Origin of the sequence: Macrococcus epidermidis, from assembly GCF_024205965.1 — a bacterium.
Lineage (GTDB): Bacteria > Bacillota > Bacilli > Staphylococcales > Staphylococcaceae > Macrococcoides > Macrococcoides epidermidis.
The window spans coordinates 1,901,108-2,362,480 of sequence record NZ_CP073819.1; the positions used below are offsets into that span (position 1 = coordinate 1,901,108).

A 461,373-nucleotide genomic window follows, 5' to 3' on the forward strand; every position below is an offset into this window, starting at 1 on the left:
AAAAAGGTTTCCCAGACTATGAAGACAAATCATTAACTGAAAATACACGTGCAGCATACCCAATTGAAAATATCGATAACATCGTATTACCTTCAATTGCTGGTCATGCTAAAACAATCATCTTCTTAACAGCAGATGCATTCGGCGTATTACCTCCAATCTCTAAATTAACGAAAGAACAAGCAATGTACCACTTCTTAAGTGGATTTACATCTAAATTAGCAGGTACTGAGCGCGGGGTAACGAGCCCACAACCAGTATTCTCAACATGTTTCGGTTCTCCGTTCTTACCATTACATGCAACAGTATATGCGAATATGTTAGGTGAATTAATCGACAAGCATGGTTCAGACGTATACTTAGTAAACACTGGATGGACTGGTGGAGAATATGGTGTAGGTAGCCGTATGAGCTTAACACATACACGTTCTATGATCCGTCGTGCAATCAGTGGCGAAATTAAAAACTCTGAATTTACTCAAGATCCTATCTTCGGATTATATGTACCAAATTCAGTCGCAGGTGTTCCTAAAGAAATCTTAATGCCTCGTAACGCTTGGGTATCTCAAGATGCTTACGATGAAAAAGCAAAAGATTTAGCATTACGCTTCCAGGAAAACTTCAAGAAATTCGGTGAAAAGTCAGCAGAAATTGAAGAAAAAGGCGGCTTTATATTTAGAGGATAATAATAGAGGCTGGAGCTGAAGTGTTCTGCCACAAGCAAAAACCGAACAAAACTAATAAATCGCGCTTTGATTTATAGTTTTTGTTCGGTTTTTGTCGTAGGGGCAACTTCTGTTCTGCCGTTTAAGCTGTTAAAGATAAAAGGACTAAAATTTAAGTCACATCTTCATTTTATTCTACAGCTAACATCCATCTATAAATTTCTTCTAGTATCTTGCGTTCATTATCAGGTCGAAGGACGTGTGCTTCATCTTCTAAGTAAATCGCTTCATGCTTTACACCTAAGTTTTTAAGTCTTTCTTCAAGCATCTTGCCATGCGCGATATTAACCTGCTTATCTTCTGTTCCGTGAATAATCATAATTGGGGGACTGTCTGCTTTGATCAGATTAATACCTTCGCGTTTATCATAGGCAGCTTTATCTGAAATCGGACCGACGATGCGCTTTAACATGCTGCGCAAGTCTAGTCGCTCATCATACATGTAATAAATACTCGATACACCACCCCATGTAATAAAGGATGTCACATTACTATCCTGATACGTAACGAGTCCTTTAATACCCCCACGTGAAAAACCTATAAAATGTAATGGTACATCTGGATACTTTTTTCTTAATATACGCACAAGCGCATATACATCCTCACGGTCACTTCCACCAAACTCATCCTGACCATTATGATGCGTTCCACGGTAATAAGGTGCTGCAACAAGTGTATTCGGATAGGCAAAACGCATCAGTCCAGCTGGTCTAAGCGTCCCTACCTGCCCTTTTCCACCGCGAAGATATATAATGATGCGTTCTACAAGTTTCGGCTCATATAATAAGCCTTTAACTTCAAATTCGTCAGAGTGATAGGTTATCTCCTGAAAACTTATATCTTTATAAGTTGCAGGAATTACTTTACTCGTGATGAACATCAAAACGCTCCTTTAGTGTATCTAATAGGTATAGAATACAGTCATCTTTTAACAGGAAACTTTTATCTTCTGTCTGAATATCATCCAGCGCCTTTGCAATTACCGGACCATCTGTTTCCAGATAATCTTCACGCTTGTCGATTTGCGCTACTTCTACATAGAAGACATCTTTACTGAATGGTGACTGATCATATACGGTATAGGTACCTATAAACTCATAATTACGCACTACACCACCAGTTTCTTCATATAATTCACGATGCATCGCCTCAATAGGTGTTTCATCATACTCAACCTTACCACCCGGGAATTCAATACCTCGAATTTTATTATGCGTAAGTAGCATATTACCCTTAAAGTTTGTTATTATTAGTACATGTTTACTTGTTGGAATATCAGCCTTATCTTTAATTTCGAGGATTACTTTATTTCCAACATGATCTGTAAATATCATTAATCTGCTCCATTCATCACAAAATTATCTATCTAGAGGTCTCTATGAAAAAACTAACTATACTTTTTATTATTTTAACATTAATTATTACCGGTTGTGCAGCACCACAGGAAAAAAAGAAACCATTGACGAAAGACCAGATTATCGCTCGAATGCAGAAGAATATTAAAGCAACAGACAGCATTTCTCTTGATGCCACTAATAAGACAACGATTTCATATGATAAGTTCACAACAAAGTTTACACAGGATACAGCATCTCAATTTGATACGATCAATAAAAGTGCGCTACTTATTAAAGCTGATTCAAATAACACGAAATATCCTGTAAAGTCTGTTATATTCAATATGGATGAGGGGAATATAGAAGCCTTTCCTGAACCTCAATATTTAAATTATCGCGCACGCAATGCTGATATCCAGTACTTTTCAAGTGTCCAATCAAATATGGTCAATTTAACAGATATTGTTCAAAATGTCGTCAAAAAAGAAGTTGATAATATAAAAACGACGGATAGCACGATTCAATATCAAGGTAACTCTCAAAATTTAAAACATCTGTTTGATTACGGCGTCGATTTCTCAAGCATGAATCAAGTATCTACATTTAATGATCTCACTGATATTAAAATTCAGAGTGGTTCATTTGATGTTGAATTATCACCCGTGAAGAAGCTGCCAAAAACGCTGTACTTTGATATCAAGGTCAATGCTAAAATTAAAAACAAACCTGTCACAATATTGATGAAACAGGAAACGCACTATAAGAACTTTAATAAAACCAATGTATCTATGTATAAAGCAGAAGAAATTGATTAGGAGATTATTATGAAACAACTATTATTAGCTGGTATTAAATTTTACAGAAATTATATCTCACCAATGACACCACCCACATGCCGCTTCACACCGACATGTTCCCAATATGGATTAGAAGCAATTGAAACACACGGTGCATTAAAAGGAAGCTATTTAACGATCGTAAGAATCCTTAAATGTCATCCGTTTCATCCCGGTGGTTATGACCCGGTCCCAGACAAAGAACATCATCATCATTAAAAAAGGAAATTCCGAAATGGAATTTCCTTTTTATCTATACAGCTTTATTAATCGTAAGCAGCTAATAATGTGAGATGAGATTTCTTTACTTTTGGTACAGAAATATTGAGTCGATTGTCGTTAATTATTTCATCATATTCAGTAAAGTCATGCGCAAAATAAGTACCTTTCGGCGTAATGTCCGGTACAGTCTGAAACGTTTCACCGAGCAGCGCAGTGAAATATTTACTGAGACCAAATTCATACATGCCGCCGGATACGAGCTTCATTTCTGGTAAGTCTTCTTTTATCTTAAGTGCACTAGTCACGCCACCTAATCTACTATATTTAATAACTGCAGTATTAACGCCTATATTATAAAATTGTTGTATCGTATGCGCATCAGTCGCACTTTCATCAATAGCAAGATTAACCTTCGGATTCAAGCGATGCATTGAACGATAATCTTCAATAGAACTGAACGGCTCTTCAAAATAAAGAATGTCATACTCAGAAAGTTTACGGATTAAGTTAAAATGATTTGCATCCATTAACCCGTTTGCATCGATGACGATCTCTACATCACTCGTCTTACGAATGGATTGTACTTGCGCTAAAATATTGTGATGCATCTTTAATTTTACACGTGTAGCGTTCGGTTGAATAACACGTGCATCATGATGTAACGTTTGACCGATCAACACAGTCACTGGCTTTAGCGTATTAAAATATTGATACGCAATGATATCAAAACAACTGGATGCATTCGGTTTTTCAGAATCAAGTAAAGCATTGAATGCTTCTATTGAAGATATCGGTCTATTTTTTATTATTTGAAACTGATTGACGAGTGATTGATAAACCGTTTCAATCGTTTCAAAATGATACCACGGTGTCTCAAAACTATTTGCTTCCGCATAATATTCCACACCATCAATTACGATACCTGCTACAAGTACCTTCCGCTCATTTAAAGTAATAAGATTTGTCTTGATCGGCGCTTTAAAAGGTGCAGCATATGAATAAATATTAAGCTTTGAGATATTCATGCATAAACCATTCCTTACATTGATGACGTGATATTTTTCCGTTCGATGTTCGTTTTAAATTATTTACTCGAATAAATTGTTTAGGATGCTTATATTTTGCGATATTGTTATTTAATGCATTCTGAATAGTTGCATCCATATTATCATCCGCTTCATATAAACAAACCGGCACACTGCCCCACTCGCTGTCTTTAATACCAATAACACAAGCTGCTTGTACAGACGTATGACTTAATATGACTTGCTCAATTTCTGAAGGATATATATTTTCTCCACCTGAAATAATTAAATCTTTGCGACGGTCTAATATATAAAGATGATCCTCTTCGATATACCCGATATCTCCTGTTAAGAAATATCCATCTATGAATGCTTCTCGATTTGCACTTTCCGGATAAAGATAACCGTGCATGACATTATCCCCACGTACGCCAATTTCGCCGACCTGATTCACTGCATTAAATAATTGGATATTTTGATTGACCTGACCGACACTCTTTGGATACCTTTGAATATCTTTTGGTGATGCTGTAATCATCTGAGAACATGTTTCAGTCATGCCAAATGATGTATAGACGGGTAGGTTTGCACTTCGTGCCTGAATAAGTAAACGATCATCTAGTTTAGCACCACCAATCAGTATGCCTTGAAGGGCATATTGCTGGTTAAGTCCTTGTCTTAAGAGACGTTCTAACGTTTGGGGTACAAGCGAGATATGTGTGATCTCTTTTTCTTTAATATCGTCGATAATCTGCTTAGCATCAAACTTTTCATGCAATACGACAGTGCAGCCATCAATCACTGCACGTAATAATATGCTTAATCCGCTTATATGAAACAATGGAAGAACATCCAGCCAAATTGAATCATGGTCACACGTAAATATCTGTTTACAATTTCCGGCACTTGCTAAATGATTAATAAAGCGTTGAGGTACTGCTTTCTGAACACCAGTCGTCCCTGAAGTAAACATAATAGATAATATATCTTCTGGATGATTCGGTTTGGCAGTTAATGTTGAATGCTGATTTATTGCCTTTCTAACAAACTCTGATTTATGTATAGCAGAGATGTGCGTGTAATTATTATTTGAAAATAAAAGCTCTGTATCCACAGACGCCATTTGCTTTCTCATTTCATGTTCAGTCAGATGCTTATTGATCATCACTATTTCAATATTCGCAATTATCGCAGCATGAATAAAATAACAATCCATTAATGTATTTTCCGCTACAAGCGCAACACGATGATGTTGAAGTTGATCGAGTTCGTATGCTACTTTTTGAGCTTGTTCGTAGAGTAATTGATAAGAAATATGTTGATCTTGATAAAAAATTGCTGTTTTATCTGGATATCGATTTGCTGTTGTCTTAAGCCACTGCATAATGCCACGTCCTCTTAGTTAATATAATTATCATATCAAAAAGAAGAAGTTGATACATCGGAATGCGCTTTGGTGCTAGATGTTGATATATATTGTTTATCAACATCTACGTCATGATATATTCCCGACCTTCTTCACTAGATGTTGATATATTCCGTTTATCAACATCTACGACATGATATATTCCCGACCTTCATTGCTAGATGTTGATATATTTCGTTTATCAACATCTACGACATGATAAATTCCCGACCTTCTTCACTAGATGTTGATATATTCCTTTTATCAACATCTAGCGATGAGGTTCTATACTCTACTGATGATTCAAAAATTCCCTTCACTGTTTTCTTGACTGTATATTTGCGTCCTTTATTCTTTCCATACGTTTCAAATTCAGATTTCAGTACATTTCTAATCGTTGTTTTACCTATACCGGTATATCTACTAATATCAGCCGTAGTTACAGCATCATTTTTCAGGATTTTTATCGTTCTAAATGCATCAAGTACCAATTTATTTTTTGGAGTTTTATATCCACAATCACAACGTACAATTCTTTGACGTCCAGACACTATCGGCAAAAACTTTCGACATTCCGGACACTTCATACCTGGTTTTAAAGCATTGAAGGGATAATAATGTATGCGTTCATACTTACTATTAGGATGATGATGCTTTTTTAATAATTCTCCAATATATAGCTCTTCATTTGTCGGTTCACCCTCACCTAACATTTTCACAATTCTTGAGACGTCCGTTGAATATAATAGCTTATCAGTATGTTCTAGTCCACTCAATTCAAATGTAGGATTAATAAATAACACATAACTTTTCACCTGATAATCGATATTATTTTTATAACAGAAATACTTTAACTTCTTCTCTGCTTTATCGAGTTGTACTAATGGATTGGCATTCACATAATTATTCTCACTCACAAAGTTATTATTACTAAATGTATACGGTCCGGCAAAATTTTTTACATCAATATGTATAATAAATCTGTCTTTAATCAACAAAAAGTCAAATTGCACTTCGCCATTACTCCTGATTCTCACATTCCATAACTTCACGCCGCCACGTGTACCTTTCAATGCATCATAGCATATTCTCTCTCCCATATACCCACGTTCAAATGTATATAACTGTGATTCATCAAAACTGTCCAATTCTATACGATTCTTAACTTCCCACAAATATTGTTCATAATCACTAAAATCATATAATTTCAGAAACATATCATCACCTCACATATAATATACAAATGAACACAAAAATTAACAAATTAATTTTACGTAAATTTTGTTAACAAAAAAAGCACCCCAAAAAAAGGGTGCTTCACTCTCTTGCTTATGGGAATTTAGGGAATTGATCGAAGTTCGGCTGACGTTTTTCTTTAAATGCGTCACGACCTTCTTTCGCTTCATCACTTGTGTAGTAAAGTAATGTAGCGTCACCAGCGAATTGTTGTAAACCAGCTAGTCCATCAGTATCAGCGTTCATCGCAGCTTTTAAGAAACGTAATGCTGTTGGAGAATGTTGTAACATCTCTTTACACCATTGTACAGTTTCATCTTCAATTTGGTCTAAAGGTACTACTGTATTAACTAAGCCCATATCTAATGCTTCCTGCGCATCATATTGACGGCATAAGTACCAGATTTCACGTGCTTTTTTATGTCCAACGATTCTTGCTAAATAACCTGAACCATATCCAGCATCAAATGAACCTACTTTTGGTCCAGTTTGACCGAAACGTGCATTGTCAGCAGCGATTGTTAAGTCACATACGATGTGTAATACGTGTCCACCACCGATTGCATAGCCACGAACCATCGCGACAACTGGTTTAGGAATAACACGGATTAAACGTTGTAAATCTAATACATTTAAACGTGGAATATTATCATCACCTACGTAACCACCATGGCCACGTACTTTTTGGTCGCCACCTGAACAGAATGCTAAGTCACCTTCTCCTGTTAAGATGATTGCACCTACTCTTTGATCGTCACGTGCACGAGAGAATGCATCGATCATTTCCATTACTGTATTCGGTGTAAACGCGTTACGAACTTCCGGACGGTTGATCGTAATTTTCGCGATACCTTCAAAAAATTCATATTTTATTTCTTTATACTCTTTTAATGTTTCCCAAACTCTAGTCATGATTTTCCTCCTTGATAAACGATACTATTATTGTATCAAATATTTTTAAATTCTCCACATGAATTGTATGACCCGCTTCAATTATCATATGTCGGGCATCGGGCAGTGCTTCTACCATACGTTTAGCGATTGATTCAAACTTCTTATCTAAACTTCCAGTAAGCAATAAGACCGGTTTATTAAAGCTAGGTAAAAGCGGCCAGAGATTCGGTTGTCTGCCTGTTCCATATTCTCTTAAAGCTTTAGCAATACCCATTGGTTCGTGATGCATTCTTATCTCACGCTGTCTTGTTTGCTGTGCATCAGTTAACGGATGATACGTTTTAAATAAAGATAGCTTTTCCCAGTGTTTAATAAATGCCGGATAATCTGTTTCTATCCAATTACTGCGTTCTTCATCCTGCTGAATACGCTCTTTTCTTAATTGCTCATCTTCAATTCCAGGCGTCGCACTTTCGATTATAAGCTTATCGATTAATTCCGGATAATACAATGCAGTATATAGCGCTATACGCCCCCCCATTGAATAACCATACAGAATGATTTCGGTATATTGATTTCGATAACGCGTTAATGTTTGTGTTAGCGATGCTGCGATTGCATCAAATGACCACGTTTCATCCGTATTAAAAGCCGCTCCATGTCCTGGACATTCTACTAATAACACATCTGTGTGGGACAACAGTCTTTCTTTTGCTGGAAGAAAGGTTTGACTGCTACCCAGGAAACCATGAATCATGACAATAAGACTTTCTTTATCACGATTAAAATATTTATATTTCAGCATTGAGTTTCGCCTTTAAAGTAGTAATTAATGCACTGTGTGCTTTCAAATTCTCTTCTCGGTCAGAAGTGATTTCTATAATATGACCGCTTGCTTTCGGTAATGTGATTTCATCAAATACATTAAATTTCTTATATTTAAAGTCATACAACTTTGCAGTATGTTCAAAATCGAGATTCAGCGGTGTGCCAAATAAACGTTCAAAATGCTTCTTATCTTCATACTGTGGTAAATAACTGAATATACCGCCACCATTATTATTCATCACTACAATATTAATCATATGAGCATGGTGATATTCTGATAACATCTTCTGCATAACAAGACCGTTCATATCATGGAAAAATGAGATATCACCAATTATCAACGTCACCTTTTTATGTCGAGACATTCCAAGCGCCGTACTCACTACACCGTCAATACCATTTGCCCCACGATTACAATACGGTTTACCTTCAAAGTTTGTAAAGAATGTATCGCAATCTCTTATCGGCATACTGTTACCCAGAAAGATGACTTCATTCTTCTTGATTTGTTTAAAGATCTGATACATCGCACTACCTTCGTCGAATATCGTTTGTGTGTGCTGCATAATGTGATTGATGACTAAATCATTTAATGTATGCCAGAATTTAATCCATGATTGATTGTTGACTGGTTTCTCTTCTGCGACTTGTCTAAAGAAGTCGTTTGCAGTAATTTCGATAAATAAATCCGGCACTTTCGGAAATGTATTAGGCTGAATTCTTGGTTGAATTAAAATTTGTGGTGCCGTCTGTGCTTTAATCCATTGATTGATCGCTTTCGATACAACTGCGTTACCGACACGAATAATATATCCCGGCTGAATATCTTTAATGACTTTAAAGATACTGTCTCCTGTTGTCACAACATTCGGATGTTTTAAATCACGAATCTGACTGAGCGGATCTGCAATAATCGGTATATTATGTATTGTAGAAAAGACAAGCATCTGTGTTAAATCTTCCAGCTGACAATCACCAACGATTATAATGCCTTTTTCCTGACGAATGATTGGTTTGACTGTATTGACATCAAATGTCTTCTGATAACTAACCTGAACCTTTGGGTTGATCATCATCATTTCTGCTAGCTCAAAGTCCGGCATCAATGGTTCTCTGAAAGGTATATTGAAATGTACCGGGCCTTTCATCGGTCCACTGAAATAACGACTAGACTGCATCATTACAGCATCGATAAATTGAATCGATTCATCTGTATCATCTGCGATCGGAAAGTCACGTTCATATTGAACAAAATTGCTAAACATCCCTACTTGATTAATCGCCTGTGGTGCACCGACATTGCGCAGTTCATGGGGTCTGTCACTCGTAATCACAACGAGTGGCATATGACTGATAAAACACTCAGACACTGCCGGTGTGTAGTTACTTGCCGCAGTACCAGATGTACAGAGTACAGCAACCGGCTTGTTCGTTGCTTTCATTAGTCCAAGTGCATAGAAAGCTGCACTGCGTTCATCTGGATGAATATACGTCTTCATCTTTGGATGAAGTTCACATGCTATCGCAACTGGTGTTGAGCGTGATCCAGGTGAAATCACTATCTCATGTACACCATAATCATATAATGATTTAACGAAATGAAACACTTGTTTAGTTAACGCGTCATTCATCTTCATTTACTCCTAACATTTCTAACATCGGTTTAAATTTAATTTCTGTTTCATAAACTTCACTCTCTACAACACTTGACTTAACAATGCCACATCCTGCAAAGAGCATCGCAGTGTTATCCTGGATCACCATCGAACGGATGGCAACGATAAACTCACCTTCATCATTTAAATCAACATAACCTAATGGTGCCCCGTATAATCCACGCCCTTCATTTGCTTCCGCTAAGAAATGCATCGCCGCACGTTTCGGAAAACCACCTAGCGCAGGTGTTGGATGTAGACTTTCAGTTACTTCTAATAATCCACCACGATTCAACTTCGCATTGATCGGTGTATATAAATGATAGAAAAATTGATTTTCTAATATATCCGGTGATTGTTTTAAAGTAATCTCATTTGTAAACGGTGCTAAATCTTCCTTTATACTTTCTACAACGATTTTATGTTCATATAGATTCTTTTCATCATCCAGTAACTTTTGTTTCGCATTATCAATACTTTTGCCCATCGTTCCGGCAATGGCATTTGTATGAAGGATGCCATCCTGCACCGCAACAAGCTGTTCAGGTGTCTTTGTAATAAATGTTTGTGCACCAGACTCAATTAAAGCAAAATAACTCACTTCATGATTTTTCATCGCCTGCTCGATGAGTGGCAATATATCGATATCGCGTGCCATTGTAATCTTTCTTTTTCTTGAAAGCACAACTTTTTCCAGTTTATCTTGCTGCATCATCGATATTGCTTTATGTGCATTAGATTTAAATAAGTCCAGATCAATATCTTCAGCAGATATTATTTTGTTATCTTGTACTTTTTCTGCTGCATGATGTCTTAATGCATCAATTATCTGTATTTTATCTGAAGACTGATCAACAAATATTATTGAAGCGTGTCCATTGCTTTCTACAATCTGTATTTTCGGAATGATGAAATGACTCTTTTCATATGCAGAAAAATTTTTACTTTCATTATTATCAAACTGGAAGCCACCAAAAAGTTTTAATTCATACTGCGAACCATTACCAATATATGCTGCATCCTGAACAATCGCCTTAAACTGTCGTTCGATATGTACAGGATGAATCGTATCTGCTGTAAGTACTGAATGATGACCGATACCGATTAACTTAAAAGATTTATCTTTATTGATAAAGACATAACGCTCTCCTGCAAATGCATGAAAATAATCCATGATCCATGCAACATTTAGCTGGAAGTCTAAATCAAATTGTTCTATTTTATTAATTTTATTCGTTGTTAAATGCGTCTCAAACTGTTGATTAATCGGCACATGCTACACTTCTTTCACTTCAAAATAATATACTTATTATTTTAACATTATTCAATGATTATTGGACAAATTATGCTAGATTTGTTGACGATGACTATTATTAAATATAAAATTTATACATTAAGAATAAAAGAGGTATGAATATGTCTGAACATTTACAACAACACACTGGTATTGCAAAGTATTATCACTTAATGCGACCACACACTTTAACAGCAAGTTTCGTACCTGTACTTGTCGGAACAGCATGCGCAAAATATTTCACTGATATCCGTATCGATCTATTAATTATCATGCTTATTGCGTGCTTACTAATACAAGCGGCAACAAATATGTTTAATGAATATTTCGATTATAAGCGCGGACTGGATGATCATACATCGGTCGGAATCGGTGGTGCAATCGTAAGAAATGGTATGAGTCCTAAGTCAGTATATAATTTAGCGATTGCTTTTTATATTATTGCAGCCATATTAGGTCTTTATATTTGTTCTCAATCGTCATGGTTAATCTTACTTGTTGGAATTGTATGTATGGCAGTAGGTTATTTCTATACAGGTGGCCCCGTTCCAATTTCATGGACACCATTCGGTGAAATCTTTGCAGGATTCTTTATGGGATTTGTAATCATTATGATTACATTCTACATTCAGGTGGGACATCTAGAATGGTACCCTGCAATTATGTCAATTCCAGTTTCAATCAATATCGGCATGATTAATATGGCTAATAATATTCGTGACCGTGTAAAAGATAAAGCGAGTGGCAGAAAGACATATGTTATCTTAGTCGGGAAAACAATCGCAATTATTACAATGGCATTATTATACTTAATCAGTTTCCTGGTAGTACTGTATACAGTATTCTATAAACCATATGGTTCACCATTTTTATTACTTGTATTGTTAAGCTTTAACTTACCAATCAAAGCAGTAAATCGCTTCTTTAAAGGCAATACACCGATTGAACTCATGCCTGCAATGAAAGTTACGGGACAATTCAACACCGTATTCGGATTCTTATTTGCACTAGGCTTATATCTCGCAGCATTAACTGCAATTTAAAAAATCGTGAGGCTATTATCTAGTCTCACGATTTTTTTATTATTATTTTTATTATTTTTGATTGAAGAATTCTTTTAATCTTGCTACAACTGCTTGTGCATCTTCTTCTGTGACATCACGTACACCAGATTTTGTTAAATCAATTACGTAACTTTGTGCATCATAATGCACATCGATAGAAGTTCCATTCACATCATAGCTGCGTGGTTGAATCTCCTGCACTTTATCTTCTTCGTGATTTTCACGGTAATCTGAACCAAATTGACCTAATTTAAGTTCAGCATATGATACGAGTTTATCGATATTTGCCATTGTTAATGTCCCCCTTTATATTGTCTCAGACATTTTAATTCTAATAAATTCCACAATTTCAGGCAAGTCTTTACTTTTAATCATTCGTAAAGTTACTGATTTTTCACTTAATTTCTTTCGTTTATATTTGAAGAATAACTCTCCATATTCCCCTTCAGTATCAGGCTCAAAATCAATGTTAACTATATCCGCATATTTAATTACTTCATAGTAAATACGCTTTGATTTCATTTTACTATGGACCATAGAAATACGATCATCTAATAAAATAAACAAACCATGTTGGTTCAAATTAATATGACTATAAGTTGCAAAATGAATCAGTTCCTTGTTTTTAATATCTTTGCAAATCACTTTTAATAATTTAATAAAGAAACGGCGCTCAGATTTTTTAATTCTTTTAAAGATTTTCGAAAAGCGTTTATATCTTACTGGATAGTTAATTTCTGCTAACACTTTACGTGTCGATGCTTTATCTTTCATTTCATCACCTTATGATTTCTATTTTGTATTATAATTCACAATTAACTTTAGAAGTATAATATTTGAATAACTTTATTATACATGCTTTCTACATTAAAAAATAGATAGTAAAGCAACTTTTATTTGTAGGTATATACGTAAAATAAACGTAGGTATTAAACGAAATAAAACTACTGATGATTTCATTAAAGAATCAACAGTAGTTTTATTATTTAACGGATCGTGAGAGATTCGAACTCTCGAAACGCTTGTGACGTTTACACACTTTCCAGGCGTGCTCCTTCGGCCAACTCGGACAACGATCCATAATAATTAAAAAAAAATCAGAAGCGATATTTCACTTCTGATTATATGACCCCTACGGGATTCGAACCCGTGTTACCGCCGTGAAAGGGCGGTGTCTTAACCGCTTGACCAAGGGGCCAAAATGGCTCCACAGGTAGGACTCGAACCTACGACCGATCGGTTAACAGCCGATAGCTCTACCACTGAGCTACTGTGGAATAATAATGGAGCGGGTGATCGGAATCGAACCGACAACATCAGCTTGGAAGGCTGAGGTTTTACCACTAAACTACACCCGCGTTACAAATGGGGCGACTGATGGGAATCGAACCCACGAGTGTCGGAACCACAATCCGATGCGTTAACCACTTCGCCACAATCGCCAAATTTATTTTAAAAAGATGGCTCAGGACGGAATCGAACCGCCGACACATGGATTTTCAATCCATTGCTCTACCGACTGAGCTACTGAGCCAAAATGGCGGTCCCGACGGGAATCGAACCCGCGATCTCCTGCGTGACAGGCAGGCATGTTAACCGCTACACCACGGGACCACTAATAATTGCGGGAGGCGGATTTGAACCACCGACCTTCGGGTTATGAGCCCGACGAGCTACCAGACTGCTCCATCCCGCGATAATAATATGTTGTCTCTCGTAAAAAGAGTACTTTTAAAATATATCATTTTAAGTTTGTGAACGCAACATTAAAAAAGTGTAAATTTTATCTTTAGAGGCATATTTCATACGAATGTTGTATAAAAGTATGTTCTTGTAGGTAATCTAGTGATATATTTGGTTTATTCTAACCATCAAAAAACCAGACATGTTGTTACATGTCTGGTAAAAAACCAAGATCTATTCTATTACTTTTCAATTTGATGTACTAAATGCGTTAAAATATCACAATATGGTGTTTCTATCCCTGCTTCATCACCAAATCGACTAACAGCACCTGTTAAGTAATCAACTTCTGTCTTACGTCCATTATGAATATCTTGAGTCATAGATGGATAATGCAGACCAACGACATCAGGTGAGTACATTTTATGGAATTTCTCCATTGTTGCATCTAAATCAAGCTTTGCACCTTTAGTAGCCCCTACTGCAATGATTTCCTTAACTAATGGGATTAACATTGCATCTGCTTGTTCATATGCACCAAAATCCCCGATACGTTTATCCGTTACCGAACAGTATGTGTTGAAGCAGCAGTTCACTAAAGCTTTATTCCAGATTGATGTCACAATATCATTACTGATCACACCGTTAAGTTTCGCTTCATCTAAAATTACTTTCAATTGTTCAATGAAAGCATCCACATGCCCATCAGGATATCCATATTCAATATTACCAGTGCCTTCTAAAATTAATTCACCAGGTCCTTTTAAACCTGCTGACCACATTGTTACAGCCAGTATAACTTGCTCAACCGACAATTTCTTCAGCAGCATATCACCATGACCTAAACCATTCATCAGAGACATCACTTTCGTTTCTTTTGTAATAACACCCTGTTTGATTAAATTATCGATTGTTTCTTCAGCAGTCAACGCTTTTGTTAATAAAATTACCAAATCTGCCGGTTCATTATAGTCATCCATAAATACTGCCTTCACTTTATGGTTTGTTGTTTCACCATAAGAATGAACAGTAACACCATTATCATTCATCGCATCAACATGGTCCTGCCATTTATCAAGCATCACCACATCTTGTCCACTTTCAGTTAAATAAAGACCTACACGTCCACCCATTGCACCTGCGCCTGCCATAACTATTTTCATACTTTCTTCCTCCTCATTTGATTATCTAATATTATTTTATCTCAGGAATAAGTAAGTTTGTTAAATCGTTCACATACTTTGTTATGTATTAATTTGTAGTCATATAGATAAAATTAATACATCTATGAAGGAGCATAATATTAAAAATATAATGAGTTTATAATAATTCAAAAGTTCAGATTATTCAATAATTTGTTTTAAATATTAAAAAAAACACTTAGCATACACTAAGTGTTTTGTAACGGAGATGGAGAGATTCGAACTCTCGCGCCGGTTACCCGACCTACACCCTTAGCAGGGGCGCCTCTTCAGCCAACTTGAGTACATCTCCATGGCTCCACAGGTAGGACTCGAACCTACGACCGATCGGTTAACAGCCGATAGCTCTACCACTGAGCTACTGTGGAATAATTTCAATCAACAAATACTATTATATCAATTGAAATGAATTGGTCAATACTTTTGGTAAATATTTTTATGGAACATTTACACCTTTTTCTCTAATAATGCATACATTGCTAACATTTCGAATAGATTTGCCCTACATTTGTCAAAATGCACTGTTTCCTGTGTATACATTTCTTGTTTTAACGCTTTTGCTCTTACACAATATTCCAGTTTAATCCCATGCAAATACTGCGTATTAAAAGTATACGTTGTCACCGGAAAAGATACTTGTGACTGATCATCAAATTCTACAACAGTATCATAATGTTCACCTGCGTGAAATCGATTTACATAGTGAACATTGATCCAGGCCATATCGTTACTTCGATCACTGTGCGTCGGAAAGAAATATGTTTGTGTACCAGGCTGTACGATGATTGGTGGTTTTGTATAAATTTCTGCAATCATCTTCGTAGATATTTTTCTCGCTTTATATGAAGCATGATAAAAGAATAATGAGTCTTCAATGATATGTAATGGCTTCTTTTTAAATATAAATGTTTCTCTTCCATATTCACCAATTTCAGAAAGTACACTTCTACCATCTCTATACGCCTTAATATACATCGTCTTTTCATTAACAATATATTTCTCCATATCAACTTTCTCCTTTGTCAATATATTGATAATATTATACACAATTCCAATTAACATTTGTTAACTTTCTCAAATTTTTTACATAGTTTACATTAGAAAAAGATATGTTTACAAAGTTAAAAATATGGTTATATATTATTAATCAAAACGAACTAATGTTAATTAATATAATTTTCTGAATACTATTGCAATTTAGAATATTATATAATATACTCGTTTTAATACATTTGAGGAGGTAATACTTATGAACTATAATCAGCAAACACAATTAAATGGTCTTGAAACTTTCGTATCTAATCTCAATAATTTATATATCGAGCTTATCATTGACGAAGCTGTTAAAAGTCATCAAAAGAAATTATTAAAAGAAAAGATTGATTTGTCTTTATTAAATCATAACCAGGAAGCATTTCTAGAGTATACGAGTGAATTGAAAGCTCTGGAGGAAATTTAAATTGAATACGATAAAATAAAGCGCCAATACCTCAAAAATTAATTTTAAGGATTGGCGCTAAAAATTTGTCTTTTTTTATTTTGCAACTAAACTTAAAAATTCTTCTTTCGTTACTCTACCGAAGTAATGTCCAAAGTCTACTGTATCTAACACTGCCTTCACTGCCTTTTGATTATGTGGTAATCCTTTAAGTTTCTGTTCGATCTCAGTAACTTCACCTACACCGAAGAAATCACCGAATATTTTAATATCATCAATCATACCTTTAATGACATTAATCTTAAGTTCCAACATACCTCCAGGGAATTTCTGCTTAACTTCATAATTATATTTCGGATTTTTCCCATAATTCCAGTCATAGTTACGATATTTCTGATCACTGATTTCTTTGATCTTCTTCCAGTCTTCTTCCTGAAGTTGATATTCTTCAATCTCACCATCGAATATTGAATGCAGTAATGTCTGTTTAAAATCTTCCATTGACATTGGTGCTTCAAGAAATTCCTGAATGTTTGCTACACGTGAACGAATAGATTTTATGCCCTTTGTTATGAGTTTCTTTTCACTTACGGTTAAGCTCTTCACGACTTCTTCAATATCACTGTTTAACATCAGTGTGCCGTGCGAGAACATGCGATCTCCCGATTGAAACATCGCATTACCTGAGATTTTACGTTCGCCAACCTGAAGATCATTACGTCCTGTCATCTCAGCTTTGACACCTAATTTATTAAGTGCCTCTACGATTGGCATCGTAAATCTCTTAAAGTTATGGAAACTGTCTTCATCAGCTTTTGTTACGAAGCTAAAATTTAAATTGCCTAAATCATGATAAACTGCTCCACCACCAGAAATACGACGAACAACATGAATATTTTGTTCATCAACATATGATTGATTAATTTCAGCAAATGTATTTTGATTCTTTCCGATAATGATTGATGGTTCATTAACATAGAATAAGAAATAGGAATCATCTTTCGGTAAATGTTTCAATACGTATTCTTCCATTGCTAAATTCAATGAAGGATCCGTTATATTATTATTGTGAATAAATTTCATAACATCCTCCTAAAGTGTGTCTGTATTTCATTATAATGCTGCTGATTTATTATAGACAATGTTTTGTTTATTCATGTGCTATTTGTAATGCAGCGCGTTGTCCTTGTGCGACGCAGTCTGGCAGTCCTACCGCTTCAAAAGATGCACCGGTAATCACTAAACCAGGATACTGTGTCTTAATATAATGCTGAATCGCGCGAATGCGATCAATATGACCTACTTCATATTGTGGCATACTGTTAAATAATTTTGTCACAATGGTAAATTCAGGTTCACCTTTAATTTCCATCATTTTATCTAAATCATTTCGCGCAAGTTTCACAATCGCTGCATCGTCATTATCTTTAACCACATTGCTGCCAGGACGACCAACATATGCTCGTAACAGTGTCTTACCTGGTGGTGTTGTATGAGACCATTTCTTGTCTGTCCACGTACACGCAGTGATGACGGTATCAGAGTTTTTAGCAATGACAAAACCTGTACCATTTTCATTATTATTCACCTGACTGTCATCAAAAGCCATCACAACGGTAGCCACACTTGTCGTCTCCATATAGTCGAAATAGTTTAATGGTCCATCATTGAGCCAGTTGCGAAATACTGTATGAGGAACCGTAATAATGACTTTATCGTAGTACACTTTCTCCCCATTTACAGTAATATGATAGCCGTTATCTAATTTCTCGATGCCATCAACTTTATGATTATATTTTATAGAGATACCTTTTTGCTCTAAGTCTTTTACAAGCGCCTCTATAAAACTCATTAAGCCATTTTTAAATTGTCTAAACTGTCCCTGAACTGGTCCTTTACTTTTAGGCGCTTTCTTCTTATTAGCATGCATTCCTTTTATAAGACCACCGTGCTTTTCTTCAGTCGCTTTAAAGTCCGGGAATGTAGATTTTAAACTTAACTTATCAATATCAGCACCATATATACCTGATAACAATGGTTCTATCAAGTTTTCTAAAGTTTCATTGCCTAAACGTCGTCTGAAAAAAGCACCGACTGAAACATCCGGTTCCATCGGTTTTGGTTGAATCAAGTAATCCATTCCTGCACGCAATTTTCCGATTGGTGAGATCAGACGTGTTGATAAAAATGGTTTCATCTCAGTCGGAATACCTAATATTGAACCACCAGGTATTGGATAAAGTTTATTTTTGGCATAAATATATGATTTTCCGGTATTATTTACTACAATTTCATCTTTTAAACCGATTGCTTCAGCAAGTTCTGTCATAATCTTTTTACGTCCAAGATATGATTCTGGACCTAATTCTATCGTATACCCGTCTTTTTGGTAAGTTTTTATCTTACCACCTGGTACGTCACTCGCCTCTAATATATCAATTTCAATCGATGAATCTTCTTTTTGCAGATAGTACGCTGCTGATAATCCGGTAATACCTGCGCCGATCACTGCACATTTCTTTGCCATGTTAAACACTCATTTCTATTGATTTAATACACTTTGAATTTCATCCACCATCGCACCAATAAAACGTTCATCCGTATTCGGCATCGCAGGGCGATAATATTTCACATTTAAATCGTCACACACGACTTTACATTCATAATCATTATCATATAATACTTCTAAATGTTCACAGACAAATCCTACTGGTGTATAGATAAAATGTTCATACTGTTCTTCTTCGTGTAATTTACGTGTTAAATCCTGTACATCAGGTCCTAACCAAGGATCTGGTGTATTACCTTCTGACTGCCATCCAGTTTCAACATTTAAAATTTTAGAATTGTCCATGATCATTGTTGCAGTATCTTCTAATTGATCTGGATAAGGATCGCCTGCTGCTTTAATTTTCTCCGGCAGACTATGCGCGCTGACAATCAACACTGTCTTTTCCCAATCAGTCTGTGGAATTGTATCTAGTGTGCTGTTCACTTGATCTGTCCAGAATGCAATAAATTTATCCTGATTATAGAATGATTCAACATGTTTAAGTTGAATACCATATTTACTTGCTTCTTCTGCTGCACGTTTATTGTAACTTCCTACTGAGAAGTTAGAATAATGTGGTGCTAAGACAATTGTTACCGCTTCAGTAATACCATCATTATGCATCGCTTCTACTGCATCTTCTATAAAAGGTGCGATATGCTTTAGACCGATATATAATTGATAGTCCTCACCTGTAGCTTCATTTAATGCTTTCACTAAAGCTTCTGCCTGGCGTTCTGTTGTCCCTGCTAGCGGTGAGATACCACCGATTGCTTTATAGCGATCTTTTAAATCCTGTAAACTTTCTTCAGATGGTTTTCTACCATGTCTAATATGTGTATAGTATGGTTCAATATCCTCTTCTTTATATGGCGTACCGTAAGCCATAACGAGTAATCCCTTTTTAGTCATTCATTCTTCCCCCAAATTTTAAGCTTTATATTTCGCTGAATAATCATGTACAAAAGCACTTACACGACGTAAAGTGTCCGGTTGAACTTCCGGAAATACACCATGACCTAAATTAAAGATATAACTGTCTGACTGTAATCCCTGATCTAGAATACGTTTAAGATGAGATTCAATCACTTCCCATGGCGCAAGTAAGATTGCAGGGTCCAGGTTGCCCATTAAGGTCTTTGTAATCCCTTTTGCACGTGCTTCTTCGATTTGCAGTCGCCAGTCTAATCCTAATACATCAACAGGTAAAGCATTCCACTCTTCGATCAAGTGACTTGCACCCACACCAAATGTAATGACTGGTACTTGTTTTTCTTTTATACCAGCGAAAATTCTTGTCATATGTGGTGCTATAAACTGATGATAGTCTGCTTTATTTAATGCCCCAACCCATGAATCAAATACTTGAATCATCTTACAACCAGCATCGATTTGTGCGTGCGTATATGTAATACACATATCAGCTAGTTTCTCCATCAGCATATGCCATGCTTCAGGTTGCTCATACATCATCGCTTTTGTTTTGTTGTAGTTTTTAGATGGCCCACCTTCAATCATATAACTCGCTAAAGTAAACGGAGCACCAGTAAAGCCGATCAATGGTACATTTAACTGTTCCTGCGTTAATAACTTGATCGTATCTAAAATGTAAGGTACATCTTGTTCAGGATGAATCTCACCTAAACGAGATACATCCTGTATCGTACGGATTGGATTATCGATTACCGGTCCAATACCAGATTTAATCTCAACGTCAACACCAATTGCTCCAAGCGGAGACATAATATCTTTATAAAGAATTGCTGCATCCGTATTGTATTGATCAACCGGTAACTTTGTGACATATGCACAAAGTTCTGGATCATGTGTAATCTCAAATAAACTGTGCGTTTCTTTAATTTTACGGTATTCAGGTTGACTACGTCCTGCCTGTCTCATAAACCAGACCGGTGTATGTTCTGCTTTTTCCCCTCTTGCTGCTTTTAAAATCGTATCGTTAAATGAATTCAAACAAACTTCCCCCAATTTTTTCGTATATAGTCTGATTTTATCATAACAATTATTATAAAGTATCATAAAAAACTAATGTCATTAAACTGACATAAATCTTGTATTTTGGGTATACATAAATAAAGAGAGGATGATAACGATGTATACTTATATAACTTATGGTTCCAGCTTTTTCCTGGATAAAATAAAAAAGAAATATTCAAAACGACAAATATTATCTTTCTATAATGAAGATAACGCCTATTTATATGAAGAAACAGATGATAAATCAGTGTTTAGTGCACCTCAGTCATTCACGAACGTTATCAACGATGGTAAACTACTTGAGAAACCGACTTTATTACTCTATTTTATTGTGAAAGAAGCGCGTCAGGAAGTCTTTGATACGAAATTATTACCATTAGAAAAACTAAACGATTACGAAGGATATCAGGCTTTCCGTCTATTACGTCCTAAACGTGGCGAAACATATGTTGCGACTTTCCAGTTTGATAGAAAGAGTCAGATAGATGACTTTAGAAAGAGCAGCTTCTTCAGAGAAAACTTCAGTAAAGAAGCGTTGTCAATGTATCAATCAGAAGATATTATGGCAAATATCTATTATTCAAAATATTTATATGTTGAAAAACCTGAAGAGTTAACAGAAGCAGAAGATTAAAAAAGGATTGAGACACATGTCTCAATCCTTTAATAACTTCATACGTTTTTCAATTTTTTCTGTTACATTATGCATCGTCCAGAGCATTAGCAGAAAAAAGACAGCGGCATAATAAAAATGCGCCGGATATAATATCAAATAGATAACCGCAATAATAATTGTTGTAAGCCATACGAGTTTACGCATAAACTGTTTGAAACCAGTTAACACTAAACTTTCCGGCACCGGCCAAACTTGTGGCCACAACTGAAATGCCTGTTGTTTATAAAATTGCGATGTCTGTAAAACGATTGCATACACTAAAAATGCGCCGATAATCATTGCAATGATTTCCTGATTCACAATCCACATCACTACAGCTGCGATTAAGATTAATCGAATGATAATCCATAATGCATCACTACTACGTAGAAAATTTCTGATAAATAAAAACTCAAACATATGTTGCTGATTGTACTTTGATTTATGCTTAGGTAATAAGACATCAAGTACACGACGTCGTTTAACGGTATCTTTCATTCCTTTTACATCTGTAAACATATTAATGGTCTTATTTTGTTGATGTGTCAATCGTTCTTCGTAATCAATCATTGCATGCCAGTTTACTGTACGATACTGTGCGTTCTTATTAAGCAGATAAACAAGACCAATCCCAAAAATGATAATCGGAATGATAGTAATCGGCAAACCTTCAAGCGAAGTATAAATACCCGACAACGCCATCAAAAAGATCAGCAGACTGATTAAATGTTGCTCAATATCTAACTTCATCATTAAAAAACGAATCCAGATTCCTACGATAATCATTACGATCCCTAAAATAACAGCACAAATATATCCTATCATCGAGGAATCTGCTGCATTAAAATAAAGCGGCATAAATAAAGCTGCTACAATGACAAAAATAACACTTCGAATCAAAGCACTTCTTATCATCGCTGATTTAAAATAAGCATTCATATGCTGTTCAAAATTCAGTAAAAAAATCTGATCTGCCGGTCTGACAAATGTTCTGATATTTGTAATGGTCAATACAGCAAGTGCTACTGCAATAATAAGATGATAATTGATGTGCGGTGATAAGTGTTTCACCATTTGTGAATACTGTAACATCAATGCACCAAAAGCAATTGATAAGAACACGACAAAATGACCGTTAAAGATAAACTTACTATAATAAGCTACCTCTTTTTGGTTCTTCACGCGCCTTTGATTAAAAAGTTGAACTGCCTTATTCATGCGCATCACCTGTTGCATAAATATAAATTTCATCCAGTGTGGCATTTGGCATATTAAACTGCATCCTTAAATCATTAATCGTACCTTTACCGATTAGTTTACCATGGTGCATCAGTAAAAATGAGTCACAATAACGTTCTGCCGTCGTTAAAATATGTGTACTCATCAATACAGTACGGCCCGCTTCTCTCGCTTTCACCATAAGGTCAAGCATCGATTGTATCCCTAAAGGATCTAGTCCTAAAAAGGGTTCATCAATTATATGAAGTGATGGTTCCGGGATAAATGCACAAATAATCATTACTTTCTGTTTCATCCCTTTCGAGAAATGAGCAGGAAATTGTTTCAATTTATCTTCTAAACGAAAGATCTTTAATATCGGCATCGCGCGTTGCATCGCTACCTCTGCATCAATATTATAAGCCATCGCAGTCATATCGATATGTTCTTCTAATGTTAATTCATCATATAATACAGGTGATTCCGGAATATACGATAGTTCTGAGCGATATTTAAATGGGTCGCTAGAGAGTTTATAGCCATTGATTTCAATATCACCTTCTAACGGACGTAGCAACCCTAACATATTCTTAATCGTCGTACTTTTACCGGCACCATTTAATCCGATAAGTCCGATAATCTGACCTTGCGCTAATTCAAAATTAATATTATGAACAACAGGCTGATTACCATATCCCCCTGTTAAATTACTCACTTTAACTGTCACATGCATTCTCCGTTCGTCTTAATTTAAATTTATTGTATCAAATAATAATTATTTCTCATAACGAATTGTGATTGAATGAATAATTTCAATAATTACATTATAATAAACAAAATAGCAAATTATATAAGGAGGCGTTTTCAATGTGTGAAACAGTTTTCGGAAAAATATTAAAAGGTGACATTCCTTCATATAAAGTTTATGAAGATGCGTATACATATGCTTTTTTGGATATTTCACAAGTATCAAAAGGTCATACACTTGTTATCCCTAAAAATGCAGCTGAAGATATCTTATCTGTAGACCCTGAAGATTTAGCAAAAGTCATTCAATCTGTACAAAAAGTTGCGAAAGCAGTTGATGCTGCTTTTAGTCCAGCAGGAATCAACATTATTCAAAATAACCGTGCTTTCGCTGATCAATCTGTCTTTCATATCCATTTCCATATCATTCCACGTTATGAAGATGATATCGATGGGTTCGGTTACAAGTGGGAAACACATGCAGATGCATTCGATGAAAGTGCAATGCATGAATTAAAAGATGCAATCAGCAATGCGATAAAATAAGCATGTTATTTTAAATTATGGGTATAGACTAGTACAAGCAAATTGAGGAGGATCAATTTATGAAATTTTCACGTATATTATTAGGATTTGGTGTAGGAATCGCAGCAGGTGCAGCAACATCAATATTAAATGCACCGAAGTCTGGTAAAGAATTACAACAAAACTTTAAATCAACAGCATATGATACTAAAGCTCAGGTGAATCAGCTAAAGATTGAAGCAAATGAAGTAAAAGATACTGTCTTCAAAACAAAAGATGCCTCACAAGAAGTGATGAAAACGATGACAGATGAGATTAAAGACATGATTGCACATTATAAATCTGATATTCAGCCAAATGTTGAGAATTTAAAAGGCAATATCGAAAATTTAAACAATCGTAAAGATGAAATTATGGATACTTTATCTAAGAAATAAAAATATAAACTGAAATTATAATATCTTCTGTTTATATTTTTAAAAATTCAGAAAAATACCTTGTTTCACAAATGTATTATGGTAAAATATTATTATTCTATAGTAAAGTATGATGTAATCATCATACTTTTTTTAATTTAACTATAGCAATAATATAATTTTAATATACAAGTGAAAGGATGGCAGCGTTATGAAGCGTGAAAAAGATGTAATTGAAAAAATGCTTTTTACACATAAAGTATCTCAGTTGAGTAAAGCTTTATGGAAAACCGTGGAAAAAGACTGGCAAAATTGGATTAAACCATATGATTTAAATATTAATGAACATCATATATTGATTATTATTAGAAATCTTGAGAAAGCAACAATCTCACAAGTAAGCCAGTATGGTGTGATGCATGTTTCAACTGTGTTTAACTTTGCGAAAAACCTTGAAAAACGCGGCTATTTAACGATGCCTAAAAGTGAATTTGATAAACGTAACACGTATCTTGAATTGACTGAAAAAGGTAAAGAACTGCTGTATGAAACATATCATGGCTATAAAGAAACCGATGATCGTATTTATGATGCAGCAAATAAATATAATGATATAATGCATGACCTTCCTTCTTTCACTGAATTAAAATATATCGTAGCGCAAATCTACGGCGACGACTTTATTAAGCACCTTGATAAAAGTCATAATGACCTATTAAAAGTTTTACTTGACGAGAACGAAACTGATAATGCATAATTGCTAGGTAAATTGACCGATAGGAGAATTGCCATGTACTTATGTAATAAAAACTTTAACTTTCGAGCAACATATGGCTTACAGCGCATATTGCTTATTTCAGCACTTATTTCAATCTTAGTATTTATCGTAAGTTTTGAATTATTCTCAAGTGTATTTGGTAAATATTTCTCTGATCAGTACTTTTTTCTTTTTATAGCAGCATGCTTATTGCTATACCCCATTCATAAATTTTGTCATATGATACCTTTTATGAATGATATGAAATCAATGATCTTACAAAAAACGAATAAATCTAAATTTTTTCCGTTATTTAATATAAGAATCAATCATCCGATTCACAAAATTAAATTTGGTATTTCACTGATGCTACCGTTTTTCATAATAACTTTCATCACGTTATTTTGCGTAGTTGTATTGCCACAATTTGCTCACTATTTTCTATTTATATTTTCTATTAATGTCGGGATGTCATTTATTGATTTTATATACTTAAAATATATTATCAACACACCGAAAGGCTCTTATATCGAAGAACGTAAATATGGTTTTGAGATACTGACTAAACATGAACTTTCAACGAATAATCATGAGTGCAATATTAGATAAATTGTAATCTAATATTGCTTTGTGATATATTAGAACAGAAATTTGTAAGTAAAAAGGAGAATATGTATGACGAAACTTAAAAAAGTAATGCTACCTGCAGCATTATCTATATCCGTTTTAGGATTATCTGCATGTGGCAATAATGGTGAAACTTTAATATCTTCTAAAGCTGGCGATGTTACTACATCAAACGTGATTAAAGAGATGGGCAAAACTGAAGTCGCTAACACAGCGTTCCAAATTTTAATCGGAGATATTTTAAAAGATAAATATGGTAAAAAAGTAGACGCAGATAAGATTAAAAAATCTGTAGACGAAGAAATCAAAAAATACGGTGGCGAGAAACAGTTCCTTCAAATTCTGCAACAGCAACAACCTGGAATGACTGTTGAACAATATAAAGATACACGTGTGAATGATGAATACCGTAAAAAATTATTAGAAGATACAGTAAAAGTAACGGATGCAGATGTTAAAGAAAATGCGAAGAAAGCATCTCACATCTTAATTCAAGTGAAATCTGATTCGAATAAAGATGGTTTAAGTGATAAAGCTGCGAAAGCAAAAGCTGAAAAGATCTTAGCACAAGTTAAGAAAAACAAAGCTGACTTCGCTAAGATCGCTAAAAAAGAATCTGGTGATACAGGTTCTAAAGCAAACGGCGGCTCATTAGGCTATGTTGTTAAAGGACAAACAGTTGAACCATTTGAAAAAGCATTATTTAAATTAAAAGAAGGCGAACTTTCTGGCTTAGTAAAAACTGACTTTGGTTACCACATTATCTTAGCGGACAAACAAGATGATTTCGATAGCCAAAAAAATAGTCTAAAAGAAAAAGTACGTCAAACTAAAATTCAAAAAGATCCTAAATTAATGGTTGATGCATACAAAAAGCTCCTTAAAGACTACGATGTCGATTACAAAGATAAAGACATTAAGAAAATCGTTGATGAGCAAATTTTAACAGCACAAGCACCAGAAGTAAGTCAGTAATCTAAACAGAGGCTGGGACAGAAGTGTTCTGCCACAAGCAAAAACCGGACTAAACTAATAAATCGCACTTTGATTTATAGTTTTTGTCCGGTTTTTGTCGTAGGGGCAACTTCTGTGCCGCCGTTTAAGCTGTTAAACAGAAGAGGGTTAAGACTTATGTCTCACCCTCTTTTAAGTTATTTCGTCAATCATTAGTCCAGATTGATGGGTTTATAAAATTGTCTGTTCTCAAGTGCGAAAATGCGTTCTGAGAAGTTACCCTTCTCTACTTTTTTCATATGCTTATCAAACATCTGCATACGTGCATCAATATTATCAATAAAGTTTAATATCTCCGCTTCTTTTACCATCGGCAATTTCGGTGAACCATATTCATATTTACCATGATGACTTAAGATTAAGTGACGAAGCAGCATAATTTCTTCTCCATCAATATTATGTTCACGCGCAATACTCGCTACTTCATCACTCATTATTGAAATGTGGCCTAATAGATTTCCTTCTACCGTATAACTTGTTGCGACTGGGCCGGACAATTCTTTAACTTTACCCAAATCGTGCAGGATAATACCTGAATATAATAAACTCTTATTGAGTGATGGATAAATATCACATAATGCTTTCGCCTGCTTTAACATCGTCAGCACGTGATATAACAATCCTGAAACGAAGTTATGATGATTGCTACTCGCAGCTGGGAATGTCATAAATTCATTTTGATATTTCTTTAATAATAAACGCGTCACACGTTGTAACTTCGCATTCTCAATTTCAAGCAGATAGTCCATCAGGTCATTCATCATATCATCTTCACTAAGTGGTGCTGATTCTAAAAAGTGCTCAAGCTTCACACCATCTTCAGGTGTCGCTACTTTAAACTGATTGACCTTCATCTGAATTCTGCCACGATAATCTATAACATCACCTTTAATTCTCACTAAAGTTTCAGGTGTGAGTGCTTTTATATCGTCTTCAGTGACAGTCCATACTTTCGCTTCTAAATCTCCACTTTTATCTTTAAGATATAACGTTAAATAAGGTTTCCCTTGTCCTGTTACGCCCTGAATTGCTTTATGAATTAAAAAGTAGTTATCAACAGCAGCACCAGGTTTTAATGTTTCAATGGTTCTCATTTTTTAACCTCCTTATTTATTCTCTCTAGTGTAATGGTATTTTTGTTTGTAACCACAGTTGATCTATTACAAGTGTAATAAATAATTTGGTTAGATTTTAACTTCATCATATATTCTAATATACGCTCACGTCTTGTTCTATCAAAATGCACAAATGCATCATCAATAATAATTGGGAACGGATAATATTTATTAAGCGACTGGATTAAACTTAGTCGCAATGCAATATAAAGTATTTCTTTCGTTGATTGCGATAATTCCGTCGGATGATAAACTTGACCATCGCTCGCTTTGACAACAAGGTGTTGATCTTTATACAGGACTTGTATATATCTATCTTCAGTCAAATACTTAAATATCTCAGTTGCATCACTGATAACATATGGTAGTCTTTTTTCTTTAACAGCTTCAATATGTGCGTCAATCAATGTTTCAATATAATTGACTGCCGTAAAATCATATATCAATGTATTTAATTGATTTTTCTTAATCTGTAATTCATATTTTAGACGGGACAAACTATCATCACTCGCGATTGTTTCCATTTGCTCGTGTATTACTGTTAATTTTTCTTTCACTTGCGCTAAGTCTCGCCTTAACTGTTCAATATGTGCTTCAATAGCATTTTGTTGCGCTACTAAGTCAATCGTTGTAACATAACTTAACGCCGTATTATCGTCATATGAGAAGCCCTGTTCAGTAAGTGAACGACTTAATTGATCAAACTGAGTTAAATCACGATGATAATTGTTAAATATTTTTTCCTGAGCATAATATTCTGATTCATTGCTTACCTTAGCTTCATCGAAAAGTGTCTGTAATTCATTATTGAACTGTAATAATTGTTCCTGCATAATTGCAATCTCTTTATTTAACAGTGCGATCTGATCATTATTCTTATTAAACTGAAACTTATTCTTCTCATCTTTCGTCTGCATCGTCTTTAAATCATGGAATAAGCTGTCGATATTTAAATCAACCGGTACTGTTTGTTTGAATCGATTAAAAGCTTCGTTAAATTGTAATATATGTTGCTCGGTAGCTTTATGTTTACCATTCAACGTTTCTAATTCTATTGCCAATGCATTTATCTTATTAATTTGTTTGATGGCGAGTGTAAGTCGAGTCACCAGATAATCTTCTGGTAAATTTAGTTTTGTTCTTATATTTTGTAATGTTGAAGTCGATTGTTCAATACGCTTATTAATATCTTGTAAACTGTGATTTAACTGATGATATCGATTTTTTTCGCGAGCTATTTCACGCTTACCTTCACTCATACGCTGTCTGATTAAGCGTTGTTCTTCCAGATCAAAGGATAAATCGAAGTTATCCTGCAAATCTTTTACTTTTAGATTAAGATCAGATACTTCCTGCGCTAAAGATTGATTGAAATGTAAATCTGGTTTTTTGTTCATCATCAACATGACGATTGTAATTACAGTTAACACACAAAATACACCCAGCACGATATATTGCGGTATTAAAAATGAATAGATTGCTCCACCGATAAACAATAACATCATTAACAAAAGACTACCTTGCTGAAGTTTATATTGTTTTAACTGTTTTGCTTCAAACGCAGCTGCTTCTTCTTTCATCGTATCGTAAAGCTTTGTTTTATCTATTAAATCAGTCTTGCTCTTTTCAAGTTGTAAAGATTTTTCGAAACGCTCATCATGTACCTTTACATGTTCCAGATCATGTAGTGCCTGTTCTTTTTTAGCAATCGTATCTTTAACAAAATTAATCTCTCGATCGATCTGTGACTTTTCAAGTGAATCTTTTTCGAGTTGATTGATTGTTAAACTTGCTTGTTCATTTACTGATGGACCTGCATCTACGAGATGATACTCCTCCCAGCCAATATCTTTCATCAAAGTTGCCTGTTCGTTTGTCAGCTGATCGATCATCTTTGAATGGTGAGAAAGATCTGACTGATAGTTCCGATATGACTGTTCTTGTTTCAACAAGTCATTCGATTGTTCTATTACTGGATTCTCCAGCAATTGTATCGTGCTGTTTTCTACTGTGAGCTGATTGAGTCTTTCCTGACGTAGTTGTAGGTCGCGATTAACTTGATGCTGCTGTTTCTTAAGCGCTTCAAATCGGTCAATCCCCTGCTCGGGGAAAGTTGGCGGTGTGATATTCAATTTGTGTTCGAGTGCTTTCCATTCTTTCGCTTGATCGTGAAACGCGATTTCACGTTGTTTACGTTGTAATACTTGATTAAGTTCTTTAAGATGTGTCTTATATTCATCAGACTCGCGACTTAATTTATCTTGTTCAGACAGTAATGTATCATACGTTTCAAACAGAAGATCTTTTTGACGAATTTGAGATTCTAGAACTTGTAATGCTTCCGTTGCTTTATTTATTTCACCCGAAACGTCATCATTTAATAATCGTGATTTTTCCTGTTTAATATGTTCTGTCATCTGCGTAAACTCAGTACTGCCAAAAGCTCCAGCTTGCAAAAGATACGCCTGTAATTTATCTTCAGTCAGTTTGCGATGCACTTCCTGTAATCCTAATACATCAAATGAAAAAATATTTTTATACGTTTCTTTTGAAATGTGGTTTAATAACTGATTTAACCATTGCACATCTTTTTGTTTACCATCAAGCAATATTGTCGCTTCTTCTTTTTGATGTACGTAGTTGCGTTCAATCGTTACTATCTCGCCTGTTTGTAATTCAAGCGTCATCTTACCTCCGTATTGCGGTGAAAATCTCGGCTCAAGTCTCGGTTCATATTCCCCATCTTTAGGGAATCCAAATAATAAAGCATGGATAAACGCCTGCATCGTTGATTTTCCGGTTTCGTTCTCACCATAAATCTGAACAAAGTCTGAATGAATATCAAATTTTCGATGTTCTAATCTGCCGTATCCATATATTTCAAGTGATCTTATCTTCATGATTCATCCCTCATCATTAACTTTAATCTTGATTCGCCGTGATTAAGTAACGTTTGATGCACATCAAAACTTATATCATCTGAGTATCGTTCAACACTTGATTGCTGTATCGGTACACGTGCCTGATTAAATAACGCTTCGTTCTCTAAATGCTCTGTATTGAATTCACTGGCTAGCGTATGTACTTCAAATGTCTGCTCAAGCTCGATGTCATCGATCCAGACAAATTGTGATTCATTTGATTCATACATTTGTACTTGCTTGAGAATACTTTGTATTAAATGGCTGTCAATTAATGTTTCAAATGGATTAACGAGCTTTAACTGATACATACTTTTCCCTGAACTTCTTATACTATGCTTAAAATCAGTAATATCCTGATAGATGGCATGTTTGCCGGTTTCATTTAATGTTAACGTTACATGTTCAAAACGGATATGTTCTGTCGGGATAAATTTAACGTCAAGTGTTGTATGATCACCTTCAACGTAAAGATACCCTTTTCGACCAGTATCAGAGAAACATGTGCCTTGCATCTTGCCAGGATAATGGATTTCAGGCAGATCATTAAGACGTTTCTTATATGGTAAATGTCCTAATGCCCAGTAATGATATAATTTTTCGTTTAAATCCTCTATTCTAAACTCTGTAGCATTGAAGCCTTTAATCTTATGATGAATTCCATGCAGCATTCCGATATGAATGGATTGATCCACTTCATTCACTGGATAACTGTCTAATTTATTTTCATAAGTTGTATGTTCTTTATAGCTAAATCCATGAATAAACACTCTTTGTCCGTTATGCGTAATCAGCTCGTATGACTGTACATCTTCAGAGAATACAACGACATTTTCCGGATACTTTGTATAAGACTTTTGAGATAACCTATCTTCAGTACCAGCAATGTAATACACAAAAATATGTGCTTGATTTAATCGTTCAAATTGCTGTTCAATAAATTTATCGGCTCTAATATTTCTATTTTTACTCGAATATAAGTTCCCACTAATAAGTATAAAATCAATTTTCAACTCTATTGCATCATCAACTAAATTTTTAAAACTTTCAAAGCTTGCTCGATATACATCCTGCATAATATGTTCCGGCAAGTTACTTTTTAAATCAAATGGCTCGTCTAGTAATAAGTCTGAACAGTGGATAAATTTTACCATAAGCAGTACCTCACTTTTCTTGTTACATCATATTTTACATTAAATCATATAAAATTGTTAGACAAGTCGAAAAAAAGCATCTAAAGTGATATCACTTTAGATGCTTGTGTAACATTGCGTTAATTTTTCAATCTTTTTGTCTGTATAACTTTCATAACTATTGTTATATGATTTCGGGTCTTTTGGATTTAAAAAGTTTTCAATCTTACCGGTAACAGGATCGATAAGCTTGCTTGATGCACCACAACCCAGTCCAATAATACTTTGGACTTCTTCCATGATCAAAATATTATATAACGAAGCTTCGTCCTGTTTAGAATAACCAATGTTCTCAAGATTTCCAAGTATGTTTTTCTGACGATATAAATAATACGGAATATAATCATTTTCTATAGCAAATTGCCTTGTCATGTTCATCATATGAATGATTTCATCTCTTGGCGCCACTGGATACTTTGCTTTATTACGTGTCATCTCACTCGCTGTTTTAAAGCTTAACGTATGTACCGTTAATGACTCTGGATTTAATTTTTTCGTCTCCTGTAAAGAGTTTTCCACTTCAACGCGTGTTTCATTTGGTAATCCGATAATTAAGTCCATATTAATATTATTCATATGGTGTGCGCGTGATAGTTGAAACTTATCAATCGTTTCCTGAACACTATGATGGCGTCCAATCGCTTTTAAAGTAGCGTCTGTAAAGCTTTGTGGATTAATACTGATGCGGTCGATATCATAATGATTAAGTACATTCAGCGTTTCCGTATCAATCGTATCGGGACGTCCTGCTTCCACTGTAACTTCACGTACATGCGTCATGTCAAATGATGTGTATACTGTTTCAAGCAGCAACGATAGATCGTTCGGTTCAATCGACGTCGGTGTACCACCACCAAAGTAGATAGAAGTCACTTTAATATCATTATCTTTTAACCATGCTGCAGTATGCTTTATTTCGTGAATTAATCCTACTAAAAATTCTGGTACCTGATCTTTAAATACACGTATTGCATATGCTGGGAATGTACAGTATGCACATTTAGTCGGACAAAAAGGAATTCCGATATAAATACTTACTTCACGTTCAAGCTGATAAAGATCAGGCATAGCAGTTAATTGTGTGTGTACGATATCTCTCATCAAGTCAATTTTCTCAATGGAAATTAAATAATCACGTACCAATATTTTCGTAATTTCTTCATGCGTTAGTCCTTGTCTATAATATTTATGGTATAGTTTCGTCGGTCTTATGCCAGTCAGTGTTCCCCAGCTTTGAACAATGCCTGTATAATCAGTTAATATCGTAATTAAAGTCTCACCAAGCGCCTGTTTCATATCGCGCTTTGTAACACCATTTCTTTTTGCAGATTGCGTATATGTTTTACCATTTATGGTCATTGTTGTCGTAACAGTTGTTTCATCTTTTTGCTCGATATTAAGATTGATCTGATTATCTCCAACACCTTCAAATAAGTAGCTTTCTTCAAAATACAGATTGATGATATTTTTAATATAGAGTTGAATTGAATCGAACTGTTCATGTTTTAAATAAAACTTCATTGTATCCCTCACAAAAAAATAAACAAAAAGCATATCACTTTTTGTTTATTTGATAATTTATTTAATTATTGTACTTGAAAGCTTAAATTTTAGCAATTAAGCTTCAGGCGTATCTTCAGTTTGTACGCCATATAATTCTTCTAAAGGTTTCATGATAACACGATTAATTTCCTGAATCATGAAGCTCATTTTTTGTTCTGCTTCCATTAATTTAGAAATGTTTTCATCTTTTTCGATTAATTCAGCAGTTGACTGTGCTGCATTTAAATCGTCTTCTGTAATTTCCTGACCAGACATTTGTTTTTCCTGTAAATTTAACTGAATCTTTCTGAAATCATCAAAGATTTTCTTTGATTCAGGGTTATTGTTTACTGCAGAGTAATGTTCTTTAATCGCATTGTATTCGTCGCTTTGACGTAATGCGCTTTCTAAACGGTTTGCTTCATCATAAATATTAACTGACATAATCATTCTCCTTTGAATTTACACATAATTTAATTGTTCGTAATAAATATACCATAAACGGCGCTCATTATACAAAGAGAGCGATTACACCTTGTACTAAACCGATAATGCCTCCGAGCAGGAAGCCTAAAAATGTAATCATCTTTAATTCCTTGTTTGATATTTCAATAACGAGTCGCTCTAAAAACGATAATTCGAAGTTATCAATCTGCTGTTTGACGATTTCCGCGATATGTACTTTCTCTAAAATTTCAGCAATATTATCTGATGTTTTAGAGATTGCATAATGCACAAATCTGTCGCTGCCTTCATCTTCCATATATTCAAAAGCTTTTGGTGCAAGTGTGACGAGTGGTGTAGAAGTATAGCGTTTTAAATCCACTTGAGCGATGATTTGCTCGATTAAATTTTCTTTAATCGTGTCTATTTCCTGGTTACTGATAAAGTTAGACGGTTGTTTAGTTAACAACAGATGATATTCACGATTTACTTCAGTAGCGATGATATTGTTTAACTTTTCTTCTCTACTTAATGCATTAAATTCTTTAATAACACGATCTGCAATCATCTCTTTCGTCATAAACATTTGAATCATGCTGACAACGCGACCTTTTTCCAAAAAGAAACGATCAATCATTTGCATCATATCATCATACCCTTTTGCTGAATTAACATAGTCACGTAATTTTTGCATGATCATTGGCGGCAAACTTTCAACTTGTGTATCAATCTTCCCACGTAAATCAGCGGGTAATAAATTTGCTATTGGTTCATTTTTGTGCGTTAAAATTGCGTGATCGATGACTTGCGAAAGTTGAAGACGTAGTTTCTCATTGCCGAGCGCACTTACATCTATATTAAAGCGTCGTGCAAAATCGTCGACTGAATATTGTCCTGTCTTTAACGTCTGAATCTGACGTACGATAAAGTCTTTAATAAACCTTTCTGTTTGCGGGGTCATCAACTTTTCTTTAAAGATTTCTGGCGTGAGTAAATGTTCTGTTACCATTTCTCCCATCTTAACTGACAATTCGTTACGACGTTTTGGAATGAGTCCTGGTGTAAACGGTAATTGCTTACCAAATAAAAATTTTGGTTCAAATGGTCTAAATAACATCTTTATTGCGATATAATTTGTAAATCCACCGATAAGTGCACCGATGAGTCCCATAAATAATACGATTAATACTGCGTTCAATATGCCACCTCTTTATTTTTTAATACTTATTAGTTTAATACCTCTATATAAAAAAAACAAACGCTGGATAAGCGTTTGTTTAGTATATTATAAGCTTACTAAATTTTCATTTTTCTTCTTATTAAAGAACATTTCCGCTTCACGCGCTTTATTTGATCCATATAATGGTTGCGTTGAACCATCTAATACACGGTAAAGGTTAGAAATTTTGTTTTGTTGTAAGACGATGTCACGATCTGATTCAATCGTAGTCCACCATAATTCATTTTTGTTATCCTGATCCGGATATGAACATGCTCCACGTGAAATCACTTGAATCACTTCAAGTGGATCTCCACCTAAAGTATTTTGTAATACTTCTGAATCTCTGAATAATGCACATAATGAAACGCATGTTGTCCAGTTCGGTAATACACGTTCTTTCTCAATTTGAACTAACGTTTTCTTTGATAAGCCGATTGTCTGAGCCATAGTATCTTGTGTATATCCCGCTTCGATACGCACCATTTTGAATTTTGTTTGAAGTAAATCTGTGAATTGCTGTTTATCCATTTTCTATACGACCTTTCTCTCTAAATATAAATTTATGTCAGTAAATGCTCTTAAAATATAAGTTGAAAAAATACACATTCATCTAAAGTGACTTTACCATCTTAATATAATTTACAAAAAATTAAAAGAGGAAACCCTTAAAAGTTTCCTCTTTTTTTAAAATTATTTTTTTAATGTCACAATTATGCAACTTTCATACCTTTTTTTGCTAAATAACGCTTTTCCTGTTCAGAAATTACAACTGCACAAGCAGCATCTCCAGAAATGTTAACAGCTGTGCGCGTCATATCGAGCAGTCTGTCTATTCCTAAAATAATTCCGATTGCGGCAGGATTTAAACCGACTGATGTCAGAACCATTGCAAGCATTACAAGACCAGCACCTGGCACCCCTGCAGTACCGATAGATGCTACGACTGCTACGACAACAACTGTCACCATCTGCCCAAGCGTTAAATCTACACCTGAAATTTGAGCGATAAAGATTGTTGCAACACCTTGCATAATCGCTGTACCATCCATATTAATCGTCGCACCTAAAGGTTGTACAAAAGATGATATTTCTTTACGTACTTCTAAATTATCTTGTGCACATTCTAAAGAAATCGGTAATGTCGCATTTGAACTTGATGAACTGAATCCAACCGTCATTGCCGGTGCGAAACCTTTAAAGAACCAGATAGGATTTCTGCGTGCTAAGAAACTGACTGCACCACCATATACTAGAATCATATGTAAAAATAGACCTAATAACACAACGAAGAAATACATTGCCAGCTGTTTAATAGCACCAAACCCTGCATTCGTAAATGCTGTTGCAACTAAACCGAATGTTCCTAGTGGTGCGAAATACTGCATAATTGCTGTTACGATAAACATCAGTATTTCATTTGTCTGCTCAAACAGTAATTTTACTGCTGAAACTTTTTCGCGTAATGCAATCATTCCGATACCAATAAATATCGCAAACGTAATCACTTGCAGCATGTTTGTTTCACTCATCGCAAGTACAGGGTTTTTCGGAATTAAATTGATCAATGTCTGATCAAAAGTCTGGGTGGCAGGTGTGCCTTCTTCTTCTGCTGCAGCAGCTTTTTTCTTCTGTTCTTCAGCATACGTTTTTACTTCTTCACTATTTAACAGCTCACTTTTACCGTCACCTGGTTTAAATACTAAAGCAAGTGACATTGCAAGGGTGATAGCTAATGCAGTCGTTACTAAAAAGAATGAAATCGTCTTTAAACCGATAGAACCTAAATGTTTAGGATCACCTACACCAAGCACACCTAAAACAATAGACACAAATACTACTGGTACAACAAGCATAAAGATTAGATTTAAGAATATTTGACCGATTACATTAAAGACATATTGATTGATCCACTTAACCCAGCTTGCATCCTGATATATATTAAAGAATGAACCTATAGCAATACCAGCAATTAATGCAATAATAATCCTGACTGTCATGTTCCCTTTTATTTTCATAATATCCTCCTCAACAACCGAATTTTCTGACTATTACAAATAATTATAAATTATTTCTATTTCAATGTAAATTGTAATTTTTATAATTATGAATTTTTATGAATAAAAAACTTATTTGTATTTACTATTACAAGCATAATAATTTTTATATGATTCACTGCAATTCACTAGATATTTCTTCCCATTTGTTTGATAATAATAAGACATGATTTGAGAGGATGAAAAAAGTGCAGGTAAAAGATCAACTCGCAAAAGCTCAACAAGGTGCAAAAGTCAGTATCATAATGTATGTATTGCTTACTACGATAAAATTGTTATTCGGTTATATGAATGGCTCACAAGCGCTTGTTGCCGATGGATTAAATAACGCGACTGACGTTGTATCATCAGTTGCTCTGCTTATCGGACTTGCAATTAGTATGAAGCCAGCAGATGATAATCACAACTATGGTCACTATCGCTCTGAATATATCGGTTCACTCATTGCTGCATTCATTATGTTTGCAGTCAGCGTTCAGGTAATCCTTCAGGGCATTCGACACTATATCAATCAGGACTTTTCAACGCCATCCATTGAAACAGCAGTAGTAGCGATATTATCAGCGTTAGCGATGCTACTCGTCTATTTCTACAATCGGAATTTAGCGAAGAAAGTAGATTCCAGTGCATTAAAAGCAGCCGCTGCTGATAACCTGTCCGATGCGCTTGTATCACTTGGAACATTTGTAGGTATTGTCGGCGTATTTATGGGACTGCCCTTCTTAGATACAGTCGCAGCAATCGTAGTTGGCTTGCTAATCATGAAAACAGCAATTGAAATTTTCTTTGAAACAGCTATTACATTAACAGACGGCTTCGATGCAGAAACACTTGATGAGATGAAGAAAATCGTCTTAAATGTTGAGGATGTATTATCCGTTGTAGATATTAAAGGAAGAAATCACGGTGTCATGACATTTATCGATGTTACCGTAACAGTAGATGCAAATCTTACAGTGGCGGAAAGCCATGATATTACTGAAAATATAGAACACGATATTAAAGAAGCATATGGTGCAATTGAAACAATCGTTCACTTAGAACCACATGAATAGGAAATGAATACAATATGTATAAAAGACGAGCATTCCTATTTAGGTTGTCTCGTCTTTTCCAAACAAAAGCTCTCTTAAGTTAGTGCGCTTTTCAAATTTTTTCTCTAAATTGTAAAAGATTATGAATATTAAAATAAAAATTATAAAATAAACCCATAGATAGTGTTTAACAAAATACAATATAATCATAAGTGTAACCATAAAAATAAAAAACATTGTTCTTGAAAAATAAATAAATCGTCCATCTTTCTTCAAATCATATGGATAGTTTAAATGTGGATCTGATTGTAACCGATTCATATTGCGATTAAATTCTTTATGAAAATCCATGAAATGATAAATACTTACGATTATAATAACTGCTAATAATACGCCTCTATAAAATCTATCTTCAATAGTCACAAAAAGTATAATCCAAGTATATTTAAAAATATTATTAAAGTTCTTTTTAAACCAGGATAATATATTATTTACCACGGTTAAACACCTCTCTTACCTCACTATGTCGTTCGAAGTATTCATCAAATATAACAAGAACCAGAACAATGCCGCCGAAGACCATAATATAATTCCACAGATTACCCCATTCAATCATCATCACGACATAAATTAAGTAGTATGTAGCGAGTTTAAATAACACAGGTATTAACCAGACGATGAAATAATCAGTTTCTTTATTGATGAAATAATTAATGTGCGTAATTTTTGTATGACGATACTCATTTATAATATAGACGGTAAGTTTAACAACGAAATAGAGCATAACGAAAGCAAGTACAATGAGAAGAATACGTTCTGCCCACATTTTTGGTAACCAGTCCTTCATAGCCATATAACTAATCATAAAAATCAATGTTAACCATTCATCCTTCGCCCACCATTTATCTATCATCAGATAACCTCCTATTTTAAGTATTATTGTATACTTTTACCATTATCAATTCAATTACTATATGCTTAATTCTTTATTAAACCGGCTTATACATTTATACTTAATCTAAACAGAATTCACTATGAGGAGTGTTATTATTATGATGGCTGTAAATCATAAAGAAAATTTATTTTATATCGGTGATGTATCAAGTCCTAAAGCGCAAATGACTTATGTACCGACTGGAGAAGATAAAATTATTATCGATCATACCGAAGTTAACGATGAATTACGTGGTCAAGGTGCAGGTAAGATGATGGTAGAAGCTGCGGTTAAATACGCACGTCAAAACAACAAAAAGATTATCCCATTATGTCCATTCGCTAAAAGTGTATTTGATAAAACACCTGAATTTCAAGACGTATTATAAAAAAATCCAGCACTATGAAGATTATCATAGTGCTGGATTTTTGATGATGTTAAACATGTCCGATATATCACTTTTATCGGACAAGACGTCTTCGATTTACGCTATTTTGCTCTCAACATGTCCGATATATCACTTTTATCGGACAAGACGTCTTCGATTTACGCTATTCTGCTCCCAACATGTCCGATATATCAGTTTTATCGGACAAGACGTCCTTGATTTACGCTATTTTGCTCTTAACATGTCCGATATATCACTTTTATCGGACAAGACGCACTTGATTTCAGCTGTTTCTCTCATTACGTGTCCAATATTGCCTCGTTATTGGACACATTAACTTCGGTGTTCTCCAAAATCCTACTTCAAGCATACCTATTTATACAAATTATACTTCGCACCATACATCGAAGCCTGCGTGCGATCTTTCACTTCAAGCTTTGCAAAGATATGACTAACATGCGTCTTGACTGTCTTCTCTGATACAAATAACTGCTCTGCTATCTCTTTATTGGTTAAGCCTTTTGACATTTCAGCTAATACTTCCAGTTCTCGCTTTGATAATGGATTCTTTATATGCGGCAAATTCAGCCCGGATTCTTTATATGCTTCTACACTCGGATGAAACGCCTGGGCGCCAGATAGTACCTGTTTGATCGTGTGAATCAACACATCAGGTTCACTGTCCTTCATTTCATAGCCATCTGCTCCTGCATCTATCACACCCATTACATGTTCTTCATCAACAAAACTTGATAATACAAGCACTTTCACTTCGGGATAGCTGCTTTTAATGGCTTTAGTTGTTTCTATGCCGTCCATGTTAGGCATTACTAAATCCATAATAATTAAATCCGGCTTACCATGTTCTTTAAGATATGACACAACTTCACTGCCATCACTGAAATCAGCAACAACATCAAAGTCTGCTTCTGTTGATAGTAAAAATTGTAATCCTTGTCTCACAATATGATGATCATCTACGATTATTATTTTCATGTTGTTGTCCTTTCGGATAAAAAAGTTCTATTATTGTTCCGACATTTTCTTCGCTTTTCATAATAACTTCTGCGCCTATCTCATTGCTGCGTTGCAGTATATTCTTTAGACCATGCGTCGGTAAAGTTTTTGCTGAAGTTACTTTAAATCCTTTACCTTTGTCTTCTATCTTCATTATAAACTGTTCACTTTTCTGCGATAAATGAATGGATACTGCATCTGTTTGAGCATGTTTCTTAACATTATTCATTGCTTCCTGAATAATTCTGAAGATTGTATGTTCTACTTTACTTTCCAGATTGAGTAGACCAGTTACTTTGATCGTTACATTTAATCCTAACACTTCTGCGTAGTTCTTTACAGCTTCAACCAAACCTTGTTCTAATCCTACCGGTTTCAACTGCCAGATTAATGCGCGCATTTCGTTGACTGCATCCTGACTGGTAGATTCTATCATCTGAAACGCCTGAATAGATTGCTCGTCCTTACTCATCGTCCCTGCTGCATGCGCAGTGAGCTTTAATGAAAATAGCATCTGATTAACTGAGTCATGCAAATCACGAGCGAGTCTATTTCGTTCTTCCTGTAATGCGGTCTCTCGTGCTTTCTCAGTAAGATAGATACGTTTGATTGCACTACCGATTTGGAAGGCCACAGACTCTAATAAGGCGAGATCTTCTTCTGAATAAATTTTAGTGTTCGGTGTCGCTACATTTAATAATCCAAATCTTTCATCGCCTGATTGAAGTGGCACTGTTGCATGATGTGTAATACCACCGGTCTTATCACTATATTGTTTATTCGCTTTTACAATTCGTGAACATGTAATAATATTACTCGCTTTCGTTAACTTCTTCTGATGATACCGCGATACACACCAGCACGGTCCTTCTGTCATATAACGACAATCATCCATAAGCAAAGCATCCGGCAATCCATATTCAGATGCCAACGTATGGGTCCCGTCTTCATCGATAAAGAATATCCATCCAGTAGAAAAATTGGTCCCCTTAACCAATCGGTCAAGGGCACCATTCATCATAGAATATACTTCTGTCTCTTCATTTAAAAATTCAGCAATTTCTTTTAAAAGTAACGTACTATTCTTCATAAGCACACCATTCTTTTATATTAGTCACGTCTGTATTCAACGCGGTATAAATCATGTCTTCTATCACGTAACTGACGGACAGTACCGTCTTCTCGACCACGACGTAATACTTCTAAGTCAACATCACCGATCATAACCATCTCATCATTTTCACCCGTTTCACCGACGATACCGTCACGTGCAAATCCAAAGTCACTTGGTGTATAGATACCAGAAGCAGAATACTGGATATCCATATTTTCTGTTTGCGGTAAGTTACCACATGTCCCACTCGTAACAGTATAGATTTGATTTTCTATCGCACGTGCCATTGAGCAATATTTCACGCGCAGATAACTTTGTCTGTCTTCAGTTGAGAATGGTGTGAATATTATTTTAGCACCCTTCTCAGTTGCAATACGTGCCATCTCTGGGAACTCACTATCGTAACAGATTTGAATGGCAATCTTGCCACAATCTGTATCAAACACTTCCACCTTTTTACCAGGTGAAATACCCCACCATCTGCGTTCATTTGGCGTAACATGAATTTTATATTGCTTTTCAATTGATCCGTCGCGTCTAAATAAGTATGAAATATTATAAATATCATCATTTTCTTCAACGAAGTGACTGCCACCAATAATATTAATATTATATCGCATCGCAAAGTCATTGAACATTTCAATATATTGTTCCGTATATTTTGTCAACTGACGGATAGATTCTGCTGGATTTCTCTTCTCATCAAAACTCATCAGCTGTGTTGTTAATAATTCAGGGAAGACAACAAAGTCACTACCTGCATCATATGCTACATCAACGAAATATTCGATTTGGTTCGCAAACTCCTCAAAAGAATCAATTTTACGCATCATGTAGTTAACTGTACAAATTCGTACGGGATAACTTGTTCTGAAATGTAGGTTAGATTTAGCAACGAAATCAGGGTTGTTCCACTCCATTAATGTTGCATACTTACTACTTTTCACATCGTCTTTTAAATAGTTCGGATTAATACGCATCAAAGTAAATCCGTTCATAAACTGGAATGTAAGTACCGGATCCTTAATCTTACGTTTCATCACGTCATTGACATATTCACGCGGTGTCAACTCATCCTGATATTGATGATAATTCGGAATACGTCCTCCGATAATGATTGATTTTAAGTTAAGTTCATAAGCGATTTCACGACGTGCTTCATATAAACGTTGTCCAACACGCATACCACGATAATCTGGATGAACCATCACTTCAATACCATATAAGTTATGTCCATTATCATTATGGTTAGTAATATATCCTGAATCCGTAATATCATTCCAGGTATGTTTATCATCATATTCATCAAAGTTAATGATCAAACTTGAACATGATCCAATAATTTTCTCTTCATATTCAATAACCATCTGTCCACGGGGAAACAAGTTAAGATGTGATTCTAAATGTGCTCTTTCCCACGGTTCCATACCAGGAAAACAAATTTTTTGTAGTGCTATAATTTCATCGATATCATCAAATGTCATTTGTCTTGCTTCAATCGATTTATTAAATTTCTCTAAATTAATTTCTTCAGTCATGTAAATTCTCCTTTAATTCATCTATAATAGTATATAAGCGAATGATGATTTATATAAATTTTAATATGATATTAAATATTACCCTATTATTATACGACTTAAATACGATTTAGGAGAAAAATTATGATTATAAATATTACAAAAGAATGGGATGCTTTAACGATTGAAGAAATGTTAAAAGCATTACACATTCCTAAAAAGCCGATGCATGAATTCAGAATGTCAAAGGATATCACGATCAATGGTGAGACTGCTACATTAAGAAACAAACTTTCTGAAGGTGATCAGTTATACTTACCGATTACAGAAGAAAAAAGTGCATACAAATCAAGTTACCGTCTTTGTGAAGTAAAATATGAAGATGAACATTTAGCAATCCTGGTAAAACCTAAAGGTGTGAAAACACATCCTAATGATATGGCTGAATCTAATACACTACTCAACCATGCCATCTACACGTTAGACTCAGCATATGTAGAACCGGTACACCGTCTTGATCAGGAAACAGTAGGATTGCTACTTGTCGCAAAAAATCCTTTCATCAAAAAGATACTCGACCGTATGCTTGAAGAACGAGAAATCACACGCACATATCGTGCCAAAGTTAAAAGTCATCTTCCACTTAAGAAACAAACAATCGATCTACCAATCGGTAAAGATAAGTTTCATCCCAATAAACGTCGTGTTTCACAAACAGGTGATCGCGCAGTAACGCATATTGTTGATTCAAAAGCTTTAGGCGATGGTATCGCAGAAGTTGAATTGACATTAGAAACTGGACGTACACATCAAATCCGAGTGCATCTTGCAGCAATCGGTTATCCTGTTCTTGGCGATCCGCTGTACAGTGATTCTAACTTACGACAGCTTGCGCTTGAAAGTTACAAGCTGGAATTTATCCATCCACTTACTCAGAAAAAGATTACTGCAATACTTGATTAAGCAGTTCAATTGCATAATATATTAAAGATTTATATGATAATAATCGTATAAATCTTTATTAATTTTTAGGAGGCGCATCATGGAAAATGCAATACAGCATAAGTTATTAACACGTAAAGCGGTCAAAGTTTATGACCCTGAATATAAAATGTCAGAAGCAGCATTGCTTGAAATATTAGAAGCTGCTAATCAGGCCCCTTCAGCATGGAATCTGCAACATTGGGAATTTCTTGTTGTTCATAGCGATGAAGCAAAAGCAAAGTTATTACCACTAGCATACAATCAGGCACAAGTGAAAGATTCAAGTGCAACGATTATAATATTAGGTGATAAAGAAGCGAATAAAAATATCGATACAGTATTCGACCCTGCCATCGAAGCAGGTACGATGACTCAGGATATTAAAGATATGATTGCCGGTCAAGTAAACGGTGTCTATCAAAATGAAGCATATGCATATGAAGCGGCAATTATGAACTCTGCATTTCCGGCAATGCAAGTGATGAATTTTGCTACACTTAACGATTTAGGTACATGTGCAATTGGCGGATTTAATCGTACCGGTATACAAGAAGCCTTTAATATCGATGAAAGATATGTACCTGCACTGATCATTACGATCGGTAAAACGTTGAAAGAACCTAGAACAAGTGAGCGTCGTGATATTAAAACGGTTACTACATTTGTATAAAACAATTAATTTCAAATCAAAAATAAAAAGCGAGCCATTTCGTATGCAATATACGAAATGGCTCGCTTTTTTACTTCTTATTTCTTCAGACGATCTCTGACAAATCCTAATAATTTGGCACGTTTACTCATTACTGGTTGAGGCTCAGTAACTTTAGGCTTCATCAATGTACGTTTATAATTTTCTGCCTGATTCACAAGTTCTTCCTGTGAATTTACAGCATTCTGATCATTACGTACATAATGGTATACACCGCTTGCATCCTGCTCACGTGCTTTTTGGTTATCATTAAGCTGAAGCTCTAAAATTTCTTTTAGTTCGTTCACAATCTTTGGATCTAAGATTGGGAATAAAATCTCTACACGTTTAATCATGTTACGTGTCATCATATCTGCAGAAGATAGATACATCTTTTCTTCACCGTTATGATAGAAGTAATAAATTCTAGAATGCTCAAGGAATCTACCAACAATACTGATTACACGAATGTTTTCACTAATGCCTGGGATACCAGGACGTAAACAACAAATTCCACGAATGATTAACTTAACTTTCACGCCAGCCTGACTTGCCTCATATAATTTCTTAATAACCGTCTTATCAGTTAATGAATTCATCTTGGCGATAATTAAGCCATTACCAAATTCTTTATGACAATCAATTTCCTGATTGATATGTTCAACAAATTCATCGCGAATTTCAAATGGTGCCACATGTAATTTCTTATATGTTGGTTTTTCTGAATAACCACTTAAATAGTTAAAGAAATTCATCGCGTCCTGACCAATTTCTTTATTCGTTGTGATAATACCCATATCAGTGTAGATTTTAGCAGTCTTATCGTTGTAGTTACCTGTACCTAAATGGACATAAGGTACTACTTCGTCACTTTCTTTTTTCACGACTAAAGTAATTTTAGAGTGCGTTTTTAAGTGTGTCATACCATAAATTACATGACATCCCGCTTCTTCAAGCATACGCGCCCAGTGCACATTATTCTCTTCATCGAATCGCGCTTTCAACTCTACAAGTACTGTTACTTGTTTACCAGCTTCAGCTGCATTCTTCAATGCATCAATGATAGGTGAGTCACTTGATACACGATATAACGTCTGTTTAATCGCTAATGTATTAGGATCTTCAGAAGCCTGTTTAATAAAATCTACAATCGGTTGGAATGACTCATATGGATGGTGGAAGAAAATATCATGTTTCTGCGCTTCTTCATAAACGTTACCACCATTTAAATATTTCGGTGGTGCCGCTTCAAATGGTTTAAACGCAAGCTGTGGATATTGCTTCTCTATCATCCCTGCTAACTGGAATAACATCGTTAAATCAAGTGGTCCATCTAACTTATAGATATCACGTGCTTCAATCTCTAATTCATTCATTAAGAAAGAACCGTTAATTGACGTGTCATGACGTGTATCGATTTCTAAACGAACAGCAGCACCACTCTTACGTTTCTTTAAGAATTTTTCAATTTCAATTAATAAATCTTCCGCACCATCTTCATGAATCGTTAAATCTGCGTTTCTTGTAATTCTGAAGGTAAACGTACGCACGACTTTATAACCAAAGAATAACTTATCGATGAAATGATTAATCACATCTTCTAATAATACGAAGATTGTACGTTCACCATTTTTAAGCTGAATAATACGGTTTAATAACGCTGGAATCTGAACAATCGCAGATTTCTTTTCACCAGCATCAGTTTCTACATCTACGAATATATTTAATGACTTGTTTGATAATTTAGGAAAAGGTCTGTAAGCGTCGATACCAAGTGGAGTCAACGTCGGTAAAATTTCAAAGTTAAACTTTTGTTCAATGATTTGATAGTTCTCAGGAGACAATTCATCAATTGCTTTAAAGAAAACCTGATATCCTTCTAACTCCTGAATCAAAGCTTTGTATTGTTCATATTGTAATTTAACGTTTTCACGATTTGCTGCATCAATTGCTATTAATTGTTCCGTTGGTGTTAACTGTGTTTTATTTTCGGGTTCATTAAAGTTCATTGCGACTTGATCTTTAAGTCCACCTACACGCACCATAAAAAATTCATCAGCATTTGAACTTGCAATTGCTAAAAATTTAAGACGTTCTAGTAATGGATTTTTCTTATCAAAAGCTTCCTCAATTACACGACGGTTAAAACCTACCCAACTTACTTCTCTGTTGTTATAAAATGCCTTGTTGTTTAAATCTAATTTTTCCATTATCGTCACATCCACTTTTATTGTATATTAATTTACAGTCTATATTAGTTATACCTAACTATTGTAAAGATTCTGTAAAAATGAGATTAAGTTTTGACTTTATTATTTTCTCGATATGTTTCTTCTGTCTTTCTGCTTGATATTCTTCAGCGATAGCATCGCCAGAGTACTCAATCACTAAATCAAAGTGTTCTTCTTTTTTCTCAAAATACAAAGCTTTAACGATATTTGTATTACTAATATTTAATGCGTAAGCGAATTTCAGTATACTGCCAAGCATTTGAATTGTTTCTCGCTCTTCGCTATTAAACCATTTCGTTTCATCTTCATAAAACTTTAGTAACGATTTATTTTTAAAGCTGGCAAGCAAGGCAAGCTTCACTCTATTTTTATGACTAATACCATTTAAGCTAGAGTTAGAAAGAATATAGTACGTATGTTGACTTGAGGCGTCTGAATCGATGTAACTTCCTAAATAATACAGATAAGCTGCATTTCTTAAGAATGCTTTGTCACGCTTATTACCTTTAATCAGTTCAAACTTATCTAATTCATAATAGAGCGTCTCGGCAATCATTACACGTTGGTTCGCTTCTTCCTGGTTAATGTTATAGTCCGTTGCTAAGTTCTTTAACGAGTCTTTAAAGACATTGTCTTTATCGAACGGTAATACATATTCCTCTTCAAGAATGCTCATAATAACACCTTCACGTAATCCTTTACGTGAGAAGATAAATTTAGTGGCTTCTACTTCATCAAATAATGTATTAAATAATACACATGAAGGAATAATAATATCCTGTCGGTCTCTGCTTAATCCATCCAGATCTTCTAATTCATCTTCAGATGCTGCAGTAAGGTTATCAAATACCAAATCAAGATCCGATTCTTTCATCGCATAGCCATGTACCCCTGCAATCGGATATTCTGTTAATGATTGATGGATTCTCGCAATATTACGTGCTGATCCCCCAATCGCTATTATTGGAACACGACGTTTCTCAAGCCAGCGCAGACTTCTCAGCTGTTCCTGAATATACTTTGCCGCCGCTTCTATCGCATCTTTATCGTTATGTGCCTTACCTTCAAAAAACATATTTTGAAGCGTTACGACACCGAAAGGAAAACTATGTGAAAATTTTAATTCTTTGTCCTCAAAGAAAGTAACTTCTGTACTTCCTCCACCGATATCTACTGTAACACCATCTGAGTAATCTAATGTATTGATGACCGCATAGAATCCAAAGAATGCTTCTTCTTTTTCAGAAATAATTCGCATCTCTATGCCTGTGTTTTCGTTTACTTTATCGATGACTTCTTCGATGTTTGTTGCTTGTCGTACGGCAGCAGTTGCTACTGGATATAACGCATGAACATCAAACTTTTGTGCAACTTTCTGAAAACTATTTAACGTGTCACATAATACTTCGATACCACGTTCTGACATAACTTTTTCGTTGTTTAAAAACTGATATAATCGTGCAGGTGTTTTTATATTTTGTAATTCCTGTAATCCTGTTTCTTTTGAGTATTCAAAAATAACTAAACGGATTGTATTTGATCCGATATCTACTAAACCTAATCTTTTCATAACTGACCTGCCCTTTCAGATTAAAACATTTTATTTTGGATGGATCATTTCTTCAGGTTTAATCCATTCATCAAATTGCTCTTCTGTTAAGAATCCTGAGTTTATTGCTGATGCTTTTAAAGTTAAACCTTCTTTATGTGCAGTTTTTGCGATATGCGCTGCTTTTTCATAACCGATATGAGGGTTTAAAGCTGTTACTAACATTAATGATTGATTTAAATAGTTGTGAATATTTTCTTCAATCGGCTCGATACCAACCGCACAGTTATCATTAAATGAATTCATACCGTCTGCTAAAAGATAGATTGATTGTAATGTGTTATACATAATAACCGGTTTAAATACATTCAGTTCAAAGTTACCTTGACTTGCTGCAATACCAACCGCAGCGTCATTCCCCATTACCTGAACAGCGACCATCGTCAGCATTTCAGATTGTGTAGGGTTTACTTTTCCTGGCATGATTGAAGAACCCGGTTCATTTTCAGGAATTGATAATTCTGCAAGACCTGCACGTGGACCAGATGATAACCAGCGTACATCGTTAGCAATCTTCATTAAATCTGCTGCAAGTGCTTTTAATGCACCATGAACAAAGGTTACTTCATCATGTGCAGTTAACGCATGGAATTTATTTGGCGATGATACGAAATCATAACCTGTTTGAACGCCAATCTGTTTAGCAACGCGATCACCAAACTCAGGATGTGCGTTAATGCCAGTACCAACTGCAGTACCCCCGATTGCTAAATTCAATAATTCTTTTTTAGATAGGTTTAATAATGCTTCACATTTATCAAGCATATAACGCCAGCCAGAAATCTCTTGTCCTAAAGTTAATGGCGTTGCATCCTGTAAATGTGTACGACCAATCTTAATGATATCAGCAAACTTTTCTTCTTTTTCTTTTAACGTATTGCGAAGTGTATTTAATGCCGGCATTAATTTCGCTTCGATTTCATGGAAAAGTGCCACGTGCATTGCTGTTGGATAAGTATCGTTTGATGATTGAGATTTATTCACATCATCATTTGGATGAACTGATTCTGTGCTACCTGATTCTTTCAAGTACATATTTGCAACATATGCTACCACTTCATTCACGTTCATGTTACTTTGCGTACCTGAACCAGTTTGCCATACAACTAACGGAAAATGTTCATCTAATTGGCCAGATAATACATCATCACATGCTTTTACGATGGCTTCTGACTTCTCAGCTGATAATTTACCTAAATCTTTGTTGACAATTGCTGCCGCTTTTTTAAGATGAGCAAATCCGTAAACAACTTCGATTGGCATCTTTTCTTTTCCTACTGGAAAGTTTTGTTTACTACGTTCTGTTTGTGCACCCCAATATTTATCTGATGGTACTTCGATTTCTCCAAATGTATCATGTTCAATTCTAAATGACATTAACTATCTCCCCTTATCTATTGATACTTATATTTTACATTAAATAACGCTTACATTCATTAATTAATCATAAAAATACAGTACATAAATCATTATGTACTGTTCAATAGTTATTGAGGATCATCCTCTTGTTCCTGACCTTCTTCTCGTGCTTCAGCGTTTTGTTCAGAAATTTGTTCCATCTCTTTACCTAACTCTACAACGTCGTCGAAATCAGTAACCATTTCATTTTTATTATCATGTGATGTTGACATATAAATCATTCCTTTACGCAAATTTTTGGAAGTAGTATTCACGTATATCTTGAGGCAATCCAGCTGCTGCAGCATCATCTAAGATTACATTGACCATACGGTGTGTTTTTAAATTCGCTGCTTCAAAGTTGCCGCCCGCTTCAGCATTGTATAGCTTTTCAACGATTGAAGCTTTGTCTGCGCCTGTTAATACGATAATAATTTCACGTGCTGAACGTAATCCTTTATCGTTATCCTGATTAATCTCTTTATAACCGACAGAGCCATCTTGAGTAATCGTAGCAAATAACGTTGTTAATTTCCCTTTGTTCTCTTTAGTCTTCGCTTCGTCTTTAATCAATTCCATAATATCTTTACCTGTTGCTTCATGGTATTGTTTATCAACGATACCAACAGTACCATAGTCGCCACGTATTTTATCATAATCAAAGATATGAATTTGACTCGTCTCAACAGGATTACGTGCCGTATCAGCCTTTAATTCTGCAATGACGTGACCAGCTTCATCACCTAACGCAGTCGCGATAATTGATGTCGGATTGTTACTCATCTGCTTTCTAAATAAATCAGCAACGTAGTTCGATACTGTCAATTTATCTTCAAAAATTTTAAAATTCATTCCCATGTTCATTCCTCCTCGTATCTTTACTCATTCTTTATTATATATGCTATACCCTATTTTGACAGCCCATAACACTATAAATATGAATATTATGAATAATTAAGGCAAACAACTATTTGTGGTTTTAAAAGTGTATTGAATAGGTTATAATAGTTTTATTAATGAAATCTAGGGGGATTACCAATGAATACATTATTAATCGGTATGGTATGTATCGCTTTCCTAACAGCTATCTTAACTGCTGGTCGTGAATCTAGCTACGGTGTTAAGGAAGAAGATTTAAACAAATGATCACAAAATAAGCCGAAGACAAATTGTCTTCGGCTTATTTTTATTGTTTCAGAAATCCTTGTTGCTTTACGACACCATCTACATCAAGACGTGCTTTACCACCAAGCATCTGTATTACCTGTTCACTCCATTTATCATCACGTTTACCTGCTGTACGCGCTTTATAATAGGCACTCGTGCGCACATCATAATCTTTATAATCATCATAGCTAAAAGGCTGATATGTATTCTCATGATAAACAACGTCCAGTGGTAATCTTTCTTTCTGACTTCCCACGTCATCTGGTACACCGACAACCATGCCAAACAATGGATATGTGTATGCCGGTAAATTAAGCAAATCTATCACACGCTGCATATTATTGCGTAATGATCCGATATAACAAATACCAAGTCCCATACTTTCAGCTGCGACTGCCATATTCTGACTAGCTAAAGCAGCGTCTACCGTACCGACTAATAGCGATTCTGTCGTCCCGAAATAATCATCTACATTTGATTTTAAGTGGTTACCTAATCCATGATGACGATGATAATCAACTACAAATATAAAGAGATGACCATTATGTTCCACGTAAGATTGACCACTGATCGCTCTAAGTTGATGCTTAATTTGCTGGTCAGTAATACCGATAATTGAATATGCCTGGACATAACTTGATGTCGATGCACTTTGTGCTGCACGCACTAAAGTCTTAATCGTCTCCTGATTGAGCGCTTCATCTTTAAATTTACGAATTGAGCGATGGTTCTGTAATAACTGGATTATATCGTTCATCACCTGACCTCCTTAATTTAAGCCTGGATAGTTTTGTTGACGTAAAGCTTCATAGATTAATATTGCTGCTGTATTTGATAAATTAAGCGAACGAACATTGTCGTTCATTGGAATGCGCAGTGCTGTGTCCATATATTTTTCTTTAACCCAGTCCGGTAAACCAGTTGTTTCACGACCAAAGATAAAGAAATGTTTCTCGTCAGGGTTACTATAATCGAATGTCGTATGAGGTTTCGTACCAAACTTCGTCAGTAAATAATAGTGACCTTCATTCTTTTCAAAGAATTCTTCGATACTATCGTAATAAGTGATATTTACAAATTTCCAGTAATCCAAGCCGGCACGACGTAACATTTTATCGTCAGTAGAGAATCCTAGCGGACGAATTAAATGAAGATGCGTATCTGTTGCTGCACAACTTCTAGCGATATTTCCTGTGTTAGCAGGTATTTCCGGTTGATATAATACTACGTTAATTGATGACATTTATTTTTCCACACTTTCTATACTTTTTAATATTTCTAGTTTAACATCATTATCTGTTTCTTTTTCATATCTTGCCTTTAAATAATCAATTTCATCATGACTCATTTGACCAATCGCCCAATAAGCTGTTCCCTTAATTTCTGGTCGAGGATCACTTTCTGCGACTTCCTTTAAATCTGGTACTGCATCGATTTCTTTGAAATGAGCGAGTGCTAAAATAGCATTACGTTGAATCGGTTTCTTGCCGCGCCAGGCACCAGCTAGATGACCAAATTCTGCTTTGAAAGTTTTATTCGTCATCTTGAGTAGAGGAACGAGGAGGGGCTTTAACTTTTCAGGTTCCAGTTCAATATCCTCATGGGTTGTATTGATACCTCGATTCTTCGGACACACTTGCTGACACGTGTCGCACCCATATAGACGATTACCAATCTTACTGCGATATTCGTCCGGCATAAATCCTTTTGTCTGTGTGAGGAAACTGATGCATTTATTCGAATCAAGCTGCCCATTACCTAGGAGAGCACCTGTCGGACAACGATCAATGCAAATTGTACAATCTAAACATGATTCTATTACTGGGTGATCAGGTTCAAATGGAATCGATACAAGTATTTCGCCAAGATAAGTCCATGTGCCTAAATCTTTATTTAAGATAAAACCATTTTTAGCTGCATAGCCGAGACCCGCACGTTCAGCAACTGCCCTGTCACTGAGCACACCTGTATCTACCATATTCATCGTTTGTGCTTCAGGGACTCTCTCTTTAATAAATGCGACAAGCAGTTCGAGTCGTTTATTTAATAGCGTGTGATAATCAATTCCCCATGATGCACGTGCGAAAATACCTCGTCTTGCGCCACGAATACTCTTCGGTGCATTAGGTAGCTTATTCGGATAACCGACGGCAATCGCAATAATAGACTGCGCTTCAGGGAGAGAAAGCTTAGGGTTGATACGTTCTTCAATCGTGCCTTTCTCAAAACCAGAATCATAGTTATTTGCATAATATGCTTCCAGTTTTGGACGCAGTGACTCAAAAGGTTCTGCTGTAGTGAAACCGATGGCATCTATGCCAATCGTCTTACTATATTCAATAATTTCCTGCTTTAACTTTTGATACACCCATCTCTCCCCCTTTTCACTTTATAAGACTATTATTTTACCATAAAATTGATTCTTTTAAGAGATAATAATTACATCATCCAAAACAAAGAAGCTACAATCAAATTTGATTGTAGCAGTTTTCTCACTTTGCTTAATAATATTTACGAAGCATTATAAAACTTTCGATAAAAATGCTTTCGCACGTTCATTTTGAGGGTTATTAAATAATTGTTCTGGTGGTGCATCTTCCTGAACGACGCCATTATCCATAAATACAACTCTGTCAGCAACTTCTCTGGCAAAACCCATCTCATGGGTTACTACGACCATCGTCATTCCTTCTTCAGCCAGCTTCTTCATAACAGCTAATACATCGCCTACTACTTCAGGATCAAGCGCTGAAGTTGGCTCGTCGAATAAGATAACATCCGGATCCATAGCAAGCGCTCTGGCAATCGCTACACGCTGTTTTTGACCACCAGATAATTGCGAAGGATAATTATCTGCTCTATCAGATAATCCGACTTTTTCTAATAAATCTAATGCTTTTGTTTCCAATTCACTTTTCTTACCCTTACCTAGTAATGATGGCGCAAGCATTAAGTTCTCTTTAGCTGTCTTATGCGGAAAGAGATTAAAACTTTGGAATACCATCCCCATCTTCTGACGGAGTTTATTTATATCAGTTCCTTTAGCAGTGAGAGCGTTACCCTCAAATATAATTTCACCGCTCGTCGGTGTTTCCAGTAGATTTAAACAACGTAACAATGTTGATTTACCACTACCAGATGGACCGATAATTGCAACAACCTCTCCTTCTGAAATTTCAAGATCAATGCCTTTTAACACTTCAACCTTACCAAAATATTTATGCAAATTATTTACTTTAATCACTAACCCTCATTCTCCTTTCAAATACATTCATCACTCGACTTAGTGCGAATGTAAGGATGAAGTATACAACTGCGGCAATCAATAATGGTGTAAATGGATCGAATGATGCACCTTGAACAACTTGTGCATTAAACATCAATTCAGAAACACCGATAACAGAAACAATTGATGATTCTTTAATTACAGTGACGAATTCATTACCTAAAGCAGGTAAGATATTTTTAATTGCTTGAGGCATCACAACTTTATTCATCGTCTGTGCATGGCTTAAACCTAAAGAACGTGCTGCTTCAGTTTGACCTTTATCTACCGCATTAATACCGGCACGAATAATTTCGGCAATATATGCAGCGCAGTTAATGACAAGCGCAATTGCACCACAAATAAATGCTGATAAGTCGATACCTAGTACTGCTGTTGTTCCAAAATAAACTAAAAATACTTGAACAAGTAATGGTGTACCACGAATAAACTCAATGTAAATCCATGATAAAGTTTTTAAAATTATATTCTTGCTTAATTTCATAAAGGCGAGAATACCACCGAAGATTGAGCCTAAAACTACACCGATTAATGAAATTAAGATTGTAGCACCAATACCCTGAATAAAGAATGAACCATATTTACTGAAAAATGACCCTTCATCAAACATCGCTTCATTCGCTTTATCTTTATAACCTTTCATTAATCCTTTATCTTCTACTTCTTTAATCGTTTTATTAAGTGCATCAAGTAACTTTGGAGAATCTTTCGGCAGAGCAATTGCCGTTCCTTTATTCTCATCAGCAAACTGCATATCAGAGAAAGCTAAGTTTGTATTTTGTGATAAATATGCTTCACCAACTGGACCTTCTAATACAACGCCATCAATCTTACCTGTATTTAAAGACATAGTAATTTCAGGCACACGTGTCAGTGACGTGACGTTCGCATCAGGAATTTCAGTCTTGGCAAGCTCTTCTTGTGTTGTTTGTTTTTGAACGCCAATGTTTTTTCCTTTGAAATCTTCAATTGATTTTAACTTTTTTGCATCTTTCTTCTGTATAATCATACGCTGCTGAACATGCATATAATAGTCAGAGAAGTCCACTTCTTTTTTACGTTCAGGTGTTGGTGACATACCGGAAATAATTACGTCAATCTTCCCAGTCTTTAGAGCACCAAGTAAACTATCGAACTGCATATTTACTATCTTTAATTCAACACCAAGATCTTTCGCTAATTTTTTTGAAAGTTCGATATCAATACCTGCATATTCTCGCTTTCCGTTAACCGTTTTCTCAAATTCATATGGTGCATAATCGGCAGATAATCCGACACGCAGCACACCGTTTTTCTTAATCGTATCGTATTGATCGGTTTTTGCATGAGCCGTAAATGGTGTAATCGTTGCAATCATAACAATCAATATAAGATAACTTAATAACTTTTTAAAAGACAATGACTTCCCCTCCTTTGGATAAAATTTATTATACACTTATATGTATAAGTATACAAGTCAGAATTATTATTTTTTTCTGTTTATTCCGCTTATCCTTTTGCTTATTAAAGGGAGTTAGCGTATAATCATTAACAAAAATAGTTGAAAGAGAAGTGTATAAAATGCCGCAATTAAATGAATTCATCAATGAAGTAACAATACCTGGAACGCGAGAGTTTGCAAATAAAGCAGCAGGTCTAGAAGATTGTATCGATTTAACATTAGGACAGTCAGATTTCGCTCCTCCTGCATCAGTCAAACATGCGATGATTGAGGCGATTGAAAATGATAAACTACGTTATACACATAATAGAGGTTTAATAGAGCTGAGAAATGAGATTGCAAAGTCAATTCAGAAAAAATTTAATGTCAATTATGATCCTGAAACAGAGATTGTAGTTACAAACGGAGGATCAGAAGCGATTGATGATGTATTTAGAACAATCATCAATCCTGGAGATGAAGTTATCTTACCATCACCATGTTATTTAGGATATGAACCTATCATAAAGCTGCTCGGTGCTAAAGTCGTACTCGTTGATACTTCTAAGACACACCTCGTACCTACACCAGAAGCGATTAAAGCAGCAATAACACCTAAAACAAAAGCAGTACTATTCAACTATCCGACGAATCCAACAGGTAAGACATTAACGTACGAACAAATTCAAGGATTAGCAAATATGTTAAAAGACGAAGATATCTTTATCGTAACAGATGAAATATACAGTGAAAATGTATATGACGCACCACATCATTCATTTTTAGAGTTTCCTAAACTGAGAAATAATTTATTTGTTATCAATGGTCTATCTAAATCTCACGCAGTGACAGGTGCCCGTATTGGTTACGTTGTGTCTAATGCAGAACTCATTACTCACGTCACATCAGTACATCTATATAATTCAATCTGTGTAGCAACACCGAGTCAATATGGTGCGATAGAAGCATTCAAAGATACAGAAACAGTAAAAATTATGAATAAAGCATACATCGAACGCAGAGATTTTTTATATGAAAAATTAACCGAATTAGGATTACCAGTTGAAAAACCACAAGGTGCCTTTTATATCTTCCCGGATATATCAGCTTACAATAGCGATTCGTATCAATTTGCTTTAGACCTATTGGATCAAGAAAGATTGGCAGTTGTACCAGGAAGTGCATTCTCAGAATACGGTGAGGGACATATCAGATTATCATTTGCATCAAGTATGGAAGAAATTAAAGAGGCTATGGTAAGATTAGAACGATTTTTAAAAAATTATAATAAATAGCGTTAAAAAGTGGCCCGATTCTTTTATGGAATCGGGCCAAATATAGTGATATGGCACGGTTCTGCTCTGGAATCGGGCCAAACATGGTGATGTGGCACGGTTCTGCTCTGGAATCGAGCCAAACATGGTGATTTGGCACGGTTCTGCTCTGAAATCGGGCCAAACATGGTGATATGGCACGGTTCTGCTCTGGAATCGGGCCAAACATGGTGATTTGGCACGGTTCTGCTCTGGAATCGGGCCAAACATGGTGATTTGGCACGGTTCTGCTCTGAAATCGGGCCAAATAAGGTGATATGGCACGGTTCTGCTCTGGAATCGGGCCAAATAAGGTGATATGGCCCGATTCTCTTAAGGAACCGGGCCATCTTACTTTATATTAATGTTCAGCTTTATAAAGATATATTTCATCATTATAACGCGGTAATACTTTTTTCAGTAATTGATGAGACATAAATGCAATCGGTAACGGAATGATGACATAAGCTAGCAATAAACTCATTACATTCTGCATTACAGTGCCGTCCATAAATTTAAAGGCATTGATCGGACCGACTAGTCCTGTGTATCCAAATCCAGCCGACATCGGCGTACCTTGAACGTTAAAGAAGTAAGCACACAATCCACCAATGATACCATTGATAAGTAGCGGCACCATAATAATAGGATGTTTGAAATATACCGGCATCATCATTTTCGCTGCACCAATAATTAATGTGATGATTGTGCCTTTATCATTCACACGCAGTGCTCCGAATAAGAATGTGTAACAACATGCAACGATACCTAGGTTTGCTGCGCCGCTCCCTAGCCCCGATAAACTAATAACAGTTGCAATTGCAACAAGAGAAATTGGTGTTGCCATCAAAAGACTATAACTAATCGCAATCAAAATACACATTAAGAGTGGGTTTAAAGTCGTAAAATGCTGAATGACCTGACCAATCGCACCCGTAAATTGTTTTACGTATGGTAGTGTAAGAGAACCGATAAATCCAGGTAAAATTCCTGCAAACAAAGGTAAAAAGACGATATTCAAACTGCCCATCTTATTTCCTAGTAAAATTAAAACAAAAGCACTAAGCGCGACGGTTAACATCATGTTTATAATGTCACCGATTCCTGCAAACATAAAACCTTTACCATTAAATTGAACGGCACCTGAACCAAGTACAGAAGCACCAGAAAGTATCGCTGTCTGTAAACCGTTAAATTTAAATTGCTGACTGATCGTAATACCAGCTAACGCACTTAAACAAAACTGAAAGATGACCAATAATTGTCCAAGACTTGTAAACACAGGATGATATCCTGCTAAATATTTAAAAAGCTCCCCAAGCATTGCATTCGGCACTAAAGCAACGACGATACCAGCTGCCATTCCATTTAATATATTTGAGAAAAACTGTTTACCGTTAATATTCATTTAAACACCTACCCTAAAAAATTATATAGTATTATTTCTATCATACTTTAGCGCTTAAAAGCAATGAATTAATAAAATTTTTTAAAATTTCCTACTACTTTGTATTTTGTTCCAGCTTATTTAACACTTCCGGTAATACTTTTGCGATATCAATATCACTACGTTCTGCAATATTAATTAACCACCAAATTGATTCTGCAATTTTATAACCAAGCTCTCCTTCACTATTAGGTTTTGGCCAACGTTTTTCTTTATCCATTACTAACCGACCGACAAGTGCTGCATCTGTTAAAAATGCTAAAGCATCTTCTTCTAAAGACCATTCAGATTGATGGTGTGATACTTCTAATGCATGATACTGTTTTCTAATCTTGATTGATTGTTCAATAATTGCTTCAAATGAATTATTCATATTATTACCTCGATTGTTTTTATACATCATAGCAGATTATCTCTTAATAAAAATAATTATTTTGCATATACAAGTTATTTTTTTTGTTGAGTTCTAATAATCCATATTCTTTGACTTAAATTGACCAAACAAATAAAATATAATTAATAAGCTTATAGGAGGCACATTATGACAAACGAAAATAAAGATCTTATGTTAGAAAAAATGATAGAATCACGTACAATCTTAATCTCAGGTGGTATTGATGATAAATCAGCGAAAGAAGTTGTTAATCAATTATTATTATTAGATTCAATCAATCATGAGCCGATTAAATTAATCATCTCTTCTCCAGGTGGACATGTAGATTCAGGTTATTTAATACATGATATGATTAATTTCATCGAATCAGAAGTTAAAATTATTGGTGCAGGATGGGTAGTTAGTGCAGGCGTATTAATTTACTTATCAGGTAAGAAAGAAAATCGCTACGCATTACCTAATACACGCTTCATGATTCACCAACCAAGTGGTGGTACACAAGGACAAGCGTCCAATATGGAAATTACTGCAAAAGAAATTATCCGTACACGTCAAAAATTAAACGAATTAATCGCACGTGAAACTGGCAAATCTGTAGAAGAAGTTGAACAACATACAGGTCGTGATTACTGGTTAAGCACACAAGAAGCTTTAGAGTACGGTATCGTCAATAAAATTATCGAAAACCAAAAAGAAATCTAGATCATAAATCCCAATGCGCATTTTGATGCATTGGGATTTTTTTCGGCAGTTTTAGCGGTATCTTTTCTCTTTACCACTCGATTCCGCTATTGCTTCAAATAATCATTAATATAACCATTCACTGCTTCACGTGACTGGAAAATTACCTGCTTTTTATCGGGATATTTCTCTAATAGCTCAATTACTTTTGGTCTGCTCACAATATTATATTGTTTAATGAATGCAATAAATTCTGAATCCGTTTCACTAGTCTCTATCCAAGGCATATCTGGCCTCTCTTTTCCTTTTCTTTGCTCGATACTCTCCAGACAAACTTCAACCGGTAAGTCTAAGAAATAAATCGTGTCACATGCAGCGATGCGCATCTCAATTGTTGATCCATAATTCCCGTCAATAATCCACGTCTCACCTTTTAACGCTTCCCTTTGTCGATTCAAAAATACTTCTCTTTCTACTACAGTTCGATCTGACTTCCAGTTCAAAAGATCAAGATGAATAACTGGTATATCTAAACATTTACTGAGATTACGAGAAAAAGTACTTTTTCCGCTTCCAGGACAACCGATTACTATTATCTTTTTCATAGGTAACCCCCAAAATCTTCATTATCTAAAATAATTCATTTAGCAACGCCACATACTGTGCTGTATCTTCCGGATGATGTCTAGTACTCGTTGAAAGCCGTAAAGCCATAATAATTCTTGCATATATTAAAAATTCTTTATACTCAATCCAGCTAAACTTTAAATAATAGTCATAATATGCACGCAGTGTTTCTTCATTGATGTCATAAGGACTTGAACAATATAAAAACAATAGTTCATATAATATCAAATTCTGCATCGGAGTTGGATCGATTACAGATAGCACTTCTTTTTGCATAATAAAATTATGATAACCGAAATCGCCATGAACATATCTCGGTGCTTCTTCTGGTAATGCTACAGTGTCCAAGGCATCAAACAATGCTTCACTATCATAATAATCATCGATGACCAGTCGTTCTAATGCCAGTTCATCTTTTAAGAATATTTTAAAATCAGGTTTTAAATCATTGATATAACCGACTCTGCTATCACAATATTCATATTGATTCATAAAATTTATCTTATCTAGTATCTTTAATTTACTGTAATGCCCATTCAGCATCGAACCTTTCATATGTTCCATTAATATATATGTTGTATCATCTGTCGTAATACACTCAGGAAAAACCTCTATTTGCTGATATCTTTTCAGAAACTGACTTTCAGACTGAATTGATAATGGTGGATTGAGTTTAAGAATATATTTCTTATCAAAATCATCGATAAAGAATACTTTGCTCGTTGTTCCCGTTGTAATTTCAGTTAGCACACATCGTCCACTGACATAATGCATATCCTGTAATGCAAATAACACTCCTCTTACCGAAGCCAAGCTATCACGTCCTATCTATAATTTGCATCTTTATATTATATTCGATATTAGGACTAAAAACTATCGAGGTTAAAAGATGAACTTAAAGCAACGCGCTAAACAATTAAAAATAGATGTTCCAGCTATATTTATCGCTTTACATAAAAAAGAAACACCAATACTTGCTAAAGTATTGGCGCTTATCACCATCATTTATGCACTGTCACCTATAGACCTAATACCTGATTTTATTCCAGTACTAGGATTTTTAGATGACATTATCTTGTTACCACTATTCATCAGTTCTACCATTAAACTGATTCCTGATGACATCTTTACTCAATGCCAGCATGAAGCTCAAAGTTTGACGCGTAAAGATTTAAAACGCTGGTATTTTGCATTGCCAATTCTACTCATATGGCTATTTACTTTCTATGCACTCTTTCAATTATTCCATTCATTATTTAACCAATAAATTTGATATGTTTCACTCTTAATTCACAAACCAATATTACGCCATTTTACCATACTGATTAGTAGTTTTCTAACTTTCATCCATCTTGAAAATATAATTTTGTCTTTTCTAAGCAAACAATGTACATATGATATTGACATTATGATATTGACATCTTTATAATCTATATATTGCTTGAAAGGAGTGACGTGATGAATAATAAATTAAAAGGGATTATGTTTGTCACATTAGGGTCAATATTCTGGGGTGTCGGAGGCACCGTATCCCAGCAAATCTTTCAAGGCTATAGCGTACCACTTGATTGGTTTATAACCATTAGATTAATCTTAAGCGGTATCTTTTTGCTTTGCCTGGCCATGATAAGGAAGCAAAATATACTGAATGTATTTCGCGATAAGCATACATTTTTCCAGCTTGTGATTTATTCAATATTTGGAATGCTTGCGGTTCAATATACATTTCTAGCATCAATAGAAGCGGGTAATGCAGCAGTAGCGACGCTCTTACAATATTTAGCGCCGATTGTCATTCTGACTTTCCTGCTTATTACACGTAAGACAGAGTTTAGAGCGATAGATCTGATCATTATACTCGTCTCATCATTCGGAACATTTCTATTGCTCACGAGCGGTAATATTAACAATGTTGTCGTACCGCCAGCAGCAATTATCTGGGGATTATTATCAGCAATCGCAGCAGCGTTCTATACTATGTACGCCGGAAGACTCTTTGTCCGTAATACCCCACTCGTTATTATTGGATGGGCGATGCTTATAGCTGGATTGTTTATCAGTCTATTCAATAGACACTGGCAGATCAATCCACTGTCATATGGTGCAATGTTTAACATTTATCTCATATTCGTTATCATCGTTGGAACCGCGCTAGCCTTCTTCCTATATCTACTCAGCGTAAAATATATCGATCCACAACTTACTGCGCTACTCGGATGTATTGAACCATTAACAGCTGTTATTCTCAGTATTGTCTGGCTGAAACAGCCTTTTGATATCATCCAATGTGCAGGAATGATGATTATACTCGGTGTCGTGCTATTCATATCTATATTAAATACAAAAGAAAAAAACCAAGCTTCTCATTAATGAGATGTTTGGTTTAAAAATTTGTTAGATCGCATTGAAAACTTCTGATTCATAACATTTAATACAAGTACAATGCAACTCACGCCACAGACTAGAAACGTTATACCATAGTAACCTTGATCAAAGATGATTCCAAATATAATATAAGAAATAGGCATCAGTAACTGTGCTGTTAAATTGATTACAGAGAATACCCTTCCCTGAACACGCGCTTCAATATGCTCCTGAAAGAATACAAACAATGGTGTATTAACAAACTGTGCTGTAATACCTAATAGGAGACCGCAAATAAAGAAAGTGATATAAACCGGCCATAAGCTATTCATTAATAGCAATGGCAAACTTATCACAATTAAAAATACACCTTCTAATAATAATCCCTTTTTAAGCATAGGAAACGGATTATCAAACTTTTTCTTATTGCCAATAATTATGCCACCTATCAATACACCCACACTAAAAGATGCTTCTAATATCCCCATCATTTCTGAGCTTGCTTCAAAATGACCGATGATAATTTTGCTCATTCCAATATTTATACCTGATACAAAGAAGTTTAAGGACATAAATAATATAAGGAGTGTTCTTAAAATTTCATGATGCCAGATATATTGTAACCCATACTTAAAACTTTTAAAGACACCTTCTTCTTCAATTATTGCATCATTTGAATCAACAGCATCATCCTTTTGAAATAATTTGAAATTAATCATAAGAATGACCAAACTTGCACAAATATATGCAATAACGAAAATGAATAAAAATAATTCTTTAGACACAAATCCATATAATAATCCACCTAACACTGGACCTAAAAGCATCGACAAACTACTTGCTGTGGAATTATATCCCATTGTCTTTTGTAAATGTTCACCATGAACAATATGCGGAATTGCTGCCATAAAACTTGGATTGCTCGCACTTGAAATAAATGCAGCAAAAAAAGTTACGATGTATAGGGCAATGATATTAAAACCTAGAAAATGAATATAGAGCAATAAAAGAAATACTAAAATAGCTTCTATAAATATACTCCAGAATATAACCTTTTTACGATCAAAGTTATCTGCTAAGTATCCAGATAACGGTGTTACCACGATTCTACCCAGAACACTCATCGCTAAATTAATTGAAAACAGTTTGGCAGAACCTGTAGCAGAAAGGATATAAAAACTGATACCGAAACTATAGATGGATACACCTAACATCGAAATCATCGTACTTAATATTAATAGATACATTTGACGTTTTGATTGTTTCATTTCTAAATCCATAATATCTACCTCCATAAGTTTAATTTAATTAAACTTATTATATAAAATAAAAATTTGAAAAGCAAATAAAAGTTTAATATAATTAAACTAGTTAATGGAGGTTATTATGAATACATTAGGTTCTAAAATTAGAAGTCTTCGCAAAAGTAAAAAAATGACGCTCGTAGATCTCGCTGGGGATTATATGACAAAGGGTATGCTCAGTCTTATAGAAAATGATAAAAACAATCCATCAATGGAAAGTTTAGAATACATCGCTAAAAAGTTAGACACTACAGTAAGTGTCCTGTTGGAAGATGGGGATGAGGAAATTACAAATCAAATTTATAATGAGGTTAAAGAAATTATTAATGTACCAAGTCTTTTTCATAATGAAGTAATAAAACAAACGGTTTCTCCTTATATAGATCAAATTAAGCAAAACAGAAAAGGAGCTTTTATATTTCAGTGGTATGCATTTACTAAAGGAATAGAAAAAGATGATAAAACAGCCATGCATTATCTAACAATGGCTAAAGAAATATATATAAAAAATGATGACAAAAATGCTCTCCTTGATGTTGAAAATGATTTAATTTCTGTATATTTTATACTTGGTAAATACGATAGTGCTTTTACTAAAGGAGTAGAATTATATGAAAAATATAAAGAAGATAACGATATTACTGATCCAAATTTAATTCCAAGATTACTGTTATCAATAGCAGCTTATGGCTATTCTTCATATGATACGAGTAATTTAATTAAATATTTAGAGTTAGCTGAAGAAGTATCTATACAAAATAAGACATTTAAACTTCTTTCACCAATTTACAAATCACAATGCTTTAAGTATTTACTGGATGAAGATATGGATAAATATCAATCTACATATAAAAAGTTTGATATCTTAAAACAATTTAATCCTGAAGATTTCCAAACAAAATTTGATATGTACACAGCCGATTTAATCTATCACTTCTATCGAAGGGAATATAAAGAATTAAAGAATCTATTAGAAGTACAGCAACAAATATTAGTACATGATAAATATCAGACTGAAGTAGATGATAATTTTAATAATATCTGGCAACTATATGAGGCAATTGCATTATATAATTTAGGTGATTTTGATAATGCTATTAAAAAATTAAATGACTATCCAAATGACATACCATATTTAGCTCCAGCTGATATAAGTATACACGCTCAAAAATATACTTATCTCGCTATTAATGCTGAACGTAAAAATGAAAATGATAATGCAAAAGAATATATCATGAAAGCAATGGATATCATTAAAAATATCCCTCCAAACCATTTTACAAAAATTACAGAAGACACATACAAAAGAATTATGAACCAAAACAAGCCCACAGATTATCTTTCATAATCTGCGGGCTTTCATTAATTAAGTAATCTTTGTGCTATTAATTTTTGCAATTTCACAATATCAGTGTCCTTATTAAATAATTTAACGATTGGCATTTGAATACCTGCCACAAATAGTTTTAATTCTGCATCGATATCAAATCGACCTGCATTTTCAACACTGAATGCTCTAATATTCTTATAAGGTATTGTAATAAACTCAATCTTCTTACCTGAGAACCCTTGTTTATCAACTATTAAGATACGTTTATTCGTGAACACAAACAAATCACGAATTAGAATAAAACTCGCCTCAACTACTTCATCTTCAAGCAAATAATCCTGAAATTCATTTTGAACTTCCTCTGTATTTTTTTCACTAGAGTTGCCCATCAATTCATCAAATAATCCCATTCTAATGCCTCCTTATTTTGTATAATATTAATATAACAAAATAAATTTGGAATTAATAGGAATAAGAGTATGTATTTAAAATATTACATTTTCCTTAATGCGCTCAATTGGTTCTGATTTTTATCAAAGTTACTGTCATCTAACCACGACTCTAATCTCAATTTATTGGCTGGCCATTCTTTATCAATTATTGAAAACCAATTTGTATCACGGTTACGTCCTTTATAAACAGTTGCTTGTCTAAATGTGCCTTCAAACGTAAAGCCTAATCGTGTTGCTGATTTATTCGATGCCTCATTTAAGCTATCACATTTCCATTCGTAGCGTCGATACTTTAATTCTTCAAATACATACTTCATAACTAAATACTGCGCTTCTGTTGCCTGTCTGCTGCGTTTTAATAATGGAGAATAAACAATCCATCCCATTTCAATGACCCTATTTAGATTGTCTATACGCATGAGAGAGAATGTTCCTACTGCTTTTTGTGTATGATTGTCGATAATCGTTAAATAGTAAGGATCAACAGAAGCTATTAACTGTATTAAATAATCTTTAAATTCTAATTTACTCTCAAATCTTTGAATCGGCATATATGTAAGATTTTCTGGTTCTGATGATGCACCATATATTTCATATAGATCATCACAGTGCTTAATATTAATTTTTTCTATAGTAACAGTCTTTCCCGTAATTGATTGTATGTTAGGTAGTATTCCAGGTGAATAATCTTTAATCAAATCTCCTACTGGCTGATTATATTCGTTATATCTCATAATTATCCTACTTTCTTATGTATGTCTGTTGCTATTATATTAAACAATTCCGGATACTCCAAGTATCCGGAATTGTTAATAGTTAAAAATTAATCAAAGATATATTTACTTTTCATCACATTACAAATAACTAATAATTTATAAACAGTTTAGTATATAAAATTATAAAATATATCTTTTTTTCAAAAGATACAAACATGCTATCACATTTTAGTTATACTTCCTATATAATGAAGTTACAAATAAAAATTTTAATTTGATATATAAAATTAAAAACTTCATCAAAAATTGAAGATGTATCCTCACGTTTATAACGTTATATCAATAATAGATATCTGGCAAAATGCCTTTATCATAAACTAATTATAAGGAGTGTTTTTGTATGGCGAAGAAAGTTCAACAAGAAGAAATACTTTACAATGAGAAAGGTGAACGTGTTATTTATCGCGAACCGAAAAAGAAACGCAATCCCTTATTATTAGGTTGCTTAGGTTTATTGTTATTATTTATTCTATTAGGAGCATGTGGTGCGATGTTTGGTTTGAACGATACCGAAAAAAAAGAAGAAGTGTCAACAGAAGAAACTACATCTGAACAAAATACAAACAAAGTAACAACAGAAGAAGTTACAACTCAACAACCTGCAAAAGAAGAACAGAAAAACGATGCTACACGTGAACAAAAAGCTGCCTTAGGCAAAGCTAAAACTTACAGCGAGATGATGCATATGTCAAAACAAGGTATCATCAATCAGTTAACTTCTGAAATTGAAGGTTTCTCTCAAAAAGACGCACAATATGCAGTAGATAACTTAAAAGCAAATTATAAAGAGAATGCTTTAAAGAAAGCAGAAGATTACGCTAAAACTCAAAACATGAGCAATGATGCTATCTATAATCAATTAACATCATCTATTGAAGGTTTCACTGCTGAAGAAGCTCAATATGCTATAGATAATTTACCAAAATAAAAATTAAAATGAGCCTGTCATAAATGCAGGCTTATTTTTTTACGATTTAAAAAGATATTACTTAAATAATAAGTCAATTTTATTATTCATCAAATTATTTAAGTAAATGATATCTGAATGTTATTAATAAAACACAATAACATATATAATCTATTTATAAACTATCAATAAAATAAATAGAAAATAAAATTAGAATATAATTAATAGTGTTAGAATTAATTATGAGAAAACGTAATTATTTTATTCGGAGGGGATATACATGTCAAATGATTATTCTAAGATTAATGGCCTGTTTGATGGAACTGCTGCATTTTATAAGTATAGATTCCCTTATCCAGAAGAAGTATATAAATTAATAGAGAAGAAATTAGAATACAAGGATAATATCAGTGCGCTCGATCTAGGATGTGGCGATGGTAAAATCGGAATTAAGTTAAGTAATTTTTGTCATAAAGTATTCTTAGCAGATCCAGATTTAGATATGCTAGAATTAGCAAGAAAAAATTCAAAGGACATTGATAATATAACTGTAGTTAGAGGTTCTTCTCAAGACTTAGAAGCAAATATTAAAGATTTAGATATAATTACTATGGGAATGTCATTTCATTGGATGAATCGAGAAGAAGTATTAGATAAGTTTGATGAATTACTAAATAGAGATGGTTGTCTTTGTATCATAAATAGCAAAATAATATCAGAAGATGAATATGAACAAATATTAAAAGCTACTTTAAAAAAATATCTCGGTGAAAAAAGAAGAGCTGGCAATGGTTTTTATTCACATCCTAAGAAAGATCATAAAGAAGTACTATCAGAATCAGCTTTTAATCATTATGAGGTGTATAAATTTACAAATAAATATAATAGAACTTTCGAAGAATGCTTAGGTTACTTATATTCAACTTCATATGGTTCAAAAAAATTATTTGGAAGCTCTGTAATTCAGTTTGAGAATGAATTGGAAAATTTGTTATTCAATATCAGAGATGATTTAACTTTTTCATTTACAGTAGAAACAGAAATAATAATAGCTACAAGATAAATACTCTATTATAGATAATAAAATATTGATTATAAAGTACCAATAAAATATTAAAGAATTAATACTTAAAAGTAAAAAAAGCTCCTAAACACAACGTTTAGAAGCTTTATTTGATACCACCGGTCGGGGTCGAACCGACACTCCGTGAGGAACCGGATTTTGAGTCCGGCGCGTCTGCCAATTCCGCCACGGTGGCTTAGTAAAATTTATTATTTAATAAGTATAATACTTAAAAAAGTTATGGTCAAGAATTTCATCCTATTTTCAATCTATGTTCACAAATAGCAAATGACCTGTTATAATGAACGTGTAATAAAGTCTCGTCAACTTTATTATCACCAAATTTCATTTTCGTTTAATTACTTTTAACTACAGAATCTTTTCTGTAGTTCTTTTTTTATCTCTATGTATTCACATAAATTCTACGAAAAAAATAAGCATGCATCATGCAGCTTAACAAAAATGGAGCGGAAGGTAGGACTTACACCTACATCTCGAACCAGGAAGGTCCGTATTCTAAGAGTTGAAATACTCCCGCATATATAAAATTAATGGAGGCGCCAACCGGATTTGAACCGGTGATAAAGGTTTTGCAGACCTCTGCCTTACCACTTGGCTATGGCGCCTAAAGCTGGGCTAGCTGGATTCGAACCAACGAGTGACGGAGTCAAAGTCCGTTGCCTTACCGCTTGGCTATAGCCCAATATTAAAAAATTAAGGGCGACTGATGGGAATCGAACCCACGAGTGTCGGAACCACAATCCGATGCGTTAACCACTTCGCCACAATCGCCATGGCAGGGGCAGTAGGAATCGAACCCACATCAAAGGTTTTGGAGACCTCTATTCTACCGTTAAACTATGCCCCTAAAAATAAACAAATAAAAAATGGTGGAGGGGGGCAGATTCGAACTGCCGAACCCGAAGGAGCGGATTTACAGTCCGCCGCGTTTAGCCACTTCGCTACCCCTCCAAGATGGTGCCGGAAAAAGGACTTGAACCCTCAACCTACTGATTACAAGTCAGTTGCTCTACCAGTTGAGCTATTCCGGCATAATAATAAAAAAGATGGCTCAGGACGGAATCGAACCGCCGACACATGGATTTTCAATCCATTGCTCTACCGACTGAGCTACTGAGCCATACAAATGGCGGTCCCGACGGGAATCGAACCCGCGATCTCCTGCGTGACAGGCAGGCATGTTAACCGCTACACCACGGGACCACTAATAATTGCGGGAGGCGGATTTGAACCACCGACCTTCGGGTTATGAGCCCGACGAGCTACCAGACTGCTCCATCCCGCGATAATAATAAATAATTGAAAATCTTTTTTATTTTATTTTGCTGAAGTAAAAAATAATGGCGGAGGAAGAGGGATTCGAACCCCCGCGAGCCGTTAAGCCCCTGTCGGTTTTCAAGACCGATCCCTTCAGCCGGACTTGGGTATTCCTCCATTATATAAAAATAATTAAGTGGACCTTGCAGGACTCGAACCTGCGACCCAACGGTTATGAGCCGTTTGCTCTAACCAACTGAGCTAAAGGTCCTAAATCCTAAAAGTACACATTAAGTTTTAAAAAAGATAGTGGCGGCAGAGGGGATCGAACCCCCGACCTCACGGGTATGAACCGTACGCTCTAGCCAGCTGAGCTACGCCGCCGAAATAATATTAAGTTAATATGGTGGAGACTAGCGGGATCGAACCGCTGACCTCCTGCGTGCAAAGCAGGCGCTCTCCCAGCTGAGCTAAGCCCCCATATTAAAGCTTTTAAAGCAAATCGGGAAGACAGGATTCGAACCTGCGACCCCTTGGTCCCAAACCAAGTGCTCTACCAAGCTGAGCTACTTCCCGTAGCTAGTAATTAAAATAATGGCGCGCCCGAGAGGAGTCGAACCCCTAACCTTTTGATCCGTAGTCAAACGCTCTATCCAATTGAGCTACGGGCGCTAATGGTGCCGAGGACCGGAATCGAACCGGTACGGTAATCACTTACCGCAGGATTTTAAGTCCTGTGCGTCTGCCAGTTCCGCCACCCCGGCTTTTAAGTAATAAAAGCCATAATTATTACGATAGAATTAATGGAGCGAAAGACGGGATTCGAACCCGCGACCCCAACCTTGGCAAGGTTGTATTCTACCACTGAACTACTTTCGCAAATATGGTGCGGGTGAAGGGAGTCGAACCCCCACGCCAAAGGCGCTAGATCCTAAGTCTAGTGCGTCTGCCAGTTCCGCCACACCCGCATGCAAGTATTAAGTATATAAATAATGGTGAGCCATAGAGGATTCGAACCTCTGACCCTTTGATTAAAAGTCAAATGCTCTACCAACTGAGCTAATGGCTCAAAGAAATGGTGCCGGAAAAAGGACTTGAACCCTCAACCTACTGATTACAAGTCAGTTGCTCTACCAGTTGAGCTATTCCGGCATAATAATAAATAAATAATGGTGGAGGATGACGGGCTCGAACCGCCGACCCTCTGCTTGTAAGGCAGATGCTCTCCCAGCTGAGCTAATCCTCCTGGGTATATATTGCCCGGCAACGTCCTACTCTCGCGGATCGTAAGACCAACTACCATCGGCGCTAGAGAGCTTAACTTCTGTGTTCGGTATGGGAACAGGTGTGACCTCTCTGCCATCGTCACCAGACAAAGTATATTAAAGGTATTGTACCTTCAAAACTAGATAAACTTAAGAAGAAATATGATGTACCAAACATCACCGTGCAAAAAATCTATAAAATTGATTAAGTCTTCGATCGATTAGTATTCGTCAGCTCCATACATTACTGTACTTCCACCTCGAACCTATTAACCTCATCATCTTTGAGGGATCTTATAACCGAAGTTGGGAAATCTCATCTTGAGGGGGGCTTCATGCTTAGATGCTTTCAGCACTTATCCCGTCCATACATAGCTACCCAGCTATGCCGCTGGCGCGACAACTGGTACACCAGAGGTATGTCCATCCCGGTCCTCTCGTACTAAGGACAGCTCCTCTCAAATTTCCTACGCCCACGACGGATAGGGACCGAACTGTCTCACGACGTTCTGAACCCAGCTCGCGTACCGCTTTAATGGGCGAACAGCCCAACCCTTGGGACCGACTACAGCCCCAGGATGCGATGAGCCGACATCGAGGTGCCAAACCTCCCCGTCGATGTGAACTCTTGGGGGAGATAAGCCTGTTATCCCCGGGGTAGCTTTTATCCGTTGAGCGATGGCCCTTCCATGCGGAACCACCGGATCACTAAGTCCGTCTTTCGACCCTGCTCGACTTGTAGGTCTCGCAGTCAAGCTCCCTTGTGCCTTTACACTCTGCGAATGATTTCCAACCATTCTGAGGGAACCTTTGAGCGCCTCCGTTACTCTTTAGGAGGCGACCGCCCCAGTCAAACTGCCCGCCTGACACTGTCTCCCACCACGATAAGTGGTGCGGGTTAGAAAGTCAACACAGCCAGGGTAGTATCCCACCAACGCCTCCACGTAAGCTGACGCTCACGCTTCAAAGGCTCCTACCTATCCTGTACAAGCTGTGCCGAATTTCAATATCAGGCTGCAGTAAAGCTCCACGGGGTCTTTCCGTCCTGTCGCGGGTAACCTGCATCTTCACAGGTACTATGATTTCACCGAGTCTCTCGTTGAGACAGTGCCCAAATCGTTACGCCTTTCGTGCGGGTCGGAACTTACCCGACAAGGAATTTCGCTACCTTAGGACCGTTATAGTTACGGCCGCCGTTTACTGGGGCTTCAATTCGTAGCTTCGCGAGATGCTAACCACTCCTTTTAACCTTCCAGCACCGGGCAGGCGTCAGCCCCTATACGTCACCTTACGGTTTTGCAGAGACCTGTGTTTTTGATAAACAGTCGCTTGGGCCTATTCACTGCGGCTCTTCAAGGCTTGCACCCTAAAAAGCACCCCTTCTCCCGAAGTTACGGGGTCATTTTGCCGAGTTCCTTAACGAGAGTTCGCTCGCTCACCTTAGAATTCTCATCTTGACTACCTGTGTCGGTTTGCGGTACGGGCACCTAATTTCTAACTAGAGGCTTTTCTTGGCAGTGTGAAATCAACGACTTCGCTACTATAATTTCGCTCCCCATCACACCTTGACCTTAAGAGTACCGGATTTGCCTAATACTCAGTCTCAGTGCTTGGACGTACATAACCAACAGTACGCTTCGCCTATCCTACTGCGTCCCCCCATCGTTCAAACAATCTTAGGTGGTACAGGAATATCTACCTGTTATCCATCGCCTACGCCATTCGGCCTCGGCTTAGGTCCCGACTAACCCAGAGCGGACGAGCCTTCCTCTGGAAACCTTAGTCAATCGGTGGACGGGATTCTCACCCGTCTTTCGCTACTCACACCGGCATTCTCACTTCTAAGCGCTCCACATGTCCTTGCGATCATGCTTCGACGCTGCTTAGAACGCTCTCCTACCATTGTCCATTGGACAATCCACAGCTTCGGTAATATGTTTAGCCCCGGTACATTTTCGGCGCAGCGTCACTCGACTAGTGAGCTATTACGCACTCTTTAAATGATGGCTGCTTCTAAGCCAACATCCTAGTTGTCTGGGCAACGCCACATCCTTTTCCACTTAACATATATTTTGGGACCTTAGCTGGTGGTCTGGGCTGTTTCCCTCTCGACTACGGACCTTATCACCCGCAGTCTGACTCCCGTGTTAAATTATTTGGCATTCGGAGTTTGTCTGAATTCGGTAACCCGAGGGGGGCCCCTAGTCCAAACAGTGCTCTACCTCCAATAATCATCACACGAGGCTAGCCCTAAAGCTATTTCGGAGAGAACCAGCTATCTCCAGGTTCGATTGGAATTTCTCCGCTACCCACACCTCATCCGCTCACTTTTCAACGTAAGTCGGTTCGGTCCTCCATTCAGTGTTACCTGAACTTCAACCTGGACATGGGTAGATCACCTGGTTTCGGGTCTACGACCTGATACTCATTCGCCCTATTCAGACTCGCTTTCGCTACGGCTCCACATATACTGCTTAACCTTGCATCAAATCGTAACTCGCCGGTTCATTCTACAAAAGGCACGCCATCACCCATTAACGGGCTCTGACTACTTGTAAGCACACGGTTTCAGGTTCTATTTCACTCCCCTTCCGGGGTGCTTTTCACCTTTCCCTCACGGTACTGGTTCACTATCGGTCACTAGAGAGTATTTAGCCTTGGGAGATGGTCCTCCCGGATTCCGACGGAATTCCACGTGTTCCGCCGTACTCAGGATCCACTCAGGAGAGAACAACTTTTCGACTACAGGGCCTTTACCTTCTATGGCTGACTTTTCCAAAGTCATTCGTCTAAACTGTTCCTTTGTAACTCCGTATTGAGTGTCCTACAACCCCAGAGAGCAAGCTCTCTGGTTTGGGCTCTTCCCGTTTCGCTCGCCGCTACTAAGGGAATCGAGTTTTCTTTCTCTTCCTCCGGGTACTTAGATGTTTCAGTTCTCCGGGTGTGCCTTCTCATATACTATGTATTCATATATGGATAACATGACATAACTCATGCTGGGTTTCCCCATTCGGAAATCTCTGGATCAAAGCTTACTTACAGCTCCCCAAAGCATATCGTCGTTAGTAACGTCCTTCTTCGGCTTCTAGTGCCAAGGCATCCACCGTGCGCCCTTAATAACTTAATCTGTTATTAATAATTGTGATGTCTGCATAAATGCAGACGCGCGATTTTTTTAAGAATTCAAAAATGAACTCACTCGGTTTTGCTTGGTAAAATCTTTTATTTCTTCTTACTTTATCTAGTTTTCAAAGTACAATGTTTAAGAATTAATGGTGGAGACTAGCGGGATCGAACCGCTGACCTCCTGCGTGCAAAGCAGGCGCTCTCCCAGCTGAGCTAAGCCCCCATAAAGGTATTAATTTAAATGAATATTTATAATGGTGGGCCTAAATGGACTCGAACCATCGACCTCACGCTTATCAGGCGTGCGCTCTAACCAGCTGAGCTATAGGCCCATTAAATGTATAAACATTCAAAACTGAATACAATATGTCAATGTTAATCCCTATCAAACTTAAAAGTCTGATTTCCGTAATTATCCTTAGAAAGGAGGTGATCCAGCCGCACCTTCCGATACGGCTACCTTGTTACGACTTCACCCCAATCATCTGTCCCACCTTCGACGGCTAGCTCCTAAAAGGTTACTCCACCGGCTTCGGGTGTTACAAACTCTCGTGGTGTGACGGGCGGTGTGTACAAGACCCGGGAACGTATTCACCGTAGCATGCTGATCTACGATTACTAGCGATTCCAGCTTCATGTAGTCGAGTTGCAGACTACAATCCGAACTGAGAATGGTTTTATGGGATTTGCTTGACCTCGCGGTTTTGCTGCCCTTTGTACCATCCATTGTAGCACGTGTGTAGCCCAAATCATAAGGGGCATGATGATTTGACGTCATCCCCACCTTCCTCCGGTTTGTCACCGGCAGTCTCTCTAGAGTGCCCAACTTAATGATGGCAACTAAAGATAAGGGTTGCGCTCGTTGCGGGACTTAACCCAACATCTCACGACACGAGCTGACGACAACCATGCACCACCTGTCACTTTGTCCCCCGAAGGGGAAAGCTCTATCTCTAGAGTTGTCAAAGGATGTCAAGATTTGGTAAGGTTCTTCGCGTTGCTTCGAATTAAACCACATGCTCCACCGCTTGTGCGGGTCCCCGTCAATTCCTTTGAGTTTCAGTCTTGCGACCGTACTCCCCAGGCGGAGTGCTTAATGCGTTAGCTGCAGCACTGAGGGGCGGAAACCCCCCAACACTTAGCACTCATCGTTTACGGCGTGGACTACCAGGGTATCTAATCCTGTTTGATCCCCACGCTTTCGCACCTCAGCGTCAGTTACAGACCAGAGAGCCGCCTTCGCCACTGGTGTTCCTCCATATCTCTGCGCATTTCACCGCTACACATGGAATTCCACTCTCCTCTTCTGTACTCAAGTCTCCCAGTTTCCAATGACCCTCCCCGGTTGAGCCGGGGGCTTTCACATCAGACTTAAGAGACCGCCTACGCGCGCTTTACGCCCAATAATTCCGGATAACGCTTGCCACCTACGTATTACCGCGGCTGCTGGCACGTAGTTAGCCGTGGCTTTCTGGTAAGGTACCGTCAAGGTACGTTCAGTTACTAACGTACTTGTTCTTCCCTTACAACAGAGTTTTACGATCCGAAAACCTTCTTCACTCACGCGGCGTTGCTCCGTCAGACTTTCGTCCATTGCGGAAGATTCCCTACTGCTGCCTCCCGTAGGAGTCTGGGCCGTGTCTCAGTCCCAGTGTGGCCGATCACCCTCTCAGGTCGGCTATGTATCGTTGCCTTGGTGAGCCGTTACCTCACCAACTAGCTAATACACCGCAGGTCCATCTATAAGTGACAGCAGAACCGTCTTTCACTATTGCTTCATGCGAAGCTAAATATTATCCGGTATTAGCTCCGGTTTCCCGAAGTTATCCCAGTCTTATAGGTAGGTTACCCACGTGTTACTCACCCGTCCGCCGCTAAAATCGAGAGGTGCAAGCACCTCTGTCAATTCGCTCGACTTGCATGTATTAGGCACGCCGCCAGCGTTCATCCTGAGCCAGGATCAAACTCTCCATAATAGTTTGTTTGATAATGCTCTTTGATTGCTTATGGCAATCACTCTTGGGAGTGAACGAAGTTCACTCAAATTATTGGAATTAACGTTGACATATTGTCATTCAGTTTTCAATGTTCATTTTTCGCGTTACAAGAATTAATGTTACCATAACTCTCAACTCTTTGCAACACTTATTTTTAAGAAGTTTTACACTTGATTGTTTGTTTCGTTTCAAGCAGTAATCTTTCTTGCTTTATTATATTACATCGTTATGAACATAGTTTCAAGTGCAAGTTTTACACTTTTTCACTTTGTTATTTTCGATGTCTTAAAGCTGTGCATCGCTTGTTTTCAGCGACTTTTATATCTTATCAAGATGGATTACTTTCGTCAATACCTTTTATTAATTTTTTTTATCTTTATTTAGTCTTTTAAAGTAAACTATAGTAATTTCTTTGAAGATACTATCTTATCTTAGTACTTATTCCATCAGTTTCTTTCGTTCTTTTATAAAGAAGATATAGTTAAATGAGATAATCATGTATTAATATGATATAATGCTTTTCAGTATTATATAGGAGATGATGGTTTGAAATTATTCAATAAAAAACCTACAAGCAAGATTAATCGCATCCGTTCATGGGCACTCGGCTTAATCTTCCTGGCAATGATCGTTATGTATATCGGTTCTGCAATCTTTTACTTTTACCATAGTCAACTGATCTTTTCTCTGTTCTTATTATTAGGAACGATTCTTTTCTTAATTAGTTTCGTTGTTTATTTCTGGATTGGAATGCTTTCAACAAAGACCATTCAGGTGCGATGTCCAAACTGTGAGCACTATACTAAAATGTTAGGTCGTGCTGATATTTGTGCAAACTGCAACCAGCCACTTACGTTAGATCCTACATTAGAAGGAAAAGAATTTAACGAAGATTATAACAACGCAAGAAAGAGTAAAGTATTAGAAGAAAAAGAAAAACAAGAAACTAATAACGATAGTAACTTGTAGAACATTTAATATCAAAAAAGGAAATCGCTATTTGCGATTTCCTTTTTTGTTCATACATTCTGGACATACACCATAAATCTCCATACGATGATGTGTCACTGCAAAGCTTGTAATATGTTGAGCGATATTCTCTACTTCATCAAGTCTAGGATAGTGGAAATCAGTAATCTTACCACATTCACTACATATAACATGATAGTGGTTATCTGTTCCAAAATCAAAACGACTTGCTGCATCTCCATATGTGAGCTCTTTAACTAAACCGCTGTCTTTAAAAACTTTTAAATTGTTATAGACAGTTGCTACACTCATGTTCGAAAACTGTGGCGATAACGCTTTATATATTTCATCGGCAGTAGGATGACTATTAGATTCGATTAAAAATCTGAGTACTGCCTGTCTTTGCGGTGTTATTCTCACGCCAGTTTTTCGTAAACTTTGAATCGCATCGTCAAGCATATGTTCCATATTCAATTCAGCTGACATCATAACACCCCTTTCCTACTTTATATTAATTCTATTTTACATTCTTTTTTTCAAAAATGTCAAATAGACAATTTCGGGATGTAATGATAGTCCTATGCATCTCGCTTATTTATTGCTTTTATCGATGACCTTAATATCCCTTTGAAACATCGACTTTATTTACAAAATCCGCTTTGTTTTCTATACCAACAGACAAATTCTTCTTAAAGATTTCTGTTGCTCGTCGATTATAATGAACACTGTTCCCAGTGATATGCGGTGTCATAATAACATTGTCTAATGCATAAAGAGGATTTGTCGGTTCAAGTGGTTCATTGTAATACACATCTAAACATGCTTTTCTTATTACTTTATCCTGCAAAGCTTTTATAAGCACTTCTTCTTTTGTTATCGTCCCTCTTCCGACATTTATAAATAAAGCATCCTCACCCATCGCCTGAAAATCTTCTATTGCTAGTAAATCTATTGTTTTCTCTGTCTCAGGCAATACATTGACGATAATATCTGACTGAGCAAACGCTTTTTCTCTGTCATTTATTGCATATACTTCATTAAATCCTGCGATACCTCTACCATCTGTATTAAGACCAATCACTTTCATACCGAAAGCTTTTGCGATATGTGCTGCATATTGCGGTATTTCACCCGTTCCGATAAAGGTAATCGTCTGTTCAAATAACTCTTTATGACGAATCTTTGTTTTATATCCTTTTTCTTGCTGTAGTTCATAGTAAGGAATTACATTTTTATAATCAGTCATAATATAGCTGAATATATACTCAGAAATTTGGATTTTATGCACCCCACGCGCGTTAGTTAATGTGATTCCTTTGTCATTGATAAGGGGTAGTGGCAATTTATTAACACCTGCTGCATACCATGCAATCCATTTTAAGTTTTTCGCTTTATTAATGATTGTTTCATTCAACTTAGAATCATAAGTAATGATGACTTCCATCGTTTGAATATCCTCATCTGTTAAACGATCAAATCCTTCACGCTGGATAAATTGGTGTTCTGGATATTGTTCTCTTAATTCGTCTATCAATTCTTTTAGATCAATCGTAGAAATCACTTTCATTGCTTTCTCTCCTTATCGTAAAACTGACTGAATATCATCCATTTGTTGTTTCACCTTAACACCATCAAAATATGCAATAACTTTGTTATCTTCATCCAGAATAATCGTAGTTCTTACAATACCCATTGCTTCTTTGCCAAATGATTTTTTCAAACGATAAATACCAAGTGCCTCTGAATACTGATAGTTATCATCAACAAGTAAATCAAATTTCAAATTGTGCTTTTTAATAAAATTTGTATGTTTCGTTTTACTGTCCCCACTCACTCCGTAAATTTTTGCACCCAGTTCATTCAAATCTTCCAGATGATCATTAAAATCACAAGCCTGTGTTGTACATGTCGGTGTATTATCTCTCGGATAAAAATATAATACCGTCTTTTGTCCAAGTAACGATTCATTCGTTACAACTTCTCCATTTTGATTTTCCATTGCAAATGCAGGTAAATTATCTCCAATTTTCAACATTTTAATCCTCCTAATCAAATTTTTATTAACTCTATGATAGACTAGTAGACGAAAATACTAAACAAAAAGAGGTTGATAAAATGAATTTTACAAATTCTGAAAAAATACAGCAACGCGCAAATGAAGCAATCTTAGGTGGCGTCAACTCACCATCGCGTTCTTATAAAGCAGTTGGCGGCGGTGCGCCAGTAGTGATGGCACGTGGTGAAGGTGCATACTTCTACGATGTTGATGGTAATAAATATATTGATTATTTAGCAGCATATGGACCTATCATTACAGGACATGCACATCCCCATATTACTGAAGCGATTAAGCGTGCAGCTGAAAATGGTGTATTATATGGTACGCCGACTGAACACGAAGTTGTGTTTGCTGAAATGCTGAAAGAAGCGATTCCTTCTTTAGAAAAGGTCCGTTTCGTAAACTCTGGAACCGAAGCTGTAATGACAACAATCCGAGTAGCACGAGCTTTTACGAAGCGTGATAAGATTATTAAATTCGCCGGTTGTTATCATGGACATTCTGATTTGGTACTTGTTGCTGCAGGTAGTGGTCCATCACAACTCGGTACGCCTGATTCTGCAGGTGTACCAAAAAGTGTGGCACAAGAAGTGATCACTGTTCCATTTAATGATATTGAACAATTTAAAGAAGCCTTCCACCATTTCGGTGATCAGATTGCCGGAGTATTAGTTGAACCGATTGTCGGTAACTTTGGTATCGTTGAACCGAAAGAAGGATTTCTTCAAGCAGTAAATGATATCGCCCATGAACATGGTGCTTTAGTAATCTATGATGAAGTAATTACCGCTTTCCGCTTCATGTATGGTGGTGCTCAGGATCTTCTAGGCGTAAAACCCGACTTAACAGCTTTTGGTAAAGTCATCGGTGGCGGATTACCTATCGGTGCATATGGTGGTCGCCAAGACATTATGGAACATGTGGCACCACTCGGTCCAACATATCAGGCAGGTACGATGGCAGGTAATCCATTAAGTATGCAGGCAGGTATTGCGTTACTTGAAGTCATTAAACAAGATGGTGTCTATGAAGAGCTAGATCGTCTCGGTAAAATATTAGAGGACGGTATGTCAGTGCTTATCGAAAAATATAATATTCGTGCAACAATCAACCGTTTAATGGGAGCAATGACCATTTATTTTACAGATGAAAAAGTTATCAACTATGAACAAGCAGAAAACACTGACGGTGAAGCATTTGCGAAGTTCTTTAAATTGATGCTGAACCAAGGTATTAATTTAGCACCTTCGAAGTATGAAGCATGGTTTATCACAACTGAACATACAGAACAAGATATTCAGGACACATTAAAGGCTGTAGAAAATGCTTTTATGTCAATGACGGTTGAAAAATAATTGAAATTCATGTATAAGTGTACTATCAATCAAATAATGAGGTAGAACTAACAAATGAAATTAGGCGCACGTATTTTTAAAACCGGCATCGCTATCATCATTTCTTTATTTATCGCCCATGCAATTAATGCACCTGGTGCAATCGTAGCTGGTATCTCAGCATTATTTGCTATGCAGCCAAACGTCTATCGATCTTTTAAGACTATCATCGAACAGTTTCAAGGAAATCTAATCGGCGCAGTATTAGCTGTTATTATGGCACATTTATTCGGATTTCATATCGTTATTATCGGTATCACATCAATTATTCTAATTTCTGTATTACAAAAACTAAACTTATCTCATGTAACGGGTCTTGCCGTCGTAACACAGCTCATCATAATGGATCATCAGGATGGTGATTTCTTTTTATCTGCTATTTATCGATTCACTTTTGTTATGATTGGCGTAGTAAGTGCATTTGTCGTGAATACATTGTTCCTGCCACCTAAGTTTGAAACGAAGATGTATTATAACTGTTTGAATATCAGTAGCGATATTTTTAAATGGATTCGACTTGAAATTAACGGGTCGACAGAATTTCATGCAGTAAAACATGACATCGATGATATTCGAAGCAGAATCGAAAAAGTGGAAGAGCAATATAACTTATATAAAGAAGAACGTGCATATTCAAAAAAAGGAAGTATTCGTAACATCAGGAAAAAAATTATTTTTAAAGAAATTATTTTAGCGACACGACGTGCACATGATGTTTTACGAAAATTGCATCGCTATGAAAATGATATTATCCATTTACCAGAGGAATTAAAAGTCCAGATTAAATTTGAACTTGATGAATTAATGACGATACACGAGGAAATTTTAATGCGCGTAACTCAAAAAGTTCCAGCCACTAAAATTGATGATAACTACATGATTAACGAAGCATTTAAAGAAAATATTCTTGATGCATTCCTAAAAGAAATAGAACAACAGCAATCACCTGAATATAGTAAAGAACATGTTTTAATTGTTATCGGTACTATTTTCGATTATCGAGACCGATTAGAACATCTCGACCGCATTACACATAGTTTCTATAAATACCATAAAGAAGATAAAAAGATCACGATAGCAAACGAAAATATCGATTATTAAAAAGCAGTCTTTCGACTGCTTTTTTAATTTATGCTTTCCAGCCATTTTTCTCTTCAGGTTTAACGCTGTCTTTTGAAACGTAAGGATTGCCCTTTACAGTAAATCGATATAAATATTCTACTGCTTCTTCTTTATTATCGATACCGATGCGTTTGCTTTCTATTATTTGCGCTGGCACCTTACCTTCAGATAACTGAATAGGTCCTTCATTTAACCGTGTCCCATTATGTAAATCGCGCTTAACACCTAAACTTTGTGTTAATTTTCCTGGACCATCAGTAATATTTACTGCTCTGCCTCGACGCTCAATCATTGTATCAATCCCTTCATCAGGTTCAATCGCTCTTATCAATACCCCTTCTGGTCTTGTAGCATCACGTGTTATAAAATTCATGCAGTGATGTCCATGCATCGTATAGACATATACACCACCGTATTCTCGATACATCATTTCATTTTTCTTCGTACGACGTAACTGGTAAGCATGTGCTGCTTTATCCGCTTCTCCTAAATAGGCTTCTACTTCAGTTATATAGCCGCTTGTAAGCTTGCCGTCTATTTTTGTAGTAATTTTTTTACCGAGTAAATTTTTTGCAGCTAAAAGCGTGTCATCTTTAAGAAATGTTAAATCCATTAATATCACCTCATTCTTCATTTACCCTTACAATATCTTGATATGCAAATTTAATTTAGACTCAATTAAGAAATCATTCTAAAAAAATAAAGTAAATAGCAATAAACCCAAATTGAGTTTATCGCTTTATAATTAAACAGCTTCTTTTAAAGCTTTATACATTCTATTTTCGTACTGTTCACCAGTAATAATCTCACCATTTTCAGTACGATATAATAAGTGTTTCGCTGTAATTTGTGTCGGACTTTCTACACCTAAACCTTTCTCTTTATCCGGATCAGTTGTTGCTACTCCTACAGGACAGTCATTCGTATGACATTGTTGGGCCATAATACATCCGACACTCATCATCATCGCACGTGCAACTTGAACTAAGTCTGCGCCAAGACCAAGTGCAATAACAACAATCAGTATCAAAAGAATTGTATCCACAATCTATTGAATCGTTTGTAACAAGTCCACAAAAAATACCCCCCATGTATGATAGATCTATCATACAATAGAGGGCTCAAACACTCCACACTATTCTGCTTCTAAATGCTGAATTGAATATAAATTATAATAGTGTGAGCGGTTGTTCATTAATTCCTGGTGCGTACCAATTTCAACTATCTCACCGTTCTGAATCACAACAATTTTATCTGCATGTGTAATCGTAGATAGTCTATGTGCAACAATCACGGTTGTTCTATCTTTCGATAATGTTTCCAGCGCTTCCTGTATAACCGCTTCACTTTCAAGATCAAGTGCACTTGTCGCTTCATCCAGGATTAATATCGGTGGATTCTTTAGGAATACACGCGAAATAGCAACACGTTGTTTTTGACCACCAGATAATTTAACACCACGTTCACCAACTTCTGTGTCGTAACCATCCGGTAAACTCATGATAAAGTCATGCGCATTCGCAAGTTTTGCTGCATAGATCATTTCTTCTTCTGTCGCATTTGGTTTACCGAGTAATATATTTTCTCTGATTGATTCAGAGAACAGTATATTATCCTGCATAACCATTCCAATCTGTGTTCTTAAGCTTTCTATTGAATAATCTTTTAATGGAGTATGATCAATTTCAATTTCACCGCTAGTCACATCATAGAATCTTGGTATTAAACTGATCATCGTCGACTTTCCGCCACCACTCATACCAACAAACGCTACAGTTTCACCGCTATTGATATCCAGATTGACATGATGCAACACTTCTTCATCATTTTCATTATATTTAAATCCTACATTTTTAAATGTAATGTCACCGTGCTGAACTTTGATATCACGTGCATGCGGTTCATCTTTTATATCATATGGTTCATCAAATAGCTGGAACATACGGTCCATTGAAGCTAAACTTTGTGTCAGCGTCGTTGATGAAGATACTAATCGACGTAGCGGTCCGTATAAACGGTCGAGATAGGCGATAAACGCTGCTAAACTACCTACTGTTAAGTTTCCTTCAATCACGAGATAAGCACCAAACCCTACAACAAGCAGTGGACCGATATCCGTAATCGTATTAATGACCGCGAAACTTTTCGCATTCCATTTCGTATGGTCAGTTGCTTTCTTCAGGAAATTTTTATTGCGTTTATTAAAGCGTTCATTCTCTTCCTCTTCAATTGCAAATGTCTTGATCACAGTCATCCCCTGCACACGTTCATGCAAGAAACCTTGTACTTCTGCTAGAGATTGACTTCGTGCACGCGTTAATTTGCGGAGATTACCAAAGAAGTAATAGATACTAAACATGTAGAATGGGAATACAATCAATGAAATTAATGTTAATTTCACATCCATCGTAAACATGATTGCAAGTGCGATGATGATTGTAACCAGATCCAGCCAGACATTCATCAATCCCGTAACGATGAAGTCTTTCGTTGACTCTACATCATTAATTACACGTGAAATAACTTCTCCAACTTTATTGTTAGCATAAAATCTGACACTTAGTGCCTGTAAATGTTTATATAGTTTCTTTCTAATATCATACAATATTTTGTTACTTGTCCACTGTGCTAAATATTGTCTATAATATTCTACCGGTGGACGGATGACAACGAAGATAAATCCAAAGATTAATATTGCATTTATCAATGCTGACTTTTTCTCTTCAATTGTCAGGGCACCATTACTGATGACATCATCAATCACATATTTAATCAGTAATGGAATCAGTAAAGGTATACCAAACTTCAGAATTCCGATGGCAATGGTTAAAATAATCAACATCCAGTATGGTTTAACAAACTGCATATACCGTTTTATCATATAAAAACTCCCTTAACAAAATTAAATCAACCTAAAGATAGGTTGATTTAATCTTTCATTCTTTTCTGGAAATGAAAACGCTCTTGCCAGACCTTTATGAAATCCGGCGCAAATGGTCCCTTTTTCCTCTCAATCCATTGCTGCAAAATATCAACGTTTCGCCTTAGGATTTCATCAATCTCTTTTGGATAGTTCATCTGTTTCATATGCTGTTCATATTCATCTTCATCCAATAAGTGATACTTACCATTAGGATAGACTTTAATATCTAAATCATAATCAATGTATTTAATGGCTTCTGTATCGTAAATAAATGGTGATGATAAGTTACAGTAATAATACACACCATCTTCTCTAAACATACAAATGACATTAAACCAATACTCTGAATGAAAATACACGATAGCTGGTTCTCTTGTAACCCATGTTCTACCGTCACTTTCAGTTACAAGTGTGCGATTATTACCCCCAATGATAACATGATTTGTCCCTTTTAAAATCGTTGTTTCAGACCAGACTCTGTGGATTTTCCCATTATGTTTATAACTTTGTATCTGCACATTCTGGCCTTCATTTGGTATGGATTCTTTGACCATATTCCACACCACCTATAATTTATAATATTTGCATTTTAAATTATAACACAATAAAGGACTCAATAAACGAAATTAAACTTGATGATTGTTATCAATATAATAATTAAAGATTTTAGTCATCGATACCGGAAAATTATATGAATTTTTATCTTCAACTGAAATGAGTTGATAGTTTTCAGGTATGATATCTTTTGTATGTGCAATATATACTTCCAGCTGCCATTCCAGATGTGTAAATTGATGCTTCGTCTTAACGATTGGTGTGTCTTCAATAAACAATGACATATCCATTTTTTCTTCAATATCACTGACATGTGTATCTATTTCAAACATCGGAAACTGCCACATCGAAGCAAGTAATCCTGTTTCAGGTCGCTGTTCAATAATGATTTGTCCATCCTTTTGGATGATCAGAACTTTATATTGCTGAACAGTTTTCTTAACTTTTTTCAACTTAACTGGTAAATTCAATACACTTCCTTCTTCAAAAGCCTCGCAGTGACTTTGAACGGGACAAAGCATACATAAAGGGGCTTTCGGAGTGCACACCGTTGCTCCCAGTTCCATCAATGCTTCATTGAAGTCACCTGCTGCTTCCGGCATCACTTCCATTACTTTCGATTCAAAATGACGTCGTGCTTTTGAATTAGATATATCAAAATGATCATTATCGAGTCTTGCGAATACACGATATACATTGCCATCCACTGCCGGTAGTGGATGATTAAATGCAATACTCATCACTGCGCCCTGTGTATATGGACCAACACCTTTTAATGAGAGGAATGTAGTCGGGTCATTTGGTACTTCACTATTGTAATGTTCTTTTACATCACGAATTGCCTGATGGAAATTTCTAATGCGTGAATAATAGCCCAAACCTTCCCAATATTTCGCGACATCTTCAATCGGTGTTTCAGCGAGTATATCAATATTCGGGAATCGCTCGATAAATCTTGTGTAATAGGCACGAACAGTATTAACTTGTGTTTGTTGCAGCATGACTTCAGACAACCATATTTTATATGGGTCTTTCGTCTCACGCCACGGCATCTGTCTTTTATTCTGTTTAAACCAGTTTAATAAATCTTTACTAAACGTTGTTTTATGTTTCATAACAACCAACTTTCTAAATTTATTGTTAATTCGATTATTTTCGTTCATGCTTCTATGAAATTTCGCTTATAATAGTATATGAAAGGGATGATTCATATGGATACAGCTACTCATGTCGTTATGGGCGTTGCACTTGCAGGATTATCAACGATTGATCCGGCAGTTACAACAATGTACCCTGCAATCGTAACAACAGTAATGGTCGGAAGTCAGATTCCTGACATTGATACAGTGTTAAAATTTAAAAATAATGCCGTCTATATCAATAACCATAGAGGTATTACACATTCAATTCCATTTACATTGATGTGGCCAATCCTCATCACAATATTAGTGAGTTTTATCTTTAAAGAAAATCAATATTTCCATATATGGTTATGGGCACAAATTGCTGTCTTTCTGCACGTATTTGTCGATATTTTTAATTCTTATGGCACACAGGCACTTAGACCGCTGACGAAGAAATGGATTCAAATTGGCATTATCAATACGTTTGATCCTATCATTTTCTTATTGCATATTGGTGCAATCACTTTGTGGTACTTTGGTGGCAATCCCGTTTATATCTTTACAAGCTTAATTATTATACTAGTAATCTACTATATCATTAGACGTATACTTCAACAATCGATTAAACGTGCAGCCATCAAATTGATACCGAAAGACGAAAGCATTATCAAAACTTTCGTTGCACCTACAATACGTTTCTTTGAATGGCGTGTCGCCATTCAGACAAACACACATGATTATATTGGTCGTAGCTATAAGCGTTCGGTTAACTTTAATGATCGCTTTAAACGCGTACCTTTTCCTGAAGCAAAATATATGCAGGATGCAAAGAATGACCCTAATTTTAAAGCTTTCATTAATTTCAGCTCAATTTACCGCTGGACAGTTACAAAAACAGAAACTGGCTATGAACTGCGTTTTATTGATTTACGTTATTTAAAGAAAGGACACTATTCATTTGTAGCCATATTAGGACTAGATAAAGATTACAAGGTAACTCATAGTTATACCGGATGGGTGTTCTCTGAAGATAAATTACAACAAAAATTATTACGTGGCCACGTAAAAATAATAGAGTAAAAGATACAGGACTGCATCTTTTACTCTATTTTTTACTTTTTATTTTTTATTTTGCTGAAGTTAAAATTTTTTATGTTCAGTTTATTGTCTTTATGCTTAAAGTTAACCTCATTAACGGACATCACAGATTTATTGACATTGATTTCATCCTTTAGAATTTTGTAAAGATAGCTAAACCACATGTAGATTAATATTAGTTCGAAAAGGAAGATCATCTGGCTCGGTAAATTAAGAAAAGGTGTTGTTCCTAATACAACAGACTCTTCAATACCATTCACTACAAAGTAAAATGGATTAAGCTTTAATATGTTTACAACAAATTCAGGTAAATCTGATGGAATCCATAAAATAGGCACACTAATAAAAATAACTGCTAAAATGCCTATGATAATCCAGCGCATATTACGAATTAAATGTGATGTTAAAGCAAGTAACGTACATATTGGCATCAATAATAAAAATGTTAATAATGAAAAGTACAATATACACAGAAAGCTTGTATCCATCTCTACTTTGTTTGTCGCTGAAATAAGCAACAACATCAATAAAGATAATATAAACAACAAGAAAAAATTAATAATCTGAACCGTCGTTAATACGTATGTCGGTGTATTTGTAATATTTAACATAAACCCTCTTGTCTGTAACATCTTCATAGAAAAATATACGGAACATGCAATCCAGAAGAATACTAAATAACCAGAAAGCGACCATACTTTGGATAATTTTTCAATCGGCAGACTTTCGGTAATATTAAGCAACAAGAAAGTCGCAGCAATTAATAGTAAGTTAATCAATAACCAGATAGAATAAAGCTTTTGGTTATAGTAAATCTCAATTAAAGCATTTTTAATTGTATGTGGAATATATTTGATTGTGTTTAATAATTCATTCATGATTCACACCTACATTTGAATATATAGCCATTCATTCTTCGAAAAGTCTGCAATGCCATATCCCTCTCCAATTTTTACGATCCATTCATCTGTTTGAATGCCAAATTTCTTTTTTAAACCCGCTGCATTTTCTATCGGAAAACTTATGCCGTTCATATGATTCGTATCGTTAAAATGCAGATTAATTTTATTCTTTGTTAATTTAACTTTATATCTATCTTTTGTTTCCGGATACAACTCTTTATTGATTGTTGCATGACTTTTGCCTAAGTACCCATTAAAGAATTCTCTAAAGTTAACATAATTGCCATACATATAATCTTCAAGCTCACTATACGTATGCTCATCATACAATGCAGCTGGATTGATATAAGTAATATCTTTTTTATTCACATCCATTGCGTTGCCTGCAAAATCTACTCTATAAACCTTTTCGTTCAAGCCGGAGATCGTTAGTACTGTATTGCCTGGTAACTTAACATCTTTAGATTTATTTGTAAGCTTCGTTTCCTTATTTGTTACACCGAATGCATATTTATCGATATATTCTTTCTTCGGTTTTTCGACGATACTATTTTCATCAGTAGCAGTAATTTTACTTGGTACACCGATATTATTCAGTAATAATACGAACATTAGGGCAATACCAAACAATATTAGTGCACTCGTTGTAAGCAGCTTTTGTAGGCTTTCATCTACAATAAACCCACCATAACGTTTGATACGACTTAATTTATCTCCTTCATCATGATCAAGAGATCTGCCCATCTTATAATTCAAATCAAACAGTTCTCTTTCACTCTCATTACGACAACTATTATATTCTTTAATATATGTATGATATAGTGGAATAATTTCAGCTGGCGTACCAGACTTCCTCACCTGTCCATGACTCATCCAGGTAATATAATTTGCTTTGGAATTAATAAAGTCAATATCTGACTCAATTAATACGATTGATTTGCCTTCCTTAACAAGTAAATCAATCACCATGCCAAATTTCTCTTTAAAAACATCATCAAGATGTTGATATAAATCATCAAATATAATAACTTCCGGCTTTAAAAAATATGCTAATGCTATCATTAACTTAGAGCGGTCAGATGTCGTTAAATCATTCGTTGATTTTTTCTCCTGATCTTTTAAACCACTAAATTCCAGTACATGTTTACGTTTTTCATTAAATGAATTTAATGGAAGATTATACGATAAGAAGATAGATTCAATCAGTTGCTTAACTGATGATTCCCCATCAAGAATATGGTTATGACTCGCTAAAAAAGTCGGATGATCGTTTTTTACACGTCCTTCATTTGGTTCAACAACTTTCGATATTAATTTACCAATGACGGATTTCCCAGAGTTGGGTAGTCCGATTAAACCTAAAATTTCTCCTTTGTATAGATGAATCGTAACATCTTTTACTTCAACATGATGATTTTTAGATTCCGGCATAATAATATCTCTAAACTTTGAGAATCCGCTGACATGACGGAAGTATTTTGTTACATTTACCAGTCTTACTAAAATATTATTTGACATTTTTATTCTCCTTAAGCATCAAGCTGTAACAGTGCCAAAGGTATCCCTTCTTCATCTAATTGGGAACCTAATCTGAATCCCCACGCAAATACGCCTTTAATGCGCTCAACTTTAAAGTATTCTTTTTGATTTCCAATCAGTTGATATACTTTACCGATTTCAACCTTTTTTGTATCAACCATATAGCTCTCTGCAATCAAAGCTTTACGCATCCAGACTTCATATTCATTTACAATCCCCATCGTTTCAGCTTTTCTTGCTTTTTCACGATAAGTACCGACAATCTCACGTAGTTCATGTTCATTCATTTCGATTAATTTTTTCTCATTCACTCGAGTCCACTATCCTTTAAACGTTCTATTATTATATCGTATTCAAAACCTTTTCTCATCATGCTTTGAATGACTTTTTGCTTCAGTTCAAAATCTTCATGTTTACGCGCTAAACGATTAACTTCTTTTTCAAGATTTTTTTGTAGTGCGTCTTCGTTTGTTTCTATTTTAACATTTTTTAAAGCATCATTTGCAATATCCAAATTATAACCTTTTTGAATCAGAGTTTGCATTATTTTTTGCTGAATCATACGTGCAGATTGCTTTTTTTCGTACTTTCTTGTTATTTTAGCGGCAATTTTATCTATTCTTTCTTTGGTAACTTCAGTTTCGAATTGATATGAATAGTTATCGATTAAATTTTGCTCTACACCAAGTTCCTTTAATTTCTGAGCAAAGATAACCGGACCTTTATCAGTCGTATTTAGCATTGTATTCATAAAGCTAATACAATAATCTTCGTGATTGATATAACCATTTACCTTACAATACTCGATTGCTTTATCAATTGCCTGTGGATTTACCTCTAACTTCATCAAGTAATCTCGTACTTCTTTTTCTGTGCGCTTCTTATATGATAAATATTGAATGGCTTTATTGATCGCTACACGATATCCATCATATTCACCGATTTTAATCAGCATTTCGTCTGTAAGTATTAAATCTTTCTTCAGATTAAAATGAACGTAAGTAGCAGCATCAATACCTGCGAAAAATTCACCATTGATATATAAGTTAAAGCGTTCTTTATTATTTTTCTGTACTTCTATTTTGGTGATTTTTTTCTCCATCATAAAACCTCCATAAAAATAACGCTAAATGAATATTTAGCGTTAACCTTATACATATTATAACCCACTTACAGCTTCATTATATTGCGTTTGATCAATAAATTTCTGATCCAGCATCTTTTGTAGCGTTTCTTTTGTACGTGTCTTTAAAGCAGTGTCTGATTGATAAGCTTCTGGATGGTATACAGATGGTGCGTTAATACTGCTTGCCAGCAAGGCACTTTGGAGTACTGTTATTTGAGGGTAATATTGATTTTCTTTATGTGTACTGACATTAAAATCTGCGTTCGCAGCACTTTCAATATTATAATGATTATTTCCAAAATAGATGGAATTCAAATAATAACTCATAATCTGATCTTTTGTGAAGTTATTCTCTATACGTTTAGCGACTACAACTTCCTTAATCTTTCGTGAAATAGACTTTTCATTATTAAAGAAGTACGTCTTCGCAAGTTGCTGGGTGATAGAACTCCCACCTTGTGAAGCTTCTCCGTTTTTGATAGAGACGATAATGGCACGTGCAGTTCCAAACCAATCGACACCATCATGTGAATTGAAGCGTTTATCTTCAACAGCGATGAATGCATTTTTCACATAAGGCTGCATATCTTGTGTGGCAACATAAGTTTCCTGTTGCTCAATTGTACGAAGTTCACCGATATCGACTTGAAAGCCTTTATATACATTAAAACCGACATATAACATAATCAATAGTAATGGGATTAGTAAAATAGAAAAACAACCGCATCCACGTTTTTTTCTTCTCAACTGTAAGCACCTCTTTTCTTAATTTCATCTTACCACCACGGTTAAATGTTTGGAATTAAAAGAAGCAGGATGTGTATAAAATCAGTCCTGGGATGTATGAGGTGATGTTAGTGTTTATGCTAGCGATATTTTACGTTTGTCGCTAGCATCTCTTTGTTTTCGATTCTTTTCCCGTACTTGCTAGCGATATTTTACGTTTGTCGCTAGCATCTTTATGATTTCGATTCTTTTTCGTTAGTTGCTAGCGATATTTTACGTTTGTCGCTAGTATCTTTTTGTTTTCGATTCTTTTTCGTTAGTTGCTAGCGATATTTTACGTTTGTCGCTAGCATCTTTTTGTTTTTGGTTCTTTTTCGTTAATTGCTAGCGATATTTTACGTTTGTCGCTAGCATCTCTTTGTTTTCGATTATTTTTTGTTGCTTGCTAGCGATATTTTACGTTTGTCGCTAGCATCTCTTTGTTTTCGATTCTTTTTCGGTACTTGCTAGCGATATTTTACGTTTGTCGCTAGTATCTTTTTGTTTTCGGTTCTTTTTTGTTACTTGCTAGCGATATTTTACGTTTGTCGCTAGCATCTTTTTGTTTTCGATTCTTTTTCGGTACTTGCTAGCGATATTTTACGTTTGTCGCTAGCATCTTTTTGTTTTCGATTCTTTTTCGGTACTTGCTAGCGATATTTTACGTTTGTCGCTAGCATCTTTATAATTACAATCCTATTCGCCACTTGCTAGCGATATTCTAGGTTTGTCGCTAACTCAAAAAAACAGCTGACATTTGTCAGCTGGTTAATTAAACTAATTTATTTTAATAATGCTAATGATTCACGGTTAAAGTCTTCTAAGTCATCAGGTGTACGTGATGTTACGATATTGCTATCTACAACAACTGATTCGTCTACTACTGTTGCACCAGCATTTTCTAAATCTTTACGTACAGATAAATAACTTGTTAACTTTTTACCTTTTAATAAATCTGTATCGATTAATAATTGCGGTCCATGACAGATAGCAAATACAGGTTTTTCCTCTTGCACGAAATGTTTCGTAAATTCACCGAAACGACCTTGTTCATCTCCACGTAACATATCAGGTGAGAAGCCACCAGGGATAAGTAACGCATCGAAGTCTTCAGGTTTTACATCGCTGATTGCTTTGTTGATTTGAACTTTTGTATCTTCAGATTTACCTTTTACTGTGCTACCTGCTTCTTTACCGATAACAGTAATTTCATGTCCTTCTTTTTCAAAGGCCTCAACCGGGCTCGTAAATTCTACATCTTCAAATAAATTGTCTAATACTACTGCGATTTTCTTAGTCATAATATAAATTCCTCCTAAAATCGTTATAGTATTATTTACCCATCTTAAAAATGATAAAACATCCATAGCAAATTACTATGGATGTAACTGTTATTTCCCTAATTTTCTTTTTCGTACAAGTCTCACAACCGCTTCCACTTGCGCTGTTTGTGGGAACATATCCACCGGCTGAATGTACTCAACCTGGAACGCTTTCGTTAAATGCGCTAAGTCTTTTGCCAATGTCGAAGGGTTACAGCTTGTATAGACGAATGTCTTCGGTTTGATTTCATTGATTAATTTAATGGTTTCTTCAGATAATCCTGTTCTTGGCGGATCCACTGTTATTACATCTGGATAGAAGCCTTCTTCAATCCATTCATTTAATTTCTCTGATGCATCACCAATTTCAAACTTACAGTTATCTTTATTGTTTGCTGTAGCATTATAGATAGCATTAACGATTCCATCTTCATTCGTATCCATTCCACGCACTTCTTTCGCATTATCTGCTAACCATATACCAATCGTACCTGTTCCACAGAATGCATCAACAACATTTTCTTTGCCTGTCAATCCTGCCGCACGTTCTACTTCTTTGTAAAGTACAACGGTTTGTTTCGGATTTAACTGGAAGAAGCTTTCTGCTGATAAGTCATACACGTGATCTTGTAACGTTTCACGAATCGTCTCATCACCAGCAATAACGATTGTCTCATTTCCCATTACAATCGATGTCTTCTCTTTATTGATGTTTATTGCAACACCTTTAACACCAGGTAAACGCATCACACGTTCTGCTAACAAGTCCTGCTTCTTTAAATCACGCGTATTGGTTACGAAGACTACTTGTAAGTCCCCAGTCGCAAGTGCTACACGGGTAATAATATGTCGAACTCCAACATCACGCGACGGATTTTTACAAACTTCTATATTCAGCTCACTCATAATCTTCTTGATTTCATTAGTCGTCTTCATCGTACGATCATCTTGTACGATACATTCATGTAAATCAATCAAAGTATTAGAATGCTCTTTATATAGTCCTGCACGAATTTTTCGTCCTGATTTCTCCACTGGGAATTGATTTTTATTTCGATAACCAAATGGATTAGCCATGCCTAAAGTGTCTCTAATTGAATCAAGCTTAACGTGAGGTGCGTATTTAGTAATAGCATCTTCAACGATTTGTTTCTTATATTTCAATTGTCCATTATATGACAGATGCTGTAATTGACATCCACCACATAAATCAAATACATTACACGGTGGTTTCACGCGCTCTCTTGATTTTTCACGAATCTTTACCATCTTCGCTTCTAAATATTTATGATTTATATCTGTAACTTGTGCCACGATTACTTCGCCCGGTAATGCCCCTTTAACAAATGTAATCTTCCTTTTAAAATAACCTATTCCCTCGCCGTTTATACCGAGTCTTTTAATTGTTAAAGGAAACTGCTGACCGATCTTTACTTGTATATCTGCCATAACTTATCTCCTTATTGTTGAATAGATTTTACTTTCTGTTCTAACTGATCAAGTAACGCTAACCATTCATCGATATCATGAATATCTGTTGTCTCAGGGTCTACTGAATCAATCGTCTCCATAAAATCATTTAATTTTACTTTAATTTCTTCTAAAGAATCTTTAGTCATAATGTGCTCCTTTTTTATTCTATGAATGTATTCATTATGTAACAGATTCCTTAAACTTTCAATGTATTTATTATTGACAAACATTCTCACACGTTCATAATAGAAAAAGACGATTACTGGAAAGAAGGCTAAAAATGATACATTTGAAAGACAAAATTTCAATTCACAATGATCCTTGGGAAGCATATAACGACGTTGAAAAATATGGTGAAACGAAACTTTCAAACATTGAATTTACAACGACCACTTTATGCAATATGCGTTGTGCACATTGCGCTGTCGGTTATACATTGCAATTAAAAGATCCGGATACGATTGATATGAAGACCATTTTCAAACGTCTGGATGAAGTTGAACATCTCTCTACTTTAAGTGTTACAGGCGGAGAGCCGATGTTCTCAAAGAAATCAATCAAAGAGACTGTTATTCCAATATTAAAATATGCTCAGGACCGTGGTATCTATACACAGATGAATTCGAATTTAACGATTAATTACGATCGATATGAACCAATTATTGACTTGGTTGATGTCATGCATATTTCTCATAACTGGGGTACAATCGATGAATTTGCAGAAGTTGGTTTCCACGTAATGGATAAGAAACCCCCACTTGCTGCACGTTATAAGCTCTATGAACAGATGATTGAGAATTCGCGCAAATTATCTGAAGCAGGCATGTTCGTCTCAGCTGAGACGATGCTGAATAAAAGCACGCTACCTTATCTTGAAAAGATTCATCATGAAATCGTAAATGATATGAAATGTGCACGTCATGAAGTACATCCGATGTACCCATCTGACTTTGCAAGTGACTTAAATGTATTAACAACTGAAGAAACGAAAGCTGCAATCAGAAAGCTTCTTTCATTTAGAGATCAGGAAACCTGGATGTTATTTGGAACGTTACCTATTCTTCCTTGTTCATTTGATAAAGATGATTTATTATTCCTGGAAGAAGTAAATAAAGCTAAAAATGTTACGGTTCGTAACGATCCGGATGGTCGATCTAGATTAAATGTCAACGTATTTACAGGTGACGTAATTGTAACCGACTTTGGCGATGAGACGGGCACAATTGAAAATATTATTACGACGCCACTTCAAGAAATCTATGATAAGTGGAAGGTAAGTGCACTCAATCAATCCCTAAACTGCCACTGTCCAAAAGTGAAATGTTTAGGACCGAATCTACTCGTTAAAAATATGTATTATCCGAATGTTGATTTTAAAGCAAATGAAATTAGGATGAATCAATAATGATATCCCATCAAGACCCACTCTGGGTCTTTTTTTATTAATAATTAGTTTTTTTGAAATATTCTTATTATTCGATGCTAATTTTCATGTATAATGATATATAAAGTATATTTTAGGGGTGTTATTCATATGACAATCGGGGAAAAGATAAGAGAAATTCGAAAGAAGCAGAATAAAACTTTAAAATACATATCGGATGAAACTGGCGTTTCTATCGCTTTTCTTTCACAGTTGGAAACGAATAAATGTAGCGCAACGATGGCATCACTTAGAAAGATTGCAGATGCATTAGAGATTCATCCAAGTTATTTCTTCCATACAACAACTGTTGAAAAGACAGAAGTTGATGCTTCAGAACTTACTAAGTCATTTACATATCAAAACTTATCAAACGGCGTACCTGGCGCATTTACACCGATTCGCGTTGTATTACAGCCTGGTGCAAGTCAGGATGATTCAAGTCAACATGCTGGTGTTGAATTTATTTACTGTATCAAAGGAACTTTGACACTTACGGTTGGTACGAAACGTTTAGAATTACAGCCTGGCGCATCTTATATGTTTGATGCGCACGAACCTCATTACTGGTACAACTTTACTGATGAAGCTGTTGAATTTCTTGTAGTGAATGAGATACACAAACAATAAAACGAATTCGGAAATCAATCCGGATTCGTTTTTTTATACTTCAATATTTTTCTCAAAGAAATTTAATAGTTCTTTACTTTTATCTCTTCTGCTTTTACGAAATTCTGCACGTTCTTTCCCTGTTTCATTCAGCCAAACTTGATCTTCTGTCTCTGCAATGACTTCAGGTACAATAACCGGTTTATTATCTTCATCCAGTGCTACAAAAGTCAGGAAACTAATCGCAGCTAACTGTTTTGTCTGCTGAATTACATTTTCTGAAATGACTTGCACACATACTTCCAGAGATGATGTACCTGTATAGGTTACGACCGCTTCGAGTGTCACTACTTCACCAGGACGTATCGGCTTTAAAAAGTCAACTGAATCTGTACTTGCCGTTACTACTGAACGCGCACAATGCCGTGTTGCCGCAATGCTTGCCACATCATCAATTAAAGCCATGAGTTTTCCGCCGAATAATGTATTATGATGGTTCGTATCAGTCGGAAAGATTTGTTTCGTCTTAACTGTCTTTGATGCATTCATCGTCTTTTTTAATCGTTCTGTCATCGTCATACCTCTATTCTATTACTTTATGTAATGATTAAAGTTTAATTTAGTATATGCATGATTTGATTCTGTTATGCGCTAGCAGTATTCTTTCTTTGTCGCTAGCACAAAAAATAAAAAGAGATAGAAATCTATCTCTTTAAAAGTTATTAATGTAAATCGTCTGCAAAAACTTTCTTTTCTAAAGCTTCTTCAGGTGTATCAATAATATCTGATTCTCTAGAATCAAATGCATTGATTAACGTCATCATAATAAATCCACCGAAAGTAAAGATCACAAATAAGAATGCGATAACTACTAACCACATCATAGGAACTGACATGACCATCCTCCTCTTATATCAATAATAATATAATCATATCACTTTATTTTAAAAATTAAAACGCCCAATTTCCATTTACAAAGATTGCTTCTTCTTGTCCGTCTGCTGTAATACCTGAAATATTCATTTCAGCAGAACCAATCATAAAGTCTTCATGTGTAATGGAATTGTTTAAACCGTGTGCTGCCAGCTCTTCATCGTTCATTTCCTTACCACCTTCGATACAGAAAGGATAGGCAGAACCTAATGCTAAGTGACAAGATGCATTTTCATCAAATAAAGTATTATAGTAAAGAATCTTTGAATTTGAAATTGGTGAATCATGTGGAACTAATGCGACTTCACCTAATCTTTTTGCATTTTCATCTGAGTTTAATAATCCTTCTAAAATGTCTTTACCAACTTTCGCATCAAAGTCAACTACGACACCGTCTTTAAATGTTAAAGTAAATTCATCGATAATATTGCCACCGTAGCTTAACGGTAATGTGCTGGATACTGTACCATTAACTTCATCTTTATGAGGTACCGTAAATACTTCTTCAGTCGGCATATTGGCCATGAATGACGTTCCATCTTTATTGATACTAGAAGCACCACTCCAAATATGTCCTTTCGGAAGTCCAACTTTTAAGTCAGTTCCTGGTGCTGTATAATGCAATGCCACATAAGCTTTTTGGTTTAAGTAGTCTGCTTTCGCATGCAGATTATCATTATGTTCAACCCACGCCTGAACAGGATCTGCTTCATTCATACGTACAGATTCTAATATAGCATCTAATAATTTATCGAACGCTTCAGCTTCCTCTAATTCAGGGAATACTAATTGCGCCCATGCTGGTGATGGATATGCTGCAACTGTCCAAGAGAACTGGTCTGACTGCATCATCTTCATATATTCTTTAAATCCAGCGCCATAAGCTTTCATATTAGCTGCTACTTTCGCAGGATCTGCATCTTTTAAATTTTCAGGACTTGAAGAAATTAATGCTAATTGTGCTGCATAGTCTCTCGCGTAATCCATACGCTCATCGATTAAATATTGTGGTACTTTTTCAAATGCAGACTGATCACGATACTGGAAGTTTAATTGTGCCAGACGGTCATCACCATAAGATACTTTAACATCACTTGATCCTGCTTTATAAGCTTCTTCTACGATTAAATGAACAAAATCTTTTGCGTCAACTGTTGCACGAATAAATACACGTTGGTCCTTTTGAACGTTCATTCCGACTTTGACAAGTAATTCAGCGTATTTTTGTAATTTTTCTTCTTTGTTGTAGTTCATGTGTTATCCCCTTTTCTGTATAAATATTATTTTCTTAGTTGCCCTAATGCATCTGTTAACGCACTCATCTCACTTGGAGAAAAGCTGTCTCTTTTTGTTACCATCTCATGTATCTCTCTTAATTCATCAATTTTGTTATCGTCAATAGATTCAGGCTTTATTACACCGACATTTACTAATTTTAACTTTTGAATGATTTCATTTACCATTTGTTCTTTATTCATCATTAGCACCTTCTCTTTCAAATTTCATACAAATTCTATTTTATCAAACTATTCAAAAAATGAATAATATAAAATTTTTGTATTTTTGATATTTCTTTGTTTATCAATCTCTGCAAATGGCTATATAATAATTAATAGGTGTGAAACACACCATTTCTTACAATATAGGAGGAGAACAATTATGAATAACAAATTAATCCCTGCAACAATTGCTGGTGCTATTATCGGTGCCGCAGTATCAATGATTGATAAAAAGACACGTAGTTCGGTTAAAAATCAAGTACAATCAACAAAACAAAACGGTATCACACCAGCTCCATCTACAAAAGCGAAAGCTAAAAATTTAAAAGATGAGTTATTATACTGGAAAGAAACAATCGATGAAATCCGTCGTAATAACCCAGAATTAGAACGTGCTATTTTAGATGCAAAAGATACATTTATTCAAAAGCGTAACCAAAAGAAAATCTCTGGACCAAACGGATAATTGCTTAAATCAATTTAATAATGAGGTGGAAATATGTCGAAAGCTAAAAAAAGCACCTCTAAATTTCTGACTCAGGCCGCTAAAGGTCCTGAGTCTAATAATTTGGAGGCTGAAGACAAAAACAAATTGTCGAACAAAGATGAGTATTATGTAAACAGTCAACGTTTTAAATCAAAACAAGCAAAAAAAGAAAATGAGACATTGTATGTTTCTAAAATTAACAAACCTGCAAAGTATAAGCATGACGGTAATTTCTTAAACAAATTATTATTTAGAATTGGTAAAGATGACGCTGCTGGTTTATCAGCACAACTTGCTTATTATTTCCTACTGTCTTTATTCCCAATGTTAATCTTCTTATTAACATTAATACCGTTATTTAATGTATCTCCTGATACTATCACTAATATGATTGCAAAGAACGCACCAGGAGAAACTTCAAAGATGATTACAGAAGTTGTTACTGATGTCATGAAAAATGCAAACGGCGGCTTACTATCATTCGGTTTAATCGCTGCACTTTGGTCAGCATCTAATGGAATGACTGCGTTAATGAATGCTTTCAATGTATCATATGAAGTTGAAGATGCCCGTAATCCAATCGTTGCTAAATTATTAAGTGTATTATTTACTCTAGTTATGGTTGTTGTATTTGGTATTGCGCTTGCATTACCAGTATTCGGTGAACAAATCGGTAACTATTTATTCGGTCAGTTCGGTTTAGAATCGCAATTTAAATGGGTTTTCTCTTTAATTAAAGTAGTACTTCCATTAATCATTACATTTATCGTGTTTGTAACACTTTATGCAATTGCACCAAATGTAAAATTAAAGTTTAAATCTGTAATTCCAGGTGCATTATTTGCGACAATTGCATGGATTGGCGCAAGTTTCTTATTCGGTTATTATGTAAGTAACTTTGGTAACTACTCTAAAACATACGGTAGTATCGGAGGGGTTATCGTCTTAATGTTATGGTTATATTTAACTGGATTTATCATTATTATCGGAGCTCAAATTAATGCTATAATACATGAGAAGAAATTATCATCTCAGCAATAATAGTGAAAGAGGGATTACATTGACTTTATTATCTAGTATGCTTGAATACAACAAAAATTTTGTAGAGAACAAAGATTATGAGCAGTATGTGACTTCTAAAGTCCCTGCTATGAAAGCTGTATTGTTAACGTGTATGGATACAAGATTACAGGAGTTATCTACTAAAGCACTTGGCTTAAAAAATGGTGATGTTAAGACTGTTAAAAATGCCGGTGCTACAATTACTCATCCTTATGGATCTACAATGCGTAGCTTACTTGTCGGTATCTATGCATTAGGTGCTGAAGAAATCATTATTATGGGTCATAAAGATTGTGGTATGGGCGCCCTTGACGTTGAAAAAGTAAAATCAACGATGAAAGATCGCGGTATCAAACAAGAAGTGATGGATACTATCATTCATTCTGGTATTGATGTCGATCACTTCCTTGGTGGATTTAACGATGTTTATGAAAACGTCCAAGAAAACGTTAAACTCGTATACAACCACCCACTATTCGATCGCTCAGTACCTGTGCACGGCCTCGTAATCGAACCGCATACAGGTGAAGTAGAATTACTTGTTAATGGATATGATCATGTAGAAAAATAACCTTTTAAAAAAGAGTGAAATGCTAATTACAGCATTTCACTCTTCTTTTATTCAATTAAATCATGCTGAAATGCATAGATGACTGCCTGTGTTCTATCCTGTACTTCTAATTTACTCAAAATATTACTCACATGCGTCTTAACTGTTTTAATTGTAATATGGCTTGCATCAGCAATTTCCTGATTAGAATAACCTTTTGCAATGAGTAAAAGAATCTCTTTTTCTCGTTCAGTAAGCATTTCATGCAGTTCAGCTTTTTGATTCAGACGATATCTCATCTTCGCCATTACTTCTTTTTCAAATACAGATTCACCAGCATAAGTTTTATATATCGCATCACGAATTTCTTCAGCGCTGCTTGTTTTAAGAATATAACTGTCTACACCAGCATCTAAAGCGCGATAAACTTCCTTGTCTTCGATAAAACTTGTCAACATAATCACTTTTACTTCAGGCATCCTGGCTTTAATTTGCATGGTTGCTTCAATGCCATCCATTTCATCCATTACCATGTCCATCAATACAATATCGGGAGACAGCGTTAAGGTCTTTTCAATCCCTTCTTTGCCGTTACTCGCTTCTCCAACAATTTCGATATGCTCCTGCATTGATAAATAACTTGAAATACCGATTCTAACCATTTCATGGTCATCTACAAATAAAATGCGCATGTTATTCCTCCTTGATTGGGACTTTTACTTCTATGCGAGTGCCTGACTGTGGTGCTGAAATAACATGACAAGTACCACCAATCTCTAAGGCTCTTTCTTTCATCGTATGTAAACCGTATCTTGTATCATCTATTTGATTAATATCAAAGCCTAGACCATCATCTGTCACTCTCAATATAACACGGTTACCCGTTTTAAATAATTCAATCGTAATATGCTCTGCTTTAGCATGTCGTAACGTATTGGATATTGATTCCTGAGCAATTCGAAAAAGATGATCTTCTACACCTTTTTCAAGTTTAATCTCTTCAATATCCGCGTTGATATTTAATGGTATCTTTTGTTTCAATTCTTTAATAAGCTGTATTAATCCTTGTTCTAACGTTTTGTTTTTTAAACCGACGGGTCTTAAATGTAATAGCAACGCTCTCATTTCTAATTGTGACTCATGGAGCATTTTCTCTAATAGATTAAGTTGTTTGCTTACCTGTTCAGCATGATTTGCTGATTTTAAAGCAGATAGCATCATGCTTGCCGCAAAAAGCTGCTGACTTACCGAGTCATGTAATTCTCTTGCAAGTCGCTGACGCTCCTCTTCTACAATTTGCTTCACCGTCTCTTCGTTTAATGTATGAACATCATTGATTACAAGCTGATTTTGACGTTTAACGTCTTCGATGATTGTACTTACATGTTCTAAAGTTTTCATGATTTCAATAACTTCTAAATCTTGATTTAAATTATCCAGTGTAATCTTCTCTCCGTCACCAAGCCGCGATATCATTTCCTGAATATCTGAGTACTGCTCATTTTGGCGATATGCAAGTATCGAACCCATAATAATACAGGCGAGTATTACGATCACATTTAAAAAAAGTATAGCCGGAACGCCAACGATCTGTGTGTAAAACATACCTTGAAAATAGATGATATTTACAAAAATACGGTCAAGCACGAAAAATATTACGGCAAGACTATAAGTAAGTATCAATAAAGAACCAATCATTCTCGTATAGTTATTCATCGGTACTGCACCTCTAAATCTCCGACGATTGATGATACAAAAAGTTTGATCACTACTTTATTAGGATATGCATCTGATTCGTAAGTCAAACGTTCATTTCGTGCCTTCTTAGTATACGCATCCTGAATATTAAGTTGGCCATACATCGTTGTATAATCCACTTTTACCTGGTAGTGATAAGGTACAGTAATAGTCGTTTTACCAATCATATTGCGCACAACTACAATATTAATCTCTTTTAGATTTGCTGCCTGACTTAAATCAATATTTAAATCACCAATCGCATGTTGCAGATTGATATCTTCAAATTTATACACTCTGTCTGGTGTTGACTGAAAGCTAAACAAAGATTGTTTATTGATGATCATCTTATTATTTTCTGTCTGGATGACTTTCATCGGTTGACGTTTATAGATAATATATCTGATTGCAACGATAATAATGAAACTAAACAAGACGATTAAAGTATATGGATTAGATAGTAAACCAAACATCAACATGATTAATCCAATCCACAAAATGATAAGCCCGCGCAGATTTTCTTTCATGTTCTGGCTTAAGTAAATCAGTGCAATTGCTACAACAATAACAAGCAGCATCCCAATTTTAACAAAGAATATGTAATACAGGTTCGATAACAGTATCAATGTAAAAAAGATGATTAATAACTCTGAACTAACAATTTGTTTCACATATACACTTCCTCTTTATTTTACATTGGATAATAATAATATTTCATATTGTATATTTCTTTTTTCTTCTTCTAAGTTTAACAGTAATGATTCAATTTCATCAATATCATTATCAATCGTATTAAGTTTATTGATCAAAGGTTGACGATTGTTCTTTAAATGTTCTGTCGGTTTAATTTCATATGTTTCAAGTACAGATTGTAATTGTTCCTTTTCAGATGTTAACTGCATCATTTCATTTTGTTTTATATTTTTTAATCCATTGATATCAGCTAGACGTTTATAAGCTGAAGCTGTCCTAAAATACATAAAGTTCTGAACGCAGGCTTTGACAGTATTGTTTAAGTAATGTTTTATCTTTTGCATATTCATACCCCATTCGTTCCGTAGTATCACCATTATAAAAAAAATTCCACAAACATATAAGCGTCTGTGGAATGATTATTGACTACAACTAAAGTAGTATGATTAATCTTCTAATTTTGTAAGTAGCAATGGACCATCTTTTGTAACGACTAGTGTATGCTCGATTTGTGCGACAAAACTTCTATCTTTCGTCTCAAATGCCCACTCATCTTTACCGTCAGAAACAATTGTTGCTTTAGATGAGATGAAAGGTTCAACAGCTAATACCATACCTTCTTTTAACAAAGTTTTATCCATTGGATCATAGTAATTCATAATATGCTTTGGTTCTTCATGTAAACTTTTACCGATACCATGTCCAGTTAGGTTTTTAATAACTGTTAAGCCATTTTTACGTGCTGTCGCGTTTACTGCACGTCCGATATTACTGAGTTTCGCACCAGGTTTAATCTTCGTCATCGCTTCATTAAATGCCATTTCAGCACAATCCACTACTTTTTGTTTCATAGGGTCATTTACTTCACCTACAACAAATGAAATACCTGTATCTGCATAATAGCCATCTTTACATGCAGATACATCGACATTTACTAAATCTCCATCATTGATAACACGTGGCCCCGGAATACCATGTGCTACCTCTTCATTTACACTAATACATGTGTATCCTGGGAAGTCATATTCAGTGATTGGCGCTGATTGAGCACCGTGCACCTCAAATAATTCTTTGGCAATATTATCAAGCTGTTTAGTTGTCATACCAGGTTTCGCCTGTTTCTTAAGTTCATCACGTATAAGTGCTACAATACGTCCAATTTCTTTAAGTCCTTGTAAATCTTTTTCTGATGTTACGATCATGTTTATCTCTTCTTTCAATTAAATTTATGCATATGATATGCGTAAATATCGATTAATTTCATACGAAGGTATTGATTAATTTGATTAATAACCATATCATATATTCGTCACTGTTTATTATAACAAAGATTATGCAGTATACTACTTTTAAAAATTGGAATGATGAAATGAAAATAAAATGGACGAAAAAATTAATCGGTGCCCGCACGATTAAAACCGGGCTTGCAACCTTTTTAACTGCAGTAATATGTCAATTTTTTAATTTACCACCGATATTTGCTGTAATTACTTCAATCGTATCGATAGAACCGACAGCACGCGCTTCTTTGAAGAAAGCTTTTATCAGATTTCCTGCTTCTATACTCGGGGCATTTATCGCTGTAATGAGTACATACTTTTTAGGAGATAGTGCGTTAAGTTATAGTATTGCGGCAACACTGACTTTGTTTGTTTGCTATAAACTTAAGTTATATGATGGCATGCTTGTTGCCAGTCTTACTGCAGTAGCTATGGTGCCTAATATTCATCAGGATTTTGCATTTAACTTCTTTTCAAGACTAGCAACGACAACTATCGGTTTAACAACAGCTACTGTCGTCAATTTCTTTGTATTACCACCAAAGTATCATACGCAGATCGCGAGTCTTATGGATATATTGGAATCAAAGTTAATGGCGATGCTTGTAAGGCGTTCGACTGAAATCAATGCTAACCTTGCTGATTTAAGCGGCACTTTGCCGATGATGGAGCAAACAAATAAATTAATCGCAAAGATTGATACTTTACTGGCATATGAAAAAGAGGAATTGCATTTTCATAAAAATTTAGAAATTGAGTACGAATTGACTAAGTTACGTCATCGACTTGATGTTAACCGTCTCATTCAGCTGCATATTAATCATATGATACTCATTCCAAATGGGACGACCTTTGAAATGACAATAGAAGAAAAGAAAGCACTCAATGAACTTATGAAAGCATTTGAATCATTCGGTAAAGATCGCACTTACCATCCAGACAAATCATCGCTGAGTTTACTTAAAAATAGCGTGAAGCATTTAACTGAATTTGATGATAATCAAATGAAAAGTCATTACATTTATGAACTGCTGATGATCAATAGATTACTTGCTGATCATCCAAATAAAAAGAAACAAGTCTAATTACGACTTGTTTCTTTTTATTTGATTATCTATTTAATTCTTTCAAACAATACGTTATTTTCCAGATGTACATGTTGGAAAGTATCACGTTCAAGCATTGCTAAACGTTGGTATACAACTCTAAATGTACCACAAGCATCCATCGGTGGTGTAAAGTCGGACGTCATTTCACGCATGCGTTTTAAAATATTACCTGCACCGTCATGTTCTGTTTCAAGTTCAGCAATATGAGGTGCAAGTTTAGTCTTTAAATCTTCTGTCGGATTGTTTGTATATTCGATGACAAGTGGAAATACATTCTCATCTTCATCTTTAGTGTGATCTAATAATTCATCACGTAGCTTCAGTGTGAGTTCTTTTAGTTCTATTAGATGTGGATGACGTTCACCATGCACTTTTGCTACTTTCGTTACATAAGGCATTAAGTTCTTAAATTCTTCTGCAAGTGGTTTATGATATTTATTTTGAATGTAATTGATAAGCGCTGCATTATCTAAATACTGTACATCAATCGTTCCATCACTACCATTATCTAAAGCGTTAATTTCTTCTAACAATGCATCAAGTGGCTTACTTTTTTCGTTGATAGCCTCTGATAACGGAATATTACCTCCACAGCAGAAATCGATACGGTTACTTCTAAAAATATCTGCTGATTTAGGCGATTGTTTTACGATATCTGAAACGAGCATTTCTTTAGTGATCATGTTTTTTTCCTCCGATTAATTTTAAATTTTTTTATTGATTCATTTTATATAAGCATTTTTACTTCTTTTAATTAACTGCTTTCAGCTTTCTTTGATGTTGTATCCAGGCTTTAGGTTGATATACACAGAAAGGCTCCGATTCCATTAAATCTCCTGTTACGGCGTATGCACGACTTCTTGAACCCCCACATACATATCTGAATTCACACATGCCACATTTACCTTTGAATAGATCAGGGTTACGTAAGTTTTGTAATATTGGTGCGTTTACGTATATATCACTGAGTGGTTTTTGTCGAATGTTTCCACATGAAACAGGAAGCAGGCCACTCGGATAAACGTGTCCTAAATGTGATACAAATACAAAGCCATTACCATCATTGACACCTTTAGGGGCACGACCTAATCCATCAATTGTATTGATATCCATCGTTGTTAAACTGTCTTCATATTTAATTGCATCAAACGTCCCAGATTTTTTCATTTCACGAATCTGTTCCTGAAGCACGACGCGTCGATAATGTTGTGCAGAAGTTGTCTTAATGCCAAATGAAGCTGTCTTACGTAATTTATTTAAGAAACGAAATACTTCTTCATGTTGTGCTGGGGTGACCATATCACTTTCTTTTCCTCGACCCGTAGGAACTAAGAAAAAAACTGACCAAAGTACACAACCTAAATCTTCAACCATCTGAGCCATCTCTTCTAAATAATCAATATTATAGCGACTAATCACCGTATTAATTTGTAATGGCATCTTTAATTCTTTTAAATATTGAATTGCGTTCATCGTTAAATCAAAGCTACCTTCTGTACCTCGGAAATGATCGTGGATTTGTTTATTCGGTCCATCTATACTGAATGCCCAACGAGATAAACCGACATCTTTTGCACGCTGCATATTTTCTTTTGTGACATTTGGAGTGGCACTCGGTGTCATAGAAACGCGAACACCTTTTTCAACTGCATAAGCTGACAATTCGAAAATATCTTCTCTCATCAAAGGATCGCCACCGGTAAATACAAGCATCGGTCCGTTCATCTGTGCAATATCATCAATCAATGCTTTACCCTCATCCGTCGTTAGCTCATATGGATTGCGATTAATTTGTGCTTCAGCTCTGCAATGTAGGCAATGTAGCTCACAAGCACGTGTTACTTCCCAGATGACGATAAATGGTTTCTCGTTATAATCTATCAAACAAATCCCTCCCCGAACTTATAAGTCGATTATACACCTAAAAGATATATTTTAAATACATCTTTAAAAGAGTTTGATAATTTGTCACAAGATTGTTGGGCGGTTCTCTCTATGAATCGGCCCAAATCAATATAAACGGGGCGATTCCCCAACAGAATCGCCCCATAACAATTTCATATTTATTTCTTGTCTTCCACTAATCGCTTTACAATAACTTGTTTCGCCGCTTCTTCCACACTATTATCGAGGCGCATTTCAGGAAATGCCATACCGATACGTTCACAAGCTTGTTTCAGAAGATAATCAGTAATCTCATGGTTTTTCGGTAAGATCGGTCCGTGTAAATACGTTCCTAATAAATTCTTGTAATGAATGCCTTCTTTTTTATCTGTGTCGTTATTACCATAACCACTGACAACATGACCTAACGTATTGTAATCATGATATGTTCTCCCACCATGATTTTCAAATCCAACGATTTGACCGAATGTTTCAGATTCAATCACGATATTTCCTGTTAAACGGTCTTTCTTAGATTCAGTATAGAAATCTAAAATATGCAGCCCTTTTAATTCCTGGCCATCTGGCGTAATATATTTTTCACCTAAAAATTGATAACCACCACAGATGGTTAGTGCTGGCATACCGTCTTCAATTGCTGCTTTAAAATCATCTTTAACACGGAACAAATCATCAGTTGCAATCTTTTGTTCACGGTCACTCCCTCCACCGATAAACAATATATCTGCATCGCTGATGTTAATGCCTTGTGTCGTATTAATATCTGTAACATTCACTTTCAGTCCGCGCCATTTGGCACGTTGTTTCAAAGCAATAATATTTCCGATATCACCATATAAATTTAACTTATCCGGCATAAAGTGAAATACTTCGATAGCTCTATTCATTTCCTTTACCTCCTTCAAAGAATTGATTTAATGCCTGATGCATCGGTTCTAAAGATGTATAGTTTGGAATACATACTGTGTACTCAGGTCGTTTTAGTATTGTATGTGTCGCTTCCTTTATATTTTGATTCACATAAATTTCAGCACCAATTTCAGCATACTTCAATCGCAATGCAATCTCTTCAGCTCTATTTCCTGTACACATAATATAAGGTATATTTTGACGTGCTAACTTTTCAAAATCAGCATCCCAAATCCACGAAATGTCTCGTCCATCTGCACCATTATCATTTAATGCGATTAGATAGGATTTCTCACCTTCAATTTTTTCACCGACGGATAAGCTTGCATTCAATCCAGCTGGGTTCTTCGCTAAATTGATAATGGCTTGTTTGTTTCCTTTTTCGAAGTTTTGCATACGCCCATTATCGCTTGTGTAGGTTAAAAATCCTTTTTCAATCGATTTGTCATTTAATCCGAGTTCACGTAAAACTGCGTATGCTGCAATGATATTGAAGACATTAAAGTCGCCTGCAATCTTCATATTAAATGTATGTCCGTTAATCGTTGGATTTAAGAATGGTGTCTCAGTTAATGCTTCTACTTCATATTTCGGTGTATTTCTATTAAAGCCACACGTACAAGAATAATGTCCAATCTGATTATAATGAATCCAATCATAATGGAGCATTTTACCGCAATTTGGACAGTATTTACTTTCAATCATTGAACTTTCTTCAAAGTTATGAATATGATTTTTCATACCATAATATGTCACTTTATTACTCGCAATCTTTAAACGTGAAACAAACGGATCATCTGCATTTAAGATGAGTTCTATCCCTCGTCCTTTTATGTTTTCAGCGATTCTATCGACTAATATATCTATTTCACCAAAACGATCCATCTGATCACGGAAGAAATTCGTAAACACCATCTTTGTCGGAGTCATTTCTTTTAGTACACGTGGAATAGAGCCTTCATCGATCTCAATAATCGCTAATTTTGTATCTTTTGAAGATTGTACGATGAAACTTGATGTAATACCAGCAGCCATATTGGCACCTTCTGTATTATGAATAATGCTAATATTATTTTGTTTCAATGTATGTCCGATTAAATTACTTGTCGTCGTCTTCCCGTTTGTTCCTGAAATAAAGACCACTTCATCAACTTCGGCACTTAGTTTCTTTAATATTTGCGGATCAATTTTACGCGCAACCTGACCTGGCAAATCTGTTCCGCGTTTACCTGCCATAATGCTTAAACGTCGTGCAGCTTTCGCTAAATTTTTTGCAGCAAATTTTTTCATAGTAACCTCCTAATTTCAACAATTTATTATATCACTTCATAAATAATTAGTATAAATATTTGTTGCGAATAAAAAAATGTATGGATGATAATCTATTAATTACCAATGATATTATCTAATCTTTTTACATTATATTATAATGAATTTATCTTAAAATTGGAGGGAATATCTATGTTATCAACAGAATTGACTGCCGCATTAAATAAACAGATGAACGAGGAATTCGCAGCAGCACATGCATACATGGCAATGGCTGCATATTGTGCTAAAGAAAGTTATGACGGGTTTGCTAACTTTTATGAACAGCAAGCTGCTGAGGAAAGATTCCATGGTACAAAAATCTATAATTATTTAAATGACCGCGATCAACATGCCAAGTTCTCAGAAATCCCTGCACCAAAGACAGAATTTTCAAGTGTTTTAGATACCTTTGAAGCAGGACTTGCACAAGAACAACAAGTGACGGCAAACTTTTACAATTTAGCGGAACTTGCTAAGAATGATAAGGAATTCTCAACGATCTCGTTCTTAAACTGGTTCTTAGACGAACAGGTTGAGGAAGAGGCGATGTTTAAAAAGCACATTGATTACATCAGACGCATTAAAGACGATGCAAATGCATTATATTTATATGAGAAAGAACTCGGTAAACGTAACTTTAGTGAAGAAGAATAATCAGTCGTTCTCTACACCTCTTATGAGGTGTTTTTATTTTGTCAAAATTAGGGTAATCCCCTACTTGTATTATATAAAATGGCATGATAAGCTAGTCGTAAATGATAATCAATATCAATCAATTAAAGAAGGTGTCATAATGATTCATGTCGCAAATGCTACACTCGGCACAACATATAAAATAAAATCGATGCTATTTGACAATGCGATGGTGATGCATCGATTACATGCATTAGGTTTCACGGAAGGTAGTGAAATTAAAGTGCGACAAAAAAGTTTATTTAAAGGTCCCTGCACTTTAGATATCAATGGTCAACATGTTTGTATCCGCAATTGTGATGCTTGTAAAATCATGCTGGAGCAAGTTCATGAATAGTAGAGCATTCTGTATACTAGGTAATCCAAATGTAGGGAAAACTTCACTGTTTAATGCACTGACAGGCAGTTATGAGTATGTCGGTAACTGGAGCGGAGTCACTGTTGAGAAAAAGATGGGTACTTTAAAGAATAAAACAGGTAATCTTATTGATTTACCTGGCATCTATGATTTGTTACCTCTTTCTAAAGATGAAACAGTGGTAACAAATTTTTTATTGAAAGAACATTTTGAAGGTATGATTAATATAATCGATGCCGCACAACTGAAACGTAATCTACTGCTAACTGTCCAGCTTATGGAATACGGTGCACCGATGATGATTGGATTAAATATGGTCGATGTTGCAACAAAACGTGGTATCCATATTAACATTGATTTATTAATGAGAAAGTTGAAGACACCGATTATTCCAGTTGTCGCACGAACAGGCAGAGGTTCAACAGATGTGTTACATGCACTGGATGATACATTATCTGCTAACCGTCCGCTTAAAATAACGTATGATGCACCGATTGAATCTGCAATAACAACAGTTATTCAAATATTACCTGATAATTTATCAATTGAGCGAAAACGTTATCGTTTCCTTGCTATTCAATTTTTATTGGGTAATCCGGTTGTTGAATCTTATCTGGATCAGGATACGCTTAAACAACTGATACCGATTAGAAACCAATTGGAAAATGAACTCACTACAAGTGTTAAATCACGTATCCATCACGCACGTATACAGTTCATTGAGCAAGTACTAACTGATGTTATCACATATCCTGATGAAGATAAGCAATTTCTTACTGAACGTTTAGATCGTATTGTGACGCATCGCATATTTGGTATACCGATATTTTTATTTTTAATGTGGCTCATCTTCCAGACGACGTTTACATGGATTGGTACCCCACTTTCAGATCAACTTGACAGTTTCTTTGCCGGTCCATTAACGGATACTGTAAAAAATGTAATGCAATCACTTGGTATTATGCCTTTCCTACAAGATTTAGTGACGGATGGTATTATTGCTGGGGTTGGTGGTGTATTAGTATTTGTACCGCAAATCCTTGTCTTATTCTTCTTTATTTCTTTGCTTGAAGACTCAGGATATATGGCGCGTATCGCTGTCATTATGGACCGAGTGATGGAGATGTTTGGACTAAACGGTAAATCATTTATTCCTATGATTATTGGTTTCGGCTGTAATGTTCCTGGGATTATGGCCGCTAGAAGCATTGAAGAAGAAAAAGAAAGACTTACAACCATACTTATTGCACCGTTTATGTCATGTTCCGCAAGATTACCGGTATACGCATTATTTGCTGGTGTATTCTTTAAAGAACATCAGGCTCTTGTGGTACTCAGTCTTTATTTAATCGGTATCATCGTAGCGTTAATGGTAAGCTTTATTTTATCGAAGACAGTGCTCAAAAACGATACTTCCATCTTTATTGTAGAGCTGCCGCCTTATCGTCTCCCTTCACTTAAAACACTGTGGAGAAGTACATGGGAAAAAGGAAAAGGATTTGTTAAGAAAGCAGGTACATTTATCTTTGGTGGGTCTGTGCTTATCTGGCTACTTAATTATGCAGGACCAGGAGGATTAAATGTAGATGTTGATGACAGTTTCCTAGCGATGATTGGAGGATTTATTGCACCACTGCTAATTCCACTTGGATTCAGTTCATGGCAGGCAGGCGCAACACTTATTCCGGGATTTCTAGCAAAAGAAGTTATCGTAAGTGCGATGGCCATTATCTATGCAGTAAAAGACGATGCCCTCGTCTCTATGATCCACGCACAGTTTACACCGCTTACTGCGTATGCATTTATGCTTTTTATATTACTTTATATACCATGTCTATCAACAGTTGCTGCAATACGTAAAGAAACGTCATCATGGAAATGGACTTTTATAGCGATGCTATATCCTATCGCGACTGCGTATTTATTAACGATGGCTGTATATCAAATCGGCAGATTATTTCTTTAGGAGGAAAGCTTATGTCAATACTTATCAACGTATTACTGTTCGTTCTAATATTTGGATATGCAACTTATACGCTTTATAAGTTCTTTAAGAAATCTAAAGCCGGTAAGTGCAACAGTTGTGATCTAAACGACAGCTGTGGCTGTGATAATCTGCATCAAATTAATTTTGATAATGTAAAGAAGTAACTAGATTGCCTATTAGGCAGTCTAGTTACTTTTTTTGCGTAATACATGTTAAAATACATCATAATTATTAATCGAGGTAAACGATATGAATTCATTTATAGCATTAGATTTTGAAACAGCTAATGGGAATCCCGCTTCAATTTGTAGCGTCGGTATGGTAAAAGTCATCGATAATATGATGACTGAAACTTTTTATACATTAGTAAATCCTGAAACTTATTTTAGCGCATCTAACATTCAGGTCCATGGTATACATGAAGATGACGTTCAGGACGCACCAACCTTTGAACATGTTTATCCATATATGCTCGATTTTATCGGTGATCTTCCGGTCGTAGCACATTTCGCGCAATTTGACATGAAAGTATTACATGCTTCTATAAAAAAATATCATTTCGATATGCCGACACTGCCATATTTCTGTTCGGTCATTATGGCGAGAGATACGATAAAGAATCATAGCTATAGTTTAAAGAATATGATGGCCTATTATAAACTGGATTTCCACGGGCATCATCATGCCTTAAATGATGCTAAGGCATGTGCAATGATTACAGTAAGATTGCTGAAACATTATACAGACCTTGAAGAATACTTTTCAACGAAACGCCGAAAAAAATATATCAAAAGCATTTCGACTACTACGAAAAACCAAAGCATGTCACGCTATCACCGCGAATTAAGCAGTATAAAATCTACTACAGCAGTAATTGACAAAAGTCATCCTTTTTATAATAAACAAATTGCAATTACAGGAACACTTCATAAAACAAGAAAACATATTGTGCAGTATATCGTTGATAACGGTGGTAATTATACAGATGATATCGAGCAGGCAGACATATTAATCAGAGGAAGACAAAAGACCGATAAACCTTCTAAAAAAGAAGGTGTTGTCCGAAATAAGATTGCTTTAGGACACGATATTACTATTATGAGCGACGATAAATTACAGCAGATGATTGCTTTTTATCAATCAATATAAAAACACGACTACTTCTTATGAGTAGTCGTGTTATTTTTGATAGTCTTTTTAATGGTGTGACGGTTCACTGGTCGTTCTAATTTATGATCAATCCAGAATAAAAATCCTGCAACTAAAATAATACCGATAAGCGGCAACACCTTAAAACCGTGTTCTACTGTTTCCATAATATACATCATAATGAGAAGTGCAGTTATACCAATGATTGCAAATTTAAATTTCATAATACTTCCTCATTTCTAAAGAAAATCATATATTGTTAGATTTTCATACACTTTATTTTTTAAATTACCCACAGAGACGCCTACTAAACGTATATTGTTAAACTCCTCTTTTAGGTCAGTATATAATAACACAGCTGTATTATAAATGGTATCCGCTTGATCTGTAAAGTCTATTATTTTTGTTTGCTTTGTATGTGATTCAAAGTCACTAGTTTTTATTTTGACGGTGATCGTATCACTTACTTTGTTTAAGTCCTGAAGTTTTAATGCTACTTTTTCTGAGTGCGTGCGCATTGTCTGTAAAATAAACGCTTCATCCTGAATATCATGAGAAAATGTTGATTCCTTACCAATTGATTTTCTTACTCGGTCCATATTTATTATGTCAGAGCCAATACCTCGTGCTTTTTGGTACAAACTACTGCCTTTCTTACCGAATAATTCAATTAACTCAAGTTCAGATTTATCACGTAAATCTTTGCCGTTCATTATCTTAAGTCTTTGCATCTTCTCCTCTGTCACTTTCCCTACACCAGGAAATTCACCGATTGGAAGGTCAGATAATATCTGTTCAACATTCCCGTAATGGATAACTGTTAAACCATTTGGCTTATTCATACCTGAGGCAATCTTCGCTAAAAATTTATTATAAGAAACACCAGCTGAACACGTTAGATTTGTAGCAGTCATAATATCTCTTTTAATAAAAGCTGCAATTTGACTTGCACCAAGATCTTTACGTACAAGATGTGTTATATCTAAATACGCTTCATCTAGTGATACTGGTTGTACAATATCAGTGTAGCCTTTAAATATCGACATTATTTGACTCGACACTTCTTTATATACATCAAATCTAGGACTTACATAATAGCCGTCTGGACACAACTGATGTGCACGTGCAGTAGGCATGGCACTATGCACACCAAATTTACGCGCTTCGTAACTCGCCGTTGCCACAACACCACGATTGCGACTCTTTCCACCAACGATAACAGGTTTACCTTTAAGCTCAGGATTATCCCGCTGCTCAACTTGTGCATAGAATGCATCCATATCGATGTGAATGATTCTTCTCTCCATATTATCACTTCTTTAATTTTCTAGTACTTTCATTATATATGAAAAGTGCGTGAGAAGATAATTCGGGATACTTCCGTGTGGAAGCGGTTGTATTTCTTTAATACTACCGCTTGCGCTCTGTTACTTTTGCATCTTGTAATGCTTATTCTATTCAAATGTTCATCCACAAGTTAATCTTATCTTTAAGTTCGATTGGGATAACTTATCAATGATTTCTTTTTGAGGAAGATTAATTTCACCAAGCTTAGTATAACGCCATGAATTGGGACCATAGAATAGAACAATCTTATCTCCATTGTATATAACAATATCTCCAGTTTTGGTTGTCATTTGCTTGTCCTGAACTATATAACTTCTTCCTAATTCACCAACTTGTTCAAATCCACCATATTTAGACATCAGTATGACTAAATCATTCTGTTGTACTTCTTCATTAATTGCTTTTGTTGTGAGATTCTTTTCCCAATTTACAACAACTTCTTCGTCACCTATAAATAACTTCATTTGATGAGCACCTACTAATTTATTTTCTATTTTATAAGATTTTTGACAAATATTTCGAGATTCATTATTTATATTTTCTTGTTCACTTTGAGTACTTCTATCACTGCATGATGATAATACAAAAATTAGACCATAAAAAAATACAATTATATTTTTAATACACATTTACTTATTTAAATATGTTTCAAAAAACTTTTCAATTTTATCAAATGGAATAACATCTAAATTATCGTACAGATCAACATGACTAGCATTATCTATTGTTAATAATTGCTTGTTATGTTTAAACTTATTCCCATCAATCATATTGTGATAAGCGTCCTTACCGAAATAATAACTGTGTGCCATATCTCCGTGAATGATTAACACTGCACTGCGAATTTCATTACTGTATTTAAGAATAGGTTGATTAATAAATGACATTGTTCCAATAACATTCCAACCATCATTTGAATTTAATGATCTTTCATGATAACCTCTATTAGTTTTATAATAAGCATGGTAGTCTTTCACAAAATCAGGTGCATCTTCAGGCAGTGGGTCAACTACTCCGCCTGCTCGACGATATTGTTTATCGTAAAAATTCTTTGTTCTTTCTTGATTAAGGCTCACTTTCTTTTGATATCTTGCTTCTTCACTATCCTCAGAATCAAAATATCCATTTGCATTGACTCTTGTCATATCATACATAGTTGAAACTAAGGTTGCTTTCACTCTTGTATCAAGACTAGCCGCATTAAGTGCCATACCACCCCAACCACATACACCAATAATTCCTATTCTTTCAGCATCCACATTTTGGTGTACAGATAAGAAATCAACTGCAGCTTGAAAATCTTCTGTATTGATATCTGGTGATGCCATATTTCTTGGCTCTCCACCACTTTCACCGGTAAATGAGGGATCAAATGCTAATGTTAAGAATCCTCTTTCTGCCATGGTTTGCGCATAAAGACCGCTTGACTGTTCTTTTACAGCACCAAATGGACCTGAAACAGCAATCGCTGGTAACTTTCCTTCAAATTGATTCGGTATAAACAAATCTGCAGCAAGTTCAATACCATAACGATTAGTAAAAGTTACTTTTTGATGGGTTACCTTATCACTATTAGTAAAAACTTTATCCCACTCGTTCGTTAGTGTTAATTTTGTATTTTGCATATTAATCCTCCTAGTATTTATTTTCTAATTTTTTTGATACAATCATTCTAAAACCTAAACCTGACTTTAGGTCAATTGTTTTGGAGGAATTAATTATGTATACAATAGGACAAGTATCAAAAATGTATAATTTACCGATATCAACGTTACGTTATTATGATAAAGAAGGACTTTTTCCTACGTTAGAACGATCCAATGGCATTAGAAAATTTAGTGCCGTTGAAATTGAAGGATTAAATGTCATTGAGTGTTTAAAGCACTCAGGCTTAGAAATTAAAGATATAAAACAATTTATGGATTGGTGTAGTGAAGGACATTCTACCTACCCTCAAAGAAAGCAACTTTTTGAGGAGAATAAAATTCGTTTAGAAAATGAAATAAAGAAACTCGAAAAGCACCTTGCAATGTTGAAATTCAAAAGTTGGTATTATGAACAAGCTATTCAAGATGGAAATGAAGATAGATTAAAAACAATGATCCCAAATAATCTACCTGAGGACATAAAAGAAATTTATGACTTAGCTCATTAAAAGTCAGTATTCAATTATCATACAAATTTCATATAAAAATTTTCCAATAAAAAAAGCCCATTTGAAGAGCTTTAATCAATAAGTATTTCAGAATTATTTATTAATATCCAAAAATAATTATTTCTATATACCATTTTTATACCATGACTTATCACTAAAGCCGTAATATTTCTCGTCAATTAACAATTTGTTATCAATCAATCTAAAAATAAATTTATGCTTCTTTTTAAGAGCATATTCATAATAAATTACAATAGTAGCCATATCTTTTTTTCGCATTGTAAAGTAGATATCCAGATTATCATCTTGAATATAAAAATATTCGCTTGGTTTGCCGTAACTGCCCCCATAACTGATCGACTTAAGTTTTTCGCTAACATTATCTTTAATTATTTCATGATGCTTTTCATTTAATTCTTTGAATAGTGCTTTCGATTTCGGATGATATTCTTCTTTAAAGTTTCCATAACCATCTTGGTATTCACTTAATTCTATTTTACTTCGCTCATAAATCTCTTTTTCAAGGTTATCAAGACTCAACAAAATTTTTACAAGTTTAGGTACTAGTATCTCTGACATCGATTCATATTTTTTGAAGGTACTTTTTAATATTATATTCATATTTTCTCTCCTTAATAGATTATCAAGTGTATTTTTATAGAATAGAAGAACCGTTTGTTAAGATTTTATATTTAGTTTTTATCTAAAGTTCAATAAAATAAAAAGCCTTGATAACAAGGCTTTAATAAAATGCTTACTTCGTAAGTCTAACAACACACTCCACATGCGGCGTTTGCGGGAATAAGTCGACTGGTTTTACTGTTTCTAACTTGTATCCTGCATCTGCAAATTTACGGCAGTCACGCGCACATGTTGACGGGTTACAGCTGACATAGACGATCTTTTTAGGGTTTTGTGCAATTAATGTCTGAATAAAGTCATCGTCTAATCCTTTTCGTGGTGGGTCGACTACTGCTACATCAAACTTAACGCCTTCCTCGCTCCACTTCGGCAGGATTTCATCTGCTGCACCTGTCTCAAAATGTACATTATCAATGCCATTCATCTTAGCGTTCTGTTTCGCCATCTTAATTGATTCATGCACAATTTCCATCGCATAGACTTGTTTCGCCTGCTGTGCTAATGCTAAAGAAATCGTTCCAATGCCACAATATGCATCCAGTACTGTTTCAGTACCATTTAAATCTGCTGCTTCTAAAGCTAATTGATACAACGCTTCAGCTTGTGGTGTATTGACCTGGAAGAATGAGTTTGGTGATACTCTGAATTCTAGTCCTAACATCTTATCAGTGTAATACGGCGTACCGTGTAGTACTGTATTATTACGTCCTAAAATCACATTACCTTCCTGGTTATTAAAGTTTAATACAACACTTTCAACATTTTCGATTTCGTTCACAATATCATGTGTAATTGATTCGATGTTTTGCAGGCGTTTTTTATTCGTCACTAATATGATCATTAATTGTCCTGTATAATGGCCACGTTTCACTACGATATGACGGATTTCACCGTTATGGTTACGCTCGTTATAAGGTACAATATCATATTTACGTAAGATATCTCTTACTTTCACAATCGCTGCATCGATTGCTTTATGCTGAATATAGAAATTCTCAACAGGCACAAGTTGATGACTGTTCTTTCTAAAGAATCCTGTCTCAAGCAAGCCATTAACAGTTCTTACTGGAATTTGCGCTTTATTACGGTATTCGTAAGGCACTTCCATTCCAACAGTTTCAGCTACTTTTACACCTTTAAACTTGCCCAATCTTTCAAATGCACTTTCTACTAAATGTTGTTTGAACTTTAATTGTGCTGGATATGATAAATGTTGTAATGTCATCGTTCCGATTTGACGGCCAACGATATCTTTCTCTGCGACACGGTCTGGGCTTTCATTTTGAACTGACACAAGACGTGCAAATCCAAATGTCTTACCGACTTTCATCACTTTAATTGTCACGTCTTCTCCTGGTAATGCGCCTTCAACGAAAAATGGATAATCGTCAATCTTAACAACACCAGATCCTTCATGCGTTAAGTCTACTACTGTCCCTTGTAATTCGTCATTTTTGTTAAAGTTAATTTGTTTCATATTTTCTCCTAATGTTTTATTTCAAAATATTGATAAGACACAATGATTTCGAATGTCGTACTAAGGTATCGTCCTATCCTCATGTTAATGCTGTATTAAGTTCGTAAATTAAATAGTCATCGTCGTATGTTTCTGTTGGCGTAATCCCTGGTTGCAAATATGCTGCTCCTTTTGGACTTGATTTAAATTTATATGTTCCATCCTGTAAAAACGTAAATGGTCTTGTTGGTTGAAAATCAACCCCAAATCTTTTGATATAATCAATAATAATCTGTCTAATTTCAATATCTTCTAATTGTATCTTAGTCACTGATGCATCATTTAATATTGGACAAAAATTTGTACGATAATCAGTCGTTAGTACTGTAAATTGCTGATCATCCGTTACAGGTTGATTTAAATAGGTTAAATCTTTAATACGATACGTGTCATTTATTTTCTCACCTACACTACTGTACCGTGCTTCACGTGATAAGTCTATACAATAGTTTAATTCATAGAATATATCCATGTTGTAACTTGGAAATCCAGGTGCTGTTGATTTATTATCTTTAAGCATATATTCACTATCAGTTGTATTGAAGCATGATACGCTCCATTCAACCCACTCTCGTAATACACGACCAGAAACATTTACTGCTGACATCTTATTTGGAAAGCGATAAATATTAATTGCATCTTTAAGTGTTAATTCACCACTGTCAATTTCAATATAATCATTTACGCCATCTCTTCCGGCTTTTATCGGTGCACTTGTTGATATAATATTTGTGCTCGCTAGTTTGAGCTGATGATTATTAATCATTTGTTCAACGGCATATTTACCCGCTTTAGCTATGACTTCTACAACCGTGCTTGTACCAACTTGCGCAAAATAACTATCGTGATGATGCTTAGTCATGCCAATGGGTTGTTTTACGTAATCTAACACACCCTGATGCGCAGTTTGATTCACATCTATAAAATGTGTATTAATCTCCACATCACTTGATTTTAATTCGATGACGCTACTTTTACCGTTCACAATCTTAAAGCCTTGTTCTGTTTTCTCGAGCGTCAGATCTATGCGTCCTAGATGGCTGGCAAAACATACAGGCTGGACACCATAAGCATGAAATACACGTCCACTCTCATTATCGACTTCCGGAATATTTACATAATCAGGTCCAGGGAATTGCTGATGTGTATGACCAAACACAAATGTATCAACTGATTCAATCTGTGCCAGACGATATACCTGATTTTCAATGCCTTTCATATTTTCTAATTGCTCCTGATCTAATCCAGTATGCATCAATGCAATGACAATATCACAACCAAATGCTTTTAACTGATTGCTATATTGATACAATGCATCATACATGTCTTCAACAATTACTCGATCCGTTAAATGGTCTTCGTCCCATTTCATAATTTGTTCAGGTACGACGCCTGTTATACCGATTTTTACCGTCGTACCATCTTTATATGACTTTTCAACGATATGGAAAGGCGCAACAACGAAGTCACCATTGATATATTTCACATTACAATTGACTAATGGAAACAATGCCTGCTGATTGGCTTTATCTAGATACTCTAGTCCATAATTAAATTCATGGTTACCTAAAGTACCGGCATCATAGCCAATCTCATTCATCATATTAATTGCCGGATGAATGTCGGGACGCATTTCTGCGGCGTAATCTGCCATAATATTGCCTTGCAGTATATCACCATTATCTACAACAACCGTTGCAACATCAGCCTTTTCATTAGCTGCTTTTATCGCTTCAATCTTACTGCCGGCAAGTATTAATCCATTAATTTTCAAATCACTTTCTAAAAAATAATCATATAAACTAATATGACTATGCGTATCTGTCGTTGCTAAAATCGATAATCTATACATATGTGCGCCACCTTTCACATTTATTTTATTAAAATTTCAGTTGAATGTCATTTTTTCTATCATAGATTAATCTTGTAATTTACGGGTATTGAATCAAAAAAGGGAGTGACTTCATGTATAACGATTTAACAGGAAAAGTGGCTATTATTACTGGCGGAGCATCAGGTATTGGAAGAGCAACAGCAATTCGCTTTGCAAAAGAAGGCATCAACGTAGTTATCAACTATCATTCTCGTGAGGATGAAGCAAATGCACTTGTCGATATTGTAAAAGAGATTGGTGTTGATGCACTTGCAATAAAAGCAGATACTACAAACAAAAACGAAATGGAAAGTTTAGTGAAACAGACAATAGACCATTTCGGTGCATTTCACATTATGGTAAATAATGCAGGTATTCAGTCTGATATACCGAGCCATACGATGCCAATTGATGAGTTTGATAAAGTAATTGATGTTAACCTTCGTGGTACATTTATCGGTTGTCAACTGGCATTAGAGCATTTTATGGATCGCAAATTTAAAGGCAGTATCATTAATATTTCAAGTGTTCATGAAATCATACCATGGCCACATTACGCTCACTATAGCGCTAGTAAGGGTGGGGTAAAATTAATGACGCAAAGTTTAGCGTTAGAATATGCGCGCGTTCAAATTCGTATTAATAATATCGCTCCTGGCAGTATCAATACACCGATCAATGCCGAGAATTTTAAAACACCTGAAGCGAAACGTGATGCTGATTTATTTGTTCCTATGGGCTATGTTGCCGAACCAGAAGAAATTGCTAGTGTAGCTGCATTTTTAGCCAGCAAAGAAAGTAAATATATTACAGGTCAAACGATTGTGGCAGATGGTGGACTCAGCCTTTATCCTTCACATCGTAATTTCGAATATGATGCATTATTAGAATCCTTTACAGATGAAATTTAAATAAAGACTGCTTTCTCGAATTGAGAGAGCAGTCTTTATTTTATTCTTCTTTTTCAAGGTCTTGTTTATATTGAATGATAATCTCATTTTCTTTATCCGGATGAATCTTATCTAACTGACTATATACATTGATATGTCGCTCTAAATTCACAAAATGCGCCGGTAGTATCCCACCAAACTCACCATCAACATTGAGCTGTACTTTTTCAAAAGATGATACTTTAATATCTTTCGCTTTTATATAATGTACTTTTGGATGTTTAATGTGATCACCACGTGAAGCAAGTGAGAAGACATGTCCAAATTCAGCAAAATTTACTTTTTCTAAAAATAATAATGTAAAGTAGCCATCATTTATCGATGCATTCGGTACTAACTTTTCAAAGCCACCTACTGAGTTTGTCAAACCGATTAAAAATAACATGACTTCTCCACTGAAGACTTTACCATCATATTCAATACGAATATCCGTCGCTTTTATTTCCGGCAGCATCTCTAACCCTTTAATATAATAAGCTAAAGGTCCAAGGACAGTCTTAAGTTTGCTCGGCGCTTCATAACTTACTTCAGTAATCTTACCACCACCTGCAATGTTGATAAAATAACGATTGTTCATCTTACCTACATCAACCGGTACAGTGTTTCCTTCTATTATCACATCTACAGCTTGTAAAATATCTTTCGGAATGAGTAATGCTCTACCGAAATCATTTACTGTACCCATCGGTATTACACCGATATTCGGGCGGTATTCCTGTTCAGCAATACCGTTTATTACTTCATTAATCGTCCCGTCACCACCCGACGCAATAATAAGATCAAAGCGATCCTCTACAGCTTGTCGTGCTGCTTGTATCGCATCACCTTCTGCTTTTGTTGCGTAGGCACTCGTCTCATATCCTGCATCTTCAAGTTTAATTAACACATCTGCTAATGACTTCTTAAATAATTCTCGTCCAGATGTTGGATTGTAAATAATTCTCGCTCTTTTTCTCAAAAAGCACACCACCTATTTCTTCTCTTTTAAAAATCCACGTTCTCTCAAATACATTCTAAATAAAATAAATGTCACAATCACGATACATACTTGTACACCTTTAATATATATTTCGTTATTCTGGACAGTAGGTGTCATCAATACAATCATCAATGAAATATTAATTGCGATGAGTATAATATAAATCCATCCACTTTTCATTATCTTCTTCTCCCGCCGAATATATTTCGTACAATTTCACGACCGATTTGTCTGCCAACACTAGTAAGTACACTTGTCGCAACTTTTTGTAATTCTGATTTTGGTTTTCTTTTTTCAGCTTTAACCGTTTTAGCTTGTAATTTAGCTTCTGCTGCCTTTTCTTTTTCTGCTTCTATTTGTGTAAACTTTTCCTGTAACATTTCATACGCACTTTCTCGGTCGATAGCTGTGCCATATTTTGCTTGATAAGGATTTTCTGCAAGGACAGTTTGTTTAACGATACTATCGATAACACCTATCTTACTTTCAGGTGGTCGAATAAAGGCACGTTCTACAATGCTAGGTTGACCCTCTTCATTTAAACATGATATTAATGCTTCACCTGTCTTTAATTCACCGATAACAGCTGCAACATCCAGGTCTGGATTTTGTCTGAACGTTTCAGAAGCACTTTTCACTGCTTTTTGATCTCTAGGCGTAAATGAACGTAACGCATGTTGTACACGGTTACCAAGTTGTCCTAAAACTTCATCAGGTAAATCTATCGGATTTTGGGTAATGAAATACACGCCAACACCTTTTGAACGGACAAGGCGAACAACCTGTTCTACTTGCGTTATAAATGACGTTGGTGCATCTTTAAATAATAAATGTGCTTCATCAAAGAAAAATACAAGTTTCGGTTTATCCAGATCACCCACTTCAGGTAATTCCTCAAACAATTCTGTTAATAACCATAAAAGAAAAGTTGAATAGAGTACGGGTTTTGTAAATAAGTTATTTGCCATTAGCACATTGATAATACCTTCACCGTTAGCATTTACTTCCATAAAATCAGTTAAATTTAACGCTGGTTCACCGAAGAAGTTCTCAGCACCTTGTGATTCAAATGATAACAGTTTGCGTTGAATCGCTCCTACTGATTGTTTAGTAATATTTCCATATTTGCTGCTATAAACAGATGCATTATCCGCCATTTCTTTCAGTAAAGATTGCAAGTCTTTTAAGTCTAATAGCAATAATCCATTATCATCACTAATTTTAAAGGCTATATCTAAAATACCATATTGCGTATCGTTTAATTCTAATAAACGCGCTAAAAGCATCGGTCCCATTTCAGAGATCGTAGCTCTAACTGGTGCGCCATCAACGCCAAATATATCCCACAAACGGACAGGATAACTTCTCGGCTGGTAATCTGTAATATTTAAGTCTTTTAATCGTTGTTCAATTTTTTCATTTATCGTCATCGGTTCAGCAATACTTGCCAAGTCCCCTTTAATATCAGCCAAAAATACCGGTACACCTGACTTTGAAAATTGTTCTGCTAAAACTTTTAATGTTACAGTTTTCCCTGTACCCGTTGCACCGGCTATCAATCCGTGACGATTTGCCATTTGTAATTGTAAAGTTATATCATTCGTATTTTTCGCAATATTTACTGACGTCATCCATATCCCTACCCTTTTTGTTTTGCATCGTTACTTTTTATTTTACAATAATCTATATATTATGCAATTTTGACATAAAAAAAGGCTAAGCATAATGCTTAACCTCTTTTCGCTTCATACCAGCGAAGTGCTTTTGCTTCTAATTTCAAAATATAGTCATTCTTCGTTACATTATAAGTGTTGAAGTCATTTCTATGTTGCACTGCTTGTTGCATCTTAAATTTGGCATATGCCAGACGTTCAAGTTTATGTTCACGTAAATAGTCTCTTAATGCGAGTCTTCTTGTAATTGCATTAAAGTTTGTTCTTTCAATCATCGTTACATAGAACGTCAGTTGATTTTTCTTTGCTACAAAGAGCTTGCACTGTTCATCAGTCATCTCTTTTACTTCAACTTCTTTATAACCGATAGCCTCCATCTTATCTTTATATAAACTCACTTGTGATAAAGTTTTTACGATTGGTAATATATCTATCGTCTGATTACCAGGTAAATCTTTCACTGAAGTGCTTCCAAAATGATGAAGTTCAACGATTTCATTTCTGAAAATTTCTATCAGTTCTTTTGCCTCATGGATAAAAATCTGATGATAATCTTTTTCATTCCATGGCGTATAATCAATCATAAATATCCTCCGATTCGGGAAATGATACTATCGACACTTATATAGAGATATTTTACCATATTAATTGTAGTATTACTATCTCATTTTAATCATTTTCCAATTTGTAATGTTCACAACTTAATTTGCAGATGTGAAATATATTTACTTATATTATCCTAAAAAAGTAGTATTAAACTTAAAATTTTATTTTATTTATGTCTTAACTGTATATGTTTAGGGTATATATCTTAAAGAAAAATTTATCAAATAGTACTTGTATGTATAAATTTTCTCAGTTTTTTGTTACTATATTAGTATTGAATAAAGATGGAGGAACAATTCGCAATGAAGAATTTATTATTTTGGATTTATATCGTTGCAGCAGTTATTCTAATTGCAGTAGGTTATACATTCTGGGAAACACGTGTAACTGACTCTGATGCTAGAGAAAAAGCAATCTCTGAGCAAAGCGGTAAAGATTACTATGCTGAACAAGATAACACGACGAAAAAAGAAGTAAAAAAAGATACAAGCAAGAAACCGAACACAAATCTATTCAAAAACAAAACTTTCCAGTCTATCTATAACAATGCAGTTAAAGATAAGAAAGTTATGAATATCACGCTGGTGTCTACACCGTATCAAACTTCTGACGAGAACACGACCGTCAAAGATGAATTAGCATATGCTTCTGATGATCATATTAAAGTGAATGAGGTAGAAGTATCTGGTTCTTCTTCAACAGTAAGTATCGATAAAATTAATAAAACGAAACCTGACTTAGTCATATTAGATGCATTAACTTTAAACGATTTCTCTGAAGATGTATCTTCAAACGATCACATCGCAACGGTTGAAAGTATCTATTCTGCAGCAGGTAACGATAATACGCCTGTCGTAATCATTGGTACAAGACCTGAATATAATGATTCTAATTTTGCTAAATATCAAAAAGCAGAAGCAGATTATTTCGGTAGTCAAAATAACGAATTTTTCTATGTGAATCAATCTAGTAAATGGCCGAATAATAAGGCAATTGAAGATTATTATAACGTAGATGATGGGTTATTGACAGATCGTGGTGTAGCAAGATGGGTAACATCAATTTCAGATTATTTATTTAATGATAAAGTTGAATAGTTAAAAAGCTTGTCTCCAATAATTTTGGAGACAAGCTTTTTTTGTATTTAAAATAATCCCAGAAATTTCTTTTTCTTTTTCTTTACAGGTTTCTCAATTTTATCTTCTTTCTCTACTTCAATTGGACTGACATAACGAATCGTTTCACCCTTCAACACTTTTTGGGCATTTTCTTTATACTTATTAACGGCTTCGTCGCCATATCTCTCGGCAATTGCTTCATACGCTTCATTCATATAATAGTTTCTAGATGTTACATTATGCGCATCACTCGCTACGATATGGATTAAACGATGATCCATCATCATTTCAGCACACTGCTTACTAAATTCACCTAATTGACCACATACCACACCTGCTGTAACTTGAGCTAGCGCACCAAGTTCTATAAGTTCAGCTAATTTATTTGGATTCTTCTGCAACTCAGCATTACGTTCAGGATGCGCAATAATTGGAATATATCCTTCTAAAGCCATCTTCGTAAATAATTGCTCTGTAAATATTGGTACTTCATGCGAAGGAAACTCAATTAACACATAAGGACTATCTTCAGATAAAGTTAAAGCCTGGCCATTTTTTAAATCTTCAACAACATCTCCATAAATTCTTACTTCCTGACTAGCATGTACTTTTACTGGTATACCTTCAGAAGCAATGATTGTATTCACTTCTTCTGTCAAAGCTTTAATTTTCGGACCAAAATTTTCATACACACCAATTTTATGATGGGGTGTCGCAATAATATCCGTTATTCCTTCTGCATGTGCTGCTTTTGCCATCTCAAGCATATCTTCCTTTGTTTGTGCACCATCATCGATGCCAAATAATATATGGTTATGAATATCAATCATTCTATTTCTCTCCTCGTCCTAAGTTCATTAAAATAATAGTATCAATTTGATAATAATTGTCAATTATTTTTTAACTGTTAATTATTACGCTTAACTATCATTGTATTATAAAAGCTCTAAAAATAGGCACAAATTGTCCTATTTTCAGAGCTGAAAATAAATATATTAACGTTTTTCTAATTCTTCTTTAAGAATTTTATTAACCATTTGCGGATTAGCTTGTCCTTTAGAAATCTTCATGATTTGACCAACTAAGAATCCTGTCGCTTTGCCTTTACCATTCTTAAAGTCTTCGATTGATTGTGGATTGTTATCTAAAGCTTCAGTAACGAATGCTTTTAATTGCTCAGGATCAGAAATTTGAACTAATCCTTGTTCTTCCATAATCACTTTCGGTGCTTTACCACTTTCAACCGTTTCGGCGAATACTTTCTTCGCAATTTTAGAAGAAATTGTACCGTCTGCAAGTAATTTAACCATTTCAGCTAAATTTTCTGGTGTTAATTTCGTATCATGTAAATCCTTTTGATTTTTGTTTAAATATTCATTTACGCCACCCATTAACCAGTTTGAAGAAAGTTTAGCATCTGCATCTAAAGCAATCATAGCTTCGAAGAAATCTGACATTTCTTTCGTTAATGTTAATACGTGTGCGTCATATGCAGGTAATCCGTATTCCGAAACATATTTCGCTTTACGTACATCGGGAAGTTCAGGAATAGAAGCACGCACGCGCTCTTTCCATGCTTCATCAATGAATAAAGGTACTAAATCCGGTTCAGGGAAGTAACGATAATCATCTGAACCTTCTTTAACACGCATCAGAATTGTTTTACCAGTAGATTCGTCAAAACGACGTGTTTCCTGAAGAATTTCTCCTCCATTTAGTAAAACTTCTTCCTGACGTTTCACTTCATGCTCTAACCCTTTTTTAACATAAGAGAATGAGTTTAAGTTTTTTAGCTCTGCTTTCGTACCAAACTTCTCTTGACCAACTGGACGAAGTGAAATGTTGGCATCACATCTTAGTGATCCTTCTTCCATACGTACGTCAGATACACCAGTGTATTGGATGATTGCTTTTAACTTCTCTAAGTAAGCATATGCCTCTTCTGGTGTACGAATATCTGGTTCAGATACGATTTCTACTAAAGGCGTTCCCTGACGGTTTAAATCGACTAATGAATAACCGTCTTTATGGCTGAGTTTACCAGCATCTTCTTCCATATGAAGACGTGTAATACCGATACGTTTCGTTTCACCGTTGACTTCGATATCAATATATCCATTCTCACCAATCGGCTCATCAAATTGTGAGATTTGATAAGCTTTTGGATTATCTGGATAGAAGTAGTTTTTACGGTCGAATTTCGTAGATGTTCTAATATCCATGTTTAATGCCATAGCAGCTCTCATCGCCCAGTCTACAGCAGTTTTATTCACAACAGGTAATACACCTGGATATCCTAAGTCAATCACGTTAACATTTGTGTTCGGTTCTGCTCCGAAATGTGCAGGAGAAGCCGAAAACATTTTTGATTCTGTTTTAAGTTCTACATGGACCTCAAGTCCGATTACTGTTTCAAAATGCATAGTATATTCTCCTTATAATGATTGATAACGTTCAGACATATTAAATACTTGCTCGTAGTTATATGCAACGTTGTATAATGTTTTCTCATCGAACGGCTTACCGATTAACTGTAAACCAATTGGACGTCCATTTGCTTCTCCACAAGGTACTGAAATTGATGGTAATCCTGCTAAGTTAATTGGAATTGTTAAAATATCATTCGCATACATTGTTAAAGGATCATTGATTTGAGCACCGATATCGAATGCAACAGTAGGTGCAGTAGGTCCAACAATAACATCGTATGCTTCAAATACGCGTTCGAAGTCTTGTTTAATTAACGTGCGGACTTTTTGCGCTTTTTTATAATAAGCATCGTAGTAACCAGAACTTAAAGCATACGTACCCAGCATAATACGACGTTTCACTTCATCGCCAAAACCTTCCTGACGCGTCTTTTTGTATAACTCTTCTAAGTTTTTAGCACCTTCTGCCTGATAACCATAGCGGATACCATCGAAACGCGCTAAGTTCGCTGACGCTTCACTTGAAGAAAGAATATAATACGTAGCTACACCATATTTAGAATTTGGTAACGAAACTTCTGAAATTTCAGCACCCATTTTTTCTAGTTCTTTAATCGCGTTCTGCACTGAAGTACGTACCTCTTCAGACACACCTTCACCTAAATATTCTTTAGGTACTGCAACGCGTAATCCTTTAATGTCCTTTTCAATATTAGAAGAAAAGTCAACATCTTCTACCGGCGCACTTGTAGAGTCCATATTGTCGTGTCCAGAGATAATTTCTAATACTTTTGCATTATCCTTAACATTTCTTGTAATCGGTCCGATTTGATCTAGAGAAGATGCAAATGCAACTAAACCATAACGCGATACGCGACCATATGTTGGCTTCATACCGACAACACCACAGTATGATGCTGGCTGACGAATTGATCCACCAGTATCACTTCCTAAAGAAAATGGTACTAGACTAGCTGCAACAGCAGCGGCAGATCCACCTGAAGAACCACCAGGTACTGCAGAATGATCAAACGGATTGACAGTTTTCTTATAGAATGAGTTTTCAGTTGATCCTCCCATTGCAAATTCATCCATATTTAATTTTCCGACAACAATACCGTTTTCCGCATTTAACTTATTCATAACCGTCGCATTATATACAGGATTAAAACCTGTTAAAATTTTTGATGCACAAGTCGTTTCTAAATCTTTTGTCACGATGTTATCTTTAATCCCCATCGGAATACCGAATAGTTTGCCCGTAGGTTCCTGATTGTCCATCGCCTTCGCTTTATCCATAGCAACAGCTTCATCTAATGCTAAGAAAGAATTGATTGTTGCATCAGTTTGTTTAATATTTTTAAATGTTTCTTCAATTAATTCAGAAGGTTTTACTTTTTTCTCTTGAATCAATTTCGTTAAATTTTCTATAGATTCATATCTTAATGACATTTGTTATTCTCCTCCGTCTAAAATCGATGGTACTTTAAATTGACCCGCTTCAGTACTACGCGCATTTTTTAAGATTTCTTCTTGTGTTAAACTCTTTTCTGCAACATCTTCACGCAATACATTTTGAAGATCTAACACATGGAATGTTGGTTCAACATTGTCTGTATCAACCTCTTCTAATTGATCTGCAAAGTTAAGAATTGCTTCTAATTGAGAGCTGAACTTCGCTGCTTCTTCTTCAGTAATTTCAAGACGTGCTAAATGTGCAACGTGCTTTACCTGCTCGTTTGTTACTTTTGACATGAATATATTCCTCCTGAACTTTATATCATCCTTAAATTTTATCAAATTTTTTAAGAAAAATCTAAAATTATTAAAAATTATCTATGAAAACGCTTTAAAAGGACTTATAATAAAGTGTACAAAATATTCTGATTTAATGTATTAAAGGGATAAAAGGTATAAAGGGGGATAATTAATGTTTTTATTAGGTAATACGTTTCAAAACGTAAAAATCGAAGCAACATGGATGACATATGTCATGATTGCTGTGTACTTCCTGATATTGCTTGGCATCGGATATTACGCCTATAAGCAATCAACAAGCACACTAGATGAGTATATGCTTGGCGGTCGTAATCTTGGTGCTTTAGTTACAGCATTATCAGCAGGTGCTGCTGATATGAGTGGATGGATGTTAATGGGATTACCTGGAGAAGTTTATTCTGTTGGTTTATCTGCAACTTGGATTGCAATTGGTTTAACTGTGGGAGCGTGGTTAAATTATATTTTAGTTGCTCCACGTTTGCGTGTTTATACTGAACTTGCAGATAATGCAATTACGCTACCTGATTTCTTTGAAAAACGTGTGAGTGATCATACTCGTATCTTAAAGATTATTTCAGGTTTAGTAATCGTCGTATTCTTTACATTATATACTCAAGCTGGGATGGTATCAGGCGGGGTATTATTTGAAAGTGCATTTGGATTAAATTATCATGTCGGGTTAATTTTAACGGCAGGTATCGTGATTCTGTATACATTGTTCGGTGGATATTTAGCAGTATCTTTAACTGACTTCTTCCAAGGGGTTATCATGTTAATTGCGTTAGTACTAGTTCCAATTGTTGCATTACTGAGATTAAATGGTTTAGACACATTTAATACAATTACAGAATTAGAACCAACTAACCTTGATTGGTTTAAAGGTACTACAACTATTGGTATTATTTCAGCTGTAGCATGGGGTTTAGGATATTTTGGACAACCACATATTATTGTTCGTTTTATGTCGATTAAATCACATAGAAAATTGCCTGCAGCCCGTCGTATCGGTATTTCCTGGATGGCCGTTTCGTTAATTGGTGCCTGTATGACTGGATTAATCGGTATAGCATTTGTTAATAAGTCAGGTGTTAAGTTAGAAAACCCAGAAACTATTTTTGTAATGATGAGTCAAGTACTTTTTCACCCTTTAATTGCTGGTTTCTTCTTAGCAGCTATTTTAGCAGCGATTATGAGTACAATTTCTTCTCAGTTACTTGTAACAAGTTCAGCTTTAACTCAAGATTTTTATATGTTACTTAAGAAAACTGATATCAATGATGTAACAAGAGAAAAAGAATTTGTATTAGTAGGTAGATTATCCGTTTTATTCGTAGCCATTGTTGCAGGTGCTATCGCCTGGAATCCTAATGAAACAATTTTAGCATATGTTGGTAAAGCTTGGGCAGGTTTTGGAGCTGCATTTGGGCCTTTAGTCTTATTATCACTTTTCTGGAAAGGTCTATCGAAAAATGGAGCAATGACCGGTATGGTTCTCGGAGCTTTAACGGTAATTTTTTGGATTATAATGCAATCTGTTCTAGGAGATGACAAAGGTATATTTGTACTATATGAAATCATTCCTGGATTTATCATCAGCTTCGTTTCTACTGTATTAGTATCTCTGATGACACCAAAGCCAGAACAACGTATTATTGATGAATTTGATGAAATGAAACGTATTGTAAGAAGTTAACCATAATATATTTTTATGAAAGTGACCTCAGATTTATTTTGAGGTCCTTTTTTATTTTGAAAGATGGTGAGGTGCGAAAGTGGCTTCAGACCTATTTTGAAGTCGCTTTTATGTGTATAAGTCACACAAATTACATAGATATATAATTTTTTCGAGAAAATTTAGTTATTTAAAAATTTACTTTTGAAATAAAATATTCTCTTTCATATTTTCAGTATATAAAAACTATATAATGATTTAATATTTTGTCACAATAATAAAAACAGAAAATAAATTTCTTATTTTTCGTCAATGTAAGCGGTTAACTCCCAAACTGAATTTGCTTTAAATACTCACTTCTCTATAATGAAAGACGTACATATTCAAAGATATGTCTTTTTTTATGTCGAAATTTAGTTTCTAAAAATTATAAGGAGGAGATGTCATTGTTTTTAGGTAATACCTTTCAAAATGTGCAAATTGAAGTAAACTGGATGACATATGTCATGATTTTAGCCTACTTCGCAGTATTACTTGCCATTGGTTATTACGCGTATAAACAAGCAACAGGAAATTTAGATGAGTATATGTTAGGTGGTAGAAATTTAGGTCCTTGGGTCACTGCATTATCAGCAGGTGCTTCAGATATGAGTGGCTGGATGATTATGGGCTTACCGGGAGAAATGTATTCAGTTGGGTTAGCTGGATTGTGGATTGCTATTGGACTATCTGTCGGTGCGTATTTAAATTATATAATTGTAGCACCTAGACTACGTGTATTTACTGAGTTAACAGATAATGCAATAACAATTCCTGATTTCTTCGAAAAACGCGTCAATGACCATACACGTGTCTTAAAGATCATTTCAGGACTAATTATCGTCGTATTCTTTACATTATATACACATGCAGGCTTAGTTTCTGGTGGCGTATTGTTCGAAAGTGCTTTTAAATTAGATTATCACTGGGGGTTAATTATTACTGGTGCAATCGTTGTACTTTACACACTTTTCGGCGGTTACTTAGCCGTTTCATTAACAGACTTTTTCCAGGGTGTCATTATGTTACTTTCAATGGTTGTAGTACCGATTGTAGCCTTTATGGAACTTGGAGGTATGGACACATTTGGAACGATTGCAGATGTAAAACCTTCAAATTTAGATTTATTTAAAGGAACAACTTTGATAGGTATTATTTCTGCTTTAGCTTGGGGATTAGGTTACTTTGGTCAACCTCATATTATCGTAAGATTTATGTCTATCAAGTCGCACAAATTATTACCTGCAGCTAGACGTATCGGTATTTCATGGATGGTTGTTTCATTATTAGGTGCTTGTCTTTCAGGATTAATCGGTATTGCATTTATTGCAAAGACTGGCAAAAAATTAGATAATCCAGAAACTATCTTTATCGTAATGAGTCAAATTTTCTTACATCCATTTGTAGCAGGATTTATCTTAGCTGCAATATTAGCCGCGATTATGAGTACTGTGTCTTCTCAACTACTTGTAACAAGTTCAGCTTTAACGCAAGATTTCTACATGTTATTACGCAAAACTGATGACGGTAAAAATCGTGACAAAGAATTTGTTATGGTAGGAAGACTTGCTGTATTCCTTGTTGCTATTGTCGCTACGTTCTTAGCATGGAATCCAAATGATACGATTCTTAATCTTATCGGAAACGCCTGGGCAGGATTTGGCGCAGCGTTCGGGCCACTCGTTATCTTCTCGTTATACTGGAAGAAACTCACAAAACAAGGCGCGATTGCCGGTATGGTGTCAGGGGCGCTTACTGTTATTATCTGGATCATGTTAAAAGACAAAGGTGGCATTTTTGAACTTTATGAAATTATCCCTGGATATATTGTAAGTATACTCGCAACTGTCATAGTTAGTTTAATCACTTATAAAGATAAATATGATGTTACTTCATTGTTTAATGAAATGAAACGAAGATTACATGCATAATAAAAAAGCCATTCAATACAATTTCGTATTGAATGGCTTTTTCATAATTTACTGACGATATACATGAATCGTTGGTTCTTTATCACCTTTATTTTTCACGATTAACGCAAGTGGTTTATCGTTATCTACGATAGAGATTTCTAAATTATCGACTTGACTGAAATTCTTCATTGCTAAGTCTGCAATATATTGTGTAACCCCTACTACTTCTGCTTTACCAAAGTAGTCTAATGGCACATTAATATTCAGCTCTTTAATCGAATCGTTTACAAAATAACCTGTTCCTATGGATTGCGTAAAGTTTGGAAAGTACGTTTGTAGCTGATCGTTAAATTGTTTATAATCATTATTTAATTTCTCATTTAATTTATCTGCATCAGCTGAAGGTAGCAATACATACTTCTCATTTACAGACTTCCATTTTCCAATCTTCTTACTGCTTTCCTCACTTACAGCGTAAGAGACAAAATTCCCTGGAGTAATACTTTCTGATGATGATTGTATAAAGATTGCAAACGTAATCGGAATATCTTTTAATTCCTGTTTCACACGTAAGCGAGATAGTATCTCATCTGCCATTGCTTTCCCTTTTTTCTCAACTTCTTTTTTATCTAAATTTTCACTATACACTTCACCATATGCTTCTTTTTGATAGTAGTAAACACTATTCATCGCAAGGCCGATTGTCATACCGGAAATTCTCTTACGTTTTGCGTCTGATTCCGTAAAGAAGTCCTGTTCAATAATATGCGATAAATAAGCTGGCGATTCTTTTGCAATCTTCGTTGGATCTGTTTCACCTTTATGCGATGGATTCAAACCGAAGTTGGCATATGCATTTTTTTCGATACGTTCATCTTTGTCCATCTTGTCTATTTCAGCTTTTGTATATTGTGGTTCCAGATAACTTTCTACAGCACTTTTTGTCAGTAATTGGCCATCGCGATACAAATACTCATCAGGAGAAAAAACGTTCTTACTGATACGTAATAAACCTGTTTCAAATGCTTCTCCATTATAGCTGCTAGACATATTTGTACTTGTTAATCCACGTGCCTGACTTTCTTTAAACGGTAATAACGTTCTAAAATAGTCATTTGAAATTTGAATATCAGTAGCAATTTGCTTTTCTTCTTTTTCTTTATTCTGCTCATTAGTCGTCGTTTCAGAATTCGAACAACTTGCTAATATAAGTGTCGATAATACTAAATAGCCTAAACGTTTCATCTTTTTCTCCTAACTATTATTACTTAAGTGCTTCTATCATCATTGTTTCATTCCAGACTTCAATACCTAAAGTTTGTGCTTTTTCAAGCTTGCTTCCAGCGTCTTCTCCTGCTATGACTAAATCTGTTTTCTTCGTTACAGAACTTGTCACTTTAGCACCCAGATTAGTAAGTGCTTTTGTTGCATCACCACGTGACATTATATTTAATTTACCTGTCAGTACAATGGTTTTATTACCGAATACCGGATGAATTTCGATATCTTCTTTTTTCTGTCCATTATACGTCATATTAACGCCACTCGCAGCGAGTTTATCAATTAAATTAATAATATCTTCATTTTGCAGATAAGTAACGAGTGACTGCGCCATTTTATGTCCAATATCATCTATTTCAGTTAATGCTTCTATTGTAGCAGATTTTAAGCGATCCATTGTATGATATTCCTGTGCTAATATTTGACTTGCTTTAGCACCTAGATGACGAATGCCTAAACCGAATAATAATCTTTCGAGTGAATTGGATTTCGATGCTTCTATTGCGCTGAGTAGTTTATCTACTTTCTTCTCACCCATGCGTTCAAGCGGTAGAAGTTGTTCACGTGTTAAATTATAAATATCTGCAACATCATGAATGATACCTTCCTGATATAAGCTTTGTACAATGCGTTCACCAAGTCCATCGATATTCATCGCGGTTCTTGAAACGAAGTGTATGACTCCTTCTACAAGTTTCGCATCACATTTCGGATTAATACAACGTAATGCCACTTCTCCTTCAATACGTACAAGTTCATGACCACATGACGGACATACTTCAGGCATATGATAAGTTGTTGCATCCTCAGGTCTACGATCAAGTACGACACGGACAACTTCAGGAATAATTTCACCAGCTTTACGAATAACGACAGAATCTCCGATACGAATATCTTTTTCGTGAATCAGATCTTCATTATGAAGTGATGCACGTCCAACAGTCGTACCTGCAACATTAACAGGTTCTAAAATCGCAGTTGGTGTTACCACACCCGTCCTTCCGATAGATAGTTCAATATCGTTTAATGTCGTTACAACTTCTTCTGCAGGAAACTTATAAGCAATTGCCCATTTCGGTGATTTAGCTGTAAATCCTAATTCATCCTGTTTCGCTAAATTATTAACTTTAATAACGATACCATCAATATCGTATGCTAAATTTTCACGTTTTTCTGTCCAGAGCTTAATATATTCAAAAACTTCCTGCATATCCTTACATAATCTACGTTCAGGGTTTGTCTTAAATCCAATTGCATCAAGTCGATCTAATGCTTCACTTTGACTTGATGCATTAATCTCACGTAAATCATTCACACTGTACAAGAAGATATCAAGCTTTCGTTTAGCGGCAAGCCTTGAATCAAGCTGACGTAATGAACCTGCAGCAGCATTTCGTGGATTTGCTGCCAATTGTTCACCATTTGCAGCGCGTTGTTCATTTAATGCGATAAATGATTTTTTCGGCATATAAGCTTCTCCACGTACTTCAAACGTTAACGGTTCTTTAATCGTTAATGGTATCGCATAGATGGTTCTTAAATTTTCAGTGATATTCTCACCAGTCGTTCCATCACCACGTGTTAATCCCTGAACAAAGACGCCATCCACATATTTTAGTGAAACAGCTAGTCCATCTATTTTTAGCTCTACCATATATTCTACGTTACCTACTTCGTTTCTAACACGTGTATCAAATGCGATTAAATCTTCTTCGCTAAAAGCATTACCTAGACTTAGCATCGGTGTATCATGATTTACTTTATCAAACTTGGATAAAGGTTCAGCTCCGACACGAACCGTTGGTGAATCCTGAGTTTTCAGTTCAGGATGCTTCTCTTCTATAGCAATTAATTCGTGTAATAGCTTATCATATTCTGCATCCGGTACTGTTGGATTATCCAATACGTGATATTCATAATTATATCGATGTAAAAGTTGATGTAATTCCTGAACTCTTTTTTCCATTGGTTACTCCTTTTTTTCAATCGGTGCAAACTGACTTAATAGACGTTTCATACCAACTGATTTAAATATAATATCAAGTTCTGTTGAACCATTCTTTTCACTAACGTTGCTTACTAAACCTTCTCCCCAGGCTTTATGCATAACTTTATCGCCAACTTTATAGTCACTCGGTGCTGCACTCTGCTGGTTTGCTGTACTCGTCATTCGTCTTGCAGGTCCTCGTTTCACACCTTTAGGGTATGTTGGTCTAGTCGGTGTATCTAAAATGTCGTCAGGAATTTCAGTAATAAATCTTGACTTTCTATTCGCCTGAGTTCTACCGAATAAACTGCGCATATCTGCATGTGTTAAATAGAGATGTTCTTCAGCACGTGTAATTGCAACGTACATCAATCTACGTTCTTCTTCCATCTCACTGTCACTATTCAAGCTTCTTGAATGTGGAAAGATCGTTTCTTCAAGTCCTGCAATAAATACCACTTTAAACTCCAGACCTTTTGCTGAGTGCATCGTCATCAATGTAATACCTGCTTCTAAATCTGCATTATCAACATCTGCCACAAGTTGTAAGTCCGTCAGGAAATTAATCAATGACTGTTCTTCGTCGGGTGTTTCTTTTTCATAATCTTTCGGTACACTCATAAACTCCTGAATATTTTCAATACGTGACTGAGATTCTAATGTGTTCTCTGCTTCTAACATACGCATATAACCTGTTTGTTCAAGCACTTCTTCTGCAAGTTCAGAAACAGACAAGAATTCCTGCTGTTTCATAATGTTATCTAACATATTATAGAACTGGACAAGCTTTTCAGTCGTCTTTTTCGGTAAACCGATAAAGTCAACTTCAGCTAAGGCATCAAAATAACTCAAACCATTATTCTCAGCATAGGCTATAATTTTATCTAACGCAGATGGTCCAATGCCTCGTTTAGGCGTATTAATAATACGTGTAAAACTAATATCTTCATTACTATTGGCGATTAATCTCAAATAACTTAAAATATCTTTAATCTCTTTTCTATCGTAGAATTTTGTTCCGCCAACCATCGTATAGTTAACATTTGATTTCATCAAAGTTTCTTCCAGTACACGAGATTGTGCATTCGTACGATATAGAATCGCCATATCTTTTAAAGCATAACCTTCACGCTTTTTCTTCAATATTTCAGATACAATATATTCTGCTTCAGAACGTTCTGACTGTGCTTTATAATAATTAATTTTAGAACCGTGATCATTATCTGTCCATAATGCTTTAGGCTTACGTTCTGTGTTATTTTTTATCACTTCATTGGCAGCAAATAATATATTTTTCGTTGAACGATAGTTTCGCTCTAAAAATATTGTCTTCGCATCTTTATAATCTTTTTCAAAACTTAAAATATTATAAATATCTGCACCACGCCACCCATAGATAGATTGATCTGAATCCCCTACGACACATAAATTTTTAAACTTGTCAGCGAGCATCTTAACAAGCATATATTGCGCCCTATTTGTATCCTGATATTCATCGACGTGAATATACTGAAATTTATTCTGGTAATAATCTAATACATCCGGTACTCGTTCAAATAACTTTAATGTCATCATAATTAAATCATCAAAGTCGAGCGCATGGTTTTTAAGTAATTTCTCCTGATATTGTTTATACACTTTTGCAACCATCACACTCATAAAATCATTTGCATCCGCTTGTGCATCATCAGGTGTTTTTAGTTCATTTTTTAAATTAGAAATCTCACCGACAAACATTCTTGGATCATATTTTTTCGGATCAATATTCTCTTTTTTCAGTATATCTTTTACGACCGAACGCTGATCAGTCGGATCAAGTATTGTAAAATTCCGTTCGATACCTATTCTATCGATATCACGTCTTAAAATTCTCACACACATCGAGTGAAACGTTGAAATCCATATTACGTCTGATGCGTCGCCGATAATATTCTTCACACGCTCTTTCATCTCTTTGGCTGCTTTATTTGTGAATGTTATTGCTAATATTTTATAAGGTGATACATCTTTTTCATCGATTAAATAAGCAATGCGGTGTGTTAGAACACGTGTTTTACCGGAACCTGCTCCTGCCATGATAAGGAGTGGTCCTTCTGTCGTCTTCACTGCATTCTGTTGCTCTTCATTCATGTTCTTTAATAAATCATTCACAATATTAACCCCTAACCTTTACAGTTTGTAATGCACTTTTGATATCTGTATAAATTACATTTCCTACTACGATCGTATCTGCTACTTCGAACATCTCACGCGCTTTCTGTAATGAATCAATACCGCCTCCATAGATAAGTCGCGTTTGATTCAGTCTTTCTTTGGCTGCCTTAACCATACTTACATCTCCATATGTGCCACTATATTCGATATACATCGCTTTCAACCCATACAACTGCTCAATCATATCTGCATAAGCGGCAATATCGTCGTGATTTAAATCTGTATGACTACGCGTTAACTTCGCTACTTTACTTTCCGGATTTAACACTACATATCCTTCCATAGTAAATAAATCATAATCCATCATATGCCCCATCTGTTTAATCGCTTCGTGTAACATACCATTATGAAAATGAACGTTATCACTATTTAACACTGAAGGAATTAAATAATGATCAAACCCTGGAATCGCACTTTCGATATTTGAAATTTCTAATACACATGGTACAGGATAGCGGCGAACGCGACTCATTAAATCTAATACGTTTTCCATCGTCACATTATCTGAGCCACCGATAAAAATTGCATCTGTACCTGATTCACAAATACGTTCTAAATCAATATCGCTGATTTCTTTTGCAGGATCTAACTTGAATACATGTTGCCAGTCTTGAATCTCGTACATAAGGTGTCTCCTTTTATAATAATAATGAATATTATATCATTTTTTTGTGCATTTTTAATGCGAAACGAAACATATGTTTGCATAAAAATAACACCTACTGTGAGGTGTTAATTTCTATTGTTGGTTGCTCTGTTAATGGTTGATCTAATATGGGTTGTTCTGAAGTAAGTTGTTCTGATATTGGTTGTTCTATGGTTAATATTTCTGATGTTGATGCTTCAGTTGTTGGTTGTTCCGTTGTTGCTACTTTTCGAGAGATTTTTTTCGCAACCGGCTTTTTGTATACACCTAAATATTCTTCTAATGTTTGACCAGAGCGGTATAACTTTGCTGCATGAACTTTCCCAACATAGCGAATATGCCACGGTTCATAGCGGTAGCCGGTAATATGCGTTTTATCTTTGCCATAACGGATAATAAAGCCATATTTATGTGCATTTTCTTTTAACCAGTTTCCTTCGGGTGTTTGTCCAAACTGAATACTCATGTTGGCTACTGATTCACGTGAACCGATATCATATGCAAGACCTGTCTGATGCTCTGATTGCCCAGGTTTTGCACTATATGATTCTGCAATTTGCTGACCATCTAAAGCAACAAATTTATCATACAATGCTTTCTGGGCAGCATAACTGCGATATCCACTGCGTACAACAAGATGCATATTATCTTTTTGGGCATCCACAATCATCTTATTTAATATCTTTCTGACATTTTTATTTTCTCCAGGATTATACGTTGATGGTAAACTAATTTTTTTATTTACAATAAGAATTCCGTTAATATATGTCACACCATTTTTAACTTCTTTCTTGTATTTTGTTACCTGTTTTTTCTGCAATGCTTCTTTTTTCTGTTGTACTGCTTTATTTTTCTTTTGTGTGTCTTTTGTATCAGCTGCTTTTTCTTCGCTTTTTTCAGGCTTAATTATAGACTCCGGAAGGCTACAGCTTGTAAGTAATAACACTGATGCTAATAATATTTTCTTCATTTGTTTCTCCTTAATATCGAACTACTTCAAACCAAGGTATTCTTCTAGAGTCAATCCACTTGATTTGACTTTCTGAGCTATTTCTTTACCTAAATATCTCAAATGCCAAGGTTCATATTGATAGCCGGTAATATCTGTTTTGCCTTTAGGATATCTTATGATAAATCCATAATCCTGAGCATTTTCTTTTATCCATTTACCTTCAGCCGTGTTTTCAAAAGAAACTTTAAAATCATCTGTTCCGGCAGTATTGCCTAAATCAAATGCTAATCCTGTCTGATGTTCAGAATGCCCTGGACGCGCACTATACGTATCCGCTTTACTTTGACCGTCTCGTGCTACGTAATTGTTATATAATTCAGTTTGCGTCGCATAACTTCTAAATCCACTGCGTAATACCAGGTTTAGACCTTGTGCATTACCTTGCTGTATTAACTGATCAATCGCTTGTCTTGCTTCTTGTATTTCGCCTGGTGCATACGACTCAGGTAAGGCAATATCTTTATTCACGATTAATATATTATCAATATAAGTTATACCATCTTTGACTTCTTTTTGATGTTTTTTATGGTTTGATGGCGTTGTAGTAGCATCAGAAACAGTAGTCTCTTTTTCTGAAGACATTTCTGTCTGCTGTGTTGAGTTCTTATGTGTTTGTTGATTGGTTTCACCTTGATTACAGGCAGCTAATAGGATAGCTGACAATACTAGCAAAGATTTTTTCATGACTTCTCCTCATTTCATTTACTATTATATGCCAAAAAAAGTACTGAATCAAATATGACCCAGTACTTGGAAATTAAGATTTTGTTTCGATATTCATTCTGTCTAAAACCATCGTATAGGCATCGTTTCCCCATTGTAAAGAGCGTTTCACTCTTGAGATAGTAGCTGTTGATGCACCTGATTCTTTTTCAATTGCAGCGTATGTATATCCTTGTTTAATCATCTTAGCAACAAGTAGACGTTGTGATAAAGATTGAATTTCATTCACTGTGCAAAGATCATCAAAGAATTGATAACATTCTTCACGAGATTCCAGCGTTAGAATTGCATCGAACAATTCATCTAGTTGTTTCCCCTTAATTTTCTCGATTTGCAATATCAACACCCCTTAAACTTTAGTACTTATATTTTAATGCATTACATTGTTAAAGTACAGCAATACAGTATATCACTCTATATCATTTAACAAAAAAACGTATAATATAATTTTATTCAAATTTTAAAAAAATGTAAATTACTTTTTAATTTAATATTGTTAAAAAAGTTTAAAAGTACTAAAAAAAAAGAATCTCCGAAGAGATTCTTTTTTAAACGTTATTCTAAACCAGCACGTTTGAATAATGTATCGATTTGATTTAAATGATGATTTTCGTTGAAGCATTCATCTAATTCTTCTTTTGATAATAAGTCAGTGATCTTGCTATCCTGTTCAACTAACTCACGGAATGGTGTCTTCGTTGCCCATGATTCCATCGCTTTCGGTTGCACTGTATCATACGCTTCCTCACGTACCATACCTTTATCGATTAACGTTAACATTACACGTTGTGAATAGATTAAGCCGAAAGTTTTTTCCATGTTCGCTTTCATGTTTTCTTCGTAAACTGTTAAGTTATCGATGATGTTTGTGAAACGATTTAACATGTAATCTAACGCGATTGTAACGTCTGGTAACATAATACGTTCAGCAGATGAATGTGAAATATCACGTTCGTGCCATAATGGTACGTTTTCATAAGCTGTTGTTAAGTAGCCACGAATGACACGCGCGATACCAGTAACGTTCTCTGAACCGATCGGGTTACGTTTATGCGGCATTGCCGAAGATCCTTTCTGACCTTTAGCAAACGCTTCTTCAACTTCACGTGTTTCAGTTTTTTGTAATCCACGTACTTCAACAGCAAACTTTTCGATTGATGTAGCAATTAAACTTAATGTTGCAATGTAGTATGCATGACGGTCACGTTGTAATGTCTGTGTAGAGATTTCAGCGCATCCTAATCCTAATTTCTCACATACGTAGCTTTCAATTTCAGGTGGAATGTTCGCAAAAGTTCCAACAGCACCACTCATCTTACCAACTTCAATTTCTTTACGTACTTCTTTGAAACGCTTTAAGTTACGTTGCATTTCCATATACCATAAAGCCATCTTTAAACCGAAAGTAGTAGGCTCAGCATGCACACCGTGTGTTCTACCCATCATTAAAGTCGTTTTATGCTTTAAAGCTTTTTGTTTTAATACTTCGATGAATTTCTCAAGGTCTTCCTCGATAATGTCATTTGCTTGCTTGATCATATAGCTTAATGCAGTATCGACAACATCTGTACTCGTTAAACCATAATGTACCCATTTCTTTTCTTCGCCTAATGTTTCAGATACCTGGCGTGTAAATGCAACGACATCATGACGCGTTTCTAGTTCTATTTCTTTCGCACGTTCTACATCTACACGTGCATTCTGACGGATTAATTTAACATCTTCTTTCGGGATATATCCAAGCTCTGCCCAAGCTTCACTTGCTAAAATTTCTACCTCCAACCATGCTTCAAATCTGTTTTGCTCCGTCCAGATATTAGACATTACTTCTCTTGAATAACGTTCAATCATGAATAAATTCCTCCGTTTTTTAAAGTCAATAGTAGTATAACAAAAAAATTAAAATCCGTACATTGTTATTTTGATTACTAAAAAAGTTCGTAAAAATTAGCAACTAGTCATTTATTATATTTAGTTTATCATGTACCATTCATATTTGCTTACAAAAACAGACTGAAACATATGTTTCAGTCTGCCATTTCATTTATTCGGTTATCTTCTTGCCGGTAAAGATGATCTGTTCTTTATATACTTCGATTTCACCTTTTTCGTTTTCCTTGAAAATTGGTTTTTGGAATCTTTTTACCGGCGTATACCCAGCTTCTCTCATACGTTCTAAACATTCGGCAATCGTCTCATTATCTCTCACTTCAAATTTCATCTGCATCATACGCCTTTAAACGAGTACTTTTAACACCCTTCACCCAGAAACCACCGTGGATATTCTTAGGTTCATATGCGATAATAAACGCTTTTGGATCAAGATTCTTTACTGTATCCATTAATTTTAATTCATATTTACGTGGTGTTAAGATTTGCATGACTAAACGTTCTCCGTCACGACCTTGTGCAGCATAATGCGTTACACCATAACCTAAGTCACGTAACGTACGAGGGATTTCTTTATCATATTCTGCTGTCGTAACATTGACAACAATATAACCTAAAGCTATCATCTCCTCTATTTTCATTCCGACAATAATCCCTACACCAAATCCTAGTGCATAAGCAATAATATTCTCGATTTTATCTAGACTGTTCATGACAAGTCCTAGTCCTACTACATAAATAATAACTTCCACTACTGATACGGCAGCTGCTAAATAACGATAACCTTTTAACGTTAATATCATACGCATTGTTAGGCAAGTGACATAAAAAATATTAATGATAAATATCAGTGCCACTACTGCCCATTGATTACTTAATATATCCATTTCAATCCTCCTGGCTTTAATACATTAACACTATACCATTATTATCGAATGATTTCATGGACAGAAAAACGCGTAATCGGTAACATACGTTTATGTTGCGTTCTTAAATAATGCTGTTCTATTGTCTTAGCAGCTTTAGCATCGATCGATTTGCCTTCTAAATAATCATCAATTTGCTTATATGTTACACCCAGTGCAACTTCATCTGGTAATTGTGGTTTATCCTCTTCAAGATCTGCAGTCGGTACCTTATTGTAAAGATGCTCCGGGCAATCAAGAAGTTGAAGAATTGATTTACCTTGACGTTTATTTAAGCCTGCAAGCGGAAAGATGTCTGCTCCACCATCACCAAACTTCGTGTAAAAACCAGTAATACTTTCTGCTGCATGATCCGTACCGATAACAATACCACTATGAAATGCTGCGATAGAATATTGTGCTTTCATACGCTCACGTGCTTTTTCATTGCCTTTTTGAAAATCCGTTAAAGTAACACCTTGAGTATTTAATGTCGCAATACTCGCATCAACTGCATCTTTAATATTTATTGTATAAATTTTATCCGGATTGATATAGTCAAGTGCATCCTGACAATCTTGTTCATCTTTTTGCACACCATAAGGTAATCTAACAGCAACAAACTTCACATCTAATCCTTCACTTTGCAGTTCAGTTGCTGCAATTTGTGATAGTTTACCCCCTAAAGTAGAATCTTGTCCGCCTGAAATGCCTAGTACTAGAGATTTGATAAATGGATTTTGTTTAACGTAGTTTTTTATGAAGACTACGATAGTTCTATAAGTCTCTTCGGGATTAATCTCTGGCTGAACATAAAGTGATTTTATAATATCTTGTTGTAATGACATTTACTTCACTTCTTTCACTTTTTTAGATACTTCATAAATTTCCTGATTTTTCTTTTCCCAACATAGCGTACTTAAATCTACAGGATATTCTTCAGGATTTAAATAGCGCGTTGTTTCTTCCCATAATAATGCCAGATTCTCTTTTAAATATTCACGTGACTGTTCTAAATTAGGTACATCGTACACTAACTTTCCATCAACAAAGATGTCCTTATGAAGATCTTTTGCTGTGAAATCATTGATCCATTTTTGTTTATACGTATGAATCGGATGAAACATCTTTAACGGCTTTTCTTTAGATGGCTCTTCGAAATCTAAAGTGATATAATCACCTTCTGATTTTTTCGTCTGATTATTTATAATACGATATACATTCTTTTTACCCGGTGTCGTTACTTTTTCAGCATTATTTGATATTTTAATACGATCTTCTAATTGCCCTGCTTTATTTTCAATGGCAACAAGTTTATAAACTGCACCTAATGCGGGTTGATCAAACGCTGTAATTAATTTAGTACCGATACCCCAGGCAGTTATCTTTGCACCCTGTAACTTCAAATTAGTAATTGTTTCTTCATCTAAGTCATTTGAGGCAAATATTTTTGCATCCGGGAATCCCGCTTCATCTAACATACGACGTGCTTCTTTTGATAAGTATGCTAAATCTCCGGAATCTAAACGGATGCCGACAAAATTAATCTTATCACCTAATTCTTGTGCTACACGAATCGCGTTCGGTACACCAGACTTTAACGTATGGAAAGTATCTACAAGGAAGACACAGTTTTTATGACGTTCTGCATATTTTTTAAACGCAATATATTCATCATCATACGCTTGTACCATCGCATGCGCATGCGTCCCTGACACTGGAATGCCGAATAACTTACCTGCACGAACGTTACTTGTCGAATCAAATCCAGCAATATATGCTGCACGTGTCCCCCAAATTGCAGCATCCATTTCCTGCGCACGTCGTGTTCCGAATTCCATTACAATTTCATCACCAACAACTTGTTTTATACGACTTGCTTTCGTTGCAATAAGTACCTGGAAGTTCACAATATTTAATATTGCAGTCTCCAGTAACTGCGCTTGTATTAATGGTGCCTCTATACGTAATAACGGTTCGTTATTAAAGCAGATTTCTCCTTCCTGCATCGAACGGATATTACCTGTAAATCTTAAATCTTTTAAATATGCGAGATAATCATCCTGATATCCTAAAGACTTTAAATATTCCATATCCGTTTCAGAAAATTTAAATCCTTTAACGTAATGAATGACACGTTCCAGACCCGCGAACACAGCATAACCACCATCAAATGGCATACTTCTGAAATAAACATCAAAGACTGCTATTTGCTCGTGGATACCATCATTCCAGTAAGTTTCACCCATATTAATCTGGTATAAATCTGTATGTAACATTAGACTATCGTCAGCATAGTTGTACATTGCTTCATCTCCCCAACAATTTTATAATTATCTATTAATGATTTATTTTACGTTTTGAACTGATATATATTAAATTCATATTAACATACCGCTTACATTTAGGCATTACCAACGCATTCTGATACAATCAAAAATAAGGAGGTCGTTATGTTTAAGAAAAATTTCATTATACTCACCATCATTGTATCAATTTCCGGTTTAACACAAGGTATGTTATTACCTCTTATCGCCATCATCTTTGAACGTGATGATGTCCCTAGTTTTATCAACGGATTACATGCATCATCTTTATATATCGGTGTTTTTTTAGCATCATTATTTTTAGAAGGTCTGCTAAGGAAAGTAGGTTACAAGAATCTTGTCGTCATTGGCGCAATCATTATTGCAATATCGATGTCACTTTTCCCAGTGTATAAAGCAATGACATTCTGGTTTATATTACGACTGCTTGTTGGTGTCGGCGATAATATGCTCCACTTTGCTACACAATCATGGCTTACTGAAACAACACCGAAGCATAAACTCGGCCGAATCATCTCTTTTTATGGCTTAAGCTTCTCACTTGGCTTTATGGCAGGACCATTACTTGCTAAATTATACGAAGTACATACAAGCCTTCCGTTTCTATTAAGTGCAGTATTCACAATTACAGCGAGTGCCCTTGTATTTATGCTAAAAAATGAATTTCCTGAAGACAATCATTCAAAAATATCGTTTAAATCAACAACTATCAACTTTGGTAAAGTAATGAAGACGAGCTGGGTTGCATTCTTATTTCCGATGATGTACGGCATATTGGAAGCATGTCTCAACAGCAACTTTCCTGTTTATGCGATGAAGCAGGATATTCCTGTCAATCTGATTATTATTATCTTACCTGCGTTCAGTTTAGGTGCGATTATCTTCCAGGTACCTCTTGGTATGATTTCAGATAATATGAATCGTAATATCTTACTTACTATCGTGACTTTCATCGGTGCAATGCTATTTATGATGTGCCAAATCTTCAGTCACTCAGGCTATGTGTTAGTCGGACTCTTTTTTATTACCGGTATCTTTGTCGGCTCAATGTATTCTTTAGGTGTAACATTTATGACGGAGATTACTCCAAAATATTTGTTACCTGCAGGCAATTTAATGTGCGGTCTCATATTCAGTATCGGCAGTATATTAGGTCCGATATTAGGAGGACTAGTGATTCAAATATCTCATAACACACAATTTTTTAGCTATATCGCTTTTATATTACTCGCAATAAGCTGTGCTACATTTTACGATTATAAAAAGCGACAACAACCACAAACAGATTAATCAAAAAGCCCAAATCGGGCTTTTTTTATTGTAGAATAGAAATAATAAGAATAAATAAAAGTGAGGTGATACAATTGTTATTCGAAAAAGCTAAATCATTTATAAAACAGATGGGCAATGAATTAAACATTGAAGAAGATACGATTAATAAAAGATTACTGTCAATTCAACAAGAAATTGAGCATACCGGCTCTTATATACATACAACAGAAGAATTGACATACGGTGCACGTCTTGCCTGGCGCAATAGTAATCGCTGTATCGGTCGTCTTATATGGGATAAGTTAAATGTCGTTGATATGCGCCATGTAACAGAGGAAAAAGACTATCTCACTGCACTTGAAACACATATCGAGCGTGCAACAAATAACGGGAAAATTATTCCGACTATCACAATCTTTAATCAGCAAGCTAACATTAATTTCGAACTGCTAAACGATCAGCTTATTCGATATGCTGATGATCCAATTGTTAGTGATACGAAAAAATTAATTGAACATACCGGTTACAAATCATTCGGAAAATTTTTACCGTTACTCTATCGTTATGATAATCAATACAAAACATATGATATTCATCCTGACCTTATAAAAGAAGTACGTATTGAACATCCTGACTTTCCAAAGTTTAATGACTTAAATCTTCATTGGTATGCTGTACCGATTATATCTGGCATGGATTTATCTATCGGCGGTATTACTTATCCACTTTGTCCTTTTAATGGCTGGTATATGGAAAGTGAGATTGCAAGTCGTAATTTTCTAGATGATTATCGTTATAACTTACTGGAGCCTATCGCCCGCAGTATGGATTTAGATACAAGCAGAACGACGAGTTACTGGCGCGATAAAGTCGTCGTTGAATTAAACTATGCAGTTTATCATTCATTTAAACAGCAAGGCTATTCCATCGTTGATCATTACAACGCCAGCAGACAATTTTTAAAATTTGAAGAGAATGAAGCGGCAAATAATAGAAAAGTAACTGGAGACTGGACGTGGCTTATTCCTCCGATATCTCCTTCCCTTGTTCATAACTGGCACAAAGGTTACGACAATAGTTATCACGAACCGAATTTTTATTATAAAAAGAAAAAAGCAGCGTGTCCGTTTCATTAGGACACGTTGCTTTTATAACTCACCAACAGATTCATCTTTAGCAATCGTTTCTGCATAAAAATCATCTACTTCTATCTTTTTAATCTTTTTTAAGTTTTTATTTTGCATACACACGACATTTTTCGCTGCACCTATCTTTATGGTACATGTATTGTCTTCACTGAATTGATTATCGATGATATAGATATCTTTATTCTTCTTACCATCATAACTCTGAAATAATATTGCGTATTTATCATTGATAGAGTGAAAATGATTGTTACGTATAATAGTCATTTCACCTGCTTGAGCACCATGGTCTCTCCCGTATAGATCAAGTGAATATTTCCCCTGCTTCGTTGCTAAATAACGTATACCACCATTACAGTCATTAAAGGTATTATCATATACATGCAATACTTTTGATTTTAGGAAAGTAAGTGCATAATCTCCCATCTTGTCAAACGTATTATTTTTTACAGTGATATTCTCATAATAAATTTCATATGTGCTGGCATGACTGCCTATCGCTCTGTTCCACGGTTTCATCATCGGTTCATTAGAATTACCGAAATAACAGTTTTCAATGATGACATTCTTCGTCACTGTGCCATCATATTCACCGAACTTAGGGAAAGAGTCTTTCAGTTGTAGATCTAGTTGAATCGCTTCACTAAAAGCACGTTCTCCACTATCATCACGAAACCCGAGAAACTTACATCCCGATACTTTAAAACCATCGATACCACATGCATCTATCGCATGGCCCTGAACAACATTTTTAAAGGTTACATCTTTAATTTCAATTTCACGCGCATGACCAAGCGACATAATACTATTATTGAAATTTAGGACATGACCATATTGATCAAACGTCCCACCTTCAATCTTAATATAACCATTACCATCGTACCCTTTATATCCTTCACTTTTCCTACCATTTTTAAGCATTGCAAAAGGACTCATTCGGCGCAAAACAGCATCAGGATGCAAATGTAAATAAGTGTGTGCATAAATCACTAATTCTTTACCGATGTAATATGTCCCTTCTGGAACATAAACTTCTACAGGCTCTTTTTTTGCCTGATTCAGTGCACGCTGTAAGCCAATCGTATCAAAAAGAACATGGCGACCCTTCGCACCAAAATCTTTAATATTAATCTTTTTCATTTATAACACCTTCAAATCATTTATAATGTAATTAAGATTATACCCTGTTTTAATCAACAGTATACTCTAAATTTAAAACTTACGTTTAAAGGAGCGCTGACGATGAGTGAAGCTTTATTAATTATTGATTATTCTAATGACTTTGTAGCACTTGATGGTAAACTGACGTGCGGAGAACCTGCAATTGCGCTGGAAGAGACAATGGTTAAAAAATGGAATGACTATAAAGATAACAATAAGCCGATTTTTGTATTGATGGATCTACATTTTGAAAATGATACTTATCATCCTGAAACGAAATTATTCCCACCGCACAACATTAAAGATACGGATGGTAGACATCTTTATGGTAAGTTGCATGAACTCTATTTGCGTGATAAAGATAATAACCACGTATTCTGGATTGATAAAATGCGATATAGTGCGTTTAGTGGTACGCCTTTATTACAACTTTTACGCGAAAGAAATATAAAAGAGATCGAACTTGCTGGGGTATGCACTGATATTTGCGTACTTCATACAGCAGTAGAAGGGTATAATTTAGGCTTTGAAATGTCAGTCGATGAACGCGCGGTTGCTTCATTCAATCCGGAAGGTCATCGTTATGCACTACAACACTTCAAGAACGTATTAGGCATGACTGTAGAAGAGATCAAATAATCATGATAAAATAGATAAGAATTATACTAAAAGGAGACTATTATGAAAATTTTAACTTTCGGACATAAAAACCCAGATACAGACACAGTAACATCAGCTTTAGTAATGGAAGATTTACAAAAAGCTTTAGGAAAAGACATCGAAGCGGTTCGTTTAGGTGACTTAAATGGTGAAACAGAATATGCTTTAAAACACTTCAATGTAAATGCTCCCCGCGTGATCGAACGCTTACATGGTGAAGATGTTATCTTAGTTGACCATAACGAGTTTCAACAGTCAGCTGACGGCATTGAAGATGCGAATATCTTAATGGTAGTAGATCATCACCGTATTGCTAACTTTGAAACAGCAGGACCTTTATACTACCGTGCAGAACCAGTTGGTTGTACAGCAACAATCTTAAACAAGATGTATAAAGAACATGGTGTTGAAATTAAACCTGAAATTGCAGGCTTAATGGTATCTGCTATTATTTCAGATTCATTATTATTTAAATCTCCAACTTGTACAGATGAAGACGTTAAAGCTGCTGAAGAATTAGCTGCTATTGCTAACGTTGATATTCAATCTTACGGATTAGATATGTTAAAAGCTGGCGCAAATACTGCCGATAAGACAGCTGAAGAATTATTAAATATCGATGCAAAATCATTCTCAATGGGTGAGCACGAAGTTCGCGTTGCTCAAGTAAATACTGTTGATATCGATGAAGTATTAAGCCGTCAGGAAGAATTAGAAAATGCAATCAATGCTGAAACAGCACAAGAAGGATATGCATTATTTGTCCTTGTTGTTACTGACATCTTAAACTCTAACTCTAAAGTGTTAGCATTAGGACAACAACAAGCAGCAGTTGAAAAAGCATTCAATGTCGTATTAGATAAAAATACAGCTGTACTTGAAGGTGTCGTATCTCGTAAGAAACAAGTTGTTCCACAGCTTACAGATGTATTATCATAAATAGAAGAGGTGTTTGTCATGGAAATTATTCAAGGAAATAATAAATTCTATATCGGTGATGAAGCACAACCAGAAGCAGAAATCACTTTCCAGCCTTCAGGACAAGACACAATCGCAATCGACCACACATATACAGATCCAAAGTTACGTGGTCAGGGTATCGCTAAAGCTTTAGTATTAAAAGTTACAGATTATGCCAAGGCAAATAATTTAAAGATTATTCCTTTATGTTCATATGCACGTATCGTAATGGAACGTGATACCGAGTTAAAAGAACTGATTAAATAACAAAAAGAGACGCGGGGTGCGTCTCTTTTTGTTATATTTGAAAGAATGAAAAAATGGTATGGCTTTATTATAATTTAAATTTTCTGAATAATCAATAACTTATTTTATTAAAATGCCAATTTGTTTTTTTACTTCATCAATTACTTTCATTGTTTGATGTGAAGTCTCTAAATTGAGCGCCTTAAAATCTTTATTTTTAATCGCTTCTATGAAATGGGCTATTTCATATGACATAGGTGGTGCATCACTCACTATTTCATCAATAACTTCTCCATGACGATTCAACTTCTGAACTTTATTTGGTGCAGAGATTTTATCAATTAATATAATACCTTCTTCGCCAATAATCTCTGATGGTAAATGGCTATCAATAATTTTTGAATAGCTGAGTACAGATGTCATATAATGATGATTACAAATAATCGTACCTTGCCCATCAGCGCCAGTTGACAACAGTTTGCCAGTCGCCTGAATTGTTTTAGGCATTCCAAATAAATTAACTAAAGGACTAATAGTATAGACACCTAAGTCCATTAATGCTCCGTTTCCCAGTTCAGGTTTAAAAGCATTTTCTACTATACCATCTTTATATTTATCATAGCGAGAGGAATATTGATTATAGTGGAAGTTGGCACGACGAATGATTCCGATTTCTTTAATCCATTCATGAAGTTTGATAAAAGATGGTGAGTAGATACTTTTCATCGCTTCCATGAAGAACACATCATTATTTTCCATCGCCTGATACATTAAATTAAAGTTTTTTTCACTTGTGGCGATCGGTTTTTCGCATAAAACATGTTTCCCACGATTCATTGCTTGTATTGCCTGTTGATGATGTAATATATTTGGTGTAGCTATATAAATGATATCCACTGCTTCATCATTCAACAATTTATCCATATTATCTGTAAAGTTAGGAATATGATGTTTTTCTGCAAAACTTTGCGCACGTTCAATCGTTCTGGAATAGACGCTATGTAGTTCAAATTCTGGAACAGTAATACCTGCTTCGATAAATCGATCAGTAATCCAGTTTGTTCCGATAAGACCAAATTTCATTTATTTCACCCCGTAATTTTTATCGTTTGTTTATTAAATAGTATACACCTTAACAATGCTAAATGGAGGAATTTTCATGAATATTCACGAAGATATCAAAAAGATGAAAGACTATTTTGCAACGCACGAAACAAAGCAGATTAAACTAAGAAGAAAAAAATTAAAAGCGTTAAAAAAAGCAATAAAAGCCCATGAAACAGATATTATCGATGCTTTAAACAGCGATCTTGGGAAGGGAAAAGTTGAAGCGTACGCTACTGAAATTGGCATCGTGTTAAAAGAACTTTCTACATATATCAAGGAAATCAAAAACTGGAGCAAGGTGAAATCAATCAATACGCCGATGATGCAATTTCCTGGTAAAAGTTATTTAATGTATGAACCATACGGTACTGTGCTTATCATCGGACCATTCAACTATCCATTCCAACTTGTTATGTCCCCATTAATTGGTGCTATCGCAGCTGGAAACTGTGTAGTTGTCAAACCTTCAGAACATACACCTCAAACAAGCATTGTTATCGAACAAATTTTGAAGGAAGTCTTTGAACCTGAATACGTAAAAGTGATTCAAGGAGAAAAAGAAGTAACGTCAGCTTTACTGGACGTTCGATTTGATTATATCTTCTTTACAGGTAGTACAAAAGTAGGACAAATCGTCTATGAAAAAGCTAGTAAACACCTTACACCAGTTACGCTGGAACTCGGTGGAAAGAGCCCTACAATCATAGATGATACAGCTAATATTAAAGTGGCGGCTGAACGCATTGCGTTCGGTAAATTCATGAATGCCGGACAAACTTGTATCGCACCTGATTACGTATTGATTGACAATAAAGTGAAAGACAAATTTCTTAAAGCGATGCAATCTACATTGAATGAATTTTACGGGAAAAATGCTTTAGAAAGTGAAGACTATGGTCACATTATCAATGACCAGCACTTTAATCGCTTAACAGCAATGATTGATGAAGCACATGACCGTATTCTTATTGGAGGCGCTTCAAAAGCAGATGTACTACATATTGCACCGACACTTATTGATGCTCGATTAAACGACTTATCAATGCAGGAAGAAATATTCGGACCTATCTTACCGATCATCGGTTACAATTACAAAGAAGAAATTTTTGAAACAATTCAGCAATATGAAAAACCATTGGCATTATATATATTTAGCGATGATCATGATTTTATTAGAGACGTATTCACACGTGTATCATTTGGCGGCGGATGTGTAAATGATACAATCATGCATGTCGCTAATCCTTATTTACCTTTTGGCGGTGTGGGACATTCAGGTATGGGACACTACCACGGAAAATATACATTTGAATTATTCAGTCATCAAAAAGCATATATGACTAAAAGTACGAAGTTGGAATCCGGTATTATGTTTCCACCTTACAAAGGAAAATTCAGATACGTCAAACAAATATTTAAATGATATATAAATGAAAAAGGAAGATCTCAAATTTGAGATCTTCCTTTTTAGGTTAATTATTAAATTTCTTCGTCTCTTCTTTTACGAGAAGCTGCAATTAATGCGCCACCAGCTAATAGTGCTGCTGCTGCACCAGTTGCAATTGCTGCATTGTTCGCTTCACCTGTATCCGGTAAATTGCTATCTGGTGTTACAGTAGCTTTCTCTGAATCTTTAACGTCAGGTAATTGACCACCATCTGTTGGAGGTGTTACCGGAGTTTTGTCATCTCCGCCACCGTTATCGCCAGGTTTAGTGCCAGGGTCTTTGTCTCCGCCACCGTTATCGCCAGGTTTAGTGCCAGGGTCTTTGTCTCCGCCACCGTTGTCGCCAGGTTTAGTGCCAGGGTCTTTGTCTCCGCCACCGTTGTCGCCAGGAGGTGTAATACCTGTATCACAATTTGGTCCAGCTTCGCCAGTACCATAGTAACCTTGGTCTACATTAGCGTTAGATTTATCTTTTAAGTTTACGATAACATCGATTGGACCATCTGAATCAACTTCATCATGTAAGTCTGCTTCGATATTAGCGATAACTGGTGACCAGTCTAATGGGTTGTGGAAGTTTACGATGTAAGTTCCTTCAGCTAAGCCGTGGAACGCATATTCTCCCCAAGCATTAGTATAAGTTTCACCAATTGTATTACCAGAGTAGTCACGTAATGTTACACGTAATCCTACAACTGGGTTTTCTCCAGCGTCTTGCATGTTGTTACGGTTAGCATCCCACCATACTTTGTTGCCGATAGATAAGTTACCAGCTGTACCTTCACCGATAGAAACAACAGAACATACTTCTGGAGGTAATGGTAATTTTGTTGGTGGTGTTACTTCTCCACCACCGCCTGGAGGTGTTACTGGTGGCGTTACTTCTCCACCGCCGCCTGGAGGTACAATAACTGGTGAACCAGTTTTTAATACATAACCTTGGTCTACATCAAAGTTACTCGCACCATTAATGACAACACGTACATCTGTTGGTCCATCTGAATCGATTACATCATGTAAATCAGCTTCTAAGTTAGCAATAACTGGTGACCAATCTAATGGATTGTGGAAATTAACGATATAAGTGCCGTTTGGTAAGTTATCAAATTGATAATGACCATTTGCATCAGTATAAGTTGTACCGATTAAGTTACCTGCTTCGTCACGAATTGTAACTTTTAAATCTTTAACAGGTGCTTCATTTGGATCTTGTAAGTTATCTAAGTTGCCTTCTTTATCTTGATCATCCCACCATACTTTATCTCCGATAGAGTATTTACCTTCAGGTCTAACTGGGTCTGGGGTTGGTTCTGGAGTCGGTTCTGGTTTACCAGGATCTGGCGTTGGAACTGGAGTAACTACTCCACCTCCACCATTATTTACATAACCTTGGTCTACATCCAGATTGTCTTTACCATTGATATCAGCTAAAACTGCCACAGGACCGTCTGAATCAATAACTTCGTCTCCTAAGTTAGCAATAACTGGTGACCAGCCAAGTGGTGTATCAAAATCAACACGGTAAGTACCGTTTGGTAAGTTATCGAATCTGTACTGACCGTTAGCATCCGTGTAAGTTTCACCTACAAAGTTACCAGCATAGTCATGTAAAGTTACTTTAATACCTTCGATACCTTTTTCGTCAGCATCCTGAACATTATTTGGCGCTTTAGTATCTTCTTCTAATTTATCTTCCCAAACTTTGTCACCTAAAGAATATTTACCAGTATCAGGTTTTTCTGTTGTTGGAGGTGCTTCTGTTGTTGGTGCTTCTGTTGTTGGTGCTTCTGTTGTTGGCGCTTCTGTTGTTGGCGCTTCTGTTGTTGGCGCTTCTGTTGTTGGTGCTTCTGTTGTTGGCGCTTCTGTTGTTGGCGCTTCTGTTGTTGGCGCTTCTGTTGTTGGTGCTTCTGTTGTTGGTGCTTCTGTTGTTGGTGGTTCAGGGTTACCCGGTAAATCATTTACTGAATGTCCTGCACCTTTTTTATATCCTTGGTCTACATGTAATGAATCATTGTTGTTGATTACAACACGTACATCTGTTGGACCATCTGAGTCTCTATCATCACTTGCATCAAAATCAACGTTAGCGATAACAGGTGACCAAGTTAATGGGTTTTTAAACGTTACATTATAAGTACCATTTTTTAAACCAGTAAACTCATAGTAACCAGTTGCATCTAAAGATTTTTCCGCAACGATATTACCAGCTTCATCACGTAATTCAACTTTGAAAGCCGCTAACTCTTCTGGAGTAGCTAACACTAAACTTTCATTTTCATCACGTAAGTTGTTGTTCGCTTCACCGTTAGCGCCTAAAAGATCGTCAAAGATACGACCTGCAATTTTATGGTTGCCAGTGTCCTCAACTGGTGCTTCTGTTGTTGGTGCTTCTGTTGTCGGTGCTTCTGTTGTTGGTGCTTCTGTTGTCGGTGCTTCTGTTGTCGGTGCTTCTGTTGTCGGTGCTTCAGTCGTTGCTGCCTCAGTCGTTGTTGTATCATCTGTTGCTGCAAGCGCTTGGTTTCCTGTAAATACTAAAGATCCAATTAAAATTGAAGCTGTACCCACAGATGAAAATTTTCTGATCGAAAATTTATTTAATCTGTTAGGAAGGAAATCTAATTTACTTTTGTTTGATTTTTTCATACAAAATCCTCCTTTAAAATAAAAACATGCAATAATGCTACAATGAACACATTATACACTTTAATTCTATAGACTTTATTTTCTTAAGTAAACCCTTATTAAATCGCTTAAGATTAAAATTAATATAATTTTCAGTATTCTTGAAAAAGTATTATTTTTACAAATCTAAGTTAATCATTTTGAAAATATTTACATTAAATTTTATGTTAATAACATTTTAACCATTTTCATATTTTAATAAATCAATTAAATCGAAATTTAGCAGTTAAACTAATCATTATGAAATATTTTTGAATAAAATTTAATTTTAATAATATATTCTTATAATATTTTTTCAGATTAATTCACTTTATTATTTAATATGTTAAAAATAATCATTTCTGTGTAGAATTATTTACCTTAAATGTGTCTAAACTGTGACAAATTATATAAAGCGAATTTTTTATATTAAGTGCTAATATATATCTGCTCTGCGTGTTTTTAATAAAGGTATTTTAGTTCTTATATTTCTAATTTCTTCTATATTAACAGTTGCTTGAATTGTCCCTTCCCCTAATATTATTTTTGTAGTGGCTTCTCCTAATGGATTTATCACCATCGATTTACCACCAAATACCGTATCATCACACTTTCCGATACTGTTGCTTGCAATGACATAAACCTGGTTTTCAATTGCTCTAGCATAGAGTAATTTTTCAAATTGACTGATACGTTCTATCGGCCACTCTGCTACAACAAATAGTACTTCAATTCCTTCTAAAGCTAATTTCCTCGATATTTCAGGGAATCGCAGATCATAACAAATAATAACGCCCATCTTTACATTATCTATTTCAAAAATTGAAATATTATTCCCTTGTGTTAAATAATTTGGTTCATCCAGCATCGGTACTAGATGTAATTTATCGTACTGATGTATATGTTCACCATTTTTATTAATAACAATTGCCCGATTGTAAATCTTATCTTCGACTCTGACTGCAATTGATCCTCCAACAATATTTATCTGATATTGTTTTGCAAGTTCACTTAATTTTTCGATTTCTCGCTGTCCTTCTTCAGATGTTATATTTACTAATTCCTCTAATGTATATGACGTGTTCCACATCTCTGGTAATACAGCAATATCAACGTCATCGAGTGTCGATAACCAATTTGCAACTTTCTCAATATTTTTCTCGGGTTCACCAGGAATAATCTCCATTTGATAAATCGCAATTTTCATATTCTCACTCCATTTTTACAATTATTTTACATGTGTTTAATACTATTTTGTTATTATTATTTTATCATTGAAATGTTAAAAGGAGATTTTTAATGATTATTAAAGAAAGAAAATTTGATATGGAATTATCCTATTTACTGCAGCTAAGTATTCGGGCTAAACTTTCTTATGATGATAATGAAGAGATTGATACGCGGATAAAAGGAATAAACGGTGAACGAAGTTTTGATGCTATTGTGAAGCAAAATCTCAAATACGGACTAATACTAAACAATTTAAGATTTTTAGTTAATAAACAATACTTTCAAATTGATGCGCTCATTATTATGAACGGACAAATATTTATATTTGAAATCAAAAATATGTACTGTGATGTCTGCTATAAAGACAATCTATTCTATTTTCTAAATGGTACACCTATTGATAAATTAAACGAACAAAGAATTAGAACACCTAAATTATTTAAAATACTTCTTACACAAAACCACATTGGCCTGCCCTTCAACTACTACACTACATTTGTTAATCCCGTTTATAAAGTTTATGGTTACCAAGTTCATGACAATATATTAGAGTATCATGATATTTACAGAATAATTACAGAGAATAGTAAGATTACTATCGATAAATATGATGAACATATTGCTAAAAAATTAATAGATTTGCAATACACTGATGAAAAATTCAATTTTAGAAAGCGTATTAATATTGAAGATTTAGGCATGGGCGTTGTATGTCAATGTCATGTTGCAAAGTACGAAAAAGTTTCGAATCGAAAATTTAAGTGTCCAGCATGCAAAAAAGAAGTTAACTGTAATGACTATTTACAAAAAGCAATCGAAGACATCCATTTAATTTATCCGATGGAGCGATTAAACGTGAATCTGGTCAAAAAATGGACAGAAAATCATATTAGTAGCGAAAAGATACGTACATATTTGAATACACATCATAAAATATTTAAGAATGGGCCATTAACATTTTATCGTTAATAACTTTAATTGATGCTGAAATTGGGGTTTTATCCATTTCGTCTTTGACTCCTCTCTCAAAATTGGAGATTCACTAATTTCAGCATCAGTTTCACCCTCGAAATTGGGGGTTCACCAATTTCAGCATCTACCCCGCTCTCGAAATTGGGGGTTCACCAATTTCAGCATCAACCCCGCTCTCGAAATTGGGGGTTCACCAATTTCAGCATCAACCCCGCCCTCGAAATTGGGGGTTCACCAATTTCAGCATCTACCCCGCTCTCGAAATTGGGGGTTCACCAATTTCGAATCCTAATCCATACAAAAAAATTCCTACCTCAATTCGAGGTAGGAATTATCTCTATAAAAATTGAACACATACGCCTTCTGGTGCACGTTTATCATTTTCTAACATTGTTAATCTTCCTGTTTCCTTATCTCTTTCAAATAGCGTCAATACACCATCAGCTTCATGTGCACAAACAAGAAAAGTATCGCTTGGATCGATATTAAAGTCACGTGGCCAGTCTCCACCCGTTCCTACAATTTCAACTAATTCAATCTTTTCTCCATCACCTAATACTTTGAATACAGCAATAGATTGATGTCCACGGTTGGAAGCATATAAATATTTACCGTCATGGCTTAATCGAATTGCTGCTCCTTGTGAGTTTTCTGTAAAGTCATTAGGAATAGAAGATAATTTATCCAGCATTTCAAATTTACCTTCTGCATATTTCAAAACAACAACTTCATTGCTTAACTCTGTAAACAAGTATGCATATTTGCCATTATCATTAAATATTAAATGTCTTGGTCCCATTCCCGGCTCAACTTTTAAAGTCTCAACACGTTTAAATCCATGATCTCCAAAAGTAAATGTAATCACTTCATCAGTTCCTAAATCAACAGCAACTGCATATTTTCCATCTGGTGTTTCCTGGATATAATGCGTATGTGCGTGATCCTGACGCTCTTTATTTGGTCCCGTTCCTTCTTGCTGTGCAATATCAATTAATTCTAATACTTCACCAGTTGTTTCATCTAATTTATATAACCTCACAACACCTGGTCCGTAAACCGCTTCTAATAAATATCTTCCATCTTCAGAAATCCATATATGACACGCTGAATCTGTAGATGATAAATTGTCATTAATTACTGTTAATGTCCCATCTTCATTAATTTGATAGCTTTGTATACCTGCATTGCTGTCTGCTTTTTTAATACCATACAATTTATCGCCATGTTGTTGAATATATGTTGAGCCATTCACTTCGTATCCTGTTTCTACCGTCTTAATCGTCTTTTCTTCTGTATCCAATGTAAAGCTATAAATCCCTTTACCGTCTTGCTTTGTATATGATCCAATAAATCCTTTTACTTCACTCATTGTAGCGCCTCCTCTTAATTTCATTTTAACAAAATCACATTCAGATTGCGAAAAGTTGAAAATAATTTAGCAAAAATAAAAATTTTTGTTGCTTATAGTTTAGTAATACATTACAATTTGTTTGGTATTAATAAATGACAGTTTTACATTACTAATAGTTAAGTAAGACTAATATTTAAATCTTTACCAATTTTAAGGAGTGGCCAATGACACAAACATATTACTCCAAGGCTTTTCATAGTATCGATAAAGCAAAGCATGCATTGACTCCTTTATTTACGGCCTTAAAAGAGTACGAAGAACAACACGTTACAAGTTTTGATGTGCCAGGACATAAACGCGGCCTGGACCCTGACTATAAATTGAACTATTATGGCATGCGCACTTTACGTCATGACGTAAATTCGATGCCAACATTAGATAACTTTGATCATCCAACAAGTGTCATTCAGAAATCACAAGCTTTGATGGCTGATTTGTTTCTAGCAGAGGAAGCACACTTTTTATTAAATGGTACGACGTCTGGTATACAGGCAATGATTCTGTCTACACTCAAGCCAAAAGATAAACTATTGCTTCCAAGAAATGTTCACAAATCTGTTTTAAATGCGATGGCACTCGCTGATGTTACACCCGTTTATATGGTACCTGAATTCGACACAGAATACGGGATTGCACATAATATCAGTGTAGAAACTGTACGCGAAACGATTGCAGCACATCCAGATGCGAAAGCATTGTTTATCATGAACCCCACATATTTCGGGGCAGTAAGTGATTTAAAGGAAATTGTTTCAATCGCGCACAATGCCGGCATTCCTGTTCTTGTGGACGAAGCACATGGTGCACATTATCGCTTTTCAGATGAACTTCCACTTTCCAGTATGGAAGCTGGTGCCGATATGGCAGCAACGAGCCTACACAAAACAGGTGGCTCTTTTACTCAAACGAGCGTTCTTTTGTTTAACAGCAGACTCATTGATAAGCATAAAGTAAAGAGTATTATCAATATGCTGACATCAACCTCTGCTTCATTCCTGCTGATGTCATCACTTGATATTGCACGTCATCATTTAGCACTGCACGGCGAAGAGAAAATCAACAATGTATTATCACTCGTTCAGTCATTTCGACAAAGCATCAACAAAATTCCTGGATTCTACATGTTAGAACCAGAAAAGTTTAACAGGAAATATCACCAGCAGCTAGACGAAACTAAACTGACAATCTATATTGATCATCGTCTTGATTTATCTGGTTTTGAAGTGTATCACTTGTTGCGTAGTGACTACGATATACAGATGGAACTTGCAGAACCTAATATCGTCATGGGAATTGTGTCGTTTATGGATAATGAAAGTGAATTGAATCAACTCTTTGATGCACTCTCAGATATTAGCGCTAAACATTTTAACCCAGACAAACCTTTCGTTCCACCGATTCTGAAGCAGATGTCGATTCCGATGCAGAAGATGGGCTTAAGAGATGTCTTTTACTCTGAGACGAAAGTCGTGCAGATTGAAGATGCTTTAAACGAAGTATGTGCAGAAAGTTTAATGATCTACCCACCGGGTATTCCGATACTGATGGCAGGTGAAATGATCACCCAGGAAGTCATCGACTACTGGAAATTTATTAACGACCAGCCAATTATTAAGATTGGCGCAGAAAACAAAAATGAAGTATTTATAATTGATAATAAGGGAGATATTTAATAATGAAATTAACTACACTTGGAAGACACGTTTTAATCGAATACTATAACTGTGACAAAGATATTTTAAAGGACCATGATAAAGTTGAAGAAATCATGAATGAAGCTGCCCGCGTAAGTGGTGCAACAATCGTGGAAAGTTGTTTCCATACATTCAATCCATACGGTGTAAGTGGTGCTGTTATCATCTCAGAATCACATTTAACAATCCATACATGGCCTGAATATGGCTACGCTTCAGTTGACGTATTTACTTGTGGGGACACTGTAGACCCATGGCGTGCAGAAGATTACTTACAAAAAGCTTTAAAAGCTGAACTTTCTGATTCATATGAAATCGGTCGTGGTATGGCTGACAAAATCCACAAATATTCTAAAGGTGAAATCGTCGTAGAATCATTCAAGCCTGTTGAAGTAGAAGTTAAATAAGGAGGAATTGTACATGTTAGATTTATGGTATACAGAAAATCACACGGATAACGTGAAATTCTCTATTAAAACAACAGAACATATCTTAACTGAAAAAACACCATTCCAGCAAATTGATTTCTTCAAATCTGAAGAATTCGGTACTTTCTTCACTTTAGATGGTTTAATGATGGTTAACGAAAAAGATGAATTCGTGTATCACGATATGATTACACACGTTGCAATGGCAACAAATCCTAACATTAAGAAAGTACTCGTTATCGGTGGCGGCGATGGCGGTACTGTACGTGAGTTAACACGTTACGCATCTATCGAACAAATTGATATGGTAGAAATTGATGAGCGCGTTGTACGTTTATCTCAGGAGTACCTTCCAATTACTGCAGGGAAACTAGAAGATCCACGTGTCACTTTATTATTCGAAGACGGTTTAGCATACGTGAAGAACAAAGAAGATGGTTACTATGACCTTATCTTAGTCGACTCTACGGATCCTATCGGTCCTGGTGAAGGTTTGTTCTCACATGACTTCTATAACAACTGTTTCCGAGTGTTAACAGATGACGGTATTTTAATTAACCAGCATGAATCACCTTATTATCCAAGCTACGCACATGAAATGAAGCGTGCACATTCTAAAATTAAAGGATTATTCCCGATTACACGTGTGTACCAGTTCCATATGCCAACTTACCCATCTGGTCACTGGTTATTCGGATTTGCATCTAAAAAGTTCGACCCATTAAAAGATGCTGACTTAGATGCCTGGAACGCGCTTGGCTTAAAAACTAAATACTATAACACTGATATTCATACTGGTGCATTCGCTCTTCCAACATTCGTTAAGGAGATGCTCGATGATGCAACCGAATAAACATGTGTATATGAGTTGCGAAGCTTCATTTGAAGAAGCAACAACAGTAATATATGGTGCACCATTTGACGGTACGGTTTCAAACCGTCCTGGTACCCGCTTTGCAGCTGATGCAATCCGTTCTGAATCATATGGTCTTGAAACATATAGTCCATACTTAAACAAAGATCTAGAAGATGTCCATATTATGGATTCAGGAGACGTCGATATTACAATCGGTAACAAAGTGAAAGTATTAGAAGAACTTGAAGATACGGCACGCACGATTTTAAATGCAGGTAAACTGCCATTTATGATTGGCGGCGAACATTTAGTAACGCTTGGCCCTATGCGTGCTGTTCTTGAAAAGTATCCGGATGCGATTCTTGTGCAACTTGATGCTCATACGGACTTACGTGATGACTATATGGGAGAGCCATTATCCCATGCGACAGTCGTACGTCGTATACATGACCTTGTCGGTGATCATAGAATTTATCAGTACGGTATTCGTTCAGGTACGAAAGAAGAGTTCGACTGGAGCGAAACACATACCGTACTTGAGAAATTCTCAATCGATACATTAAAGGATTTACCAGGCATTATCGGTAATGCGCCAGTATATGTTACAATCGATCTGGATTGTTTAGACCCATCAATCTTCCCTGGTACAGGAACACCTGAACCTGGTGGATTAACGTACAAAGAACTTGAACCTGCATTTAAAGTATTCGAACAACTGAACGTTGTTGCAGCTGATATCGTAGAATTGTCACCACCATACGACCACAGTGGCGTCTCTAATGCTGTTGCAGCGAAAGTTGCACGTGAACTATTGCTTTCAATTACGAAATAAGTTAGAACTTTTGTTCTAGCTTATTTTTTATGTATATTTTCAGATTATTATGAAATATAATAAGAGAAATATATAAGAATAAAAACAACTAGAGGTATCCCGTAATGAAATTTAAAGACTTTCCATCTAATGTTAAACTGCGAATTATTTGTGGTTTCTTTGATCACGCTGCGTCAATGAGTGTTATGCCTTTCATGGTTTTATATATTGCTGATGAACTCGGTAAAGTCACTTCGGGTATCCTCATGTCACTGAATGTTATTTTCGGATTGCTTTGTAATCTTGTCGGCGGCTACTTTGCAGACCGCTTCAGTCGGAAAGGACAGCTTATCTGGGGACAAACTATATTTGCGATTCTTTTTACAGTGATGGCGATTTTCATTCACCCGGATATTAATCTTGCATGGTTTGTGGCCATTATCTTTATGTGTCTCGCTATTCCAAGTGCCATGATCTTCCCGGCACTTGAAGCATTGATTATTGACTCAACCGATGAAGTTAGCAGAAAATCAGTTTATGTGACGACATACTGGTCGAATAACCTCGCTACTGCTGTAGGAACAGCAATTGGTGGACTATTTTATAAAGAACATCGTTTCCTACTCTTTATCATTATCATTGCAATCATGTTAATTAATACGTTTATCTTCTACAAGTTTCTAAAAGATCCAACGACCGAGAAAGAGAAAGTCATCGTTGATATGCACTGGATGCGCGATCTATTCGGTAAATATAAAGTTGCTTTGAAGGATACGCGCTTCGTGCTCTTCACTGCTGCTGCCGTATTTATCTTTTCTGCTGAATTTGCTTTAACCAATTATATCGGAGTACGTTTACATGAAGTGTTTCAACCTATTGATTTGTTCGGCGTACACATTGATGGTGTACGCATGATGAGTTTAATGCTCATTGAAAATACAGTACTTGTTGTAACGATTACGTTTCTGATCAATAAACTCGTCGAACCATTTAATCAGCGTACAATGCTTGTCATTGGTGGACTAATGTACACATTCGGATATGCATTAACACATACAATTACAGTGTGGTGGATGCTCATGCTATGTATATTATTTGCAACTATCGGAGAATTGATTCAAAGTCCGATTTATTCTGTATATATGGCGAAACTGATGCCAGATGATGCACGCGCAAGCTATATCGCATTTAGTTCGCTTGGTTATAGTGGTGCAGGACTTGTAGCAAGTTCCGGTTTAATCGTGGGTGTTGTGTTAAACAGTGTGATGATGAGTGTCTATGTCGCACTGCTTGGTATTGTAGGTGTGACGCTGATTGTCACTGCACTTAATCTCCCTGGTAAACATCAATTTAAAACGAACAAATAAGCAGTGGAAAATTCCACTGCTTATTTTTATTGTAAAATAGAACATATGTTCGTATAATAAAAGAAAAGAAGAAGGATGTGAGACAATGATCCACCCTATCTATGGCGAAACTGATTACAGAAAAGTTGAACCGGAGCAACTGAACCGCAACATTCCTAAAGGGCGCGGTATGATTAAATGGGCGCCATTTGCTACGATGCCACAACAATTTGCCGATGTACGACGACAAATAGAAAATCAAAATAAAGTTGAACGGCCAGAGCTTTCTGAAGACCATGTGCAGGAAATCAATGAAACATTGCACATTGCACTTGCTAAACATCAGGATGTGACAATCGAATACTATATGGATGGTTATATTCAGTCTGTCGATATGACGATAGAGAAAATAGATCAATGGGCAGCCATTATTATCGGTTCTGTGACAAGTAATCATCAGACTTTCTTTATTTCATTTATGGATATCATCAATATTTACACCCATTAGAAAAAACGCAGGACAATGTCCTGCGTCTATATTTTCGTTTCACTTTCTTCAATAATCCCTAGCTTTATCCCTTTAATTACAGCACCTAACCTTGATTCCACACCAAGCTTTCTAATCAGCTTCGTAATGTGATATTCAACCGTACGCTTACTGATAAATAAAGCTTCACTGATTTCCTGATTTTTCATATCTTTAGCAATCATTCGCAAAATTTCTTTCTCTTGATCACTCAGCAAAGGTTTCGCTAAAACCATATCATGCTTTAAATTTTGATTAAAATAATAAACTGCACGGATACCATCTACAAGTTTATCCGTAGATTCATCCTTTAAAATGAATCCAACCGCACCATTTTCATAAGCTTTAATCTTATACTCTTCTAAGTTGTACCCACTGAGCATAATAAACTTTACGTTCGGATATTTTTTAGAATACGTCTTTACGATGTTTAAGCCATTCACATCTTTTATTTTAATATCACACAGCACAATATTAGGCTGTAGCGTTTTAATATAATGCGTAAGCAGATTCGGATCTGTAAATACTTTTAACACTGACAAATCGTCTTCCGCCTCAATAATTTTGGCAACCCCGTGACCGAATAATTCATGGTCATCAAGTATAATAATTTTTATCATGAAACCACCTCTATTCTAACGGCAATGTAACACTTACAATAAGACCTTGTCTGTATGCATTTTCGTCAAACACCGAAAATTCTACAGCACCATCAAACAAGTTGACCTGGTTTATCAAGTACTTTAATCCATTGTTAGATCCTCTTACTAAAATATCTGATACGTTATGATACGGGATACCTTTAACATCATCCGAAACTTTAAATGATAAAGATGAGATTGATTCAACCACTTCAACTTTAATATGTTTAGCATCGGCATGTTTTATCGCATTGTTGATCAATTCTTTAATCATACGATAACTGCTGATTTTTATGAGTTTATCAATTATAACGTTGCTTTCCTGATAATCCAGCTGGATATCAATGATTGATTCATACAGATGACGACGAATTAAACTATTTAAACTCTCATTTAATCCAAAGTCGTCTAAATCTGCAGGAAACAGATCCTCACATGCTTCACGAATCGCATAGATTGATTCATCCAGAATCTCTTCAATATGCGCACGACTTCCATCTTTGTCTAAAGTCTTCGTCTCATTCAATGCGAGAATAATATTCTGTAAAATATCATCATGTAAGAAAATCGATAAACGTTCGCGTTCTTCTTCAAGTGCAGCATGTGATAAATAAATACGATTCTTATAATCTTCATCCATTAACTTCGTAGAATAGTTTTTCATAAAGAACTCAAACTGCTCTAATAAATGAACAAATTCGTGATATTTAAACTTTTCAACCTCGGAAGAATGAATAGCGATAAATGCATTATTCATTGCAGTACGATGAACATAAACGGTAATATCCTGCAGTTGATTAATCGCAATCGTTGAACGCTCATAAATCATATGCGTCTTAGAGATGATATCATCATAATTAAATGTTCCAGCTGGGAACTTATACTGTTCAGATTGGTCCTGCGTTTCAATAAATAAATAATAATTAGATAACTGAATATTGTTCTGAATTAAAGTATCATAAATATTCTCGTTGATATTGTTTGTAATATTTGCAGCACGATATTTTACAGCATAACGGTTACGGAAGTAATATAATGCAACACATCCAACCAACAATAAGCTATGGATGATAATTGCAGTGATGAGCATTGGATGCTCAAGGAAAAATACATAGAATACAATCATTGAACATAGCATTAAGACATTCCATATCTGAAACAATCCAAAGACAATAGATAAAAATGATTCTGAAACGATTATCTTGAATTTACAGAATGAATAAAGTAAATACAATGGGAAAATAATGAGTGTCGGTAATAAATAGTAGTAAGGAATACTGCTATTAAAAAAATGCAAAAATAAATTAAGTGTAAACATCGGTAAAATACTAAGTAATAGCGAAGCAAGAATAAAATACAATTCACGACGAATCATACCGTGCGAGTTACGAATGATTGAGAAAATCACATAAAATACACTCAACAATAAAATGATGCACACTGTGATGAGCATAATAAACGAAAATAACACAAAGTCACTTCTCTGAAGCGTAACATTCAGTATCATTGCAATAATGAAAAGGATAAAAATTAAATAATTATTGAGTTTTAAAAATGTATTTAATTTATTTGACCTTGAGAATACTGGATAGATACTAAATAACTTCGATAACATAGCTAATACAGAAAACAGTAAAAATATTTCCATGGTTGTTCCCAATCCTTTAAACAAAGGATCATAAAATGAAAAAGATATAGTGTTAGCTAGTAATATGCAAAGTATAAAAAAATGTTTTAGTACATATGAATCAAATTTATTAAATATTTGAAGTACGACAATACTTATGAAAAAGTTAAAACAAGCTGAACAACTTATTAAAATTGTCATATCATCAGTATTCTGCACAGTTAATATAGAATATTTGATAGCATAGAAAAACTTTAAATGAAATATATATGATATAACAATTAAAGATATATAGATTGTTAATGACATACGTTTTAATCTAAAAATTGAATTCATCTTTTAATTTCCTTATTCCTTCAGTTTTATCGGGAAAAGCATCTGAAAGTATACTGTATGCTTTTTCAATGTAATAATTATACAACAATCTGCAGTAGTCTAGTGAACCCGATTGTAAAATATTTTCTCGTGAATAATACTGAAGGTTTTTATCCCCGGAAAAAAAGATATATTTAATCAATGGTAGATACATTTTTCTCTGATTAAAATCATTCTTGTGTTCAGATAAGATACTATCAATATCATTCTTAATTTGGGCAGCTATTCCCACATTTTGCATAAAATATTGTAACGGTTCATTGTCTTTATCAATGATTAAGCCAATCAAACGCATTAAGTTTCCTGACTTTTGCGTAACTAAATTGATATATTCATCTTCAGAAATATTTGGATTTTCATTAAAATCAAAAGTTACATCAAAAAATTCAGCATACCCTGCATCAACAATAAGTGCCATTACCTCATCTTGAATTTCCTGATTAAACAAACGAATAGCTTGAAGCATAGTAATATGAGACAAAAGAATTTGTTGCTCTCTAGATATCCACTCTAACAAGTAATCTCCATCAACAACATCATCGACTAAATCAAAAGCCCAAAAAACAAGCTGAATAGCAACCGAATTTCTTTGCATATCAGCTTGTGTTCCCTTATTAAATAATTTGTTGATTGTTTCGTAATAACTTCCCCAGCTATCTCGCTGGATTTTATTAGTTACATAAACTAATAGTTGCTCTTCGGAATCTTTAGAAAGATTTAACTTCTTTATTAATTCCGAAATGTATTGATCAATCACTTTAGAAATCGCCAGTCCAATATTTAGAAGATTGGAACTTAAGAGGTTTTTGGGCAGCAGAGTCAATTACTGTTACTACGTCTTCGCTAAATCCTAAATTTTTGTTTTGGTTTAACAATTCTTCTAGAGATAAGTTCATTTCTTTCATCTTTAAAACAACTTGTTCTAACTCTTCTCTCATAATAATTTCCTCCATTCACTAAATGATATATTGCAAATATAATATTACACGAAATATTCAAAAAATTCGATAGAATTTTAAAAAAAATATAAAATAATTACAATATTATTTCATTGTAACCAATTTACGTTTTTCACTTTATAACCATTTAATGGGCATTAACAAAGAAAAATCAACGTTTATATGACAATATATTAAACAATATAAATTACGTTTTAACTTACTAAATCAATTGTGAATTATTGGATACTCTATAGCACTTGCAATTGAATTATGTCATAATATATTCAACAAGCAAAAAGGAGTTCCATATGAAAAAAATACTTTTATCATTTGCTATTATGGCTTCCCTCACAACAGTTTCAACAGCACATGCTGAAGCAACCCCGACAGTACTTTATTTTCATGATGAAGACGATGAACCTATTAAAGACTTTCCTTTCAGCATCAATATAAACGAAGAAGAACAATCTCTTACTGCTTTAGATGATGGTTATTCAGTGATTGCTGAAGATATCAAAGTGATTGAAATAGCCGGACAAGAATATGAAATTAATCCTGGTGAACTGAATAATATCGAAGTTGTTAATCCCGAGGAAGTTATACCTTCTTCAGAAGAGATACCGGTGACTGAAACGCCTCTTCCAGAAGATAATCTAACGATTAAAGTTCATGCAGTAGATCGTTCATTTTCAAATTTAGAAGATGGTACCACTGTATATTTAAAATATGATGGAGAGCTTGTTGATCAAGCTGACGTATCAAACGGAAGCGTAACTTTTAATACAACTGAGCCAAACAAGATCTATGAAGTAAGTTACAACAAAACTACGGAAACAGATAATGTAAAGATTGAACCTGGTGAAGAGAAATTTTTAATCTTTGAAGCACAAACAAAGCCGATTAAACGAGATCATTCTGTTGAAACGACAACTAAAAATTCACAACTAAAAGATGCGATCCGCAAATCTCCTGATGATATACCACCGTTACTTGCAAGAAGTAAGAAGGAAGATAGCTCTAATGAGGTAACACATAGAGCGTCATCACGTACACGTAATTCAACTAATAATAGTAACGTAAAATCACAGCTTCCAGTAAAACAACCGACAGTAAATCCTATGAAACGTAATAATGAGGCTTCTGTCACGTCTGGTACAACAAGTAACGAAAATGGTTCATATAGCACGGAAAGTAATAATAATGTTTCATCAAATAATTATTCCAGCACGACAACTAATCAAGAAAACACGCGCCCATCATTTACATCAGATCATACATCACAACAAAACACATCAAGTGATGACTATGCATCTGATAGCAGCTATGCTTCGGACAGCAATTATAAAGACTATCGTAATAGCAGCAGTACTAACGATTCTAGTAATCAATCTGATAGCGCTTCTGATAATCGTTCTGAAAAAAGTTCATATAATAATACTTCCACCAACAATGCAGCAACGAACCATAAACCAACAAATAATGAAGATCAATATTTACCACATACTGGTGAGGCAATGAGCTTATTATTACCGTTAGCTGGTCTTATGACCGTTACAGCAGGTGTTGCATTATTGTACTTCACACGTAAAAAGCGTGATGATGATACTATTTAAATTAAAACGCACATGTTTATGGCATGTGCGTTTTAATTTATGTAATTTGAATTCGTCCATCACGAACTGAAAAATAAGTACCGAGTTTTGAAGTGCCTTGCATACCTTCAAAGATAAAGACACCCCCACTATTAATCATCTGCTGAGATTCTAAAGAAGAAAATACAAATGTTCTATCTGCTTTTACATCTGTGAAACGATGCAATCTTCTCATAAATTGTTCAAAACCTTTAGTTTCTCCGATTGCTACGAAACCATCTGGTATGTGTCTAGCGATACGTTTAACATATTTATTAAATGAAGATGAGTGTGGGTTCCAGCTTACAATTGCAAGCACAGTTCCGCCTGTACCATCTAAACCTCCAAATTGTTCCCACAATAATTTAAACTGATATGCTTTTATCAAATCAAGATTATTCCTACTACACCCTATTACGATATCATGAATAACTGGTCTTTGTTTTCTCATCAATTGAATCAGCTGTGACATTTCCTGCTCTGAATGAATATCTTCTAAACCATGTAATTCTTCTTGTGAAATAGATTGTAATGGACTCAATTGAACACCCCAGATAAATTTATTTTATGCAAAATAAAAAGACTCTAAATTACAGAGTCTTAAACATTTTCTGATTCAATTTTAGCAACGATTTCTTTCGTACGACGTTCGATATCTTCAAAATCTTTCTTAAAGCTGATAACAAATAAAGCTGCACCAGCAGTAACAATAACAGATAATACTAAAAATGTAATAAAGATTGCTTTGAATAGAGATTTAACAAATTCCATCGGTGTTTCACTCCTCTACTGATTCTTTAAGTTTATTTTACCACATGAATAAAATGGAATGAAATAATTAACATTATCTATTCAAGATTATGATATAGTGTAAATAAGAAAAAGAAGATAGGATGAGACAAATGCCACACGTACATTTATTAGCTGCATGGCAGAACAACAATATTGAAAAAATCAAAGAAATCGTCGATAAAAATGTTCAAACGAATATCATCTATGATGACGGTGTTGAATATGAAAAAGGATATGATGAATTCATCGCAGGTATACAGTGTTATCTCGATGAAACCGAAAGATCAAATTTGGAATGGCAATTTGATGTAATGCATAAAACTGAGCGTGGTGCAGCTAATGTAGTTATTATTAAAATATCTCGTGGTGATGAACATTATAATGTTTCAGACAAAGCAGCATTATGTATATTTACATTTGATACAGTTGGAGAAAAAGAGCGTAAATTGATCCGAGCATATGTTGAAAAAGGTGTAGCTAATAATTAGCTGCATCTTTTTTTATTTTTAAAATTAACATCTAATAAATTGTTTATTTTGTTAAATCTCTTAAAAATAAAGGATTTTGTTCAATATAAAATTTAAATATTGCTATGAAATAACCATATGATGAGTATAATATTTTCATGTTAACTTTTTTGAGTAAAAATAATTGCGGTGTATACGAGTGTATTAAAATTGATAATCCTTATAATAAAACTTGTAATTAAATTTTAGACAAATAAGGAGTGTTATCAATGAATAAAAAGTACATTTTACCTGCTATCGTATTATCATCGACTTTACTAGCAAGTTTAACTCAAGGCGAAACAGCTTTTGCTAAAACAGAAACAAGCAAATCACTTCACCACCTTCAGAAAGTACAATCTAAAATCGATGCAAAAAACTTCTTAAAATCTTTACCAGGTGACAAAGCTGCAAAGAAATTTTATAAACAATATGAAATTACAAAAGTAGAAAAAGACGACAAAGGATTCACACACTATACATTAAAGCCTCATAATAACGGTAAAAAAGCTCTAAATAAAGAAATTAAAATTCATGTTAACGATAAAAATCAAGTCGTTCATGTAAATGGTGAACTTGACCAAAAAGATGTGGACCCAACAAACACACAAAAATTATCTCAAGATCAAGCGGTTGATTTAGCATTCAAAGCTGTCGGTGCTGATAAAGATAAAGTGAAAAATCTTGATAACCGTAAAGTCGTTAAAAAAGCTGAAGTGGCAATCAATGCAGATAAAAATAAATATGTATACAATGTTCAATTAATCTACGTTTCTCCTGAAGCAGCAAACTGGCACGTACAAATTGATGCTGAAACAGGCGAAGTTATCAAAAAACAAAATATGTTATTCGATGCTGCAACAACAGGTTATGGATACGGTGTTGATAACAGATTTAAAAATTTAAATATCTTCCAGGAAGGTAGTTACTTCTATCTAGCTGATACTACACATACTGGAAATATTGAAACTTATGATGCATATAATACACAAACAAATTTTGACATTGTAAGAGATACAGATAAATACTTCACTTCTTCTCGTCAAAAAGCAGCAGTTGATGCACATTATTATGGCGATGTAGTATACGATTACTTTAAAAATACTCACAATCGTGACTCTTATGATGATAATGGGGCTCCAATCTATTCTGTAGTACACTATGGTTCAAATTACAACAATGCTTTCTGGAATGGCGAAGCTATGGTTTATGGTGATGGAGATGGTGTTACTTTCACTTCATTATCAGGTGCTAACGATATTATCGCACATGAATTAACACATGCTGTAACTGAGCACACAGCAGGACTTGTTTATGAAAATGAACCAGGTGCAATCAACGAATCAATGTCTGACGTATTTGGTTATTTTGTAGACCCAGACTTCTTAATGGGTGAAGATGTTTATACACCAGGTAGAGCTGGAGATGCATTACGTAGCTTCTCTCAACCAGAACTTTATGATCAACCATCACACATGGATGACTTCCAATACTTACCTAACACTAAGAGCGGTGACTGGGGTGGCGTACACATCAACTCAGGAATCCCTAACAAAGCATTCTACAACACTGTAACAAAAATGGATAAATCAAAAGCAGAACAAATTTATTATCGTGCATTATCTTACTACTTAACATCAACATCTAACTTTAAAGATACTAAAGAAGCATTAATCCAATCAGCTTTAGACTTATACGGTCAAACAGAAGCAAATACTATTAAAGCAGCTTGGGATGCAGTTGGTGTTTACTAGTAGTTGATTTTAGAAATTATTATGGCCCGATTCTTACTTGGAATCGGGCCATTTCACTTGTTTTGGCACGGTTCCCTCTTGCAATCGGGCCATTTCACTTGTTTTGGCACGGTTCTCTCTTGCAATCGGGCCATTTCACTTGTTTTGGCACGGTTCCCTCTTGCAATCGGGCCATTTTGCTTGTTTTGGCACGGTTCTCTCTTGCAATCGGGCCATTTCACTTGTTTTGGCACGGTTCCCTCTTGCAATCGGGCCATTTCACTTGTTTTGGCACGGTTCCCTCTTGCAATCGGGCCATTTTGCTTGTTTTGGCACGGTTCCCTCTTGGAATCGGGCCATATTGCTTGTTTTGGCCCGATTCTCTCTTGGAATCGGGCCATTTCATTTGTTTGGCACGGTTCCCTCTTGCAATCGGGCCATTTTGCTTGTTTTGGCACAGTTCTCGATTAGAACCGCCTATCAATATTCATGCTCAACTTAAATTTTTAATCACATGATATATTTACTAAGAATTACTCTAGCTATTGATTGTATAAGGATACAAACCGCCATCGGTATGATAATATACATTTCTTTAGAAAGATGAAAAAAATTAAACGAAGCTCCAATGTATAATACAGCCCATATAATATATAAACACATTGTCATCCATCTAAAACTTTCAAGTAATACACGTTGATCCCTTTCATCATCCACTTCAGCACCAGGTTCTATTGCATTAATTAAATAACTTAATCCTACTGCCATAATCATAATTCCTCCATCCATAGTAAACCCTGAAGCGATATAAGCTATAAGAATCATCGAAGTAATTACCGTACCAAAAATAATCAACTCTCCTCTACTAAGTTTTCTTCTACTAAACATACACATCCTCCTAATATTTTCGCCATAGCATGAAATTACTCACTGAAAAAGATAAAAACATTATAGCCAAAATTATCACAATTGCACTTTCTGCTTTTAAAGTGATTAATCCAAACGTATATAGTGTAAAAAATAGCATCCCTGTAAATAGTGTCACCATATAAGATGTTTTAAATGCTCTATTGCTTAATGCGACAACGCGTTCATCTAACAATTTATCTCGATTTTGTATTCCAATTAAAATCATATGAATGCCAAGTACTAACTGCATCGCATATAGTTCCGGTTTCTCGAACACCACTAACATAAAAAATAATGATATCAGTAACAATCCACCGCCAAGAAAATATAACATCGGTCTATTGCCTTCTAAATGATTAAACATACGCATCCTCCTCACTCATAGTCACTTTCTTCTAATATAAAAATTGCTTCAACACTTACATTAAAAACTTCAGCTATCATCATTCCAAGTGGTAATGATGGATTATACTTCCCTTTTTCAATTGAAATAATTGTTTGTCTTGATACCTTCAGTTGTTTTGCTAACGTTTCCTGTGAGTATCCATGTAACTTTCTAAATTCAGCTAATTTATTCCTCATACACTCACCTCTTCAATATCATGATAACGTAAAGTTTCCTTTACGTAAAGGAAACTTTACATTATCCATTCTATTTATTCTTTGTTATACTTTCTCTATAGTGTTTACGGAGGTGTATCAATGCAACAAGTTAAAAGTGTAATCACAGAGTTTCGTGGGAGTCATTTCGATTTCGGGATAGAACAGGGAAAGTGGCTTCAAACAACATTAATGATGGAGAATCGCGAGCGTGAATGGCGTATTCGTCGCCCACGTTTCGATATAGATATTCAGGAAACAAAAGCTGCATTTAAACGTTTCGCCCCTGGTATCTGGGAGGAACTGCTCGGTTTACAAGCTGAACTCAAGATGGATATGACTCAAATCATACAGAACTTCGGTCATTACCGCGTATATGCTAAACCTAGCGGATGTAGTGTATTCACCACCGAAGATTTTTTAGTTAGAAACTATGATTATCATCCTGCTACTTATGATGGCCGTTTCACTTTCTTCCAACCCACGGATTCAGGTTATGCGACTATGGCACCCGTTTCTCGCATCACAGGTCGAATGGACGGGATGAATGAACACGGTCTTACGATGGGATATAATTTCATGCATCGCAAAGTACCCGGAGATGGTTTCGTATGTTATATGATTGGTCGTATGATCCTTGAATGTTGTCAGTCGGTTGATGATGCTGTGCAATTCTTAAAGGAAATTCCACACCGCTCTAGTTTCAGCTACATTCTGCTTGATAAAACAGGTATTACGCAAATCGTCGAAGCCACACCGCGCGACATCATTGTACGTGAACATCATTACTGCACAAATCACTTCGAAGTGTTAACACATGAGAATCGACGTGTACTAACAGATTCTGAGATGCGTATGCGTAATTTAAAAGCGCAGACAAATCGAACTACGGATGCCGCTAATGCATTTAAAATAATGAATGACCCTGAAGCTGGCATATTCAGCGAACTATATTCCAGCTGGAGCGGAACGATTCATACAAGTTGTTACTTTCCTAAAGATTTAAGCATCCAATTTGCGCTCGGTGGCAACAACACACCAACAACATTAAACTTCCAGGATTGGTTAGATGGTAAACCACTACCAGTACAATCGTTTACGGGAAAAATCAACAGCGATATTACTTTTGCCAGTGAATAAAATAAACCCTGAATCGACGTAGATTCAGGGTTTATTTAAATGATTCAATTATTTTATACGGATTATTCTCATACAGATCAAATTTTTGTGCTTTTTTCTCTAATGCATTAAGTATGCGGTCTTCCGAAACTTTACGTGTCACAAGCTTCGAAATATTCTCTGAATTGATAGCATAAAATCCTACATCAGTCGTCTCTTCATCGTTATTTTGCAGCGTGCCACCAATCACTTCACCTAGAAATGTAAAGTTGACTACCCCGCTCGTTTTATTATGCGAACTGTACAATAAACCTTTAATCGCAACATCTAATCCAGTTTCTTCTTTTACTTCTCGCACAGCGCCACTAATCATATCTTCGTCTTTATCTAAGCGACCGCCAGGTAATTCTAACGTATCACTACGATGTAAACTTCTAACCAGCAATACTTCATCTTCTTCATTTTGTACGAGAACATTTGTAGAAACGATATGTAAGTCCATCTTATAATCACCAGTCGGCGTTATGATCATATCTTTCTTTGAAATAATCCACTTATCATTTGCGAGCTTATCCGGTAACGAATTTTGATAATGTTTCGTCTTCTTTCGGAGTTCAAAGAAATCTCGATAATGCTTTTCGTCTAAATATCCCCAAACCTCTGTAATAATTGTCTTGTCCTCATTCACCCATCGACCGACCAATGTTACACCTAACTCTAAATAATTGTTTAGTACATGTTTATGGAAATAGCGGTTTGTAGATTCGTAGCCATCAGGAATAATTTTAATCTCTGTTTTCACTTCAAACATCTCATACACACCCTTTACCTTCACTTACTTTCATTATACGTTATTTAAAATGATATTTCATTTAACTAAAATGTAAATTTAATTAATATTTAATTAATGATACGATTCAGCAAAGTTATTCAAACAGATGTTTATCATTCTTAGGTTAGAAGTTTTATAATAAATAAAAAAACTAAAGGAGCATCATTATGAAAACTTTATTAAACACCCCTTATTCATTTAAAGGCCTGGAACTAAAAAACAAAATCGTTATGCCACCGATGTGTCAATATTCTGTAGAAAAAGAGGATGGAACACCTACTGAATGGCATTACGTACATTATGCATCACGTGCTGTTGGTCAAACAGGGCTTATTATTGTAGAAATGACAAATGTTGAACCAGAAGGTCGTATTACGAAAAACTGTCTCGGTTTATGGGATGATGCACAAATCCCAGCTTATAAACATATCGTAGAAGGTATTCATAATAATGGCGCAAAAGCTGCTATTCAAATTGCTCATGCCGGCCGAAAAGCACGCGATGTTGAAACACCGGTTTCATCATCTACAACGCCAGTTGAAGAACCTACAGATTTCGGTCCAATACGCCATCCTCGTGAACTTTCAAACGAAGAAGTTAAAGCGATGGTCGTTAAATATAAAGAAAGTGTACGTCGCGCAGTTGAAGCTGGGTTTGATGCAATTGAACTTCACGGAGCACACGGTTATTTAATTCATCAATTCCATTCCCCAGGTATCAATAAACGTGACGATGAATACGGCAAGGACCTTTCATTGTTTGGCGTTGAAGTAATTAAAGCTGCAAAATCAGTAATGCCGAAAGATATGCCTTTAATCTTTAGAATTTCTGCACGAGAATATATGGTTGGTGGCTATGATATAGAACATGCTTTAGCCATATCAGAAAAATATTTAAATGCTGGTGTCGACATGTTTCATATTTCTACAGGAGGTGAAGCACCTGCTGGCATTGATAAACCAGGTAACTATCCTGGCTATCAAGTACCATTTGCAAAACGCTTCAAAGAAAAGTTTGATGTACCCGTAATTGCTGTAGGTATTTTAGACGCACCCGAAACAGCTGAAATGACACTTCGTAACGATGATGCAGATTTAATTGCAGTCGGTCGCGGAATGCTTAACGATCCATACTGGGCAATCCATGCTGTGAAAGCATTACGCGATGATATTGATGTGCCTATGCAATATGAACGAGGCATCCATTAATGTATCAACATATACTTTTTGATTTAGATGGCACGTTAACTGACCCTTATATGGGCATTACGAATAGCATTATCTATTCTCTGCAAAAATTAAATATTGAAGCCCCGGATAATGCAGCCCTTATTCCGTTTATCGGTCCACCACTGCATGAAAGTTATGAAACTTTCTATCAATTATCAGGCGACATTAATGCCGAAGCAATCAAACTGTACAGAGAATACTTCAGCGATAAAGGAATGTTCGAAAATGAAGTATATCCAGGCATTCCATTACTATTACAAGCATTAAAATCGATGGATAAAAAGTTGTATATCGCAACAAGTAAACCAACGTATTTTGCTGTACCGATTTTAGAACATTTTAATCTTGCACATTACTTCGAGTCTATTACCGGTAGTGAGTTAGATGGCACACGGACTAATAAAGCAGAAGTCATCCAGCATGTCATTGATACACACGGACTCAATAGAGATGAATGCATCATGATCGGTGATCGCAAACATGATATCATCGGTGGACAAAAAAATAATATCGATACAATCGGTGTACTCTATGGTTACGGAGATGCAGATGAGATTAGACAGGCACAACCAACCTATACTATTGCAACCGTCGATTATTTATTAGATGCTATTACAAATGACACTCAATATTTTGACTATATTTGACCTTAATGTTATGATAAATATATCAAATCAATAGGAGTGATGAACATGGATAATAAATATAGTATCTTTTCTCGCGGACAAAATGTATTTGATGTTGCAAACGACATGTTAACGAAATCAGTCAGTCAATTTGCAGATAATGCTTATAATCATAGTTTTAAGTTAGATATTAAAGAAACAAATAATGATTATACTGTTCATGTAGATCTACCAGGTATTAAACAGGAAGATATTCAATTAGACTATCAAAATGACGCATTAAGTATTACAGCGAAACGCCTTGAAGAATCGGTTGTTGAGAACAATGAACACAACTACATTAAACGTGAACGTTCATTCGGTTCAATGCATCGTTCTTTATACTTACCAGATGTTCAGGTGGAAGCAATTAAAGCTACCTATAAAAAAGATGGTACGCTGGATATCGTATTACCAAAGCTACATGTTACGGAAGCACCGAAACAATCTATTAAAATAGACAGTGAAATATAAATTTATAAAATGAGTAGCAGGAAAGTAATCTTTTCCGACTACTCATTTTTTATATTCCGTTTTATATTCTAAATTTTCTGATATAATTGAGATAATTTTATCGAAAGTGGTGATATTATGCTTCAACTTAAGAAACCAAAACGCCTTAATAAAGGAGACACGATTGCGCTTGTTTCATCATCTTCAGGTTTAGCAGGCGAGCCAACGATGAAACATCGTACAACGCTTGGCATTAAACGTATTGAAGAGATGGGCTACAAAGTAAAAGTTATGCCTAACGCGTTAAAAGGTCTCGCATTTAACTATGATCATCCGAAAGCACGTGCTGAAGAGTTAATGGCAGCATTTATTGATCCGGAAGTTAAGGCGATTATCTCTACGCTTGGTGGCGATGATAGCGTACGTTTGCTACCTTATCTGGATATTGAGATTATTAGTCAACATCCTAAAATCTTTATGGGTTACTCCGATTCAACGTTTACACATTTTATTTGTTTAAAAGCTGGATTTTCAAGTTTTTATGGTTTGTCACTACTTACGGATTTTGCAGAGAATAATGCTTTTCCAGAATATTCACGAAATCATTTTAATAAGACGCTAACCCAGAATGAAATCATCGGTGACATTCCGACATCAGAATTTGTATACAAACACGGATTACGCTGGGATAAAGAAAATGAATTAATAGACCGTGAACAAATTGATAATACTGGATATGACGTAGTAAATGGAAAAGGACAGGCAAGCGGACCGTTAATTGGCGGTTGTCTGGAGTTAATGATCTCTTTACGTGGCACTGATGTCTATCCGGATGAAACAGATTTTGATGGTGCGATATTATTTTTAGAAACCTCTGAAGTATTGATGCCACAATGGTTGATGGAAGATTTTATGCGTAGTTTAGGTGCGTTAGGTACTTTAGACCGTATTAACGGTATTATATTTGGACGTCCTCAAAACGGTCATTTATATGATGAATATAAAGAAGTCGTTCAGAAGATCATGAAAGAATGGGGACATGAGGATAAACCGGTGTTGTTTAATGCATCATTTGGACATAACGAACCAAAATGTATTGTACCGTATGGACGAAATGCGGTAATTGATGCCGATAATAAAATATTTACTATTACTGAGAGTGCAGTAGAATAAAAATGAGTGGGCGGAAAACAATGTTATTCGCCCACTCATTTATTATATTGAAATTAAAATGTGCTTGAGTGGGCGAATTACAGCTTAATTCGACCACTCACCCACTAAAAATTAAATCACCCAGTTACCATCTCTAAATACCGGTTCAACTGTCCCATCTTCTTTAATACCATCAATTGATAGATCACTGCCACCCATCATAAAGTCAACATGAATCATTGATTGATTTAACCCCTTATCCATCAATTCTTCTTTGGATAAAGATTTACCATCTTTAATCGCATTAGGGAACGAACGACCTAATGCAACGTGACAAGATGCATTCTCATCATATAACGTATTGTAATAAAGGATGCCAGAGTTAGAAATCGGAGAATCGTCTGGTACTAATGCAATTTCACCTAAACGACGTGCACCTTCATCATTGTTTAGCATATTCTTCAGAACGTCATAACCGACTCCTGCTTCAAAGTCAGTAACCACACCGTCTTTAAACGTTAATTTAAAGTCATCTATAATTGCGCCTTGATAAGCAAGCGGGCGTGTATTACCAATAACACCATTAACGCGACGATAGTCTGGTGAAGTAAATACTTCTTCAGTTGGCATATTAACCTGAATCTCTACGCCGTCAGAATTTATCGCACTCGCTCCTAACCACACATGTCCTTTCGTCAAACCAATTTCAACGTCTGTTGTAGATGATTTATAATGTAATTTATCATATGCTTTTTCATTCAACTGCTGTGCTTTTTTATTTAAGGTTTCATTATGTAATTTCCATGCAGCTACAGGATCATCCTGATCGACACGCACTGCTTTTATCATCGCTTCAAGTAACTTTAACTTTGCATCTTCTCCTTTGAATTCAGGGAATACAAGTTCACCCCATTTATCATTTGGAAATCCTACAATACACCATGAGAAGTCATAACGACCAACTGCTCTTGAGAAATCTTTATTCGCTTCACCTAATGCTTTTGCCTGTGCAGCAATCTTTTTTGGGTCTGCATCTTTCAATAACTCAGGCGTTTGTGAATAGACACGTAAATGTGCTACTTTATTCTGTACAAAATCATTCGTTTCATCAATTCTATATTGCGGAATATGTTCAAACACTTCAATTGGCGCATATTCAAATTTCAATTGAGATGATGGACCATCAGTTAGTTTCTGAATAACTTCTCTTGCACCTTTTTCGTAAGCCGCTTTTGTCACCTCACGCACAAAATCAATAGCATCAATATCAGCGGTTACTACAACCGTTTGATCTGGTTGTACATTTAAACCTACGCTTACGACAGTCTCGGCATATTTTTTTACAATTTCTTTATAGTTCAAATAATTTCCTCCTCAATCTCATTGTTGATACTATTATATCGGAAACCGAAGTAAATGAAAACAAAAAAGATGAGGCATCAATATCGCCTCTTACTCTGCAAATATTTCTATTCTTTTTACCAAATCATTTCTTAATACAAATTTCATGCCGATATGATGTTCTTTATCCTTATAATGAAATTGTGTCTGCTGTTTCGGTAATAACGACTTTTTATAAGTATCTCCGTATGCATCGATAACATCTTGTTTCGTGCTATCGATAGTAATATCACGACTCGTTTTAACAGCAGGGTTCTTAAATAAAGAAACTGCTGTGATATGATTGTTTTTGTTATCTTTTCTTATGATTAATCCTCTATGTTTAATAGATCGATAAAATGTTCTACCTTCTAACTGAATACGCGAGTCTTTCACGAAATCTTTATGTTTTTCTTCATAATTTTCACCGATTTTAATATCTCCTAAGCGTTCTTCACTTAAATCATTGTCAGGTGTAGTACAATAGTTATATAACCATAATGCGATAATCACACTTAGTATGAGCACGATAATCATTGTTACGAATTTTTTCATACTTCACACACTTTCCTATTTTATCTCTACCAATATACCATAAAATTACAAATGATGAAAATAAAAAAAGATGGGTAGTTAAACTACCCATAGAGAAGACTTACATGTATGAAAAATTATTAGCTAAGGTAAGTGTATCACTTCACATCATGGTAAACATCCGTATATACCGTAATATTTTTGAATATTTGTTCATATAAATGGTGAAAATAATATCTTTTGTTTGATTATTCTGATATTGTTATAATACATTTATATTATTAAAGCTTACAGGAGGCACTTATGACGACTTTAATCGAATATTTTAATCAAGGCTTATCTTTAGAGCAATATATTAACCAAATGGAAGTAAATAAAGCAGAAATGCATAAAATCTATGAAACTTTTGAATTACCTGTAGATGACGCACGTTTACAAACTGTAAAAGACAAACATTTAAAAGCTATCGTCATTACTGAAGATTGGTGTGGTGACGCGATGATGAACTTACCTGTGCTGATGAAAATTGCGGAAGCGACAGATATGCCGTTAAGCATTAGTTTACGTGATTCAAACTTAGATTTAATGGATCAGTATTTAACGAATGGTGGACGTTCTATTCCAAAATTTATCTTCCTGGATGAATCGGGTAATGAATATACAAACTGGGGTCCACGCGCTGAGAAAGTTCAAAATTTTGTTATGGATTTACGTAAAGATTTACCTGCTAAAGATGATAAAGATTTTGAATCTAAACAAAAAGAAGTACACCATCAAATTCATGAAAAATATAAAAATACACCTGAATTCTGGAATGAAGTTTACGCATCAATTATGGAACAGCTGACAAAATAGTCAGCTGTTTTTTATTCAAATAAATTACTTAATCCTTCATCATCACCAAATTGTTTAATCGCACTATACAGCTGAGCTCTATGATGCGTTAAATGCGTCAAAATAACGAGCAACCAGTCTAAATAAGTTTGACGTGTCTGCCAATAGGTCATTTTCATATTAAGCATTTCATCTTCTTCCAGTTGATTATAAAAATCAAGCAGAATATTCATGCTGAGTTCGAGTCTCGCTTCAAATACTTCAATTGATGTTACTTCTTTTTGCCAGTAATGATAATAATCATCCATTTCAGACTTCCCTGCACCTTTGATGATCATTACATCAGCTTCAGGTATTAATGCAATATGTGTTAGCAATTCAAAGCAAGTTTTACCACCCGGATAGATTTCCTGTTCTAACATAAATATATCTACTTTGTTTGCAAGCATTTTGATACTTTCTACCTGACATTCAATTTACTTAAATATTGGTTCTATAATACTAATCATTGATATCACCTACTAAATAAAGATGACGTGTCGCTCTACTGGCGATTGTATATAACAGCAACTGGTCATGCTCCAGATCATATTGATTAAATCCGACAATAAATACATGCGAGAATTCAAATCCTTTAGCCATGTAATTCGGCATGATAACTTTTCCTTTAGTGAATGTATATTGATCGTGTGTTAATAAAGTACATCCCTTTAAAGTCTGGGCTATCTTATTAGCATGTTGAACGTCACGTGCGATAATGGCGACACTTTCAGATTGCAATGCTTCTACAGTATTAACAAACGCTTCGTAATCCAGTTCTATTACATCGTCTCCCTGAACACCTAAAGACTCTGTATCATCATTACCTATCAAACCTTTCGTAAATTCAGTAATTTGAACTGTTGAACGATAAGATTTTGTTAAATGAATGACATTGATGTCATCTGGTAATTCAAATGTCACTGCAGGATGTACAATTTGATTACTATCTCCGAGCATCGTCTTTCGTGCATTGGGATATATCGCACTAATTGCTGCTAATTGGACGACTGAATAATCCTGCACCTCATCAATAATGATGTGCTGCATCATACTTTCTCTGTGCAATCCCTTTATCTTAATTGATAAATAAAGCAAAGGCGCTATATCTTCATAATACATTTGTTTGTTTCTAAATTGATTGAGTGTTGCTTCGTATGCGTTCTGATCTATCGACTTTAATATATTGAGATAAATACGTTCAATATTGATAAACTGTATATCTTTAATATATTGTTTCAGCACTTTATATTGTTTTGTCTTTTCACGTTTAGCACGTATCTCAAGTTCTTCGTCTGTACCAATATATCGTGTTACTTTCTTTAATGCTTTCGTTCTGTCTTTTATCGCTTGTTGTAAGTGTTCCTCGTAGATCGGCTGTAATTCTACCTGAATTTTTTTAAGGCGTGCATCAATCGGAGATTCACCAAATTTATCATAAAATAAATAAGATAGATGCTCTTTCGTTACAAAAGGCGTGCCTTCAATCGTTAATATATTAAATTTAATATTTTTCACTGCAATCGATGCAATCTTTTGATCCATCTTTTGTAACAGTAACTTACTATTTTTAATTTTAAATAACGCTCGTGCGTAATCATCTGCATAACGCATGCGCTCGATATTTTGAAATAACGATTCGACATGAAAGTGACGACGATTCATTTTATCTTTTAACCTGAAAAAGCTCGTCGCATTAATCGGTGCTTCTCCTAACTCCGGTAATACATCAAATATATAATCACCGAACATCTCATTTGGTGTAATAAACAGCATATGTTCTGCTGTCATTTTATTTCTATGTAAATATAGAAGGTAAGCAATACGCTGCATTGCAATCGAAGTTTTACCAGATCCCGGGGGTCCTAATACTAAAATATCGTGGTTGGAAGTCATACGAATAATTGCATTCTGATCCTGCTGAATCGTTGTAACGATAGACTTCATCTTGTCTTTTGCACTATCAACGAGTAGATGTTGCAAAGCGTCATCACCAATATATATTTCTGAATCGAAGACATCTAACAGGCGCTCATGTTCAATTACAATCTGAATGCGTGACAATACATCTACGACTTGTGTACCGACAGTCGGTACATTATAGCTTACTTCCCCAAGTTGGTTCTCATAATAAGTACTGGCAATTGGTGTTCTCCAGTCATAGATAATGAGATCTCCTGTTGAAGGGTCTTTCAGACTATTTAATCCAATATAAAACTTTTCTGTTTCATGCGCATCATCTTTTAATGTAACAGCACCAAAATAAGGACGGTCTTTCATCTTATTAATCTGCTCGGTAATCTTGTTTCGGTTAACCTGAATTTCTTCCTGTAATTTTAAAGAAGGTAGTACTTGTGAATATTCTATCTGTGCATCATCAGAAATTTCTGTACCAAGCTCTTCAAACGCAAAGCGGCGTTCTTCGATGAGTTCACTCGTAGATTGTGTGAGCTCTCCGGTTAATTTATTCTGTATAATATCAATCAAAGCATGCACTGCTGTTAAATGTTTCGTTTCAATTTGTTTTAAGTTCAATCTATAACCTCCTCATGCATGATACGATTCAAGTGTGATCGTCTCAACCTTCTATGTTTAAGTAGCGCAGCAAATTCTCGCGGTGTCAAATAGGATAATCGTATATGAAAATAATTGATATATTCAACGATCGCAAAGCAAAGTAAAAAAGTACTTAACATTAAATATCGCTCACTTGTCATCAATGCATAGATAAATAGCATACTACAAATCATGATGAGTACAATAGATACACGCTTAAATAATATGAACAAATGCTGCTGTTTAATCGTCATATGCATCTTACCACGCTTCTTTACTACGTCATGCATCAGTTTCCAGAAGTACGCACCAATAGCAAGAATAAAACATAACGTTATGAGCGGAACAGCAATATGGAGGCTACGTGCCATTTCCTGATATTCATGATTGAAACAACAGTACATCCAGATAAGAAAGAACATTACACTTGAAAAGCCTTCACCCGTGTATAAACTTTTTAATTCTTTAATCAATGAATTTTGCATTGTTTCTCCTTTTTATGTCATAAATATATGCTTTCAGGGTATAAGTAACTATCAAACTGTGAGGTGAACCGAATGAATAACAATAATAATCAAATTTATACAGAAGTAAAATCTTCAAGAGATGAATTACTCAGCCAAATCCAAAAATTAAGCGCGTCACAATTTAACTATAATTTCGGATCAAAGTTTAAAAGTATCAAATATAATTTACTTCAAATCGCTTATGCATATCATGAAGGCTTAGATCAACACAAAGACCAGATTGGTGATTATGAGCTATTTAAAGAAAAAGGTCATACATTAAATTTCTTTGATGTAGCAAATTATTTCGATAACATTGATTATGCAATCGAACAAAATCCAGTACATCCTAACGATGTGATGCCACTTATCTTCAATGAATATGAGTTACGTGGTAAAATTCGTTTCTTAATGACTTTCTTTGAAGTGCTTGATAACAATCTTGATCAGGAAATTCAAAATTTAAAAGTAACTAGACTTAAATAAAAAAGCTCATGATGAGCTTTTTTATTTTGTATTAATTGATATGACGATGACTTAAGAAGAAAGTTTGTTTTTCTAAAAATGATAATGGTACTAATTTTAACGCTTTGTTTCTTGCTTTAATAAGTGTTTTATTTTCAAGTTGTGCTGATTTACCGATTTGACGTGATCTTAAAATCACCTTTTTCGTGTGATTTACACTTAATTTATCATATGCTTTTAATGCTTCATCAATCGGATACTTTTTGAGTTGGTTCGCTAGACACACTGCATCTTCCATAGCGAGTGATGCGCCTTGTCCCATGTTAGGTGTTGTTGCATGTGCTGCATCCCCTAACAATACGACGCGGCCTTTATAAAATGTCTTCAATGGATTGATATCATAAATATCATGTTGAATAGGGTCTCCGACAGTCTTTTCAAGCGTTTCTAACACAGCATCAGGAAATGCTTTAAAGTATTGCAACAGTTTCTTCTTATTATAATTTCTAAATTCTGTATCTCTTTCTTCGGCATTCATACAGCAGAACCAGTACACCTGATTATCTTTCAGTGGTACGATACCAAACCTACCTGTTTCTCCCCAGTACTCAAGCGCAACTTTATGATCAACAGCTACATCTTTACTCGTTCCTCTAAAACACGTGTAACCTTGATAGATTGCTTCACTATCTTTAAACATCTGTCGTCTAATGTTAGAATGTACGCCATCAGCTGCGACAATTAAATCATACTGATATTTGGCACCATCTTGTAATATTAAAGTTGGATGATTAAAGTCTTTAATACGTACAACATCTTTTATTAAATGGATATCGGCGTCATTATGCTCCAATAAAATAGCATGGAGTTGCTCACGCTGAATCGTTATATTTTCTTCTTCTGATAATGATAATATCAGTGTATTTAATAACTCATCTTTATCTGTTCTAAACTGGCATTCAATTAACGGGTTTCCCGCTGCACGGATATCTTTGTCTATTCCATACTGTTTCAAAGCACGTATAGCATTACCGCCAACACCTAAACCGACACCGAGCTGTTTCAATACATGGCGCTTTTCTAATATGTCTACCTCATGCCCGGCAGACTTTAGAGCAATCGCAGCTGTTAAACCGCCAATACCTGCTCCGATAATACCTATGCGCATGTAACTCACCTCATCTTATAATTTCTTTTTTACAACTGCACGAATTGGACTGGCATCAGCTTCTATCTTTAGTGGCAACCCAATAAAATCATAATACCCTACTCTCACTTTATTTAATTCTAAATTTTCTATAATCAATATTTGATTTTCTAAACATGCTTTGTGTGCATCGAGGGTTTCATTATCTACTGTATCTATACTAGGCATATCCGTGCCAATCACTTCAACACCAAGGTGTCCCAGATAATGTATGGCAGCACTTTCAAAGGTCATGAAGTCTCCCAAAAATACACTTTGATCTTTACTGTATACTGATTTAAACAATACGATTGGCTTATCAATCACAAGGTCCTCTAATAATTTCTGAGTAACAATTTCCTCATCGATTAACTCGATCACCTGCGCTTCACCGATTAAGCGATTAATATCAATCTCATCAATCGTTACGCTTTCATGGTCATAGTGAAAAGGTGCATCTAAATGTGTACCAGTATGTAAGCTCATTTTAATACTGCCTACATTAGCACCAGTTTGACCTTCTAACTGACTATCCATCTGATACACATAAGGCTGATCCCCTGGCCATGTTGCAATACCTTGCTTTAATGTCTGAGAAATATCAATCCACATAAAAACCCCTCACCTTCAACTGTCTGCTTTACTTACATTATAACGTAGGCGCGGCCTTTTTACAGTTTTAAGGTGAGGGATGCTTTATTTAATATCACTAAATAGTTTATTAGAAATAAATTGCTGGAAGATTAACACAATTGCGCCAACCGACCAGTAAAGCGGTAACGCTGCTGGCGAGTGGAAACTGATAAATATAATCATCAATGGACTCATTATCGCCATCGGCCACATCTGTTTGCGGCTTTCTTCAGGCATGTATTGTATAGAAATCCATGACTGGAGAAAATATAGTCCACCTGCAATGAGCATCATCAACAGATCAGGCGTACCAAGGTTAAACCAGAGAAAGCTTTGTGCTGCAATTGATTTACTGTGTATGATCGCAAAGTATAAACCGGTCAATATCGGCATCTGAACGATAATTGGTAAGCAACCCATGTTCATTGGGTTAATATTATGTTCACCGTATATTTTCATAAGTTCCTGCGATAATACGCTCTTTTCTTCCGGGTCTTTTGCTAGTTTCATCTTATCTTGTATCTCTTTTATTTTTGGACCGGCAACTTTCATATTTGCCTGCATCTTCTTTTGTTGTTTAACTGTGCTGAGCATCATCGGCATCATCATAAAGCGTACACATAACGTTACTAGTACGATCCCCATACCGTAACTGCCCGCAAAGAAACCAGCAAAGAAAGTAATTAAATCCGTAAATGGTTGGACGATGCCGTTATGAAACAAACCGTCATCTTGTGCCCCGCAACCACTTAATATCAATGTTAATACGATAAGTACACTAAAAAATCTTTTCAAATATTTCTCCTCCTATATATTAATGTTTGATTAATATATAGGAACGGCCTCTACTTCATCGCTCATCTTAGATAAACACTTAATACGCCATCTCAGTACAGGTGAGAAAATAATAATTGTTTGTTCCAAAACATTCCCAGCACATTCAGTTAAAGACCATTTCTGACCCACTTGTAACTGAAGCTTTAAATGTAATAATACGAATAAGAAGGCGGCAATGTATGGTACCAGATACAACAAACGAAATGTAATATATTTGAGCAATAATGCTTCACTCAATAAACTGAGTAACAGTTCCAACATAGCCACCTCCTTCTATTAGTAAACTTATTATAATGATAAGTGACGTTGTAAGCAAATGATAATCAGCTATTCTTTATGTCTTAGTAATCTTAAGCTGTTTAAAGTCACAAGTAATGTAGCACCCATATCAGCAAATATCGCAATCCATAACGTTAACCAGCCTGGGATAACGAGTAATATCGCGATTAATTTAAGTCCTAACGCAAATCCGATATTCTGTTTGATAATATTTAATGTACGCTTGCTGAGGCGAATCACTTTCGGTAAATCACTTAAATCATCTTTCATAAATGTAATATCAGCTGTCTCTATCGCAGTATCAGTTGCTGCACCACCCATTGAAAATCCTACGTCTGCCTGAGCGAGTGCCGGTGCATCATTGACACCATCACCAACCATTGCAATGTGACTTCCCTTTTGTTGATAGTCTTTAATTAATTTCAACTTATCTTCAGGTAACAACTCTGAATGCACACGTGTGATGGATAACGTATTTCCAATTGCATCGGCTACTGCTTTATTATCACCAGTGAGCATCAGTGTCTCTATTCGTTCTTTGTTCAACATGCGCACGACATCTATTGATTCATCGCGAAGTGTATCCTGAATAAAGAAGACAGCGATTATACGATCTTCTGTACCGAACAATACTTTTGTTGCGCCGCTTCTATTTGTTTCAGCAAGTTTCTGTGCATCAGAATCATTTACATTAAAGAATTTCTGTTGTCCGATACGATATTTTTTATCTTTATAAATACCTTGTACCCCTTTAGCGGTAACGACTTCATAATCTGTTAAGTCGACTGTTTCACAATCCGTTAGACTGTTCACGATTGCTTTGCTTAATGGATGTCCGGCATCTTTTTCAAGGGTGTAGATAACATTTTTTTCGTCTTGCGTTAGTGTTGTGAAATCAACACGTTCTACAACAACAGGCTCTCCTTTAGTTAATGTACCTGTCTTATCAAAAGCTATCGTATCGATATGACCTGCGTTCTCTAAATGAATACCACCTTTTATTAAAATACCACGACGTGCAGCACTACCGATTGCGGTAACGATCGCAACCGGTGTTGAGACAACAAGCGCACATGGACAACCTACAACGAGTACCGATAAACCTTGGTAAAGATAATGTTTGAAGTCGCCACCAAATAATGGTGGGATTACGATTACAAGCAACGCAATTAACATAATGAGTGGTGTATAGTATTTCGCAAACTTATCTACAAATTTCTGTGTCGGTGCTTTCTCACTTTGCGCTTCTTCCACAAGATGAATCATCTTCGCAAGCTTAGTTTCATGGCTGCGTTTAGTAACTCGCACTTCTAACTGTCCAGATTCATTCAGTGTCCCTGAATAAACTTCATCAGCTTTACTTTTGGATACAGGGATACTTTCTCCTGTAATACTTGCCTGATTGACATTGCTCTGACCATTTATTACAACACCATCAATCGGTACTTTCTTACCAGGCAGTATGCGCACGACGTCACCAATGCTTAAATCTTCTACAGCAACTTCTGCATATTCATTACCAATTCGCTTTAATGCCACTTCAGGTGTGAGATCAATCAGACTCTGAATGCTGTCACGCGATTTCTCCATCGCGTATCCTTCAAGCGCTTCACTTATTGCAAATAACAGGACGACCATGGCACCTTCCTGTACTTCACCTATTAACATTGCACCAATAATTGCAACGGTCATTAAGACGTTCATATCAAAGTTTAATTTAAACAGTTGTTTTAAACCTTCAATAAATAATGAATAACCACCGATTGCAATCGCTGCGATAAAGATCACTTTCGTATACAGACTATCTTCACCAACATTATAACTTGTGATTAAACCCGCAAGAAACAGAATCAAAGCGATGGCAAACGGTAAATGCGCTTTATTCTTGTAAAACGGAACTTTCTTTGTGCGCTTTACATTTGCTGGACGTACTTTAATATGATCAAATTTCCCCGCTGCTTCTAACTGTTCGACAGTGACGTCACCTGTAACATTCAATTTCGCCGCCCCGAAATTTAAATCCACTGTATCTACGCCTGGAATCGCTTCAATATTTTTCACAAATTTAGCCGCACAATTTGTACAGCTTAAACCTTCCAGACGATATGTTTCTTCTTTACTCATCAGATTCACCCCCATGCGCTAAAGCTGTACGAATCAGTGTCTTAATATGATCATCCTTCAAACGATAGAATGCATTTTTTCCTTCTTTTCTAAAATCAAGCACTTTCGCCTGATTTAAATATCTGAGATGGTGACTCGTCGTAGCGACACTCGCATCGAGTATATTGGCCAGGTCACATACACACAATTCATCTTCGAGTAATAAACTAAAGCAAATCTTCAAGCGTTTCTCATCTGCTAAGGCTTTATAAATAACAAGCACTGGATTTAAATCAACTAAATCCTGTTGTGATTTCACACGCTTTACCTTCTCAACATCAAACAAATATAAATCACAAGTATCTTGAGCCATACATAACCCCTCTTCCAAACTTTATTTCATTCATTCAAACATTCATTTGAATATAGTATAACGCACAATATTCATTCAAACAATCATTTGAATGAAATGTTTATAAAATTTTACTAAGGGAATATCAATTAATGAATAAATAATAATTAAAAGGAGCTTTTAATTTAAATGGATGCAGAAAGCAATTATTTAAACATTGAAATTCAATTAGACAACGGTGAAACAGTAAACCATCAGGAGTTCTTTACTACCGATGAGAAGATTGCATTTAATAACTTCATTAAGAAACTTGATTTAAATGAGACAGGCTTTTTACCGATTAACGATGAATCGACAACATGTTCAATCAATATCGATAAAATCGTAAAAATTACACCAAAAGACGTTAAAAATATGGGCTAACCATTATAAATACTAAAAGAGAGCGGATAAAATATCCGCTCTCTTTCCTTTTAATAATCACTCTTTAATATTTTCTCAATATACGTTCTAACCAATTTACCATTCTTATTAATGACGACTGCAGCAAGCGCATCATGATTCCCCGCTCCTGCATCAATATTTAACGTATTGTATTGTTTTAAATATATCGGTTTCCCAATTTCAGTTGGTGTATGTCCAATAACCTGAAGCTTCTTCATCTTTTTTAGCTTACCGCGAAAACGTAACACACTCCACATACTCTCTGTATGAAACTTTCTAAACCCTAAAAAGTTAACGCCCGCATGAGACACGTAAAGCACACCATTCTCGTAAAACAACGGTAAATCCCGCATCCAACGTGCATCACCTATATATTTATCACGTAAGTCATAATCTTCTATCGTATTCCTATAGTTCTCTTTCATGTCTGACTTTAAAGTACCTTTAAAAATATACTGCGCCATTTGATACTCATGGTTGCCCTGAATACAAATCGTATTCGGATAATCCTGCTGAAGCTTGCGTACACAGCGTACAACCTCTTTCGAATGTTTACCTTTATTGATATAATCTCCAACAAAGATAAGTTGCTCTTCTTTTGGATTCCAGTGCTTTAGTATCTTCTTCAATGTATTATAACAACCATGTATATCTCCAACTAAAAAATAATTCATTATTAACATCCTTAACGTTTGAATTTATCTCAGTTGATTATATAAGAGTTTCAAAGAATACTAAAGTTAAGATTGTGTTAAAAAATATCAATATAAACTAATCAACATCAACCGTTAAATCACCCATATCTGTTTCAAGGTCAATGGTGTGTTCTCCTTTACCAACCTTACCGCCTTTAGGAATAACATCATTTAATTCAACGTCACCCATATTACTGTCAGTAGTGACATTCACATTGTCCGGTTTTCCTTTATAATAGATTGAAGCATCTCCAACATTGACGTCACCTTTAATATTGGCATCTTTATCAACATTTCTTAACGTTAGTTCACCAACATCGACACTAAACTGAATATCATCAGCAATCATTTCTTCAATGTTTACTTCTCCGACATTCATATCAATTTTTGCAATTTTTGCATCTAATTTATCAATATTAATTTCCCCAACATTTGAATCGATTATAAATTCATTGTATTGTTTTTGAGGTAACTGAAGTATTACTTTCATATTGTTCTGTTCCTGATTGAATCCGAAGTTAAAGTCGACATCAATACCACTTGATTCGCCACCAGAAATAGATAGCGTGTCATCTTTTACTGTATACTTTATTTGATTTTCATTTTTAGCATGCTTGATATCAATATGCGTTTTATTATCATCAGACTGTTTCACATCTAACATCAATGTATTAACATCTATATCAACCTTCTGATATTCATCAGTAAGTACTTCATTATGATTATACTGTCCGTAACTACTGCCAAAACCAAATATCATACTACACACTGCCATCCCTATCATTCCGATAACCATCAAACTTATTGCGACAATTAAAAGTTGCTTCATGACGATTTACCTCCCTGAATGATATTTTTATTAAATTGAATATATTGAACGATGAAACGGTTCACAAACTGCATCACTTTAAATAAAATCATGCCAAATAATAAGCCTAATCCTACACAGAATACCGTCATAAATATTTCAAAACCATTCACTGCGCTCACACCATTAAAGATAATGTCTAGTATTAAAAAGAACGGTGATATGATTAGCATCAGTGCTCCAAATGCAAACGACACCATAATACTAACGTAAATAACGAACGGAATGAGCAATATAAATAAATTTAAAAAGCTTAAACCTACAATCGAGAAGATCATCTGTGCTACATTTGACGTGCTCGGATCTGTCTTTGCTTTCGTTACATGATACATCGCTTGCAGTTCTTTACCAACCTTGACCGGATCGCCTAGTTCATTAATGATTTCTGCATCACTTTTACCATCCATCGCACCATCTTCAAAATGTGATTCATATTCGAACATCAAAGACTCAAATTCACCTTGTGGTAAACCATTCAATTCTTTACTTAACGTATTTAAATATTGTTGTCTATTCATATGATTCTCCCCCTCTCTTAATGAGTGCATCTACCGCGTCAACCATACCGTACCATTCTGTTTTTAAATGCTGTAAATGAACCTTTCCTTCATCGGTAATCGTGTAATATTTTCTTGCCGGACCACCTGACGTCTTACCCATATAAGTATCCAGATAACCTTCTGATACTAAACGACGCAACATCGGATATAGCGTGCCATCAGCGATGGAAAGATGTTGTGAAATACTTTGTGATAAATCATAACCGTATTGATCCTTTACCAATATCTCCTGTAAAACGACGAGCTCAAGTACGCCTTTCTTTAATTGAACATTCATAGTCCGCCTCCTCTCACTACTAGATAATACGATATAGTGATATAAAAAAATAAGTCGTGTTGTTTACCTGGTCAGATAATATTAACTATCTCTTTTACAACTATATCGTAACATCCACTAGTGAATAATTCAATATAGTTGGATTGAATTAATATATTTATTTAAATCACTCAAAATTAAAAGATAACTGTCTTTTCAAAATACTAAAATTTGAATTGTATTTTCTGTAACTAACATGTACGCTATTGTTACTTAATCATTCAAAAATAGAGGATGTCACATGGATAAAAAAAATAAAAAAAGTGGGCGAAATCCTTATCTTGTTATCATTAGTGCTTTTTTAGCATTTCTAACTGTTGGAACAATACTACTATACATGCCATTCTCTCAGAAACAACCTACATCATTTGTAGATTGTCTGTTTATTGCAACGAGCGCATTCAGTGTTACAGGACTCGCAACAATTGATATTACACAAACCTTTAACACTTTCGGCCATATTATCATTATGATTCTCGTACAGTCCGGTGGTCTCGGGATTATTACGTTAGCGATGATCGTGTTTATCATGCTTGGACGTAAAGTGGGACTTAAAAGTCGCTCACTCGCAACAGAGGCATTGAATCAGCAGAACTTAGGCGGCATACTCAGACTCATATTGAAGCTATTAATGATCAGTTTAATTTTTGAAAGTATCGGAGCAATACTGCTTGCCCTTGAATGGGTGCCTTTACTAGGATGGAAGCGCGGACTATTTAACAGTTTCTTCACCGCAGTCAGTGCATTTAATAACGCAGGATTCGCACTTCATAGTGACAATCTTGTCCAATTTAAAACGAATCCGGTCATCAACTTTATCATTACAACATTAATCATCATTGGTGGATTAGGATTTACAGTCATCCTTGATATATATCAGAAAAAGAAATTTATGCATTTAAGACTTCATACAAAAATTATGATATTCGGGACGGTGATCGTGAATACAATTGCGACACTGACAATTTACTTACTTGAGATGATAGAAAGTAAACGATATATACATTGACATTAGACAATCCTCTGTAATTACCAATGCTCATACAGGCATAATTTCAAAGTTATTTCACTCCTTTTAAATAATCAAGTACGACTGTACCAACTGCTTGTGCTGAAATGAGTAATGATTTTTCTGAAATGTTGAATTTCGGATGATGATGTGGATATATTTCTCCTTCTTCAGGTGCTGCACCTGTATATATAAATGCACTTGGTCGTTCTTTAGCATAATATGCGAAGTCTTCAGATGGTGGCTGAGGTTCGCACATCTCCACTTCGAAATCGAGTGATGCATCCTTTAAAGTTTGTGCAACATAGTTTGTAAATTCAGGATCATTGTATAATGCCGGATAATCGTCGTTGTATTCCAGTTCACAAGTAACACCGTACATTTCTTCTAATCCTTTACTTAATCGTTTAATCTCACGTTCAATTGTTGCTTTCGTATCATCTGTTAAACCACGTACGTCACCTTCGATTTCAATTGAATCTTTAATGACATTGAACTGACCTTTACCATCAAATGAACCGATTGTTACAACGCCCGTTTCAAATGGGTTTAATCGTCTTGATACGACTGTCTGTAATGCTGTTACAAAGTAACTTCCTGCTACGATTGCATCATTTGCCATATGTGGTGATGAGCCGTGACCACCTTTACCGATAACTTTCAGTTTAAAAAATGCACGTCCTGTCTGAACATAACCTGGTCTATAGAACACTTTACCTACCGGCATCGTACTCATAACGTGTACACCAAGTACGTTATCAACCCCGTCTAATACGCCCGCTTCAATCATACCTTTCGCACCACCTGGTGGTACTTCCTCTGCTGGCTGATGGATAACAACGACTTTACCTGTAAACGTCTCTTTCATCTCTGCTAATGTTTCAGCTAACACAAGCATATATGCTGTATGTGCGTCGTGACCACATGCATGCATCACACCTTTATTCACCGATGCAAATGGTAAGCCTGTATCTTCTGTAATTGGTAATGCATCAAAATCTGCACGAATTGCTAATGTCTTTCCTGGTTTACCAGAATCAATCGTCACTTTAATGCCGCGTTCACCGATATTCGTTTCTACTTTTACGTCTTTCCCTTTATAGAAATCCGCAATATATTGTGCTGTTTTCTCTTCCCGGAAAGAAAGTTCTGGATGTTGATGTAAGTAACGTCTAATCTCAATCATTTTATCTTCTTTTGCTTTTAAAGTTTCAATTAATTGTTTATTCATGTTCTTCATCTCCTTATGTATATTATTTATTCCCTTTTATTATATATAAAACAAAAAAGAACAAATTATGAAACCATAGTTTGTTCTTCTTCACGCATACAATTATTCATCTTTCACATATTCAAACAAATCTCCAGGTTGACAGTCCAGCGCCTTACAAATAGCTTCAAGTGTTGAGAACCGTACTGCTTTTACTTTACCCGTCTTTAAGTTTGATAAATTTGCAACACTAACGTCAACCATTTCGGAAAGCTCATTTAACTTAACTTTCCGATCAGCCATTACTCTATCTAACCTAACTATTATCATAACTTCACATCCTAAACAGTTGCATCATATTCATTCTGTAAATACGCGCCATATCGGAAAGCTCTACCGATGAACCAGATTGTTATAGCAATTAAAGTTATATTCCAATCTAATGATATTAAATTATAACTCACTTTTCTTATAACATCAGCTTCCGATAAATAATGAGATAAATTTAATGATTTGTCAATAAACATACTTAACATCGAAACCATCAACTTGTACGTATGTCCTGCAAATAAAAATAAAATAGCAATTGTTTCAATAAACTTTCCGTTGTTATTACTAAAGACTTCATTCTTACTGAACTTATGAATTAATTTTCTTGCACACCACATTATTAATAAGAATAAAACTGCATTCAATATTCCGATGATTAAAACACTGATAAGCAGCCCTTTATTAACCGCCAAATGCTCACTAATAAAACTTTTCGTAAATTCATAATTTAAACCGCCTATACTCATCATTACTTTCGAATGATCGGCCTGGAGAAACTTATTCAAAGTCCCTTCAGAAACAGAAGTAATAAAAATTGTTAATCCGACTAAAGCAAGCGTTCCAATCCCTGACAATACAACACCAATAAGGTATATAATATCCATTACCTTAAGCAAACCTTTAAAACGACTCACACTATTCTCATTCATCTGTGACACCTCTTCCTTGTATTATGTTCAATTACATATTAACATCTATTTTTATTAATTACAATAATTATTTATCGACAAACGATAAATAATTGTCTTTAAGGAATAAAAGTATTACCTCTTATCTTATTAAACAAATAAGCGAAGTACTGATTACTTCATCAGTACTTCGCTTATTATTACTAAGTTATTTTTAAATAATTCATTTATTGATTACTCACACTTGGATTAATATACAGAACAAATTAGTTTTCTCGACATTGTAAATTATTTATTCAACGTTCTATACTTACTATATTCCACTTCATTATATACAAATTTATCATTAAACAAACTTTTATTAACCGCATCAGTAACATCTATTTTTTCTACATTTAATGCTTTATCAATAATATATAAATTATATTGTTCAAAATGTTCTTCAAGATAGTAAGCTTTCATATTCTTTAATTGACTAAATGCTGATTTCAGTGTAAATGCCTTAACAATTACCGGCGGGCATGGGGATGGGTATCAATACTCAGGTAGTACAGTAGATTTAATTCAGGCAGACTACCCAGGTATGCCTCATGGTTTATGTGACGGTGTTGAAGCAGTGAGAAAGAAAACGAGAGAAATGTTACGCGCAGGTGCCGATGTCATTAAAGTACATGCTACAGGGGGAGTATCATCCCCAACCGATCATCCTAATTTTACACAATTCTCATTAGACGAATTAAAAGTCATCGTAGAAGAAGCGAAGTTCAGAAACAATCTTAAAGTAATGGCTCATGCACAAGGACTAGAAGGTGTGAAACAATGTGTTGCAGCAGGTATCCATTCTATTGAACACGGAATATATTTAGATGAAGCTGTCGTTCTGCAAATGATTGAACAAGGCACTTATTTAGTTCCAACACTATTAGCACCCGTTTCAGTGTTAGAGTTCGCTGAAGAATTAGGAATGAGCATGGTTAAATATGGCATGTCAGAAATTGATGCAATTCGAGCATCGACAATTACAGCAGCAGAATGTCTTTGTCTAGATAATGTCGGACAAATTAAATCAGGCTATTTGGCAGATGTTATACTCGTTAAGGAAGATCCGCTTAAAGATATTAGTGTTCTTAAAGATACAGATAATATTAAAATTGTTATCAAAGATGGTGATATTGTAAAATCAATTTAAAATAAGACGCATGATAAAAAATACTTATCATAAATTATTAAAATATAAATAGATTAACAATATACATTTTTTGAAACCCCTTACATAAACATTCAGTATTTTGATACAATATAATTGTATACAAAATTCAAAAATTTATAGGGGGGGTTTTTATGAAAAATTTTATTAACAAAAAAGGCTATTTAACGCATTTCTCCGATTCTATACAACCATCTAAAGAAGTAGTGTCATACAATAAAGTTCAGCTTACCGGGCTTTTTCTTGGACCATTACTCTTTATATTATTCCAGTTTTTCATTCACCCAGCTGGCATTGAAGGACCGGCACGATTTGTATTAGCTGCAACGCTATGGATTGCTACATGGTGGATTACAGAACCTATACCGATAGCAGTAACTTCATTATTACCACTCGTGTTATTTCCTATAGGTCAAATAATGGATGCAGGAAAAGTAGCAGCCAATTACGGCAATGATATTATCTTCCTATTTATGGGTGGATTTATTTTAGCGATAGCTATGGAGCAATGGAATTTACATACACGTATTGCACTCAATATCATCAATAAAGTCGGTACAACAACATCTAAAATTATACTAGGATTTATGATGGCTACAGGTGTAATGAGTATGTTTGTGTCAAACACCGCTGCCGTTATGATTATGATACCAATTGGACTTGCACTAATTGCCGAAGCGGAAGTGTTAAGTGCGAATCAGGTTAATGAAAATTTGAGAAAATTTGAAAAAACATTAGTCCTGGCTATAGGTTACGCCGGAACAATTGGTGGTATGGGGACATTGATTGGAACACCACCGCTCATTCTATTAGCGGGTCAGATGAAAGAATTATTTGGATTTGAAATTGGATTTGGCCAATGGATGCTTGTTGGTGTACCGAGTGTAATTATTTTACTCTTAATTACATGGTTGTACTTACATAATTTTGCCTTTAAATCAGATATGACAGAGTTACCTGGAGGTAAAGAAGTAATAGAACGTGAATTAAATAAATTAGGTAAGACGACAAGAGAAGAAAAGATAATACTTGTTATATTTATACTAGCTGCAACACTTTGGATTGTTCGTGGATTCTTCTTTGCAAATATTCCTGCACTTAAACTGATTCAGGATGGCACAATCGCCATGTTCATTTCAATTCTACTGTTTATGATACCGACGAAACGTAAATCTGGTCGTTTACTTGATTGGTCCGTCGCAAAAGAAATCCCTTGGGGTGTACTCTTACTATTCGGTGGTGGCTTAGCATTAGCAAATGCCATTACGACAAGTAAACTAGATGCATGGTTAAGTGATCAGCTAATATTATTAAAAGGCATGCCAGTGTTATTGATTATTGCAGTAACTGCATTATTCGTATTATTCTTAACAGAAATTACATCAAATACTGCCACTGCAACGATGATTCTACCTATTCTAGCTGCACTTGCATTAGCAATTAATGTTCATCCATTAGCACTGATGATACCAGCAGCAATGGGTGCGAACTGTGCATTCATGTTACCAGTAGGTACGCCACCAAATGCAATTGTCTTTGGTACTGGCAAAATTAGTATTAGAGAAATGGCCACAACAGGGTTCTGGCTCAACATAATCGCATGTGTGATTATCGTAATCGCTGTATATCTGATTGTACCTTATGTATTTGGTATAGATATATCACCTTTCCCAGCAGCATTGAAATAATACTACTATCCAGTTGCTTAGCAGCTGGATGTTTTATTTATAAAATTAATACAAAGCATATTTCAAATATTAATAGTTATCATTCAAATTTCAATTGTATTTTCTGTAAATATCATGTACGCTATTCTTACTTAAATCATTCATTAAAAGAGGATGTCACATGGATAAAAAAAATAAAAAAAGTGGGCGAAATCCTTATCTCGTTATCATTAGTGCTTTTTTAGCATTTCTAACTGTTGGAACAATACTACTATACATGCCATTCTCACAGAAACAACCGACATCATTTGTAGATTGCTTGTTTATTGCGACAAGCGCATTTACAGTAACTGGATTAGCAACAATTGATATTACAGCAAACTTTAATGTTATCGGCTATACCATTATCATGATACTTGTACAAGCTGGTGGTCTAGGGATTATTACTTTAGCCATTATCGTCTTTATGATGCTTGGGAGAAAGGTTGGCTTTAAAAGAAGAAGTTTAGCTACAGAAGCGTTGAATCAGCAAAATACCGGAGGAATCTTACGACTTGTACTCATACTTTTCTTCATCAGTTTAATATTTGAAAGTATAGGTGCTTTGTTGCTGTGCCTGGAATGGATTCCTCAATTAGGATTCAAAAGAGGACTGTTCCATAGTATCTTTACTGCAGTAAGCGCCTTTAATAACGCCGGATTTGCGTTGCATAGTGACAATCTCGTACAATACCGTACAAATCCAGTCATTAATTTCATTATTACAAGTTTAATCATACTCGGCGGAATAGGATTTACAGTTATCCTTGACTTATATAAGACGAAAAACTTTAAGAAACTAAGAGTCCATACGAAAATAATGCTTTTAGGGACATTTATCATCAACTTCTGTGCAACACTAATCATCTTTGTATTAGAATACGGAAATAAAGAAACGCTTGCAGGACATTCGACATTTGACCAGCTACAGATGGCTTATTTCCAGGCAATTACGACAAGAACAGCAGGATTTAATACTATAGACATCGGCACTATGACTACGCCAACCATTCTTATTATGATGCTGCTGATGTTTATCGGGGGAGGTTCTACTTCCACTGCAGGTGGAATAAAGCTGACAACAACTGTTGTAATCCTATTTGGTACGTATAGTTTCATTAAACAAAGAGAACATTTAACACTCTTTAAACGTACCATTGACCCGAGATTTCTATTTAAAAGCCTGGCAGTCGCAGTACTCAGTTCCGGCTTCTGCTTTACCATCGTCTTCTGTCTCGTATTAGCAGAACCAGATTTACCGTTCTTACCGCTGATGTTTGAAGTCATATCAGCATTCGGTACAGTTGGTCTGACGATGGGCATTACTGGTAAATTATCGGTCATCGGTAAACTACTCATTATATTAATGATGATGATCGGGAAAGTCGGCGTTCTAACAATCGTCCTGACATTCTCTAGACCAAATAAACAACTTTATAGCTATCCAAAAGAAGATATCTTAACAGGATAAAAAAATTCGTAGCCATTAAAAGGCTACGAATTTTTTTAATATATAGTTTGTTTCGGATCTTCTCCGTATTTATTTGGACCATGATTACCACGGATGAAGTTGCAGATAAATAAGAATAACCAAGGCAGTGATAAAAGAAGTGTCAACATCAGCATCGGTGCCAACCCACCCTTATCAGTGAAATCAATCGGTAAAATAGGATAAACGTGTGTGAAAATGAAGCTAAGAACTACATCAACCGTCATAATCACAATCGCGATTTTACCGTTAATATTAATATCCTGCAAGCGACGACTAGCCTAAGCCATTGCAGGAATCGTATTAATATATGGGAATAATGTCGTTACGAAAAATCGGTAATGTTCACTCAAATGTGCTTTATTGCTTGAAATTACATCGATAATCATAATTAACAATCCAATCACCAATTCAATGATGATCGTCGCTAATAAATTTAACCAGTATTCTCTACGTCGTGCACGTCCAGAAAATTGAAAACCCTTCGTCTAATAAGCAATGACCGCATCTTTCATCGACATATTATTTTGCATGACTTTCACCTCTTACCTTTACAGCGATATGCATATCTCCATCTTTTAACTGGTTCGCTATTTTCTCAAACTTATCACTCGATTGCTGGAATCTCAACGTATAATTTACATTATCCACTTGCTCTTCTGCTTTAATATCCACAATACTATCCGTTTCATAAGTAAAACGTTCATACTTACCAGCAGTATATTTGTTGTCTTTCAAACTTACAGGGATAATTGTATATTCTTTAAAGATATCAATCTGATTTCTATAAACATAAAAGTTCATTTGTTTAGTTTGCATCACACCGATCAGTTTTCCGAAATCATCTTTTTTCACGGCATTCACCGCTTCTTTTTCAGTTGCATATGATTTCATCGCGTTTTGCATACCTATTTTACGCTTATCATTATCAAACCAAATACCATCTCTACCAACTGTGATGACACCTTCCTTCGGTGTTAAAGCTATGCTTAGACCATGTTTGCCATCGTCATCCATCATCTGTTTATCATCATCAGAAACGTCGCCAAACTTCCCAACTTTAAAATCAAATGTCCCTGCCTTACTATTTACTTTCCAGGACTTCTGTTCGAATTTTTTATTGACTTCTATTAATTCTAGTTTGTTATCAGGATATGTTAATTCTGTTTCATTGGCATTTTTAATTTCAATCAATCCTGTATATAGATAGTCAGACTTTCTATAGAAACTTTCAAACATCTGCAGAATATAATAATGATTATTCGGCAATTTATAAATGCGAGAAGATCTGGATGCGACATCCATACCTGCTTCCGTTAAATTGTTTTCCATATCACTAATAGTATCACCATAACTCCCTAAAACACCCATATCACCGTACAGTTTTGTCTCATCAAACTTATTACCTAACACATAATCTTTCGTATCCAGTACAGCACCTAAGGCAAGTATCGCGATTAATATACCCAACAATATCTTTTTCATCATCCATCTCCTATAGGTATTTGTTATTTTTACCATTAATTCATATTAGTACTAAATGTCATAAAAAGTCAATAAATGTTAGTAATCATCTTTTATTCTATTTGAAAAACTGCTACAAAAACTACCATTATAAATCAAAAAAATGAGCGCAAAATACACTCATTTCTTATTATTTCTCTAAAAATGACTTTAATTTTTGTTTATCTTTACTTAAATCTTTAGCATCCATATTAAACTTTTTATTTATTTCATCAATGGTGTAATCATAATCTTTACCATCCGCATTAATTTGCATACGCTCCAGGTTACCCACTAATCCCATCGTTACTGCTGCTAGTTTCTCAAGTTGCTCAGGATCCATATCTTTAACGTTCTCATAGTTCACTTTCAAACCATACGGCTTTTTATCAGATTCAATCTCTATCTTGTAATCACCAATATCTTTAGCACCAGCTTCACTTAATATGTTAATCACCTTGCTATTATTCCCGACATATTCCGTTTTGTGCTTCCAAAGACTATCTACATTATCAACTTTCTGCTGACCACAAGCGGATAATAAGAGAATTGTAATTGCAATTAATAATTTATTCACGGGAGGACCTCCTATTTTGATTGCTTTTGTTTAATCTCCTTAATTTCCTGTTTATCAGCTGATGCTTTAATAAATGAACCTACAATCGTTCCTAAAATAGTAAATGACATTCCATTTAATCCGGGAGAATGAATATCGTTCGCATTATAATATAGATGTAGTAATAAGCAACCTAATGTGATAAAACCAATCATCATATATTCATATTTTCTTTGAGACACTCTTTTTTCAAGACCAGCTAGTCGGTTCGTATTTAATAGCTGTCTCAATCTTGTTTCTCTCGGGATAGCTAATAGTGTCCCAACCATTATTAAACAAATAAAAGCAACTAAAAACGGCTCTTTATACAGGTCAGAATTGGAAAAGCCCCAAATTAATATTCCGATTAGAATAACATAAAACAGATAATTCACCCAAAGTTTACTTGTCATATGGTTTCTCCTTTGTTTTTAATATTTTTTTCAATGAAGTAACTGTCAGTATTCCTGTAACTAAAACCATAGCACCCTCAAAAAATAACAAGAACCATGATGCATCATATATAATCATTGCTGTAAATAAAGCAACAGCGTATATAAATAAGAATAATTTAAATAAAAACATTCCAATTTCTTTGTTACGTGGCAGTCTATCATTTAAATCCGGCCATAAAGCAAGTGCCAACATCGGTACAGACAAACTATAAAAACCACTTAATGTATCAGCAGGATTGCCGCTACTTAAGTCTGAATAGATATTAACAATCGTTGAAATGATAAATATCGAAATAAATAAAAATAGTAATACAACTCGAATATTCATAATGTCCTCCACTATTTTAGTTGATCGCGATCGGTTACATTGTTCTTAGGATTTGCAAGCAAAGGGGTGAGGATGATAAAGAAGATACCAATACATAATAAAGAATTGTTTTCTTAAATCCCACTTTATCCACAATGCACCTCAAATACCATATTAATACTATTGTATTACAATTAATGTAAGATGGAAAGTTACACTTAGATTTGGCAAAGATAATGTAAAAAGCCCATACATAGCTCGAACAAGTACGACTTTACATCCCCTTCACTCGCATGTGTAAGTGTTTGAAGCAAAACATTCTGATCAATTTTTATTTTGTTTTTTCTTATTTGTTTTTTGAACTGTACCTTCTAACTCTTCAAATACCATCATACTCGCAGCGATATGCTTACAATAATTATCGTTAAGGGCATAAGGACAATCACATATCATCGTCATATCATCTGTATCGATATTTTCTATCTCAACTGCATAGTCTTTTGTACCATATACTATTGTATTAATACTTGTCTTATCAATGTATGTTACTTCTACTAAGTCATCATAAAAGTATTCTCTTCCTCGTTCTAACACTATCGACGTAAAATATTCTCTCCAGTTCATCGTATCACCTCGTCATTATTCTCCCATCAACCATTGTAGTGCATTCAATTTCTGTATCCCATTATAGTTTGCTGTTTGATTAAATTGATCTAGCGTTAATAAATACTTCGGATACTGATCATCAATGGATTCTAATGACCTTAATTCTCGTTTCAAAGTGCTTTCATCTAAAGTTGATAATGCAACTTGATAATATTCAATTCTATTATCCGGTGCAATTGCTACAAAGTCGACTTCATACTGATTATTTTCACCTACATAAACTTCAAAACCTCTACGCTTAAGTTCTAGATAAATTATATTTTCTAGTATATGTCCATAATCCTGAAGATGATCTCTCAATACTAACTGTCTTAACCCTGTATCAACGGTATAATATTTTGACTGGCTTTCCAGTAAGGATTTTCCTTTAATGTTATATCGCTTTACTTCATACATGATTAAACTATCGAGAATGCCTTTTACATAACGATCAATCGTTTGATGCGCTATTTTATATCCTTTTGAAACTAACGTATTCTTAATTTTATTTACTGTAACTAAACTGCCTATTGAAGAGAATAGTGCTGCAATAATTCGTTCTAGTACACCAACATCCTGAATATTCATTCGCTTTACAATATCGTTTAAAACGACCGTTGAATACAATCCTTGTAAATATTCAAAACGTTCTAATGAGTTATCAATTCTAATCGCATATGGAAAACTTGTTTGTATATACGCTTCATACAAATCAGGCAACGAATGATTGCTATCTTTCTGCTCATGCCAGGTCACAAATTCCTTTTCTCATTACTAATTCACTCATAAGTTTCACTTAAACTTTAAACTTTTAGTTATTTTTGATAGAATTTCACTTGGAATTAAAACTTTTTAATATATTTTAATTACAGATAAATTTATATTTTCTCCATCTTTTCCGGATAGTCCGAGTATCCGGAAATGTTGAGCCCTTATTTTAACTCAAAATAAAAAAGTAGCGTTCTATACACTACTTTAACTTAACCACAATTGGTCATTATGATATGTACTTAAATATCCAACTTTATCACATATTTTATTCCCAGAAAGATCTTTTATAATTAACTTATCATAATACTGATAGGCATTGGTATATCCATTATTTACATCGTCATAGCCTTCTTCAATCCATTGATTGATGTACACTTTACCCTCATCAATTGTTACTACACTTTCACTCGGCTCTAACGAAAGTCTTATTTGTTCAGGATAATAACAACGAAAGTCATTTTCCTGGCTCACAATCTTTAAATCATCATCCATAATCATAATGTTACCCAGGTCAACTTCATCCATATTTAATGATTTATATATACGTACACTTCCTCCCGGAAAGCATTCAACAGCATTGATTTTCCTTGTTTCAAAGTCACATTGTATAAAATAATATAATGTATTGATGTATACAGGATAACCGTATACTACATTCTTTTTTAATTCAAAAGGTAAGTAAACACGACCTGTTTCATAATCATAGAATGAAATCGTATTCCCTTTATAAAATCCATTAACCTTTATAACATCCTCCACTTCATAAAACTCAATTGCATCACTATGATTATATCCGAAACGACTTTGACCATGTACATTAATCACTTGACTGCCATCAACTATTTCAAATCTGTTAATTAGAACCATCTGTTGTCACCCTTTATTTAGATTATTTTAATCATGATTTAGCTCAACCACCACGAACCATCGTTATGTTGCTGTAACATGCCTATCTCTTCACTCAATAGTTTTCCAGCAAAATCTTTAATCAATAATTTGTTATACCAATTATAATGCATTTGACCATCTTCTAAGATTTCTTCTTCCTCAATCCATTGATTGATATACACCTTATTCTCATCAATCATAACAACTGTATCATCAACATCGATGTCAATTTCAAACTGTTCAGGATAATAGCTGATAAACATATCTCCATGATGGACTATATTAACCGAGTCCCCTATTAACATTAATTTATTTAACTGAATATCTGTCATGCTTAGGTTTGTAATAACTTTCTTAACTTTTTCAGGATAGAAACTTATCAAACGAACAACTTTTTCGTTAAAATCTGCCTGTAAAAAGTAAAATAAACCATCATGAAAAATCACGTCACCATAAGTTACATTTTGATTCAGCTGAAAAGGTTCATACACCTCACCCGTTTCTAAATTATAGAATCGAATTGTCATCCCTTTGTAGTAACCTTCTCGATCTATGATTTCTTTTATATCAGAGAAATCTCCATCACCACTGTGGCCAAAACCAAATTGTTGTTGCCCCTTTATGGTCGTCACATAATGCCCACCAACTATACTGAATTTATATATTTTCATATATACTCCTTTTTTCTACTATTGGTAATTATTCTATAGTAATCCAACAATAATTTCCATTTTATATAATTTTCATTGCATATAAAAAGCCATTCCGGATAATTTTCGAAATGGCTTATAATTTTAATATTCTTCCTCTAAATACTCTTCATCGCCTACGTCTTCTGAATAATCATATTCTTCATAATAATAATCTTCTTCAGAAACCTCTGATTCATCATAAGTTTCTTCCGTTTCCTCATCATAGTAACTATCTTCGTAACTATCATCAATGTCTTCTTCATAATATTCTTCTGGCTCTTCTTCTAACAATTCATCCTCTACATACGAATCGTCATAATAGTCATCACTATTTTCATAGTCATATGAATCCTCATAATCAGTGAAGTCATTTTCTGTGTAATGATTAATATTTTCTTCTGACAAATCATAATACTGATTGATATCAATATTATTTTGCGATTCATAATATTCTAGATACGAAAGTAGTCCCATCAACTGAAGATACGCGATATATTCTTCAAGTGCTTCACTTGATATTTCACTTTTCTCTTTTATCTTTTGACTAATTTCATTGTATTTCTCAGGATCAATATTTTCTGTTTTATTATTTTCTGTTTGAGGGGATTTATCTTTAAAGAAGATATACTTTTCTGCATCTTTTATATCTTTCAAACGTTTGCCTTGATACATTTTCAAGAAATCTTTATACAAAGGATTTGTCCATTTCTTTCCTTCAAAGTCAACATAACTTACAACAAATGGTTTAAAGCTATGCACTCCAATTGTACTATCAATACGGTAGCCTTTATCTTCACCAAAAGTGCCATACCCTTTAATGTTTGCTGCATCTGCTGTTACGCCTCTGAAATAACTCTTTCCAAAATCGATATCACCTTTAATTTTTATCGGTAATCCATTTTTATCCCACGCAATAAAACCATATTGCACGTCTTTTATATCTTTGTCTGTATTATTTTTAATCGTCGCCTGTAAATTATCAGGATACAACGATTTAAATTCATCGTGCAGGACAACATACTTTGCATCGACAGCATATAGATCTTGTTTCTTTATAGCTCTTTCAAGACGCGCTGCAGTATATTTTTCCTTTTTTTGTACTTGTTCATCATCTGATTTTGCCGCTACTGATGCTTTTTCACTGCTAAGTAAATCTTTCTCTCCTTTTACATAAGGTAATGAGAGTAAGAAGAATATTCCAAGTAAAATAACAGTGATAAATGTTGCAAATAACCCCTTAACTTTCATGAGATGCCTCCTCCTAGATGTTTTTAATTTAAATACATGTCTATCACATATTATATAATCGTTTTTCTTAAATTAAAATATTAATTTATAAAAATCTTTTCCGGATAGTCCAAGTATCCGGAAAAGTCTACTCTAAATATCTAAACATCATCACAAAATAATCCAGTACACGCTCGTGTGCTGGATTTTTTAATTTGTTTGTATGAATGTTCATGGAGTCGTGACAATTTGGTTGGTTTTGTCATGACCTGGAATCAGCTTGTGACACTATCTACATTAACTTTCTGGTTGCATATTCGTTCATCCTAACGGTTAAACTCTTCATTCTTCTTATAGTAAACAACTGTTGAATAGATGAGTACTGCAGCAATTGAGAACATTGCTAAATACTGATTTTCACCTGTAAGTGTTTGATATATCCCGAGCAACATGAGTATCCCTTTTTCTTACTCATAACTCATCTTCCTCAAATATAAATACATTCTCTACTGGTTCATTGAATATTCTTGCGATGCGTACTGCAGTTAAGATGGATGGCATAAAGTCTTCGCGTTCTATTAGAGAAATCGTTTGTCTTGAGACATGCGCAAGTTTGGCAAGCTGGGTTTGGTTGTATCCATCTCTTGCACGTAGCTCTTTTAACCTATTTTTCAATATGCGCAGCTCCTTTCAATTATTTACAGTTTTATTGTAATTTATTATAGTCATTTTGACAAGTATATTAGTCAAAATGACTATAATAAATCCCACATGACATTGTCATGCGGGATTATTTTTATCGTAATTTTTGTATTCATAAAGTGTATATAATGAAATTGCACCAAGTACGATAGGTACAAAGCTGACGTAGCTTAAGAAGATATTACTGTGATTTAATAAATGTTCTGACGCTCCATCACTATGCATATAATCTATATATTCATTTGCAAAACCTAATATGTATTGCAGAATTACCATCGTTGAAATTACGATTATATTAATAATAAACATAATAATTGTAGTAAGAAGATAATATTGTTTTGTCATAGCGATTTCCCCTTTTGTTTTTTCTCCATTTCTCTAAACTGTTCTTCCAGCAATCCATCTTTTTCAGCAACAAGTTTCAAAGTCATCGGAAAGAATACAATCACTAATGCAAGTGCAACGATCATAAGGATTATAAGTAATGGAACTGGTATATTGATCATCGGTGCAAGTAATATAATAATGAGTTCCAAAAACATCATTAATCCATAAGATTTCGCCAGGCTTTTATTGGATATAAATTGTTTTTGCCCACATTGCGGACACGTTACTTCATTATTCATCGATGGCTTCCAACCGGCTTTCATACGTTCCTTGAAACTGAATTTATAATTACAGTGTACACACTTCATCATGCGGCCTCCTTAATTATATTTATAGATTTTTTATCATAATATAATCAATTTGTTTTTCATCCCCCATATAAAATGCATGTTGATCAACCTTTTCAAACCCCATCTTCTTATAAAATTCAATCGCGTTAATATTCTTCTCCCATACACCTAGCCAAATGCGTTTGCAGGACAATGATGCAGCTTTCGTAAGCGCATGCTGATATAACTGTTTTCCTAACCCGTGCTTCTGGTATTGTTTTAGAATATAAATTCGTTCTATTTCCATATCGTCATCGTTGTACGCCTCTGTCTGAGAGCCTTTAATATTTAACTTTAAATAACCCGCAAGTTGCTGGCCAAAATATATAAAATAAAAGAACGATTCAGGATTTAAAAGTTCTCGTTCTATTTTTCCATCTGTAAATGCTGTTTTTAAATAATTGTCGATGTTCTCTTTTTTATTTTGTGCTCTGAACGTTTCATTGAAAGTCTGATAAGCGATTTCCTGTAAAGCTGACTTGTCATTTATTGTGCACGCTCTAATCATATCCCCACCCCTTTTTGAAAAATATACCATATATTCAGTGAAAATAGTTAACCATAGTATAATAAATAATAGTACTTAAAGTGTTTAAAGAGGGGGAACGTGTGAGGGTTCAAAGGATAGAAGTGGAGAATAAGCCGTATCCATTATATCTATTCTAAAGCATGAAATAGTTTTACTTCAATTTTATGATTAGTTGTTTATTAACATTCTAATCTTAAAATCAATTACCTGTATTCAACTTGAAAATTTATGGTAAAATATTTATTACTAAAGGTAAAAAATATTTTACTTTTAGTAATAAATACTTTACCATCATAGTATAAGAGGTGATTGAAGGTGCCATTAAATAACAATAGAAAAATTCAAAATAGAATTGTTGTATTAAGAGCTGAAAGAGGCTTATCACAACGAGAAGTCGCTGATAAATTAGATGTCAGTAGGCAGACCATTATATCCCTAGAAAAAAATAGATACAATCCATCCTTGAAGTTAGCATTCGATATTGCACTTCTATTTGGTGTAGATTTACATGATGTTTTTCAGTATGAAATAGAGGAGGAGAAATAAATATGGATATTTTCCTAGCCATCTTACGTGTTGTATATGTATTAATATTCTTTGTTGCAGTGTTTATTTCTTTAAAATTCGAAATGGGAGAAGAGAATAAAGATGAACGTGGACAAAGTATTTCAAATAAATCTTATGGTCTTGTTTTTCCGTTAATACCTCTTGGATGGTTTTTAATTGAATTATATGATCAGTTCATTAGTCATCTGGACTATGAAACATATAAATTAGCCATTTGGTTTTTAATTACAGGTTTAATGATTCTTCATGCTAGTATCCTAACGGTATTAAAAAGAAGATATTAACACAGATAAATGTGGAAAAGGTGGATCGCCAGCATTCATCCTAAATGATGCAATGTATGCAGAAGATTATAATGGCAATAAAATAGAAATAGTTCTTCTCACAAATGATTTGAACATTTGGCAACAGATTCTACTCAGTCATTATTTAAATTCCTTCGAGTCAAAATTACTTGGTGATGAAGCCTATCGTCAAAAAGTTCAAAAAGAACTTTCCTAATCGTAATTTTTACTGATGTGGTTTAACGTAAAGTTGCTTTCCCACATTGAATTTGATGATTTCAAGGGAATTTACGTTGGTTTAGGATATAAAATGAAAAGGAGTGATTTTAGTAATGAATACAAGTAAAAGTATTGTATTTATCATGATAATGACAGTTATTGGATTGTTGATATTTGATAATATAGGGGTTTCGGTGGCTTTTGGAATAGGAACGGGCAGTATATTTGGTATAGTGTTTTCTGGCAAAGAATCAAAGAAAGAAGGTTGTGGCAAAAACCGATAAATATTTTCACTAACGGGTGCTTTAGTTAAATAGCAATGAATAAAAATCAGCCTGTATCTTATGTTACTATTAAGTAATTTAAGATACAGGTTTTACTATTTTTGAAATAATTACCTTTCACTTCAAATACATGTATTCAAAGTGAAAGTATTGATTTAAATGATTCTTTTGTAATTTACTCTTGATAAGATCCTGAGGTTTGATTATATGATAGTATAGCTTACATAAAAACCTTCTATCTTCCTGTTAATATTTTATGAATACACATCGTTATTAATCCTATTTTACCTTTATCACTATTTAGATCATGAAAAATTTCATAAGTGTTCATCGTAACCTCTTGAAATTTTTCAGTATGCTGCAATGGTACTTTTGTCTCACTTATTTTAAAGACATCTTCTAAGTAAAGGTCATTGGTCAATACTTCTGACTTAATTACATGTTTTTCATCATTAGTATTTATTCCATAAACGAAACTCATCGCTGCATTAAATAACTTCTGTTTAATTACTGCAATTTCCTTATTCTGAACGATTATCTTTACTTTAGGATGTAGGAATCCTTTCACATAAGCTCGCAATATTTCATTTTGTTCTGCATCTATTAATACGTACTCACCTGGCACTAGTCCTTTATTACTAATAAAAGTTGTTATTATAAATGATTTAATAGTATTCAATGATTTAAATCTACCTAAAAACTTGCCGTCTTCACTATAGATTAATAATTGTTGATTGAAAGACACTTCATTTGTTATTATAAATTTTTTGTATTTTACAATATCATCCGTAACGATTGCTTTATGTTCAATCGTGGAATGCTTGTATTTTTTTATGTAGATGATAGCAATAATCAAATATATAATGCTTGATAATCCTATAAATAAGGCATTTAACTTATGATTATAAACATACTCTAATACCGCCCATAATATAAACAGGAAAAATATTATGAACATAATTGTGATAATTTTTTTGAATTGTTGGTGTACCAAATACTCACCTACTTTACTATATCTTAACTTTTATTTCGCTTACATTAATGATACCATGACATTATTGGAATAAAATAGTAAAAAGGAGACGTACCATGAAAAAACTATGTTTAATGATGTTGTGCACTTTAATGCTTGCAGCTTGTGGGAATGCGAAAGAGAATGAAGCGCCTGACACAAATGATAAAGATGTTAAGAAATATGATCTCGTATATGCTGAAGTATTGAACAATGGTAATGAAAGCAAGATGTCTATGGAAGTAGGATATAAGGATAATAAGAAGTTAAAGTCTGAACGATTTGATACAGAAAATGTTACCGAGCATATTCTTAAAGATGAAAGTGCTAAACCATATATATTAATTAAGAAAAATGATGTTCATATTTTCAGGCAGCCATATATCATCTTTGATAATGAAGGTGAATTTGATGCTAAAGTCGAGAAGAAATCTGTTGTGGAGTAGATCAATATGAAAACTTTAAAAATATGCGGAATATTATTATTGCTACTTATGATACCAGAAACAACTGATGCTGGCGGTACACAAAGTTCGTCAAGTTCGAGCTCATCGAGTACCAGTTCGAGTAGTTCAGCACGATCATCTACTACATCGAATGCTGCAGTAACCGCATCACGTATCAATACTATGAGTCGAATGAATAATACGTCACGTATGAATTCTTCACAAAACTTACAGCGTGCAAAAACAAATTCGGTAACACTTACACCACCTGTACGCAACAAAATGACACAACCATTGAAGTACCAGGCGGCACATAATCAGTTTGTGAACAATCAAATATTTTACGGTGCTATGTACGGACATTCTTCAAACGTGCAAAGACAGCAAGCTTTAATCAGACAACAACTCGGTAACCGTAAAGCGTATACGATAAGCGTTAAGCGAAATGGAAGAGAACGATTATATGTCGTATCGAAAGAAATATACGACCGCATCGAAAGTGGCGATACCGTTCATATTAAAAATGGCGTGGTGACTTTGAAAGAGTAAGGTAGGTATGGGAGTTTCTAGTGTAGGAGGGGTATTGTGTGTTGTGGGTGTAGGTGGTGGACTTTTGGATTGTTCGACACTCACACATGGTCGGTACACATATCTCGGCTGCTAGATGCCGAACTTCTATATAATTCGTCACTTACACATGGGGTCACATGAACCTTTCTCTTCAAACACTTCCGCTTCCTCGCCATATACACCACACCCCACTCACATAAAAAAATACCGATCATCAAAATTGATGATCGGTATAGTTTAAATTACATCATTCCTGGCATGCCGCCCATTCCCATGTCTGGTGCTGGGTTTTCTTCCGGCATTTCTGCTACTACTGCCTCAGTCGTTAAGAACATTGCTGCTACTGATGCTGCATTTTGTAATGCTGAACGTGTTACTTTAGTAGGGTCAACGATACCTACGTCAATCATGTTTACCCACTCATCCGTTGCCGCATTATATCCTACGCCTGTTTCTGCATGTTTAATTTTTTCTACAATTACAGATCCTTCAAGTCCTGCATTCTCAGCAATTTGACGAATTGGTGCTTCTAATGCTTTTAATACAATTTTAACACCTGTTGCAACATCACCTGTTGCTTCAATTGCTGCGACTTTATTATAGATTGATACAAGTGCTGTACCACCACCTGCAACGATACCTTCTTCAACTGCTGCACGTGTTGAGTTTAATGCATCTTCAATACGTAATTTACGTTCTTTTAATTCTGTTTCAGTTGCAGCACCAACTTTAATCACTGCAACGCCACCTGCTAATTTCGCTAAGCGTTCTTGTAATTTCTCTTTATCAAATTCAGATGTTGTTTCTTCGATTTGTGCTTTTAATTGTCCTACACGTGCGTCGATGTTTGATGCATCGCCGCGTCCTTCAACGATTGTTGTATCGTCTTTAGTAACGTGAACTTTCGCTGCATTACCTAACATATCAACTGTTGCATCTTTTAAGTCTAATCCTAAGTCGTCAGTAATTACTTGACCACCTGTAAGGATTGCTAAATCTTCTAACATTGCTTTACGACGGTCACCAAATCCTGGTGCTTTCACAGCAACTGCAGTGAATGTACCACGTAATCTGTTTAATACGATGTTTGTTAATGCATCGCCATCAACGTCTTCAGCTACGATTAAGATTGGACGTGATGTTTGAACGATTTGTTCTAATAACGGTAAGATATCCTGGAATGAAGAAATCTTCTTATCTGTAATTAAGATGTATGGATTTTCTAAATCAGCGATCATCTTATCAGAATCTGTCACCATATAAGGAGAAGCATATCCACGATCGAATTGCATACCTTCTACTACTTCTAATTCTGTTTTGAATCCTTTAGATTCTTCGATTGTGATAACGCCGTCATTACCAACTTTCTCCATCGCTTCAGAGATGAATTGACCGATTTCTTCGTCAGCTGCTGAAATTGCTCCAACTTGTGCAATTTCTTCTTTGCTTGATACTTCTTTTGAAATTGCTGCTAATTCTTCTAACGCAACTGCTACCGCTTTATCAATACCTTGGCGGATTCCTACAGGGTTTGCACCACTTGTAACGTTCTTTAATCCTTCTTGAATCATTGCTTGTGCAAGTACTGTTGCTGTAGTAGTACCGTCACCAGCGATTTCGTTTGTTTTGTTTGCAACTTCAGCGACTAATTTTGCACCCATGTTTTCGTATGGGTCTTCTAATTCAATTTCTTTTGCGATTGTTACACCATCATTTGTAATTAAAGGTGCTACAAACTTTTTATCTAAAACTACGTTACGACCTTTTGGCCCTAAAGTAACTTTAACTGCGTCAGCTAATTTATCTACACCTGCAAGCATTGAGCGTCTTGCATCTTCAGAAAACTTAATTTCTTTAACCATTATCAAATTCCTCCATTGATTTTATATTATAGAATGTATTTATTATAATTTGATTATTCTTCGATAATCGCGATGATATCTTCTTCTTTTAATACGATGTACTTCTCGTCCCCAGCTTTCACTTCAGTACCACCGAATGGTTCATAAACTACACGGTCACCTACAGCTACCTGGATTTCAATTTTTTCACCATTCTCAAGGATACGGCCTGTGCCAACTGCAATGACTGTACCTTCGTTTGACTTTTCTTTTGCAGAATCAGTTAAGACGATTCCACTTGCAGTAGTTTGTTCTCTTTCAGTTTTTTCGATTACAACACGATTTCCGTATGGTTTTATCACGATATTTTCCTCCTTGAAAAAATAAATTCATGTTTTTAGCACTCTATACGCTTAAGTGCTAACATAATTTTATAATAATCAAAGAAGGTCAAGAATGCAAATATTTTAATTTGATTTTTTATATTATTTTTTATCAATTCGATTGAGTTTTTATTACTACCAATTTGTTGTACAATGTATGAAGTATTCAAATTTGAAGGAGAATTAAAATTTACATGAAACGTATATGGATCAACGTGCTTACTGTCTTAATTTACATCGGCTCACAGTTTTTCGTCTTAATTCCTAATATTTATTTTATGAAACAAGGTTTAAGCGAGTCAGATGCATTCTTAAAATCTATACCTTATTATGTAGCTTCTTTTATTGTTGCTTCTATTTTAGTTATATTTATCAACACACGTATTAAAAATAAAACACAGTTAGAACGTCTTCCAAAGTCTGATACATTGGCTACAATCGGCTGGATTGTCGGTGGATTCTTTATCTCACTGTTTGCTCAGATGATCTTCGGTATGATTAATACCTATATTTTACATCAGCCACTGGAAAGTCAGAATACTAAAAACATTATGGATATCGCTAAAGCTGCACCAGTATTTATTATATTGATTGCTATTGTTGGTCCAATTCTAGAGGAATTCGTCTTTAGAAAAGTCATTTTCGGTGAACTATATGAAGTGATTAAAGGTCCTCGCTGGCTTGCTTTTACCATTGCTTTATTAATTAGCGGATTTATCTTCTCAGCAGCCCACAATGACTTCGACCATACATTAATCTATATGGGGATGTCGTTAGTGTTCAGTAGTTTATATGTTTTAACGAATCGTATCATTGTACCGATTGCCGCGCATATGTCGATGAATGCTTTTGTTGTAATCATGCAGGTCGTGTTTGCAGACAAAGTACAGGAAGCACAGGAACAATTAAAGCAAACGACACAATTGATTACTCCAATTATAAAATCATATTTTAATCTATAAAGAAACACCGAGTGGTCGGATTACGTAATAATTCGACCACTCGGTGTTGTTTTTTATTTCAAAAAGTATGTGAGTGGTCGAAATATCTATTATTTCGACCACTCACTAAAACTATTATTACCACAATTTCTTAACGCCCCATAGACGCTCTTCACAAGCTGTTATAATTGTCTTCAGCGCTTTAATACGTGCTGCACGTTTATTATTCGCAGGGATAATTACCCATGGTGCATCGTCCGTTGATGTTTTATCAATCATATCCTTACTCGCTTCAAGATATAGATCCCACTTCTCACGATTGCGCCAGTCTTCATCGGTAATCTTCCACTGCTTCTCAGGTGTGACCTGACGTTCTTCAAAACGCTTTAACTGTTCATCTTTATCTAATACTAAGAAGAATTTAATAACGATTGATCCTTCAATTGTTAAAGCACGTTCAAATTTATTAATTTCATCATACGCACGTTGCCATTCATCAGTAGATGCAAATCCTTCAACACGCTCTACTAATACACGGCCATACCAGCTTCTATCAAATATTTCGATATGACCAGTTCGTGGTACGTCTGTTGCAAAGCGCCATAAATAATGATAACTCAGCTCCGTTTCAGTCGGTGCACTAATCGCGTTCACTTCATAACCTGTCGGATCAAGACTTTCACGTACGCGTTTAATATTACCGCCTTTACCTGCTGCATCCATACCTTCATATACAAGCATCATCGGTATTTTCTCTTGATATAATGCATATTGTAATTCACGAATTCTGTTCTGTAATTTCGGTAATAGTTCTTTATATTCCGCTTTTGACATATCATCTGAAGTATCGTCAAACATATCTGTTGAGAAGTCTTCAGTGAATGCTCCGTCTACTTTACGATGTTCTGTCTTTTTATTTTTCTCTTTTAAAGCTTTCTCTAAACGTTTAATAATCGTTTCGTACATTTCATTCGCTGCTTTACCACGTTCTGTATAATCGATATGTGTCCAAGGTGAAATCTCCTCAGTCGCCTTCATTAAATCGATCATACCTTCCTGATAATCTTTCGTCGGAATGCCTGTTTCATATTCCTGTGCTTTCCATCGAGTTAAAGGATTTTTCTTTGTTTGCTGAATATGTTCAAGTCTCTTCTGCTCATTGACTGATAAATAGAATTTAATAATTTCATAGCCATCTTCTTTAAGCATCGATTCAAAGCCTACTATTTCCTGCGTTAATAAATCATAGTCTTTAATAATGTCTTTTTTCAGTTCATGAATTTCATAATCTAACTTCTGTGCATACCAGCTTCTGAAGAATAATGTTACGCCACCTTTATTCGGGATATTCTTCCAGTAAGGATATAAGAACGGATAACGCAATAACTCACTGTCTGGGCGTTGCGTCGCATAGAAGTTTGTATACTTTGCATCAAGTGTTAATAATAATTCGTTAGATAATCTTGATTTCCCTGATGCCGGAATACCTTCAAAGACTACCATTACCGGGATTCCCGCTTCATGTGTCTGTCTTACAAGTTCTGCTGTTTTAAGTGCTAAAGCTTCATCTACCTTTGTCATATTCATCCCCCTAATCTCATACATTAATTATACCATCTGAACAATAATAAATATATTCCTTATTCTGTATGTTTAGAGTATTATAAGAATAGTAAGAAAAATTAGATAATACATAGATAAGGAGCATTTTAATGACTACTTTCAATGACTACAAATATGTGAGACCCGATTTAGCAGATGCAAAGGAACAATTTTTGCAGTTATACACTGACTTTGATCAGGCACAATCTGTAGAAGAACAGATTCAAGTGATTGATAAGATTAACGCTTTACGTAACAAGATTGATTCAATGTTTAATCTGGCTTATGTCCGTGCATCAATTAATACTAAAGATGAATTCTACGAAAAAGAACGTGATTTCTTCGATGATAACAACGGTGAAATCGTCTATTTCGAATCACTTTATTACAATGCTTTAAACAGAAGTCAGTTCAAAGAGGAATTGAAGTCTGTTTATGGAGAGCAACTTTTTGATTTAGCTGAACTTTATGTGAAACAGTTCGACGAATCTATTAAAGATCTATTAAATAAAGAAAATAAGATTGCTTCTGAATACTCTAAACTTGTGGCTTCAGCTGAAATTGAATATAAAGGTGAAACGTATACTTTTGCTCAAATGGGTAAATTCCTTGAGTCTAGCGACCGTGAAGAACGTAAGTCTGCGACACTTGCTGTGCAAAATTATCGTGCTGGGTTAATGAACCAATATGATGATATTTATGACCGCTTAGTTAAAGTGCGTCACGAAATCGCAGTGAAACTAGGTTTTGACAACTTCATCGAGCTTGGTTACGTGCGTATGCGTCGTGTAGATTATACACCTGATATGGTACAAAACTATCGCGAGCAAATTAAAACGCATGTTGTGCCACTTGCACAAAAATTATATCAGGCACAAGCTGAACGTATCGGCGTTGAGCGTTTAAAAGTTTATGATGAACCGATTTTATTTACAGATGGTAATGAGTCTCCAAAAGATGATGCTCAGACGATTTTAGAAAATGGTCGTAAGATGTATCGTGAATTAAGTTCTGAAACAGATGAGTTCTATCAGTTTATGATGGAGCGTGAACTCTTTGATGTGGAAGCGAAAAAAGGTAAACAGGCAGGTGGTTATTGTACATTTATCGATGATTACAAATCACCGTTCATTTTCTCTAACTTTAACGGCACAGACCATGATATCACGGTATTAACACATGAAGCTGGACATGCCTTCCAGGTATATCGCTCTCGCGAACTCAGTGTGCCTGATTATTTATGGCCAACACATGAATCATGTGAAATTCATTCAATGAGCATGGAGTTCTTCACTTACAAATGGATGGATTTATTCTTTAATAATGCGGATAAATTTAAATATAAACATATCGGAGATGCGATTCAGTTCCTTCCTTACGGTGTTGCAGTGGACGAGTTCCAGCATATCGTCTATGGCAATCCAGAAATGACACCGAAAGAACGACGAGAAGCATGGCAATCTCTAGAAACAAAATACTTACCACATAAAGATTATGATGGTATTGCGCCGCTTATCGATGGTGCATTATGGCATAGACAAGGACATATATTCGAATCTCCATTCTATTATATCGATTACACTTTAGCTCAAGTATGTGCCTTCCAATTCTTTAAACGCTCTAGTGAAGATTTTGAAAATGCGTGGAAAAACTATCTGCATATTTGTGATATTGGCGGATCTCTGCCATTCAATAAAATTGTAGAAGCTGCGCACTTAAAATCACCATTTAAAGATGGTACATTGAAAGATGTGATGATTTTCCTTGAGAACTATCTAGATCAGATTGATACTTCTAAATTTTAATACGTAAAAATACGCTTAGGCTATAAGCTTAAGCGTATTTTTTGTAATTATTTCTTTCTCACTAAAACTGAACCTGCTAATAGAAGTGCTGCGATATATCCAAATAAAGAAGTTACTTCACCTGTTTCAGGTAGGGCTTTTATCTGGTCTTTTTCTTTTTTCGACTGTTTCTCTTTGTCTGAATCTTTTTGTTTATCTTTAGTCGATTTTGTCTTTTTTGAAGTATTAGCTTTAGTTGAAGCCTTCTTCTCTTTCTTATCTGTTGCATGTACATCTTCTGTCTGTGGTGCATCATCTATATCTTTAGACTTTTCAATCTTTGTCGTCACAAGTTCCCCAACATGTTTGTCTAGTGCTGTATAGTATGCTTCTCCTTTAGCGGGCGTGAATTTACCGGGTTTATCTGTGTGCTCATGTTTGTCTTCATCTATATTCCCATCGTCAGGTGGCTTTGGTGCTGGTGGTACTGGTTTATCGTCCCCGCCTCCTGTACTTGGTATCCCTGGATTTGATGGTGTACCCGGTGTTGAAGGGTTAGTTCCAATATTATTATGATCTGTTGGAACATTCGGTCTTTCAGTTGTCACAGGCTCTGTTGGTTTTGTAACAGGGGCTGGAGCTGGTACTTGTACAGGTTGCTCAGTAGTCGGCCTTTCAGTCGTAACTGGTGGCTTTACACTTGGTTTGACAGCCTGATTATTCGTAGCAGGATTTGTTGAAGTGCTCGTCGTCTTAGCTGGTTCTTTTGCCGGCTTTTCAGTTACTTTATCATTCGTTTGAGATGTAACAATCGTCTTTTCAGTAGACTTTTTCTCCGTTGTCGGTGTTTCAGTCGTTCTTGCTTCTGTCGTAGGACGCTCTATAGTTGGTGTATCATTCGTAGATTGATTCATTTCAGTTGATACGATTTCAACAGTACTTGCTGGTTTATGTGTGATTTCATTAGCTTCTGCTGAGTTAATGTCTAATGCATTTAGACTTAACGTTAGAGCAGCTGTCGTTATAGCAAACGAATGTAGCTTTAGTTTACGCATTATACATTCCTCCAAATTTCCAATTACGTTCATTATAAAGCACATATTTATTATTTTCTATTAAGTGAGCGTATTGTTACATATATTTAACATAGTATATATAACTGCAATAAATTTATAAAAGTTGATATAATAACATTAAATCATTTTATTTTATAACGTTATATGATATATTAATTATATCATATATATAAAATATACTTAGGAGTCTTTAAATTATGGAAGCAAAATATTTTTCGAACGACACGCATATCGGTGCAATTCATTTAAATGTAAATTTTATGGAGAACAGTTTAGTTTTCTACAACGAAATTTTAGGACTGAATGTTTTAGAGTCAACAGATCAATATGCAGTACTCGGCACTAGAAACCGTCCTTTAATTTATCTGTACCAGACCAATAAAGAAAGAGTAAAATCAGCTGGATTATTTCATTTTGCGCTGTTGGTACCATCTCGTGAAGCATTAGGTAATATCTTTTTCCATCTCATCAAAACGGGTTATCCGCTTTCTGGAGCTAGTAATCATGATGTATCTGAAGCGATCTATCTACAAGATCCAGAAGGTAATGGGATTGAAATTTATCGTGATGTGCCATCTTCAAAATGGGAATTTGAAGAAAACGGCAATATCGTGATGGGTACAACTGAAATGGATTTTAGCGGTGTACTTGCTGCGAATAATAACCAGCCTTTTAAAGGTTTACATCCTGATACAATTATGGGACATATGCATCTATCTGTCATCGATCTCGATAAAAGTATTGCTTTCTATAAGGATTTCTTCGGCATGGATGTTATGACTAAATACGGAACGAGTGCTGCATTTCTATCAGCAGCTGGATATCACCATCATCTCGGCTTAAATACGTGGGATAAAGCGACTGAACAACCTGAACAAGATGCACCGGGTATACGTCGTTTCGATATTCAGATGCCAAATGATGAAGATGTTGCCCATTTCAAAAAGTTATTGAACGAAAAAGGATTAACAATGCATAAAGACGGGAATTCTGAAGTTATAAAAGATCCAAATGGTATAGGTATCAGATTAATGATACGTAGTAATTAATTTTAAATAAAAGGAGAAATGACAATGAGTTTATTTAAAAAAGATTTAGCAAAAAGTTTTGAAGAGGCAATTGAAAACAGACGTTCAATTTATCACATCGAACCAAAATCACCAATTTCTGACGAAGAAATCGAAAAAATTATTTCTGACACAGTAAAACATGTACCATCAGCATTCAACTCACAAAGTACACGTGTCGTTCTTTTATTAAATGATCAACATAAAAAATTATGGGATATTACTAAAGACAGCTTAAAAGAATTAATGGGTCCAGACCGTGATTTCAGTGAAACTGAACAAAAAATCAATAGCTTTAAAGCTGGTTACGGGACTGTATTATATTACATCGATACAAAAGTAACTGAAGGATTACAAGAAAAATTCGATGCTTATGCTCCGAAATTCCCTGTATGGGCACAACAATCAAATGCAATGCACCAATTTGCAATCTGGACAGCATTTGCCAATAAAGGATTAGGTGCATCATTACAACATTATGATGGCGTAATCGATGAAAAAGTAGCAAGTGAATTCGATATTCCTGCAACTTGGGAACTTGTTGCGCAAATGCCGTTCGGTTCAGTTGGTTCAGAAGCTGGTCCAAAAGACTTCCAACCTGTAGAAAACCGCTTTATCGTTAAAAAATAACCTTATAAAAAAGATCATTGAAAAAATATTTCAATGATCTTTTTTGAATTACTTAACATTATTGGGCATCCTGAATATCTTCACGTGCATTGTTAACGTTTGTTAAACTTTTAATAACTACTTCACTTTGTATTGAACCAATTCTTAAATATACTGCATCAATAATAGCCAGTTGTACAAGACGAACCGTCATCGTCCCAACTTTAAAATCACTTTCTTCTTTCGCCATAGCAAGCGCGATATCTGCCATGCGTAAAGCAGGTGAAGGTACTTTTTGAGTAAGTAGGATAATCGTAATCTTTTGTTTCTTTGCATATTTAATTACTTCGATAATTTCTTTACTTCTACCTGATGAAGTTATCGCAAACAATACGTCGCCTGGTTCGAAGTTTGCAAGCATTGATACTGCGGTAAATGAATCATTTGCAAGATGTGCAAGTTTATCAATTTGCGCAAGCTTAAGTCGAAAGTCTTCTCCAACGACTTGAGCTATCCCTACTCCAAATATCATCATACGCTTTGCTTTAATAATTGCTTGTGCTGCATCATCAATTATTTTTGGCGATAATATTTTTTCTGTATTGTATAAAGCTTGAATTGAATTATTGAATACTTTTTCTTTTAACACTTCAACTGAATCTGTAAATTCTATCTTAGAAGGTTTTTTCTCAGTGTCAATCGTATGTAATTCTCTTGCAAGTTCTACTTTTACAACTTTGATTCCAGAGAGTCCTAGGCGCTTGCTGAACCGTACGATGGCAGCTTCACTGGTCCCTGCCATTTTCGCTATCTCTTTAATTGGTAAATTCACAACTTTTACAGGTTGATCTATCATCAAATCTGCAATGCGTTTTTCAACCGGTGTGAATGTGTCGTACATTTGTGTAATTTGGCCTAAAACGGAATACATAGCTAATAACCTCCAAACTTTTCATTAAAAATAAGACAATATTACAAAACATTAATTAGAAATTAATACTTATATATATTATATACTATATGTTGGGAATAATTTAAATAAATATTTAAATTTTTGATAAAAAATAATGCTTTTTATTAAAAAAAACTACAATTTTAGGAAAATCGTAGTTTTAAATCATTTATATTTGGTAAACTTTCGATGGCACCTTTACCTGTCGTTGTGTATGCCCCTACTTGATTGGCAAATGCTAAAATATCGTAAGCATTTTCTTTTAGATAGCTAATTTGTTGTGTTTTATTTAACAATTGATAGATTACAGCACCAATAAAAGCATCTCCTGCGCCTGTCGTATCTTCTACCGTGACAACTTCTCCTGGTGCGTGAACGTTGTAATCTTTAAAATATACGGTTGCGCCTTTTGGACCTTCTGTATAGATGACCGCTTCTGTATGACCTTTAAACAGGTTTTGAACTGCCTCGTCTACATTACTAATACCTGTAATAAATTCTAGTTCTTCATCTGAAATTTTTAATATATGCGCTTTTGGCATGAAAGTCTGGACCGTTTCTTTTAGCAATGCTTTGTCCGGCCACAGTGGAAATCTTAAGTTCGGATCAAAGATGACTAAGCCACCTGCTTCATGGAACTTGTCTATCAATGTGATATGTGTATCTTTCATCGGTGACGGAATCAAGTCAACGGATGAGAAATGCATAATGTCTTCCGGTTGAATCTGTTCCGGCAAATTTTCTGCTGTTCTTAACATATCTGCTGAAGGATTTCGGTAGAATGAAAAATCACGTTCACCTTCGAGCGTTAAGCTTACAAATGCAAGAGCTGTATTTGCTTCATTTGAGCGTGTAATATAAGTTGTATTAACACCTGTATCTTCCAATGTATCGATGATTAAATCTCCGAATGCATCAACACCCAGTTGTGAAATTAAATAAGACTTTCCTCCTAATTTAGCGACACTTGCTGCAACGTTTGCAGGAGCTCCTCCTACTTTCGTTTCAAAAGATTTAACCTCTTTTAACTTCACACCTTTTGTCTGAGGAATAAAGTCAATCAATGCTTCACCGATTGCGAATAATGCGCTCATTCGTTTGCCTCCTTAAGGTCATATTTTGTAAATTTAAAGTACACCTGACCTGATTCAGTCGATGTGCGAATACCTTTAGCATCTTGTGATGTAAAGATACGTGTCGTCATTACCTTCTCTCCGTCATTGATAAAGATTTCTATAGACGAAGTATCTACGAATATCTGTAATTGATTTAAATCTTCATCTAATACAACTGAACGGCTATATCCATCAACGCCTTCTGGTAACTGTCCGCTATCAAATCGATCCAGCGTGATGCGTTTTTCTGCTTTATTATAAGTAATCATCGTACTTTCCTTCTTAGAGACGCGTAACTCTATATAAAATTCAGTCGAATCATTGTCAAGCACATCGACGATCAATTCATAATGCGTCCCTTCATAAGGATGAAGTTTTACATTCTTTTTCGTAGCATAACCTTCTGCCGTTTCTACGTTACCACGTAATGATTTAAGTGATTCCACCGGACGTTGACGTAACTTGTTATCTTCTATCGTTAATACGCGCGGAATTGTTAAACAGTGCGCCCATCCTTCTTTATCGGTTGGATAGCCTGTATCAGGTAATCCCATCCATCCAATTAATACTCTGTTTCCATCTTTATCGAGTGTTGTTTGAGGTGCATAAAAATCAAATCCATGATCCAGTTCTATAAATTCACCGTGTGTCATCTCGAATGTCTCTTTATCGAGTTTACCGAGCACATAACCAGACTGATAAATGTTCCAGAACTGATCTTCATATTTATCAATGCCTTGTGGACAGAATAATAATACATCCGTATTATTCAATTCAAAATAATCCGGACACTCCCACATATATCCGAAGTCTGTGTAGTCAGTTTTTAACTCAGAGATAAACGTCCAGTGCTTTAAATCAATAGATTGATATACAACAACAGTACCTGTCTCATCTGTTCTTTGAGCACCAATCACGGCATAATAGTAACCATTTTCAAACCAAACTTTCGGGTCGCGGAAATGATCTGTATAACCAGGTTGTGGACCACTGATAATCGGTGTTTCATCTTTTGTAATTGTACCGTCTTTATGCATCGTTGCAATCATCTGATAAGGAATGCGTTCCCATGCATCTGTACGATGATTGCCTGTATAGATTAGTTTCAGCGTATCATCTACAACTAGTCCCGAGCCTGAATAAGCACCATGACTATCAAACTGAGTATCCGGACGGAGTGCAATTCCTACATTTTTAAAAGTTGCAAGATTATCACTTACGGTATGATACCAGTATTTCAAACCATGTACCGGTCCTAACGGGAACCATTGATAGAATAAATGATACTGACCGTTAAAATAAGCAAATCCATTTGGATCGTTCAGTAATCCCGTGGGTGGCTGAATATGAAATAACTGTCTGTGAGGAGATTGTTTCGTCTGTTCTATTAATTTTAAATATTGGTCTTCTGGTAATGCTTCTAATCTTTGATATCGTTCTTCTCGTGTCCATTCAATCATATATATACTCCTTTTTGGTACCGGTTCCATTCTATTTAGTGTCATTTTATGCTTGTACTGCTTTTTTGTCAACGCTTTCTTTTTCTTCTAATTCAAACGACATTTCCTGAAGTAACGGCACCTCTTTTTCGTCAATTAAATCGAGCATTGATTTAGCTGCTAACTCACCTGTCTCAAAATACGGAAATTTAATCGTCGTGATCATCGGTGTCACAATAGATGTCGTTTCATAACCCCCAAATCCAGTGATCGATAGTTGCTCAGGTACTTTTACTTTTTGTTGTTGGGCTGCTTTCAATACGCCAAGTGCGATATTATCTGTCGCACAAATAAGTGCATCATATTTTTCTACTAACTGCTTTGCAGCTTCTGTTGCGTCTTGAAGTTTAAAGGTCGTTTCATATAATGGGACGGTTTGCCCAAACCCTTTGATTACACCTTGTTTTCTTTTTTGGCCAACTGCAATATCCGTTTCAGGCACACCAAGATAAGCGATATTTTGATATTCGAGATTTTTAAAATATTTACCGATCTTTATGCCTGCTGCATAATCATTCTGAATAATTGAGTGAATATGTGCATCTTGCTGACCGATAAGCAGAAAAGGTTTATCTAAAGATTCGATGTGTTCAATATGTTCCTCTGTTAAAGTCGTAGCTAGCAGAATGATGCCATCAACTTTACTCGTATGAAAAGTCTTAATCGCATTTAACTCTAAATCAATAGACAAATCTGTATTAGCAATTAAAGTTTGATAGTTTTGACGGCGTAGTGTCGTTTCAATACCGAGTAGCGTTTCATTAGAAGCAAATGAATTTAGACGGGGTACGATAACACCTATCATATTCGTGCGCTTCGCTTTTAAACTTTGTGCAAACTGGTTAGGCTTGAAACCCGTTTCCTGCACAATTTTATCAATTCTCTGTCTCGTCTTCTCACTTACTGAACCACCGTTTAAATATCTTGAGACGGTGCTTTTTGAAACGCCAGCGAGATTCGCAATATCTAATATATTATTCATGTTGCCACCCCTTACATATTGACTTTATTTTAGCATGTTTTAGAAATTCGTGATATAAAGAGAGTGTATTGATCATTGAATATCTAACAGGAGACTTTATGATTATCAAAACAAGACAACCTTCCTCTTCTTTGCTTCAGTTACACCACCTCAAAGGACGCAGTAATCTCGATTTATCCGATTATGAATTAGAATTAAAAGGCTATTACGGCGAGCAACTGCTTGATCGTATTGTTAGTCGTGTAAATTTTGGGAATGCATTAGTCATTCAGGATTTAAGATTGTTAGATGGTAAGATTGAACGACAGTTCGATACAATCGTTATCGTGAATCAAAGTGCATATATATTAGATGCGAAATACTATACGAGGGATTCTCGTTATCAAGATGGCAAATTCTATCACGGTTATAAAGAGATTGAAAATCCTGATTTACAGATCAGCAGATCTGAAACTTTTTTAAGGAATTATATATGGAAGCATTTCGGCGTGAACTTTACAGTTGTGGGGTTTTTTGTATTTGTAAATAATGATGTGACGTTTAAAAATGACGGTAGACATCCACGCTTGTTACACGCAAACGAATTGCAGTCATCATTTCATGAATTAAAGATGCACCCTGTAATGGAAGTGGATTATGATATTGCAGAATTGCTTGTGAAAGCACATCGATCAGAATCAATCCATAGTGTTGAACTTGATATTACAGAAGCTGTGTTTTTTAAAGGTCTGAAATGTCCGAAATGTGCTGTTGTGCAAGACGTAGAATTTTCTAATCTGATAAAGATGCCATGCTGTCATGAAATTTATAGTTTTAATGATGTGATGCACTATGCACTGAAAGAATATTGTGCAATTCATAAAGTGGGCAGTGTGAAAGTTGGTAAATTTACGAAGTTTATTACGGGAAGTGATGGGAGAAACTACAAAATCGAGCGTTTTATCAGGAAAAATTTAAAACGTACAGATAAAGAGGGTACATATCAAATTTGAGTTGGATATTAATGGGTATAGATGCACACTTCTGATTCCAAGTGGGCACTTGTTTGAAGTTTTTTCCTGTTCGTGCACACTTCTGATTCCATGTGGGCACTTGTTTGAAGTTTTTTCCTGTTCGTGCACACTTCTGATTTGATGTGGGCATTTGTTTGAAGTTTTTTCCTGTTCGTGCACACTTCTGATTCCATGTGGGCATTTGTTTGAAGTTTTTTCCACTAAACATCAAAAAACTAACCACTCTCCAGAGTGGTTAGTCCATTAGTTCTTCTTCAATTAAACGTTGTTCACCTTTTAAAAATTGACGATATCCAATCTTACTGATTTGTATGCTCACTTCGTATAATAACAACATTGGAAATGAGAACATCAAATATGAAATTAAATCCGGCGGTGAAATTAATGCAGTAATCACAAATAAAGCAAAATACGCGTATTTTCGATTTTTCTTTAAGAACATCGGTGTTACAATACCAAGTCTTGTTAAAAACAACAACAGTATCGGTAACTGGAACAAGAATCCGAATGGAATCGTAAATCTCAGCATTTCATTGAAATACTCCCTAACACCGATCATCTGATTAACACCCATCTCACTCGCAAGTCCAATCGTGAACTGAATCAAATAAGGAAATACATAAAAATAACTAAAACTAAGTCCTGCTAGAAATAAAATTAAACTGATTGGAATGTATGATAATGTTGCACGGCGTTCTTTTGGATGTAATCCCGGAGAGATAAATGCCCATAACTGATATAAAATGACTGGAGATATAATGATCAATGCAATAATCATAATCACTGTAATATAAATCGTTAACGGATCACTAACTTTAAAATAATGCAACTCAATACCTTTAGGAACATCATCTTTTGTTAAGAATTTAGTAACAGGTTTACCAAAGTAAAATCCTACTGCCGTCCCAGCTACTAAACAATAGAGCACGACCATAATGCGTTTACGCAATTCATCCAAATGCTCAACAACGGTTAAATCATCTTTATTCATCAAAGGAATGGACCTCCTCATAAAAAAACGGCAAACACTGTCGCCGTTTTGAATTTCTAAATTATTTTACGTCTTTATTATCTTTGTCATGATCTTTCATAATACCATCTGTTGCATCTTTAAATTCTTTTAAAGATGTACCCATCGCACGACCGAATTCTGGTAATTTCTTAGGTCCGAAAATAATTAACGCGATAATCCCTAAGAAAATAGCAATTGCAGGTGATATCATACCAACTGTATTTACAAATAACATCTATTTTACCCCCTAATGATTTTTCATAAAGAATATTAGCGACTGTAATTCAACACCTAAATCGATGTGATGCACGTGCACCCCATTTGGTACTGTTAAACGTTCTGGTGTAAAGTTTAATATACCTTTTATTTGTGCTTTTGTCACTCTATTTGCCACGTCTTGTGCAACCGCACCTGGTACTGTTAATATTACAACTTGAATGCCTGTCTCTTCAACAATTTTTTCGAAATCCTTCATATCTTCGACAGTAATCTTCCCAATCGTCTTTCCGATAGAAGTTGAGCTTGTATCAAAGGCTGCTGTAATCTTCATGCGATCATTGATCGAGAAATTATAATTAACAAGTGCAGTTCCCAGATTCCCTACTCCGATAATTGCAACTTTTGTAATCATGTCCTGCTGCAAAGTTGTCTTAAAAAAGTTTAATAAAAAGTTAACGTTGTAGCCATATCCTTTTTTTCCTAGCTCACCAAAATAAGAAAAATCTCTTCGTATTGTTGCCGAATCAATTTGTAAGCCTTCACTTAGCTCCTTACTACTGACTCTTTCCACATTTGAATTATATAACGTATTCACAAAACGATAATATAAAGGAAGTCTCTTTAGTGTGGCTTTAGGAATCTTTATTTCGTCCTTTGACATCCTACTCACCTGTTTCAAGTAAATTTGTGATAGATTTCACATCACTTTTGATTATAACACTTAACATATTAATTGACTATGTGAAATTTCACAAAACTGATTAAAACATTCCCACCTCATCGTCCTTCATGTACAATGAAAGTGAGGTGAAATAACTTGATATTATTACAAGCAAGCAATTTAACTAAATCCTACTCAGGTGAAAATATATTTTCGAATGTGAAATTCGAAGTTAAATCTAACGACCGTATCGCTATTGTCGGAAGAAATGGTGCTGGTAAAACCACTTTAATGAAGATTCTAGCTGGTACTGAAGATTACGATACTGGTAATCTTTCAATGGCTAAAAATATCAGACTAGGCTATCTTACTCAGCAAATGACTTTGAATGCAGAAGGAACCGTCTACGAAGCGATGAAAAAGCCGTTCCTTCATCTGGAAAAAATGCAGCAGGAATTAGACAAAATCGCTTTGTATTTAAGCGAAGAAAGTCATAATGCACACACGGATGCATATCAGGAAAAATTAACGAGTTATGAGAAATTACAGCAACAATTTGAAGCTCAGGATGGCTATCTTTATGAAACAAAAATAAAGACAGTGCTCACAGGTCTCAACTTCAAACCTGAAGACTTTGACCAGAAAATCGATACATTTTCAGGTGGACAAAAGACACGTCTTGCTCTTGCTGAAATGCTACTTCATAATCCTGACTTACTACTTCTCGATGAGCCTACTAACCATCTCGACATGGATACAACTGCCTGGCTCGAAAATTATTTAACGACGTATGATGGTGCCATCGTAATTATTTCACACGACCGTTACTTTTTAGATAAAGTTGTTAATACAGTATACGATGTTGCATTAGGACAAGTTCAGAAATATATAGGTAACTATTCAAAATTCATTGAACAACGTAATCAATTTTACGAAAAGATGCAGGCACAGTATGAGCGACAACAGGCCGAGATTAAACGTTTGGAAACCTTTGTCCAAAAAAATATTACACGTGCGTCAACGAGTGGTATGGCGAAATCACGTCGTAAAGTACTTGAGAAGATGACAAAGATTGATATTCCGAAACAAGACGATCATTCTATGAATTTAAGATTTAATATTCAGAAAGAAACAGGAAATGACGTATTACGTATCGATGACCTTGCTATCGGCTATGATACGCCACTTGCTGAACATTTAAACTTAGATATAAAAAAACAGGATGCTGTCGCATTTATTGGGCCAAACGGTATCGGTAAAACAACGCTTATTAAAACCATCGCCAAACAGTTAACTGCACTACACGGTGACATTAAGTATGGTGCTAATCTTTCAATCGGATATTACGATCAAAAGCAAGCAGAATTTTCTTCAAATAATACTGTACTAGAAGAATTATGGCAGTACTATCCAACGATGCCTGAAAAAGATATTCGTACTGTACTGGGACGCTTTCTATTCGTTCAGGATGATGTTAAAAAGATTATCAATGACTTATCAGGTGGAGAAAAAGCGAGATTACAACTTGCTAAACTTAGTCTTGAAGAAAACAATGTGTTAATTCTTGATGAGCCGACTAACCACCTCGATATCGATGCAAAAGAAGTGCTGGAGGATGCACTTATCCATTATCCGGGAACCTTGTTATTTGTCAGCCATGATCGTTATTTCATCAATAAAATAGCGACAAAGATATTCCAGATGACAGATAAGGGTGGAAAGCTATTCCTCGGCGACTATTCATATTTTATCGAAAAAGAAGAAGAACGATTAGCGCATGAAAGCTTAATCGAACAGGAGTCAAAGCAAATTACTAAAGAAACGACTAACGATGACTTTAAAGCGAACCAAAAAGAAAGACGTAAACTAGAACGTCAATTAGAAAGTACAGAAAAAGATATTCAGCACCTGGAAAGTCAAATTAGTAGTATAGAGGAACGACTTACGCAACCAGAAGTATTTAACGACCATGAAAAATCTCATGCTTTAAATGAAGAACTTATTACATTAAATCAAACACTCGAACAAAAAGTCGAACAGTGGACAGAATTAGAATTGGCATTAGAAAAATAACCGGCATAGCCGGTTATTTTTGTACACAAAGTTATACACAATAAAAATCCTTTTATTACACTAATCCACAGAGTTATCCTAGTTATCCACAGAAAAAGAGTATCATATTATGATTAATTTTGTGTAATACTCCCTATTGACATTAAGTTATACACATTTTGTGCACAACTTGTGTACAAGTACATGTGTTCGCGTGGATAAAATACAGACAAATTGATAAAAATAAATGCTTAATTTTATATGTAAGTGGTATATATATTGTAGAAATTTTATTCAATCAGCATCATATTTTAAGGGGTATATATATGTATCGTTTTCCACGTAGCTGTTTAGGAAGTATTATTCTATCGGTTATTCTTTCAATCATTTTAACTGTACTATTAAATGGTTGCGTCGCTATAATGCATTAAAAAGAGGACAAAGTTTTCACTTTGTCCTTTATTTTAATTCAATATTTGATCTTCCATTTAAATTCATTCCAGCAAACTCAGATTTAATATACTGATAATATGCTGCTGCACCAATCATCGCTGCGTTATCTGTACATAATTCAAAGCGAGGTATCATCAATTTAATATTCTTTTCTGCACATAGCTGCGTCATACGTTCACGTAATCCTTTATTTGCCGCTACACCACCACAAATCAGTAATTGTTTAATATTATATTCAGCTAATGCATTAAATGTTTTCTCTGATAACACATCAATGACACTCGCCTGAAAGCTTGCTGCCACATCTTCTGCTTTATAGCTTTCACCTTTTTGATTCTTATTATGCAATGTATTAATTACGGCACTTTTTAAACCGCTGAAACTAAAATCATAGCCTTCTAATATTGGGCGTGGTAATTTTAAAGTATCTTCACCTATAGCGGCTAATCTATCAACATGAGGTCCTCCCGGATAAGGTAGATTAATAGTTCTTGCTACTTTGTCGTACGCTTCACCGACAGCATCATCACGTGTCTGTCCAATCATTTCAAAGTCCATATGGTCTTTCATAACAACCAGTTCTGTATGACCTCCTGACACTACTAAAGCTAATAACGGAAAAGTTAATCGCGCTTCAATATGATTTGCATAAACATGCCCTGCGATATGATGTACAGGTATTAACGGTTTGTTATGCGCTAGCGCTAATGCTTTTGCTGCGTTGATGCCTACAAGCAATGCACCGATTAGACCTGGTCCTTCTGTCACTGCAACGGCATCAATGTCATTCCAACTAAGATTCGCTTCATCAATTGCTTCTTCAATAACGATTGTAATATTTTCTACATGATGTCTGCTTGCTACTTCTGGTACAACGCCACCAAATCGTTTATGAGATTCTATTTGACTGTTAACGACGTTGCTCAGCACCTCATATCCATTTCTTACAATACTCACTGCAGTTTCATCACAACTTGTTTCTATTGCTAATATTGTTACATCGCTCATTTTAATTTCACCCACATAACTTTCGCATCCTGATTCGGACCATAATAGTCACGTCTAACTCCACCATATGTAAAACCGAATGATTCATACAAACGACGAGCCGTTAAGTTCTCTTCTCTCACTTCCAGACTCATCATTTCACAAGTAAGACGTGCATAATTCATAACATACTCTAATAATAACTTACCATATCCTTTGCTACGCATTGCTTCATCTATTGCAACCGTAGTAATTTGTGCCTGATCAATAACTATCCACATACCGAGATATCCTATTACTTTATTATCCTGCAACATCGTAAAATAATGCGCAAACTCATTTTTTTCGAGTTCATGATAAAAAGCATCTAAATTCCATGAACCTGATGGAAACGCTTTTTGTTCTATCTCATATATTGCCGGAACATCTTCAAGCAACATCTTTCTAATTGTTAAGCCTGATTGTTCTGCCAATTACGCTCAGCCTCTGATATTCTTAAATACGTAGGTTCAAACGTATGTGCATTGACTAAATACGATTCATTAATGAGTCTTCTCATTTCAGCACTGCGAGGAATACAATAGTAAGATGGACCTTTTAACTGTTCTGCCAGTTTCTCAGCATCCATTCCAATAAATAGATACGGTAAATGTTGTTCTTTTAATTTTTGATTTAATTCATCAATTGATATATACGTATCATCTTCAACAAGTTCTAATTTAACACCCTTGTATCGATATATGCCCGCATATACGTGGTTACGTCGAGCATCAATAACAGGTATCAATAAAAATTCATGCATTCTCACAGTTGCAGCAATGGCAGCTAAACTAGATACAGCATATAAGGGAATATTTAAAGTATAAGCAAGTGTCTTTGCAGCTGTAACACCTATACGTAACCCTGTATATGAACCTGGTCCTTTTGCCACTACAATGCCTTCAATATCTTTCATTTCAAGTTTTGTATATTCTAAAAGAGATTCAATCTGAGACATCATTGTAATTGAATGGTTGATTCTCATGCCACTATTAAATTCTGCTAACACTTCATTACCTTCAGTAATAGCAACAGATAACGGTTGATTACTCGTATCGATATGTAGTAGTCTCATACTCAATTTGCTCCTTTAAATTTGTTGAACGATTACCATGTGACGAAAGTTTAAATAAACGTCTCGTATCATCAATACGCTCTATTTCAATTTGCAGATAATCATCAGGCAGAAAGTCAGCAATCATTTGTGGCCACTCTACTAAAGTAACACCATCACCATAAAAATAATCATCAAATCCTAAATCATCTTCCGCACCTACTAAACGGTAACAATCCATATGATGAAACGGGATGCGCGCTTCATAAGATTTAATGATATTAAACGTTGGAGAACTGATAACAGATGCTACACCTAACGCCTGTCCAAAATATTGACTAAATGTTGTTTTACCCACTCCAAGATCACCTTTTAACAAAATAACTGTTTGTGGCTTTGAAAATTGGGCAATTGTTGTAGCAAGTTTTTGCGTTTCTTCTATTGAATTAATTAGTAATTCCATTTTCTTCACCTATTTTTCAAATATATATTATTGTATCATGAAATGTTTGTATTAATGTAATTGATTGATGGATAATAATACTTCTTTTGTTTGATGAGTTGGCTGCATTGTTGTGTTGCAGCCAACTCACTTTAAATACTATGATTAGAAATCGTGCGAGTGGGCGAAATAGTTATTATTTCGCCCACTCATATAAACATATGATTAAATATATAAACAAAAAAGAGACCCCGAAGGATCTCTTATGAATTGCCCGGCAACGTCCTACTCTCGCGGATCGTAAGACCAACTACCATCGGCGCTAGAGAGCTTAACTTCTGTGTTCGGTATGGGAACAGGTGTGACCTCTCTGCCATCGTCACCAGACAAATGAAAGATAATATATTATACTTTCAAAACTAGATAAGTAAGAAGAAAATTTAGATATTACCCGGCAATACCGAATAAAAAATCTATAAAATTGATTAAGTCTTCGATCGATTAGTATTCGTCAGCTCCATACATTACTGTACTTCCACCTCGAACCTATTAACCTCATCATCTTTGAGGGATCTTATAACCGAAGTTGGGAAATCTCATCTTGAGGGGGGCTTCATGCTTAGATGCTTTCAGCACTTATCCCGTCCATACATAGCTACCCAGCTATGCCGCTGGCGCGACAACTGGTACACCAGAGGTATGTCCATCCCGGTCCTCTCGTACTAAGGACAGCTCCTCTCAAATTTCCTACGCCCACGACGGATAGGGACCGAACTGTCTCACGACGTTCTGAACCCAGCTCGCGTACCGCTTTAATGGGCGAACAGCCCAACCCTTGGGACCGACTACAGCCCCAGGATGCGATGAGCCGACATCGAGGTGCCAAACCTCCCCGTCGATGTGAACTCTTGGGGGAGATAAGCCTGTTATCCCCGGGGTAGCTTTTATCCGTTGAGCGATGGCCCTTCCATGCGGAACCACCGGATCACTAAGTCCGTCTTTCGACCCTGCTCGACTTGTAGGTCTCGCAGTCAAGCTCCCTTGTGCCTTTACACTCTGCGAATGATTTCCAACCATTCTGAGGGAACCTTTGAGCGCCTCCGTTACTCTTTAGGAGGCGACCGCCCCAGTCAAACTGCCCGCCTGACACTGTCTCCCACCACGATAAGTGGTGCGGGTTAGAAAGTCAACACAGCCAGGGTAGTATCCCACCAACGCCTCCACGTAAGCTGACGCTCACGCTTCAAAGGCTCCTACCTATCCTGTACAAGCTGTGCCGAATTTCAATATCAGGCTGCAGTAAAGCTCCACGGGGTCTTTCCGTCCTGTCGCGGGTAACCTGCATCTTCACAGGTACTATGATTTCACCGAGTCTCTCGTTGAGACAGTGCCCAAATCGTTACGCCTTTCGTGCGGGTCGGAACTTACCCGACAAGGAATTTCGCTACCTTAGGACCGTTATAGTTACGGCCGCCGTTTACTGGGGCTTCAATTCGTAGCTTCGCGAGATGCTAACCACTCCTTTTAACCTTCCAGCACCGGGCAGGCGTCAGCCCCTATACGTCACCTTACGGTTTTGCAGAGACCTGTGTTTTTGATAAACAGTCGCTTGGGCCTATTCACTGCGGCTCTTCAAGGCTTGCACCCTAAAAAGCACCCCTTCTCCCGAAGTTACGGGGTCATTTTGCCGAGTTCCTTAACGAGAGTTCGCTCGCTCACCTTAGAATTCTCATCTTGACTACCTGTGTCGGTTTGCGGTACGGGCACCTAATTTCTAACTAGAGGCTTTTCTTGGCAGTGTGAAATCAACGACTTCGCTACTATAATTTCGCTCCCCATCACACCTTGACCTTAAGAGTACCGGATTTGCCTAATACTCAGTCTCAGTGCTTGGACGTACATAACCAACAGTACGCTTCGCCTATCCTACTGCGTCCCCCCATCGTTCAAACAATCTTAGGTGGTACAGGAATATCTACCTGTTATCCATCGCCTACGCCATTCGGCCTCGGCTTAGGTCCCGACTAACCCAGAGCGGACGAGCCTTCCTCTGGAAACCTTAGTCAATCGGTGGACGGGATTCTCACCCGTCTTTCGCTACTCACACCGGCATTCTCACTTCTAAGCGCTCCACATGTCCTTGCGATCATGCTTCGACGCTGCTTAGAACGCTCTCCTACCATTGTCCATTGGACAATCCACAGCTTCGGTAATATGTTTAGCCCCGGTACATTTTCGGCGCAGCGTCACTCGACTAGTGAGCTATTACGCACTCTTTAAATGATGGCTGCTTCTAAGCCAACATCCTAGTTGTCTGGGCAACGCCACATCCTTTTCCACTTAACATATATTTTGGGACCTTAGCTGGTGGTCTGGGCTGTTTCCCTCTCGACTACGGACCTTATCACCCGCAGTCTGACTCCCGTGTTAAATTATTTGGCATTCGGAGTTTGTCTGAATTCGGTAACCCGAGGGGGGCCCCTAGTCCAAACAGTGCTCTACCTCCAATAATCATCACACGAGGCTAGCCCTAAAGCTATTTCGGAGAGAACCAGCTATCTCCAGGTTCGATTGGAATTTCTCCGCTACCCACACCTCATCCGCTCACTTTTCAACGTAAGTCGGTTCGGTCCTCCATTCAGTGTTACCTGAACTTCAACCTGGACATGGGTAGATCACCTGGTTTCGGGTCTACGACCTGATACTCATTCGCCCTATTCAGACTCGCTTTCGCTACGGCTCCACATATACTGCTTAACCTTGCATCAAATCGTAACTCGCCGGTTCATTCTACAAAAGGCACGCCATCACCCATTAACGGGCTCTGACTACTTGTAAGCACACGGTTTCAGGTTCTATTTCACTCCCCTTCCGGGGTGCTTTTCACCTTTCCCTCACGGTACTGGTTCACTATCGGTCACTAGAGAGTATTTAGCCTTGGGAGATGGTCCTCCCGGATTCCGACGGAATTCCACGTGTTCCGCCGTACTCAGGATCCACTCAGGAGAGAACAACTTTTCGACTACAGGGCCTTTACCTTCTATGGCTGACTTTTCCAAAGTCATTCGTCTAAACTGTTCCTTTGTAACTCCGTATTGAGTGTCCTACAACCCCAGAGAGCAAGCTCTCTGGTTTGGGCTCTTCCCGTTTCGCTCGCCGCTACTAAGGGAATCGAGTTTTCTTTCTCTTCCTCCGGGTACTTAGATGTTTCAGTTCTCCGGGTGTGCCTTCTCATATACTATGTATTCATATATGGATAACATGACATAACTCATGCTGGGTTTCCCCATTCGGAAATCTCTGGATCAAAGCTTACTTACAGCTCCCCAAAGCATATCGTCGTTAGTAACGTCCTTCTTCGGCTTCTAGTGCCAAGGCATCCACCGTGCGCCCTTAATAACTTAATCTGTTATTAATAATTGTGATGTCTGCATAAATGCAGACGCGCGATTTTTTTAAGAATTCAAAAATGAACTCACTCGGTTTTGCTTGGTAAAATCTTTTATTTCTTCTTACTTTATCTAGTTTTCAAAGTACAATTTGAATGACTTACTGGACCGAAGGTCCGATAAACATTCAAAACTGAATACAATATGTCAATGTTAATCCCTATCAGACCTAAAGGTCTGATTTCCGTAATTATCCTTAGAAAGGAGGTGATCCAGCCGCACCTTCCGATACGGCTACCTTGTTACGACTTCACCCCAATCATCTGTCCCACCTTCGACGGCTAGCTCCTAAAAGGTTACTCCACCGGCTTCGGGTGTTACAAACTCTCGTGGTGTGACGGGCGGTGTGTACAAGACCCGGGAACGTATTCACCGTAGCATGCTGATCTACGATTACTAGCGATTCCAGCTTCATGTAGTCGAGTTGCAGACTACAATCCGAACTGAGAATGGTTTTATGGGATTTGCTTGACCTCGCGGTTTTGCTGCCCTTTGTACCATCCATTGTAGCACGTGTGTAGCCCAAATCATAAGGGGCATGATGATTTGACGTCATCCCCACCTTCCTCCGGTTTGTCACCGGCAGTCTCTCTAGAGTGCCCAACTTAATGATGGCAACTAAAGATAAGGGTTGCGCTCGTTGCGGGACTTAACCCAACATCTCACGACACGAGCTGACGACAACCATGCACCACCTGTCACTTTGTCCCCCGAAGGGGAAAGCTCTATCTCTAGAGTTGTCAAAGGATGTCAAGATTTGGTAAGGTTCTTCGCGTTGCTTCGAATTAAACCACATGCTCCACCGCTTGTGCGGGTCCCCGTCAATTCCTTTGAGTTTCAGTCTTGCGACCGTACTCCCCAGGCGGAGTGCTTAATGCGTTAGCTGCAGCACTGAGGGGCGGAAACCCCCCAACACTTAGCACTCATCGTTTACGGCGTGGACTACCAGGGTATCTAATCCTGTTTGATCCCCACGCTTTCGCACCTCAGCGTCAGTTACAGACCAGAGAGCCGCCTTCGCCACTGGTGTTCCTCCATATCTCTGCGCATTTCACCGCTACACATGGAATTCCACTCTCCTCTTCTGTACTCAAGTCTCCCAGTTTCCAATGACCCTCCCCGGTTGAGCCGGGGGCTTTCACATCAGACTTAAGAGACCGCCTACGCGCGCTTTACGCCCAATAATTCCGGATAACGCTTGCCACCTACGTATTACCGCGGCTGCTGGCACGTAGTTAGCCGTGGCTTTCTGGTAAGGTACCGTCAAGGTACGTTCAGTTACTAACGTACTTGTTCTTCCCTTACAACAGAGTTTTACGATCCGAAAACCTTCTTCACTCACGCGGCGTTGCTCCGTCAGACTTTCGTCCATTGCGGAAGATTCCCTACTGCTGCCTCCCGTAGGAGTCTGGGCCGTGTCTCAGTCCCAGTGTGGCCGATCACCCTCTCAGGTCGGCTATGTATCGTTGCCTTGGTGAGCCGTTACCTCACCAACTAGCTAATACACCGCAGGTCCATCTATAAGTGACAGCAGAACCGTCTTTCACTATTGCTTCATGCGAAGCTAAATATTATCCGGTATTAGCTCCGGTTTCCCGAAGTTATCCCAGTCTTATAGGTAGGTTACCCACGTGTTACTCACCCGTCCGCCGCTAAAATCGAGAGGTGCAAGCACCTCTGTCAATTCGCTCGACTTGCATGTATTAGGCACGCCGCCAGCGTTCATCCTGAGCCAGGATCAAACTCTCCATAATAGTTTGTTTGATAATGCTCTTTGATTGCTTATGGCAATCACTCTTGGGAGTGAACGAAGTTCACTCAAATTATTGGAATTAACGTTGACATATTGTCATTCAGTTTTCAATGTTCATGTTTTAAAAATTTATGGAGCGGGTGATCGGAATCGAACCGACAACATCAGCTTGGAAGGCTGAGGTTTTACCACTAAACTACACCCGCATTATTATTATGTGTTAAAAGTAAAGTGCGACCGAGAGGATTTGAACCTCCACTGGAATACTCCAACTAGGCCCTCAACCTAGCGCGTCTGCCGTTCCGCCACGATCGCGCGTTGGCATGTTCTCACTCGTTATCTCTTTTAACGACAAGATTAAGTATATAATGTTTTGATTAATAAGTCAACAACTTTTTAAAAGTTTTTTTAATTTCTTAAATCTTTTATTAAGATTGTTAATTTATTAAAAGTGACCCCTACGGGATTCGAACCCGTGTTACCGCCGTGAAAGGGCGGTGTCTTAACCGCTTGACCAAGGGGCCGTGTTTTCAACAACGAAATTAATCTTATAATGATTCAGAAATAAAGTCAACAGTTTTTATAAAAAAACTTCTCGAATTGTAAACTTTCCTATCAATCCTTTAAAAAAGCATTATAAATGACACTAAAATACACAAATGAAAACAGCGCACCCATGGGTACGCTGCGCTTTACCATACTTTTGTTATTGAGATTTCTCCCAAACACTTCGAACATTTATACTTCCCTGTATTCACTTTACGTTTTCTTAAGTAAGTCTGTCCGCATTTTTTACATGCATATGTGTATTTATAACCTTTGACAGAAGGAATCATCTCACAAAATCTAGGCGCTCCAACTTTTTCAGATAGATTTTTAAAGTCTTTATCGCGATGTTTATATCCTTTCCCTGCTATATGTAAGTGATAATGCACGAGCTCATGTTTAATAATATCAACAACCGCATTCTCACCGAAAGTAATATATTGCTTCGGATTAATCTCTATATTATGACTGTTCAATAAATATCTGCCACCAGTAGTGCGTAAGCGATTGTTAAATGTCGCAAGATGCTCAAAAGGTTTATCAAAATATTCAATGGAGATACGTTCAACTAGCTGCTGTAAATCACTATTTTGCATTTGGATCCTTCATTGTTAATGCAACTTTACCTTTATCTTCAAAGATATCTTCAATCCACACATCGACAATATCTCCGACTGACACTACATCTGTAGGATGCTTAACAAATTTATTTGATAATTTTGAAATGTGCACTAAACCATCCTGTTTCACGCCAATATCTACAAATGCACCAAAGTCTACTACGTTACGTACAGTACCTGATAATTTCATCCCTTTACGTAAATCTTCTATTGATAGAACATCCGACTTAAGTAACGGTGTTTCAAAATCTTCACGTGGATCTCTTCCAGGTGCAATAAGTGCTGCAATGATATCTTCTAAAGTCGGTACACCGATAGAAAGTTTATCTGATGTTTGTTCCAGATTCAGTTGATTCAGTTTTTCTTTTAATGCATCGGTACCTAAATCATCAATTGTCATACCAATCGATTCGATTAACGCATATGTCGCATCATAACTTTCAGGGTGTATACCTGTATTATCTAACGGTTCACTACCATCAGGTATTCGCATAAATCCGATACTTTGTTCAAACGTCTTTTTACCGAGCCTCGGAATCTTAGCAATTTCTTTATTATGTTTAATAGGTCCATTCTCTTCACGATGTTTAATGATATTCTCAGCGACTGTAGAAGATAATCCTGAAACATACTGTAATAACGGAGCTGATGCTGTATTTACATTGACTCCAACTTTATTCACTGCAGTTTCTACAACAAATGATAAAGCTTCATTTAACGCTTTTTGGTTAACGTCATGCTGGTATTGGCCTACACCGATAGATTTTGGATCAATTTTCACAAGTTCTGATAACGGATCCTGTACACGGCGACCGATTGAAACCGCACTTCTCTCTTCTACCTGAAAATCAGGAAACTCTTTACGTGCTAGATCACTGGCAGAATAAACTGATGCTCCCGCTTCATTCACGATAATATATTTTACATCTAAATTATTTTCTTTAATAAGTGCTGCAACAAATTGTTCTGATTCACGACTTGCAGTACCGTTACCTATCGCGATTAATTCAACATTGTTCTTTGAAATTAACTCAAGCAGCTTCTTCTTTGATTCTGCTACTTTACTTACTGGCGGATGTGGATAGATAACTGCTTTTTCAACAAATGTACCAAACGCATTGATTACTGCTAATTTACATCCCGTTCTGTAAGCTGGATCTAGACCAAGAATGACTTTACCTTTAAGTGGTGCTTGTAATAAAAGATTCTCCAAGTTAACAGAGAAAATATCAATTGCCTGTGTTTCAGCTTTTTCAGTTAGTTCATTACGAATTTCACGTTCAATAGATGGTAATATTAAACGCTTTAATGCTTCTTCAATTGCCAGCTCAATATATTGATTTGAATCGACTTCTTTTTTTACCATCTGTTTGCGGATATATGTTTTTATACGTGTATCGTCGACATTTACACCTACTTTTAGTACACCTTCTTTTTCACCACGGTTAATCGCGAGTGTACGATGCGGTACAATCTTATTCACTTTTTCTGAGTAGTCATAATACATTTCAAATACTGCTTTTTCATCTTCGGCTTTTTTCTTCTTAGTAGTTACAATCAGACCATTTGTCTCTACAAACTTTAATATGTATTCTCGATACTTCGGCTCATCTGAAATAATTTCAGCAATAATATCAATCGCACCATTGATTGCAGCTTCAACATCTTCAACCTCTTCATTTATAAAGTTTCGTGCCTCACTTACAATATCTTTCCCTTCAAAAGAAAGGATCATCTGTGCCAAAGGCTCAAGACCTTTACGCTTCGCTTCTGTAGCACGTGTCTTCTTCTTTTGTTTAAACGGACGATATAAGTCTTCTACACGTTGAAGCTTCACCTGCTCCATGATTTCCTGACGTAATTCATCTGTAAGCAAACCTTGTGCTTCAATTGTTCGGATAACATCATCTTTTCTTTTCTGTAGTGTTTCCATATAGCGATATTCAGTTTCAATATCTTTAATTTCAACTTCATCTAATCCACCTGTTACTTCTTTACGGTAACGTGCGATAAATGGCACTGTATTCTTTTCTTCTAAAAGGTTCAATACAGATTCAATCTGTTCTTTTTTAAATGGTAATTTTTCAATAATTAAATCAATAATATGTTTTTGCATAGCTGCCTCCTTAAGATACGTATATTTTACCACAATAGAAAAACTGCTGAAAACAGTCGCTTGTTTTCAGCAGTTATAATTTAACTTTTTTGAACAGCATCGCGTAACTTTTTAATCGCTGTACGTTGTAACCTTGAAACATGCATTTGACTTAATCCGATTTTCTCGCCTGTTTCTTTTTGGCTTAAACCTTCTATAAATGTGCATTGAATAATTTCTTTTTCACGATCAGACAAAATCGGCAATACTTTTTCTAAAATCATACGCTTTTCAGTTAATTCATAACCTTCTTCAGTATCACCCATTACATCAAGTAATGTCACCGTTGAGCCATCTTTATCAGCTTCGATAGAATGATCGACACTCAGTGCATTATAACTTTGACCCATCTCCATCGCTTCCAGTACTTCTTCTTCAGATGCTTCAATATAATCAGCAATTTCTTTAATTTTAGGAGAACGGCCGAGTTCATTTGTTAACTCATCTGTCGCTTTCTTTATCTTTGGCCCGATTTCTTTGATACGTCTCGGTACGTGCACACTCCACGTTTTATCTCTTAAATATCGTTTGATTTCTCCAATGACTGTCGGCACTAAAAACGCTTCAAATTTACGGTCAAAACTTACATCAAATCGGTTAATGGCACCAAGTAAGCCGACCATACCAACCTGTACTAAGTCTTCATGATGACTTTGACCTTTTGAATAGCGATATGCTAATGATTCAACTAACTTCTTATAATGCATAACAAGTTCGTTTTGAGCCATTTCATCTTTAGTATCTTGATAAAGCTTTATCCAAGCATTTATCTCTTCTGGAGTAACATCATTATAATTAGAACTGGTCATGAAGTTACACCTACTCCCCCGCAATATACTTTGTCATACTAATTGTAACACCGCTATCTTTCTTAACGTTTACTTCATCCATTAATGATTCGATTAAGAATAACCCTAATCCACCTTCACGAATAAAATCGATATTTTCATTTTCCTGATAAGGTCCTAATTCTGATTTAGCACGTTCATAATCAAAGCTTGTACCAGAATCAGAAACGATTACTTCTACTTTGTCTTCAAAAATGACATATCCAACTAATACATCACCTTTAACATCACCTTTGTAGGCATGTTTCACTGCATTGGTAACTGCTTCACTGACAGCAATCTTAGTGTCTTCGATATCATCGTATGAAGCACCAGCTCTATTTAAGATACCTGATAATGTTAATCGTACTAAGCCCACGTACTCAGCGGCTGCAGGAAATCTCATTTCGACATAATCATATGTTTTTTCCATATTATTCTCCCTCCACCGGCTGGTTAACATGCATAAGATCTTTTAATCCTGTAATATCAAATAATCGCTCTATACGACTATTTACACCTAATACATATAACTCTTTATTGTTTTTATTGAGTTCTTTTAATGTACCGACAAATAAGCCTAAGCCAGTACTATCCATATATGTAACTTCATCAATATGTAAATGAATATCATGTGTTCCTGCACTTCTGATAGGGACTAATACTTCTTGTAATTGTGGCACAGTTGCAACATCTAACTCTCCTGCGACATAAATCTGATAAAAACCTTCTTGTTCAATCGTATCGATAGTTAAGTTCATGAATATTCTCCTTAAAATCATAAAATTTATAAATACTTAAAATATTATAGTATAAATATGAATACCCCCAACTTGAGGATATAAACATATTATTTTGTTCTTTTTATAATTAATATCGTTAAATCATCTCTTTTTTTAGGATCACCTATCGCAATCAGTTGTTCATAGACGACTTGAACGATATCTTGCGGATGTAAATCTTTGTATTGATAAATGAAACCTAAGAGTTCTTTAGTCGTGATAAAATCACCATTCAGATGACGTATTTCAGATACACCATCCGTATAGACAATGACCATATCACCAATCTCCAGCTCCAGCTCTTCCTGATCATATCGCGTTGATGGATGTACACCAAGTACTAAACCACGTGCATCCAGTTCTTCAAAAGAATCACTTTTTTTACGATAAACGTACCCCGGCTCATGTCCAGCAGATGCATAATAGAATTTATTGTTAATTTCTTCATATAAACCGTAGAACATTGTAACGAACATGTTTTGGTTTACATTCTTTTCGACTACGCGATTTAATCGCTTTAATCCATCACTTGGCAACTGACTGTGTCCATATGAGTCCATACCGAACTTGATCATACTCATCGCAAGTGCTGCCGGAATTCCTTTCCCGATGACATCAGCAACAGCAAAGCTCATCGTACCATCTTTATGATCGATTAAGTTAAAATAATCCCCATTTACGCGATGTGCAGGCACACTAATAGCACCAATCTGAACATTATTAAGATGTGGAATTTGCGTTTTTAACATCGTCGTTTGTAAGCTCGCCGCTAAATCCATTTCTTTATCATGCGCTTCCATCACTCTAACGAGCGCTTTATAATCTCGATATGAAAATCCAAACCCGATAATCATCTCTGTTAGTACGTCCATCGCATAATGCTGTTCAATCGCGTTATAACCGGATTCAACGACGATATCTTTATGAAGTATCACGATTTCTTCAGGCGAGATATCAAGTTCGATCGCTTCAAAGCTCAATGTCTGAACATCTTCTAATGCTGTTTCTTCTTTATGCTCGATATATTGTTTAAGAATTTGAGTATATCGTTCAACAATCTTGTCAATTTGACGCATCCAACTTTCCTCCCTATAAACCTTAAAAGAGACTTTAAGATAACTTATGTTAGCCTAAAGTCTCCGAGTCATCAATAGATAAATTAAGACTAATTGCTAGTGCTGCATCAACTTCCTCCATCTTCTCTTTTGGCAGGTAAGTCAATTTTTCAATAAGTCGATTTTTATCAATTGTTCTTATTTGTTCTAATAATATCACAGAATCTTTATCTAGATGATGATTGGTCTTACCAATCTCTACGTGGGTTGGGATTTTTGATTTATTGATTTTTGCAGTAATTGCTGCAACTATAACCGTCGGACTATATTTATTTCCTATATCATTTTGAATGATTACTACAGGTCGTTTACCGCCTTGCTCTGAACCTTTAACAGGTGACAAATCAGCTAAATAAACATCGCCGCGTTTCATTTATTCACCATCAGTTTGTACTGACATATGATCCACATTATCATACACTTCACATTCAAGGAGATAATGTTCTGAAGCAATTAACAGGTTAATTTCAGCCATTGATTGATAACCTTCAATCAACTGTTGTTCTTGTAGTTTACTCATCTTTTCTCCTCCAGTTACACGATTAACATAATTTTATCAAAAAATTTGTGGCCGTACCATTTTTATTTTAATAATTCATTATATTTTTCGACCGAACCGTCAGTATTATAAAATTTCGGTAATCTTCTACTTAAACTTGTCAATACTTCATAACTAATCGTCCCGAGTTGCGCTGCCACCTGTTCAATAGATTGCTTGCTATCCGTATGATGATCGATAATAATCGCTTGTGTGCCAACAGGTGTTCCTTTAGGTACACGTGCGATAAACTGATCCATACATATACGCCCGATAATTTCAGCATCAGTTCCTGCAAGATTAATTTTATAACCTTGCAACTTTCGATTTAAGCCATCCGCATAACCTAATGGGAATGTCGCAACCGTTTCTTCATGTTCAGCAGTATACGTCGCACCATAACTAACAGTATCACCAGGCTGTATATCTTTAACGAAATTCACTGTTGAAACAAGCTGCATCGCCGGCTTTAATTTAAGTTTAGAAATACTCTGAATATACTCAGAAGGATAGTACCCATATAAGCTAATACCTAAGCGTAAAGCTGTACATGCTGAAGCATCAAAACGTAAAGCGGCTGCACTATTTTGACAATGAATATATGATGGCAGTTCGTTTGAATGAACGATATCTATAAATTTATTGTATGCAACTGACGCACTGTCATTATCTTCGTCCGCACAACTAAAATGCGTATATACACCTTCAAAGATTGTTTTATCGTGCGCTTGAACAAGATCAACAACTTGTTGATATTCCTCCTTATCACGCATGCCAATGCGACCCATTCCAGTATCCACCTTTAAATGAACCCAGAATGGTTTGTCGTCTTCGTCCAGTAACCGAAGTGCCTCTTCTAACCAGGATAATCCTGGCACAGTTAACGCTAATCTATGTTGACTTGCTTTATGTATATCTTTTGGTTCAATAATACCTAACACTAAAATTTTAGCTTTAATACCGTGCATTCTTAATTCGATTGCTTCATCAAGCGTTGCAACCGCAAAAAATTCAGCACCTTGATTATAAAGGTGTGTCGCAATTTGTACTGACCCTAGCCCATATCCATTTGCTTTAACTACTGCGATAACTGTCTTATTAGGATGTAATCTACCTACAGCTTTAAAGTTTTCATTGATCGCATCAAGATCAACATTGACGAAACTCGGTCTATATATCCTGTCACTCATCTCTCTCACCCCATCATTTAATACTCAAATTTTATCATACTTTTTGGAATAATCCATTATTCCTCTATCACTACATAAGCTGTTGCTACAGTTTCCGAATGTGCGATGCTCACATGTGCATCACTACCTACAATATAAGGCTTTCCATTATCATCATTTAAACAACAGATTTGATTAAATCTAAGTTGCCCAATGCCTGTGCCTAATGCTTTACTATAGGCTTCCTTAACACAGAACCTGCCCGCAAAAAATGCAACCTTACGTTTTTCACTTTCAAAACGATCATACAGTTCGATTTCTTTCGGATGCAAAATACGGTCAATCATCTTTTTATTTTCAAGTGATTTACGAATGCGCTCTAATTCAATAATATCTGTTCCAATACCTTTAATCATGACTGCTCCTTACATCGATGTTATTCATTTTTTGATGGATATATGCTTTTAATGTTTCGGCTTCATGTTCATGGACATAAGGTATTTCCATATCATTTTCAGCTGTAATAACCTTTAATGACTTAATATTAAAACGCTTCATGATAGGGCCTTGTTCCATTTCAACATTTTGAATCGTTACATAAGGCACAATTATTTTTTCTTTATTCCAGATACCGTTTAACGTTGTGATTTCTTCTTCACCTAATTGAAACAGTGATGTTTCATAAGTCAGTTTAGGAAATACAAAGAAATCCAGAACAAAGATTATCAATCCGATTAATGCTATTCCGATAAATACATATGGATGAACTGGAATAAAATCTTTAAACTGAATAAACCATAATACTGCTAAGACGATTAAAAAGACACTCGCTGTTAAACACGCACCAATCTTCATTAGTTTTAAGCTATCTCTATGCATCTTATTCATATTGACGTCGCTCCTTTAACAAGAACCAATCATAGATGTTTGCAGCATCAACTTGTTCGATATAATCTAAACGACATTGTATGCTGTTACTTCCTGATGAAATGCCTAAACCGACACTTCTCAAATCTGCACGATTCATAAATGGTGTGGATGATACGTCTAACCCGATAATGTTCTCTTCTTTAATAAAAGAAGTTTGCATTACAAATACACCACCATTACGCACATTAATCTGATCATCTAAAATAATATAGCCTGAATTTTTATATTTGATGATTGCTGTGATAAGGGTTAACACCATCAGCAGAATAACAATCAACCATGTATATTCAAACCAGTAATACTGAACGATACCACCAACAATTAATAATATTACCCAGGAAACCTGGAAGTATCTGCGGATACTGCGCTTTGGAATAACTTTGTTTACTTCATCAAATTGATACTTCGGAACGAGTCTTTGAATCAATTGATACGCCTCATCACGATTAATAAATGGTAATACTTCTTCATCACCTAAAATGCTGTCTTCTGAACCTTTCATTTCACTCGTTGTAGTAACGACAAATGATGTTTTATTCAATAACTTTCTAAGATAACTTTGTTTTTCTGTGACTTTCTGAATATTTTTTACTGCGATGTATTTATTTTTTCGTTCGAATAAACCATATTTAATGTTGATTAACTCACCGTCAAACTTCACAGTATACTGATGATATTTCAGCGCAGTAATAAATACCCCGATAATATAGCTAAATAACAGTGCCACTAGAATGATAATACCTACCATCATATAACTTTCTCCAACGATACTTTCCAATTTATCCAAATATCTATCCAAATTAAAAATATCATTCACCTGAGAATAAATCGCACTCACAACCGCAATGACCGTAAACATCGATGCACTTGTTGAACTCATCAAAATTAAATCCATAAAAGATAATTGATAAATCGTTTCATAAGACTTTTCGTCGTATTTAATTATATCCTCTTCTTCATGATTTCCTATTAGACTATCTTGTACAACGGCACCCTGTTGCAATTGAAATTTTCGCTGATTAATATAATCACTTAAAGCTTGAGCATCATTCTTTCCGATACTATTCAATTCAATCCCGTCACCCGCTGTTTTAATATGCATGATGACACCACCAAGCAATTGATTCGCAATCCCTGCAGAAGTATCCATCGTCTGAATTTTACCGATATATATTTCTTTTATTGTACGACTGATAATACCCTTTTGAAGCATTAATTTATCATCTTCAATCCAGTATTTTGTTATCTTTGCTTCAATCATGCTAAATATTGCACTCAATAAAGTAAATAATAAGATCAAGATAGCAAAGCCATTATCAAGTAGTGCCTCTTTAGAGAAACCATCTTTGATGATTAAGAACAACCCAAAACCTATCGGAAAGATATTACTTTTTAAAGATTTAAGCAGATTAGATAGATACGTAGAATAATGAAGTGATTTTTTAGTTGCGTCCATGATGAATCTCCTTAATTCTTGCAATAATACGTTCCGCTAACGCTTCAGCTTCTTTTGTTTCCATATAAGGTAGAACAACCATATCTCCACGTGTATAGACAGTAACAACTGCAAGATTAAATTTTTTCATGATAAATCCTTGTTCAATCTTTACTGACTGCATCAAGTCTAGTGGTACAATCTTTCTACTCATGAAAAAAGCACCACTATTCATTTCAAGTGTAGCCTGATTGAGCTGATAACGTGTGTATTTATAACTTAAAAAAATACCGAGTGAAAGAATATAGATGGGTATCAGCATCAATAAGAATATCAAGTATGTATAACGCCATTCATACAACCAATTGATACCAAAATATAATCCCGTACAGATGGCTAAAGTGAGTAATGTATAGATGCTCCATTTAATACGTCTGTATTTAGGAGTATTTGCAGGTTGTGCATGTGGTAACGGTTCAAAATACAATTCAATCGCCTCCATTTATGTAAATTATAACAAAGAACATAAGATTTTCATAAGGTGAGTATTATATGTGAAGTTTGTCTCTGTTTTTTTGTGCGGAAGTGGCGTGAGATTCATTTTGAAGACACTTACTCACGCTTGTTTCTGGTTTCGTTTGCGGAAGTGGCGGCAAATTCGATTTGAAGACACTTACTCACGCTTGTTTCTGGTTTCGTTTGCGGAAGTGGCGGCAAATTCATTTTGAAGACACTTACTCACGCTCACTTCTGGTTTTCTACACGAAAGTGGCGGCAGATTCATTTTGAAGACACTTACTCTCACTCACTTCTGGTTTTCTACACGGAAGTGGCGGCAAATTCATTTTGAAGACACTTACTCACGCTCACTTCTGGTTTTCTACACGGAAGTGGCGGCAGATTCATTTTGAAGACACTTACTCTCACTCACTTCTGGTTTTCTACACGGAAGTGGCGGCAGATTCATTTTGAAGACACTTACTCACTCATCCCCCCCAAAAAAAACAAAAAACACCTCAAACTAATCTCTTCGATTAATTCAAGGTGTCTAAAATAACTATTTATTTTTTATGGTCTGCAAATGTTCTTGCTTTAAAAGGTTTTTTTCCGCCTTTTGAAGCACCTGCTTTACCAGAACGATCAAATGATTTACGACGGTTATCTTTACCACCATCTTTAGAACGACTGCGAGATCCGCCTGGACGTCCGCTGTTTCCACCGCGGCCACGGCCATAAGATTTACCGCTTCCGCCTTTACGGCCAAGTGGTTTTTCGAATGTTAATTGTACATCCACATCGTTATTAGATTTAATTAATTCTTGTAATAATGATGCTACTAATTTCACATCACCATGTTCGTTAATTAATTCCTGAGCGATTGACTCGATACGTGCTTCAGTATCTTTTTCAACCCATCCTTTAACTTTCGTCTTAACATCTAATTCACGGGCTTTCATTACTTCACCAGGTGTTGGTGGACGTAAAGCCGTCATTGTACGGTTTTTAGACTTTTCAATTTGACGGATGTAATCCATTTCAACTGGGTTAACGAATGAAATCGCCATACCATGTTTACCGGCACGGCCAGTACGACCGATACGGTGTGTATAACTTTCAACATCTTGAGGAATATCAAAGTTATAAACGTGTGATACGCCAGAAATATCTAATCCACGTGCAGCAACGTCTGTTGCAACAAGGATGTCAATTTGGTCATTTTTAAATTTCTTAAGTACTTCTAAACGTTTCGCTTGAGTGATGTCACCATGTAAACCTTCTGCACGGTATCCTTTAGAGATTAACGCACTTGTTAACTCATCTACACGACGTTTCGTACGTCCGAATACGATTGCAAGTTCAGGTTGATGAACATCTAAGAAATTCGTGAATGTATCAAACTTCTCTAATTCTTTAACGATTGTGTAATGCTCGTCGATATCAGGGTTTGAATCAACGTTTGTCATTGTCTTAACAATGATAGGATCTTTCATGAACTTTTGAACTAACTCTTGAATGGCTCTCGGCATTGTTGCAGAGAATAACATTGTTTGACGTTGTTCTTTCGGTAATTTATCCATGATAAAACGCATATCATCGATGAATCCCATATTCATCATTTCATCCGCTTCATCTAAGATTAACGTATTGATGTCTTCAGTTTTTAACGTACGACGGTTTAAATGATCGATTACACGACCAGGTGTCCCAACTACGATTTGGGGTTTCTTTTTTAATTCTCTAATTTGACGGTCAATCGGCATTCCACCGAATACTGTCGCTACTTGAATTCCTTGTCCACGACTAAATGCTTTTAATTGTTCAGCAACCTGGACAGCTAATTCACGTGTAGGAGCAAGAATTAAACTTTTGATCCCCTCTTGGCCTCTAACTTTTTCAATTAAAGGAATTCCAAAAGCACCAGTTTTACCAGTACCAGTTTGCGCTTGGCCTAATACGTCACGGCCTGCCATCGTATGAGGGATACTATCCGTTTGAATCGGTGTAGGTTCTGTAAATCCCATTTTCTCCAGCGCATTTATGGTAGGTTCGCTGATACCTAGGTCTCTAAATTTTTGCAATATTATTTCTCCTTTTATCTTTCATAAATTACGCCTCTATAGTGTGCGCATTCGACTTGTCCTCATGGCACAGAGTAATTTTCCACTCTCTTACCTATTCAACTTCTCTATCTTAGCACCTATCGTATATTTTTACAATCAATACAATTGTAAATACAAGTTTAAAAATATCAAAAAAATGACTGTAAGCTATACAGTCATTCATTTTATATGAACCGGAAATATTTTTTATTTATTTTATTTATTACGTTATTTATCCCACAATCATTTAAATAAGATGATTAATAATCGTTTCAAGCGCCATGCCGCGGCTTGCTTTAAATAGTATAACCGTTTCTGGATTTAAATATGGTATAAGTGCTTCTTCAAGTGCTTCTTTCGTTTCAAAATGCATAGCATTCGTGAAATCTTGTGCTTTATCATGGATGTATTTCGCCTCAGTGCCGACAGTAAATAAATGATCAATTGATTTATTTTCGAAATAACCACCTACTGCTTCATGATACATTTTTGAATCAGGACCGAGTTCTAACACATCACTAAACACGATAATCTTCGTCGGAACATCCATGATTGATAACGTATCAATAGAAGCACGCATGCTCGTCGGACTTGCATTATACGCGTCATTGATTAAACGGGATTTATTCTGGCCAATAATTTGTTCCATGCGCATATTTGTTAAATGCAGATGTCCTAAATTATTATTTATTACTGCGTCACTTAATCCAAGTAATCGACCAATTGCGATTGCAATCGTAGCGTTACGTGCATTATGTGCCCCAAGTGTCGGAATACTAAATTGCGCTGCTCCCACTTTAAAAGCAATACTTCTTTCAGATGCTTGTAAGTCATGAATGTAAAAATCATTATCCTGATTAAAGCCGATACTTTTAAAGTCACCATTAGTCTTATCTACTAACTCATTTAATAATGGTTCATCGCCATCATAAAATAATGGCCCCTTTAATCCTTCAGTAATTTCAAACTTAGCTTGTGCAATACCAGCGCGTGACCCTAAGTCACGCATATGACTTTCACCGATATTAGTAATTGCAGCAATATCAGGTTGTACGAGATTTGATAAAAATGCAATCTCACCAAAGCCTGACATACCCATCTCTAATATAGAAATTTCTGTGTCTTCATCTAATTGACATAACGTAATCGGTAGACCGATTTCATTATTGTAGTTCCCCTGCGTCTTCTTAACTTTAAAATTCGGTGCTAAAACAACTTCTACCATATCTTTTGTAGAGGTCTTACCGTTACTGCCTGTAATCGCAATAACTTTCGGATTTACTTCTTCTAAATAAGCTTTACCGATTGCCTGTAATGCGCTTAAAGTATCATCGACCACAACTAGCGGCAAACCTTCAGGCATATTTGGCGCATCGCTTTGCCATAAAGCAGCTGCAGCACCACTTTCAATTGCTTGCGCCACATATTGATGGCCATCAACATGTTCACCTTTAAAAGGGATAAACAATACATCCTCATTAATATGTCTTGAATCAATCGATACACCATCAATCATCACATCATGATTCCCTTTTAACGTGCCATTCGTTTGTTCTGCAATCCATTGTAAATTTCTTCTTATCATCTTAATCAGTCCATTTTGTATTTAATTTTTTTCTTTTCTGCATGACGTTCTTTTGCTAAATTAATCAGTTCAGTAATAAGTTCACTATAACTCATACCCATGTTCTGCCAAAGTAATGGATACATACTAAATTGTGTGAAACCAGGCATCGCATTTGTTTCATTGATGTAAATCGTATTGTCTTCAGTTAAGAAGAAGTCTGCACGAACTAAACCTGAACAATCTGTTGCTTTAAAAGCTTCAACAGCCATATTACGCATTGTTTCCTGAATTTCTGAAGGAATATCAGCTGGAATTTCTAACTGAACTTTCCCGTCTTTATACTTTGATTTATAATCATAAAAATCTACATCTTTGACAACTTCTCCAGGTAATGTCGTTTTAGGATTATCATTCCCTAATACCGCAACTTCAATTTCACGCGCAACGACACCTTGTTCTACTACAAGTTTACGATCAAACTGTAGCGCTTCTTCAATGCCTTGAATTAACTCTTCACGATTCGTACATTTTGAAATGCCGACAGATGATCCTAAGTTCGCAGGTTTAACAAATACCGGATACTCTAATTTATTATTAACAAGCTCTAAAATATTATGCTTATAAGTCTCATATTCACTACGTAAAAAACTTACATATGGTAATTGTGGTAACCCGCGATTTGCAAATAGTTGCTTCATCACTAATTTATCCATAGAACTTGCAGCAGCTAATACTCCATTACCCACATACGGTAAATCTAATACTTCGAATAATCCTTGTATTGTGCCGTCTTCACCATTAGGTCCGTGAAGTAATGGGAAAATGGCATCATAAGATTTACCTTCAGTAGATGCTGTTAATAGATGCATAATAGAGTCATCATTTGATGATGATAATCTTAAAGTTTCGCTATCTTCAATACGTTCAGTGATTTGTGGACCTTTAATCCATTCACCTTCGTTTGTTATATAAATTGTATCTATCGCATATGTTGCTTTGTCCATAGCGTTGATTACTGATTGTGCCGTTAAGATAGAAACCTCATGCTCAGCACTTTTACCGCCATAGACGATACATATATTTTGTTTAGACATGTTAATTCCTCCAGAATATTAATATAATAATACTATCACGATATATGATGATATGCATGTTTTTTATCGAAAGGCGTAAATCATTCATAAAAGAAACATTTATTCCTATAATGTTTCAGCTTATTTATGTATAATAATGACTATAATTTATTTAGAGTAGGAGTTTGGCCATGGCTCAATCAAGTAATACAACACGCACCAAAATTAAGCGCCCATGGATTGAAAAAATCGATTGGTGGCTCATTATTCTTATATTATGTTTTTTTACTGTTAGTTTAACTGTAATCACATCTGCAATGGATGGTCAGCAATATGGTACGAACTTTGCTGAACGTCAAGTATTCTATTATATTCTCGGATTTATTCTCGCATTCAGTATTATGCTTATTAAACCGAAACTGATTAATAAATGGGTTTTCGTACTTTATTTTTTAGGTAATCTGGCCCTGCTCGGCTTACTGATACTACCTGAATCTTCTTTGACACCAACGATTAACGGTGCAAAAAGCTGGTATGTATTCTTTGGACGACTCAGCTTACAACCTTCTGAATTTATGAAGATTATCTTAATCCTGACATTAAGTAAGGTTGTATACGATCACAATCGTTTCACATATTACAAATCTTTTCAGACAGATATCATTTTACTGATGAAGATTGGCTTAACTGCGATTATTCCAATGATATTAATCTTGTTACAAAATGACTTAGGTACAACACTTGTGTTACTGGCGATTATTTTAGGAATTACTGTGGTCTCAGGAGTAACCTGGCGTATCCTTGCACCATTTTTAATTGGGCTTACAGCAATTGGTGCCACGCTTATACTTGCAATCATCTATAAACCTGAACTTATCGATAAAGTACTCGGCATTAAGACGTATCAGCTTGGCCGAATCAACTCATGGCTAAATCCGGCACAGTATAGTGACGGTGAAGGATTCCACTTGATGGAGTCATTAAAAGCTATCGGATCTGGTGGATTATTCGGTAAAGGATTTAAAGGCGGAGAAGTTTACATTCCTGAGAATCATACCGATTTCATCTTTTCAGTTATCGGTGAAGAATTTGGGTTTATTGGTACTGTAATCGTACTCGTATTATTCCTGGCATTATTTACACATTTAATTCGTATGGCACAAGTATCCACAAATCAATTCGCATCTATATTTTTAGTTGGATTAATCAGTATGATTATCTTCCATGTATTTCAAAATATCGGCATGACGATTCAGGTTGTGCCAATTACGGGTATCCCATTACCATTCATTAGCTATGGTGGTAGTGCGCTTTGGGCATTGATGTGTGGGATAGGTGTTGCATTATCTATCTTTTATCACTCTGATGCCGAACAAATTAAAAAGTATAAGCAAGTGAGATAATCAATATCCACATAATAAAACTCTTTATCAACCAATATTGGATGGATAAAGAGTTTTTAATTTAAACAACAAAAAAAGACACTCTAAATTCGAATGTCATCTCATATGTATATTATTTTAATTTTGCGGGTGCTACATGTGGTAACGTACGCATAACTTCAAGTCGTGATTTTGTTTTTGAGATATTAACACCAAGTGAAGAAAGCAGAGTGACAACATTTTTCATTTTTTCCTGAGATTGTTTCATTTCGATCACTCCTAATCAATTTGTTAATACTAGTGTACCCGAAAATAACCAATATAGCTATAGGTCCATAGACTTATTTATGTAAAGATTTTGTGAACAATGATAGTGATTTGTAAAAAACAGATTCAGTATGAAAATTGTATAAACACAAAAGTATTTAATTGTTTTTTCATGTATAATAAAGCTAATTCTAAAGGAGGAATGCTTTTTGTCAGTATTCTCAAACATCGATTATTCTCAAGTTTTTTCAATACTTTTCTTTGTTGCATTTGTCTTTAACATATTTTTAGCTTTCGCAATTATCTTTTTAGAACGTAGACAGGCGGGATCCACATGGGCATGGCTACTTGTACTATTCTTCCTGCCGATTATCGGTTTCATAATTTATTTACTATTCGGCCGTCAAATCAAACAGTCAAGTATCTTTAAGTTAGATGAAGAAGATAAAATTGGTCTTCAGCAAATTGTGCATGAACAGATGCATGCAATTGATGAAGATGATCTAATGGTGCGCTCTAAAGAAATTATGAAGCATAAAGATATTATTCGTATGAACTTAAATAATTATTCATCATTTCTGACGACAGATAATGCAGTTGAAATTCTTACAGATGGTCGCAAAAAGTTTGATGCGCTTATCCAGGATATACGTAATGCTGAAGATCATATTCATATTCAATATTATATATTTAAGCGAGACGGTATCGGTAAAGAAATATTAGATGTATTGATGCAGAAGCTTGAAGAAGGTGTCGAAGTTAAGATGCTGTACGATGATATCGGATCTCGTACATTAACTTTATCCCGTTTTAAAACATTTAAGAAGCTTGGCGGGCAGGTAGAAGCATTCTTCCCTTCTCACTTTCCTCTTATTAATTTCAGGATGAACAATCGAAATCATCGTAAGATCGTTGTAATAGATGGAAAAATCGGATATATCGGTGGCTTTAATGTCGGCGATGAGTATTTAGGACTAGATAAACGATTTGGGTATTGGCGAGATACCCATTTACGTGTCGAAGGTGACTCAGTCAATGCATTACAACTACGTTTTATGATGGACTGGAATTCCCAGTCAACGCGTAATTTTATGCATTATGATAAAAAATATTTCCCGGATGTTGATAGTAAAGGCGAAATCGGAATTCAAATTGCTTCGAGTGGGCCAGATTCCAGTGAACAACATATCAAATTCGGTTATCTGAAGATGATTACATCAGCTAAAGAATCTATATTTATTCAGTCACCTTACTTTATACCTGACACTTCTTTGCTTGATGCATTGAAAATCGCTGCGCTTACCGGAGTAGAAGTCAACATCATGATTCCTAACAAACCCGATCACCCTTTCGTATATTGGGCCACATATTCAAACGTCGGTGAACTGATTCAGGCCGGTTGCAATATATTTATCTACGAAAATGGATTTATCCATACGAAGATGATGGTGATTGACGATGAAGTCGCAAGTGTCGGTACAGCAAATATGGACTTTAGAAGTTTTGAACTAAATTTTGAAGTTAACGCATTTATATACGATCATGATATTGCCTATAAATTACGTAAGACGTTTGAAGATGACGTTAAAGTTTCCAGTCAGCTCACACAGGAAATTTATGATCAACGCGTATTACTCATCAGAGTTAAGGAAGCCATTGCAAGATTAATATCACCGATATTATAAAAGAGAGTGAGAAATCAATTCCCACTCCCTTTTTATTTAATGTATCAATAAGAAATCAGCTGCTAAATTTAAGAAAAATACACTATGAACAATCAAATATGTAAATCCTAGTTTCTTTTGTTGTTTCGTGAGTTCGAAATGATATGTATTTTGCATGATTTACATCCCCTTTGTCATATAAATATGTTTTGAATTTTCTGATAATTCGTAATCTTATTATACCAACTTTTTATATAAAGTAAACATTTAAAAGGAGTTTTTTCACATGAATAACAAAGAAGTGTTACTCATCACCGAATCATTTGTGAAAAATGTGCATAAAGATGAATCGAGCGGTCATGATTATGCGCATATCGAACGTGTCCGAAAAATGGCTGTTGAAATCGCTGAAAAAGAAGATGCTGATCTTTTTATCGTTGAGATGGCAGCGTTATTACATGATACTGTCGACGAGAAATTATTTGATACTATTGCAGCATGGGAACGATTGAATAAATTTTACGAGGAAATTCAACTTCCTATAGAACATCGACAAGCTATTAATCATATTCTTAAATATATGAGCTTTAATGGCGGAAAGAATGAAGGGAAGTTGAAATCGCTTGAAGGCAAAGTTGTTCAGGATGCTGACCGACTTGATGCGTTAGGTGCGATAGGAATTGCCAGAACATTTATGTTTGCCGGAAAGTTTGGTGAAGCGATGTATGATCCAAACATACCTGTTCGCGATGATTTAAGTGACTATCGAACACCGAGTACTGCTATCAATCATTTTTATGAGAAATTATTTAAGCTGATTGACTTGATGAATACAGAAACTGCAAAGACAATGGCAGAAGAACGTAATGCATATATGAAAACATTTATTGAACAATTTAAAAAAGAGTGGTGTTAGTGCGTTTGAAAGTGATTTGGGAAGGGATGAAAGAAGTGACTTCAAATTTCGTTTGACGACACTTATTACAGGGTTTTGCATTTATGGTGGACGGAAGTGACTTCAAATTTCGTTTGACGACACATACTACAGGGTTTTGCATTTATGGTGGACGGAAGTGACTTCAAATTTCGTTTGACGACACATACTACAGGGTTTTGCATTTATGGTGGACGGAAGTGACTTCAAATTTCGTTTGACGACACTTACTCGCTGGATTTAGCTCTGCGGTACACGGAAGTGACTTCAAATTTCGTTTGACGACACTTACTCGCTGGATTTAGCTCTGCGGTACACGGAAGTGGCTTCAAATCTATTTTGACGACACTTCCGAACCCCTTTCCTCTCACCAATTAAAAAAAGTGACCTCAAATCAATTTTGAGGTCACTTTCTATCTAATTATTTCTTTTTCTTCTTTTTAGATGATACAACTTGCACATTTTTAGTTTTATTTTCTGCTTGATTTTGTTCATGTGCTGCTACTAAAGGTGCAATTTCTTCATGTACTTTCTTCTTATAGAACTTATTCCCTAACCATGTTTGAACAACTAAGAATGCTCCGCCGACAGCCCAATATAATGGTAACGCTGCTGGAGAGATTGCTGACATCCACACGATCATAATCGGTGAGATGAACATCATCATACGCATTTGTGCTTTTTGTTCTTCGGGAATATTCTGCATTGATACATAAGCCTGAATTGCATAGACGATACCTGCAATAACAGTCATTGCAATATCAGTCTTTGTTAAATCGAACCATAAGAAATCTGGATATTTTGTAATACCACCTGATGTCGGATATTTCAATACATAGAATAATCCAGTTACGATTGGTAATTGAATCAGTAAAGGTAAACATCCCATGTTCAGTGGATTGATACCGTTATCTTTGTATAATGCCATCATTTCCTGGTTTGCAGCCATCTTCTCTTCTTGTGTTCGTGCGCGTTTCACACGTTCCTGAATTTCAGTCATCTGCGGCTTGATTAACGCCATCTTTTCTTTCATTACATACTGGTTCTTATATGTACGCATCATAAATGGGAAAAGTGCAAAACGTACGATTAAAGTAATCGCGATGATTGCTAAACCATAGTTATGTCCCATATTTGCACCTAACCAATGGATCAATTGGTCTAACGGATGTACAAATGTATCATAGAAAAATCCAGTACGATTCTCTTCTTTTGAATAATCACAACCCGCTAAAAATAATGCAATTGCAATGATTAACGGCCAAATTGCCTTTTTCTTCATTCTTTCACCTCATAATATTATTCACATAGAGGTTATTTTATCACAAAAAGTGATAATCATAAACAAAAACCATATATTTTTATTTATCTGTATAATATTTCAGGTAATCAGTAACAACCTGTTTAATATCGTCACTTTTCGTAATAGAAGAAATTGTTGAAATGCCATCAGCACCGGCAGCAAGAATCATCTCGCTATTGGCACTTGTAATACCACCGATTGCAACGATCGGAATGTCTTCATCATATAGTCTCATTTTACGAATGAGTTCTATGCCTCCAGGTTTCTTTGCATCACTTTTACTACTTGTTTCATATACTGGTCCTACACCGATATAATCAACATGCGTCAAATCAGATTGATCATATTCTGCAAAATTACCGACAGAGAGCCCGATAATCTTATCATTGAAATCATCAATGATGTTTTCGATTTTCTCATCATCCTGACCAAGATGAATACCGTCTGCATCAATTTTCTTCGCTAGTTCAATGTCATCGTTAACAATAAACGGTACACCTTTTGCTTTACACATCGCAAAAAGTTTTCGCGCTAATATTTCTTTAGCTTCTCCAGTCAGAGCATTCGGACCTTTTTCTCTAAATTGATATAGCGTTATACCGGCTTCAAGTGCTTCCTGTAATACTCGCTCAAGATTACCGTCAGATGTATCCTGAGTACCTGCAATAAAATAAACGCGCAATAATTTTCTATCAAACATTCGCTACACTTCTTTCACAAGTCTATTCTCTGCCACATCACTTTCCTGTATTAAATATAACTGATCGATTAAATTTACAGCAAAATGTCCCGGCAAAGTGCCGTTAGACGCACGTTCAGCAAACTCTGAGGCAACAGTATATGTCGTCAATGCTTCTGTTAATGTTTCTAACGTTGGTTTAGTTTCATTATATATGAAACTTGCAACAACTGCCCCTAATAAACATCCACCACCAGTGACTTTTGTTAAAAGTGCAGTACCATTCTCAATTAAGTTAATTTTTCCATTCACACAAATTGCATCGATTTCACCTGTTACGACAATCGCACAATTAAATTTATTATATGCAGCACGTGCCACATCTTCAGTTGACAGACTTGTATCTGCATCTGTCCCTTTCATATTCGCCTCCCCTGTCAAAGCTTGTAATTCAGAAGCATTCCCACGAATTACTGTAATATCATATGTTTCTAACAATTTTAAACAGAAATCTTTACGAAATTTAGATGCGCCACATGCAACTGGGTCCAATACGATAGGTACATCATGGTGATTGGCATATTTTGCAGCAGCCAGCATATTTTCAATATCATCTTCTTCAATTGAACCAATATTGATGAGCAATGCACCAGCATGTGTCAGAAATTCATCCATCTCTAACTTTTCTGTCGCCATCGCAGGGCTGGCACCTAATGCCAGTAGGCCGTTCGCTGTAAAATTTTTAACTACATCATTTGTAATACAAATAATGAGTGGATTATCTTTTCTTATCTGTTCTAATATCATTATTCCATCTCCTGAAATTTAAAGTGATTAACTGGGCCTTGACCATGACCTAATTCTGGTGTGAATCGGATTGCTGCATCCATATAACGTTTTGCAAGTTGTACAGCTTCTACAATAGATTTTCCTTTCGCAAGTTCAGATGTAATTACTGCTGAATATGTGCATCCAGTGCCATGTGTGTGTTTTGTATCATAACGTTCACCTTTCAAAACAACAAAATCATCTCGAGTAAATAAATAATCTGTAGCATCTCCTTTAAGATGACCTCCTTTAATCAGCACACTGTCAGAACCAATTTCATTGATAAATATTTTACCGGCACGTTTAATATCATCGAGTGTTTCAACTTTCATCTGTACGATTTCCTCAAGCTCCGGAATATTTGGTGTCACAACCGTTGCTACATCTAAAAGTTTCGTACGCACCGCACTACGTCCATTTTCGTCAAGCAATGCATCACCACTTTTAGCTACCATGACAGGATCGATTACATAAGGGATATCATGTTTTACAATATAAGGACGCACGACATCCATGACTTCACTCGTTGCAAGCATTCCTGTCTTCACTGCATCCGGTACGATATCACTATACACACTCTCTAGTTGTGCTGCAATAACATCTACATCCTGATTAAATACTTGCTGAACGCCTAACGTATTTTGTGCAACAATGCTTGTTACGACACTCATACCATAGACGCCTCTTGATTGAAATACTTTTAAATCTACTGTTGTTCCAGCACCACCCGTTGGATCTGTTCCTGCAATTGATAAAGCTGTCTTCATATTATTCAACCACACTTTCCCAAGTTTCTTGTGTATAAGCCATATTAAAGAAACGTTTCTCATGTATACAGCTTTCTTTAAAGTTCTTTGTTAATACCGCGCGTTCCGCTTCACTTGCGTGTTCAGCAAATTCATCTACCCAGCCATCCAGATGTTCCATTAACGGCTTCATCTCTGTAGCATAGAAATCTACCCAGTCTTTAAATGGATTGCCGTTGAAATCATGACGTTCTTTCATCTTTAAAGCAACTTGCTGATAAACATATGGACACGGTGCCATCGCGCAAATTGTAAATGCTGCATCACTATAACGATATGCATTAAAATACATGTGTTTAATATAATGATCACTTGTTGGGTACCATTCTCCGTCTTTAATGATTGTTTTATAATCAACCTGTGCATAGTCTGCTAAAGTATAATGTGCAGTTACTTCTCCGTTCATTACAAAATCGATTTGTTCTAATAAAAATTTAATACCTTCTTTATCATCTAATTTCGGAATTAATAAGCTATAAATTTTCGCAAACTCGTTTAAGTAAAGATGGTCTGCTTTTAAATAATGAATCACTGCTTCTTTACTTAAATCACCACGCACCATTCCCTGTATAAATGGGTCATTGTAAATTGACTCAATAATTGGCTCTACTTCTTCTTTTAATTGTTGTGTAAACATCATTTACCTCCTAAAAGTTTATAAAGAAAGCCCATCTCCAAATAGGAAATGGGCTAAATACCATTATTAAAAATATAAAATCAATAAAGGAATTTAACTACTTTCCTACGCTAGCATTATCTAGATCAGGTAAAGGGTTTGACAAAGTCATCTCAGCCAAAAGGCACCCCTAGTAGTAATATATGTATTTAATGTTAGTGTAACGTAATCAAATTATGAAAGCAAGAATTGAAAAAAAGACTAACGACATTGTCGTTAGTCCTAAAATTATAAGCGAAGTCCACATACTGGCCAAGGTTGTGCGCCACGCATGTTATATAAAATTTGAGCACGTTTCGTTTGTTCTGCAGCTGATGCCTGATGCGGATATCCTGATCCACCAACGCCACGCCATGTTTGTAAATCAAACTGATACATACCATAGAACCCGTTTCCAGTATTAATAGATGGATTACCACCAGATTCACATTGTGCTAACGCAGCCCAATTTAAACCTCTGTTAATATAAGTAGTGTTTGTTGTTTTTACAGTTTTTGAACTTGTATAAGCAGTTTTACTTACAGGTGCTTTATACGTAGATTTTTTGTATGATGTATTTTTGTAAACGACACTATTCTTATTATTAATCTTTAACACTTGGTTCGGATGGATTAAGTTAGATCTTAAGCCATTTGCTGATTTAATTGCTGCAATTGACGTACCATATTTATTTGCAACACTCCATAATGAATCGCCAGCTTTAACTTTGTATGAAGCTGCATCTGCTGTTGAAACTGCCATTGTCGTAGTGATTGCAATTGCTGCTGTAATACTTAAGATTTTTTTCATGTTTATTTTCCTCCGGGAAATGTTTATATTTTATTTTATTGATGAATTCTTTTGAATGAATATGCTTTGTTCTTGTAATTAACTATATCAGAAATAAATATTTCATAGGTTACAGCCAAATAAAAGATACGCTCTTTTATTACGCTTGCGTTACAATAAAAAATAAGAAATAAAGCAATTACCATATAGTGTTAAATATTTAAGGAAAATATCAGAAACCTCGCTATATTATTAATTATGAAGATTGTCACACTTTTGAAACAATACACTAAGATTTATCAAAAAAAAGCAGAACGTAAAGTTCTGCTTAAAATTTATTATTAGTATGCTGTTGACCAATGTTGCGCGCCGTGTTGTGTATATAAAATACGTGCACGTTTCCATTGTTCTGCTTCTGAAGCTTGTGCTGGGTTACCAGTTCCGCCTACAGCTGCCCATGTTTGTGGAGAGAATTGGAATAATCCGTAGTAACCTGCTGCGTTAACTGCTCTTGGATTTCCACCTGATTCACGTTGCATGATTAAACGTAAATGTGCGTCTACTGATGAATTACCAGCTGGTGCTGACGTTTGTTGTACTGCAGCGCGTTTAGTTTGTTGTACCGGTGCTTGTTGTACTGGCGCTTTTTGAACTGGTGCTGGTTGTACACGAACTGCTTTTTGAGTTTGTTGTACTGGTTGAGCTTGTGGTTGTGCAGTTGCTGCAGTATTTTGCGTTGTAACCGGTGCTGAAACTGGTGCTGCTACTTTTTTAGCAACAGGTGCTGCTTTTACTGGAGCTGCATTCACATGTTTACGATGTGATTTTTTCTCAACAATTAATAATTGACCTTCTTTTAATTCTTTAGAAGATTCAATTTTATTCCATTTTTTTAATTCAGTAATTCTTACGTCGAATTTACGTGCGATTTTACCTAAAGTATCTCCAGCTTTAACTTCGTATTTACCTTTAACTAATACTTCTAACTTTTGGTCAGGAACGATTACGTCTGATTCTAATTTATTGATCTTTTTAATCTTTTCGATTGTAGTGTCATATTTATCTGCAATCGTCCATAAAGATTCACCTTGAGCGACTTTATGTTCTTTTGCGTCTGCTTGTGTTGTAGCTACGCCTGTAGTAAGTATTGCCATTGTAGTAATTGCTGCTAATTTTTTCATTATATATAATTCCTCCGAATAGTCTCTTTTATCAATAACACTACTTTATCACGATTTTACATTTCTTTGGTTACAGCATTATTATAAGTAACTTCCTTAAATTACAAATATATTACAGCCTTATCTCAATTCGATACAAAAAACCGTCTATCGCTCCGGCACGAGCGATAGACGGTTTAATTTGGGAGGTGTATTAGGATGTGAGGTGTGTGAGTAATGAAGCAATCTAACTTAAAATGGTAGTTGTTGATCTGTTATTTCTTCCTCTGTCATTTCAGAAGAACTATCATTATCTTCGTCTTCAATCACGCTATCATTATGATTAACTGACGATGCAACTTTATCATTTTCATTTTGCGTTGTTTCATTGTGATTAAGAGATGACTCGCCACTGAACTTCTGCACAATTTCTTCTGCTTGTTCTTGAATCTCAGCAGACATCTTTTCGTCTTTATTCAGTTCAGTAGACCATCGCTGATTATATGTTGTTACTGAATCACGTTCTTGTTGAGCTGTCGTTACATTAGAAACTGTTTCCTTTTTGTAATCTGATGTTTCTTTTTTAGCTGCACGATATCCATTAATAACAATTAACTTTTCATCGTATGACAGTTCATCCCATGTTTCATCAGGCGTCTTTTCTTTATTATTACCGCCGAATGAAGGGAGAAACTTAATACTTTCTATTACGATTTCAGTTGAATACCTTGTCTGACCATCTCTTTCATAGCGATTATTATGAATTTGTCCTGTCACACAAATGAGCGAACCTTTCTTACAAAATGAATGTATATTTGTAGCTGTACGATTAAATGCTTTACATCTCAGAAAATCAACAGTACTTTCTTTCGCACCTTTCTTCTTTCCGCGATCAACAGCCAGAAAGAATGATGCAATTTGCAGTTTGTCTGAAAAGTCCTTTAAATCTATATCACTGGAAATCCTACCTGCTAATATTACTTTATTTATCAATGTGTCACCTCCTTTCTTAATAGCACTATATAATGAAAATAAATTGTTGCAAAAATGCAGCAATTCAATTTTAGATATGAAGTACATTCAAAAATTGAATAATGCTTCATTTTCTATCAAAAACGAAAAGATTTTCGATATAAAAAGAAAAATTTTATAATTTGAAAATTATATGTGATAATTTATAATAGATAATGGAGGGATATACATGAAAACGTTTAAAGCAGTAAGATTTCAAATCGTCGAAAACGAATCAGTAACAGAATATGCGCTGCATGACGGTGTCATTATTAATAAAGAAAACAGCGGTACAGGCTGGCTGCTTGAAATCGTTATCGATGATATTCATCTTGAAAAAATGCAGCACTATTTAGATAATGAGACGATGCTCGATACACGTGTTGTTATTACACGTGCATCAAATGATCCTGCCTTATTTGAATCAACTGTAAAACAGATTATTCCTTTAAAAGATAAAATCTCTGTAATCATCGAATGCCACATTTATACGTTACGACAAGTTTATGCAGAGAAGTTACTTGAACAGCTTGTAGTGGACGGACTAAGTGGTCAGGAGCTACTTATCGCATTCAACCGTATGATGAAATCAAAACCAAAATTAAAAGATGAAATAGAAGAATAAAAAAAAAGAAGATAATCCAGAAGCCTATGCTTTCCGAATTATCTTCTTTTATTATCTCTCTAAAATTGCAAAACTGATTTCACAGCTACAAGCAATCTCACCATTCACTGTAGCCTTTGCTACACCTTTACCTAATGGGCCTTTTACTCTTGTCATTTCTACTTCTAACTGTAACGTATCACCAGGTGTAACCTGCTTTTTAAATCTACATTTATCAATACCGGTAAACATTGCAAGCTTCCCTTGATTCTCTTCTAACTTTAGCATTGCAACAGCACCAACTTGCGCTAGTGCTTCTACAATTAATACGCCGGGCATTACTGCATATTCCGGGAAATGCCCTTGAAAGAATGGTTCGTTCCCACTTATCTGTTTAATACCAGTACATTTTTTTCCATCTTCTAATTCAATGATTCTATCAATCAGTAAAAATGGATAGCGATGCGGAATAATCTTTTTAATTTCGTCAAAAGTTAGTAATGTTTCCATCAACTTTCACTCCCAGTTAGTTTTAATAAATGTGTCCATGTCGATGGTTTAAATACATCCATCGGAGAATGTAAGATACCATACCCAATCATCATTCCGATAACAAATAAAATTATCATCAATAAGATTACGATACTTACTGTTAACAGAATGGGTATACGTCTATGTATTACTTCTGTGCCATTAATAACACTCACTTTTTGATTTAAGATCGGTCTTTTCAAATCAATCACCCCTCAGGTTTGATTGTACATCATTAAGATTTTACAGTAACTTTTTTATCGCCTGTACGTTCAATTTCCGCACCTAAACTTCTTAATTTAAGATGGAAATCTACGTAACCTCTATCTAGATGATAAAGTTCAGTGACTTTAGTGTAACCTTCAGCTACAAGTCCTGCCAGTATTAAAGCTGCCGCTGAACGTAAGTCTGTTGCTTTTACTTCAGCACCTTGTAACTTACTTTCTGAAACGCGAGCAATACGTTTATCTACTGTAATCTTTGCATTCATCTTAGCAAACTCTGCAACATGCATAAAGCGATTTTCAAACACTGTTTCATGCATCGTACTTTCTTTTGGTAAGACAAGCATAAGCGCCATCATCTGAGCCTGCATATCTGTAGGAAAGCCAGGGTGTGGTAAAGTCTTCACATGAACTTCTTTTAAAGGTTGTTCAGCGCGCAGTCGAATACCAGCTTCATCAATTTCAATGATACAACCTGTTTCTTCTAATTTCGCAATAAGTGCCTGCATATGTTCATAAATTGCTCCTTCAACATACACATCACCTTGCGTTAAAGCTGCAGCCACTAAAAATGTTCCGGCAACAATTCTATCCGGTACAATTTCATGTTCCGCACCTTTAAGCGCTTCGACACCATTGATTACGATACGATCAGTACCAGCACCTTGCACATCAGCACCCATCTTATTTAAATAGTTTGCTAAATCAACGATTTCTGGTTCTCTTGCAACGTTATCAATAATTGTCTTTCCTTCAGCGAGTGATGCTGCCATCATAATATTTTGCGTAGCGCCAACGCTCGGGAAATCAAAATAGATTTGTGCACCCTTTAATCTACCATTTACACTACCCATTAAATAACCGTTTGTCTGTGTGATTTCTGCCCCTAAAGCACGTAACCCTTTTAAATGCTGCTCAATTGGACGAGAACCTATCGCACAACCACCAGGCATCGCGACTTCAGCTTTTCCAAAACGCGCTAATAATGGCCCTAACACCAGTACACTTGCACGCATTTTACTAACGTATTCATATGCAGCATGCGTTAATAGTTCTCCACTTGCGTCAACTTCAACAGTATTAACATCTAATCTTTTATATACTTTCGCATTTAAGCCTTCTAAAACGGCAGAAATCGTATCAACATCTGATAAATCCGGTACATTTGTAAATACACTTTTACCCTCAGCAGCAAGAATTGACGCTGTTATAATCGGTAACACTGCATTTTTAGCACCTTCAACTTTAACATGACCCTTTAATTTAGCGCCACCTTTAACGATAATTGTATCCATTTTAACCTCCAAATTAACATAGCTATACATCTATTCTATACCAAATACTTCTTACATGGATAATGAAAACTGTATATGAGATAAATTTATTAATATTCTTTAAATATAACGTATGTTAATTATAGCACTAAAATAATACCATAATAAGATTTGTTTGCTTAATTAAATCAACGATAAAGTTTGTCACTAAATAACTCAAAGACATGCTTAAACATATTAACAAAACTTGTATTTCTTTCGTTTTACCTGCTTTAAATAATTGATCAAAACGCAGTGCCTGCAAACTGTTAAAACTCAGAGCTGTGACAGTTAAATATAAAAATACATATGTTAGTGCGTAAATATTCATATTTCTCCTCTACAAAAAAAGTACACAGATAACTGTGTACTTTAAATTTCTTAATTAATTGGCATGTTCAAAGCAGACGCTAGTCAAACTTCAACAATTCCTTCAAAATCAAAGAACGATTTTGAAGGAATTGTCTCCAGTTTGTTCGCGTCTAAACGCTTTGTCGACAGCCTCTTAGCGATATTTTGCAACTTCTAATCGGTTCATTGCACGATGTAATGCACGTTCTGCGCGGTGGAAATCAACATGTTCTGCTTTGTCTTCTTTCATGCGCTCTTCAGCACGAAGTAATGAAGCTTTAGCTCTTTCAATGTCAATTTCATCAGCTTGCTCAGCTGATTGAACAAGAATCGTAACTTTCTCCGGACGGATTTCAGCAAATCCTTCCGTTACAGCAATATGATCTTTATCATTACCTGAACGTGTAACACGTACGGCCCCAATTTTTAGAGGTGCGACTGTAGGAATATGACCAGCCATCACACCCATTTCACCTGATTCAGTCTGTAATACTACTAACTCTGCTTCATGCTCTGAGTAAACTGAACCGTTAGGAGTGACGATATCTAATGCGATTTTATTCATAGTTCCATCCTCCTAAGAAATTAAACTTCAACACCCATACCTTTAGCTTGTTCTAACACAGCCTCGATGCCACCAACTAAACGGAATGCATCTTCAGGAATGTGGTCGTATTTACCATCTAAGATCGCTTTAAAGTCTTGTACCGTTTGTTGAACTGGTACGTAAGAACCTTTTTGACCTGTAAATTGTTCAGCTACGTGGAAGTTTTGAGATAAGAAGAACTGAATACGACGTGCACGGTTTACAGTCTTTTTATCGTCATCAGATAATTCATCCATACCTAAGATAGCGATAATATCTTGTAACTCACGATATTTTTGTAATGTTGCCTGAACGCGACGTGCTACTTCATAATGCTCTTCTCCAACTACTGCTGGTGTTAATGCACGTGATGTAGACGCTAATGGGTCAACGGCTGGATAAATACCCATCTCCGTTAATTTACGCTCTAAGTTTGTTGTTGCATCTAAGTGAGCGAACGCTGTTGCTGGCGCCGGGTCAGTATAGTCATCGGCAGGTACGAATACCGCTTGGATAGAAGTTACTGAACCAACGTTCGTTGACGTGATACGCTCTTGTAATTGACCCATTTCAGTAGCAAGTGTTGGTTGGTAACCAACGGCAGAAGGCATACGACCTAAAAGTGCCGAAACTTCTGAACCTGCTTGTGTGAAACGGAAGATGTTGTCAATGAATAAAAGTACGTCCTGTCCTTGTTCATCACGGAAGTATTCAGCCATTGTTAAACCAGATAATGCTACGCGCATACGTGCACCAGGTGGCTCGTTCATTTGTCCGAATACCATCGCTGTTTTCTTAATAACGCCTGAGTCACTCATTTCGTGGAATAAGTCATTACCTTCACGTGTTCTTTCACCAACACCTGCGAATACTGAGATACCACCGTGTTCTTGTGCGATATTGTTGATTAATTCCTGAATTAATACAGTTTTACCTACACCGGCACCACCGAATAGACCGATTTTACCACCTTTAATGTAAGGTGCTAATAAATCTACTACTTTGATACCTGTTTCTAAGATTTCAACTTTTGTAGATAATTCTTCAAATTTAGGTGCTAAACGGTGAATTGGATCACGACGAACGCTTGCATCTAATTCTTCACCTAAATCGATTTTTTCTCCTAATACGTTAAATACGCGACCTAAAGTTACGTCTCCAACTGGTACTGAGATTGGTGATCCAGTATCGACTACTTCTGCTCCACGTTGCACGCCATCAGTAGAACTCATAGCGATTGTACGTACAGCATCGTCACCTAAATGAAGGGCAACTTCTAACGCTAACTTCGTAGTTTTGCCTTCTTCACGTTTAATATCTAAAGTTAAGGCATTGTTTAATGCTGGTAATTGACCGTTTTCGAACTTAACGTCGATAACAGGACCCATAACTTGGATTACGTGACCTACTGCCATGTTTATTCCTCCTAAGTGTTATTCTAATGCGGCTGCTCCACCAACAATTTCAGTAATTTGTTGCGTGATTGCTGCTTGTCTCGCACGGTTATATTGTAATGATAAATCATCGATTAATTCTTTTGCATTGTCTGTTGCATTTTTCATTGCCGTCATACGTGATGCATGTTCACTTGCTTTACCATCTAAAATGGCACCATAGATTAAACTTTCCGCATATTGTGGAAGAATAACTTCTAAAATGGCATCTTGATCAGGTTCAAACTCATAGTTAGATAATGAAGATTCACCTGATACTTCATCTTTAGATATCGGTAAAATTTTGCGCTCCTGAACTTCTTGCTCTAGCACACTGATGAAGTGGCTGAAATGCATATAAATTTCGTCATATTCTCCAGTTTCAAAACGTGAAACAGCTTTTTGACTGATATCTTTAATTGATTTAAATGATGGTTGCTCAGAAAGCCCGATAATTTCACCTTCAACGTTATATTCACGCGAACGTAAGAAATCACGACCAACACGACCAATTACTAAAATACCGTATTCAGCAGGATTGTTATTATGACGTTCTTTTATTTTAGCTGTAACGCTTTTTAAAATGTTTGCATTATAAGGTCCAGCAAGACCCTTATCACAAGTGATTACTAAGTAACCTGTCTTCTTAACAGGACGTGACTGCAACATTGGATGGTTTGAGTCTGAACTGTTACCGCCGATTGCTGTAATTGCTTCCTGCATTTTATTCATATATGGATAAAAGCTTTTTGCATTTTCTTCAGCACGACGAAGTTTAGAGTTAGAAACCATGTGCATCGCTTTTGTAATTTGACTTGTTTTTTTAGTCGAATTTATGCGGCCTTTTATGTCTCTAAGAGAAGCCATTTTGTCACCACCTTCTGATTAATTTCCTTTAAAGATTATACTTCTGATTTTCTGAAGACTTTCTTGAATGCATTGAAAGCATCAACAAATGTTTCATCAGCTGGTAAGCCTTTAGTTTCACGGATTTCTTGGTAGATATGTGGTGCATTTGAACCGATCCATGATAATAACTCATCTTCAAAACGTGTAATATCTTCAACAGGAATATCATCTAAGTGACCTTTAGTTAATGCATAAAGAATTGTAACTTGTTTATCAACTGTTAAAGGTTTGTTTTGATCTTGTTTTAATACTTCAACCGTACGTTTACCACGTTCTAATTTCGCTTTAGTTTGTGGATCTAAGTCAGAACCAAATTGTGCGAATGATTCTAATTCACGGTAAGATGCTAAGTCAAGACGTAATGTACCCGCTACTTTTTTCATCGCTTTAATTTGTGCAGAACCACCAACACGTGATACTGATAATCCGGCGTTAATCGCAGGGCGAACACCAGAGAAGAATAAATCTGATTGTAAGAAGATTTGTCCATCTGTAATTGAGATTACGTTCGTTGGTACGTAAGCTGAGATATCCCCTGCTTGTGTTTCAACGAATGGTAATGCAGTGATAGAACCGCCACCTAAATCATCATTTAATTTAGCTGCACGTTCTAACAGACGGCTGTGTAAGTAGAATACATCCCCCGGATAAGCTTCACGACCTGGCGGACGACGTAATAATAATGATAACTCACGGTAAGCTGCTGCTTGTTTCGTTAAATCATCATATACGATTAATACGTGTTTACCATTGAACATGAATTCTTCTGCCATTGCTACACCAGCATAAGGCGCGATGTATAATAATGGAGCTGGTTGAGATGCTGATGCTGATACTACGATTGTGTAGTCTAATGCACCGTGTTGACGTAATGTTTCAACTGCAGTACGTACAGTTGATTCTTTTTGTCCGATCGCAACATATACACAAATCATATCTTCATCTTTTTGGTTAAGAATTGTATCGATTGCAACTGTTGTTTTACCAGTTTGACGGTCACCGATGATTAACTCACGTTGTCCACGTCCGATTGGTACTAACGCATCAATCGCTTTGATACCTGTTTGTAATGGCTCATCAACTGATTTACGATCCATAACACCAGTAGCTGGTGATTCGATTGGACGTGTTTTAGTTGTGTTAAGCGGTCCACGTCCATCAATTGGTTGCCCTAATGGGTTAACAACACGTCCAATTAACTCTTCGCCAACTGGAACTTCCATGATACGACCTGTACGTTTAACTTCGTCGCCTTCTTTAATATCTAAGTAAGGGCCTAAGATTACGACACCTACGTTATTTTCTTCTAAATTTTGTGCAAGACCTAATACACCGTTATCAAACTCGACTAGTTCCCCAGCCATAACGTTGTTTAAGCCATGTACTAAAGCAATACCGTCACCGACCTGGATAACAGTACCTACATCCGTTACTGTCATACCAGACTCGTAGTTTGCAATCTGTGATTTTAGTAACGCACTGATTTCTTCAGCTTTGATGGCCATTGATGTCACTCCTTATAAGAAATTATTGTTTTTGAAACGACTTACTTAATTGATTTAATTCATTGATAACTGAACCATCATAGACTGTCGTTCCGATTGTAGCGCGAATACCGCCGATTAAAGATTCATTAATAACATTTTCAATTAATAATTTTTTATAGCCTGTTTTTTCGATGAATACTTTTCCTAACTCATCTAGTTCTTCAGAAGATAGTGGATAAACAGATTCTACTTTCATCTTAGCTTGTTGATTTGCATTGTTATAATATTCAACGAATGCGTCTACAATACCAGGAATAAGTCCTAATTGTTTGCGGTCAGCTAAGATTTTTAGTAAGTTCATAAGTGGTGCATCCACGCCTTTAAATGTTTCTGAAACAAACTGAGTACGTGCTTCTTTAGATACTTTAGGATCTTCAGCAAATGCAGCAAATGTTGAATCATTTACTAATGCCTGCTTAATCTCTAAAAGATCAGAATAAACACCCTGTGCTAAACCTTGTTCCTTTGCAACTTCTAATAAACTCTCTGCGTATTTATTTAAGACGTTGGCCATTATTTATCGCCTGCCTCTTGAATAAATTGTTGAACAAGTTGTTTTTGATCTTGTTCGTTAATTTCCTTATTGATTACTTTTTGTGCGATTAATACAGATAATTCAGCAACGCGATCGTTGATGTCTGCAATAGCACGTTGTTTTTCATTTTCAATTTCGACTTGTGCGTCGCTCACGATTTTGTTTGCACGCATATTTGCTTCGTGGATGATTGCTTCTTGTTGTGTTTTAGCTTGTGCTTTAGCATCTTCCATCATGATAGATACTTCATTTTGAGTCTTAGTAAGTAACGCTTTGTTTTCTTCAGCGTAACGTTTTGCATCTTCATTTTGCTTTCTTGCATTGTCAAGGTCAGCATTAATGCCATGTTGACGTTCGTCCATAATATTCTTTAATGGACCCCAAGCGAACTTGCTTAGTAAAGCTAATAATACTAAAAATGCGAATAGTGTAAATAATGCAGTACCCCATTCAACGCCAGGTGCTGCAGTATGTGCAGTTTCGCCTAAAATTAAGAAATTCAAGATTAACGCTCCTTTCATCGCAGTTATGTTCATAAATGAATGGCGAAATCATAGTGACTTCGCCTTAACGAGTTATATTTAAAATTAACGGTTCATTACCATGAATGCTACTACTACCGCGATGATAGGAAGGGCCTCAACTAAACCTACACCGATGAACATGATAGTCATTAATGGACCACGTGCTTCTGGTTGACGCGCTACACCTTCAACTGTACGAGATACGATTAAACCGTTACCAATACCTGCTCCTAATGCTGCTAAACCGATTGCGATTGCTGCTGCTAATAAATTCATTAATAATTTCCTCCTAAAGAAATATGATAGTTTTTTTTATTTTTTATATTAATGGTCATCTGACACTTTATGTGACATATAAACCATTGATAACATTACGAAAATGTAGGCCTGAATTGACCCTACGAAAATTGAGAAACCTTGCCAGATAACTAATGGAATAAATCCACCGATTGCACCAAGTGCACCAAATGTTGTTAATAGACCAGCGAGTAGTCCGAGTAATACTTCACCTGCAAAAATGTTACCGTAAAGACGCAGACCAAGCGTTAATGTAGAAGAGAATTCTTCAATAATCTTGAACGGTACCATAAACCATACCGGCTGAGCAAAACTCTTGAAATAATTGCCGCTCCCACGCATTTTGATACCATAAAAGTGTGTCAGTAGTACCATCAGTGTTGAAAGTGTTAATGTGACTGTTGGATCAGCAGTTGGAGATTTCCACCATAAAGTGTGACCACTTACAATTGCAAATGGTAATCCTAGCATGTTTGCAACAAAAATGAATAATAACAACGTTACAGCTAGAAAATGAAAGCGTCCACCTTTGTTCCACGCCATATTACTGTTGATAATGCCTCTAGTGAAATCGAAAACCCATTCAATGAAGTTTTGTTTACCGTGTGGGCGTACACTTAAGTTACGTGTACAAAGTACCGCAATAATAAATACGATAACTGCAGCTACAGTAATCATCAGCATTGAAGACAGATTAAAAATCAAATCATGTCCAGCGATTTTCAAAGTATAGAGGGGTGATTCGTGTTCCATTTCTTCACCTCTTCCTATATGTATTATTTTTTCAAACTGTTCACCCCATGAATGATAATCATTACATAGGTGAGCATTAGGCCAAGCGCGATCCCTAATAAGTGAAACGTATCAGGATATCTCACCCAGAAGAGGCATGCCATGACCGCTATTAAAAAGCGAATGCCCATACCACTTGAGATGTACAATGCATCACTCTTAATCGCACGCGATAAATTGTGATACCATACAAAAGTACTGATCGCAGACGCAATCGTACCAATAACTAATCCTAACACAAAATCATTATGCGTGAACATAGCGATTAATAAGAGTATTAAGATTAGGTATATAAAATATTGCAGGTATTGCTTAAAAAATGTCTTAAATTCTGACATATTGGGAACTCCTTAGAAATAGTTCTCACGCGGATGAAAACCGTTTCATTCCACATTTTATGATAATATAGGCAAAATACCGTGTCAATGCTATGTCAAAACTTTAGAAACATAAATTTCACGGAAAGTTCACAAATTAGACAAATAATTATGTTTCGTTTAAAAATTTATTAATTTAATTATTTTTCAGATGCTTCTACCTTAAATGGTACCGGTTTTTCTTGTGTCAAGTTAAAATAATATTTTATATGTTCACAAATTCTTTTAGAAGTTTCACCATCACCATAAGGATTGCTTGCTTTTGACATACTTTGGTAAGTCGCTTCGTCTGTTAATAACGTTTTCGTTAACTGATAAATATTTTCTTCTTCAATGCCTGCAAGTTTTAATGTTCCAGCTTTCACACCTTCAGGACGTTCTGTCGTATCGCGAAGAACTAATACGGGTTTACCTAAAGATGGCGCTTCTTCCTGAACACCACCAGAATCCGTTAATATAAAATGACTGCGCGAAGCAAAGTTATGAAAATCAATCACATCTAAAGGCTCAATAAGTTGCACACGTGAATGATCTGCTAAATGTTCTGAAGCAATTTCACGCACTTTAGGATTTTTATGCATTGGATAGACTACTTCAACATCTTCAAATTCATCCACAATACGGCGAATCGCTTTAAATATATTATGCATTGGCTGTCCAATGTTTTCTCTGCGATGGGCTGTAAGTAATACTACTTTCCTACCATCAGCTTTATCTAATATTTCAGAAACATAATCATCTTTTACAGTCGTCTTTAAAGCATCGATCGCAGTATTACCGGTAATAGCGATTTTATCTGCCGGTTTATTCTCATTCAGTAAGTTTTGTGCAGCTTCTTCCGTCGGTGCAAAGTGAATATCAGCAAGTACACCTGTCATTTGGCGATTCATTTCTTCCGGGAAAGGAGAATATTTCTGGAAAGTACGTAATCCCGCCTCTACGTGACCGATCGCAACTTCGTTATAGAAAGCAGCAAGACTACCTGCAAATGTTGTCGTTGTATCGCCATGCACTAAAATCATATCCGGCTTAGCTTCCTGAATCACTTCTTCTAAGCCTAAAATTACGCGACTTGTCACTTCAGATAATGTTTGTCCTGCTTTCATTATGTTTAGATCATAATCTGGCGTAATATCAAAGATTGTTAATACTTGATCCAGCATTTCTCTATGCTGCGCAGTTACTACTACAATCGGTTCTAATTCCGGATCTTCTTTTAAAGCGAGTACAAGAGGGGCCATCTTAATCGCTTCAGGTCTTGTACCAAAAATCGTCATAATTTTTTTCATGATTATCTCCTAGATTCTTATTTTGTACCAAATAACCTATCGCCAGCGTCACCTAATCCAGGGACGATATAGCCATGGTCATTTAATTTCTCATCTAATGCCGCGATATAGATATCTACATCAGGATGTGCTTCTTGTAATAACTTAACACCTTCTGGTGCCGCAATTAAACACATAAAACGAATTTTAGTAGCGCCACGTTTCTTTAACGAATTGATCGCTTCAATTGCAGAACCACCTGTCGCAAGCATTGGGTCAACGACGATAAAGTCACGTTCCTCAATATCCTGAGGTAACTTTGCGAAGTATTCAACAGGTTGCAGCGTTTCAGGATCACGGTATAATCCGATATGTCCGACACGGGCTGCCGGAATTAACTTTAATACACCATCAGTCATACCTAACCCTGCGCGTAAAATAGGCACAACAGCCATCTTCTTACCTGACAATCGTTTCGCTGTCATTTCAGTAACGGGTGTCTTCACTGTAACATCATCTAATTCTAAATCGCGCGTAACTTCGTATGCCATTAACATACCTACTTCATCTACAAGCTCGCGGAATTCTTTCGTTCCTGTCTGCTCGTCTCGAATGTAACTCAACTTATGTTGAATTAATGGGTGATCAAAAACATGGACTTTGGCCATAATCATCTTCTCCAAACTATATTGTATTTATTTCTTTTTATAAACTCGGGTGATTTATCGTTAAATCTTTACTGATATAAAGGAAACTTATCTGTAATTGATTTAACTTGCTCTCTTGCTTTCGCTAACACTTGCTCATCTTCATGATTTGCTAATACGTCAGCGATAATATTACCAATTAATTTCATTTCATCTTCTTTTAAACCACGCGTTGTTACTGCTGGCGTACCAATTCGAATACCGCTTGTTACAAATGGGCTTGTCTTATCAAATGGAATCGTATTTTTATTTGTAGTAATACCAACTGCATCTAACGCATGTTCTGCAACCTTACCTGTTAAATCCATCGGTGTAACATCAACGCTAAACAGATGATTATCTGTGCCACCACTTACGATGCGCAGTCCTCTTTCTGATAATGAGGCAGCAAGCGTCTTCGCATTGTTAATAACTTGTGTTTGATACGTCTTAAATTCAGGTTGTAACGCTTCACCAAATGCCACAGCTTTCGCTGCGATTACATGCATTAAAGGTCCGCCTTGAATACCTGGGAATATTGCTTTATCGATTGCTTTTGCAAATTCTGCTTTACATAAAATCATACCACCACGTGGCCCGCGTAATGTCTTATGCGTCGTTGTCGTCACAAAATCAGCATATGGAACTGGGTTTTCGTGAAGGCCTGTAGCCACAAGTCCAGCGATGTGTGCCATATCAACCATAAATAATGCACCTATTTCATCAGCAATTTCCCTAAATTGTTTAAAGTCAATTTCACGTGAATATGCTGAAGCACCAGCAATAATTAATTTCGGTTTGTGTTCCTTTGCTAAAGCGCGAACGTTATCGTAATTAATCGTTTCAGTTTCCTTATCAACTTCATACGCTACGAAATGATAATCGATACCACTGAAATTCACATGTGAACCATGCGTTAAGTGCCCGCCGTGGCTTAAATCCATGCCTAACACAGTATCTCCGGGTTTAATCGCTACACGATAAACCGCCATGTTCGCCTGAGATCCTGAATGTGGTTGAACGTTTGCATGTTCTGCTCCAAATAATTCTTTCGCTCTATCTCTTGCTAAATCTTCAACGATATCGACAAACTCACACCCACCATAATAACGTTTATGTGGGTAACCTTCAGCGTATTTATTTGTTAATACTGAACCTTGAGCTTCCATTACAGCTTTAGAAACAAAGTTTTCTGAAGCAATTAATTCAATGTTGTTATTTTGTCTTTCTAATTCTTTATGCATTGCTTCAAATAGTACATTATCCTGCGCTTTAATTTCGTTCATCATATATCCCCCTTGATATTCACTTAATATCGACTTCTTGGTCCACCAATTAACTTCGGACGATGCGTTGCAATTGTAACAACTGCTTCGCCGACTTTTTTCGTTACTACGCGTACAGGAATCTGTACATGTTTAATATGCTGACCGATCAATGTCTGACCGATATCAATGCCTGTATCACAAACAACATGCTCAACAACTACAGGATCTTCGAAACTTTGATATGCCAGACTACTCATACTGCCACCTGCCCCTTTTACAGGTACCACGCTGACTATTTCAAAGCCATATCGTTCCTGCACACGACGTTCCATCGTTATCGCACGATTAATATGTTCACAACCCTGGAAACAGAAATCAACACCAGTTTGTTTGTGTATACGTTGAAATGCTTCAAAAAATACTTTTGCTACTTCATCAGAACTATTTGTACCGATACGTTCACCAATGACTTCAGACGTTGAACATCCAATCACACATAACGTATTTGGCTTAAAGAAATCAATTGCTACGAGTTCATCTAGCAGTATATTAATGTTATCCATTGCAAGACTCCAGTTGCGCTATTTTATCGATACGTTTCTGATGGCGTCCACCTTCAAATTCAGCATCCAGCCAAGTTTTGACGATAAGTAGCATCAATCCTTCACCGATAACGCGTTGTCCCAATGCCAGGATGTTCGAATTATTATGTTCGCGTGTCACTTGAGCAGTAAATACGTCATGAACGAGCGCACAACGAATACCTGGCACTTTATTTGCTGCAATACTCATTCCAATACCAGTACCACAAATTAGAATACCTCGGTCATATTCACCGTTTGCTACTGCACGTGCGACAGGACCTGCATAATCCGGATAATCTACTGATTCAGTTGACGCTGGACCAAAATCTTTAAATTCAATACCTTTTGCAGTTAAAAATTCTGTAATTTTAGCTTTGTACTCAAATCCACCATGGTCACTTGCAATCGCAATCTTCACAATATCCCTCCTTATTACATACTTCATATTATAGCCTATTTAAAAAGTGAGATAAAACATTTCCGAAAAATGAGACGTTATTTTTTGAATTGTCTATTTTTCATCAATTTTTGTTAATAATTTCGTGATATTTTCCTGTAATTGTTCGTAAGTCTGTTGATATATTTCATACTCTCCACCATATGGATCCTGGATATCCTGGCTAACACCATCCGCGTATTCAATTAGCGTATATACATTGCTTGCTGGATACATCGAACGAATTGTATCACGGTGATTTGCTGTCATCGTTAAGATTAAATCTTTTTCACTGTCTGTGCGGTCAAAGCCAGCACTTAATGAAGCAGCTGGTAAGTGATTCGTTTCAATAATTTGTTGCGTATGGCGTGAAGCAGGCATACCATCTATCGCAAAAATACCTCTCGATGAAAATGAATGTTCATTTGACATTGATTTTGCGATACTTTCTGCTAGCGGGCTACGACACGTATTTCCTGTACAAACAAAAACGATCTCCATCTTTCTCCCTACTTTCCTGAAGTTGCTTTATTGATGCGGTTCATTAATGCATCGCTCCCTGCAATATGGGAATAGTCAGCGATATAAATCTTCGTAATTTCTTTTTGCTGATCCATTTCTCGTAATGCACTATATAAATTATGCATGGCACCATCGATATCTTCAAATGTATCGCTTAAAGCATATGTCACATTATCATTAAAACGTGACAACTCTTTACGTGGTGCAATCAACGCTTCATTTGAGGCAAGCTGTAATTGCGTCAGATTAGACACGAGTACCATAGGACTATTTGGCGCATAATGACGATATTTCATACCGGGAGCTATCGGTTGCTCTGTTTGATAATTTGCTGTCGTAATACATTCTGGAATAATGCGTTCTAAATCATCTTTTGTAATCGCACCAGGACGCGCAATTTTATATGGATAAGATGTACAATCGAGAACTGTGCTTTCAATACCTACTTCCACCTGAAACCCTTCGACGATGCCATAAATTTTCCCATCCATATCGTACTTCACATGGTCTGCAGTTGTTGGCGACGGCTTTCCACTTGTATTTGCAGAAGGTGCAGCAAGCGGCAGATAAGTTAATTTCAGAATTTGGCGAGCAACTTTATCACTCGGCATACGCACAGCAACAGAATTAAGTCCGGCAGTAACTGCAGGTGCCAGCACCTCTTTTTGAAGCGGTAAAATAAACGAAATGGGTCCTGGCCAGAACGCATCCATCAATTGATGTACTTTATTATCCGGAATATGTGCAAAGTCATCGATTTGTGCTTTTTCATAAATGTGGACGATAAGCGGATTATCCTGTGGTCGTCCTTTTGCTTTAAAAATTTTATCCACAGCTGTACTGCTCAAAGCATTCGCGGCTAATCCGTAAACTGTTTCAGTAGGAATTGCAATGATTTCATCTTGTTTAAACCCTGTAATGATTTCCTGTACTTGTGGATATGTTGATAAGTCATCCACATTGTTACGCACATCCCAAATTTTTGTCTGCATGCTGCATCCCCTCTCTTTACTCATATTTTAAAACAAAATAAAAAGTTATGCACAAATTGTGGATAAATCCTGTAATTTGTGCATAACTTATTCACACCATTCAAACCAGACAATGCGATCCAAACCGTTAATATCCTGAACGACTTGTGGCGTAATGTGTGGATAAAGTTGCAAGACATATTCTGATATCGCTGCACCTTGTGCATGTCCAATCTCAAAAGCTACAAGTGCATCTGCATTTAATATTTCCGGCATACGCTCAATCATACGTTTATACAATGCCAAACCATTATCTTCTGCAAACAGAGCGATATGAGGATCATGCAACGCACTTTCATTCATTAACTCCAGTTCACTTTGTGCGATATACGGTGGGTTACTTACTAAACAGTCTACTCTAATACCTTCAGTAATCAACGGTTCGAGTAAATCGCCTTCCAAAAAGGTGACATTTGCATTAAGTGCTGCTGCATTATTTCGTGCAATATTGAGCGCATCACTTGAAATGTCTATTGCATAAGCTTCAATTTGTGATAGCTCTAATGCAAGTGTTATTGCAATAGCACCACTGCCTGTACCGATATCAACAAAAGATTGACGATGTTGCCACTTTTCAATGATGAGTTGAACTAGCTCTTCCGTTTCATTGCGCGGCACAAGTACATCTTTTGTCACCTTAAACTTGCGGTCATAGAACATTTGAAATCCCGTAATATGTGCTAGCGGTATATGATGCGCTAATTGTTCGATACAAGTTAGATAATGCGTTCGTTCTGCTTCAGTTAGTTGTTTGTTATCCATCAATATGTCCATTTGGGATAAATCAAACAAATCCATCATTAAATATCTCGCACCGATAATTGGTTCATCATTTTGAGCTAAAAGCGTTTCACCATGCTTTATCAGTTGATGAACATTATAGCACGCCATCATTTAATGCTTCTAATTTAGACGTTTGTTCTGCAATCGTTAACGCATCGATGACTTCACCTAATTTACCTTCTACGATTTGATCTAGCTTTTGAATCGTTAAACCGATACGGTGATCCGTCACTCGGTTTTGAGGATAGTTGTATGTTCTGATACGTTCAGAACGGTCACCTGTACCTACTGCTGATTTACGTTGTTCAGAATACTTCGCTTGTTCTTCCTGCAATTTCGCATCAAACACACGCGTTTTAAGTAATTTTAATGCTTTTTCACGGTTTTTAATTTGAGATTTCTCTGAAGACGTTGCCACAATCCCAGTCGGAATATGCGTAATACGTACTGCTGAGTCAGTCGTGTTAACGTGCTGACCACCAGATCCAGATGAACGGTACGTTTCAATACGTAAATCTTCCTGACGGATTTCAATTTCAACATCTTCTACTTCTGGTAATACCGCTACTGTCGCTGTAGACGTATGAATACGTCCACCACTTTCAGTCGTTGGGATACGTTGTACACGGTGGGCACCATTTTCGAATTTTAACTTACTGTATGCACCTTTACCGATAATAGTGAAACTGATTTCTTTAAATCCACCATGGTCAGCTTCGTTTGTTTCCATCACTTCAATCTTCCAGCCTTGTTCTTCTGAGAATCTTGAATACATACGGAATAAGTCTCCGGCAAAGATATTTGCTTCATCTCCACCAGCTGCTCCACGAATCTCCATCACTACGTTTTTATCATCCATAGGATCTTTAGGGATCAATAAAAATTTCATCTTTTCTTCTAATACTGGAATCTGCGGTTTTAATTCATTGATTTCTTCTTTAATCATTTCCTGCTCATCCGCATCACTTGCGTCACCCATCATTTCTAATGCTTCTTCAAGTTGTTGCTTTACTTCTTTATACTCCCTAAACACTTCAACTGTTTCCTGAAGGTCTGCCTGTTCTTTTGAGTATTCTCTTAATTTATCAGTATCACTTACGATATCTGGATCACTTAACAATTCATTTAATTGTTCATAACGTTGTTCTACGATTTCTAACTGATCAAACATATATATTTACTCCTTTTTAGTTTATTTAATGTGTTTTATATTTTATTTCGGAACAATATGATGCTCACGACATCTCGGTTCATAGCTTTCTTTTGCGCCCACCAAAATAATCGGATCATCAAAGCGTGCCGGCTCACCGTCAATAAGACGCTGTGTTCTTGAACTAGGGGCACCACATACACTACAAACTGCCTGCAATTTCGTAACATGTTCAGCAACTGCCATAATTTCAGGTACAGGTTCGAAAGGTACACCTCTGAAGTCCATATCTAAACCGGCAGTAATCACACGATAGCCTTCTTCCGCAAGCTGTGTTGCTACACCGACGATATCATTATCAAAAAACTGAATTTCATCTATCGCAATAATATCATGGTCTTCCTGCACATGTTCCATAATTTCTGACGAGTGTGAGACATTAACCGCTTCAACTTTGTTGCCATTATGAGAGACGACTTCTAAATCGCTATATCTGTCGTCGATGGATGGTTTAAAGACGATGACACGCTGCTTCGCAAAAAGTCCGCGACGCACACGACGAATCAATTCTTCACTTTTCCCGCTAAACATACTACCTGTAATACACTCTATCCAACCCGAATGATACTGCTCATACATCTTGAATGCCACCTTTTTAAGTCATAATCGCTTTATTATATCATAATTCCACCCTATATTACATTGTGATTTATAACTCATGTTCAACATTAAAAAAACTCCTACACCAAAAGGTATAAGAGTTTAAGGCTTCAGTATTAGTTGTTTGACTTAAGACCGAATTTTTTGTTGAAACGTTCAACACGTCCATCCGCAGATGCGAATTTTTGACGGCCTGTGTAGAATGGATGAGAGTCAGAAGAAATATCCAAACGGATTACTGGGTACTCGTTACCATCTTCCCAAGTCATTGTTTCGTTTGATTTACGTGTAGATCCACTTAAGAATTTGTAGTCTGTAGTAGAATCTAAAAAGATTACTTTTTGGTAATCTGGGTGAATTCCTGGTTTCATAATTGTTTTCAGCTCCTTTGCCCTGAACCATCTGGAACAGAGTTATTTCGTGAAATATTTTCACGACAATACTTACATATTATATACGTCTCGCTATAAAAAAGCAAGGTTAATTTTTAAATGATTGGCTTACCTGACTTCGCACTTTCAACCATGCGTTCACCGAGTTGTTTAAAGAAATCTTCATTTGATTCACTTTGTTTTAGACGGCGTAAAAAACGCTCTGTAAAATCATTGCTATCCGTAAATAAATTTCTCAGCTGCCAAACCATTTCTAATTCTTTCTTATCAAGTAATAATTCCTCTTTACGCGTTGAACTTCTGCGGATATCAATGGCCGGATAAACACGCTTTTCAGCAAGCTTTCTATCTAACGTAAGCTCCATGTTTCCTGTCCCTTTGAACTCTTCATAGATCATATCATCCATACGTGAACCTGTTTCAACAAGCGCCGTAGATAGAATCGTCAAACTTCCGCCTGCTTCAATGTTACGCGCTGCTCCGAAAAATGCTTTCGGACGATGTAGACTGGCAGGATCTAATCCACCTGATAATGTACGACCACTCGGTGGTACTACTAAGTTATAAGCACGTGCCAGTCGCGTAATCGAATCCATTAAGATAATAACGTCTTCACCAATCTCAACAAGACGTTTCGCACGCTCTAATAATAGTTCAGCAACTTTTACGTGATGTTCTGGTGGTTCATCAAATGTTGAATGTACGACTTCTGCTGCTTCTACTGAACGCTCAAGATCCGTTACTTCTTCAGGACGTTCACCAACCAGTAGGATAAACAATTTCGCTTCCGGATGATTGACACAGATTGCATTTGCGATTTCTTTCAGCAATGACGTTTTCCCTGCTTTAGGAGGTGCTACAATCATCCCACGTTGCCCAAATCCAATCGGTGTCACTAAGTCCATGATACGCGTTGAATATGCTGTCTTCGTTGTTTCAAGACGAATTCTTGTATCCGGATAAAGTGGTGTTAATGCCTGGAAGTGAGGACGCTTCTTAACTTCTTCAGCATTTTGATCATTAACAAAGTCCACTTGTAATAATCCATAATATTTCTCATTTTCTTTTGGTTTACGAACTTTCCCGGTAACTTTATCACCTTTTTTAATTTCAAAACGACGAATCTGACTCGCAGAGATGTAAATGTCTTTCTCACCTTTTGAATAGTTAACCGTTCTTAAAAATCCATATCCATCTGGCTGTATATCATCTAATATACCTTCCATATAGTAGTTGCCGTCTTTTTCCATCTGTTTCTCCATGATGGCCAGCACTAATTCTTTTTTATTTAATTTACTATAATTAACAAGACCTAGTTCTTTCGCTTTCGCTGTTAATGCTTTTGTTGTGTGATTTTTATATAATTCGTGAAAAGACTCATACTGAGGGCTTGTTCTCACTTTTTCTACCATTTCTACACCCATTTCTATATTAATTTATCGTTAAAGCTCTTTACATTCGTTTTGGAAAATTCAAAAAGAAAAAGAAGAAGTTTCAAGAGGAATATCATTAGATAGTTTAGCATGTTTTGATAAAAAGAAAAAGCTCGAGCGTCTGCTCAAGCTTTCAATTATGATTAAATTGTATCTTCATGGTTGATTGTTAAGCCTGGTTTCTTCTCTAAACTATGGCGACCTTGTACGAAACGTACCGTACCTGATTTTGCACGCATTACTAAAGAATGTGTTTCAGCATATCCACCTTTGAACTGAACACCCTTCATTAATTCACCGTCAGTTACTGCTGTAGCAGCAAAGATTGCATCATCACCTTTTACCATATCATCCAATTGTAATACAGTGTTTGGCTCGATTCCCATCTTGCGGCAACGCTCTTCTTGTTCTGCATCTTCCGGTAAAAGAATACCTTGGAAGTCGCCACCTAAAGCTTTAATACCCACAGCAGCGATAACGCCTTCAGGAGCACCACCTGAACCGAATAAAATATCAACACCCGTAAAATCAAACGCTGTATTAATCGCACCTGCAACGTCTCCGTGTTCGATTAACTTAATGCGCGCACCCGCTTCACGGATTTCTTTAATGATACCTGCATGGCGCTCACGATTTAATAATGTTGCTGTAACATCAGAAATATCTTTTCCTTTCGCTTTTGCCACTGCATGTAAATTTTCCGTTACTGATTTAGAAATATCAACTACACCTACACAGTCAGGACCAACTGCAATTTTCTCCATATACATATCCGGTGCATGAAGTAACGTTCCTCTATCACCAACAGCAAGTACTGTCATTGCATTCCATGAACCTTCAGCAACAAGCGTTGTTCCTTCTAATGGATCTACCGCGATATCAATTTGAGGACCTTCTTTTGTTCCTAGTTCTTCACCGATATATAACATTGGTGCTTCATCCATTTCACCTTCACCAATAACTACAACACCGTCCATCGGAATTGTATCAAATACTTCGCGCATTGCTGTTGTTGCTGCGTCGTCCGCTTCGTTCTTTAAACCTTTACCAACCCAACGCGCACTTTTAAGCGCTGCTGCTTCTGTAACTCTGACTAATTCCATTGACAAACTACGTTCCATAAACATTCTCCTCTGCATTAGATATGTAACAACGTTAATAGTATAACACATTCCATCATTATGAGTACCATTAGTTATCAAATGATGCTTATTTTTATAAAGACAAAATAAAAAGCCTACTTGCTGGCTATTCAGCAAGTAAGCTTCTTATTATGCTTGTTTTTCGTCTAGTTCTAAGTGCTCTTGTGCCCATGCTTCAATCGGATGCATTGCTTCAGATAAGGCATAACCTTTATCTGTTAATACATATTTAATTGAAAGAGGGGTTGTAGAAACGACTTTCTTTTCAACAAGACCCCATTCAGCTAATTCACTCAATTTCAAACTTAATGCACGTGGCGTAATTGATTTTAAGTCACGTTTCATATCAGAAAAATGTGCAGAGCGATCTTCTGAACGCGATAAATAGTTTATAAGTAGGCCATTCCAACTGCGACCAAGAATCTTAAACGTCTCTTCTAAATACGGACATACTTCCATATGACTCACCTCTTTGTATTACTATTGTACACCGATATAAAAAATATATCAAATATATTATATATATAATATATTTGTTACTGCTTAAGAAAAAAAACGGCATTATCGCCGTTTTAGGAAATTAATTATTAGATCTCTTCTCTCCAGATATCTGCGCCCAGTGTCTTTAACTTCTCAACAATACCACTATATCCACGGTCAATATGTCTAACATTATAAACCGTCGTAATACCTTCAGCAGCAAGACCTGCTATAACCAGACATGCACCTGCACGTAAATCACTTGCAGCAACTTCTGCGCCTGATAGTTGAGATGGTTTAACAATTGCAGTTCCACCAGACTCAGTAATATCCCCGTTCATACGTGACAATTCATCAACGTGTTTGAATCTTGCTGGATAGATTGTATCTGTTATCGTACTTTGACCATCTGCCATAAATAATAATGGTGTAAATGGTTGTTGTAAGTCAGTTGCAAATCCTGGATAAACATTTGTCGTAATTGTTACCGGGCTATACTTTTCTGGTTTAGAGATTAATGCTTTATCTTCACCAATCTGAACATTAACACCCATCTCTATCAGCTTAGCTGTTAATGGTTCCATGTGTAATGGGATGATATTTTCAATTAACACTTCTTCACCCATCATTGCAGCAGCACACATATATGTACCCGCTTCAATTCTATCAGGAATAATTGTGTGTGAAGTACCATGAAGTGATGCTACACCTTCAATTTTTAAAGTATCCGTACCTGCGCCACGAATTTTGGCACCCATGTTATTTAAAAGTGTTGCAACATCAACGATTTCAGGTTCTTTTGCAGCATTTTCAATGACTGTTTTACCTTTAGCCATCGAAGCAGCAAGCATAATATTGATTGTTGCACCAACAGATACAACGTCCAGGAAGATTTTCGCACCTTTTAATTCTTTAGCTTCAAGGTACATACCACCAGCTTCATTCGTAACAGTAGCACCTAACGCTTCGAAACCTTTAATGTGCTGATCAATCGGACGTGGTCCTAATGGGCAACCACCAGGTAAACCAATCACACATTTTTTAAACTTTCCAAGCATTGCACCCATCATATAATATGAAGCACGTAATGATTGAACTTTATGATTAGGAAGTGGCATGTTAACAGCATTTGAAGGATCTACTGTTAAGCGGTCACCATCTAAAGTTGTCGTTATATTCAAATCTTCTAATAAACTCATTAATGTCACAACGTCTGAAATTTCTGGTAGACCTTCTAAAGTAACAGGGCTACTTGCCATTAAAGTTGCCGGAATTAAAGCAACTGCGCTATTTTTAGCACCACTGATTTGAACTGATCCTTTAAGAGGATTGCCGCCTCTTATTTTAATTACTTCTTCTGACATAATTGTACTCCTTTAACTTTTATCACACACACATTTATCTTATTATTGTTGATTATTTTTATTATAAACTAATTCATTTTAGTAATGCAAAACAAAAAGCATGAAGTTCAATATAATCTAAAGGGTAAAATTAGTCAAGAAAAAAAGACTGATATGACATGCATATCAGTCTAAAGTATGAAATAAAATTTAAGCTTTGTTAGAAGTACCAAATTCTTTAATTTTACCGATTACTGTTGCTTTAATTGCTTCACGTGCTGGTCCTAAATATTTACGTGGATCATATACGTTTGCATCATTATTTAATGTATCACGAACAGCTTTAGCTGAAGCGATTTGGTTTTCAGTGTTTACGTTGATTTTAGCAGTACCTAAAGAAATTGAACGCTCGATATCTTTCGTTGGGATACCAGTACCACCGTGTAAAACTAATGGTAAACCAGTTGCTTTACCGATTTCTTCCATTTCTTTGAAACCTAAGTTTGGCTCACCCTTGTAAGGACCGTGTACTGAACCTAATGCAGGTGCTAAGCAGTCAATACCCGTTTTCTCAACTAATTCCTGACATTCTTTAGCATCAGCATATACAACACCGTCAGAAACTACATCGTCTTCTTGTCCGCCAACGCGTCCTAATTCTGCTTCAACTGAAACGCCTTTAGCGTGGGCATATTCAACTACTTTACTTGTGATTTCAACGTTTTCTTCGAATGAATGATGAGAAGCATCAATCATAACAGAAGTAAATCCAGCATCAATCGCAGCTTTACAGTTTTCAAAACTTGAACCGTGGTCTAAATGGATTGCTACAGGTACTGTAATTTCCATATCTTTCATTAAACCTTCAACCATTTTTACTACTGTGTAGAAACCACCCATATATTTAGCTGCACCTTCAGAAACACCTAAAATAACCGGTGCATTTTCTTCTTGAGAAGCACCTAAGATTGCTTGAGTGAATTCAAGGTTGTTAAGGTTGTATTGACCAACAGCATAACCACCTTCTTTTGCTTTGATTAACATTTCTTTCATAGAAACTAATGGCATGGATAAAATCCTCCTTGTTTGTGCTTAAGCACTATTTTTATAAGGTAAGTATAGCACTTCGTTATCTTATTTGCATGCGTTAAGGATCGTTTTATGAAAACTTTTCAGCGATTTTCACAACTTCGTCAATTGTAAACGGCTTCATTAAGACACCTGTTGCGCCAGTCTGCTTAATTGACCGGATTTCTTCGTCTGTCTGGAAAGCTGAAATGAGATAAACAGGAACATCCGAGAATGCTCTCAGCTGACTTAGCGTTTCGTCACCCGACATGACCGGCATTTTTCTATCTAAAAATACGAGATCATAATCATTTGATTTGATTAATTCTAAGCCTATTTTTCCATTTTCGGCAATTTCAGTATCATACCCTTTCATTTTAAATATTTCCTGAAAAAGCAGTCTTATATTAGGTTCATCGTCAATTACTAATATTTTCATTTCATGTTTTCTCCATTTCATTTATGATATGATATGTGTTAAGAATATCAGAAAGAAGGTTTACCATGCTTAAAATATTTAATACGCAACTTAATGGTATCTTTAAAAAAATAGATATGCAAGAAGCTGAGCTGGATATAGCCGGAAGACTACTTGCACAAGCCGTTGTCGGAGAAGGTAAAATATACGTTAAAGGATTTGGCGACTTAAAGTTTTTCGAGGAATTTGCTGCAAATAGCAAAGAAAATTTATTCGATGCTGCAGTCTACATTTCTGATGCGTTAGTTGATGGAACAGATCGCATTCTCGTAATGAGCGATGCATATGATGAAAGTACCGCTGAGTTTGTTGATAGTCTGGAAGCGCGAGATATCGACTACGTATTAGTATGTAATAAACACGAAGATATTCGATCGATGAATTTTATCGATTTGAGTACACCACGTGCGCTGGTACCTACTGAAGATTTCAGTCGTATTATCACGCCGCATCTGATGGCGATGAATTACATCTACTATGCGATCTACAACGTGATGCATGAGATGCTGGTGGAGGAATAGGAATAGCGTGATGAAACAAGTCTGATATATTGCGAATATCGGACTTGTTTTCTTGATATGTGCGATTTCGACGTGCGTCTTGTCCGATATACCACTTATATCGGACTTGTTTTCTTGATATACGCGATTTCGATGTGCGTCTTGTCCGATATACCACTTATATCGGACTTGTTTTCTTGATATACACGATTTCGACGTGCGTCTTGTCCGATATACCACTTATATCGGACTTGTTTTCTTGATATACGCGATTTCGATGTACGTCTTGTCCGATATACCACTTATATCGGACTTGTTTTCTTGATATACGCGATTTCGATGTACGTCTTGTCCGATATACCACTTATATCGGACTTGTTTTCTTGATATACGCGATTTCGATGTACGTCTTGTCCGATATACCACTTATATCGGACTTGTTTTCTTGATATGTGCGATTTCGACGTGCGTCTTGTCCGATATACCACTTATATCGGACTTGTTTTCTTGATATACACGATTTCGACGTGCGTCTTGTCCGATATATCGCTTATATCGGACTTGTTTTCTTGATATACACGATTTCGACGTACGTCTTGTCCGATATACCACTTATATCGGACTTGTTTTCTTGATATACGCGATTTCGATGTACGTCTTGTCTGATATATCGCTTATATCGGACTTCTTGCTCTCACACATTACTACTCAAACCAATAAACTCTACCTTTATTCTTTCCTTTAAACTTACAGCTATTTAAAAGAGCTCTTTGGACTGTCTTAATTTCACAGTTACTCCATTCAGCTATTTCTTTAATTTGAAATGGTTCATTTTTAAGGACTGAAACTTGTCTAGCTGCTTCTGTAATATAATCTAGTTTGCTTAGTCTTCTACCACAACGACAAGCCACATATTTCTTTCTACTTGCTACCTCCATACACCCAAATCGTTTACACTTTGGACAACGATAACCTTTCTTCATCTGCGTATAATCGTAATAAGCAAATCGGTGATTATCGACCACGTTCGCTGCAATCAACGCTTTAGCCAAACGGTAATCTTCATCAGTCGGTGGTCCAAGTTTTTTAAGATAATCTATAATACCAGGTATTTGGCCGGCAAACTTTACATATTGATCACCATTGAAGTTCCTCAGAATAAAATTCTCATTCACAAAGATGATACGGCTCATATGTTCGTATCGAAATCCATTGCGCATTAAAAATTGGGGTAAAATAAGGTCTGCGCGTTTCAACTGTGATATTATCGTTTGATCGACTCTACCGCGATTACTCTTAAATATTCCATCTATATAAGTGTATTCTCCCGAATAATTTTTTGTATCAAAATGAAAAATTTTACCATCACCAATAATCAAAAAATCAAACTGAGCTTTACTAGATTCTTTCAACGTAATATCCCAAAGCTTCAATCCCCCTTCGACAGCTTGCAGTTGTTCATAAAAATAGTTTTCTCCGGTAAATCCGACTTGATATGCAAATAAAGTAGTACTGTCATCTTTTGTCAGGCTACACCTTCCATCAACATTCATTAAATAACTCATCTTATTATCAGGTTCATGAAGTTTTAGAAACATATTACACCTCCATCCCTTAATTTACAACAATAATATTAATATTTCAATAGTTAACTTTTGTTAACTTTCAACATACAAAAAAAGGCCCCCTCAAAAGGATGACCTTTAAAAAATCTTATTTATTAATTGCTGCTTCTACAAATCCACGGAATAAACTTTGTGGTTTCATTGGACGTGATAAGAATTCCGGATGGAACTGACATGCCACAAACCATTTATGGTCTGGAATTTCAACGATTTCCACTAAGCGACCATCTGGTGAAAGTCCAGAGAATACTAATCCTTTTTCTTCTAAACGTTCACGATACTCGTTGTTAAATTCATAGCGATGACGGTGACGTTCCTCCACATGGTTCACACCATATGCTTCAAATGCTTTCGTACCTTCCTGCACTTCACATGGATATAAACCTAAACGTAATGTTCCGCCTAAATCTACAACATCTTTCTGATCAGGTAATAAAGCGATAACTGGATAAGGTGTATTTGGATCTAACTCTGCTGAGTGCGCACCTTTCAATCCAACAACGTTACGTGCAAATTCAACTGTCGCTAACTGCATACCTAAACAAATACCGAAGAACGGAATATTGTTCTCACGCGCATATTGTGTCGCTAAAATCTTACCTTCGATGCCACGCTCACCGAAACCACCAGGTACTAATATACCGTCAGCATCTTTAAGACGTTCTTTATAGTTATTCACATCTAAATGTTCTGAATTGATCCAGTCGATTTCGATATCTTTCCCGAAAGCATAACCTGCATGTTTTAATGCTTCAGCAACTGAAAGATATGCATCCTGTAATGCAACATATTTACCAACTAGCGCAATTTTCACTTTTCCTTCTAAGTTACGGACAGTATCTAACAGTTGATTCCATTCAGTAAGATCCGCTTCACCACTTGCTTCTAAACCTAAACGTTCAATTACAAGATCATCCATATCTTGTGCTTGTAATGCAACCGGAATTTGGTAAAGTGTATCCGCATCACGACATTCGATTACTGATTTTTTATCGATATCACAGAATAACGCAATTTTATCGCGTAAGTCTTCTGTCATTTCATATTCAGTACGTACAACAATCATATCTGGTTGAATACCTAATCCACGTAATTCTTTTACAGAATGTTGTGTCGGTTTCGTTTTCATTTCACCCGCAGCTTTAATGTACGGTAATAATGTACAATGAATGTACATTACATTCTCACGACCGAGATCACTTTTAATTTGGCGAATTGATTCGATAAAAGGAAGTGATTCGATATCCCCTGTCGTACCACCAATTTCAGTAATAACCACATCAGCTTTCGTTGATTCGCCAGCTAGAAGTAAACGTGATTTGATTTCATTAGTAATATGGGGAATAACTTGAACTGTTCCACCTAAGTAATCACCGCGGCGTTCTTTCTTCAATACATGAGAATAAACACGACCTGCTGTAACATTAGAATATTGATTTAAATTAATATCGATAAAACGTTCATAGTGCCCTAAATCTAAGTCTGTTTCTGCGCCATCATCAGTTACGAATACTTCACCGTGCTGATATGGACTCATCGTACCTGGATCGACGTTTAAATATGGATCAAACTTTTGAATTGTTACATTTAGACCACGATTTTTTAATAATCTTCCTAAACTTGCTGCAGTAATCCCTTTACCTAAAGAAGATACTACCCCACCTGTTACAAATATAAATTTTGTCATGATTTACCTCCTAAAAAAATAAAAAAGCACTCCATTTGCAAAAGCAAAGGGAGCGCATAAGTTTATACGTTCGTCCTAATTAAAGGAGCCCAAGTAAAATGATAATCATTTTTGAGCAAAATGTCAACTAAGATTATAATTCTTCTTGGTCCTCTTCATCTTCATCTTCGAATTCATCGTCTTCGTCATCGAATTCATCCGCTTCAACTACTAAACCTGCTTCTTCCAATTCATCTTCGACTTCTTCGTCTTCAGCGTCAACGTTTTCTTCATCATCTTCACTAACAACTAAGTCTAACTCATCTTCGACTTCATCTTCACCAAGTAAAGCGATTTTAGGTGCATCTTCATCGTCTTCATCAAGTACGTCAAATTTTTGTACTGTCGGCGCGATTTTTTCTTCGATATCATCTACTGAATACCAGTCGCGAAGACCCCACATATATTCACCTGTTGATAAAAAACGACCATCCGTATTTAAATCTGTGTAGAACTGAACAACACGTGTTTCAATTTCTTCACTTGAATACTCACCTATAGATTGGAATTCATCGATTAAATCATAAAGGTTAACTTCTTTACCTTTTTCAGTTAAATAAATATAAGCTAAATCGATAAAAGAGCTTTCATCTATCATTTCTTTTGTATATTCAGAGATTTTCATTTTCTTCGTCCTTTCAAACTATGCTAGTTTAAGTTCACACTACATCATATCAAGAAAACGACCTCTAAAGCAAGATTAATAACGAATTAATTTCGTTAAATGATTAGGATGTTCAGCATCCATCGGTACAAAGTTATTGTTTAAGTATACATCTCTTAAGTTTTCCGGAACCTCTACTTCTATCTTGATGACCTCATTAAAATGTTTACGCACAAAAGTTGCAATCTGGCGTAACACATTTTCACGGATAACATCCACATCTTCAGTAATATCCATCGCTTTCAATGTAGCGATATTTCCTTCAACTTCTAATTCGACAGTTCCTACTGCTTTATCATCTTTCAGCAATTTAATATTGTCACCATCTTGAACCAATCTTAATTTAGAAACATAGTTTGCATCTAAGTCTAAATAATAAAGACGCTCCTTACCAATTGGACCATTCGGGTTTGTCGCTAAATGCATAAAGCCAGCACGCTCATATAAATTCCACGCACCTTGATTCTCAGCATCGACCACTAAGAAAAGATGATCAAAATTGGGAAATACACTTTGTGCAAACTCAGGGATATTCATCATAATCTCAGTACCGTAACCTTGTCCCTGTAACTTATTATTGATTGATAAACTGCGTACATATACTGCATTAACCGGTGTATCATATCCTTCATGCTGATAATGTTGATGAAGCACAAAGAACCCGACAACCTGCTCGTCATGATTAAGCACGACACACGGTCTACGGTTCGGGTCAAATAAACCTTCATCTAAAACTTCTAAAGGTAATGATGAATATACCTTTTGTCTATCTGTTAATTCAAACGCTTCTAATTGAGGTCTATATTCCTCTTTATATTGAACAATCTTAATTTGCGATCCTATAAATTCCATAATGTTGCCTCCGTCTTGGATGAATTTAATAATTTACTCAATATATACCCATTTCATCTCAAAATTATCACAAAATTTAAACAAAACAATGAATCTCCACAAACTACGTTTCAATATAGTATAATGACAAAAACAAATGATAAATGATAAATGAGGTATTGATATGAAGATTGGTATTGACGCTGGTGGCACTTTAATTAAAATTGCTATTTTAGAAAACGACAAATTCACCTTCAGAAAACAGCTGAGCACTGAAATCGATGAAGTAGCTGAATGGTTAAAGACCGTACCAGATGCACAAGTTGCTTTAACGGGTGGGAAAGCGACGTATCTGCAAAGTTTAATCCCACAAAATGCTTTTCAATCGATTGAATTTGATGCAACATTCCGTGGCATCCAATCATTCCTAACAGAAATGAATCTTGATATTTCTAAGTTTGTGTTTAGTAACGTCGGTACAGGAACATCTATCCATTTTGTAGACAACGGCAAACAAATCCGTGCAGGCGGAACAGGCGCAGGTGGTGGTATGATGATGGGACTTTCATACTTACTGACTGGAAAAGAAGATTTCGATGAGATTGTTACGATAGCTAAAGAAGGAAATCGTGACATCATCGATTTAAAAGTAAAACATATCTATAAAGGAGATAAAACGCCGATACCAGGCGAACTGACTGCAGCCAATTTCGGTAATGTCCTCCATAACAAAGATACAGAAAACTTTAGTGATGCTGATAAAATTGCTTCAGTATTAGGTATCGTCGGGGAAACCGTAACAACAGTATCCATTCATGCAGCCCGTGAGTTTGGTGCTGAATATGTCGTCTATATCGGCTCAAGTTTCTTAAACAATACGTTACTGCGCGATATCGTGATGAACTATACAGTATTGCGCAACTTTAAACCGTACTTCATCGAAAACGGTGAATATTCAGGTGCGGTTGGAACGTTGAGATTGATGGATGAGCAATAAAAAAAACGCTGCGTTACTCGTGTGAGTAACGCAGCGTTTCGCTTTGCAGATGACCTTATTTAACAGCGTCTCCAAAACAGACGACCTTATTTCTTCCCAATTACTTTAACCAAACTAAACAAAAATGGAATTAAAGTCGCACTAATAATTGTCGTTGCTACTGCAATACCAGTTGCATTATTTTTCTTACTCAAATGAATCACCCCTTCAGTCGTGCTTCAAATGCTTTTACTCGAGATTCGATTACATCTTCATCTCCATGCCAGATACAGATAAAGCGCGACGGGAATTCGTCTTTCTCTTTATAATCTCCATTATAATATGCAAGCGGGAATAAGTATCCTGCTTTCACTTCATCCAATATGACATCGAAGAATTTCGCGTTATCTCCATCGCTATAATATGCAAGAAACTTCTTATAATCTCCAGCTAACACACTATCTAATAACAACAGCGAACTTGAACCGTTCTGTCTGAAGTTAAGGTCGATTGCGTATATCTCACCTTTGCTATCAACAAGTAAATCAAAGCCGGCAATGCCAACATATCCAGCTTCTACACCATTTTGCATAATTTCTAATCCTGCATCGATGACATCCTGCGGGATATTATGATCTATAATATTCCCACGATATTTACCGTACTTTTCAGTGATCTGTTGACTTGAACCAATAAACTTAATACCCAGTTCTTCGCTAAATGCATACTGTACACAATAATTATGCACCGGTTCAATAAACTGTTCAATAATCATCTGTGCTGTACCTTCTGCTTCTCGCACGCGTTTAATACTACGCTCAACATCTTCCTGCGTATAGCACAGCATTACGCCATATCCACCGGCAGTCGGATGTTCATCCCCTGGTTTAATCACGAAAGGCAGTGACCACTTACGAACAGTATCTTCAAAGTCTTCAATCGCCACAACATCACGTTTCGGCAAGAATTTACCCTTCGTCCACTTATCCAGTATCGATTTATTGTTAAGCGCTAAAAATTTATCACGTGGTACAACATATTTATCGCCTGGTACTAATTCCTCTTCATGGGCATACTGAAAGAATATCTTTTCTCCATCCAGAACCGCATCGCGTAACACCTGTTCATATGATTCACGTGTATTATACACTCTGAAACCATTCGGCATATCAAATCCAACTGCATTAAACAATGCTTCAGTTTTATCTGTCACGGTCGCTTCGTGTACAACGACCGGCATCTCGGCGATTAACAGTTCACGTGCGCTCAGTAAATTTGACTGATGTTCTTCTGGCTGTAGCCATGGATTAAAAGTATAGGATGGACGTGATGAATACATCACTTTCTCTCCATATAAATCTTTCATAACTAATGGTAAGTTGATTGGTTTAGTCCCCATAAATGTTCTCCTTTAATGTTTCATGTAAATGTTTAATGCGTTGTAGTTCTTCAGGTTTCTCGATTAATTCGATTGCCATCGTTGCCATTATTTTAGCACCTTGTAATAAGGCATGATCCCCGTGTGCGCTCTTCGCTGCTTCACGAAATTCTACCGTGTGTCCAACGAGCGTTGATGGTCCCATCTTAATATGTGGGTGAATCGTCGGTATGATGTGACTCACATTCCCCGTATCCGTTGAACCGAAACCAAAATCATCATGCAGAATTGGCTCATTATGCATAATAGCATGTTTCTCAAATAAATCATCTAAAAATGTATTTCTGATGAATTCATTAACACCATTTTGAATGTGATTGAGCTGATATTCTGCCCCTGCTGTAATCGCCGCACCTTGCGCTACACGATCGACTTTACCGGTTAATACATCTAAATCTTTTCTGCTAATTGCTCTGGTATAAAATCTCGCTTTCGTATAATCCGGAATAATATTTGCTGACTTACCACCATCTAAAATAACACCATGCACTTTATCCGTCTTCTTAATATGCTGACGCAATTGGCCGATTCCATTAAAGAAACTGATCATCGCATCAAGCGCATTAATACCATTATGCGCATTCTCAGAAGCATGCGCAGTCTTGCCAAAAAACTCCACTTCAAACACGTCTACTGCAAGTGTTGGCACGGTTCTAAACGATTCATGTCCCGGATGAATCATCAATGCTACATCACTATCATTAAATAATCCTGCTTTAACGTATGATGCTTTCGCACTACCGTTTACACCGCCTTCTTCAGCTGGTGTCCCAAATACCTGAATAACACCGCCTAAATCATCAATCACTTCTTTTAAAGCAATTGCTGATAATACACTAGATGTGCCGATAATGTTATGACCACACGCATGTCCTAGACCTGGCAATGCATCGTATTCTGCTAAATAAGCGATAGTAGGTCCTGCTTTCTCGCTTTCATACGTTGCGATAAATCCAGTTTCATGTCCTGCAATATCACGTTCTATACTAAATCCTGCATCTTTTAATGTCTTGCTCAGCAAATTAGACGCAAAGTATTCTTCATTACCTAATTCAGGTCGTGCGTGAATTTCATGACTAATGCGTATAAATTTATCTCTGTGTTCATCTATATATTGCAATACTTTGTTATTCATATTATTATCTCCTCCGTAATTATAAAAAAAGACATTCCCAGATAGGAATGTCTACACGTTCTTATCTGCCAGCTTACGCTGTAGGAATTAGCACCTTACATGACTGCAGGTTGCTGGATGTCATCGGGCCCTTCCCTCGATCCGTCTTGATAAGTTATTGAATTTAATACTAACTATATAGTTATCTATAAATTCTGTCAAATATCAAAATTAATATGTCAGTAAAGTAATTAAGAATTTCGTACCGGCCACTGAACTAACAACGTCTATCGTGCCATCATGCAGTTCAACGATTTCTTTTGCCACAGATAATCCCAAACCACTGCCATTATGATGTTCATTCGTTCTATTACCACGATAGAACTGTTCAAAGATATGCGTCAGATCTTCCTGCGGTATACCTTGTCCGTTATCCGAAATTTCTATGATTGCGTTACTTCCACTCGTGTACGTACTTATCCATACTTCAACATTAACGTTATGCGTAAAACTATTCGACACAATATTCGTCAGTACACGATCCATGCGTGACGTATCAATATGAATCGTCGCATCTTCTTTATGGACGTAGCTCAACCCTTTATTGCCATATTGAGAGACAAATGCATCAATATACGTTCGTAAACACGTTTCTTCTGTATGGAACTGAATGCCATCACTTTTCAGCTGATAAACCATATTCAAATCTTTCAGCAGCTGATCGATATATAATGCTTTATCTTCAATAATGCTTATAAACTTCTTCTGTTCGTCCGGTTCAAGCTGCATTCCACTGTTAAGTATTTTTGCATAACCATAAATTGAACTCAGTGGTGTTTTTAAATCATGTGTAATACCACGTACCCAGTTTTCACGCTGAATATTCATGTTACTTTGGTAATTTTTATCATCTGATAACTTTCCTGTAAGCTTCGCGATCGCCCCGTCTATCGGACTATACATACGATATTTACGACGCAATCGGCCATTTTTATATATCTTTTCATTATTTAATACGGAATAGTCACCCTTAGCTAGTTGCTCTACCCATGTAGAAAAATGTCTTAATGGTTGCGCTAAACGATTACCTAAAAAGATTGATAACAGTAAAATAGCGGCTAATACAACAAGATTCATCCATGCATACCAAATTAAAAAGTTTTTCATAACATTCATAAAATCTTTATCATAAATATAGCTGTTTTCTGCAAATATTGCTTTCGTATCTGCAGGATGTGGATTTTTCTGAACAACATAATAATTTTTATTATCTTTAAAATATGAAACAAAGAAATATTTTTGATAATTGTCGTTATTCTTATGCTTGAACAGCGTATTATTCACGACATCTTCATCAAAAGCTCCAGAAATTTTAGTTATCCCTTTACGCTCAACGACAAATAATGCGAGATTGTGTTCGTCCAGATAACTTTGTGCGTCTTTTTCATTTCTCTCTAGTTTACGTCTTGCTTCATTTAATATCGTATTCTGCAGATAGATAACCTGCTGTCCTTTTGGCATCTCCCAAGTCGTAAATTCTTCAGCACGATATGTATTTAACGGGCGTAACTTAAATCCTTTTTCTGATGCGTAAATCACTTCATCATCTTTATTCTTTACTACAAGCACTCCATCATGTCGCTTAACATAATTAACCATCTCTTTAACGGGTTTAACTTTGTCCCCGTCAAACTTAATATATTCACTAATAGAATATGAATCCACGCTTTGCATATCTTCCTCAAAGAAGCTTTGCTCACTCGTAAACAGGAAATAGACAAAGAAAGCACAAATAATGAATGTCACCGAAAAATAAAAGATCAGAAAATAGCGGATAAAGCGAATCATAAATTTTTTGCTGATGCTCATCTATCCTCACCTGATTTTAAAATATAGCCGATACCACGTGACGTTAATAATAATTTCGGTTTACTCGGCTCAACTTCGAGCTTTTCTCTTAACTTTCTGATATGCACCATTACGGTATTATCGTCTACAAATTGATTTTCCCACACCGCTTCATAAATCTGCTCTTTCGTACAGATTTCATCCTGATGTTCATATAAGTATTGCATCAATAAATATTGTTTTCCTGAAAGGAGATATTTCTTATCTCTTACAGTTAATTCTGCATTACGTTCATCAAATGAATATAACACCTTTTCTTTTTTACCGGACTTCATATAACGCTCGACATTGACTTTTACTCTCACTGCAAGTTCCATCGGATTAAATGGCTTTGTAATATAATCATCTGCTCCATTTTGAAAGCCTTTAATCTTATCTCTATCCTGCGTATTTGCCGATACATAAAGAATCGGCGCATCGGTCATTTCTCGTATTTCATTGCCAAGATCATAACCTGACCCATCTCCAAGATTTATATCCAGTAGATACGTATCATAGTGCGCACTAATCATCGACTTCGCCTGTGCAAATGTAGAAGCAATATCAACTTTTTCGAATCCTTCACGTACGAGAATAAACTTTATAAGTTCAGCAATCTCAAGTTCATCTTCTACGATTAATATTGACGGCATATTTTCGACTCCTTTAAAAGATGCATTTATTTAGTAATAATAACAAAATTTCCACTATTTTTGTATTATTCTTTAAAATGATAAAAAAATAAGACTGAAGTAATTACTTCAATCTTAGACTTAAATTATTGAAACATCTTCATGAGATGTTCTATCACTATACCAGTCCACTGCTTTTACCGTCATCACAGTTACAAAGATCAGTTTAGACTGTTCATAGGTCTGCACATCAAATGGATACATTTTAGCGAGTTCTCTTTTCACACTATTATAGCGTTCCATCTCGCTCGGATAATATTTTAAATAACTGGTAAAAGCAGTCATTTCAATAATCTTTTCGTGACCTACAGGAAAAATATAGAGTTGATGCGTTCTGTCACCTGAAATGCGCTTCACATATTGCAGACTATCTTTAAATTCCGGTGTGATGCTTTCATAACCTAAATTGATTAAAGCCATATGCTGCGTTTCAAAGAGCTGCAAACTTTTAGTGACGATCATCATATCAATAATTGGTTTAGCCGACATACCAGGAACTGCTGTTGAACCGATATGTAATATATTATCGGCGTGCTCTTTAATACTATTTTTTAATTTTCTGCTTTCATCTAAAAACAAATGCTGCCAAATACTATCATATGGTAAAACAACAATCCTCTTCATATGCCACCAACTTTCAAATTTTGTAATATTACTATTATAACTTATTGTGACTAGATTCACAAACTATTTCGTTGTTTTCTACTTTGTACCATGTTATTATTAATTCCGAGTTAACCGATAAGATTACTTAAAGTATAGGAGCGGAAAATAATAATGAGCTTACCTTTTATGGATATATTTAAAGACTGGGCATCAGAATACGATAATTTCGTAACTGGTCAGGATCCTGAATATAAAGATGTTTTTGTGAACTATGACTTTATGATCGCCCAAGCAGTGAAACATGCTAAAGGTGATGTTGTAGAATTTGGACCGGGTACCGGTAACTTAACTAATTACCTTTTACAGCAAGGTTTAAACGTACGTGCGATTGAACCGAGTGAAGAAATGGCTGCCATCGGAGAAAAGAAGACAGGGATTTCTTTTGAACGTGGTGACTTTTTAAACTTTAAACAGCAACCAGCTGACACATTTATTTCTTCATTTGCATTCCATCACTTAACAGATACAGAAAAAGATATCGCTATCGGTAATTATGCGGAATTATTAAATGAAGGTGGCCGTGTCATCATTTTAGATACAATCTTCAATTCTGAAGAAGAGAAACAGTCAATGATAGAGCATTATACGTCACTTGGTTTTAATAATTTAGTAGAAGATTTAAACCGTGAATACTATCCATTAAAAGAGACAATGGAAAGCATCGCGAGTCGCAACGGCTTCGATTATCACGATACGCAACTTAACCGCTTTGCACACCTGCAAATTTTAGAAAAAAAAACAATAAAAAAACCATTTGATTTAATCGGTCACACACCAATGGTAGAAATTACAGCATTCCCATTAAATAAGGGAAATCGTATATTCGCAAAACTAGAGAATCATAATTTAGGTGGTTCGGTAAAAGATCGTCTAGGTCTAAATATTATTACGAAAGCGTTAGATCGCGGCGATATTAAAAACGGTCAAGTCGTAGAAGCAACAGCCGGAAATACTGGTATCGGGTTAGCTCTCGTATGCCAGAAGTATGATTTAAAATTACGTGTATACGTTCCAGAAAAGTTCAGTGTTGAAAAACAAAGCATCATGCGTGCTTTAGGTGCAGAAATTATCAATACACCAACAGAAAAAGGGATGCTATTTGCACGCGAGGAAGCTTTGAAATATGCACAGGAAACTGGCGCATTCTTCACAAATCAATTCGAATCACCTGATAATCCTTCTAGTTATGAAGGACTTGCCAATGAAATTATCGCGGATGTTGGACGCGTTGATATGATCGTAGCCGGCGCTGGCTCAGGTGGTACGTTTACAGGGCTAGCACACTACTTTAAAGATGCACATAAAGTAATCGTAGAGCCGGAAGGTTCAATATTAAATGGTGGAGCATCAGGCAGTCACAGAACTGAAGGTATCGGTGTTGAAAAATGGCCAGACTTCTTACCAAAAGATTTAATCGATGCAGTTGAAACGATTTCTGATATCGATGCTTTTACAAAAGTGTCAGAACTTGCTAAGCTTGAAGGGTTAATGCAAGGTAGTTCATCTGGTGCTGCATTACAGGCGGCTTTAAATCAGCAACAACACTTTACGAATCAAAATATCGTAGTCATCTTCCCGGATGCAAGTGACAGATATTTATCACAAGCAATATTTAATATTAAAGGAGAATAACAATGAAGAAAAAGACAATGTTGATTCATGGTGGACAAACGACTGATGCTTTTACAGGATCAGTCAATGCACCAATTTATCAGACAAGTACATATAAACAAGATGGTATTGGTAACTTACGTCAAGGTTATGAGTATTCTCGTACGAAAAACCCAACGCGTACTGCCTTAGAAACATTAATCGCAGACCTTGAACATGGACACGAAGGTTTCGCATTCGGTTCAGGTATGGCAGCAGTATCAACAGTAGTGATGCTGTTAAATGCTGGTGACCATATCGTAGTAGGTAGCGACGTATACGGCGGAACATACCGTGTATTTACTAAAGTATTTGACCGTATCGGTATTAAATCAACGTTTGTAGATACAACAGATGTTGAAGCGGTAAAAGCTGCAATTACACCTGAAACTAAGATGTTATATATCGAAACACCGACAAATCCATTACTCAATGTTACTGACATTCGTGCAATGGTAGAAATCGCACAAGCAAACCACTTAATTTCTGTAGTAGATAATACATTTATGACACCATATTTCCAGAATCCAATCGATCTAGGTGTTGACATCGTATTACATTCAGCAACAAAATATATCGGTGGTCATAGTGATGTTGTAGCAGGATTACTTGTTTCTCGTACACCAGAATTATCAGAACAAATCCACTTTATCCAGAACTCTGTTGGTGGCATTCTTGGGCCACAAGATAGTTTCTTACTTGTACGTGGTATTAAAACACTAGCATTACGTATGGAACAAACTGAAAAAACAACGATGAAAATTATCGAATTCCTACAATCACAAGATAAAGTAACAAATATCTTCCATCCATCATTATTAGATGCAGAACGTAAAGCAATTCATGAATCACAAGCAACTGGATTTGGTGGTATGATTTCTTTTGATGTCGGTTCTAAAGAAAATGCTGAATTACTTGTAAAATCTTTAAAATACTTTACATTAGCTGAATCATTAGGTGCAGTTGAAAGTTTAATCTCTGTACCAAGTCAAATGACACATGCATCTATTCCACGTGAACGTCGTTTAGAATTAGGCATCACTGATGGATTAGTACGTATTTCAGTGGGTATTGAAGATAGTGAAGATTTATTAGAAGACTTAAAAGAAGGATTTGCATTACTTAAATAATTAGGAGGCACATCATGACACAAAAAATGAAAGTTGAAAGCTTTAACTTAGACCACACAATCGTAGACGCACCATTCGTACGTTTAGCAGGTATTAAAGAAGGTATCAATGGCGATGTTATTAACAAATACGATATCCGTTTCAAACAACCAAACAAAGAACATATGGAAATGCCTGCACTTCATTCATTAGAACATTTAATGGCTGAGAACATCCGTAACCATACAGATAAAGTTGTAGATTTATCACCAATGGGATGTCAGACAGGATTCTACCTATCACTAATTAATCATGATGACTATGAAGACGTGTTAGTTATCCTTGAAAAAACATTAAATGACGTTCTTGCTGCTACAGAAGTACCAGCATGTAACGAAGTACAATGCGGATGGGCTGCAAGCCACTCATTAGAAGGTGCGCAATCTATCGCTAAAGAAATGTTAAGTAAAAAAGAAGGCTGGAGAAATATTTATCAAGAAGGTAAAGCACCAGCAGAATAATTAAAAATCCACCTCGGCTGAGGTGGATTTTTTTCTAACTCAATCACAACAAATCATTGATTAAAATCTAATTAAATTAGTGGCTGCATAAACATCATCATATTCGTTCAATACTTTTAACTGTTCATCAACAATATCTAAATGATATGGCCCAGTCATCTCACCAATTTCATACATCTTTGCACGATCAATGTCATCATGCTTCTTAAAGTTAAACGTTACGCTGTAATCTGACTTTTCTCCGGTACCATATACAAGTTCACCTAAAACTTTAGCTGTACCATTACCTTCAAAATAAGACTTCAATTCAAGTGGTAATGTAAACCTGAAGCGATAATGTGGTGTATTATGCATTAAATAATTGTATAACACACGATCAATTCTATAATCTAAGCGGAAAGCAACACCATTATCGTTTGGTGTTACTACTAAATTCTTCACCATAAAGTGTGGCATATGAAACTCTTTACCTACAGCTTCAGGTGGTGTCGATTCCGGTTTTACAAGTTCAACATTGACGCTTTTTTTCTTCTCATCATTATGTTTCAAATTTTGTACCTCATCGTTTTGTTTTTGATTTTTCGTCAAGAAATAATATAGTGCTCCACTCGCTGCAACAAATACAATTGCACCGACCGCACCAGTCGTCTTTTTACAGTTACATTTCATAGTGACGTCCCCTTTATCTACGTTATTTTATTTCACTATACCCCATTCATCCTTCTTTTAAGCGAAACTATTAAAAAACTATAAAAATCTATAAAAATCTATAAAAAAAATAAAAAACATGTTATTGTAGTGTTTGTACTTTAAGAAACGAGGTTTTATTTATGCTTTTTACACGAACACCAGTAAATAAACTTTTACCGTTCGTATACACAACACTTTTCGTTATTTTTATATTACTTATATTTGAGCAGATACTACAAATGATTATTGTTTTATTATTTCCGGACATATATAGTGTATTACCCTTTACTTTAGACTTTTTCTTTACCGAAAACATTAGTGAACTTACAAATATTCCTTCATGGATTATTATTCTGATTGTCATCATTCTACTTATCGCAATAACATTCTGGGTAGTAGAATTACTCGTAAAATATAACGAGCGACAGGAAGAACTATACATCGGTGATATCACAGACCATCATCTTTACTTAGCCATATTCACACGTCCAAATGTTAATATAACAGACCTACCAATCTATACCGGAGACTTTATGCGTGATAATAAAGGGACTTCAAGCACTTCAGAAACGAATAGTACACCAGGTGAACTCTATAAATTCATGCATGCAGCACTGTTTAGTAAACCACTTGATGAGGTCTTCTATATTCAGCATATTAAAGTTCAGAAAGAAACATGGCGAGGACTTAAATTTACAGGCGAAGCGATAACGAATAAACGTAATCTTCTCGTACGTAAACAGAAGAAATTCTTCCTTTCTAGTTCAGTCAATGATTACGATAAAATGAAAACATTCATTAAAAGTATTGCTGAAAACTAGTATTTACAGATAATTTACTTTAAATTCACTCCATCTCAATATTTAAAGGGTAAGATGTCTATCATGGAGATGATAGACATGTTTACAGAAAAAGAACGTTTAAATTTAATTATGTCGTATGGTTTAGAAGAATCCATCGATCTTTATAATAAATATTATGATGAAATCCATTCTATAGATCTTAAAAAATTTAAATCAACAATGAGCATCCAGTATGATTTGCCACAAAAGCTTGCTGATGCCATATACTTTATAGAATATCATTATAAAAATCGGGGTACCCACTTTGAAGAGATCATGGACTTCTTTAATACTTTACGCGCGATTGAACGACAAGTGATTTAAAAATGGCTCACTACAAAATGTAGCGAGCCATTTTTATTTGTGCGTCTATTTCAATTCACTCAAATAACTATCCCCGAAGTCAGGTAATTTCACTTCGAAGTTATCAGCGATTGTAGCGCCAATTGAAGCAAATGTGTCATGTCCTGAAAGTTCACCATTACCAATCGATTTAGAATACATCAATAACGGTACATATTCTCTCGTATGATCTGTTCCAGGCATTGTTGGATCATTACCATGATCTGCAGTAATGATTAATAAATCATCTTCACGAAGTTCATCTAATAATTCACCTAAACGCTCATCAAATGCTTTAATCGCATTCATATAACCTTCTTTATCACGGCGATGTCCATACAACGCATCAAAGTCTACTAAATTCAGGAAGCTGATACCATCAAAATCAGATTTCACAACGTCCATTAATTTATCCATACCATCCATGTTATCTTTCGTACGGATTGACTCAGTAACACCTTCGCCGTCATAAATGTCATTAATCTTACCGATTGCGATAACGTCTAAACCAGCATCCTTCATTTCATTCATTACTGTACGTCCGAAAGGTTTCAACGCATAGTCATGACGGTTAGATGTTCTCGTAAAGTTTCCAGGTTTGCCAACATATGGTCTTGCGATAATTCGTCCGATTAAATACTTTGGATCTTTCGTATATTCACGCACTTTCTCACAGATTTCATATAATTCATCTAACGGAATAATATCTTCATGTGCAGCAATTTGCAGTACAGGGTCAGCTGAAGTATAGACAATTAAATCGCCTGTTTTCATTTGGTGTTCGCCCCACTCGTCAATGATTGCTGTACCCGATGCCGGTTTATTGGCAACAACTTTGCGTCCAGTCATTTCTTCGATTGCTTGTACGAGTTCTTCAGGGAATCCATCAGGATAAACTTTAAATGGTTTATCGATATTTAACCCCATAATCTCCCAGTGTCCAGTCATCGTATCTTTACCAACTGATGCTTCTGATAATTTCGTATAATAGCCAACCGGTTCATCTACCTTATTTACTACTGGAAGTTCAGCAATATTTCCTAAACCTAAACGCTCTAAGTTTGGTAGCTGTCCTTCGTAACTTTCTAACGTATGTTTCAAAGTGTGACTACCAACATCGCCAAACTTGTCAGCATCCGGTGCTTCACCGATACCTACAGAGTCCATTACGATTAAATGAATTCTATTAAATTTCATGATTATCTCTCCTTTGCGTTGATCTGATTTGACTTGATTTTCCGCTCGACTTGTCCAATATCTCATGTTTATTGGACACATCGCTCTCACGTCCAATCCAAATCCAACTACTCAGTAATAACTTTATGAATCAATACTGGTGCTTCTGCACTGTCTGCAATTTCAATATTGTCGTAAATCTTATTCATAACGTCTTCTACATTATCTCGGTTTGCATATATTGTTACAAGTGATTCGCCCGCTTCAACTTTGTCGCCGACTTTTTTACGTAACATCAATCCTACCGCTAAATCAATAACGTCTTCTTTCGTAGCGCGTCCTGCACCAAGTAACATCGAAGCTACTCCGATTTCATCTGCAACAATCTTACTTACAACACCACTTGCTTTCGCTGGTACTTCAATCACATACGCTGCTTGCGGTAACTTAGATACATCATCTACGACTGACGCATCTCCACCTTGGTTAGCAAGGAATGTTTTAAACTTCTCTAAAGCTTTACCATTATCAATCACTTCCTGTAATTTCGCACGCGCTTCATCTAAAGATTGTGCTTTACCGGCTAACACAACCATTTGACTTCCTAGCGTAAGCACAAGTTCTGTTAAGTCTTCCGGTCCTTCACCGCGTAATGTTTCAATCGCTTCTTTAACTTCTAATGCATTTCCGATTGCAAATCCTAACGGTTGACTCATATCAGAGATTATCGCCATCGTATTACGTCCGACGTTATTTCCGATCTTAACCATTGCATGTGCAAGCTGCTCTGCATCTTCTTCTGTCTTCATAAATGCTCCGGCACCTGTCTTAACATCTAATACGATTGCGTCAGCTCCTGCTGCAATCTTCTTACTCATAATACTTGATGCGATTAACGGAATACTGTTCACTGTTCCTGTTACATCACGTAAGGCATATAATTTCTTGTCTGCTGGTGTTAAGTTGCCTGTTTGTCCGATCACTGCCAATTTATCTTCATTTACAATCTTAACGAAGTCCTCTTCTGAAATTTCAACATGGAATCCTTCTACCGCTTCTAATTTATCAATTGTTCCACCTGTATGGCCTAATCCACGCCCACTCATCTTCGCAACAGGAATATCAAGCGCTGCTACTAATGGTCCTAATACTAAAGTTGTTGTATCACCAACACCGCCAGTTGAATGCTTATCAACTTTCACACCTTCTATAGCGCTTAAGTCAATCTGATCGCCACTTTCAACCATCGCCATCGTTAAGTTAGCACGTTCTTCATCATTCATATCCTGGAAGAATATCGCCATCGCTAAACTTGATGCCTGATAATCAGGAATTTCTTCATTTGTATAACCTTTAATGAAGCATTCAATTTCTTCTTTCGATAATGCATGTCCGTCACGTTTCTTTGCAATAATATCTACCATTCTCATCATTAATGACCTCCATTTATTTTGTAAGCGTTTTCTTTTACATGAAAAGTGAAAGGGAATTAATAATCCCCTTTAGCTTCTTCACCCTTTAAAATTTGTACACCTGCTGATGCGCCGATACGTGTAGCACCTGCATCAATCATCGCTTTAACATCTTCATAAGAACGCACACCACCAGATGCTTTCACACCCATATCAGGTCCTACTGTTTCACGCATTAATTTCACATCTGCGACTGTTGCTCCACCTATTGAGAATCCTGTAGAAGTCTTAACGAAATCTGCCCCTACTTCTCTCGCAATTTCGCAAACTTTCACTTTCTCTTCGTCAGTTAACAGACTTGTTTCGATAATTACTTTCGTCGTAACATCTCCTGCAGCATCGACTACCGCTTTAATATCTTCACGTACTAAATCAAAGTTGCCACTCTTAGCCGCACCGATATTAATTACCATATCAACTTCACCTGCACCATTCGCAATCGCATCTTTCGTTTCAAATGCTTTTACTGCTGGTGTATTAGCACCTAACGGGAAGCCGATTACAGTACATACTAAAACATCCGTACCCTCTAATAAAGCATGTGCATACTTTACGTGTGTAGGGTTCACACAAACACTCATAAATCCGTATTCACGTGCTTCTTGTGCAAGCTGTTCGATTTGGGCAGTCGTCGTTTCTGGTTTCAAAGCAGTATGATCAATATATTTCGCTAAATTCATATTATTTATTCCTCCCTTATATTCAAATCCATTATAACAGATATTGAACAAAAGTAAAAACGATAAATGAAATTACGTTCAAGTTAAATTAATTGCTTAGCTGTAATGCTATCAGTTATCAGGACATTCGGGATACCACCAGCGAGAGCACCTCGAATAGCTTCTACTTTATGTTTACCACCTGCAACGAGTATGCTTGTTGGAATCTGCTTTAATGTATCCAGCGTCACACCCATCGTACGATCATCGACCCAGACATCAGCAATTCTCCCATTCTTATTATAAAATCTTGAACAGATGTCACCCACCGCTTCATGCTTCAGACGCTTCACTTCATCGTCCGATAAAAAGCCAAGCTTAAACAACAGTGCTTCATCACGCACTGTACCGGTAGTATATATCGCAACATCACATTCACTTGCCATGCTTAATATCCCTTTAATATGGCGATCTTCACTCACTAATTGTTTCACCTGTTTGTTATCAAAAATAACAGGTACAGGTAAATCACGCGGAATGGAATTAAAGCTCTTTGCAAATAAAGCTAACGTTTCGTGCGAATTCGTCTTTATATTTGAGTATGAAATACCACCCTTTAACTGAATGGTAGACACGCCAGTTAAATTCGTCGGTTTCATTAAGTTAGCAGTTTCATACATCGTTTTTCCCCAGCTTATGCCGACAACGTCATTGTTCTTCACATTTTCATGAAGAAATTCTGCAGCTGCTTCTGCTATAGCACTGAGCACAATTTCGTATTTATCACTAGATACTTCTTTAATTAAGACATGCTTTAAATTATATTTTTCTTTCAGTAATTCTGCGAGTTCTTCACTTTTCTCATACGGGTCATGAATCGTTATATTAACAATCCCCATATCTTTAGCAAATTGAAGTTGTCTCGATACTGTCGGTCTGGAAATATTAAGTTCATCAGCAATAGCTTTTTGTCCTAAGTTTTCTTCGTAATACATTTTAGCGATTCTGATACACTGTTTGATTTTTTCTTCCATTATGCTCACCTCTACTTACATCCATTCTAAGGGAAAACAAAAAAAAATACACTTCAATTCCATTGAAGTGTATCAATTAATTTTTTAACTAATTTAATTTTAAATTATCCTAAGAAAGATTTTAACATCCAGTTATGTTTCTCTAAACTTGTAATCATACCTAAGAACATATCAGCAGTCATTTCATCATCTGCTTCTTCAGCTGTAGTTTTACCTTCTTCTAATTGTTTAATCACTTTATCAAAGTCTTTAGATAAATCTTTCACCATATCTTCTGCAGATAAATTTTTCTTCGCTTCTTTTACAACAGATAAATCTAAACTTTCTTTTAACGTTGCAATAGGATTTCCTTCAATCGCTAAAATACGCTCTGCTAATTCATCGATGTAAACATTAGCCTCATCATATAACTCTTCGAATTTAGTGTGTAAACTGAAGAAATGTGGTCCTTTTACATACCAGTGATAGTTGTGTAATTTCGTATAAAGCACCGTCCAGTTCGCCACTTGTTGATTCAATGCTGCTACTACTTTGTTTTCTTTTGTTTTTTTAGCCATCAATAATCTCTCCTTTTAATTTCTTATTTATATTAATTATTATATTATAATCATTCTAATTAATAAAGTGATTTTGTCTGTATCAATTTTAAATAATTGGGTATACTATTTAAAAAAGAGGAGGCAACCATGTTTAGAAAATACATATTACCTATTATTATCGCAATACTCGCTGCTACCATGCTGCTCACAATCGATTACTGGAAACTGCCGTTAACCGATATACTTACTTCTACCCCATATATCGTTGTGTTATGCATATTTGCTGTATTATTTGCTATTATTGCCTTTATTTACAGTAAACTTGCCTATAAAGTAGATAACGACCCTAGTTTAGAACATTATGAACAGGACAGAGCATCATTTAAGAAATTTTCTGAGATGAATATCGCTATCATTATTTCATTTTATTTTGCACTCGGATCAATTTTATTAATCAGTATTAATGATGCACCATTATATCTAGGAATTATCAGTATTATCGTGTTAATCATCGCAGTCCTGATGCGCTACTATGGATATAGCATGATCAACAAGTTGTATCCGGAACGTGACTTACCTGAGAACTTTGAAGCAGATTTCGATGATAAGCTTATCGATTCACTCTCTAAAGAAGAAATGTATACGATATTTACAGGTTTATATAATGCATTTAAAATCACGAATATTTTATTACCTGCAGCAATGATGCTGATTACAATCTATGGTTATGCGACTGGCGTACCGCAACACTTCGCACTGTCAGTTATCGCTGCAGTCGCAATCATCATCAATATCGTCTATCAAATTACTGTGAGAAAGATGATTTAGACCATCTCATATCACTACAATGCCGGATACTCAAAGTATCCGGCATTGTTGCGTTTATCTAAAAGCTCATATATAAAAAAGACACCCAATAATGAGTGTCTAACAAATTATGCTTGTCGATGTTCTTCTAATAATGGCTCATCCGGTTTAACAAAGAACCATAGGATAATCGCAAGTGCTGCCGGAATTAACATTAAATAGAACGTTGTATCCCAACCAAACTTCTGCACTAATACCCCACCTAAGAATGGACTTAAGAATGCACCCACGTTACCCCAAAGGTTCATCCATCCTGAAACCGTTCCTGAGAAGTTACGTCCAAGGTCAGCCGCTGATGCCCAGCTCATACCCATTGATAGACCAACACCACCTAAACATAGTGATAAGTAGATGATGTTCATCGTCATATCATTCGTTTGAACGGATAAGAATAACGAAATCGCGAATACGATAAATCCAAAGATTGCGATACTTGAACGTGCTTTAAATTTAGAATGACCACGTGCAACGATTGCATCTGAAATTGATCCACCAGCCATGATTAATACGAACATCATTAACCACGGTGCTGCCGCTAAGAATTTCATATCCTTTAAAATAACGTGATATTCTTCTTGCAGGTAAGTTGGTAACCAGATTAAGAATAATGTGATTACAAACTGTACTACGAAATATTGACCCGCAATTGCAAAGAAGCTGAAACGTGTGAAGAAACGTCCCCAAGGTGCAGTTTCTTTCGTAGCACCACCTACAGCATCACGGTTCTCCATGATATAAAGCTTTTCTGCTTCATTGACCATCTTATGTTGTTCAGGTAAATCTTTAGCAATAACAAGCCATAAAGCTGCAATAACAAAGCCGATTGCACCAAAGATATAGAATACAGCTTGCCAACCAAATGCTTGGTAAATGGCAATGGTTACGAATGGAGCGATAACTGGGCCGAAGTAACTACCAGCAAGTAAGGCGCTTGAAGCACGCCCTTTTTCTGATTTCGCGAACCAGTATGTATTGAATACAGCGTTTGAAGGATACATAGGTCCTTCACCAATACCGAATAAGAAACGCATTGCATATAGTAAACCGTGATGTTTAACAACACCTGTTAGAATCGTAAATGCACTCCACCAAACTAATGCAAATGTTAATAACTTTTTAGGTCCAAATTTCTCAGCCATAATACCTGCTGGAACCTGCATTAAAGCATAACCTGCAGCAAATATTGACCCAAGCATCCCAAATTGTGCTTTCGACATGTTTAAGTCTTCCATCATTGGTCCCGCAATATATGAGATATTCGCTCTATCCATATAAGCAATAACCCCGATAACAAAGAACATCAATGCGAACATCCAACGCACATTAGACTTTCTTTCATTCATAATATATTCTCCCCCATAATCGTTTTCGACTCACTCAGTCATCCGATGACTATATTTTTTGACTTCTCAAAAATACCACAGGATAAAATCGTTTACAATACCTTTGTGAAAAAATAGTATATATTTTTTTAACCGCTTCAACACGATAATAACAAGCATTGAGGAACTTATTACAAACATTAAAGTTATTAATTTCACATAGTTGTTACAGTGTTATATTTAAGAACTATATAACAGTTCTAATAACTCATAACGCTATAATCCTTCTCTCTATTGATAATTCATATAAAGACGATTAAAACTACAAAAAATAAAGTAATATTTCGAATATATGTTATATAAAAATATTCTGAAAAATAAAACAGATAATTTGTAACACACGACACGAATTGGTATAATATAACTGTTATAAAAATTAAATTTCGTTAAGGAGTGGTTGTCAATGAAAGCAGCAGTATGGTATGGTCCTAAAGATATTCGCGTAGAAGAAAAAGAAATTCGTGATATGAAACCGAACGAAGTACGTGTGAAGGTTTGATACGCTGGTATTTGCGGCTCAGATTTACACGAATATCAGGAAGGACCTGTATTTATTCCGGTCGATAAAGATGATGAATTAACAGGCGGAAAAGCACCTTTGATTATGGGACATGAATTCTCTGGTACAGTTGTTGAGGTCGGAAGCGAAGTAAAAGACTTTAAAGTTGGTGACCGTGTATCTGTTAACCCAACGATAACACATGGTAAAAGTATCGATGAACTAGATGTTTATGATGGCTTTAGCTTTATCGGATTACACACAGACGGTGGTTTCACTGACTTAGTAAACGTACCTGAAGTTAATGTCTATCACTTACCGGACTCAGTATCATTACGTGTCGCAGCAACAATTGAACCATTGGCAGTAGGCGTTCAGGCTGTAAAAGAAAGTGAAATTGAATTCGGTGATACCGTTGCAATCTTCGGTGCCGGTCCTATCGGATTATATACGACACTCGCAGCACGTGCAGCTGGCGCGAGAAAGATTATCGTATTAGACTTATCTAAAGAACGTTTAGAAAAAGCATTAGAATGTGGTGCTACAGACATCATCAATTCTGGTGAAGTAGATGCAGTTGAAGCGGTTAAGAAAATCGTACCAGGTGGCGTAGATCGTTCATTTGAAGTAGCCGGTGTTGCACCAACGTTTAAACAGGCAATCGATGCTACACGTCCTCGTGGTAAAATGGTTATCGTATCAATCTTTGCAGGAGACATCTCTTGGCCACCATTACAATTAACAAACACTGGTGTGCAAATCACATCTACAATTGCTTACTCTAGAGCAAGCTACCAACAAACAATCGACTTATTAGGTAGTGGACAAGTGGATACTGAAAATACGATTACAAAAGAAATCGAATTAGATGATATCGTTACTGAAGGTTTCGAAACATTAACGAACGACAAAAACCAAGTGAAGATATTAGTTAAATTAAACGGCGAAGGATAATAAACCATCCTTCAATCTTGCAAAATACAAAAAAAACAAAACGGAGATAAGCATCATGCTTATCTCCGTTTTATTTTTATAACTTTAGTTATTACTATATTCTCTTCTAAACTCTTCCGTAAATGCTTCAAGTTTAAAGTCTTCCGGTACCTGCTCAGTACGCACAACCAATACATCACATTTCGCGTAACGTACAATCGCTTCTGAAACACTACCCATTACAAAACGTTCTAATGCATTAATACCGTTAGAGCCACAAATAATTAAATCGCAATTTGCTTTCGGCGCTATTTCTTTAGTAATAACCTGACGTGCTGCTCCGTGACCAATCTTTGTATCCACTGATTTCACGCCTTGTTCTAAAGCAATTGCTTTATAACCATTCAACATCTTCTCAGTGTACTTATCAGCATTCTCATGCAATGAGCCGCGTTCACTTTCAACATTCGCATATGTTCTAATATCCACGACATGTACTAATGTAATCGCTGCATTATTTCTTTTCGCGATATCGACACCTTTTTGGAATGCATACTCACTCACTTTTGAACCATCTACCGGTATCAAGATATGTTGATACATCATTTGTAACAGCCCCTCTCTTATCTTCATCTTTAGTATATCATCAAAATGAAAACGCTTCATTCTTTTAGCGCTATAAATCTAAATTCTCCACATATAAATTGCGAACTTCTATTTTCTGATCTTCGTTCGGCAGAAAATACCATAATCCATCTGCCATAATCGTACCTTCACCCGTTAACTGATATTTCTTAACGTTGTCCAGCGCACCACGATAGGATAACCCTAAACCTTTCAAATCATCAAAAGACATGTCCGTAACAACATTACCGTCAATATTTTTCAGGATAGCATCCAGTTTCGTTACCGATTGAAGATTCACGATTTTATTCGCTAAACCTTGAATGACAATTTGCTGACGTTCCTGACGACCAAAGTCTCCGCCAGCACCGTCACCTTTACGTGCACGTATAAACGCTAATGCTTTATCGCCATCCAGATGTACTGTCTGACCGTTCACAAAGTCATAGCCATTCGCACTAAATGTCGCATTGCTTTTGACGTCAATACCGCCGACTTCTCCAATCAGCTTGTGCATGCCGTCCATATTCACTGTCGCATAATAGTCAATCGGCACATTCATCAACTTTTCAACAGACTGTACTGCCATCTTCGCACCGCCATAAGCATAAGCATGGGCAATTTTCTCCTGCGTATCTTTTCCGACTATTTCACTGTAAGTATCTCGAGGAATACTGACCATCACTGACTTGTTCTCCTTCGGATTAATACTCAGTAATATAATCGAGTCACTACGTCCTTTATCACCTGTTGATAATCGTTCTTCGTTCGCATCAACCCCAAATAACGCAACACTGATCGCATCTTTATCCCGGATGCTTACAGCCTTATCACGTAAATCCGATTTGTCGCGACCTTCAATTTTATGCTGAATATTATCGGCAGTCTTTAGTACTTTAAAATAAGCATTGCTTACATACAAGCCAATACCTATCAGCACGATCAAACATAGCAGAACAATCCATTTCAAACAGCCGCCACGCTTCTTGTCACTTCTTTTCATTATTTACACCTCTCATGAAACTAATATTACACTCAAAATCAAAGGAACGCTATCATACATAAGTAGTAGTGTCAATTTTCCCGAAATGCAGTTTATCACCGTTCAAACCTATACCCCGATACCCTTCATCTAATAAACCATTGATTCTTTCAGTTTCTTGACGTTCAACTTCAACAACATCCCTAAATTTAAATTGCTGCGTCAAATCCTTCATAAAGATAAATCTCAATTTACCTCCATATAGCTGATCCATGGCGATAATATGCATCCCGAGATGAAACTTATCTTTCAGACTCGGTGTATTATCAGGATGCACTGTCGCCATAACGATGTTAAATTGAGCAGCAACTTCAGTAAATAACCATTCCCCAAGTTGGCGTTGCAAAGATAATCCTCTGAAGTCCGGATCTACAATTGTAATATCAGAGTAAATTAAACCTGCTGCCTGCGCATCCTTGATACCAGCATATGGACCTAAATAATCTTCATCAGGAATATGCATTGTCCTAAAGGCACCAACTACTCCATCTATTTCTGCCACAGCCATTAAACCCTTTCTAATATCTTCTGTCAGCTCCTCAATAAGAACAGGGTCTAGTTCCTCAGGATTTGTAAGGACATCCAGTGCACGCTGCTGAATACGCTCAATCACCTGCACATCATTTATCTGAGCCTTTCTAATACATTTCTCGGACATTTCACTTTCCCCTTCTTTCCAATGTCTACTATCGACTTATATATTTTTATTATAGGTTATCTGGCAGAGAAATTCACAACTTGTTCAAAATTAATCTACCATACAATCCATGCGAATAAATCAATAAATGTAAAGATATGATTAATTTTGTAATTATATGATTAATTTTATTAATTTTCTAACAAAATTTATACATAATATTAATATATATCTTCTTATAATTAAAAAAGATGCTCAATCTATTACTATTGCATTCAAAAATGATAATTTATTGTATATACATTTCATTATATTATTATTTAAAAATAATAATAAGTAAAAATTTAACTACAATATTATCGTTTAATTTAGACTTTTCAGATTAATAAAATAGTTTAATTTATAATTTAAGTAGTACAAAACAAGAATATAATATTAAATTTTTATATATCATTTATAATATTAGATGTTTTTCATTTATTTTTATGATATACTATCAAAGTTGATGTCATGAAATATCTTACGTGTAAATAATGAATTTTAGAGAAACTAAGTTTTATTAACATTTCAGTTAACGCACGGTTTAATGTATGTTTTAACCAACCGCAAAATTATCAAAAAGAAATGGGCGAATTTTATGATCGAATTAGAACAATCTTTATTCAAAACAGTCAGTTTAATAGAAGCAAACCTCAATGAATCTTTAAGTGCAGCCTATGGTATTTCTTATACAGAATTTTTAATTCTATATAAACTCTATCTCGATGAAGAGAGTACAATTGCTGAGATACAAAAAGATATTTCATATAAGATGGACTCTGCAAGTACAAAGACAAAGAAATTACGTGCTATGGGACTTATCGCAAAAGAACGTCGTAAAGACGATGAACGAAAAGTGGCAACGAAATTAACAGATGAAGGTCATGCCTTAGTCGAGGAAATAAAGAACAAATATAACAAACATTTAACTACGTCATCAACAAAGCTTAGTGAAAGAGATTTACAAACTTTAAAGTCATTAATAGATAGTTACAGAGACGACTTCCATGCAAATTTCAATATAAATGGTTAAGAAAAATACGTTTGAGATTAAATCTCAAACGTATTTTTTAATTTAAGCGAGTTCTGCCGGTTGTAAATTCTGCTGCTCGAAATGTGCTCGTTCTTCTTTCGTCATCTTTACAATCTTAAAGCCAGTGTAGCCATAGATGATTGAAATAATAGGAACCATAAAGTTTAAGATTGCATAGGGTGCGTATTCAGCAACGCCTACACCGAGTGTTCCTGCAATAAATACACCACATGTATTCCAAGGTACGAACACACTCGTTAAAGTACCACTGTCTTCCAGACATCGTGACAAGTTCTTTGGATGTAAGTTCTTATCGATAAAAGCTTTTAAATACATACGGCTCGGTACAACAATACTGATATACTGCTCAGAACACGTTGCATTCGTAGCAAAACAGCTTACAATCGTCGCAGCAATCAAGCTGCCTGTAGACCTTGCCACCAATAAAATTTTAGAGATAATCGCATTTAACATACCACTGAACTCCAGAATACCACCAAACGTCATCGCTACGATCGTCATAGAAATGGTAAAGAACATCGATTCTAATCCACCTTTGTTAAATAACTCTGTGATTAGTTCATTTTTAGAATCAATTTTATAACCAGACTGTAGTGTATCCATTACTGCATTCATACTATCACCTTGAACAAGCTGCTGTGCACCCGCTCCTAATATAATACCGACCACTAATGCCGGTACAGCCGGTACCTTCAAAGTAACTAATATAATAACGATTAACGGGATCAATAATAACCACGGTGAAATGACAAATTGCTCTTCCATACCATTGAGCAGCGTCTCAATCTTCTTCGTATCCATATGACCACCTGCAAACTGGCGACCGATAAAGAAGTAAGCAATTAATGCAATAATGATACCAGGAATGGTCGTAAAGAACATATGTTTAATATGTACAAATAAATCTGTTCCTGTAAGCCCTGACGCTAAGTTTGTCGTATCACTTAAAGGGCTCATCTTATCTCCGAAATAACTACCTGAAATTACAGCGCCTGCAATCATACCTGCAGGAATATCCATACTTAAACCAATCCCCATACCAGCAACACCAACTGTCGCCATTGTTGACCAGCTTGAACCAATCGCAAGTGCAACGATACCACAGATAATACAAATCGTTACTAAGAACATACCCGGTGAGATTAACTTCAGACCATAATAGATCATCGTTGCAACTACACCGCCACCAATCCAGGCACCGATAACTAAACCAACCAATATAATGATGACGATTGCGGGTAAAGCGAGTTTAATCCCCTTATACATCATCTCTTCAATCTCTTCCCATGTAAATCCATGCTGATGTGCAACAATTGCTGCAATCGCTGTACCGATCATCAACGGAATATGTGGTGCCTGCTCCAGGAATACGACGGTAAATATCATGCTCGCAATCATAAAGACAAGTGGTACTAAAGCCCACCAAACATTGATTTCTTTTTTCTGTTTAAGATTATTTTCCATACCCCTATGTATCCTCCCCGAATGAAATCGTTTACATTCACATATTTATTTTAAGGCATTAAACCGTAAAAATCTACACTAATTTTCAAAATACTTAAAAAATTTAAACAAAGAAATAATAATAGATAAAACAATCGTTAAAAGATAATTAAAAGTATAGAAAAATAAAAGTTTAATAAAAAAATCATATAAGAAGATAAAAAAATAAGCACTTCTTGCGAAGTGCCCACCTCTTTAATTAATACATATGATCGAGTACATATTGTCCTGTATATCCGTATAACGCTTCTGCTCCACTATACTCTGCTTTCGCATATGGCGTGTCATACTCTCCGTATAAATCATAACCATATGTTCTTAAACCATAAACGCGCATCTTACTATCAAATAACGGTGAACCTGATGCACCGGCACGGAACTTATCTTTCATAACAAACTCCGTTTGATTCGCTGTACGCATAATAAATAATGCACGGTTAAAATAACGCTTCTCATAAATCTTACCGTCAAACGGATAGCCCACACTAAATAACACCTGACCTTGTTTTAAACGTGCAATCTGGTTATCTGTCGCAAGTTTCATCGGCTTCACATAATCAGTCAGCTTCACTTTCGTATGCACTAATGCAACATCTGCATAAGGAACTTTAACCACTTTAGTCACTGCAAACTTATGAGGAATATCCGCTTCATTACGGTTCATCTCAAATGTTAAATACTTTGGCGCCGTTGCTTTACCATGTTCATCATCAATGACATGGGCATTCGTTAAAATCGTATGATCATCAATGACAAAACCACTACCCATTGTTTCATATTCTGGACCTGCCCAGCCATTCTTATTCGCAATACGCCCAATGGCAGCATACTTCGTATAACGATTCGGAATAGCTTTCATAAATGTCTTGCTGTTCGGATAACTCTTAACAATCGGATAAGCGATTTGCTTTGTAGCCGGTTTCATCCCATCATAATAATAATCTGACTCCATCGCTTGTGCACTATGTATACCAGATAATAAAACACTACCAATTAACACTACTCCTAATAAATAGTTGAACTTTCTCATGTTATCCTCCTAAGTTTCATATGCATTTATTTTCTCATAACTTTATTACAGAAAGAAGACACTGATGTAAATAATTATCCGTGCATTCACTAATTAATTCAATATCCATATGTAATATATATTAAAAACATGTAACAGATATAATAAATATACCTAAATGATGTTTAATGAGAGATAAATAGACGTATATAGAGGAATAATACGTGGAAACGTATCAATTTACACTTAAGAGGTGACGAAACATGAATAAAAAATTATTAGCTACAGCAGTATCAGCAACATTACTTGGTTCAACACTTAACATTCAGGCAGACGCACAGACTCAATCATATAAGCAACTAGAAGTTAAACAAAAAGTACAAAACAAACAGGACATTAAAAATGTACTGAAGAACTTACCTGGCGCTAAAGCCATCAAACAAACGTATAGTAAATATGAAGTAACAGATGTTCATCAGGATGAACTTGGATTCACACACTACACATTACAACCAAAAGCAAATGGACGCTTTGCAACAGATAAAGAAATCAAAGTCCATGTGAATCCACAAGGGGAAGTCGTTCTTGTGAATGGTGCATTAGATGCAAAAGAAGTAAATCCAACAAACACTGTCTCAATCTCTAAAGATCAGGCCATTCAAAATGCCTTCAACACAATTAACATCAACCAGCAGGCAGCAAGTAACTTAGGTAACCCAACAGTGAAACGTGCTGACTTAGAAATTGACGGAGATAAAAATAAAAACGTCTATACAGTTGAAATTATTACTGTAACACCGAAAGCTACACACTACATTATTAAAGTCGATGCACAAACCGGTGCAATCGTTGAAAAATTAAACTTAGCACAACATACTGCAACAACAGGAACAGGTGTCGGTGTACTAGGTGATACGAAAACAATTAACTTAAATAGCCAAAAACGTACGTACTACCTGCAAGACTTAACAAACACAGGATATAAAGCAGCCTATAACTATGATGAAAGTACAAGACAAGCAAATATCATTACAGATAGAGACCGTAAGTTTGACGCTAGCATACAACAACCAGGAGTTGACGCCAACTACTACGCAGACTTAACTTATAAATACTATAAAAATAAATTTGGCCGTGAATCATATGACAACGCAGGCAGTCCGTTAGTATCAATCGTTCATGCTAATAACATTGGATTCAACAACTGTAATAATGCAGCATGGATGGGAGATAAAATTGTGTACGGGGATGGAGATGGCGTGGTATTCCGTCCGTTAGCAGGGGCTAAAGATGTTGTAGCGCATGAAATTACGCATGGTGTGACACAAGAAACTGCGAATTTAGAATATCAAGGACAATCAGGTGCATTAAATGAAAGTATGTCAGACGTGTTTGCATATTTCATTGATAACGATGATGCAACTATCGGGGAAGATGTGTATACACCAAACAAAGCTGGAGATGCTTTAAGAAGTATGTCTAACCCTAACCTATATAATCAGCCGGCAACAATGGCACAATACGTGAATACGACATCAGATAACGGTGGTGTACACACGAACTCAGGTATTCCGAACAAAATCGCTTATGACACGGTGAATCAGTTAGGACAAGATAAAGCAGAAAAAATCTATTACCGTGCATTAACACAATACTTGACAGTAAATTCAACATTCGCTGATGCGAAACAAGCATTATCTCAAGCAGCGATGGATCTATACGGCCAACAAGCAGCAGATATAGTCTATGCAACATGGACGAATGCTGGCGTATAATATCAATACACAACTATAAAATAACTCAATAGATATAAAAATAATACCGCCACTGAACAATCAGTGGCGGTATTTATTACCCGGGAAAAAATTAGACGCTCAATTGAACATCATGATACTCTAATTGAACAATCTCCAGGTTACCCGTTTCTTCATTCTTCTGTAAAATCAATTTAACGTGAAGACCATACTTGTTAACGATTAAACCATCACTCGTCTTACTACTACTTGTCGCCTTACCTAAAACTTTCTTCATTGATGATGTAAGTGCAGGTTGTTTCCAAATATACTTAAATGCCATACGATCTACCTAAGCACTAGCAGTCACCATATTACGATTGTAATGACGACAGGCAAAGACAACCTCACCATAACGACCATAGTCCTTTTCTACCATTACACCATAAATATCGCGATACACATTAGAATATGTATCCTTACCGAAAATCGAATGCACTTCCTAGAACTTATCTCTAAACTCAACGCCCTTATAACTAAACTTTCTATCCTTCATAAGTTTTAATGTCTTACTATCAAGCTTTGGCATCGATAAATCCTTGTTCTGATAATTAGGTGATGCCTTAACAGTCGTTGCAGCTTCAGTAGTTGCAACCGGCATAAGTAAAGTAGATAACACTAGTGACGCTGTAATTAATTTCTTCATCCTATTCTCCTAAGCTGTGTGATAAAAACTAATCTTACTTCTTATCTTGATTCGTAAAGAAATAACCACCAAACAGAACAATCGCCATCATTATAATAATCAGTAAAATCGACATGCTCATAGTTATCCTCCTCAGACTTATTTTACACTATTGTACAAAATTTAGCAGATGAAGTCACAGATAATGTAGATTGGAGAATTTATGCGTATTCCATTATTGACTTTTGAAAATTTAATTTTTCTAATTTGATTTCTAATCTCACCAGTATCGACTCTAAAAATATTAATATTTTTATAATTTATACCCTTGTCATTCTCTATCTTAGGACATACAATATTTATTTTATGTCCATTTAAACGCCAACTTTTTAAAAATATCATTATAGCTTTGTTTTTCTTTAATATTTTCAAATCTACTTAAAGATAAAAATAAAATATTCATAAATACCTCATTCCTTGATTAAATGAGAATAATTTTAATTCATATTAAAAAATAGATTACTAAATCTATTAGTAATCTCAGATTGAAGACAAACTAAATTTCATTACATGAGTTTGTTTTTTATGACTATATTCTCATTTCTTCGAAATTTAAATTTTTGACTATAATGCCAAGCCAATTGAGTATCTTTGATAACCCAATTGGCTAACTTTTTTAAATTCATGCATGCACAAATAAGCGTGGTTTCCTTGGACACTTTTTCAATCCTCTAAACTTTGTCCATCTCATACCATGCTGTTCTTTAGCATCACCAAATCTTCTTTCAATAGTTTGAGACTTTAATTTATATCCCATTCTTCCTTCTTCTGTATGTCTTATTTATTCATGAAAACGACGCTCTAACAGTACCGAGACCACCTAAATCGCACTTCTCAGTCGCATCAATAACGCTAATTTGTTGCCACACTTATAAACTCCATTAGGAGTTTATTTTTTATGATTTCCTTCCAAATTTCATGTTATAAAAATACTTGTACATTCGTACAAAATTATTTTTGGAGGGATTTTATGCCTAATTATTTAGAAATTATTAGACTTCATGAGTTGTCATTTAGTCAGAGAAAAATTTGTGAAACTGTAGGTTCAGGTAGGACTTTAGTTAAACGAACAATTGATACTGCTAAACAAAATCAATTATCTTACTAGACATTAAAATGTTGGGATGCTGCTCGAATATCAGAAGTCTTTGATGTTCGTAAAAATCAACCGAAAAGAATAATTAGAGATGTAGTATTCACGATGCCTTACTACAAAGAACTTTCAAAATCTTTATCACAGCCAGGAGTTACTATGAAGTTATTATGGGAGGAGTATGTACATGCATGCCGTTTAAACAATAAACCTTATTATCTATTAACTCAGTTTAGAAAATACTTTAATGAGTATCTATCGAAACAATCATTCTCAGAAATAATTCATCATAAGGCTGGAGAAAAAGTTGAAGTTGATTGAACTGGTTCTAAAATCCGATGGATTGATCCAACAACAGGTGAAGTCATTTATGGTTATTTATTCGTAGCTGTTTAACCATTCAGTGGCCCTGCCTTTGCCTATGGGTGAACTGATATGAAACAAGAAAATTGGGCAAACCATACTATATTACAGATAATATCTTAAATCGCGATTTTAAAACTGATAAACCTTTAACTAAGTTAGTAACAGACATAACTCATTTACCATTTGGTAATACAATGCTTTATTTGTCATCGATTATGGACTTATATAATGGAGAAATCATCGCTTACACAATAAACGATAAACAAGACACGAAGTTTGTTTTAGATACACTAAATCAAATAGAACTCCCGAAGGGATGCTTATTACATAGCGATCAAGGAAGTGTTTATACCTCTAAAGATTATTATGAAGAATGCAAAGAAAAAGACATTATCAGATCAATGTCGCGAAAAGCGACACCTGCTGATAATGCCTGTATTGAATGTTTCCATTCCTCGCTAAAGTCTGAAACATTCTATTTAAACAGTGAGCGAAATAGCTCTAATTACATTGTAAAAGAAATTGTAGAGAAATACATCAAGAATTATAATGAAAATAGAATTCAACAAAAATTAGGTTACTTATCTCCGATAGAATATCGAAAACAAGCAGCCTAATTGAGATGCTTTTTTGTTATGTCTCAAATTAAAGGTTCAGCACCCGTACCGTAAATCGCTTTTTTATGGTTCTATAAAGGCGTCGTATGCACTTCAACATCTTCTAAGTAATTTTGCCAAATATGTCTTTGAATTTTCTTTTTATATTGTTTATTTTCTGTACATTTATTTAGAAATGGACATTCTTTACATACATTTGGGTTAGAATGATATAATTTAAATCCTTCATGATCAGTACGAGTGTATTTAAGAGGGTAATTTTCTGGATAAATGTATTCATTGTAATATTCATCATAAACAAAATCATTTTTTCTGAAACGGTCCTTTGGACCTCTTGCTATAGTATACGGCATGTAAGGAATGATTGACTCTTTTCTTCTATCTTATGAGTTGAGGTGAACTCCTTTTTTCCTTCAGATTTACGAAACTCGTTTATTTCTTTATCTAACTCATCTTTATAATGAGCGACTGATTTTTTTACTAAAACTTTTCTAAATCTATGTTCAATTAGCATTTGCTTTTATATGAGTAGAATCAATGAATAAAGCTGAGGTATCAATCAATTTATGTTGCATTGCCAATTGTAGAATGTGTTCAAATATTTCTTCGACAAGTGTATTATCACTGAATCTTCTAATATAGTTCTTACCGAAGGTAGTGAAATGAGGAATCTTATTCTGCAAACTGTATCTAAGATAACAACGATAAGCAACATTTGTTTCGATTTCTTTTATTGTCTGTCTCATTGATTTTATTTCGAATAATTTTTGTATTAATATTATTTTTAATAAAATCACAGTTTCTATACTTGGACGACCATTATCAAAACAATATTTATCTTCAACAAGAAGATAAATAAAATTCAAATCCAATACTTTATCTACTTTTCTTATTAAATGGTCTTGTGGCACTAAATCTGAGGTCGCAACAACCTCTAATTGATTTCTTTTATCTTCTGATTTACTCAACAAAATAATCACCCCAAATCATTGTCAATACCATTGTATAAAAAAAGACTGAAGACTTCATCTCCGAAGGAGACTTTGTCTTCAGTCTGAAATTACTAAATCTATTATTAATCTATTTAATCATATTTAGCAGACCATCTACATTATCTTCAATTTTAAAAAATTCTCTATAGCATTTCTTTGAGTTTCCACTTAATATTGCGTATGTATTGGGTTCAACTATTCTATTAGCATTTTTTATAAAACCATTGATATCATTACTTTTATTCCACAAGCCACATTTCCATTCAATAATATCATAACTAAGATCGGTATTCTCATCAGTTGAAGCTAAAATTGGAAGTCCTGCATTAAGTAAAGAAGTTAATCTAGATGGATAATTAGGTATCGTAAATCTATTATCTAAGAATATTAATCCCACATCCGCACAAGATACAAGTACATCATATTCTTCTTTTGGCATAATATTTAAGACTTTAACGCATTTGTGACTCAAAGTTTTAGAATGTAATAAAATATCTTTATAATGTGTACCATTTCCAACTATTAATAGCTGACTATTATTAACTTTATCAAAATTGCTCATGACTTCTTTAATAAAATTAATTCCTTGGGGAACTCCTATATTACCACCATAAATAAACAACTTTTTATTCATATCTAAGCTATATTTAGAAAATATTTCATTTTTTAAGGCGAGGTTTTTATTAAATTTTTTTTCATAAAGTGCATTGCGAAATATGTGTGTTTTTGCTGTAATATTATTATTTTTTTCAATGTAGTTAATATTTTCTTGAGACATACAACCTATATAATCAGAAATTTTGTAAAGTGATTTTTCTTTTGATCTGAAATATTTATAAATCAGCCCACTTTTTTTGAATAAGTTCAAATCTACTGCATTTTGTGGGAAAATATCTTTTAATAGTAAATATGTCTTACAATTATATTTATTTTTTAATCTTTTAATTAAATTATAAAAGGTAATTGGGGGAGTAGTATAAACTATTAAATCAAAATCATGATTCTTTAAATAGTTTTTAATTGCCGAAGCAAAATATTTTTCAATTAGTAAAGTGTTAATGCCTTTTATCAAAGTATTTGTTTTTGTTATATTCCCTATTTTAACACTTAAAACCTCTATATTATTACTTGTATACAGATTAGTTTTTCCTATCTTTTTTCTTTCTGCTGCTGTAACCACTGTTACGTTATGACCTCTAGATTTCAACTCATTAACTAAGTCGTGGTATATACCACTTTCGTTTAAATTTTTTAAATCTAATAAGGTTAGAAAAAGAATATTCATAATGTTTCTCCCCTATTTCATTTTATTTAAAGTATTTATTTTCTCATTGAATTCTGATAACTTTATAACTTTAAATACGGCTAACAATATTAAATATAAAATAGTAGCTAGTAGTATATTTATAATTACCCCTAATAATTTATACTTAAATAAGACTTCTTGTAGTGTAAATAATTCGATTAATATTAAAATTATTATAGGAAAAAATTTAACCAACATTTTATTTATATCTGTAAATAAAATTTCTGAATGTTTTTTCTTTAAAAATATACAGAGAAATAATGTAGTTACTATTGCTGCAATTGATGAGGCTAATGCAAGCCCTTTAAGCCCAAGTAAATTTGATAATACTACATTTAATATTATGTTGGTGAGAACCCCGATAACCGCACTAATAAATGGAGCTTTTGTATTATTAAAAGAATAGAAAAGTCTAGATATTATTTCTCTATACGCTATTGGTAAAACTCCTAAAATATACATTTGCATCACAGTACTTGTCAATACTTCATCAGAAGTAGTGAATGATCCTCTTGCGTATAAGATATCTACAATACTATTTGAAAAAAACATTAAATATATAGTAATGGGTACTAAAATAATGGTTAAGTTTCTAAGTACCTTATAATTAATCTCATTTAAACTTTTATAGTTTTCGTTGTTAGCATGTTTGGCAAAAATAGGATAACACATATTTGCTATAGTCAAAGCTACTACTCCATGCAATAAAGTATTTATTCTATTTGAGTAATTAATTATTGAAATTCCACCCTCTTGCGTAAAGGATGCCATATTCATATCCACAACATTATTAAGCTGATTAACTGATACACTTAATAAAACTGGTATTGACATAAGAAATAAACTTCTTATTTCCGCATTTTTAAAATCGAAGTTTAGTTTTAATGTGTTTGAAAGCTCTTTAATTTCCTTATAGAAAACTAAAGTTTGACTAGCAATTCCAATTAGTATTCCAAAAGGTAAAAGATATGTTCCATAATAATCACTCAGTATTATAGATATTAAAAATGTAATATTCATGGGTAAACTTATTAATGAAAGTTTAAGAAATCTTAACTTAATTTGTGCTATGCCCATTAGGATATAGACGAGTAAAAGAGGGTAAATTGACCAAATTGTAATATTTAAATAACTCATAGTTAGTACAAAGGTCTCAAGATTTAAACCAGGAAAAATTAACTTTAATATAATTTTTTTTAATAATAAAAAGGAAAAGACAATTATTGTTGAAAATATAATCATGATACTTAAAAGATTATTGGTAAAAAGATCAGCTTCACTTTTCCCTCTATTTTTTTCTATTCTTGTATAACGTGGAACGAATCCTGTAGCAATTGCTTCTCCAGCAAGTCCTACTATAATAAATGGTATGGTGTATGAAATCATATATGCATCAGAAATGTTACTTGCACCATAATGATATGAAAGTAATATATCTCTTAAAAAACCAGAAAACTTAGAAATGACAGCAATTATTATTGATAAAAATGCAATATTTTTTATTTTTGTCATTTTGATAATTCTTTTCTTAATAAGTCATGGTTTTTTTGATAACTATGATTTAATTTAGCATATATTTTACTTTGCTTATTTATATTCCTGAAATTTTCAGTATCATTCAAAAGGTTCTGATAAATACTTTTCATTTTGTCAAATGAGTTAGATTCATTCACATACGATAATCCTATTTCTTTCAAATATTCTATTGATCCAGATTGAATAGGTCCAATAGCAAATATAGGTTTACCTACCGCTAAATATTCAGGAATTTTTGTACTTAATGAAAGATGTGTGCGATTAATCATACTTTGTTCAAAACTTTCTACAAACAATAAAACATCATATTCATTCATCTTACTGATTATATTATTCGCATTAATTCTCCCTTTAAAACATAAACAATCAAACTTATTCATTAAATCTATTTGCATCATATCTAAATGAGAAGCTGAATATAAATCTATAATTGTATTTCTTTTACTTTCTTGATTATCTTCATCAACAATTTTTGCTAAATCAATAATACTGTCTAATCTTTTTAAATGTAAGCCTCCAAAATATGCAATTTTCAGATTTTCATTAGGTTCTTTGAAACTTAATAAGTCATATTCTTCAAAATTAATGCTATTCATAATTGGTATGCATTTTTTATTAAATTTTTTTTCATACACTTTTTTCATTTTGTTTCCAATTACAAATATCGACTTTGATTTATCAATAGTTTTATAAGCTTCCTTAAGAAATAAATAATTATTTATTTTCATAAAAAAATTGTTGTTTTCTGAAACGAAATAATCATCTGTATAATATAGATAAATAGGAATATTAAATTTATCCGCTATTAAATTAGTAGTTTTATATGTGAAATTTCGTCTACCACCTACAAAAAATATTACATCAGGTTCAAATATTTTTACAAACTCATAAATATGTTTTTCATATTTCTTTATTTTTAGGTCCCATAAATGATTGAATAGTAAGGAAGCAAGGGAATTGTCTCTCATTTTTAGATAAATTCTTTGTTTGAAACTTTGTTTGCTCGATAAATTAGATGTATTTGTTTCAATTTTATAACCTTGCTCAAAATTAAAATAATTTCCACAAATTGTATCAAGTGGTACTTCATTAGTAAAATATAGTTGCGCCAATTTCTCCTTAGGCCAACCTTTAAAAAAAGATGCGTATGTTTTTCCATTATTAGACGTTTCACTAAAAGGATTATTACTTATTACTAATACTCTAGGATACATGTTTTTCTTCCTCTCTAAAGCTTACAATATTAAATTTACTGTTAATAAGCCATAATATGAATAAAATCCAGAACGAAAAAAAAGTATCAATAAATGAAAATATTTGATTATTCATTGGAAAATACATAAACATGATAAATAACAGTGTTAAAAAACTTTTAGAAAATATTAAGTTATTCTTTTTTATATCATTTATCAAATTCGCATATATTTTTCCTACAATAAACATAATTATTATTACACCATAAAAAGAATAGTCTGATGCTAACCATGTATATATTGAATGCCAATTAATTTCAGGTTGCCAACCATATTTTTGTATCCTAAAAATTAAACTATCTTCTTTTAATTCTTCTTTCGAACCAAATATTCCATATACATTCATTAAAAACCAGGAACTTCCAAATCCCCATGTTGATATGAAATTTTCACGAAGTCCTAATGACAGTCCATAATAACCTTGTGTTAAATACGAAGTTATAACAATAAATAAATTTCCAATAGATTCTGGAAAGTACTTTATAAAGAAACTTTCATTATTTACATTTATTCCAGCGAACTTATTATAAGTTTCCAATTTACCGGATCTGTTAATTATCGCATTATTAAAATACGCCAATGATAATATTAAAGTTAATATTGTAATTAAAATATACCTCATTGGGATACGTTTAAAATTATATAAATATTTAATGAATATAGATGATAACACTATAAACACATTATCAAATATACCTTTATTGGTTCCTATACTTATCCATGAAAATGTTTCAATTAGCAATGTCAATAATGCAATTGATTTTATAGTAAAATTGAATTTATTCCAAAAATAAATAACATTTGGTATTATTACAATTTTTAAAAATGTATTGATTACTATCAAAAATAAATAAATCCAAGATGCTGTTTCCATCTCATTTTTTAATTTTTTTTGATACATCTCTCCTGGATTTATTATTCCCTCTCTTATAACATTCAATATAGAGTTAAAATTCATTTCTGCTCCAGTTCTTAAAAGAAATAGAGGAAGAATGGTAAATATATTTATAATCACTAGATATTTAATAAAATTTATAAAATTAATTTTAATCACATAATTTTTAGGAGAAATATTGTATACCCTCTTTTTACTGATAGAGGATATGTATCCTATGTATAAACTAAGATGACTCATTAACAAGAATAATGTAACTAATGGAAGATTACTAACCGGCCATGGCCAAGGTCCGAATACAAAGAGAATATATACTGTAATAAAATAAATTATTACTAAATAAATAGGTATATACTTATTACTCGTCATTTATTTTTTCCAAACTAGCTTATTTATGTAATCAGTATAAGAAATAATAATTTTCACTACTTTTTCAGATACATTATTGATATCATAGTCAGCAACGATTCTTGATTCATTGCCTTTTGCATCGATTTCAGCTAATCCTTGCAAGATACGGTCTGTAGATACACCCGTCATCATTACTGTTGCTTCTTCCATTGCTTCTGGTCTCTCATGTGCTTCACGGATATTCAATGATTTAAGCCCTAATATCGCTGTTTCTTCACTAATTGTTCCACTATCACTTAATACTGCTTTTGCTGATTTTTGTAATTTAATATAGTCGTTAAACCCTAATGGTTTTAGCGTTTGTACTAAATCATGGAACTTAATCCCTAATTCATCGATTCTTTTTTGTGTTCTTGGATGTGTACTGATAATGACTGGTAATTGATATTTTTCTGCGACTGCATTTAATGCTTCAACTAATGATTTGAAGTTAACATCTGAGTTAATATTTTCTTCTCTATGTGCTGATACAATGAAGTATTCATTTTCTTTTAATTCTAAGCGTGATAGTATATCTGATTTTTCAATGTCTTCTCGTCTTGAGTTAATAACTTCTTTCATTGGACTACCTGTTTTAATGACTCTGTCCGCTGGTAATCCTTCACGTAATAAGTATTCACGTGCAATCGTGCTATACGTAAGGTTAATATCAGACGTATGATCTACGATTTTACGGTTTGTTTCTTCTGGTACGCGTTGATCGAAACAACGGTTACCTGCTTCCATATGGAAGATTGGTATTTGTTTACGTTTTGCCGCAATGGCACATAGACAGCTATTTGTATCCCCTAATACTAAGAATGCATCTGGTTTTACTTCATCCAATACTGGGTCAATCGCAATTAAGATATTTCCGATTGTTTCAACTGCTGTTCCTTTAGCTGAATTTAAGAAGTAATCTGGTTTACGTAATTTGAAGTCATTAAAGAACACTTCATTTAATTCGTAATCATAGTTTTGTCCTGTATGAACCAACACATGTTCAATTGCTTCTGATTGTTCTAAGCGATTGATTACTGCTGACAGACGGATAATTTCAGGTCTTGTACCAACAACGGTCATTACTTTTAATTTTTTCATTATCTTTATACCTCCAAGAAGTAAGTATCTGGATTTTCAGGATCGAACATTTCATTTACCCACATCACAGTTACCATATCTGTGTCACCTAAGTTTTCGATGTTATGTGTATATCCGACTGGGATATCAACGACTTCAAGCTTGTCACCAGACACAAAGTATTCGTATACTTTTTCTTCATCCGGCTTTCTGAATCGAATCACACCATTACCTGCAACGACTAAGAACTTTTCGTTCTTTGTATGGTGCCAGTGGTTTCCTTTTGTGATACCTGGTTTTGAGATGTTTACTGATGTTTGCCCTCTGTCCGGTGTCTTAATGAATTCCGTGAATGACCCACGGTCGTCTTTGTGCATCGTTAGTGGATAGCTAAACTGCTCAGTTGGTAAGAAGCTTAAGTACGTACTGTATAATGCTTTCTCAAATTCATCATCCAGTTTAGGTAATGTACGATCGATACGATCTTGTTTAAATTGCTTAATTGTATCTGCAATGCGTCCTAATGTTACAACGTGAGCATTCGGTACTACTCCGTATTCGTTGACAATGGTAGGATTGCCTTCTAATGCACGTACAAATTCTTTTAATACATCATCGATATAGTTAAGTGTTAATTCCACATTAGGATCATTCACCTGGATTTCTTCATCACGTGCAATCTTGTGGCAAAATGTCGCAACGACTGTATTGTAATTTGGTTTAGACCATTTACCGAACAGGTTGTTTAAACGATAAATATAGACTGGATTGCCGTTTTGCTTTAATACATCAAACAGCTCTTCAGCTTGGGCTTTACTGTTACCGTATGGATTATCTTTTTCTGCCTGGATAGAAGAAGAGTACAGAATTGCAGGTTTCTTCTCATTCAGCAAAGTGTATTCAATCACTTTGTTAGTGAAATCTACATTTCCTGTTACAAACTCATCATCCGTTTGTGGTCTGTTAATACCAGCTAAGTGAAAGATGAAATCCGCTTCCTGAATCGATGCTTTTAATAATGCATCTGAAGTTTCACGTGTGATTTTTATGACATTGTAGTTTTCAATTTTCACAAGTTCTTGAAACAAATTTTTTCCTACAAATCCATTTGCTCCTGTTACAACAATATTCATTAGTTATCCCCCAAGCCAACATTTTGTTTCTTAAAATTTTTTAATTCTTCTTTAACATAATTTAGACTTAATAAGGTTTCTTTTATTTCATCTATACTTAATATATGCGTATTTCGTGAGTTATATTCCTCACTTTCAGTTATTTCAGTTTTCCCTTCTTCAATATAATCGGAGTAATTTAAATCTCTTGCATCGGACGGAACTCTAAAGTAATTTTCCATATCTTCACATCTCGAATACTCTTCTCTGGTAAGTAAAGTTTCGTAGTGTTTTTCTCCATGTCGTGTACCGATGACTTTAATTTCATTATCCGCTTCAAATAATTCAATTAATGCTTGTGCTAAATCTCCAACTGTAGATGCAGGAGATTTTTGAACCATGATATCTCCAGTATTTGCATATTTAAAAGCATGTATTACTAAATCAACCGCTTCTTCAAGGTTCATTAAATATCGAGTCATCGTTGGATCAGTAACAGTTAAAGGCTCTCCAATTTTTATCTGTTCAATAAACATCGGAATCACGGAACCTCTCGAAGCCATAACATTTCCATAACGTGTTCCACATATTAATGTATCTTCAGGATCAATCGTTCTTGATTTTGCCACAAAGACTTTTTCCATCATTGCTTTAGAAATACCCATCGCATTAATTGGATATGCAGCTTTATCTGTAGAAAGACAAATTATTTTTTTCACACCATTACGTATACCTGCATTTAATACATTTTCAGTTCCAAGAACATTAGTTTTTACAGCCTCTACTGGAAAGAATTCACATGATGGTACTTGCTTCAATGCTGCAGCATGAAACACATAATCAACATTATTCATAGCGACATTTACACTATTCTCATCACGCACATCACCAATATAAAACTTTAATTTTTTATTGTTATATTTCTTTCTCATATCATCTTGTTTCTTTTCATCACGAGAGAAAATTCTAATTTCTTTTATATCTGTATCAAGAAACTTTTCCATAACTGCATTTCCAAATGAACCAGTACCACCAGTAATTAATAAAATTTTGCCATCAAACAAATTTGCCACCCATTTCTTTTATTTTTTTGAACTCTCACCGTAATAATAGTAATATTCGCCGTCTTCTTTCTTATCTAATTCATTTAATACAACACCTAAGACTTTAGCTGAACTTTTCTCAAGCTGTGTCTTAGAGTCAATCACTTTATCTCTGTGCGTATTACGGCTGTTGACTACAAGTAATGAACCGTTTACTAAGTTACCAATAACTTGTGCATCTGTTACAGCAAGCACTGGCGGTGCATCAAAGATAATAAAATCATAGTGCTCATTTAAGCTTTTCACTAAGTTCACCATTGCTCCTGATCCTAATAACTCTGATGGATTCGGTGGGATTGGTCCTGATGTAAGTAAGTCTAAGTATGGCGTGTTATCTTTATGTACTGCATCATTGAATGCAATTTGTCCTGCAATGACGTTTGATAGACCTTTATTGTTAATCTCCTGGAACAATTTATGTTGCGTTGGACGACGTAAGTCCGCATCGATTAATAATGTTTTGTATCCTGCTTGTGAGAAGGCTAATGCTAAGTTAGATGATACTGTTGATTTACCTTCACCTTGTTCTGAAGATGTAATCATTAATCTCTTAATTTCAACATCTGCTGATGTGAATAGGATATTTGAACGTAATGTTCTGAATTGCTCAGACACGACTGATTTAGGATTATTTCTAATTTCTAGATACTCATTGGGTTGTAATTTTGATTTTTTAATTCTCTTTAACATCATCACACCTACTTCTCTATCGTATAAATCTTACCTAATGTAGGTAGACCGATATATTTTTCTACTTTTTCTTCTGTGTTCAAGCGTGTATCAAGCATTGAACGTAAGAATGCAATTGCAGTCCCTAAGATTAATCCAAGCAGCCCTGCAACAATGATATTCATTAATTTCTTCGGTTTAATTGGTGCTGTTTGCTCATCAACGTCTGCTTTCGAGAAGATCGATAAGTTATCGACACCCATCACACGTTTTACTTCTTTTTGTGCGATTTCTGCTAATGCATTTGCAATTTCTGCTGTTTGCTTTTTATCAGGTCCTGATACGTTAATCTTCATTAATTGTGATTCAGCTTCACTTGTTACTGAGATCATTGGTTGTAATGTCTTTTCTGAAGTATCAAGATTCAGTTCATCTACGACCTGCTTTCTAATCACTTTTGAGTTAATCATTTGTGAGTATGTATTAATCAATTGTAAGTTGGTTTGAACTTCACCTGGATTATTATAAACGTCAGCGTTCTTCCCTTTTTGGTTAACGATGACTTGTGATTCTGACTGATATGTCGGCTTAATCAGGAAGTATGATACAAGACCTGCAATTAATGCGAATGTAATAGCTAACCCCAATATCAACTTCAAATTCTTTTTCAGTATTTCTAAAATCTCTTTTAAATCAATTACCTCTTCCATAGTGCCTCCTTAAATAGTTAATGCTTAATATATTAAATATACTTTTTATTGTGTAGAATGTGAATACCTAATGAATAGATATAAATTGCATCATCATTAAATTTCTTGTATTTCTAGATAATTCCTTGTATATGAATGTATATTTATGCTAAAACTTAAATCTGAGTAGCTCCTATCCATCAATAAAAGGAGACATTTTTTGAAAAAATATCTCCTTTTATCAAGTTATTATTTGATTTTTAGCTTAATTATGCTTTTGTATTTAAATTGTACTTTACACAACCAACATGTAATTCTATTGCATAAAAATAAATGTTACAATTTAATAAAATTTATATTAAGATTTTGTCAAAATTGAAATAAAGCACAATATTTACTAAAAAGCACTTGTTTTGTATGGTTATTTTATTTGACCGATTACTTTAGTGATAAAGTTTCTATACATTGATTAGTTTGCCATTGAAATTTAATAAATGCTAATTATTATAAGAGAATAATAAATTTCCTTAATTATTACGTTTGGTTTAATTTGACTATGTTTTGTTAGTTCTACTAAATTTAATAGTTTTTTTAGAGACATTTATATAATTATCTTAGTTTTTGATCGTGATTTTTGTATATTGTGTATTTTTTTGTTGGTTGTTAGTATTGTTAGATTAATGTGCGTATGAATCATGTCATTTTATATGATTCATTCACTGCTCAGCTCAGTCTTTTGATGAATCGTTATGCTTAAACTTGTCTAAAATCATCACGTTGACTGTACCGATTCCAATAAATAGTGATGATACGGTCGCATTATTCGGTCCGACTGCAAGGACAACATGTGTTGCAGCGTATGTGTCGTGTGTCGTAATCAGTAATGTAACGATTAATAGTGCGATCATCATGGCTATTTTTTGAAGATAATTCATGTCATCCCTCCTCTTTTTACTTTGTTATTTTAATTATACACTCTTTTTCAGAAAATTCGTATTACAATTAGATAACAAATCATTTAGTTTGGTTTTGTATTTATTTTTCATGCAATGTTTTAAAAGTTTTATACGGTAACTATGTAATGTTTTTTAGATACATAAGATGTTGATATATTTAAATTTAAAATTAACGGAGGAATTATCCATGATGAATGAAAAAGACAAGCAACTTGAAGATTTTAGACGTAAGCATGATGAAAATTCAGCGTTAACAACCAATCAAGGTTTAAAGATGGCAAAAGATGAGTTCTCTCTTAAAGCTGGTGAACGTGGTCTAACGCTTTTAGAAGACTTCCACTACAGAGAGAAGATGACACACTTTGACCATGAGCGTATTCCTGAGCGAATTGTGCATGCTCGCGGCTACGGCGCGCATGGTGAATTTGAATTATATGAATCACAAGAAAAATATACTAAAGCGAAATTCTTAAATGATACTTCTAAGAAGACACCTGTATTCGTTCGTTTCTCTACGGTACAAGGTTCTCGTGGAGCTAATGATACAGTACGTGATGCACGTGGATTCGCAGTTAAGTTCTATACTGAAGAAGGTAACTATGACTTAGTTGGTAATAATATTCCTGTCTTCTTTATTCAGGATGCAATTAAGTTCCCTGATTTAGTACATGCAGTTAAGCCTGAGCCACATAACGAGATTCCTCAAGGTGGTACAGTGCATGATACATTCTGGGATTTCTTCGCTCAGAACCCTGAGTCTACACACATGACAATGTGGACAATGAGTGACCATGGATTACCTAAGAGTTACCGCATGATGGAAGGTTTCGGTGTACATACTTTCCGTCTGGTTAATAAAGAAGATAAGTCGGTATTTGTGAAGTTCCACTGGAAGCCATTGCTTGGTACTCACCAATTAATCTGGGACGAGGCACAAATTATTGCTGGTAAGAACCCAGATTTCAACCGTGAAGACTTATACGAATCAATTCAAAAAGGTGACTACCCTGAATGGGAATTAGGTATTCAGGTGATTGAAGAGAAAGATGAATTCAACTTCGACTTTGATATCTAGACCCTACGAAATTATGGCCGGAAGAAGAAGTACCTGTTCAAGTGATCGGTAAGATGAAGTTAAACCGTAACGTTGACAATGTGTTTGCTGAAACTGAGCAAGTTGCATTCCACCTAGGTCACTTAGTACCAGGTATCGACTTCAGTAACGATCCATTATTACAAGGACGTCTGTTCTCTTATACAGATACACAGTTATCACGTTTAGGTGGACCAAACTTCCACCAGTTACCGATTAACCGTCCAGTATGTCCATTCGCGAACAACCATCGTGATGGTATGCATCAAACATTCGTTCATACAGGTCAAACGGCTTACCATAACAATGCAATCAATGGTAACCATCCACACACAACACCTGTTGAAGAAGGTGGATTTGAGTCTTATCATGAGAAGATTGGTGCACATAAAGTACGTGCTCGTAGTGAAAGCTTTAAAGATCATTACTCTCAAGCTAAGATGTTTTACAATAGTTTATCTAAGCCAGAGAAAGAACATTTAATTGATGGATTTGCATTCGAGTTAGGCAAATGTAAACATGATTTCGTTAAAGAGAATGCTGTAAATAATATTAACCATGTTGATAAAGAGCTTGCTACAACAATTGCGAAACGAATCGGCGTAAGACCACCAAGCGAAGATGTTGAAGTAAAATCTGGTAAGAAATCTCCTGCTTTAAGTATGGAGAACACGGTTAAGAAATTAGAAACTTTATCTGTGGTTTTACTTATTACTGAAGATAGTAAAGAAGATGAGCTTACAGCGCTTATTGAAGATTTAACAGCTAATAAAGTAAACTATAAACTTGTTGCGAAAGAAGCTACAACAATCGGTAAACTTAAAGTTATGGAAACATTTGATACAGTTCACTCTACTTTCTTTGATGGTATTATCGTAGTAGATGCTCAAGTTCCGTTATTACCACCAACGAAGGATTGTATTGAAGCAACAAACCGTCACTTTAAGACAATTGGATACACAACGCGTGCGAAGAAAGCAATCGAAGAAACTACTGTTAAACCAGATGGTGTAGGTATTGTGGAATTGAAAGATGCAAAACCTTACTTAGATGCGTTAGGCAATATGAGACACTGGGATAGAATACTTTAATCATATATAGATAGTTAAACGAGGCCGGGTCATAAATAGGTCACTTAAATGATTAGAACACCACTTTTTAATTAAAATTAAAGTGGTGTTCTTTATTCTTTCATTTATTAAATAAGAATCTGCTCTTCGAGCAGTATATTTTCTTATATTGATTGCCATTAAAACAATACCTAGTTCGTTATAAACTTTTTGTTTACCTCCCACTGAGAATCTAGTGAAACCTAAATTAGCCTTCAGATTTCCAAAAGATGGCTCTACATCAATTTTTCTTTGACTGTAGTAGCTGGCATTTTCTTGTTCTGAAAGCTTTTCTTTAATATTAAATTTATGCTATTCCCAATTCATATTTTTAGAAATAATTTTGAATTCAGAGTTTCCTTTTATACACTGGTTTTTTAAAGGGCAGTCTAAACAATCATCACATTTATATACTTCAAAATCTCGTCTAAATCCATATTCATCAGTTCGATAAGTATGTTTTAAAAAGTTCAATTTTTTATTATTCGGACATATATAATAGTCTTCTAGAATGTTGAATTCCCAATTGATCGTATTAAATGTTTGCTTTTTAAATGAATTACTTTCTTCTTTTCTCATCATTCCATATGGAATTAAAGTAGTAATATCGAAGTTATTAGCTAAATTTTCATAATTATATTCACTACCATAACCCGCGTCAGCAACAATTATATTAGGTAAATCATTAAGTTTCTTTTTACAGTTTTCTAGAAATGGTATAAGTGTTCTTGTATCCGTAGGATTAGGAAATACATCAAAGGCCATTATATATTGATTACTTGTAGCAACTTGAACATTATACGCAGGCTTAAGTTGCCCATTTTTCATATGATCATCTTTCATTCTCATGAAGGTAGCATCTTTATCGGTTTTTGAATGGCTATTTCTATCTCCATGCTTTTCAAATTCTTCTTCGTATTTTATTTTTTTCTCGATACAATTTTTTAGTGTTTTACTGTATTTATTGATTCTAGTTCTTTCAGAACGAATTATTTTACGTTCAGAACCTGATTCTGTATTCGTAATTTGCGTATTCAATTCTTCTACTTTTTTTTCGGCTGCATTCTCCATCTTTTTTAAGTGTTCAAGAGTGATTTCATCTCCCTCATCCTCAAGGATTTCCGGAATGATATTTTCAGCAATGAGTTTATCATACATCTCTCTCGACTTAGCAATAATCTGGTTATTATACCTTTCGGTATTCTTTTTCCACACGAAGGTATACTTATTTGCATTTGCCTCTAATTTAGTACCATCTATATAAAGAACATTTTCATCTATAAGTCCCTGATCAACTAATTGATATCTAAATTGAATAAATAATTCTTCTAAAATACTTGCCAATTTAGGATTAACTCTAAATCGGTTAATTGTTCTATATGATGGTTTTTGACCTTGAGATAACCACATCAGTCGAAGACTGTCATGTAAAGCAGAAGAGATTCTACGTCCTGAAAAGATAGATTGTGTGTACGAAAACAATATTATTTTTAACATCATTTTGGGGTGATACGACGAGGCACCGAATTTTGAATCAAAGTCATTAAAGATATTATCAGGATTGATTCCACAATATCATTAACGAAAAAAACAATATCATTTTCTTCGAACAAGATATCTGTGAATAATGGTAAATTTAGTTGTTGCATGTTATACTTTTTATACATAAAGACACTCCTTTTATTCTGTTTGTGTGGTACTTACATTATAAAGTAGTGTCTTTTTTATTTGTATATAAAAAGAGAAATTCGAAAACTATTTTCGAATTTCTCTTGTTTCATTTGGTTGGAATAAATCGAAGATTTATCTACTTATGTCCCAACCTCGTTTCTGTTCTCCAACTTCATACGTATAAATAAGTAGATAAAAATAGATATTATCAATAAAATATACCAAGATTCTGATAGCACTTTCAGCTTTTCAATAAAACTTTTTTGAGTTACTGGCATCTCGTTATGATACTTCCGATGAGTTGTTGATTCCCTATCAACTCTCTCTGCATATACTAGTAGCCGTTTCAACCCATCCGGTGTACATGTCAACAATGTAATGATATCTTTATTCTTCTGAATTCTCATTGCCACTATTTTATCTGGCGTTACCACTACTCTATCGTAGACGACATATTTCAAGGGATGTCTGAAATTATTAATGATAATTTCGTCTCCATTTTTCAACCGGTCAATATGAGTAAACCATTCCTGCAGTGGTGAATATGAATGTGCTGCTAATACACTATTCGATGAAGGTCCTCCGAGAGGATAACTTGTCCCGCTGACTCTTGATACGCCTTTATTCAAATTCTCTTGTGTTGCACCATCAAACACCGGATAATGAAGTTTCAGCTTTGGTATCTTAATGGTTGCAATAATCTCATCAGATCTCTGAATATTTTGATTTGCTGATTTAGGTTTTCTTTCCACTGCAGGCTGACTAATATGCTGGCGGCTCTGCCGTAATGCTTCATTATACGCCTGCTGCTGAAGATACCGACTATCCTGTTGTTTATATTTATGCGTTTTCTCCAGTTGCGTGGCAGTAACAGAAGCATTATAATTATAGTACACTTTTGTAATCATCGGATATATGGCAATCATGAGCCCAGCTACAAATATTATATTGATGATATGCTTCATTGCTCTGCTCGTTTTTTACGCTTATTCAATATTTTATAGATAACGTAAAGGATAATACTGATAACAAAGCCTATTAAATAATACTTGTAGACAGATAAGAATTTCATCCACCATGCTGGTTGTTGTGCAAGGTGTTGCTTCGCTTCCACCGGTGTATAAGGAATTCGATGTCCCTGTACAATCAGTCTATGAGAATTAATCATATACGGTGTGCATGTGAGTAATGTCAAACGATCTTCATGCTTTGCGATGCGCAATTTCTCAGTTTGATCAGGTTTCACGACTTCAATATGGTCTATTTCATAAGCAAGTGTTTCTTTAATATTGGTGATATAGACTTTGTCCCCCTGTTTAACCTTGTTTAAATCTGTAAATAACATTTTATCGGGTAATCCTCGGTGGCCGGTTATCACAGTATGTGTATTTTTACCACCTACCGGTAATGATGTGCGTTCCAGATGCCCGAGTCCTTTTTGCAGAACCTCTTCCCTAGTGCCTGCGAATAAAGGAAGCTTTTGATGAATACTCGGTACTTCCACATAACCAATCTGTTCATTGACTTCAATCATTCTGGCATATAATGCTTTCCCTTCTGCCTTTTCTTGTTCACTAAACGTATCTGCAATCGCTTCGTTTGCCATTAATGTTGCATTATACGCCTGAGCTTCACGTATTCGCTCTTCTATATCTTTATCCATTAATTTCCCGACTTCTTTATTGAAGGTATTGACCTCTTCACTAGCCTGATAGTCATAATATACTGCACTAATCATCGGATATAGTAATATTAAAGCCCCTGCCCCAAAAATGAACAAGAATATTATATTAAACAGAAGATTATTTTGTTTTTTTATGCTTTTACTTTCTTCCATCAGGCACTCCTTTCAAAGGGAAAAAGGCAGACTAATGCGTCTACCTTATTGTATAGAAATAATCGATGATTGTATCCTAAGCTTTTTGTCTTTTACGATATGTGATGAGTGCAAGCACCATTAATCCTAAACCGATTACAGTGAATAGTACAGTACCCATTCCCCCAGTGTTAGGGATTGATGTCTTTTTATTAACGATTTCTTTCGGTGATACTGTTGCCACTGATGATTCATCTGTAATAATCGATGGGTCCGCGTAATAAGAATTTGAATTAACAATAAAACTATAGTTAGGGTTAGTCGGGATAGTGTAACCTGAAGGTGCTTTCGTTTCTACTAATATATAATCTGTAGACCCTCCGTTGTTATTCCCATTCTCGCCATAAGCCAGACCCTTTACTTCAAATTTACCATCGTCACCTGATTTAAAGACTGTAGCCTGAGCCTGATCACTCACCCACACATTTCTTAGCGTCGCTGCCTCCTGCTGTAAATACTGTCCTGCTTTATTTTGAATAACGAATTCCGCACCTTGAAGCGGGTCTATGCCATTTGTCTTAATAAAGTTCTTACCGCCCGTGTAAACTTTCGGAATATCTAGCGCCGCTACTCTTGCAGCTGCTACTATTTTACCGACACCACTAGGATCAGTTGTAGTACCATGCCCATTATCAAAGTCTAATGTCGCATTATTCAGAATCGGTTTGCCCATGATTGCCTTATTATTAATCACTGTAGGCATCATAATATTTAATTTACTTTCAACCCCAAAAGTTGCAAGCGTCTTTAATCCTGCTGATGTAAAATCAACACTGACAATTCGTGTAGCTTCGTCATAATTTACTGTGTAATCCGATGAGGGTGTTAATGCCTGTCCATTCACATTAACTGTAACTTTATCAACACCTTGAAAGTCTAAAGCTGGATCAAGCTTATCCGTCACGGTATATTTATTATATTCTTCAATCCCTTTAACTATTGTTGGTTGAATTAACCAGTTGAAATCATCTCCAATATCATATGACGAAGATTTATTACCATCAACACTCACATCTTTATCAATTAACGGAGAACCTTCTAAAGTGTTTTTTGGGTAAACGTGCAGATCAGTAATATATCCTGTTCCAGCCTGGTTCGTAACAGGTAGTTCTAAACCAAAGGGTACGGCATTCGCTGTTATTACTGAGCTGGATGTATCCTCAGTAAACCAGTAGATTCCTTCTTCTAAATTAGGAACAGTAACAACGCCATTGGCATCAGTTTTTGCCGTTTGACCCATTTTAGCGCCAATATAAGCTTGCACTTCTGCTTCAGTATCATATAAGGACATGTTCGCTTTCATCGTTGCAAGTTGAGCCGAAGTTATTTTCCAGTACGTAAATGAAATTCCAGAAATTGCATCTCCTGATGGAGTTACTTTACCGGTAAGTTCATCATACGTTGCTTCTTGTTCTGTATTCCCAGTAATTTTGTGTATCGATAAGTTTGTATCTGGTCCCGCGGCATGTGCATTATTGGATGGTGCGATCACGTTGATAAGTAACGTAATTGCAAAAAGTACGAAAAACTGCTTTGCTAATTTAGACATTGAGGTATGTCCTCCCTTAAATTTTAATTTATATTAATCGCACATGGCGTTAATTTTTTCTTCTTCTTAACATGATTGTTGCTATCATTATTCCAATACCTGTGATAGTAAACATTACTGTACCTCTACCACCTGTATTAGGGAGCGTCGCTCTTTTATTAGCAATCTCCTTTGTTACTACTGTAGTCCCATCAATTGTGATAGGTCTTTGTGTATTATCAAGCTGATAACCTGCAGGAGCGATTGTTTCCGTTAATAGATAATCTCCAAATGGAAGTTGATCGAAGTTAACAATACCTGAATCGTCAGTTTTCAGTGTACTGATTATCTTTCCATTCTCATCTTTTAATTCAAATACTGCACCGGCTAGTAATCGTGCATTATTTCCTGCATCATATTTCTTAACCTTTAAAGCTCCAACAGCAAGTTTATTTGTTAGTTTAAATTGTTGTATTCCATCATATGTCTGACCATCTATATTAATAGCACCATTTGGAGAAACTGCTACACTATGTGTTGAATTATCAAGAAGATACCCGGCAGGTGCTTGAATTTCTTTTAATGCATAATTTCCTGCTTTAAGACTCGAGAACTTTACAAGACCTAAATTGTCGCTTGTTGACTTCACTACAGTACCGGTACTATTTGTTAAAGAAAATATTGCGCCTTGCAATGCAGTATCCTTGTCACTCATCTTTATAAAGCTAAAAGAATAAGTGGGGTAGCTGTATTTCGCTTCAGGTACCGGAAAATCAATGGTACTAGTAGCAGTTTGAACAGTTGTCTTTCCATTCATTGGATACCACTGATCATCCTTAAAATTTGGATCTGATGTTCTTAAAGATACTTTATAATTGATATTAATCCATTCACCTTTACCAAGTGTTGCTCCTTTTAACATAATTGTTCTAGAAGCTACGTCATAATTAACTGTCACATTCTTTAATAAGTCTGGATGAGATGAAGTAAGTTTATAATCCGAAGTATCAAATGTATTATTTGTACCTAAATCTAAATCATACATTTCTCCAATTGGATCAGTAATAGTTCCAGAATTAGTTGTACTCGTAGTTGTACTAATACTTTTTACAGTGTTTTGAGCAATATTAGATAATATATTCGGTAAATCAATAGAAGTATCATTTGTCACAAAGGCATTTTTAGTATCTGAAGCTACATAATTAATTACATTATTCATATCATTAACAGATGCTAAATCTAGTCCTGATAGTTTATTAGTTTCTAAACCTACAGCATACACCTCATAATCTGGATGTGCTGCTTTAATAAGTTTAGCCTCAGAAATAGTAGGCTGTCCATGATTAGTGATTGCAACATTACCAATACTATATGCAAAATTTCCTTGTGATGAATTTAATGGAAATACAGCTCCGTTGCCTACAACTACGTTACTAAATGAAGAAATATTTTCTGGAGTCGTTGCAGTTAATCCTTTATAACTAAAAGTCGGTGCCCCATCCGTTAATAAAATCATAATTTTCTTTGAATTAGGTCTTGCAGTTGATAACATATTAGAACCTGTACGAATTCCTAATTGTGTAAATGTATGACCTGTTCCTCCAGGAATTGAGGTGTCTTGTTGAAAACTATTTGGGATAGCATTTTTTATTGCTGTTGCATTCGTTTGAAAACCCGTTTGACTGACTATTTTAGTAGCATAGTTTACAATACCAATCCTAGTATCTTTAGTAATATCTCCACTATTTCCAGTTGTCACTTTATCAATAAAACTATTAACACTGGTCTTCATATTTTGCCAACGCGATGATCCATTAGAGGTTAATGTTTCCATACTTTTAGAGTTATCTATCACAAATACAATATCAAGTGGCGTCTGGGAAATAGTATCTCTACCTTGAGTTTTCAAATCAATTGCATACTTATTAGGAGTAGAAGTCGGCTGAGCTGCTTTCCATAAAAATCCTTCAGTATATTCTACCGGCTGAGGTACTCGATTACGATATAATCCACGCTCATCCCAAGACATATCAGAAATAGCACCCTTGTAACTGGGACTCGGTTCAACAATTGGTAAACCATTGCCTGGTGTCGGTACGTTCGCACTTGAAAGCACAGTTGTTTGTGCTTTATTACTTACTTGTCCAGATGCGTTCTTTGCTTCAGCATAAATAATAGTTCCAACCGTTTGGACTCGAAAAAGTTCTACATAAAATTTCCCATCATCTCCTGCTTTAGTTGTCCCAATAATTTCATCTTTATCATTTGTCAAAGTGACAATTAATCCTGGAGAAGCCGTTCCTAATACGCTTGTTTGATTATCGTATACAGTTCCAATCGTTGTAGGTACTAGATTTGAAACTGTAACTTTAGTTGGTGAACTCAAATTCCCCGCAGAATCTTTTGCAGTTACAGAAATAACACTTCCCTGAATTTGAGCAGGAATATTTATTTTATAATTACCACTTGCATCTACAGGGCCTGTAACCTGTGTACCGTTCGGTAATAAAACGGTTATTAAAGTATTGGGTTCAGCAGTCCCTGTAACACTTAAAGACGCACTAGTTATTGTATTAACTTGAGGGGCTGTAGGTGCTAATTTATCTTCTGCATATAAAGTTCCATTAATTGAAAAGAAATCATTCTGATTATTAGCAATAAACTGTGCACCCGGAGTTCCACCACCTATTGACAAGTTATACCAAGGTTTAGTTTTATCGGTAATTGTAGTTGAAAAAGAAATAACTGCAGCCGAAGGTCCAGTGCCTCCACTAGTACCAGTAGAAGAAAAAGAACCTGTTATAGCTTTGTATTGCGTATTGTAAGTTAATGTTTTAGTTGTTTTAGTTGAACCATTGGTTAGGGTTTGGATAATACTTCCTGTGTCAAGTGTTTGACCAGCACTGAATACCATATTATATAAACGATATTCAATATTATGCGCTGTATTACCATTTCTACCTATGGTTATAGTCCAGTTGATTTTATTTCCATCTGGACTTAGCGTACCATTTATAGTTAAAGTATCGCCTGTTTGACTGTGTACTAAGGGAGTATCAGTAACAAATGATGAAGAACCGTTGGTAGTAGTCAAACTCTGGATGCTTGATGTTTCTAAAGAGAAAGAATTTACAAGCCTACGAGTAGAAGGCTCATTTACAATTGGTTTTTCAATGGTAAAATTAGTAGTTGTATCGCTACTTTCATCTGAAACACTTTCAGAAATATTATCAAGAGATGTAGAAGTTTCAATGTTATCTTTGTTTTCCGAATAAGTTTCAGATGATGGTATTTCACTGCTCAATCTTTCTTCAGGTAAAACTGTAATGGTTTTTTCATCATTTTCTTTAATAACAGTTATGTTATGATTAGTAATTTCAAAATTATATCCTTCAATACCTTCTATTTGAATGGCATATGAAATCAATGTATTTTTTTCATCATATTTAGGAAGATCCTGAAAAGAATAATTAGATTCATTTCTAATTTCTTTTTCTTTAACTTTTTCATTATTATTCTTATTAATCAAATGGATTGTAAATGGTATTTGTTCCTTATTCTCAATAACACCTTCAAGTGAAGTAGTCATGAAAGTATATATAACATCATTATCTTTAACTTCTGCCTCATAATTAATCAAATCATGTGGTACTACTTTATAATCGATTACTTCACCATTTTCGTTAAATTTTCTTAAATCTGAAAATTCATAACCTTTACTCTCAATATTTCTTATAGTTTTAACAACTTCACCAGATGAAGTATCAACGAGAGATAATTGTGATTCCGGGAGTATGAATTCATTTGGTAATCCAACAAATGTAATATTGCCTTTAATAGATATTTTTTGGTGATAATAATCTCTTGCTGAAACCTCTTGATTATTTAACATTAAAGAAAGTTTCGCGCTATAATCTGATTGATGATTATCCATACTCGATGTTTCAAATTTGAAGTTAATGCTTTGAGAATTATCTTTTAATTTCAATACATATACTTCTTTAGATTTATCTGATTGCTCGATAACAACTTGATATTCATTCAAAGTAGCTTTGAGTTGTTCTAAATCAAGAGAATGTTCACCTTGAATTTTTAATAGAAGTTCGTTACTATCTAATATCTGCGATTTAGAATTAATAGAAACATCCCATAATATTTTGTTAGAAGTGCTACCTGCCATATTAATAGAAACTAAATCTTGATTATCACTATTGCGTGTATATTCATCTGCATATGCATAATCGTAAATTAACTCAGCAAACAAAGCATTTAATAACAAGATTATTAGGAAACAAGTATAAATTCTTTTGATATAATCACCTACTTTTTAATTAGATTAAATTTTATTTAATTTCTAGTTAATATTAGCATGGTTTCTAGGATACTACAATACAATTTTATTTTATTATATGAACTATTTTAATTACTAAATAAAACTATATTCTTTTTCAAAAAAGAGTAACTCCAGGAATGGGGGCCACTGAAAATCTCGCGATTTTCTCTACATTTATTGAATTAGTATAAAAATCTCTACCTTATTTCGATTTAATTATCTTCATTATTCTTTTGAGATTTACCACAAAAATTGGGATGGCTGCTTGCATATCCATGTTAAATAGATCCAGGTATTTTAATGATTTCATACCGTGTCTATTTTTTAATTTGCTATTTTTTGCTCCAATCATGTATCTTTTCTTCGAAATCAATTTAAATTTTTCTGATTTCATAAATTCCATCTGCTTTGAATGAATTTTAGATTTAATTCAAACATTATATGTTTTACTTTTGGCATCATCTTTGTAGCAGCCATTTTTTAGAGGACAGACTTTACATTTATCGATATCGAAGTAATAAGTAAGAGAATAATTAGTACTTTGATTTTTCTTTCCACTTCTTGCTTTTCTTTTAGCTAAGTCTCACACAAGACATATATAAATATTCGCAACTTTGTTAAACTCAAATTGATTTTTATCTTTTCTAAAGCCGTGTGTAACTGAAGGATTAAGGTTTGAATCTAAATCAATTTTACCCTTTTCACAGAGGTCTAAATTATTTTTTGAAGAATATGCAGCATCATCAACAACAGTTGAAACCTTTACTCCTTTCTCGATTGACTTATTAAGTAGTTGTTCTAATTCTTTACCATCAGTTCTTTCACCGGTTGAAACTGTGGCAGCTGTTATAATTCGATTTTCATCCATCGCAATATGAGTTTTATAAATATAGAATGAAGAATCTTTTGATTTATGTACAACTCTAGTTTCTTTATCATATGAGTGTTGAATAGAGAATTCACAATCTTCGATTGATACTTCTAAAAGATTTATACTATTACTGATTTCAGGAATATTTATATATCTTTCATTTTCCTTTAATTTTTTTTAATAAAGATCTACTTTTTTCAACTGATTCTTCAGTTGAAATATCATCAAATTTAGGTGTTTCAGTTTCAATGTTTAAAATTTTTGATATTGATTTTTTCACTTGGTTATTTCTTCTATTTAGTAGTTGTTTTGTTGAGTAAATGTTATATCTGCATTGAGAACGAGTAACATATAAAATCAAAGTGTCACTTTTTAAAAGTTTATGTTCTTTAGCAATTGAAACAGATTTATGTATCAACATATCTAAAAGATTAATATTTTTCAATCTTAATCGTCTAAACTTAGTAAGTGAACTAGGATTTATAATATCTTCTTCAGGTGCCATATCTAAAAAATATTTAAATGACATATCATATTGTGATTTTTTAACGATATCAACATCATATAAATTATAAGTTACTTTAAGTAAAAGATCCTTAAACATTCTTATTGGATCTATTGTGCCATGATTAATACTATAGTTGGTCGTTAATTCATCATAGATGAATGAAAAGTCGACTAATTCTTTTAATTTTCTAAGTTCATTATCTTTCGGTACTACAATATCATAAAGCCCACTGTACTCACTCAATATCATTTCACCTTGTTTTCTCAATAAATTTATCACCCATTCAAATAATATATAATTATTATACCAATTTAAGATAAAAAAGAAGATATGAATTTATTAGGTTCTATAATAAAACGGACTGATGCTGTAATTAGAGATTAAGCGACAACTTTATGTTGCTTAATCTCTTTTTTTGATTCAGGTAAATATAATCTTGAACATAATAAAACTCTATTTTTTAAATTATTATAATTTCTGTAACCAAAAGAAACTCTTTTTATTAGTTTTATCTTATTATTGGTACCTTCTAACGGACCGTTGGTCAAGTTAGAATAATAGATGGTGTTATCTATATATGATTTATATTTTCTCAATGTAGTAATTGAACTTTTGAGTCTATGATGAACTGTTGTAGTATCAGTATTAAATAATGTATTGAAAAATGAATTAGAGTCATTATTTTTTAGGCTGTGTCTTAGATTATTTACTAAACTATGTGTTTCGGCTAATTCAGAATTCATACTTAATAAGTATTCAACAATTCCTTTCTCTGTTTTTAATTCTTTGAACAATCGAAATTTCTTATATTCAAAATTCTCCAGTTTTTCTTCCGGGGTAAGGAGTAATTTCCAATATCCTTTATATTTATTATACAATGGTGGATTTGTTCTCCTGAATGTATTCATAACATTTACACGTGCCATATTTAAAGCACGGTTAAGTAATTGAATTATATGAAATCTATCAACTATTATTTTAGCGTTAGGAAACATGGATTTAATTAAGCTGATATATGGTTCATACATATCGATAGTAATTGTTTGTACTTTTTTTCTTTCTTTTAAAGGAAAGCGTAGAAAATAGTTTTTTAATGAAAAAAGTCTACGATCCTCAACAATATCAACTATACAATGTGTTAAAGCATCGGCAAAAATAAAACTCATCGCACCTGAGACATTCTTCACACTTTTAAATTCATCCATCATGATATGTGCAGGAAGAGAATCCATCGGATTGTGATTAACTTCTTTAGCTGCCTGTTTTATAAATCTAGAGACGCTAGTTGCAGAAATAAAACATGATTCAGCAATTGATTTTTCAGATCTAATTTTTGTGGATTTATGAATAACAGCTAATTTAGTGTTATTCGAAATAAAACAATACTTCTCCACACAATTTGATTCCGCGGTGAAATGAGCATCACATAACTTACAATGAAAACGTTGTTTGTAAAGTATTAGATATGCCGGTCTCTCACTTATTTTATTTATTACTAGTCTTGATTTCTTAGTTCCATTTTTAACAATCGAATAGTTTTTATTTTCAAAGCCACAATTAACACACCGTTTCGGTGTGTAAGATAGTTTGGCATAATAAATCAAACTTCTTATTCCTTTAATTACTTTTTCATCAACAGTTTCTTGAAACTCAATATTTTCATCTTTAATTCCTAATGTTTTTGATATAAAATGATTCATAGACGCATTATCTCCTTAGTTATTGGTTTGGTCACTTGTAATTATAGAGATAATTGCGTCCTTTTTATATCCAAAAAATCAAAAAACGGGCTGAAGAAAAGATTTGTATCTTTTCATCAGTCCGTTTTATTATAGAACCATTTATTATTCATACCTTCTTACTTAAATCATTTAGTTTTCAATCGAAGATTGAGACTTTTTCAGTGACCTCCCAGAAATGGAGTTACTCTTTCCCCTAATTACTATTTACGACGAGATCCAAGTAATGCCGCGCCACCTAATAATGCTAATACTGAAGCAATCGCACCAGTGTTTTCTTTTTCTCCTGTGTCAGGTAATACTGTTTTACCTACTTCAGAAGGTGTTACAGTTTCTACTGGAGCTAATGTTGCTGTCGGTGCTGGCTTTGTTTCAGTAGGTGCTGGTGTTGTGTTGTCTCCACCACCTGGTGTTGTGTTGTCTCCGTCACCTGGTGTTGTGTTATCTCCGTCACCTGGTGTTGTGTTATCTCCGCCACCTGGTGTTGTGTTGTCTCCACCACCTGGTGTTGTGTTATCTCCGCCACCTGGTGTTGTGTTATCTCCGCCACCTGGTGTTGTGTTATCTCCGCCACCTGGTGTTGTATTATCTCCGCCGCCTGCTACTAGTCCTGGAGTACCAACGCCGTAATAACCTTGGTCTACGTTAAAGTTAGAAGCGCCTTTTAAGTTAACGATAACATCAGTTGGGCCATCTGAATCAATTGCTTCAGATACATCGTTATCAATATTAGCGATAACTGGTGACCAATCTAATGGATTGTGGAAGTTAACGATATATTGACCATCTGACAAACCATGGAATGCATAGTTACCATAAGCATCAGTATAAGTTTCAGCTACGAAATTACCTGCGTAGTCGCGAATAGTAACACGTAAGTTTGCTACTGGGTTTTCACCTTGATCATATAAGTTGTTACGGTTTGCATCCCACCATACGTGGTCTCCGATAGATAAATTACCTTTTGTAGGTGCTGGTGCTGGAGCAGGTGTTGTTTCTCCACCTTGTACTGGAGCTGAACCCTGTCCATTCAAAGGAATGAATCCAGTATCTAAAGTAGTGATGTTAGCCCCATTAATATCAACTAATACGTCAATTGGTCCATCTGAATCTACATCTTCAGAACCGATATTTGCTACATCATTTGCGTATCCTGCTGGCACTTCGAAGTTAACAACATAAGTACCATTTTTTAAACCTGATAATGAATAATTACCGTTAGCATCTGTTGTAGTTGTTGCAACGTGGTTACCAGCGTAATCACGAATAGTAACTGTTAATCCTGCAAGACCAGTGTCCCCAGCATCTTGTACATAGTTACCATTGTTGTCTGAGTAAACACGATCCCCTAAAGAATACGTTGCTTCTGCAGCATCAGCTTGCTGACCTGCACCTAGGAACAATAATGAACCTACTACTACTGAAGCTGTTCCTACTGTGAACTTTCTAATTCCATACTTGTTCATAAAAATCCTCCTCTTATTTCTTTTCATTGCAGTGTGTCAAATCGTCATAATTCTCAGATTATGACTTATTATTATTTTAATACTATTATTTGACAATGCCACACTTACTTGCATTTTACATATAAAATAAGTTATCACCAGCCTTGCATAAAAATTCATAACTATTGAATAAAAAATTAAGGTTAATAAAAATATATTTAGATATTTTTTAAAATTGCCCATAGAACAATGTATTAAATAATTAAGATATATTACCGTATATTTTTTATACAAAATTATGAATAATTTTATCCACATTTTTATATAAATCTTAATTGTGACAATTTTGTGACAAACAGATTAGCTAATATTATAATGAGTATTATGAATATTAACTTCTATATAAAAGGAAGTCATCTATCATATATATATCTAAAAGATGCATTCGAGTAAATAATTTCATCAAATTTTTAATTATTGATAATAAAAATATTATTCTTAACTTAATCGTTTATTCCCCTCAATGACATTAAGCCCTTTGTATTTCATATCGCGAAAACATTTTTAGCTATTGAAATTCTAATTTGTAAATTGTGAATAATCACTAGTGTTGCATAAAAATAACGTAACCTTCGGTTATGAATTGAATTTTCTAAAAATTAATTTTCTGTATAAAAAAATTCCTTTATAATGGTTGGAGGTAGTAATACTCATCCAAATCCAAAAATAAAGGAACAACCTATGGATAAGTTTACTAGAAAATCATCATTTGAACAATGGATATCTCCTATTGATTTTAAAAAAATTTCAAAGAAAGTAACAATTCTTAATTTAGATCAATACACAAAGAAGTTAAACACATTATCTTTTATTAGGCTGCTATTATTTTCACAGTTAGTTGAAAGTGAAAGCTTAAGAGCTATAAGTGATAGTGTCTTTTCAGAAGAACTACAGAAAACCATTGGTTTTACTTCAATAAGCTACTCTCAATTAAGCAGGAAGTTAGCAGTAGTACCGACTGAAATCTTTCAAAATATATTTTTGAAGTTACTCGATCAAATTCACTGTAAAAATAATTTCAGTCAAAAGAGAAAATTGACAACACCTTTGAAGATAATTGATTCCAGCATATTACCGCTAAACTTACGGAATCATCGATGGGCAAAATTTCGTAAAACAAAATCAGGTGTCAAATTACATATGAGACTTGTTCATATGCCTGATTGCGATAGTTATCCGGATAATTTTTATATAACAAATGCTTGTGAAAATGACCAAAATCATCTAGAACTTTTTGTTGATTACAAAGAGTGTCTTTACGTCTTTGATAGAGGTTATGTTAATTATCAAAGATTTGATGAAATGACTGATGGTGGTTACTTTTTTGTATCACGTCTTCGTAAAAATGCAGTACATCGAGTGATTGAAACATTTGAAGTCAATGAAAACAGTCATATAATCTCAGATCAGATGGTTGTCGTTGGTACCACATTAAACAGAAGTGAAAACTATTTTAGAAGAATACTGGTAAAAGACTCATCAGGTAATGAATTAGTCTTAATCACAAATAGATTTGATTTATCTCCGGAGGAGATTGGTGAAATATATAAATCTCGTTGGTCGATTGAACTATTCTTCAAATGGATTAAGCAACATTTAAACGTTAAAACATTCTATGGCCATTCTGAAACAGCTGTAGCTAATCAGGTCTATATTGCGATGATAGTTTACTGCTTAAATGTAATTACTAAATTAAGTACAAATAGTAAAAAGAACATACTCCAAATTACACGGTTACTTAAAGCTTCAATATGGAAAAGTAGCCATCTGTGGATTCGAAGAATCAGTGATAGCGTACCTTAACACAAAGATATTTTATCGCTATGCCAATGGAAATTTTATAGTCAAAAAATGGATTATTACTACCTTTATTCAGGTGTTTTCAAATTTTAAATTTTCGAAGAAAAATTAGTTTCAGAAATTTCAGTCTTTATTTATGCAACACTAGTGAAATTCATTGATAATACAATTGCAAACTTCATTAAATAATTCATACTCAAATGGATGGATTCATTTATTTATACGCATAAAATTTCATATATTGATGCATATATATTGGATACTGTGCTTTAAAATCATCAATTGATGATGTCGTTATTGCAACAATTTTAAAATCTACATCTAATTGATAAGTCGCTTCATCATCTAATCCGATAGTTGCACGCGTGAGTTCTTTCATGACAGGTAATGATACTTGTTCACCTTGTGCTGCATGGATCAGTGGTTTGAGTTGCGTTGCATTTAAGTGATGAAAATCTTCTATTAGTAAGTCGTGTTTTAACGGACTTGCTAATGCTTCTGTAATAATGCCTTGATGGAATACAATATCTTCATCTTCTTTAACATATTGACCATATAGATTACCGCTTGTCCATATCGTATCTGCTGTGTAAATTTTTAAGTTATCTCTTTTAAGCTGTAGATATTTAATAGCAGTATCTACTCCGTTGAAATGTTCGGACAGACTGAATACATAGATCATCTTCCATGGCTTTGGCGCAACTTTAGGTTTGTGTGATGTTAAAGACTGTTGCAATGATTGATGTTGAGTTGATAGTCGATTGCTGGATTGTTGTGCATTTAATCGTTCATCATCCTGGTTATCTGACTGTTGATTACTGGAGTTATCCGTTTGAACTTTCATTTGCTTTTCCATCGTACTTCTTCTTGACGAATAATTTGCTGTATCAATCATTTGCTGGATAGTAGGTGATTGTATTGGTTCAAGGTCCGTTGATGGATTTAAACATGTATCGTACTGAACGCGTGTTATTTCAGTAACGGATTCATTCCACTTCTCATTCAGGAAATATTGTGCACGCAATTGTGGTTCTCGGTCTAGTTCATAGATTGTACGCGGTGTAATGTCTTCTATATATTTCATCTTCACGGCTGTACTGTCTGTTCTTCCCGGTATCGGTTGATTGCGCTGCATCCCTTCTACGACGATAGCAGTCCCGTATATTCCTCTTTCTGGCGTTATCTTGTAGATAATTACTTTATCACCTGGCTGCATCTGACCATAGTGTTTAAATCCATTACGATTCACGCCATTAATATTGCGCACATAGATTGTATATGTTTCATCCGCTTCAAAATCTATGTCTTCTTTCATTATGAAATAGCGGTTAATTTTTTCTTCATTTCTACCGACGCGCATTATCTTTTCATAATCTGCTTCAGTTAACGGATTAAGCAGTTGTTCTTTCATACCGTTAATCGTCAATTTAAGCGCTTCATCTCGAATTAAATATTCTTTCGTAAATGGCGCTAACTTTTCTTCATATTTAAAGTGTATCTTAATTTGGCCACGTCTTGGTTCCTCAACCTTTAAGACGGATCCCGCACCAAGTATCCCTATTTTATTCTGCACTTGATAGAAGATAACCTTATCTCCAGGCAAAGCTCGTTTAAATGCCGTATATCCTTCATTCGGATTAAAGTGTACTGTGGAATCGAATACTGAAACTTGGCCCATTAAATCTTCGAAATGATTAAATCTATTGTATCCACAATTCAACCAAAAGTAGTTCACAAATATATCCCCCTGTTTACTCAATTAATTTTATTATAGTAAAGATTGTATTGGTATGATAGCGTTTTATGTTAAAATTATAGCTTTTCACACGGATATGCACAGCTTTTATCAATAAGTTTATACTCATAATATGTTAGAATGAACTGTATCATAAATTTTATGATTCAAAGGAGAATAAATAATGTCTTTTAAGAAAAAATGGTTACTACCAGCAGTTGCTTGTACGGTATTACTTACAGGTTGCCAGAATAAAGTAAAAGAAAAACCAAAAGAAACAAGCACCGAAGAAACTGCACAAGAAAATGTTACTCAAGAAGCTCCTTCTATTAAAAATGCAAAAAAAATTAACGTAGCAGATTTCGGAGCTAAGCCTGATGATAACAAAGATGATACTGATGCTTTAACGCAGGCAATTGAAAAATCAAAAGAAGAAGCAGTTGAAGTTGTGATTCCAAAAGGTACTTATGATACGAATAAAACGATAGAAGTAAATGATATTAAAGGATTACATATTAAAGGTGAAGGTGCAATAATCAAACCGAAGAATCCTATGACAAATCCACCGGAATTTTATACGATGCGTCTGTCTTCAAATAAAGATGCATTATCTGAAATTGAAATTGAAGGTATTACAATCGATGGCAGTAAAAATCCTCAAGATCTATACTTTACGATGAAAAAAGCAGATGATTTCTATAAAACTTCGATGACTAAAGGTATTGCCATCACAAATACTAAAAGTTTATATATCCACGATATAAATTATAAACATATGTATGGTGGGTATGCGATATTTGCACAAGAATACCGAGATGTGAATATTAAAAATGTGAATCTTGAAGATGTCGGCGGAGATGATATTACCGATAGTTTCGGTATGGCCATTTATTTAAGCGGACATAAAGAGGATGCTGTCGTTAATATTGATAAAGTAGTCTCTAACGCTAAAACTTCAAAGCGTTCTAAAGAGTATATGGGCTGGATTGGTGTCGTATATGAAAACGGTACAATTCAGGATGCCAATGAAGATAACTGGCTGAAAGACCAGAATACAACGATCAATGTTACAAATTCTACATTCAATGATTATGAAACCACATTCCATGTAGAATCTACTTATGGTAATGTGTACTGGAATACTGATGATGTTAAGACACGTGCAAAAAGTTACTTCATTGCTGCCGGTGTGAACGGTGAATTACGTGAACGTTCAAATAACATAGAGGTGAACTTATTACCTTTCGGACGAAATAAAATCGTTCATGGTGTTTATTACACTGAAGGTATGAAACCGAAGAATTATTCATTTGATATGTATAATTCAGTCGTAAATAACATTGAAATTGATGGCAAACGCTCACCGATATCGGCTGTTTACGCAAATAATACGACAGCAACATTCCATAATACAACGTTCAATGATGTATCAAATCGTTTAGTCGCTAATGGTACTGGTACTTTTATAGATAGTGTTGTGAACTTAACACAAGAAGCAAATAAAAATGAACTTGGTGAGTTCTCAGAAAGTACCCAAAAGATTAACCTAGAGAAAACAACAGTAAATGAAACACCGAATAAAACATCGGCACAACCAGGAAAAGTGCCTGATAAGCTGAAATCTACGAACAAACCTATACCAAAACGTGAGAATCCTCTTGCACCAGCTGATCTTGGTCGTGAAGTAGCACCATTGAAGGCTGAAGATAAATAAATAGTAATAAATACACGGAAAACTATAATTCCGTGTATTTTTTGTTAAGAGATTGTGTGCGAAACTGGCGTCAAATTTAATCTGATCTAGCTTACGTTAACGCACAATTAAACAAATTATCACTATATTTTTCCCGAAAAAAGAGCCCTCTAAAGGAGGTGCTGAACCCTTAATTTGAGACATAACAAAAAAGCATCTCAATTAGGCTGCTTGTTTTCGATATTCTATCGGAGATAAGTAGCCTAATTTTTGTTGAATTCTATTTTCATTATAATTCTTGATGTATTTCTCTACAATTTCTTTTACAATGTAATTAGAGCTATATCGCTCATTGTTTAAGTGGAATGTTTCAGACTTTAGCGAGGAATGGAAACATTCAATACAGGGATTATCAGCAGGTGTCGCTTTTCGCGACATTGATCTGATAATGTCTTTTTCTTTACATACTTCATAATAATCTTTAGAGGTATAAACACTTCCTTGATCGCTATGTAATATGCATCCCTTCGGGAGTTCTAATTGATTTAGAGTTTCTAAAACAAACTTCGTGTCTTGTTTATCGTTTATTGTGTAAGCGATGATTTCACCATTATATAAATCCATAATCGATGATAGATAAAGCATTGTATTACCATATGGTAAATAAGTTATGTCAGTTACCAACTTAGTTAAAGGTTTATCAGTTTTAAAATCGCGATTTAAGATATTATCTGTAATATAGTATGGTTTGCCCAATTTTTGTTCCTTTTTAGCTCTAGCTCTGCAATTCCAGTTATTTTTTTGCATTATTCTTTGAACACGCTTATGATTTATTTGCTTTTCAGAATCACGGTTAATTATGTTACAAATTTTTCGATAACCGTAGGTAAAATTATTGTCCCTGCATATTTTACCGATTTTTTCTCGAGATGATAATTACTATTAGTAACAAGATTTCTCCATCTGTAAAATGTTGAACGTGCTACTTGTAAAGCAGATAACAATATTTCTAGGTCATATTCACTTCTTAATGATTCAACCAATTCTACTACAATCTCAGGTACCAACTACTTTGTAATTCCATGTACTTTTTTAAGACATCTAACTCTGCATCTTTCCTTCTTATTTCTAATTTTAATTGTTCAATCTCATCGAGTTCTTGAATTCCCTTAGAATAACTATATTGTTTTCCAACTTGTTGATCGAACCGATGTGTTTCTCCATTTCTGTACCATCTCCACCATGTTTCAACTTGGGTTTTATTTCTAATATTTAATTCATCCATTATTTCTTTTGTACTTAAGCCAGCAGCTTTGAGTTCTACACATTTCCATTTAACTTCACTTGAATATGAAACTCTCTTCATAATAAAAACACTCCTATCAAATTCATTTTAATATGAATTCAACAAGAGTGCTTTTTTATTTTTGTCTCACTAAATGGGGTCAGTTCCAGGACTCTTCAAACTTATTCTGCTTTCTTATCGCTTCTTAATAGCATTGCGATTAAACCTACTACAAATGACAGTATAAATTTCTTTATCATATAAACACTCCTACCAGGTATTCAATAACCATTGCATTATTAAACTTATACCCGCTACAACGAACCATACACTTGCTCCTAATAAGACCGGCTTTATTCCAATTGCGCGGAATTGTTTAAGGCTTACCGATAACCCGATACCGGCCATTGCAATGCTGATCATAAAGGTTGAAAGCAATTTAATGTATGTTATGATCTCATTCGGTAAATTAATAACTGAAGTTATCACACTTGCCAACAGGAAATAAAGAATAAACCACGGGAATACTTTCTTGATGCTGAACGCTGTCTTTTCTCTTTTCCCTATTTGTAATGCTACAAGTATGAGGCAGACCGGTATAATCATTAACGCTCGGACAAGTTTGACGATTGTCGCAGTGTCACCAGCTGTTTCAGAATAGGCATATCCTGCTGCCACCACACTACTCGTATCATTTATCGCTGTCCCTGCAAAATGACCAAACCCAATATCGCTTAAACCTATTGTATGACCAATAACAGGAAAAAGAAATACTGCAATGATATTAAATAAGAAGATGGTCGATAACGAGAATGCGACTTCATCTTCTTTAGCATCCACTATCGGACTAGCTGCTGCAATAGCGGATCCTCCGCAGATGGCCGTTCCTACACCGATTAATGTTCTAATATTTTCTCCTATGTTCATAACTTTCCCTAACCATATACTCACAAGTAAAGCTGCCGTTATCGTTGTCAGTGTAATGGGTAATGAAGACATACCCATGTCAATGACGACTCTTAAATTAAGCGTAAAACCCATGGCGATAATGGCATACTGCAATATCTTCTTTGATGCAAATTTAATACCCGGTTGATATTTATCTGGCAGCTGAAATGTATTACTTATTATAATGCCAAGAATGATACTAAAGATGATACCACCTATAATTGGAAAGAATTGACCTAGTATTGTCGCAATTACGGCAATCATACTACATAAGATAACACCCTGCCACTTCATACGATTCGCTCCGGATAATAGATTGTCATCGTTCCAAGAACAATGCCTTCACCAATATTGGTATATACATGTGGAACATCTGCATCAAAGCGTAGTGCCGTATCTTTTTCTATTTGATAATCCTCATTCTGCACTTTAAGATTGAGCATGCCCTGATAGATCATTATATATTCTTCAGTCCCTGTTTGATGTGCTTCTGCAGCAAATACGCCACCCGGTTCAATTTCAAACTGATACATTTCGAATGGGCGACCACTTTCAAAAGGATAGAATGGATATAAACGATATCTTCCGTCATCTCCAGTGATTTCCATCAATTCTAACTTTTTCTTTATATCTACTTTTTGATCGGGTGACTTAATTAATGCCATAAAACTTATCTTCAATCCATTCGCTATCTTCCATACCGTCGTAATTGATGGAATAGAATCTCCTCGCTCGATTTGCGACAGCATCGTCTTGGATACACCTGAGCGACGCGATACGTTATCTAATGTTAAACCATTGTCAGTGCGATACATCTTTAAATTATGTGCAACAATATCATGTATTTCCTTCATACCCATCACCCGCTTTATTTTATTAAATACATTATAACCAACATATAATAAATGTTAAAGTCCTTTCTCATTTGAAACAGAACATACGTTTGTGTATAATAGATACATCTTTTAAATAAATGAGGTTTTATTTTGATATTATCCGCTTTAGCTCTAACAGTAAATTTCAGTATGTTTCAAACTGATATGCCAAAAATCAATGCAACGTTTGATCGTGCCATTGATGGTGATACCGTTTCTATAAAAGTAAATAACCGAAAAAAGACAGTCAGATTACTGCTTGTTGATACGCCAGAATCGAAGAAGCCTAACACACCAGTACAACCCTATGCTATTGAAGCTGCACGTTTTACAGAATCTCTCGTAAAAACTTGTGATTTAAAGATTCAGTATGACACTAAAGGAAAAAGAGACCGTTACGGCAGAGATTTGGTCTATCTATATTGTGGGAATACGATGATTAACGAACTGCTAGTTCAACAGGGGTATGCACGCGTAGGTTACGTTTATCAACAGAAAGATTATTTAGACAGACTGTTACAAGCCGAAAAAAAAGCAAAACAGCAAGGTTTAAAAATCTGGTCTATTAAAGGTTTCGTTAATACTGATGGAGAGGGATTTAATAGTACAGCTGAAGAACGAAAAGCAGAAACAGATATAGGTCTTCAAATACGTGAAGCCTTGCATAGAATATTGGATGCTGCTATCGATGGTTTGATTAAAGGAATAAAAGAAGCATTGGGCTAATATTTAAATGATATCTGAAATAGATTAAAATGAAGTTAAATCCAATGAAAACTTAGGAGGATATTATGTACTTACTTAAATTTATCAGTCCAAATAACATTCAAAATATCGGACTTTTCGGCCACGAAAAACAACTTATCGAATGGGTAGAAACAATACCATTTGTAACAAAGCATAATCTTTATGATTATGAAATTAAGCACGATGCACTTCCAACCTACTATGAACATCATCATAACGGAAGTATTTATCCGCTAACAAATCTATCACATGAAGGTGATGTAGAAATTTTTTGGGAAGAGATTCCTGTTATGAATCAACAAGGTATGATTGAAGGTACGACCTTAATCGATAACTATTACATTAATCACCACTCAATAAAAAAATTTATAGAGTCATGCGAAGCATTACGAAAAGAGATTATTGAATACTGCGAAGCTCAAAATATTGAATATATAGAACGGGGGTTCGGCTCTGAAGACGGTGCGTATATTTCATCCTCAGACCACTTCTTCATCCATCTAGATCCAGCAACAATTATAGAGCGAAAAAATTATGACAGTATCGAACAATTTATTTTAGCTAATTAAGAAATAATCCCCCTTGAAATTCAGTCGGTGAATTTCAAGGGGGTATTTATAACTCAACATTTGAAACGGCTATCACTTGAAACCCTTACAACAAAAATAAAATCATCCTAAATCCAAGAATGGTTTACGGATGATTTTCTCATTTTGATTGAATGCCTTACTACAAATCCGACATAATCTAATGTATGAATTGATATCTGCTCATTTGAGATAAAGTAAGTGTTCTATAACCCACAACACCTGAAGGCGTTAAATAATTCGTCTCTGAAACCATAATCGTTCCATCAGCATTTACACGTTCAACAAATGCAACATGACCTAAGGGACCGTCAGTAGTTGTCGCCAATGCACCAACTTCTGGGATGTTGTTCACTGTATAGCCATCTTTACGCGCACCAGCCGCCCAATTGTTAGCATTCCACCAATATGTAGAAATCCCTTTTCCAATTGCTGCACGTTTGTTAAATGCATACCAGGTACATTGCCCATAATCATATAGATTAGGATGTGAAAACACTGGTGTTACTGTCACCACAGGAGTCGTTACAACTTTAGATGGTGCTTTTTGTACCCCACTAGTCGGAATTGTTGCAGGGACTGCATTTCCACTTACAATTAATCTTTGATTTGAGTATATAATATTTGATGAAAGATTATTCCATTGTTTAATACTCTGCACTGTAACACCATATTGATTTGCAATTTTCGCTAAATATTCACCATGCTGAACAATATGCACTTTAGCATTTACTGATGATGTTGATGTTGTATTTCCAGCTGCAGATACTTTTAATTTTTGATTAGGGAAAATTAAATATCCTGATAAATTATTTAACTTCATAATCTGCGCAACAGTTGCATTGTATTTTGCAGCGATAATCGATAAACTTTCACCTGATTGAACAATATGTATATTGCCTGTAGCTGTTGTACTTTGTGGACGGCTCACATTTGTCGTTGTATTTGTCGTATTTGTTCGTGTTACTTCACCCGATACCTTTAACGTCTGGTAAGGAAAAATCAAATTTGATGATAATTGATTTAACGACTTTAACTGATCAATTGAAGTCCCGTATTGGTTGGCGATAGACCATAATGACTCACCTGGTTGAACTTTATGCTCTGCTGCTTGTGCATGATGTGAATAAGTAGCAACCGCAGCTGATGCAGTTGTAGCCGCGAAAATTATTTTTTTCTTCAAATTTTGTTCCTCCTAGCCTTACTTTTTCAATAAATCTATTATTGCATATTTATTGTTCTTTTGACATTACAGTTTTCTTTCAATTGCTTATTTATTAATAAGTAATAATATTTATTTGTAATACGAACACTTTTTGTACAAAGTTATGTTGAACTGAATTATATCAACACTTCCAGGTGTTCGGTGCGTAAATGAAATAAAAATTCTTTTTATTATTTTCGACAATTTTCATATTTTACTTAACAATTATAATTTGGTTTGTCATGTTAATAATACATTGATATATCAACGTTTGAAAACGCTTTATAACATATAGTTAATTAAATAATATATTCAGTTTTACATTGTAACATAACTGTAACAAACCGTTGTAAATTTAGAATTTTCAGTAAATTAATGATTTTTTTCGACAATTTTTTTCATTTTTTACGAATAGTCTAAAATCATGTAATAATTAATTATATGTTAGAATAAAATAAAAACGCATACTAAAGGAATGATCAGATGAAACCGGAAGCACCTCGCTATAATTTCAGAGATATTAAAGAATTGAAATTCGGTGAAGAAGTAGGTAACTCGGTATCTCATGGTGTACCAGCATTGCTTATTTTATTCTCCTTACCTTACTTTGCAATCAAGACGTATATCGAACATGGCTCAACATTTGCATTTGGTATCAGTGTATTCTTAATCAGCATCTTCCTGATGTTCTTATCATCAGCGATCTACCACCTCATGCCTCCTAAATCAATTCATAAATATGTGATGCGCATTATCGATCATGCTTTAATTTATATCGCTATTGCAGGAACCTATACACCTGTAGCTTTAAGTTTAGTGGGTGGTAAGTTAGGTATCAGTATTATGATTATTGAATGGGTCATTACGATTGCAGGTATTGTTTACAAATCAACCGCAAAACACGTTAACCCTAAAATCAGTCTTGCAATCTATCTGATTATGGGGTGGTTAGGTATCCTCTTATTTCCGGCGCTCATTACAAAAGCGAGCTGGTTGTTTATTACCTTTATCGTTTTAGGTGGTGTGATGTATAGTGTGGGCTCATGGTTCTATGCTCAAAAACATCGTCATTACTTCCATATGATCTGGCATTTCTTTATCCTTGCCGGTGCACTTTGTCACTTCGTCGCATTACTTTATTTTATTCAGTGATCCTTAAAAAAATAAAAACGTCAGATTAATTTCTGACGTTTTTTGATTTTTATAATCATATATTCTATTCTGCAATTATCTTTCCGCTTTGAATATAAACTTTATATGTCTGCAATAATTCTTTTGACTGAATATCAATCGCTTTCACTTTATAGTACTTTCCACCTAAATCTTCCTGAATATCTTTACCGTTTATCGGTTCAGCACCGACAATTGCGATATCCATTTCAGAATAATAAGCTTCTACCTTTTTACGGTATTTATCCGTTGCCATTTGAACAGCTTGCGGTAAGCTTTTCACTTTTACTTGAGCAGCGACCGGCTGATCTTTTAACTGATAAGCTGCTTTAATCGTACAAGTGATGCATCCATTATCCGCTGCTTGAGGTAAAGAACCTGCACTCACCATTGCATTATATGCATTGCGTAACTGTGTATCACTTACACCTTCACAACTTGATTGCAATCGTGTTTGAATACACGTCGTTGCGTCACCTTTCGCTTGTTGTGTTGATGGCTTAGGTGTTGCTGAAGGAGTTTTTGGTGATGCTGGTGCAGTATTTTGTACATCAAAAATGGCTTTATCATTAAAGTCATATAACTCCATTTTCTTTGATTGTTTATTATAATAGAAATCAAATACTGTAATGACGCGTTTCAATTGTCCACCTGTAGCATTTGATGATAGCGTACGAGTAACGATGGCATGCGCATATCTATTTCTAACATCAATTTGATCTATACTCTGAGCGGTAATACGATAGTTATCAAAACTACCTGTCGGTAATTTCGCTAAAATATATGCTTCGGCTTTAGAGTTAGATTTTATAAAAGGACGGATCATACTGTAATTACGTTGATTAAATGCATTTGGCATTGCATTTAAATAATCCGTCATCGTTTGATGTGTCAACTGTTTTAAGTTCGCCGTCGTTTCATTTGTATTCGTCACTTTAGCTTTAGTAGATTTTTTTGTTCGTTTTATTTTTTTCTTTGATTGTGCTTCTTTGTTTTTTTCTTTATCCGACTGCGCTTCACTAGATGGTTCTTCCGTTGTTGTTTCCGGACTGTCTGACTTCACTTTTGATGTTTCGGTTGATTTCGTTTCTTCTTTGTCCTGCTGCGCATTATTACATGCCACAAGCACAAATGACAACAATACTGTCAATATTAATTTATATATACGCACGACTACACCATCCATTCAGTTATTTTCCTCTATTTTACCATAGAAGTGTATGAGTACTCTAAAAAAGCAAACTATCATCACTAAAATTTCTTTCAAGATTATCAATTTATTTACATAAATATTTACATAAAACCCCTACAAATATTTGTAGGGGCACCACTTATTTTAGTTTTTCAACATATTCTACTTCTTTTTTATTTGTTGATAAATGAAATGCAACTTTCACATTACCTGATTCATTCTCATAGATAACGCGCGGGTCATTAGTATTTTCTAAAAATTCTTTATTAGGTTGCCCGTAGAATGCAAGAACATCCTGATACAACATGTATGGAGGTACAATGATCATATCCTGTGCCGTTTCGGCACCTGTACTCTTATCGTCTAATTGTTTATTAAAATTGATACCGGCATTGCCGAAGATGTAATATTTCTTTTGGTTAATCGTTGTATGATCTGAGAAGTCTCCAAACTTATCCTTAATCACCTGGAAACTCATTTGTTCAGAAATACCGCCAGCAAATCGATTATTATCTAGGAAAAATTCATTTTTAAAATTTGTAGATAAAACATCGATAACAACACCGTTGCCCTTTGTATTTTTTTGAGCTTGTGATTTATCGTTAACCTTAAGTTCGCTATTATTCACGTCTGAAATTTGTGTGATCATCATTTGCTTTAATGAAGGATCATAGGCAAAGTGAAAAACAGTTTCAGAGTATGTTCTGCCGTTCGTTGCGTAATTAGATATTTCTTTACCCACAAGTGCAACATATTCATCTTTTTGCGTTGTAATCTTATCAATTGTAGTACTATATACTTCCATATTTGTATAATTCCCACTGCTAATTTCTTTCTTCAATTCTTTTTCAGCGATTGAGCCTTCTTTTACAGTGGATTTGAGGAGATTGTAATTACTTTTATTATATGCATCTGCATAGCGATCAAAAAAGTGTTTCACTGCTGAATTGACCAGCATAATATCATCTTTTTTCGATCCAGACCATTGGTATAGATATTGAGATTTTCTTGCACTTTTTGCACTGATGATTTTTTCTTCCTGGTTACTGCAACCTGTTGTAAACAATAAAAATACACACGCTAGTACGCCTAGTATATATTTCAAATCCCTCACCCAATCTATTATGTTATCTTCTTCATTATATGTTATGTCGAATGAATTTGAAATATTTATTTTACAATATTATCTATATGAAATAAAATTAACTATTATTTTCATTTCATGATAAATCTAATTTAAATTATTTTAATAAATCGTATAAAGTAATTAATCCAATAAGTTTTCCATCTTTATTACCCGTGTCTGTAATCAAGACCGCTTCTAACTTTTCATTCTGTTCATTGTAAGACTTAAACATACTTACAACTTCCATTTCGGTTGCACCTTCTCCAACAAATGCAGCACGTTCTTTCTGTTCATATGTCATTACTGCAGACAATTTAATTGTACTGATATCTTTCTGATGATTTGCGGCAAAATATCGGGTAATACCTGATTCAGTAAGTAAACCTACATAAGTCTTGCCATTATATATCGGAAACTGAGTGAACTTAGAAGTATTAATTTGAGATAGCACTGTTGTAAGCAAATCATTAATATGGAACGTTACAACCTTTTTCGTTGCTTTTTCAATGGCACGCGTCGGATGTAGCAGCATTTCTGCAATAAGTTCAATTTCCTTTACGACGTCTTCATGTGGTTCTGCGATAACGCGATTGTCACCAAGTCTTGTATTGTGAACAATCGCATTACGTAATTCAGCAAACTGTTTCAGATCATCTTTATACTGTGCTACAACCTTATCTTTTAAGACGGCGTAATCGACTAATCGTGAAAATGATGCATAGCCTTTATTTAAATTATACTGCGTTAAATATCTTTCAATCGTATTAAAAGCATTCAGAAATTTCTCTGCTGTAGTCATAATAAACCTCCTGATTTAAATCATACAATTTAATATCAATTAGAACTTAATTATTATTTTTTTATATAATTAATTATTGTATTATTCAAAGAATTTACATGGTATATTTAATTTAATATGAAAGGGGGATACATATTGAATGCGCTAAACAACTACGAAATCTTCGACCGCTTTAATCATAGATGGACATGTTCTATTTACCAGAATGACATGTATCATGAGGCCCCTTCATTTATGCGTCTCCGTTGTAGAAAACTCAATTATGATCGTATTATGGAAACAAATAATGATGAATTGACATTATTACGTCTTCTACGCTACATTACCCTTTATTTAGATGAGTTACAATATATAAGCCATAATGTATATAGATTATCAGATGTATCACCTATTCCAAAAGATCAGCTATTATAATTAACTAATAAAACCGTGTACAGCAATTGCTGCACACGGTTTTATTCGTGATGTTTAACCTCTTCAAAATATGCATTGTCCGGATTATTTTTCTCCAGATGTTCGATTTGAAGGGTTGAGTGTTTTAAATTGTATTTATCAGCTAAAATCATTGAGAGTTCATTGATGACCTGGTAGTTCTTATCATCTGTTGAAGGTTCAACAACAACGTGCGCTGTAATTGATGGATGATCAGTTGTAATCGACCATAGATGGAATTCATGTACATCAACAACTGCCGGATGATTTTTCATCGTCTGGATGATTTCATCAGTATCTAATCCGTCTGGCACACGCTCCATTAAAATCCCCCAGGTATTTTTACAAATCTTATATCCTCCGCGGAAGATGATGATTGAAATGATAATACTTAAAATTGGGTCAATTAAAGTCCAATGCGTAAAGTAGATGATGATCACTGCAACAATAACGCCTACTGAATTTAATAAGTCTCCAATAAAATGCCAAAGCGCACTTTGCACATTGATATTGTCTTCACCTTTTAATGAACGGGTTAAAATGATTGTTAAGATAATATTGACGATAAGTCCGATTGTAGAAATGATAAGCATTAATTTTACATCAACTGTTTGCGGATGTAAAATACGCATAATCCCTTCGTATGTGATACCTAATGCAATGACGATAAGCGCTAAACCGTTAAGTAATGCTGCTAATATTTCTAAACGTAAATATCCAAATGTATATTTAGCTGTCGGTGCTTTTGAAGCGAAGTAAATGGCAAGCATCGATAATCCTAGTGCTAATACATCACTCATCATATGCATCGAGTCAGACAGTAATGCAAGTGAGTTAGATAATATCCCTCCGACAATTTCAACGATTGTGAAGAATAATGTAATGTAAAGTGACGCCCATAGTGTGCGTTTTGAACCTTGCTGATGTTTTAAATGTTCAACGTGATGAAAGTATGTTGGACTTTCTAATTGTTTTCTCATAAGTATCTTCCTCTTTTATTGATTTAATATTTTAGCGTTCTCATATACAATTTGACCACCTAAGTGACCTGCATAAGCAAGTAATGCACTACCGATAATTGCAATGATGATAACCGCGATATAGATTTGTTTTTGATATTTTGCGTTGAAGTGTGTGAATGCTTTTAAAGCAACAGCTAGACCGAACATAATCATAGCATTTCTAGCCATGTCTTCGTGCTGATGAATTAAGTTTTCAACTTCACCAAAGTGCATTTCTGCAAAGCGTTCACCGCTATCTCCTGTTAAGAAAGCAACAACTCCGCTGACAAAACCTAACACAAGCAATATTGTACCGGCTAAGTTTAACTGTTTTCTATATTTTAATGAAACGATTTCAAATAAGGTTCCGACAAGTAATAAAGCAATTGGAAAGTGTACGACTAATGGATGTAATGGCATAATGTGAATCCTCCTGTTTTCTTATAGTTTGTTTTTCTATAGCCATAAGATAACAAGTGAAACTGACATTAAACTGACATTATTAATTTATTTAAAAGTAATGATAAATTTTAAACCGTTATCATTTTTAACTGAAACATTCGCCTGATGTTGATCCATGATTTCTTTAAATAATGCTAACCCAACACCTGAACCTGTCTTTGTTGTGTCTCCTCTATAGAAACGTTCGAACAGATGAGGTAAATCACTTCGCTTTACACCCGGTCCATTGTCACTAAATATTAAGTGTTTATCACGTAGTGTGATCGTAACGGTAGGATGATTGCCATACTTTATCGCATTCTCAAATAATATTGAGATTGCCTGTTGTAGCCGTTGATGGTTACCTTTAATTATCGTATGGGATTCAATACTACTTTCGATTGTTAAGTCCGTTGTTCTGTTGAAGTACCCAATTGATTCTATCAGCAATGTACTCAAATCAATATCTTCAATTTGTATAGATTGATCGAGCCGTGTTAAAGCAAGCAAATCTGTGACTAGTAAATTCATTCGATTTATTTCCTGTTTAATATCACTAACCATTTCTTTACCCACATCTGATAAGGCATCACCGTCAAACTGTTCTATCACTTCGGTACCTGCTTTAACAACAGCAAGCGGGGTCTTTAATTCATGGGAAGCGTCCTGCACAAATTGCTTCTGTCGTTCAACAGCATATTCTAACGGTGCCATCGCTTTCTTTGAGAAGAAATAAGTCATGAGTAGTATTAAGAAGATATAGATAATTGTTAAACCAATTAATACATTTTTCATTTGTGATAAACCATGATAACTTTCAGTCGTTTCAAATATTGTATAGATATATACAACTTCTTTATTGTACAGTTTAACCTTTTTACTTGAAATGAAGAAATGTTCATTCATCAAATTCATATAACGATGCTGATATTCTGATTCACTTTTTAATCTTTGATTAATATTTTGAATTAATGTTCCGTCATATTCAGGCTGTTTAATGATTTTATGATTTTTCGTGATGAAATAAAGCTGGTTACTCTTGCTATCATTATCATTCGCTAAGTAAAGATGATAGCCATCTTTTTCTTTTTTGAAGTGTTCTTTAAACTCTGTCGATAGAATGTGGTCAGATTTTAATTCAAGTTGATATTGAATACTAGATGCTGTACTTACGTAAGTAATAATCGAGAAAGTGACAAGTAATATAAAAATGCACGATGCAAAAAGGATATAAAGACTACGTTGTTTAGGATGGATCATGTGTTAATGTATACCCCATATTTCTGACCGCTTTTATTTTATACGGCTGAATATCCGTACCTAATTTCTGACGTAAACGTTTGATCAGTGTTTCTACATTATTGTCACTTACAATTTCATCGATTGACCATACTTTATCAAGTATCATATCTTTAGGTACGATACCTTCGTACTCCATGAGTAAGACAAGTAACGTATATTCTTTGTGCGTCAGATTAATATCGTTGTTACGAATGCGCACTCTTTGTTTAATGGTATCCACCGAAATAGGACCAACTTCAAGGATGCTCGTCACTTGGCCAACACTTCTTCGATGTAATGCATTGATTCTCATATTGAGTTCTTCAAATTCAAATGGCTTTACAATATAGTCATCTGCACCCGTTTCAAAGCCTGAAATCTTATCTTCCAGTTCTCCTTTAGCAGTCATCATGATTATTGGTGTAGTAATATGTTGTTCTCGTAATTGTTTCAAAATATCTATACCTTGAACATCTGGTAACATCCAGTCTAAAAGAATGATGTCATAACGATTTGTTGCTGCATAATCTATTGCATCTTCACCTGAAGTAAGCCAGGTAACAACATTATTTTGTTTCATCAATAATAAACGCATCATTTTACCTAATCGTAAATCATCTTCGACTAATAATATTTGCATGATACCCTCCTATTGATTTGAAACAAGCTGATACATCGTTTTAAGCTGTCCTAAATGTAGCGTCATATGATTGGCAGCAAATTCGATATCGTCATTCTTAATACTTAGTTCACCACGATCGCAAATACCACCAAGCAAGCGTTTTGTCTGTATAGTGAGCAATAGTTTTAACGTATCGAAAGAAGGAATATCTTCATCAAAGTCATCAGGACTCGTTCCGGATTTAAAGTATTTTGCTAATCCGGCAATTTCAGTATTAACATCGTTCGGTATTAAACGATATTCATTTTCTACAATGACATGTCCAACCATCCAGTAAATATTGTTTGGTAGTCCGTCAATTGTCGTCTTCGCTTCATCTTCTGTAATCGGCTTGACCAGTTCGGTGATTTGCTGTTCGTGATGCACATATTCCTCACCTGCAGTACCACGTACGCGATCATCAACACCTAAAACAGTTAACATATCGTTTGTTTTTTCCTGTTTTTTCTTGAATATATTAAACATTATCGTTCTCCTATGCATTTTTTATTTAGTGTATCAAGTAAAAATGTATTGTGCTACATTATTGTACTGATAACGATTATTAGTAATTAAGTATATACAAAACAAGTCCGATATCTTGTCGATATCGGACTTGTTTATTGGTGATGGATGGACGAAATTGGTGATCCCCCAATTTCGGGCAGGATTTTGTTGCTGAAATTGGTGATCCCCCAATTTCGGGCGGGATTTTGTTGCTGAAATTGGTGATCCCCCAATTTCGGGTGGGATTTTGTTGCTGAAATTGGTGATCCCCCAATTTCGGGCCGGATTTTGTTACTGAAATTGGTGATCCTCCAATTTCGGGCCGGATTTTGTTGCTGAAATTGGTAATCCTCCAATTTCGCAACCTCTTTCTATTTCACTTTCTTCGCAAGATCTGTAATGTAGTTAAAGAAACCGTCATGATCAACGTCATATACGACATTTACTGGTCTTCCATTTTCCATTTCATACGTTCTACCTTGACTTGGCCCTTCAGTATAAACACCTGATAATATTTCTTTGGATTTTACAAGTTCAGGTTTACCGACAGATGCTGTTGTTAACACATCCCATAAGAAGTATGTTGAATTCGTTATAAAATGAACTAATGGCGGTACAACTGCATAGCTCACACCTAAGAAATCAACACCTGGATATTTACGTTCGTTCGCCCACATTTGACGAATTGCAGGTGTGAGTGGTACTTGATTTGTACTTTCTAGTGCTACCATATCAATCTTGATATCAGCATCAAACACGACACCTACCGCTTCAGGATCCCAGTAAGCATTCCATTCAGCAGTTCCGTCATGTTCAGGTTCATGTACGTTACCGTCTGGTAAATACGTACCACCCATCCAAACAAGTTTTTCGATTTTTTCAGTAATCTTCGGTTCTGTCTTTAATGCTTCAGCTAAATCTGATAATGGACCAGTAAATAATAAAGTCGTCTTTTCTTTTTCTTTTATCACCGCATTGATTAAGTGTTCGTGTGCTGGAACATCAGATAGTGGTGCGTCAATTGAACCTTTTTCATTCAGAATTGGTAGTGCATCCATAAAGAATGCATGCATACGCCAGTCTTTCGGAAAAGGATTTTTACCGCGAATGATTGACTTTGCCGTTTCTAATTTACCATCGCCAAAGCGGTCAATAATCTTTCGTGATGCATAAGTTGCCGGCTCAATATAGCAATCCGCGTCTATAACACTCACACCTGTTAACTTTACAGAATCCATCTGTAACAATAAAAATAGTGAAATTAAATCATCCACGCCACCATCGTGATTAAAATACACATTTGTTTGCTTCATAATAAAAAGACTCCAATCTATTTAATAATATTCCTCATTATAAGATGAATAAGGAACTTATTTCAATAGCATTGAAGTCTTATTGATGACAATTTATAAATTATCCGAAATAAAGTGCTGCAAATAATACAAGCAATATAAAATCAAAGATATGACGGAACATATTCTCACGCCATGCGTTGCGGTCTAAACTATCCAGTAGTCCAAGTACGAGTAAAGCTGCAAATGAACATACGATTAACATATTAAAGTTCATATCTGTAATTAAACGGATGATGATTAATGCTACAACGGCAATATTTAATATATTATACATGCGACCCCAAACTGTTGTTTCTCCAGTTCTATTCAAGTTGTTCACCTCTAAATGTTTGTTACGATACACTATAACATCAAACGCTATGTTGCTCTAGTTATACGCTTATCCCAATTATTGTTTATTCAATCTTGCTACGTGTGCTACGTTTCTGTTTTTACCGCGTTTCTTCGTTTTTCTTTTTACTTGTACTGGTTTCTTCTTTTTCACTGTTTGTGCTGGTGCCTGTCGTTGAACCTGAGATTGTCCTTGTTCAATATGGACTTTACTTTGTACTTCATTGCGCGTATGTCCGTTTAGCGTCCATAATCTTGCTGTATTTAATGCAGCTGCAATAAGTTCAGTGAGCTTTTCACGATCATCAAACTTAACGAAACCATTCTGCTCTACGTTATCAATATGTAATAGAATTTGTGCAGGTGTTTCGTTGGCACGTAGTCCAAACAGGATTGTATTAACAATTAATTTCCCTGTGTCTGTTCCCTGGAAATCTTCAGTGATTCCTGCTTCGATATATTCAACTAATTGCTTAATTTCTTGCGTCGGCTCAACATAGAAGTGTTCTGTATATAATTTATAATCTTCATATTCAGGAATATAATAATCTTTTTGTTCGGTTAATGCTTTTAAATCGATATCAATATTGCTAAGCTCTTTATGTTTAACACTGCCACCTTTAATCAGCGCTTCGTACTCAGGAATCACATCAATAACCTCTTCACGGATTTCATCTTCAGTCATTTGTACATTGAAATATCTTTCTTTTAACACTGCTAAATGCTTCAACGTTACAAAGCCATATAAATTCAATGCGCTGCGATAAAAATGAATCTTATCAATTTCTTCTTTAAATACTGGATGTGCTTGTTTATATTTAATAAAATGCGCTTTTACATCTTTCGGAATGAACAATAACTCAGTATCATCTGCATAAAATAAGAAAACTTCATCCGGTATATCATGATGATATACCATGTAGTTCTTCTCTTGTGCAGTAATATCATCTAACACGACTTTAAAATCACTATCATATGTTTTTAGCATCTTATCCAGCATTTGATCATCTGCAAAATAAGCTTCGGTAATTAAGCTGATTAAATCTTCTTTATTTTTAGAAGAGTAACCTTTAATCCCCAGGTTACGACATATATTTTTTAACGCTTCTTTAGATAGCGCTGATAGATACATATCAAGTGTATTGTTATTAAATTTTTCAGCTACTAATTTCTTTTTTTCTTCTTGTGCCTTGATGTCGATATTTAACTCGTTTGTCATAGTAAGTCCCCCACGGTTCTATAAGTTGTTGCTATCCTGTTTAAAAGCATTTATTTTTATTTATATTTATTCTATTTTACCAATGATTAAGTAAAAATTAAACTTTCTAATTTAACATATACATACATTTTAAATGTTTAAACAACATATTTATGATATTGTCACAATTCATTCCATCCAATATTTTGAAATGGTTGTATAATAAAGATGAGAATAATAGTAAAAATCGGGCATTCCTGCTCAATAAAATCTAAGGAGCTGTTCATATGAAAAATGTAAGTATCATCGGTGGCGGAGTATTGGGTAGCCAAGTGGCATTTCAAAGTGCATTCTTTGATTGCAATGTTGTCATGTATGCAAGAACTGAAGACTCAGTTAAACGTATTCAGGAGAAGTTAGCAAAGCTTGTACCGATTTACGGTGCTTATTTTAATAATCCCGAAAAAGCGCAAGCTGCACATGATGCCATTAAAATTTCTATGGATATGTCTGAAGTATTGGCTGATAGCGACGTAATGATTGAGTCTATCGCAGAAAACTTAGAAGCTAAACAAAAGTTGTATGAAAGCATCCAGGGTATCGCACCAGAGAAAACCATCTTCTTAACAAATTCTTCAACGATGATGCCAAGCGCTTTTCGTGATTTTACAGACCGTCCAGATCGCTTTTTAGCGTTACACTTCGCTAATTCTATCTGGCAAAATAATATCGCAGAAGTAATGAGCCACGATACAACAGATCCAAAATACAATCAAATTGTGATGGATTTTGCGAAACAGATTAACATGGTACCGATTCTAGTTAAGAAAGAACAACCTGGCTATATATTAAATTCTTTACTTGTGCCATTATTACAATCAGCTGAAATGTTACTTGCAAATGGTGTCGGTGACGTTGAAACAATTGATAGAACATGGATGATTGCAACAGGTGCTCCAGTCGGCCCATTTGCTATGTTAGATGTTATTGGTCTCACTACTGCTTACAACATCTCATTACAAGCTTCACTGAAAAACCCTCATTTACAAGGCGTCACTGATATGTTAAAAGCATATATCGATGCCGGTAAACTAGGTGTTGCAACAGGAGAGGGGTTCTATAAATATCCAAACCCTAGCTATAAAGCATCAGACTTTCTAAAAGGATAAATGTTTCACAGCCGAACATTGCGTTCGGCTTCAGATTGAAGAACAAAGAAAAAAAGCATTTGATCCGATTTTGCAAGAACAGTTAGAAAGATTTAAAAAGAAACACGGGATAAAGCCGAATGGCGATTTTAGAGAGCCTTTGATTTATCGTGAGGAAGAACAAAAATTAGCGATTTTAGGAGCAGTATCTAAAAATCATTCAAGAGGTAATGGCGAAAGAATGTACGGCGCTGAATATGGTTATAAAGTATTTATTAATGAGCGTGAAGTAGCGTTTGAAGGAAGAGTAAAAAGTAATAGCCCTGTGAAGTTCTTAGACCAGTTAAGAGCGAGTGCTAGAGAAAATAATGTATCAAATGTATTTGAAAGAAGTTTAGATGATATGAGGGCTTCAAACAAACAGAGACAAGCACAACAGAGAATGAGGTAGTTTTATGCCGTGAAAACTTTTGATATGGAGAAGACCCCTCAAGTACACTCAACGAAGTGTGCCCACAAGGGCGTTTTTTGCCCTGTGGGACATCTTTGGGGAGTTTGAGGGGTCAGAGGCTCCATGTCAAAAGGAAATTGGAATAAAATTTTAGTTATTTTCAATAATTTTAAATTTATATGCACCAGTATATTTATTACTTATTTCTAAACTATAATCTAGATTTTTTTCATGAGCTTGACTTGTTAATATTTCAATTTCTTTCCAATTGAAATATAATTGAGCTAAAACTAAAAATAGGGCTGTAATTATTATAACTAATAGTATTGTTGTTATTTCTAAAGTATAATTTTTTAAAATATGCATTTTTCCACCTCCTATTTTGAAAGGAATCTGTATGAAAATAAAATTATTATTATATTTTTCTTTAATATTAGCTTTTATATTTATATTTGTAAATATTTTCAAAGAAGATACTGATAGTAATTTGAAACAAATTACTCAGATTGAAGACAAACTCACTTTTAGAATTGTGAGTTTGTCTTCAATCTGCAGCCGAACATTGTGTTCGGCTTTTTTTGTAACTTTTCTCACACCTCATGTTCTTAAAACCAGATAGCTTCGTTGTAATTATGACATCTTTTCAAATTCACTCCTTTTTTCAACACAAACACTATATATAGTATTAATATTTAGTTGAAAACACAATATATAGTAGGTGATAAAATGTTAACAGAAACAACTGATTTGAAGGACAGCTTAGAACGTTTAATAAATAGACATCCAGAAGTCGTTCATGAGAATGCAAACAAGGATGCGAATGTCTTTAATACACTGCGTGATTTAACTGCTGGTACTGTTGCGAAATCACTCGGCCTTGATATGCTACCGAAACATGTTAAACACGCTCACTTAAACGGTGATATTCATTTCCACGATTTAGATTATCATCCTTATATGCCGATGACGAACTGCTGTTTAATTGATATTCCTAATATGCTGGCTCATGGTTTTAAGATTGGTAACGCGAAAGTTGAATCACCAAAATCGATTCAAACTGCTGCAGCTCAGATCGCACAAATTATCGCTAATGTCGCCAGCAGTCAGTATGGTGGATGCTCAGTAGATCGTATCGATGAAGTGCTAAGTCCTTATGCTGCTTTAAATGCAGAAAAACATCGTCAAACTGCACAAAAGTATGTCCTGCAAGATAAACAGCAACAATATACCCAGCAAATGACCGAAAAAGATATCGGTGATGCCATCCAGTCGCTTGAATATGAAATTAATACACTTTATACAAGTAACGGGCAAACACCGTTTGTAACTTTCGGCTTTGGATTAGGAACGGATAAGTACAGTGTTATGATTCAACGTGCAATATTAAATACGCGGATTGCAGGACTTGGGACCGATCAAACGACTGCAATATTTCCAAAGCTTGTCTTCAGTTTAAAAGACGGAGTGAATTTAAAGCAGACTGATCCAAATTATGCGATAAAACAATTGGCTATCGAATGCGCTACAAAACGCATGTATCCTGATGTATTAAATTATCAGGCGATAACAGAGATGATTGGCGATTTCAAAGCACCGATGGGTTGTCGAAGCTTCCTGAATGCTTATCAGGAAGATGGACAGTTTATCAACAATGGCCGTTTCAATCTAGGTGTCGTAACGCTTAACTTACCTCGGATTGCATTATTAAGTAATAATCCGGATACATTTATGACCATGTTGCATCAAAGATTGGATATTGTACGTGATGCTTGTCTGTTTAGAATTAATCGATTAAAAGATGCGCGCCCACAAAATGCCCCCATACTTTATCAATATGGTGCATTCGGTAAAAGACTACATGCCGACGAAGACATATCAGCTTTGTTTGATAATCGTCGTAGCACTATCAGTATCGGTTATATCGGATTATATGAAGTTGGCGCGCATTTATTTGAGAAAGACTGGGAACAGAATAAAGATGCTTATGACTTTATATTAAATATATTAAAGACGATAAAATCATACGCTGATAACTTAACCAATCAATACGATATTCAGTTCAGTGTATATGGTACACCAAGTGAATCTCTAACGGACCGCTTCTGTGCACTCGATTTTGAACGCTTTGGTCCTGTGGTAAACGTAACCGATAAAGGGTATTATACGAATTCATTTCATTATGATATCCGCAAAAATATTACCCCTTTCGAAAAAATTGATTTTGAAAAAGACTTCGCGCGTTATTCCACAGGCGGATTTATTCATTATTGCGAATACCCTTCGCTTGTCCATAACCCTGAAGCGTTAGAAGCAGTATGGGACTATGCTTATTCACGTATCGGTTATCTCGGTACGAATACTCCGATTGATCAATGTTTTGAATGTGGTTATTCCGGTGAATTTCAACCGACGGCTACAGGATATGTCTGCCCTGAGTGTGGAAACAATAATCCTGAAACGACAGATGTGGTCAAACGTACTTGCGGTTATCTCGGACAGCCTTTAAAACGTCCAATGGTAAAAGGACGTCAAATTGAAATTGCCACGCGTGTCAAACATATGTCGACAAGAGATGATTTATTATGACGTATGAAGGTATGGGATATGTTGCCAGGATAATGAATTGTGTCGTTACAGACGGAACGGGCATGCGTGTGTCTGTCTATGTATCCGGCTGTCACTTTCATTGTCCCGAGTGTTTCAATGCAAGTATCTGGTCATTTAATCATGGAGAACGCATCACAGAACAGAAAATCGAAGAGATATTAACCTTGCTCGATAAAGATTATATCAGCGGACTTTCTCTACTTGGTGGGGAACCGTTAGATAATTTAGCTGTTATTCAACCACTTATTTCAGCATTCAGAAAGAAATTCGGGAATAGAAAAGATATATGGATGTGGTCAGGATATATGATTGAGTATATTAAAAATACACCAGTGCTAGCTGAAGTTTTAAATAATATCGATGTACTTGTTGATGGTCCCTATGTCCATAGTCTATTTCAGCCAAATTTAAAGTTTCGCGGGTCACTTAATCAACGTATCCATTATTTAAACAAAGGTAATATATTACATGAAAAATAAATAATGTTTTTTTATTTATTTAAGATATAATGTAATTAATATTATTTAATGGGAGTTTAACTAATGGATAAATATCAAATTAAAGCACTTGCACTTTCTGTATTAACTGCATCACAATTCGTTCTACCTACAGCTGTACTTGATCATCAAATACCCGAAGCACAAGACGGCGTCGTGAACTTAAAATCAGTCGGTGACGTACTCGTTCATGGGCATGTGGCACGTCATGCACAGACGGCAAATGGTTATGACTTTAATCCAGGATTTGAAGCGGTTAAACCGATGATTGAGAACGCTGATATTGCGATCGCTAACCTTGAGACACCCATCGCTGCAAATGAATTAGGTCTAGGTGATTATCCTACATTTAATTTGCCACCTGAAGTCGCACAGGCCATTAAAAATGCTGGATTCGATATTGTCTCAAATGCGAATAACCACGCACTCGATCAGGAACAAAAAGGGTTACATATCTCTTTAGATTACTTAGATAAAATGCACTTACCATATGTCGGTGCTTATCGCAGTCAAGAAGATCATGACACACCACGTATCATCGAAGAAAACGGTGTAAAACTTGGATTTTTAGCATACACTTATGGGACAAATGGGCATGAACCATCTGCTGATTATGATGTGAATTTTATCGATCTAAAAAAAATGAAAAAAGATATCGAAACATTAAAACCACAAGTTGATGGCGTTGTTGTCTCATTACATATGGGTACAGAGTATCAGTATCACGAGAATCAAGAGCAACGAGATGTAGCACAGGCGCTAACGGATTACGGTGCAGATATCGTCCTTGGTGGACATCCTCATGCTTTAGAGCCGATGAAACAGGATAAAGATAGCTTTATCATCTATAGCCAAGGTAATTTCTTTAGCGGTCAAGGTCAAATGCAGACACGTCTGGGTGGGATTTTATCTTTAGATATTAAGAAAACAAAAGATGGCATTGAAGTAGCCTCAGGTGAATTCTTACCCACATACAATGAAGGTGATTATAACGCTGGCGGCTACAAAACTGTACCTTTAATGCAGTCATCACTTGATGATGGTACGAAACAAACGCAGTTTAATTTTATTAATGATTTAATGACAACGTATCCTTCAAAAGTGAAAGTTGTGGAGAATTTATCACATTAAAGTAAAAATTCCTTGTATTTTACGTAAAAAGTATTATAATAACCTTCTACACATAGAAAGAAGGATGAATATGTCACTATCAGTTGAAGAACGTAAAGTTACAAGTACAGAATTATACGCTCATCTAAACGATGCGACGTTATCTATTGCCACAATCGCAGAACATTTTAATTTAACATCTCAGGATATTACAGCAATTTTAAATATGGATAATTCGCAAATGTCTACAATACTTCCAACGAATGAATTTATTCATCTCGTTTGGGATGTTAGAGATTTTATCAACGATGAACTTCGTACACACGGGATTACGCCAAAAGAATATAGTTATTTAAAAGGTATGAAAACCGATTATTGGTTTTTACAATAAATACTAAGGAGAGACAAGCATATGCTTATCTCTCCTCTTTTATTTATACTTATATTTATAACACAATGTGCATTATTTTCTACGTGCAGAAATAATAAGCATCATCGGCCTTCTTAATTCATCTTTCATCTCAGGCACTTCATCTAGTAGCTTTTCACTTGGCTCAGGTTCAGAGATGCCCTTAATCACGAAATCATTATCAATCAGCACACTTAAGTAATGTGAAAGTGTTCGATGATATTTCCTTACTTCTTCCCCAAGAAATTGTGTCTCACGTTCGCCCTCTTTATAATAATTGTCAACCGGCCAGAACAATTTATTGCCTGCCTCATCATAGATCCAGTCCTGACTACCTTCAGCTGTAAATACAGGATGTTCTACACTAAAGATAAATGTACCGTTAATCGTTAATACTTCCTTAACCTGCTCAACAACATCTTTAAATGACGGTAAATAATGTATCGCTAATGAGCTCATTACTACTTCAAATTCATGTGGTTCAAAGTCTAATTCATCCATCGACTGATTAATAAAAGTAATCTTATCTGCATCCGGCTGTGCCTGCGCACGCTCTAACATCTTTTCAGAAATGTCGATTCCGACAACTTTCTCTGCGCCTAGTTCTACAGCATACTGGCAATGCCAGCCGTAGCCACAACCTAAGTCCAGCACAGCAGCACCATTTAACTCGGGAAGCATTTCTTTAAAGCTCTCCCATTCGCCAGCTGCTTCTAAACCTTTCTTTGAGCGTTCCATTTCGCTATATTTATCGAACAATGACCGATTATCATACATATTATTGTCCATAGGCACTCCTTTAAGTATCTTATTAGCATTTACTTTATCAAAATTATAATCGTTTATAAAGTTTTTTGAATAGTATTTAAAAAAAAGAACAAACAATAAAATCATAATGATTTTCAATGTTTGTTCATCAGTTGGTAAACAAATTTCTTCACTTCGGTAACGCACTTTTCTTGTCCTCTGCTGAGTCACTCATCGGTAACGCTTCACTACCGTTTGCTGTATAAACGACAATCTCTAGAGATGACGACTCACTCGTTGGTGATTGGTTTGTAGTATCTGGTTCAACCATTGCTTCCATCTGGACGTTATCCTCAATAGATTGTACACCATAGTACGCTCTGTTAAAGTATGTATTTCCTTTTGAGAAATCAGTATATCCATCTTCTTTTAGTGCAATATCTTTTGTCGTAATCGCTGAAGCTATTTTACCAAATGACTGAATATATTTATCATTTGCTTTCTTAACTTCTGCATCTACTTTTTTAATTTGGGGCAATTCTTTTGCCGTTTGAACTTTCGCTTCGTATTTGACAACGATATTTTTAACTTTTATAAGTTGCTGTTCAACATCTTTTTTATTATCATATACAGTCATCGTATTAATGACACGATCCATCTCTTTCGAATATTCTCTAACGGTATCAACATATTCATATTTCGATGTAATAGGTTTTACTTTCGGAATTTTCGAAGCAACTTCTATTGATATTTCTTTTTTGAGTTGCTGAATGTTTTCGTCTGCAATTTGTTTATGCTGTGGTTTTATTTCCTTAGGATTACTTTGTATAAATTCCATCTCAACAGTAGGTGTTGTTTGTTGATTCGTAGATGATGCTTTCTCTGTAGATGTTCGTGCAGCTTCTTCTTCATGACAGCCTGTGAGTATTAGGGTTATTGTGCACAATGCTATGATTCTTTTCATGCATCCTCCAAAAATATCCTTAAGTTTATCAGTACTCACATATTTTAACATAACGCTATCAGATTGTAACTAGTTTTGAAAGAACAATTTAACCTCTTTTACAAAATCATCGTATTGTTCATATAACAACCCATGGCCACTATTTTCATAAATCGACAATTTGCTGGCAGGTAATAGTGCAGCGAGCGCTTCAGCTTCTTCAACCGGTACTAATTCATCATATCTACCGCTCATCACGAGCGTCTTTACTTCAATCACATCAAGCCTTTGTGGATTATAATCAACAGTAGAAGTGATGACTGCATCCTCTTCTTTTTCAGTCATACCACTTTGTGTATCTTTCATCTTCTTACAATATTTTTTTACTGTTTTAACATCTTTAAACATATAGTCTTCCAGCATAGCGTTACGTTCTTTACGTGACATCGTTCTTAATATACTTGCATATTGATTATGAAATTCACGCTCAGCTTCGTAGTAACTTCTTATTCCCGTGCTAATCAATATCAGCTTGTTTACATATCTCGGATATTTAGAAGCGATGGTTGCTGCTACAGAACCACCGAGTCCAAATCCTAAAAAGTGTGCTTCTTTAATATACAAAAGATCCAGAACGGTTAATACATCTTCTACATAATCGTCCATATGAATTTCTAACGGTTTATCACTAAATCCATGACCACGCAAATCTATTTTAATAATTTGAAAATTTTTCATAAAAGCCGTATCGAAATCATCAAACATTGTTGTGTTCATAAATTGGCCATGGAGCATCACTAGTGGATACCCTTTTCCAATGAGTTCGTAATGAACAGCTATATCATTATTTGTTAGCGCTAGTTCCATATTCTATCCCTCTAGTCTCTTGTAATTTTTGCAAATTCTAATACATCTGAAGCTTCGTCGTATTTATAATCATTAACGTACTCTACGACTTTAATCGAGCAATGTGCTTTAATCGTTACATCATCTGCACGCAGTAAATCACAAACTACATTTTCTACACTTGCATTTACTGCATCGATTTCACGTACTGTAAGGATTGATGATTCATCTTTAAAGATGAGCTTTTCTCGTTCTGCTTTCACCGTAAGTTCGTCGCATATAATATAGCGAATGTTACTTACTTCAGCGACAGTGATCGTTATGTTTTCTGCATTCAGCTCTTCATCCAGACGCACTGATCCATTAGACTGAAATGTAGTGGCTTTTACTGGTCCCATACCAATAAATGCACCTTTATTTTGAATATCATTCACTTTTATTCCACGCTTTAAGTCCACCGTTCCCTTATTATTGATTGTGTCGATAATTGCTTCATCCTGTACAGCAATATAGCCATCTTCACCAATTACAAGTTCATTCGTTTCAAGTGTTCCTTCAATGACTAATTCACCATAAACTTTCAAATAAGGTACATTTAATTTACCTTCAATTTTTAATACACTATCTTTCTCAATGAATAATTCATTGGCCTCAACACTTGAAGTAACTAATGAATTTCCTTCAACATTGATCGTCTCAAATATACCACCTGTAGCTGTTTCATCTTTCCATACGACATTCATCTATATCGTCTCCTCACCTATAATATTAAATAACTCTGATAAGTCTTCAATTCGATAGTCCATCATTGTTTCACCAGGGGCTTTAAAATAATGATTATCTTTAAATACTGTCTTCATTCCTAAACGGTGGGCTGCTTCGATATCATTGACCGGATGGTCACCAACAAAAATACATTCCTCCGGTTTAACGCCGAGCTTATCACACATCATCATAAATATTTCCGGTTCAGGTTTTCTGTAACCTACCGCCTCTGAAATTAACGTTTCTAAAACATATTTCTCTATACCCAAAACATCGATAATATAACTTTGATGTGACACCTTACCATTTGTAATAATACCTATTTTTAATCCTCTATTTTGAATTCTTGAAATAATATCTTTTAAATCAGGATAACCTGTCGCAAACTTCGGATAATTTAAATCATAGTCCAGCAGTAAATCCTTCTTTTCGATGTAATGAATATCAAGTTGATTAAGCAATGCTTTATATACACGATCTTTTTTCACATAACCGTGTTCATCGTATGCTATAAAATAATTGATATAGTCATTTTTTTGTACATGCGTAAAATATTCTCTATATCTTTCAAACTGATCTTCTAAAAATAATCGTAACGAACGTTCTCGATCAAGTAATGTACCATCCAAATCAAATATGATTGCTCTTTCCATCTAAATCCCTCCAGTTAACAATAGTATAGCCTATCTGTTAAAATGAAATCGATTAAAATGACGAGGTGACTTATGAACTGGAAAAAAAGACGTATCATCGACAAAACGGATTATCGTGTATTTCAAGTCAATACGACAGAATTTTCTTATCAGGCACAAAGTGCTGAATTTTATCAGATTGAGGCCCCGCATTGGGTCAATATTATCGCAATACATAATGATTGTATCGTCATGATCAAGCAGTTTCGTATCGGCATAGAAGATTATATACTTGAATTACCCGGCGGTATCGTTGAACCCGATGAATCCCCATTAAATGCTGGTCAAAGAGAACTCAGTGAGGAAACAGGATATATCGGCGAGGCACAAGTGATTGGCGTTATGCATCCGAATCCAGCTTTATTTACAAATCAATTAACAACCATTTTAGTGACCGACAGCAAGCAAAGCGGGACTATTTCCCGAGAAATATTTGAAGATATCGAAGTCGTCCTCGTTCCAATTAAAGACTTAAAAACAAAAATAGCGCATGGCGAAATCACCAATGCGCTTACTTTAGCGAGTTTAATGCAATACTTTAGTTTATAGTATTTCTGTTTTGTTTCAAAATAATCCATAGTAATAGCGGCATACCCATTAAACACATCATGATTGATACAGGAATCTGTACCGGATAAAGCATTGCTCTGCCCAGAAAATCTCCCGTTAAGACGAGTAATACTGCTAAAAGTAATGTCAGGTTCAATTTTGCAAGATGGTTTCCTTTAAAATTCAGTTTTACAAACGGCGGAATAATCATACCGACAAATCCAATAATACCTGTCATACTAATGAGCACAGCACACATAATACTCGTTGTAATGAGCAGCATATAGATGATTGTATGCGTTCGTAAACCAAGTGCAATTGCTCGGTCTTGTCCTAATCCAAGTATTTCAATTTGCTGCTGTAAAAAATAAATAATCATCATACCCACAATAGTTAACGGTAATAAAACGATAACATCTTTAAAACTTACCGAGTTTATCGAGCCAAACAAATAATTCATGATGTTGGATGATTTCTCCGGAAACATCAGCATTAACACATAAACGAGGCTGGAAAAGAAGAAGTTAATAAACATGCCGATCAGTATCATCCATGTTGTCTGTGAATTAAATTTATGATTTAAGCTGGCAAGGATCACTATCAGTAACGTTATCATACTGAATAAAATACTAAATATCGCTGTCATCGTAATGCTAAATCCTAATACGATGGAAAGTGCACTCCCAAAACTTGCACCACTGGCAAGTCCTAACGAAAAACTATCTGCAAGATAATTATTTAATACGGTCTGAAACACATATCCTGTAATGGAAAGAATGATTCCGACGAGCATACCCGTTATAATTCTTGGCAGTCTAATTTCAAGTAAAATTGTCCTACCCATTGGATCCGTTACGTCCAGCCATCCAAAGTTGTCATAAAATAACGATAAACATGTCACAATAATGATAAGCGACAATACGATAATATTATTTTTCATGTGCGATAGCTTTGGCAATAGTTTCCATACCTTGTGCGATTCTTGGTCCCGGACGTGATACAGTATCCGGATCAACGGCATAGATTTGATTTTGTTTTACCGCTTCAACATGCTTAAATCCGTTTCTTGATTTTACTTCTTTGATTAATGCTGCATTTGACAGACCACTCGTAGAAATAATGATATCCGGATTTTTCTTAACGATTGCTTCCGAACTCACCGCCTGGTACCCTTCTATGCCACTAAATATATTGACTGCACCGAGTTGTTTCAATAAATCATTCATTAATGTATGATTGCCACCCGTATAAATGTCGGGGTGTGATGAAATTTCCAGAAATACTTTTTTACCCTGGACATTCTTTTTGTATTTAATCGCAGTTTCTTGAATTTGACGTTTAATATCTTTTATCAACGCTTTGCCTTCAGCTTCTTTATGTGTGACAATAGCAATTTGTTCTATGCTTTTATATAGCGAATCAAATGAATGAGCATCCTGAACGACGACGACTTTAATACCTTTTGATTTCAACTTTTGTAACGTTTTCTCTTGCGCTTTTTCCATAGATTGATGCGCAAACACAATCGTTGGTTTCGCTTTTAATATCGCTTCATAATCAAGTTTCATTCCATCAAACTTTTCCTTATCTTTAACCTGTTTAGGATAATCATCTACTGTCGAAACACCGATAATCTCTTTATAGACGCCTAAATCATAAAGAATTTCTGTATTGCTTGGTATTAACGAAATAATACGTTCATTAGCATCAGACTGCTGCAACTTGTCTGTCGTATTACAGCCTGAAACAATGAAAAGTACTGTCATCAAGAGTATAAATAACGTTTTCTTCATAAATCCTCCATTCATTCAATTTTTGTATAATTATACCATATGCAATATCTTTCTTACAAAATACAAAAAGCGTTAGTCATAAGTCTTAGTCCTCTTCTGTTTAACAGCTTAAACGGCGGAACAGAGGTTGCCCGTACTACAAAAACCGAAGAAAACTATAAATCAAAGAGCGATTTATTCGTTTTCTTCGGTTTTTGCTTGTGGCAAAACACTTCAGTTCCAGCCTCTAGTTACTACATCTTTTCAGGGCTTGAAACGCCAATCAATGTTAAAGCATTGTGTAATGTAATTCTTGCTGCTTCAATTAACGCAACATGTGCTTTAGATTTTTCTAAGTCGTCAGTTAATACTTTCTCAGCATTATAGAATTTATGGAAATGTGCTGCTAAATCCTGAATATAATTTGTAATACGGTGTGGTGCACGTGCTTCTGCTGCCTGATTGATTACCGTTTCAAAATCAGCGATACGTTTCAACAATTCAAATGCTTTGTCATTTGTTATTAAACTAAAGTCTGCGTCAGCAGAAGGTGTGATACCATTTTCAGCTGCCTGACGTAAGATCGAACAAATTCTCGCATGTGCATATTGCGCGTAGTAAACAGGGTTGTCACTTGATTCGCTCTTTGCAAGTTCCATATCGAAATCAAAGTGTGAGTCAGGGCTTCTCATCGTTAAGAAATAACGTGCTGCGTCAATACCTACTTCATCCATGATGTCTCGTAACGTAATGGCGTTACCTGTACGTTTACTCATCTTAACTTCCTGGCCATCCTGCAATAAACGTACCATCTGCATCACTTGTATTTCTAAACGTTTAGAATCTGTACCGAAAGTTTCAAGCGATGCTTTTAAACGGTTAATATAACCATGATGGTCTGCACCGAATAAGTTAATTAACGTATCATAGCCACGTTCAATCTTATCGTAGTGATACGCAATATCCGGAAGGAAGTACGTATAGCTGCCATCTTTTTTAATCAATACGCGGTCTTTATCATCGCCAAACTCAGTTGTACGCAACCAAGTTGCACCGTCTTCTTCAAATAAATAACCATTTTCGCGCATCTTATCTAATGCTTTATCGATTTCTTTATTTTCATAAAGTGAAGTTTCACTGAACCAATTATCAAAATGAACATTAAATTCAGTTAAATCTTTTTTAAGTTTATCCATTTCATAATCTAATCCTAGCTTACGGAAAGCTTTAATACGCTCATCCTTGTCAGCATCTTTGTATTCCGGATGCTCTGCAGCTAACTTTTTACCGATTTCAATAATATCTTTACCATGATAACCATCTTCAGGCAGTTCCATTTCCTGACCTAACGCCTGAAAATAGCGCGCTTCAATAGAATATGCTAAGTTTTCAATCTGTTTACCTGCATCATTGATATAGTATTCGCGTAATACGTCATATCCTGCTGCAGATAATACGTTACATAAAGTGTCACCCACTGCCGCATTTCTTGCATGTCCAATGTGCAAGCTGCCAGTTGGATTCGCTGAAACATACTCAACTAAGATTTTTTCATTTTTAGGTTGCTCCGCTTTACCGAAGTTATCTTTTTTAGTTAATGCTTCAGTAATAATACCAGTGAGGTATGCGTTATCCATATAGAAGTTGATAAATCCAGGACCTGCGATATCAATTTTAGTGACATCCGCTTTCTTAACATCTAAATGATCTACGATTGCCTGTGCAATTTCACGTGGATTTCTTTGAGCGAGTTTCGTTAACACCATGGCGATATTTGTTGCATAGTCACCATTTTTAGTATCTTTCGGGATTTCAATTTTAATTTCCGGTACTTCTGTTACAAGCTCTGCTTTTAATATCGCCTGTTTAATTTCTTCGATTAATGTTTCTTTTTGCTGTTGTACGATGTTCATTATACTCGCTCCTTATATTCTATATCGTATGTATAACTGCCTAAGACAGTTTGGTTATTTACAATGGTATATTGAATGTAAACTCTACCGGAATGTTCATCAGACTCAATGAGCATTTGATTGGTTGTAACTTCCATAACAGTTTTTTGATTAGCCAGGTGATACATATTTTGTGTTGTCTCGTATGGGACAAACAGAAAATCTAACGTTAGTTGACCTTTTCGATTAATGCGCACCCGTTCATCCTCAATCTTAACACGTACATCGGTCAGGATATCATCGATTGTTTCCTTATACATAATATATGTATGTGCCTTTTTTATGCGTGTGCCTGTAGTATTAAATTCGAAGGTCTCCGTGCCTTCACTATTTGTGATTTGTTGCTTTATATGAATCTCTATATCCAAGTTGATCACCCACTAATGATTATAACAAAATTTGCATAAAATTAAAGAAAGCAGGTATAAAAATACCTGCTTTCTTTAGTGTCCTAGCTATTTTTATAGCTACTCATATCTTACTAATGTTAAGCAAAAATTACAACCGAAAATCTACACGATTATTAAAGTCACATTTTTGTCACAAAATTGATAATATGAGGGTGCTCATCTTTTCCGGATACTCGCCGTATTCGGAAAAGATGGACTGTCGTTAGCTCGTTTAACCTAACATTGATTTTAATTCTTCTCCAGAATTGTTCCACATTTCAGGGTTATGGTGCATTAAGAAGTCTTTTAAGACCGCTTTATTGTCATCCCCAATCTGATCTAAAATGAACTTGTGCTTCATCGATTTATCCATCATATTGACATGTTCAGCCATCACTTTATAGCCACGTTTACGTTCCTTATTTACTGCCATATAACAAGCAGTAACACCCGCATAATACGGACCGACTTCTGCACGTTCTGTTGTTACCCATACAAGCCAGTATTCTTTCTGGTCAGGACCTTCTGTTTCAGATTTATCCGTCACCCATTTCACACGCTTTTCAACTTCACTACGCGCATGCATCGCACCGATATCGATAAACGCCTTTTTCTCTGCAACATCAATAAATACTGGTGCCACATTATCTAAGCTAATCGAGCCGATATTTGTACCTTTATGTCCGTCAAGTGGATCATTTTTTATAATATTAAACTGAAATTCTGCCATATTATCACCCTATTCTAATTCATTTAATACGTTAATAATTGCACCTCGAATTTCAAGGTCTTCGATATTTAAAATTGTCTCTTTAGGATAGTAAATTTTATAATCTTTTCGCTGAATACCTGTAATACTATTGATTATAACTGATTGTGTACTAATTTCCTTAATCTTGCCAGCAGAAGTTATTAAGTGAATTGGTTTACGCGAGTTAATACCAGGTCTATTGTAGTCATATGGCAAGTCACTAAACGAGTCCACAACAAAATAATAATCCGGATCTATGCCCGCTTTCGTAAACAATTCAGTGAGTTCATCTATCGTAAATCGATTACCGTCAAACGGTAGATGTTTAAATAAATCACGGTTAACAAATCTGCGCGATAAATCACTTAAAATGGCGTCTTCTTCCTCAATCCATTCCTGCAGATAATAATTTAGAACCATTTCATCAAGTCTTAAATATGCATCAACGGACACTTGATTTGATTTAAAGAACGGCACTAAATATTTAGGTGGTTCTTTAAACGCATAACCTGTCTCATACAACACTTTGGCACGTTTCAGGACACGATTTAATAATACTTCACCACCACGACTGACTGGATGAAAATATACTTGCCAGTACATCTGATAACGGCTCATTAAATAATCTTCTACCGCATGCATACCACTTTCTTTAATCACAACTTCATCCTTTGTCGGACGCATAAGCCTTAATATACGTTCCATATCAAAGCTACCATAACTCACACCTGTATAGAAAGCATCGCGTTGCAGGTAGTCCATACGGTCAGCATCAATCTGCGAACTAATCATTGAAATGACCAGCTTATTATGATGTGTCTTGTTGATTACAGCAGCTACTTCTTTCGGAAATTCGGGTGAAACGCGTGACAACACATGATTCACTTCCGTATCTCCTAATATGATCTGCTGTGTGTAAAGCTCGTGATCCGTATTAAAAATCTTCTCGAAACAATGAGAGAACGGACCATGGCCTAAGTCATGTAACAGTGCTGCACATAATGCGAGTGGACGATCTTCATGATGCCAATGTTCACGTCCAGCAAATATTTCGTCTATCATACGACGTACGATTTCATAAACGCCTAACGAATGATTGAAACGTGAATGTTCAGCTGTATGAAAAGATAAATATAACGTACCAAGTTGTTTTATTCGGCGTAATCGCTGAAATTCTTTTGTCTTGATTAAATCCCAAATTAACTGATCTCGTACATGCACATAGCGATGCACTGGATCTTTGAATACCTTCTCTTCCTGCATCTTTTGGAATTGGTAGCCCATAGTGGTTCTCCTTTATTTTTTCATTACTTAAATTTTATCATAAAGCCTTTAAAATAGAATGATTAACGGCTTTTAAAAATTTTGTAATACAAAAAATTTTCAGAAAGTTATTGACTTATATTTTTAATTAATTTAATATTCAACTTAACAAAAAATTAAATAATTATTTATCAAGAGTGACTGAGGGATTAGGCCCTATGACGTCCAGCAACCTGTCCACACGGAAAAGGTGCCAATTCCTACAGTACAATTGTGCTGAAAGATAAGTAGAGATACTGATGGCTAACGTTTTCCCGTGCATACGGGGAAACGTTTTTTTTGTGAAAAAATTATTTCTGAGGTGAAAGCATTGTCTAAGTTTAGTTCATATTTCTTAATGCAGGAAGTTGATATTGCAGCATACATACTTGAAACTACAAATTTATTTAACCCCGCTGACAACTTAGCAGTAAACGAAATCGGAGATGGTAATTTAAATTATGTCTTTCGTGTATCTAACGGCATCAAATCCATTATCGTCAAACATTCAGGCGTCGTAGCGCGTATTTCAGATGAATTTAAATTATCAACGGACCGTACAATTCGTGAAGGGAAGTTACTCAAAGTACATGGCGAAATCGTACCACAACTTGTACCGCATATTTATGCGATTGATGATGTGATGAAATGCGTCATCATGGAAGACTTAAAAGAATACACAGTATTACGCCAAGGTTTAATCGATGGCAATATATATCCAAATATCGGTGTTGATTTAGGGACCTATTTGGCAGAGACACTGATTAACACTTCTGACTTTGTACTTGATGCGAAAGAGAAGAAAGCTTTACAAAAAGATACGATAAATCCCGAATTATGCGAGATATCTGAAGACCTCGTGTTCACCGAGCCATTTTACAATAATTTCTCACGCAATGAAGTGAGTAGCGCTTTGCTTCCATACGTCGAACAGTTACTTTACAACGATGACACATTAAAGCTTGCAGTTGCAGAAGCGAAGCTTAAATTCTTAAATAAAAGTCAAAGTTTAATCCATGGAGATTTACATTCAGGTTCAGTATTTGTGAATGAAACAGAAACAAAAGTCATTGATCCTGAATTCGGTTTCTATGGGCCAGCAGGATATGATGTCGGAAATGTGCTCGCTCACCTCTTCTTTGCATATAGTAATGCGCAGGCGCATGGCCGAGATGAACAAGCTAAGTTTATTGCCGAAAGTATCACAGAAGTATTAGAAGTATTCAAACAGAAAAGTTTAGCGATCTTACAGGAAAAGACGAAAGATGTCGCATTGAAACAAGCTTCAGTTTATGCAAGCTATATCCGATCAGTGCTTGAAGATGCGTATGTTGTATGTGGACTTGAAATTATTCGTCGTATCGTCGGACTTGCTAAAGTAAATGATTTAACGACTTTACCTGAGCAACAATGTGTTCAGATAGAAGTGCAGCTCATTAAGTTTGCGAAATCGCTGATTCAACATCCGGAATCAGTATCCATCTACCCATCTATATTCTCACTCTATACAGAATTTAAGGAGATCGCGGCATGACATTACAATCGATCCAATACAAAGATGGCGTTCTTACGCTCCTTGACCAGACGAAATTACCACATGATATACAGTATGTCGACTGCACAGATTATGAAGCAGTCGCAGTAGCGATTGAAGATATGATCGTGCGCGGTGCACCCGCTATTGGAATTACTGCGGCATACGGTGTCGTAATCGGTGCCTTACAATACAACGGGGATAAAGATTTTATAATCTATATGCAGAATGTTATTACACGACTATCCAACACACGACCAACAGCAATCAACTTGTTATGGGCACTTGATCGAATGAGCCAGGTCATCACCGAAGATGTCAATCAGAGTATCGTGGCTTTAGAAAAGCTCGCGCAACACATTTATGAAGAAGATAAATCAATCAATGACCGTATCGGGAAACATACATTACCACTCATAAAACCGAATTCAACGTTTATTACACATTGCAATCCAGGTAGTCTTGCAACAAGTGCGTTAGGCACAGCGACAGCGGGATTCTATCTAGCTCACGCTCAAAACATTCAATTTAAAGTATTTAGCGATGAGACTAGACCGAGATTTCAAGGCGCACTTACAGCTTTTGAGTTATCGCAAGCCGGCATCGATGTTACAACAATTACAGATAGTACTGCAGCCACTGTGTTACAGCAACAAGATGTTACAGCTGTCATTGTCGGTTGTGACCGCGTAGCATTAAATGGCGACGTCGTTAACAAAATTGGCACATTACCGCTCGCTATTGCAGCAAAGTTTTATAATGTACCATTCTACGTTGCAGCACCAACACCAACCTTCGATTTAATGGTATCGAGTGGAGATGCAATTCCAATCGAAGAACGCAACGCACGTGAAGTAACACATATTTATGACAATAAAGTCGCAGCAGACGTAGCAGTTTATAATCCAGCTTTCGATATTACACCTAACAGTTTAATCACAGGACTGATTACTGAACACGGCATTATCGACGCACATGAACAAGCAATCGCAAAACTATTTGAGGAGGTTAAAGCATGAATAAACCATTACAATTATTACTTGCAACAAGTATCTTACTTACAGGATGTAATCAGGCAACATCACAATCTGGAGCGACAGGTGAAATAAAAGGCAAGAAAATTGCTGTTATCCGTAACCTTGGTAGTGATGATCACACGAAACAATTTATCGATGGTGCTAAATCACAAGGTGAGAAACTTGGACTCAAAGTGGATACTTTTCTTTCGAATGGGAATGACGCAAAGTTTCAGCAGCTCGTCGATCAGGCAATCCTTAAAAAATATGATGGTATTGTATTATCACACGGCAAAGAAGATTACAGCTATGATTTGGTTAAGAAAATTGCAGATGCAAAGATCAAAGTTGCTACTTTTGATACAAAGTCAGATAAAGACGGCAAAGTTATTGATAATGTCGTTGCTACAAGTCAAGATGACCATGCATTAGCAAAGTTATCGTTAGACGCGCTGATAAAAGATAAAGAACAACCCGTAAAAGTACTTAAATTATGGGTCGGTCCTGGTTTCCTACCGCTTGATAAACGTCAGGAAATTTTTAAAAAGTATGAAAGCGAAGGCAAAATTAAAGTCGTTGAAAGTATCGGACCAACGAATTTTGAAGACGTACAAGGCGATGTAAAAAAGAAAACACAAGCTGTACTTTCAAAATATCATCCAAAAGATTTCGATGCGGTATGGGGATCTTGGGATGAGATGACAAAGGGCGCTTATCTTGCACTTAACGAAAAGAAAATCAATCTACCGATTTATTCAATAGATATCTCAAACCAGGACATTAACTTTATGAAAGCTAAAAACAGCAACTGGAAGACATCAGCAAGTGTTAATCCTAAAGTCATCGGTGAAACAGATGTAAGAATTCTGGCAAAGCTCATTAAAGAAGAAAAAGTCCCTGCGACTTATGCATTTAAACCAGTTCAAATTACACAAAAAGATTTGAAACAAGATACGAATATGAATAATCTTTCAAAGGCAGTTCCGGCATTTAGTCAGGAAGATGCTTTCAAAATTAAATAACGATAGGACTGAATACAATGCGCTTTGAAGTCTCAAATCTTAATTTAACAATCAATGACCATCATATTTTAAAGGATTTATCTATTCATTTTGAACAAGGAAAGATTCATGCAATTATCGGTGGCAACGGTGCAGGTAAATCATCGTTAATGAAAGTATTGAATGGCACTTACCCTTATCAAAAAGGAACTTTATATAAAGGTGGACAAAAAGTTTCAAGCTTTGCAGATGATATCGCCTACGTTGCACAAGAAGTTGATGATGTCTTATTTCAAAGTTTATCGGTATATGATAATTTGACGATTAAAGATCGCACGAAAGGATTTTTTTATAAACAGCAACAAAAACAGAAATTGCAAAATTATATCGATAAATTCGGTTTATCTTTTTCACTGAATACACATGTTAGAGATTTAACTGTTTCTGAAAAACAGTTACTCGTCATCATTCGAGCGATACTCGAAGATAAGCATCTACTCATATTAGATGAACCGACGGCTTCATTGAGTCAGCGTGAAGTTAATATTTTATTCAATGAATTAAATTTATTAAAAAAAGAAATGGCCATCATCTTTATTTCTCATCGCATACCTGAGTTATTAAATATTTCTGATGATATTTCTATCCTTAAAGATGGCGAATGCATCGCATCTAAACAATCAGATGCTTATGACGCTGAAGCACTTTATGAAGCTATTGCTGGAAACATACAGACACATCAACAAACAAATTACACAACAAAAGAACAACAATTTTCTTTTCAGCACATACAAACCGATAAACTTCAAGATATCAATATTCATGGATTTAAAGGTGAAGTAATAGGCATCGCAGGATTAGTCGGTGCCGGTAAGACAGAATTGTGCATTTGGTTATATGACCATTTATCTCATGAAAAAATATCTTATTGTCCAGAAGAACGTCAGAAACATGGTCTGATTATGTCTCACAGTATAAAAGATAATATTTGTTTTAAAAACAAACAATTTTTTACCCATCATCAAAATGAAGAAAATAATATCTTACCTTTAGCAAATGATATCGGCTTGAAATATAAATCGTTTGCTCAACAAGTTCATGCATTATCCGGTGGGAATCAGCAAAAAGTTGTATTATTACGCGGGCTTTATCAACAATCAAACATCTTTATCCTTGATGAACCAACTGTAGGAATCGACGTCGGTGCTAAGCAAGACTTATTTAAAGTTATCAATCAATTAACTGCCAGCGGAAAGACAGTTATCTATGCATCAAGTGATTTTAGTGAACTGATCAATATAACTGATCGTATCTATACACTACACAAAGGTCAAGTCGTAGATGAACAACTGACACAAAATACATCAGAAACTGATCTTTTGCACAAAGCTACTGGAGGAATACAACATGCAGTTTAAACAATTCGGCTTACTCATTGTAATCACTATTTTAGTCATACTATTTAGTTTGACTGCACCAAACTTTCTATCTACTGATAATTTACTTTCAGTCATTAGTGGCATGGTTATTGTCACCATCGTAGCTATCGGTATTACATTTAGTTTGAGTGTCGACGGATTCGACTTATCTGTCGGCTCTACGGTTACGCTAAGTAATGCTGTTATCATTTCATTATTTGTATGGCATGGGATGAATTTTGGGCTATCCATCATGCTCACATTAACAGTTGCACTTGTTGTCGCACTCATCAATTTAATTTTAATCATCAAGTTTAAAATCCCTGACCTTTACGCTACACTTGCGACAATGTTTATCGTTGAAGGTATCGCACTGACGTATGCTGAAGGGGGTTCAATCAGTCAAGGCATGACAAGACAAAACGGAGCTGCTACAACTGGCAAGATTCCTGATGCATTCAAAGTTTTGTCAGAACCTATACCTTTAATTATCATAATGCTCATTATTGTAGCCCTTACATACGTTTTATTACATCGCACAAATCCCGGACGCATCATGTATATGATTGGCGATAACAAACATGCTGTAGAATTCGGTGGCATCAAGACAACAAAATATATCATTATCAGTTATTTGGCATCTGCATTCTTTGCTTGTATCGGTGGTATACTCCTTGCCAGTCAAGTATCATCAGCTCAAGTTAATTCAGGCTCAGGGTATTTAATGACCGCAGTTGCGGCTGCATTTATCGGTGCAACTGTTTCTAAATCAGGTAAGCCTAATATTATAGGTACATTTTTAGGCGCACTACTCATTGCAATACTGGAAAACGGTCTCGTCATGCTATCCGTTCCATATTATGGCTTGAATATTATAAAAGGCCTTGTCCTAGCAGGTGCATTAATTATTAACTATGCACAATTTAAACAAAGGAGGTTAAAACGTGTCACATATCATAGCGAAGTACCAGCTACACAACAATCCATCTAAAATTGATACTATCGCAGAAAAACTAGCCGTTGGTTTAACTGTCGGGAGCTGGACAGATTTAACGGCTGAAGATCAGGCACATTTAGCGAAATATAAAGGTGAAGTTATTACCAGGGAAATAATCGATGCAGAGAAAGGGTTATTACATATTGCTATTGCTTATCCGGAACATAATATCACCCCAGACTTTTCTTCAATATTAACGACTGTATTCGGCAAACTTTCGTTAGACGGAAAAGTAAAGTTACTCGATATCGATTTTACGGATTACAGTAAACATTTTAAAGGTCCTGCGTTCGGTGTTGAAGGTGTGAGAGAGTTACTAAATATTTATGATCGTCCGCTTGTAATGAGCATCTTTAAAGGCATTATCGGTAGAGATGCATCATTTTTCGAAACACAACTGCGTGCACAGGCGTTAAGTGTCGATATTATTAAAGATGACGAAATATTATATGACATACCTGAACTTCCTTTTGAAGAACGTATTACTATCGGTAAACGCGTGTTAGATGAAATATTCGAAGCCACTGGCCGTCGCGTACTATATGCTGTGAACCTATCCGGTCCGGTGTTTGAATTGCCTGACAAAGCACGTAAGGCCAAGCAACTCGGTGCGAATGCTTTATTATTCAACGTTCATACGTATGGACTTGACGCACTTAAAGGGTTACGCGATTTAGCATTAGATTTACCAATTCTTGCTCACCCTGCATTAAGTGGTGCATTAGGCGGTAGCCCTGACTATGGTATCCGTTATCAATTACTACTATCTAAACTGACACGTCTTGCAGGCGCAGATCTTATTCTCTTCCCGGTGCCGTATGGATCTATCGAACTTACTGAAAGTGATGCTAAAGGTATTGTCGCCCATGCATTAGAAGCGAGTACAATAAAAAAAGCATTTCCTGTCCCGTCAGCCGGCGTTCATCCAGGCCTGGTTAAACGTATTATCGATGACTTTGGTGAAGACATCGTCATAAATGCCGGTGGCGGGGTACATGGTCATCCAGACGGTGCCACTGCTGGCGGTGAAGCTTTCCATGAAGCCATTCGTCATTACAAGACAGGCGTAGGTGGTAAATATTATGATAAGGCGGTGGCTTTATGGGGTACATCATAGCCTGTGATTTCGATGGTACCGTAACAGCCACTGATACGATCGTAGCCATCATCAAGAAGTTTGCTCCTATTGAAGGACGACCTATCACCGATCAAATACTGAATCAGGAAATCTCGATACAGCATGGCGTTACAGAACTCTTCAGATTATTACCGAGCGAAAAGAAAGAAGATATCATTCAATTCGCGTTAGAAGAAGTGAATCTCCGACCAGGATTTCAGAAGTTATTAGACGAAGCACAAACACTAAATATTCCTTTCTATATTATTAGTGGCGGCATGCATTTCTTTATTGATCCCATACTAGAGAACTTCAATGGCATCAAACAAGTGTTTGCCAATACGGTAGATTTCTCCGGAGATTATATGGAAGTAATTTGGAATCATCCGTGCGATAACTTATGTACTGGAAACTGCGGAACATGTAAGCCTTCTATCGTCAGACAGTTAGTGGATGATAATAAAGTTATAGCAATCGGTGATAGCGTTACAGACTTAAAGTTACTGGGTATTGCAGATATTGCATTTACAACTTCAAAGCTTACCGAATTTGCCCAGGAAAAAGGCATCGCGCATCATCATTTCGAAACATTTGATGATATTAAATTAAGCGAGGTGATTAAATGAGTGCACTAGAAGCAATTACACATATCAAAGAACGGCTCGCACGCAATAACTACTTCCCTGGGACAAGCGGTAATTTAGGTATAAGAATAGATGAGCAGCATCTTTATGTAACTACAAGCGGTGTCGATAAATATGAAACAACCGATACAAGTTTTGTCAAAGTAGATATGAATGGTAAGGCTGTTGATACAAATCTTACGCCATCTCTCGAAACCGTACTACATTTAGAAATATTTAAACGCAGTAACGCAAACGCATCAATTCACATCCATACCGTTAGTAACAATGTGATTTCAGAGCTATATCATTCTAAAGGTGCAGTTGAATTTAACAATCAGGAATTAATTAAAGCATTCGGTTTATGGGAGGAAAGTGATGTGTTGCGCATCCCTATTATCGAAAATCCAGCAGACGTTAAAAAACTCGCTGAAGGATTTGGAGAACACGTTACTGCTGATAGTGGTGTTGTACTCATTCGCAATCACGGGATCAATGCCTGGGGAAAATCTACTCAGGAAGCATATAAATTATTTGAAGCAGCAGAATTTTTATTTCAATATCATTTACAACTTGCATCTGCAAGACAATATATCAAATAAGAGGAGCGATAATGATGGCATATTTAATTTTTCAGGAAACAGGTAAACGATTAGACAATCAAGAGGAAATTCATGCATTTTTAGAAAGTAATGAAGTCATTTATGAACAGTGGGATACTTCAAAATTACCAGATACATTAAAAGAAAATTATAACTTAACAGATGAAGATAAATCAGAAATCTTAAACACATTTAAAGAAGAAATTGATGCAATCAGTGCCCGTCGTGGTTACAAAGCAAGTGACGTAATCAGTTTATCAGACACAACACCTAACTTAGATGAGCTATTGACTAACTTCCAGCGTGAACATCATCATACGGATGATGAAGTACGATTCATTGTAAGTGGAAATGGTGTATTTGTTATTCAAGGCAAAGATGACCAGTTCTTTGAAGTACATTTAGATCCAGGCGACTTAATTTCAGTACCACCTAACGTAAGACATTACTTCACTTTATCAGACAATCGTAAAGTTGTTGCTGTAAGAATCTTCGTTGATGAAGCAGGATGGGTGCCAGTATACGAAAAATAAATATAGATTATATTATAAAACCCGACACCTCAATATGAGTGTCGGGTTCTAATTATATCGCCTTCTTCAACAATCCTGTTGTTACTGTTTCACCAAATAACTCTTCATTATATTCTCTTACAAGTTCAAATCCAGTTTTTTTGTAGAATCCACGTGCCTGTTCATTGTTACTTGCTACTTCAACAAATAATTCTTTATAGTCATCAAAGTGATTCAATCCTGCTTCCAGAAGTTCTGCACCTACATTGTGTCTTTGGAATGCTGGATTAACATAGATTGCTGATAAGAATAATTCTGTACCATTGATAAAATTAGCGAAACCAATCACTTCGTCATTATTTTCAGCGACTAAAAATAATGAATCCCCTATGCGTCGCTCTAAACGCTCATCATTATATGCCGCTTCTAAAAACTTAGCAATCGTGCTTGCTTCCATAATTTTTGCATATGTATCATACCACGCCATAGAAGCGATTTTTTTTATATTCGGTACATCTGCATTTGTTGCTTTTCTAATCTTAACCATACGACTTCCTCCTAAATTTTACAGCCTAATATTGTGAGTGAGTAATGATTCCCATCCATTATCGCAACATCAGGCAATTCCCCGTAATTAATAAATCCGTGTTTCATAAATAATTTCAATGCACGTGTATTATGTGAAAAAGTAAATGCCAGAAGCGTCTCTATATCGAGTGTTTGTGCAATTCGCTTCATTTGAGTCACTGCATACTCACCTAAACCTATACCACGATAATCAGAATCTAAATACAAACTGATTTCTACCGTCTTTCCGTATGCTGGTCTGCCGTAAAAAGTTTCAAAACTCAACCAGCCCGCTATTTCATTATTTTTGAGAAATAAAAAAATCGGACGTTTTTCCGAATGGTTCAAAAACCATTCTGTCCGACTTTCTACGGTTACAGGCTCAGTGTCTGCAGTCACTAATCTACTTTCAATTGTGGAATTGTAAATTTCAACAATACGCGGCAAATCTTCTAATGTTGCATGTCTCATCTCAATCGACATGTGCATCACCGCCTAAAAATATGATAAATATATTATATCACTATTGATGTCAGAATAATAAATATATTCATTAAATCTTTACTTAAACTGTAGCTTTTCTAATAAAAATTTGCCTAAAGGTGTCGCAACTTTTGTAAACAATGCGTAGCTTAAAAATGGTATGAGCTTTAAATGTTTGTAATAAATATAATGATATTCTAAATATGGTCTACTACCGCGTGCCAGTTTATAATCTTTCGCACCAGCGCTATTGTTAATTTTATAACCATATTCTTTAGCAAAGTGGTATAACAATCCACTTGTCATAAAATACAACCCTTTAACAGACTGATCCATTCCAAAATATGCTGGAAATAATACATTATCTGTTTGACTGACACCCATAAACGACACGATGCGTTCGTTATCTTTAAGGATGAACCATGTAAGTTCCATCTCTTTATATAAGAATTTAAAGAAATCCTCTGTGTAATGCGGATTGAAATCCGAATATTTATCTAAATATACTTGTTTATAAAGGGGCATTAATTGGTGAAATTCATCCTCACGTAATTCATACGTGAATGTTAGTCCGCTTTTTTCAAAGCGCTTCATATCTTTCTTTAAATCTTTTCGTTCGTTCTTTGTATGTTTATCGTCTGGATCGAATATATATATCGCGCGAGATATCATTGCTTCATAGCCGACGTCATCTAACTGTTTCATTTTATCTTGATGAAACTTATCATTTAATGTGCGGTAAATAATTGCATGTTTCGGAAATCTTGCAACGAGTATTCTAGTAATTTCCTGTAGCTGATCGAACTGAAAGTCTTCATACATCGTCGTCGACATAAAAGATGGAAATACTGTCACTGTCTTCTCACCAGTAAGTCCGAGTACCGTTCTGCCAACGTTCAATAACTGATGTGCAAGACTGCGTACTATATTCGGCATCTCCATTCTATTTACTTCTGAAATCATTTCATCAATGTATTGCCCTGTAAACGAATGAATCCAGGATGCATTTTTGCCTCCATCTTTAACACTATAAGGAATGAGCTGCCCGTTCACCAATATCACTTCTATGCGTGCGTGTACATTCTCGATACCACGATGAATACCATCCATCATATACTGAATATATGCCTTATTAAAAGGAGAGATATCCACTTCGTTAAAAGGGATATCTGCGTATTTCGTATAAATCGTCATTCGTAAGACCTCTTTATCTATAGATTTACAATGTCTTCATTCCATTCGATATCATACGTTGTAATCGTGTTGACTGTTGTCTTTTGAGATTTCGCTTCAAACCACCACTGGGCACCACTTATAATTTGTTCAAAGAAGATTGATTTTTCACTTGGATGCCAGAAAATATCTTTCCCATACTTTAATCGCTCTAAATTATGTTTCTTTGGACGCATAATAAAGTTATATAACGATACGAAGATGAGTTGACGCGCTTCATATTTCGGTTCGCAGCACTTTAATTCCCAAACGTCCGGCTGCATAAATAGCGCACCATTTGTCGCACGTGGATTACATTCGATAAAGTAATAATCACCTGTCGTCTCACATTTAATCACATCAAATGCAATTTGATATGACCAGTTTAAGTTCTGAATCACAGCTTCAATAATAGACTGAAGTTCTTCATTCTTCTCTGAAGTGAAGTGTGTAGAACAGTTATAACTATCATGTGTGTTCGATAAATATAATGAAGTAGATAATGTTTTCCCGTCTTTTGCAAAGCTGTATGAACACCATTCTGTGCCCTTAATTAATGTCTGAATCATAAAAGGGAATTCAATCATATTGTCGTTTTCTAATGACATACGTGTTAATTTACGCACAGATTGACCGAAACGACCGTACGGTTGTTTAACGATATATTCATCTCCAGGGAAGTTATTCATAAAAGTTGTTAAGTCATCGTGATTCATGACATATTTCGTATCAGGCACTTTAAAACCCATCGCATCGATTAACTTTGTAAAGTTATATTTGTTGTGCACTGACAGCATCTTAGAAATATCTTCAACCCATACTGGTGCAATTAATCTATCTTTCATATAAGAAAGATAGAAAGATTCTTCATTTAAAGGAATGATCAGATCAATATGATATTGCGTAACAATATTGTTAATATCGCTAATATATTCTTCAGTAGAAAATCGTGGTGACGTCGTTAAAATAAACGCTTCGATAAACTTAGAATTTTTAATGCTGACCTTTTTGGTAGAATCCGTCAAGAAAACTGTTCTGCCTAATGCGACCTGCTGCTGCACAACTTCATAAGAAATTGGCGCACGCGCACCAGTAATTAATATACGTTGCACGAATCGTTCCACCCTTCTATTGATTCATTCATATCGTTATACAAACTAAGCATAGCAAAGGGATGTTAAACTCATGTAAATTTACATTAAAGAAGTATGTAGGATTGTAAAGAGGATTAATTTAAATTAAAGAGACTGGAACAAATTGTCCCAGCCTCTACATCTATCTCTTCAGTTTCTCTTTCAGCTTCGCGTTCTGTTCGTCTAAACGACGTTTACGTTCAGCGTTACGTTTGGCAAGTCTTGCTTCCTCTTCAGGATCACGTTTTTGCGCTAAACGTTTCTCAACTTTTTCAAGTAGTTCTTCTTCAGTTGCAGCTGCTAGAGGACGGTTATTGACAAATGCGAAAGTTTTTCGTCTACCTGGTCCACAGTAAGACTGGCATGCGATTTCAACTTCAGCATCTGGATCTAACTTCTCTAACTTCGGTAGTAATGTTCTAAGACATACACCCTGACAATCATCGCACACTTGAAACTTATTACGCATTTGCTTCACCACCTTGATTGATTTTTATTTTTGCGTTACGTTCAGTCATGCGTTCGAAGTAATCATTATACAACGTCCACATAGCATCTGTCATCTCATTATTTGATAAAGTTGCACCTAAGTCTTTCAAAGCATACAGTAATTTGAATATGACTTCATCCACCGTAAGCTCTACACCGAGCAGTTCTGATAGACTCGCCATGCACTCAGGATCTATTTCAGGATACGTAAATTTCGTAGTTTCCCCGCGATGTGCCACATCATAAAATTGACGCATCAGTTCAGCACGTGCGCTCCCACTACCTTCGACACAAAGATAAATCTGGACTGCAATACCATCTTTTACACGACGTTGTGAAATACCTGCAAACTTCTTATTATCAATACTTAAATCGTAACTTCCCGGGCAATATGAATGAACGATTTCTTTCGCTTCAATATGTTTATGATAATCTTTAAACATCTCCTGAATCAGTTCATACATATATTCATATCCCGCATCAATCGAAAATGTAATATCTCCAGGAAATATAATCGAAATATTGAGTACACCTGCATCGAGTACCACACCTAAACCGCCTGAATTACGAACAATGGCACCATATCCATGATTGTTTAGGAACGCTATTCCCTCTTCAATATATGGCAGACGTGCATCGTGCATACCGAGAATAATGACATGATCATGAATCCAAGTGCGTACCACACTATCATGATTTTGTTGTCCAATTAAATGACAGTACATATCATCAAAAGCAAAGGACTGCATTGGCTGCAGTCCTCGCGTATGATCTACGTATTGCCAATTCTCTTCAAAAATTGACTTCGTCATCTATTATAAAGATTGTGCTGCAGTGATGATTGATAATGAAACAACATCTTCTGTTGAACATCCACGTGATAGATCATTCACTGGTGCATTTAATCCTTGTAAGATTGGACCTACAGCATCAAATCCACCCAAGCGTTGCGCAATTTTGTAACCGATATTACCAGCTTCTAAGCTAGGGAATACGAATACATTTGCGTCACCTTGAATTGGTGATTCTGGTGCTTTCTTCGCTGCTACTGATGGTACGAAAGCAGCATCAAATTGGAATTCTCCGTCAATAACTACACCTTCTAAATCAGCTTCTGAAGCTAATTTTTCTTGTGCTAAGCGTGTTGCTTCTACAACTTTTTCAGTTTCAGGTGTTTTCGCTGAACCTTTCGTAGAGAAAGATAACATTGCAACTTTAGGTTCCATACCGAAAGCTTTTGCAGTCTTAGCAGACTCGATACCGATTTCAGCTAAAGCAGTTGCATCAAGTTCTGGATTGATTGCGCAATCACCCATTAAGTACTGCTCGTCTTCACGAATCATAAAGAATACGCCTGATGTACGAGAAACACCTGGTTTAGTCTTGATGATTTGTAAAGCTGGACGTACAGTATCTGCTGTAGAATGTGCTGCACCTGATACAAGACCTGCTGCACGACCTGTATAAACTAACATCGTACCGAAATAGTTCGGATCGTTTAACATTTGTGTCGCTTGCTCTTCTGTCGCTTTACCTTTACGACGCTCAACAAACTTCGCGATTAATTCTTCACGTAATTCGTTGTTTGTTGGATCCATTATTTCAATTCCGTCAATTGATAAACCTAATTTTTCAGCAAGCGCTTGTACTTCTTCCACATTCCCTAAAACGATCGGTGATACTTTATCACCTTTATGTAATTCAACAGCTGCTTGTAATACACGCTCGTCTGTTCCTTCCGGTAAAACGATTTTCACATTTTTACCTGAAAGTTTTTCATTTAATACATCTAATAATTTAGCCATAATAGCCTCCTGAAATTTTGATTCATCCCCATTAACCATTATAGACTCTTTTTATAGAAATTACACGTCATCAATATGTAAAATCTTCGAACATACATATGTATCGAGATATGTTAGAATGATAATGATTACAATTAGAGGAGAGATGGATAATGAACGAAGCAGCAAAAACATTAGACGGTTGGTATAGCTTGCACTTATTTTATGCCATTGATTTCACAAGCTTAAAATTAGTTGAAGCAGAAGACCGTACAAAAATGGTTGAAGAATTTAGTGCATTTATCAATAAATTAGAAGAAAACCACGTAGCAAAAGAAGGCTCTTACGCGCTTTATAACATTACAGGTCAAAAAGCTGATTTAATGCTTTGGATGTTACGTCCGGAAATGAAAGATTTAACAGCAGTTGAAACTGAATTTAATAAATTAGCAATTCGTGATTACTTAATCCCAACATATTCTTACGTATCAGTAATTGAGTTAAGTAACTATCTTGCGCAAGGCTCTGACGAAGATCCATACGAGAACCCACATATTAAAGCTAGATTATATCCAGATTTACCACGCTCAGAGTATGTATGTTTCTATCCAATGGATAAACGCCGTCAAGGTGAAGATAACTGGTACATGTTAGATATGGATCACCGTAAAGGATTAATGCGCTCACACGGTATGATCGGCCGTGGATACGCTGGTATCGTTAAACAGTTCATTACAGGATCAGTTGGATTTGACGATTACGAGTGGGGCGTTACTTTATTCTCAGACGACGTATTACAATTTAAGAAGTTAGTATACGAAATGCGCTTCGATGAAGTATCAGCGCGTTACGGTGAATTCGGTTCATTCTATGTTGGTAACATCTTAAAAACAGAAGATTTACAAGGATTATTTACAGTTTAATATAGCGTTATAAGGCAACCTTTAGGGGTTGTCTTTTTTTTGCGAGTAGACTGAAGTTGAACTTCACAATCCTTGTTGTTCTTACTCGGAAGTGGCTTCAAATCACTTTTGACGACACTTACTCACATAATCCATGTTGTTGTTGCTCGGAAGTGGCTTCAAATCGTTTTTGACGACACTTACTCACACAATCCAAGTTGTTCTTACTCGGAAGTGGCTTCAAATCGTTTTTGACGACACTTGCTCACACAATCCATGTTGTTCTTACTCGGAAGTGGCTTCAAATCGTTTTTGACGACACTTACTCACACAATCCTTGTTATTCTTGCTCGGAAGTGGCTTCAAATCACTTTTGACGACACTTACTCACACAATCCAAGTTGTTCTTACTCGGAAGTGGCTTCAAATCGTTTTTGACGACACTTACTCACACAATCCAAGTTGTTCTTACTCGGAAGTGGCTTCAAATCGTTTTTGACGACACTTATCCTTCTTCACTTCATTGCTTCGATCTCAACCAATCATTTTATTTTTCCTGTACAACATGTATTGCGCCGTCATTATGCAATGTAACTGTCGATGCTGTTTCCTCTTTTTCATCAACTTCTCTAAATCTTCTATAATCATTGATATAACAGTTGTAGACATGACCATCGATTTTATCTGTCCACATTTTTTTATCACCTTTTTGATAAGTCACATTGACTTTACCTATCTTAACCTGATATCCATCTTTATGCTTTAGGGTATAATACGTTGTGACATAGTCTTTTGTCTTGCCATCATAATACGCATAAATACCGATGCCCGGTTCATTTGCTTTAGAACTTAATGAGATACTACTTTCCTTGACGCCATCAAATAGTTGTTTCCCCCCAGCTTCCTGGGCTTCTTTTTCTGTTGGAAATGTACTACTCTCCAATTGGGCAATCTGACTTTTCGTTACTTTCGGAAACTTTTGCGGGTTCATTAAATTCTGAATTGAAATTCCTATCGCAAATATTCCAATCAGCATCAGTGCCATCATTAAAAATTTCTTCGTAAATATGTCCTTCACATCATCAACCTTCTCTCTTTTAAAAATCAAAAAAGCCTGCAATGCATATGCATTTGCAGGCGAATGATTCTAATTATCAGTAAATATGTTCTCACCATACAAACTTCCTTATCATCAGTATAATCGCCTTTCTATATTTTTACAATTATCATAAGTAAGGTTATTTGCTGGTAATCTATATAATTAATGTTGTTCTAAGGTGACTTAGTTTTATTTATATGCTTTCTCTACTTCTTCAATTTGTTTCTTAACAGTGACTGCGCTGCCACCTGAGAAGTACCATAAGTAAGGATCGATTTCTACGACTTTATCATTTTTCACAGCACTTACGTCTTTAATAACATCATTAGATAATGCTTGTTTCGCAGATGATTTACCACCAACTGCTACTCCACGGTCCATCGCATAGATGATATCCGGATTTGTTTTGTTGATATATTCAAAGTTAATAACTTGTCCGTGTCCTTTGGCCTGAATATTTTTGTCCGCTTCTTTCACGCCTAATACATCATGAATAAATCCGAAACGGCCACCTTTACCAAATACAGATAATTCTCCTTCATTGGCTAATACAAACAATCCTTTATCTTTAGACTTTTCAGTCATTGCTTTTACTTCTTCAATCTTTTTGTCTAAATCATCGATTAAAGCCGTTGCTTCTTTTTCTTTATCAAAGATTTTACCGATATTTTCAGTGTTTTCTTTTACGCTTTCGATATATTTCGTATCATCTGTACCAACATATAAAATTGTAGCGTCTGGTGCTGCTTTTTTCATTTCTTCCATTACTTTTTGTGTTGCCTGGCGTCCAGAAATTAAGATGAGTTCTGGTTGTTGTTCAGCTAATTTTTCAAAGTTAGGTTCTTTTAAACTTCCTAAGTTTGTATATTTATCATCTTTAAAGTTTTCAAGGAATGACGGAACACTGCGATTGCCTTCACCTTTAGGTAATCCTTTAACTTCTCCATCGACACCTAATTCCTGCATGGTTGCCAATGTTCCGTAGTCAAATACTGCAATATTTTTTGGGTTTTTCGGAACTTCTACAGTTTCTGTTACGTCTTTTGCGTCACTTCCGTCTTCTTTTTCACCCATTAGTTTGTATTTTTTTTCAATTTTAATCGTTTCAGCCTTATCTGATTCTCCTGCTGTCTTATCTTCTGATTTTGTACTTTCTTTGTCATTACCACATGCTGCTAACACAATAATTAAAGCTAAAGTTAATACTAAACTAAAAATACGTTTCATTCCTATATTCTCCTTTGATTTATGTATTATTCCCCTGTAAATAAATTAGCCCTACATTAAAAACTACCCGGCAACACTCCTTTCAATGGATTGAATTATACTGCCTGTACTTCTTCGATAAATTCATCAACTGTCATGTGCTCATCGTCAAAATAGACACAGATTTGCTGACCGAAGATACATTCAATTTGAATGTCCATATCGTATACTGCTTTTAATTTTTCTGTTGTAATAACATCTTCTTTTTTTCCGTCTAATAATACGACACCATCTTTTAAGGCAATGATGTAATCTGCATAACATGATGCAAAGTTAATATCATGAATCACAATAACAATCGTCTTTTGTTTTTCGCGAACTAATCTACGGAGTAACTGCATCATCTGAACAGAATGTTTCATATCTAAATTATTCAATGGTTCATCTAAGAAGATATAATCCGTATCCTGTGCTAAAGTCATCGCAATATATGCGCGTTGTTTTTGTCCCCCTGACAATTCATCTAAGAAGCGATTTTCAAAAGGTTTGAGTTCTAAATATTCAATTGCTTCATCAACAATTGCGTGATCTTCTTTCGTTAAACGACCTTTAGAGTATGGAAATCTTCCGAAGTTAACTAAGTCGCGAACAGTAATTTTTAAGTTCGTATGATTACTTTGCTTTAATACTGCAAGTTGCATTGCGATATCATCACTTTTCATCTCTTCAACCGGAACATCATTTAACAACACAGCGCCACTATCGTAATCACTTAAACGTGTAATTGCTGATAACAATGTACTTTTACCGGCTCCATTCGGTCCGATAATCGCCGTGATTGCACCTTTTTTTATTTCCACGGAAATGTCACTTAGAATTTCTTTCTGTCCAATCGTTTTGTGCAAATGTTGTACTTTAATCATGTGCACCCTCCTTAAATAATAGATAGATGAAGTAAACGCCACCTATAAAGTTAATCAATATCGTAATTTCTGTTGTGCCATCAAATACGTATTGATTGATCATTTGTCCAAGTAATAGTGTAATGCCTGATACTGCTAATACCGAAATGATTAAATATTGATGTTTAAATGTCTGCATAAATTGATACGTAACATTACAGACAATGATACCTAAAAATGTAATGGGTCCAACGAGTGCGGTCGATATACTTACTAATACCGCAACCACTAACAGCATATTACGCGTTAACTTTTCAACATTTACACCTAGATTCGTTGCGTGTGTGTTCCCTAAACTTAATACGTCTAATTCATGTGCATGCATGTAAATATAAATGAGTAACAGCACAATGATAATACAGCTGATGAGTAATAACTTTTCATTGACCGTATTAAAGCTTGCGAACAGTTTATCCTGTAATAATAAGAAATCATCCGGATTCATTACCATATGCATAAAGCTCGATAAACTAGAAAAGCATGTTCCCATTACAATCCCAAACAGTAATACAAAATACACGGATGTATTTTTCTTAAAGACGATATTGAATAAGCCTAATGTAAACAAAATCATCAGTACAACGGAAATAAAGAAATTCACATATATATTGAAGAATAAATCCCCTAGTTTTCCGAAGAAGAATATAATGATGGTCTGGATAAATAAGTAGACCGCATCAAGTCCGATGACCGATGGTGTTAGTAGGTGGTTTTCAGTGATGGTCTGGAAGATGAGTGACGATACACCAATTGCTGCACCGACTAAAATAATTGCAGCAAGCTTTCGCAGTCTTGATGGTAGTACATAATCTAAAATTTGTAGATTAAGCTGGATCATTACAAAGCCAATCATCAGTGCAATCATAACGAATAAGAGTAACGATAATTTTTTCGTTGTATTAGGCATATTCTTTCCTCCTTTTCAGAAGGATGACCATAAATACAACACTACCTAAGATACCTAGCGTTAGCCCTATCGGTATTTCGTATGGAAAGATAATAATTCGGCTGAATATATCAGCAATCATTACAATTATTGCACCGAGAAGCGCAGTGTACGGTAACGCTTTATTCATATGATCTCCGACAAAAAGTCCAACGATATTCGGTACAATTAATCCCAGAAACGGTAATACACCGATTGTTACAACGACAGTCGCTGAAACCACTGCTGCAATGACTACGCCGAGATTCATTATTTTGTTGTATGAGATTCCTAAGTTCTTACTAAATGACTCTCCCATCCCAACAATCGTAAAGTGATGTGCAAAGAAATACATAATAATAACCATTGGAATGATGATATACAGCACTTCATAACGTCCTTTCGTAATCATCGAAAAATCACCGACAAAGAAGTTAGAAATGCTTTGCACTGCATTAAATCTTAATGCCATGAATGTTGCTAAACTGGAAACGATATTACCAAGCATCAATCCGACGAGCGGAATGAATATCGCATCTTTAAACTTAATACGATTAACAATCCACATAAACATAAATGTCCCGAGAATAGCAGTTGTAATACTAAATCCGAGTTTCACTAATAATGGCGCTTGTGCAAAAAAAATCATTGATATCAATACACCAAATTTCGCAAAATCCATCGTACCAGCTGTTGTCGGCGAGACGAATTTATTACGTGTAAGCTGCTGCATCAGTAACCCTGCAACACTTAATGCCACGCCTGCTAATATAATAGATAGTGTTCTCGGGAAACGACTATTTATTAAAATATTTTTCTGATTGTCTGATAAGTGCATTAAATGTTGCGGCGAAATATCAATTACCCCTACAAATATCGAAACAATCGATAATAACACTAATACAATAAGGCCATAAATCATTTTCATCAACAAGAGCTCCAATCATAAATGATAATAATTATCATTGAGAAACATTTTCAGTTACAATCATAACAGACTGAGAATTATTTTCAACCTGTATTTTAAAAAAATACGTTGAAAAATTAGTTATTATTAAAAAAGTTGTATTGGTAACGCTTTATTTCATGATATATTGAACATAAGTAAACAAGAAGGGGTGAGCTTATGAATAAACAACACGGAGAACAGGCACTAGAAAAAACGATAGGTTTCTGGACCGCCATTACTGTCGTTATCGGAACAATTATCGGTTCTGGTGTGTTTGTGAAACCGTCAGTCGTATTAAATCATGCGGGGACAAGTGATCTTGCAATCTGGGCATGGGTTGTCGGGGGTATATTAACGCTTGCAGCCGGACTTACAATTGCAGAAGTCGGAGCGCAAATCCCCAAAACAGGCGGTCTTTATGCTTACATAAGAGATATTTACGGACCATTCTGGGGATTTTTAACTGGCTGGATGCAAACTGTTATTTATGGACCTGCAATCATTGCTTCATTGTCTTTATTTTTCGGTATTTTAGTAACAAACTTCTTTGAATTAGATCCTGCTTTAGGTATATGGATCGGTATTGCAGCATTTACTTTCCTGGTCATCTTAAATATTATGGGGACTGGTTTAGGTGGTGCGATGCAGACATTTACAACAATCTGTAAATTGATACCTGTATTCGCGATTATCATTTTCGGTCTGTTATGGGGTAAAGAAGGTATATTCGGTCAAGACGTTACCAGCTTAATTAAAAATCAAGAAGAAATTAACTTTGGTCGTGCTGTATTAGCGACACTTTTCGCCTATGATGGATGGATTCTATTAACGAACTTAACTGGAGAAATGAAAAATCCTAAAAGAAATCTACCGTTAGCAATGTTTGCCGGCTTAAGCGTCGTTACACTTGCTTACGTGTTGATTAATATCGCTGTATTCCATGTTATTCCTGCTGATAAATTAGTAGGCATGGGTAATACTTCTTCAGCGGAAGCAGCTAAGATCTTATTCGGTGATTTCGGTTCTAAATTTGTGAATATCGGTGTAATTATTTCAATCTTCGGATGCTTAAACGGTAAAATTATGACATTCCCACGTATTCCATTTGCGATGGCCGATGATCATCTATTACCATTTGATAAAGCAATTAGCTATGTCAGCCCTAGATTCAAATCACCAATTGGTGCATTAATTGCTGTATATGTTATCAGTATGATTTTATTATTATTAACAATTGTTATTCCTGATATCGTTAATGCAGATTACTTATCAGAAGTATGTATCTTTATTATTTATATCTTCTATCTTGCAGCATTTATTGGTCTATTCTTATTAAGACAACGCAATAAAGGTGTTAATCGCGATTACTCAGTGCCACTTTATCCGATTGTTCCAATCGTTGCGTTACTTGGAGGATTATTCATTATCATCAGTACGTTAATGAGTGACTTTGTCGGTTCTATGCTGGGCGTGGCATTTGTAATTATCGGTATTCCTTTCTATTTTATTTTAAGAAAGAGACATTAAGATGTTTAACGCCTGCTAAACGGGATATATATGAATTATATAACTTATAGAAATGAGGCAAATCATTATGAATAAATTAGTGAGATTAATTATTAAATTAAGTCCTATTCTAATTCCAATCGTAAAGAGACAATTAGAAAAACGTGCTCAACAGCAATCAAATACAAGTGCTCAACACGTTAACAATAAGTAAAAATAAGGCTGACGCGAAAGCGTCAGCCTTATTTTTATTGCTTTTTTATAATTTAATTGCTGCCAACATGAGGGCAACCCATGCTGCAATAAACAATACGCCACCAATCGGTGTAATAGCACCTAATATTTTAATTTGTGTTAAAGCTAAAATGTATAAAGAGCCACTAAAGAAAACAATACCAAGTGTCATCATCCAGCCTGCTGCATTTAAATTTAACTTTGTTGTACCATTTAATATACCAATCGCTATTAATCCGAGTGCATGATACATTTGATATGTCGTTGCTTTCTCCCAGATGCCCATATATTTTTCACTTAACTTACCTTCTAAACCATGGGCACCAAACGCGCCACATGCCACTGCCATCATTGCATTAATCGCACCGATAATTAAAAATAATTTCATCACTTATTCCTCCTGAATTTAAAAATCAAATATTGAATCACCGTTACCGAAACCGTCATCCGTTTTTACTTTATTGTCACTTGATACTACTTTAGCTCCCATCATCTTCAACTCTTCAGTTGTGATACCTGCATGAGGCCCAGTAATTTTACTGACATTTGTTAGCTGTACTGGTGTATCAGACATTGCTACACCACTTTCTTCAGTTTGCCCGAAACGCGCTAACATTTCAATGGCATAAAGATGCTTATTAAACGCTGCATCACTATTCGCTTGTTTCAATAGCGTTATTTCCTGAGATAATTGTGCAATTAATTTCTGGTTCATGATAAATCCTCCCTTGCCCAGTTAATTGGCGTTAGTCCGTGCATTTCTAAATCTTGGTTTATTTTACTGAAAGGTTTTGAACCGAAGAATCCACGATATGCACTGAGTGGACTAGGATGGACACTTTTAATAATTGTATGTTTATCTGTATCAATAAACTGCGTCAGTTTTTGCGCTGGACTGCCCCATAGGACAAAGACAGCATGTTCTTTATGATGAGATACCGCTTCAACAATCGCCTGTGTAAAATATTCCCACCCAATACCTTGATGTGCATTCGGCGTCTTTTGTTCGACAGTAAGCACTCTGTTCAAAAGTAGTACACCTTCTTTAGCCCATCCGGTAAGATCACCTGTTACACGCGTGATACCTAAGTCGCTTTCAAGTTCTTTATACATATTACGTAGCGATGGTGGTAATTTAGTACCATTTTGCACTGAGAACGCTAAGCCATGCGCTTGATTCGGACCATGATACGGATCTTGTCCGATAACAACTACTTTAACATTTTCAAAAGGCGTTAAAGCGAATGCATTATAAATCGCTTCACGAGGCGGATAAACTGTTTTCGTATTATAAGCTTCTTCTAAAAATGCATCCATATCTGAAAAATCATGTGTTAATTTAATTTCATGAAATATCTTTTGCCAATCCATAACTTCACCTCATTGAAATTGTAACATAACTTAGTGTTTATTTATTTTTTAAAATCCTCATTAATGATATGATATTATAACAAATAACTTTATAGGGGAAATGAAATATGAGCTTAAAAAAGATTTTAACAATTGCAGGATCTGATACAAGTGCCGGAGCTGGTATGCAGGCTGACTTAAAAACTTTCCAGGAATATAACACTTACGGGATGGTAGCATTAACTGCTGTTGTAGCAATGGATCCAGAAACATGGGGACATGACGTTACACCACTTCCAATCGAGTTATTAGATAAACAAATTAAAACAGCATTATCTATCGGACCAGATGCCATTAAAACAGGTATGTTAGGTACTGAAGAAATTATTGAACGTGCAGCCAAAGCTTTCGAAGATTCTGATGCAGCGTTTTTCGTTGTAGACCCTGTTATGGTATGTAAAGGGGAAGATGAAGTACTTAACCCAGGCAATACTGATGCAATGATTAAATACTTATTACCACTTGCTACTGTTGTGACACCGAACTTATTTGAAGCAGGTCAATTATCTGGTTTAGGTAAACTAACTACAATCGAGCAGATGAAAGAAGCAGCAAAGATTATTCATGAGCGTGGTGCAAAACACGTTATCATCAAAGGTGGCAAAGCTTTAGAATCTGATGAAGCGTTAGACCTATACTATGATGGGGAAACTTATACATTACTGACAACAGATAAATTCCAATCATCATATAACCATGGTGCAGGTTGTACATTTGCAGCTGCTACGACAGCAAACTTAGCATTAGGTAAATCTCCACGTGAAGCTGTTATCGCTGCTAAAGGATTTGTAGCATCAGCAATTAAACACGGCTGGAAAATGAACGAATTTGTTGGTCCAGTACAGCACGGTGCTTACAATAACGTTGAGAAGATTGAAGTAACGACTAAAGAAGTTTAATTATAATGCTGAGACGTTTGTCTCAGCTTTTTTATGTCTTTTTTTCTTATGCAAGCTCAAAAGGTATAATTTTTACAATTTATTTAGTAAAATAGTCTAGTATAAACTTTGAGGAGCAATGAAGATGGAATTAATCGAAAAACAACAAGTACAGGAGCTATTGAATCAATTTCAAGAGAAGCCTGTCTATTTACATGTAGAAACAACGAATGGGGCTTATGCAAGTCACTTTGACGAAAAAGTGTTCAATGCGGGTACATTCTTACGTAATATTCAAGTATCATATATACAAGGGATTATTACTGGCGGCGGAAAAGAACCTTTCCGTGTCGGTTTAAAATTAAATGGCGGATGGATCTATGTGCAAGGTTTAACACACTTCGAAATTGACAAGCAAGGTCGTTTCTTAATGGCAGGATTAAACTATCAAGGACAGCTTGCAGCAGCTCTTGAAATAAGCGAAACACCATTTGAAGTTTAAGGGGGAAATGATGATGGAACAAGAAAGACAAGTACTCGTAATCTTCCCTCATCCGGATGATGAAGCATTCGGTGTATCAGGTACGATTATGAAACATATCGATGCAGGTACGCCTGTCACTTACGCATGTCTCACATTAGGACAGATGGGAAGAAACTTAGGAAATCCACCATTTGCAACACGCGAAACATTACCTAAGATTCGTGAGAAAGAATTAGAAGATGCATGTCGCGTAATGGGGATTACCGACTTACGTAAAATGGGTTACCGTGATAAAACGTTAGAATTTGAATTACTAGATGACTTAGCGGATATGGTTACAGGATTAATTAATGAATTAAATCCTTCAAAAATTATTTCGTTCTATCCAGGTTACTCAGTGCATCCGGATCACGAAGCAACAGCGGATGCAGTCGTTGAAGCAGTCAGTCGTATGGACGGTGAGAAACCTAAACTACATTTAGTCGCTTTTAGTAATGATACCGTTGAGAATATTGGCGAACCCAATGTTGAATATGATATTTCGGGATATGAAGAAAGAAAGATGAATGTATTAGGTGCCCATGCATCACAAACAGGACCAATGCTAGAAAATTTAGCAGCCAATACACAAGAAGCAGAAGCGGCAAAAGATATGTGGCTTCGAAAAGAACGCTTCTACGAATACGAAGTTTAATTAGGAGAATGAGATGGATCAATATAATTTAAATACACGTGAAGGTCGCTGGAAACATTTCGGTTCAGTAGATCCAATCAAGGGGACTAAACCTACTGAGAAAGAAAAGATGACTGACCTGCAAAGTTCAAAAAAAGATTTTTTATTCGAAATCGATCATGTAGGTATTAAAAATTTAACATATCCAGTCCGTCTGGATGGATATCAAACAGCAGGAACATTTAGCTTATCTACACATTTAGCTAAAGATGAAAAAGGCATTAACATGAGTCGTATTTTAGAATCAGTTGAAGCCCATTATGAAAATGGTTTATCACTTGATTTTGAAACATTAAAAGCAGTGTTAGTAACTTTACAAACAGTAATGCATCAAAAAGATGCGACCGTTGATGTAGATGCGAAATGGTTCTTTGACCGTTTCAGTCCGGTAACGAATTTACGTGCAATCGGACATGCAGATACGCGTTTTTCTATGACAGTTGAAGATGAGACGACAGTCAATAAATCATTAACATTAACAGCAATGGTAACAACACTTTGTCCATGTTCTAAAGAAATCAGTGAATACTCTGCGCATAACCAACGTGGAATTGTGACAGTGAAAGCCGACTTCGCGCCAGAAGGTGAATTACCTGAAGATTTTAAAGAACGCATCTTAGAAGCGATGGAAGTCAATGCAAGTTCAATGTTATATCCTATATTAAAACGTACAGATGAGAAATCAGTAACTGAACGTGCGTATGAAAACCCTCGTTTCGTTGAAGACTTATTACGATTAATCGCAGCTGATTTAGTAGAATTAGATTTCATTGAAGGTTTCACAATTGAATGTCGTAATGAAGAATCCATTCATCAGCACGATGCATTCGCTCGACTAACTTATAAGAAATAGGTGATTGCTATGTCTGAAAAAGAAAAAATGATTGCCGGATTAATGTATGACCCGAGTGATTTAGAATTAAAGAACGATCGTTTGAACGCTAAATTGACTGTACGTGCGTATAATAACACGCCTGAGAATTTAGCGGAAGAACGTGAAAAACGTATAAAAGCAATTCTTGGTTCGTCAAAAGAGAATGTAATGATTGAAACTGACTTCAGATGTGACTATGGTTATAATATTCACGTGGGTGAAAACTTTTATGCTAATCATGATTTAACGATTTTAGATGTAGCACCAGTTACTATTGGTGATAATTGTATGATAGCACCTGGCGTGCATATCTACACAGCAACTCATCCGATTGACCCTACCCAGCGCAATAGCGGTTTAGAGTATGCTAAGCCTGTTGTGATTGGAGATAATTGCTGGATTGGTGGACGTAGTGTGATCAATCCAGGTGTGACAATCGGCAATAACGTAGTGATTGCCAGTGGATCTGTCGTAACCAAAGACGTACCAGATAATGTTGTAGTCGCAGGTGTACCAGCCCGCGTTATACAAGTAATAGAATAATATGATGAAAGCGATGATACTTGTGGGTATCATCGCTTTTTAATTGGATGTGTATCGTATTAGTTGTTGAGATGTGTCCAATATTGCTACGTTATTGGACACGTCGCACCAGATTACAAATTGTTTAGTCCGATATATCACTTATATCGGACTTGTTTGGCTCTGTGAAATCTAAACTTCTCCATTCATCACTTGCATAATTGCACGTCCGACACCGCTGTCTTCATTAGATCCTGCCATGTAACGCGCTACTGCTTTTACTTCATCTGTACCGTTTTCCATTGCAAAGGAATACTTCGCTTTCTCAATCATCGAAATATCATTTAAATTATCACCAATCGCCATCACTTGGTCCATCGTGATATTTAGCTGTTCACATAGCGCCTCTAATGCAATCCCTTTTTGTGCATCATTATGTGTGATTTCAATGTTACCACGAGATGACGCAGATACTGCTAAATGTTTAAACTGGGCAAGTTCCGCTTTAGCTGTATCAATTTTGTCTAAATCACTAGAGAAGGCTAAGAATTTCATCACAATCTCACCATCACGTTCATATACTTCCTGATAATTTGATACTTCTTTTAGTGATCCATTATCAATTCGTTTCTGGATAGCGTTGCGTATTTTTTCCACATCAGGTGTGTGTCCCATCTTTTCTGCAATATCCAGATAAATTTGTAAGTCTTTCTCTTTATCTTCCGTATAAATGCGTGCACTTGTGTATACCTGATAATACAAACTATATTTATCTAATATCGAAGTAACATCTTTAATCTGCTGATCGCTTAATTTCGAAGTATGTCTAATATTGAATTCCTCATCACGCACTTCCGCACCATTCAAGCAAATGAATGGGACTTTTAATCCGGTCGGTTTAATAGGTGTATTCGCTTCATAGAATGCACGCCCTGTTGCAATAACAACTGTCACACCTTTTGATTGTGCATATTCAATCGCCTTAATATTTTCTTCAGATACTTCATGTGCGCTGTTTAATAATGTTCCATCCATATCGGTTGCAATTAATTTAATCATGGGCTCATCTCCTCATTTGAATACATTCAGTTTACCAAATTTTTTAAGGGATATCTAAAATAACCCACTATTGAGTATGTTTTGTTTTTCGAGTAACTTTTTCTGTCTTAAGCTTCTAAAAAAATCTTTCAGTAAGTTACTACATTCATCATGACATATCCCGCTAATCACAGTTGCACGATGATTAAATTGCGGTTGATTGAGTAAGTTCATCAGACTGCCACTGCACCCACCCTTTTCATCATGTGCGCCGTAAACAACAATTGGTATGCGACTCATCACGATAGCACCACTGCACATCACACATGGTTCGAGTGTCACATACAAAGTACACTCCTCTAAGCGCCACGACCCTAAATGTTCACTTGCTGCCTGAATTGCTTTCATCTCCGCATGATGAATGGGATTTTGTTCAGACTCCCGTGTATTAAACCCTCTACCGATAATTTCACCGTGATGGACTACTACAGCACCAATCGGTACTTCATCAATCGCTAAAGCTTTATGCGCTTCTTCAATTGCAAGTTTCATATAAACTTCATGATTCAAATTATCGTCCACCTTCATAATTTTTGTGTTACAATACTATATACTATTTTATTCTACATTAGAGGAGATTATTATGACACCTTTATATATTGCAATTGAAGGCCCTATCGGTGTCGGTAAAAGTTCATTAACTACTTTACTTTCTAAACATCTAGGTGTTCCTGCGATGTACGAAATCGTAGAAGAGAATCCTTTTCTTTCAGACTTTTATGCTGACATTGAAAAGTGGAGCTTTCAGACCGAGATGTTTTTCTTATGCCATCGTTACAAAGAGTTAAGTGAGTTAAGTAAAGATACAGCTGTAGTCAGCGATTATCACATTCTAAAGAATAAAGTGTTTGCAAAGAATACTTTAAACGATAATGAATATGATAAATTCATCCGTATCTATGATATTCTAACTGAAGATATTAGAGAGCCTGATGCAACGATATTCTTGACTGCAGAACTTGATACTTTAAAGACACGTATCGCCAAACGTGCACGAGACTTCGAACAGATTATTGAAGATAATTATTTAATTAAGTTAACCGAAGATTATAAAAATGTATACGAATCTATGAAAGATAGTGATACAACCTTACTCATCGATACGACACATCTTGACTTTGTAAATAATCCACAAGATTTCGAACAAATATTACAACGCATTACCGCGAGAATTGGAGATCACAATGTACCAAATACCAAATGATGCAATTATTACTATTGCTGGCACAGTAGGTGTCGGTAAGTCTTCTTTAACAAGAGCTTTAGCTGAAAAATTAAACTTTAAAACGTCTTTTGAAAAAGTTGATAATAATCCTTATCTTGAAAAATTCTATGCTGACTTTGATCGTTGGAGCTTCCATCTGCAAATTTACTTTTTAGCTGAACGTTTCAAAGAACAGAAACGTATGTTTGAGTATGGTGGTGGATTTATTCAGGACCGTTCTATTTACGAAGACGTTGATATCTTCGCTAAAATGCATGAAGAAGGCGGTACGATGACAGCAGAAGACTTCAAAACGTATTATGAATTATATGAAGCCATGGTGATGACGCCATACTTCCCTAAACCTGACTGTTTAATCTATTTAGAGTGTGACTATGAATCTGTGATTAATCGTATCGCCGAGCGTGGACGTCAAATGGAAATTGAAACTGATGAAGCTTACTGGCGTGCCTTATTTGCGCGTTATGAAAAGTGGATTGATGGTTTCAACGCCTGTCCAGTCGTACGTGTCAATATTAATGAATATGATGTGTATGACGATATCGATTCACTGGATCCTGTTATTCAGAAAATCGCAAAAGTCATTGAAACGCATAGAGCTATGCATCAAAGATAAATAAAAAGATGATACGGTAAAAATTTACCGTACCATCTTTTTATTATTTTATAACTCAAGTTTATCAATCATCTCAGCAACACTACCTAGAACGACGTGGGCATTACGCAAATCTTGTTGATCGCCTGATCCTGATAATACGCCAACGATTTTACCAACTTCACCATTTTGCCCAAGTTCTACATCCATCTCTGTATCACCAACCATCATCGTATCTTCTTTGACAACATTTAAATCATCCATGATCAGCTGTAACAGTTCTTTTTGTGGTTTATGATAATCAGTGGAATCACTCGTAATAATCTTATCGAAGTATGCACGAATGTTATATTTATCAATAAATAAATCCATCGATGCTGTGTCGTCCGCAGACACAATCGCAAGCAGATAACCTTTATCATGTAAAGATTTCAATGTGTCCTGAACACCTTCAATCATTTCGATGTCTTCCGCTTCATTGTCAGACGTTGTATGTTCAATCTTTTTAAGTAACCAGCTTGCCATCGCATCACCATTCGGAAGTTTTTCTAAACTTGAGACGATAGTCTTTGTTGTTGTTGCGCCAATCAATTTATCAACATGATCATCGACAATACCGAACGCGTCTTTTATTTCAGATTTCGGCACATGTATATTAGTACGCACTGAAAATTCATTGATCAAGTCATCAGCTAACTTTACCAACGGATGTCCTAATTTCATTAATGTTCCGTCTTTATCAAATACGATTAATTTCGTCATAATCCTTCTCTACTCCTTAACTTCACTTTTATTAATTTTATACCCGCTTCACGCAAAAATATCTCACTCTATTTTGAGTGAGATATTTTATTTATTTGATTTCTAAAGCTAAATCTCCCGCTTTTACATGATTAAAACGTCGTGCAACACCGTAGTGTAATACATATGTTACTACAAGTGGTAATAAGACCCCCGCAATCATAAATTGCGTAAATGGTACAACGCCTTGATCATTTAAAATCTGCATCGGTGCGATAAATCCGCATAAGCCGATACCACCAATTTCATATGGTACGCCTAAATGAAATCCAAGGATTGCAACAGGTCCACTGATTGCAGCAGCTGCAAGTGGTGCTACCATAATTTTAGGGTTGTTTACAATGTTCGGGAACTGAACTTTAGGTGTACAAACGAGCTGTGCCAAGAAACCACCTAAATCATTATCCTTTAAGCCCATAGCTGTGTATCCTACAAATTGTGCTGAGATACCGACAAGTGCTGCTGCAGAAGATGCTGGGTCAAGTTGTAAAACGATAACCAGCGCTGCTGATGATGCTGGTGTCATTACGATAACTGCAAATACGAGTGCAATCACTACAGATGAGATGAGCGGTTGTCCTTCTACAGATTGAGCGATCGATTTCGAAATAACGACTAATGCTGGTTCCACGACACGCGCCAGATAATATCCAGCTAAACTACCAGCAATTACTGCAGATGTTGGCACTGCCATCATGTCAAGAATCGTCTTTCCAGTTACTTTCTTACCAACATACGTTGCTACGATTGCACCGATAATTGCACCGATTGGAAGTCCTGTCTGGATTGTAAAAGCTCCATTTACTTCTTTTAATGCGTTACCTCCAATCGTTGCAGCAACCATCGCAGATACTAATGTAATACCATTTGCGCCTAAACTATAAGCGATAGCTCCTCCTAGTGCCGGTGCTAAAATTAACATCGAAATCGTACCGAAAAGAACTAATAAATCAAAATGTAATAAACCTCCAAGCGACTTTAATAGCATCCCTACACCGAGAGATACAAAGATACCGGCTGAGATACCTTGTGCGCCTTTTTCAAATCGATCTTTAAAATATGCTTTTTTACGCATCTCATGTTCCATAATTATCCACTCCTATTTTTAGTTTTTACATAATATGACCTTCTTTCTCGTTACAAATATGAATATCCATAATTGACCACGCTCCTTATTATTTATTCTACTGAAATACACCATCCAAACGGATCTTCTTTTGAACCATTTTGAATGCTTGTATACGCATTATATAGTTCTTCAGTTAATTTACCTGTATTGCCATCGCCAATCGTTAATACTTCATCTTTATATTTAATCTCGCCAACCGGTGAGATAACGACTGCTGTTCCTGCGCCGAATACTTCGGTTAAACTGCCATCTTTTGCACTATCCACAACTTCCTGAATACCGATGCGACGTTCTTCCACAACATATCCTAAATGCTCAGCTAGCTCTAAAATCGACTTACGTGTAATACCTGGTAATATACTGCCATTCAGTTCAGGTGTTACAAATTTATTATTGATAACAAAGAATATATTCATACTCCCCACTTCTTCAATATACGCCTGTTCAACACCGTCTAGCCATAACACTTGGTCGTAACCTAATTTTTCAGCTCTAGATTGAGCAATTAAACTTGCAGCATAGTTGCCTGCTGCTTTCGCAAATCCTACACCACCTCTAACTGCTCTAACATATTCATCTTCAACATAGATTTTGGTAGGTGATAATTGTCCACCTCCATAATAAGCTCCAACTGGTGATAAAAGAATCAGAAATTTATAGCTAATCGCTGGTCGTACACCTAAGAAAGGTTCGTTCGCAAATACAATCGGTCTAATATATAAAGACTGACCTGCGCCATCTGGAATCCACGCTTCTTCCAGTGCAACAAGCTGTTGAAGAGCTTGTATCATTTCTTCAACGTCTATTTGAGGCATCTCTAATCGTTCACATGACTGATTCATTCGTTTAAAATTTTGATCGGGGCGAAATAACTGAACACCATCTTGTGTCTTATAAGCCTTTAGTCCTTCAAAAACTGCCTGACCATAATGAAGCACTTGCGAAGCAGGGCTCATGGAGATTTCCTGATAAGGGATGATTTTTTTATTATGCCAACCTTCTTCTTGTGAGTAATCCATTGAAAACATATGATCTGTAAAAAATTGACCAAATCCCAAATTTTCAGGATCAGGCTTTTGCTGTTTATGCATTCGTTCTTCCACTTCAAATACAGCTACCATTTCATTCAATCCTTTCAAAATTTATTATTAATGTCACTTAGTATAGCAACTCTAAATTCGTTTTTCAATGAGTTTTTAGAAAATTCTAATTCTTTTATACAATTAAAACGCTTACATTAAAAAATCAAAAAAATCCGAAGAAATTCGCAATAATTGCTACGCATTTCTTCGGATTATTTATAAGATTTATCGATTATTTGTTTTCTTTTAATTTAATTGCATCTAACATCTCTTTCGTCATTGCATCTAAATCAAACTTAGGTTCAAATCCCCATTGTTGCTTCGCTTCAGTTGCATCGATTGAGTTTGGCCAGCTTTGTGCAATACCTTCACGTACTGGATCTACATCATAATCAAGTTCGAAGTCTGGCATTACTTTACGAATGCTTGCAGCGATCATTTCTGGATCTACACTCATCGCTGTAACGTTAAATGCGTTACGGTCTTTTAAGTTTTCAGCCGGTGCTTCCATTAACTTGATAATTGCATCAATCGCATCATCCATAAACATCATATCCATGAATGTATCTTTGTTGATGTATGAAGTGTATTTACCTTCACGAATCGCTTTGAAGTAAATTTCTACTGCATAGTCAGTTGTACCGCCACCTGGTTCTTTAACGTGTGAGATAAGACCCGGGAAACGTACACCACGTGTATCTACGCCGAAACGGTGGAAGTAATAGTCACATAATAACTCACCAGAAACTTTGTTTACACCGTACATTGTTGTAGGACGTTGTATTGTTACTTGTGGCGTATTGTCTGCTGGAGTACTTGGTCCAAATGCACCGATTGAAGAAGGTGTAAAGAACTGCATGTTATATTTACGTGCAACTTCTAATGCGTTCAGCAAACCGCCCATATTTAAGTTCCAGGCGAATACCGGATTTTTCTCAGCTGTTGCCGATAATAATGCAGCCATATGCATTAAAGTATCTGCTTTAAAGTCTGCAGCTAATTTGTCCATACGTTCAGCATCTGTTACATCTAACTCTTCGAAAGGACCTTCTAAAACTTTTGCGCCTTCTTCTGGACGACGTAAGTCTGTAGCTAATACATTGTCTACACCATAAATTTCACGTAATTTAAGTGTCAATTCAGTTCCGATTTGACCTAATGCACCAGTAATCATAATTCTTTTCATGTTTATACCCCTTTATGTACATTTGTCTTTCTCGAAAGTACAAATGTAATGATTTTTAATTATTTGCACATTCATTCTATAATAAAAACGGTTACATGTCCATTAGGGAGATACATAAAAAGAGTGGGAAATTCCCACTCTTTTGTGATTTGTTCATATTATTTTAAGATTTACAAATTATTTAATGATATTTAATGCTTTACCGACGCGTTCATAAATTGCTAAAGCATCGTCTAACATTTCTTTAGTATGCGCAGCAGTTGGCATATTACGTACACGTCCTGTACCTTTTGGCACAGTTGGGAAGACGATAGATTTAGCATATACGCCTTCTTCCATTAAACGTTTAGAGAATTCTTGAGTTGTTTTCTCATCACCGATAATACATGGAGTAATAGGTGTTTCTGAATGACCGATATCGAAACCTAATTTTTTAAGGCCGTCTTTTAAGTAGTTACCATTTTCCCATAACTTATCATGTAATTCAGTAGATTCCATTAAAATATCAATTGCTTCAGTTATCGCACGCGTATCTGATGGTGCTAATGAAGTAGAGAATAAAAATGGACGTGAAGCAACTTTTAACCAGTCGATTAAATCTTGTGTTCCAGCTACATATCCGCCAACAACACCGATTGCTTTTGATAAAGTACCGATTTGGAAATCAATCTTATCCTGAAGACCGAAATGTTTCACTGTTCCTGCACCTTTACCCATTACACCACTACCGTGTGCATCATCAACATAAGTGATTAAACCGAATTCTTCAGCAATTTCAACGATTTCTGGTAATTTTGCAACGTCTCCATCCATAGAGAATACACCATCAGTAATATACATTACTTTTTTGTAAAGACCAGATTCAACCGCTTCTTTTGCTTTCGCACGTAAATCGTCCATATCTGAGTGGTTTACACGGATGATCTTCGCTTTAGATAAACGACATCCGTCGATGATAGATGCATGGTTTAATTCATCTGAAAGAATTGCATCTTCTTTATTCATAACTGCACTAATTGCTGCCATATTACAGTTAAATCCTGATTGGTATGCAATTGCAGCTTCAGTACCTTTAAATTCTGCTAATTTTTCTTCTAATTGAACGTGTAAATCTAATGTACCATTGATTGTACGTACTGCACCTGCACCAACACCGTGTGAGTCTACAGCTTCTTTAGCGACTTTCTTCATGCGATCATTTGTAGCTAAACCTAAATAGTTATTAGATGAAAGGTTGATTAATTCTTTACCTTTAATTTTAATGATTGGACCGTTTGCGCCTTCAACAACATTAATTTCATTGTATAGACCGTTGTCTTTTAAATAATTTAAATTCTCTGATAAGAACTGTTCTAATACTTTAGACATTTTAAGCACCCCTTGAATGTAATTTTCATTTACATCATAACATAAGTTATAATGAACTGCTATTGAATAAGTAAACGGTTTCGGCCAGATTAAGAAGTTTAAATATTCTAATTTCTCTGTTACACTAATAACATTATACTGTAGAGGAGTGAGCCACTTGGATATCCAGCAGCTCGTACAAAATGAAACGGAGCAACTTATAAAAGACCGCAGATTTTTACATATGCATCCAGAACTGTCTTTTGAAGAAACAAATACTTATGCATTTATTCTTGAGCAATTACAGCAGCTCAAACATTTCTCGATTAGAGAACGTGTCGGTGAGAAAGGATTAGTGGCAACCATTTCAAATGGTAGTGGTGCTTCAATCGCTTTGCGTGCTGATTTTGATGCACTGCCGATTCAGGATCAAAAAGACGTCCCGTACAAATCACAAAATGATGGTGTTATGCATGCCTGTGGTCATGATGGTCATACTTCTATTCTGCTAGGAGTAGCACGCATATTAGATAAACACTTCGACAATATTAATGGAACCATTGTTCTACTTTTCCAATTTGCTGAAGAACTTGCTCCAGGTGGTGCAGAACCAATGACCAATGATGGTGCCCTTGAAGGCGTGGATAGAGTTTACGGCAATCATCTATGGTCACCTTTTGAACATGGGGCGATACATTGTAAATACGATGCGATGCTGGCTAGTCCGGATATGTTCGATATCACAATACAAGGAAAAGGCGGACACGGTGCTCATCCTGATACAGCAATAGATGCGATTGTGGCGATGGCAACATTTATTACAAATATACAGACTATCGTTTCCAGAAATGTTCCCCCAACAAGTGAAGCCGTACTTACTATCGGAAAAGTTGTTGCTGGTAATGCATTTAATATTATAAGCGATAAGGCTTTTTGTACCGGCACAGTGAGAACATTCGATTCTGAAATAAAAACACTGATAAAAACAGCGATGGAAAATGAATTAAAAGGACTATCGATTGCAAAAGGATTAACATACACATTAGATTATATCGACGGTTATCCTGCTGTTATCAATCATAATGAATGTGTGGATGTTATTAAACGTGCCTCAGAACGTTCCGGGTTATCCTTTAATGAAATGGAACAAGTGATGATTGGTGAAGATTTCTCATACTATCTACAGCATAAGCCAGGCGCTTTCTTCTTTACCGCTGCTGGTAATAAAGAACGTGGCATAACTGCACCTCACCATCACCCTTTATTTGATTTTGATGAATCTGCAATGAATGATGCTACAAAATTATTTTTAAATATATTATTAGAAGAAGGTGTACTATGTTTAAACAAATAGAGAAGTATTATGACGAACTTGTAGCATTACGTCGTCATTTTCATATGAACCCTGAACTATCATTTCAAGAAACGGAAACGCCCCAGTTTATCGCTGATTACTTATCTGATTTAGGTATTGAAGTCGAAACCGGTGTAGGTGGACGCGGTGTCGTAGGACGATTAATTAAAAATCCTGATTTACCTACACTTGCTATTCGTGCTGATTTCGATGCATTACCTATTCAAGATGAAAAAGAAGTGCCTTATAAATCACAAGTTCCAGGTGTTATGCATGCTTGTGGGCATGACGCACATACAGCGGTTCTACTTATTACAGCGAAAATCCTATCAGAAAACTTTGATAAACTGAAAGGAAATTTAGTATTCATTCATCAGCATGCTGAAGAGGTTGATCCTGGTGGTGCAATACAAATGATAGCAGACAATTGTTTAAGTGGTGTGGATGCTATTATCGGTCAACATGTGTCAAGTTCTTTAGATGTAGGAAAGATTGGTTATAAATATGGGACAGCTACAGGCATCCCTGATGATTTCTGGATTACCATTCAAGGCAAAGGGGGGCACGCCGCACATCCAGATACGACGATTGATCCAGTTGCAGCAACAATACGCTTATGTAATGATCTTCAATATATTGTTTCACGTAAAACAAATCCAACGACTCCTGCAGTGCTATCTATTACACAATTAGAAGCAGGTGATCAGAACAATGTTATTCCAGATACATCTAAAATAGCTGGGACAATAAGAACATTTAATGCAGAAACACAAAATTTAATGTATAAAGAACTGAAAAAATGTCTGGAAGGACTCGTAACAACAATGGGAATCACTTATGAATTAAAATATTTAAAAGGATATCCTCCAGTTGTAAACACTACAAACGAAACAGACTTAATTGTTAGTGCTGCTCGCAAAATAGAGAGCGTAGAAGAACTTGTTGAACTTGAGCCTTCTCTAGGCGGAGAAGATTTTTCTTATTACTTGCAACGCGTTCCAGGTTCATTTTTCTATACTGGTACACGTAACGAGAACTTTAAGGCAGATTTCCCTCATCATCATCCAAAGTTTGATATTGATGAAAGAGGTATGTTGAATGCAGTAAAAGTATTCTTACAAGCTACTGTTGATTACTTTGAACAAGGGGGGGCTGTAGATGACATGGTATAAAACGGTAGACCAATATAAAGAAGAGCTGATTGAAATAAGAAGATATTTGCATATGCATCCGGAACTCTCTTTTCATGAGACAGAAACAGCCGAGTATATCGCAAATTATTTAACAGCGCTAGATATTCCAGTAACGCGTAATGTTGGAGGTAATGGGTTATATGGTGTGATAGAAGGTAAATTACCTGGCCCAACAGTATTACTCCGCGCGGATTTTGATGCATTACCTATTCAGGATTTGAAAGACGTACCTTATAAATCAAAAGTACCGGGTGTAATGCATGCTTGTGGGCATGATGGTCATACAGCAATGCTGCTGATTACTGCTAAAATCATAAAAGCACATCAAAGTGAACTTAAAGGAACAGTCATTCTTTGTCATCAACATGCTGAGGAAGTTTTACCAGGTGGTGCTAAATCAATGATTGAAGCAGGTGTTTTAGATGGGGTAGACTACGTATTTGGCACACACACTTCAAGCAACCTGGAAAGTAATGCAGTGAGTTTTGTTACCGGTCCTTCATATGGATTTGCCGATGCATTTACAATTGATATACATGGATTAGGCGGACATGGTGCTGCGCCACATACGACACATGATGCAGTTATCGCAGCTAGCTACTTAATCACACAACTACAAACCGTTGTCTCTCGTAGCATCGATCCGATTAAAACAGGTGTATTAACGATTGGAGAATTTAAAAGTGGCAATGCCTTTAATGTTATTGCAGAAACTGCGCATTTAAGCGGTACATTGCGCACGTATGATAAATCGATTAAAGATGTAATGATAGAAAGAATAAATGAAATAATCGAAGGTATTGAAAAGAGCTTTAATGTTAATATTACATTAAACTACACAGACGGTTATCCTGCATTAATTAACAGTGAAAAAGAAACATTATGGCTTAAAAATTTAAGTGAAGCTATTTCAGAAATTGATGAAGTATTAGAAGGAACACCATCTCTTGGTGGTGAAGATTTTGCTTACTTTCTTCAGGAAAGACCAGGATGCTATTTTAACACTGGAGTTAGAAATGAAACAATACAAGCTGATTTTCCACATCATCATCCAAAATTTGATATGGACGAAAATGGATTGCTCAATGGGGTTAGAGTATTTGTCAATTTAGCAGAACATATGGATACACTAGAAAAAGAATAGTAAAAATATAAAATAAAACCCACGAGGCGTCCCTCGTGGGTTTTAAAAATCACAAAAGTGATATTATTTTTCGATTACAGATACAACGCCTGATCCTACAGTACGTCCACCTTCACGAATTGAGAAACGAGTTCCGTCTTCAATCGCGATTGGAGAGATTAATTCAACGTTCATTTCAACGTTGTCTCCAGGCATAACCATTTCAGTACCTTCTGGTAAGTTAACTACACCAGTTACGTCAGTTGTACGGAAGTAGAACTGTGGGCGGTAGTTAGTGAAGAATGGCGTATGACGTCCACCCTCTTCTTTAGATAATACGTAAACTTCAGCTTTAAATTTAGTATGTGGAGTGATAGTTCCTGGTTTAGCTAATACTTGTCCACGTTGAACATCTTCACGTGAAACCCCACGTAATAATGCACCAATGTTGTCACCAGCTTCAGCGTAATCTAATAATTTACGGAACATTTCAACACCAGTTACAGTTGTTTTAGATGGCTCTTCAGTTAAACCGATGATTTCAATTTCTTCACCAACTTTAACTTGTCCACGTTCAACACGTCCTGTAGCTACTGTACCACGACCAGTGATTGAGAATACATCCTCAACTGGCATCATGAATGGTTTTTCAGAATCACGTTCTGGAGTTGGGATGTACTCATCAACTGCATCCATTAATTCCATGATTTTTTCTTCGTATTTTTCTTCGCCTTCTAATGCTTTTAAAGCAGAACCAGCGATTACTGGAATATCGTCGCCAGGGAAATCGTATTCAGATAATAAGTCACGAACTTCCATTTCAACTAATTCTAATAATTCTTCATCGTCAACCATGTCAACTTTGTTTAAGAATACTACTAATGCAGGTACACCTACGTTACGTGATAAAAGAATGTGTTCACGAGTTTGAGGCATTGGACCGTCAGCAGCAGATACTACTAAGATACCACCGTCCATTTGAGCAGCACCAGTAATCATGTTTTTAACGTAGTCCGCGTGTCCTGGGCAGTCAACGTGAGCATAGTGACGTTTGTCAGTTTCATACTCGATGTGTGAAGTATTGATTGTGATACCACGTTCTTTTTCTTCAGGTGCGTTATCGATTTGGTCGTAAGAACGAGCTTCCCCACCTAATTTTTTTGATAATACAGTTGCAATTGCAGCTGTTAAAGTTGTTTTACCGTGGTCAACGTGACCGATAGTACCAATATTGGCATGTGTTTTCGAGCGATCAAATTTTTCTTTAGCCATTTCGAAATCTCTCCTTAAGTTTAAGTTAATTTTTTAATATTACTCATGAGAGATTCTCACCCTCATGAGGGAATACATAATTCATTTATAAATCATTTAGTCTTAAATTGCAATATATTGAACTGTGCACCGTTCAAGTATTTACAGATTATTGACCTTTGTTTTTCTTGATGATTTCTTCTGATACTGATTTTGGTACTTCTTCATAGTGATCGAACACCATTGAGTAAGTTCCGCGACCTTGTGTATTAGAACGTAAGTTAGTTGCATAACCGAACATTTCAGCAAGAGGTACAAATGCACGAACAACTTGTGCGTTACCACGAGCTTCCATACCTTCTACGCGTCCACGACGACTTGTAACGTCACCCATAATATCACCCATGTATTCTTCAGGCATTACGATTTCTACCTTCATCATAGGTTCTAAGATTACAGGATCACATTTTTTAGCAGCTTCTTTTAGAGCTAATGAAGCAGCTACTTTGAAGGCCATCTCAGATGAATCGACATCATGGTATGAACCATCAAATAATTTAGCCTTAACATCGATTAATGGATATCCAGCCAATACACCGTTTTCCATTGCATCTTTAAGACCCGCTTCAACTGAAGGAATATATTCACGAGGAACTACCCCACCGACGATAGCGTTTTCGAATTCGAATCCAGCTCCAACTTCATTAGGTGAGAATTCGATATGAACGTCACCATATTGTCCGCGACCACCTGATTGACGTGAGAATTTACCTTGAACGGCAGCAGCTGTTTTAAACGTTTCACGGTATGATACCATTGGCGCACCAACTGTACATTCAACTTTAAATTCACGTTTCATACGGTCTACAAGGATATCTAAGTGAAGCTCACCCATACCACCAATGATAACTTGTCCTGTTTCAGGATCAGTATGCGCGTGGAATGTAGGATCTTCTTCTTGTAATTTAACTAATGCGTTAGTCATTTTATCTTGGTCAGCTTTAGATTTAGGCTCAACAGATAAGTGAATAACTGGTTCTGGGAATTCCATTGATTCTAAGATTACTTGAACCTTTTCATCACATAAAGTATCCCCAGTAGTTGTATCTTTTAAACCTACTGCAGCAGCGATATCTCCAGCGTAAACTGTTGAAATCTCTTCACGTGAGTTAGCATGCATCTGTAAGATACGTCCTACACGTTCACGTTTGCCTTTAGTAGCATTTTGTACATAAGAACCTGAGTTTAATGTACCAGAATACACACGGAAGAATGTTAATTTACCTACGAATGGGTCAGTCATAACTTTGAACGCTAAAGCAGCAAATGGCTCAGAATCATCTGGTTTAGCGATGATTTCAGCATCTTTATCGTCAACTTCGTGACCTACGATTGGTTTAACATCTAATGGTGATGGTAAGTATGCAATTGCAGCATCTAACATTAATTGAACACCTTTGTTTTTGAATGCTGTACCAGCTAATACTGGGAAGAATTCAACATCACAAGTAGCTTGACGGATAGCAGCTTTCAATTCTTCAACTGAAATCTCTTCTCCACCTAAATATTTGTCCATTAAATCTTCATTAACATCCGCAACAGCTTCAATTAATTGTTCGCGCATTGCTTCTGCATCTGCTAAGTATTCTTCAGGAACGTCAGTTACTTCAATGTCAGTACCTAAATCATTTGTATAAGTGTGTAATTTCATTTCAACTAAATCTACGATTGCGTTGAATTGATCTTCAGCACCGATTGGCATTTGAATTGGGTGTGCATTTGCTTGTAATCTGTCGTGTAAAGTACCTACAGAATAATTGAAGTCCGCACCAGTTTTATCCATCTTGTTGATGAATACGATACGAGGAACTCCGTATGTAGTAGCTTGACGCCATACAGTTTCAGTCTGTGGTTCAACACCTGATTGTGCATCAAGTACTGTTACCGCTCCATCAAGTACACGTAATGAACGTTCAACTTCTACAGTGAAGTCTACGTGTCCAGGTGTATCGATGATGTTGATACGCGTACCGTTCCACTGAGCTGTTGTAGCAGCTGAAGTGATTGTGATACCACGTTCTTGTTCTTGTTCCATCCAGTCCATTTGTGAAGCACCTTCATGTGTTTCACCAATTTTGTGGATACGACCAGTATAATAAAGAATACGTTCAGTAGTAGTCGTTTTACCAGCATCGATGTGGGCCATGATACCGATATTACGAGTGTTGCTCAAAGAGAATTCTCTTGTCATGGGTATTCTTTCTCCTTCCAGGATTGGTTTATTTTAAGAAAGTAGCCCTCAAGTAAATTGAAGACAGCAAGCTGTACACAATTACTAAAGGGTTAACTTTTATCTTACCAACGGTAATGAGCAAATGCTTTGTTTGCTTCAGCCATTTTGTGTGTATCTTCGCGTTTCTTAACAGCACCACCAGTGTTGTTAGCAGCATCTAAGATTTCGTTAGCTAAACGCTCTTCCATAGTTTTTTCACCACGAAGACGTGCGTAGTTTACTAACCAACGTAATCCTAAAGTTGTACGACGCTCAGCGCGTACTTCTACAGGTACTTGGTAGTTAGATCCCCCAACACGACGAGCTTTAACTTCTAATACAGGCATGATATTGTTGATCGCTTCTTCGAAAACTTCCATAGAATCACGACCAGAACGTTCTTGAACTAATTCAAAAGCGTTGTATAAAATCTTTTGAGCAGTACCACGTTTTCCATCGATCATAATTTTGTTGATTAATTTAGTAACTAATTTTGAATTATGAATTGGATCCGGTAATACGTCTCTTTTAGCAACAGGTCCTTTACGAGGCATATTAATATCCTCCTTCCTCAGTATATTTTTTTTATTTTTCGATGTCTAGTGAGAACACTACATTTACAAAAATGAAATATTCTCTAAACAGTAAGTGCATGATTTAAATTAAAATTATGCTTTTTTAGCTTTAGGTTTTTTAGCTCCGTATAAAGAACGTCCTTGCATACGGCCGTCAACACCTGAAGTATCTAATGCTCCACGTACGATATGGTAACGTACCCCCGGTAAATCTTTAACACGTCCTCCACGAATAAGTACTACACTATGTTCTTGTAAGTTGTGTCCGATACCAGGAATGTAAGCATTAACTTCAATATTATTTGATAAACGCACACGTGCATATTTACGTAACGCTGAGTTAGGTTTTTTAGGTGTCATAGTTCCTACACGAGTACATACACCACGTTTTTGTGGAGATGCTAAATCAGTAGCTTTTTTCTTATGACTGTTATAACCTTTGTTTAATGCAGGCGCAGTTGATTTTTTAATTTTTGAAGTTCTTGGCTTCTTAACTAATTGGTTAATAGTTGGCATTTTGAATGTCCTCCTCTCTTTTGTTTAATTCCACACATCCAGGTGGTTCATTTTTTAGGTAAAAAAAGATTTGTAAGAATACCGCCTTACAAAGCGGATTTCAAATGTGCAACAACAGTTGCTCTCACTTGAATGCCATATTGTTTACCCAGCGCGTCTTTAGACTTACTGAATTCAATAGGTAATTGCTTTTGGTATGCTAGTAATAGCACGGTAGTTAATAAGTGGATATTGGTATCGCACGCAATCTCAAGAGATGCTACACGATCCTTCTTAAGTGCTTTTACAGACTCCTTAAGTCCCACTACATATTGACTAGAGTGCATAACTTTTTCATTAGACATTGCAATCCTCCAAAGCTATTAAGTGCTACTCATCAACCTAAATAATACTATCATCATTTTAGGTATAAGTCAATTATATTTCAATATTTTTTTACTTTAATTACGTATTGCCTTCTTATCCAAAATAACATCAATATAATTCACGATGCCATAAGGTAATGCATCAATATTTTTCGTATAGGCATCAACATATATTTTTCTTCTAACTTTTCTTATCGGTAAATATAATCTCTTTTGATTTAATCTTTTTAAATATTGATAACCCACATTGCTTGGTGCATCATTTTCCTTATAATGAAAATCATTCATAATCTTATAGCCTTCTGTCAATTGACCATACCATTCCTGGAATTTACACTGTCTCAATAGATCAATCGTTTTATAAGGTTGCAAACTATGATAATTTTCGTACATCCACACGAAATCAGCATCGATGGCCATTAAATTAGTATTGATATACTCCAGATAATCCATCTCAATAAATAACAATTGAATATCATCTTTAAGTAAACGTTGCTGCATCGCTTCAAAAAATACCTTAGTTTGACTATTCGCAACTACTTTTAACGGGCGTAAAATTTGATTCTTGACGTCAAGCTTCACTTTTTCATCTAATGTTGTATTTGCAACATCCCTATTGATTTCTGTTTCCGTAAACTCTTCCATCGTCTCCATAAATATACGACTAATATATTCACGCTGTTTAATTGACAAGTCTTTATGTGGATTAAACAATAGAAATTCTTCACCAATATTAATAAATACAACTTCATTATTATCTTTCTTATATGAATCAAAATGATTCTTCTCACTACGTTTATTCAAATATTTAATTCTTTCAATATCTGGCAAATGTCCTCTATAAAACAAATTATAACGAATCGTTAAGCTATCTTCCGATAACTCATCCAACTGATATGGTCCACTTCCAATTAAAGTATGTTCATCAATACGTCTATAAATCGCACTATATTTTTGCGAAAATAAATATTTAATATACTTTGGGTGTTTGTTAAAACTTATAATAATATAATGATCGTTAACAACTTCAATATGTTCAATCTCAGAAAACAAGGCAGCAAACGGGCACTTTTCACTACCACAGTAATCAAGACTATCCTTTACATCTGCTGCTATTAATAAAGAGCCATCCGATAACTTTACCTGTCTCTTCAGATGAATATGCAATGCGTCATCTTTCCATTCATCGACACTCACTAAATTGCGTATAATCTTTCCGGTAGCAGAAACGCGATATAACGTATCGTAAAATTGATGACTCAGTTGTGCTCCTAAATAATCATTGATATGTGCAGGATGTAAATTCTCTGGAATTTGATGTACCCACTCAATGAGTTCATTGCTATCCACAATTTCCTCTTCATTCATTTTTTCATCAACGATTTCCTGTAATTTCACAAATGCATTATGACGCCATGGCTGTTGTAACACTTTTTGTAAATCCTTTACATTCATCGTGTCGATATTACGCTTAATATCTTCGATAATATCAGCCTGTACATCACGTTTAAGCTCTATTTTCACCTTATTGCCTCGACCACGACCAGGCTTATATTCAATCAGACCTTCTTCATCCCACGTTTTTAACAAACGACTCAATTGTTTCGTAGAAATTAACATTTTCTCTGCAATAATATCCAGTGTAAAGTCATCGATATGATTTATGTAATGTTCTAGTTCAATAATACGTTGATCAATCATTATTTCTCCTCTTCCACAGATATAATCGAATCGTATTTAACGACCCCAAAGTCAGTTACCTCATAATCTTTAAAACTATCCATCGTTAATACTTTTTTTCCGTAATAATCTAATATTACAATCAGACCATTTTGTATTAAAAACTGTTCATAGTTATGCTCTGCATATCGCCAGTAATCTATCGATTTATGCTGATAAATATATTGCAGATACTCACTTTCCTTATAGTGCTTTATCCAGGTAGAGAACTTTTCACTCAGTAACAAGTTAAAATACTTTTGATGCATCGGTAAAGCTTCATTCATCATTACTACATCGACATCAAAACTCTCAAGTGGCTTGGCAATATAGTCTTCAATCGTAACTTCAATATATTCAAAAGATTTCACACATGCATTAAGCGTCTCAATCACTTTACTTACCGTATATCTCGACCCTTTAATAGCTAACATTCTCAACTTATCAATAAATACTTCGGGCTGCTCTTCTCCTAATATTATGCGCGCAAGACGTTTACGCTCTTCAAGTGTCATATGACAATTCGGATTAATTGTCAGAAAGTCCATACTATATCTTATCCTCGTATGTTCCTCTTTTAAATCTTTACGCTGCACAAAATCCTGATACTTATTCAAATCATTGATTAGCCATACATCCGTAATATCAGGGATTTTCGTCGTATAATACGGATTGAGTTTTAACATTAAAATATCAGGCTTTAATGAGTGAACAAAATATGGTCCGGTAAAGAGTATCTTATTGGCTTTTACTTTATAGATAGTCGCAAAATCCTGACTTAATATATATTTAATCAAATCACTCTTCTTACGCATCGATATCTTCAACTTAAAAGTATCTACCACTTCCACGCTTAATACATCATTTAATCCAGGTAAATCAGCTTTCGCTTCAATTAAATCAGTTAATACCTGAACAACATTATAGGCAAATAACAAATCACCGTTTGAAAAATGAATATCCCTTTGCAGATGAATAATCAGATCATTGCCAATCCACTCATCAAAAATAACTAACGTCTTTGTAACTTCATTACCTTTTACGTTATATAATCTTTCTCCAACATTTGAAAGCACTGTAACTAAGGCGACATCTAAAGGTTCTAATGGATGAATTCGCTCTGGTATACGATAGAGATAATCAATGAAGTTAAACTGTTCCACAGAAAAATCACGACGGCTGTACAGTACCTCTTCAATGCATAAACGTAATATACGCTTTGAATTTACAGACATATCTAAAGCCATTATGGATTGTAATTGCTGCACATCATAATCTTCTAAATTTCTAATGAGATGATTAATAAATTCCGCTTCAATATTTTTAAGAAAATCAATTTGTGTTGCATTACCTCGACCTAAACCACTGTTAAACAAAATAAAGCCATCTTCACTCCATTTATTCATTAAACGAGATAACTGTCTTGATGAAATTTCAAGGAAATCCGAGACGGCATCACGTGAAAAATCGTTGTGTTGCATATATAAATAAAGCTTTAATAATTTTTCATCTACATCAACCATCTCAAATCTCCTTTCTCTTTATTTAAAAATTAAAACCACCAAGACCAGAAATAAATGTAGGTAACGCTGGGTCTGGCGTATCTAACGGACCTTTTACAGTAGCCACAGTAAAATCATTCATTTGTAAATCTAAATGATGATTATCTGTCGGTTTATCATTATTTGTTTTTGCAACTTCGATATCTTCTTTATCGTCATCATTAAATTTTTGATTGTCATTGTTTTTATCATTATCCTTTGAACGATTTAAAGGATGGTCTTTATCTACTAAAGAATGATTTAATGGCAACTCAATTGGACTTAATCCAATTAATATATCCAATTCATCCTCACGACTTCTATTTTCCTCAGTATTATCTTCAATGAGCGGTTGATATGGATTGCGTAGTATACCCGCTAAATCATTTTCATCATGAGCAACATAAACAATACTATTTGAGACATCGCCATTTGGAACTATACGCTCATTATCAGGCACGATTGTACCTGTCGGATGATACGTTACATTGATATCTACTGAATCTGTAGCAGGAATATCAATATCGATATTAGGAATGTTGTGTTCTTCAACATTATTGTCTACAGGTGGTAAAACACTTGGACGATCAGGTAACTGTTCTGACAAAGAAGGTAACTCACTTGATGGCGCCGGTGTGATAATTACAACCGGACGTTCTGTTGTTGGACGCTCTGTCATCGGTCTTTCTGTTTCCGGTGTTTCTGTTGTTGGACGCTCTGTCATCGGTCTTTCTGTTTCCGGTGTTTCTGTTGTTGGACGCTCTGTCATCGGTCTTTCTGTTTCCGGTGTTTCTGTTGTTGGACGTTCTGTCATCGGTCTTTCTGTTTCTGGATCTTCCGTTGTCGGTTCCATGGTCGGTAACTCTGTCGTCGGCATTACGATTGATGGTAATTCCGTTGTTGGTTCCACAGTTGTAGGCGCTTCAGTCGTTGTTTCTTCCGTTGATGGCGTTTCGGTTGTTGGTTCTGCTGTTGTAGGTGCTTCAGTCGTTGTTTCTTCCGTTGATGGCGTTTCGGTTGTTGGTTCCGCAGTTGTTGGTGCTTCAGTCGTTGTTTCTTCCGTTGATGGCGTTTCGGTTGTTGGTTCCGCAGTTGTTGGTGCTTCGGTCGTTGTCTCTTCCGTTGATGGCGTTTCGGTTGTTGGTTCCGCAGTTGTTGGTGCTTCGGTCGTTGTCTCTTCCGTTGATGGCGTTTCGGTTGTTGGTTCCGCAGTTGTTGGTGCTTCGGTCGTTGTTTCTTCCGTTGATGGCGTTTCGGTTGTTGGTTCCGCAGTTGTTGGTGCTTCGGTCGTTGTTTCTTCCGTTGATGGGGTTTCGGTTGTCGGCGCTTCGGTCGTTGGATCGTCTGGTAGCTTCGTAACTGTCACTTTCACTCTATTAACAATATTACGATCAACTACTACAGCAGTACTTACAGTTTCTATAGTTTCCATTCCTGATTGATCAACTGTAGGTACAAACATGCGTAATTCATAATCACCTCTGTTCATTCCTTCAAGATAAAAATAGCCTTCACTATTTGTAGCACCTCTATAAGTGCTTCCATCTATTCCGATAAGTTCAATGTTGATATTACCTAAACGAGAATCCCATTGCCCATCGTTATCTCCATCATAATATATATAACCCTCTAAAAATCTCAGTGAGGATCGCTGTAAATAAAATGCGTGTTGTTGCGTAATTTGTTGTTGTATATTTTGTAATTCTGCAGCATGTGTCACAACAGATTCATTCATTAAGCCGACAGTTCCTAATATACTTGAAGTAATCGCAAATGATATTTTCTTGAAATTTTTATTATTCTTCATAAATTTTTATTCCTATTTTCCACAATTTAATATATGGCCAACTTCATATATTAAATTGCAGAAATCCCTTTTAATGAATTTGGAGTAATTTAACTCTATCCTTATTTAAACATCACTCTTAATTATATAATGTATTTTTATATAATTCATTTTTTTACTTTAAAATAAAAGGAGACATTTTTTCAAATCGTGTCCCCTTTTATACTTCACAGTTAGTCTATGATTTTACACTACACAAAATTATTTCACAATATAATAGCCTAAGAATATTTATTTTCTTAGGCTATTGTTGTTATTTATAGTGATATGTTGTTTTTTTATAAATTTTATTTCAAATTATAATGTTTACTTTGGTAATCTTTTCGTTCCATGATAAACATAATCGCTAAGAATGCAAAGCCTAATAATATAAATGTAATGCCCCCTAATTGCGACTCTTCATATAATGCAAATCCGGCAATGATTTCAACTAATCCTAATACCATTACGATGAGTTCTTTCATTTTAATATTCATATTCACCCTCCTTTATTGTATTCAGTTTAACTATCATACACCAATTTCTATTAAATTATCTGTTTTGTGATTGTGAACATTTAGTGACAAAAAAACACCCAAATATTAATATTTGGGTGTAAAATTTATTAATTTTCAGTTACTACTACTTCATCTTGCTCTAATGCTGGTGCATCTTTTTCGTATTCAACGCCACTATAACGTCTCATACCTGTACCAGCTGGTATTAACTTACCGATAATAACGTTTTCTTTAAGTCCTAATAAGTCATCACGTTTACCTTTAATCGCTGCATCAGTTAACACACGTGTTGTTTCCTGGAACGATGCTGCAGATAAGAAACTTTCTGTTTCAAGTGATGCTTTCGTAATACCAAGCAATACAGGTTTCGCTGTTGCTGGGTGTTTTCTCGCTTTAAACACTTCACGGTTAGCATCAGTAAATGTATGAATATCAACTAATGCACCTGGTAATAATTTTGTGTCTCCTGCTTCGATAATACGAACTTTACGTAACATTTGACGTACCATTACCTCAACGTGTTTATCTGAGATTTCTACCCCTTGCATACGGTATACTTTTTGAACCTCTTTTAATAAGTAGCTTTGTGTCGCATTAAGTCCCGCTACAGCTAATAATTGTTTAGGCTCGATAGAACCTTCAGTCATTACTTCACCACGCGCGATTTTTTGCCCAACTTCTACTTTAAGTCTTGCAGTACCAGGTGCTAAGTAAGTACGTACTTCATTCTCACCTTTAACTTTAATTTCCTGCATACGATCTTTTACAACGTTTAATTCGATAATCTCACCGTTAATCTCAGAGATTACAGCTTGACCTTTCGGATTACGCGCTTCGAATAACTCCTGGATACGAGGTAAACCTTGTGTAATATCGGCACCGGCAACCCCACCTGTATGGAATGTACGCATCGTTAACTGAGTACCAGGTTCACCGATAGATTGGGCAGCGATTGTACCAACTGCTTCCCCAACTTCTACTTTTTCACCTGTTGCTAAGTTTTTACCGTAACATTTTTCACAAACCCCGTGACGTGAGTTACATGTAAATGCTGAACGGATATGCATTTCTTCGATACCTGCATCCACGATTTGTTTCGCGATTTCAGGTGTAATCAATTCGTTCACTTTAACAAGAATTTCTTTTGTTTCTGGGTGTCTTACTGTTTCACGAGAATAACGTCCTTCTAAACGCTCAATGAATGGTTCAATAAGTTCTGAACCTTCACGGATCGCTGAAACAAGTAATCCACGGTCAGTACCACAATCAGGTTCACGTACGATAACGTCTTGAGCAACGTCAACTAGACGACGTGTTAAGTAACCTGAATCGGCTGTTTTAAGTGCTGTATCGGCAAGACCTTTACGCGCACCATGCGTAGAGATAAAGTATTCTAATACTGTTAAACCTTCACGGAATGAAGATTTGATTGGTAACTCAATGATACGTCCAGCCGGGTTGGCCATCAGTCCACGCATACCTGCTAACTGCGTAAAGTTAGATGCGTTACCACGGGCACCAGAGTCACTCATCATGAAGATTGGGTTCAAGTCATCTAAAGAGTTCATTAATTTTGCTTGAATGTCATCTTTAGCTTTCGTCCAAATTTCAATAACAGCAGCGTAACGTTCACTTTCAGTAATTAAACCACGTGTGAACTGTTTCGTTACTCTATCTACTTTTTCTTCTGCTAAACCGATAATATCTTGTTTATCAGGTAATACCACGATGTCAGATACACCTACTGTAATACCGGCACGTGAAGAATATTTAAATCCTAAATCTTTCATTCTGTCTAACATCATAGAAGTATCAGTAATATGGAATCTATTGAACACTTCAGCAATGATTTGACCTAAGAATTTTTTATTAAATGGTTTAACAAGTGGTTGCTCATTTAAGTATTTTAATAATCCTTCTTCAGTTAATTCAGTTGCATCGATGAAATATTTATTAGGTGTTACTGTTTCTAAGTTTGATAAAGTTGGTTCGTTAATGAACGGGAATGATTCAGGCATAATTTCATTAAAGATTACTTTACCAACAGAAGTGATTAATAATTGGTTGTTTTGTTTGTCAGTAAATGTTGGATTGTTAAATGATCCAGCTTGAACGGCAATACGCGCATGTAGATGAACATATCCATTGACATAAGCCATAATAACTTCATTTGCATCTTTAAAGATTCTACCTTCACCAATTGTACCTAAACGCTCTAATGTTAAGTAGTAGTTACCTAATACCATATCCTGAGATGGTGTAACAACTGGTTTTCCATCTTTAGGGTTTAAGATATTTTGTGCAGCTAACATTAACATACGTGCTTCAGCTTGCGCTTCTTTAGATAAAGGTACGTGAACGGCCATTTGGTCACCATCGAAATCGGCATTGTATGCAGTCGTTACAAGTGGATGTAATCGAATCGCACGACCTTCAACTAATGTCGGTTCGAAAGCCTGGATACCTAAACGGTGAAGTGTTGGTGCACGGTTTAACAGAACTGGGTGTTCACGAATAACGTCTTCTAAAACGTCCCAGATTTCTGGTTCCATACGCTCAATTTTACCTTTAGCGTTCTTAATGTTTGTCGCAATTTCACGTTCAACAAGTTCTTTCATAACAAATGGTTTGAATAATTCAAGTGCCATTTCTTTAGGAAGACCACATTGATACATTTTTAAGTTTGGACCTACTACGATAACCGAACGCCCAGAGTAGTCTACACGTTTACCAAGTAAGTTTTGACGGAAACGACCTTGTTTCCCTTTTAACATATGAGATAAAGATTTTAATGGACGGTTACCTGGTCCAGTTACTGGACGGCCACGACGACCATTATCAATTAAAGCATCAACTGCTTCTTGTAACATACGTTTTTCATTTTGTACGATGATACCAGGCGCACCTAAATCTAATAAACGCTTTAAACGGTTGTTACGGTTAATAACACGACGATATAAATCGTTTAAATCAGATGTAGCGAAACGTCCACCATCTAATTGAACCATTGGACGAATTTCAGGTGGAATGATTGGTAATACATCTAAAATCATCCAAGAAGGATCATTACCAGAATTACGGAATGATTCAACAACTTCTAAACGTTTGATTGCTCTTGTTAAACGTTGTCCTGTTGCTGTTTCTAATTCTTCACGTAAAGATTTTAATTCTCCATCTAAGTCGATGTCCATTAATAAATCTTTAATCGCTTCAGCACCCATCTTAGCAGTGAATTGCCCAGGGAACTTATCGTAATACTCACGGTATTCTCTTTCAGATAATAATGATTTTTTCTCTAATCCAGTTGGACCTGGATCAATTACAGCGTAAGAAGCAAAATAGATAACTTCTTCTAAAGAACGCGGAGACATATCTAAAAGTAATCCCATACGAGAAGGAATTCCTTTGAAATACCAGATGTGTGATACAGGTGCAGCTAATTCAATATGTCCCATACGTTCACGACGTACTTTTGATTTTGTTACTTCAACGCCACAACGGTCACAGACCATACCTTTGTAACGTACACGTTTATATTTACCACAGCTACATTCCCAGTCTTTTGTTGGACCGAAAATTTTCTCACAGAATAAACCATCTCTTTCAGGTTTTAATGTACGGTAGTTAATTGTTTCTGGCTTTTTAACTTCACCAAAACTCCAAGAACGGATTTTTTCAGGTGAAGCGAGACCTATCTTCATGTAATGAAAGTTATTTACATCAATCAAAGCCCTACCTCCTTAGTGTATTAAAAATTTTATCAAGATTTATATTTCAACTTGTTTAACCATCATGTAAATGCGTAATGATTTACATGATGTATTAAACAAAATAAGTGACTAGCTTTTGAGATAGTGATTATTCAGTGATCTCAGCTTCTGGTGTTGGTGCTTTTGCAAGGTTAATCTTTGAATCGATGAAATCGTCATCTTCTAAATCACGCATTTCAATCTCTTCATCTTTGTTATCCATTACTTTTACATCTAACCCTAAACTTTGTAACTCTTTCATCAATACGCGGAATGATTCCGGAACACCTGGACGAGGAATATTTTCACCTTTAACGATTGCTTCGTAAGTTTTCACACGACCAACAGTATCATCAGATTTGTACGTTAAGATTTCCTGTAAAGTATACGCCGCACCGTAAGCTTCAAGTGCCCATACTTCCATCTCACCAAAACGTTGTCCACCAAATTGTGCTTTACCACCAAGTGGTTGTTGTGTAACAAGTGAGTAAGGTCCAGTTGAACGTGCATGTAACTTATCATCAACCATGTGGGCTAATTTAAGCATGTACATTACACCAACTGATACACGGTTATCGAATGGTTCACCAGTACGTCCATCATAAAGTACAGTTTTACCGTCACGTGCCATACCAGCTTCTTCGATTGTTGACCAAACATCTTCATCGTTTGCTCCATCAAATACTGGAGACGCAACATGCAGACCTAAGTTTTTAGCAGCCATACCTAAGTGTAACTCTAATACTTGTCCGATGTTCATACGAGAAGGTACCCCAAGTGGGTTTAACATGATATCAATCGGTGTTCCATCAGGCATAAATGGCATATCTTCTTCTGGTAAGATACGTGAGATAACCCCTTTATTTCCGTGACGTCCACACATTTTATCCCCAACATGAATTTTACGTTTTTGAACGATGTAAACACGTACTAATTGGTTAACGCCTGGTGGTAACTCGTCGCCATCTTCACGATTAAAGACTTTAACGTCTAATACGATACCATCAGCACCGTGTGGTACACGTAATGAAGTATCACGTACTTCACGCGCTTTTTCACCGAAGATTGCATGTAATAAACGTTCTTCAGCCGTTAATTCAGTAACCCCTTTAGGCGTTACTTTACCAACTAAGATGTCACCATCACGTACTTCAGCACCAACGAAAATGATACCACGATCATCTAAGTTTTTAAGTGCATTGTCAGATACGTTAGGAATATCTCGTGTAATTTCTTCAGGTCCAAGCTTCGTATCACGCGCTTCTGATTCATATTCTTCAATATGGATAGAAGTATATACGTCGTCTTTCACAAGACGTTCGCTCATGATTACAGCATCCTCGTAGTTATAACCATCCCAAGTCATAAATCCAACAACTACGTTACGACCAAGTGCCATCTCACCAAGTTCCATAGAAGGACCATCTGCTAAGATTTCACCTTTCGTTACGATGTTACCAGCTTCAACGATAGGACGTTGGTTGTAACAAGTACCTGAGTTTGAGCGTGCGAATTTAGCTAATTTATATACATCTAAATCTGTTTCGATTTCTTTTCCGCCTTCTTCAACGATACGGCGAACTTTAATCTGACGAGCTTCAACGTGCTCTACACGACCTTTATATTTCGCTACTACTGCAGCGCCAGAGTCACGTGCTGCTACGTGTTCCATACCCGTACCAACAAATGGTGCTTCAGGATTCATTAACGGCACTGCTTGACGTTGCATGTTCGCACCCATTAAGGCACGGTTCGAGTCATCGTTTTCTAAGAATGGGATACAAGCTGTGGCAGCAGAAACAACCTGTTTCGGTGAAACATCCATGTAATCCATGCGTTCACGTGCCATTACAGTATTATCACCACGGAAACGACAAACAACTTCGTCATCTAAGAACTTACCATTATCGTCTAAGCGTGAGTTCGCTTGGGCAACAACGTAAGCATCTTCTTCGTCAGCTGTTAAATAGTCAATTTGTGATGTGACAGTATTTGTTTCAATATCAACTTTTCTGTATGGTGTTTCAATGAAACCAAATTCATTAACACGCGCATAACTTGAAAGTGAGTTGATTAACCCGATGTTTGGTCCCTCCGGCGTTTCAATCGGACACATACGGCCATAGTGAGAGTAGTGAACGTCACGTACTTCCATACCTGCGCGTTCTCTTGTTAAACCACCAGGTCCTAATGCAGATAAACGACGTTTATGTGTAAGCTCAGCTAATGGGTTTGCCTGGTCCATGAACTGAGATAACTGTGAACTACCAAAGAATTCTTTAATAGATGCAATGACTGGACGGATATTGATTAATTGTTGAGGCGTTACAGATTCAGTATCTTGTAAACTCATACGTTCGCGTACAACACGCTCCATACGACTTAAACCGATACGGAATTGGTTTTGTAATAATTCACCAACTGAACGTAAACGACGATTACCTAAGTGATCGATATCATCAGTGAAACCTACTCCAGCTAATAAGTTAAAGAAATAACTTACAGAAGATAAAATATCAGCAGGTGTGATACACTTCACTTCTTCATCTGGGAATGCATTACCGATAATTGTTGTCGTACGTTTTTCTTCATCTCCAGGAACATAAACTTTAACAGATTGAATTTCAATCGGCTCGTCTAATAAACCATTCTCTAAAGTGAATACTTTTTGGTTGGCGTTGTTTTCAAGTACATCTAAAATTTGATCTAAATTACGACGATCTAAAAGTGTACCTTCTTCAGCTACGATTTCACCTGTTTCTACATCAACGATTGGCTCAGCTAACGTTTGATTGAATAAACGGTGTTTTAAATGTAACTTTTTATTCATTTTATAACGTCCAACGCTTGCTAAATCATAGCGTTTTGGGTCGAAGAAACGAGAGTATAATAGACTCTTCGCATTCTCAACTGTAGGTGGTTCACCTGGACGTAAACGTTCATAAATTTCAAGTAATGCAGCTTCAGTTGACTCAGTATTATCTTTGTCTAATGCGTTACGTAAATACTCGTTGTCACCTAATAAATCAATGATTTCCTGGTCACTTGAGAATCCTAATGCACGTAAAAGTACAGTGATCGGTAATTTACGTGTACGGTCAATACGAACAAATACTACATCTTTCGCATCAGTTTCATATTCAAGCCACGCACCACGGTTAGGGATAACAGTCGCTCCAAAGCTCACTTTACCATTCTTGTCGACTTTATCATTGAAGTATACAGATGGTGAACGAACTAACTGAGATACGATAACACGTTCTGCACCATTGATGACAAACGTACCTGTATCAGTCATTAATGGGAAATCACCCATAAAGACTTCTTGTTCTTTCACTTCACCTGTTTCTTTAATAATTAATCGTACCTTTACTCGAAGTGGCGCTGAGTAAGTAGCATCACGGTTCTTTGCTTCATCTAAATCGTACTTTGGCTCACCTAATTTGTAATCAACAAATTCTAATGAAAGATTTCCAGTGAAGTCTTCAATTGGTGAAATGTCTCTAAACATCTCGATTAAACCTTCTTCTAAGAACCATTCATAAGATTTTGTTTGAATCTCTATTAAGTTAGGTAATTCTAAAATCTCGGAAATTCTTGCGTAACTTCTACGCTGACGATGCCTTCCGTATTGGATAAGTTGACCTGTCAACAGATTCACCCCTCAAAAATTGTGGTGCCTTTTACCTAAACAGAGGAATAAGACAAAAAGAAAACGGAATCACATAACTCCATTTTCACATTTTATTTTAAACTCATTTCTCCTAAAATTAGATAGAAAAGTGCACACTTATTCATTTAAATTTTTACATTCTATTACTATAACAGACGGAATGTATAAGGTCAACCTTTTACACTCTTTAATATATAGTAACCTTTATCTTTCTTCAGAACTGCAACATTACCAAAAACGTCTTCCATCTTCTTTTTAGCTGATGGCATACCTTGTTTCTTTTGGATGACAACGTATAGCGCACCGTCTTTATCAAGCACTTTCGCACTATCTTCTAATATGCGATGAACAACGTCTTTGCCCGCACGAATTGGTGGGTTTGTAATCACTGCATCAAAACGTTCTGTTACTCCATTTAATCCATCACTCTTATAGATTGTTGTGTTATGAATATTGTTAGCATTACTATTTCTTTCAGATAAAGATAATGCGCGTTCGTTCACATCTACCATATGTACTGTTGATTCCGGATAATGCTTTGCCACCATTAAGCCCATCGTGCCATATCCACATCCGACATCAAGTACTCGAGCAGGACGTGTATCTTCTAAAAAAGTTTTGACGAGTAAGTTAGATCCGAAATCAACGCCACCTTTTGAAAATACACCACTATCCGTCGTAAGCTTCAAACTGTGGTTCCCCATATTAAAGCTGATGATACTTTCATTGCTTTCTACCGTTTGTTCTTCACTATAATAATGACTCACCTTAACACCTCACTTATTTCAACTCAGCGCAATGCGCACTCAGTTGAAATTATACCAATATAAAGCAAGAAAAACCCGTTATATACATAACGGGTTTCGGACAAAAGAGAAATTATTTAACTTCTACAGTTGCTCCAGCTTCTTCTAATTTAGCTTTTAATTCTTCAGCTTCGTCTTTAGATACGCCTTCTTTAACTACTTTAGGAGCGCCATCAACTAAGTCTTTAGCGTCTTTTAATCCTAAACCAGTAGCTTCTTTAACAGCTTTAACAACTTTAATTTTTGAAGCTCCAGCAGATACTAATTCTACGTCGAATTCAGTTTTTTCTGCAGCAGCACCTTCGCCACCAGCAGCACCAGCAGCAGCTACAGGAGCAGCAGCAGTAACACCGAATTCTTCTTCGATAGCTTTAACTAAATCGTTTAATTCTAAAACTGACATTTCTTTAATCATTTCGATAATTTTTTCGTTTGACATGATTGTATTCCTCCATTTAATTTAAGTTTTTTATGATACTAATTGTCTTTGGCTAAGTGAATTATGCTTCTTCAGCAGGAGCAGCTTCTTCTCCGCCTTCTTTTTGTTCTCCAACAGCTTTAACTGCATATGCGAAGTTACGCATTGGAGCTTGTAATACTGAAAGAACCATTGAGATAAGTCCTTCTTTTGATGGTAATGATGCGATAGCTTTGATATCATCAGCGCTAGTCACTTTACCTTCAATAACACCGGCTTTGATTTCTAACTTTTCGTTTTCTTTTGCGAAGTCAGCAAGAATTTTTGCTGGCGCAACAACTTCTTCGTTAGAGAATGCAATAGCGTTTGGTCCAGTTAAAAATTCTTCAAGTCCTTCGATACCAGCAGCTTCTGCTGAACGACGTACTAAAGTATTTTTGTAAACGTGGAATTCCACACCAGCTTCACGAAGTTGTTTACGTAGTTCAGTTACTTGCGCAACAGTTAAACCACGATAGTCAACGATGATAGTTGATACTGAATTTTTTAATTGTTCAGTGATCAAATCAGCTTTTTGTTGTTTGATTTCGATAGCTTTTGTACTCATTATGACACCTCCATTAAGATTTTCGTGCTTTTCTAATAAAGTATTAAAAAAGCACTTTTCACCCATGGTAAAAAGTGCTTGAAAGTTCATCAAGTCAAATTTCACCTCGGTAGGATTATTAAGCATACGCCCCTACTGTCTTAGGTTATTTATAAAATACAAATTACACTATATCGTGAAATTTGAATCTTGTCAATTTATTTTTTTAAAATTAGTTTCTAACTTCTGTTGGGTCAACTTTGATACCAGGGCCCATAGTAGAAGTTACAGAAACAGTTTTGAAATAAGTACCTTTTGATGATGCTGGTTTAGCTTTAGCTAAAACATCTTTTAAAGTGTTAAAGTTTTCAACTAATTTAGCAGTATCAAATGATACTTTACCGATTGAAGCGTGAACGATACCAGATTTCTCAGCACGGTATTCTACTTTACCAGCTTTGATCTCCTGAACAGCTTTTGTTACGTCCATCGTTACAGTACCAGTTTTAGGGTTTGGCATTAAACCTTTAGGTCCTAAGACACGTCCAAGTTTACCAACTTCACCCATCATGTCTGGAGTTGCTACGATTACATCGAATTCGAACCAACCTTGGTTGATCTTGTTGATGTATTCAGCATCGCCAACGTAGTCAGCGCCTGCAGCTTCAGCTTCTTTTAATTTTTCACCTTTAGCGAATACTAATACACGTTGTGTTTTACCAGTTCCGTTTGGTAATACAACTGCCCCACGGATTTGTTGGTCATTTTTACGTACATCGATTCCTAAACGGAATGCAACTTCAACAGAAGCGTCAAAGTTTACTGTGCTTGTTTCTTGCGCGAGTTTGATAGCTTCTTCTACAGAGTAGAATTTAGTGTTATCAACTTTTTGAGCGGCTTCTTGATATTTTTTACCTTTTTTAGCCATTTCTTATTTCCTCCTTATAGTGGTTTTAGCGGAATGTCCTCCCACGGGCACTGTCTATAACAGTGCAAGAGCAGACTTAGATAAGTCTGCTTGTTAAATCTTAAAATACTATTTAATTTCTACACCCATACTACGAGCAGTACCAGCAACAATTCTCATTGCCGCTTCAACGCTTGCTGCATTTAAATCTTCCATTTTAGCTTCAGCGATTTCACGTACTTGATCTTCAGTTACTGTAGCAACTTTAGTCTTGTTCGGTTCACCAGAACCTTTTTCGATTTTAGCTGCTTTTTTAAGTAAAACTGCTGCAGGTGGTGTTTTAGTGATAAATGTAAATGAACGATCTTCAAATACAGAAATTTCAACCGGAATAATTAAACCTGCTTGTTCTTGTGTACGCGCGTTAAATTCTTTACAGAATCCCATAATGTTAACACCTGCTTGACCTAATGCTGGACCAACTGGTGGCGCTGGATTCGCTTTCCCTGCTGGGATTTGTAATTTAACAACTTTGATTACTTTTTTAGCCACGATGTGCACCTCC

General features: G+C 35.5%; 459 protein-coding genes, 37 tRNA genes, 6 rRNA genes, 11 pseudogenes, 3 riboswitches and 1 other annotated feature (1 of these 517 running past the window's edge). Of the genes and pseudogenes, 134 read left to right on the forward strand and 379 right to left on the reverse strand.

Features of this window, described 5'->3' with window-relative positions; translation table 11 throughout:
* A protein-coding gene (gene pckA / locus KFV12_RS10020) for a phosphoenolpyruvate carboxykinase (ATP) (RefSeq protein ID WP_111716359.1) crosses the window boundary here: on the forward strand, positions 1 to 686 show its 3' end. The gene continues 904 nt to the left of window position 1, outside the view; 686 of the gene's 1,590 nt are visible here — the last part of the coding sequence; its start codon lies off the left edge, out of view; the stop codon is at positions 684 to 686.
* Positions 687 to 855: 169 nt separating this feature from the next.
* On the opposite strand, the gene KFV12_RS10025 is transcribed toward pckA, so the two are convergent.
* Together KFV12_RS10025 and ytkD are read right to left on the reverse strand one after the other, a co-directional pair.
* Positions 856 to 1,605: an alpha/beta hydrolase family protein gene (locus KFV12_RS10025; RefSeq protein WP_254256701.1), complete on the reverse strand. Its 750-nt coding sequence runs from the start codon at positions 1,603 to 1,605 to the stop codon at positions 856 to 858.
* Positions 1,589 to 2,059 carry an RNA deprotection pyrophosphohydrolase gene (ytkD, locus tag KFV12_RS10030; RefSeq protein ID WP_254256702.1) on the reverse strand — a complete coding sequence of 157 codons (471 nt, stop codon included), beginning with the start codon at positions 2,057 to 2,059 and terminating at the stop codon, positions 1,589 to 1,591. The genes KFV12_RS10025 and ytkD overlap by 17 nt, the downstream gene beginning before the upstream one ends.
* A 44-nt stretch (positions 2,060 to 2,103) precedes the next feature.
* Here ytkD and KFV12_RS10035 point away from each other — a divergent pair, with 44 nt between their 5' ends.
* Both KFV12_RS10035 and yidD read left to right on the forward strand, forming a co-directional pair.
* Positions 2,104 to 2,877, forward strand: coding sequence for a hypothetical protein (locus KFV12_RS10035; protein WP_254256703.1), 774 nt, complete (start codon positions 2,104 to 2,106; stop codon positions 2,875 to 2,877).
* A 9-nt stretch (positions 2,878 to 2,886) separates the two neighbouring features.
* On the forward strand, positions 2,887 to 3,117 hold the full coding sequence (gene yidD, locus KFV12_RS10040; protein WP_199798128.1) for a membrane protein insertion efficiency factor YidD: 231 nt from the start codon (positions 2,887 to 2,889) through the stop codon (positions 3,115 to 3,117).
* A gap of 47 nt (positions 3,118 to 3,164) precedes the next feature.
* Here yidD and KFV12_RS10045 read toward each other — a convergent pair whose 3' ends face one another.
* From KFV12_RS10045 to KFV12_RS10075, 7 genes are all read right to left on the reverse strand, one after another.
* Positions 3,165 to 4,145 (reverse strand): enolase C-terminal domain-like protein, encoded by a 981-nt coding sequence (locus tag KFV12_RS10045; protein ID WP_239243220.1) that lies wholly within the window; start codon positions 4,143 to 4,145, stop codon positions 3,165 to 3,167.
* Positions 4,126 to 5,529 carry an o-succinylbenzoate--CoA ligase gene (gene menE, locus KFV12_RS10050; RefSeq protein WP_254256704.1) on the reverse strand — a complete coding sequence of 468 codons (1,404 nt, stop codon included), beginning with the start codon at positions 5,527 to 5,529 and terminating at the stop codon, positions 4,126 to 4,128. The genes KFV12_RS10045 and menE overlap by 20 nt, the downstream gene beginning before the upstream one ends.
* Positions 5,530 to 5,759: 230 nt before the next feature.
* Positions 5,760 to 6,767: a nuclease-related domain-containing protein gene (locus KFV12_RS10055; RefSeq protein ID WP_254256705.1), complete on the reverse strand. Its 1,008-nt coding sequence runs from the start codon at positions 6,765 to 6,767 to the stop codon at positions 5,760 to 5,762.
* Between the two features lie 112 nt (positions 6,768 to 6,879).
* Complete coding sequence (menB, locus tag KFV12_RS10060; protein ID WP_199798222.1) at positions 6,880 to 7,701, reverse strand: 1,4-dihydroxy-2-naphthoyl-CoA synthase; 822 nt, start codon at positions 7,699 to 7,701, stop codon at positions 6,880 to 6,882.
* Entirely contained in the window at positions 7,691 to 8,485 is a 795-nt protein-coding gene (gene menH / locus KFV12_RS10065) for a 2-succinyl-6-hydroxy-2,4-cyclohexadiene-1-carboxylate synthase (protein WP_254256706.1), read from the reverse strand. The genes menB and menH overlap by 11 nt, the downstream gene beginning before the upstream one ends.
* Positions 8,472 to 10,145 (reverse strand): 2-succinyl-5-enolpyruvyl-6-hydroxy-3-cyclohexene-1-carboxylic-acid synthase, encoded by a 1,674-nt coding sequence (menD, locus tag KFV12_RS10070; RefSeq protein ID WP_170122523.1) that lies wholly within the window; start codon positions 10,143 to 10,145, stop codon positions 8,472 to 8,474. Before menD ends, menH begins: the two co-directional genes overlap by 14 nt.
* Positions 10,132 to 11,436: an isochorismate synthase gene (locus tag KFV12_RS10075; RefSeq protein ID WP_239243214.1), complete on the reverse strand. Its 1,305-nt coding sequence runs from the start codon at positions 11,434 to 11,436 to the stop codon at positions 10,132 to 10,134. Before KFV12_RS10075 ends, menD begins: the two co-directional genes overlap by 14 nt.
* A gap of 143 nt (positions 11,437 to 11,579) precedes the next feature.
* On the opposite strand from KFV12_RS10075, the gene KFV12_RS10080 reads away from it, so the two are divergent.
* Positions 11,580 to 12,500, forward strand: a complete 921-nt coding sequence (locus KFV12_RS10080) for a 1,4-dihydroxy-2-naphthoate polyprenyltransferase (protein ID WP_239243213.1) — start codon at positions 11,580 to 11,582, stop codon at positions 12,498 to 12,500.
* Between the two features lie 51 nt (positions 12,501 to 12,551).
* On the opposite strand, the gene KFV12_RS10085 is transcribed toward KFV12_RS10080, so the two are convergent.
* The 14 genes from KFV12_RS10085 to KFV12_RS10150 form a co-directional block, all read right to left on the reverse strand.
* Entirely contained in the window at positions 12,552 to 12,812 is a 261-nt protein-coding gene (locus tag KFV12_RS10085; RefSeq protein WP_099576714.1) for a hypothetical protein, read from the reverse strand.
* A gap of 15 nt (positions 12,813 to 12,827) precedes the next feature.
* Positions 12,828 to 13,295: a PH domain-containing protein gene (locus KFV12_RS10090; protein ID WP_111716337.1), complete on the reverse strand. Its 468-nt coding sequence runs from the start codon at positions 13,293 to 13,295 to the stop codon at positions 12,828 to 12,830.
* A gap of 216 nt (positions 13,296 to 13,511) precedes the next feature.
* A tRNA-Ser gene (locus KFV12_RS10095) sits at positions 13,512 to 13,600 on the reverse strand.
* Positions 13,601 to 13,647: 47 nt separating this feature from the next.
* Positions 13,648 to 13,719 (reverse strand) — tRNA-Glu (locus KFV12_RS10100).
* A 4-nt stretch (positions 13,720 to 13,723) separates the two neighbouring features.
* Positions 13,724 to 13,798: transfer RNA gene (locus tag KFV12_RS10105), tRNA-Asn, on the reverse strand.
* Between the two features lie 7 nt (positions 13,799 to 13,805).
* Positions 13,806 to 13,879 (reverse strand) — tRNA-Gly (locus KFV12_RS10110).
* 8 nt (positions 13,880 to 13,887) lie between these two features.
* A tRNA-His gene (locus KFV12_RS10115) sits at positions 13,888 to 13,963 on the reverse strand.
* A gap of 19 nt (positions 13,964 to 13,982) precedes the next feature.
* Positions 13,983 to 14,055: transfer RNA gene (locus KFV12_RS10120), tRNA-Phe, on the reverse strand.
* A gap of 4 nt (positions 14,056 to 14,059) precedes the next feature.
* Positions 14,060 to 14,135, reverse strand: a tRNA-Asp gene (locus KFV12_RS10125).
* 8 nt (positions 14,136 to 14,143) lie between these two features.
* Positions 14,144 to 14,217, reverse strand: a tRNA-Met gene (locus tag KFV12_RS10130).
* A 229-nt stretch (positions 14,218 to 14,446) separates the two neighbouring features.
* On the reverse strand, positions 14,447 to 15,367 hold the full coding sequence (locus KFV12_RS10135; protein WP_254256707.1) for a ketopantoate reductase family protein: 921 nt from the start codon (positions 15,365 to 15,367) through the stop codon (positions 14,447 to 14,449).
* A gap of 242 nt (positions 15,368 to 15,609) precedes the next feature.
* Positions 15,610 to 15,698 (reverse strand) — tRNA-Ser (locus KFV12_RS10140).
* A 1-nt stretch (position 15,699) separates the two neighbouring features.
* Positions 15,700 to 15,774 (reverse strand) — tRNA-Asn (locus tag KFV12_RS10145).
* A gap of 79 nt (positions 15,775 to 15,853) precedes the next feature.
* A complete protein-coding gene (locus KFV12_RS10150; RefSeq protein ID WP_170122521.1) occupies positions 15,854 to 16,411 on the reverse strand; it encodes a competence protein ComK in 558 nt (185 codons plus the stop codon).
* A gap of 244 nt (positions 16,412 to 16,655) precedes the next feature.
* On the opposite strand from KFV12_RS10150, the gene KFV12_RS10155 reads away from it, so the two are divergent.
* Positions 16,656 to 16,865, forward strand: a complete 210-nt coding sequence (locus KFV12_RS10155; protein WP_099576706.1) for an IDEAL domain-containing protein — start codon at positions 16,656 to 16,658, stop codon at positions 16,863 to 16,865.
* Between the two features lie 75 nt (positions 16,866 to 16,940).
* On the opposite strand, the gene lplA is transcribed toward KFV12_RS10155, so the two are convergent.
* The 4 genes from lplA to hemE form a co-directional block, all read right to left on the reverse strand.
* Positions 16,941 to 17,927 carry a lipoate--protein ligase gene (gene lplA / locus KFV12_RS10160; protein ID WP_254256708.1) on the reverse strand — a complete coding sequence of 329 codons (987 nt, stop codon included), beginning with the start codon at positions 17,925 to 17,927 and terminating at the stop codon, positions 16,941 to 16,943.
* 67 nt (positions 17,928 to 17,994) lie between these two features.
* A complete protein-coding gene (hemY, locus tag KFV12_RS10165; protein ID WP_254256709.1) occupies positions 17,995 to 19,371 on the reverse strand; it encodes a protoporphyrinogen oxidase in 1,377 nt (458 codons plus the stop codon).
* Positions 19,372 to 19,386: 15 nt separating this feature from the next.
* Complete coding sequence (hemH, locus tag KFV12_RS10170; protein WP_254256710.1) at positions 19,387 to 20,307, reverse strand: ferrochelatase; 921 nt, start codon at positions 20,305 to 20,307, stop codon at positions 19,387 to 19,389.
* An 18-nt stretch (positions 20,308 to 20,325) separates the two neighbouring features.
* The gene (gene hemE, locus KFV12_RS10175) at positions 20,326 to 21,366 is read right to left on the reverse strand and encodes a uroporphyrinogen decarboxylase (RefSeq protein WP_111716315.1); all 1,041 of its coding nucleotides are present in this window, start codon (positions 21,364 to 21,366) and stop codon (positions 20,326 to 20,328) included.
* A gap of 139 nt (positions 21,367 to 21,505) precedes the next feature.
* Here hemE and KFV12_RS10180 point away from each other — a divergent pair, with 139 nt between their 5' ends.
* Positions 21,506 to 22,024, forward strand: coding sequence for a hypothetical protein (locus tag KFV12_RS10180; protein ID WP_240837642.1), 519 nt, complete (start codon positions 21,506 to 21,508; stop codon positions 22,022 to 22,024).
* 21 nt (positions 22,025 to 22,045) lie between these two features.
* Here the strand turns inward: KFV12_RS10180 and KFV12_RS10185 are convergent, their stop codons facing one another.
* Complete coding sequence (locus KFV12_RS10185; RefSeq protein WP_254256711.1) at positions 22,046 to 23,263, reverse strand: ABC transporter permease; 1,218 nt, start codon at positions 23,261 to 23,263, stop codon at positions 22,046 to 22,048.
* Positions 23,256 to 23,990 carry an ABC transporter ATP-binding protein gene (locus KFV12_RS10190; protein WP_254256712.1) on the reverse strand — a complete coding sequence of 245 codons (735 nt, stop codon included), beginning with the start codon at positions 23,988 to 23,990 and terminating at the stop codon, positions 23,256 to 23,258. The genes KFV12_RS10185 and KFV12_RS10190 overlap by 8 nt, the downstream gene beginning before the upstream one ends.
* A gap of 140 nt (positions 23,991 to 24,130) precedes the next feature.
* On the opposite strand from KFV12_RS10190, the gene KFV12_RS10195 reads away from it, so the two are divergent.
* The 5 genes from KFV12_RS10195 to KFV12_RS10215 all read left to right on the forward strand — a co-directional run bounded on the left by KFV12_RS10195 (position 24,131) and on the right by KFV12_RS10215 (position 27,310).
* On the forward strand, positions 24,131 to 24,556 hold the full coding sequence (locus KFV12_RS10195) for an HIT family protein (RefSeq protein WP_111716308.1): 426 nt from the start codon (positions 24,131 to 24,133) through the stop codon (positions 24,554 to 24,556).
* Positions 24,557 to 24,615: 59 nt separating this feature from the next.
* Entirely contained in the window at positions 24,616 to 24,972 is a 357-nt protein-coding gene (locus tag KFV12_RS10200; protein ID WP_254256713.1) for a YtxH domain-containing protein, read from the forward strand.
* A 190-nt stretch (positions 24,973 to 25,162) separates the two neighbouring features.
* A complete protein-coding gene (locus KFV12_RS10205) occupies positions 25,163 to 25,708 on the forward strand; it encodes an HTH-type transcriptional regulator Hpr (RefSeq protein WP_099576687.1) in 546 nt (181 codons plus the stop codon).
* Positions 25,709 to 25,741: 33 nt separating this feature from the next.
* Complete coding sequence (locus tag KFV12_RS10210; RefSeq protein ID WP_111716304.1) at positions 25,742 to 26,317, forward strand: DUF3267 domain-containing protein; 576 nt, start codon at positions 25,742 to 25,744, stop codon at positions 26,315 to 26,317.
* Positions 26,318 to 26,383: 66 nt separating this feature from the next.
* Positions 26,384 to 27,310: a peptidylprolyl isomerase gene (locus KFV12_RS10215; RefSeq protein ID WP_111716302.1), complete on the forward strand. Its 927-nt coding sequence runs from the start codon at positions 26,384 to 26,386 to the stop codon at positions 27,308 to 27,310.
* A gap of 191 nt (positions 27,311 to 27,501) precedes the next feature.
* Here KFV12_RS10215 and yhaM read toward each other — a convergent pair whose 3' ends face one another.
* The 8 genes from yhaM to KFV12_RS10255 form a co-directional block, all read right to left on the reverse strand.
* A complete protein-coding gene (yhaM, locus tag KFV12_RS10220; protein ID WP_111716300.1) occupies positions 27,502 to 28,443 on the reverse strand; it encodes a 3'-5' exoribonuclease YhaM in 942 nt (313 codons plus the stop codon).
* Positions 28,440 to 31,364 (reverse strand): ATP-binding protein, encoded by a 2,925-nt coding sequence (locus KFV12_RS10225; protein WP_254256714.1) that lies wholly within the window; start codon positions 31,362 to 31,364, stop codon positions 28,440 to 28,442. The genes yhaM and KFV12_RS10225 overlap by 4 nt, the downstream gene beginning before the upstream one ends.
* Positions 31,361 to 32,539 (reverse strand): metallophosphoesterase family protein, encoded by a 1,179-nt coding sequence (locus tag KFV12_RS10230; protein WP_254256715.1) that lies wholly within the window; start codon positions 32,537 to 32,539, stop codon positions 31,361 to 31,363. The genes KFV12_RS10225 and KFV12_RS10230 overlap by 4 nt, the downstream gene beginning before the upstream one ends.
* A 96-nt stretch (positions 32,540 to 32,635) precedes the next feature.
* Positions 32,636 to 34,099 (reverse strand): coproporphyrinogen III oxidase, encoded by a 1,464-nt coding sequence (locus KFV12_RS10235; RefSeq protein WP_254256716.1) that lies wholly within the window; start codon positions 34,097 to 34,099, stop codon positions 32,636 to 32,638.
* 96 nt (positions 34,100 to 34,195) lie between these two features.
* Positions 34,196 to 34,564 (reverse strand): YlbF/YmcA family competence regulator, encoded by a 369-nt coding sequence (locus tag KFV12_RS10240; protein WP_099576673.1) that lies wholly within the window; start codon positions 34,562 to 34,564, stop codon positions 34,196 to 34,198.
* A gap of 67 nt (positions 34,565 to 34,631) precedes the next feature.
* Positions 34,632 to 35,762: a DUF445 domain-containing protein gene (locus tag KFV12_RS10245; RefSeq protein WP_111716293.1), complete on the reverse strand. Its 1,131-nt coding sequence runs from the start codon at positions 35,760 to 35,762 to the stop codon at positions 34,632 to 34,634.
* An 87-nt stretch (positions 35,763 to 35,849) separates the two neighbouring features.
* Positions 35,850 to 36,314, reverse strand: coding sequence for an XRE family transcriptional regulator XdrA (xdrA, locus tag KFV12_RS10250; protein ID WP_111716291.1), 465 nt, complete (start codon positions 36,312 to 36,314; stop codon positions 35,850 to 35,852).
* A 182-nt stretch (positions 36,315 to 36,496) separates the two neighbouring features.
* Positions 36,497 to 37,801 (reverse strand): dicarboxylate/amino acid:cation symporter, encoded by a 1,305-nt coding sequence (locus KFV12_RS10255; protein WP_111716289.1) that lies wholly within the window; start codon positions 37,799 to 37,801, stop codon positions 36,497 to 36,499.
* A gap of 218 nt (positions 37,802 to 38,019) precedes the next feature.
* Between KFV12_RS10255 and KFV12_RS10260 the strand changes: the two genes are divergently transcribed.
* Positions 38,020 to 38,895 (forward strand): cation diffusion facilitator family transporter, encoded by an 876-nt coding sequence (locus KFV12_RS10260; RefSeq protein WP_111716287.1) that lies wholly within the window; start codon positions 38,020 to 38,022, stop codon positions 38,893 to 38,895.
* A gap of 466 nt (positions 38,896 to 39,361) precedes the next feature.
* Here KFV12_RS10260 and KFV12_RS10265 read toward each other — a convergent pair whose 3' ends face one another.
* Complete coding sequence (locus KFV12_RS10265; RefSeq protein ID WP_254256717.1) at positions 39,362 to 39,787, reverse strand: hypothetical protein; 426 nt, start codon at positions 39,785 to 39,787, stop codon at positions 39,362 to 39,364.
* A gap of 139 nt (positions 39,788 to 39,926) precedes the next feature.
* On the opposite strand from KFV12_RS10265, the gene KFV12_RS10270 reads away from it, so the two are divergent.
* On the forward strand, positions 39,927 to 40,196 hold the full coding sequence (locus tag KFV12_RS10270) for a GNAT family N-acetyltransferase (protein WP_096075987.1): 270 nt from the start codon (positions 39,927 to 39,929) through the stop codon (positions 40,194 to 40,196).
* A 372-nt stretch (positions 40,197 to 40,568) separates the two neighbouring features.
* Here KFV12_RS10270 and KFV12_RS10275 read toward each other — a convergent pair whose 3' ends face one another.
* The 3 genes from KFV12_RS10275 to KFV12_RS10285 are packed head-to-tail and all read right to left on the reverse strand — an operon-like array spanning position 40,569 to position 43,865.
* A complete protein-coding gene (locus KFV12_RS10275) occupies positions 40,569 to 41,192 on the reverse strand; it encodes a response regulator transcription factor (RefSeq protein WP_254256718.1) in 624 nt (207 codons plus the stop codon).
* On the reverse strand, positions 41,170 to 42,303 hold the full coding sequence (locus tag KFV12_RS10280) for a GAF domain-containing sensor histidine kinase (protein WP_254256719.1): 1,134 nt from the start codon (positions 42,301 to 42,303) through the stop codon (positions 41,170 to 41,172). Before KFV12_RS10280 ends, KFV12_RS10275 begins: the two co-directional genes overlap by 23 nt.
* Positions 42,304 to 42,323: 20 nt before the next feature.
* Positions 42,324 to 43,865 carry a bifunctional GNAT family N-acetyltransferase/carbon-nitrogen hydrolase family protein gene (locus tag KFV12_RS10285; RefSeq protein ID WP_111716279.1) on the reverse strand — a complete coding sequence of 514 codons (1,542 nt, stop codon included), beginning with the start codon at positions 43,863 to 43,865 and terminating at the stop codon, positions 42,324 to 42,326.
* Between the two features lie 123 nt (positions 43,866 to 43,988).
* Between KFV12_RS10285 and KFV12_RS10290 the strand changes: the two genes are divergently transcribed.
* Together KFV12_RS10290 and KFV12_RS10295 are read left to right on the forward strand one after the other, a co-directional pair.
* A complete protein-coding gene (locus KFV12_RS10290) occupies positions 43,989 to 44,807 on the forward strand; it encodes an RluA family pseudouridine synthase (RefSeq protein ID WP_111716277.1) in 819 nt (272 codons plus the stop codon).
* Between the two features lie 79 nt (positions 44,808 to 44,886).
* Positions 44,887 to 45,498: a nitroreductase family protein gene (locus KFV12_RS10295; protein WP_239243197.1), complete on the forward strand. Its 612-nt coding sequence runs from the start codon at positions 44,887 to 44,889 to the stop codon at positions 45,496 to 45,498.
* Between the two features lie 77 nt (positions 45,499 to 45,575).
* Here KFV12_RS10295 and KFV12_RS10300 read toward each other — a convergent pair whose 3' ends face one another.
* From KFV12_RS10300 to KFV12_RS10345, 10 genes are all read right to left on the reverse strand, one after another.
* A complete protein-coding gene (locus KFV12_RS10300) occupies positions 45,576 to 47,726 on the reverse strand; it encodes an RNA degradosome polyphosphate kinase (protein ID WP_436970147.1) in 2,151 nt (716 codons plus the stop codon).
* Positions 47,727 to 47,784: 58 nt separating this feature from the next.
* Positions 47,785 to 49,317, reverse strand: a complete 1,533-nt coding sequence (gene ppx, locus KFV12_RS10305) for an exopolyphosphatase (RefSeq protein WP_111716273.1) — start codon at positions 49,315 to 49,317, stop codon at positions 47,785 to 47,787.
* Positions 49,318 to 49,347: 30 nt separating this feature from the next.
* A complete protein-coding gene (gene fumC, locus KFV12_RS10310; protein WP_111716271.1) occupies positions 49,348 to 50,733 on the reverse strand; it encodes a class II fumarate hydratase in 1,386 nt (461 codons plus the stop codon).
* A gap of 110 nt (positions 50,734 to 50,843) precedes the next feature.
* A complete protein-coding gene (locus KFV12_RS10315) occupies positions 50,844 to 50,987 on the reverse strand; it encodes an SAS053 family DNA gyrase inhibitor (protein WP_165958672.1) in 144 nt (47 codons plus the stop codon).
* A gap of 13 nt (positions 50,988 to 51,000) precedes the next feature.
* Positions 51,001 to 51,612 carry a sugar phosphate isomerase family gene (locus KFV12_RS10320; protein ID WP_111716270.1) on the reverse strand — a complete coding sequence of 204 codons (612 nt, stop codon included), beginning with the start codon at positions 51,610 to 51,612 and terminating at the stop codon, positions 51,001 to 51,003.
* Between the two features lie 328 nt (positions 51,613 to 51,940).
* A complete protein-coding gene (gene nfsA, locus KFV12_RS10325; RefSeq protein WP_254256721.1) occupies positions 51,941 to 52,678 on the reverse strand; it encodes an oxygen-insensitive NADPH nitroreductase in 738 nt (245 codons plus the stop codon).
* A 12-nt stretch (positions 52,679 to 52,690) separates the two neighbouring features.
* Positions 52,691 to 53,164 carry a tRNA (uridine(34)/cytosine(34)/5-carboxymethylaminomethyluridine(34)-2'-O)-methyltransferase TrmL gene (gene trmL / locus KFV12_RS10330; RefSeq protein WP_096075976.1) on the reverse strand — a complete coding sequence of 158 codons (474 nt, stop codon included), beginning with the start codon at positions 53,162 to 53,164 and terminating at the stop codon, positions 52,691 to 52,693.
* Positions 53,165 to 54,289 carry a tRNA epoxyqueuosine(34) reductase QueG gene (gene queG, locus KFV12_RS10335; protein ID WP_239243194.1) on the reverse strand — a complete coding sequence of 375 codons (1,125 nt, stop codon included), beginning with the start codon at positions 54,287 to 54,289 and terminating at the stop codon, positions 53,165 to 53,167. It lies immediately after the preceding gene.
* 153 nt (positions 54,290 to 54,442) lie between these two features.
* Positions 54,443 to 55,165, reverse strand: coding sequence for an amino acid ABC transporter ATP-binding protein (locus tag KFV12_RS10340; RefSeq protein WP_111716265.1), 723 nt, complete (start codon positions 55,163 to 55,165; stop codon positions 54,443 to 54,445).
* Entirely contained in the window at positions 55,158 to 56,564 is a 1,407-nt protein-coding gene (locus tag KFV12_RS10345) for an ABC transporter substrate-binding protein/permease (RefSeq protein ID WP_254257654.1), read from the reverse strand. The genes KFV12_RS10340 and KFV12_RS10345 overlap by 8 nt, the downstream gene beginning before the upstream one ends.
* Before the next feature lie 203 nt (positions 56,565 to 56,767).
* On the opposite strand from KFV12_RS10345, the gene KFV12_RS10350 reads away from it, so the two are divergent.
* On the forward strand, positions 56,768 to 57,922 hold the full coding sequence (locus KFV12_RS10350; protein ID WP_254256722.1) for an aminotransferase class I/II-fold pyridoxal phosphate-dependent enzyme: 1,155 nt from the start codon (positions 56,768 to 56,770) through the stop codon (positions 57,920 to 57,922).
* Between the two features lie 379 nt (positions 57,923 to 58,301).
* On the opposite strand, the gene KFV12_RS10355 is transcribed toward KFV12_RS10350, so the two are convergent.
* Together KFV12_RS10355 and KFV12_RS10360 are read right to left on the reverse strand one after the other, a co-directional pair.
* Entirely contained in the window at positions 58,302 to 59,348 is a 1,047-nt protein-coding gene (locus KFV12_RS10355; protein WP_111716262.1) for a PTS sugar transporter subunit IIC, read from the reverse strand.
* A 94-nt stretch (positions 59,349 to 59,442) separates the two neighbouring features.
* Entirely contained in the window at positions 59,443 to 59,760 is a 318-nt protein-coding gene (locus KFV12_RS10360) for a nucleoside triphosphate pyrophosphohydrolase family protein (RefSeq protein WP_111716568.1), read from the reverse strand.
* A gap of 168 nt (positions 59,761 to 59,928) precedes the next feature.
* Between KFV12_RS10360 and KFV12_RS10365 the strand changes: the two genes are divergently transcribed.
* The gene (locus tag KFV12_RS10365; RefSeq protein ID WP_096075971.1) at positions 59,929 to 60,483 is read left to right on the forward strand and encodes an ATP-dependent Clp protease proteolytic subunit; all 555 of its coding nucleotides are present in this window, start codon (positions 59,929 to 59,931) and stop codon (positions 60,481 to 60,483) included.
* A gap of 86 nt (positions 60,484 to 60,569) precedes the next feature.
* On the opposite strand, the gene KFV12_RS10370 is transcribed toward KFV12_RS10365, so the two are convergent.
* Positions 60,570 to 61,067, reverse strand: coding sequence for a P-loop NTPase family protein (locus tag KFV12_RS10370; protein ID WP_254256723.1), 498 nt, complete (start codon positions 61,065 to 61,067; stop codon positions 60,570 to 60,572).
* A 25-nt stretch (positions 61,068 to 61,092) separates the two neighbouring features.
* Entirely contained in the window at positions 61,093 to 61,902 is an 810-nt protein-coding gene (locus tag KFV12_RS10375) for an aminoglycoside phosphotransferase family protein (protein ID WP_254256724.1), read from the reverse strand.
* A 76-nt stretch (positions 61,903 to 61,978) separates the two neighbouring features.
* On the opposite strand from KFV12_RS10375, the gene KFV12_RS10380 reads away from it, so the two are divergent.
* Both KFV12_RS10380 and KFV12_RS10385 read left to right on the forward strand, forming a co-directional pair.
* A complete protein-coding gene (locus KFV12_RS10380; protein ID WP_111716256.1) occupies positions 61,979 to 62,356 on the forward strand; it encodes a YkvA family protein in 378 nt (125 codons plus the stop codon).
* Between the two features lie 191 nt (positions 62,357 to 62,547).
* Positions 62,548 to 63,459 carry a DMT family transporter gene (locus KFV12_RS10385; RefSeq protein WP_111716254.1) on the forward strand — a complete coding sequence of 304 codons (912 nt, stop codon included), beginning with the start codon at positions 62,548 to 62,550 and terminating at the stop codon, positions 63,457 to 63,459.
* Here KFV12_RS10385 and KFV12_RS10390 read toward each other — a convergent pair.
* Positions 63,456 to 64,733: an MFS transporter gene (locus KFV12_RS10390; RefSeq protein WP_254256725.1), complete on the reverse strand. Its 1,278-nt coding sequence runs from the start codon at positions 64,731 to 64,733 to the stop codon at positions 63,456 to 63,458. The genes KFV12_RS10385 and KFV12_RS10390 overlap by 4 nt on opposite strands.
* 106 nt (positions 64,734 to 64,839) lie before the next feature.
* On the opposite strand from KFV12_RS10390, the gene KFV12_RS10395 reads away from it, so the two are divergent.
* The gene (locus KFV12_RS10395; RefSeq protein ID WP_254256726.1) at positions 64,840 to 66,105 is read left to right on the forward strand and encodes a helix-turn-helix domain-containing protein; all 1,266 of its coding nucleotides are present in this window, start codon (positions 64,840 to 64,842) and stop codon (positions 66,103 to 66,105) included.
* 14 nt (positions 66,106 to 66,119) lie between these two features.
* Here KFV12_RS10395 and KFV12_RS10400 read toward each other — a convergent pair whose 3' ends face one another.
* Both KFV12_RS10400 and KFV12_RS10405 read right to left on the reverse strand, forming a co-directional pair.
* Positions 66,120 to 66,497: a PH domain-containing protein gene (locus KFV12_RS10400; protein ID WP_111716250.1), complete on the reverse strand. Its 378-nt coding sequence runs from the start codon at positions 66,495 to 66,497 to the stop codon at positions 66,120 to 66,122.
* Positions 66,498 to 66,580: 83 nt separating this feature from the next.
* Positions 66,581 to 67,273 (reverse strand): GNAT family N-acetyltransferase, encoded by a 693-nt coding sequence (locus tag KFV12_RS10405; protein WP_254256727.1) that lies wholly within the window; start codon positions 67,271 to 67,273, stop codon positions 66,581 to 66,583.
* Between the two features lie 382 nt (positions 67,274 to 67,655).
* Here KFV12_RS10405 and KFV12_RS10410 point away from each other — a divergent pair, with 382 nt between their 5' ends.
* Both KFV12_RS10410 and KFV12_RS10415 read left to right on the forward strand, forming a co-directional pair.
* A complete protein-coding gene (locus KFV12_RS10410) occupies positions 67,656 to 68,243 on the forward strand; it encodes an Ltp family lipoprotein (protein ID WP_254256728.1) in 588 nt (195 codons plus the stop codon).
* Positions 68,244 to 68,502: 259 nt separating this feature from the next.
* Entirely contained in the window at positions 68,503 to 69,285 is a 783-nt protein-coding gene (locus tag KFV12_RS10415) for a class I SAM-dependent methyltransferase (RefSeq protein ID WP_254256729.1), read from the forward strand.
* Between the two features lie 114 nt (positions 69,286 to 69,399).
* On the opposite strand, the gene KFV12_RS10420 is transcribed toward KFV12_RS10415, so the two are convergent.
* From KFV12_RS10420 to KFV12_RS10550, 27 genes are all read right to left on the reverse strand, one after another.
* Positions 69,400 to 69,481: transfer RNA gene (locus KFV12_RS10420), tRNA-Leu, on the reverse strand.
* A 356-nt stretch (positions 69,482 to 69,837) separates the two neighbouring features.
* Positions 69,838 to 69,911 (reverse strand) — tRNA-Cys (locus KFV12_RS10425).
* Between the two features lie 5 nt (positions 69,912 to 69,916).
* A tRNA-Gln gene (locus KFV12_RS10430) sits at positions 69,917 to 69,988 on the reverse strand.
* Positions 69,989 to 70,004: 16 nt separating this feature from the next.
* Positions 70,005 to 70,077: transfer RNA gene (locus KFV12_RS10435), tRNA-His, on the reverse strand.
* 2 nt (positions 70,078 to 70,079) lie between these two features.
* Positions 70,080 to 70,153, reverse strand: a tRNA-Trp gene (locus KFV12_RS10440).
* Between the two features lie 20 nt (positions 70,154 to 70,173).
* Positions 70,174 to 70,257 (reverse strand) — tRNA-Tyr (locus KFV12_RS10445).
* 4 nt (positions 70,258 to 70,261) lie between these two features.
* Positions 70,262 to 70,337 (reverse strand) — tRNA-Thr (locus KFV12_RS10450).
* A gap of 16 nt (positions 70,338 to 70,353) precedes the next feature.
* Positions 70,354 to 70,426 (reverse strand) — tRNA-Phe (locus KFV12_RS10455).
* Between the two features lie 7 nt (positions 70,427 to 70,433).
* Positions 70,434 to 70,509 (reverse strand) — tRNA-Asp (locus KFV12_RS10460).
* An 8-nt stretch (positions 70,510 to 70,517) separates the two neighbouring features.
* Positions 70,518 to 70,591 (reverse strand) — tRNA-Met (locus tag KFV12_RS10465).
* Between the two features lie 56 nt (positions 70,592 to 70,647).
* Positions 70,648 to 70,740: transfer RNA gene (locus tag KFV12_RS10470), tRNA-Ser, on the reverse strand.
* Between the two features lie 20 nt (positions 70,741 to 70,760).
* Positions 70,761 to 70,834 (reverse strand) — tRNA-Ile (locus KFV12_RS10475).
* Between the two features lie 39 nt (positions 70,835 to 70,873).
* Positions 70,874 to 70,947: transfer RNA gene (locus KFV12_RS10480), tRNA-Met, on the reverse strand.
* Between the two features lie 20 nt (positions 70,948 to 70,967).
* Positions 70,968 to 71,043 (reverse strand) — tRNA-Ala (locus KFV12_RS10485).
* Positions 71,044 to 71,065: 22 nt separating this feature from the next.
* Positions 71,066 to 71,139, reverse strand: a tRNA-Pro gene (locus KFV12_RS10490).
* Positions 71,140 to 71,158: 19 nt separating this feature from the next.
* Positions 71,159 to 71,235: transfer RNA gene (locus KFV12_RS10495), tRNA-Arg, on the reverse strand.
* Between the two features lie 3 nt (positions 71,236 to 71,238).
* Positions 71,239 to 71,327: transfer RNA gene (locus KFV12_RS10500), tRNA-Leu, on the reverse strand.
* A gap of 40 nt (positions 71,328 to 71,367) precedes the next feature.
* Positions 71,368 to 71,442, reverse strand: a tRNA-Gly gene (locus KFV12_RS10505).
* 5 nt (positions 71,443 to 71,447) lie between these two features.
* Positions 71,448 to 71,531 (reverse strand) — tRNA-Leu (locus KFV12_RS10510).
* Positions 71,532 to 71,556: 25 nt separating this feature from the next.
* Positions 71,557 to 71,632 (reverse strand) — tRNA-Lys (locus tag KFV12_RS10515).
* Between the two features lie 7 nt (positions 71,633 to 71,639).
* Positions 71,640 to 71,715, reverse strand: a tRNA-Thr gene (locus KFV12_RS10520).
* A gap of 18 nt (positions 71,716 to 71,733) precedes the next feature.
* Positions 71,734 to 71,809, reverse strand: a tRNA-Val gene (locus tag KFV12_RS10525).
* Positions 71,810 to 71,821: 12 nt separating this feature from the next.
* Positions 71,822 to 71,936: ribosomal RNA gene (rrf, locus tag KFV12_RS10530) — 5S ribosomal RNA — on the reverse strand.
* Positions 71,937 to 72,029: 93 nt separating this feature from the next.
* Positions 72,030 to 74,955, reverse strand: a 23S ribosomal RNA gene (locus KFV12_RS10535).
* Positions 74,956 to 75,101: 146 nt separating this feature from the next.
* A tRNA-Ala gene (locus KFV12_RS10540) sits at positions 75,102 to 75,177 on the reverse strand.
* Between the two features lie 32 nt (positions 75,178 to 75,209).
* A tRNA-Ile gene (locus KFV12_RS10545) sits at positions 75,210 to 75,286 on the reverse strand.
* Between the two features lie 90 nt (positions 75,287 to 75,376).
* A 16S ribosomal RNA gene (locus tag KFV12_RS10550) occupies positions 75,377 to 76,930 on the reverse strand.
* Together the 16S, 23S and 5S rRNA genes with 24 tRNA genes alongside form the textbook arrangement of a ribosomal RNA operon.
* 567 nt (positions 76,931 to 77,497) lie before the next feature.
* Here KFV12_RS10550 and KFV12_RS10555 point away from each other — a divergent pair.
* The gene (locus tag KFV12_RS10555) at positions 77,498 to 77,920 is read left to right on the forward strand and encodes a YgzB family protein (RefSeq protein WP_099581132.1); all 423 of its coding nucleotides are present in this window, start codon (positions 77,498 to 77,500) and stop codon (positions 77,918 to 77,920) included.
* A gap of 27 nt (positions 77,921 to 77,947) precedes the next feature.
* Here KFV12_RS10555 and perR read toward each other — a convergent pair whose 3' ends face one another.
* The 3 genes from perR to KFV12_RS10570 all read right to left on the reverse strand — a co-directional run bounded on the left by perR (position 77,948) and on the right by KFV12_RS10570 (position 79,955).
* On the reverse strand, positions 77,948 to 78,406 hold the full coding sequence (gene perR / locus KFV12_RS10560) for a peroxide-responsive transcriptional repressor PerR (protein WP_254256730.1): 459 nt from the start codon (positions 78,404 to 78,406) through the stop codon (positions 77,948 to 77,950).
* A 130-nt stretch (positions 78,407 to 78,536) separates the two neighbouring features.
* Positions 78,537 to 79,487 carry a phosphoglycerate dehydrogenase gene (locus tag KFV12_RS10565; RefSeq protein ID WP_111715900.1) on the reverse strand — a complete coding sequence of 317 codons (951 nt, stop codon included), beginning with the start codon at positions 79,485 to 79,487 and terminating at the stop codon, positions 78,537 to 78,539.
* Between the two features lie 12 nt (positions 79,488 to 79,499).
* The gene (locus tag KFV12_RS10570) at positions 79,500 to 79,955 is read right to left on the reverse strand and encodes a peroxiredoxin (RefSeq protein ID WP_099581126.1); all 456 of its coding nucleotides are present in this window, start codon (positions 79,953 to 79,955) and stop codon (positions 79,500 to 79,502) included.
* Between the two features lie 80 nt (positions 79,956 to 80,035).
* On the opposite strand from KFV12_RS10570, the gene KFV12_RS10575 reads away from it, so the two are divergent.
* A complete protein-coding gene (locus tag KFV12_RS10575; protein ID WP_254256731.1) occupies positions 80,036 to 81,334 on the forward strand; it encodes a glutamate-1-semialdehyde 2,1-aminomutase in 1,299 nt (432 codons plus the stop codon).
* Positions 81,335 to 81,388: 54 nt separating this feature from the next.
* Positions 81,389 to 82,474, forward strand: coding sequence for an FUSC family protein (locus tag KFV12_RS10580; RefSeq protein ID WP_239243182.1), 1,086 nt, complete (start codon positions 81,389 to 81,391; stop codon positions 82,472 to 82,474).
* 28 nt (positions 82,475 to 82,502) lie between these two features.
* Here the strand turns inward: KFV12_RS10580 and KFV12_RS10585 are convergent, their stop codons facing one another.
* The 5 genes and pseudogenes from KFV12_RS10585 to mutY all read right to left on the reverse strand — a co-directional run bounded on the left by KFV12_RS10585 (position 82,503) and on the right by mutY (position 87,088).
* A complete protein-coding gene (locus tag KFV12_RS10585; protein WP_111715894.1) occupies positions 82,503 to 83,108 on the reverse strand; it encodes a DNA-3-methyladenine glycosylase in 606 nt (201 codons plus the stop codon).
* Positions 83,109 to 83,240: 132 nt separating this feature from the next.
* A pseudogene (locus KFV12_RS10590) lies at positions 83,241 to 83,513 on the reverse strand (glutamate synthase-related protein); the annotation flags it as partial.
* Positions 83,514 to 83,630: 117 nt separating this feature from the next.
* Positions 83,631 to 85,376: an ABC transporter ATP-binding protein gene (locus KFV12_RS10595; protein WP_254256732.1), complete on the reverse strand. Its 1,746-nt coding sequence runs from the start codon at positions 85,374 to 85,376 to the stop codon at positions 83,631 to 83,633.
* Between the two features lie 47 nt (positions 85,377 to 85,423).
* Entirely contained in the window at positions 85,424 to 85,972 is a 549-nt protein-coding gene (gene ntdP / locus KFV12_RS10600; protein ID WP_096075953.1) for a nucleoside tri-diphosphate phosphatase, read from the reverse strand.
* 72 nt (positions 85,973 to 86,044) lie between these two features.
* Entirely contained in the window at positions 86,045 to 87,088 is a 1,044-nt protein-coding gene (gene mutY / locus KFV12_RS10605) for an A/G-specific adenine glycosylase (RefSeq protein ID WP_254256733.1), read from the reverse strand.
* Between the two features lie 96 nt (positions 87,089 to 87,184).
* On the opposite strand from mutY, the gene KFV12_RS10610 reads away from it, so the two are divergent.
* Entirely contained in the window at positions 87,185 to 88,177 is a 993-nt protein-coding gene (locus tag KFV12_RS10610) for a metal-dependent hydrolase (protein ID WP_254256734.1), read from the forward strand.
* 32 nt (positions 88,178 to 88,209) lie between these two features.
* Here KFV12_RS10610 and KFV12_RS10615 read toward each other — a convergent pair whose 3' ends face one another.
* The 8 genes from KFV12_RS10615 to KFV12_RS10650 form a co-directional block, all read right to left on the reverse strand.
* Complete coding sequence (locus KFV12_RS10615) at positions 88,210 to 89,073, reverse strand: hypothetical protein (protein ID WP_254256735.1); 864 nt, start codon at positions 89,071 to 89,073, stop codon at positions 88,210 to 88,212.
* A 9-nt stretch (positions 89,074 to 89,082) separates the two neighbouring features.
* Complete coding sequence (locus KFV12_RS10620; protein WP_254256736.1) at positions 89,083 to 90,615, reverse strand: ATP-binding cassette domain-containing protein; 1,533 nt, start codon at positions 90,613 to 90,615, stop codon at positions 89,083 to 89,085.
* 11 nt (positions 90,616 to 90,626) lie between these two features.
* Positions 90,627 to 90,947, reverse strand: coding sequence for a YfhH family protein (locus KFV12_RS10625; protein ID WP_165983397.1), 321 nt, complete (start codon positions 90,945 to 90,947; stop codon positions 90,627 to 90,629).
* A complete protein-coding gene (recX, locus tag KFV12_RS10630; RefSeq protein WP_254256737.1) occupies positions 90,944 to 91,738 on the reverse strand; it encodes a recombination regulator RecX in 795 nt (264 codons plus the stop codon). The genes KFV12_RS10625 and recX overlap by 4 nt, the downstream gene beginning before the upstream one ends.
* Before the next feature lie 57 nt (positions 91,739 to 91,795).
* Entirely contained in the window at positions 91,796 to 92,509 is a 714-nt protein-coding gene (locus KFV12_RS10635; RefSeq protein ID WP_111715881.1) for a glycosyltransferase, read from the reverse strand.
* A gap of 800 nt (positions 92,510 to 93,309) precedes the next feature.
* Entirely contained in the window at positions 93,310 to 93,828 is a 519-nt protein-coding gene (locus KFV12_RS10640) for a type 1 glutamine amidotransferase domain-containing protein (protein WP_254256738.1), read from the reverse strand.
* Positions 93,829 to 93,918: 90 nt separating this feature from the next.
* Positions 93,919 to 95,298, reverse strand: a complete 1,380-nt coding sequence (gene rlmD / locus KFV12_RS10645) for a 23S rRNA (uracil(1939)-C(5))-methyltransferase RlmD (protein ID WP_111715878.1) — start codon at positions 95,296 to 95,298, stop codon at positions 93,919 to 93,921.
* A gap of 11 nt (positions 95,299 to 95,309) precedes the next feature.
* Positions 95,310 to 95,468 carry an SE1561 family protein gene (locus KFV12_RS10650; RefSeq protein WP_096075943.1) on the reverse strand — a complete coding sequence of 53 codons (159 nt, stop codon included), beginning with the start codon at positions 95,466 to 95,468 and terminating at the stop codon, positions 95,310 to 95,312.
* Positions 95,469 to 95,602: 134 nt separating this feature from the next.
* Here KFV12_RS10650 and yfkAB point away from each other — a divergent pair, with 134 nt between their 5' ends.
* Positions 95,603 to 96,727: a radical SAM/CxCxxxxC motif protein YfkAB gene (gene yfkAB, locus KFV12_RS10655; protein ID WP_254256739.1), complete on the forward strand. Its 1,125-nt coding sequence runs from the start codon at positions 95,603 to 95,605 to the stop codon at positions 96,725 to 96,727.
* A gap of 129 nt (positions 96,728 to 96,856) precedes the next feature.
* Positions 96,857 to 97,375, forward strand: coding sequence for a helix-turn-helix domain-containing protein (locus KFV12_RS10660; protein WP_158554295.1), 519 nt, complete (start codon positions 96,857 to 96,859; stop codon positions 97,373 to 97,375).
* A gap of 33 nt (positions 97,376 to 97,408) precedes the next feature.
* Here the strand turns inward: KFV12_RS10660 and KFV12_RS10665 are convergent, their stop codons facing one another.
* The 4 genes from KFV12_RS10665 to KFV12_RS10680 form a co-directional block, all read right to left on the reverse strand.
* The gene (locus KFV12_RS10665; protein ID WP_111715874.1) at positions 97,409 to 97,927 is read right to left on the reverse strand and encodes an acyl-CoA thioesterase; all 519 of its coding nucleotides are present in this window, start codon (positions 97,925 to 97,927) and stop codon (positions 97,409 to 97,411) included.
* A gap of 149 nt (positions 97,928 to 98,076) precedes the next feature.
* Positions 98,077 to 98,250 (reverse strand): hypothetical protein, encoded by a 174-nt coding sequence (locus KFV12_RS10670; protein ID WP_165983398.1) that lies wholly within the window; start codon positions 98,248 to 98,250, stop codon positions 98,077 to 98,079.
* 55 nt (positions 98,251 to 98,305) lie between these two features.
* Entirely contained in the window at positions 98,306 to 99,541 is a 1,236-nt protein-coding gene (locus KFV12_RS10675) for an aminopeptidase (RefSeq protein ID WP_254256740.1), read from the reverse strand.
* 26 nt (positions 99,542 to 99,567) lie between these two features.
* Positions 99,568 to 99,765 carry a DUF1128 domain-containing protein gene (locus KFV12_RS10680; RefSeq protein ID WP_133447018.1) on the reverse strand — a complete coding sequence of 66 codons (198 nt, stop codon included), beginning with the start codon at positions 99,763 to 99,765 and terminating at the stop codon, positions 99,568 to 99,570.
* Positions 99,766 to 99,946: 181 nt separating this feature from the next.
* On the opposite strand from KFV12_RS10680, the gene KFV12_RS10685 reads away from it, so the two are divergent.
* Genes KFV12_RS10685 through KFV12_RS10695 form a run of 3 tightly spaced genes read left to right on the forward strand, consistent with a single transcriptional unit; the run spans position 99,947 to position 101,906 of the window.
* Positions 99,947 to 100,252: a YtxH domain-containing protein gene (locus KFV12_RS10685; RefSeq protein ID WP_096075937.1), complete on the forward strand. Its 306-nt coding sequence runs from the start codon at positions 99,947 to 99,949 to the stop codon at positions 100,250 to 100,252.
* 33 nt (positions 100,253 to 100,285) lie between these two features.
* Positions 100,286 to 101,314 (forward strand): YihY/virulence factor BrkB family protein, encoded by a 1,029-nt coding sequence (locus tag KFV12_RS10690; RefSeq protein WP_254256741.1) that lies wholly within the window; start codon positions 100,286 to 100,288, stop codon positions 101,312 to 101,314.
* A 19-nt stretch (positions 101,315 to 101,333) separates the two neighbouring features.
* Positions 101,334 to 101,906 carry a beta-class carbonic anhydrase gene (locus KFV12_RS10695; RefSeq protein WP_111715866.1) on the forward strand — a complete coding sequence of 191 codons (573 nt, stop codon included), beginning with the start codon at positions 101,334 to 101,336 and terminating at the stop codon, positions 101,904 to 101,906.
* A 47-nt stretch (positions 101,907 to 101,953) separates the two neighbouring features.
* Here KFV12_RS10695 and KFV12_RS10700 read toward each other — a convergent pair whose 3' ends face one another.
* From KFV12_RS10700 to map, 5 genes are all read right to left on the reverse strand, one after another.
* On the reverse strand, positions 101,954 to 102,577 hold the full coding sequence (locus tag KFV12_RS10700; RefSeq protein WP_111715864.1) for a response regulator transcription factor: 624 nt from the start codon (positions 102,575 to 102,577) through the stop codon (positions 101,954 to 101,956).
* 1 nt (position 102,578) lies between these two features.
* A complete protein-coding gene (locus tag KFV12_RS10705; protein ID WP_111715862.1) occupies positions 102,579 to 103,601 on the reverse strand; it encodes a sensor histidine kinase in 1,023 nt (340 codons plus the stop codon).
* Complete coding sequence (liaF, locus tag KFV12_RS10710; RefSeq protein ID WP_111715861.1) at positions 103,598 to 104,293, reverse strand: cell wall-active antibiotics response protein LiaF; 696 nt, start codon at positions 104,291 to 104,293, stop codon at positions 103,598 to 103,600. Before liaF ends, KFV12_RS10705 begins: the two co-directional genes overlap by 4 nt.
* 15 nt (positions 104,294 to 104,308) lie before the next feature.
* Positions 104,309 to 104,659 (reverse strand): hypothetical protein, encoded by a 351-nt coding sequence (locus tag KFV12_RS10715; protein ID WP_111715859.1) that lies wholly within the window; start codon positions 104,657 to 104,659, stop codon positions 104,309 to 104,311.
* 102 nt (positions 104,660 to 104,761) lie between these two features.
* A complete protein-coding gene (gene map / locus KFV12_RS10720) occupies positions 104,762 to 105,517 on the reverse strand; it encodes a type I methionyl aminopeptidase (protein WP_111715858.1) in 756 nt (251 codons plus the stop codon).
* 167 nt (positions 105,518 to 105,684) lie between these two features.
* Here map and KFV12_RS10725 point away from each other — a divergent pair, with 167 nt between their 5' ends.
* Positions 105,685 to 106,680, forward strand: coding sequence for an FUSC family protein (locus tag KFV12_RS10725; RefSeq protein WP_111715856.1), 996 nt, complete (start codon positions 105,685 to 105,687; stop codon positions 106,678 to 106,680).
* A 29-nt stretch (positions 106,681 to 106,709) separates the two neighbouring features.
* On the opposite strand, the gene scdA is transcribed toward KFV12_RS10725, so the two are convergent.
* The 4 genes from scdA to murT form a co-directional block, all read right to left on the reverse strand.
* Entirely contained in the window at positions 106,710 to 107,387 is a 678-nt protein-coding gene (scdA, locus tag KFV12_RS10730; protein ID WP_111715854.1) for an iron-sulfur cluster repair di-iron protein ScdA, read from the reverse strand.
* A gap of 67 nt (positions 107,388 to 107,454) precedes the next feature.
* Positions 107,455 to 108,594 carry a TIGR04053 family radical SAM/SPASM domain-containing protein gene (locus KFV12_RS10735; protein WP_111715853.1) on the reverse strand — a complete coding sequence of 380 codons (1,140 nt, stop codon included), beginning with the start codon at positions 108,592 to 108,594 and terminating at the stop codon, positions 107,455 to 107,457.
* A 173-nt stretch (positions 108,595 to 108,767) separates the two neighbouring features.
* Positions 108,768 to 109,496, reverse strand: a complete 729-nt coding sequence (gene gatD / locus KFV12_RS10740) for a lipid II isoglutaminyl synthase subunit GatD (RefSeq protein WP_254256742.1) — start codon at positions 109,494 to 109,496, stop codon at positions 108,768 to 108,770.
* A complete protein-coding gene (gene murT, locus KFV12_RS10745) occupies positions 109,489 to 110,808 on the reverse strand; it encodes a lipid II isoglutaminyl synthase subunit MurT (RefSeq protein ID WP_111715849.1) in 1,320 nt (439 codons plus the stop codon). The genes gatD and murT overlap by 8 nt, the downstream gene beginning before the upstream one ends.
* Positions 110,809 to 110,979: 171 nt before the next feature.
* Between murT and KFV12_RS10750 the strand changes: the two genes are divergently transcribed.
* The 5 genes from KFV12_RS10750 (at position 110,980) to KFV12_RS13315 (ending at position 115,016) form a co-directional block, all read left to right on the forward strand.
* Positions 110,980 to 111,483, forward strand: a complete 504-nt coding sequence (locus KFV12_RS10750) for a ferritin (protein WP_111715848.1) — start codon at positions 110,980 to 110,982, stop codon at positions 111,481 to 111,483.
* A gap of 64 nt (positions 111,484 to 111,547) precedes the next feature.
* Positions 111,548 to 111,859, forward strand: a complete 312-nt coding sequence (locus KFV12_RS10755; protein WP_313017682.1) for a FeoA family protein — start codon at positions 111,548 to 111,550, stop codon at positions 111,857 to 111,859.
* Positions 111,852 to 113,846 carry a ferrous iron transport protein B gene (gene feoB / locus KFV12_RS10760; RefSeq protein ID WP_254256743.1) on the forward strand — a complete coding sequence of 665 codons (1,995 nt, stop codon included), beginning with the start codon at positions 111,852 to 111,854 and terminating at the stop codon, positions 113,844 to 113,846. The genes KFV12_RS10755 and feoB overlap by 8 nt, the downstream gene beginning before the upstream one ends.
* A gap of 11 nt (positions 113,847 to 113,857) precedes the next feature.
* On the forward strand, positions 113,858 to 114,031 hold the full coding sequence (locus tag KFV12_RS10765; protein ID WP_099581064.1) for a FeoB-associated Cys-rich membrane protein: 174 nt from the start codon (positions 113,858 to 113,860) through the stop codon (positions 114,029 to 114,031).
* Between the two features lie 85 nt (positions 114,032 to 114,116).
* Complete coding sequence (locus KFV12_RS13315) at positions 114,117 to 115,016, forward strand: exonuclease domain-containing protein (protein ID WP_302054711.1); 900 nt, start codon at positions 114,117 to 114,119, stop codon at positions 115,014 to 115,016.
* A gap of 8 nt (positions 115,017 to 115,024) precedes the next feature.
* Here KFV12_RS13315 and KFV12_RS10775 read toward each other — a convergent pair whose 3' ends face one another.
* The 4 genes from KFV12_RS10775 to KFV12_RS10790 form a co-directional block, all read right to left on the reverse strand.
* Positions 115,025 to 115,240 carry a hypothetical protein gene (locus KFV12_RS10775; RefSeq protein WP_099581060.1) on the reverse strand — a complete coding sequence of 72 codons (216 nt, stop codon included), beginning with the start codon at positions 115,238 to 115,240 and terminating at the stop codon, positions 115,025 to 115,027.
* A gap of 15 nt (positions 115,241 to 115,255) precedes the next feature.
* On the reverse strand, positions 115,256 to 116,323 hold the full coding sequence (gene dinB, locus KFV12_RS10780; RefSeq protein WP_111715841.1) for a DNA polymerase IV: 1,068 nt from the start codon (positions 116,321 to 116,323) through the stop codon (positions 115,256 to 115,258).
* Between the two features lie 159 nt (positions 116,324 to 116,482).
* Positions 116,483 to 116,827: a cyclophilin-like fold protein gene (locus KFV12_RS10785; protein ID WP_254256744.1), complete on the reverse strand. Its 345-nt coding sequence runs from the start codon at positions 116,825 to 116,827 to the stop codon at positions 116,483 to 116,485.
* A 165-nt stretch (positions 116,828 to 116,992) separates the two neighbouring features.
* The gene (locus KFV12_RS10790) at positions 116,993 to 117,988 is read right to left on the reverse strand and encodes an alpha/beta hydrolase (RefSeq protein ID WP_254256745.1); all 996 of its coding nucleotides are present in this window, start codon (positions 117,986 to 117,988) and stop codon (positions 116,993 to 116,995) included.
* Positions 117,989 to 118,083: 95 nt separating this feature from the next.
* Between KFV12_RS10790 and KFV12_RS10795 the strand changes: the two genes are divergently transcribed.
* Entirely contained in the window at positions 118,084 to 118,518 is a 435-nt protein-coding gene (locus KFV12_RS10795; RefSeq protein ID WP_254256746.1) for a MerR family transcriptional regulator, read from the forward strand.
* A 123-nt stretch (positions 118,519 to 118,641) separates the two neighbouring features.
* Here KFV12_RS10795 and KFV12_RS10800 read toward each other — a convergent pair whose 3' ends face one another.
* The 3 genes from KFV12_RS10800 to KFV12_RS10810 form a co-directional block, all read right to left on the reverse strand.
* Positions 118,642 to 119,139 carry a hypothetical protein gene (locus KFV12_RS10800; protein WP_254256747.1) on the reverse strand — a complete coding sequence of 166 codons (498 nt, stop codon included), beginning with the start codon at positions 119,137 to 119,139 and terminating at the stop codon, positions 118,642 to 118,644.
* 133 nt (positions 119,140 to 119,272) lie between these two features.
* Positions 119,273 to 120,637: a 23S rRNA (uracil(1939)-C(5))-methyltransferase RlmD gene (rlmD, locus tag KFV12_RS10805; protein ID WP_254256748.1), complete on the reverse strand. Its 1,365-nt coding sequence runs from the start codon at positions 120,635 to 120,637 to the stop codon at positions 119,273 to 119,275.
* A gap of 79 nt (positions 120,638 to 120,716) precedes the next feature.
* The gene (locus KFV12_RS10810) at positions 120,717 to 122,528 is read right to left on the reverse strand and encodes a 5'-nucleotidase C-terminal domain-containing protein (protein ID WP_111715835.1); all 1,812 of its coding nucleotides are present in this window, start codon (positions 122,526 to 122,528) and stop codon (positions 120,717 to 120,719) included.
* 113 nt (positions 122,529 to 122,641) lie between these two features.
* Here KFV12_RS10810 and KFV12_RS10815 point away from each other — a divergent pair, with 113 nt between their 5' ends.
* Positions 122,642 to 123,460, forward strand: a complete 819-nt coding sequence (locus KFV12_RS10815) for a glucose 1-dehydrogenase (protein WP_111715833.1) — start codon at positions 122,642 to 122,644, stop codon at positions 123,458 to 123,460.
* Between the two features lie 40 nt (positions 123,461 to 123,500).
* Here the strand turns inward: KFV12_RS10815 and KFV12_RS10820 are convergent, their stop codons facing one another.
* The 4 genes from KFV12_RS10820 to KFV12_RS10835 form a co-directional block, all read right to left on the reverse strand.
* Entirely contained in the window at positions 123,501 to 124,457 is a 957-nt protein-coding gene (locus KFV12_RS10820; protein WP_099581042.1) for a diacylglycerol kinase, read from the reverse strand.
* Between the two features lie 12 nt (positions 124,458 to 124,469).
* Positions 124,470 to 124,658 carry a hypothetical protein gene (locus KFV12_RS10825; RefSeq protein WP_111715832.1) on the reverse strand — a complete coding sequence of 63 codons (189 nt, stop codon included), beginning with the start codon at positions 124,656 to 124,658 and terminating at the stop codon, positions 124,470 to 124,472.
* A complete protein-coding gene (locus KFV12_RS10830) occupies positions 124,658 to 126,109 on the reverse strand; it encodes a helicase HerA-like domain-containing protein (RefSeq protein ID WP_254256749.1) in 1,452 nt (483 codons plus the stop codon). Before KFV12_RS10830 ends, KFV12_RS10825 begins: the two co-directional genes overlap by 1 nt.
* A gap of 98 nt (positions 126,110 to 126,207) precedes the next feature.
* Positions 126,208 to 126,735, reverse strand: a complete 528-nt coding sequence (locus KFV12_RS10835; protein ID WP_111715828.1) for a GrpB family protein — start codon at positions 126,733 to 126,735, stop codon at positions 126,208 to 126,210.
* A 324-nt stretch (positions 126,736 to 127,059) separates the two neighbouring features.
* Between KFV12_RS10835 and KFV12_RS10840 the strand changes: the two genes are divergently transcribed.
* Positions 127,060 to 127,854 carry a hypothetical protein gene (locus KFV12_RS10840; RefSeq protein WP_111715826.1) on the forward strand — a complete coding sequence of 265 codons (795 nt, stop codon included), beginning with the start codon at positions 127,060 to 127,062 and terminating at the stop codon, positions 127,852 to 127,854.
* 47 nt (positions 127,855 to 127,901) lie between these two features.
* Here the strand turns inward: KFV12_RS10840 and KFV12_RS10845 are convergent, their stop codons facing one another.
* From KFV12_RS10845 to gatC, 4 genes are all read right to left on the reverse strand, one after another.
* On the reverse strand, positions 127,902 to 128,705 hold the full coding sequence (locus KFV12_RS10845; RefSeq protein ID WP_111715825.1) for a tyrosine-protein phosphatase: 804 nt from the start codon (positions 128,703 to 128,705) through the stop codon (positions 127,902 to 127,904).
* A 165-nt stretch (positions 128,706 to 128,870) separates the two neighbouring features.
* Positions 128,871 to 130,298 (reverse strand): Asp-tRNA(Asn)/Glu-tRNA(Gln) amidotransferase subunit GatB, encoded by a 1,428-nt coding sequence (gatB, locus tag KFV12_RS10850; RefSeq protein WP_096075909.1) that lies wholly within the window; start codon positions 130,296 to 130,298, stop codon positions 128,871 to 128,873.
* Between the two features lie 12 nt (positions 130,299 to 130,310).
* Positions 130,311 to 131,756: an Asp-tRNA(Asn)/Glu-tRNA(Gln) amidotransferase subunit GatA gene (gatA, locus tag KFV12_RS10855; RefSeq protein WP_111715821.1), complete on the reverse strand. Its 1,446-nt coding sequence runs from the start codon at positions 131,754 to 131,756 to the stop codon at positions 130,311 to 130,313.
* A gap of 3 nt (positions 131,757 to 131,759) precedes the next feature.
* Positions 131,760 to 132,059, reverse strand: coding sequence for an Asp-tRNA(Asn)/Glu-tRNA(Gln) amidotransferase subunit GatC (gene gatC / locus KFV12_RS10860; protein WP_099581026.1), 300 nt, complete (start codon positions 132,057 to 132,059; stop codon positions 131,760 to 131,762).
* A gap of 175 nt (positions 132,060 to 132,234) precedes the next feature.
* On the opposite strand from gatC, the gene putP (KFV12_RS10865) reads away from it, so the two are divergent.
* The gene (putP, locus tag KFV12_RS10865) at positions 132,235 to 133,776 is read left to right on the forward strand and encodes a sodium/proline symporter PutP (RefSeq protein ID WP_111715820.1); all 1,542 of its coding nucleotides are present in this window, start codon (positions 132,235 to 132,237) and stop codon (positions 133,774 to 133,776) included.
* Positions 133,777 to 134,195: 419 nt separating this feature from the next.
* Complete coding sequence (gene putP, locus KFV12_RS10870) at positions 134,196 to 135,725, forward strand: sodium/proline symporter PutP (RefSeq protein WP_254256750.1); 1,530 nt, start codon at positions 134,196 to 134,198, stop codon at positions 135,723 to 135,725.
* 48 nt (positions 135,726 to 135,773) lie between these two features.
* Here the strand turns inward: putP (KFV12_RS10870) and KFV12_RS10875 are convergent, their stop codons facing one another.
* The 12 genes from KFV12_RS10875 to KFV12_RS10930 form a co-directional block, all read right to left on the reverse strand.
* Positions 135,774 to 136,952, reverse strand: coding sequence for a CamS family sex pheromone protein (locus KFV12_RS10875; RefSeq protein WP_111715816.1), 1,179 nt, complete (start codon positions 136,950 to 136,952; stop codon positions 135,774 to 135,776).
* 19 nt (positions 136,953 to 136,971) lie between these two features.
* Positions 136,972 to 138,954 carry an NAD-dependent DNA ligase LigA gene (gene ligA, locus KFV12_RS10880; protein WP_254256751.1) on the reverse strand — a complete coding sequence of 661 codons (1,983 nt, stop codon included), beginning with the start codon at positions 138,952 to 138,954 and terminating at the stop codon, positions 136,972 to 136,974.
* Positions 138,955 to 138,957: 3 nt separating this feature from the next.
* Entirely contained in the window at positions 138,958 to 141,126 is a 2,169-nt protein-coding gene (gene pcrA, locus KFV12_RS10885) for a DNA helicase PcrA (protein WP_111715812.1), read from the reverse strand.
* A 4-nt stretch (positions 141,127 to 141,130) separates the two neighbouring features.
* Positions 141,131 to 141,814 (reverse strand): heptaprenylglyceryl phosphate synthase, encoded by a 684-nt coding sequence (gene pcrB / locus KFV12_RS10890; protein ID WP_111715811.1) that lies wholly within the window; start codon positions 141,812 to 141,814, stop codon positions 141,131 to 141,133.
* 94 nt (positions 141,815 to 141,908) lie between these two features.
* On the reverse strand, positions 141,909 to 142,805 hold the full coding sequence (locus KFV12_RS10895) for a M15 family metallopeptidase (protein WP_111715809.1): 897 nt from the start codon (positions 142,803 to 142,805) through the stop codon (positions 141,909 to 141,911).
* A gap of 21 nt (positions 142,806 to 142,826) precedes the next feature.
* Positions 142,827 to 143,531 carry a M15 family metallopeptidase gene (locus KFV12_RS10900; protein WP_111715807.1) on the reverse strand — a complete coding sequence of 235 codons (705 nt, stop codon included), beginning with the start codon at positions 143,529 to 143,531 and terminating at the stop codon, positions 142,827 to 142,829.
* 73 nt (positions 143,532 to 143,604) lie between these two features.
* Positions 143,605 to 143,907, reverse strand: coding sequence for a YerC/YecD family TrpR-related protein (locus tag KFV12_RS10905; RefSeq protein ID WP_099581011.1), 303 nt, complete (start codon positions 143,905 to 143,907; stop codon positions 143,605 to 143,607).
* A 218-nt stretch (positions 143,908 to 144,125) separates the two neighbouring features.
* Complete coding sequence (gene purB / locus KFV12_RS10910; RefSeq protein WP_111715806.1) at positions 144,126 to 145,421, reverse strand: adenylosuccinate lyase; 1,296 nt, start codon at positions 145,419 to 145,421, stop codon at positions 144,126 to 144,128.
* Between the two features lie 193 nt (positions 145,422 to 145,614).
* On the reverse strand, positions 145,615 to 145,791 hold the full coding sequence (locus KFV12_RS10915) for an NETI motif-containing protein (protein ID WP_111715804.1): 177 nt from the start codon (positions 145,789 to 145,791) through the stop codon (positions 145,615 to 145,617).
* On the reverse strand, positions 145,781 to 146,347 hold the full coding sequence (locus KFV12_RS10920) for a DUF2179 domain-containing protein (RefSeq protein ID WP_111715802.1): 567 nt from the start codon (positions 146,345 to 146,347) through the stop codon (positions 145,781 to 145,783). Before KFV12_RS10920 ends, KFV12_RS10915 begins: the two co-directional genes overlap by 11 nt.
* 41 nt (positions 146,348 to 146,388) lie before the next feature.
* Positions 146,389 to 147,213 carry an NAD(+) synthase gene (gene nadE / locus KFV12_RS10925; RefSeq protein WP_111715800.1) on the reverse strand — a complete coding sequence of 275 codons (825 nt, stop codon included), beginning with the start codon at positions 147,211 to 147,213 and terminating at the stop codon, positions 146,389 to 146,391.
* Positions 147,214 to 148,671, reverse strand: a complete 1,458-nt coding sequence (locus tag KFV12_RS10930) for a nicotinate phosphoribosyltransferase (RefSeq protein WP_111715799.1) — start codon at positions 148,669 to 148,671, stop codon at positions 147,214 to 147,216.
* Between the two features lie 147 nt (positions 148,672 to 148,818).
* Between KFV12_RS10930 and KFV12_RS10935 the strand changes: the two genes are divergently transcribed.
* The gene (locus KFV12_RS10935; RefSeq protein ID WP_111715797.1) at positions 148,819 to 149,982 is read left to right on the forward strand and encodes an MFS transporter; all 1,164 of its coding nucleotides are present in this window, start codon (positions 148,819 to 148,821) and stop codon (positions 149,980 to 149,982) included.
* A 74-nt stretch (positions 149,983 to 150,056) separates the two neighbouring features.
* Positions 150,057 to 151,100, forward strand: a complete 1,044-nt coding sequence (locus KFV12_RS10940; RefSeq protein ID WP_111715795.1) for a nitric oxide synthase oxygenase — start codon at positions 150,057 to 150,059, stop codon at positions 151,098 to 151,100.
* Between the two features lie 12 nt (positions 151,101 to 151,112).
* Here KFV12_RS10940 and KFV12_RS10945 read toward each other — a convergent pair whose 3' ends face one another.
* Positions 151,113 to 152,249 (reverse strand): glycosyl hydrolase family 28-related protein, encoded by a 1,137-nt coding sequence (locus KFV12_RS10945; protein WP_254256752.1) that lies wholly within the window; start codon positions 152,247 to 152,249, stop codon positions 151,113 to 151,115.
* Between the two features lie 102 nt (positions 152,250 to 152,351).
* Here KFV12_RS10945 and KFV12_RS10950 point away from each other — a divergent pair, with 102 nt between their 5' ends.
* Genes KFV12_RS10950 through KFV12_RS10960 form a run of 3 tightly spaced genes read left to right on the forward strand, consistent with a single transcriptional unit; the run spans position 152,352 to position 154,157 of the window.
* Positions 152,352 to 152,909, forward strand: coding sequence for a cysteine hydrolase family protein (locus KFV12_RS10950; RefSeq protein WP_111715792.1), 558 nt, complete (start codon positions 152,352 to 152,354; stop codon positions 152,907 to 152,909).
* Positions 152,910 to 152,948: 39 nt separating this feature from the next.
* Positions 152,949 to 153,869 (forward strand): manganese-dependent inorganic pyrophosphatase, encoded by a 921-nt coding sequence (locus tag KFV12_RS10955; RefSeq protein WP_170122503.1) that lies wholly within the window; start codon positions 152,949 to 152,951, stop codon positions 153,867 to 153,869.
* 18 nt (positions 153,870 to 153,887) lie between these two features.
* On the forward strand, positions 153,888 to 154,157 hold the full coding sequence (locus KFV12_RS10960; protein WP_111715788.1) for a GNAT family N-acetyltransferase: 270 nt from the start codon (positions 153,888 to 153,890) through the stop codon (positions 154,155 to 154,157).
* 99 nt (positions 154,158 to 154,256) lie between these two features.
* On the opposite strand, the gene KFV12_RS10965 is transcribed toward KFV12_RS10960, so the two are convergent.
* On the reverse strand, positions 154,257 to 155,219 hold the full coding sequence (locus KFV12_RS10965; protein ID WP_111715786.1) for a Gfo/Idh/MocA family protein: 963 nt from the start codon (positions 155,217 to 155,219) through the stop codon (positions 154,257 to 154,259).
* A gap of 76 nt (positions 155,220 to 155,295) precedes the next feature.
* Between KFV12_RS10965 and KFV12_RS10970 the strand changes: the two genes are divergently transcribed.
* On the forward strand, positions 155,296 to 156,666 hold the full coding sequence (locus tag KFV12_RS10970; RefSeq protein ID WP_111715784.1) for an aldehyde dehydrogenase: 1,371 nt from the start codon (positions 155,296 to 155,298) through the stop codon (positions 156,664 to 156,666).
* A gap of 56 nt (positions 156,667 to 156,722) precedes the next feature.
* Here the strand turns inward: KFV12_RS10970 and KFV12_RS10975 are convergent, their stop codons facing one another.
* Positions 156,723 to 159,332 (reverse strand): SdrD B-like domain-containing protein, encoded by a 2,610-nt coding sequence (locus KFV12_RS10975; RefSeq protein ID WP_302054713.1) that lies wholly within the window; start codon positions 159,330 to 159,332, stop codon positions 156,723 to 156,725.
* Between the two features lie 454 nt (positions 159,333 to 159,786).
* A complete protein-coding gene (locus KFV12_RS10985) occupies positions 159,787 to 160,557 on the reverse strand; it encodes a carbon-nitrogen family hydrolase (RefSeq protein ID WP_239243152.1) in 771 nt (256 codons plus the stop codon).
* A 92-nt stretch (positions 160,558 to 160,649) separates the two neighbouring features.
* Between KFV12_RS10985 and KFV12_RS10990 the strand changes: the two genes are divergently transcribed.
* A complete protein-coding gene (locus tag KFV12_RS10990) occupies positions 160,650 to 161,549 on the forward strand; it encodes a nuclease-related domain-containing protein (protein WP_254256753.1) in 900 nt (299 codons plus the stop codon).
* 340 nt (positions 161,550 to 161,889) lie between these two features.
* On the opposite strand, the gene pglS is transcribed toward KFV12_RS10990, so the two are convergent.
* A complete protein-coding gene (pglS, locus tag KFV12_RS10995; RefSeq protein ID WP_254256754.1) occupies positions 161,890 to 162,921 on the reverse strand; it encodes a 6-phosphogluconolactonase in 1,032 nt (343 codons plus the stop codon).
* 206 nt (positions 162,922 to 163,127) lie between these two features.
* On the opposite strand from pglS, the gene KFV12_RS11000 reads away from it, so the two are divergent.
* The 6 genes from KFV12_RS11000 (at position 163,128) to KFV12_RS11025 (ending at position 168,606) form a co-directional block, all read left to right on the forward strand.
* On the forward strand, positions 163,128 to 164,636 hold the full coding sequence (locus KFV12_RS11000; protein WP_240838343.1) for an aminotransferase class I/II-fold pyridoxal phosphate-dependent enzyme: 1,509 nt from the start codon (positions 163,128 to 163,130) through the stop codon (positions 164,634 to 164,636).
* Between the two features lie 2 nt (positions 164,637 to 164,638).
* Positions 164,639 to 165,064: an adenosylmethionine decarboxylase gene (speD, locus tag KFV12_RS11005; RefSeq protein ID WP_086043246.1), complete on the forward strand. Its 426-nt coding sequence runs from the start codon at positions 164,639 to 164,641 to the stop codon at positions 165,062 to 165,064.
* 13 nt (positions 165,065 to 165,077) lie between these two features.
* Positions 165,078 to 165,938, forward strand: a complete 861-nt coding sequence (speE, locus tag KFV12_RS11010) for a polyamine aminopropyltransferase (protein WP_086043247.1) — start codon at positions 165,078 to 165,080, stop codon at positions 165,936 to 165,938.
* Positions 165,922 to 166,773: an agmatinase gene (gene speB, locus KFV12_RS11015; protein ID WP_254256755.1), complete on the forward strand. Its 852-nt coding sequence runs from the start codon at positions 165,922 to 165,924 to the stop codon at positions 166,771 to 166,773. Before speE ends, speB begins: the two co-directional genes overlap by 17 nt.
* A gap of 104 nt (positions 166,774 to 166,877) precedes the next feature.
* Complete coding sequence (locus KFV12_RS11020; RefSeq protein WP_254256756.1) at positions 166,878 to 168,119, forward strand: MFS transporter; 1,242 nt, start codon at positions 166,878 to 166,880, stop codon at positions 168,117 to 168,119.
* A gap of 85 nt (positions 168,120 to 168,204) precedes the next feature.
* Positions 168,205 to 168,606 carry a YolD-like family protein gene (locus tag KFV12_RS11025; RefSeq protein WP_254256757.1) on the forward strand — a complete coding sequence of 134 codons (402 nt, stop codon included), beginning with the start codon at positions 168,205 to 168,207 and terminating at the stop codon, positions 168,604 to 168,606.
* Positions 168,607 to 168,632: 26 nt separating this feature from the next.
* Here the strand turns inward: KFV12_RS11025 and KFV12_RS11030 are convergent, their stop codons facing one another.
* The 4 genes from KFV12_RS11030 to KFV12_RS11045 form a co-directional block, all read right to left on the reverse strand.
* Positions 168,633 to 169,244, reverse strand: coding sequence for a response regulator transcription factor (locus KFV12_RS11030; protein ID WP_254256758.1), 612 nt, complete (start codon positions 169,242 to 169,244; stop codon positions 168,633 to 168,635).
* A 10-nt stretch (positions 169,245 to 169,254) separates the two neighbouring features.
* Positions 169,255 to 170,913 carry a sensor histidine kinase gene (locus tag KFV12_RS11035; RefSeq protein ID WP_254256759.1) on the reverse strand — a complete coding sequence of 553 codons (1,659 nt, stop codon included), beginning with the start codon at positions 170,911 to 170,913 and terminating at the stop codon, positions 169,255 to 169,257.
* A gap of 298 nt (positions 170,914 to 171,211) precedes the next feature.
* The gene (locus KFV12_RS11040; protein ID WP_254256760.1) at positions 171,212 to 172,024 is read right to left on the reverse strand and encodes a class 1 isoprenoid biosynthesis enzyme; all 813 of its coding nucleotides are present in this window, start codon (positions 172,022 to 172,024) and stop codon (positions 171,212 to 171,214) included.
* A 1-nt stretch (position 172,025) separates the two neighbouring features.
* Positions 172,026 to 172,205: a hypothetical protein gene (locus tag KFV12_RS11045; RefSeq protein ID WP_096075873.1), complete on the reverse strand. Its 180-nt coding sequence runs from the start codon at positions 172,203 to 172,205 to the stop codon at positions 172,026 to 172,028.
* Between the two features lie 311 nt (positions 172,206 to 172,516).
* Here KFV12_RS11045 and KFV12_RS11050 point away from each other — a divergent pair, with 311 nt between their 5' ends.
* Positions 172,517 to 173,821 (forward strand): LPXTG cell wall anchor domain-containing protein, encoded by a 1,305-nt coding sequence (locus tag KFV12_RS11050; protein WP_254256761.1) that lies wholly within the window; start codon positions 172,517 to 172,519, stop codon positions 173,819 to 173,821.
* Between the two features lie 37 nt (positions 173,822 to 173,858).
* On the opposite strand, the gene KFV12_RS11055 is transcribed toward KFV12_RS11050, so the two are convergent.
* Both KFV12_RS11055 and KFV12_RS11060 read right to left on the reverse strand, forming a co-directional pair.
* Positions 173,859 to 174,380, reverse strand: a complete 522-nt coding sequence (locus tag KFV12_RS11055; protein WP_254256762.1) for a type 1 periplasmic-binding domain-containing protein — start codon at positions 174,378 to 174,380, stop codon at positions 173,859 to 173,861.
* 59 nt (positions 174,381 to 174,439) lie between these two features.
* A complete protein-coding gene (locus KFV12_RS11060) occupies positions 174,440 to 174,610 on the reverse strand; it encodes a hypothetical protein (protein WP_099580953.1) in 171 nt (56 codons plus the stop codon).
* 131 nt (positions 174,611 to 174,741) lie between these two features.
* Here KFV12_RS11060 and KFV12_RS11065 point away from each other — a divergent pair, with 131 nt between their 5' ends.
* Both KFV12_RS11065 and KFV12_RS11070 read left to right on the forward strand, forming a co-directional pair.
* On the forward strand, positions 174,742 to 175,119 hold the full coding sequence (locus KFV12_RS11065; protein WP_133424187.1) for a hypothetical protein: 378 nt from the start codon (positions 174,742 to 174,744) through the stop codon (positions 175,117 to 175,119).
* Positions 175,120 to 175,367: 248 nt separating this feature from the next.
* Positions 175,368 to 176,891 (forward strand): M4 family metallopeptidase, encoded by a 1,524-nt coding sequence (locus KFV12_RS11070; protein WP_111715761.1) that lies wholly within the window; start codon positions 175,368 to 175,370, stop codon positions 176,889 to 176,891.
* Between the two features lie 489 nt (positions 176,892 to 177,380).
* Here the strand turns inward: KFV12_RS11070 and KFV12_RS11075 are convergent, their stop codons facing one another.
* Genes KFV12_RS11075 through KFV12_RS11085 form a run of 3 tightly spaced genes read right to left on the reverse strand, consistent with a single transcriptional unit; the run spans position 177,381 to position 178,361 of the window.
* Positions 177,381 to 177,758, reverse strand: coding sequence for a hypothetical protein (locus tag KFV12_RS11075; protein ID WP_254256763.1), 378 nt, complete (start codon positions 177,756 to 177,758; stop codon positions 177,381 to 177,383).
* Between the two features lie 10 nt (positions 177,759 to 177,768).
* Entirely contained in the window at positions 177,769 to 178,143 is a 375-nt protein-coding gene (locus tag KFV12_RS11080; RefSeq protein ID WP_254256764.1) for a hypothetical protein, read from the reverse strand.
* Positions 178,144 to 178,154: 11 nt separating this feature from the next.
* Positions 178,155 to 178,361: a helix-turn-helix transcriptional regulator gene (locus KFV12_RS11085; RefSeq protein WP_111715756.1), complete on the reverse strand. Its 207-nt coding sequence runs from the start codon at positions 178,359 to 178,361 to the stop codon at positions 178,155 to 178,157.
* Between the two features lie 120 nt (positions 178,362 to 178,481).
* Between KFV12_RS11085 and KFV12_RS11090 the strand changes: the two genes are divergently transcribed.
* Entirely contained in the window at positions 178,482 to 179,519 is a 1,038-nt protein-coding gene (locus KFV12_RS11090; protein WP_111715754.1) for a C45 family autoproteolytic acyltransferase/hydrolase, read from the forward strand.
* A 31-nt stretch (positions 179,520 to 179,550) separates the two neighbouring features.
* Here the strand turns inward: KFV12_RS11090 and KFV12_RS11095 are convergent, their stop codons facing one another.
* Entirely contained in the window at positions 179,551 to 180,309 is a 759-nt protein-coding gene (locus KFV12_RS11095; RefSeq protein ID WP_111715752.1) for an NUDIX hydrolase, read from the reverse strand.
* 188 nt (positions 180,310 to 180,497) lie between these two features.
* On the opposite strand from KFV12_RS11095, the gene KFV12_RS11100 reads away from it, so the two are divergent.
* The 4 genes from KFV12_RS11100 (at position 180,498) to KFV12_RS11115 (ending at position 183,850) form a co-directional block, all read left to right on the forward strand.
* The gene (locus KFV12_RS11100; protein ID WP_254256765.1) at positions 180,498 to 181,538 is read left to right on the forward strand and encodes an oxidoreductase; all 1,041 of its coding nucleotides are present in this window, start codon (positions 180,498 to 180,500) and stop codon (positions 181,536 to 181,538) included.
* Positions 181,538 to 182,206, forward strand: a complete 669-nt coding sequence (locus KFV12_RS11105; RefSeq protein ID WP_111715749.1) for an HAD family hydrolase — start codon at positions 181,538 to 181,540, stop codon at positions 182,204 to 182,206. Before KFV12_RS11100 ends, KFV12_RS11105 begins: the two co-directional genes overlap by 1 nt.
* 45 nt (positions 182,207 to 182,251) lie before the next feature.
* Complete coding sequence (locus tag KFV12_RS11110) at positions 182,252 to 182,698, forward strand: Hsp20/alpha crystallin family protein (RefSeq protein ID WP_170122497.1); 447 nt, start codon at positions 182,252 to 182,254, stop codon at positions 182,696 to 182,698.
* A gap of 117 nt (positions 182,699 to 182,815) precedes the next feature.
* Entirely contained in the window at positions 182,816 to 183,850 is a 1,035-nt protein-coding gene (locus tag KFV12_RS11115) for a S66 family peptidase (protein WP_254256766.1), read from the forward strand.
* Between the two features lie 111 nt (positions 183,851 to 183,961).
* On the opposite strand, the gene KFV12_RS11120 is transcribed toward KFV12_RS11115, so the two are convergent.
* Positions 183,962 to 185,191, reverse strand: a complete 1,230-nt coding sequence (locus tag KFV12_RS11120; protein WP_111715744.1) for an aminopeptidase — start codon at positions 185,189 to 185,191, stop codon at positions 183,962 to 183,964.
* 90 nt (positions 185,192 to 185,281) lie between these two features.
* Positions 185,282 to 185,764 carry a hypothetical protein gene (locus KFV12_RS11125; RefSeq protein ID WP_254256767.1) on the reverse strand — a complete coding sequence of 161 codons (483 nt, stop codon included), beginning with the start codon at positions 185,762 to 185,764 and terminating at the stop codon, positions 185,282 to 185,284.
* Between the two features lie 282 nt (positions 185,765 to 186,046).
* On the opposite strand from KFV12_RS11125, the gene KFV12_RS11130 reads away from it, so the two are divergent.
* Positions 186,047 to 186,598, forward strand: a complete 552-nt coding sequence (locus tag KFV12_RS11130) for a thioredoxin family protein (RefSeq protein WP_111715741.1) — start codon at positions 186,047 to 186,049, stop codon at positions 186,596 to 186,598.
* An 11-nt stretch (positions 186,599 to 186,609) separates the two neighbouring features.
* Here the strand turns inward: KFV12_RS11130 and KFV12_RS11135 are convergent, their stop codons facing one another.
* The 3 genes from KFV12_RS11135 to KFV12_RS11145 are packed head-to-tail and all read right to left on the reverse strand — an operon-like array spanning position 186,610 to position 189,657.
* On the reverse strand, positions 186,610 to 187,026 hold the full coding sequence (locus KFV12_RS11135; RefSeq protein ID WP_254256768.1) for a DinB family protein: 417 nt from the start codon (positions 187,024 to 187,026) through the stop codon (positions 186,610 to 186,612).
* A 52-nt stretch (positions 187,027 to 187,078) separates the two neighbouring features.
* A complete protein-coding gene (locus KFV12_RS11140) occupies positions 187,079 to 189,151 on the reverse strand; it encodes a HelD family protein (protein WP_254256769.1) in 2,073 nt (690 codons plus the stop codon).
* Complete coding sequence (locus tag KFV12_RS11145) at positions 189,148 to 189,657, reverse strand: hypothetical protein (RefSeq protein ID WP_239243309.1); 510 nt, start codon at positions 189,655 to 189,657, stop codon at positions 189,148 to 189,150. The genes KFV12_RS11140 and KFV12_RS11145 overlap by 4 nt, the downstream gene beginning before the upstream one ends.
* Before the next feature lie 72 nt (positions 189,658 to 189,729).
* Between KFV12_RS11145 and KFV12_RS11150 the strand changes: the two genes are divergently transcribed.
* Positions 189,730 to 190,164 carry a DinB family protein gene (locus KFV12_RS11150; protein WP_133424202.1) on the forward strand — a complete coding sequence of 145 codons (435 nt, stop codon included), beginning with the start codon at positions 189,730 to 189,732 and terminating at the stop codon, positions 190,162 to 190,164.
* 31 nt (positions 190,165 to 190,195) lie between these two features.
* Here the strand turns inward: KFV12_RS11150 and KFV12_RS11155 are convergent, their stop codons facing one another.
* The 6 genes from KFV12_RS11155 to KFV12_RS11180 form a co-directional block, all read right to left on the reverse strand.
* The gene (locus KFV12_RS11155) at positions 190,196 to 191,311 is read right to left on the reverse strand and encodes an FAD-dependent monooxygenase (RefSeq protein WP_254256770.1); all 1,116 of its coding nucleotides are present in this window, start codon (positions 191,309 to 191,311) and stop codon (positions 190,196 to 190,198) included.
* A 15-nt stretch (positions 191,312 to 191,326) separates the two neighbouring features.
* Positions 191,327 to 191,941 (reverse strand): cyclase family protein, encoded by a 615-nt coding sequence (locus tag KFV12_RS11160; protein ID WP_254256771.1) that lies wholly within the window; start codon positions 191,939 to 191,941, stop codon positions 191,327 to 191,329.
* An 84-nt stretch (positions 191,942 to 192,025) separates the two neighbouring features.
* Entirely contained in the window at positions 192,026 to 192,757 is a 732-nt protein-coding gene (gene yidC / locus KFV12_RS11165; protein WP_111715729.1) for a membrane protein insertase YidC, read from the reverse strand.
* 30 nt (positions 192,758 to 192,787) lie between these two features.
* The gene (locus KFV12_RS11170; RefSeq protein ID WP_239243311.1) at positions 192,788 to 193,060 is read right to left on the reverse strand and encodes a hypothetical protein; all 273 of its coding nucleotides are present in this window, start codon (positions 193,058 to 193,060) and stop codon (positions 192,788 to 192,790) included.
* Between the two features lie 66 nt (positions 193,061 to 193,126).
* Positions 193,127 to 195,202 carry a heavy metal translocating P-type ATPase gene (locus tag KFV12_RS11175; RefSeq protein ID WP_302054715.1) on the reverse strand — a complete coding sequence of 692 codons (2,076 nt, stop codon included), beginning with the start codon at positions 195,200 to 195,202 and terminating at the stop codon, positions 193,127 to 193,129.
* Positions 195,195 to 195,554: an ArsR/SmtB family transcription factor gene (locus KFV12_RS11180; RefSeq protein ID WP_096075850.1), complete on the reverse strand. Its 360-nt coding sequence runs from the start codon at positions 195,552 to 195,554 to the stop codon at positions 195,195 to 195,197. Before KFV12_RS11180 ends, KFV12_RS11175 begins: the two co-directional genes overlap by 8 nt.
* 168 nt (positions 195,555 to 195,722) lie before the next feature.
* Here KFV12_RS11180 and KFV12_RS11185 point away from each other — a divergent pair, with 168 nt between their 5' ends.
* Positions 195,723 to 195,956 (forward strand): hypothetical protein, encoded by a 234-nt coding sequence (locus KFV12_RS11185; protein WP_239243313.1) that lies wholly within the window; start codon positions 195,723 to 195,725, stop codon positions 195,954 to 195,956.
* Positions 195,957 to 196,006: 50 nt separating this feature from the next.
* On the opposite strand, the gene KFV12_RS11190 is transcribed toward KFV12_RS11185, so the two are convergent.
* The 4 genes from KFV12_RS11190 to KFV12_RS11205 all read right to left on the reverse strand — a co-directional run bounded on the left by KFV12_RS11190 (position 196,007) and on the right by KFV12_RS11205 (position 198,377).
* A complete protein-coding gene (locus KFV12_RS11190) occupies positions 196,007 to 196,651 on the reverse strand; it encodes a metallophosphoesterase (protein WP_254256773.1) in 645 nt (214 codons plus the stop codon).
* 97 nt (positions 196,652 to 196,748) lie between these two features.
* The gene (locus KFV12_RS11195; RefSeq protein ID WP_133447052.1) at positions 196,749 to 197,501 is read right to left on the reverse strand and encodes a DUF4097 family beta strand repeat-containing protein; all 753 of its coding nucleotides are present in this window, start codon (positions 197,499 to 197,501) and stop codon (positions 196,749 to 196,751) included.
* On the reverse strand, positions 197,498 to 198,058 hold the full coding sequence (locus tag KFV12_RS11200; protein ID WP_254256774.1) for an HAAS signaling domain-containing protein: 561 nt from the start codon (positions 198,056 to 198,058) through the stop codon (positions 197,498 to 197,500). Before KFV12_RS11200 ends, KFV12_RS11195 begins: the two co-directional genes overlap by 4 nt.
* Positions 198,051 to 198,377 carry a PadR family transcriptional regulator gene (locus tag KFV12_RS11205; protein ID WP_254256775.1) on the reverse strand — a complete coding sequence of 109 codons (327 nt, stop codon included), beginning with the start codon at positions 198,375 to 198,377 and terminating at the stop codon, positions 198,051 to 198,053. Before KFV12_RS11205 ends, KFV12_RS11200 begins: the two co-directional genes overlap by 8 nt.
* Positions 198,378 to 198,657: 280 nt before the next feature.
* Between KFV12_RS11205 and KFV12_RS11210 the strand changes: the two genes are divergently transcribed.
* Positions 198,658 to 199,425 carry a potassium transporter TrkG gene (locus KFV12_RS11210; protein WP_254256776.1) on the forward strand — a complete coding sequence of 256 codons (768 nt, stop codon included), beginning with the start codon at positions 198,658 to 198,660 and terminating at the stop codon, positions 199,423 to 199,425.
* A 52-nt stretch (positions 199,426 to 199,477) separates the two neighbouring features.
* Here the strand turns inward: KFV12_RS11210 and KFV12_RS11215 are convergent, their stop codons facing one another.
* The 4 genes from KFV12_RS11215 to KFV12_RS11230 form a co-directional block, all read right to left on the reverse strand.
* Complete coding sequence (locus KFV12_RS11215) at positions 199,478 to 200,656, reverse strand: M20 family metallopeptidase (protein WP_254256777.1); 1,179 nt, start codon at positions 200,654 to 200,656, stop codon at positions 199,478 to 199,480.
* A 102-nt stretch (positions 200,657 to 200,758) separates the two neighbouring features.
* On the reverse strand, positions 200,759 to 200,965 hold the full coding sequence (locus KFV12_RS11220) for a helix-turn-helix domain-containing protein (RefSeq protein ID WP_224183421.1): 207 nt from the start codon (positions 200,963 to 200,965) through the stop codon (positions 200,759 to 200,761).
* 11 nt (positions 200,966 to 200,976) lie between these two features.
* On the reverse strand, positions 200,977 to 201,615 hold the full coding sequence (locus tag KFV12_RS11225; protein WP_254256778.1) for a DUF2975 domain-containing protein: 639 nt from the start codon (positions 201,613 to 201,615) through the stop codon (positions 200,977 to 200,979).
* A gap of 267 nt (positions 201,616 to 201,882) precedes the next feature.
* A complete protein-coding gene (locus KFV12_RS11230; RefSeq protein WP_165983404.1) occupies positions 201,883 to 202,056 on the reverse strand; it encodes a hypothetical protein in 174 nt (57 codons plus the stop codon).
* Between the two features lie 28 nt (positions 202,057 to 202,084).
* Between KFV12_RS11230 and KFV12_RS11235 the strand changes: the two are divergent.
* The 3 genes and pseudogenes from KFV12_RS11235 to KFV12_RS11245 form a co-directional block, all read left to right on the forward strand.
* Positions 202,085 to 202,783, forward strand: a pseudogene (locus tag KFV12_RS11235) (amidohydrolase family protein); the annotation flags it as partial.
* A 152-nt stretch (positions 202,784 to 202,935) separates the two neighbouring features.
* Positions 202,936 to 204,489: an SLC13 family permease gene (locus KFV12_RS11240; RefSeq protein ID WP_254256779.1), complete on the forward strand. Its 1,554-nt coding sequence runs from the start codon at positions 202,936 to 202,938 to the stop codon at positions 204,487 to 204,489.
* A gap of 160 nt (positions 204,490 to 204,649) precedes the next feature.
* Positions 204,650 to 205,978 (forward strand): TrkH family potassium uptake protein, encoded by a 1,329-nt coding sequence (locus KFV12_RS11245; protein WP_254256780.1) that lies wholly within the window; start codon positions 204,650 to 204,652, stop codon positions 205,976 to 205,978.
* A gap of 35 nt (positions 205,979 to 206,013) precedes the next feature.
* Here KFV12_RS11245 and KFV12_RS11250 read toward each other — a convergent pair whose 3' ends face one another.
* The 16 genes and pseudogenes from KFV12_RS11250 to KFV12_RS11315 form a co-directional block, all read right to left on the reverse strand.
* On the reverse strand, positions 206,014 to 206,265 hold the full coding sequence (locus KFV12_RS11250; protein WP_254256781.1) for a hypothetical protein: 252 nt from the start codon (positions 206,263 to 206,265) through the stop codon (positions 206,014 to 206,016).
* A gap of 12 nt (positions 206,266 to 206,277) precedes the next feature.
* Positions 206,278 to 206,463, reverse strand: a pseudogene (locus tag KFV12_RS13320) (DUF805 domain-containing protein); the annotation flags it as partial.
* Between the two features lie 55 nt (positions 206,464 to 206,518).
* The gene (locus KFV12_RS11255) at positions 206,519 to 207,481 is read right to left on the reverse strand and encodes a hypothetical protein (protein WP_254256782.1); all 963 of its coding nucleotides are present in this window, start codon (positions 207,479 to 207,481) and stop codon (positions 206,519 to 206,521) included.
* 169 nt (positions 207,482 to 207,650) lie between these two features.
* Positions 207,651 to 208,076 carry a DUF4825 domain-containing protein gene (locus KFV12_RS11260; RefSeq protein ID WP_254256783.1) on the reverse strand — a complete coding sequence of 142 codons (426 nt, stop codon included), beginning with the start codon at positions 208,074 to 208,076 and terminating at the stop codon, positions 207,651 to 207,653.
* Between the two features lie 11 nt (positions 208,077 to 208,087).
* Positions 208,088 to 208,507 (reverse strand): hypothetical protein, encoded by a 420-nt coding sequence (locus KFV12_RS11265; protein ID WP_254256784.1) that lies wholly within the window; start codon positions 208,505 to 208,507, stop codon positions 208,088 to 208,090.
* Positions 208,497 to 208,877, reverse strand: a complete 381-nt coding sequence (locus KFV12_RS11270; protein WP_254256785.1) for a hypothetical protein — start codon at positions 208,875 to 208,877, stop codon at positions 208,497 to 208,499. The genes KFV12_RS11265 and KFV12_RS11270 overlap by 11 nt, the downstream gene beginning before the upstream one ends.
* A gap of 303 nt (positions 208,878 to 209,180) precedes the next feature.
* Positions 209,181 to 209,480: an SWIM zinc finger family protein gene (locus KFV12_RS11275; RefSeq protein ID WP_254256786.1), complete on the reverse strand. Its 300-nt coding sequence runs from the start codon at positions 209,478 to 209,480 to the stop codon at positions 209,181 to 209,183.
* 15 nt (positions 209,481 to 209,495) lie between these two features.
* Positions 209,496 to 210,257: an ATP-binding protein gene (locus tag KFV12_RS11280; RefSeq protein ID WP_254256787.1), complete on the reverse strand. Its 762-nt coding sequence runs from the start codon at positions 210,255 to 210,257 to the stop codon at positions 209,496 to 209,498.
* A 219-nt stretch (positions 210,258 to 210,476) separates the two neighbouring features.
* Entirely contained in the window at positions 210,477 to 211,139 is a 663-nt protein-coding gene (locus KFV12_RS11285; protein ID WP_254256788.1) for a hypothetical protein, read from the reverse strand.
* 38 nt (positions 211,140 to 211,177) lie between these two features.
* The gene (locus KFV12_RS11290; RefSeq protein ID WP_254256789.1) at positions 211,178 to 211,831 is read right to left on the reverse strand and encodes a hypothetical protein; all 654 of its coding nucleotides are present in this window, start codon (positions 211,829 to 211,831) and stop codon (positions 211,178 to 211,180) included.
* A gap of 123 nt (positions 211,832 to 211,954) precedes the next feature.
* Positions 211,955 to 213,100, reverse strand: a complete 1,146-nt coding sequence (locus KFV12_RS11295; RefSeq protein WP_254256790.1) for a DUF5780 domain-containing protein — start codon at positions 213,098 to 213,100, stop codon at positions 211,955 to 211,957.
* A 305-nt stretch (positions 213,101 to 213,405) separates the two neighbouring features.
* On the reverse strand, positions 213,406 to 213,531 hold the full coding sequence (locus KFV12_RS13325) for a hypothetical protein (RefSeq protein WP_275439899.1): 126 nt from the start codon (positions 213,529 to 213,531) through the stop codon (positions 213,406 to 213,408).
* A 19-nt stretch (positions 213,532 to 213,550) separates the two neighbouring features.
* Positions 213,551 to 213,754 (reverse strand): helix-turn-helix transcriptional regulator, encoded by a 204-nt coding sequence (locus KFV12_RS11300; protein WP_111715695.1) that lies wholly within the window; start codon positions 213,752 to 213,754, stop codon positions 213,551 to 213,553.
* Positions 213,755 to 213,859: 105 nt separating this feature from the next.
* Positions 213,860 to 214,126 (reverse strand): hypothetical protein, encoded by a 267-nt coding sequence (locus KFV12_RS11305; RefSeq protein ID WP_254256791.1) that lies wholly within the window; start codon positions 214,124 to 214,126, stop codon positions 213,860 to 213,862.
* The gene (locus tag KFV12_RS11310; RefSeq protein WP_254256792.1) at positions 214,123 to 214,476 is read right to left on the reverse strand and encodes a TIGR04104 family putative zinc finger protein; all 354 of its coding nucleotides are present in this window, start codon (positions 214,474 to 214,476) and stop codon (positions 214,123 to 214,125) included. Before KFV12_RS11310 ends, KFV12_RS11305 begins: the two co-directional genes overlap by 4 nt.
* Before the next feature lie 22 nt (positions 214,477 to 214,498).
* Entirely contained in the window at positions 214,499 to 215,005 is a 507-nt protein-coding gene (locus KFV12_RS11315) for a GNAT family N-acetyltransferase (RefSeq protein ID WP_254256793.1), read from the reverse strand.
* Positions 215,006 to 215,341: 336 nt separating this feature from the next.
* Between KFV12_RS11315 and KFV12_RS11320 the strand changes: the two genes are divergently transcribed.
* From KFV12_RS11320 to KFV12_RS11330, 3 genes are all read left to right on the forward strand, one after another.
* Positions 215,342 to 215,572, forward strand: a complete 231-nt coding sequence (locus tag KFV12_RS11320) for a helix-turn-helix transcriptional regulator (protein WP_379883808.1) — start codon at positions 215,342 to 215,344, stop codon at positions 215,570 to 215,572.
* Positions 215,573 to 215,574: 2 nt separating this feature from the next.
* Positions 215,575 to 215,877 carry a hypothetical protein gene (locus KFV12_RS11325; protein WP_111715687.1) on the forward strand — a complete coding sequence of 101 codons (303 nt, stop codon included), beginning with the start codon at positions 215,575 to 215,577 and terminating at the stop codon, positions 215,875 to 215,877.
* 332 nt (positions 215,878 to 216,209) lie between these two features.
* On the forward strand, positions 216,210 to 216,380 hold the full coding sequence (locus tag KFV12_RS11330) for a hypothetical protein (RefSeq protein WP_170122491.1): 171 nt from the start codon (positions 216,210 to 216,212) through the stop codon (positions 216,378 to 216,380).
* Between the two features lie 235 nt (positions 216,381 to 216,615).
* On the opposite strand, the gene KFV12_RS11335 is transcribed toward KFV12_RS11330, so the two are convergent.
* Positions 216,616 to 217,374, reverse strand: a complete 759-nt coding sequence (locus KFV12_RS11335; RefSeq protein ID WP_254256794.1) for a hypothetical protein — start codon at positions 217,372 to 217,374, stop codon at positions 216,616 to 216,618.
* Positions 217,375 to 217,469: 95 nt separating this feature from the next.
* On the opposite strand from KFV12_RS11335, the gene KFV12_RS11340 reads away from it, so the two are divergent.
* Both KFV12_RS11340 and KFV12_RS11345 read left to right on the forward strand, forming a co-directional pair.
* A complete protein-coding gene (locus KFV12_RS11340) occupies positions 217,470 to 217,838 on the forward strand; it encodes a hypothetical protein (protein ID WP_254256795.1) in 369 nt (122 codons plus the stop codon).
* Positions 217,839 to 217,844: 6 nt separating this feature from the next.
* Positions 217,845 to 218,387 carry a hypothetical protein gene (locus KFV12_RS11345; RefSeq protein ID WP_254256796.1) on the forward strand — a complete coding sequence of 181 codons (543 nt, stop codon included), beginning with the start codon at positions 217,845 to 217,847 and terminating at the stop codon, positions 218,385 to 218,387.
* 263 nt (positions 218,388 to 218,650) lie between these two features.
* On the opposite strand, the gene groL is transcribed toward KFV12_RS11345, so the two are convergent.
* Positions 218,651 to 220,270: a chaperonin GroEL gene (gene groL / locus KFV12_RS11350; RefSeq protein ID WP_239243335.1), complete on the reverse strand. Its 1,620-nt coding sequence runs from the start codon at positions 220,268 to 220,270 to the stop codon at positions 218,651 to 218,653.
* A 53-nt stretch (positions 220,271 to 220,323) separates the two neighbouring features.
* A complete protein-coding gene (gene groES / locus KFV12_RS11355; RefSeq protein WP_254256797.1) occupies positions 220,324 to 220,611 on the reverse strand; it encodes a co-chaperone GroES in 288 nt (95 codons plus the stop codon).
* 215 nt (positions 220,612 to 220,826) lie between these two features.
* On the opposite strand from groES, the gene mroQ reads away from it, so the two are divergent.
* Entirely contained in the window at positions 220,827 to 221,594 is a 768-nt protein-coding gene (gene mroQ / locus KFV12_RS11360) for an intramembrane glutamic endopeptidase MroQ (protein ID WP_254256798.1), read from the forward strand.
* Between the two features lie 117 nt (positions 221,595 to 221,711).
* On the opposite strand, the gene KFV12_RS11365 is transcribed toward mroQ, so the two are convergent.
* Complete coding sequence (locus KFV12_RS11365; RefSeq protein WP_254256799.1) at positions 221,712 to 223,154, reverse strand: phosphate--AMP phosphotransferase; 1,443 nt, start codon at positions 223,152 to 223,154, stop codon at positions 221,712 to 221,714.
* A gap of 131 nt (positions 223,155 to 223,285) precedes the next feature.
* Between KFV12_RS11365 and KFV12_RS11370 the strand changes: the two genes are divergently transcribed.
* A complete protein-coding gene (locus KFV12_RS11370; protein ID WP_254256800.1) occupies positions 223,286 to 224,980 on the forward strand; it encodes a M3 family oligoendopeptidase in 1,695 nt (564 codons plus the stop codon).
* A 47-nt stretch (positions 224,981 to 225,027) separates the two neighbouring features.
* Here the strand turns inward: KFV12_RS11370 and KFV12_RS11375 are convergent, their stop codons facing one another.
* Positions 225,028 to 226,014, reverse strand: a complete 987-nt coding sequence (locus KFV12_RS11375) for an LPXTG cell wall anchor domain-containing protein (protein WP_254256801.1) — start codon at positions 226,012 to 226,014, stop codon at positions 225,028 to 225,030.
* A 218-nt stretch (positions 226,015 to 226,232) separates the two neighbouring features.
* Here KFV12_RS11375 and KFV12_RS11380 point away from each other — a divergent pair, with 218 nt between their 5' ends.
* Both KFV12_RS11380 and KFV12_RS11385 read left to right on the forward strand, forming a co-directional pair.
* A complete protein-coding gene (locus KFV12_RS11380; protein ID WP_254256802.1) occupies positions 226,233 to 227,084 on the forward strand; it encodes a VOC family protein in 852 nt (283 codons plus the stop codon).
* 24 nt (positions 227,085 to 227,108) lie between these two features.
* Positions 227,109 to 227,732 (forward strand): nitroreductase family protein, encoded by a 624-nt coding sequence (locus tag KFV12_RS11385; RefSeq protein WP_254256803.1) that lies wholly within the window; start codon positions 227,109 to 227,111, stop codon positions 227,730 to 227,732.
* Positions 227,733 to 227,790: 58 nt separating this feature from the next.
* Here KFV12_RS11385 and KFV12_RS11390 read toward each other — a convergent pair whose 3' ends face one another.
* The 4 genes from KFV12_RS11390 to KFV12_RS11405 all read right to left on the reverse strand — a co-directional run bounded on the left by KFV12_RS11390 (position 227,791) and on the right by KFV12_RS11405 (position 232,259).
* Entirely contained in the window at positions 227,791 to 228,642 is an 852-nt protein-coding gene (locus tag KFV12_RS11390) for a MurR/RpiR family transcriptional regulator (RefSeq protein WP_240837599.1), read from the reverse strand.
* Positions 228,643 to 228,806: 164 nt separating this feature from the next.
* Positions 228,807 to 229,757, reverse strand: a complete 951-nt coding sequence (locus KFV12_RS11395) for a carbohydrate kinase family protein (RefSeq protein ID WP_254256804.1) — start codon at positions 229,755 to 229,757, stop codon at positions 228,807 to 228,809.
* Positions 229,754 to 231,238, reverse strand: coding sequence for a glycoside hydrolase family 32 protein (locus KFV12_RS11400; protein ID WP_254256805.1), 1,485 nt, complete (start codon positions 231,236 to 231,238; stop codon positions 229,754 to 229,756). Before KFV12_RS11400 ends, KFV12_RS11395 begins: the two co-directional genes overlap by 4 nt.
* 46 nt (positions 231,239 to 231,284) lie before the next feature.
* The gene (locus KFV12_RS11405; protein ID WP_240837603.1) at positions 231,285 to 232,259 is read right to left on the reverse strand and encodes a LacI family DNA-binding transcriptional regulator; all 975 of its coding nucleotides are present in this window, start codon (positions 232,257 to 232,259) and stop codon (positions 231,285 to 231,287) included.
* 98 nt (positions 232,260 to 232,357) lie between these two features.
* Between KFV12_RS11405 and KFV12_RS11410 the strand changes: the two genes are divergently transcribed.
* Positions 232,358 to 233,251: a nuclease-related domain-containing protein gene (locus KFV12_RS11410; protein ID WP_254256806.1), complete on the forward strand. Its 894-nt coding sequence runs from the start codon at positions 232,358 to 232,360 to the stop codon at positions 233,249 to 233,251.
* Positions 233,252 to 233,507: 256 nt separating this feature from the next.
* Here KFV12_RS11410 and tatC read toward each other — a convergent pair whose 3' ends face one another.
* From tatC to KFV12_RS11425, 3 genes are all read right to left on the reverse strand, one after another.
* Positions 233,508 to 234,263: a twin-arginine translocase subunit TatC gene (gene tatC, locus KFV12_RS11415; protein WP_099576903.1), complete on the reverse strand. Its 756-nt coding sequence runs from the start codon at positions 234,261 to 234,263 to the stop codon at positions 233,508 to 233,510.
* A 61-nt stretch (positions 234,264 to 234,324) separates the two neighbouring features.
* Positions 234,325 to 234,519: a twin-arginine translocase TatA/TatE family subunit gene (tatA, locus tag KFV12_RS11420; RefSeq protein ID WP_096078054.1), complete on the reverse strand. Its 195-nt coding sequence runs from the start codon at positions 234,517 to 234,519 to the stop codon at positions 234,325 to 234,327.
* 12 nt (positions 234,520 to 234,531) lie between these two features.
* Positions 234,532 to 235,164 (reverse strand): redox-sensing transcriptional repressor Rex, encoded by a 633-nt coding sequence (locus KFV12_RS11425; protein WP_111715652.1) that lies wholly within the window; start codon positions 235,162 to 235,164, stop codon positions 234,532 to 234,534.
* A 156-nt stretch (positions 235,165 to 235,320) separates the two neighbouring features.
* Between KFV12_RS11425 and KFV12_RS11430 the strand changes: the two genes are divergently transcribed.
* On the forward strand, positions 235,321 to 237,237 hold the full coding sequence (locus KFV12_RS11430; protein ID WP_254256807.1) for an ABC-F family ATP-binding cassette domain-containing protein: 1,917 nt from the start codon (positions 235,321 to 235,323) through the stop codon (positions 237,235 to 237,237).
* A 438-nt stretch (positions 237,238 to 237,675) separates the two neighbouring features.
* Here KFV12_RS11430 and tsaD read toward each other — a convergent pair whose 3' ends face one another.
* From tsaD to KFV12_RS11560, 26 genes are all read right to left on the reverse strand, one after another.
* Positions 237,676 to 238,677, reverse strand: a complete 1,002-nt coding sequence (tsaD, locus tag KFV12_RS11435) for a tRNA (adenosine(37)-N6)-threonylcarbamoyltransferase complex transferase subunit TsaD (RefSeq protein WP_254256808.1) — start codon at positions 238,675 to 238,677, stop codon at positions 237,676 to 237,678.
* Positions 238,674 to 239,096, reverse strand: a complete 423-nt coding sequence (rimI, locus tag KFV12_RS11440; protein WP_254257656.1) for a ribosomal protein S18-alanine N-acetyltransferase — start codon at positions 239,094 to 239,096, stop codon at positions 238,674 to 238,676. Before rimI ends, tsaD begins: the two co-directional genes overlap by 4 nt.
* A gap of 11 nt (positions 239,097 to 239,107) precedes the next feature.
* A complete protein-coding gene (tsaB, locus tag KFV12_RS11445) occupies positions 239,108 to 239,770 on the reverse strand; it encodes a tRNA (adenosine(37)-N6)-threonylcarbamoyltransferase complex dimerization subunit type 1 TsaB (RefSeq protein WP_111715549.1) in 663 nt (220 codons plus the stop codon).
* Entirely contained in the window at positions 239,742 to 240,212 is a 471-nt protein-coding gene (gene tsaE, locus KFV12_RS11450; RefSeq protein WP_254256809.1) for a tRNA (adenosine(37)-N6)-threonylcarbamoyltransferase complex ATPase subunit type 1 TsaE, read from the reverse strand. Before tsaE ends, tsaB begins: the two co-directional genes overlap by 29 nt.
* 251 nt (positions 240,213 to 240,463) lie before the next feature.
* A 5S ribosomal RNA gene (gene rrf, locus KFV12_RS11455) occupies positions 240,464 to 240,578 on the reverse strand.
* A gap of 94 nt (positions 240,579 to 240,672) precedes the next feature.
* Positions 240,673 to 243,598 (reverse strand): 23S ribosomal RNA (locus tag KFV12_RS11460).
* A gap of 242 nt (positions 243,599 to 243,840) precedes the next feature.
* Positions 243,841 to 245,394 (reverse strand): 16S ribosomal RNA (locus tag KFV12_RS11465).
* A gap of 131 nt (positions 245,395 to 245,525) precedes the next feature.
* Positions 245,526 to 245,599 (reverse strand) — tRNA-Gly (locus tag KFV12_RS11470).
* 26 nt (positions 245,600 to 245,625) lie between these two features.
* Positions 245,626 to 245,708: transfer RNA gene (locus KFV12_RS11475), tRNA-Leu, on the reverse strand.
* A gap of 137 nt (positions 245,709 to 245,845) precedes the next feature.
* Positions 245,846 to 245,917, reverse strand: a tRNA-Glu gene (locus KFV12_RS11480).
* A 168-nt stretch (positions 245,918 to 246,085) separates the two neighbouring features.
* Complete coding sequence (locus KFV12_RS11485) at positions 246,086 to 246,535, reverse strand: SprT family protein (protein ID WP_254256810.1); 450 nt, start codon at positions 246,533 to 246,535, stop codon at positions 246,086 to 246,088.
* Positions 246,525 to 248,675, reverse strand: a complete 2,151-nt coding sequence (locus KFV12_RS11490) for a Tex family protein (RefSeq protein ID WP_111716744.1) — start codon at positions 248,673 to 248,675, stop codon at positions 246,525 to 246,527. Before KFV12_RS11490 ends, KFV12_RS11485 begins: the two co-directional genes overlap by 11 nt.
* Positions 248,676 to 248,755: 80 nt before the next feature.
* Positions 248,756 to 249,523, reverse strand: coding sequence for an RNA polymerase sigma factor SigB (gene sigB, locus KFV12_RS11495; RefSeq protein ID WP_099581373.1), 768 nt, complete (start codon positions 249,521 to 249,523; stop codon positions 248,756 to 248,758).
* 10 nt (positions 249,524 to 249,533) lie between these two features.
* The gene (gene rsbW, locus KFV12_RS11500; RefSeq protein WP_111716742.1) at positions 249,534 to 249,974 is read right to left on the reverse strand and encodes an anti-sigma B factor RsbW; all 441 of its coding nucleotides are present in this window, start codon (positions 249,972 to 249,974) and stop codon (positions 249,534 to 249,536) included.
* A 1-nt stretch (position 249,975) separates the two neighbouring features.
* Positions 249,976 to 250,302: an anti-sigma factor antagonist gene (locus KFV12_RS11505; protein ID WP_254256811.1), complete on the reverse strand. Its 327-nt coding sequence runs from the start codon at positions 250,300 to 250,302 to the stop codon at positions 249,976 to 249,978.
* A gap of 89 nt (positions 250,303 to 250,391) precedes the next feature.
* A complete protein-coding gene (locus tag KFV12_RS11510; protein WP_372486733.1) occupies positions 250,392 to 251,390 on the reverse strand; it encodes a SpoIIE family protein phosphatase in 999 nt (332 codons plus the stop codon).
* A gap of 58 nt (positions 251,391 to 251,448) precedes the next feature.
* Positions 251,449 to 251,811, reverse strand: coding sequence for a type II toxin-antitoxin system PemK/MazF family toxin (locus KFV12_RS11515; protein WP_096078043.1), 363 nt, complete (start codon positions 251,809 to 251,811; stop codon positions 251,449 to 251,451).
* A complete protein-coding gene (locus KFV12_RS11520) occupies positions 251,812 to 251,958 on the reverse strand; it encodes a hypothetical protein (protein WP_170122538.1) in 147 nt (48 codons plus the stop codon).
* A gap of 62 nt (positions 251,959 to 252,020) precedes the next feature.
* Entirely contained in the window at positions 252,021 to 253,166 is a 1,146-nt protein-coding gene (alr, locus tag KFV12_RS11525; RefSeq protein ID WP_254256812.1) for an alanine racemase, read from the reverse strand.
* Between the two features lie 56 nt (positions 253,167 to 253,222).
* Entirely contained in the window at positions 253,223 to 253,561 is a 339-nt protein-coding gene (gene acpS, locus KFV12_RS11530) for a holo-ACP synthase (protein WP_111716735.1), read from the reverse strand.
* Positions 253,554 to 254,033, reverse strand: coding sequence for a PH domain-containing protein (locus KFV12_RS11535; protein ID WP_111716733.1), 480 nt, complete (start codon positions 254,031 to 254,033; stop codon positions 253,554 to 253,556). Before KFV12_RS11535 ends, acpS begins: the two co-directional genes overlap by 8 nt.
* Positions 254,026 to 255,531, reverse strand: coding sequence for a PH domain-containing protein (locus KFV12_RS11540; RefSeq protein ID WP_239243284.1), 1,506 nt, complete (start codon positions 255,529 to 255,531; stop codon positions 254,026 to 254,028). Before KFV12_RS11540 ends, KFV12_RS11535 begins: the two co-directional genes overlap by 8 nt.
* Entirely contained in the window at positions 255,518 to 255,997 is a 480-nt protein-coding gene (locus KFV12_RS11545) for a PH domain-containing protein (RefSeq protein WP_170122537.1), read from the reverse strand. Before KFV12_RS11545 ends, KFV12_RS11540 begins: the two co-directional genes overlap by 14 nt.
* A 574-nt stretch (positions 255,998 to 256,571) precedes the next feature.
* Positions 256,572 to 258,089, reverse strand: coding sequence for a degradosome RNA helicase CshA (gene cshA / locus KFV12_RS11550; RefSeq protein ID WP_111716727.1), 1,518 nt, complete (start codon positions 258,087 to 258,089; stop codon positions 256,572 to 256,574).
* A 268-nt stretch (positions 258,090 to 258,357) separates the two neighbouring features.
* Positions 258,358 to 259,695 carry a UDP-N-acetylmuramoyl-tripeptide--D-alanyl-D-alanine ligase gene (locus KFV12_RS11555; protein WP_254256813.1) on the reverse strand — a complete coding sequence of 446 codons (1,338 nt, stop codon included), beginning with the start codon at positions 259,693 to 259,695 and terminating at the stop codon, positions 258,358 to 258,360.
* A 5-nt stretch (positions 259,696 to 259,700) separates the two neighbouring features.
* A complete protein-coding gene (locus KFV12_RS11560) occupies positions 259,701 to 260,771 on the reverse strand; it encodes a D-alanine--D-alanine ligase (RefSeq protein ID WP_111716722.1) in 1,071 nt (356 codons plus the stop codon).
* 170 nt (positions 260,772 to 260,941) lie between these two features.
* On the opposite strand from KFV12_RS11560, the gene KFV12_RS11565 reads away from it, so the two are divergent.
* Positions 260,942 to 262,153, forward strand: a complete 1,212-nt coding sequence (locus KFV12_RS11565) for an FtsW/RodA/SpoVE family cell cycle protein (RefSeq protein ID WP_111716720.1) — start codon at positions 260,942 to 260,944, stop codon at positions 262,151 to 262,153.
* Positions 262,154 to 262,265: 112 nt separating this feature from the next.
* Here KFV12_RS11565 and KFV12_RS11570 read toward each other — a convergent pair whose 3' ends face one another.
* Entirely contained in the window at positions 262,266 to 262,400 is a 135-nt protein-coding gene (locus tag KFV12_RS11570) for an Lmo0850 family protein (protein ID WP_165958643.1), read from the reverse strand.
* Positions 262,401 to 262,608: 208 nt separating this feature from the next.
* On the opposite strand from KFV12_RS11570, the gene cls reads away from it, so the two are divergent.
* Both cls and KFV12_RS11580 read left to right on the forward strand, forming a co-directional pair.
* Positions 262,609 to 264,084, forward strand: coding sequence for a cardiolipin synthase (cls, locus tag KFV12_RS11575; RefSeq protein WP_111716718.1), 1,476 nt, complete (start codon positions 262,609 to 262,611; stop codon positions 264,082 to 264,084).
* Between the two features lie 265 nt (positions 264,085 to 264,349).
* The gene (locus KFV12_RS11580) at positions 264,350 to 264,979 is read left to right on the forward strand and encodes an HD domain-containing protein (RefSeq protein WP_254256814.1); all 630 of its coding nucleotides are present in this window, start codon (positions 264,350 to 264,352) and stop codon (positions 264,977 to 264,979) included.
* A gap of 439 nt (positions 264,980 to 265,418) precedes the next feature.
* On the opposite strand, the gene yidC (KFV12_RS11585) is transcribed toward KFV12_RS11580, so the two are convergent.
* The 8 genes from yidC (KFV12_RS11585) to KFV12_RS11620 form a co-directional block, all read right to left on the reverse strand.
* Positions 265,419 to 266,279, reverse strand: a complete 861-nt coding sequence (gene yidC / locus KFV12_RS11585; protein ID WP_254256815.1) for a membrane protein insertase YidC — start codon at positions 266,277 to 266,279, stop codon at positions 265,419 to 265,421.
* Between the two features lie 79 nt (positions 266,280 to 266,358).
* Positions 266,359 to 267,000: a thiamine phosphate synthase gene (gene thiE / locus KFV12_RS11590; protein ID WP_111716713.1), complete on the reverse strand. Its 642-nt coding sequence runs from the start codon at positions 266,998 to 267,000 to the stop codon at positions 266,359 to 266,361.
* Between the two features lie 3 nt (positions 267,001 to 267,003).
* Positions 267,004 to 267,786: a hydroxyethylthiazole kinase gene (thiM, locus tag KFV12_RS11595; protein ID WP_275439897.1), complete on the reverse strand. Its 783-nt coding sequence runs from the start codon at positions 267,784 to 267,786 to the stop codon at positions 267,004 to 267,006.
* A complete protein-coding gene (gene thiD / locus KFV12_RS11600) occupies positions 267,786 to 268,583 on the reverse strand; it encodes a bifunctional hydroxymethylpyrimidine kinase/phosphomethylpyrimidine kinase (RefSeq protein ID WP_111716709.1) in 798 nt (265 codons plus the stop codon). The genes thiM and thiD (KFV12_RS11600) overlap by 1 nt, the downstream gene beginning before the upstream one ends.
* Entirely contained in the window at positions 268,576 to 269,253 is a 678-nt protein-coding gene (gene tenA, locus KFV12_RS11605; RefSeq protein WP_239243279.1) for a thiaminase II, read from the reverse strand. Before tenA ends, thiD (KFV12_RS11600) begins: the two co-directional genes overlap by 8 nt.
* A gap of 82 nt (positions 269,254 to 269,335) precedes the next feature.
* A riboswitch (TPP riboswitch) is annotated at positions 269,336 to 269,431 on the reverse strand.
* Positions 269,432 to 269,517: 86 nt separating this feature from the next.
* Positions 269,518 to 270,078, reverse strand: coding sequence for a transglycosylase family protein (locus KFV12_RS11610; RefSeq protein ID WP_254256816.1), 561 nt, complete (start codon positions 270,076 to 270,078; stop codon positions 269,518 to 269,520).
* 320 nt (positions 270,079 to 270,398) lie between these two features.
* Complete coding sequence (locus KFV12_RS11615) at positions 270,399 to 271,238, reverse strand: LysM peptidoglycan-binding domain-containing protein (RefSeq protein WP_111716704.1); 840 nt, start codon at positions 271,236 to 271,238, stop codon at positions 270,399 to 270,401.
* A 231-nt stretch (positions 271,239 to 271,469) separates the two neighbouring features.
* On the reverse strand, positions 271,470 to 272,210 hold the full coding sequence (locus KFV12_RS11620; RefSeq protein ID WP_170122536.1) for a single-stranded DNA-binding protein: 741 nt from the start codon (positions 272,208 to 272,210) through the stop codon (positions 271,470 to 271,472).
* Between the two features lie 208 nt (positions 272,211 to 272,418).
* Between KFV12_RS11620 and KFV12_RS11625 the strand changes: the two genes are divergently transcribed.
* Positions 272,419 to 272,853 (forward strand): YwpF family protein, encoded by a 435-nt coding sequence (locus tag KFV12_RS11625; RefSeq protein WP_111716701.1) that lies wholly within the window; start codon positions 272,419 to 272,421, stop codon positions 272,851 to 272,853.
* Between the two features lie 51 nt (positions 272,854 to 272,904).
* Here the strand turns inward: KFV12_RS11625 and fabZ are convergent, their stop codons facing one another.
* From fabZ to KFV12_RS11775, 30 genes are all read right to left on the reverse strand, one after another.
* Positions 272,905 to 273,342, reverse strand: a complete 438-nt coding sequence (gene fabZ / locus KFV12_RS11630) for a 3-hydroxyacyl-ACP dehydratase FabZ (protein WP_254256817.1) — start codon at positions 273,340 to 273,342, stop codon at positions 272,905 to 272,907.
* Entirely contained in the window at positions 273,342 to 273,566 is a 225-nt protein-coding gene (locus KFV12_RS11635) for a DNA-directed RNA polymerase subunit beta (protein ID WP_239243277.1), read from the reverse strand. Before KFV12_RS11635 ends, fabZ begins: the two co-directional genes overlap by 1 nt.
* A gap of 32 nt (positions 273,567 to 273,598) precedes the next feature.
* Positions 273,599 to 274,882: a UDP-N-acetylglucosamine 1-carboxyvinyltransferase gene (gene murA, locus KFV12_RS11640; protein ID WP_239243276.1), complete on the reverse strand. Its 1,284-nt coding sequence runs from the start codon at positions 274,880 to 274,882 to the stop codon at positions 273,599 to 273,601.
* Positions 274,883 to 275,009: 127 nt separating this feature from the next.
* Positions 275,010 to 275,231, reverse strand: a complete 222-nt coding sequence (locus tag KFV12_RS11645) for a DUF1146 domain-containing protein (RefSeq protein ID WP_239243275.1) — start codon at positions 275,229 to 275,231, stop codon at positions 275,010 to 275,012.
* 174 nt (positions 275,232 to 275,405) lie between these two features.
* The gene (locus KFV12_RS11650; RefSeq protein WP_111716694.1) at positions 275,406 to 275,816 is read right to left on the reverse strand and encodes a F0F1 ATP synthase subunit epsilon; all 411 of its coding nucleotides are present in this window, start codon (positions 275,814 to 275,816) and stop codon (positions 275,406 to 275,408) included.
* A gap of 20 nt (positions 275,817 to 275,836) precedes the next feature.
* Entirely contained in the window at positions 275,837 to 277,252 is a 1,416-nt protein-coding gene (gene atpD, locus KFV12_RS11655) for a F0F1 ATP synthase subunit beta (RefSeq protein WP_099581428.1), read from the reverse strand.
* Between the two features lie 18 nt (positions 277,253 to 277,270).
* Complete coding sequence (gene atpG / locus KFV12_RS11660) at positions 277,271 to 278,137, reverse strand: ATP synthase F1 subunit gamma (RefSeq protein WP_111716692.1); 867 nt, start codon at positions 278,135 to 278,137, stop codon at positions 277,271 to 277,273.
* Between the two features lie 35 nt (positions 278,138 to 278,172).
* A complete protein-coding gene (gene atpA / locus KFV12_RS11665) occupies positions 278,173 to 279,684 on the reverse strand; it encodes a F0F1 ATP synthase subunit alpha (protein ID WP_111716690.1) in 1,512 nt (503 codons plus the stop codon).
* 22 nt (positions 279,685 to 279,706) lie between these two features.
* On the reverse strand, positions 279,707 to 280,240 hold the full coding sequence (gene atpH, locus KFV12_RS11670) for an ATP synthase F1 subunit delta (protein ID WP_254256818.1): 534 nt from the start codon (positions 280,238 to 280,240) through the stop codon (positions 279,707 to 279,709).
* Positions 280,240 to 280,782 carry a F0F1 ATP synthase subunit B gene (locus KFV12_RS11675; RefSeq protein ID WP_111716749.1) on the reverse strand — a complete coding sequence of 181 codons (543 nt, stop codon included), beginning with the start codon at positions 280,780 to 280,782 and terminating at the stop codon, positions 280,240 to 280,242. Before KFV12_RS11675 ends, atpH begins: the two co-directional genes overlap by 1 nt.
* 66 nt (positions 280,783 to 280,848) lie before the next feature.
* Positions 280,849 to 281,061 (reverse strand): F0F1 ATP synthase subunit C, encoded by a 213-nt coding sequence (gene atpE / locus KFV12_RS11680; RefSeq protein ID WP_041636195.1) that lies wholly within the window; start codon positions 281,059 to 281,061, stop codon positions 280,849 to 280,851.
* 48 nt (positions 281,062 to 281,109) lie between these two features.
* Positions 281,110 to 281,835, reverse strand: coding sequence for a F0F1 ATP synthase subunit A (gene atpB / locus KFV12_RS11685; RefSeq protein WP_111716687.1), 726 nt, complete (start codon positions 281,833 to 281,835; stop codon positions 281,110 to 281,112).
* Between the two features lie 23 nt (positions 281,836 to 281,858).
* Positions 281,859 to 282,212, reverse strand: a complete 354-nt coding sequence (locus KFV12_RS11690; protein ID WP_111716685.1) for an ATP synthase subunit I — start codon at positions 282,210 to 282,212, stop codon at positions 281,859 to 281,861.
* 179 nt (positions 282,213 to 282,391) lie between these two features.
* Positions 282,392 to 283,540 (reverse strand): non-hydrolyzing UDP-N-acetylglucosamine 2-epimerase, encoded by a 1,149-nt coding sequence (gene wecB, locus KFV12_RS11695; RefSeq protein WP_239243272.1) that lies wholly within the window; start codon positions 283,538 to 283,540, stop codon positions 282,392 to 282,394.
* A 17-nt stretch (positions 283,541 to 283,557) separates the two neighbouring features.
* Positions 283,558 to 284,187, reverse strand: a complete 630-nt coding sequence (gene upp / locus KFV12_RS11700; RefSeq protein WP_099581446.1) for a uracil phosphoribosyltransferase — start codon at positions 284,185 to 284,187, stop codon at positions 283,558 to 283,560.
* A 68-nt stretch (positions 284,188 to 284,255) separates the two neighbouring features.
* Positions 284,256 to 285,491, reverse strand: coding sequence for a serine hydroxymethyltransferase (glyA, locus tag KFV12_RS11705; protein WP_199798226.1), 1,236 nt, complete (start codon positions 285,489 to 285,491; stop codon positions 284,256 to 284,258).
* 23 nt (positions 285,492 to 285,514) lie between these two features.
* The gene (locus KFV12_RS11710) at positions 285,515 to 286,036 is read right to left on the reverse strand and encodes a TIGR01440 family protein (RefSeq protein WP_254256819.1); all 522 of its coding nucleotides are present in this window, start codon (positions 286,034 to 286,036) and stop codon (positions 285,515 to 285,517) included.
* Positions 286,029 to 286,475 (reverse strand): ribose 5-phosphate isomerase B, encoded by a 447-nt coding sequence (rpiB, locus tag KFV12_RS11715; RefSeq protein ID WP_111716677.1) that lies wholly within the window; start codon positions 286,473 to 286,475, stop codon positions 286,029 to 286,031. The genes KFV12_RS11710 and rpiB overlap by 8 nt, the downstream gene beginning before the upstream one ends.
* A gap of 93 nt (positions 286,476 to 286,568) precedes the next feature.
* Complete coding sequence (locus KFV12_RS11720; protein ID WP_239243270.1) at positions 286,569 to 286,994, reverse strand: low molecular weight protein arginine phosphatase; 426 nt, start codon at positions 286,992 to 286,994, stop codon at positions 286,569 to 286,571.
* An 8-nt stretch (positions 286,995 to 287,002) separates the two neighbouring features.
* Positions 287,003 to 288,007: an L-threonylcarbamoyladenylate synthase gene (locus tag KFV12_RS11725; protein WP_239243269.1), complete on the reverse strand. Its 1,005-nt coding sequence runs from the start codon at positions 288,005 to 288,007 to the stop codon at positions 287,003 to 287,005.
* Positions 288,008 to 288,094: 87 nt separating this feature from the next.
* Positions 288,095 to 288,937, reverse strand: coding sequence for a peptide chain release factor N(5)-glutamine methyltransferase (gene prmC, locus KFV12_RS11730; protein ID WP_170122535.1), 843 nt, complete (start codon positions 288,935 to 288,937; stop codon positions 288,095 to 288,097).
* Positions 288,924 to 290,000, reverse strand: coding sequence for a peptide chain release factor 1 (gene prfA / locus KFV12_RS11735; RefSeq protein WP_099581460.1), 1,077 nt, complete (start codon positions 289,998 to 290,000; stop codon positions 288,924 to 288,926). Before prfA ends, prmC begins: the two co-directional genes overlap by 14 nt.
* A gap of 42 nt (positions 290,001 to 290,042) precedes the next feature.
* Positions 290,043 to 290,618, reverse strand: a complete 576-nt coding sequence (locus KFV12_RS11740; protein ID WP_111716671.1) for a thymidine kinase — start codon at positions 290,616 to 290,618, stop codon at positions 290,043 to 290,045.
* A 137-nt stretch (positions 290,619 to 290,755) separates the two neighbouring features.
* Positions 290,756 to 291,010 carry a type B 50S ribosomal protein L31 gene (locus KFV12_RS11745; RefSeq protein ID WP_099581464.1) on the reverse strand — a complete coding sequence of 85 codons (255 nt, stop codon included), beginning with the start codon at positions 291,008 to 291,010 and terminating at the stop codon, positions 290,756 to 290,758.
* A 116-nt stretch (positions 291,011 to 291,126) separates the two neighbouring features.
* Complete coding sequence (gene rho, locus KFV12_RS11750; RefSeq protein ID WP_096078001.1) at positions 291,127 to 292,443, reverse strand: transcription termination factor Rho; 1,317 nt, start codon at positions 292,441 to 292,443, stop codon at positions 291,127 to 291,129.
* A gap of 164 nt (positions 292,444 to 292,607) precedes the next feature.
* Positions 292,608 to 293,585, reverse strand: a complete 978-nt coding sequence (glpX, locus tag KFV12_RS11755) for a class II fructose-bisphosphatase (RefSeq protein ID WP_219503002.1) — start codon at positions 293,583 to 293,585, stop codon at positions 292,608 to 292,610.
* Positions 293,586 to 293,735: 150 nt separating this feature from the next.
* A complete protein-coding gene (locus KFV12_RS11760; RefSeq protein WP_111716668.1) occupies positions 293,736 to 294,065 on the reverse strand; it encodes a winged helix-turn-helix transcriptional regulator in 330 nt (109 codons plus the stop codon).
* Between the two features lie 128 nt (positions 294,066 to 294,193).
* Positions 294,194 to 295,450 carry a UDP-N-acetylglucosamine 1-carboxyvinyltransferase gene (murA, locus tag KFV12_RS11765; protein ID WP_254256820.1) on the reverse strand — a complete coding sequence of 419 codons (1,257 nt, stop codon included), beginning with the start codon at positions 295,448 to 295,450 and terminating at the stop codon, positions 294,194 to 294,196.
* Positions 295,451 to 295,639: 189 nt separating this feature from the next.
* Positions 295,640 to 296,497, reverse strand: coding sequence for a class IIb fructose-bisphosphate aldolase FdaB (fdaB, locus tag KFV12_RS11770; protein ID WP_096077997.1), 858 nt, complete (start codon positions 296,495 to 296,497; stop codon positions 295,640 to 295,642).
* A 91-nt stretch (positions 296,498 to 296,588) separates the two neighbouring features.
* Positions 296,589 to 296,936 (reverse strand): response regulator, encoded by a 348-nt coding sequence (locus tag KFV12_RS11775; RefSeq protein WP_254256821.1) that lies wholly within the window; start codon positions 296,934 to 296,936, stop codon positions 296,589 to 296,591.
* Positions 296,937 to 297,001: 65 nt separating this feature from the next.
* Here KFV12_RS11775 and KFV12_RS11780 point away from each other — a divergent pair, with 65 nt between their 5' ends.
* On the forward strand, positions 297,002 to 297,496 hold the full coding sequence (locus KFV12_RS11780; protein WP_254256822.1) for a DUF2529 family protein: 495 nt from the start codon (positions 297,002 to 297,004) through the stop codon (positions 297,494 to 297,496).
* 683 nt (positions 297,497 to 298,179) lie between these two features.
* On the opposite strand, the gene KFV12_RS11785 is transcribed toward KFV12_RS11780, so the two are convergent.
* The 4 genes from KFV12_RS11785 to KFV12_RS11800 form a co-directional block, all read right to left on the reverse strand.
* Entirely contained in the window at positions 298,180 to 299,073 is an 894-nt protein-coding gene (locus tag KFV12_RS11785) for a nuclease-related domain-containing protein (RefSeq protein WP_254256823.1), read from the reverse strand.
* Between the two features lie 115 nt (positions 299,074 to 299,188).
* Positions 299,189 to 300,787, reverse strand: coding sequence for a CTP synthase (gene pyrG / locus KFV12_RS11790; protein ID WP_111716659.1), 1,599 nt, complete (start codon positions 300,785 to 300,787; stop codon positions 299,189 to 299,191).
* Between the two features lie 133 nt (positions 300,788 to 300,920).
* Complete coding sequence (gene rpoE / locus KFV12_RS11795) at positions 300,921 to 301,451, reverse strand: DNA-directed RNA polymerase subunit delta (RefSeq protein WP_111716658.1); 531 nt, start codon at positions 301,449 to 301,451, stop codon at positions 300,921 to 300,923.
* 75 nt (positions 301,452 to 301,526) lie between these two features.
* A complete protein-coding gene (locus KFV12_RS11800) occupies positions 301,527 to 302,342 on the reverse strand; it encodes a GNAT family N-acetyltransferase (protein ID WP_111716656.1) in 816 nt (271 codons plus the stop codon).
* A 163-nt stretch (positions 302,343 to 302,505) separates the two neighbouring features.
* Between KFV12_RS11800 and coaW the strand changes: the two genes are divergently transcribed.
* Entirely contained in the window at positions 302,506 to 303,318 is an 813-nt protein-coding gene (coaW, locus tag KFV12_RS11805; protein WP_254256824.1) for a type II pantothenate kinase, read from the forward strand.
* Positions 303,319 to 303,517: 199 nt separating this feature from the next.
* Here coaW and ldmS read toward each other — a convergent pair whose 3' ends face one another.
* The 5 genes from ldmS to KFV12_RS11830 form a co-directional block, all read right to left on the reverse strand.
* Positions 303,518 to 304,696, reverse strand: coding sequence for an L-aspartate--L-methionine ligase LdmS (gene ldmS, locus KFV12_RS11810; RefSeq protein WP_254256825.1), 1,179 nt, complete (start codon positions 304,694 to 304,696; stop codon positions 303,518 to 303,520).
* Entirely contained in the window at positions 304,686 to 305,870 is a 1,185-nt protein-coding gene (locus tag KFV12_RS11815; RefSeq protein WP_111716651.1) for a M20 family metallopeptidase, read from the reverse strand. The genes ldmS and KFV12_RS11815 overlap by 11 nt, the downstream gene beginning before the upstream one ends.
* A 58-nt stretch (positions 305,871 to 305,928) precedes the next feature.
* Positions 305,929 to 306,026: riboswitch (SAM riboswitch) on the reverse strand.
* A gap of 54 nt (positions 306,027 to 306,080) precedes the next feature.
* Positions 306,081 to 307,583 carry a sensor histidine kinase gene (locus tag KFV12_RS11820; RefSeq protein WP_254256826.1) on the reverse strand — a complete coding sequence of 501 codons (1,503 nt, stop codon included), beginning with the start codon at positions 307,581 to 307,583 and terminating at the stop codon, positions 306,081 to 306,083.
* Positions 307,584 to 307,714: 131 nt separating this feature from the next.
* Entirely contained in the window at positions 307,715 to 308,389 is a 675-nt protein-coding gene (locus KFV12_RS11825; protein ID WP_099581493.1) for a response regulator transcription factor, read from the reverse strand.
* Positions 308,390 to 308,509: 120 nt separating this feature from the next.
* On the reverse strand, positions 308,510 to 309,052 hold the full coding sequence (locus KFV12_RS11830) for a GrpB family protein (RefSeq protein WP_111716646.1): 543 nt from the start codon (positions 309,050 to 309,052) through the stop codon (positions 308,510 to 308,512).
* A 261-nt stretch (positions 309,053 to 309,313) separates the two neighbouring features.
* Between KFV12_RS11830 and KFV12_RS11835 the strand changes: the two are divergent.
* From KFV12_RS11835 to KFV12_RS11850, 4 genes and pseudogenes are all read left to right on the forward strand, one after another.
* Positions 309,314 to 309,769, forward strand: a pseudogene (locus tag KFV12_RS11835) (class I SAM-dependent methyltransferase); the annotation flags it as partial.
* A 66-nt stretch (positions 309,770 to 309,835) separates the two neighbouring features.
* Positions 309,836 to 310,726 carry a PLP-dependent cysteine synthase family protein gene (locus KFV12_RS11840; RefSeq protein WP_275542457.1) on the forward strand — a complete coding sequence of 297 codons (891 nt, stop codon included), beginning with the start codon at positions 309,836 to 309,838 and terminating at the stop codon, positions 310,724 to 310,726.
* Positions 310,727 to 310,728: 2 nt separating this feature from the next.
* Entirely contained in the window at positions 310,729 to 311,874 is a 1,146-nt protein-coding gene (locus KFV12_RS11845) for a bifunctional cystathionine gamma-lyase/homocysteine desulfhydrase (RefSeq protein ID WP_254256827.1), read from the forward strand.
* 14 nt (positions 311,875 to 311,888) lie between these two features.
* Positions 311,889 to 312,374, forward strand: coding sequence for an S-ribosylhomocysteine lyase (locus KFV12_RS11850; RefSeq protein WP_254256828.1), 486 nt, complete (start codon positions 311,889 to 311,891; stop codon positions 312,372 to 312,374).
* A gap of 60 nt (positions 312,375 to 312,434) precedes the next feature.
* On the opposite strand, the gene KFV12_RS11855 is transcribed toward KFV12_RS11850, so the two are convergent.
* Positions 312,435 to 313,043 (reverse strand): hypothetical protein, encoded by a 609-nt coding sequence (locus KFV12_RS11855; RefSeq protein WP_239243256.1) that lies wholly within the window; start codon positions 313,041 to 313,043, stop codon positions 312,435 to 312,437.
* A gap of 161 nt (positions 313,044 to 313,204) precedes the next feature.
* On the opposite strand from KFV12_RS11855, the gene KFV12_RS11860 reads away from it, so the two are divergent.
* Both KFV12_RS11860 and KFV12_RS11865 read left to right on the forward strand, forming a co-directional pair.
* Complete coding sequence (locus tag KFV12_RS11860) at positions 313,205 to 313,885, forward strand: hypothetical protein (RefSeq protein WP_254256829.1); 681 nt, start codon at positions 313,205 to 313,207, stop codon at positions 313,883 to 313,885.
* A gap of 78 nt (positions 313,886 to 313,963) precedes the next feature.
* Positions 313,964 to 314,230 (forward strand): hypothetical protein, encoded by a 267-nt coding sequence (locus tag KFV12_RS11865; RefSeq protein ID WP_099581507.1) that lies wholly within the window; start codon positions 313,964 to 313,966, stop codon positions 314,228 to 314,230.
* A gap of 45 nt (positions 314,231 to 314,275) precedes the next feature.
* Here KFV12_RS11865 and deoB read toward each other — a convergent pair whose 3' ends face one another.
* The 5 genes from deoB to KFV12_RS11890 all read right to left on the reverse strand — a co-directional run bounded on the left by deoB (position 314,276) and on the right by KFV12_RS11890 (position 319,146).
* Entirely contained in the window at positions 314,276 to 315,451 is a 1,176-nt protein-coding gene (gene deoB / locus KFV12_RS11870; protein WP_254257657.1) for a phosphopentomutase, read from the reverse strand.
* Between the two features lie 101 nt (positions 315,452 to 315,552).
* Positions 315,553 to 316,854 carry a pyrimidine-nucleoside phosphorylase gene (locus tag KFV12_RS11875; protein ID WP_254257658.1) on the reverse strand — a complete coding sequence of 434 codons (1,302 nt, stop codon included), beginning with the start codon at positions 316,852 to 316,854 and terminating at the stop codon, positions 315,553 to 315,555.
* A gap of 59 nt (positions 316,855 to 316,913) precedes the next feature.
* Complete coding sequence (gene deoC, locus KFV12_RS11880) at positions 316,914 to 317,576, reverse strand: deoxyribose-phosphate aldolase (protein WP_254256830.1); 663 nt, start codon at positions 317,574 to 317,576, stop codon at positions 316,914 to 316,916.
* 83 nt (positions 317,577 to 317,659) lie between these two features.
* On the reverse strand, positions 317,660 to 318,589 hold the full coding sequence (locus tag KFV12_RS11885; RefSeq protein ID WP_254256831.1) for a sugar-binding transcriptional regulator: 930 nt from the start codon (positions 318,587 to 318,589) through the stop codon (positions 317,660 to 317,662).
* A 104-nt stretch (positions 318,590 to 318,693) separates the two neighbouring features.
* Complete coding sequence (locus tag KFV12_RS11890) at positions 318,694 to 319,146, reverse strand: Dps family protein (RefSeq protein ID WP_239243252.1); 453 nt, start codon at positions 319,144 to 319,146, stop codon at positions 318,694 to 318,696.
* 129 nt (positions 319,147 to 319,275) lie between these two features.
* On the opposite strand from KFV12_RS11890, the gene KFV12_RS11895 reads away from it, so the two are divergent.
* Positions 319,276 to 319,956 (forward strand): hypothetical protein, encoded by a 681-nt coding sequence (locus KFV12_RS11895; RefSeq protein ID WP_111716631.1) that lies wholly within the window; start codon positions 319,276 to 319,278, stop codon positions 319,954 to 319,956.
* A 107-nt stretch (positions 319,957 to 320,063) separates the two neighbouring features.
* Here KFV12_RS11895 and KFV12_RS11900 read toward each other — a convergent pair whose 3' ends face one another.
* A complete protein-coding gene (locus tag KFV12_RS11900; RefSeq protein WP_254256832.1) occupies positions 320,064 to 321,338 on the reverse strand; it encodes a pyruvate MFS transporter in 1,275 nt (424 codons plus the stop codon).
* Positions 321,339 to 321,780: 442 nt separating this feature from the next.
* Here KFV12_RS11900 and KFV12_RS11905 point away from each other — a divergent pair.
* Positions 321,781 to 322,830: pseudogene (locus tag KFV12_RS11905) on the forward strand (2,3-butanediol dehydrogenase).
* Positions 322,831 to 322,914: 84 nt separating this feature from the next.
* Here the strand turns inward: KFV12_RS11905 and KFV12_RS11910 are convergent.
* Genes KFV12_RS11910 through KFV12_RS11920 form a run of 3 tightly spaced genes read right to left on the reverse strand, consistent with a single transcriptional unit; the run spans position 322,915 to position 325,133 of the window.
* The gene (locus tag KFV12_RS11910) at positions 322,915 to 323,475 is read right to left on the reverse strand and encodes a universal stress protein (RefSeq protein WP_254256833.1); all 561 of its coding nucleotides are present in this window, start codon (positions 323,473 to 323,475) and stop codon (positions 322,915 to 322,917) included.
* 10 nt (positions 323,476 to 323,485) lie between these two features.
* Positions 323,486 to 324,436: an LCP family glycopolymer transferase gene (locus KFV12_RS11915; protein WP_254256834.1), complete on the reverse strand. Its 951-nt coding sequence runs from the start codon at positions 324,434 to 324,436 to the stop codon at positions 323,486 to 323,488.
* A 52-nt stretch (positions 324,437 to 324,488) separates the two neighbouring features.
* A complete protein-coding gene (locus KFV12_RS11920) occupies positions 324,489 to 325,133 on the reverse strand; it encodes a GNAT family N-acetyltransferase (protein WP_254256835.1) in 645 nt (214 codons plus the stop codon).
* A gap of 616 nt (positions 325,134 to 325,749) precedes the next feature.
* On the opposite strand from KFV12_RS11920, the gene KFV12_RS11925 reads away from it, so the two are divergent.
* Positions 325,750 to 326,184 carry a MarR family winged helix-turn-helix transcriptional regulator gene (locus KFV12_RS11925; RefSeq protein WP_254256836.1) on the forward strand — a complete coding sequence of 145 codons (435 nt, stop codon included), beginning with the start codon at positions 325,750 to 325,752 and terminating at the stop codon, positions 326,182 to 326,184.
* A gap of 42 nt (positions 326,185 to 326,226) precedes the next feature.
* Here KFV12_RS11925 and nhaC read toward each other — a convergent pair whose 3' ends face one another.
* Positions 326,227 to 327,669 (reverse strand): Na+/H+ antiporter NhaC, encoded by a 1,443-nt coding sequence (gene nhaC / locus KFV12_RS11930; protein ID WP_254256837.1) that lies wholly within the window; start codon positions 327,667 to 327,669, stop codon positions 326,227 to 326,229.
* A 238-nt stretch (positions 327,670 to 327,907) separates the two neighbouring features.
* On the reverse strand, positions 327,908 to 328,738 hold the full coding sequence (locus KFV12_RS11935; protein WP_254256838.1) for a trypsin-like serine peptidase: 831 nt from the start codon (positions 328,736 to 328,738) through the stop codon (positions 327,908 to 327,910).
* Between the two features lie 242 nt (positions 328,739 to 328,980).
* Here KFV12_RS11935 and KFV12_RS11940 point away from each other — a divergent pair, with 242 nt between their 5' ends.
* Complete coding sequence (locus KFV12_RS11940) at positions 328,981 to 330,492, forward strand: M4 family metallopeptidase (RefSeq protein WP_254256839.1); 1,512 nt, start codon at positions 328,981 to 328,983, stop codon at positions 330,490 to 330,492.
* A 91-nt stretch (positions 330,493 to 330,583) separates the two neighbouring features.
* On the opposite strand, the gene KFV12_RS11945 is transcribed toward KFV12_RS11940, so the two are convergent.
* The 3 genes and pseudogenes from KFV12_RS11945 to KFV12_RS13415 all read right to left on the reverse strand — a co-directional run.
* Positions 330,584 to 330,793, reverse strand: a complete 210-nt coding sequence (locus KFV12_RS11945) for a hypothetical protein (protein WP_254256840.1) — start codon at positions 330,791 to 330,793, stop codon at positions 330,584 to 330,586.
* A 159-nt stretch (positions 330,794 to 330,952) separates the two neighbouring features.
* Positions 330,953 to 331,156, reverse strand: a complete 204-nt coding sequence (locus KFV12_RS11950) for a hypothetical protein (RefSeq protein WP_254256841.1) — start codon at positions 331,154 to 331,156, stop codon at positions 330,953 to 330,955.
* Between the two features lie 545 nt (positions 331,157 to 331,701).
* A pseudogene (locus KFV12_RS13415) lies at positions 331,702 to 331,931 on the reverse strand (transposase); the annotation flags it as partial.
* Between the two features lie 234 nt (positions 331,932 to 332,165).
* On the opposite strand from KFV12_RS13415, the pseudogene KFV12_RS13330 reads away from it, so the two are divergent.
* A pseudogene (locus tag KFV12_RS13330) lies at positions 332,166 to 332,681 on the forward strand (hypothetical protein); the annotation flags it as partial.
* A gap of 50 nt (positions 332,682 to 332,731) precedes the next feature.
* Positions 332,732 to 333,271, forward strand: a pseudogene (locus KFV12_RS11970) (IS3 family transposase); the annotation flags it as partial.
* A gap of 71 nt (positions 333,272 to 333,342) precedes the next feature.
* Here KFV12_RS11970 and KFV12_RS11975 read toward each other — a convergent pair.
* The 12 genes from KFV12_RS11975 to KFV12_RS12030 form a co-directional block, all read right to left on the reverse strand.
* Positions 333,343 to 333,624: a hypothetical protein gene (locus KFV12_RS11975; RefSeq protein ID WP_254256844.1), complete on the reverse strand. Its 282-nt coding sequence runs from the start codon at positions 333,622 to 333,624 to the stop codon at positions 333,343 to 333,345.
* A 150-nt stretch (positions 333,625 to 333,774) separates the two neighbouring features.
* A complete protein-coding gene (locus KFV12_RS11980) occupies positions 333,775 to 334,239 on the reverse strand; it encodes a transposase (RefSeq protein WP_254256845.1) in 465 nt (154 codons plus the stop codon).
* 112 nt (positions 334,240 to 334,351) lie between these two features.
* Entirely contained in the window at positions 334,352 to 335,548 is a 1,197-nt protein-coding gene (locus KFV12_RS11985) for a glycosyltransferase family 4 protein (protein ID WP_254256846.1), read from the reverse strand.
* Between the two features lie 12 nt (positions 335,549 to 335,560).
* Entirely contained in the window at positions 335,561 to 337,081 is a 1,521-nt protein-coding gene (murJ, locus tag KFV12_RS11990) for a murein biosynthesis integral membrane protein MurJ (protein WP_254256847.1), read from the reverse strand.
* A complete protein-coding gene (locus KFV12_RS11995; protein ID WP_254256848.1) occupies positions 337,078 to 338,319 on the reverse strand; it encodes a glycosyltransferase family protein in 1,242 nt (413 codons plus the stop codon). Before KFV12_RS11995 ends, murJ begins: the two co-directional genes overlap by 4 nt.
* Positions 338,309 to 339,316 (reverse strand): hypothetical protein, encoded by a 1,008-nt coding sequence (locus tag KFV12_RS12000; protein WP_254256849.1) that lies wholly within the window; start codon positions 339,314 to 339,316, stop codon positions 338,309 to 338,311. Before KFV12_RS12000 ends, KFV12_RS11995 begins: the two co-directional genes overlap by 11 nt.
* Before the next feature lie 306 nt (positions 339,317 to 339,622).
* On the reverse strand, positions 339,623 to 340,744 hold the full coding sequence (gene wecB / locus KFV12_RS12005) for a non-hydrolyzing UDP-N-acetylglucosamine 2-epimerase (RefSeq protein WP_254256850.1): 1,122 nt from the start codon (positions 340,742 to 340,744) through the stop codon (positions 339,623 to 339,625).
* A 5-nt stretch (positions 340,745 to 340,749) separates the two neighbouring features.
* Positions 340,750 to 341,856, reverse strand: a complete 1,107-nt coding sequence (locus tag KFV12_RS12010; protein WP_254256851.1) for a polysaccharide biosynthesis C-terminal domain-containing protein — start codon at positions 341,854 to 341,856, stop codon at positions 340,750 to 340,752.
* Positions 341,856 to 342,899 (reverse strand): nucleoside-diphosphate sugar epimerase/dehydratase, encoded by a 1,044-nt coding sequence (locus KFV12_RS12015; RefSeq protein WP_254256852.1) that lies wholly within the window; start codon positions 342,897 to 342,899, stop codon positions 341,856 to 341,858. Before KFV12_RS12015 ends, KFV12_RS12010 begins: the two co-directional genes overlap by 1 nt.
* Before the next feature lie 18 nt (positions 342,900 to 342,917).
* The gene (locus KFV12_RS12020; RefSeq protein WP_254256853.1) at positions 342,918 to 343,628 is read right to left on the reverse strand and encodes a CpsD/CapB family tyrosine-protein kinase; all 711 of its coding nucleotides are present in this window, start codon (positions 343,626 to 343,628) and stop codon (positions 342,918 to 342,920) included.
* An 8-nt stretch (positions 343,629 to 343,636) separates the two neighbouring features.
* Positions 343,637 to 344,317: a YveK family protein gene (locus KFV12_RS12025; RefSeq protein ID WP_254256854.1), complete on the reverse strand. Its 681-nt coding sequence runs from the start codon at positions 344,315 to 344,317 to the stop codon at positions 343,637 to 343,639.
* A 707-nt stretch (positions 344,318 to 345,024) separates the two neighbouring features.
* Positions 345,025 to 345,231 carry a hypothetical protein gene (locus KFV12_RS12030; RefSeq protein ID WP_254256855.1) on the reverse strand — a complete coding sequence of 69 codons (207 nt, stop codon included), beginning with the start codon at positions 345,229 to 345,231 and terminating at the stop codon, positions 345,025 to 345,027.
* A gap of 211 nt (positions 345,232 to 345,442) precedes the next feature.
* Between KFV12_RS12030 and KFV12_RS12035 the strand changes: the two are divergent.
* A pseudogene (locus KFV12_RS12035) lies at positions 345,443 to 347,436 on the forward strand (catalase).
* Here the strand turns inward: KFV12_RS12035 and KFV12_RS12040 are convergent.
* From KFV12_RS12040 to KFV12_RS12080, 9 genes and pseudogenes are all read right to left on the reverse strand, one after another.
* Positions 347,437 to 349,121, reverse strand: a pseudogene (locus KFV12_RS12040) (IS1182 family transposase).
* Between the two features lie 144 nt (positions 349,122 to 349,265).
* On the reverse strand, positions 349,266 to 350,090 hold the full coding sequence (locus KFV12_RS12045) for a class C sortase (RefSeq protein ID WP_254256856.1): 825 nt from the start codon (positions 350,088 to 350,090) through the stop codon (positions 349,266 to 349,268).
* Complete coding sequence (locus KFV12_RS12050; RefSeq protein ID WP_254256857.1) at positions 350,087 to 350,962, reverse strand: class C sortase; 876 nt, start codon at positions 350,960 to 350,962, stop codon at positions 350,087 to 350,089. The genes KFV12_RS12045 and KFV12_RS12050 overlap by 4 nt, the downstream gene beginning before the upstream one ends.
* A gap of 76 nt (positions 350,963 to 351,038) precedes the next feature.
* Positions 351,039 to 352,550, reverse strand: a complete 1,512-nt coding sequence (locus KFV12_RS12055) for a SpaH/EbpB family LPXTG-anchored major pilin (protein ID WP_254256858.1) — start codon at positions 352,548 to 352,550, stop codon at positions 351,039 to 351,041.
* A gap of 49 nt (positions 352,551 to 352,599) precedes the next feature.
* Positions 352,600 to 356,793 carry a SpaA isopeptide-forming pilin-related protein gene (locus tag KFV12_RS12060; protein ID WP_254256859.1) on the reverse strand — a complete coding sequence of 1,398 codons (4,194 nt, stop codon included), beginning with the start codon at positions 356,791 to 356,793 and terminating at the stop codon, positions 352,600 to 352,602.
* Positions 356,794 to 357,445: 652 nt separating this feature from the next.
* Positions 357,446 to 357,883, reverse strand: coding sequence for a transposase (locus KFV12_RS12065; protein WP_367304781.1), 438 nt, complete (start codon positions 357,881 to 357,883; stop codon positions 357,446 to 357,448).
* Between the two features lie 7 nt (positions 357,884 to 357,890).
* Positions 357,891 to 358,508, reverse strand: coding sequence for a transposase (locus tag KFV12_RS12070; protein ID WP_254256860.1), 618 nt, complete (start codon positions 358,506 to 358,508; stop codon positions 357,891 to 357,893).
* Positions 358,509 to 358,621: 113 nt separating this feature from the next.
* Positions 358,622 to 359,941, reverse strand: coding sequence for an ISL3 family transposase (locus KFV12_RS12075; protein WP_254256861.1), 1,320 nt, complete (start codon positions 359,939 to 359,941; stop codon positions 358,622 to 358,624).
* Positions 359,942 to 360,183: 242 nt separating this feature from the next.
* Entirely contained in the window at positions 360,184 to 361,446 is a 1,263-nt protein-coding gene (locus KFV12_RS12080) for an SdrD B-like domain-containing protein (protein ID WP_254256862.1), read from the reverse strand.
* 720 nt (positions 361,447 to 362,166) lie between these two features.
* On the opposite strand from KFV12_RS12080, the gene KFV12_RS12085 reads away from it, so the two are divergent.
* A complete protein-coding gene (locus tag KFV12_RS12085; RefSeq protein ID WP_254256863.1) occupies positions 362,167 to 363,288 on the forward strand; it encodes an IS4 family transposase in 1,122 nt (373 codons plus the stop codon).
* Between the two features lie 211 nt (positions 363,289 to 363,499).
* Here KFV12_RS12085 and KFV12_RS12090 read toward each other — a convergent pair whose 3' ends face one another.
* Positions 363,500 to 365,020 (reverse strand): EVE domain-containing protein, encoded by a 1,521-nt coding sequence (locus KFV12_RS12090; protein ID WP_254256864.1) that lies wholly within the window; start codon positions 365,018 to 365,020, stop codon positions 363,500 to 363,502.
* Positions 365,021 to 365,204: 184 nt separating this feature from the next.
* On the opposite strand from KFV12_RS12090, the gene KFV12_RS12095 reads away from it, so the two are divergent.
* The gene (locus tag KFV12_RS12095; RefSeq protein ID WP_254256865.1) at positions 365,205 to 366,734 is read left to right on the forward strand and encodes a glycosyl hydrolase family 28-related protein; all 1,530 of its coding nucleotides are present in this window, start codon (positions 365,205 to 365,207) and stop codon (positions 366,732 to 366,734) included.
* A 201-nt stretch (positions 366,735 to 366,935) separates the two neighbouring features.
* On the opposite strand, the pseudogene KFV12_RS12100 reads toward KFV12_RS12095, so the two are convergent.
* From KFV12_RS12100 to KFV12_RS12110, 3 genes and pseudogenes are all read right to left on the reverse strand, one after another.
* A pseudogene (locus KFV12_RS12100) lies at positions 366,936 to 368,082 on the reverse strand (IS3 family transposase).
* Positions 368,083 to 368,268: 186 nt separating this feature from the next.
* Positions 368,269 to 369,240 (reverse strand): YeiH family protein, encoded by a 972-nt coding sequence (locus KFV12_RS12105; RefSeq protein ID WP_254256866.1) that lies wholly within the window; start codon positions 369,238 to 369,240, stop codon positions 368,269 to 368,271.
* Positions 369,237 to 369,800 carry a helix-turn-helix domain-containing protein gene (locus tag KFV12_RS12110; protein WP_254256867.1) on the reverse strand — a complete coding sequence of 188 codons (564 nt, stop codon included), beginning with the start codon at positions 369,798 to 369,800 and terminating at the stop codon, positions 369,237 to 369,239. The genes KFV12_RS12105 and KFV12_RS12110 overlap by 4 nt, the downstream gene beginning before the upstream one ends.
* A gap of 132 nt (positions 369,801 to 369,932) precedes the next feature.
* On the opposite strand from KFV12_RS12110, the gene KFV12_RS12115 reads away from it, so the two are divergent.
* On the forward strand, positions 369,933 to 370,547 hold the full coding sequence (locus tag KFV12_RS12115; RefSeq protein ID WP_133447182.1) for a thermonuclease family protein: 615 nt from the start codon (positions 369,933 to 369,935) through the stop codon (positions 370,545 to 370,547).
* 65 nt (positions 370,548 to 370,612) lie between these two features.
* Positions 370,613 to 371,137, forward strand: a complete 525-nt coding sequence (locus KFV12_RS12120; RefSeq protein ID WP_254256868.1) for a hypothetical protein — start codon at positions 370,613 to 370,615, stop codon at positions 371,135 to 371,137.
* Between the two features lie 178 nt (positions 371,138 to 371,315).
* Here KFV12_RS12120 and KFV12_RS12125 read toward each other — a convergent pair whose 3' ends face one another.
* Entirely contained in the window at positions 371,316 to 372,338 is a 1,023-nt protein-coding gene (locus KFV12_RS12125; RefSeq protein WP_254256869.1) for a LysM peptidoglycan-binding domain-containing protein, read from the reverse strand.
* A gap of 504 nt (positions 372,339 to 372,842) precedes the next feature.
* Here KFV12_RS12125 and trhA point away from each other — a divergent pair.
* Entirely contained in the window at positions 372,843 to 373,511 is a 669-nt protein-coding gene (gene trhA, locus KFV12_RS12130) for a PAQR family membrane homeostasis protein TrhA (RefSeq protein ID WP_254256870.1), read from the forward strand.
* Between the two features lie 64 nt (positions 373,512 to 373,575).
* Here the strand turns inward: trhA and KFV12_RS12135 are convergent, their stop codons facing one another.
* From KFV12_RS12135 to KFV12_RS12145, 3 genes are all read right to left on the reverse strand, one after another.
* Complete coding sequence (locus KFV12_RS12135) at positions 373,576 to 374,715, reverse strand: TcaA NTF2-like domain-containing protein (protein ID WP_254256871.1); 1,140 nt, start codon at positions 374,713 to 374,715, stop codon at positions 373,576 to 373,578.
* Between the two features lie 145 nt (positions 374,716 to 374,860).
* A complete protein-coding gene (locus KFV12_RS12140) occupies positions 374,861 to 375,826 on the reverse strand; it encodes a TcaA NTF2-like domain-containing protein (RefSeq protein WP_254256872.1) in 966 nt (321 codons plus the stop codon).
* 136 nt (positions 375,827 to 375,962) lie between these two features.
* A complete protein-coding gene (locus KFV12_RS12145) occupies positions 375,963 to 376,646 on the reverse strand; it encodes a CBS domain-containing protein (protein ID WP_254256873.1) in 684 nt (227 codons plus the stop codon).
* A gap of 135 nt (positions 376,647 to 376,781) precedes the next feature.
* On the opposite strand from KFV12_RS12145, the gene KFV12_RS12150 reads away from it, so the two are divergent.
* On the forward strand, positions 376,782 to 377,060 hold the full coding sequence (locus tag KFV12_RS12150; protein WP_099577131.1) for a hypothetical protein: 279 nt from the start codon (positions 376,782 to 376,784) through the stop codon (positions 377,058 to 377,060).
* Positions 377,061 to 377,101: 41 nt separating this feature from the next.
* Here KFV12_RS12150 and KFV12_RS12155 read toward each other — a convergent pair whose 3' ends face one another.
* The 8 genes from KFV12_RS12155 to KFV12_RS12190 form a co-directional block, all read right to left on the reverse strand.
* Complete coding sequence (locus KFV12_RS12155; protein WP_239243079.1) at positions 377,102 to 378,058, reverse strand: cation diffusion facilitator family transporter; 957 nt, start codon at positions 378,056 to 378,058, stop codon at positions 377,102 to 377,104.
* A 15-nt stretch (positions 378,059 to 378,073) separates the two neighbouring features.
* Entirely contained in the window at positions 378,074 to 378,499 is a 426-nt protein-coding gene (locus tag KFV12_RS12160; RefSeq protein WP_111717152.1) for a DUF2231 domain-containing protein, read from the reverse strand.
* Positions 378,500 to 378,586: 87 nt separating this feature from the next.
* The gene (locus tag KFV12_RS12165; protein WP_254256874.1) at positions 378,587 to 379,780 is read right to left on the reverse strand and encodes a sensor histidine kinase; all 1,194 of its coding nucleotides are present in this window, start codon (positions 379,778 to 379,780) and stop codon (positions 378,587 to 378,589) included.
* Complete coding sequence (locus KFV12_RS12170) at positions 379,767 to 380,441, reverse strand: response regulator transcription factor (protein WP_133424329.1); 675 nt, start codon at positions 380,439 to 380,441, stop codon at positions 379,767 to 379,769. The genes KFV12_RS12165 and KFV12_RS12170 overlap by 14 nt, the downstream gene beginning before the upstream one ends.
* Before the next feature lie 9 nt (positions 380,442 to 380,450).
* Positions 380,451 to 380,948 (reverse strand): DinB family protein, encoded by a 498-nt coding sequence (locus tag KFV12_RS12175; RefSeq protein ID WP_254256875.1) that lies wholly within the window; start codon positions 380,946 to 380,948, stop codon positions 380,451 to 380,453.
* A gap of 392 nt (positions 380,949 to 381,340) precedes the next feature.
* Positions 381,341 to 382,282 (reverse strand): nucleoside hydrolase, encoded by a 942-nt coding sequence (locus KFV12_RS12180; RefSeq protein ID WP_436970149.1) that lies wholly within the window; start codon positions 382,280 to 382,282, stop codon positions 381,341 to 381,343.
* Positions 382,283 to 382,382: 100 nt separating this feature from the next.
* Positions 382,383 to 382,634, reverse strand: coding sequence for a hypothetical protein (locus KFV12_RS12185; RefSeq protein ID WP_099577123.1), 252 nt, complete (start codon positions 382,632 to 382,634; stop codon positions 382,383 to 382,385).
* Between the two features lie 78 nt (positions 382,635 to 382,712).
* Positions 382,713 to 383,873 carry a Rho termination factor N-terminal domain-containing protein gene (locus KFV12_RS12190; protein ID WP_254256876.1) on the reverse strand — a complete coding sequence of 387 codons (1,161 nt, stop codon included), beginning with the start codon at positions 383,871 to 383,873 and terminating at the stop codon, positions 382,713 to 382,715.
* A 266-nt stretch (positions 383,874 to 384,139) separates the two neighbouring features.
* Between KFV12_RS12190 and KFV12_RS12195 the strand changes: the two genes are divergently transcribed.
* Positions 384,140 to 385,021 carry a 3-hydroxyacyl-CoA dehydrogenase gene (locus KFV12_RS12195; protein WP_239243083.1) on the forward strand — a complete coding sequence of 294 codons (882 nt, stop codon included), beginning with the start codon at positions 384,140 to 384,142 and terminating at the stop codon, positions 385,019 to 385,021.
* Positions 385,022 to 385,091: 70 nt separating this feature from the next.
* Positions 385,092 to 385,451 carry a hypothetical protein gene (locus KFV12_RS12200; protein ID WP_254256877.1) on the forward strand — a complete coding sequence of 120 codons (360 nt, stop codon included), beginning with the start codon at positions 385,092 to 385,094 and terminating at the stop codon, positions 385,449 to 385,451.
* A 150-nt stretch (positions 385,452 to 385,601) separates the two neighbouring features.
* On the opposite strand, the gene KFV12_RS12205 is transcribed toward KFV12_RS12200, so the two are convergent.
* A complete protein-coding gene (locus KFV12_RS12205; RefSeq protein ID WP_188018003.1) occupies positions 385,602 to 385,817 on the reverse strand; it encodes a hypothetical protein in 216 nt (71 codons plus the stop codon).
* Positions 385,818 to 386,177: 360 nt separating this feature from the next.
* Here KFV12_RS12205 and nrdD point away from each other — a divergent pair, with 360 nt between their 5' ends.
* From nrdD to KFV12_RS12225, 4 genes are all read left to right on the forward strand, one after another.
* A complete protein-coding gene (gene nrdD, locus KFV12_RS12210; RefSeq protein ID WP_254256878.1) occupies positions 386,178 to 388,037 on the forward strand; it encodes an anaerobic ribonucleoside-triphosphate reductase in 1,860 nt (619 codons plus the stop codon).
* On the forward strand, positions 388,034 to 388,537 hold the full coding sequence (gene nrdG / locus KFV12_RS12215; RefSeq protein ID WP_254256879.1) for an anaerobic ribonucleoside-triphosphate reductase activating protein: 504 nt from the start codon (positions 388,034 to 388,036) through the stop codon (positions 388,535 to 388,537). The genes nrdD and nrdG overlap by 4 nt, the downstream gene beginning before the upstream one ends.
* Before the next feature lie 63 nt (positions 388,538 to 388,600).
* Positions 388,601 to 389,686 (forward strand): CapA family protein, encoded by a 1,086-nt coding sequence (locus KFV12_RS12220; RefSeq protein ID WP_254256880.1) that lies wholly within the window; start codon positions 388,601 to 388,603, stop codon positions 389,684 to 389,686.
* Between the two features lie 70 nt (positions 389,687 to 389,756).
* Positions 389,757 to 390,056 carry a DUF2316 family protein gene (locus tag KFV12_RS12225; protein WP_111717133.1) on the forward strand — a complete coding sequence of 100 codons (300 nt, stop codon included), beginning with the start codon at positions 389,757 to 389,759 and terminating at the stop codon, positions 390,054 to 390,056.
* 72 nt (positions 390,057 to 390,128) lie between these two features.
* Here the strand turns inward: KFV12_RS12225 and KFV12_RS12230 are convergent, their stop codons facing one another.
* The 5 genes from KFV12_RS12230 to KFV12_RS12250 form a co-directional block, all read right to left on the reverse strand.
* A complete protein-coding gene (locus tag KFV12_RS12230) occupies positions 390,129 to 390,863 on the reverse strand; it encodes a class I SAM-dependent methyltransferase (protein WP_239243088.1) in 735 nt (244 codons plus the stop codon).
* A 148-nt stretch (positions 390,864 to 391,011) separates the two neighbouring features.
* The gene (locus tag KFV12_RS12235; protein WP_254256881.1) at positions 391,012 to 391,785 is read right to left on the reverse strand and encodes a hypothetical protein; all 774 of its coding nucleotides are present in this window, start codon (positions 391,783 to 391,785) and stop codon (positions 391,012 to 391,014) included.
* Positions 391,786 to 391,854: 69 nt separating this feature from the next.
* Entirely contained in the window at positions 391,855 to 392,631 is a 777-nt protein-coding gene (locus tag KFV12_RS12240; RefSeq protein WP_254256882.1) for an alpha/beta fold hydrolase, read from the reverse strand.
* Between the two features lie 11 nt (positions 392,632 to 392,642).
* Positions 392,643 to 393,353: a hypothetical protein gene (locus KFV12_RS12245; protein ID WP_254256883.1), complete on the reverse strand. Its 711-nt coding sequence runs from the start codon at positions 393,351 to 393,353 to the stop codon at positions 392,643 to 392,645.
* Entirely contained in the window at positions 393,354 to 394,028 is a 675-nt protein-coding gene (locus tag KFV12_RS12250) for an HAD family hydrolase (RefSeq protein ID WP_111717124.1), read from the reverse strand.
* A gap of 72 nt (positions 394,029 to 394,100) precedes the next feature.
* Between KFV12_RS12250 and KFV12_RS12255 the strand changes: the two genes are divergently transcribed.
* Positions 394,101 to 394,616 carry an NUDIX hydrolase gene (locus KFV12_RS12255; protein ID WP_254256884.1) on the forward strand — a complete coding sequence of 172 codons (516 nt, stop codon included), beginning with the start codon at positions 394,101 to 394,103 and terminating at the stop codon, positions 394,614 to 394,616.
* Here KFV12_RS12255 and KFV12_RS12260 read toward each other — a convergent pair.
* From KFV12_RS12260 to KFV12_RS12285, 6 genes are all read right to left on the reverse strand, one after another.
* Positions 394,606 to 395,556 (reverse strand): FecCD family ABC transporter permease, encoded by a 951-nt coding sequence (locus KFV12_RS12260; protein WP_170122553.1) that lies wholly within the window; start codon positions 395,554 to 395,556, stop codon positions 394,606 to 394,608. The genes KFV12_RS12255 and KFV12_RS12260 overlap by 11 nt on opposite strands.
* The gene (locus KFV12_RS12265; protein ID WP_254256885.1) at positions 395,546 to 396,409 is read right to left on the reverse strand and encodes a heme/hemin ABC transporter substrate-binding protein; all 864 of its coding nucleotides are present in this window, start codon (positions 396,407 to 396,409) and stop codon (positions 395,546 to 395,548) included. Before KFV12_RS12265 ends, KFV12_RS12260 begins: the two co-directional genes overlap by 11 nt.
* Before the next feature lie 233 nt (positions 396,410 to 396,642).
* A complete protein-coding gene (gene argS / locus KFV12_RS12270) occupies positions 396,643 to 398,301 on the reverse strand; it encodes an arginine--tRNA ligase (RefSeq protein WP_254256886.1) in 1,659 nt (552 codons plus the stop codon).
* Positions 398,301 to 398,708 carry a YwiB family protein gene (locus KFV12_RS12275; protein ID WP_170122552.1) on the reverse strand — a complete coding sequence of 136 codons (408 nt, stop codon included), beginning with the start codon at positions 398,706 to 398,708 and terminating at the stop codon, positions 398,301 to 398,303. The genes argS and KFV12_RS12275 overlap by 1 nt, the downstream gene beginning before the upstream one ends.
* Positions 398,709 to 398,961: 253 nt before the next feature.
* Positions 398,962 to 399,459, reverse strand: coding sequence for a YwhD family protein (locus KFV12_RS12280; RefSeq protein ID WP_111717112.1), 498 nt, complete (start codon positions 399,457 to 399,459; stop codon positions 398,962 to 398,964).
* Positions 399,460 to 399,468: 9 nt separating this feature from the next.
* A complete protein-coding gene (locus KFV12_RS12285; RefSeq protein ID WP_254256887.1) occupies positions 399,469 to 400,764 on the reverse strand; it encodes an HD domain-containing protein in 1,296 nt (431 codons plus the stop codon).
* 164 nt (positions 400,765 to 400,928) lie between these two features.
* A riboswitch (SAM riboswitch) is annotated at positions 400,929 to 401,033 on the forward strand.
* A gap of 80 nt (positions 401,034 to 401,113) precedes the next feature.
* Between KFV12_RS12285 and mtnK the strand changes: the two genes are divergently transcribed.
* From mtnK to KFV12_RS12330, 9 genes are read left to right on the forward strand one after another with little or no spacing between them, the layout of a single operon-like run.
* The gene (gene mtnK, locus KFV12_RS12290; protein WP_111717108.1) at positions 401,114 to 402,316 is read left to right on the forward strand and encodes an S-methyl-5-thioribose kinase; all 1,203 of its coding nucleotides are present in this window, start codon (positions 401,114 to 401,116) and stop codon (positions 402,314 to 402,316) included.
* Positions 402,313 to 403,335, forward strand: a complete 1,023-nt coding sequence (gene mtnA / locus KFV12_RS12295) for an S-methyl-5-thioribose-1-phosphate isomerase (RefSeq protein WP_254256888.1) — start codon at positions 402,313 to 402,315, stop codon at positions 403,333 to 403,335. Before mtnK ends, mtnA begins: the two co-directional genes overlap by 4 nt.
* The gene (locus KFV12_RS12300; protein WP_254256889.1) at positions 403,332 to 404,354 is read left to right on the forward strand and encodes a sugar ABC transporter substrate-binding protein; all 1,023 of its coding nucleotides are present in this window, start codon (positions 403,332 to 403,334) and stop codon (positions 404,352 to 404,354) included. The genes mtnA and KFV12_RS12300 overlap by 4 nt, the downstream gene beginning before the upstream one ends.
* A 17-nt stretch (positions 404,355 to 404,371) precedes the next feature.
* The gene (locus KFV12_RS12305; protein WP_254256890.1) at positions 404,372 to 405,751 is read left to right on the forward strand and encodes an ATP-binding cassette domain-containing protein; all 1,380 of its coding nucleotides are present in this window, start codon (positions 404,372 to 404,374) and stop codon (positions 405,749 to 405,751) included.
* Positions 405,741 to 406,742: an ABC transporter permease gene (locus KFV12_RS12310; RefSeq protein WP_254256891.1), complete on the forward strand. Its 1,002-nt coding sequence runs from the start codon at positions 405,741 to 405,743 to the stop codon at positions 406,740 to 406,742. The genes KFV12_RS12305 and KFV12_RS12310 overlap by 11 nt, the downstream gene beginning before the upstream one ends.
* Complete coding sequence (locus KFV12_RS12315) at positions 406,696 to 407,865, forward strand: 2,3-diketo-5-methylthiopentyl-1-phosphate enolase (protein ID WP_254256892.1); 1,170 nt, start codon at positions 406,696 to 406,698, stop codon at positions 407,863 to 407,865. The genes KFV12_RS12310 and KFV12_RS12315 overlap by 47 nt, the downstream gene beginning before the upstream one ends.
* Entirely contained in the window at positions 407,850 to 408,491 is a 642-nt protein-coding gene (locus tag KFV12_RS12320; protein WP_254256893.1) for an MtnX-like HAD-IB family phosphatase, read from the forward strand. Before KFV12_RS12315 ends, KFV12_RS12320 begins: the two co-directional genes overlap by 16 nt.
* A complete protein-coding gene (mtnB, locus tag KFV12_RS12325) occupies positions 408,488 to 409,090 on the forward strand; it encodes a methylthioribulose 1-phosphate dehydratase (protein ID WP_254256894.1) in 603 nt (200 codons plus the stop codon). Before KFV12_RS12320 ends, mtnB begins: the two co-directional genes overlap by 4 nt.
* A 14-nt stretch (positions 409,091 to 409,104) precedes the next feature.
* Complete coding sequence (locus KFV12_RS12330; RefSeq protein WP_099577073.1) at positions 409,105 to 409,623, forward strand: cupin domain-containing protein; 519 nt, start codon at positions 409,105 to 409,107, stop codon at positions 409,621 to 409,623.
* Between the two features lie 52 nt (positions 409,624 to 409,675).
* Here KFV12_RS12330 and KFV12_RS12335 read toward each other — a convergent pair whose 3' ends face one another.
* From KFV12_RS12335 to pta, 7 genes are all read right to left on the reverse strand, one after another.
* Positions 409,676 to 410,149: a GNAT family N-acetyltransferase gene (locus KFV12_RS12335; RefSeq protein WP_111717094.1), complete on the reverse strand. Its 474-nt coding sequence runs from the start codon at positions 410,147 to 410,149 to the stop codon at positions 409,676 to 409,678.
* Positions 410,150 to 410,160: 11 nt separating this feature from the next.
* The gene (locus KFV12_RS12340; RefSeq protein ID WP_254256895.1) at positions 410,161 to 410,652 is read right to left on the reverse strand and encodes a GNAT family N-acetyltransferase; all 492 of its coding nucleotides are present in this window, start codon (positions 410,650 to 410,652) and stop codon (positions 410,161 to 410,163) included.
* Positions 410,653 to 410,730: 78 nt separating this feature from the next.
* A complete protein-coding gene (locus tag KFV12_RS12345; RefSeq protein ID WP_254256896.1) occupies positions 410,731 to 411,846 on the reverse strand; it encodes a peptidogalycan biosysnthesis protein in 1,116 nt (371 codons plus the stop codon).
* A 17-nt stretch (positions 411,847 to 411,863) separates the two neighbouring features.
* A complete protein-coding gene (locus tag KFV12_RS12350) occupies positions 411,864 to 412,976 on the reverse strand; it encodes an ATP-grasp domain-containing protein (RefSeq protein ID WP_254256897.1) in 1,113 nt (370 codons plus the stop codon).
* Between the two features lie 163 nt (positions 412,977 to 413,139).
* On the reverse strand, positions 413,140 to 413,466 hold the full coding sequence (locus KFV12_RS12355; RefSeq protein WP_099577062.1) for a YuzB family protein: 327 nt from the start codon (positions 413,464 to 413,466) through the stop codon (positions 413,140 to 413,142).
* Positions 413,459 to 414,298, reverse strand: coding sequence for a lipoate--protein ligase family protein (locus KFV12_RS12360; RefSeq protein ID WP_254256898.1), 840 nt, complete (start codon positions 414,296 to 414,298; stop codon positions 413,459 to 413,461). The genes KFV12_RS12355 and KFV12_RS12360 overlap by 8 nt, the downstream gene beginning before the upstream one ends.
* A 3-nt stretch (positions 414,299 to 414,301) precedes the next feature.
* A complete protein-coding gene (gene pta / locus KFV12_RS12365; RefSeq protein WP_239243112.1) occupies positions 414,302 to 415,291 on the reverse strand; it encodes a phosphate acetyltransferase in 990 nt (329 codons plus the stop codon).
* A 152-nt stretch (positions 415,292 to 415,443) separates the two neighbouring features.
* Here pta and hemQ point away from each other — a divergent pair, with 152 nt between their 5' ends.
* Complete coding sequence (gene hemQ / locus KFV12_RS12370; protein ID WP_254256899.1) at positions 415,444 to 416,193, forward strand: hydrogen peroxide-dependent heme synthase; 750 nt, start codon at positions 415,444 to 415,446, stop codon at positions 416,191 to 416,193.
* 526 nt (positions 416,194 to 416,719) lie between these two features.
* Here the strand turns inward: hemQ and KFV12_RS12375 are convergent.
* From KFV12_RS12375 to KFV12_RS12395, 5 genes are all read right to left on the reverse strand, one after another.
* Positions 416,720 to 417,250, reverse strand: coding sequence for a hypothetical protein (locus KFV12_RS12375; protein ID WP_254256900.1), 531 nt, complete (start codon positions 417,248 to 417,250; stop codon positions 416,720 to 416,722).
* 210 nt (positions 417,251 to 417,460) lie between these two features.
* Complete coding sequence (locus tag KFV12_RS12380; RefSeq protein ID WP_254256901.1) at positions 417,461 to 418,498, reverse strand: ferrated catecholamine ABC transporter substrate-binding lipoprotein SstD; 1,038 nt, start codon at positions 418,496 to 418,498, stop codon at positions 417,461 to 417,463.
* Between the two features lie 95 nt (positions 418,499 to 418,593).
* Positions 418,594 to 419,400, reverse strand: a complete 807-nt coding sequence (locus KFV12_RS12385; RefSeq protein ID WP_240839246.1) for an iron ABC transporter ATP-binding protein — start codon at positions 419,398 to 419,400, stop codon at positions 418,594 to 418,596.
* The gene (locus tag KFV12_RS12390; protein WP_254256902.1) at positions 419,393 to 420,346 is read right to left on the reverse strand and encodes an iron chelate uptake ABC transporter family permease subunit; all 954 of its coding nucleotides are present in this window, start codon (positions 420,344 to 420,346) and stop codon (positions 419,393 to 419,395) included. Before KFV12_RS12390 ends, KFV12_RS12385 begins: the two co-directional genes overlap by 8 nt.
* Complete coding sequence (locus tag KFV12_RS12395) at positions 420,339 to 421,292, reverse strand: ABC transporter permease (protein ID WP_111717075.1); 954 nt, start codon at positions 421,290 to 421,292, stop codon at positions 420,339 to 420,341. Before KFV12_RS12395 ends, KFV12_RS12390 begins: the two co-directional genes overlap by 8 nt.
* A gap of 198 nt (positions 421,293 to 421,490) precedes the next feature.
* On the opposite strand from KFV12_RS12395, the gene KFV12_RS12400 reads away from it, so the two are divergent.
* Positions 421,491 to 422,840, forward strand: a complete 1,350-nt coding sequence (locus tag KFV12_RS12400; RefSeq protein ID WP_254256903.1) for an APC family permease — start codon at positions 421,491 to 421,493, stop codon at positions 422,838 to 422,840.
* A gap of 238 nt (positions 422,841 to 423,078) precedes the next feature.
* On the opposite strand, the gene KFV12_RS12405 is transcribed toward KFV12_RS12400, so the two are convergent.
* Genes KFV12_RS12405 through KFV12_RS12415 form a run of 3 tightly spaced genes read right to left on the reverse strand, consistent with a single transcriptional unit; the run spans position 423,079 to position 424,424 of the window.
* Positions 423,079 to 423,444: a DUF423 domain-containing protein gene (locus KFV12_RS12405; RefSeq protein ID WP_199798234.1), complete on the reverse strand. Its 366-nt coding sequence runs from the start codon at positions 423,442 to 423,444 to the stop codon at positions 423,079 to 423,081.
* Positions 423,445 to 423,459: 15 nt separating this feature from the next.
* Positions 423,460 to 423,768: a DUF5327 family protein gene (locus tag KFV12_RS12410; RefSeq protein ID WP_111717069.1), complete on the reverse strand. Its 309-nt coding sequence runs from the start codon at positions 423,766 to 423,768 to the stop codon at positions 423,460 to 423,462.
* Complete coding sequence (locus tag KFV12_RS12415; protein ID WP_254256904.1) at positions 423,765 to 424,424, reverse strand: uracil-DNA glycosylase; 660 nt, start codon at positions 424,422 to 424,424, stop codon at positions 423,765 to 423,767. Before KFV12_RS12415 ends, KFV12_RS12410 begins: the two co-directional genes overlap by 4 nt.
* A 107-nt stretch (positions 424,425 to 424,531) precedes the next feature.
* On the opposite strand from KFV12_RS12415, the gene thiD (KFV12_RS12420) reads away from it, so the two are divergent.
* The 5 genes from thiD (KFV12_RS12420) (at position 424,532) to KFV12_RS12440 (ending at position 427,975) form a co-directional block, all read left to right on the forward strand.
* On the forward strand, positions 424,532 to 425,362 hold the full coding sequence (gene thiD, locus KFV12_RS12420) for a bifunctional hydroxymethylpyrimidine kinase/phosphomethylpyrimidine kinase (protein ID WP_111717065.1): 831 nt from the start codon (positions 424,532 to 424,534) through the stop codon (positions 425,360 to 425,362).
* A gap of 124 nt (positions 425,363 to 425,486) precedes the next feature.
* Positions 425,487 to 425,843, forward strand: coding sequence for a YojF family protein (locus KFV12_RS12425; protein WP_111717064.1), 357 nt, complete (start codon positions 425,487 to 425,489; stop codon positions 425,841 to 425,843).
* Positions 425,844 to 425,850: 7 nt separating this feature from the next.
* On the forward strand, positions 425,851 to 426,519 hold the full coding sequence (gene bshB2, locus KFV12_RS12430) for a bacillithiol biosynthesis deacetylase BshB2 (protein ID WP_254256905.1): 669 nt from the start codon (positions 425,851 to 425,853) through the stop codon (positions 426,517 to 426,519).
* Between the two features lie 13 nt (positions 426,520 to 426,532).
* Entirely contained in the window at positions 426,533 to 427,411 is an 879-nt protein-coding gene (gene folE2 / locus KFV12_RS12435) for a GTP cyclohydrolase FolE2 (RefSeq protein ID WP_111717062.1), read from the forward strand.
* 9 nt (positions 427,412 to 427,420) lie between these two features.
* Positions 427,421 to 427,975, forward strand: a complete 555-nt coding sequence (locus KFV12_RS12440) for a sugar O-acetyltransferase (protein ID WP_239243123.1) — start codon at positions 427,421 to 427,423, stop codon at positions 427,973 to 427,975.
* A 171-nt stretch (positions 427,976 to 428,146) separates the two neighbouring features.
* Here KFV12_RS12440 and KFV12_RS12445 read toward each other — a convergent pair whose 3' ends face one another.
* Together KFV12_RS12445 and tadA are read right to left on the reverse strand one after the other, a co-directional pair.
* On the reverse strand, positions 428,147 to 429,013 hold the full coding sequence (locus KFV12_RS12445) for a Cof-type HAD-IIB family hydrolase (RefSeq protein WP_239243124.1): 867 nt from the start codon (positions 429,011 to 429,013) through the stop codon (positions 428,147 to 428,149).
* A 54-nt stretch (positions 429,014 to 429,067) separates the two neighbouring features.
* Positions 429,068 to 429,562, reverse strand: coding sequence for a tRNA adenosine(34) deaminase TadA (gene tadA / locus KFV12_RS12450; RefSeq protein WP_275439883.1), 495 nt, complete (start codon positions 429,560 to 429,562; stop codon positions 429,068 to 429,070).
* A gap of 73 nt (positions 429,563 to 429,635) precedes the next feature.
* Between tadA and KFV12_RS12455 the strand changes: the two genes are divergently transcribed.
* Both KFV12_RS12455 and KFV12_RS12460 read left to right on the forward strand, forming a co-directional pair.
* Entirely contained in the window at positions 429,636 to 430,256 is a 621-nt protein-coding gene (locus KFV12_RS12455; protein WP_111717057.1) for a deoxynucleoside kinase, read from the forward strand.
* Positions 430,231 to 430,893: a deoxynucleoside kinase gene (locus KFV12_RS12460; RefSeq protein ID WP_111717175.1), complete on the forward strand. Its 663-nt coding sequence runs from the start codon at positions 430,231 to 430,233 to the stop codon at positions 430,891 to 430,893. Before KFV12_RS12455 ends, KFV12_RS12460 begins: the two co-directional genes overlap by 26 nt.
* A 48-nt stretch (positions 430,894 to 430,941) precedes the next feature.
* On the opposite strand, the gene KFV12_RS12465 is transcribed toward KFV12_RS12460, so the two are convergent.
* The 5 genes from KFV12_RS12465 to KFV12_RS12485 all read right to left on the reverse strand — a co-directional run bounded on the left by KFV12_RS12465 (position 430,942) and on the right by KFV12_RS12485 (position 436,438).
* Complete coding sequence (locus KFV12_RS12465) at positions 430,942 to 431,634, reverse strand: HAD family hydrolase (RefSeq protein WP_254256906.1); 693 nt, start codon at positions 431,632 to 431,634, stop codon at positions 430,942 to 430,944.
* 91 nt (positions 431,635 to 431,725) lie between these two features.
* The gene (locus tag KFV12_RS12470; protein WP_254256907.1) at positions 431,726 to 432,760 is read right to left on the reverse strand and encodes a PTS sugar transporter subunit IIC; all 1,035 of its coding nucleotides are present in this window, start codon (positions 432,758 to 432,760) and stop codon (positions 431,726 to 431,728) included.
* Positions 432,761 to 432,852: 92 nt separating this feature from the next.
* Positions 432,853 to 433,923, reverse strand: coding sequence for a branched-chain amino acid aminotransferase (locus tag KFV12_RS12475; RefSeq protein WP_254256908.1), 1,071 nt, complete (start codon positions 433,921 to 433,923; stop codon positions 432,853 to 432,855).
* Between the two features lie 193 nt (positions 433,924 to 434,116).
* Complete coding sequence (locus KFV12_RS12480; RefSeq protein ID WP_111717049.1) at positions 434,117 to 435,070, reverse strand: NAD-dependent epimerase/dehydratase family protein; 954 nt, start codon at positions 435,068 to 435,070, stop codon at positions 434,117 to 434,119.
* Between the two features lie 177 nt (positions 435,071 to 435,247).
* Positions 435,248 to 436,438 carry a glycine C-acetyltransferase gene (locus KFV12_RS12485; protein WP_111717047.1) on the reverse strand — a complete coding sequence of 397 codons (1,191 nt, stop codon included), beginning with the start codon at positions 436,436 to 436,438 and terminating at the stop codon, positions 435,248 to 435,250.
* Positions 436,439 to 436,595: 157 nt separating this feature from the next.
* On the opposite strand from KFV12_RS12485, the gene KFV12_RS12490 reads away from it, so the two are divergent.
* The 3 genes from KFV12_RS12490 to KFV12_RS12500 are packed head-to-tail and all read left to right on the forward strand — an operon-like array spanning position 436,596 to position 440,108.
* Positions 436,596 to 437,771, forward strand: coding sequence for an amidohydrolase (locus tag KFV12_RS12490; protein WP_239243129.1), 1,176 nt, complete (start codon positions 436,596 to 436,598; stop codon positions 437,769 to 437,771).
* Positions 437,756 to 438,943 (forward strand): amidohydrolase, encoded by a 1,188-nt coding sequence (locus KFV12_RS12495; protein ID WP_254256909.1) that lies wholly within the window; start codon positions 437,756 to 437,758, stop codon positions 438,941 to 438,943. Before KFV12_RS12490 ends, KFV12_RS12495 begins: the two co-directional genes overlap by 16 nt.
* Positions 438,930 to 440,108 carry an amidohydrolase gene (locus KFV12_RS12500; protein ID WP_111717041.1) on the forward strand — a complete coding sequence of 393 codons (1,179 nt, stop codon included), beginning with the start codon at positions 438,930 to 438,932 and terminating at the stop codon, positions 440,106 to 440,108. Before KFV12_RS12495 ends, KFV12_RS12500 begins: the two co-directional genes overlap by 14 nt.
* 63 nt (positions 440,109 to 440,171) lie before the next feature.
* Here the strand turns inward: KFV12_RS12500 and tuf are convergent, their stop codons facing one another.
* From tuf to rplK, 16 genes are all read right to left on the reverse strand, one after another.
* Complete coding sequence (gene tuf, locus KFV12_RS12505; RefSeq protein ID WP_111717039.1) at positions 440,172 to 441,359, reverse strand: elongation factor Tu; 1,188 nt, start codon at positions 441,357 to 441,359, stop codon at positions 440,172 to 440,174.
* 148 nt (positions 441,360 to 441,507) lie between these two features.
* Complete coding sequence (fusA, locus tag KFV12_RS12510; protein ID WP_254256910.1) at positions 441,508 to 443,589, reverse strand: elongation factor G; 2,082 nt, start codon at positions 443,587 to 443,589, stop codon at positions 441,508 to 441,510.
* A 104-nt stretch (positions 443,590 to 443,693) separates the two neighbouring features.
* Positions 443,694 to 444,164 (reverse strand): 30S ribosomal protein S7, encoded by a 471-nt coding sequence (gene rpsG / locus KFV12_RS12515; RefSeq protein ID WP_096077875.1) that lies wholly within the window; start codon positions 444,162 to 444,164, stop codon positions 443,694 to 443,696.
* Positions 444,165 to 444,278: 114 nt separating this feature from the next.
* Positions 444,279 to 444,701 (reverse strand): 30S ribosomal protein S12, encoded by a 423-nt coding sequence (rpsL, locus tag KFV12_RS12520; protein ID WP_099577390.1) that lies wholly within the window; start codon positions 444,699 to 444,701, stop codon positions 444,279 to 444,281.
* 86 nt (positions 444,702 to 444,787) lie between these two features.
* Positions 444,788 to 445,045, reverse strand: a complete 258-nt coding sequence (locus KFV12_RS12525; protein WP_111717035.1) for a ribosomal L7Ae/L30e/S12e/Gadd45 family protein — start codon at positions 445,043 to 445,045, stop codon at positions 444,788 to 444,790.
* 96 nt (positions 445,046 to 445,141) lie between these two features.
* The gene (locus tag KFV12_RS12530) at positions 445,142 to 446,767 is read right to left on the reverse strand and encodes an ABC transporter substrate-binding protein (RefSeq protein ID WP_254256911.1); all 1,626 of its coding nucleotides are present in this window, start codon (positions 446,765 to 446,767) and stop codon (positions 445,142 to 445,144) included.
* Positions 446,767 to 448,308, reverse strand: coding sequence for an SgrR family transcriptional regulator (locus KFV12_RS12535; protein ID WP_239243133.1), 1,542 nt, complete (start codon positions 448,306 to 448,308; stop codon positions 446,767 to 446,769). The genes KFV12_RS12530 and KFV12_RS12535 overlap by 1 nt, the downstream gene beginning before the upstream one ends.
* Positions 448,309 to 448,330: 22 nt before the next feature.
* Positions 448,331 to 450,133: a hypothetical protein gene (locus KFV12_RS12540; protein WP_254256912.1), complete on the reverse strand. Its 1,803-nt coding sequence runs from the start codon at positions 450,131 to 450,133 to the stop codon at positions 448,331 to 448,333.
* A 326-nt stretch (positions 450,134 to 450,459) separates the two neighbouring features.
* On the reverse strand, positions 450,460 to 450,648 hold the full coding sequence (locus KFV12_RS12545; protein WP_111717484.1) for a hypothetical protein: 189 nt from the start codon (positions 450,646 to 450,648) through the stop codon (positions 450,460 to 450,462).
* Between the two features lie 128 nt (positions 450,649 to 450,776).
* Complete coding sequence (gene rpoC / locus KFV12_RS12550; protein ID WP_254256913.1) at positions 450,777 to 454,397, reverse strand: DNA-directed RNA polymerase subunit beta'; 3,621 nt, start codon at positions 454,395 to 454,397, stop codon at positions 450,777 to 450,779.
* A 130-nt stretch (positions 454,398 to 454,527) separates the two neighbouring features.
* The gene (gene rpoB / locus KFV12_RS12555; RefSeq protein WP_111717480.1) at positions 454,528 to 458,070 is read right to left on the reverse strand and encodes a DNA-directed RNA polymerase subunit beta; all 3,543 of its coding nucleotides are present in this window, start codon (positions 458,068 to 458,070) and stop codon (positions 454,528 to 454,530) included.
* A gap of 191 nt (positions 458,071 to 458,261) precedes the next feature.
* Complete coding sequence (locus KFV12_RS12560; protein ID WP_239243135.1) at positions 458,262 to 458,858, reverse strand: class I SAM-dependent methyltransferase; 597 nt, start codon at positions 458,856 to 458,858, stop codon at positions 458,262 to 458,264.
* A gap of 112 nt (positions 458,859 to 458,970) precedes the next feature.
* Entirely contained in the window at positions 458,971 to 459,336 is a 366-nt protein-coding gene (gene rplL / locus KFV12_RS12565; RefSeq protein WP_255724770.1) for a 50S ribosomal protein L7/L12, read from the reverse strand.
* A 61-nt stretch (positions 459,337 to 459,397) separates the two neighbouring features.
* Complete coding sequence (rplJ, locus tag KFV12_RS12570) at positions 459,398 to 459,922, reverse strand: 50S ribosomal protein L10 (protein WP_165958653.1); 525 nt, start codon at positions 459,920 to 459,922, stop codon at positions 459,398 to 459,400.
* A gap of 36 nt (positions 459,923 to 459,958) precedes the next feature.
* Positions 459,959 to 460,085 (reverse strand) — a sequence feature (ribosomal protein L10 leader region).
* 48 nt (positions 460,086 to 460,133) lie between these two features.
* Positions 460,134 to 460,829: a 50S ribosomal protein L1 gene (gene rplA / locus KFV12_RS12575; protein WP_099577354.1), complete on the reverse strand. Its 696-nt coding sequence runs from the start codon at positions 460,827 to 460,829 to the stop codon at positions 460,134 to 460,136.
* Positions 460,830 to 460,937: 108 nt separating this feature from the next.
* The gene (gene rplK, locus KFV12_RS12580; protein ID WP_096077864.1) at positions 460,938 to 461,360 is read right to left on the reverse strand and encodes a 50S ribosomal protein L11; all 423 of its coding nucleotides are present in this window, start codon (positions 461,358 to 461,360) and stop codon (positions 460,938 to 460,940) included.
* Between the last annotated feature and the right edge of the window lie 13 nt (positions 461,361 to 461,373).

What these genes read in the sequence shown, in the direction of transcription:
- KFV12_RS10025 (WP_254256701.1), bottom strand. Translation starts at nt 1,605, where the DNA reads ATGTTCATCACGAGTAAAGTAATTCCTGCAACTTATAAAGATATAAGT.
- ytkD (WP_254256702.1), bottom strand. Translation starts at nt 2,059, where the DNA reads ATGATATTTACAGATCATGTTGGAAATAAAGTAATCCTCGAAATTAAA.
- KFV12_RS10035 (WP_254256703.1), top strand. Translation starts at nt 2,104, where the DNA reads ATGAAAAAACTAACTATACTTTTTATTATTTTAACATTAATTATTACC.
- yidD (WP_199798128.1), top strand. Translation starts at nt 2,887, where the DNA reads ATGAAACAACTATTATTAGCTGGTATTAAATTTTACAGAAATTATATC.
- KFV12_RS10045 (WP_239243220.1), bottom strand. Translation starts at nt 4,145, where the DNA reads ATGAATATCTCAAAGCTTAATATTTATTCATATGCTGCACCTTTTAAA.
- menE (WP_254256704.1), bottom strand. Translation starts at nt 5,529, where the DNA reads ATGCAGTGGCTTAAGACAACAGCAAATCGATATCCAGATAAAACAGCA.
- KFV12_RS10055 (WP_254256705.1), bottom strand. Translation starts at nt 6,767, where the DNA reads ATGTTTCTGAAATTATATGATTTTAGTGATTATGAACAATATTTGTGG.
- menH (WP_254256706.1), bottom strand. Translation starts at nt 8,485, where the DNA reads ATGCTGAAATATAAATATTTTAATCGTGATAAAGAAAGTCTTATTGTC.
- menD (WP_170122523.1), bottom strand. Translation starts at nt 10,145, where the DNA reads ATGAAGATGAATGACGCGTTAACTAAACAAGTGTTTCATTTCGTTAAA.
- KFV12_RS10080 (WP_239243213.1), top strand. Translation starts at nt 11,580, where the DNA reads ATGTCTGAACATTTACAACAACACACTGGTATTGCAAAGTATTATCAC.
- KFV12_RS10085 (WP_099576714.1), bottom strand. Translation starts at nt 12,812, where the DNA reads ATGGCAAATATCGATAAACTCGTATCATATGCTGAACTTAAATTAGGT.
- KFV12_RS10090 (WP_111716337.1), bottom strand. Translation starts at nt 13,295, where the DNA reads ATGAAAGATAAAGCATCGACACGTAAAGTGTTAGCAGAAATTAACTAT.
- KFV12_RS10135 (WP_254256707.1), bottom strand. Translation starts at nt 15,367, where the DNA reads ATGAAAATAGTTATGGCAGGCGCAGGTGCAATGGGTGGACGTGTAGGT.
- KFV12_RS10150 (WP_170122521.1), bottom strand. Translation starts at nt 16,411, where the DNA reads ATGGAGAAATATATTGTTAATGAAAAGACGATGTATATTAAGGCGTAT.
- KFV12_RS10155 (WP_099576706.1), top strand. Translation starts at nt 16,656, where the DNA reads ATGAACTATAATCAGCAAACACAATTAAATGGTCTTGAAACTTTCGTA.
- lplA (WP_254256708.1), bottom strand. Translation starts at nt 17,927, where the DNA reads ATGAAATTTATTCACAATAATAATATAACGGATCCTTCATTGAATTTA.
- hemY (WP_254256709.1), bottom strand. Translation starts at nt 19,371, where the DNA reads ATGGCAAAGAAATGTGCAGTGATCGGCGCAGGTATTACCGGATTATCA.
- hemH (WP_254256710.1), bottom strand. Translation starts at nt 20,307, where the DNA reads ATGACTAAAAAGGGATTACTCGTTATGGCTTACGGTACGCCATATAAA.
- KFV12_RS10180 (WP_240837642.1), top strand. Translation starts at nt 21,506, where the DNA reads ATGTATACTTATATAACTTATGGTTCCAGCTTTTTCCTGGATAAAATA.
- KFV12_RS10185 (WP_254256711.1), bottom strand. Translation starts at nt 23,263, where the DNA reads ATGAATAAGGCAGTTCAACTTTTTAATCAAAGGCGCGTGAAGAACCAA.
- KFV12_RS10195 (WP_111716308.1), top strand. Translation starts at nt 24,131, where the DNA reads ATGTGTGAAACAGTTTTCGGAAAAATATTAAAAGGTGACATTCCTTCA.
- KFV12_RS10200 (WP_254256713.1), top strand. Translation starts at nt 24,616, where the DNA reads ATGAAATTTTCACGTATATTATTAGGATTTGGTGTAGGAATCGCAGCA.
- KFV12_RS10205 (WP_099576687.1), top strand. Translation starts at nt 25,163, where the DNA reads ATGAAGCGTGAAAAAGATGTAATTGAAAAAATGCTTTTTACACATAAA.
- KFV12_RS10210 (WP_111716304.1), top strand. Translation starts at nt 25,742, where the DNA reads ATGTACTTATGTAATAAAAACTTTAACTTTCGAGCAACATATGGCTTA.
- KFV12_RS10215 (WP_111716302.1), top strand. Translation starts at nt 26,384, where the DNA reads ATGACGAAACTTAAAAAAGTAATGCTACCTGCAGCATTATCTATATCC.
- yhaM (WP_111716300.1), bottom strand. Translation starts at nt 28,443, where the DNA reads ATGAGAACCATTGAAACATTAAAACCTGGTGCTGCTGTTGATAACTAC.
- KFV12_RS10225 (WP_254256714.1), bottom strand. Translation starts at nt 31,364, where the DNA reads ATGAAGATAAGATCACTTGAAATATATGGATACGGCAGATTAGAACAT.
- KFV12_RS10230 (WP_254256715.1), bottom strand. Translation starts at nt 32,539, where the DNA reads ATGGTAAAATTTATCCACTGTTCAGACTTATTACTAGACGAGCCATTT.
- KFV12_RS10235 (WP_254256716.1), bottom strand. Translation starts at nt 34,099, where the DNA reads ATGAAGTTTTATTTAAAACATGAACAGTTCGATTCAATTCAACTCTAT.
- KFV12_RS10240 (WP_099576673.1), bottom strand. Translation starts at nt 34,564, where the DNA reads ATGTCAGTTAATATTTATGATGAAGCAAACCGTTTAGAAAGCGCATTA.
- xdrA (WP_111716291.1), bottom strand. Translation starts at nt 36,314, where the DNA reads ATGGATAAACAGCAATTCACAGATTTACTTCAAACAAAATTCAAAATG.
- KFV12_RS10255 (WP_111716289.1), bottom strand. Translation starts at nt 37,801, where the DNA reads ATGAAAATAAAAGGGAACATGACAGTCAGGATTATTATTGCATTAATT.
- KFV12_RS10260 (WP_111716287.1), top strand. Translation starts at nt 38,020, where the DNA reads ATGAAAAAAGTGCAGGTAAAAGATCAACTCGCAAAAGCTCAACAAGGT.
- KFV12_RS10265 (WP_254256717.1), bottom strand. Translation starts at nt 39,787, where the DNA reads ATGATAGATAAATGGTGGGCGAAGGATGAATGGTTAACATTGATTTTT.
- KFV12_RS10270 (WP_096075987.1), top strand. Translation starts at nt 39,927, where the DNA reads ATGATGGCTGTAAATCATAAAGAAAATTTATTTTATATCGGTGATGTA.
- KFV12_RS10275 (WP_254256718.1), bottom strand. Translation starts at nt 41,192, where the DNA reads ATGAAAATAATAATCGTAGATGATCATCATATTGTGAGACAAGGATTA.
- KFV12_RS10280 (WP_254256719.1), bottom strand. Translation starts at nt 42,303, where the DNA reads ATGAAGAATAGTACGTTACTTTTAAAAGAAATTGCTGAATTTTTAAAT.
- KFV12_RS10285 (WP_111716279.1), bottom strand. Translation starts at nt 43,865, where the DNA reads ATGACTGAAGAAATTAATTTAGAGAAATTTAATAAATCGATTGAAGCA.
- KFV12_RS10290 (WP_111716277.1), top strand. Translation starts at nt 43,989, where the DNA reads ATGATTATAAATATTACAAAAGAATGGGATGCTTTAACGATTGAAGAA.
- KFV12_RS10295 (WP_239243197.1), top strand. Translation starts at nt 44,887, where the DNA reads ATGGAAAATGCAATACAGCATAAGTTATTAACACGTAAAGCGGTCAAA.
- KFV12_RS10300 (WP_436970147.1), bottom strand. Translation starts at nt 47,726, where the DNA reads ATGGAAAAATTAGATTTAAACAACAAGGCATTTTATAACAACAGAGAA.
- ppx (WP_111716273.1), bottom strand. Translation starts at nt 49,317, where the DNA reads ATGAAAAGATTAGGTTTAGTAGATATCGGATCAAATACAATCCGTTTA.
- fumC (WP_111716271.1), bottom strand. Translation starts at nt 50,733, where the DNA reads ATGTCATTTAGAATTGAACATGATACATTTGGAGAAATCGAAGTACCA.
- KFV12_RS10315 (WP_165958672.1), bottom strand. Translation starts at nt 50,987, where the DNA reads ATGTCAACATCACATGATAATAAAAATGAAATGGTTACTGATTTCGAC.
- KFV12_RS10320 (WP_111716270.1), bottom strand. Translation starts at nt 51,612, where the DNA reads ATGGGAATGAATTTTAAAATTTTTGAAGATAAATTGACAGTATCGAAC.
- nfsA (WP_254256721.1), bottom strand. Translation starts at nt 52,678, where the DNA reads ATGAACGATATAATCCAGTTATTACAGAACCATCGCTCAATTCGTAAA.
- trmL (WP_096075976.1), bottom strand. Translation starts at nt 53,164, where the DNA reads ATGTCATCAATTAACGTAGTATTATATCAACCGGAAATACCTGCTAAC.
- KFV12_RS10345 (WP_254257654.1), bottom strand. Translation starts at nt 56,564, where the DNA reads ATGATTGCAACGATTACACCATTTACGGCTCATGCAAAAACCGATCAA.
- KFV12_RS10350 (WP_254256722.1), top strand. Translation starts at nt 56,768, where the DNA reads ATGCCGCAATTAAATGAATTCATCAATGAAGTAACAATACCTGGAACG.
- KFV12_RS10355 (WP_111716262.1), bottom strand. Translation starts at nt 59,348, where the DNA reads ATGAATATTAACGGTAAACAGTTTTTCTCAAATATATTAAATGGAATG.
- KFV12_RS10360 (WP_111716568.1), bottom strand. Translation starts at nt 59,760, where the DNA reads ATGAATAATTCATTTGAAGCAATTATTGAACAATCAATCAAGATTAGA.
- KFV12_RS10365 (WP_096075971.1), top strand. Translation starts at nt 59,929, where the DNA reads ATGACAAACGAAAATAAAGATCTTATGTTAGAAAAAATGATAGAATCA.
- KFV12_RS10370 (WP_254256723.1), bottom strand. Translation starts at nt 61,067, where the DNA reads ATGAAAAAGATAATAGTAATCGGTTGTCCTGGAAGCGGAAAAAGTACT.
- KFV12_RS10380 (WP_111716256.1), top strand. Translation starts at nt 61,979, where the DNA reads ATGAACTTAAAGCAACGCGCTAAACAATTAAAAATAGATGTTCCAGCT.
- KFV12_RS10385 (WP_111716254.1), top strand. Translation starts at nt 62,548, where the DNA reads ATGAATAATAAATTAAAAGGGATTATGTTTGTCACATTAGGGTCAATA.
- KFV12_RS10390 (WP_254256725.1), bottom strand. Translation starts at nt 64,733, where the DNA reads ATGGATTTAGAAATGAAACAATCAAAACGTCAAATGTATCTATTAATA.
- KFV12_RS10395 (WP_254256726.1), top strand. Translation starts at nt 64,840, where the DNA reads ATGAATACATTAGGTTCTAAAATTAGAAGTCTTCGCAAAAGTAAAAAA.
- KFV12_RS10400 (WP_111716250.1), bottom strand. Translation starts at nt 66,497, where the DNA reads ATGGGATTATTTGATGAATTGATGGGCAACTCTAGTGAAAAAAATACA.
- KFV12_RS10405 (WP_254256727.1), bottom strand. Translation starts at nt 67,273, where the DNA reads ATGAGATATAACGAATATAATCAGCCAGTAGGAGATTTGATTAAAGAT.
- KFV12_RS10410 (WP_254256728.1), top strand. Translation starts at nt 67,656, where the DNA reads ATGGCGAAGAAAGTTCAACAAGAAGAAATACTTTACAATGAGAAAGGT.
- KFV12_RS10415 (WP_254256729.1), top strand. Translation starts at nt 68,503, where the DNA reads ATGTCAAATGATTATTCTAAGATTAATGGCCTGTTTGATGGAACTGCT.
- perR (WP_254256730.1), bottom strand. Translation starts at nt 78,406, where the DNA reads ATGTCAGCTGAATTGAATATGGAACATATGCTTGACGATGCGATTCAA.
- KFV12_RS10565 (WP_111715900.1), bottom strand. Translation starts at nt 79,487, where the DNA reads ATGAAAGTGATTTCTACGATTGATCTAAAAGAATTGATAGACGAATTA.
- KFV12_RS10570 (WP_099581126.1), bottom strand. Translation starts at nt 79,955, where the DNA reads ATGTTGAAAATTGGAGATAATTTACCTGCATTTGCAATGGAAAATCAA.
- KFV12_RS10575 (WP_254256731.1), top strand. Translation starts at nt 80,036, where the DNA reads ATGAATTTTACAAATTCTGAAAAAATACAGCAACGCGCAAATGAAGCA.
- KFV12_RS10580 (WP_239243182.1), top strand. Translation starts at nt 81,389, where the DNA reads ATGAAATTAGGCGCACGTATTTTTAAAACCGGCATCGCTATCATCATT.
- KFV12_RS10585 (WP_111715894.1), bottom strand. Translation starts at nt 83,108, where the DNA reads ATGGATTTAACATTTCTTAAAGATGACACGCTTTTAGCTGCAAAAAAT.
- KFV12_RS10595 (WP_254256732.1), bottom strand. Translation starts at nt 85,376, where the DNA reads ATGATAAAACGGTATATGCAGTTTGTTAAACCATACTGGATGTTGATT.
- ntdP (WP_096075953.1), bottom strand. Translation starts at nt 85,972, where the DNA reads ATGGTCAAAGAATCCATACCAAATGAAGGCCAGAATGTGCAGATACAA.
- mutY (WP_254256733.1), bottom strand. Translation starts at nt 87,088, where the DNA reads ATGAAACATAAAACAACGTTTAGTAAAGATTTATTAAACTGGTTTAAA.
- KFV12_RS10610 (WP_254256734.1), top strand. Translation starts at nt 87,185, where the DNA reads ATGGATACAGCTACTCATGTCGTTATGGGCGTTGCACTTGCAGGATTA.
- KFV12_RS10615 (WP_254256735.1), bottom strand. Translation starts at nt 89,073, where the DNA reads ATGAATGAATTATTAAACACAATCAAATATATTCCACATACAATTAAA.
- KFV12_RS10620 (WP_254256736.1), bottom strand. Translation starts at nt 90,615, where the DNA reads ATGTCAAATAATATTTTAGTAAGACTGGTAAATGTAACAAAATACTTC.
- recX (WP_254256737.1), bottom strand. Translation starts at nt 91,738, where the DNA reads ATGGAGAAAAAAATCACCAAAATAGAAGTACAGAAAAATAATAAAGAA.
- KFV12_RS10640 (WP_254256738.1), bottom strand. Translation starts at nt 93,828, where the DNA reads ATGACTAAGAAAATCGCAGTAGTATTAGACAATTTATTTGAAGATGTA.
- rlmD (WP_111715878.1), bottom strand. Translation starts at nt 95,298, where the DNA reads ATGGCAGATATACAAGTAAAGATCGGTCAGCAGTTTCCTTTAACAATT.
- KFV12_RS10650 (WP_096075943.1), bottom strand. Translation starts at nt 95,468, where the DNA reads ATGACTAAAGATTCTTTAGAAGAAATTAAAGTAAAATTAAATGATTTT.
- yfkAB (WP_254256739.1), top strand. Translation starts at nt 95,603, where the DNA reads ATGATACATTTGAAAGACAAAATTTCAATTCACAATGATCCTTGGGAA.
- KFV12_RS10660 (WP_158554295.1), top strand. Translation starts at nt 96,857, where the DNA reads ATGACAATCGGGGAAAAGATAAGAGAAATTCGAAAGAAGCAGAATAAA.
- KFV12_RS10665 (WP_111715874.1), bottom strand. Translation starts at nt 97,927, where the DNA reads ATGACAGAACGATTAAAAAAGACGATGAATGCATCAAAGACAGTTAAG.
- KFV12_RS10670 (WP_165983398.1), bottom strand. Translation starts at nt 98,250, where the DNA reads ATGTCAGTTCCTATGATGTGGTTAGTAGTTATCGCATTCTTATTTGTG.
- KFV12_RS10675 (WP_254256740.1), bottom strand. Translation starts at nt 99,541, where the DNA reads ATGAACTACAACAAAGAAGAAAAATTACAAAAATACGCTGAATTACTT.
- KFV12_RS10680 (WP_133447018.1), bottom strand. Translation starts at nt 99,765, where the DNA reads ATGAATAAAGAACAAATGGTAAATGAAATCATTCAAAAGTTAAAATTA.
- KFV12_RS10685 (WP_096075937.1), top strand. Translation starts at nt 99,947, where the DNA reads ATGAATAACAAATTAATCCCTGCAACAATTGCTGGTGCTATTATCGGT.
- KFV12_RS10690 (WP_254256741.1), top strand. Translation starts at nt 100,286, where the DNA reads ATGTCGAAAGCTAAAAAAAGCACCTCTAAATTTCTGACTCAGGCCGCT.
- KFV12_RS10700 (WP_111715864.1), bottom strand. Translation starts at nt 102,577, where the DNA reads ATGCGCATTTTATTTGTAGATGACCATGAAATGGTTAGAATCGGTATT.
- KFV12_RS10705 (WP_111715862.1), bottom strand. Translation starts at nt 103,601, where the DNA reads ATGAATAACTATACGAGAATGATTGGTTCTTTATTGATACTTACTTAT.
- KFV12_RS10715 (WP_111715859.1), bottom strand. Translation starts at nt 104,659, where the DNA reads ATGCAAAAGATAAAACATTACTTAAACAATACTGTCAAAGCCTGCGTT.
- map (WP_111715858.1), bottom strand. Translation starts at nt 105,517, where the DNA reads ATGATCGTAACATCAGAAAAAGATTTACAAGGACTTAAAGAAATTGGA.
- KFV12_RS10725 (WP_111715856.1), top strand. Translation starts at nt 105,685, where the DNA reads ATGAAAATAAAATGGACGAAAAAATTAATCGGTGCCCGCACGATTAAA.
- scdA (WP_111715854.1), bottom strand. Translation starts at nt 107,387, where the DNA reads ATGATCACTAAAGAAATGCTCGTTTCAGATATCGTAAAACAATCGCCT.
- gatD (WP_254256742.1), bottom strand. Translation starts at nt 109,496, where the DNA reads ATGAATAGAGCTATCGAAGTATTTCACTTTATGCCGGATAAGTTAAAT.
- murT (WP_111715849.1), bottom strand. Translation starts at nt 110,808, where the DNA reads ATGAAAAAATTTGCTGCAAAAAATTTAGCGAAAGCTGCACGACGTTTA.
- KFV12_RS10750 (WP_111715848.1), top strand. Translation starts at nt 110,980, where the DNA reads ATGTTATCAACAGAATTGACTGCCGCATTAAATAAACAGATGAACGAG.
- feoB (WP_254256743.1), top strand. Translation starts at nt 111,852, where the DNA reads ATGAATAGTAGAGCATTCTGTATACTAGGTAATCCAAATGTAGGGAAA.
- KFV12_RS10765 (WP_099581064.1), top strand. Translation starts at nt 113,858, where the DNA reads ATGTCAATACTTATCAACGTATTACTGTTCGTTCTAATATTTGGATAT.
- KFV12_RS13315 (WP_302054711.1), top strand. Translation starts at nt 114,117, where the DNA reads ATGAATTCATTTATAGCATTAGATTTTGAAACAGCTAATGGGAATCCC.
- KFV12_RS10775 (WP_099581060.1), bottom strand. Translation starts at nt 115,240, where the DNA reads ATGAAATTTAAATTTGCAATCATTGGTATAACTGCACTTCTCATTATG.
- dinB (WP_111715841.1), bottom strand. Translation starts at nt 116,323, where the DNA reads ATGGAGAGAAGAATCATTCACATCGATATGGATGCATTCTATGCACAA.
- KFV12_RS10785 (WP_254256744.1), bottom strand. Translation starts at nt 116,827, where the DNA reads ATGAAGTTATTTATAGGTGACGAAGAAGTTGTTGTAAATTGGGAAAAG.
- KFV12_RS10790 (WP_254256745.1), bottom strand. Translation starts at nt 117,988, where the DNA reads ATGCAAAATACAAAATTAACACTAACGAACGAGTGGGATAAAGTTTTT.
- KFV12_RS10795 (WP_254256746.1), top strand. Translation starts at nt 118,084, where the DNA reads ATGTATACAATAGGACAAGTATCAAAAATGTATAATTTACCGATATCA.
- KFV12_RS10800 (WP_254256747.1), bottom strand. Translation starts at nt 119,139, where the DNA reads ATGAATATAATATTAAAAAGTACCTTCAAAAAATATGAATCGATGTCA.
- rlmD (WP_254256748.1), bottom strand. Translation starts at nt 120,637, where the DNA reads ATGAAACAAATTAACTTTAACAAAAATGACGAATTACAAGGGACAGTA.
- KFV12_RS10810 (WP_111715835.1), bottom strand. Translation starts at nt 122,528, where the DNA reads ATGTATAGATTATCGATTTTAGCAACGACAGATACGCATAGTCATATT.
- KFV12_RS10815 (WP_111715833.1), top strand. Translation starts at nt 122,642, where the DNA reads ATGTATAACGATTTAACAGGAAAAGTGGCTATTATTACTGGCGGAGCA.
- KFV12_RS10825 (WP_111715832.1), bottom strand. Translation starts at nt 124,658, where the DNA reads ATGAAAAGTGGATGGATTTATATTATACTCATCGCAATTAATATTTCA.
- KFV12_RS10830 (WP_254256749.1), bottom strand. Translation starts at nt 126,109, where the DNA reads ATGACGTCAGTAAATATTGCGAAAAATACGAATGATATAACTTTACAA.
- KFV12_RS10835 (WP_111715828.1), bottom strand. Translation starts at nt 126,735, where the DNA reads ATGATTGATTATACGCCATGGAATGAAAAAGATTATCATCAGATTTTT.
- KFV12_RS10840 (WP_111715826.1), top strand. Translation starts at nt 127,060, where the DNA reads ATGAAGAATTTATTATTTTGGATTTATATCGTTGCAGCAGTTATTCTA.
- KFV12_RS10845 (WP_111715825.1), bottom strand. Translation starts at nt 128,705, where the DNA reads ATGATTGATATTCATAACCATATATTATTTGGCATCGATGATGGTGCA.
- gatB (WP_096075909.1), bottom strand. Translation starts at nt 130,298, where the DNA reads ATGCATTTTGAAACAGTAATCGGACTTGAGGTCCATGTAGAACTTAAA.
- gatA (WP_111715821.1), bottom strand. Translation starts at nt 131,756, where the DNA reads ATGTCATTAAGATATGAATCTATAGAAAATTTAACGAAATTGATTCAA.
- gatC (WP_099581026.1), bottom strand. Translation starts at nt 132,059, where the DNA reads ATGTCAAAAGTAACAAACGAGCAGGTAAAGCACGTTGCACATTTAGCA.
- putP (WP_111715820.1), top strand. Translation starts at nt 132,235, where the DNA reads ATGTTTTTATTAGGTAATACGTTTCAAAACGTAAAAATCGAAGCAACA.
- putP (WP_254256750.1), top strand. Translation starts at nt 134,196, where the DNA reads ATGTCATTGTTTTTAGGTAATACCTTTCAAAATGTGCAAATTGAAGTA.
- KFV12_RS10875 (WP_111715816.1), bottom strand. Translation starts at nt 136,952, where the DNA reads ATGAAACGTTTAGGCTATTTAGTATTATCGACACTTATATTAGCAAGT.
- ligA (WP_254256751.1), bottom strand. Translation starts at nt 138,954, where the DNA reads ATGGAAAAAAGAGTTCAGGAATTACATCAACTTTTACATCGATATAAT.
- pcrB (WP_111715811.1), bottom strand. Translation starts at nt 141,814, where the DNA reads ATGTACGAGATTCAAGACTGGCAACATGTATTCAAGTTAGATCCTGCA.
- KFV12_RS10895 (WP_111715809.1), bottom strand. Translation starts at nt 142,805, where the DNA reads ATGAAGAAAATATTATTAGCATCAGTGTTATTACTTACAAGCTGTAGC.
- KFV12_RS10900 (WP_111715807.1), bottom strand. Translation starts at nt 143,531, where the DNA reads ATGAAAAAATCTTTGCTAGTATTGTCAGCTATCCTATTAGCTGCCTGT.
- purB (WP_111715806.1), bottom strand. Translation starts at nt 145,421, where the DNA reads ATGATTGAACGTTATTCAAGAGAAGTAATGTCTAATATCTGGACGGAG.
- KFV12_RS10915 (WP_111715804.1), bottom strand. Translation starts at nt 145,791, where the DNA reads ATGAAATTTGAAGTGAGAGATAATGAGACGATTGCCGAATGTTTAGAA.
- KFV12_RS10920 (WP_111715802.1), bottom strand. Translation starts at nt 146,347, where the DNA reads ATGGATATATTAAGTAATCAATGGGCAGTAGTGGCACTGATATTTATC.
- nadE (WP_111715800.1), bottom strand. Translation starts at nt 147,213, where the DNA reads ATGTCATTACAACAAGATATTATAAAATCACTTTATGTTCAGCCAGAG.
- KFV12_RS10930 (WP_111715799.1), bottom strand. Translation starts at nt 148,671, where the DNA reads ATGTACAACTATGCTGACGATAGTCTAATGTTACATACAGATTTATAC.
- KFV12_RS10935 (WP_111715797.1), top strand. Translation starts at nt 148,819, where the DNA reads ATGTTTAAGAAAAATTTCATTATACTCACCATCATTGTATCAATTTCC.
- KFV12_RS10945 (WP_254256752.1), bottom strand. Translation starts at nt 152,249, where the DNA reads ATGAAAAAGATTAATATTAAAGATTTTGGTGCGAAGGGTCGCCATGTT.
- KFV12_RS10950 (WP_111715792.1), top strand. Translation starts at nt 152,352, where the DNA reads ATGAGTGAAGCTTTATTAATTATTGATTATTCTAATGACTTTGTAGCA.
- KFV12_RS10960 (WP_111715788.1), top strand. Translation starts at nt 153,888, where the DNA reads ATGGAAATTATTCAAGGAAATAATAAATTCTATATCGGTGATGAAGCA.
- KFV12_RS10965 (WP_111715786.1), bottom strand. Translation starts at nt 155,219, where the DNA reads ATGAAATTTGGTCTTATCGGAACAAACTGGATTACTGATCGATTTATC.
- KFV12_RS10970 (WP_111715784.1), top strand. Translation starts at nt 155,296, where the DNA reads ATGAATATTCACGAAGATATCAAAAAGATGAAAGACTATTTTGCAACG.
- KFV12_RS10975 (WP_302054713.1), bottom strand. Translation starts at nt 159,332, where the DNA reads ATGAAAAAATCAAACAAAAGTAAATTAGATTTCCTTCCTAACAGATTA.
- KFV12_RS10985 (WP_239243152.1), bottom strand. Translation starts at nt 160,557, where the DNA reads ATGAAAATTGCGATTTATCAAATGGAGATTATTCCTGGTGAACCCGAG.
- KFV12_RS10990 (WP_254256753.1), top strand. Translation starts at nt 160,650, where the DNA reads ATGATTATTAAAGAAAGAAAATTTGATATGGAATTATCCTATTTACTG.
- pglS (WP_254256754.1), bottom strand. Translation starts at nt 162,921, where the DNA reads ATGAGTGAAGTAAAAGGATTTATTGGATCATATACAAAGCAAGACGGT.
- KFV12_RS11000 (WP_240838343.1), top strand. Translation starts at nt 163,128, where the DNA reads ATGACACAAACATATTACTCCAAGGCTTTTCATAGTATCGATAAAGCA.
- speD (WP_086043246.1), top strand. Translation starts at nt 164,639, where the DNA reads ATGAAATTAACTACACTTGGAAGACACGTTTTAATCGAATACTATAAC.
- speE (WP_086043247.1), top strand. Translation starts at nt 165,078, where the DNA reads ATGTTAGATTTATGGTATACAGAAAATCACACGGATAACGTGAAATTC.
- speB (WP_254256755.1), top strand. Translation starts at nt 165,922, where the DNA reads ATGATGCAACCGAATAAACATGTGTATATGAGTTGCGAAGCTTCATTT.
- KFV12_RS11020 (WP_254256756.1), top strand. Translation starts at nt 166,878, where the DNA reads ATGAAATTTAAAGACTTTCCATCTAATGTTAAACTGCGAATTATTTGT.
- KFV12_RS11025 (WP_254256757.1), top strand. Translation starts at nt 168,205, where the DNA reads ATGATCCACCCTATCTATGGCGAAACTGATTACAGAAAAGTTGAACCG.
- KFV12_RS11030 (WP_254256758.1), bottom strand. Translation starts at nt 169,244, where the DNA reads ATGATAAAAATTATTATACTTGATGACCATGAATTATTCGGTCACGGG.
- KFV12_RS11035 (WP_254256759.1), bottom strand. Translation starts at nt 170,913, where the DNA reads ATGGAAATATTTTTACTGTTTTCTGTATTAGCTATGTTATCGAAGTTA.
- KFV12_RS11045 (WP_096075873.1), bottom strand. Translation starts at nt 172,205, where the DNA reads ATGAGAGAAGAGTTAGAACAAGTTGTTTTAAAGATGAAAGAAATGAAC.
- KFV12_RS11050 (WP_254256761.1), top strand. Translation starts at nt 172,517, where the DNA reads ATGAAAAAAATACTTTTATCATTTGCTATTATGGCTTCCCTCACAACA.
- KFV12_RS11060 (WP_099580953.1), bottom strand. Translation starts at nt 174,610, where the DNA reads ATGGAATTTGTTAAATCTCTATTCAAAGCAATCTTTATTACATTTTTA.
- KFV12_RS11065 (WP_133424187.1), top strand. Translation starts at nt 174,742, where the DNA reads ATGCCACACGTACATTTATTAGCTGCATGGCAGAACAACAATATTGAA.
- KFV12_RS11070 (WP_111715761.1), top strand. Translation starts at nt 175,368, where the DNA reads ATGAATAAAAAGTACATTTTACCTGCTATCGTATTATCATCGACTTTA.
- KFV12_RS11075 (WP_254256763.1), bottom strand. Translation starts at nt 177,758, where the DNA reads ATGTTTAGTAGAAGAAAACTTAGTAGAGGAGAGTTGATTATTTTTGGT.
- KFV12_RS11080 (WP_254256764.1), bottom strand. Translation starts at nt 178,143, where the DNA reads ATGTTTAATCATTTAGAAGGCAATAGACCGATGTTATATTTTCTTGGC.
- KFV12_RS11085 (WP_111715756.1), bottom strand. Translation starts at nt 178,361, where the DNA reads ATGAGGAATAAATTAGCTGAATTTAGAAAGTTACATGGATACTCACAG.
- KFV12_RS11090 (WP_111715754.1), top strand. Translation starts at nt 178,482, where the DNA reads ATGCAACAAGTTAAAAGTGTAATCACAGAGTTTCGTGGGAGTCATTTC.
- KFV12_RS11095 (WP_111715752.1), bottom strand. Translation starts at nt 180,309, where the DNA reads ATGTTTGAAGTGAAAACAGAGATTAAAATTATTCCTGATGGCTACGAA.
- KFV12_RS11100 (WP_254256765.1), top strand. Translation starts at nt 180,498, where the DNA reads ATGAAAACTTTATTAAACACCCCTTATTCATTTAAAGGCCTGGAACTA.
- KFV12_RS11105 (WP_111715749.1), top strand. Translation starts at nt 181,538, where the DNA reads ATGTATCAACATATACTTTTTGATTTAGATGGCACGTTAACTGACCCT.
- KFV12_RS11110 (WP_170122497.1), top strand. Translation starts at nt 182,252, where the DNA reads ATGGATAATAAATATAGTATCTTTTCTCGCGGACAAAATGTATTTGAT.
- KFV12_RS11115 (WP_254256766.1), top strand. Translation starts at nt 182,816, where the DNA reads ATGCTTCAACTTAAGAAACCAAAACGCCTTAATAAAGGAGACACGATT.
- KFV12_RS11125 (WP_254256767.1), bottom strand. Translation starts at nt 185,764, where the DNA reads ATGAAAAAATTCGTAACAATGATTATCGTGCTCATACTAAGTGTGATT.
- KFV12_RS11130 (WP_111715741.1), top strand. Translation starts at nt 186,047, where the DNA reads ATGACGACTTTAATCGAATATTTTAATCAAGGCTTATCTTTAGAGCAA.
- KFV12_RS11135 (WP_254256768.1), bottom strand. Translation starts at nt 187,026, where the DNA reads ATGCTTGCAAACAAAGTAGATATATTTATGTTAGAACAGGAAATCTAT.
- KFV12_RS11145 (WP_239243309.1), bottom strand. Translation starts at nt 189,657, where the DNA reads ATGCAAAATTCATTGATTAAAGAATTAAAAAGTTTATACACGGGTGAA.
- KFV12_RS11150 (WP_133424202.1), top strand. Translation starts at nt 189,730, where the DNA reads ATGAATAACAATAATAATCAAATTTATACAGAAGTAAAATCTTCAAGA.
- KFV12_RS11155 (WP_254256770.1), bottom strand. Translation starts at nt 191,311, where the DNA reads ATGCGCATAGGTATTATCGGAGCAGGTATTGGCGGTTTAACAGCTGCG.
- KFV12_RS11160 (WP_254256771.1), bottom strand. Translation starts at nt 191,941, where the DNA reads ATGTGGATTGATATTTCTCAGACATTAAAGCAAGGTATTGCAACATGG.
- KFV12_RS11170 (WP_239243311.1), bottom strand. Translation starts at nt 193,060, where the DNA reads ATGTTGGAACTGTTACTCAGTTTATTGAGTGAAGCATTATTGCTCAAA.
- KFV12_RS11175 (WP_302054715.1), bottom strand. Translation starts at nt 195,202, where the DNA reads ATGAGTAAAGAAGAAACATATCGTCTGGAAGGTTTAAGCTGTACAAAT.
- KFV12_RS11180 (WP_096075850.1), bottom strand. Translation starts at nt 195,554, where the DNA reads ATGGCTCAAGATACTTGTGATTTATATTTGTTTGATGTTGAGAAGGTA.
- KFV12_RS11185 (WP_239243313.1), top strand. Translation starts at nt 195,723, where the DNA reads ATGGATGCAGAAAGCAATTATTTAAACATTGAAATTCAATTAGACAAC.
- KFV12_RS11190 (WP_254256773.1), bottom strand. Translation starts at nt 196,651, where the DNA reads ATGAATTATTTTTTAGTTGGAGATATACATGGTTGTTATAATACATTG.
- KFV12_RS11195 (WP_133447052.1), bottom strand. Translation starts at nt 197,501, where the DNA reads ATGAAGCAACTTTTAATTGTCGCAATAAGTTTGATGGTTATCGGAATG.
- KFV12_RS11200 (WP_254256774.1), bottom strand. Translation starts at nt 198,058, where the DNA reads ATGAATAGACAACAATATTTAAATACGTTAAGTAAAGAATTGAATGGT.
- KFV12_RS11205 (WP_254256775.1), bottom strand. Translation starts at nt 198,377, where the DNA reads ATGAATGTTCAATTAAAGAAAGGCGTACTTGAGCTCGTCGTTTTACAG.
- KFV12_RS11210 (WP_254256776.1), top strand. Translation starts at nt 198,658, where the DNA reads ATGGATAAAAAAAATAAAAAAAGTGGGCGAAATCCTTATCTTGTTATC.
- KFV12_RS11215 (WP_254256777.1), bottom strand. Translation starts at nt 200,656, where the DNA reads ATGAATAAACAATTAATTGAAACTTTAAAAGCAAAAGAAGATAAAATG.
- KFV12_RS11220 (WP_224183421.1), bottom strand. Translation starts at nt 200,965, where the DNA reads ATGATAATAGTTAGGTTAGATAGAGTAATGGCTGATCGGAAAGTTAAG.
- KFV12_RS11225 (WP_254256778.1), bottom strand. Translation starts at nt 201,615, where the DNA reads ATGAATGAGAATAGTGTGAGTCGTTTTAAAGGTTTGCTTAAGGTAATG.
- KFV12_RS11230 (WP_165983404.1), bottom strand. Translation starts at nt 202,056, where the DNA reads ATGAAAGCTTACTATCTTGAAGAACATTTTGAACAATATAATTTATAT.
- KFV12_RS11240 (WP_254256779.1), top strand. Translation starts at nt 202,936, where the DNA reads ATGAAAAATTTTATTAACAAAAAAGGCTATTTAACGCATTTCTCCGAT.
- KFV12_RS11245 (WP_254256780.1), top strand. Translation starts at nt 204,650, where the DNA reads ATGGATAAAAAAAATAAAAAAAGTGGGCGAAATCCTTATCTCGTTATC.
- KFV12_RS11255 (WP_254256782.1), bottom strand. Translation starts at nt 207,481, where the DNA reads ATGAAAAAGATATTGTTGGGTATATTAATCGCGATACTTGCCTTAGGT.
- KFV12_RS11265 (WP_254256784.1), bottom strand. Translation starts at nt 208,507, where the DNA reads ATGACAAGTAAACTTTGGGTGAATTATCTGTTTTATGTTATTCTAATC.
- KFV12_RS11270 (WP_254256785.1), bottom strand. Translation starts at nt 208,877, where the DNA reads ATGAATATTCGAGTTGTATTACTATTTTTATTTATTTCGATATTTATC.
- KFV12_RS11275 (WP_254256786.1), bottom strand. Translation starts at nt 209,480, where the DNA reads ATGAACTGGAGAGAATATTTTACGTCGATAGTGTTAGAACGAGGAAGA.
- KFV12_RS11285 (WP_254256788.1), bottom strand. Translation starts at nt 211,139, where the DNA reads ATGGTTCTAATTAACAGATTTGAAATAGTTGATGGCAGTCAAGTGATT.
- KFV12_RS11290 (WP_254256789.1), bottom strand. Translation starts at nt 211,831, where the DNA reads ATGAAAATATATAAATTCAGTATAGTTGGTGGGCATTATGTGACGACC.
- KFV12_RS11295 (WP_254256790.1), bottom strand. Translation starts at nt 213,100, where the DNA reads ATGAAAGTTAAGGGGTTATTTGCAACATTTATCACTGTTATTTTACTT.
- KFV12_RS13325 (WP_275439899.1), bottom strand. Translation starts at nt 213,531, where the DNA reads ATGTTGCTCGGGATATATCAAACACTTACAGGTGAAAATCAGTATTTA.
- KFV12_RS11305 (WP_254256791.1), bottom strand. Translation starts at nt 214,126, where the DNA reads ATGACAAAACAATATTATCTTCTTACTACAATTATTATGTTTATTATT.
- KFV12_RS11310 (WP_254256792.1), bottom strand. Translation starts at nt 214,476, where the DNA reads ATGAAGTGTGTACACTGTAATTATAAATTCAGTTTCAAGGAACGTATG.
- KFV12_RS11315 (WP_254256793.1), bottom strand. Translation starts at nt 215,005, where the DNA reads ATGATTAGAGCGTGCACAATAAATGACAAGTCAGCTTTACAGGAAATC.
- KFV12_RS11325 (WP_111715687.1), top strand. Translation starts at nt 215,575, where the DNA reads ATGGATATTTTCCTAGCCATCTTACGTGTTGTATATGTATTAATATTC.
- KFV12_RS11330 (WP_170122491.1), top strand. Translation starts at nt 216,210, where the DNA reads ATGAATACAAGTAAAAGTATTGTATTTATCATGATAATGACAGTTATT.
- KFV12_RS11340 (WP_254256795.1), top strand. Translation starts at nt 217,470, where the DNA reads ATGAAAAAACTATGTTTAATGATGTTGTGCACTTTAATGCTTGCAGCT.
- KFV12_RS11345 (WP_254256796.1), top strand. Translation starts at nt 217,845, where the DNA reads ATGAAAACTTTAAAAATATGCGGAATATTATTATTGCTACTTATGATA.
- groL (WP_239243335.1), bottom strand. Translation starts at nt 220,270, where the DNA reads ATGGTTAAAGAAATTAAGTTTTCTGAAGATGCAAGACGCTCAATGCTT.
- mroQ (WP_254256798.1), top strand. Translation starts at nt 220,827, where the DNA reads ATGAAACGTATATGGATCAACGTGCTTACTGTCTTAATTTACATCGGC.
- KFV12_RS11365 (WP_254256799.1), bottom strand. Translation starts at nt 223,154, where the DNA reads ATGACAAAGGTAGATGAAGCTTTAGCACTTAAAACAGCAGAACTTGTA.
- KFV12_RS11370 (WP_254256800.1), top strand. Translation starts at nt 223,286, where the DNA reads ATGACTACTTTCAATGACTACAAATATGTGAGACCCGATTTAGCAGAT.
- KFV12_RS11375 (WP_254256801.1), bottom strand. Translation starts at nt 226,014, where the DNA reads ATGCGTAAACTAAAGCTACATTCGTTTGCTATAACGACAGCTGCTCTA.
- KFV12_RS11380 (WP_254256802.1), top strand. Translation starts at nt 226,233, where the DNA reads ATGGAAGCAAAATATTTTTCGAACGACACGCATATCGGTGCAATTCAT.
- KFV12_RS11385 (WP_254256803.1), top strand. Translation starts at nt 227,109, where the DNA reads ATGAGTTTATTTAAAAAAGATTTAGCAAAAAGTTTTGAAGAGGCAATT.
- KFV12_RS11390 (WP_240837599.1), bottom strand. Translation starts at nt 228,642, where the DNA reads ATGTATTCCGTTTTAGGCCAAATTACACAAATGTACGACACATTCACA.
- KFV12_RS11395 (WP_254256804.1), bottom strand. Translation starts at nt 229,757, where the DNA reads ATGAGCGCATTATTCGCAATCGGTGAAGCATTGATTGACTTTATTCCT.
- KFV12_RS11400 (WP_254256805.1), bottom strand. Translation starts at nt 231,238, where the DNA reads ATGATTGAATGGACACGAGAAGAACGATATCAAAGATTAGAAGCATTA.
- KFV12_RS11405 (WP_240837603.1), bottom strand. Translation starts at nt 232,259, where the DNA reads ATGAATAATATATTAGATATTGCGAATCTCGCTGGCGTTTCAAAAAGC.
- KFV12_RS11410 (WP_254256806.1), top strand. Translation starts at nt 232,358, where the DNA reads ATGATTATCAAAACAAGACAACCTTCCTCTTCTTTGCTTCAGTTACAC.
- tatC (WP_099576903.1), bottom strand. Translation starts at nt 234,263, where the DNA reads ATGAATAAAGATGATTTAACCGTTGTTGAGCATTTGGATGAATTGCGT.
- tatA (WP_096078054.1), bottom strand. Translation starts at nt 234,519, where the DNA reads ATGTTATTTGTAAATACAGTTGGTATGATATCACCTGCAATTGCTATT.
- KFV12_RS11425 (WP_111715652.1), bottom strand. Translation starts at nt 235,164, where the DNA reads ATGTCAAAGGACGAAATAAAGATTCCTAAAGCCACACTAAAGAGACTT.
- tsaD (WP_254256808.1), bottom strand. Translation starts at nt 238,677, where the DNA reads ATGAGCGATGTAACAATATTAGCAATAGAAACAAGTTGTGATGAAACT.
- rimI (WP_254257656.1), bottom strand. Translation starts at nt 239,096, where the DNA reads ATGTTGCTTGAAGATGTTCCGGCAATATATGAGATAGAACAAAAAGCG.
- tsaB (WP_111715549.1), bottom strand. Translation starts at nt 239,770, where the DNA reads ATGAGACTACTACATATCGATACGAGTAATCAACCGTTATCTGTTGCT.
- tsaE (WP_254256809.1), bottom strand. Translation starts at nt 240,212, where the DNA reads ATGGAATTACTAATTAATTCAATAGAAGAAACGCAAAAACTTGCTACA.
- KFV12_RS11485 (WP_254256810.1), bottom strand. Translation starts at nt 246,535, where the DNA reads ATGCAAAATAGTGATTTACAGCAGCTAGTTGAACGTATCTCCATTGAA.
- KFV12_RS11490 (WP_111716744.1), bottom strand. Translation starts at nt 248,675, where the DNA reads ATGCAAAAACATATTATTGATTTAATTATTGAAAAATTACCATTTAAA.
- sigB (WP_099581373.1), bottom strand. Translation starts at nt 249,523, where the DNA reads ATGACCAGTTCTAATTATAATGATGTTACTCCAGAAGAGATAAATGCT.
- rsbW (WP_111716742.1), bottom strand. Translation starts at nt 249,974, where the DNA reads ATGGAAAAAACATATGATTATGTCGAAATGAGATTTCCTGCAGCCGCT.
- KFV12_RS11505 (WP_254256811.1), bottom strand. Translation starts at nt 250,302, where the DNA reads ATGAACTTAACTATCGATACGATTGAACAAGAAGGTTTTTATCAGATT.
- KFV12_RS11515 (WP_096078043.1), bottom strand. Translation starts at nt 251,811, where the DNA reads ATGAAACGCGGCGATGTTTATTTAGCTGATTTGTCACCTGTTAAAGGT.
- KFV12_RS11520 (WP_170122538.1), bottom strand. Translation starts at nt 251,958, where the DNA reads ATGAGTAAACTACAAGAACAACAGTTGATTGAAGGTTATCAATCAATG.
- alr (WP_254256812.1), bottom strand. Translation starts at nt 253,166, where the DNA reads ATGAGTGACAGGATATATAGACCGAGTTTCGTCAATGTTGATCTTGAT.
- acpS (WP_111716735.1), bottom strand. Translation starts at nt 253,561, where the DNA reads ATGATTAAAGGTATTGGAACAGATATTATTGAATTAGAGCGCATTCGT.
- KFV12_RS11535 (WP_111716733.1), bottom strand. Translation starts at nt 254,033, where the DNA reads ATGAATAAGATGCATAGAGATAGCTTAAAACTAATGAAGATTGGTGCG.
- KFV12_RS11540 (WP_239243284.1), bottom strand. Translation starts at nt 255,531, where the DNA reads ATGGACGCAACTAAAAAATCACTTCATTATTCTACGTATCTATCTAAT.
- KFV12_RS11555 (WP_254256813.1), bottom strand. Translation starts at nt 259,695, where the DNA reads ATGATAAGAAGAAATTTACAATGGATTGCAGAACAAACGAATGGCACG.
- KFV12_RS11560 (WP_111716722.1), bottom strand. Translation starts at nt 260,771, where the DNA reads ATGTCTAAACAAAATATATGTATCGTCTATGGCGGTAAAAGTGCTGAG.
- KFV12_RS11565 (WP_111716720.1), top strand. Translation starts at nt 260,942, where the DNA reads ATGGCTCAATCAAGTAATACAACACGCACCAAAATTAAGCGCCCATGG.
- KFV12_RS11570 (WP_165958643.1), bottom strand. Translation starts at nt 262,400, where the DNA reads ATGAAACAATCTCAGGAAAAAATGAAAAATGTTGTCACTCTGCTTTCT.
- KFV12_RS11580 (WP_254256814.1), top strand. Translation starts at nt 264,350, where the DNA reads ATGAATAACAAAGAAGTGTTACTCATCACCGAATCATTTGTGAAAAAT.
- yidC (WP_254256815.1), bottom strand. Translation starts at nt 266,279, where the DNA reads ATGAAGAAAAAGGCAATTTGGCCGTTAATCATTGCAATTGCATTATTT.
- thiE (WP_111716713.1), bottom strand. Translation starts at nt 267,000, where the DNA reads ATGTTTGATAGAAAATTATTGCGCGTTTATTTTATTGCAGGTACTCAG.
- thiM (WP_275439897.1), bottom strand. Translation starts at nt 267,786, where the DNA reads ATGATATTAGAACAGATAAGAAAAGATAATCCACTCATTATTTGTATT.
- tenA (WP_239243279.1), bottom strand. Translation starts at nt 269,253, where the DNA reads ATGATGTTTACACAACAATTAAAAGAAGAAGTAGAGCCAATTATTGAG.
- KFV12_RS11610 (WP_254256816.1), bottom strand. Translation starts at nt 270,078, where the DNA reads ATGAAAAAAATCTTAAGTATTACAGCAGCAATTGCAATCACTACGACA.
- KFV12_RS11615 (WP_111716704.1), bottom strand. Translation starts at nt 271,238, where the DNA reads ATGAAAAAATTAGCAGCAATTACTACAATGGCAATACTTACTACAGGC.
- KFV12_RS11625 (WP_111716701.1), top strand. Translation starts at nt 272,419, where the DNA reads ATGAAAACGTTTAAAGCAGTAAGATTTCAAATCGTCGAAAACGAATCA.
- fabZ (WP_254256817.1), bottom strand. Translation starts at nt 273,342, where the DNA reads ATGGAAACATTACTAACTTTTGACGAAATTAAAAAGATTATTCCGCAT.
- murA (WP_239243276.1), bottom strand. Translation starts at nt 274,882, where the DNA reads ATGGATACAATTATCGTTAAAGGTGGCGCTAAATTAAAGGGTCATGTT.
- KFV12_RS11645 (WP_239243275.1), bottom strand. Translation starts at nt 275,231, where the DNA reads ATGAATATTTACGCACTAACATATGTATTTTTATATTTAACTGTCACA.
- KFV12_RS11650 (WP_111716694.1), bottom strand. Translation starts at nt 275,816, where the DNA reads ATGAATAAAATCGCATTAGATATCGTCACTCCTAACGGTTCAGTTTAC.
- atpD (WP_099581428.1), bottom strand. Translation starts at nt 277,252, where the DNA reads ATGGCAGTAGGTCACGTAATCCAAGTTATGGGTCCTGTTATCGACGTT.
- atpG (WP_111716692.1), bottom strand. Translation starts at nt 278,137, where the DNA reads ATGGCTTCTCTTAGAGACATAAAAGGCCGCATAAATTCGACTAAAAAA.
- atpA (WP_111716690.1), bottom strand. Translation starts at nt 279,684, where the DNA reads ATGGCCATCAAAGCTGAAGAAATCAGTGCGTTACTAAAATCACAGATT.
- atpH (WP_254256818.1), bottom strand. Translation starts at nt 280,240, where the DNA reads ATGGCCAACGTCTTAAATAAATACGCAGAGAGTTTATTAGAAGTTGCA.
- KFV12_RS11675 (WP_111716749.1), bottom strand. Translation starts at nt 280,782, where the DNA reads ATGAAAGGAGCGTTAATCTTGAATTTCTTAATTTTAGGCGAAACTGCA.
- atpE (WP_041636195.1), bottom strand. Translation starts at nt 281,061, where the DNA reads ATGAATTTATTAGCAGCAGCAATCGCAATCGGTTTAGCAGCATTAGGA.
- atpB (WP_111716687.1), bottom strand. Translation starts at nt 281,835, where the DNA reads ATGGAACACGAATCACCCCTCTATACTTTGAAAATCGCTGGACATGAT.
- KFV12_RS11690 (WP_111716685.1), bottom strand. Translation starts at nt 282,212, where the DNA reads ATGTCAGAATTTAAGACATTTTTTAAGCAATACCTGCAATATTTTATA.
- wecB (WP_239243272.1), bottom strand. Translation starts at nt 283,540, where the DNA reads ATGAAAAAAATTATGACGATTTTTGGTACAAGACCTGAAGCGATTAAG.
- upp (WP_099581446.1), bottom strand. Translation starts at nt 284,187, where the DNA reads ATGGCCAAAGTCCATGTTTTTGATCACCCATTAATTCAACATAAGTTG.
- glyA (WP_199798226.1), bottom strand. Translation starts at nt 285,491, where the DNA reads ATGAACGAAATTAAAGCGCAGGATAATGTACTATTTGAAGCAATGCAT.
- KFV12_RS11710 (WP_254256819.1), bottom strand. Translation starts at nt 286,036, where the DNA reads ATGGATAACATTAATATACTGCTAGATGAACTCGTAGCAATTGATTTC.
- KFV12_RS11720 (WP_239243270.1), bottom strand. Translation starts at nt 286,994, where the DNA reads ATGGAGATCGTTTTTGTTTGTACAGGAAATACGTGTCGTAGCCCGCTA.
- KFV12_RS11725 (WP_239243269.1), bottom strand. Translation starts at nt 288,007, where the DNA reads ATGCAGACAAAAATTTGGGATGTGCGTAACAATGTGGATGACTTATCA.
- prmC (WP_170122535.1), bottom strand. Translation starts at nt 288,937, where the DNA reads ATGGCGTGCTATAATGTTCATCAACTGATAAAGCATGGTGAAACGCTT.
- prfA (WP_099581460.1), bottom strand. Translation starts at nt 290,000, where the DNA reads ATGTTTGATCAGTTAGAAATCGTAGAACAACGTTATGAACAATTAAAT.
- KFV12_RS11740 (WP_111716671.1), bottom strand. Translation starts at nt 290,618, where the DNA reads ATGTATGAGCAGTATCATTCGGGTTGGATAGAGTGTATTACAGGTAGT.
- KFV12_RS11745 (WP_099581464.1), bottom strand. Translation starts at nt 291,010, where the DNA reads ATGAAACCAGGAATTCACCCAGATTACCAAAAAGTAATCTTTTTAGAT.
- rho (WP_096078001.1), bottom strand. Translation starts at nt 292,443, where the DNA reads ATGGTAGAAAAAGTGAGAACAAGCCCTCAGTATGAGTCTTTTCACGAA.
- glpX (WP_219503002.1), bottom strand. Translation starts at nt 293,585, where the DNA reads ATGGAACGTAGTTTGTCAATGGAATTAGTCAGAGTTACAGAAGCAGCA.
- KFV12_RS11760 (WP_111716668.1), bottom strand. Translation starts at nt 294,065, where the DNA reads ATGGAAGTATGTCCGTATTTAGAAGAGACGTTTAAGATTCTTGGTCGC.
- murA (WP_254256820.1), bottom strand. Translation starts at nt 295,450, where the DNA reads ATGTCAGAAGAAGTAATTAAAATAAGAGGCGGCAATCCTCTTAAAGGA.
- fdaB (WP_096077997.1), bottom strand. Translation starts at nt 296,497, where the DNA reads ATGCCATTAGTTTCTATGAAAGAAATGTTAATCAAAGCAAAAGAAGGT.
- KFV12_RS11775 (WP_254256821.1), bottom strand. Translation starts at nt 296,936, where the DNA reads ATGAAAATATTAGTAATTGACGATGAACCTAATATAAGACTGCTTTTT.
- KFV12_RS11780 (WP_254256822.1), top strand. Translation starts at nt 297,002, where the DNA reads ATGCTTAAAATATTTAATACGCAACTTAATGGTATCTTTAAAAAAATA.
- KFV12_RS11785 (WP_254256823.1), bottom strand. Translation starts at nt 299,073, where the DNA reads ATGTTTCTAAAACTTCATGAACCTGATAATAAGATGAGTTATTTAATG.
- pyrG (WP_111716659.1), bottom strand. Translation starts at nt 300,787, where the DNA reads ATGACAAAATTTATATTTGTAACAGGTGGGGTAGTATCTTCTTTAGGT.
- rpoE (WP_111716658.1), bottom strand. Translation starts at nt 301,451, where the DNA reads ATGAAAATCTCTGAATATACAAAAGAAATGATAGATGAAAGCTCTTTT.
- KFV12_RS11800 (WP_111716656.1), bottom strand. Translation starts at nt 302,342, where the DNA reads ATGGAATTTATAGGATCGCAAATTAAGATTGTTCAATATAAAGAGGAA.
- coaW (WP_254256824.1), top strand. Translation starts at nt 302,506, where the DNA reads ATGAAGATTGGTATTGACGCTGGTGGCACTTTAATTAAAATTGCTATT.
- ldmS (WP_254256825.1), bottom strand. Translation starts at nt 304,696, where the DNA reads ATGGGGACTAAACCAATCAACTTACCATTAGTTATGAAAGATTTATAT.
- KFV12_RS11815 (WP_111716651.1), bottom strand. Translation starts at nt 305,870, where the DNA reads ATGAATAACAAAGTATTGCAATATATAGATGAACACAGAGATAAATTT.
- KFV12_RS11820 (WP_254256826.1), bottom strand. Translation starts at nt 307,583, where the DNA reads ATGCAAAGCGTGGATTCATATTCTATTAGTGAATATATTAAGTTTGAC.
- KFV12_RS11825 (WP_099581493.1), bottom strand. Translation starts at nt 308,389, where the DNA reads ATGCCGTCAATATTAATCGTAGAAGATGAACTTGAGATTGCTGAACTT.
- KFV12_RS11830 (WP_111716646.1), bottom strand. Translation starts at nt 309,052, where the DNA reads ATGAAGAGGATTGTTGTTTTACCATATGATAGTATTTGGCAGCATTTG.
- KFV12_RS11845 (WP_254256827.1), top strand. Translation starts at nt 310,729, where the DNA reads ATGAAGAAAAAGACAATGTTGATTCATGGTGGACAAACGACTGATGCT.
- KFV12_RS11850 (WP_254256828.1), top strand. Translation starts at nt 311,889, where the DNA reads ATGACACAAAAAATGAAAGTTGAAAGCTTTAACTTAGACCACACAATC.
- KFV12_RS11855 (WP_239243256.1), bottom strand. Translation starts at nt 313,043, where the DNA reads ATGAAATGTAACTGTAAAAAGACGACTGGTGCGGTCGGTGCAATTGTA.
- KFV12_RS11860 (WP_254256829.1), top strand. Translation starts at nt 313,205, where the DNA reads ATGCTTTTTACACGAACACCAGTAAATAAACTTTTACCGTTCGTATAC.
- KFV12_RS11865 (WP_099581507.1), top strand. Translation starts at nt 313,964, where the DNA reads ATGTTTACAGAAAAAGAACGTTTAAATTTAATTATGTCGTATGGTTTA.
- KFV12_RS11875 (WP_254257658.1), bottom strand. Translation starts at nt 316,854, where the DNA reads ATGAGAATGGTAGATATTATTGCAAAGAAACGTGACGGACATGCATTA.
- deoC (WP_254256830.1), bottom strand. Translation starts at nt 317,576, where the DNA reads ATGAATTTAGCGAAATATATTGATCATACTGCTTTGAAACCAGAAACG.
- KFV12_RS11885 (WP_254256831.1), bottom strand. Translation starts at nt 318,589, where the DNA reads ATGGAAGAAAAAATCAAACAGTGTATCAGAATCGCTAAAATGTATTAC.
- KFV12_RS11890 (WP_239243252.1), bottom strand. Translation starts at nt 319,146, where the DNA reads ATGGCTAAAAAAACAAAAGAAAACAAAGTAGTAGCAGCATTGAATCAA.
- KFV12_RS11895 (WP_111716631.1), top strand. Translation starts at nt 319,276, where the DNA reads ATGTTTAGAAAATACATATTACCTATTATTATCGCAATACTCGCTGCT.
- KFV12_RS11900 (WP_254256832.1), bottom strand. Translation starts at nt 321,338, where the DNA reads ATGAATGAAAGAAAGTCTAATGTGCGTTGGATGTTCGCATTGATGTTC.
- KFV12_RS11910 (WP_254256833.1), bottom strand. Translation starts at nt 323,475, where the DNA reads ATGAAGCGTTTTCATTTTGATGATATACTAAAGATGAAGATAAGAGAG.
- KFV12_RS11915 (WP_254256834.1), bottom strand. Translation starts at nt 324,436, where the DNA reads ATGAAAAGAAGTGACAAGAAGCGTGGCGGCTGTTTGAAATGGATTGTT.
- KFV12_RS11920 (WP_254256835.1), bottom strand. Translation starts at nt 325,133, where the DNA reads ATGTCCGAGAAATGTATTAGAAAGGCTCAGATAAATGATGTGCAGGTG.
- KFV12_RS11925 (WP_254256836.1), top strand. Translation starts at nt 325,750, where the DNA reads ATGATCGAATTAGAACAATCTTTATTCAAAACAGTCAGTTTAATAGAA.
- nhaC (WP_254256837.1), bottom strand. Translation starts at nt 327,669, where the DNA reads ATGGAAAATAATCTTAAACAGAAAAAAGAAATCAATGTTTGGTGGGCT.
- KFV12_RS11935 (WP_254256838.1), bottom strand. Translation starts at nt 328,738, where the DNA reads ATGAGAAAGTTCAACTATTTATTAGGAGTAGTGTTAATTGGTAGTGTT.
- KFV12_RS11940 (WP_254256839.1), top strand. Translation starts at nt 328,981, where the DNA reads ATGAATAAAAAATTATTAGCTACAGCAGTATCAGCAACATTACTTGGT.
- KFV12_RS11945 (WP_254256840.1), bottom strand. Translation starts at nt 330,793, where the DNA reads ATGGCATTTAAGTATATTTGGAAACAACCTGCACTTACATCATCAATG.
- KFV12_RS11950 (WP_254256841.1), bottom strand. Translation starts at nt 331,156, where the DNA reads ATGAAGAAATTAATTACAGCGTCACTAGTGTTATCTACTTTACTTATG.
- KFV12_RS11975 (WP_254256844.1), bottom strand. Translation starts at nt 333,624, where the DNA reads ATGCCGTATACTATAGCAAGAGGTCCAAAGGACCGTTTCAGAAAAAAT.
- KFV12_RS11985 (WP_254256846.1), bottom strand. Translation starts at nt 335,548, where the DNA reads ATGAATATTCTTTTTCTAACCTTATTAGATTTAAAAAATTTAAACGAA.
- murJ (WP_254256847.1), bottom strand. Translation starts at nt 337,081, where the DNA reads ATGACAAAAATAAAAAATATTGCATTTTTATCAATAATAATTGCTGTC.
- KFV12_RS11995 (WP_254256848.1), bottom strand. Translation starts at nt 338,319, where the DNA reads ATGTATCCTAGAGTATTAGTAATAAGTAATAATCCTTTTAGTGAAACG.
- KFV12_RS12000 (WP_254256849.1), bottom strand. Translation starts at nt 339,316, where the DNA reads ATGAATTTTAACTCTATATTGAATGTTATAAGAGAGGGAATAATAAAT.
- wecB (WP_254256850.1), bottom strand. Translation starts at nt 340,744, where the DNA reads ATGAAAAAATTAAAAGTAATGACCGTTGTTGGTACAAGACCTGAAATT.
- KFV12_RS12010 (WP_254256851.1), bottom strand. Translation starts at nt 341,856, where the DNA reads ATGAATATTGTTGTAACAGGAGCAAATGGATTTGTAGGAAAAAATTTG.
- KFV12_RS12020 (WP_254256853.1), bottom strand. Translation starts at nt 343,628, where the DNA reads ATGTTAAAGAGAATTAAAAAATCAAAATTACAACCCAATGAGTATCTA.
- KFV12_RS12025 (WP_254256854.1), bottom strand. Translation starts at nt 344,317, where the DNA reads ATGGAAGAGGTAATTGATTTAAAAGAGATTTTAGAAATACTGAAAAAG.
- KFV12_RS12030 (WP_254256855.1), bottom strand. Translation starts at nt 345,231, where the DNA reads ATGAATTATCTTCAAAAAATAGCCATGATGATCGCACTATTAATCGTT.
- KFV12_RS12045 (WP_254256856.1), bottom strand. Translation starts at nt 350,090, where the DNA reads ATGAAGCATATCATCAATATAATATTTGTAGCTGGGCTCATGATTGCC.
- KFV12_RS12050 (WP_254256857.1), bottom strand. Translation starts at nt 350,962, where the DNA reads ATGGAAGAAAGTAAAAGCATAAAAAAACAAAATAATCTTCTGTTTAAT.
- KFV12_RS12055 (WP_254256858.1), bottom strand. Translation starts at nt 352,550, where the DNA reads ATGTCTAAATTAGCAAAGCAGTTTTTCGTACTTTTTGCAATTACGTTA.
- KFV12_RS12075 (WP_254256861.1), bottom strand. Translation starts at nt 359,941, where the DNA reads ATGAATCATTTTATATCAAAAACATTAGGAATTAAAGATGAAAATATT.
- KFV12_RS12080 (WP_254256862.1), bottom strand. Translation starts at nt 361,446, where the DNA reads ATGAACAAGTATGGAATTAGAAAGTTCACAGTAGGAACAGCTTCAGTA.
- KFV12_RS12085 (WP_254256863.1), top strand. Translation starts at nt 362,167, where the DNA reads ATGGATAAGTTTACTAGAAAATCATCATTTGAACAATGGATATCTCCT.
- KFV12_RS12095 (WP_254256865.1), top strand. Translation starts at nt 365,205, where the DNA reads ATGTCTTTTAAGAAAAAATGGTTACTACCAGCAGTTGCTTGTACGGTA.
- KFV12_RS12105 (WP_254256866.1), bottom strand. Translation starts at nt 369,240, where the DNA reads ATGAAGTGGCAGGGTGTTATCTTATGTAGTATGATTGCCGTAATTGCG.
- KFV12_RS12110 (WP_254256867.1), bottom strand. Translation starts at nt 369,800, where the DNA reads ATGAAGGAAATACATGATATTGTTGCACATAATTTAAAGATGTATCGC.
- KFV12_RS12120 (WP_254256868.1), top strand. Translation starts at nt 370,613, where the DNA reads ATGTACTTACTTAAATTTATCAGTCCAAATAACATTCAAAATATCGGA.
- trhA (WP_254256870.1), top strand. Translation starts at nt 372,843, where the DNA reads ATGAAACCGGAAGCACCTCGCTATAATTTCAGAGATATTAAAGAATTG.
- KFV12_RS12135 (WP_254256871.1), bottom strand. Translation starts at nt 374,715, where the DNA reads ATGGATGGTGTAGTCGTGCGTATATATAAATTAATATTGACAGTATTG.
- KFV12_RS12145 (WP_254256873.1), bottom strand. Translation starts at nt 376,646, where the DNA reads ATGACTACAGCAGAGAAATTTCTGAATGCTTTTAATACGATTGAAAGA.
- KFV12_RS12155 (WP_239243079.1), bottom strand. Translation starts at nt 378,058, where the DNA reads ATGAGAAAACAATTAGAAAGTCCAACATACTTTCATCACGTTGAACAT.
- KFV12_RS12160 (WP_111717152.1), bottom strand. Translation starts at nt 378,499, where the DNA reads ATGCCATTACATCCATTAGTCGTACACTTTCCAATTGCTTTATTACTT.
- KFV12_RS12165 (WP_254256874.1), bottom strand. Translation starts at nt 379,780, where the DNA reads ATGATCCATCCTAAACAACGTAGTCTTTATATCCTTTTTGCATCGTGC.
- KFV12_RS12170 (WP_133424329.1), bottom strand. Translation starts at nt 380,441, where the DNA reads ATGCAAATATTATTAGTCGAAGATGATTTACGATTAGGTAAAATGATG.
- KFV12_RS12175 (WP_254256875.1), bottom strand. Translation starts at nt 380,948, where the DNA reads ATGTTTAATATATTCAAGAAAAAACAGGAAAAAACAAACGATATGTTA.
- KFV12_RS12180 (WP_436970149.1), bottom strand. Translation starts at nt 382,282, where the DNA reads ATGAAGCAAACAAATGTGTATTTTAATCACGATGGTGGCGTGGATGAT.
- KFV12_RS12190 (WP_254256876.1), bottom strand. Translation starts at nt 383,873, where the DNA reads ATGACAAACGAGTTAAATATCGACATCAAGGCACAAGAAGAAAAAAAG.
- KFV12_RS12195 (WP_239243083.1), top strand. Translation starts at nt 384,140, where the DNA reads ATGAAAAATGTAAGTATCATCGGTGGCGGAGTATTGGGTAGCCAAGTG.
- KFV12_RS12205 (WP_188018003.1), bottom strand. Translation starts at nt 385,817, where the DNA reads ATGCATATTTTAAAAAATTATACTTTAGAAATAACAACAATACTATTA.
- nrdD (WP_254256878.1), top strand. Translation starts at nt 386,178, where the DNA reads ATGTTAACAGAAACAACTGATTTGAAGGACAGCTTAGAACGTTTAATA.
- nrdG (WP_254256879.1), top strand. Translation starts at nt 388,034, where the DNA reads ATGACGTATGAAGGTATGGGATATGTTGCCAGGATAATGAATTGTGTC.
- KFV12_RS12220 (WP_254256880.1), top strand. Translation starts at nt 388,601, where the DNA reads ATGGATAAATATCAAATTAAAGCACTTGCACTTTCTGTATTAACTGCA.
- KFV12_RS12225 (WP_111717133.1), top strand. Translation starts at nt 389,757, where the DNA reads ATGTCACTATCAGTTGAAGAACGTAAAGTTACAAGTACAGAATTATAC.
- KFV12_RS12230 (WP_239243088.1), bottom strand. Translation starts at nt 390,863, where the DNA reads ATGGACAATAATATGTATGATAATCGGTCATTGTTCGATAAATATAGC.
- KFV12_RS12235 (WP_254256881.1), bottom strand. Translation starts at nt 391,785, where the DNA reads ATGAAAAGAATCATAGCATTGTGCACAATAACCCTAATACTCACAGGC.
- KFV12_RS12240 (WP_254256882.1), bottom strand. Translation starts at nt 392,631, where the DNA reads ATGGAACTAGCGCTAACAAATAATGATATAGCTGTTCATTACGAACTC.
- KFV12_RS12245 (WP_254256883.1), bottom strand. Translation starts at nt 393,353, where the DNA reads ATGAATGTCGTATGGAAAGATGAAACAGCTACAGGTGGTATATTTGAG.
- KFV12_RS12250 (WP_111717124.1), bottom strand. Translation starts at nt 394,028, where the DNA reads ATGGAAAGAGCAATCATATTTGATTTGGATGGTACATTACTTGATCGA.
- KFV12_RS12255 (WP_254256884.1), top strand. Translation starts at nt 394,101, where the DNA reads ATGAACTGGAAAAAAAGACGTATCATCGACAAAACGGATTATCGTGTA.
- KFV12_RS12260 (WP_170122553.1), bottom strand. Translation starts at nt 395,556, where the DNA reads ATGAAAAATAATATTATCGTATTGTCGCTTATCATTATTGTGACATGT.
- KFV12_RS12265 (WP_254256885.1), bottom strand. Translation starts at nt 396,409, where the DNA reads ATGAAGAAAACGTTATTTATACTCTTGATGACAGTACTTTTCATTGTT.
- argS (WP_254256886.1), bottom strand. Translation starts at nt 398,301, where the DNA reads ATGAACATCGTACAACAGCAAAAAGAAACATTAATCGAAGAAATTAAA.
- KFV12_RS12280 (WP_111717112.1), bottom strand. Translation starts at nt 399,459, where the DNA reads ATGGCAGAATTTCAGTTTAATATTATAAAAAATGATCCACTTGACGGA.
- KFV12_RS12285 (WP_254256887.1), bottom strand. Translation starts at nt 400,764, where the DNA reads ATGGGCTACCAATTCCAAAAGATGCAGGAAGAGAAGGTATTCAAAGAT.
- mtnA (WP_254256888.1), top strand. Translation starts at nt 402,313, where the DNA reads ATGACATTACAATCGATCCAATACAAAGATGGCGTTCTTACGCTCCTT.
- KFV12_RS12300 (WP_254256889.1), top strand. Translation starts at nt 403,332, where the DNA reads ATGAATAAACCATTACAATTATTACTTGCAACAAGTATCTTACTTACA.
- KFV12_RS12305 (WP_254256890.1), top strand. Translation starts at nt 404,372, where the DNA reads ATGCGCTTTGAAGTCTCAAATCTTAATTTAACAATCAATGACCATCAT.
- KFV12_RS12310 (WP_254256891.1), top strand. Translation starts at nt 405,741, where the DNA reads ATGCAGTTTAAACAATTCGGCTTACTCATTGTAATCACTATTTTAGTC.
- KFV12_RS12320 (WP_254256893.1), top strand. Translation starts at nt 407,850, where the DNA reads ATGGGGTACATCATAGCCTGTGATTTCGATGGTACCGTAACAGCCACT.
- mtnB (WP_254256894.1), top strand. Translation starts at nt 408,488, where the DNA reads ATGAGTGCACTAGAAGCAATTACACATATCAAAGAACGGCTCGCACGC.
- KFV12_RS12330 (WP_099577073.1), top strand. Translation starts at nt 409,105, where the DNA reads ATGGCATATTTAATTTTTCAGGAAACAGGTAAACGATTAGACAATCAA.
- KFV12_RS12335 (WP_111717094.1), bottom strand. Translation starts at nt 410,149, where the DNA reads ATGGTTAAGATTAGAAAAGCAACAAATGCAGATGTACCGAATATAAAA.
- KFV12_RS12340 (WP_254256895.1), bottom strand. Translation starts at nt 410,652, where the DNA reads ATGTCGATTGAGATGAGACATGCAACATTAGAAGATTTGCCGCGTATT.
- KFV12_RS12345 (WP_254256896.1), bottom strand. Translation starts at nt 411,846, where the DNA reads ATGACGATTTATACGAAATACGCAGATATCCCTTTTAACGAAGTGGAT.
- KFV12_RS12355 (WP_099577062.1), bottom strand. Translation starts at nt 413,466, where the DNA reads ATGCGTAATAAGTTTCAAGTGTGCGATGATTGTCAGGGTGTATGTCTT.
- KFV12_RS12360 (WP_254256898.1), bottom strand. Translation starts at nt 414,298, where the DNA reads ATGACGAAGTCAATTTTTGAAGAGAATTGGCAATACGTAGATCATACG.
- pta (WP_239243112.1), bottom strand. Translation starts at nt 415,291, where the DNA reads ATGGCTAAATTATTAGATGTATTAAATGAAAAACTTTCAGGTAAAAAT.
- hemQ (WP_254256899.1), top strand. Translation starts at nt 415,444, where the DNA reads ATGAACGAAGCAGCAAAAACATTAGACGGTTGGTATAGCTTGCACTTA.
- KFV12_RS12380 (WP_254256901.1), bottom strand. Translation starts at nt 418,498, where the DNA reads ATGAAACGTATTTTTAGTTTAGTATTAACTTTAGCTTTAATTATTGTG.
- KFV12_RS12385 (WP_240839246.1), bottom strand. Translation starts at nt 419,400, where the DNA reads ATGATTAAAGTACAACATTTGCACAAAACGATTGGACAGAAAGAAATT.
- KFV12_RS12390 (WP_254256902.1), bottom strand. Translation starts at nt 420,346, where the DNA reads ATGCCTAATACAACGAAAAAATTATCGTTACTCTTATTCGTTATGATT.
- KFV12_RS12395 (WP_111717075.1), bottom strand. Translation starts at nt 421,292, where the DNA reads ATGAAAATGATTTATGGCCTTATTGTATTAGTGTTATTATCGATTGTT.
- KFV12_RS12400 (WP_254256903.1), top strand. Translation starts at nt 421,491, where the DNA reads ATGAATAAACAACACGGAGAACAGGCACTAGAAAAAACGATAGGTTTC.
- KFV12_RS12410 (WP_111717069.1), bottom strand. Translation starts at nt 423,768, where the DNA reads ATGAACCAGAAATTAATTGCACAATTATCTCAGGAAATAACGCTATTG.
- KFV12_RS12415 (WP_254256904.1), bottom strand. Translation starts at nt 424,424, where the DNA reads ATGGATTGGCAAAAGATATTTCATGAAATTAAATTAACACATGATTTT.
- thiD (WP_111717065.1), top strand. Translation starts at nt 424,532, where the DNA reads ATGAGCTTAAAAAAGATTTTAACAATTGCAGGATCTGATACAAGTGCC.
- KFV12_RS12425 (WP_111717064.1), top strand. Translation starts at nt 425,487, where the DNA reads ATGGAATTAATCGAAAAACAACAAGTACAGGAGCTATTGAATCAATTT.
- bshB2 (WP_254256905.1), top strand. Translation starts at nt 425,851, where the DNA reads ATGATGATGGAACAAGAAAGACAAGTACTCGTAATCTTCCCTCATCCG.
- folE2 (WP_111717062.1), top strand. Translation starts at nt 426,533, where the DNA reads ATGGATCAATATAATTTAAATACACGTGAAGGTCGCTGGAAACATTTC.
- KFV12_RS12440 (WP_239243123.1), top strand. Translation starts at nt 427,421, where the DNA reads ATGTCTGAAAAAGAAAAAATGATTGCCGGATTAATGTATGACCCGAGT.
- KFV12_RS12445 (WP_239243124.1), bottom strand. Translation starts at nt 429,013, where the DNA reads ATGATTAAATTAATTGCAACCGATATGGATGGAACATTATTAAACAGC.
- KFV12_RS12455 (WP_111717057.1), top strand. Translation starts at nt 429,636, where the DNA reads ATGACACCTTTATATATTGCAATTGAAGGCCCTATCGGTGTCGGTAAA.
- KFV12_RS12465 (WP_254256906.1), bottom strand. Translation starts at nt 431,634, where the DNA reads ATGACGAAATTAATCGTATTTGATAAAGACGGAACATTAATGAAATTA.
- KFV12_RS12470 (WP_254256907.1), bottom strand. Translation starts at nt 432,760, where the DNA reads ATGGAACATGAGATGCGTAAAAAAGCATATTTTAAAGATCGATTTGAA.
- KFV12_RS12475 (WP_254256908.1), bottom strand. Translation starts at nt 433,923, where the DNA reads ATGGTAGCTGTATTTGAAGTGGAAGAACGAATGCATAAACAGCAAAAG.
- KFV12_RS12480 (WP_111717049.1), bottom strand. Translation starts at nt 435,070, where the DNA reads ATGAAAAGAATTATGATTACTGGTGCATTAGGTCAAATCGGAACTGAA.
- KFV12_RS12485 (WP_111717047.1), bottom strand. Translation starts at nt 436,438, where the DNA reads ATGTCTAAAGTATTAGAACAGTTCTTATCAGAGAATTTAAATTATTTA.
- KFV12_RS12495 (WP_254256909.1), top strand. Translation starts at nt 437,756, where the DNA reads ATGTTTAAACAAATAGAGAAGTATTATGACGAACTTGTAGCATTACGT.
- KFV12_RS12500 (WP_111717041.1), top strand. Translation starts at nt 438,930, where the DNA reads ATGACATGGTATAAAACGGTAGACCAATATAAAGAAGAGCTGATTGAA.
- tuf (WP_111717039.1), bottom strand. Translation starts at nt 441,359, where the DNA reads ATGGCTAAAGAAAAATTTGATCGCTCGAAAACACATGCCAATATTGGT.
- fusA (WP_254256910.1), bottom strand. Translation starts at nt 443,589, where the DNA reads ATGACAAGAGAATTCTCTTTGAGCAACACTCGTAATATCGGTATCATG.
- rpsG (WP_096077875.1), bottom strand. Translation starts at nt 444,164, where the DNA reads ATGCCTCGTAAAGGACCTGTTGCTAAAAGAGACGTATTACCGGATCCA.
- rpsL (WP_099577390.1), bottom strand. Translation starts at nt 444,701, where the DNA reads ATGCCAACTATTAACCAATTAGTTAAGAAGCCAAGAACTTCAAAAATT.
- KFV12_RS12525 (WP_111717035.1), bottom strand. Translation starts at nt 445,045, where the DNA reads ATGTCTAATGAAAAAGTTATGCACTCTAGTCAATATGTAGTGGGACTT.
- KFV12_RS12530 (WP_254256911.1), bottom strand. Translation starts at nt 446,767, where the DNA reads ATGATTGATCAACGTATTATTGAACTAGAACATTACATAAATCATATC.
- KFV12_RS12535 (WP_239243133.1), bottom strand. Translation starts at nt 448,308, where the DNA reads ATGGTTGATGTAGATGAAAAATTATTAAAGCTTTATTTATATATGCAA.
- KFV12_RS12540 (WP_254256912.1), bottom strand. Translation starts at nt 450,133, where the DNA reads ATGAAGAATAATAAAAATTTCAAGAAAATATCATTTGCGATTACTTCA.
- KFV12_RS12545 (WP_111717484.1), bottom strand. Translation starts at nt 450,648, where the DNA reads ATGAATATTAAAATGAAAGAACTCATCGTAATGGTATTAGGATTAGTT.
- rplL (WP_255724770.1), bottom strand. Translation starts at nt 459,336, where the DNA reads ATGTCAAACGAAAAAATTATCGAAATGATTAAAGAAATGTCAGTTTTA.
- rplJ (WP_165958653.1), bottom strand. Translation starts at nt 459,922, where the DNA reads ATGAGTACAAAAGCTATCGAAATCAAACAACAAAAAGCTGATTTGATC.
- rplA (WP_099577354.1), bottom strand. Translation starts at nt 460,829, where the DNA reads ATGGCTAAAAAAGGTAAAAAATATCAAGAAGCCGCTCAAAAAGTTGAT.